Below are 459782 nucleotides of genomic sequence, written 5' to 3'. Positions count from 1 at the left end.
CCTGTTCACCGGACAGAACCCCGCCTCGGCAGCCGCCCTGGCCGAACGACTGCTCAAGGTCCTTCCCGCGCGTACCGGGTGATCGATCCGACCTGCCTCCAGCCCAGCGTGACGACTACCTCTACGTGGTCGGGCTCATGGCCATGTGCTCCGGCGAATACGGAGACCTCAGCCGACCTGCCCGACGACCTCGCCGATGCCTATCGGCGGGCACTCCCCCAGGCCCTGACCCTGCTGGCGGAGACCCTGGCCGCGGCGGAGCACGATCAGATCAGCACCCGCTACCTGCTCGCCGCCGCCGCGGCCCTCAAGGGCCACTCCGAGTACGCCGAGATCCTCAACCACCTCGATGTCCACGCCGGGTGCCAATCCTGTGGCGAACCCATGCTGGAGCTCGCCGAGTAAGCCGATCGTGCGCGGCATCTCCCCCAGGTCCCGGCGAGTTCCCGGCCCGGGTCAGCACCTGCTCAGTCCGAAGACGCGGCCAGTGCCTCCTCGGCCTCCTTCGGCACCGGTACGGCCGCCGGCGCCGGGCGGCGCTCGCCGCGCGGACGCAGCCCGAACCAGATGAAGACCACGCTGGCGAGCGTCACCGCCACGTTCACGCTCAGCGCGAGGTGGATGCCGGTCAGCTCCCCGCTCTGCGTCGCGGCGACCGAGCTCAGGATCGGGATACCGACGGTGATGGCCACCTGCTGGGTCATCGAGGTCAGGCCGGTGGCCAGGCCCTGCTCCTCCTCGGGCAGACCGGAGGTCCCGGTCACCGTGTACGCCACGATGGAGGTCACGTGCCCGAAGAACCCGATGAACAGCGCGGGGACCAGGACCGCGAGCGCCACGCGATCGGCGCCGAGGAACACCAGCGGGAGGGTCGCCAGTCCCTGCACGGACATGCCCACGGCCAGGACCGTGCGGCTGCCGAAGCGCCCGATGAAACGCCCGGCGATCACCCCGGCGGCCACGGCCGCCAGACCCGGGACGCCGAAGATCAAGCCGGTGATCAGCGGGGAGAAGTGCAGGATGCTCTGCAGGTAGAGCGTCATCAGGAAGATCATGGCGGTCTCCATGGTGAAGACCACGAGCCCCGCGTAGTTGCCCCACTTCACCGTGGGCCGCTTGAGGATGCGCACCGGGGCGAGCGGCGCGGGCGAGCGCAGCTCGATCACCCAGAACGCGGCCAGCAGCAGCACACCGGCGACGCCCGAGGGGATGTTCTTCTCGATGACCCCGTAGATCACGGCCAGCAGACCGCCGGTCACCGTCACCGCTCCAGGCAGGTCCAGCTTCACCCGGTCCGGCAGGCTGCTCTCGCGGATCAGGAAGGGAGTGAGCAGCAGGATGACCACGGCGACCGGGACGTTGATGAAGAACGCGGCCCGCCAGCTCATCAGGCTGACCAGAGTGCCGCCGACCAGCGCGCCGACGGTGAACCCGCCGGAGAGCAGCGCGCCGTTGAGGCCGAGGACGCGGTCGCGGGTTGCGCCTTCCGTGAAAGTGGTGGTGAGCAGTGACAACGCGGCGGGGATGGCCATCGCGGTGGCGAAGCCCTGCAGCGCGCGGGCGGCCAGGAGCGTCTCGGGGCCGGACGCGAAGCCGCCGAGCAACGAGGCCCCGGTCAGCAGGACCACCCCGGACAGGAACAGCCTGCGGCGGCCGAACAGGTCCCCCATCCGGCCGAACAGAAGGGCACAGCCGGCGGCGGGCAGCGCGTACGCGGAGGCGATCCAGGGGAGCCCGGTCACATCCAGCCCGACGCCCGCGCCGACCTCCGGCAGCGCGACGTTCAGGATCGAGAAGTCCACGGACAGCATGAACCCGGCACCGAGCAGGACGAACAGGATCAACCGCTGCCTGCCGCTGAAACGTGGAGGCAGGGTTGTTTCGGTAGTCACGAGCGATTCCTTTTCTTCGAGAACCCGGTGCTGTCAACGATCGGCACGCTGCCGGGCCGGCCGGCAGAGCCGGTCGGCGATGTGTTCTTGCAGGTCATCGGGGATCTCAACCGGATCCCCGGAGAGCGGTCGCTGCCGCCCTGGGGGCGGGGCAGGCGCGGGCCGCTCGGCGATCCGCCTTTCTGGGCGGACGGACCGAGCAGCCCGCGCGGAGAGCCGTAGCCGGAGTGCTAGTCCGGGTCGCGCTCTGCGGCCTCGGCGGCGCGTTTGATGTTGGCCAGGCGCCGATCCCAGTCGGTCGCTAGCGCGGTCATCCATTGCGCCGTCGCGTCCAGAGCCGCGGGCCGTACCGTGTAGCGCACCTCGCGTCCGACCCGGCTCCCGGAGACCAGCCCGGCGGCGTCCAGCACGGTGAGGTGCTTGACCACCGCCTGCCGCGAGACGGGAAGTCGTTCGGCGAGTGTCGTCGCAGTGGCCTCGCCCTGTGCGGCGAGCAGATCAAGCAGCTGCCGTCGCGTCGGGTCGGCCAGGGCGGCCAGGACGCTGTCGACGGCCTCGGCGGCGACGGGGCGTTCGTCCGTCACACGGACGGCTGTTCGGCGCGTGCCTTGAGCGCGTCGAGTTCCTGGGGCCAGCCGCCGCTGTTGTCCTTCATCGCCTGGTGGCGCAGCTCCTCGGTGCCGGCCAGCGCAGCGAACCCGCTCTCGACGACGCGGAGCCGGGTGCTGTCGCCCTCCGGGGTCAGCGTGAACTCCACCAGGGTGCTGTTGTCCTCTCGCAGCTCCTGTCCGGGGAACGCGCTGGCCCAGCGGTACGCCAGGTACGTCGGCGGCTCGACCTTCTCCACGCGTACCGGGAAGTCGCCGTACTCCGGGTTCTTCGCCACCATCGACTCACCTTCCCTTGCCACGGTGCCGGGCAGGCTCGCCTTGTCGGCCACCCAGAACCCGGGTTCGGCCACCAGCGACCAGACCCGCTCCAGGGACGCCGCGATCAGGGTCTCGCGTTCGATCCGATCCTCGCTCATGTGCAGACTCCTTCGCTATCACCATTGGGTGCAACCCCAGAGTTGCACATCAATAGCTCCAGACGCAACCCAAGGGTTGCACCAGATCTCACGCAACCCAGCACGTGACGACCGGCCGCGCGGTTCAGCCAGGGGTCAGATCCTGGAGGCCGACCACGCGCAGCAGCTCCAGCCGTTCGTAGGACCTGCTGCCCGGACGGGCGGTGTGGACGATCAGCCGCTGGTCGTGCTCCGGGTTCAGCAGTACCTCGCAGTCCAGCTCCAGCAGGCCGACGACCGGATGCAGGAAGCGTTTGATGTCAGCGCGGCGTACGGCGACATCGTGGGTGTCCCACAGAGCCGAGAACTCCTCGCTACGGGCGCGGAGCCGGCGTACGAGCCCTGCCAGCCGCGCGTCGTCCGGGCGGCGGGCGAATGTGGCGCGCAGATCCGCCACCGTTACGCGGGCGGCACGGTCACGGTCCTCGGCCGGGAAGAGTTCCCGTGCGGAGGGGTCCGTGAAGTAGCGCCAGACGACGTTGCGCTCCGCCTCGGGGCGGGCGGACGCGTCACCGTGGAGCGCCTTGGCCATCGCGTTCTGCGCGAGGATGTCGCCGCGGTCGCTCACCACCTGGGCGGGAGTGTCGGTCAGCCGGTCGAGGACGAGATGCAGGCCAGGGCGGACGTGCTCCGTGCTCGGCCGGTTGCGCGGGGGCTCCTCGCCGGCCAGATGGAAGAGGTGGTCCCGTTCGTCGCCGGTCAGCCGCAGCGCGCGGGCGACGGCGGCGAGCATCTGGCGGGACGGGCGTGAGCCCCTGGCCTGCTCCAGCCGCGTGTAGTGGTCGGTGGACATACCCGCCAGCTGCGCCACCTCCTCCCGGCGCAGTCCCGGGGTGCGGCGCCGGGCGCCCTGCGAGAGCCCCACGTCGGCAGGGACGAGCCGGGTACGGCAGTGGCGCAGGAAGTCGGCCAGTTCGGTTCTGTCCACACCCCCACCATGCCGCGGGAAGCCGGCCGCAGCCAGGGACCGCCCGTCCCCGGATAAGGACGTCTCTCCCGCCGGCGCCCGTACCACCGCACGCTGGAAGCCGGCTCGGCGAACCGGCGGCGCCCCCGCAGGTGCGACGAGACGAGCACCGCAGAGGTGCCGCGTGCCACATGCGGCGTCCGCACGACAGCAACATCCGCCTTCCGCGGATTGGTCGGCGTTGCAGAGCATTTAGATCTTTTGCGGAGAAAGGGAGATTTCGCATGCAGTACCGCACACTCGGCCGGACCGGTATCAAGGTCAGCCCCTATGCGCTCGGCGCCTTGATGTTCGCCACGTCCGTCGGCAACCCCGACCCCGACGACTCGGCCCGCATCATCCACCATGCGCTGGACGCGGGAATCAACCTCATCGACACCGCTGACGTCTACGGCGACTCCGAAGAGGTCGTCGGCAAGGCGCTCAAGGGGCGACGGGACAACGTCGTCCTCGCGACCAAGGTGGGCCGCCCGATGGGTGACGACCCCAATCACCAGGGCGCCTCGCGGCGCTGGATCGTGACCGCGGTCGAGAACTCGCTGCGCCGCCTGCAGACCGACCACATCGACCTCTACCAGGTCCAGCGGCCGGACTCCACCACGGACATCGAGGAGACGCTCTCCGCGCTCTCCGACCTGATCCACAGCGGGAAGGTCCGTGCGATCGGGACGTCCACGATGCCGGCGTCCGGCATCATCGAAGCCCAGTGGGTCGCCGAGCGGCGCGGTCTGGACCGGTTCCACACAGAGCAGCCGCCGTACTCGCTGCTCGACCGCGGCATCGAACGCGAGGTGCTGCCGGTCGCTCAGCGCTTTGGGGTGGGCACGCTGGTCTGGGGCCCGCTCGGGCAGGGACTGCTCACGGGGCGCGTCCGCAAGGGCCGGCAGAACGAACTCCGCCGCGCCGGCCTCTTCAAGCACCTCAACGACGAGCGCCGTCTCGACGCCGTCGAGCGGTTCATCTCGCTCGCCGAGGAGGCCGGCTTGCCGCTGACCCACCTCGCCATGGCGTTCGCGATCGCTCATCCCGGCGTGACCAGCGCGATCGTCGGGCCGCGCACGATGAGCCACCTCGACGACCTTCTCGCCGGCATCGACGTGACACTCACCGACGACATCCTCGACCGGATCGACGAGATCGTCCCGCCGGGCACCGACGTCGGCGCACTCGACCAGGCATACGTGCCACCGGCTCTCCAGCAGGCGAGCCTGCGCCGCCGGCCCGTCAGCGAACGCACCGCCGCCTGACGCATCGCCAGGAGGCGCGGGAGCAGTAGCGGCCCACGCTTGCGCTGCGGGTCACCGCCGCCGGCCGGCCCCCGATATGCGCTCAGGTCGCGAGTTCTGCGTAGTCGTCCCGCTGATGTCGGGGGTTCGGGTCCGAGGTGTGTGCGAACCGTACGGTGATGGCCAGGCCGCCTTCGGGGCGTGCGCTGGTGGTGAGGGTGGCGTGGTGGGCTTGGGCGACGGCGTTGACGATGGCGAGGCCGAGACCGTAGCCGTCGCTGCGGCTGTGACGGTCGAGCGCCAGTCTCTGGAAGGGGTGGTAGAGGCGCTGGATCTGGTTGTCGGGGATGACCGGGCCGCTGTTGGTGATCGTGAGGGTCGCCTGCGTGCCGGAGGTCCGAGTGGTGATCTCTACGTGCCCGTCTGGGCGATTGTGGCGGATGGCGTTGTCGATGAGGTTGGCGATGAGGCTTTCGATCAGTCTCGGGTCCCCGGCCGTCACTGCGGGCGCCAGGTGTTCGGCGAGATCGATGCCGGTCCGTGCTGCTTGGTCGCGACGGGAGGCGAGCACTCCTGCGGCGACTTGGGCGAGGTCGAGGGTGTCTGTGCGGGTGACGCCGCGCTCGCTGGTGGCCAGGGCGAGCAGTGCTTGGACGAGCCGTTCCTGGTGTCCGCCGAGGGCGAGGGCCTCCTGGCATGCCGAGCGCAGGGTGTCGGCGTCGGCGTCGGGGTCGGCCAGGGCGACTTCGAGGAGGGTGCGCAGGCCTGCGAGGGGGGTGCGTAGCTCGTGGGAGGCGTTGGCGACGAAGTGCCGGTGGGCGTCGAAGGAGGCCTGGAGGCGCGCGAACAGGTCGTCGAGGATGCAGCCCAGCTCGGTCAGCTCGTCGGCGGGCTCGCCGAGGTCGAGACGCCGGTGGAGGTTTCCGGCGGAGATGGCCTTGGCGGTGTCGGTGATGGCTCGCAGGGGTCTGAGGAATCGGCCGGCGACGAACCAGCCGGCAGCGAGGGCGATGGGGATGAGGATGACGAGCGCGACGGCGGAGCCGACGAGGAGCTGGTGCGGGCCGATCCCCCGGCCGGTGCCGGTGATCGTGCCTGGCGCTGAGCTGTGGGCGGGGACGGTGGACTGGATGCCGACCAGGGGGACGGTGACGATGGCGAGGACCACGATCCCGGCGACGAAGATGCCTGCGGCGTAGAAGAGCGCGAGCCGGGCCTGAAGGGACCGTCTGGGGAGTGGCCGGGGGCCGGTCATGGTGGCCCGATCCGGTAGCCGCCTTCGCGGATGGTCTCGATCACTGGCGGGTCGCCGAGTTTGGCTCGCAGCCGGTGCATGGTGTGCTTGACCGCAGACGTGAAGGGGTCGGCCGCCTCGTCCCAGACTCGTTCGAGTAGTTCCTCGGCCGGCAGGACCAGGCCAGGCGAGGCCAGCAGGCATTCAAGGAGCGCGAACTCCTTCGGGCTGAGCTCGAGACGCCGGCCGGCGCGGAAGGCCACCCGCCGAGCCGGGTCCAGGGTGATGTCCGCGCAGGAGAGGGTGGGAGGAAGCGGCGGGGTGGCCCGGCGGGCCAGGGCCCGGATGCGGGCGACCAGTTCGGCGAAGGCGAACGGCTTGGGCAGGTAGTCGTCCGCACCGAGGCTGAGCCCGTCGACGCGGTCTTCGATCGTGTCGGCCGCGGTCAGCATCAGCACGCGGCTGTCGGAGCGTTCGTTGGCGAGCCGCCGGCAGATCTCGTCCCCGTGGACGCCGGGCAGGTCGCGGTCGAGGATCACCACCTCGTAGCGGGTGACGGCCAGGCGGTCGAGGGCGGCGGTTCCATCCAGGACGACGTCGACGGCCATGCCCTCCCGGCGCAGCCCGGTGCCGATGGAGCGGGCGAGGACCTCGAAGTCCTCGACGACGAGAACCCTCACCGCCGCTCACCGCCGGTCGTCGTGGGGGCGGGGCGGCCGAACCGGCCGCCGGGTCGAGGTGCCATGCGTTCAACGATGCCAGATCCCAGGTTCCAGCCGGGTCGCAGCCGCTGCGACCGGCCTGGAACCGGGTGCCGCGTACAACCGTCGGCATGAGTCCATTTCGAACCATGAGCTCGCTGCGATGAGCGCCCCAGGGATCGTCGTCGCCGGACTGCGCAAGCGGTACGGAGCCACCCTGGCCCTCGACGGCATGTCCTTCACCGTCCGTCCGGGTGTGGTGACCGGCTTCGTGGGACCGAACGGGGCCGGGAAGTCCACCACGATGCGGGTGATCCTGGGCTTGGACGCGGTCGAGGAGGGCACCGCACTCGTCGACGGCAGGCCGTACCACAGCCTTCGGCACCCGCTGAGCCACGTCGGTTCACTGCTGGACGCGGCTGCGCTGCACCCCGGCCGGAGCGCTCGTCACCATCTGCTCTGGCTGGCGCATTCACAGGGCCTGGCCGCGCGGCGGGTGGACCAGGTGATCGAGCAGGTCGGCCTGACCTCCGCGGCCCGGCGCAAGGCCGGCGGCTACTCGCTCGGCATGCGCCAGCGGCTCGGGATCGCCGCGGCGCTGTTGGGCGACCCGCCGATCATCATGCTCGATGAGCCGTTCAACGGCCTGGATCCCGACGGCATCATCTGGATGCGCGGTTTCCTGCGGTCGCTGGCCGCTCAGGGCCGCGCCGTCCTGGTGTCCAGCCACCTGATGAGCGAGGTGCGGGACACCGCCGATCATCTCGTCGTGGCCGGGCGGGGCAAGGCCATCGCCGACGCCGGCGTGGCCGACCTGATCGCGGCCGCCTCCGGGGGCCGGGTGGCCCTCCGGACCACGGCCGGTACGCACGCGATGAGGGTGCTCGCGCATGCCGGCGCGACCGTGGTGGCCACCGGCCGCGACACCATCACCGTCTCCGGCCTGCCTGCGGATCGGATCGTGTCGCTGCTCAGCGAGAGCGCGGTGCCGTTCTCCGAGATATCAGCACACCGCGCCACCCTCGAGGACGTCTACCTGGAGCTCACCCGCGAGGCGGTCGAGTTCCGCGCCGCGACGCCCACGGAGGTACCACGATGACCTCTACCGCCACGCCGTACCGACCCGGCCAACGGGGTGAGCGGGACGGCTTCCTCCAGGTGCTGCACGCGGAGTGGACCAAGTTCTGGACGGTCCGGGGCTGGGTGACCGGTACGGTGGCGGCGGCGCTGATGATGGTGCTGTTCGCCCTGCTCGCCGGGGTCAGTGCCAATCAGAAGGGCGCACCGCCCGTTCCGACCGGACCCGGCGGTGAGCCGGTCACCGACAGCTTCTACTTCGTGCACCGGCCGCTGACCGGAAACGGCAGCCTCACCGTCTCCGTTTCCGCGCTCAGGAGCAGCATCCCCACGGGTCCCGCGGACCTGCGGCCTGGCATCGTGCCGTGGGCGAAGGCCGGGCTCATCATCAAGCAGAGCACCCGCCAGGGATCACCCTACGCGGCGATCATGGTCACCGGCAGCCACGGCGTGCGGATGCAGCACGACTACGTCAACGACACGGCCGGCCTCCCCGGCCCTGTCTCCGCCGCGTCCGTTCGCCGGCTGCGGCTGGACCGCTCGGGCGACGCGATCACCGGCTACGCCTCCGCCGACGGCACGGACTGGACCAAGGTGGGCACCGTGCACGTGAGGGGGCTCGGACCGACCGCGCAGGGCGGGCTGTTCGTCGCATCTCCGCCTTCCGTGCACGGCATGGGCACGCGCGGCAGTGCGTCCACGGCCGTCTTCGGGGATCTTCGTATCCAGGGGCGCTGGGCCGGTGGCAACTGGGCAGGCGACCAGGTGGGACGGGAATCCCCCAGCTTCGCCGGCTACCCGCAGCACACGTCGGGTTCGTTCACGGGATCTGACGGCGGCTTCACGGTGACCGGTGCCGGCGACATAGCGCCCGCCGTTCGCGAAACCCTGCCCACCGGCGGCACCCTCGGAGACATCCTCACCGGCACGTTCGCCGCCCTGATCGCGGTGATCGTCGTAGGGGCGCTGTACATCACTACGGAATACCGGCAGAACCTGATCCGCGTCACCCTGGCCGCCAGCCCGAGGCGGAGCCGGGTGCTGGCGGCCAAGGCGATCGTGCTGGGAGCCGGCACCTTCGTCGCCGGGCTGGTGGGAGTGGTCGTCGCGGCTCCGCTCGGCGAGCGGCTCGCCCGGGCCAACGGCGTGTACATCTTCCCGGTGGCGTCTTCGACCGAACTACGGGTGGCGATCGGGACCGCGGCGCTGCTCTCGACCGCCTCGATCCTGGCCCTCTCCGCCGGCACCATCTTCCGGCACAGCGCCGGCGCGGTCACCACCGTCATCGTGGCCATCGTGCTGCCGTACGTCTTGATCGCCAACCCGTTCATGCCCGCCGGCGTGGCGGACTGGCTGACCCGGGTGACGCCGGCCGCGGCCTTCGCCGTCCAGCAGACGCTTGTGCCGTATCACCAGGTCACGAGCATCTCTACGCCGTACAACGGGTACTACCCGCTGGCACCGTGGGCCGGGCTCGCCGTCCTGGCCGGCTACGCGGTGGTAAGCCTGGCCGTGGCAGCCGCCCTTCTTCGCAGGAGGGACGCATGAGTCCGGCGCTGCATGCGGAATGGACGAAGCTACGGACCGTCGCCGGCCCCCTGTGGCTGCTGCTCGGCATGATCGCGGCGACGGTGGCCCTGAGCGCCGGGGCGACCTCGGTGGTGACATGCACGTCCGCCGGCTGTGGCGGCGACCTGACCAAGCTCAGCCTCATCGGCGTCGAGGTCGGCCAGGCGCTGGCCGCCATCCTGGCCGTACTGGTCATCAGCGGCGAGTTCAGCTCGGGCATGATCCGCACCACCCTCACGGCGATGCCGCATCGGGCCACCGTCCTCGCGGCCAAGGCCATCACTCTCGCCGGCGTCGTCGCCGTCGCCGGAACCATCGCGGTCCTCGGGTCGCTGCTGGCTGGGCGGCTCATCCTGCCCCGCCACGGCTTCACAGCCACCCGCGGCTTCCCTGCCCTGTCCCTGGCCGACGGGCCGACGCTACGCGCGACCGCCGGGTCGATCCTCTACCTGACCCTGATCGCCCTGCTCAGCCTCGGCATCGCGGCCATCGTGCGGGACTCCGCGACCAGCACCGGGGTCGTCCTCGGCCTGCTCTACCTCCTCCCGATCCTCTCCCAGGTGATCGGCGATCCGCACTGGCAGCGCCTGCTCCAGCAGGTCGGGCCGATGAGCGCCGGGCTCGCCATCCAGGCCACCACTGATCTGCACAGCCTTCCCCTCAGCCCCTGGGCCGGTCTTGGCGTCACCGCCGGGTGGGCCGCCGCCGCGCTCGTGGCCGGGGGCCTGCTGCTACGCAAACGCGACGCCTAGAGCAGGACCGATCCGTGACCTTGAGGCATTGTGGCCCTCCTGACCTGGGTGCCCCATGATCAAAGAGATGGCCCCTTGAACCGGCCGTCTCGTTGATCATGAGGCATCTCGTTGGATTCGATGGTGTCAGTGGACGGCTCTGGAGATGTCGTATCAGCCGAGCTGCTCGGCCAACCCGACGAAGATCCCCTCGGGGCCGCGGACGTAGCAGAGCAGGTAGCTGTCCTCGTACCGGGTCACATCACCGACGAGTTCGGCGCCGTGAGGGCGCAGGCGGGCAAGGGTGTCCTCGATGTCGTCGACGGCGAACATGACGCGATGCATGCCCAGCGTGTTATGCGGCTGGTCATGCTGCCCGGCGTCGATCGCCGCGGGGGTCTGGTACTTCGCCAGCTCCAGCCGGCTGTGGCCGTCTGGGGTCCGCATCATCGCGATGTCGCAGCGGACGCCGTCGAGTCCGACGGTGCGGTCCACCCAGGGGCCCTCGACCTGCGCTTTGCCCTCCAGCTCCATGCCCAGTTCGGTGAAGAAGGCAACGGCGGCATCCATGTCGTCGACGACGATGCCGACGTTGTCCATCCGCTGAATCGTCATGGTGGTTCTCCTTCGTTCTTTGTCGCGCGGCCCGTCGTGGCCACTGGTGTACCTGGGACGGAGCCGGCGCCGCATTCTCGACAGCGAACCCACCGACACGGGGCTTGAGCAGCAACCGAACGGAAAACGGCGTTAGCAAGCCGGTTCAGGCGGAGTTACCGCCGTTGGCCGTTCGGATGCGGGTGGCGTAGACCCTGTGGGCTTTCCGTTCGGCGGGGCTGGCAGTGGGGGCCGCGTGGATCGTCGTGGCTTGGTCTGGGGTTGGTGGGCGGACGGCGACCGCGCGGACTGGAGCAGGTGCAGGGCGAGCATGGAGACCTCCTGTCGTCGAGGGCTCCGACGAGAGGCGCGGCTACGTGGAGCTCCTGACCGGGTGAACAGGCCTATGCTGACGCGGAGGGTGACAGGGAGCCGACCCCGACATCGGCGCACTGGTCATCCTGTTCGAGCGTCCCACCGGCGATCGCGATCGCACCGACGACGACATCGCCGCGCCGGATCAGCCGAGCGGCCCTGCCGGCCACGATGGGTGTTCCCGCCACGTCAACTATCTGCGCGAACACCGCCGGGTAGGCCTGCTGCAGGCCCATCAGGTCACTGTCGTCGCGACGAAACAGCGCAACGCTGGATGCTTTCGCCGGGGCGATACGGGCCGACATCGGAGACGCGCCGTCCATGCGATCGAGAACCTGCAGGTGCCCGCCGCCGTCGACGATTGCGACCGTAACCGTCGCGCCGATTCTGGCAGCGTGCTCGCGCACGCGGTCGCTGACGGCCCGAGCTTCGTCAAAGGTGAGCGACATCGTTCCTACCTTCAATCTCTTGGATCGACCAATCTTGGCCGGACCAAGAGTACACCAGGTCCGTTGGATGGACCAAGGGATTGGCTTAGGCTTCGTGCGTGGAGATGAACGAAGCGCCGGCCCGTCTGCGCTGCAAACCCAGCTGGCTGATCAACAGGGCTTCCGCTCGGGCACATCGACTCATCAAAGAAACGATGGCCGCTGCCGGTGGGCACGCCTATCACTTCGCGATCCTCGCCGCGCTGGACGAGTTCGGCCCGGACAGCCAGGTGCAGATCTGCCAACGATGCGGAATCGACCAGAGTGACATGAACACGATGCTCAATGAGCTGGTAGAACAAGGCCACGTCGCGCGCACCCCAGACCCCGCCGACCGGCGCCGCAACCTGGTCACCCTGACCGCCGCCGGGCGACGACGGCTCGAAGACCTGGATACGACACTCACGAGGGTTCAACACGACATCTTGGACGCCCTATCGGCCACCGAGCGCGACACGCTCACCGGCCTGCTCACCCGTATCCTCGGCTAGCCTTCGCCTCCACTCGGGAGATCGGCAGATCAACATCCGTAAGAGGGTCGCCCAGTACGGCTCGTTCGAGGAACTCCTGGACACCGAGGGCCCGGAGAAGGTCAACCCGGCCAGCCCAGCGACCTGACCTGCCCCGATGCGCTCCCGGCGCCTGCCAGGTGTCAAAGGTCGTCGTCCTCGGCGGCGTCGGGGTCGCGCAGGTCGCGGATGGCGCCGGGCGCCAGCTCGGGCAGGACGAAGCTGTAGGCGCCGTGGACCCCCAGGTGCCGGTTCACCAGCGGTGACAAGCGGGCCATGTCCTCGTCGCGGACGGGGCAGCCTTGGGCTTTGAGCTGTCGGACGGCGGCGTCCAGGTAGACGGTGGTCCACAGCACGACGCAGTTCAGGACCAGGCCGAGCACGCCGAGCTGGTTCTCCAGGCCCCGCTCATAGCGGTGGTGCAGCTCGCCCTTCTTGCCGTGGCTGCCAGCCAGCGGCCGTCAGCGTGGCGACGAAGCTGGGACGCGTCCGCGCTCGTCCCGTACTTGGCCAGCCCCGCCAGCCGGCGCGGCGGCACCAGCGCCTCCACACCGAGCTCAGCCGTACCGAGCCCGACCACCTCCGCGACCTGGTCCAACGCCTTGATCATCGTCGGTCCCGACCCGCGAGGCACCGGGCCCTTGCGCCACCGCTCCAGGTCCGACACCCGCAAGTTCGACGGCACCTCCAAGAGCTGATCCAGCACGTACCGCTGCCCCACCGTCAGCAGCCCCTCCAGCACACCCCACAACCGTCTGGTGGTGTCGTCGCGGACCTGGGCCACCAGCCGGGCCAGCGTGCTCACGCCCGGAAGCAGCACCTGCCGCTCCCGCAGCCACCCCGCCGCGTCGGTGAAGATCGCCTTCGGGCCATCACCCGTCGTCCACGAGCGGGCCGCCACCCACGCCCGCAACTCCGCCTCGGCCGCCGAGAACTCCCTCAGCCCATACACCTGACGGATCTCCCACTGATGATCCAGCTTCGTCTTGGCCCGCTCGGTATACCTCTTCACCTGCGAGGCATCGCCCACTCCGAGCTGCTCAGCGACGAAGTCCAGCACCGCCACCGGCACATCGAGGGGATCCTCCAGGAACGTCCCGAGCCAGCGGACAGTCACCAGCTGCAGGCTGAACCCGAGCTTCGTGTGGTCGCCGCGACGGCGATCCACCAACGCACGGTCCTCGTCATCGAGGAAGAACTCCCGCTCCAGATCACCCTGCGACACAGTCCCCACGTACCGGCCGAAGGCCGCCGCCTCATCATCCGTCAGGAACTCAACCGGCATACGCCGCAACGTAGGGCACACCAGCAGACGAGTGACACAGAGTCACTGAACCGTTACAAGATCTGCCCACTGACCTGCCCACCCGCATCCGACCGGCCAACGGCGGCAACTCCGTCTGAACCGGCTCGCTAACGCCGTTTTCCGTTCGGTTGTTGCTCAAGCCCGGACATCGTCCGAGATGAAGCACACGCAGCCGGTGACCGAGAACCAGGTTCCGGTATAACAGTCATTATCGCGGAACTCCCTCCGCCTTCCCCATTCGAGTAACGCGAACCTCGAAATTAATTATGCTGCCGCGAAACTCGATTGAGCGGGCGTGTCGTCGTCGCTGAGCCTGATCTGGTCGAGGTGAAAGGCGCCGAGCTCCTCGCCGGTGTTGTGGTGCCTCTACAAATCGGCGCATGGGGTGGTCTGTCCAGTCAGCGAACCCGTACGGCTTCGAACGCGAGTTCTCGGGCTCGGCGGGCGCGTCCGGGCGGTGGGGATGGTCGTCGTCGGTCGAGGGTGAGGGGTCGGCCCGGTTGGCTGGAGCCAGGCTGTGTCTGGTTTCATCCCGTGTCGCGCTGACACAGCACGCGGTAGGTCGTGAGGATGTGGGCATGAGTTCATCGCAGCCCGTCGGCCCCGGGCCCGAGCCGGACACGACCGCGGGCGGGCCGGTGAATACTGCTGGCGTGCGGTCCGGGCCCCCATCGCCGGACGCCCCCGAGTCTTCCCCGGATCACCGTTACCTGCTCGACAACGCCAGGGTGGAGGCGGGCGAGCGGTTCACCTGGCTGGCCGAGCTGTTCGACGGTGTCACGCGTGGGCACTTCGACCGGCTCGGAGTGAGCGCGGGCCGGCGCTGCTGGGAAGTCGGTGCCGGAGGCCCCAGCATTCCCGAGGCACTCGCCGCGGCCGTTGGACCAACCGGTTACGTGCTGGCCACGGACATCAATCCGGCCTGGTTGGACCCGCACGGCGGGTACGAGGTGCTCCGGCACGACATCGTCGGGGACCCACCACCGCAGCCGGGCACGTTTGACCTGGTACACGCGCGGCTCGTGCTCGTTCACGTGCCCGACCGTGCCCGGGCGCTGGCGAGCATGGTGGCGGCGCTGCGGCCCGGCGGTTGGCTATTGGTAGAGGATGCCGACACCGAGCTGCAGCCGCTGGCCTGCCTCGATGAGGTCGGCCCTGCGCAGCGGCGCGCCAACCGGCTGCGGCGCGCCGTCCGGGAGTTGATGACCCGCCGCGGCGCCGATCTGCGCTACGGCCGTACGCTGCCGCGGGCGTTGCGGGCGGCGGGCCTGGTCGATGTCACGGCGGCCGGCTGCTTCCCGGTCGGCGGGGTGGCCTGCGACCGGCTGGAGACCGCGACGGTGCGCATGGTCCGCGCCGAGTTGCTCGCCGCGGGGCTGGCCAACGACGTCGAGATCGACGCGCACCTGGCCGCCGTCGATGCCGGCGACCTCGACCTCACCCTCGCGCCGCTGATCTCGGCATGGGGACGCCGCCCGGGCTGAGCAGCCTGCCTGGGCACTCTGGTTCGTCATCGCCTACGCTGGGATGGGCGGGCCCTCGATACTTTTCAACATCGTTCTGCGGTACACCGGCATGGAGACCGTGATGACGACCTTCGCCATCGCACTCGCCGTCGGCGCCACGCTCGCGGTGATGGGAGCCACCCGAGCGGCGCACCGGACCTGACGAGTTCGCCGTGGCGGATCTCACGACCGCGGGCGTCGCCGCCTGCGGTCATGAGGCCTGTGATTCACGCTGCCGGCCCGCGCGGCAGCGAAGTGGGGTCTCACCTGTGGGCTTGAGGGGCTCATCAGACGCCCGTGAGAAGATCCCCTCGCAGTGTGTGCGCTGGTTTCGACCGTGGAGAGAAGATGTACGCGATATTCCTGGGCGACGACGGGGCGGAGCTGCGTCCGCTCGACCCGTGGCGGGCCGAGGAATTCCTGACCCACATGGACCGAGGGCGGGAGTTCGTCGGGCAGCACATCGCGCTGCCGGACGTCGTCACGGACCTGGAGTCGAGCCGGGCGTTCCTCCAGGCGTACGCGGAGAAGGCTGCGGCCGACGCCGGGCGGATCGACGGCATCTGGACGGACGGCAAGCTGGTCGGCGGAGTCCTCTTCCGGACGATGGACGTCGCGGAGGGCATCGCCGAGGCGGGCTGCTGGCTGGAGCCGTCGGCGGTGGGCAAGGGTCTGGTGACCAGAGCGGCGCGCGTGGCCATCGATTGGGCCATCGAGGAGCGGGGCATCCACCGCGTGGAGTGGCTGGTCTCGGCAGCGAATGAGGCCAGCATCGCCGTGGCCCGGCGGCTCGGGATGACGAAGGACGGCGTACTGCGGGAGAGCTACCCGTACCGGGGGAAACGGCACGACATGGAGGTCTGGTCGGTGCTTGCGCCGGAGTGGCGGGCGGCCAAGCAGGCGTCGTAACGCAACATCCCCGTGAGATCCTCGTCGACCGAGGGGTACTGCCCGGTGAGCCCGATCAGCCGGCGTAGCGCGGTGGTCTTTCCGAATCGTTTGTCCAGGCCCTCGACCTGGAATCCATAGCTCATGCCGGCGGGCTGCCGCGCATGCCTCACAAACCACGCACAGGTCGCACGCGAGCCGCTCGCACCCGGCAGCGCACAAGGAACTTCCGCCGCCGGATCGTTTTGTCCCGCTTCCTCGTCGATCTCGGCTCGGCCCTCTAGGCTCCCGGCATGGAGTCCACGCTGGACCGGCTCGCGGCCGGAAAATACCTGCTCGTCACCACGTACAAGAAGGATGGCAGCACGGTCGCCACCCCCGTCTGGGTCGTCAGGGACGGCGACGGGCTCGGCATCTGGACCGTCGCCGACTCCTGGAAGGTCAAGCGGATCCGCAACCGGGCGGACGTCCTGGTCGGGCCCTGCGACCTGCGCGGCAGGCCGACCGGCGAACCCGTCGCCGGCGTAGCGGAGATCCTCTCCGCGAGCGAGACCGCCGCCTACCGGACCCTGCTGAAGCGCAAGTACGGGCTGCTCGGCTTCCTCACCCTGTTCGGCAGCAGGCTCCGGCGCGGCGAGACCGGGACGGTAGGCATCAGGATCGTCCTCACCTGAACCTCTTGGAGACCAAATGAGACTCCTCGCGGCGTTCGTTGTCGCCCTGATCGCGACGGCCTTCCCCGTGTCGGCGGCCGGCGCTGATCCGGCGCTGACCCGGCACACGTTCACCAACGCCGCGGGCAGCCGCGACTACCTGCTCTATGTCCCGCCGGGGTCCGCGCGGGTGCCTCTGATCGTCTTCCTGCACGGGTGCGGTGCCGCTCCCGACGCCTACGGCCTCCAGCGGATCGGGGAAGCAAGGGGCTTCGCGGTCGCCCTGCCGATCGAGTCGGCCCCGGGAGGCTGCTGGAACTGGCAGGGCGACCGGCACCGGGACGCGGGAGAGCCCTCGCTCATCGCCGGGATCACCCGCGAAGCGCAGGCCGAGCATCCGATCGATCCGGACCGCACCTACATCGCCGGGCACTCGGCCGGATCGGGAATGACGGCCAACCTCGCCGCCGCCTACCCGGACCTGTACGCGGCGGCAGGGCTGGTCGCCGGCTGCGGACTGCTCAGTTGCGCCGACGTCACCGGGCAGTCCGCCTTCCGCGAGATGAGCTCCCGGGCCAGGGCGGTGCCCGCCTACCTTGTCTGGGGCACCGACGACCAGGAGAACTCCTACCTCGTCGGCCGGATCCAGCTCGCGCAGTGGCTGGCGATGAACGACCTCGCGGACGACGGCCAGGCGAACCTGTCGGTACCGCGCCTGCCCACGTCGGTGACGCTGCGAGCGGCGGCGTCCCCGGTTCCGGCCTTCACCATCGAGGGTTACAAGGACCGGAAGGACTGCGCCTCCGTCAAGTTCGCCACCGGCTTCAGGATGGGGCACATCCCCGACTTCGCCTGGCCGTCGGTCTTCCCGTCGATGGCGGACTTCCTGCTCGGCCATCCCATGAACCGGGCCTGCTGAGGTCGGCGCACGACTTGGGCAACGGCCATGGCGGGGCAGCGTCCGCGATGCCTCGATGGGGCCGGCGCCCATGGAGCGGCCTGACTGCGGCGACGACTTGGAGGCGATGGCCCCGCCCGTGTGGACGGGGCCAACGCCGGTTCCATCAGAGCGGTGTCCCGTTGGACACCGCGCTCGGCGCCGGGGCGTACCCGGTGGGCCGGGTGGTGAAGGTCCCCCGGCCCTGGGTCCGGCTGCGCAGCCTGGTCGCGTAACCGAACAACGCGGCCAGCGGCACGGTCGCGGTGATCACCACCGTGCCCGCCCGTGCGGTCGAGCCCGAGACTCGGCCACGCCGTGCCGCCAGGTCGCCGAGCACCCCGCCCATGGCGTCGTCGGGCACGGTGGCCGTGACCTCGACCACCGGTTCCAGCAACACCATCGCGCTGGCACGCAGTGCCTCCCGCAGCGCGAGCCGGCCGGCCGTACGGAACGCCATCTCCGAGGAGTCCTTGGGATGGGTGGCTCCGTCGGTCAGGGTGACCCGCAGCCCGGTCACCGGGTGACCGCCGAGGGGGCCCTCGGCCAGAGCATCCCGGCAACCGGCCTCCACCGCGCGGACGTACTCCTGCGGTACCCGGCCACCGATGACGGTCGACCGGAACCCGAAGTCCGCCGCGTTGTCGCCGCCGTTGTTTTCGGCGGCCTCCAGCGGCTCCACATCAAGGACGACGTGGGCGAACTGGCCGGGCCCTCCGTCCTGCTTGACGTGCCGGTACACCAGCCCGGACACTCCGCGGGCGACCGTCTCCCGGTAGGCCACCTGCGGACGGCCGACCCTGACCTCCAGCTCATGGGCACGACGGATCTTCTCCACCGCGACCTCCAGATGCAGCTCGCCCATCCCCGACAGCACCGTCTGACCGGTCTCGGGGTCGATCCGAACCACCAGCGATGGATCCTCCTCGACCAGCCGCGCGAACGCCGACGCCAACCGCTCGGCATCCGTGCTCCTGCAGGCCTCGACCGCTACGGAGACGACAGGATCAGCCACTTTCGGTGATTCGAGAAGCAGTGGCGCTGCGGGTACGCACAGGGTGGCCCCTGCCCGGACGGCCTTCAGCCCGACGACCGCGACGATGTCCCCGGCCACGGCCTCGTCCACCTCCGTGTGCCGGTCGGCCTGTACCCGGAGGATCCGGGTAATTCGCTCGGTACGCCGCGCGCCCACGTCCAACACCCTGTCTCCCTTCCGCATCGTTCCCGAATACACGCGCAGGTAGGTCAGTCGCCCCGTGGCGGTCGAGTTCACCTTGAACACCAGCGCGGCGAACGGCGCCGCCGGGTCGGCGACCCGCTCCTCCAACCTGCCGTCCAGGGTGCCGCGTACCGCCGGCACGTCCAACGGCGAGGGCAGGTAGGCCACGACGGCCTCCAGCAGCGGCTCGATTCCGCGGTTGCGGTAGGCCGATCCGCACAGCACCACCACGCCCTCACCGCTACGGGTCAGGTCACGGAGCGCGGCGGCCAGTGTGCCCGCAGAGACCGTCGACTCCGTACAGAACTCCTCCAACGTGCCCGGATGGAGTTCCGCCACCGCCTCCTCGAGCAGCCGGCGTCGCCGGTGCGCTTCCTCTCGCAGAGCGTCCGGCACCTGGCCCTCCTCGAACGTGTCGCGGCCGTCGGCCCAGACCAGCGACCGCATGCGCAACAGATCCACCACCCCGGTGAACCCGTCCTCCTTGCCGATCGGCAGCTGGACCACCAGCGGGACCGTATGCAACCGCTCCCTGATCGACTCGACCGCGGCGTCGAGGTCGGCACCGGCACGATCCAGCTTGTTGACGAAGGCGATCCGCGGCACCCCGTGCCGATCGGCCTGCCGCCACACCGACTCGCTCTGCGGTTCGACTCCCGCGACAGCGTCGAACACCGTGATCGCGCCATCGAGTACCCGGAGCGAGCGCTCCACCTCATCGGAGAAGTCGATGTGTCCCGGGGTGTCGATCAGATTCATCCGGTGGCCGTCCCAGGCGCAGCTCACCGCGGCGGCGAAGATGGTGATCCCACGATCGCGTTCCTGGGGATCGAAGTCGGTGACGGTCGTCCCGTTGTGCACCTCGCCCCGCTTGTAGGTGGCGCCGGTGACATACAGGATCCGTTCGGTGACAGTGGTCTTGCCGGCATCGACGTGGGCGAGGATGCCCAGGTTACGGACGCCGGTCAGCGGACTGGTGAGATGACGGTGCAGGTCGGTACGCACGGCCCATGGCCTTTCGGGGGGATCCAGAAGTGGGCGGCGCGATTTCCGGACGAAACAGCCTGTCGGCAGGCCGCACAGGGGCCCCCGATGCGGCACACCGCCTCGGGGACGTACCCGTCAGGCGGCCCGGCCGGGCAGACTGAGGTCAGGTGTTCGTCGCGGACGTCCAGTGCCGGCCGCGCAGCCGGCACCGGGCACCCGAAGACACCAGGATCACCTCGTACCGTGACTGGGGAACAACGACGAAGGTGCGGTAACGCACGGCCGGTCCCCCTCACTTGTCACGGCGCGCGCTGCGATGTCGTGGTAGCGCGCGACTGGTGGTGAGTGTAGTGAAGCAGGCGTCCGCGAGAAACCGGATTTTCTGCCTGCTCCAGCCCGGCATCGCCCAGCACCGCGTCGAAGGCAGCTGTGCACTTGGAGTCCCTGCCGCGAATCACGTGGTACACGACATCGGCCGACGGCCACCTCCGCCTCCCTGGTGCTGCGCCGCGGCGCCAACACCTGGCAGGGCGGATCATCGTCGGCACCACCCGTGACGCCTATCCCCAGGTCACCGTACGAGTAGCGTTGGGGCATGATGAAGACCGCATCCTCCTTCCGCGCACTGCACCAGGGCCGCGCCGCCGGCGACCCGCTCGTCCTGCCGGGGCCGTGGGACGCGGCCAGCGCCCGGGTCTTCGCCGACGCCGGCTTCCCCGCACTCGCCACCCCGAGCGCCGGGATCGCCGCATCGCTCGGTTACGAGGACGGCTCGACCCCGCCCGACGAGATGTTCGCCGCGGTGGCGAGGATCGTCCGGGCCGTCGCCGTGCCCGTATCCGCTGACGTCGAGGGCGGTTACGGCCTCACCCCCCGGGAACTGGTCGAGCGGCTCCTGGAGACGGGCGTCGTCGGCTGCAATCTGGAGGACTCCGAGGAGCACACCACGCTCAAGGACCCTCAGCGGCACGCGGATTGGCTGGCCGAGGTACGGGCGGAGGCGGGTGACGCTCTCTTCATCAACGCGCGCGTCGACACCTTCCTGTTCGGGACGGGTGACCCGGCCGACGCGCTGGCACGCGCCCGGCTGTACGTGGCCGCCGGCGCCGACTGCGTGTACCCGATCCTGGCGCCGCTCGAGGTGCTCCCGGTGCTGCGGGAGGGCATCGAGGGTCCTCTCAACATGGCTGCCGAGCCGGACGAGAAGGCCGTGGCCAAGCTGGCACGGCTGGGCGCGACGCGTATCACCTTCGGTCCGGGGATGCAGCGGTACGCGATGCGGGCGACCGGCGAGCTCGCGGCGCGGCTGCGCGCCTGAAGTCCGGCGAGCGGCATCGACACGCGGCGCTGCCACCTCCGGTGGCGTGCCGGTTCTCAGGCCAGCGCGACCTGATCTCGAGGTAGGGGCGGGTCTCGAAGATGAAGGTGTCGTGGACTTCGCCGTTGCCGAAGCGCACCGGCTCGGCGAACCGCAGGCACATGCCGGCACAAGGGGGCCGGGGGCGTTGCGCGGGGGGCACACCGTCGTGTTAGTTGATCTTCTGCATATCGATCGCTTCTTCGCCGAGCCGCGCGGAGGGCCCGGCGTGGGAAGAGATGTCACGGTGGCGGACCAGCGCACAGATGATGACCAGTCAGAGCAGAGGCCGGCGCTCCCGGCCTTCCCGGCGCACCGCAACCACGCCTACAACGAGATCCAGGGCAGAGGCGGCGTCAACGTGTGGGCGGTGGTCTCGCTCGTCTTCGGGCTGTGCGGGGTGGTGGTCGGTGGGTTCGCGGCGGGGATCCTCGCGCTCTACCAGGTCAGGGACCGCCCGCAGAAGGGCAGAGGGCTGGCGGTCGCGGGAGTGAGCCTGTCAGCGGTCTGGACTCTGCTCCTCGGCATCGGATTCGCGACCGGCACGATCGGCCTGCCGTGAGGACGCCGCCGCAGCGGTGAGCTCGGGCGCGGGTCGGCCGGAACTCGGCGTCGTCCAGCGCGGTCACGATCACATCGAGGGCGGCGGCGGCGCAGCCCACGCCCAGATCGCAGGCGGACACCTCCGGTCCCGGCACCTGCGGTCGGCCGTTGGACGCCGCGGCGTTCGGCGGCGACACTGGCCGGGCTGGCTGACGGCGGGCGTGCGCGGACCGCTGTGGCCGGGCGGTATGAACTGAAGGAGTGCCGACCATGATCCTCCCGAAGGTCCGGGACCCTCGCTTCGTGACGATCCGCCGCGGGGGGACTCTCACTGATTCAGATCACCATCTCCTCGCTCTCTGGGCGGCATCGTGCGCGGAGCACGTCCTTGACTTCTTCGAGTCGGCTCAGCCTGAGGACCCCCGGCCACGTCAGGCGATCGAGCATGCCCGCGCATGGGTGCGGGGCGAGGTCAAGATGATGCAGGCTCGCGCGGCGGGCGGCCATGCCATGGGCGCGGCCAGAGATCTGCGTGGAGCTGCACGGCATGCCGCGTACGCTGCCGGTCAGGCCGGTGCCGTCGCTCACGTCGCCGCGCACGAGCTCGGTGCGGCCGCCTACGCGATCAAGGCCGCACGTGCCGCTGCACCGGAAGGCGAGGGCGAGGCCGCAGGGCGACTCGAGTGCCAGTGGCAGCGTGACCAGCTCCCGGACGCGATTCGCGAACTCGTACTTGACGACCAGCGGTTGCGGAACGACATCTGCTGGTCGGTGTTCGACTGCTGAGCGCGCGTCGGGGCGCCTGAGGTTCTACGAGATCAAGGGCAGGTTTCCGGCCTATCCGGAGGAGGTCCCGCGGACCGCGGTCGCCTATGTCGCGTCGCTGGTGAAGGTCGATCCGGGGCTGTTCGGCTTCATGGGCAGGACGGGCGGTAGGGCTGTCCGGGTAGATAGACGCTCCATTCGGAGCGGTCGAGCGGCTCGCCTGCGATGGCACAGACCGCGTTAATCGGGTCGGCAGGGGTTCGGACGTCCCAGGAACGGATGGTGCCGCCGCGCCAACCCCAGCTGACCAAGGTGGCGTTGTCGACGAAGCGAACTGTGGTCGCGCTCCAGCGGTGCCCGGCGAGAGGAGAGCCCAGTTCCTGATGTGTGGTCACGTCCCAGAGGCGCAGGGTTCCGTCTTCGTGGGCGGAGGCGAGAAGCCGGCCGTCGGCGCTGAACGCGAGATCATTCACCGACAGCGCATTGCTGCGCAGGGTGGATCCGAGCTGGCGGCGGGTGGCGGGATCCCAGAGGCTGATGCTTCCGTCGGCGCCTCCGACGGCGAGGATCCGGCCGTCGGCGGTGAACGAGGCCGACGCATAGCCCTCACCGGGGACGCTGATCGCCGGGCCGGCCCGGGTCAGGGCGGGGAGAGACCAGAACCGGAACTCGTGCACGGACTCGTTCTCTGTGATCAGGAGGCGGCTGTCGGGAGTAACGGCGACAGGGGACTCATCCTTCGGAAGGTCGCGGATCAGCCGCCTGGGGGCGATCTCCCACAGGTGAGCTTGCGGTCGTTCGTTGCCCTGGACGATCAGGTATTTCCCGTCCGGGCTGAAGAGCAGGGGCCACATCTCGAAGGAGCCGTCCCCGCCGAATGCAGTACCCATCCGGGTGCCGTGGACGGCGTCCCAGAGCTGGATCTGCTCGTTGCCCCCGGTGGCCAGGACCCGGCCGTCGGCGCTCAGCACCAGCGTCCAGACGGCTTCCTCCGGGACGCGGAACGGTACGCCGGCGAGCTCGCGGGTGCCGGTGGCCCAAAGCCGAATGGTCCGGTCCTTGTCGCTGCTCGCGGCTATATAACGGCCGTCTTCGCTGAACGCGGTTCGCAGGGCCCGGTCGGTGAGAGGGCGGGTGGGACTCCGGTGGATCGTGGTGTCCCACAGCCGGACGGTCTGGCCAGGGGATTCGGTGAGAAGCAGCCTTCCGTCGGGGCTGAAGGCCACCGGTCGGGATGTGGCGTCCAAGGGTGAGCCGGGCTGGTCAGGGCTGGTCAAGTCCCATAGCCGGGTTGCACCGTCCTCCACCCAGGCGGCGAGCTGGGTTCCGTCCCGGCTGAGCGCCAGCTGATGACGATTGGTCGTACCGCCGACGATTGTGGGGCCGAGTTGCCGGTGGGTCGCGGTGTCCCAGGCACGTACCTCGGTGGCCTTCCGCACGTCGACGGTGACCACGACCCCGCCATCCTGGCTGAGGGCGGCGATGCCCGCGCCGGGTAACCCGATATCGAAGGAACTCAGCGGCTTGCCCGTCGCGGCGTCCCAGCGGCGCACGGTCCTGCCCGAGACAGAGACGAGCGTCGCGTCCATCGAGGAGAAGGTCACGGCCGATGTGTCCTTGGCAAGAGACCACCACACGGGCTGCTGCCCGCCGGTGAGGCCGAGGATCTGGATTCGGCTGTCCGTGGCGACCGCGAGCCGACGGCCATCGCGGGAGAAGGCCATCGTGTCCGGTGTCGAGTCCACGGCAATGGGAGACCTGATCTCCCGCTGGGTCCGCGGATCCCAGAGCCGCACTTGGGGATCCGTCCCAGAGACGGCCGTCGCCAGCGTCCGCCCGTCCGGGCTGAAGGCCAGAACGGCGGGTTGGGCCCCGTCCTCGTCTTGGTCTTGGTCTTCGGAGGCGAAGGGCGCGCCGATCTTTCGGCGACCCGCGACGTCCCAGAGCTGAAGACCGCCATTCCAGCGCGCCAGGACCGTGCCGTCCGGGCTGAACACCGCGCTTGATTCGATGTAGTCGGCGGTGTCGGTGAGGAGCACGCCCCTGCTCGGGCCGTGAAGGACGTTGACCAGGGCGCTGTGGGTCTCGGCGGTCGGCCGGAGCCGCCAGGCCGCCGCCGCCAGGCGCGCGGAGAGGTCCGGATCGGTGACCGACGCCTCGCGGCTCTGCGCGGCCAGCCGGCTGGAGAGCAGGAGTACGCGCGCCCGGTCGGCGGAGCGGGCCGAGACGATGTTGACGGTCGCAACTGTGGCGAGAAGGACGGCGGCGGCGGCGTAGAGCGCTTGGCGAAGCCGGCGGCGCCGGATCTCGGCACGACTGCTCCGAGTCAGGAAGGATGCCGCGACGGGCGTCAGGTCGTCGGCACGATCCCCCTCCGACAGGGACAGCACCGAGGCCAGGCGCTTGCCCCGGTAGAGGAAGGCCGGGTCCTGCTGATGGTCCTGCCAGCGTCCGGCATCGTCGTCGACCTGCTGGCGGAGCAGGAGGGCTGCGCGGTCGGCGTCGATCCAGGCACGCAGGCGAGGCCAGCTGCGGATCAGGCTCTCGTGAGTGAGCTGGATGGTGTCACTGCCGAGCGAGAGCAGTCGGGCCTCGATGAGGCGGTCGAGGACTGCGTGCTCGGCACCGGGCAGCTCGCTGAGAGAGACACGCCGGCGGGTGTCCTCGGTACCCTCGCCGAGGCGAACCAGGTGGAGGAGCATCCGGCGTACTGCGGCCTCTGCGGTCTCGTCCAGATCAGTGAGCGCGGTCTCGGCGGTCTGCTGGAGCGCGCCGGACACGCCCCCGGCGGCACGATAGGCGGCCATGGTGAGCCGCCGGTCCCGCCGGTTCCGCCAGGTCACGAACAGCGCGTGGGACAGCAGCGGTAGAACGTCCTCGGTATCGGTGCCGAGGTCTTCCAGGAGGAGTTCAGTGAGTCCGTCCTCCAGGGACAAGCCCGCCAGTACGGCGGGTCCCTCGATGACCTCGCGGAGCTGCTCGCGGGTCATGGGACCTACCACGACCGGGCGTTCGAGCGCCGAGGCCAGCTCGGTGTGGCCGATGCAGTGACCGAGGAAATCGGCGCGCACACCCAGGACGACGATCCGTCCACTGGCGGCGCGCGCGGCGAGCGCGGCGATGAAGGCCCCTCGTTCGGCCTCGTCCGCGCACAGGGTGAAGAGCTCCTCGAACTGATCGATGATCAAGGCCGCCTCGGCCGGACACCGGTCCAGCGCGGCCAGCGGTGCGGTGCCGGGGGTGAGTACGGAGACCTGACGGCCTTCGTCTCGAAGCACCGGGATCAGTCCTGCCCTGAGCAGTGAGGACTTGCCGGCACCCGACGGCCCGGTGACCAAGATCGGGCCGTGTGCCGCGTTCCGGAGACGCTCGACCAAGAGCGCGACGAGTGGTGCCCGTCCGAAGAAGATCCGGGCGTCGTCCACACCGAAGGACTGGAGCCCCCGGTACGGGCTGTCGGTCTCGTCCCGGGCGCTGAGCGCTCGTTCGGCGTCGCCGGCGAGCCGAACCGCACTTCGCAGGTCGCGCAACTGGAACAGGAGATCCTCGTAGCGGATGTTCCACGCGTCGACATCGCCGAGCCCTTCGGGCAGAGGCCGTCCAGCCGCACGTGCCAGCCGGATGCAGGTATCGACGAGGACTTCGAAGTGTTCCTGCTCAGGCCGTACAGGATGCCTGAGGCTGAGCATGCCACCGACCGTGCCGCGCTTAAGGCGCAGGGGTTGCTGACCTGGGTGACGCCGGGAGGTCTTGGCACTCTCCACGACGAGGTCCCGGATCGAGACCCCGGCCGCTTCGCGCAGCGCTCGGAGTTTCTCGGCGAACTTCCGGCGGGGATCTCCCTCACCGCTCACGACATCGAGCATAGGACCGCTCTTCTCCCGATATGAGGGATTGCTCAACCTGCAAGCAGCGCCGTCACCAGGTTCCCCAGGGCGTTGAACACCAACAGCACCAGCCCGGCCAGGCCCTCGACGAACGTCACCGCTGCCGGCGGCTTGAGGACGGCAAGAACCACGACCGCGCCCACCAGAGGCATCCAGGTCAGATTCCGTCCCACCGTGGACTTGTCTGCGACGAAGTGACCCAGCGGGCTGGCCAGGGCCATCACCAGCTCGGCCACGAGAACCACCCAGGAAGGCATTCCGCCGGCCGTCGCCAGGTAGACGATCAGCTCGAAAAGGCTCTTGAACGAGGCGGCCAGGGACACCTGGCCTAGGTGAACGAACATGGCATTCTCCACGGGTCGGTCCGCCCACATTCGCCGCGAGACCGGGTGTCCGGCGAACCCGCCGGACACATTGCCGCGCACGTCAGGGCATGCACCGGCCGTGACGTCCGGCGCCTGCGCCGGACGTGTCGGTGAGCACCAGGTGTTCATGGACCGTGTGTGGGACGAGGCGGTGCGGGCCAGTCCGGGCGCGTTGTTCGACGGTCCGGTGTGACATGCGCTTACTGCCCTGGCGGAACAACTCTCGAGGGGCCGCCTCATCCCAGGCGCCGGGCGTCAACCAGCGGCGCTGAGCCCACCTCCGGCCGGAGCGGCCGCCGCGACACCGTCCTGTGCACCGGGAACGACCTCTGGTTGACCGACCTTGGCCAGCAGCCCGTCGAGCGAAAGGCCCAGGACCCTGGCCACCGCGACAACAGTGAAGAAAGCCGGCGTGGGGATGCGACCACGTTCGATCTTCCTTAGCGTCTCAGGGGAGATCCCTGCCCTGATCGCCACATCGGTGATGCTGCGCGAGCCCCGGGCCGCGCGCAGCGACTCGCCGAGCCGCTCCCCGCGCTCCCGGTCTGTGATCGACAACGGTTCCCGTACCATGCTCCAATACTAATACCGGTATAGTTATTGGACCTCATGGGAGCAAGGAATGATCGAACTCAAGTCCGGCGGCGAGATCGCAGTGATGCGCGAGGCGGGCCGGGTTGTCGCGGCGGTCCACGCGCAGGTCCGGTCCCACGCTGCCGTCGGCGTGTCCCTGGCCGAGCTTGACGAGCTGGCCCGCCAGATCATGTACGAGGCCGGCGCCGGCTCGTCATTCCTCGGCTACCACCCCGCCTTCGGCGCCACCCCCTACCCCGGAGTGATCTGCACCTCGGTGAACGAGGTCATGCTGCACGGGCTGCCCACCGGCTACCGGCTCCGCGACGGCGACCTGCTGAGTGTCGACTGCGGCGCCCACATCGACGGCTGGCATGCCGACGCCGCCATCACCTTCACCGTTGGTCGGGCCCGCGGCGGAGATCCCGAACTGATCCGCTCGGCCGAGCGCATGCTGGACGCCGGCATCATCGAAGCCGTGCCTGGGGCTCGGCTGGGCGCGATCGGCCAGGCCATGTCCCGTATCGGCCGAGCGGCCGGGTACGGCATTCAGAACGACTTCGCCGGCCACGGCATCGGACGCGCCATGCACGAGGACCCGTTCGTCCCCAACGAGGGCCGCTCGAACCGCGGACTGCGGCTCCGCCCCGGCATGGTCATCGCCATCGAGCCGAGTCTCATGGCCGGCGGCAGCAACCACTACGCGATGGCCGACGACGGCTGGTCGGTGTGCAGCGGGGACGGCAGCCGTACCGTCCACGTTGAGCATTCGGTGGCTGTCACCGACGACGGCCCGGTCATCCTGACTCTTCCCTGACACTCGAGACCACGTCGAGCGGCCTGCCGCTGACCTGCACGCAGGCGGCGGCTCCGCGTCAGGCCCGGGCGAGGACGCAGAACTCGTTACCCGCCGGGTCGGCCAGGACCGTCCACGGGAGGTCGCCCTGGCCTAGGTCGGCGAGCGTCGCATCTCTCAGCCGGCGTGCAGGATCCGAAAGCGATCGGGTTCCGCCGGGTCTCGATCAACGACTTGGATCGGCGCCCAAGCCCATTGCCAAACGCCGATGCCTGGCGTTCGAGAGAACCGGATCTTCCCGCGGGTGCCTTCGACCGCAACACACGGCCAGGCTTCGGCAGTGCGCGCCCGGTCCGCGCCGTGCGAACGCAGCACATCGGCGAGGACGGCCACCGTGTCGTAGCCCTCGAAGGCGACGAAGGAGGGCGCTTCGGCCAGCCGCCCGCGGAGGCCCTTCTCGACTCGTGCGCCGAGTGGGCTGAGGCGCTCGGGCAGGTAGCGCAAGAACGGGATCGCGGCGCTGTCGTCGCCCAGCAACCTCGCCCATTCGGCGAACTCCGGTTGCCCCGCGGGAGCACCGATCATGACTTCGGCGAGGCGCTGGTCGCGGCGGACGGATTGGACGATCGACACTGCCGGCTCCGGGTGACCCACCAGAAGAAGGAGGGCTGTCGCGCGATTGTCGACGAGTTCGTCGCACACGGCCGTGGGGGCGAGCGCGCGCATGTCGAGTTCGATGACGGTGCCGCCGCGGGGAGCGAGGTGGTCCCGCAGAATGCGGGCCCCAGATGCCCAGTAGACACTCGGCTCGGCTGCTACGGCGATCCGGCTGTGGCCCGCGCCGAGGAGGAAGTCCGCGTAGATCTGCCAGCCGTGGGACTGCGCCGGGGCGAGGCGCGCGACCCATTCCGTCGGCTGTTCGGTGAGCGCGTCGAGAACCGCTGACGAGCAGAGGAACGGCAGGCCGAGGGCGTCGGCCCGGGCGGCAGCGGCACGAGCGACGACGCTGTGATACTCCCCCGCCAACGCGGCCACGCCCAGGCGGGCCAGTTCGTCTACGGCCGCCGCGGCCCGCTGTGGATCAGCCGCGGTGTCTCGGACCACCAGCTCGAGTGGTCTTCCGGCGATCCCGCCGGCCTCATTGACTTCGCGAACGGCCAGCTCGAGTCCGGCGAGCAAGTGTCGGCCCGCCTCGACCCAGCCAGGCCGAGTGAGCGGAACGAGAGCACCGATCTGGACGGATGATCCGTCAGTCCGCTCCGCTCCAGGTGGCGATGGTGGCGTATTCATGCGCTGACGTCTCCCGTGTGACGATGCGGTTGCGGTCTGCCCGGATCGCAGAGTGGCAAGGCCCGGTAGTACGCGTACATCTCATCTCGCCGTGGCGAGCGTACCTGGGTGACCATGCCGGACATTGATCCACCACCATCGCTAGGCAGGTGTGAGGGCCGCCATGGCTTGGTCGAGGAGGTCGGCGAAGGGCTGAGCCTGGTCGGTGACGATCCAGATGTTCTTGGCGGTGATGAGGCAGGACAGGGCGGCGCCGGCGAGGGCGGCGGGCCGGGGGTCGGTTGAGGGGTCCCGTCCGAGGCGCCGGCCGGCGAGGGCGGCGAGCTGGTCCTGGATCCGTGAGATGCGCTCCAGTTCTCCGGCGCCGAGGGCGGGGTTGGCGTGGATGACCTTCTCCATGGCCAGGGTGCGCGAGCGCTGGGTGGGGTCGTCGAAGTAGGCGACGACGAGGTCGAAGGTGCGCCGGAAGGACTCCCACACCGGCTCGGTGGCGGGGCGGGCGGAGAAGCCCTCGATGAGCTTTTCGGCCCATACGTCGTGCTTGCCCAGGACAAGGTCTTCCTTGGAGGTGAAGTAGCGGAAGAAGGTCCGCTTGGAGATCCCGGCAGCGGCGACCAGGTCCTCGATGGTGGTCTGCTCGTAACCCTTCTCGGCGAACAGGTCCTGGGCGAGCATCGCCAACTCGGCCCGCATGGCGAGGCGGGCACGTTCACGGACGGGGCTCGAGGTGCGCTGCTGCATGACCTCACACTATCACCGGGGGGCGAGTTTGACACTCGGTAGCACATTTGGCGTATGGTGGCATCAGGTGCAGGGCACATCCTGTGCCAGCACCTCTGACCGGCACCGCCGCCACCGCAAGGTGTGCCGCGTGTCCGCCAGACGTGATCTTCGCCGTGCCCGGGCGTCATCGCCGGGAGGGCGCGGCGGCCCTTGATGTCGATCGTGCAGGAGGCAGAGATATGAGCAGTTCGTGGAGCGAACGGGACGTCCCTCGCCAGGACGGCCGGGTGGCGGTGGTCACCGGTGCCAACAGCGGCCTGGGCCTGGAGACCGCGCGGATCCTGGCCGAGCACGGCGCGAGCGTGGTGCTGGCGGTGCGCGACCTGGACAGGGGCGAGCGGGCCGCCGCCGCCATCACCAGCCGGGCGCCGGGCGCCAAGCTCAGCCTTCAGCGGCTGGACCTGGGGTCGCTTGAGTCGGTGCGCGCCGCAGCCGCGGACCTGCGCGCCGAGTACCCGAACATCGACCTGCTGATCAACAACGCCGGAGTGATGTACACCCCGGCCGGCAAGACCAGCGACGGGTTCGAGACCCAGTTCGGGGTCAACCACCTGGGGCACTTCGCCTTCACCGGGCTGCTGCTGGACCTGCTGCTGCCCGTGGCGGGCTCGCGGGTGGTGACCGTCAGCAGCATCGGCCACAGGATCAAGGCCGACATCCACTTCGACGACCTCAACTGGCACCGCTCCTATAGCCGGGTCGGCGCCTATGGGCAGGCCAAGCTCGCCAACCTGATGTTCACCTACGAACTCCAGCGCCGCCTGGCCCGCCACGGCGCTGCGACCATCGCGGTCGCCGCGCACCCCGGCGCCGCCGCTACCGACCTGGGCCGCAACGCCCCCGCCCCGGTGCGCGCCGGGATGACCGCGCTCATGCCGCTGATCACCCAGAAGGCCGCCATGGGCGCGTTGCCCACCCTGCGCGCCGCCACCGACCCCGCAGTCCTCGGCGGCCAGTACTACGGCCCCGACGGCATGGGGGAAGTTCGCGGCCACCCCCACATGGTCACCTCCAGCGACGCCTCCTACGACCTGGCGGTCCAGCAGCGCCTGTGGAGTGTGTCCGAGCAGCTCACCGACGTCACCTTCCCCGTCTGAGCAGCCCGTGGGCCAGGGAGTCCTGGAAGCCTGCCTGCGCGACGACGCGGTCACCGGCGTCCTGGTCATCGGCCGCACCACTGCTGCGGCGGCTCGTACCCCGGCACGTCACCACCAGCCTCCAGCTCGGTCGGCATGATGCTCGCCTGCAGTGACCGCCAGGAAATGTCCGGTGGGATGTCGAGAACCCGCGCGCGGCTCCGTCCCCGGAGTGAACACGGCCACAATGGGCCGTACACACCAGGGAGAACATGATGGCAAAGTACCTGCTGCTCAAGCACTACCGGGGCGCGCCGGCACCGGTCAACGACGTGCCGATGGACCAGTGGACGCCGGAGGAGGTTTCGGCCCACATGCGGTACATGCAGGACTTCGCCGATCGGCTCGAGGGCACCGGCGAGTTCGTGGACGGTCAGGCGCTCTCCCCGGAGGGCACGTTCGTCCGCTACGACGGCGAGGGGCGGCCGCCGGTCACCGACGGCCCGTTCGCGGAGACCAAGGACCTGATCGCCGGCTGGATGGTGATCGACGTCGAGACCTACGAGCGGGCGCTCGAGCTGGCCGGCGAGTTGTCCGCGGCTCCGGGTGCGGGTGGGAAGCCGATCCACGAGTGGCTCGAGGTGCGCCCGTTCCTGACCGCGTCCCCGACCATCACGGAGTGACCACGGTGGACGAGGCCCTGCTGCGGGCCCTCACGCCCACCGTGATCAGTGTCCTCGTCCGTCGCGGAGCCGACTTCGCGGCGGCCGAGGATGCCGTGCAGGACGCCCTGGTCGAGGCCGTACGCGTGTGGTCTGACGACGCGCCGCGGGATCCCAAGGGCTGGCTGGTCACCGTGGCCTGGCGTAAGTTCCTCGACGCCGCCCGCGCCGACACCTCCCGACGGCACCGTGAGGTACGCGTCGAGGGCGAGCCCGTGCCCGGCCCGGGCGAGGTGGCGGACGACACGCTCCAGCTGTACTTCCTGTGCGCGCACCCGTCCCTGACGCCGGCTTCGGCCGTCGCGCTCACGCTGCGCGCGGTCGGCGGCCTGACCACGCGTCAGATCGCGCAGGCCTACCTCGTGCCGGAGGCGACCATGGCCCAGCGGATCAGCAGGGCCAAGCGGACCGTCTCGGGCGTCCGGTTCAACCAGCCCGGTGACGTCGGCACGGTGCTGCGCGTGCTCTACCTGGTCTTCAACGAGGGCTACTCCGGCGACGTCGACCTCGCCGGCGAGGCGATCCGGCTCACTCGCCAGCTGGCGGCCAAGACCAAGCACGAGGAGGTCGCGGGCCTGCTCGCGCTCATGCTGCTCCACCACGCCCGGCGCCCAGCACGGACCGGCCCCGACGGCAGGCTCGTGCCTCTCGCCGAGCAGGACCGCGGCCTGTGGAACACCCGCCTGATCGCCGAGGGCGTCGACGTGCTCCAGACGGCCCTCACCCGCGACCGCCTGGGCGAGTTCCAGGCCCAGGCCGCCATCGCCGCGCTCCACGCCGACGCCCGGACGGCCGAGGAGACCGACTGGGTGCAGATCGTCGAGTGGTACGACGAACTGGTGCGCCTCACCGACAGCCCGGTGGCCCGCCTCAACCGGGCCGTCGCGGTCGGCGAGGCCGACGGCCCGCGGGCCGGCCTGGCCGCCCTGACCGGGCTCGACCCCGCCCTGCCCCGCCACACCGCCGTCGCGGCGTACCTGCACGAGCGTGACCGGGACCCGGTGACCGCAGCACGGCTCTACGCCGAAGCCGCCCGATCGGCGCCCAGCCTCCCCGAACGCGACCACCTGACGCGACAGGCCGCACGGCTCAACGCGCAGCTGCGCAGTTGAGCGGCGGGCACAGCGGACGACCGAAAAGTGAAGGCAAGGAGGTTCCACTCCTTGCCACTTTCAGCGTATAGCCCACCAGGGGGCTTGCGGCAAGACCCGGGTCGTGCCGCAGAATCTCCGACCGAAGCCAGAACCTGCGGAAATCAGGGGTCCGCGACGTACCTGTGCTCGTCGACGTGTGGGTCTGGCGGGACGTCGAACCGCCGGTGGAACTTGCGGTGCGGTCGCGGCGCTCGGCGCGGAGGGGCGGGGGCGCCCGCCGCCGGACTGCGCGGAGCCGCTGCCGCAACGCGACCTTGTCGAATGGGGGGTTTTCGTGATCGACGTGATCGTTGCCGGGGGCGGACCGACCGGCTTGATGCTGGCCGGTGAGTTGCGGCTGCACGGCGTGCACGTGCTCGTGCTGGAGAAGGAGACGGAGCCGACCGCGTATGTCCGTTCGCTCGGTATGCACGTGCGCAGCATCGAGGTGATGGATCAGCGCGGCCTGCTGGATCGGTTCCTCGCTCACGGCCGGCCGCACCCGCTCGGCGGCTTCTTCGCCGGCATCGCCAAGCCCTCGCCGGACCGGCTGGACACCACGCATCCCTACGTCCTCGGCATCCCGCAGCCCACCACGGATCGCCTGCTGGCCGAGCGCGCCACCGAGCTCGGCGCCGAGATCCGGCGCGGCTGCGAGCTGGTCGGGCTGGGCCAGGACGAGGACGGGGTGACCGTCGAGCTGGCCGACGGCGCGCGACTGCGCTCGCGCTACCTCGTCGGTTGCGACGGTGGCCGCAGCACGGTGCGCAGGCTGCTCGGTGTCGGCTTCCCCGGTGAGCCCTCCAGGGCCGACACGCTGCTGGGCGAGATGGAGGTGGACGTGCCACCGGAGACGGTGACCGCCGTGGTGGCCGAAGTCCGCAAGACCCAGCTGAGGTTCGGCGTCGGGCCCTTCGGGGACGGCGTGTACCGCGTCGTCGTGCCCGCCGAGGGGGTGGCCGAGGACCGCTCGGTCCCGCCGACCCTCGAGGAGCTCAAGCAACAGCTGCGGGCGTTCGCCGGCACCGACTTCGGCGTGCACTCACCGCGCCGGCTGTCCCGCTTCGGCGACGCCACCCGGCTGGCCGAGCGCTACCGGACCGGCCGGGTGCTGCTGGCCGGCGACGCGGCGCACGTCCACCCACCGCTGGGCGGACAGGGCCTCAACCTCGGCATCCAGGACGCGTTCAACCTGGGCTGGAAACTGGCCGCCGAGGTGGGCGGCTGGGCACCGGAGGGGCTGCTGGACAGCTACCACACCGAACGCCACCCGGTGGCCGCCGACGTGCTGGACAACACCCGCGCACAGATGGAGCTGATCTCCACCGAGCCGGGCCCGCAGGCGGTGCGCCGGCTGCTGGCGGAACTGATGGACTTCGAGGACGTGAACCGCTACCTGATCGAGAAGATCATCGCGATCGGGATCCGCTACGACTTCGGCGAGGGCCACGAACTGCTCGGCCGCCGGATGCGGGACGTGCAGCTGAAACGGGGGCGCCTCTACGAGCTGATGCACGGCGGCCGCGGGCTACTGCTCGACCAGACCGGCCGGCTCTCGGTGGCGGGCTGGGCAGGGCGGGTCGACCACGTCGTCGACGTGAGCGAGGAACTGGACGTGCCCGCCGTGTTGTTGCGGCCGGACGGCCACGTGGCGTGGGTCGGTGAAGACCAGCAGGAGCTGCTCAGGCGGCTGCCGAAGTGGTTCGGCGCCGCTGTTGCCGGCTGAGCGCGCGGTTGTGGCCCGAACGGCTGGAGTCAGGGTGCGGCCAGGCCGGTGGCGCTGCGGAAGCGGGCGAGGGCCGCGCGGGCGCTCTGCGGGGAGACGCTCAGCTCCCGGCGCGCCGCCGACAGCTCCGCGTAGGACGCGTCGGAGCCGGGCGCGGCGGCCCGGACGGCGTCGATGTCGAAGTGGGGCTCGTCGAACGCCGCGGCCAACGTCCGCCCATGGTCGGCCAGCGCCGCCAGCGCGACCACCGCCGCCCGTGCCTCGGCCTGGGGACCCTCCTCGGGCACTCCCCGTGGATTGTCCGGCGGGCCGGTCGGAGGCGCGGGCAGCCGGTTGTCGAACGTGGCCAGGGCGGCGAGGACGGGCGGGAGGGCGGCGTCGCCGTCCAGGGCGGCCAGCCGGGTCCGCAGCTCGTCGAAGACCGGCGCCCATTCGGGGCCGGGCGCCAGCTGCGCCAGGTGGCTGCGGGTCCCGGCGAGCGCGTCGTACACCTCCTCCCGGACGAGCCGGCATGCCAGTGCGGCCAGTCGCGGCCGGGTGTCGGTCTCGTTGTTGACCTCGATGAGGCGGCGCGTCACCCGGATGAGTTCCCGCGGCAGCCCGCCGGACAGTGCGTGCACCAGGTACACGAAGGAGTCGGTCAGTCCCGGCACCCGCTTTTGCAGCAGTTCCTGCGCCTCGGGCAGCGACAGCGCCTCCACCATCACGATCTCGTCGAAGGCGTTCTCGAACACCGACCGCCCGGCCAGCGCCCGCCGCGCGAACACCGACCCGACCTCCTCGGCCACCGATACCAGGTAGAAGCAGTGCGGAATCCCGAACACCGCCTTGATCTCGCTGACGAACCGCTCGGCCTGCGCGATCGACCCGATCCGGTCCACCTCGTCGATCGCGATCAGTACCCGTTGTCCCCGCGCCGCCTCGGCCCGCGCGACGTCCTCCAGGAACCGCTGGAACTCCCCGACCAGCTCCGGCAGGTTCCACGGCAGCTCCTTGGCCGTCCCGCCGCGCGCGAACCCGCCGCGCCCGCCCGGAATGTTCGCGGTGAGCGTCCAGGTGCTGGTGTGCTCCTTGCGCAGCCTCGCCGTGTAGCCCCGCGCCCGCCGCACCAGCCGTGTCCGCTCCGGCCGCCGACGCCACGCGTACGCGACGACGGCCACGGAGATGAGGCCCAGGACCGCCAGGCCCAGGACCGCCGGGCCCGTCGAGCCCTGCCAGAACTCCTGCAGGCCGGGGAGGGAGCGGTCCCAGAGCTCTCCCGTCCAGCGGTAGGCGGCGCGAAAGGATCCCTCCCAGTCGGCGGGGTAAAGGAACAACACGAGCACCGCGAGCGCAGCGAGCAGGAAGAGCGCCTGCGCCGTCACGCGGAGGGCGGCCCGCACCAGCCGGAGGGCCTGTGCGCTCCGCGCCCTCGGGGGTTTCCCGTAGCGCTCGACGTACCGCTCGCACAGCCGCTGGAAGAGTTCCACCAGGAAGTCCTTGGGCACGTACTCCGCGGGCGCCGCCACCGAGAGCGCGAACTGGCCCGGCTCCTGCACGAGGGAGCGCAGGAGCGTCGACTTCCCCGCCCCCCTGGGCCCGGCGATCGCGATGCTCGCCGAGTCCGAGCGGTTCAGCGTGGCCTCCACCCTGGTCCTCGACCGGGTGGGCACGAACAGCCGGAGGTCGTGGACGCGCTTGAGCCCGCCCGCGTCGTACTCGTACAGGTAGCGGTGGAAGTCCGCGCCGAGCAGCCCATTGATGATCCGGGTCAGCTCGGGCACGATCACCGCGTTCCGGGCCTCCTCCAGCCATTCCTTCTCGGCCTCCGCTGCGACCTTGCGGTAGGCCTGGTCCCCGAGGACGAGGTAGGCCGGATAGCTGGACCCCCGGTGCTTCGGGTCCGGCTTCCTGGCGAGGTAGAGGACCACGAAGTGGCTGAACAGGCCGGGCAGGAACGCGACGGGATGCCCGAGGTGAAATGCGAGGCATAAGCCGGAAACAGCGGCCCCGGAAACGACCAGGGACGCTCCGTGACGTGCGCGCCCGAGCTGAAGGGCCGCGGTGCCCATCCCGACGAGCGCTCCGCCGACAAGGAACAGGAGCGAGCTGCGACCGTAGAAGTGGGAGATGACGGCGACGACGGGGCCGAACCGCCACATCACCAGAAACAGCAGGCTCACCCCTGCGGAGATCACGAGCTGCCATTGGCCGGCGGGGCGGAGGGCGGCCTGCCTGCGGAGCCGGGAGAGCTTCTCCCCGAGCCGGTCCAGGGCCTGCCCGGTCTCCGCGGCGCGTTCGTACGACGCGAGCTTGCGGGCTTCCTCGGTCACGTAGATGAGGTTGAGCCGGGCGAGGATGGTGTCGGCGTTGACATGGCCGTCGCGGATGTAGCCGCTGACGCGCTGGTCGTCCAGGCAGGCGCGGGCGTGCTGGAGGAGGATCTGCTCGTCGCGTCCGTACAGGGGGGTCTGGTCAGCGCCGGGGGCGTCCGCGAGGAGCTCGGCGACGGACAGGCGACCCTCAACGAGATCGCGTGGCTGGCGCAGGTACCTGCCGTCGGCGTCCCGCTCCTCCAGGGCGGCGACCGCCTGGAGGAAGCGCCAGGGCCGGGACAGCTCGCGGCCGAGCAAGGTGAAGGGACGTGCGGCGAGGTCGTCGAAGACCGGCTGCCAGCGTCCGGGCTCGGCGGCCTTCCGCGCCACGTCGTCGCGCTGCCGGTCGAGCCTCGCCGGGGCGATCTCGGCGATCGTGTAGGGCGCGGGCGGCTCGTCGGGCATCCGGGCACGCTGGCCGACGATCACCCGGGTCCGCGGGTGGTGGCGGAGGTACTCCACGACCAGCGGGACGTCCTCCTGAAGGTCGTCGAGCACCGGGAGGACCATCTGCTCCCGGGCCATGAACCGGGCATCGGTCGCGCTCAGGCCGTGTGCCATCAGTCCGGCGACGATCCAGCCGATGAGATCGGCGGCGCCGGCCGGACGGTCGCCGGGGTCGAGGCGCACCGGGACCGGCTCGCCGGGGCCGCGCTCGGCAAGCAGGCGCAGGATGAGGTCGACGATCCGGACGGTCTTGCCGCTGCCCGGCCCGCCGACGACGGCGAGCCAGACCGGCCGCCGCTCACGCCAGTCCGCGAGCACGTCCTCGAGCCGCGCGTACGGCAGGGGGTCGGCGGCCTCGGTATGCAGGACGAACTCGACTCCGGCCGGGACGCCCGGCCCGCCGATGAGGCGGGCCAGGGCCTCCTGCTCCGCCGCGCCGACGGCGTCGGCGAGCTGACGGGCGACGACCAGCAGTCGGTCACCGGCAGAGGGCGCCGTCCTTCGCGACATCCGGAGCACAGGGCAATCATGCGGGATCCGGCCGCCACGACCTGTGCATTTCGCCATTAACAGCAGCAGTTGTTCCGGACCTATGTCAGCCGAGCCCAGAGTGATGCGCAGGCGGCCGCGTGCGGCCGGTTTCGGGGGCTCCGTCGCGGGCGGAGCCCCCGTATCGGCGACCGGCTGGTGGCCGGCCGCCGATACCTGTCACCTCAGGCCGGTGACGTGCCGATCCAGCCGAGATGCCGGGCGAAGAACCGGGCCGCGCTGTCGACCTCGAACCTGGGCACCTCGCCATGCCCGCCCGCGTTGGCGTGCAACGTCTTCTCCTTCGAGGCGAAGGCGTCGAACAACGCCAGGCCGGATTGGCGTTCGATGTACTCGTCATCCCATTGGAGAAGGAATTCGACCGGGACGGTGATCTGCGCCGCCGCCTCGGTCAGGGATTCATGCCCGAGACAACCGAAGACCGCCGCGGTGATCCTGGGTTCGACCGCCGTCAACGGCACCCCGATCCCGGTGCCCTGCATGATGCCCCAGAAGCCGATCGGCCCTTCGGCGCCGATCTCCGGCAGTTCCTGGAGGGCGTCCAGGGTCGCCCGCCATTCCGGCACGGCACGCGCCGCCAGGGCGATGTGCAACCCCACGACGACCGGGCCGAGCGGCTCGCCCGCCGCCTGAGCCCGCCGCAGGACGGCGACGTGCTGCTCGTCCTCCGCCGTCGGAGGCCGGTCGCCGTGTCCGGGCGCGTCGATCGCGGCGACGTGGAACCCGCAGCCGGTCACGAAGCGGTGTGCACGGCCCAGGATTCCCGGTGCCCTCTTGTGCTGGCCGCCACCGTGCGCCATCAGCACCAGGGGTGCGTGCTCGGAACCGGATGCGGGCGACCAGAGCACGCCGGGGACCTCGCCCACAGTGAAGTCGCGTTCGACGACACCGTTCGACGATGTCTCCGCAGTGAAATGCACAGAATGCATAGGTGTTGTTGCCTTTCGGGATTGCCTGTCGTTGAGGCGCTCCCGGCGACACCTACGTCAAATGCCCAACCGTGAAGAAGAGAGGGAGCACCCACCTGGATACAGCTTCATGGGTCTCACCTCCTCGTGCGATGTCACGGCCTCCGGAGGGTATCAGCCGCACAGCCATCGCGGCCAACCCTTTCCTGCCGGCCCGCGCCGACCGGGCCTGCCTGGACCCGGCCCTCGCCGCGACCTGGGACGATCCGTTGGCCGGCTGTTCCCGCAGACCCTCGCGATGGTCGCCGACCTCGCAGCGTCATCGAGGGCGGCGGTACCGCCGTACGTGGCGCGCCGCCGCTTCGCTAAGGGGGGGTCCGTCCGGAGCGGACGATGGAGGGAAGGGGAGTGCCCGCCCCTCTCCACTCTCAACGTATAGCGGACCGGGGGGCTTGCGGCAAGACCCGGGTCGTGCCGCAGAATCGTGGGCCGAGGCCAGTACCAGCGGACATGGGGGATGCGAAATGCGTGTGTGCCTGAACAGCTGACCGCTTTCGGGGGGCACTGTCGCTTGCGGGCCGGTCGACGCGACGATGCCCGAAGCCGCGACGTCGACGTCGGCGAGGGCTCCCCCGGGCACGACAGTGGAGGCCGGACCCGCGCAGCACCCGGCGGGCTCGTCGAGCGGCGGTGCCGCGAGGCGCACCGGCCCGGGTGGTGAGCCGCGCAGCGCTCGGTGAGCAGGTCAGGCGGAGCGTTGCCCGCCATGGCCAGCAGGTTCGTCACGCGGGTCCAGACGCCTTGCCGCGCGCAGTGCTCGCAGGCGGCTCCCTCCTTCTCATCCACCGCAGAATCCAGCGGCGCTCGTGAGCGCCACACGTACGAAAGATCGGAGCTGATGAGGTGGACCCCCTGACCACCAGCGCGTTCGACCTTCCCGGCCACCTTGCGCCCAAGGCCGACCCGACGCTGATCGCCGGCGACGAACGGCACTTCGCGGCCATCGCGGAGAGCCTCGAGCAGTCGATCGCCGACCTGTCCGACCGTCTCGATGCCGAGCGCAAGGCACCCGGCGGTATAGGCCAGGAGGCGATGGACCGGGACATGGAGATCCACCGGCTGACCGCTCGCCTGCGTACCCTGCGTCGCTTCGGTCTGGACCTGTGCCTCGGGCACATCGTCAGCGCGGACGACCCCGAGCCCGTGTACGTCGGACGACTCGGCCTCACGGACAGCACGGGTCGCCGGCTGCTGCTCGACTGGCGCTCCCCCGCGGCCGAGCCGTTCTTCGGAGCGACCCACGCCAACCCGATGGGTCTGGCAAGCCGCCGCAGGTATCGCTGGACCCGCGGCCGGATCAGCGACTACTGGGACGAGGTGTTCACCTCGGACGGGTTCGAAGGGCACGCCGCGCTCGACGACCAGTCCGCCTTCATCGCCAGCCTGGGCGGCCACCGGTCGAGCCGGATGCAAGACGTGCTCGGCACCATCCAGGCCGACCAGGACGCCATCATCCGCGCGGGATCCCGCGGCGCTCTCGTCGTCGACGGCGGTCCGGGTACGGGGAAGACCGTCGTCGCTCTGCACCGCTCCGCCTACCTCCTCTACTCCGACCCTCGCCTCGGTCACCGCCGGGGTGGCGTGCTGTTCGTCGGTCCGCACCAGCCCTACCTGGCCTACGTCGCCGACGTCCTCCCCAACCTCGGGGAGGAGGGCGTGCAGACCTGCACCCTGCGGGACCTCGTCGCCGAGGGAGCAGCGGCAGCGATCGAGACCGACCCGGACGTGGCCCTCCTGAAGTCCTCCGCGAACCTGGTGAAGGCGATCGAGAAGGCCGTCAGGTTCTACGAGAAGCCGCCCGCCAAGGGGATGACGGTCACGACTCACTGGTCCGACATCTGGCTGGGCGCCGACGATTGGGCCGAGGCGTTCGAAGCGGCGGAACCCGGTACTCCGCACAACGAGGCGCGCGACCAGATCTTGGAGGAACTGCTCACGATCCTGATGGACAAGTACGACGGAGACGCCCCGGCCGACCTGCTCCGGAAGTCGCTGCTGCAGAACAGGGAACTGCTCATGGCCCTCAACAGGGCGTGGCCGCTGCTCGAAGCGGTCGACCTCGTCGGAGACCTGTGGTCGGTACCCGCCTACCTGCGGATGTGCGCTCCCTGGCTCAGCCCCGACGACGTTCGGAAGCTGCAGCGCGGGGACGCCCAGGCCTGGACGGTGTCCGACCTGCCGCTCCTGGACGCGGCACGGCAGCGCCTCGGCGACCCGGAGGCGTCACGACGTAGGCGCCGCCACGAGGCCGCGATCGCCGCGCAACGCGAGCACATGACCAAGGTCGTCGACAGCCTGATCGAGGCCGCAGCCGACTCCGGCGCCGACGGCGACGACGGTGAAGGCCTGGTGACGATGCTGCGCGGACAGGACGCGCAGGTCTCCCTGATCGACGAGACCGCCCTGCCCGGCGCCGACCCGGACCTGCTCGCCGGCCCGTTCGCGCACATCGTCGTGGACGAGGCTCAGGAACTGACCGACGCGGAGTGGCAGATGTTGCTGCTGCGCTGCCCGTCCCGGAGCTTCACCATCGTCGGGGACCGCGCCCAGGCCAGGCACGGGTTCACGGAGTCGTGGCAGGAACGGCTCGAGCGGATCGGGCTCGACCGGATCAACCTGGCCTCCCTGAGCATCAACTACCGGACGCCGGAAGAGGTCATGGCGGAGGCCGAGCCGGTCATCCGGGCCGTGCTCCCGGACGCCAACGTGCCGACCTCCATCCGCAGCAGTGACGTCCCCGTCGTACACGGAGCCGTCTCGGATCTGGGCTCGGTCCTCGACACCTGGCTCGCCGCGCATGCCGACGGGATCGCCTGCGTCATCGGCGATCCGACGTTCCGGGAGACCTCCCGCGTCCGGTCGCTCACCCCGGAGCTGTCGAAGGGGCTCGAGTTCGACCTGGTCGTCCTCATCGACCCGGAGGCGTTCGGCAAGGGCATCGAAGGGGCGGTCGACCGTTATGTCGCGATGACCCGAGCGACCCAGCGACTCGTCATCCTCACGAGCACCTGACCTCGGCCACGCGGCTCGCCGTCCAGGTCGTCACCGTCAGCCGAGCACCTCGCACACCTTCATCGGGGATCGGTGAGCGGGTGGTGACGGACCTGCCGGTTCGGCCTCCGGATCAGGCGGTCGTGGGGCAGGCTTGACCACATGGAGTGTTCATACGTGCACGGAGAGCGCACGACCGCGTGATCGCCATGTCGTCACCGGCCCGAGGGGGGATGCCCGTGAATGTGGTCGATCGCTGGAGCGAACACGTCTTGTCGCTGTTTCGGATGGTGGTCGGGCTGCTGTTCGCCTGCCACGGCCTGTCATCGATCTTCGGGGTGATGGGCGGCCGGATGGGTCAGGGCGGCACGGTGCCGGTGGGCGACTGGCCGGGCTGGTGGGCGGCGCTGATCCAGCTCGTCACCGGGTGTCTGGTGCTGGTGGGACTCGGCACCCGGATGGCCGCGCTGCTGGCGTCCGGGTCGATGGCCTACGCCTACTTCACCGTTCACCAGAAGCACGCCCTGCTTCCGCTGCAGAACGGCGGCGAGCCCGCGGTGATGTTCTGCTGGGCCTTCCTGCTCATCGTGTTCTTCGGTCCCGGCTCCTGGTCGCTGGACCGGCTCCTGGCCGGTCGCGGGCGCCGCCGGCCCGTCCCGGTGGCCGAGCCGGAGTCCTTCTGACGCCGACGGCACCGCTGCCGCCGTCAGCCACGTAGCCATCGATCGATCTCGGCCTCGAGCTGCGCCTTCAACCCCGCGGGAGCGAAGCTGCCCTCGACCGAGGCACGGGCCAGGTGCGCCAGCTCGGTGTCGCCGTACCCGAAGACCTCGCGGACCCGCTGGTACTCCGCCGCCAGCGACGTCTCCCCGTCGGTGTTCAAGGTGACCGTCAGACCGGCCTCGACCAGGCGCGGCAGCGGGTGCTCCGCCAGGGACGGCACCAACCCGAGCAGGACGTTCGAGGAGGGGCAGACCTCCAGCGGCACACGGCGTGCACGCAGCTCGGCCACCAGCTCCGGATCCTCCAGCACGCGGATGCCGTGGCCGATCCGCTCGGCGTGCCCGGCCGTCAATGCCTCCCGGACGCTGGCCGGGCCGGCCGTCTCCCCGGCGTGGTGCACCAGGTGCAGCCCCGCCTCGCGGGCGGCCTGGAACACCTCGGTGAAAGGTGCCGCCGGGTAGGCCTCGTCCCCCGCCAGGCCGATGGCGATCACCTGCGGGTACCGCGTGGCCAGCTTGAAGGTGCGCCACAGCCGCTCGACGGAGCGGCGGCGCGAGTGGTCCAGGATCACCCGGGTCTGGACGCCGTACCGCTCCGCCCCGGCGGCCAGACCCTCCAGCACCGCTTCCAGCGGCATCTCCGGATCATTGAGGCGCTCGCCGTGAGCCGCTGCGGTGAAGGTGACCTCCGCATAGCGGACGCCCTGAGCAGCCTCGTCCTGGCAGAACTCCTCGGCGATACGGCGGAAGTGCCGGCGGTCGCGTAGCAGCGCGCGCACGGCGGCCCGCTGGTCGGCGAACTCGCGGAAACCGGCGAACGGCCGATCCTGGACGGGCGGCTCGCCTCCCAGCTCGCGAATGGTGCCGGGCCGGACGGTGCTTTCCAGGTGGGTGTGCAGATGAGCCTTGGGCAACAGGTGAAGATCTTTCACCGCCGAGATCTTACCCGGGAGCCTCCGGCGCGGTGGTGGCGACGATTCCCGCGGCCGGCAGCCGGGGACGCCGGCGCCGGGAGAGCGTTCCGCGCCCGGTGACCGGCATACTGTGCGGATGCTGATCAGGGAAGCCGCCGTGGACGACTGGCCGGCCATCTGGCCGTTCTTCCGCGAGATCGTCGCCGCCGGCGAGACCTTCACCTATCCGCTCGATCTCGATCAGGAGGAGGGCCGCGGCTGGTGGCTGCTGTCCGCCCCGAACCGTACGGTCGTCGCGGTCGACGACGACGGCGTGATCCTCGGCACCGCGAAGATGAACAACAACCAGATGGGCAACGGCTCGCACGTCGCGAGCGCCAGCTACATGGTCGACCCAGCGCATTCCGGGCGCGGTGTGGGCCGCGCGCTGTGCGAGTACACGATCGAGTGGGCCCGCGCGGCGGGTTTCCGCTCGATGCAGTTCAACGCGGTCGTGGAGACGAACGAGACGGCGGTGGGTTTGTACCGGCGGCTCGGATTCGAGGTGCTCGGCACCGTCCCGGAGGGCTTCCGGCATCCGGTGAAGGGCTACGTCGGACTGCACATCATGTACCGCACTCTTTGACGGGTTTCCCGGTCGGCGTCTCGTCGGCACCTCCGTGGACCGGGCCGAACGAATGCGTCCAGATCGCGGAACACCTGGCGTTACCGGCCCGGCACCATGGGTACCTCTTCTCTGAGGCCGTGGTCGCTGCGAGGTTGCGGAGGTCTGCCGATGAGCGAAGAGGCCGGACAGGCAGCGGCCCGATCGGAACCACTGCATCAGGACGCTCTCGTGGACGAACTCCGGCCGTCACCGGCCGACCCTCCGCCCGACGTCGTGGAGTTGTGCGGCTTCGTCGGCCGGGACACCGAGGAGGGTTACTGGCGCCTCTATCTCAGCTCCGACCTCACCGTCTACCTCAGGATCGCCGCGGCCGACATCGTCAGCGGGCGGCAGAGTGACCCCGCGGAGAGCGATTTTCGTCCCAGCCACCTCATCGTCAGGACCTCCGCGAGCGTCGAGAAGGTCCAGACGCTGCCGCTGGACCTGCAGGCGGGCTTCCTGCAGGGCGCCTATGCCGCCGCCCTGGCCGCCACGGCCGACCCGTGCGCGGCGCCGTCCCCGGCGCGGCGTGCACGCCGGGTCTCGGCGGAGCAACTGGAGTATCCGGTCTCCGGCAGCTGGATCTGCCAGCCGCAGACCACCATCGAGTTCCAGACCTGCTTCTGCACCATCAACAGCGTCCAGTGCTGCATCGCGTGAGAGCTCCTGTCCGGTCCGCCGGCGTGCATGCCGCCGCCCTGCGCTCCCGCTCACCGAGACGTGTGCTGACCTGCCTGGCGGACTACGGCCTCATCTCGCTGCCCGACCTCAGCCTGCGAGATGTCGTGCTGACCACCTACAGCAGCCGGAACCCAAGCTGCCTCGTCCGGTTCGGCTCCGGCGAGGCCTACTTCCTGAAGCATCCCTCCAGTTCCGAACATGCCGTGACGATCCGGCGGGAGGCGTCGATCTACGCGGCGCTGTCGGAGTCGGCGGACTTCCGGCGGCTCGCACCCCGGCTGGTCCGCTACGACCCTGATCTCCCGCTGCTGGTGCTGCAGGCGTTCGCGGGGGCCCGCTCATCGGACCCGCTGCTCATCTCGTCGCGGTCGTCCCTGCTCCGGACGGCCCGCCGGCTCGGCCGGGCGCTCGCCCTGCTACACGCCCTTCCGCACGCAGGTGTCCCGCCGGCGCTCACGCCGTCCGCCTATTTCCTCGATCTTCCTCCGCTGGGCGTACGCGCGCATCTGAGCACTGCCACCACCGGCCTCGTACGCTCGGTGCAGCACGATGCCGCCCTGACCGAGGTCATCGTCCGCCGCCGTGAGGGGTGGCACCCCACGGCCGTCATCCACGGCGAGCTCAAGTGGCCGCACTGCCTGCTCATCCCCCCGTCGGACGACACACCCGGCTCGGTGCGCCTGGTCGACTACGAGTTCGCCGGAGCCGGCGATCCCACCTGGGACCTCGGCTGTGTCATCGCGGCCTATCTCGCCTCGTGGCTGTCCTCCATGCCCGCACCGGTGAACGCGCCCGCCGAGATGTTGCTCGCCCGCTCCGCCCTGTCGGCGAACGACCTGCAGCAGGCTCTCGGGGCGTTCTGGCGCGCGTATGTGACGCGGCGGAGACTGCCTGCGGGCGATCGCACTGCGGTGCTCGAAGCAGCGGTCCAGAACGCCGTCGTCCGGCTGTTGTGGATCATCTTCGAGACCTGTGTCGCCCGCGAGGCGCTGACGGACCGGTCCGTGCTGATGCTGCAACTCGCGCACAACCTCGCGGAGCGACCGCACGAGGGAGTGCGACATCTGCTCGGGCTGCCGCTGGGATGAAGGCCTTGTCCACCTACCGCGACCAGCTGGACGTCCTCGCCCGTTCCGTACGGATCATGGACGGGTCGGCGTTCTGCTGGTTCGGGCGGCGTATCCCGGTGGCATCACCCGCCGACGGCGACGGGATGGGCCCGCTGCGCACCCTCCTGGCCCGGCATCTGTACGAGTTGTTCTACGTGGTGGGGCATCCCGTCCCGGCCGGTGTCCGGCTCGTCCGGTCCGGAGGGCAGCTCGACGGGGCCTTCGTGGACACGATCCACGACGCGGCCTGCGGAAGCGGGCCCTCGGAGGACCACTGGAGGTTCGTCGCGTCCCGTCAGGACGGGGTCGTCGCCGAACGCGAGGGCATCACCTTCCTCGTCCCGCACGGCTCGGTCACCCGGGAGCCGCCGGCCGACGGCACGGGGAAGATCGCCGTCCGGCAGCCGCTGTTGCTGCGAGCCCCGCAGCCGGGCTTCTGCTTCGTGCTCGGGACGACCCCGTTCCCGGCGGCCGGCTCCGACCCGGTGCAGAGGCTCTACTGGAACGTCCACGCCGACGGGGCGACCGCGCTCGTCCGGATGCTGACGAAGGAGCTCAATGGCAGATCCGTACCGTTCGCCCTGAAGCTGATCAACATGGCGGACGCCTACACCCGCTGCGACGCCGCCGTCCTCTACGTGCCGGGCCGGCACCTGCCCGGCGCGCTCGACGTCGTCGCGCGGCGGCACCCGGGGGCCGCCTGGGCGCTCAAGGACGGCGTACCCGCACTCACGAAACGCCTCGCGCGGGGTGTCGGCGCCGCCGAGGATCCCGGCACCGGCGAGAGCTTCGGCCAGCACAGATGCAGGCTGGTGGCGGAGGCGCTGTCCGACGCGGAGGTGCTGGCCTCGCGGGGCGCGGCACGCCGGGCCCGCGCGTTCGCCGAACGGCTGGAGGCTCGCGGGGTCTCCGTCGCCGCGCCGTACCTCAACCCGGGCTCTTCCGACCGCCTGGTACTGCCGTCCGTCCGGCACGGGGGCCGCGGCCCCCGCCGCGCGACGGCCGGGGCCGGGCTCGGGCGGCGGAGGCTGATCTCCGCGGCGGCGGGCGTCGGTGAACTCCTGCTGGAGGAGGCCCTGTGGCGGGGCGCGGAATGCACCTGGATGGGACCGCGGCACGACGGCCCCTCCCCCGGCGCGAGGCCCGCCCCGCGCGGTTCATGGTCGGCACTGGGAGCAGACGTCTACCTGGGCACCGCCGGCCTGGCCTGCCTCCTCGCCCCGCTGGCCGGCCTTGTCGGCGATGACCGTTTCGGCCGGGCGGCCGCGGGGGCGCTGGCCTACGCGGCTCAGGAGACCGAGCGCAACCTCCGGCCGGCGGAGGCGAGCCTCCACCTCGGCTGGACGGGGGTGGCGATGTGCCTGCTCCGGCTCGGCGGCCCGCTGGGCCGCCCGGACCTCGTCGCCCGCGGCGAGCGGATGGTACGCGACCGGCTCGGCCAGGACCTGGTGTGCCAGGCCGACGACCGGCTGGCGGGGCTGGCGGGCAACATCACGGGCCTGCTCGCGCTCGCCGACGCGGGGGTGCGGGGGCCGGTCATCGACATCGCCGACCGGCTCGGGCGGGAATTGCTGGCCCGTGCGGTACGGACCGGCGATATCCGCACCTGGCCGAATCCCGCGCACGCCGCGGTGCCCTTGACGGGGCTCGCCCACGGGGCCGCCGGGATCGCGCTCTCCCTGACCGAACTCGCGGCGGCGACCGGCCACGAGGAGTACCGCACGGCCGCGTTCGAGGCGATCGAGTACGAGCGCCGGCGCTTCTCCCGGATCCAGCGCAACTGGCCCGACTACCGCCGCCAGCCCTCGGTGACCGGCCAGCCGCGCCGTGGCCGGAGATACTCGGTCGGCTGGTGCCACGGGGCACCCGGGATCGCGCTGGGCCGGATGCGGATGTGGGCGGCGCTGGGCGGCGACGACCTGCGCGCCGAGGCGGCGCTGGGGTTCGAGACCACCGTTCGCTCGCTCGCCTGGATGAGCGGCGACGCGATCGAGCGGATGGTGCTGTGCCATGGCCTGGGCGGCAACCTCGTGATCGCCAGAACGCTCGAACGTCAGGGGCTCACCGCGCCGCCGGAGCTCACGGGCGCCGCGGACACCGCCGCCGAGCACCTGTGCGAGCGCGCCGAACTCGCGGGCGCTGACGGAGGTGTGTCGGATTGGGCCCGGCGGACGCCGTCCCTGCTGACCGGTGCGGCGGGGATCGGGCACCTTCTGCTCAGCGAGGCCGGCGAAGGCACCTCCGGCCTGCCGTCTTCACTCGTCCTCGGGTAGGCGGAGCCCTGATCGCCGCGCCTGGCAATAGCATCGGTTCGTGGCAGATCTCGAGCAGGCCGGCCCGTCCCGCGACGAGGCGGCACAGACGGGCGACGCCCAGCAGCCCGTACGGGTCTGTGCGCACTGCGGCAAGGCGCTTCCGGCCCCGAAGGCGGGCCGCCCGCGCAAGTACTGCGACGACACCTGCAAGGAGGCGGCGCGACGCGAACGGGTGCCCCTGGACTCCCAGATCGCCGAACCGCTGAGCGAGCTCCGCGACCTGGCCGAGACCCTCTCCCCCCTCACCACGCCGGTGCTCACCGCGCTGACCCGTATCCACGATGCGCTCGCCGCCGCCGAGGAAGGCGCTCTCGGCCTGGTCGCCACCGCCCAGGCGGACGCGGCGCAGGCCCGGCGGGAGGCCGACGAGGACCGGGCCCGTGCCGGACTCGCCGAGGCCCGGGAGGCGGCCGCCCAGCGGCAGGCCGCCGCCGACGGGAAGGCGCGGGCCGATGCCGAGCGCGCCGCGGAGGCCGCCCGCCAGGATGCCGACCGGCGCGAACACGAGGCCGCGGACCAGGTCGCCGGGTCCGAACGGCTGCGCGGCCAGGCGGAGGGCGCACGTGCGGGCGCGGAGCGGGCACGCGACGAGCTGGCCGCGAGGGTACGTGCCGTCCAGGAGGAGCTGACCACGGTACGGACCGCGATGCAGGCGCGGCTCGACCGGGCGCGTACCGACAACGACGACCTGGCCGGTGCGCTCACCCGTACCGAGGCAGCGCGTGCCGCCGCCCGCGAGGAGGCCCTCACCGCGCAGGCCGAAGCCCGCGATGCCCGTGCACGGGCCGAGACCGCCGAGCGCGAGGCCGTACGGGCCCGGCAGGAGGCCGAGGACCAGGTCCAACAGGCCCGGCAGGCCGCCTCCCACGCGGAGCGGCAGCGGGCCGCGGCCGAGGAGAGGGCCGAGCAGAGCCGCCGGGAGAGGGACGAGGCGCGTGCCGAACTGCGGGCGGTTCAGGCGGGTGCCCGCGCCACCGAGGAGATGCTGGAACGGGAACGCGACGCCGCGCGGCGTGATGCCGGTGCCCAGCGCGAGCGGGCCGTGATCGCTGAGACCCGGCTCGCCGCGGCGGTCGCCGCGCGGAACGCACCGGAGCCGGGCGCCGAGACGGTCCCGCCCCAGTGATCGTCACGGCCTGGCGCACCGCGCGCGGCTTCCTCTGCCTCTGACTCCCCCGGTACGGGCCCCGTCACCTGGGCGGGCGCGGTGGGGCCGAGCGTGCCCAGGCCGGTGTCCAGGTCTCGGCGTCGCGGTGGCCGGGACGTGCCGAGCCGAGGTGGTCGCGGAGTGCGGTGAGCCCCGGGTGGGAGTTGTCGCCGCGCCAGATCAGTGAGTGCGGGTAGACCGGTGTCGGATCCTGCACGGCGATGCGGCGCAGGCCGTAGTCGGCGGGCCAGACGAGCCGGGTCTGCTCGCCGACGAAGGTCGCCAGTGCCGAGGAGCCGGCGATCACGTCCAGGAGGGGCTCGGTGCCGAAGTTGGGGCCGATGGGATCGATGGTGAGCCCGAACGCGGCGGCGAGTTCGTCGTAGTAGGCGGCCCACTCGGTTCCGCTGACGATGCCGGGCATCCAGATCCGGTGCCCGGCAAGCTCGGCGGGCGTGACCGCGCGGGCGGCGGCGAACTCGTGGGCCGGTCCGGTGAGGAGCTGGATGGGCTCGTCGAGGACCCGGGCTGTCTGGATGTCGTCGGGGAGCTGCCGCGCGGGCAGGGTGACGGCGCGGAAGGACGCGTCGATGGTGCCGGACCGGACTGCGGCGATCGCCGCATCGGCGTCGAAGAGGGTCATGACGGCGAGTTCGATCTCGGGATGCGCGCGGTGGAAGCCGCGGAGCAGACCTGCCGGCGCGAGCTGCCGGCCGATCACGTCGACGCGCAGCGCGCGGCGGCCGGGCCGCACGGAGGCGGCCGCGCGCTCTTCGGCCCGGAGCAGGTCACGGGCGTGGGGCAGGAACGCCTGCCCGTCGATGGTCAGCTGGGCTCCGCGCGGGGTGCGGGCGAACAGCCGCACACCGAGGTCCTTCTCCAGCGCGGCGATGCGCTTGGAGACGGCCTGCTGGCTGATCGACAGCTCACCGGCCGCCTCCTGGAACTGCCCCACGTCCGCGACGGCGACGAAGGTGCGCACGGCATGGAGATCCACGCCGACCGACCTTAGCCCACAACGCATGGTTGTGGCTCGCTGCCAGACCGGTCGTCTGATCCGCAGCTCGGCTGCTCGCCAAGGGTCTCGCTGGTCAACGCGAGGTTGTTCAGGCAGTACGGCCTCGTGTTCGCGGCACCCTGCGCCGGACTAACCGCACGGCCCGTCCGGGTGGGCGGGTCTGGTCCCGATGACGACGGTGGCGCGGAACTCGCCGGACGCCGCCACCCGCGGGATCAGCCCGTGGCGGGCGACGGCCTCGGCGGTCCGCGCCGCCTGGTTCTCGCTCGTCTCGACCAGCAGGCGTCCGCCGGGTGCCAGCCACAGCGGTGCGCCGGCGGTCACCCGCCGCACGACGTCGAGCCCGTCCGCGCCACCGTCGAGCGCCGCTCGCGGTTCGTGAAGGCGGGCCTCCGCGGGCAGCAGCCTGATCGCCTCGGTGGGGACGTACGGTGCGCTGGCGACCAGGACGTCGACACGTCCCCGCAGTGTGGCCGGCAGCGGCTCGTAGAGGTCCCCCTCGTGGACCTGGCCGCCGGCCACGGCGAGGTTGCGGCGGGCGCACCGCACGGCGGCGGGGTCGATGTCGACGGCGTGCAGGTCGATCCGGCCCAGGGCCGCGGCCAGCGCGGCGCCCATCGCGCCCGAGCCACAGCACAGGTCGACGACGACGGGGCGTGGCCCGTCGAGAGCCTGCCCCGTGGCGGCTCCGGTGGGGCCGGTGGCCTGCCGGGCGAGGGCGGTGGCCTGGCGGACGAGGAACTCGGTGCGGCGGCGGGGGACGAAGACCCCGGGGTCGACGGCCATCCGCAGGCCGCAGAAGTCCGCCCAGCCGAGGACGTGTTCGAGGGGCAGGCCGGCGGCGCGCCGGTCCACCATCGCGGCGAGGTCGGCGGGCGTCCGTGCCGTGGAGATGATCAATCGGGCCTCGTCCTCGGCGAAGACACAGCCGGCGGCGCGCAGCCTGGTAGCGACGACGGATTCAGGAGGCGGTGCTGCGGAAAGCGACATGAGAGCCTTTCGGGAAGCCGAAGGGCGCTCTCTCGGTCACCTACGCCGGGTGGACCGCACGGCCGTGAGGTGAGAGCACCCGGCCTGGTCTGGCGGTAATGGGTCCCACCTCCTTCTCGGCACGTCCACTGCTGGAGATGGCAACATTACCAGCCCCCTCGCCGCCGACGACGAGCGTGGCAAGATCGTAGGTAACGGCCATCCATACGACTGGATGAACAGGGGCGCACGATGACCGAATCCCCCAGGATCGACACCACGGTCCCGCACTCGGCCCGTATCTGGAACTACCTGCTGGGCGGCAAGGACAACTACCCCGTCGACTGGAAGGCCGCCGAGAAGGTCTTGGAGATCTTCCCCGGCATGGTGGACATCACCCGTCAGTCCCGCGCCTTCATCGGCCGCGCGGTGCGGCACCTGGCCGGGCAGGAGGGCATCCGCCAGTTCCTCGACATCGGCACCGGCCTGCCGACCGCGGAGAACACCCACGAGATCGCCCAGGGCGTGGCCCCGGAGAGCCGCATCGTCTACGTCGACAACGACCCCCTCGTCCTGGCCCACGCCGAGGTACTGCTCGTCAGCACCCCCGAGGGCGCCTGCGACTACCTCCACGCCGACGTACGCGACCCCGACACGATCCTGCGGGAGGCCGCCCGGACGCTGGACTTCGACCGGCCCGTCGCGCTCATGCTGATGGGCATCCTGGGTCTGATCAGCGACTACGACGAGGCACGCTCGATCGTGAACCGGCTGATGGCGGGCCTGCCGGCCGGCAGCTACCTGGGACTCAACGACGGCGCCGACACCGATCCGGCCTACGTCGAGGCCATCCGGCGCTACAACGAGGGAAGCGGCGCGGTGCCCTACACGCCCCGCAGCCCGGAGCGGATCGCCGGGTACTTCGACGGGCTGCGGCTGCTGGAGCCCGGCGTGGTGTCGTGCTCGCGGTGGCGGCTCGACACCACGCCCTTCGGTGTGCCCGAAGAGGTCGCGGTGTTCGGCGGCGTCGGCCGCCGGCCTCCGGGCCGGCTGTAGCGATCACGAGCCGGCGTTGTCCGGTCCCGGCCAATCACCAGCGGTCACTCTGGGCTTGTCGTAGAACACCAGTGTTCGCCATAGGCTCGCAGTGAAGGCGCCCTGCCCGCCGCTCGACGAATCGCCGGCCCTCCAGAGAGGCTCGACAGTGACCCGAAGCGCACCTCCCTTCCGTCTCCTGCTCCGCTTCTTTCTCTGCCTCGCCACGGCGCTGCTGCTCACCGTCGCGCTCACCGCGCCGGCCCGCGCCGACGTGGCGCCCCCGGCCAAGGTGCTCAGCCGCTTCGAGACCTCCGCCGCGGGCAACAACGTCAGCCGTGACTGCGGTTTCAGCAAGAAGCTCCCCGGCAGCTCGACCCAGAGCCTGTGGCTGTTCTGCGACTCCTCGTGGAGCGGCACGTCCTCCGGGTTCTGGCTCGGCGCGACCGCGGCGGTGGGCGCTTACACGCCTGGGCAGGTGCCCACGACGCTGACCGAGATCCCGACGCCCCCCGCGGCCATCGCCGCGCCGAGCAACCGCCCCCCGGCGGGTTTCCTGCCGGTGCCGTCCGGGCTGGTCCTGCCGGACGGCACGACCTGCCAGGTGCCCGGCTCCTCCTACGGGGCCTCGTGGATCTCCGGAGTGGCGCAGGAGCCCAGCACCGCCGACACCACCAAGCTCCTGATCACCTACGCCGACGTCTGTGTGCATGCGAACGGCCTGCCCGCCGAGCGGTTCGGGCTGGTGGAGTACAAGCCGTCCACCAACGCGCTGAGCGGCCAGACCCAGGTCTTCACCACCTTGTCCGGGCTGCCGTTCCAGAAGGTCCTCGGATCACCGATCTTCTCCGGGGGGTACCTCTACCTGTTCGGCTACGTGTGCGACTCGTCGGCGTTCGGCGTCTGCGCCGGCGGCAGGGTCACGCTGGCGCGGGTCACCGCGACGCAGACCGCCTGGCGGGTCGGGTCGAACTACCGCTACTGGAACGGCACCGGCTGGTCGGCGAACTACGCCGACGCGCAGTCCGTGCTGTCCGGGGCGAAGCCGATCGCGGTGCACGTCGAGGACTTCTCCGCTCTCGGCAAGGGCTTCGTCCTCATCGAGCAGCCCGACATCACCGGGGCCTTCCGGGTCTGGCGATCCACGTCGCTGACCAGCGGGTGGACCATCACCCGCACCGGCAACGCGCCGTGCGGCGGGCAGGCCGGCCTGAACCTCTGCCGCGCCTACTTCGGCCATCCGGAACTCAGCACCAGCAGCAACCTGCTGATGTCCTACTACGACCCCTCCAACGACCACGTGGGCGTGATGGCGGTGCCCTGGTGAGAAGGGCGGGGTGCTAGGCGCGGGCGGTGATCTGCTGCACGGCCCAGCCGTTGCCGTCCGGGTCGCTGAAGAAGACGAACCCGACGTTGTTGAGATCGTCTTCCGCGCGGCTCGGGCGGAACCCCGATCCGCCGGCCACCTGCACCTCGCTGACCTCCACGCCGCGCTCCACGAGCAGGGCGCGCGCGGCGTGGACGTCGGACACGACCAGCTGCAGGCCCTGGAGGGATCCCGGCGGCATGTTCACGATCCCCTCTCCCACGACGATGGAGCAGCCCGACCCGGGAGGAGTCAGCTGGACGAATCCGGGCCCGTCGCCGCTCCTGGTGTCGTGGTCGACGTTGAAGCCGAGCCGCTCGGCGTAGAAGGCCTTGGCGCGATCCAGGTCCGAGACCGGGACCGTCACCACTTCCAGCGTCCAGTTCACGATCGATCTCCTTGTGCGGCCGGGGTGCGGCCGGTCGGGGCGGGGCCGGTCGGGGCGGGGCCGGCCGGGTCGTGCCGCCGGTGCGCCAGGAGCACCTCGTCGAGCAGCGCGTAGCCCTCGGCGAGTCCGCGTTCCATGGGTGAGGCGAGCACGATGTCGCGGGCCTCCCGCGAGGGGAACAGCAGCGTGCTGGTCAGCGTGGTCCTGCCGGCGTCCTCGGCCAGGACATGGGTGACCAGCGACTCGCCCGGGTACCACTGGTCGTCGAAGGACTCGGTGTAGACCAGGCGGCCGGGCGGCGTGATCTCGCGGTAGACCCCGCCATGGCCCATGGTGGCGCCGTCGGGGCCGCGGGAGACGAAGCGCCAGGCGCCGCCCACGCGCAGGTCGACCTCGCAGACGACGAGGTTCCAGCCGCGCGCACCGTGCCAGCGCCTGAGCAGCTCGGGCCGGGTCCACGCGTCGAAGACCAGGCGGCGGGGGGCGTCGAACTCCCGCGTCAGGACGATCTCGGTGTCGGAGGGCGTCGCCACCCTCAGGGGCCCGGGGTTCCTCACGAGTGGTCTCCTTCGGTCTCGCTGCTCTGCTCGCCCTTGAGCTCCTCCAGCAGGGCGTCGAGGCGCTGGTAGCCCTCCTCCCAGAACCGGCGGTAGTTCTCCAGCCACACGGTGGCGTCCTGGAGCGGGCGGGGCTCGAGCCGGCAGGGCCGTCGCTGCGCGTCGCGTCCCCGGGAGATGAGACCGGCGCGTTCCAGCACCTTGAGGTGCTTGGAGACGGCGGGCTGGCTCATGGCGAACGGTGCCGCCAGCTCGGTCACCGTGGCCTCCCCCGCGACCAGCCGGGACAGGATCGCCCGGCGCGTCGGGTCGGCCAGTGCCGCGAACGTCGCATCGAGCCGGTCGGGGGTCATGAGTCCATAACCTTCCAGTTGAATAACCTCATGGTTTTCTACACGGCCCTCAGGCCGGCTGTCAACCACCCGCGTCCCTGGCCCGTAAAGGGCCCGTCTGGATCCCGGCCGCTCCGTGGGAAGGACGGCGGGAAGGACTGCGGCCCGCTCTCAGCCGGACGCCGCGGGCAGGCCGGCGTCGACCAGCGCCCTGGCCTGCGCGAGGACATCGCACTGCTCTCGCCAGCCGGCACCGGCGAAGCCCAGCACGACGTGCCGGGCGCCGGCCGCCCGGCAGGCCGCCAGCCGCTCCGCGACCTCCTGCGGGCCGCCGGTGATCGGCAGGGTGAGTGCCTGATCCAGCGGGATGCCGTAGCCGCCGGCGAGGCGGGAGGCGATCTCCGCCCGGGTCGGCAGCCCCGGTCGGGAGCCGAGCGCGCCGGTCGCGCCGAGGGCGATCGTCGGCACCGGCCGGCCGTGGGCGGCGGCCAGCTCGGCCAGCCGGGCCGCGCCCGCCGCCACCTGGGTGTTCGGCACCAGCGAGGGGAACCAGCCGTCGGCGAACCGTGCGGCGCGCCGGATCGCGACCGGCGAGGCGTTGCCCACCCAGATCGGGGGCGGCGGGACGGGCGGTGAGAGCTCAACCTCCGGCCCGCCGGGTTCGTCCGGGAGCGGGGTCGGCTCCCCGGCCAGCAGCCGGGGAAGCAGGCCCAGCGCGGTGTCGGTGCGCCGGCCGCGTTCGGCGTAGGCGATGCCGGCCGCCGCCCACTGCGCGGGGCCGCCCCCGGAGCCCACCCCGAGGATCAGCCGCCCGCCGGTGACGTGCTGGAGACCGGCCACCTGCTTCGCGGCCCAGGCCAGCGGGCGCAGGCCGGGGACGAACACGCTCGCGCCGATGCGGATGCGCGTGGTGACGGCCGCCGCGGTGGCGAGCGCGATCGGGCAGTCCAGCGACGGTGTCCCGGTCGCGAGGTGGTCGCCGTGCCACACGCCGTCCAGACCGGCGTCCTCGGCGTGCCGCGCCGCGGTGCGCAGATCCAGTCCGTCCCGGAGCTGGGCCTCCATCCCGGGCAGGATCACGCCGATCTCCAGGTCACGCCGCGGGCCGGGGCCGTTCGCATCGATCGCCATGCGCCGAGCCTGCACCCTCAACCGCACTTGAGCTCAAGGGCCCGGGCCCGCTCCGGTCACAGCGCCTCGGCCAGGAAGGACGCCATCGCGGCGGCCAGGTCCCCGGGCGCCTCCTCGGCGAGGTGGTGGCCGCAGTCCAGGGCGTGGCCCCGCACGTCGGCCGTCCAGTCCCGCCAGAGCGACAGCGGGTCGCCGTAGAGGTCCTCCAGGTCGTCCTTGGCCGCCCACAGCACCAGTGCGGGGCAGGTGATGCGGCGCCCGGCGGCGCGGTCGGCGTCGTCGTGGGCCCGGTCGACGCCGAGCCCCGCACGGTAGTCCTCGATCATGGCGTGCACGGTCCGCGGGTCGTGGATGGCGTCCTGGTAGTCGCGCCAGGCCTCCGGAGCCATGTGCTCGCCGGTGGCGCCGTACCAGGCGTCCGGGTCGGCGTTGATGATCCGCTCCGCGGGCTTGGCGGTCTGGGCGAAGAAGAACCAGTGCCACCAGGAGGCGGCGAACGTGGCGTCGCACCGGGCCAGGGCCTCGCCGATCGGCACCGCGTCCATGATGACGGCGGCGGTCACGGCTGAGGGGTGGTCGAGTGCGGTGCGGGTGGCCACGTAGGCGCCCCGGTCGTGGCCGGCCACCGCGAACCGCTGGTGCCCGAGCGCCCGCATCAGGGCGAGGCAGTCGCGGGCCATGGCGCGCTTGGAGTACGGCTCGTGGTCGGCGGTGGTGGGCGGTTTGGAGGATCGCCCGTACCCTCGCAGGTCCGGGCAAACCACCGTGTACCGGTCGGCGAGCAGCGGGGCCACCTTGTGCCAGGTCGCGTGGGTGCGGGGATGGCCGTGCAGCAGCAGGAGCGGAGGTCCCGAGCCTCCGTGCCGGACGCGCAGCTCGGCCTCGCCGACGTCGATCCGGTCCAGCGTGAAGCCCTCGAAGAACATCGCGGAGGGGTTCCCCGCCGGGGAAGAGGCAAACGCCCCTGCTGCCCGGCCGGGTTCACGGCGCGGGTTCGCTCAGCCGGCGGGTGACCAGACGTAGGGGGTCGTGGTGGTCACGGCCTGGAACCCGAGCCGCCGCAGGATGGGTTCGCTGTCGGCGGAGGCGTCCACCTGCAGGTAGGTGACCCCGAGGGCGGCGGCCCGCCGCGCGCGATGCGCGATGAGCGCCCGGTAGATCCCCTTGCCCCGCCAGGCGGGCAGCGTCGAGCCTCCCCACAGCCCGGCGAAGTCGGTGCCGGGTCGGAGGACGAGCCAGGCGGCGGAGACCAGTTCGCCGTCCGCCTCCGCGGCCAGCACCGTGATGTCGCCGGGGGCGGCGGCGACCCGCGCGATCAGGTCGTCCGCCAGCCAGCCCATGTCCTGGCCCCAGATGGCGGTCTGCAGGTCGGCGATCCGGCGGAGGTCGAGGTCGGTGGCGACCTGGCGGATCACGACGCCCGGCGGGTCGGCCTGGTCGGTGGCCAGCCGGGCGGCCAGGCCGATGACCACCGTCTCGCGTTCCTCGGGCACGAACCCCGCCCGTAGCAGCCGCTCGGGGAGGTCGGCCGGCCGGTCGTGGCCGCGGGTCTTCCATTCGACCGCCTCGCCGCGGGCCGCGAAGTAGTCGCGCTGGCGGGTGATCAGCCGATCGAGGTCCGTTCCCCGTACGCCCAGGTCACGTGGCCCGCTGACGAAGCCGCGGTGCTGGCCGACGATCCGCAGCAGCGGGCCGTCGTGCTCGTGCCGCGTCCCCGCGGCCGGGACGGGTGGCGCGCCGCGCATTTGCTCGTCGTAGGCGGTGAGCAGGGTGTCGAGTTCGGTCACGGAGAACGACTCTAGTGAGCAGGGCAAATGGTTTTTCGTCCCGGTGGGCGGGGGTGGCTCTCCGGGCACGCGGCCTGGCCGGGATGTGCCGGGATATTCGGTGGTGGCCTCGGCGGCGATCCCCTACAACGGGTCATATGTTCCGCAAATACCCGCGCACCCCTCACCTCGAAGGGTCCCGGCTGCAGCCCGGCGATCACGATCTCGCGGCCGTGCCGTACGCCGAGGTGGCCGGGAGGTTCCTCGTCGTGGAGGAGAAGCTCGACGGCGCCAACGCCGCGATCAGCTTCTCCGCCGGTGGTGAGCTGCGCCTGCAGAGCCGTGGCCACTATCTGACCGGTGGCCCGAGGGAGCGCCAGTTCGGGCCGCTCAAGGCGTGGGCGGCGGCGGTGCGGCACGCCCTGTGGCCGAGGCTGGGTGAGCGGTACGTGATGTACGGCGAGTGGCTGTACGCCAAGCACACGATGTTCTACGACGCCCTCCCCCACTACTTCTGCGAGTTCGACGTGCTGGACCGCGAGGAGGAGGCGTTCCTGTCGACCGAGCGGCGCCGGGAACTGCTCGACGGCGCCCCGGTGTGCTCGGTGCCGGTGCTGCACACCGGGACCCTGCCCGACCTGGGCGCGCTGTCGGCGCTGGCCGGGCCGTCGACGTGCCGGACCCCGCGGTGGCGGGAGGCGCTGCGGGCCGCGGCGATCGCGGGCGGCTGCGATCCGGAACAGGTGACGGCGGAGACCGACGCGGCGGAGGAGATGGAGGGCCTGTACGTCAAGGTCGAGCAGGACGGCCGGACGGTGGGCCGGTTGAAGTGGGTGCGGCCGAGCTTCCTGACGGCCATCCTCGACTCCGGCGGGCACTGGCTGGACCGGCCGATCGTGGCGAACGGCCTCGCCGATCCGGAGGCGCTCTATGCGGGTGTTTGAGGAGCTGTGCCCGGCCGCACCGGAGTGGCGGGTGCCGTGGCCGGAGATCCGCGAGGCGTTCGACTGGGTGCGCCGGCTCGCCGGGGTACCGCAGGACCCGGTCCACCACGCCGAGGGCGACGTGGAGGTGCACACCCGGATGGCGTGCGAGGCGCTGGCCGCGCTGCCCGGCTGGCGGGCCCGCCCGGCGCAGGAGCGGACGCGGCTGTTCGCGGCGGTGCTGCTGCACGACGTGGCCAAGCCGTACTGCACGCAGACCGGCGAGGACGGGCGGATCACGGCGCGCGGGCATTCCCGCCGCGGCGACCTGATGGTGCGGCGGCTGCTGTGGGAGCTGGGCGCGCCGGTGGAGTGGCGCGAGCACGTGGCCGCGCTGGTGCGCCACCATCAGGTGCCGTTCTGGGCGCTGGAGCGGCCCGACCTGCAGCAGATCGCGTTCCGGGTGAGCCTGCTGGCCCGCAACGACGATCTGGTGCTGCTGGCGACGGCGGACATCCTCGGCCGGGTCTGCGGCGACACCGGCGAGGTCCTGGAGAACATCGCGTTGTACGAGGAGTACTGCGCCGAGCAGCGCTGCCTGGACGGGCCCCGGTGGTTCCCCTCCGACCACGCCCGCTTCTGGTACTTCCGTACCCCGGGCAGGGATCCGGACTACGCGGCCTACGACGACACCCGGCTCACCGTCACCGTGCTGTCCGGGCTGCCCGGGGTGGGCAAGGACCACTGGATCGCCGGCCACCGGCCGGCTCTGCCGGTGGTGAGCCTGGACCGGTTGCGGGCCGAGCTGGGGGTGCGGCCGGGCGGGGACCAGCGGCCGGTGGTGGCGGCCGCCCACGGGCTGGCCCGCGGGCATCTGCGGGCGGGGCGCTCGTTCGTGTGGAACGCGACCAACGTCTCGCGCCAGTTGCGGGACCAGTGCGTCGGGCTGGCCGCGGGCTACCGGGGGCGGGTGGAGCTGATCGCGCTGGAGGCGCCGCCGCGGGTGCTGCGCGAGCGCAACCGGGCGCGGGAGGCCCCGGTGCCCGACGCGGTGATCGACCGGCTCGTCGGCCGGTGGGAGACCCCGGACCCGACCGAGGCGCACGTCGTCCGCTGGCTGTCCACGGTTTGACCGGGGTTCCTCCCGGCGACCGCGCGGTCGCCGGGAGGCACAGCGCGATCGGTCATGAGGCGGCCGGGGCCGCGGGAGCGGTGCGGCCTTTGCGGGGGGCGGCGGAGCGGGGTGGCTGGGCGCGCATGTGGTCGCGTACCCGCGTCATGATGTCGCCGAGGTGGCGCAGGTCGTCGTTGGCCAGGGGGTCGAACAGCAGGCGGCGGGTGACCTGGATGTGGCCGGGGAGGACGCGGTCGATGAGGGCCCGGCCGTCGTCGGTGACGGTGACCAGGGTGGCGCGCTCGTCGTCGGGGCTGGGGCCGCGGGTGATGAGGCCGGCCTTTTCCAGAAGGCCGGCCTGGTAGGTCAGACCGCTGCGGCTGTAGACGACGCCGTCGGCCAGCTCCGTCATGGTCAGCGGGCCGCCGGCGAGGCGGGCCAGCAACTGGAACTGAACGTAGCTGATGCCACCCTCGGCGCGTAGCTGCTGTTCGACCTGGTGCTGGAGCAGGCTGACGGCCTCCATGAGCACGAAGTAGGCGCCCAGCTGGGCGGGATCGAGCGGCTGGACGTCCCCGGTTCCGGCGTCGGTGCAGGGCTGGCTGTCGGTCATTCCCTCACGCTACATGTTGCGAATTCACAGCATTGTGACGAGCGTCACCTGCCCGGGGACTATTGCTTCGAAGTTGAAGCGGATTACCGTTCGTACCATGCTTCAACTTCGAAGCATCAGAGAGGGAGAGATCATGAAGGCAGTGCGTTACCACTCCTACGGCGACAGCGACGTCCTGGTCTACGAGGACGCCGATCGTCCCGTGGCGGGCGCGGGGCAGGTGGTGGTGCGGGTGGCCGGCACCTCGTTCAACCCTGTGGACGTCGCCATCCGCGCCGGCTTCCTGCAGCAGGTGTTCCCGGTCGCCTTGCCGCACATTCCGAACTACGACGTGGCCGGCGTCGTCACCGAGGTCGGCGAGGGCGTGAGCGGCTGGAGCGCCGGGGACGCGGTGGTGGCGTTCCTGCCGATCGCCGCGCCCGGCGCCGCCGCCGAGTACGTCGCCGCGCCCGCCGAGGTGCTGGCCGCCGCCCCCCGCACCGGCGAACTCGCCGACGCCGCGGCACTGCCCTCCGCCGGGCTGGCGGCCTGGCAGGCGCTCTTCGAGCACGCCGCCCTGAAGACGGAGCACAGCATCCTGATCAACGGCGCGGGTGGCGCTGTCGGCGGGTACGCCGTCCAGCTCGCCAGGCAGGCCGGTGCCATCGTGACCGCGACCGTCAGTGCGCGCAGCCACGACCGCGTCCGCTCCTACGGGGCGGACCACATCGTCGACCACACCGCCACCCCCGTTCCGCAGGCGGTGGCCGGGCGGCGGTTCGACGTGGTGCTCAACCTGGCGCCCACCAGCCCGGAGGAGACCGCGCAGCTGGTGGACCTGGTCGCCGACGGCGGAGCCTTCGTCACCACGGTCATCCCCGGCCCGGGGGATGCCGGGCGCGGGGTGCGCACGGTCGAGGTCTTCACGCGCAGCGACGCCGCCCAGCTCGCCGAGCTGGTCACCCGCGTCGACGCCGGAGATCTGCGGATCGAGGTGGCCGAGCGACGGCCGCTGACCGACCTGGCCGCCGTCCACGACCAGGCCGCCGCCGGGCGGCTGGCCGGCAAGACGGTCCTGATCCCCTGACCTCCGGGTGTGCCGGACGAGCCGCCGGCACCGGAGTCAGCCGGGTGTCCGGCGGTCCGGCTCCGGCTCCGGCTCCGCCGGGGCCGGGGCCGCTGCCGGGGTCGGGTCGGCGGCGGCCGCGGCGTAGCGGCCGGCGAGGTCGCGCAGCAGGGTGCGGAGCTCGGGCGGGTCGAGCACCTCGAACGCGACGTCGAGGCTCGTGAGGTAGCCGACGAGGTCGCGCAGGGATTCGGCGCCGGTGTCCAGGGTGCAGCTGTGCTCGTCGACCGGGCGGACCAGGCCGCCCGCGGGCGGGACGCGTTCGGCGATGACCTCGGCGGGCGCGTGGAGGCGGACGCGCGCCGGGTGCTTCCACGCCAGCGAGGCGGTGCCGCGTACGACGTGGCCGGCGGCGTCCTCGGGCGGCTCGCGCGGTGTGAACCGCGGCCCGGTGGGCGAGCGCGGCCGGATGCGATCGGCCCGGAACGTGCGCCAGTCCTCGCGGTCGCGGTCCCACGCCAGCAGGTACCAGCGGCGGCCGGTGTAGACGAGGCGGTGCGGCTCCACCCGGCGCGTACTGGCCGTGCCGTCGTGTCCCTGGTAGTCGAAGCGCAGCTGCTCGTGGTCGCGGCAGGCGGCGGCGATGGTCGTGAGGGTCTCGGCGTCGACGGTCGGGCCGCCGCCCGCCGCGGAGACCGTGGCCTGGCGGAGGGCGTCGAGCCGGTGCCGCAGCCGGGGCGGCAGGGTCTGTTCGAGCTTGGTCAGCGCCCGCAGCGAGGTCTCCTCGATCCCGGTGACCGAGCCGCCCGCCGCGACGCGCAGCCCCACTCCCACGGCGACGGCCTCGTCGTCGTCGAGCAGCAGCGGCGGCATCGCCGCACCGGCCCCGAGCCGGTAGCCGCCGGTGATCCCGGTGCTGGAGTGCACCTGGTAGCCGAGGATGCGCAGCCGTTCGATGTCGTTGCGCACGGTTCTGGTGGTGACGCCGAGGCGGCCGGCGAGGTCGGCGCCGGACCAGTCCCGCCGTACCTGCAGCAGCGACAGGAGCCGGAGCAGGCGGACCGAGGTCTCCAACATCGCCTCAGTCTGACACGCATTGAGGAACCGCAGATTCCACAACCGCCGTTACCGTGACCGCAGGAAGCAACGGCGAGAGAGGACCCCTGGTGAGCCTGCGAGGATTCAGCACCATCAGCTTCTGGGCGGACGACGTGGCGGCGGCCACGGCGTGGTACGCCGAGTTCCTGGGCGTGGAGGCCTACTTCCAGCGGCCGGGACCTGGCGGTCGACCGGCCTACGCGGAGTTCCGCATCGGCGACTACCAGGCCGAGCTGGGCATCATCGACCGCGCCTACCAGCCGCCCGGCGCGGCGACCGGGCCCGGCGGCGCCGTCATGCACTGGCACGTCGACGACCTGCGCGCCACCGTGGAGCGGCTGCTGTCGATGGGCGCCAGGGAGTACCAGCCGATCACGCCGCACGGGGACGCGGGGTTCGTGACCGCCGCGGTGGTCGACCCGTTCGGCAACGTGCTGGGCGTCATGTCCAACCCCCACTACCTCGAGGTCCTCGCCTCCGCCGAGGGGGCATAGCGTGGACGTGCTCGATTTTCCCGATGCCGCCCGGTGGGAGTCCTGGCTGGCCGCGCAGCACGGGGTACGGACCGAGGTGTGGCTGCGGATCGCCAAGCGGCACTCGGGGATCGCCTCGGTCACGGTGGCGGAGGCACTCGACGTGGCGCTGTGCTACGGCTGGATCGACGGTCAGCGCAAGGCCTGCGACGAGGTCTCGTTCCTCCAGCGGTACTCGCGCCGCCGGCCGAGGAGCTCGTGGTCGAAGGTCAACGTGGCGAAGGTGGAGGCGCTGGTCACGGCCGGGCGCATGCGGCCGTCCGGGCTCGCGGAGGTCGCGGCCGCCAAGGCGGACGGACGCTGGGAGGCGGCCTACGAGTCGCAGCGCACCGCCGAGGTGCCGCCCGATCTCGCGGCCGCGCTGGCCGGCGACGCCCGCGTCCACGCCGCCTTCGAACGCCTCGGCCGATCCGACCGGTACGCCGTGATCCTCCCGCTGCTCAAGGCCCGCACTCCGGAGGCGCGCGCGAGGACCCTGGCCCGGGCGGTCGCGCGGCTGGCGGCCCAGCCGTAGGCCCGGGCCGGCTATCCGGCGGCTCGGCCGGCTTTGATCCCGGCGACGAGGGGGCGCCGGCCGGTGGCGGTGCAGGCGAGCACGGGCCGGCCGTCTCCCCGCGCACCGTGTCCAGCATGAGGTCGACGAGCTCGGCCTTGCCCGGCACGTAGGTGCACAGCGACGTGGCGGCCATGAGCCGGGGGCGGGAAAACCTGTTGAGGCATGGGCCCGGCCGGGGCGAGGATGGCCCGATGACGGCACAGGCGCTGACGGGCGAACAGATCGAGCGGTTCGTCACGGAGGGGTTCGTCCACCTGCCGGGCGCCTTCCCCCGCGCGGTCGCGGACGAGTGCCGGGCCATTCTGTGGCGCAAGACCGGGGCGTCCCCCGACGACCCCGCCACCTGGACCCGGCCGGTCGTGCGCATCGACGGGTGCGGCGACGAGCCGTTCCGCAAGGCGGCGAACACCCCGCTGCTGCTGGGCGCCTTCGACCAGCTGGTGGGGCCGGGCCGGTGGGCGCCGCGGACCGGGCTGGGCACCTTCCCCATCCGGTTCCCGCACCCCGACGACCCCAGGGACGACGGCTGGCACACCGAGGGCAGTTACCTTCCGGAGGGGGCCGACTGGTACTGGCTGAACCTGCGCTCGCGCGGCCGGGCCCTGCTCATGCTGTTCCTGTTCTCCGAGGTCGGCCCGGACGACGCCCCCACCCGGATCAAGGTGGGCTCGCATCTGGACGTCCCGCCGTTCCTCGAGCCGGCCGGCGAGGCGGGGATGAGCGGCCTGGTCCTGGCCCGCGCGCTCGACGCCGCGGGCCTGCTCGACTCCCCGCGGCGGCCGCTGGCGCTGGCGACCGGGCTGCCCGGCGACGTCTACCTGTGCCACCCGTTCCTGATCCACGCCGCCCAGCCGCACCGCGGCACGGTCCCCCGGTTCATGGCCCAGCCGCCGCTCGACCCGGTCGGGCAGCTCCAGCTCGACCGGCCCGACGGCGCCTACAGCCCGGTGGAGCGCGCGGTGCTGCTCGGCCTGGGCCGCGCGGCCGAGCCGGCGACCGTGAGCCCGAAGGCCTGAGCCGCCGTACGGGTGCGCGCGGGTGTCGGCCGGGTGACCCGGTCATGGGCCGGGCGGCTTCCTCCAGCCTTCATCCGGCCGGCGGGCCCGCTCAGCCGTCCGTGTCGGGTGGCAGCTCGACGATCCGGCCCTCGGCCGCCGAGCGGACGGCCGCCTCGATGACCTCCAGGCCGAGGATCGCGTCGGCCAGCGGGACCGGTGGCGGCGCCTCGCCCCGCACGGCCGGGACCAGCCCGGCGTAGAAGTCCTGGTAGGCGCCGGGCTCGGTGGCCTGGGTCCGCATCGAGCCGGGGGTGCCCAGCAGCCCGTACGACTCCGGGGGCTCCAGGCCCCAGCCGCCGTCCAGCGGGGTACGGCCCGCCCGCAGGGCCTCCTCCTGCCCGTCCAGCCCGGACACCAGGTAGGCGGCCCGGCCGCCGAGCACCCGGAACCGCGGCCCGAGATGGGCGGCGGTCGCGCTCATCCACAGGTGGGAGCGGAGACCTCCCGCATGGGTGAGGGCCACGAACACGTCGTCGGGCACGGCCGCTCCGGCCCGGCGCGTGTCGATCTCGGCGTAGACCAGCCGGGGCCGGCCGAACAGCGTGACGGCCTGGTCGATGAGGTGCGAGCCGAGGTCGTACAGGATGCTGCCGGCGTCCGCGGGGTCGGCGCTCTCCTTCCAGCCCGGCTTGATCTGCGGCCGCCACCGTTCGAAGCGGGACTCGAACCGGTGGACGCCACCCAGGGCGTCCTCGGCCACGAGCCGGCGGACCGTGCGGAAGTCACCGTCCCAGCGGCGGTTGTGGAACGGGACGGCGAGCAGGCCGCGTTCGGCCGCCAGCGCCTCCAGTGCCCGCGCGTCGGCCACCGTGGTGGCGACGGGCTTGTCGATCACCACTGGCAGCCCCGCGCGCAGTGCGGCGCCGGCCAGCGGCGCGTGCTGGCGGTTCGGCACGGTGACCACGGCCAGGTCGAACGAGCCGGCCTCCTCCCACAGCAGTCGCGGGTGGTCGAGGATCCGGGCGCCGGGGTACCGCTCGTGGGCCGATTTCTGCCGTCCGGGGTCGCCGGTGACGACCGCGGCGAGTTCCAGTCCGGGCACGGAGGTGATCAGCGGGGCGTGGAAGACCGAGCCTCCGAGGCCGTAGCCGACAAGTGCGACGCGAAGGGTCATGCACCGATCATGGCATCGCGGTCCGGGCGGGTCGGCGGCGGCGCGGGGGTTGACCCCCGGCGGGACGCCCCCGCGCCGCCTTCACCGGCCGGTGGCGCGGCTCGCTCAGGCGAACTCCACCGGCTCGCCGACGGGCAGCCGGCCGTGCTCGGCGCCGGTGCCCGGCCCGCGCTCGCCCAGCAGCCCGTCCACCAGCGTCTTGCCGAGGTCGCTCAGGCCGGCGTCGTGCACCGAGAACGTGCGCCCCGGCTTCAGCTCACGGACGTAGTCGATGAGCTCGGCCGTCTTCGACCAGGGGGCGTGCGCGGGCAACATCAGCGATTCGATCCGCCGGTCCGGCACGGTCAGCGCGTCTCCGGGGTGGAAGACCCGGCCGTCCACGAGGAACCCGATGTTGGTGATGCGGGGGATGTCGGGGTGGATGACGGCGTGCCATTCGCCGTGCACCTCGACCTCCAGGTCCCCGACGGAGAAGGTGTCGCCGTTGCCGACCACGTGCACCCGGCCGCCGAGCCCGTCGAGTTTGTCGCCGACGGCGCGGTTGGTCCAGATCCGCAGTGCCGGGTCGGCTTCGGCGGCCGCGCGCAGCCGGTCCTCGGCGAAGTGGTCGGGGTGCTCGTGCGTGATCAGCACCGCGTCCGCTCCGTCGAAGGCCGCGGGGTCGGTGAACGCGCCGGGGTCGATGACCAGCGTGGTGCCGTTCTTCTCCAGCCGGACGCAGGCGTGCTCGAGCTTGGTGACCAGCATGATGTCTCTCGTCTCGTGAGTTTCCAGCATTCGCTCCTCGACCGTACAGCAATACTGTACAGCCTGGCTGTATAGTTTCGGGCATGGCTGAGGTGGACGTCGTGCGTACGGCGGGTGAGCTGCGCGCCGTGGTCGGCGGCCTGGTGCGCCGGGCGCGGGTGACCGACGATCTGCCGGCGGCGCAGGCCGCGGTGCTGGGATACCTCGACCGGGACGGGCCGATGACGACCAGCGAGCTGGCCGGTGTCCAGCGGGTCCGCCACCAGTCGATGTCGCGGACCGTCGCCCAGCTGGTCGCGCAGGGCCTGGCCGGCCAGCGGCCGCATCCCGGCGACCGCCGCAAGACCTTGATCGAGCTCAGCGCGGCTGGGCGGGAGGTGCTCGAGGCCCGCCGCGGGCGGCGGGTGGACTGGCTCGCCGAGGCGATCGCCACCGAGCTGTCCCCGGCCGAGCAGGTGAGCCTGGCGCGGGCCATCGAGCTGCTCGCCCGGCTGGCCGCGCACTGAGGCCCCGGGCGCACTGAGGCCCCGGGCGTGCGGTGCCCGGGCGTGCGGACGCCCCGGCACCGAGGATCGTGCCGGGGCGCCGCCCGCCCGTTCGGCCGGGCAGTCTCACCGCGCGGTCACCGAGGATCGCCGGCAGATCGCCGCCACCGCCGCCTGGCGGCTCCCCGGGTGCTCCCGTGCGACCGGTGGGCGCCCTCAGGAGCGGCCGCGCTCCACCAGTGACTTGAACTTCGCCAGGTTCTGCTGCATGGTCTGCTTCACCGCGCCGTTGTGGCCGGCGCCGTTCAGCCCGAACGTGTCGCTGAGCTCCTGCGGGTCGTACTCCAGCCGTACCTGCATCGTGGTCCGCTGGTCCCCCATGGGACGCAGCTCGATCGTGCCGCCCAGGCGCGGGGCACTCTTGATCTTGAAGGTCATCTGCTCGTGGCGACGCCCGTCGATGATCTCGGTGTCGCACTTCTGCGAGTGGCCGTTGGCCTTGATCTGGACGGCGGCCTGGTCGTTGCCGCGTTTCTTGACGCTCTGCACGCCCTCGATGAACTGCGGGTAGGACTCCATCTTGTGCAGCTGGGCCCAGACGGCTTCGGCCGGGACGTTGAGGTCGATCGATTCTTGGAGAGTGGTCACTGGTGCGTCCTCTCTGCTCGTGATCGTGTCCGCGCGGAGGTCCTCCGCTCAGTACTCAGATACCCGGCATGCACCACGGACTGTTACCGTATCGATAAACATTGTCACGCTAAGTTGTGGATAAGCCCAGGATCGCCGCGCCCCGCCCCGAGCGGTGTCCGCCGCGTCCGCCGCACTCCTTGCGTGATCATGCAATCAATCGACGAACGATTAAATGATCACAGAAGGGGAGGGCGGGGGTCAGGGGCGGGTGAAGGTGCAGGGCAGGCGTTTGTAGCCGTTGATGAAGGCCGACAGCAGGCGGTCGGGGTCGCCGTCGGAGCGGATGTCGGGCAGCCGGGTGAAGACTTCCCGCAGCATGACGGCGATCTCCCGGCGGGCGAGGTTGGCGCCCAGGCAGAAGTGCGAGCCCGGCCCGCCGAAGGCGACGTGCGGGTTCGGGTGCCGGGTGATGTCGAAGACGTCGGGGTCTTTGAAGACCGCCTCGTCCCGGTTGGCGGAGTTGTAGAACAGCAGCACCTTGTCCCCGGCCCGGTAGGTGTGGCCGTTCATCTCGTGGTCGCGGGTGAGGTTGCGCCGCATGAAGATGACCGGGGTGGAGTAGCGGACGATCTCCTCGACCGCGCCGCCGATGCCGCCGTCGAGGTCGGCCAGCAGCCGGTCCCGCTGGCCGGGGTTGTCGGTGAGCAGCTTCAGGCCGTGCGCGATGGCGGTGCGGGTGGTCTCGTTGCCGGCGACGACGAGCAGCAGGAAGAACGAGCCGAGCTCGCGGGCGGTCAGCCTTTCGCCGTCGACGTTGGCGCTGACCAGCGCCGAGGTGAGGTCGCCGGTCGGGTCCTTGACCCGCTCCCGGGCCAGCCCGGCCGCGAGCCGGTGCAGGTCCCGGGCGGCGCGGATGACCTGGCCGAGGCCCTTGGCGGTGCTGAGCAGGCCGAGACCGGGGCCGATGGAGGTGAACTCCGGGTCGGTGTTGCCCAGGATGACGTTGGTCCGGGCGATGACCGTGGGGTAGAGCCGGTCGGGGATGCCGAGCAGGTCGCAGATGACCTCGACCGGCAGCCGTACGGCGACCCGTTCGACGAAGTCGCCGGGGCCGCCCGCGATCAGCTCGTCGACGATGCGGGTGGCGCGCCGGGCGATGTCGTCCTCGGTCTTGGCCAGCATCCTGGGGGTGAAGGCCCGGGACACCACACGGCGGATCTTGGCGTGCCGGGGGTCGTCCATGTTGATCAGGGACCCGAAGTACTGCGACATGTAGCGGGGCAGGTCGGAGATGCTGGTGGCGCTGGGCTCGCTGCTGAAGATCTCCTGGTTCCGGCTGGCCTCGCACACGTCGGAGTGCTTGACCAGCGCCCAGTAGCCCTTGCCGCGGCGCATGAACGGGACCGGCGGCTCGGCGTAGAACAGCGGTCCGTCCTCGGCGCGCAGCAGCGCGAAGGCGTCCGCGCGCTCCTGCAGGGGGCGCTGCCAGAACGCCAGTGCCGACGGGTCGATCTCCGCGAGAGTCATGGTCATGACCGAACGCCTCCCAATCGCTCTCACCTGGCGCAATGGTTGGATAAGGCGGATTTGCTGTCAATGGTCGTGTGCATATCGTGACCAGGGCCGGTTCGGCGGTGGCGGCCGTCAGCGCCGTGGCCTGCGCAGCGTCCAGGTGGTGCGGCCCGTGGGGCCGCCTTTGCCGGCGGGGGTGGTGAGGGGGTGCTCCTCGACCTCGTAACGGCGGACGTAGGCGCCGGCGAAGGCCTGGATGCTGGCGCCGGCGGGCAGTGACAGCAGCGCCCCGACGGGCCCGAGGACGGCGGAGCCGGCGACCACCATGCCGAAGGCCACCGCCGGGTGGATGTCGAGGGTCTTGGCGGTGATGCGCGGGTGCAGCAGGTAGTTCTCGAGCTGCTGGTAGGCGATGATGAACACCAGCACCCACAGTGCCGTCAGCGGGCTCACCGCGAGCGCCACCAGCACCGGGATCGCGCCGGCGAGGTAGGTGCCGATCGTGGGGATGAACTGTGAGGCCACGCCGGTCCACAGCGCCAGGGTGAGCGCGAACGGCACGTCCAGCACCGAGAACGCGATGTAGTGGGCGAACGTGGAGACCAGGGCGAGGAGCGCGCGGGAGTAGAGGTAGGCGCCGGTCTTCTCGGCGGTGATCTCCCACGCCCGCAGGATCTCGTGCTGCTGCCGTGGTGGCAGCAGCGAGCAGACGGCGCGCCGGAACCGCGGCCCGTCGGCGGAGAAGTAGAAGCCGAACAGCAGGACGCTGAGCGTCTGGAAGGCGATCCCGAGCGCGGTGGTGCCGATGCCCCACACGTTGCCGGCCAGGTCGGCCAGGTGGGCGGCGAAGACGTTGCGCAGCGCGTCGAGCCGCTTGGCGATGTCGGCCTGCGACAGGCGGGCGTGGAAGGTGGAGTTGAGCCAGCCCACCAGCCGGGTCACGTAGCCGGGGAAGCCCTGGACGAGGTTGCTGATCTGGTCGGCGAGCAGCGATCCGAGCATCGTGGCGAACGCCGCCATCACCACGATGAGCACGATCATGACCAGCCCGGTGGCGGCTCCTCTGCGCCACCCGCGGGCGGCCAGGCGGTTGACGATCGGCTCGATGGCGAAGGCGAGGAACAGCGAGACCACGAGCAACAGCAGCAGGCCGCGCAGTTGCTGCAGCAGGCGCAGCGCGAACAGGAACAGCATCACGACGCCGCCGGCGAGCAGGAAGGCCCGGGGCAGCCACGGCGGCATGCGCCGATCTGGGTCCTGGGGCCCGGCCATGAGCGCACGCTAGTGCGGGCGGCCCGCCCCCTCCCGCCGTGCGCGCCGGACTTGCCGTTCCTTTGCCCGGCCGGGGTACGGCCCGCGCGCCCGAGGGCGGTCAGTCCGGGCGGATCGCGTAGTCGCCCAGACCCGACTCCAGCAGGTCGAAGGTGCGCTCCGCGGCGACCCGCACGCTCTGCCTCATCTCGCCGAGGGTCTCGCCCGCCGCCTTGCGCCGGGTGATCTCCTCGACCAGCCGGTGGGAGGCAGCCATGATCATCGCCGCCGCGATCCGGGGGGTCAGGTCGTCCGGGCCGGCGCCGGTGTCCTCGGCGAGCGCGCGGGCCAGGGCCTCCTCGGCCTGCTCGCCGATCTCACGCTGCCGGGCGACCAGGGCGGGGCTGGCCATCACGGTCCGCGCCCACGTGTCGGCGCCCTCGTTGAAGCCGGTGTGGTCGCTGTTGTGCTCCAGGCCCTCCAGGAAGCGGCGCCGGAACAGCGCCACGGCGGACTCCCCGGGCGCGCGGGCGCGGAAGTCCCGGGCCGCCTGCTCGGTGACCTCCGCCTGCCGGTCGAAGAACAGGTCTTCCTTGGTCTTGAAGTAGTTGAAGACGGTGTTGACCGAGACGTCCGCGGAGCGGGCCACATCGGCGACGGTGACGTTGTCGAACCCGCGCATCAGGAACAGCCCGGTCGCGACGTCGGAGATGCGGCGCCGCGTCTCCTGCTTCTTGCGCTCCCGCAGCCCGAGTTCCTCGATCACGGAGGCATTATACCACAATGTGGTGTCACTATAATTTTGGTGTCACAGCAATATTGTGGTTACTCTAGTGTTGTCGCTCTCGTCCCCCCGGAGGCACCGTGACCGCTGTCCTGACCGAGACCATGATCGAAGCCAGTGGACTGGCCCGTACGTTCCCGAGCAAGCACGGACCCGTCGAGGCCGTACGCGGCGTGGACCTGGCCGTGCGGCCCGGTGAGATCGTCGGGTTCCTGGGCCCCAACGGCGCCGGCAAGACCACCACGTTGAGAATGCTGACGACCCTGCTGCGCCCCACCGCGGGCACGGCGACCGTGGCCGGCCGCGACCTGCGCACCGACCCGGCCGGCGTACGGCGCCGCATCGGCTACGTCGCCCAGGGCGGTGGCACCGACCCCTCCTGCCCGGCGGGCGAGGAGCTCGACCTGCAGGCGCGGCTGTACGGCGTGCCCGACGCCGCCGCCCGGATCGCCGGGCTGTGCGCCCGGCTGGAGCTGGACGGCCTCCAGGACCGGGCCGCCGGGTCGCTGTCCGGCGGGCAGCGCCGGCGCCTGGACATCGCGCTCGGCCTGGTGCACCGCCCGCCGGTGCTGTTCCTGGACGAGCCGACCACCGGGCTGGACCCGCACAGCCGCAGCAACCTGTGGGAGCACATCGGCCGGCTGCGCGACCAGGACGGCACGACCGTCTTCCTCACCACGCACTACCTGGAGGAGGCCGACGCGCTGTGCGATCGGATCCTCATCATCGACGACGGCCGGATCGTCACCGAGGGCACCCCCGACGAGCTCAAACGCCGGGTCTCGGGCGACATCGTCACCATCGAGGTGACCGGCGAACCCGCCGCGGCCGTGCGGGCGCTGCAGAAGGTCCCCGCGGTCCGCGAGGCGACCGTCCTCGACAGCACGCTGCGGCTGACCGTCGAGCACGGGGACCAGGTCCTGCTGCAGCTCATGCGCACCCTCGACACGGCCGGTGTGCGGATCGCCGCCATCCAGCTGGCCCGCCCCACCCTCGACGACGTGTTCCTGACCGTGACCGGCCGTTCCCTGCGCGAAGGGACCTCCTCGTGATACTGCGCGACACGATGCTCGTCTACCGCCGTTACCTGCGCCAGACGCTCCGCAACAAGGTCGCCATCGTCTTCGGCGGCCTGCAGCCCCTGCTCTACCTGGTGCTGTTCGGGCCGCTGCTCACCCGGGTCTCCGGCGCCCGCGGGTTCGGCGGCGACGCCTGGCAGGTGTACGTCCCGGGGCTGCTGATCCAGCTGGGCCTGTTCGGCGCCGGCTTCGTTGGCTTCGGGCTCATCGCCGACCTGCGCTTCGGCGTGCTCGAACGGCTGCGGGTCACTCCGGTCAGCCGGGTCGCGCTGCTGCTCGGCAGGGTGCTGCGCGACACCACCGTCATGCTGGTGCAGGCCGTCATGCTGCTGGCGGTCGGTGTCGCGTTCGGCCTGCGCGCCCCGGTCACCGGGGTGCTGGCCGGCCTGGTCTTCGTCGTGCTGCTGGCGGTGAGCGTCGCCTCGCTGTCCTACGCGCTGGCGCTGTGGACCCGTAACGAGGACGCCTTCGCCCCGCTGCTCACGGCCGCGATCGTGCCGCTGATGCTGCTGTCGGGGATGATCCTGCCGATGTCGATGGCCCCGCGCTGGCTGGACGTGCTCTCGCACGCCAACCCGTTCCGCTACTTCGTCGACGCCGTGCGCGCGCTGTTCCTCGGGCACTACACGGCCGCCACGGTATGGGAGGGCGCGCTGGTCGCGGTGATCCTCGTCGCCGGCTGTGTAACGGTCGGGACCCGCCGCTTCCTGGAGGAGAACGCCTGACCGGCGCCGGTGCCACCGGGTGCCAGACCGTAACACCGGCTGACACGCCGGACGATTCGCCCGGGCCGACTACCATTCGCTGAGTGAACTGGCAGGCGGCCGGGGACGGCACAGACCCGTACAGCAAGGCCGAGGACGAGGTCCGGGCGATGGCGGCGGCGCCGTGGTGGCGCGCCGCCGCCCCCCGCCAGCGTGCCGAGGCGATCACCTCGCGCATGTTGTCGGGCGGCGCCGAATGGTGGCTGTTCGGCGCCTGGGGCCGCTGGTACCGCTGCGGGCTGGACGGCAACTGGCACGCCTGCCCGCCGCCGGCCGACCCGGCCGCCCGCCAGGCGGCGCTCGTCGCCCCGCCCGGCGCGGGCAACCCGCCGGTGCCGCCCGCGCTGATCCCGACCGGCCCGGACCTCGCGGCGGGCAAGGCGGCCACCGCCGGGTTCCTCGGCGACGCCCCCGCCACCACCCTCGTCGCCCGTCTCCAGCAGTCCCTGATCACCGCCCTGTCGGTCAACCCCGCGCAGTTCACCCTGCAGGACCCCGGGTTCAAGCAGGCCACCCCCAGCACGCTGGCCGCCGCCTGGGGCGCGCTGCTGTGGTGCGCCGGCTCCCCGGTGCTGCTCGACCAGCACCCGCTCGTCGAGCTGTTCGCGTCCTACCTGACCGTCCCCGCCGACCGGCTGCGCTGGATGGTGCCCCCCGACCTGTCCCGCCTGTCGTCCTACTACTCCGGCAGGCTGCTGGCCGGCGACGCGGTCGGCGCCTCCTACGTGGCGCGGGTCATGGGCGAGGTCGCCGGCGGGCTCCGCGAGGACCCCCGCTTCCGGCCCGGCGCCGACGCCCTGGCCGCCATCACCGCCACCACCGTGCGGATGGTCCAGACCGACATGGCCACCGCCCGGTACGGGCCCGCCGCCATCGCCCAGGAATGGCAGCGCCGCTGCCCCGCCGAGCACGCCCTCCCGGTGCTGCGCGAGATCGCGCCGGGTGAGTACCTGCGGCTCGCCTTCTACGACCTCTGCCAGATCGTCGCCGGGCTGAGCGGGCGGCCCGCCAGTCCCACCGACGTGCGGCGGGCGGGCGCCGCGGTGCTCGCCGCCGACCTGCAGCACACCCCGAACGTGCTGCCCGCCGTGCTGCCCTGGCTGGACCCCGACAGCGCCCGCACCGTGCAGGAGGTCCTCGGCCGGCCCGACCACCCGCTGCGGGAACTGTGGCCGCGCGAGGGCAGGCTGCCCGAGGCGCTGCGCACCGACGACGTCGAGCAGCTCAGGTCGCTGCTGGCCACCTCCCACGTGCTCGCCCTCAGCTGGAGCCGGCTGGCCAGGCTCAATCCCCCGGTACCCGGGTTCACCGTGCCGGCCGCGACGGCGGCCGAGCTGACCAGCCCCTCCCTGCAGGTCCCCAAGTCCACCGGCGAGCTGACCCCCTGGCAGATCATCGAGGCCGCGCGGGCGCACCTCGCGGCCGAGCGGGCCGCGCAGGCACCCCCCGCCGACCCGGCCGCCGACCCCTCCGTCGAGACCACCCCCGACCCGCTAGCCGCCGAACCCGGAGCCGCGCCCTTCCCCGCCGACCCCCTGGCCACCCAGGCGGGTCCCGGCCCGGACCCGCAGGACCCGGCGGCACCGGCCGCCTTCGGCCAGGAGGCCTTCCCACCCGACCCGCCCGGCCCGCCCGCGGGTCCCTTCGGCGGGCCCCGCCCGCCGGACCCCTACGGCGACGACGCCCGGCCCGCGGCGCACGACCACCGGCCGCCGCCGTTCGTCGACCTGCCTCCCGGCACGCCGATGTCCGCACCCGACCCCGGCCCGCCCCCGCAGTGGACGCAGCCGCCCCCGCCCACCGGCCCCGCCTATCCCGGCCCGCCGCCGTACGCCCCGCCGGTGTCGGATCTGCCCGCGCCCGCCTGGCCGCCCGCCGACCCCACCCCCACGGCGCCCTCCGGGCACCGGCACCACACTCCCGCGCCCGCGCCGCTCCCCGGCGCCGGCCAGGTCACCGAGGCCTACGGCATCAGGTTCCTGTGCGGCCCCGACGACGTCGGCCAGGTGCTGGTCGAGCTCCGCAGGCGAGGCCAGTGGGCCAGGCGGCTGCGCGGCCAGGAGATGTCCAGCGCCTCGGCACCGGCCCTGCTGCTCGTCGGCGCGCCCTCCACGGGCCAGCGCCGGCTCAGCCGGATGGTCGGCCGGGCCCTCGCGGAGGTCGAGGTCAGCAGCGGCGACGTGCACGGCTTCGACGCCCGCGAGCTGCTCGAGCGGGGTCCCGAGGGGGTCCGCGGCATGCTCGAGGAACACGCCGGGCACACCCTGCTGCTCGAAGGCATCGACACGCTGATCCTCGACTCCGCCCAGGGCCGTGCGTTCGCGGCCGCCCTCTACCGCGCCCGCGCCGAAGGCGTCAGCGACACCACTCTCGTGGCCACCTGCGGGCCCGACCGGCTGCCGCAGCTGACGGCCGCCCACCCAGAGCTGGTCACCGACTTCCGGACCGTACGGCTGCCGGACCTCACCGACCCGGGAGCCCGGGCCGCGCTGCTGGAGGTACTGGCCGGCGAACGGCAGCTGAGCCTGTCCCCGGCCGCCTGGGAGGCGGCCCGCCGGGACCTGAACCGCATCCGCGGCCGCGGCCGCCTCACCGGCGCCCGCGTCGTGGAGGCCTACCTGGACCGTGCGGCCACCCGGCACCTGGGCAACGCCGAGCAGACCCAGGCCCTCGGCGGCGGCCTCGTGCTCGACGCACCGGACTTCGCCGGGATCGCCGAGGACCTCGAACCCGCGCTGCGCGACCTCAAGGACGTCGCCGGATACCGCGACGAGCTCCGCGCCCTCGTCGGGCTGACGGAGGTCAAGGAGACCATCGAGCGCATGGTCGCCGAAGCGCAGGTCGCCGCCGCCCGCCGCCACGCGGGGCTGCCCGTCGGCGACGGCGCCCGCCACCTCGCGTTCGCCGGCGGCCCCGGCAGCGGGAAGACGACCGTCGCCCGGCTCCTCGGCCAGATGTACGCCGCGATCGGCCTGCTCGACTCCGGTCACGTCGTCGAGTGCATCCCCGCCGAGCTGGCCACCTCCGGCGACATCGCCACCGCCGTCCGCGCCAAGGCCACCGAGGCCCTCGGCGGGATCCTCGTCATCGACCGCGCCGCCGCGCTCGGCGAGCCCGGCACCGGCGCGGTCCTCAGCGAGCTGGTCAGGGTCATGGACGAACGCCGCGACCAGCTCGTCGTCATCTACTCCGACCGGCAGCCGGAGCTGCAGCACCTCACCAACGCCGTCCCCGCCCTGGCCCGCCGCATCGGCGAGGTCCTGGTCTTCCCCGACCCCACCGACCGGGAGCTGGTCGCGATGTTCCGCGCCGCCGCGGAACAGCAGCAGTACGTCCTGGACCAGGAGCTGCTGGTCATCCTGCCGGAACGGCTGCGCGCGCTGCGGCAGCGCGACGACTTCGCCGCGGGCCGATCGGTGCGCCGCCTGTTCGACGACACGGTCGCCCAGCAGTCACTGCGGATCGTCCGCGACGGCCGCACCATGTCCGCCGACCAGCTGACCCGCCTCACCGCGGAGGACCTCCCCCAGTGACGCCCGCACCCCACCCGCCACCGGACTGAGCAGGCGGCACGCGATCGGGCGGAAGGGGTGCGCGGCAGGGAACCGCGGGTCAGGATGGGAGGGTGACCCGCTCGGAACGGCTGCTCGCGCTCGTGGCCGAACTACGGGCCGCCGCACCCGCCTCGCTGCCGACCCGTACCCTCGCCGAACGGCTGCGCGTCAGCGAGCGCACCGTGCGGCGGGACCTGACGACCCTGGCCCGGGACGGCCTCCCCGTGCGGATCACCCGCGACGGCTACGCCGTCGGCGCGCAGCCTCCCCCACCGGCCCCGGCCGGCACCCTCTCCCTCGCCCAGCCCGTCCGCGACACCGTCGCGCACGCCGTACGCGCCCGGCGCGTCGTGCGCATCGCCTACATCGACCAGGCCGGCGAGCGGACCCGCCGCAACGTCGAGGCGCACGGCCTGGTCATCGCCCCCTACGGCGAGTACCTCGTCGGGTGGTGCCGGCTGCGCGAAGGACCACGGCTGTTCCGCCTCGACCGCATCGGTGCCGCCTACCTCACCGGCAGCGACGCCGGGCTCCGCGACCTCGACGAACTGCTCGCCACCCTGCGCGTGCCGGCGCCGCGCCGCGCCGTCGAGGACGGCCCGCTCTCCAGCACCCCCGCACGCGCCCGCGCCTGGACCCTCGACCGGGTCGAGCACGTACGGATCCGGCTCGCCGAGACCGCCGCCGAGGCCCGGCGGGCCGGCGAGGGCATCGCCGACCTGCGGGCCGTCCTCGGCCATCTCGCGGAGTGGAGCCGCTGGCAGTTCGGTGCGCTGCGGGCCGTCGCCTCCGGCGGAGAGCTGGTCTTCGACGGGCGCAGGCCGCCCTTCCCCCCGGAGTTCGACCGCGACCTGCCCTACACCCGGCGGGAACGGATGATCCAGGACGCGATGGCCGTCCGCTCCTTCGGGGAGGTGGCCCGCGATCTGGACGACGTACTCGACGGCGCTGCCCACTGGGCGGCGGACTGCCCCGACGCGCTGTGGCGCGGCACCCTGCCCGAGCCGGGCCGGCCCGGCGAGCACCGGCCGCTGGCCGACCTCATGGCCGGCTGGTGGAGTCCCCTGTCGCACATCGAATGGCACCTGGACCGGCTCGCCGACGACCCGGGGACAGCCCTGGCCCTCGCCCCCGCGCTCGGCGAGGACGACGACCTCGAGCCGGGCGGGCTGCTGGTGGAGCGCTGCCCGCTGCGCCTCTAGCAGGCCGCCCCGCCGAGCCCGCCGGCCCCGTGACCGAAGGCGAGCCGGCGGGTGAACCACAGCGTCTTGCCGGCGCTCTCCGGCCGTACCCCGAAGTCCGCGGCCAGCGCCGCGACCAGCCACAGCCCCCGCCCGCTCTCCGCGTCCGCGCCGGACTCGCGGACCCGCGGCGCACCCCTGCCGCCGTCCCCGACCTCACCGACCAGCTGGGACCCGTCCAGGCGCAACACCAGCCGCACCCGGCCGCCACCGTGCACCACGGCGTTGGTCACCAGCTCGTCGACGATGAGCACCACGTCGTCGGTGTCGGCGGGATCGGTCACCCCCCAGTCCAGCAGGGTCTCGCGCGTCAGCACCCGCGCCTGCGCGGCGGTGCGCACCTCAGCGGGCAGTTCCCAGGAGGCCACCCGTGTCCCGTGATGCGCCCGCCCGTTCGTCCCGAGCCGTCGTACAGTCAACTCCCCGACTCCCTCACGCTCACCGGCCGCCGTACCCGCGCCCGCGCCAGGCCATGTCCCTTGGCGTGAGCCGGGGGCGGCGCGGCACGGCGGACCCGGGCACCGGCGCGGCCCGCTCCGCAGGAGCCGGGATCCGGCGCCGGCGCGCCTGGCGCCGTACCGCTGGTCAGGGCACTACTGGATACACCTCAGGTTTTGGCGTACCGGATTTGTACACACACATGGGACGCACCGGACATCGCGTCGGAGCACGGAGGGATCTCGAATCTGACCTTCAGGACACCCTGGAGCACCACACCGGCCCTCCTGGAATACCCACCCCCCGAGTGCGGTTAGGGTAGGTGATGCCGGTGTGGTTTGTGTCCCCCGGGCCGTAACCCACGCCTTCGCGGAATACCGCTCGGCTTCGGTCGAGGCAGGAGCCGCGTTGTGCTTTTCGCCGAGGAGGCGACCACCACACCGGCTCAGGCGTGACGCCCCGGCGAGAGACATCTCGCCGGGGCTCGCGTCCTTCTCAGGGTTGCTTCTCCATCACTACGACATCGCCACGGCCACGGCCGTGATGAGCGCAGCGACCACCACGAGCACCGCGACCACGACGGTCACGATGATCCTGATACGCCGCTGACGCGTCCGGCCCAAGGTCGACAACCGATCCGCGAGTCTCGGATCGTCGACACTGAGCCGGGATGCGATCTCAGACAGGAGTCGCTGCTCTTCGATCGAGAGCGCCATGCCGCACCTCCGGGGGTCACACTGCGCTCTTTCTTCCCCGACAGAAAGATCGTTATCCCCGCTGGGCGACAACAGTCGCACCTCGTGCGGGCCGGCTCTGGTGATGCAGCCGGTCCATCGCCGTCACGTAGTACGTGTAGGTCGCACCGGGCTTGACGGTCGGGTCGGATATGCCCGTCCCCCGCACGGTGACCAGCAGGCTCCTGGGATCGACCGGAGCACAGGCCGCACCCTTGCCGTCCACCCGGTAGACCGCGTACGACGTCGCGTCTGAGCCCTTCCAGCGGACCTTCACCGACGTGCCGCCCCCCGCGGCCTCGACTCCGGCGGCCGGAGCGGGAGCCGCACCACCGAGCTTGGGGATCACCGGGATGATCGCCGGCCGCTGGTAGTGGTCCCTGCGCAGCCGGGTGGCGAACCCGAGCCTGTTGCGCACCAGGTCCACCGCACTGAAGTACACATCACCGCGCACCGCCGGATAGCGGGCGTTCACCGTCAGCTGCCGTGAGATCTCGGCGGGATTCCGCCACGCCGAGTCCTGACCCACCTGATAGGCCGCCTGCCCGATCGACAGCTGCACGCCAGTGCCGGTCACCTGCCGCGACCACCAGTCGGTCAGCGTCCGGTAGTCGGCCCGCGGATCCCCGATCGGCCAGTACAGCTGCGGCGTCACGTAGTCCAGCCAGCCCTTCCGCACCCACAGCCGGGTGTCGGCGTAGATGTCGTCGTAGCTCTGCAGCGCCTGGGTCCTGGAGCCGTTCGGATCGGTACTGGCGTTGCGCCACACCCCGAACGGGCTGATCCCGAACTTCATCCACGGCTTGGCCTGGTGGATCCGCCCGGACAGGCTCTGCACCAGCGTGTCGACGTTGTGCCGCCGCCACGCGGCCACGCTGGAGAAACCCTTCCCGTAGGCCTTGAACGTCGCCCTGTCGGGGAACTGGCCGCTGTCGGGATAGGGATAGAAGTAGTCGTCGAAGTGCACGCCGTCGATGTCGTAGCGCTTGACGACGTCCAGCACCACCTTGGCCGCCAGGTCCTGCACCTGCGGAAGACCCGGGTCGTACCAGAGGTTGCTCCCGTACCTCGGCGCCCAGCCCGGATGCAGCCGCGCCGGATGACCGGCCGCCAGCTTCGAGCGGTCCGGATCCAGGCTCGCCCGGTACGGGTTGAACCAGGCCTGGAACTCCATGTCCCGGGCGTGCGTCTCCTTGATCAGGAACTGCAGCACGTCATAGCCCGGGTCCTTGCCCTGGGTGCCGGTCAGCCACTGCGACCACGGCTCGTACGGCGACCGGTAGAACGCGTCACCGGCCGGCCGCACCTGGAAGAACACCGTGTTGAGATTCAGGGCCTTGGCGGTGTCGAGCAGCCGGCGGTACTCCGCCTTCTGCCGCTCCACCGGCTCCCCCGCCCTGGACGGCCAGTCGGTGTTCTGGACGGTCGCTATCCACATCCCGCGCACCTGGTGACTCCTGGAGTCACCGGGCGCCGGGACGCCCGGGCACTCGATCTTCGCCGCGCGCGCGGCCGCCGCCCGTGGGTCGGCGCCGCCGGGCGGCTCCACGGAGTCAGCACGCCCACCGCAGGCCGTGAGCGCGCTGAGCGCGATCACCGACGCGGCGGCCCCCCGAAGTCCTTTGCGCATCCCCGTCCCCTGGGTTCGTGAAAAGGGCATTCTGCCGGACCAACAAGTCTACGTGCGTGTTTGATGGTGTAATCGCTAAGCTGCCAACCCGTCAGAGGGTGAGCAACTACAGCTACACGGAGATACACGCATGAGTTACGGCAATGCACCAGGTTATGGCGGCGGTTACGGACAGCAGCCTCCTCCCGGTGGTGGCTACGGCGGCGGTTACGGACAGCCACAGGGTGGCGGATACCAGACCCCGCCGCCCAACCACCTCGTCTGGGCGATCATCACGCTCTTCTGCTGCCAGGTCCTGGGTATCGTTTCGGTCATCTTCGCCGCACAGGTCAACGGCAAGTTCCAGCAGGGCGACTACGCCGGGGCCGTGGACTCCTCCAACAAGGCCAAGACCTTCGCGATGATCGGCACCATCCTGGGCGTCGTCCAGGTGATCGGCATCATCATTTACATCATCGTCATCGGCGTGGCCGTGTCCAACACCCCCGACTACACCATCCCCAGCTACACCTACTCCCCCTGAGTGACGCATTCACTCATGCGAGTAGCCACTCCTGACGTCGTCCGGCGTGTCATGCAGCGGTATCCGCTGCTGGCGCCGGGCGGCGTCGCGCTCTCGGTCGCGGCCCTCTTCACCTATGTGGGAGCCATCGACCCCAACCAGCCCGGGCACTATCCGACCTGCCCGTACCTGCTGGTGACCGGGCTCTACTGCCCCGGCTGCGGCTCACTGCGCATGATCCACGCGCTGGCGCACGGGCACGTGGCCGAGGCGTTCGGCCGCAACATGCTGACCTTCTGCTTCCTGCCGCTGCTGGCCCTCATCTGGGCCCGGTGGACGGTACGGCTGGCTCGCGGCCGGCCCAAGACCACGGTCGCCGACCCGCGGCTGATCTACGCGCTGTTCGCGGTCATAGTGACCTTCACGGTCCTGCGGAACATCGCGTACTTCCACGTCCTGGCACCCTGACCCGCCCCGCCCGCATCCGGACCGGGACGGTGGTGCGGGCCCCGGAACACCCCCCGGAGCCCGCACCCCGGTCACATCAGTAGGACGTGCCCGACGACGACGCCGACAACCGGATGACGGTCACGATGATCCCGAGGACCAGGGCGACGATCCCGCCGATCCACGCGACCTTCGCCAGAGTGTCGGACTGCCCCTGGTTGCGGAACTGACCCTGCGCGATCAGGCCCAGTGCGATGGCCGCGGGCGAGCAGCAGAACCAGCAGACGATCCCGATGATCGACAGCACCATAGGGGTGCTGGACTGGGGCTGCGATGGCTGCTGCCCGTAACCACCGCCGTATCCGCCACCGGGAGGCGGGCCGTAACCACCCGGAGGTTGCTGGGGGTACCCCATGAGTGTTTCCTTTCTCGGACTTCACATGACGCCATAACGGATGAGCTGCCACGACTCGGACATAACGAGAGCCGTGAGAATAGCGGTCAACACCCCTGCTTGGCGCCCCCTGCGGGGCAACTCCTGCCAGCGTGTCATCAGCGACGAACCCCGGACGAACGGCAGGGCGACGAATCCCGCACATGCCGCGACCGCGAAGGGCGACGCGTGCAGGGCCCCGGCGAGGTCGCCGTGCCCCAGGCAGACACCCGCCGTGGTGAACCCGCAGAACGGGCAGGGGATCCCGGTGACCCCGCGCAGCAGGCACAGGGTCGGCGGTCGCGGCAGGCGCACCATCGCCAGCGCGAGCAGGGCCCCGGCCAGCAGCACGAGCCGTGCCGTCACCATGCGAGCAGACCCGAACGCCATCCCCCGAGTCTGCCGCATCCCTTCTCACCTGGCCACTCGATCGCCTCCTCGAACAGGTATTCTATCGTTCAGACGTTCGACACGGGGGAGCAGAGGGGGATGCGTGCGCTGGGACAATCTGCAGATCGCGCCGGACGGAGACCGCCCCGACCTGCCCCTGATCGAACGCCGGGCCGTGGTGCGCACCATCGACACCCCCGAGTTCCGGGGGATGACGTTCTACGAGATACACGCCAAGTCGATCATCAACAAGATGCCGGCGGCCTCGAGGGTTCCGTTCAGCTGGACGATCAACCCGTACCGGGGATGCAGCCATTCGTGTGTGTACTGTTTCGCCCGTAAAACGCATGAATATCTGGATTTGGACTCGGGATCCGATTTCGATTCCAAAATCGTGGTGAAGGTCAACGCCCCCGAGCTCGTGCGCAAAGAACTCGCCGCACCGAGATGGGGCGGCCACCACATCGCCATGGGCACCAACGTCGACTGCTACCAGCGCGCCGAAGGGCGCTACCGGCTGATGCCCGGCATCCTCACCGCCCTGCGCGACACCGGCAACCCCTTCTCGATCCTCACCAAGGGCTCACTCATCCTGCGCGACCTCCCCTTGCTCCAGGAGGCCGCCGAGCGCACCGAGGTCGGCACCGCCGTCTCGGTCGGCTTCGCCGACAAGGACCTGTGGCGGCTGGCCGAGCCGGGAACCCCCAGCCCGCACAAGCGCCTGGAGGTCTGCGCCACCCTCAACGACCACGACATCCCCTGCGGCGTGCTCATGGGCCCGGTCCTGCCCTACCTCGCCGACTCCCCCCGGCAGATCGACACCGCGGTGCGCCAGATCGCCGAGACCGGCGCGACCTCGGTGTCGGCGATCACCCTCCACCTGCGGCCCGGAGCCCGCGAGTGGTTCATGAGCTGGCTCCGCGCGCACCACCCGGAGCTGGTCGAGCCCTACGAGCGGCTGTACGGGCGCGGAGCCTACGCCCCCAAGGCCTACCAGGAGACGATCACCCGGCGGGTCCGGGACGCCGCCGACAAGTACGGCGTCGGACGCGGCCGGACCGCCCGCCGCCACCGGCCACCGGCACCACCCCCGCCACCGCCCGCCGGCGAGCAGCTCTCCCTGCTCTGACCGGGCGGACCCGGCGATCTACCGGCCGGGGCCGCGCCGTCACCGGTTCTCGGTCAGCTCGACCGGCTCGGCTATCACATCGACCATCGCACCGTTCCGCAGGACACTGATCTGCAGCGGCTTACCGATCGCCTCGTCGAACATCAGCCGCTGCAGGCTCTGCGCCACGCTCACCGCGACCCCGCCCGCCGTGAGCACCAGGTCCCCCGTCCGCAGGCCCGCCAGCGCCGCCGGACTGCCCGGCACCACCTCCGCCACCCGCAGCGCCGCCCGCTGCCCGAGCCGGTCACGCAGCCCCAGCGGCACCGGCACCGGGTTGGTGATCAACCCGAGAAAGGCCCGCCGGACCCGGCCGTCCCGCATCAGCGCGCCGATGATGCGGCGCGTCGTCGAATTGATCGGCACCGCCAGACCCAGCCCCACCCCGGCGACCGCGGTGTTGATGCCGACCACCCGGCCCCGCGCGTCGGCGAGCGCCCCACCCGAGTTACCCGGATTGAGCGCCGCGTCGGTCTGGATGACGTCTTCGATCACTCTCATCGCGCCGCCGTTACGGGCCGGCAGCGACCGGCCCAGCGCGCTGACCACACCGGCGGTCACCGAACCGGCCAGACCGAGCGGATTGCCGACCGCCACCACGAGCTGGCCCACCACCAGGGCATCGCTGTCGCCCAGCTCGGCAGGGTCCGGAGTGGACCCATCGGCTCGCACGACCGCCAGATCCGACAGCGGATCGGTCCCGACCGTGGTGAAGGACGTCGTCGTGCCGTCGGCGAACGCGGCGGTGCCCTCCCCCGCGTCCCCGACGACGTGGGCGTTGGTGAGCAGGAAACCGTCCGCGGTGAACGCCACGGCGGAGCCGGAACCCTCACCGCGACGCTGACGAACCCGCACACTGGCCACCCGGGGAGTGAGCTCGCGGGCCACCGCCGAAACGACCTGGGAGTAGGCGTCGAGGGGGTCGGAGTCTCGGAGTTCGGGGATCATCACACCTCCTGATGATTACATCGTTACACAGCAACGTGGTGGCGTGAAGATGTCTTCCCCTCCCCTGCCGGTGCGCTGGTCGTCCAGGTGAGGTGGCTGTTCGTTCTCAGGACGGGTGCGGCCAACCAGCCCGGTGCCTTTACGTTGTAAATTGAATGCTCAAGCGACGATCTGGGGTGATCAGCGGAGGGTGGACAGGCCCCCGTCGACGGCGACGACCTGTCCCGTGACGTAGCCCGCCCTCCCCGACAACAGGAACACCGCCACCTCGGCCACCTCCCACGCGGTCCCCTGCCTGCCCATGGGGATGAGCGCGGCCGTACGGTCCCGGTCGACGTTGCCGGCGGAGGCGTCCCGCCCCATGACCGTGTCGATGAGGCCCGGAGCGACGACGTTGGCGCGGACCCCGCGCGCCGCGCCCTCCGCCGCGACGTGCCGGGCCAGCCCCGCCAGCCCCGCCTTCGAGGCGTCATAGGAGGGCGACCGGCTCCCCGGCTTGCGGCCCGCGAGCGAGCCGATGTAGACCAGCGCACCGCCCTCCGGCAGCAGCGGCAGAGCCGCCTTGCTGACCAGGAAGGGCGCCCGCAGATTGACCTCGAACACCCGGTCCCAGTCCCCCACCTCGGTGCCGGCCAGCCCGTAGCCCGCCCCGATCCCGGCGTTGAACACCACCCCGTCCAGGCCGCCGAGCAGCCCGGCGGCCTCCGCCACCATCCGCGCGCAGCCGGCCGGATCCGCGACATCGGCCACGACGACCTCACCGCGGCCCCCGTCGGCGGCGATCAGCTTGGCCGTCTCCCGGGCCGCGTCCTCGTCCAGATCGGCGCAGACGACCGAGGCCCCTTCCCGGGCGGCCGTCACCGCGATGGCCCGGCCGTTGCCGACGGGGGCGTCGGGATCGGAGCTCGGCCGGGTGCCCGCCCCGACGATCAGGATGCGCCGATCAGGGAGAATGCCGGAGTGCTGGGAGTTCGTCATCCCAGCACGCTAACCCGGACGGACCGGGCCGCCCAGGCCCACGATCACCGACGGGCGCGGAAACCGAACCGCCGAAAGGACCAGTGCATGACCACGGCCGCCACCCCCCGGCACACCCGCTACGACGCCGTCATCGTGGGCGGCGGCCACAACGGCCTCGTCGCGGCCGCGTACCTGGCCAGGGCCGGGCGGAGCGTCCTGGTCCTGGAACGCCTGGACCACACCGGCGGCGCCGCGGTCTCCGCCCGGACCTTCCCCGGGCACGACGCACGGCTGTCCCGCTACTCGTACCTGGTCAGCCTGCTCCCCCGGCAGATCGTCGACGACCTGGGCCTGCGGTTCGCCACCCGGCGCAGGCGCATCTCCTCCTACACGCCGGTCGAGCGGGGCGGCCGGGCCACCGGGCTGCTGGTGGACGCCGGGGATCCGCGCCGTACCGGGGAGGCCTTCGCCCGGCTGACCGGCTCCGGCCACGAGTTCGCCGGCTGGCAGCGCTTCTACGAGATGACCGGCCGGGTCGCCGAGCGGATCTTCCCGACCCTGACCGCGCCGCTGCCCGGCCGGGCACGGCTGCGGCGGCTCGTCGGCGACGACCGCGCCTGGGAGGCGCTGTTCGAGAGACCGCTCGGCGAGGTCATCGAGGACACCTTCGCCGACGACCTGGTGCGCGGGGTCGTGCTCACCGACGCCCTCATCGGCACCTTCGCCGGAGCCCACGACCCGTCGCTGCGGCAGAACCGCTGTTTCCTCTACCACGTCATCGGTGGCGGCACCGGGGACTGGGACGTCCCGATCGGCGGCATGGGAGCGCTCACCGGCGCCCTGGAGGCCGCGGCCCGCGCCGCCGGGGCCGAGATCGTCACGGGGCACGAGGTGACCGGCATCGCCACCGACGGATCCGCGGCCGAGATCACCTACCGGACCGCCGAGGGGACGGGCCGCACGGCCGCCGGGCACGTCCTCGCGGGCATCGCACCGCACACCCTGGCGGCCCTGCTCGGGGACACCCCCGCGGAACCCGCTCCCGAGGGCTCCCAGCTGAAGATCAACATGTTGCTGCGGCGGCTGCCCCGGCTGCGCGACGGGCAGGTCGATCCCCGCGAGGCCTTCGCCGGAACGTTCCACATCGGCGAGTCCTACACCGAGCTGGAACGCGCCTACCAGGACGCCTCCGCCGGACGGCTGCCGGCCGCCCTGCCCGCGGAGATCTACTGCCACTCGCTGACCGATCCGTCCATCCTCGGCCCCGAACCGGCCGCCCGGGGGTTCCACACGCTCACCCTGTTCGGCCTGCACACCCCGGCTCGGCTGTTCGGCGAGCACGGCACCGGCGGACACGGCACCGGCGAGGCCGTGACCGCGGCACTGGCCGCGCTCGACGCCCACCTGGCCGAGCCGATCATGGACTGTCTCGCCGTCGACGCCGACGGCCGCCCGTGCCTGGAGGCCAAGAGCCCCCTCGACCTGGAACGCGATCTGGCCATGCCCGGCGGCCACATCTTCCACCGCGACCTGGCCTTCCCCTACGACCCGTACGAGGACGACGGGGACGGCGGGACACGCTGGGGGGTCGAGACCGACCACGCCAACGTGCTGCTGTGCGGCGCCGGGGCGATCCGCGGCGGCGGCGTCAGCGGCATCCCCGGCCACAACGCGGCCATGGCCGTCCTCGGTGCACCGGCGTGAGCCACGACCACCACCCCGAGCACGGCGTCCGCCGCTGCGGCTAGGGTGACGTGCGTGAACCCGCTGGACTCGCGCTCCGCACCGGTCGTCGTCGACCGGTCCGGCGGCCTGGGCGGCGAGCTGGTGCTGCGCCGTGACCGCGAGCACTACGAGATCATCAGTAACGGCGTGTTCCTCATGGACACCCGCAACGGCGAGTCCGAGCGCCTGCTGGTGAGCGCGGCGCTCGAACGGCTCCCCCATCCCGGGCACGTGCTCATCGGCGGCCTGGGCGTCGGCTTCTCGGTGGCCGAGGCGGCCGCTCTCCCCGGCGGCACGGTGACCGTCGTCGAGCTCGAACCCGCGATCATCGAATGGCACCGCACCCACCTGCGTTCCTGCTCCGGCGGCGCTCTGGACGATCCGCGGGTGCGCGTCGTGCAGGCCGACCTGCTCGGCTGGCTGCGCACCACCTCGGACACCTACGACGCGCTCTGCCTGGACATCGACAACGGCCCCGACTGGACCGTCACCGAGGGCAACGCCGAGCTGTACGCCGAGACCGGTCTGGATCTGCTGGCCCGCCGTCTCGCGCCCGGCGGGGTCCTGGCGGTCTGGAGCGCGAACGCCTCCCCCGCCTTCGAGGCCAGGCTGCGGGACCGGTTCTCCCTGGTGGAGGTGCTCACCGTGCCCGTCCCGCGGGGTGAACCGGACGTGGTCTACCTCGCCCGCACCGGGCCGTGACCGGCCCGCCCACGGCCCGCCCCGGTGCCGCCGGAACCGCTCGGCACCAGGCCCCGGGACAGGGACGGTACTGTCACGCACGTCACGTCAAAACGTCGGCACGCACATCTTGAACGGGTTCAACTTTCCCGTAGAGTGACCTTCGTGAACGTCGCGCTGGGTATCTCGGACCGCCTCACCGTGCGTACCGTGCCCGTCGCCGAGCCCGTCGACCTGCTGTCACGGCTCCCCCACCCCTCCGCGCTCGCCTGGGTGCGGCACGGCGACGGCATCGTCGGCTGGGGCGAGGCGGCACGGGTGATCGTTCCCGCCGGCGAGGACCGCTTCGCCTGGGCCGACGCCTGGGTACGCGAGCTGTTCGGCACCGCCCAGATCGACGACCCCCTGCGGCTTCCCGGTTCGGGGCCGGTGGCGTTCGGCAGCTTCGGCTTCGATCCCAAGTCCGGCGACTCGGTGCTCATCGTGCCCCGGTATGTCCTGGGCCGCCGGGACGGCCAGGCCTGGTACACCTCCATCGGCGGCGGCACCGACCCGCTCACCCTGCTCAAGGCCCCCACCCCGCCGACCCGGCTGAGCTGGAGCGACGGCACGCTGAGCGCGCCCGCCTGGGAGCGGGCCGTCGCGGCCGCCGTGGAGCGGATCCGCGAGGGCCGCCTGGGCAAGGTCGTCCTCGCCCGCGACCTGCGGGCCGTGGCGGCCGAGCCCATCGACGCCCGGGTACTGCTGCGCAGGCTCGCCGGGAGCTATCCCGACTGCTACACCTTCGCCTGCGCGGGCCTGGTCGGCGCCACTCCCGAGCTGCTCATCCGCCGCACCGGTGAGCGCATCGACTCGCTCGTCCTCGCCGGGACGACGGCACGCGCCGGCACCGCGGCCGGTGACCGGGCGCACGGCCGCCGGCTGCTCGGCTCGGCCAAGGACCGGGAGGAGCACGGCTACGCCGCCGAGATGGTCCGTGACGCCCTCGCCCCGCTGTGCGCCGAGCTCACCGTCCCCGCCGAACCACAGCTGCTGACCCTGCCCAACGTCATGCACCTGGCCTCCCCGGTGCACGGCCGGCTGGACCGGGAACGCTCCGTTCTCGACGTCGTCGCCGCCCTGCATCCGACTCCCGCCGTCTGCGGCACCCCCACCGACGTCGCCATGGACCTCATCCGCGAGCTCGAGGTGATGGACCGCGGCCGCTACGCGGGCCCGGTCGGCTGGATCGACGGCCGCGGCGATGGCGAGTGGGGCATCGCGCTGCGGTGCGCGCAGATCGACGGACCGCAGGCGCGGCTGTTCGCCGGCTGCGGCATCGTCGGCGGCTCCGACCCCCAGGCCGAGCTGGCCGAGGCGCAGAACAAGTTCCGCGTCATGCAGTACGCGCTCGAAGGCTGAGCCCGCCGCCGCCCGCACGCCAGGTCAGCCGGGTACCGCCCGGAACCCTGCGACACTGGGACCATGCGCGCGAGCCGGTTGCTGTCCCTCCTCCTGCTGCTGCAGACCCGCGGCCGGATGACCGCGCAGCGGCTCGCCGACGAGCTCCAGGTGTCGGTGCGCACCATCTACCGCGATGTCGAATCGCTCAGCGCCGCCGGTGTCCCGGTCTACGCCGACCGCGGCCCGGACGGCGGCTACCAGCTGCTCGACGGTTACCGCACCCGGCTGACCGGCCTCACCACCGACGAGGCCGGCTCGCTGTTCCTGGCCGGCATGCCCGGACCCGCCGCCGCCCTGGGTCTCGGCGCGGAACTGGCCGCCACCGAGCTCAAGCTGCTGGCCGCACTGCCACCGGAGCTGCGGTCCCGGGCCGGCCGGATCCGCGAACGCTTCCACCTGGACGCCCCCACCTGGTTCCGCGAACCCGAACAGGTCCCGCACCTCACCGCCGTGGCCGACGCGGTCTGGAACCAGCGCCGGATCCAGATCCGCTACGAACGCTGGTCCCAGCCCCGGTTGGTGACCCGGACCCTCGATCCGCTGGGCCTGGTCATCAAGGCCGGCCACTGGTACCTCATCGCCCGGTCGCAGGAGGTCGTCCGCACGTACCGGGCGGTGCGGATCCTGGAGGTGGAGCCCCTCGGCGAACGCTTCAGCCGGCCCGAGGACTTCGATCTCGTCGCCTTCTGGACCGACTGGGCGGAACGCTTCGAAGCAGGCGTGTACCGGGCCGAGGCCGTGGTCCGCCTCTCCCCCGAGGGGCTGTGCCGGACCGAGCACCTGCTGCCGATCGCCATGGCACGGGCGGCCCGGGCCACCGCCGGACCACCGGACGAGGACGGCTGGGTGCAGGCCACCATCCCCATCGAGTCGCTCCGGCACGCCCACGGGGACCTGCTCAAACTCGGCTCGGACGTCGAGGTCCTCGACCCGCTGGAGCTGCGCGAGGCCATCGCGCAGACCGTCCGCGAACTGACCAAGATCTACGATGGGTGAGCCCCGCGCGGTCCCCGGCCGCCGCCGGGACGCCTACCCCTTCGAACGCTTTTTGCCCTGACCACCTGGGCGCGGCCAGCCGATCTACGGTGAATTCCGGAGTGCTCGAGGAGAGCGGCGTGGGGCCGGCCGAGCGTGGGTCCGGCCGCGGCCCGGCGGCCGAACGCCTGGAGGACCCGCTCGCCGGACCCGTGTCGCACCCGGCACTCGACAGGGAACCTCTCAAACGGTCCATATAGTGTCTGGTCAATGGACACGCAGACTCGATGGATCGAACTGGACGGGGCGGTCAACGTCCGCGACCTCGGCGGGCTGGCCACACCGGACGGCGGGACCACCCGCTTCGGCCGGGTGCTCCGCGCCGACAACCTGCAGGACCTGAGCCCGCAGGACGTCCGGCGGCTGACCGGCGACCTCGCGCTGCGCGACGTCATCGACCTGCGCAGCGGGCCGGAGGTCGCCCTGGAGGGTCCCGGGCCGCTGACCCGCGCGGCCGGGGTGAGCATCCACCACCTGTCGCTCTTCGCCGAGGGCGGCGAGTACACCGACGTCGAGGCCGACGTGCCCCCGGAGAGCACGGAGGGGGACGGACCGGAGGCGAGGGGCCCGCGCGTCGACATCGACAAGGTACTGCCCTGGCAGGACCGGCGGGACGAGGCGGGCCAGGAGGCCGATCGCTCGGTCGGGCACTACCTCGGCTACCTGCGGGAGCGCCCCGACTCGGTGGTCAACGCCCTGCGTGTGATGGCGGCCAGCGAGGGCGCGGCCCTGGTGCACTGCGCGGCCGGCAAGGACCGCACCGGGGTGGTGTGCGCACTCGCCCTCGAAGCGGTCGGCGTGCTCCGCGAGGAGGTCGTCGCGGACTACGCCCGTACCGGCGAACGGCTCGAGAGCATCCTGCGGAGGCTGCGCGCGAGCACCACCTACGCCGCGGACCTGGACTCCCGGCCGGCCGACAGCCACCTGCCGCACGCCTACATCATGGACAAGTTCCTCGCCACCCTTGACGAGAACCACGGCGGGGCCCTGGGCTGGCTCACCTCCCACGGCTGGACCGGCGCCGACACCCGGGCCCTGCGGGCTCGCCTCATCGGCTCCTGAGGGCCACGGCCTCGCTGCCCGGCGGCGCCGGCGGCACCGACGACACCGGGCGTCAGGGGCGGGCGGACGGCGAGGGGGTCGCCAGACCGCGGAGGATCTCCGGGCTCATCAGCTCCCTGATCTCGGTGTAGGGGACCACGGCGTGCATCACCCCGCACGCGGAGGAGAAGCCGAGATCCGCCCCGACGATGAAGACCTCGAGCGCGCGCGGGCCGACGGCCATCTCGACGCTGGTGCCGTCCAGATGCTTCGGCGTGAGGTTCCGGGTCGCGGTCGTGAAGAGGCTGAGCGACTCGCCGGCGCAGATGGTGCCACCGGGCAGATGCGCGTCGATCCGCCGGGTGAGGGTCCGCATCCCGGCGGCCGTCACCGTGGCGGGCAGGAACAGTCCGCGCTCGGGCACGGCGTCACCGGTGGTCAGATCGACGGTGACGGTGCGGACCAGGCCCCAGAGCGGGCCGACGTTGCCCTTGACGTCGGTGTCGTAGCGGACCGACATCAGCCGGGGCCCGCGCAGCAGGATGGTGGCCTTGTCGGTGGCGGTGTAGGTCTCCCCGGCGCCGATCGCGACCAGCGTCGGCCGGTCCTCGGCGAGGCGCTTGTCCACCGGGACGCGCAGCGCCGCGTTCACCTTGTCGGTGAGCTGCCGTGACTTCAGGCCGCTGACCTTGGCGTACTCTCCCGTGATCCGGAAGGTGGCGCCCCGCCCGAGGGATTCGCTGCGGGCCGGGAAGGCCTCGACGGTGAAGGCGACCGGGACGGGCGGGGGCTTCTTCGGCTTGGTGCTGTTGGCGTAGACGACGGCGGACACGCCCACGGCGCCGACCGTGGCGGCTCCCGCGACCGCGATCGCCACCTTGGACGCGGCGACCTTGCCCAGCAGCGTGTTGCCGGTGGCGTGGGCACCGGCATGGCCGGCCGCCCCCGCACCGGAGCCCGCGGCCCCCGCGCCCGACCCCGCACCGGCCGCCGCCCCCGACCCCGCGACCGAGCCGGCGACCCCCGCGCCGGCGCCGGCCACCGCGGCGAGACCGGCCAGCGGCGACAGCGCGGCCAGGGCCGCGGCCAGCCCGCCCAGGATCATCCAGCCCCGGGTCTCCCAGTCCGGGCCGTACGCGGCGACGGCCGTGTTCTCCAGTTCGGTGACGAAGGCCGCCGCACCGGGCGGCCGGTCCGCCGGGCTCTTGGCCATCCCGCGTGCGACCAGCCCGCGCAGCGGCTCCGGCACCGCCTCCACCGGGACCGGCCCGGTGGTGTGCGCCACCATCAGGTCCGCTCCGTCGTACGGCCTGGCGCCGGCGACGCACTCGAAGAACACGCAGGTCGCGGCGTACACGTCGGTCGCCGGGGTCGCGGGCTCGGCCCGCCACTGCTCGGGCGCCATGTACGCCGGGGTGCCCGAGCGGGAGCCCTCTCCGGCCTGCACCGCGATGCCGAAGTCCACCAGCTTGCTGGCCTGCTCCCCTTCCACCATGACGTTGGCGGGCTTGTAGTCCCGGTGCACCACGCCCACGTGGTGGGCGGCCGCGAGCCCGAGCAAGGAGCCCTTCAGCACCGCCAGCGCCGCCTCCGGCGCCAGTGTTCCGCGCTCGGCCAGCATGTCCCTGAGCGAGACACCGTCCACGGCCTCCATCAGGATCGCCGCACCCGCGCCCGGCTGCTCCACGAAGTCGTACAGCTTGGCCACGTAGGGATTGGCGACCCGCCGCAGCATCCGCGCCTCCTCGCGGAACGCCGTCAGGGCGCCGCCGCGCAGAGCGAACAGATACTTGATCGCCACCAGCCGCCCGGTGTCGTCGTGCCTGGCCAGCACCACCCGGCCCTGCGCACCCGCGCCGAGTTCGCGCAGCTCGCTGAACCCGGCCACCCGCCAGCCGCTCATGGCCCTCCCCCGGACGTCGCTCGTCGGCCCGAGTGACAGCCTGGCGTCCGGTGGGACGGGATGTGGTCGTCTGCCGACTCGGTTCGATCACGACCGTTCGGGGATTCGCGCTGACGGCCACCGCCTTTACATTGTAATTTTACGCATCAATCATTTCAGGGTCACCCGCCCGCCTTGATGATGGCGGCGATCGAGCGTTCGGCCAGCGCGGCGATGGACAGCGACGGGTTGCCCCCGCCGACCGTGCCTGGCAGGAGCGACCCGTCCAGCACGTACAGACCGGGGTAGCCCTTGACCCGCCCGTACAGGTCGGTGGCCTTGCCGAGCACCATCCCGCCGAGCGGATGGGCGGTGAGGGTGAACGGCCAGGTCAGAGAGTACGGGACCAGCCCGGGGTTGGCGTCGATGACCCGCTGGTTGAGCTTCGCGCCGGCGTCGGCGGACGGCTTGGACTTGGCCCGCGTCCAGTCCGACAGGGTCACCTTCTTGGTGGCCTTGTCGTAGGTGAAGGTGCCCCGGTTGTCCAGGTCGACGGTCATGGTCAGCGTGTGGATGATCGGCAGCCCCTTGGCGCCGAACAGCTGCCAGCTCTCCGAGCGCATCGGAAGCCCGAACTCGCTGTGGTGGAACGACCCCGAGGCGCACGCCGACGCCTGGGACGGCCCGGCCGGCAGGCCGGTGTAGGCGTAGAGGTTGAACTGGTCGCCGTTGTCCCCGAACCCCGCGCCGACCTGGTCGTTGAGATTCTGCAGCCGGCCGGTGTCGCGGGCCGCCACCAGCAGCCGGTTGGTGTTGAGCGTGCCGGCGCAGACGAACAATCTGTCGCAGTACAGCGACTCGGTCTTGAGGGTCTTGCCGGTGGCGTCGGTCTGCTTCACGTCGACCACGTACTTGCCGAGGATGTTCCGCTCGATCGACAGCACCTCGGTGAGCGCCCGCAGCTGCACCTTGCCGGTGGCCAGCGCGGCCGGCAGGTAGTTGCGGGTCAGGCTCTTCTTCGCGCCGTTGCTGCAGCCGAAGTCGGTCTCCCCCGCGATCTCGGAGGCGCGCACCTTCCCGGCCAGCTCCCTGCGGACGACGTCCCAGTCGAAGATCGAGTCCAGCGGCGCCGTGGACAGCCCCGCGCCGCGCATGTGAGCGTCCCAGACCCGCGAGTGCGTGTGCGGCGCGGAGTCGTACACATCCGCCGGCATCGGGCCCGCACCGAGCATCTGGCGGACCTTCGGATACCACTGCGAGGTGAACTCGTCGTAGGACAGTGCCGGATACAGCCGTTCGAAGTAGGTGCGCGGCGGCTCGACGGTCACCCCGGTGTAGACGACGGAGCCGCCGCCCACCGCGGCGCCGCAGGCGATGTTGAGGTTGTCCTCGCTGGAGACCTCCATGACGCCGGGCGCCGGAACCATCAGGGTCGGCGCGACGGCGGGCCAGTCCGAGATCGTACGGTTCCAGAACATCTTGTTGGTGGGATGGTCCTGGTTGCCGGTGACCAGCTCGGTGTCGCTGGGGATCGGCCATTCCTGGCCGCGCTCGACCACCAGGGTGTCGACACCGGCCTGACCGAGGCGCAGCGCGGCGACGGACCCGCCGAAGCCCGAGCCGATCACGATCGCGGAGAAGTACGACCGGCCGGCCGCCGCGGCGTGGGCGCGGCTGCCGGGCAGGCCGATGGTGGACGCGGCCAGTGCTGCCAGGGTGCCGGAAGCCGACATTCCCAGGACCTCGCGGCGGCTGAAGTGACCCATGGCCCCTCCGAAGAAGTGAGTGATACCCGTCACGTGAGTGTGCGAGTTACCGGCCGCCGGCCTTAGAGCGTGCGATGACAATCACAGCGGTTCGAATCAGCAACCGGCTGCGCATCGGCCCGCGAACGGGCCGGAGAACCGGGCGGAGGCCCGCGCAGAACCGGTCAGTCGTCCAGGGAGCGGCGGACGGCCGCGTGGGCGGCCTGGCGCATCAGCCCGTGCAGCTCGGCGTTGGTCTCCCGGTCGGTGCGGGCCTCGACGATCCGCAGCCCCTCCCCCGCCACCGCCTTCGGCAGGTGGGACGGCGACTCCAGCCGGGTGTACGGCAGGCCGTGCGCCGCCGCCAGATAGGAGAGGTCGACCTGGTGGGGGGTACCGAAGACGCGCTCGAACGGGCCGGTCAGCGACGCCTGCGGGAGCAGCGAGAAGATCCCGCCGCCCGCGTTGTTGACCACCACGATCGCCAGGTCCGGCCGGCTGTCCTGCGGTCCGAGGATCAGCCCGTTCTGGTCGTGCAGGAACGCCAGGTCGCCGAGCAGCGCGTAGGACCGCCCGCTGTGCGCCAGCGCCGCGCCGATCGCCGACGAGACGAGACCGTCGATGCCGCTGGCACCCCGGTTGGCCATGATGCGGATGCCCCGCCGGGGCCGCATCACCTGGTCGAGATCGCGGATCGGCATGCTCGCGGCGGTGAACAGCAGCGAGCCGCCGGGCAGCCCCGCCACCAGGTCGCGGGCCAGCCTCGGCTCGGTCACCTCGTCGACGCCGTCGAGGACCTCGTCGACGGCGGCCCGGGCGGCCAGGTCCGCCGACCGCCAGGTCCGGAGCCACGCGCCGTCACCCGCCACCACCGGGATCTCGGCCTCCTGCGCCACCTGGGTGGCCGACCGGACCGGATCCGGCCAGCGGGTCAGCCTCGGCGCCACCACGATGTGCTCCTCCGCGTGCCGCAGCAGCGACAGCAGCGGCCGGGACAGCCCCGGCTTGCCGAGGGTGACCACCACCTCGGGGCGGGTGCGCTCCACGAACTCCGGCACGCCCAGCAGGAAGTGGTGCGAGGACAGCGCGTGATCGCCGTACCGGGCGTTGCCGTTGGGCTCCGACAGCACCGGCCAGCCCGCCATCGACGCCGCGGCGACGTAGCGCTTGACGTTCACGGCGCCGTCGCCGACCACCAGCACCCCGCGCCGGGTCGGTGGCACGTGCAGCACCGAGCCGGGCGTCGCGGCCCTGACCTTGGTCCAGGCGCCGGTCGCGTCCCCGTCGAGGGCCTCGCACCAGCTCTCGTCGCCGTCCGGGATGAGCGGCTCCCGGAAGGCCACGTTGAGGTGGACGGGGCCGGGGTCGGGCTCCCGGGCTGCCGCCCAGGCCCGGCTCGTCATCGAGCGCCAGTAGGCGACCATGCCCGGCCGGTCCTCGGGCACCCCGACCTCACAGGTCAGCCGCACCGCCGAGCCGTACAGCTTGACCTGGTCGATCGTCTGGTTGGCGCCGGTGTCGCGCAGCTCGGGCGGCCGGTCGGCGGTCAGCACGACCAGCGGCACGGCGGACTCGTGCGCCTCGATGACGGCGGGATGCATGTTGGCCGCCGCGGTGCCCGACGTGCAGACCAGCGCGACCGGCCGGTCCGACCGCTTGGCCAGGCCGAGCGCGAGGAACGAGGCCGAGCGTTCGTCGATGCGCACGTGCAGCCGGACCCGGCCGGCCTGGGCCGCGCCGTGCAGCGCGAGCGCCAGCGGCGCCGACCGGGAGCCCGGGGCGAGCACCGCCTCGGTCATGCCGCAGCGCAGCAGTTCGTCGATCAGGACGGTGGCGAGAGCGGTCGCCGGGTTCACCGGCGTGTTCCTCGTCGGGCCGGCGAGGTCTCCGGGGGGTTCAACGGATGACTCCGATCACGGGTGGGGCGTCCATGAGGGACTGCGCGTCGGCGACCTTCCGCCGCCAGCCGGGTCCGTCGATCTCGTACCGGGCGAGCGCCGCCTGGTCCACGTCCGGGCGCCGTACGGCGAGCTCGCCCGCCTCGGCCAGCAGGGGGTCGGCCACGACGTCGCCCTCCAGCAGGGGCAGCGTCGCCAGCCCGCAGGCGTAGGGCAGCGCGGGGAGCGCGGCGGCCAGCGCCAGCCCGGCGGCCAGCCCGATCGAGGTCTCGATCGCGCTGGAGACCACGACGGGCAGCCCGCAGGCCTCCGCGACCCGCAGCGCGTGACGCACCCCGCCGAGGGGCTGCACCTTGAGCACGGCGATGTCGGCGGCCTCGGCGGCCCGCACCCGCAGCGGATCCTCGGCCCGCCGGATCGACTCGTCCGCCGCGATCGGCACGTCCACCCGGCGGCGGACCGCGGCGAGTTCCTCGAGCGTCGCGCAGGGCTGCTCGGCGTACTCCAGGTCGAACCGGTCCAGCATCTTGATCATGCGCTGGGCGTGGTCGACGTCCCAGGCGCCGTTGGCGTCGACCCGGACCTTGCCGGCCGGGCCGACGGCGTCCCGCACCGCCTCGACCCGGGCGAGGTCGTCGGCGTCGCTCTGGCCGCGCTCGGCGACCTTCACCTTGGCGGTGCGGCAGCCGGACACCTTCGTGATCGCGTAGGCCCGCTCAGGATCGACCGCGGGCACGGTCGCGTTGACCGGCACGCGGTCCCGCAGGGGGGCCGGCCAGCCGTCGTAGGCGGCCTCGCGGGCCGTCGCCAGCCACCGCGCGGACTCCTTCGCGCCGTACTCGGCGAACGGGGAGAACTCGCCCCACCCCGCGGGACCGTGGATGAGCACGCCCTCCCGCCGGGTGAGCCCGCGGAAGGGGGTACGCATCGGGATGGAGTAGACCCGCATCAACAACCCCCGCCCTTGCCGTCTCGCACTTACTACCAGGACCCGCCCTCAGTACCAGGGATAGGGCGACCAGTCCGGGTCCCGCTTCTCCAGGAAGGAGTCCCGGCCCTCGGCGGCCTCGTCGGTGCCGTAGGCGAGCCGGGTGGCCTCGCCCGCGAACACCTGCTGGCCGACCAGCCCGTCATCGATGAGGTTGAAGGAGAACTTCAGCATCCGCTGAGCCGTGGGGCTCTTTGCGTTGATCTTACGCGCCCATTCCAGGGCCGTGGCCTCGAGCTCGGCGTGCGGCACGACCGCGTTGACCATGCCCATCCGGTGCGCGTCCTCGGCGGTGTAGGTGTCGCCGAGGAAGAAGATCTCCCGGGCGAACTTCTGCCCGACCTGCCGGGCCAGGTACGCCGAGCCGAAGCCGCCGTCGAAGCTGGCGACGTCGGCGTCGGTCTGCTTGAACCGGGCGTGCTCGCGGGAGGCCAGGGTCAGGTCCGACACCACGTGCAGGCTGTGCCCGCCGCCCGCCGCCCAGCCGGGCACCACGCAGATGACGATCTTCCCCATGAACCGGATCAGCCGCTGCACCTCCAGGATGTGCAGCCGCCCGGCCCGGGCCGGGTCGATGGACGCGCTGGTCTCCCCGCTCGCGTACTTGTACCCGTCCTTGCCGCGGATCCGCTGGTCCCCGCCGGAACAGAACGCCCACCCCCCGTCCTTGGGCGAGGGCCCGTTGCCGGTCAGCAGCACGCAGCCGACGTCCCCGGTGAGCCGGGCGTGGTCGAAGGCGCGGTAGAGCTCGTCGACCGTGCCCGGCCGGAACGCGTTGCGCACCTCCGGCCGGTCGAAGGCGATCCGCACCGTCCCCTGGTCGACCGCCCGGTGATAGGTGATGTCCTTGAAATCGAAGCCCTCGACCGTCTTCCAGGCGCCCGGATCGAACAACTCGGAAACCATGTGCGTCAACTCCTCCTCAGCCCGCACCATTCAATCGCCGGTGCGTGCGGAGCGGGTAATCGGGGTCGACTAGCCTGGTGATCACTATGACTCGTCGTCTCCGGGCCGTCGTGCTGCCCCCGGGCCCCCGGCTGCTGGGGGCGCTGTCCGACGCGCTGGACGGCCGCGGGCCCGCGATCTGCCCGCTCTCGCCGGATCTGCCGGCACCGGCCCTGGCCGCCCTCATCGGCGCGCTGGCCCCCGACGAGATCGAGACCGCCGAGGGCGTGCGCCGGCACGAGCCCGGCGACGCGTACGTGCCGGTCGCCGCCGGCACGGCGGTGCTCATCGCCACCTCCGGGTCCACCGGAACACCGAAGATCGTGGAGCTGTCCGCGGCGGCGCTGCTGCACTCGGCCACCGCGACCCTGGACCGGCTGGCGGCGCGGCCCGGTGAGCGCTGGCTGTGCTGCCTGCCGGCCAGCCATATCGCCGGCGTCCAGGTGCTCGTCCGGTCCCTGCTGGCCGGCACTCCCCCGGTCATCCATCCGCGGTTCTCCGTGTCCGGCACGATCGCCAGCGGCGCCGCGCACCTCTCCCTCGTGCCGACCCAGCTACGGCGGCTGCTGGACGCCGGGGCCGACCTGTCGGCGTTCCGGACGATCCTGCTGGGGGGCGCGGCGGCGCCGCCCGAGCTGCCCGCCGCCGCGCGCGCCCAGGGCGTACGGGTGTTCACGACCTACGGCATGAGCGAGACCTGCGGCGGCTGTGTCTACGACGGGGTGCCGCTGGACGGGGTCTCGGTGCGCGTCGGCGACGACGGGCGCGTCCGGCTGGCCGGGCCGTCGCTGTTCACCGGTTACCGGCTGCGTCCCGACCTGACCTCGGCGGTACGGGACGGCCCGTGGTTCGTCACCCAGGACCTCGGGGTGCTGGAGGACGGCCTGCTGCGGATCCGGGGCCGGGCCGACGACGTCATCAACAGCGGCGGCGAGAAGGTCGTCGCGGGTGAGGTCGCCTCGCTGCTGTCCCGGCATCCCGCGGTACGCGATGTCGTGGTGGTGGGCCGTCCCGACGCCGAGTGGGGCGAGAAGGTGACCGCCGTGGTCGTGCCGGAACCGCAGGTGCCGTCGCTGGAGGACCTGCGCTCGTGGGTGCGTTCGGCGATGCCCGGGCACGCGGCGCCGCGCGAGCTGGAACTGGTCGAGGCGATCCCGCTGCTACCCTCCGGCAAGCCCGACCTCGAGCGCCTGCGGAAGGGAACCGGTGACGGACCAGCCCGCTGAGAGCAGATTCACCGTCCTGCTCGCGCTCGCCGCCAACCTCGGCATCGCGATCGCCAAGATCGTCGCCGCCGTCCTCACCGGCTCGGTGTCGATGGCCGCCGAGGCCGCGCACTCCATCGCCGACACCTTCAACGAGTTCCTGCTGCTGGCCGCGCTGCGCCGCAGCGGCCGGCCGGCCGACCGGCGGCACCCGCTGGGGTACGGCAAGGAACGCTACTTCTGGTCGCTGCTGGTCGCCGTGGCCATCTTCGGGATGGGCGCGCTGTTCGCCTTCGTGCAGGGGTTCGAGGCCCTCACCGGCGGCATGCGGGAGGAGTCCGACCCGCTCGTCGGCTACCTCGTGCTCGCCGTGGCCTTCCTGCTGGAGTCGCTGTCGTGGCGGCAGGCCATCAAGCAGGTCCGCGACGACGCGCGCGATCACGAGCTGGGACTGCTCGCGTACGTGCGGCGGACCGACGAGCCCACCTCGGTCAGCGTGCTGCTGGAGGACTCCGCCGCCCTCATCGGCCTGCTGCTGGCCTTCGCCGGCCTCGGCCTGCACCAGCTCACCGGCGTCGCGGCCTACGACGGCATCGCCTCCATCCTGATCGGCGTCGTGCTCAGCGCGGTCGCGCTGCTGCTCGGCCGGATCAACCGGAACCTGCTGATCGGCAACCAGGCCGACCCCCGCCTGGTCGCCGGGGTCAAGGAACTGCTCGCCGCCGCCCCCGAGATCGAGTGGGTCGTGGACATCGTCACCCTCACCATGGGCACCGACCAGGTCCTGGTCTGCGCCCGGCTGGACTTCCGCGACGACCTGACCGCCGCCCAGGTCGAGCGGACCTGCGTCCGGCTGTCCCACGCGCTGCGGGAGGGCTGGCAGGAGATCGACGAGGTGTTCATCGAGCCGGTCCCCCGCGATGATCCGGGACTGCGGGAACGGGTCATCGCCCGGTACGGCCGGCTCACCCCGCAGCCGGGCGCGGGGCCGGAGGCGCCTCCGGAGGGGCACGAGCCCGGCGCCTTTACACAGTAAGGCACCGCCTGGAGGTCCCCTCCGCCGGCACGGCGCCGGGCCCCGCATGACCGGCCGCCCTTCTCGCTCCGTACCTGGTATACGGCCGATTAAGAGGTGATAAAGCCCTAACATGCATAGTTTGCCCTGGTCGGGAACAACAGCCATGTCCTGAGGCGTTCCGATAAGTGCCGCACGAAAACTTGTTCATATCCTGTGGCCCACTCACCACCGAAGGGAGGGAGGTGTCCTCATGCCCCGAACGGCCCGAGTGACTTCCTCCGCGAAGCCGACCGATATGCCCCTCGACGCGCTGCTCGAGCGCGGCAGGATCCAGGGGCACCTCGCGCTCAACGAGGTACGCCGGGCGTTCGAGAGCGCCGGCATCACCCCCGCCGAGGGCCGGTCGCTGCTGCGTGAACTCTCCGAGTCGGGAGTGCAGCTGGCCACCGAGGACGAGACTCCCGCCACGAGCAGGGCGACGGCCCGCCGGCGGGCCGCCAAGGCCGCCTCCCCCGTCCCGACGCCGGCGCCGGAGTCCGGTGCCGACGAGGACGACGAGGTGGAGCTCGAGCCCGCCCTCGACCTCAGCTCCACCAAGGACCTGGACGACCAGTCCTCGGTGATGGGCGACTCGGTCCACACCTACCTGAAGGCGATCGGCCGGCGCCCGCTGCTGACCGCCGAGCAGGAGGTGGACCTCGCCAAGCGCATCGAGGCGGGCCTGTACGCCGAGCACAAGCTGACGAGCGGCCGGCGGATGGGCCCCCAGCTCCGCCATGACCTCGAATGGATCGCCGAGGACGGCCGGCGCGCCAAGGCCCACATGCTCGAGGCCAACCTGCGCCTGGTCGTGTCGGTGGCCAAGAAGTACTCCGACCGGGGGCTGTCCCTGCTCGACGTGGTCCAGGAGGGCAACCTCGGCCTGATCCGGGCCGTCGAGAAGTTCGACTACAGCAAGGGTTACAAGTTCTCCACCTACGCCATGTGGTGGATCCGGCAGGCCATCCAGCGCGGCTTCGCCGACTCGGCCCGCACCATCCGGCTGCCCGTGCACGTGCTGGAGCTGCTCAGCAAGCTGAGCCGGATCGAGCGCGACATGCACCAGCGGCTCGGCCGGGAGCCCACCCCCGAGGAACTGGCCGTGGAGCTCGGCAAGAGCCCGGAGACGGTACGGGAACTGCTGCGCACCAGCCGGCAGCCCATCAGCCTGGACTCCACCATCGGCGACGAGGGCGAGACCCGCATCGGCGACCTCATCGAGGACACCGACAGCCCCGAGGCCTCCGACCTGGTCGACCGGCAGATCATGGCGGCGCAGCTGCGCCGCGCGCTCGGCGTGCTCTCCCCGCGTGAAGAGAAGATCATGGCGATGCGCTTCGGGCTCTACGACGGGACCCCGCGCACGCTCGACGAGATCGGCAAGCACCTGGGGCTGACCCGGGAGCGGATCCGCCAGCTGGAGAAGGAGTCGCTGTCCAAGCTGCGGCACCCCAGCAACGCGCAGCCGCTGCTCGACTTCGCCGTCTGAGCCGACGCACGGAAAGAGCACGGCGGGCGACCGCCGTGCTCTTTTCCGTACCCGCCGTGCGGGCGGAGCCCGTCAGTCGCCGCGGCGGAATTCGATGATCGCGACGCCCAGCAGCCCGATGCCCATGATCACTACCAGGCCGAGCTCCAGCCCCACGGGCACCCGCCAGCCGTTCCAGGTGATCCCGGGGTTGAACCGCGCGGCCACCGCGGGCCCCACGTTCAGGTGCGCGAACACCGCGTGCCGCAGCGGGTCCACGGCGTACGTCAGCGGGTTGAAACGGGTGAGGACGCTCAGCCAGGTCGGCAGGCCGTTGAGCGGGTACAGCGCGCCGGACAGGAACATCATCGGCATCATGGCCATCTGCATGAACCCGAAGAACGACTGCATCGACTTCATCCGGGCGGCCACCATGATCCCGAAGCCGGTGAGCGCGAACGCGCCGAGGAACATCTCGGCGAGGAGGGTCACGATGAGCACCGGGTCGTACGGCACGTGCGCCAGCCCGGCGAGGGCCACGATGACCGCGCCCTGGGCGGTGGCGACGATCGCCCCGCCGAAGCACTTGCCCACCACGATGGCGCTGCGGCTCACCGGCGCGACGAGCATCTCGCGCAGGAAGCCGAACTCCCGGTCCCAGACGATCGACCCGGCGGAGAACATGGCGGTGAACATCACCGACATGGCGCAGACCCCGGGGTAGATGAACGTCTTCAGGTCGACGCCGGCGTCGGCCGGGCCGCCGCTCTGCACCAGGTTGGACAGGCCGGTGCCCATGACCAGCAGCCACAGCACCGGCTGCATGAGCCCGCCGACCATCCGCATCCGGTCCCGCCAGAAGCGGATCAGCTCCCGGTGCAGGACGATCTTCACGGCGCGCAGGTCGTGCAGGATGCTGCGTTCCGGCACGTGCACCCGTACGACGTCCGCGGTGACCGCAGGAGCAGCCATGGTCATCTCCTTCCCATGCCGGACCGGGCGACCATGCGCATCCAGTCTCCGGCCGATCCTTCGGCGTCCCGGATGGTGGAGCCGGTATAGCTCATGAACACGTCGTCCAGCGAGGGCCTGGACACGCTGACCGACTTGATCGCCACGCCGAGCCCGGCGAACAGCCGGGGCACGAACTGCTCACCGGAGGGGACCGCGAAGGTGACCGCCCCCTCCCGTACGGCGGCCTCGACGTCGAACCGCTCCTTGAGGGCCGCGATCGCCGCGTCGTCGTCGTCGGTGTGGATCTGCACGCGGTCCTTGCCGACGCTCGCCTTGAGGGCCTCGGGGGTGTCCAGCGCGACGATCTCCCCCGAGTCGATGATGGCGATGCGGTCGCAGTACTCCGCCTCGTCCATGTAGTGCGTGGTCATGAAGATCGTGATCTCTTCGGCCTGCTTGAGGTGCCGGATGTACTCCCAGATCGACGAGCGGGTCTGCGGATCCAGGCCGACGGTCGGCTCGTCGAGGAACAGCACCCGGGGCGAGTGCAGCAGGCCCCGGGCGATCTCCAGCCGGCGTTTCATCCCGCCGGAGTAGGTCTCCACCCGGTCGCCGCGGCGGTCCCAGAGGTTGACCATCTCCAGGACCTGCCGCATCCGGTCGGCCACCACCGAGCGCGGCACCCCGTAGAGCTCGGCGTGGAAGCGCAGGTTCTGCTCGCCGCTGAGGTAGCCGTCCAGGGTCGGGTCCTGGAAGACCAGCCCGATGTTGCGCCGTACGTCGTCGCGTTCGCGCACCACGTCGTGACCGGCCACCCGCGCGCTGCCCGAGGTGGGCTTGAGCAGCGTGCAGAGCATGCTGATCGTGGTCGACTTACCGGCGCCGTTGGGGCCGAGGAAACCGAAGATCTCCCCGGGTGCGACCGTGAACTCGATGCCCCGCACGGCTTCGACCTCGCCGAACCGCTTGGCCAGGCCGTCGACCACGATCGCCGGTTCCTGGGCGGACTCCCCCGCTGACATGGTGCCTCCTGAGGGGCGGGATATACTTGGAAGAACCAACGGTAGGGATATCCTACATATCGGGTCAAGTGATGGTCAGGAGGGCACGCTGAACGCGACACCGCCGGATCCGCTGCTGCGGCTGCCGAGCTATCTGGTGTTCGAGCTGGCCAGGCTGGCCCGCCGGGTCTCCGCCCAGCTCCATCCCGACGATCCGCTCCGCTACCCCAGAGTGGGGGTGCTGGCCTGCCTGGCGGCCCGCGGGCCGATGTCGCAGCGGGAGGTGAGTGAGAGCCTCTGCATGGATCCGGGCGATCTGGTGGGGGTCATCGACGCGCTGGAGGAGCTGGGTTTCGTCGTCCGGGGGCGGGACCGGCGGGACCGGCGCCGGTACGCGCTGGAACTCACCCAGGCGGGCCGGGAGAGCCTGCGCGAGCGGCACTCCCGTGCGGTGCGCATGAACGACACGTTGTTCGCCCCGCTGGACGACGCGGAGCGCGAGGAACTGGAGAGCCTGCTGCTGCGGGTGCTCGCCCACCACGACGAGCGTTTCGCGGATCCGGCGCGGACCGGCCGGGACACCGCGCCGGTCGCGGGAGACGCGGTGGAGGGGCCCCGGGCGGGGCGGTCAGGCTGAGGCCCGGTCCGCGGCGAACCGGATGACGGAGAACACGGCGCCGCTCGGGTCACCGAGCACGGCGAACCGGCCGATCGGGATGTCGTGGGGCTGGACCGAGACGGTGCCGCCCAGCTCCGCCGCCCGCTCCGCCGTCGCGTCGCAGTCCTCGACGGTGAAGTAGGGCATCCAGTGCGGCGGGACCTCCGCGGGCCACGCCTCGTTCATCTGGATCATCCCCCCGAGGGAGGGGCCGCCGCCGATCGTCCACTCGGTGTAGCTGGAGGAGCCGAAGGGATGGGTCTCTCCCCGCCAGCCGAAGACCTCCCGGTAGAAGGCCTTGGCCTTGTCGATGTCGCGGCAGGCCAGCTCGCTCCAGCAGTAGGTGTTCGGGTCGTTGACGAACCCGGCGCCGCGGAACGCCATCGGCTGCCAGACGCCGAAGACCGCGCCCTGGTCGTCCGCGAAGATCGCCATCCGGCCCTGGCCCATGACGTCCATCGGCTCCATGAGCACGGTGCCGCCCGCGCCGGTGACCTTCTTGGCGGTGGCGTCGGCGTCGGCGACGCTGATGTAGGTGGTCCAGGCCGGGGGCTGCCCCTCGTCCATGATCGGCATCACCGCGGCCAGCTCATGCCCCTCGGTGCCGCCCAGGGTCTCGGCCATGGTGAAGAAGGTGTAGCCGCCGGCGGCGGGATCCGGGCTCGGGTGCGCGTCCCAGCCGAACAGGCCGCCGTAGAAGGCCTGGGCCGCGGCCGGGTCGGGGCTGGAGAGGTCCACCCAGCACGGGGTACCGGGCTCGTACGACGTCATCTGCGGCATGGCCGTCTCCTCGTCTCGGTTGCGAAGTGAGCCGCCGCCGGAGAGCCCGGTGCGAGCTTCCGATGGTGGATCCGAGAGCAAGCATTCCCGGTCAGCCTAGAACCGGCTACGCAAAAGCACGAGCCGTTCACGGAAAGGGGTGGCCAAGGTTCGGTGAACCTCGGGACGGCTCAGCCGGCGACGGCCGCCCGGCGGCCGAGCCGGGTGTGCGCCAGGGCCTCGTCGTAGCGGCGCAGGATCAGCCGCGCCACCGCGTCGTGCGCGCCGATCGGCCCGCTGACGTGGTCGGCGCCGGCGGCGCGCATCCGGTCGTGGAAGAGGCCCGGCGCCAGGAGGTACGAGGCCACCGCGACGTGGCGGGCCCCGCGGCCCCGGAGCTCCTCGACGACCGCCGCGAGCGACGGCCCCCCGGCGGCGACGAGACCGTACGACACCGGGCGCCCCAGCCGGCGGGCCAGCAGCCGGGCCGCGACCCGCACATCGGCCACCCCGGCGGGGTCGGCGGAGCCGGCCGCCCCCAGGACGACGGCGTCGGCGTCGCGGCCGTCCGCCAGCCGGTCCACCAGGGCCGCGCCGAGCAGTGAGTGCGGGCCCAGCGGCCGCGCCGTCAGCGCGTGCTCGCCGCCCGGTGTGCGTTCCAGCCGCCCGGGAATGTCGACCAGCGCGTGGTACCCGCGCGCCAGCATGAGCGGTACGGCGACGACCGGGCCGTTCACGGCGGCCATCGCGTCCTCCAGCAGGGGGCCGGCGATCTCGGCGTAGGCCTCGGTGACCTCCAGCCCGGGTCTCAGCACCCGTACCCGGTCCAGCAGCGCCCGTACGGTCCGGGGACCCGCGGCATCGCGGGTGCCGTGCGCGACCGCGAGCAGCGCGGGAGCGGTCATCCGACTCCTTCGACCCTGGCGGGCGGCTCACAGGCCAGCCGGTAGCCGCGCTTGACCACGGTCTCCACGATGCCGGAGCGGCCCAGCCCGCGGCGCAGCCTGGCCACCGCCATCTCCACCGCGTGCTCGTCGGCCTGCGGCCGGCCGTCCCGGGCGAACAGGGAGCCGTTGGCCACGACCCGGCTCGGCAGCACCCCGCACAGCTCCGCGCGGGACACCACATGGCCGGGCCGCCTGGCCAGGGCGCGGAGTATCGCCATCGGGGCGGGCGCGATCGGCCGGAGCTGGCCGTCCAGGACGACGGCGTGGCCCCGCAGCTCCAGCGCGTGCCCGCGGACGCGCAGCCGGCGGGCCCGGCGCACCGGCAGATCCTGGACGAGCGCCCGGACCAGGGCCCCGATCCGTGCCCGCTCGGGCTGCACGGTCGGCACGCCGCGGTCGTCGAGGGGCTGGGCGGTGACCGGCCCGACGCAGGCGGCCACGACGTGCGTGCGCAGCGCCTCCAGCAGGGCCTCCTCCAGCCCGTCCTCGGCGGCCACCGCCAGGGTGGCGACCACCGCCGGGGCGCTGGTGAACGTGATGGCGTCGACCGTGCCCGCGATCGCCTGCCCGACCAGGCGGCGCAGCGGCGTCGAGTCGTCGGTGCGCGACCACCGGTAGACCGGGATCTCCACGACCTCGGCGCCCGCGCGGCGCAAGGCGTCGGTGAACTCGGGCAGCGGCTCGCCGTAGAGCTGGACGGCGACCCGGGCCCCGTCCACGCCGGTGGCGAGCAGGTGGTGGAGCACCTCGGTGCAGCTCTCCGACTCCGGCGACCAGTCCTCCTGGAGGCCCGCCGACCGGATCGCCCCGCGGGCCTTGGGGCCCCGGGCGAGGATCCGCACCTTGGTGAAGCGATCGATCAGGTCGTCGCGCAGGCCCCATCCGTCCGCGGTCTCGAGCCAGGCGCGGAAGCCGATGCCCGTGGTGACGACCACGTAGTCGAGGGCCTGGGCGATGCAGTCCTCGGTCGCGTGCAGCAGTTCCGCGTCGTCGGACAGCGGGACGAGGCGGATCGCGGGCGCGTGCACGACGCGGGCGCCGCGCCGCTCCAGCAGCGACGCCAGCTCCTCGTGACGGCGGGCCGCGGTCACCCCGACCGCGAAACCGGCCAGCGGCTCGCCCTCGGCGCTCATCGTGGGCATCCCCGGGTGCGTCCGGTCACCCGCGCACGCGGCCGGGCGGGCGGTGACTGCGCGGGAAGGCGCGGTCTCGGCGTCAAGGCAGTGCCACCTCCACCCGGTCGCCGTCCCCGGCCGCGGACCTGCGGATGGCGAAGACGGGAACCGCCTGGCCGGGGTCGTCCAGGCATCGCCCGGTGCGCAGGTCGAAGGCCTGCTTGTACATCGGTGAGGCCACCGTGGGGACTCCCTCTCGCGTGCCCAGGATGCCGCGGGCCAGCACGTAGGCGCCACTGAACGGGTCGTGGTTCGACAGGGCGTACAGCTGCCCGTCGAAGGTACGGAAGACCGCGATCTGCAGGCCCTCGACGAGCGCGCAGGCGCCCCGCTCGGGCATCAGATCGTCGTAGGCGCAGACGTCGACCCACCGGGTCGCCGTGTCAGCGAGCGCCGTCACCGGTGCGTCACCTCCAGCTGGGGACCGGTCACCAGGACCGGCTTGATCTGGTCGCGTTCCGGTTCGAACGCGATGCTCGGGTCCGGCGTGTCGGGGGCGTTGACGAAGGAGACGAAGCGGCGCAGCTTGACCGGGTCCTCGAGGATGTCGCGCCACTCGTCGGAGTAGGCGTCGACGTGGCGCTCCATGGCGGCGTCCAGCTCGGCGCAGATGCCGAGCCGGTCGTCGACGATGACCTCGCGGAGGTAGCCGAGGCCGCCCTCGAGGTTCTCCAGCCAGCTCGCCGTCCGCTGCAGCCGGTCGGCCGTGCGGATGTAGAACATCAGGAACCGGTCGATGTAGCGGATCAGCTCGTCATCGGTCAGGTCGGTGGCGAACAGGTCCGCGTGCCGGGGGCGCATGCCCCCGTTGCCGGCGAGGTAGAGGTTCCATCCGTTCTCGGTGGCGATGATCCCGAAGTCCTTGCTCCGGGCCTCGGCGCACTCGCGGGCACACCCGGACACGGCGGACTTGAGCTTGTGCGGGGCGCGCAGGCCCCGGTAGCGCAGCTCCAGCCTGATCGCCATGGCCACCGAGTCCTGGACGCCGTAGCGGCACCAGGTGGAGCCGACGCACGACTTCACCGTGCGCAGCGCCTTGCCGTAGGCGTGCCCGGACTCGAATCCCGCGGCGACCAGCCGCTGCCAGATCCGCGGGAGCTGCTCCACCCGGGCACCGAAGAGGTCGATCCGCTGACCACCGGTGATCTTTGTGTAGAGCCCGAAGTCGCGGGCCACCTCGCCGATGACGATCAGTTTCTCGGGGGTGATCTCACCGCCCGGGATCCGGGGCACCACCGAGTAGGTGCCGTTCTTCTGCAGGTTGGCCAGGAAATGGTCGTTGGTGTCCTGCAGGACCGCCTGCTCGCCGTCCAGGATGTGCCCGATGCCCAGGGCCGGGCCCAGGCTGGCCAGGATCGAGGCCACGGCGGGCTTGCAGATGTCGCAGCCGCGCCCCCGGCCGTGCTCGGTGATCAGCTGGGTGAAGGTGGCGATACCGCGGACCCGCACGATGTCGAACAGCTCGGCCCGGCTGTGGTCGAAGTGCTCGCAGAGCGCGGTGCTCACCTCGACGCCGGCGGCGGTGAGCTCGGTGTCGAGGATCCGCTTCACCAGCGGCACACAGCTGCCGCAGCCGGTGCCGGCCTTGGTGCAGCTCTTCACCGACGGCAGGTCCCTCAGCACGTCGTCGCGGATCGTGTGCCGGATCGTGTCGGCGGTGACGTTGTTGCAGCTGCAGATGACGGTGGCGCCCGGCAGGTCCCCGCCCGCCGCCTCGGTGCCGCCGAACAGCGCCTGCTCGGGTGAGCCGGGCAGCCGCGCGCCCACGAAGGCCCGCAGGGACGGGTACGCCTCCGCGTCGCCGACCAGCACCCCGCCGAGCAGCGTCTGGGCGTCGTCGCTGACGACGAGCTTCTTGTAGATCCCGGCCACCGGATCGGTGTAGGTCACGCCCAGGCCGCCCGCGGCCTCGGCGAACGGGTCGCCGAAGCTGGCGACGTCCACGCCCATCAGCTTCAGCTTGGTCGACAGGTCGGCGCCGGGGAAGATCGCCGTGGCCGCCTCCCCGTCCAGCAGCCGGCTCGCGACCACCTCGGCCATCGAGAAACAGGGCCCGACCAGCCCGTAGACCGTCCCGCCGACGAGCGCGCACTCCCCGATGGCGTAGACGGCGGGGTCGGCGGTACGGCAGGAGCCGTCGACGACGATGCCGCCGCGCTCCCCCACCGGCAGCCCGCAGGCGCGGGCCAGGTCGTCGCGCGGCCGGATGCCCGCGGAGAAGACGACCACCTCGGTGCCGATCTCCGCGCCGTCGCTGAGCGTCACCCGCGCCACCCGGCCGTGCTCGCCCGCCGCCAGGCCCGCCATCGGGACGCCCGCGTGCACGGTCAGCCCCAGCGCCTCGATGTGCCGGCGCAGCATGGCGCCGCCGCCCTCGTCGAGCTGACGGGGCATCAGCCACGGCGCCACCTCGACGACGTGGGTGTCCAGGCCGAGGCCCTGCAGTGCCCGCGCGGCCTCCAGGCCGAGCAGGCCGCCGCCGACGACCACGCCGCCCGCCGGCCGCCCGCCCGCCGGATCCGCGCCGGCCGGATTCGCGCCGAGGCGTCCGGCCGTGTAGGCGCGCAGCGCGTCCAGGTCCTCGATGGTCCGGTAGACGAACACGCCGGGCAGATCCCGGCCCGGCACGGGGGGCACGAACGGCGCGGAGCCGGTGGCCAGCACCAGCGCGTCGTATCCGGCGCGCACGCCCGACCGCGTCGTGACGGTGCGGCTCGCCCGGTCGACGGCGACGACGGGATCTCCGGTCAGCAGGGTCACCTCGGGGCCGTGCGCGGGGTAACCCAGCTCAGCCCCCTCGGTGAGGTAAGAGGTCAGCGCCACCCTGTCGTAGGCCGGGCGCACCTCCTCCCCGATCACCGTGATCCGCCAGCGCCGGGCGGTGTCCCGCTCGCGCAACGCTTCCACCAGGCGATGTCCGGCCGGGCCGTGACCGACCACGACCAGCCGCAAGGCATCGTCCTCAGGGACTTCCATGGGGTGATCCTCAGCAGGAGCCGTTTCGCTGCTGGGTCCCCTTTGTCACCGCCGTGTTAAAAGAAGCTAACTTTGAGATGTGTTCGTGGTCATCATGTGACCAACGCCACGCGATCAGTCATACGCGTACAGTGACCGGCGAACGGGTGCACATCCCCGGGGCCACGGCCCACCGGGCCGCTCACACGTCCGCGGACTCCTGCTCGTCCAGCCAGCCCACGATGCCCTCGACCGCGTCCCGGCAGCCGCCGCAGCCGGTGCCGGCCCGGGTCCGCGCCGAGACGGCCTCGATGGTCCGCGCCCCCTGCTGCCAGCACGCCCGGATCTTGCCCTTGGTGACGTTGTTGCAGTGGCACACGGTGGCCGCGTCCGGCATGCGGACCGGCGAATCGGCGGCGGCCGGCCCGCCGAGACCCTGGAAGAGCAGGCTGAGCCGGTCGCTGGGCAGCGGTGCGGCCCGGTCGTAGAGCTGCGTGAGGGTGCCGGACATGCTGGTCTCGCCGAGCAGGATCGCGCCGATCAGCCGCCCGCCCCGGATGACGACCTTCTTGTACGTGCCGCGGGCGATGTCGGCGAACTGCAGGATCTCGACGTCCTCGTCGAACGGGTCGTGGTGGGTCTCCCCCATCGCGGCCAGCTCGACGCTGGCGGCCTTGAGCCGGGTCACCTGCCGCGAACCGGTGTAGCGGGCGGCGGCGTCGGTCCCGGTGAGCAGGTCGGCGAGCACCGCCGCCTGCTCCCACGCCGGAGCGACCAGGCCGTAGACGGTGTCCCCGTACTGCGAGCACTCCCCGATGGCCCGGACGGACGGATCGGTGACCGACGTCAGGGTCTGGTCGACCACGATGCCCCGGTCGACGGCCAGGCCGGACGCGCGGGCCAGCTCCACCTCGGGCCGGACCCCGCACGCCAGCACGACCAGATCGGCCGGCAGCACCTCGCCGCCGGCCAGCTCCACCCCGGTCACCCGGCTCGCCGGCCCGGCGGAGGACCCGCCACCGGTGTCCCCGCCGGGCCGCGGGGCCGTTCGCAGGGCCGCGGTCTGGGTGTCCAGGCGGGCGCGGATGCCCAGCCGGCCCAGGGTGCGCGCCAGCACCTTCCCGGCCTCGGGGTCGAGCTGGCGCTCCATGAGGTGCCCCGCCAGATGCAGCACCGTCACCTCCAGCCCGCGGCCCACCAGGCCGCGGGCGGCCTCGATGCCGAGCAGCCCGCCGCCGATCACGACCGCGTGCCGGGCGCCGCCGGCCGCCTCCAGGATGTCGCGGCAGTCGTCGAGGGTACGGAAGGCGACCACGCCGTACGGCGGCTCCTCCGCCACGCCGCCGCGCGGGCCGCCGTCCGCGCCGACGACCGGGATGGGCGGCACGAGCGCCCTGCTGCCGGTGGCCATGACGAGCGTGCCGTACGAGGTGGCCGTGCCGTCGGAGGCGTGCACCCTCCTGGCCAGGCGGTCGATCCGGGTGACCTCCACCCCGCGCCGCACGTCGACGTCGTGGGCGCCGTACCAGGCCTCGTCGACGAGCCCGATGTGACCGGCCTCGGTGGCGCCGGACAGGACGTTGGACAGCAGCACCCGGTTGTAGGGCTGCCTCGACTCGGCGCCGAACACCGTCAGCGGCACCTCGGGGTCGCGGGCCCTGATCTCGGAGACCAGCCGGGAGCCCGCCATACCGTTGCCGACCACGACGATTCCGTCACCGGGGTCCGCGGTCTTCGCGTTGTGAGGGCCGTTCATCCGGTGCTCTCCTCCTCGACCGCGGAGACCGCGATCTCGACCCGTACGGCACAGACCTTGAACTCCGGCATCCTCGACATCGGGTCGAGCGCGGGGTTGGTGAGCAGGTTGGCCCGTCCCGCACCGGCCCAGTGGAAGGGGATGAAGACGGTGTCCGGCCGGATGGTGTCGGTCAGCCGCGCCGCCACGACCGACATGCCGCGGCGGCTGGTGACCCGCACCAGCACGCCCTCGGTGATGCCCAGCCGTTCGGCCAGGTCCGGGTGCAGCTCCGCGTACGGCTCGGGGGCGGCCTCCACCAGGGCCTTGACCCGGCGGGTCTGGGCACCGCTCTGGTAGTGGGCCAGCACCCGGCCGGTGGTCAGGAACAGCGGGTAGTCCGCGTCGACGCCCTCGGCGGGCCCCCGGTGCTCGACCGGGGTGAACCGCGCCCTCCCGTCGGGGGTGGCGAACCGGTCCAGGAAGGGGCGCGGGGTCCCGGGGTGCCCCTCGCCGGGGCAGGGCCAGAAGACCCCGCCCTCCTTCTCGATCCGCTCGTAGGTGATGCCGGAGTAGTCGGCGATCCCGCCGGCACTGGCCCTGCGCAGCTCGTCGAACACGTCGGCCGGCGCGGTGTCCCACGTCCCGGGGGCGTCGAGCCGGCCGGCGAGCTCCGCCAGGACCTCAAGGTCGGAGCGGACTCCGGCCGGCACCGGTACGGCCTGCCGTCTGCGCAGCACCCGGCCCTCCAGGTTGGTCATCGTGCCGGACTCCTCCGCCCACTGCGTGACGGGCAACACGACGTCGGCCCGGGCGGCGGTCTCCGACAGCACGAAGTCGGCCGCGACCAGCAGTTCCAGCGCGTTGAGACGCTCCTCGATCATGGCCGCCCGGGGCGCCGACACGACCGGGTTGGAGCCGAAGACCAGCAGCGCCCGGGGCCCCTTCGGCTCGCCGAGCGCGGACAGCAGCTCGTACGCCGAGCGCCCCGGGCCAGGAATGATCTCCGGGTCGACTCCCCAGACCGCGGCCACGTGCGCCCGCGCCTCCGGGTCGTCGATCTTCCGGTAACCGGGCAGCTGGTCCGCCTTCTGGCCGTGCTCCCGCCCGCCCTGGCCGTTGCCCTGGCCGGTGATGCAGCCGTACCCGGAGCCCGGCCGGCCCGGCAGGCCGAGCGCCAGCGCCAGGTTGATGAAGGCGGTGACGGTGTCGGTGCCGGAGGCGTGCTGCTCCGAACCCCGGGCGGTGAGAACGAGGGCGGTGCGGCGGCGGCCCGGTGTGCCTCCTTCGGCGGGCACCCCTGTGACCTGGGCTCCGGCGAGAAGCCGCACCGCCTCGCGCATGTGGGTGACCGGCACGCCCGTGATCCGCTCGACGTGGTCGGGCCAGTAGCCGTTCACGGCGGTCCGTACCCGGTCGAACCCGGTCGTCCGCTCGGCGAGGTAGGCGTGGTCCACCAGCCCCTCGGCGATGGCGAGGTGGAGAAGCCCGTTGGCCAGCGCCAGGTCCGTGCCCGGGGTGGGCTGCAGATGCAGGTCGGCCTGGCGCGCGGTGGCCGTCTTACGGGGGTCGATCACGATGAGGGTGCCGCCGTTGCGCCGCTGGTCTCCCAGGTGCCGCATGAACGGCGGCATCGTCTCGGCGACGTTGGCGCCCGCGAGCAGCACCGTGTCGGCCGCGGCGATGTCGGTGATCGGCACCGGCAGGCCGCGGTCCAGCCCGAAGGCCCGGTTGAGGGCGGCGGCGGCCGACGACATGCAGAACCGGCCGTTGTAGTCGATCTGGGAGGTGCGCAGCGCGATCCGGGCGAACTTGCCCAGCTGGTAGGCCTTCTCGTTGGTGAGGCCGCCTCCGCCGAACACCGCGACGGCGTCCCGGCCGTGCTCCCGCTGCAGCCGCCCGACCTCCGCGGCGATGTGGTCGAGCGCCTCGTCCCAGGTGCAGGGCTCCAGCGGCGCGCCGAGATGCGCGCGCCGCAGCGGCGTGGTGAGCCGGTCCGGGGCGTCCAGGAGATCGGCCGCCGTCCAGCCCTTCTGGCACAGCCCGCCCTGGTTGGCCGGTACGTCGTCGCGCGCGGCGACCGTGACCGGCGTGCCCCCCACGGTCATCCCGCACTGCAGGGCGCAGTAGGGGCAGTGCGTCGGTGTCTCGGTCACGGCTCGATCTTGTTCAGAGGGCGTTTCGCGGTGGCGTCCCTTGTGTGACCTCAGCGTTAAAACGGACTCACCGGGCGTATTGTCCGAGGTCAAGTGATCGTCGGCGGGTACCGCCGGAGCCGGGTGGGTAGATCGCGTCATGAGGTACGACCGGGGGGAGAGGACCATGGCTCGGTGCGAGGTATGCGGCAACGAGTACGACATGACGTTCGAGGTGCACGCCCAGGGGGCCGTGCACGTGTTCGACAGCTTCGAATGCGCGATCACCGCGATGGCGCCCATCTGCGAGCACTGCAAGTGCCGGGTGATCGGCCATGGGGTCGAGGTGGAGCGGAAGTGGTACTGCTCCGCCCACTGCGCCCGGATGGCCGATCCCCGGGTGGCCGATCTGGTCAGCGACCACGCCTGACGTTCCCGCTCCGGCTCCGGTGCGCCGGAGGCGGGCTCAGACTCCGGCGCCGGCGAGGCTCGGCACCGCCCTGACCGCGACCCGGCGCCGCAGGTAGCAGAACCACGTCAGCGCGACGCAGACACCGTAGAAGACGGCGAGCCCGGTGAGCGCCGGGCTGATGCTCTTGGTCTCCTCCAGCGAGATGCGGAAGGCCTGCTGGATCAGCACCCCGCCGAAGGCGCCGACGGCCGAGCAGATGCCGATCGCCGCGGCCGCGTCCCGGCGCCCCCTGGCGGTCGCCGCGGCGCCGGCAACGGGGTCGCTCTGGTCCACCCCGGCCAGCGCCTGGGTGCGGAAGATCGCGGGGATCATGCGGTAGGTCGACCCGTTGCCGATGCCGGTGGTGGCGAAGACGAACAGGAACGCGGCCAGGAAGGCGTTCCAGTCCTTGGCGTTCACCGCCATCGCGACCGCGCCGATCCCCAGGCCCATGAGGAAGAAATCGATCATGGTGACCCGGGCGCCGCCGAAGCGGTCGGCCAGCCAGCCGCCGAGCGGCCGGGCCAGCGAGCCCACCAGAGCGCCCAGCCAGATGTAGTCCGCGCCCTTGACCGACGGGAACTCGCTCTTGATCAGGACGCCGAAGGAGAAGGCGTATCCGATGAACGAGCCGAAGGTGCCGATGTAGAGCACCGACATGACGGCGGTCTGCGAGCGCCTGGCGATGGTCAGCATCTCGCGGGCCGTGTAGGCCGAGGTGGCCGTGGTGAGGTTGTCCATGAAGAAGTACGCCCCCGCCGCGGCCAGCAGGATGAGCGGCATCCACACCCACCCCACGGCCACCAGGCCGAAGGCCACGATGAGCGGCGGCATGGCCAGCTGGGTGACGCTGGTGCCCAGGTTCCCGCCCGCCGCGTTCAGGCCCAGCGGGAGCCCCTGCCTGCTCACCGGGTAGAAGTGCGTGATGTTCGCCATCGACGAGGCGAAGTTGCCGCCGCCCAGCCCCGTCATCGCCGCGATCAGCAGCAGCGCCCAGAAGGGCAGGTCGGGGTTGTTGATCGCGTAGACGAACGACCCGCACGGGATCAGAAGCAGCAGCGCGGAGGTGATCGTCCAGTTGCGCCCGCCGAACCTGGCGGGCGCGAACGTGTAGGGGACGCGGACCGCGGCCCCGACCAGGTTGGGCGTGGTGGTCAGCCAGAGCAGCTCGCTCACCGACAGCCTGATCCCGGCCTTGGGCAGGTTCAGCACCGCGATGCTCCACAGCAGCCACACGCAGAAGCCGAGATGCTCGGTGAGGATCGAGAAGACCAGGTTCCGGACCGCGACCCTGCGGCCGGTCCGGGCCCAGAAGGCCTCGTCGTCCGGCTCCCAGACGTCGATCCAGTGACCGGCCCGGCGGGAGGGGGCCCGCACCTTGGTCTCGTCGTCGGCCAGTGCCGTCATGCTGGTCCTCCAGGAGTCGTGGCGGTCGCGGGCTGTCGGCCGGCCGAGTGGCGCCGGCACCTGGAACCTAGGAACGCCGCGTTTCATCCGGGGTCACCATGTGTGCCCGGCACGCAACGTCCTCCGCACATCCGAAACGTCCCAAGGTGAGCAGACCGCGGGCTAGACCCACCGGATGGCAACTTTCTGCCCGATTGCGGGCAGAATCCTTGGAGTCGTCACCGTCGACAGGCCAGAATGAGGTCTCATGCCCACCGCTGGACAGCCGTACGGGGATCTCGTCGATCACCTGACCCGCACCACCACGCTCACCACGGGCGAGGCCGCGCGGGTGGTCGCCGACGTGATCGCCTATTTCACCGAGCCGGCGGAGGCGTACGTGCGCCGGCGGCACGGCGAGCTGCGGGCGGCGGGCCTGACCAACGACAGGATCTTCAACCGGATCGCCGCCGAGCTGCCGCTCCGGCGGGTCGCCCCGCCCGAACTATCGCTGCGCCAGCTGCGTCGGATCGTGTACGGCTGACCATCGGCACCAGTTCGTCCGAGGTCCCGGGCCCCCGCCCGGGACCACGGACGTACCCAGACAGAGGAGACACTCACCGTGTGTGGAATCGTGGCGTACATCGGGCCGAGGGACGCCGTCCCGGTCCTGCTGGAGGGCCTCGCGCGCCTGGAGTACCGGGGGTACGACTCCGCGGGCATCGCGGTGGTCGGCCGCTCCGGTGATCTGCGGGTCCGCAAGGTCAAGGGCCGGGTGGCCGACCTCGCCGCCGACCTGCCCGCCCGGTTCAAGGGCGCTCCGGCGATCGGGCACACCCGGTGGGCCACCCATGGCGAGCCGAGCGACGCCAACGCCCATCCGCACGTCTCCGGCTCGATCGCCGTCGTGCACAACGGCATCATCGAGAACGCCGACGAGCTGCGCGCCAAGCTGGTGGCAGACGGCGTGGAGTTCGTCTCCGAGACCGACTCGGAGGTCCTGGCGCACCTGATCTCGCAGTCCGCCGCCGAGAGCCTGGAGGACGCCGTCCGGCAGGCCCTCAGCGCGGTGGTGGGCACGTACGGCATCGCGGTCGTGGACGCCGCCGAGCCGGACCTCATCGTGGTGGCCCGCAACGGCAGCCCGGTCGTGCTCGGCATCGGCGAGAAGGAGATGTTCGTCGCCTCCGACCTGTCCGCGCTGGTCCGCTACACCCGGCAGATCGTGCACCTGGACGACGGCGAGCTGGCCACCGTGCGCGCCGACGGGTTCCGCACCTGGACCCAGGACGCCCGCACCACGTCCAAGAGCCCCTCGGTGGTCGACTGGGAGCCCGGCCAGTGGGACACCGGCTCCTTCGACACCTTCATGCAGAAGGAGATCCACGAGCAGCCCGCGGCGGTCCGGCGGGCCCTGTCGGGGCGGCTGGACGGCCGTTTCCACACCGCCCACCTCGGCGGGCTCAACCTCGACCCGCGGGAGGCCCGCGAGTTCCGCCGGGTCAAGATCATCGGCTGTGGCTCGGCCTACTACGCCGGGCAGATCGGCGCCCAGCTGATCGAGGAGCTGGCCCGGATCCCCGCCGACGCCGAGCCCGCGTCGGAGTTCCGCTACCGCAGCCCCGTCGTCGAGGGCGACACGCTGTACATCGCCGTCAGCCAGTCGGGCGAGACCTACGACACCCTCGCCGCCGTCCAGGAGCTGCGGCGCAAGGGCGGCCGGGTCCTCGGGGTGGTCAACGCGGTGGGCAGCGCGATCGCCCGCGAGTGCGACGGCGGCGTCTACCTGCACGCGGGCCCCGAGGTGTCGGTGGCCTCCACCAAGGCGTTCACCTCGACCGCGGTGGTGCTGGCCCTGATCGCCCTGCACCTGGGCCGGATCCACGACCTGTCCCCCGCCAACGGCCGCCGGATCGCCGACGGCCTGCGCGCCCTGCCCGGCCAGATCGAGGAGATCCTCGCCCAGGAGGACGCGATCGCCGCGCTGGCCAAGGAGTACGCCGGCTACCCGGGCATGTTCTTCATCGGCCGGGTGCGCGGCTTCCCCGCGGCCCGCGAAGGCGCCCAGAAGCTCAAGGAGATCTCCTACCTGCACGCCGAGGCCTACCCGGCCAGCGAGCTCAAGCACGGCCCGCTGGCCCTGGTCTGCCCCGAGCTGCCGACGATCGCGGTGATACCCGACGACGACCTGCACGAGAAGAACCTGTCCACGCTGGGCGAGATCCGGGCACGCAAGGGCCGGGTGCTGGCGATCGCGCATCGCGCACTGGACGGCAAGCTCGCCGACGACGTCATCATCGTGCCCAAGAACGAGACCGAGCTGGACCCGATCCTGCTGACCATCCCGCTGCAGATCCTCGCCTACCACGCGGCGGTGGAGCTCGGTCACGACGTCGACAAGCCCCGGAACCTGGCCAAGAGCGTCACGGTGGAGTGACCTCAACCCACCCACACTGACGACCTGCCCCGGTCCCGTTCCCCACCCCACGTGGCCGGCGCCCGACCCGCTCCACCTCCGTGATCATGCAATCGTTCGACGAACGATTGCATGATCACGGAAGGGGTGGCAGAGCAGGGTCAGCGCTGGGTGAGCCCGGAGCCGGTCCAGCCGAACCGCGGCGGGCGGCGTTCCACGAACGCGCGCACCCCCTCCTCGAGGTCGCCGGCCGCGGCGGCCTCCCGGCGCCAGTGGGCCGCCTGCTCGTCGCCGAGCCGCCCGGCCGCGCTGAGGTCGACGAGATCCTTGGCGGCCCGCACGCTGAGCTGCGAGCGCGTGGCGACGGTACGGCAGAACTCGCGCACCCGGTCGTGCAGGGCCGGCGCGGGCAGCATCTCGTCGAGGAACCCGATCCGCAGGGCCTGGGCGGCTCCGATCAGGTCGGCCGAGAACAGCAGGTACTTGGCGGCGGACGGGCCGATCAGGCCCACCAGCCGGCGGGTCGTCGCGGCCGGGTAGACGATGCCGAGCTTGGCGGGCGTGATGCCGAACCTGGCGTCGTCGGCCGCGAAGCGCAGATCGCAGGCGGCCGCGAGCTGGCATCCTCCGCCCACGCAGTAGCCCTCGATCATCGCGATGCTCGGCTTCGGGAAGGCGGCGAGGGCCTCCTCCGCGACCACCGTCAGCTCGTCCCCCAGCCTGCCCAGGTCGGTGATGTCGGCCCCGGCGCAGAAGGTCCCGCCCGCGCCGGTGAGCACCATGACCCGTACGTCCGGATCGGCGGCGAGCCCGTCGAGCAGCCCGGGCAGCGCCCGCCACATCTCGGGCGTCATCGCGTTGCGCTTCTCCGGCCGGTTGATCCGTACGGTCGCCACCTGCTCGTGGATGGTCAGGTCCAGCATCGGGTCGGTCTCCTCATGCCGCCGGGCGGTACGGGCTCGGTGCCCGCTCGATGCCCGCGCGTGCTCAATGATGGCGGCCGCGGCGCCGCCGGCCACCGGCGGGCCAGTCGGGCGAGCGCCCCGAGGAGGACAGCACCGCCTGCCAGGGGTCGCCGGAGCCCAGCGGCAGGTGCGGCACGCCCCACGTCCAGGCCGCCACCAGCAGTTCGGCGTCGCGCGGCCGGTAGTCCCTGCCGAGCGCGCGGGCGAGGTCCCAGGCGTGCAGATGCCACTCGACGCAGGCGGCACCGGCGTGGTCGCCCACGGTGTACTTGGTGCCCCGGTGGATGAGGTGCGTGCGGTCCCAGGCGTCCGGGACGAGGTCGGCGTAGGCGCCCGCGGAGACCGTGAACGACATGATCCGCTCCGGGCCGGTCTCGGCCGGCAGCACCGCGAGCTCGGCCGCGTTCTGCCTGGCCTGCTGCCGGATCAGCACCGCCGACGCGGCGTTCTGGGCGAACAGCTTGGACAGCCGGCTGTCGGGGGCGTCCTGGAGGTACTCGAGGTAGTTCTCCGCGACGCAGCGCAGGTGACCGGCGAGGTCCAGGGCCTGCCAGTCGGGGCACGGGGTCGGCACGCTCCAGTCGGAGCACTCCGCGGCGAGCCCGCGGATGACCGCGACCCCGTCCCGGTAGGACTCCAGGACCCGATGACGGTCCGGTGGCGTGCGCTCCAAGTGTCTCCCCCCACGATCGGGTCACGGCCACCCTGCCATGCCCCTGCCGGGTCTTCCCGGCCTTTTACCCGGCTCGGCTCCCGCGCCGGGGCCCACCCCGGCCCCGGGGCGACGGCGACGACGGTCACCGCGCCCGAGCCGCGGGCACCGGGCGATGCCGCCACGGCGCGTACGTGAGTGGGTAGATTCTCAAAGTTCCGCGGCGGGTGCCACCCGGTGATGCTGTGTCCCGCGGCCTCGCCTGGGTCATCCCCCTGACCCACCGGGGAAACCGCCCGGGATCGGCCGCGACCGCCGGGCGCGTCGCCGGCCCGGGCCGGCCATGCCGCTCAGGGGCGCGGGGCGCCCCCGGCTGCCGTCACGCCCGCTCAACGGCGCGGGCCCGCCGGCGGTGCGGCCCCCGGTCAGGTACGGGCGACCGGGCGGTAGCTGAGCTTGTGCGCCTCCCGGGCGGTCCGCAGCCGGTCCACCTCGTCGGTCCAGGGCCGGACGTCCCACCGCGCCGCGGCCTTCCGCCGGGCGATCTCGGCCGGCCGCGCCGACTTGGGATCGTCCGAGGCGTAGGTCTTGGTGCCCATGGCGACCCGCTCGGACGCCTGCGCCGCGAGGATGGCGTCGGCGAAGGCCCGGTCCAGGGCGTTGGACAGCTCGCGCAGCTCCGCCGCCGGGCGGCCGGCGGCCTGCGCCCGCCGAAGCTCCTGCTCCGCGCCGGTGGCAGCCGTCAGCTTGTCGCCGTAGGTGCCGGCCAGCTCCTGGTCGGCGCTGTAGCGCTCTTGGACGTCCTTGTTGACCCGGCGGCCCAGCATTGGCGAGGTCCTTCCTCTCAGCGCACGAAAGGGGCTGGTCGCGGCCCCTGAAGGGCAAGAGTACGCCGGGTCGCCGTGTGTCACGACGCGGGTCACGACCTTTACGTAGTAAGGTCTCCCCATGTCACATCCCCGGGAGCCGCTCACCCGCGATCGGATCATCGACGCCGCGCTGCGCATCGTCGACGGCCAGGGCCTCAGCCGGCTGACCATGCGCCGGCTCGGCGACTCCCTCGAGGTGGAGGCGATGGCGATCTACCATCACCTTCCCCGGGGCAAGGAGGAACTGCTCGACGGGCTCGTCGAGCACGTCGCCGTGCATCCCGCGCCGCCGGGCGGCGCGGGCGCGGACTGGCGGCGGCGGCTGACCGGCTGGGCCGAGGGCTACCGGGATCGGCTGCTCGGCCACGCGGGCGTGCTCCCGCTGCTGGTGACCCGGCGCAACCCCGTGGCGCTGTCCACCACGGCCGCGTCCTTGCAGGAGGTGCTCCGGCAGGCCGGTCATCGTGAGGCCGCCGCGTCCACCGGGGCGCACGCCCTGCTGAGCTTCGTCATCGGCCACACGGCACTGGAGGTGCGGGGCCTGGCCGCCCGGCAGGCGGCCGACCCCGAGGGCACCGCCGACTGGGCCGACCGGTTCACCGCCGGGCTCGGCCTGGTCCTCGCCGGGCTCGCCGCCGCCCGCTGAGCGGCCCGCGTTCCCCCATGCCGGTGGGCCCAGACCGGCTGGTCAGCGGCTTGAACCCGGCGAAGGCGGGCAAAGGTCGCAGATTCGTTCCCGAATGGACGGCGTGTCGTTTCGGGAAGGTTATTGATCAGGGGGAGGCTGGGCACAACCAGCAGTGAGCGGGGTCACAGGACGGGGGTGCGATGGTGTCAGGACCAACATCGCCCCAACGGACTATTCCGCGCCGAGGCGAACCCCAGGACACTGGTGAACGTCCTAAGAGACAGACCGACAGCACATCCACGAGTAGTTGAGACCGGAGGCACACAGATGTGCCCGCACCAGCCGACCTGTCCCTCGTCCGACACGCACGATCGCGAGGCCGCACGCACGATCGCCTGCCACCCTGAGCAGGGGTGGAGCCTTCTGTGCAACGGCGTCGTCCTGTTCGACGACACAGGCGAGCTGCTGCCCAACGGGGGGATCATCGCACCGCACCGTCCCACGGACCTTCCGGCTCCGTCGGCGGCCTGACCGTCCGCCACGGGAGCGTGGCGGCCGATCACATCAGATGATCGTCTTCGGGGGCGTAGCCGCCTGCCTTGACACACCCGTCGCGGGCCCGCCGCACGGTCCCGGACCCGGCCGGTCAGCCCGCCGGCCGACCACCGGGCGGGCTCGCCCAGCGCCGTAGCCACGGCTCGACGACCACGCCGACCGCGGCCGGGTTCTTCGCCAGGTCGTGGCGCTCCCCCGGCAGCACCTCCACCCGGGTGGCGTCCGCGGCGTCGGGGATGCCGAACGGATCACGTTCGCCGCTGACCACCAGCACCTCCGCGCCCGGCCCGGCGCCGTCCCCCCTCGCCTCGCGCAGTTCGCCCGCCCGCGACCGCTCCGGCTTCCCCGGCGGGTGCAGCGGGAACGCCAGCGCCAGCACTCCCCTGGCTCCCGCCCGGCGGGCGGTACGGCAGGCCACCCGGGCGCCGTTGCTCCGCCCGCCCTGGATCAACGCGAGGTCACCGCACTTCTCCCGGAGCACGCCGATCACCTCGAGCCAGGCCTCGTCCTGCCGTGCCGCGTCGCCCGGGAACCGTCTGCCCGCCACCCGGAAGGGCTGCATCACCCGGGCCACCGCACCTCCCAGGGCCAGCGCCACGTCCCGTACCGCCAGCAGGTCCGCGGCCTCCACACCGCCGTTGGAGCCGTGCGTCAGCACCAGCAGGAAGCGCGGGTCCGCCGTCACGTCCAGCGTCACCTCGGCCGGCCCGAGCGCCGTCTGGATGTCCATCTCACCCACCGTAGCGATGCCGGTTACGTGATCGGCCAGCGGGCAGACTTGCCGGATGAGAACGATGACGGACGCGGAGTGGCGGGAGTTCGTGCTGGCCGGCACCCGGACCGGCAAGCTCGGCCTGACCCGCGCGGACGGCGCCCCGCACGTGACCCCCATCTGGTTCCTGCTGGACGGGGACGACCTGATCTTCACCACCGGCAAGACGAGCCTGAAGGGCAGGATCCTCGAACAGGACCGCCGCGTGTGCCTCTGCGTCGACGAGGAGAGACCGCCGTACTCCTTCGTGGTGATCCACGGCATGGCGTCGCTGTCGGAGGACCTGGGCGAGCTCAGGAAGTGGGCCACCGCCCTCGGGGGCCGCTACATGGGCCAGGACAAGGCCGAGGAGTTCGGCGCCCGCAACGCCGTCCCCGGCGAGTACCTCGCCCGGGTCCGGATCACCAAGGTCGTCGCGCAGCGCGACATCGCGGCCTGACCCGCCCCACCCCGACCCACCACCCGAGCCACCCACCCCGAGCCACTGAGCCGCCGGGCCGACTGCTCCGCCCTCCTCCCCACCTCCGTGATCATGTAATCGCTTGTCGAACGATTGCATGATCATGGAGGGGGCCTGGGGAGGCGCTCAGGGTGGCGGTAGTTAATGAATCGTGATTCAATAACTCCATGGCACGCCCCCGGAAGGTCAGTGACGAGCGGCTGCTCGCCGCCGCCGGCGAGGTCATAGGGCGGTTGGGGCCCTCCTTCACCCTCGCCGACATCGCCGCCGAGGCGGGCGTGGTGGCGGGCACGCTGGTGCAGCGGTTCGGCTCCAAGCACGGGCTGCTGGCCGCGTTGTCGCGGATCACCATCGAGGCGCTCCCGCGGACCGTCCGCGCCGCCGTCGAGGGGGTCGAGGACCCGGTGGAGGCACTGCGCCGCGGAGTGATCGAGCCGTACGCCGCGCTCGACGACCCCGCGAACGCCGCCAACAACCTGGCCCAGCTGGCCGTGGATTTCGCCGACGACGAGCTGCGCGGCCTGCTGGCGGAGGTCTACGCGGCGATCGAGGCCGAGGTGGCGGTCCTGGTGCGGCGCGCGGTCGCGACCGGCGCCCTGCCGGGGGCGCCACCGGTCCCCCAGGCCGCGCGCGTCCTCGCCGCGCTCGCCGACGGCAGCGCGATCCGCTGGTCGGTGCTGCCCGAGGGCGGCCTGCGCGAGCGGGTCCGGGCCGACGTCGACGGGGTGCTCGCGGCCTGGCGGCACCCCCGGCCTTCCTGACATCTCATCCCGGCACATTGGAGCAGCACATGAACCTCCCACTGCATGACACCATCGCGCTGGTCACCGGCGGCACCCGCGGCGCCGGACGGGCCATCGCCGTCGAGCTCGGCGCGGCCGGCGCGACCGTCTACGTCACCGGCCGCTCGACGCGGGCCGCGCGCAGCCCCGTGGACCGGCCGGAGACCATCGAGGACACCGCCGAGCTGGTGACCAAGGCCGGCGGGCACGGCATCGCCGTGCGCTGTGACCACATGGTCCCCGCCGACGTGGCGGAGCTGGTGGCCCGCATCGAGCGGGAGCAGGACGGCCGGCTGGACGTGCTCGTCGACGACACCTGGGGCGGCGAGCGGTGGATCGAGTGGAAGCCGATCTGGGAGCACGACCTGGGCAAGGGCCTGAACATGGTGCGCAACGGCCTGGAGACCCACCTGATCACCCTGCACACCGTGCTCCCTTTGCTGGTCCGGCGCGGCCGGGGCCTGGTCATCGAGCTCACCGACGGCGACGACATGTTCAACGACCGCTACCGCGGGTCGATGTTCTACGACCTGGTCAAGGTGGCCATCACCCGGATGGGCAAGATGCTCGCCGACGAGGTCGGCCCGCACGGGGTGACCTCGGTCGCGCTCACGCCCGGCTTCCTGCGCTCGGAGGAGATGCTGGAGCACTTCGGCGTCACCGAGGACCGGTGGCGGGACGGGATCGCCAAGGACAAGTGGTTCGCGATCTCCGAGACCCCGCACTACGTGGGCCGCGCGGTGGCCGCGCTCGCGGGGGACCCGGACGTGCGGCGCTGGTCCGGTAAGTCCCTGTCGGCCGGGGTGCTGGCCAAGGAGTACGGCTTCACCGACCTCGACGGCTCGCAGCCCGAGGCGACGCGGTTCTTCGCCGACGCCTTCTACGGTGACCACAAGGACGCCAAGGTGGAGGACTACCGCTGACCCGCGGCCCCCGGGCAGCGGCAGAGGGCGAGCAAGAACCACACCTCGCGCCCGTCCGGAGTGGCTCGCACGCCCCAGTCGTCCCCGCACAGCGCCGCGATCAGCGCCAGCCCGCGGCCGGTCTCCCGCAGGTCGTCCGGGTCGACGGGCTCGCCGTCGCCGAGCCGGGCCAGTGCCCGCATCTCGGCGACGGCACGCGGGTCGGGCACCGGGTGCCCCGTCACCGCGCCGAGTTCCCGGACCGCGCCGCGCAACCCGCCCCCGCCGTGTTCCACGATGACCCGGACCTTCTCCGCGGTGCCGTGCGTCGCGGCGTTGGTGGCCAGCTCGCAGAAGATCAGCACCGCCTCGTCCCGGACGGCGCACCGGACGGGCACCAGACCGCCCGCCCAGCGCCGCAGGCCCGGCACGGCGCCCGGCTCCGCCTCGAAGATCTGTTCTGACCGCATCGCCGGCCTCCTGTCCCGCGCCCCCGGCCGGGGGCGTCCGCCGCACCAGTGAACGCGGTGGACCGTGGATTGCGAACCCTCCGTGACGGGGACGGTACGTTCGGCGACTCCCCGGCAGGCGGGGAAATTCGCCGTTCCCGGCGGCGATGACCGCACCGGTCACCGCATCACGCCGGGATCTGGCCTTGGATGGAAGCCGGCGGGACACGGCGGCGAGCCGGAGGAGCGGGCGTGGCGTCACAGGCAAGCCTCAAACGGGAGATCGCGCGGCTGCGCGACGACCTGCGAGCCCAGGGCGGCACCTGGCGGGAGATCGCCTCGGTGATCGGCGCCCGGCACCGGGTGAACGCCCGGGTCGCCTTCCGGCTGGCGCACGGCTGGACGCAGCGCGAGGTCGCGGCCCGGTACAACGAGCGCTGGCCGGACGAACGCCCCAAGACCTTCAAGCACGTGTCGTACTGGGAGAACTGGAGTCTCGACGCCGCCCCGTGCGCCTCCGCCCGCACCCCGTCCTACCAGGACCTCGACCGGCTGGCGCGGCTGTACGAGTGCTCGGTCGCCGACCTGCTCGACGGCGCGGACCACAGCGCCCTGGACGCCAACTTCCGCGCGCGGGCTCTGGTCCCCCCGCTGCCGGTGACGCACGATGGGAGGGACGTCCCGTACGGCCGGGCCCGGGAAGGAGGCGATCCCACGAACCGCCGTGACGCCCTGAGGCTGAGTCTCGCGGCGGCGGTCACCCCGTACGCGCTGGAGCGCGTGCTGGGGGACGCGGCCGCCGAGGCCATGGAGTTCACCCGGCAGACCGGGGTCACCGGGGTCGGCTCCGGTGCGCTGGAGCATCTGGAGGCCGTCGTCACCGACCTCGACCGTTGCTACTACCGCGCTCCCCTGGCGGAGCAGTTCGCCGTGGCCCGCGCCTACCGGCAGCGGGTCCAGGAGCTGATCCAGGGCCGCCACACCCTCAAGGAGGGACGGCGGCTGTACGTCTACGCCGCCTGGCTGGACGAGGCGATGACCTGGCTGGCCCTCAACCTGGGCGACCGCCGGGCCGCGAAGGCCTACGCCCTCGACTGCTTCGAGCATGCCGACCAGGCCGGCCACGCCGAACTGCGCGCACTGGCAGTCGAGGCCCAGGCGGTCAGCGCCCAGTACGACAACGATCCCCGCACAGCTTTACTGGCGATCCAGCGGGGCATCGCGCTCACCCCGGCGTCACACCCGATGGCCGTGCGGCTCCGCGCCACGGCGGCCTGCGTCCACGCCCAACTGGGACAGCCGGAACCCACCGAGGAGATGATCCGCCAGGGCGAGCGGCTCTGTGACCGGCTTCCCACGCGAGTGTCGTTGCGCTTCACCGAGGACGACAGCACCGACCTGAGAGCCAGGCTGCATGATTACGCCGCCAGGTCGCACCTCCGTCTAGAGAACTTCGTGAAGGCGGAGGATTACGCCCGGTGTGCCCTTTCCGTACATGAGTCGGGACCGGCGGCCGAGGTCGCCCCGGGAAAGGGGGCCGGTAACCGGATGAATCTGGGGATCGCCTTGACCCGGCTCGGTGCACCCGAGGAGGCCGCCGCGCTCGGCAGGCAGGCGCTCGGGTCGGCGAGCAGGTTCCAGACCGTACGACTCCGCGCCCGTGAGCTGGACGACGCCCTCACCGGCAGGTACGCGCGGTTGCCGGAGGTACGGGAGTTCCACGAGCACTACCGCGAGCTGACCCGCGCGCCGTCCTAACCGAGGGCGGCGTCGGCCCTGGCGCGGGCGGCCCGGGCGATCAGCGGCAGCAGCCGTACCGGGTCCATGCGCGGTGCGGGCGCCTGGTTCGGGATGCGCACCTCCAGGAGGTAGCGCGCGGCCCGTACGACCACCACCCACTGCCAGACCGGGATCTCACCGGACCCGGTGACGAGGTACGCCCACGCGCCGGGAACCGGCGGCGGGAGCGCCCGGATCCCGCCGGTGTCGCCGCCTACGCCGGGGAGCTTCCCGCAGGACGCCGGTACGCGCGGGTCGCCGAGCGAGGCAAGCATCGGAGCGGGACCGGTGACGATCGCCTCGCTGAAGGTCAGGTGCGCCGTCTTCTCGTCCGAGAACGTCCGCCAGACCTGAGGCGTACGGCCGGTCGAGGGAGCCCGCCGGGGCCCGGGCGTCCGTCCGATCGAAGGCGTGCCCCCCGGTGCGGGCGTCCGCCCGGCCGCCGGGGGCCGCAGGCGCGGAGGGGCGTTCCGCAGCCGGGTCACCGCGAGCTGCACGCCCCGGGTGTTGAAGTCGCTCAGGACGGCGAAGGCCACGCCGGAGGTCCACCTGACGCACTCCGGCGGGCCGCCCAGCGGGCTGCTCACCTGCCGCATCGGGATGAACATCGAGCCCTGGGCGGCGGCGGGCATGGCGACCGTGGCGCCGGGCAGGTCCGGGGACTCCCTGGAGTCCTCGAACCGGGTCAGCAGTGCCGAGGTCAGCCGCGGGTCGCCGGCGCCGCCGGGGTTGGGCATCTCGCGGCCCTGGCCGGGACCCATGACGGTCGCCCGGAGCGTCGGGCCCGGATGGCCCGCCGTGCCGGACGCCCGCGGCGCGGCGGTCCCCGCCCGCACGCCCCCGCATCCCACGGCCAGGACCAGCACCACCGCGGTCACCGCCGCGTACATCGAGCGCCTCGTCACACCGCCATGATCCACCAGATGCACGGAGCGTTTTGCGTCTTTCCCACTGACTGCCTACGGTCAGGGACCGTGACCGCCAAGCATCCGCAGCCCGTGACCCTGACCGGCCGTACCGTCCGCCTGGAACCCCTCACCCTGGATCATCTGAGAGATCTGTTCGTGGCGGGTGGCCGGGACGAGGAGGTCTGGCGCTGGCAGGGCGGCCCCGCCCCGCGCGACGAGGGCGAGCTGGCGGAGCGGCTCCACTCCATCCTGGCCGGCGAATACGTCCCGTTCGCCGTCATCCACCGGGAGTCCGGGCGGGCCGTCGGCTGGACCACGTTCCTGGACATCGACACCGCCAACGAGCGGCTCGAGATCGGCTGGACCTGGTACGGGCGGGCCTACTGGCGCAGCGCCGTCAACACCGAGTGCAAGCTCCTGCTGCTGGCCCACGCCTTCGAGGATCTGGGCATGGGACGGGTCCAGCTCAAGACCGACCACCTGAACCTCCGCTCCCAGGCGGCGATCGCCCGGCTGGGCGCCCAGCGGGAAGGCGTCCTGCGGCGGCACCGCCGCCGCCCCGACGGCACCTGGCGCGACACCGTGTACTTCTCGATCCTCGTCACCGAGTGGCCCGAGGTCAGAGCCCGGTTGTCGGCCCGCGCGTAGCTCGCATGCCGTTGCTTGCCGCAGCCGTGCGGGTGCGCACTGTCCGATACAGGAGCGACACAAACCAGAGCACGGAAAGGAAATCTCCGATGTCTGAGATGCCGGAGCAGAAGCCGAACGTCGGCGACGAGACCGACGCGGGCGAGGCCTACGTAGCCCCCCTCTACCTGCGGGGGCTGCGAGCAGGTTTCCCTCCCGAGGAGATCGCTGACATCCTCGATGGGGGCCAGCAGGAAGAGCTGCTCTTCCTGGAAGATTAGGAACTGAGTCCGGCCCCCACGGGGGCCGGTCTTGTCTTTTTCGATGGGATGACCCGATCAAGGTGCCGAGGCGGGCTTGCGGTGCATGCGGTAGTGGAGCATGAGGAACGGCAGCCCGAAGACCGAGAAGGCATGCTCGGCCCGTAGTTCGCCGTCCTCCACGTAGACCTCCAGCTGCTCGGCGAAGCCGTGCACCGCCAGGGCGGTCAGGTCCCGGGACTGCGGATCTATGTAGGTCAGGTAGTGGCCAGGCTGGTCGAGGTCGCTGCGGCTGGTCAGGATCAGGCCCCCGCCGGCGCGGGCGCGCGGCAGGAGGGTCGCGGTGAAACTGGCCTGCGGGACGGGGAAGCCGACGCTGACGTATCCCCGGCCCTCGTGGCGGTAGGTGGTGTAGATGCCGACGTAGATCGGCTCGTCGGTGTCGGCGAAGGAGCGAATCCAGCCGCGGATCGGCGGGACGCCGTCCTGGCTGGAGGTGATGGTGTCGATCCGGCCGCGGACGCCGCGCTGTGCCTCGCGCTGGTTCATCGGGACGCTGGCCTGGCCGAGGGGGCGGGCCAGCAGCGTCCGGTAGAGCAGGTAGCCCGGCCGCACCCACAGCCGCCACCGCGGGACGATGTCGAGCGTGAACCGCGTCGTGTGCTCGTAGAACTCCCGGACCCGCGGATCGACCCGCGCCGGATCGAAGTCCGGGCCGCGCAGCTCGTCGAGCGAGGCGACGATGCCGACGTCGGCCGCGTCCTCGACGTACGTGCCGCCGAGCACCCCCGCCAGGTCCCGGACATAGCCAGTGCCGACGTACCGGCCGCGGGCCCCCAGCGGCACGACGAACGGCAGCTCCTCCGGCCGGACCCGCTCGGCCAGCAGGCTCACCTGCGGGTCCCGGAACAGCAGCGCCGCCAGCACCCGGTAGGACACCACCGTGGTGCTCGCCACCACCGACGCCGGCACCGGCCGCCGCCGGGCCAGGAATGCGGCGCCGACCGCCGCGCCGGCCAGCGGCCCCAGCGCCACCTTCTGCGGCCGTAGCGCCAGCGCGCCGGCGGCGGCACCGGTCACCGCACCGACCGCGAGGGGCCCGGCGCCGGTCAGGCGGCCGGCCGCCCAGCCGAGCGGAACGGCCAGCGCACCGCTGCTCGCGATCCGCGCCCAGAGCGCCGGGATCTGGCCGGGACGCTGCCGTGCCCGGGCCACCGCCTCCACGGCCCCCAGGGCGACGGCGCCGGCCGCCGCGCCCGCGAAGCCGGCCCGCACACCCCGGTGACCGGTCAGCGCGGCACCGGCCAGGCCGCCGAGGGCGGCGGCGAAGCCGATCTGCTGTGCCCGGCCGGGCCCCGACGAACGATCTTTTGCCACGTCCGAAACCTACCGTCCCGGCGTCGCGGCCCGCTTCGCCTCCCATCCGGAGGGTGGCTCGGCGAGGGCAGGACGGCTCATCCGCGCCCCGGGAGGCCCGTCACGGCGGAGGCGTGAGGCTCCACACGCGGAGTGTGCGGTCCCATCCCGCGGAGACGAGGACCGGCTGCCGGCCGAGTGCGGCGCAGGTCACGGCCTCCACACTGTCGGTGTGGCCGGTGAAGGGTGCGCCGAGGGGCTTGTGCGCGCCGAGGTCCCAGGCACGGATGCCGTTGTCGTCGCTTCCCGTGACGGCGACGGTGCGGCCGCCGACACGAGTGAGGGCGATCGTGAGGACGGAGTCGGTATGGCCGGTGAGCGGCCCGCCGATCGGCCGGCTCGTCGTCAGGTCCCAGACCCTGACGGTCCTGTCCTCCCCGGCGGAGACGGCGATGGGACGCCCGCCGAGCTGTCCGAGGGCGACGGCGGTGATGGTGCGGGTATGGCCGGTGAGCGGAGGGCCGAGGGGACGCCCGGAGGACAGGTCCCAGATGCGGATGGTTCTGTCCTCACCCGCGGAGGCGATGATCGGACGGCCGCCGAGCCGACCCAGGGCGAGGGAGTAGACGGAGTCCGTGTGACCGGTGAGCGGAGGCCCCAGGGGCCGGCCGGTGTCCAGATTCCATCGGCGGATGGTGTTGGTGAAGCCGCCGACGACGGCTATGTCCTGGCCGTCGAGCCGGCCGATCGCGCCGGTACGCGCCCAGTCGGTGTCACCGCCGATCGGAGGCCCGACGGATTGCCGGGAGGTGAGATCCCACAGGCGAACGGTGTTGTCCGCGCTTCCCGAGAGGGCGACAGGGCGGTCGTGCAGGTACCCCGTGGCGACGAAATAGACCTCTCGCGTGTGACCGGTGAGGGGCGGGCCGTCGGCACGGTGAGTGGTCAGATCCCACATCCGGATCGTCTTGTCGTGGCCACCGGAGAGGATGACGGATCTGCCGCCGACCTGGCCGGCGGCGACCGCGCCGACATGGTCGGTGTGCCCGGTGAGAGGGGCGCCGATCTCGGTTCCCCAGGGCAGGGGAGCCGATTCGGCCGGGCCCCGGGGGGCCGGTGGCCGCCGCCGCGCCGGTTCACCGGGCAGGACGGCCCACGTGAGCACCCCGGCCATGATCGCCACAGCCGTGACCACGGCGATGAAGATGAAACGCCGGGATCGTACCGATACAGCCGACTCTGCCGGTGCGGAGGGGAATGTGACTTTTTCCAAGCCGCCCTGCGCGGTCGGCCTTCCGGGCTCCTCGTGTACGCCCGCCGGTTCGAGGGGTTCACCCGCGGCGATCCGCATGGCCTCGTGGAGATCGGCTGGGCCCGGAGCGGCCTGGCCCATGACCGGTGGCGTGACGGCGCCGGCCCCTTCGAGACCCTGACGTACGGCCGTACGGCCGAGCAGGGTCAGCATGATGTCGGCGGCGGCCGGTCGCCGGCCGGGGTCCTTGGCCAGGCCGGCGCCGACCGCGTCGCGCAGCGGTGGCGGTAGGACCGTCAGGTCCGGCTCGTAGTGGAGTATCCGGTACATCACCGCGGGGACACTGTCGTTTCCGAAAGGGGGGACACCGGTCGCAGCGAACAAGATGGTCGCGGCCCACGAGAACAGATCGGTCGCCGGGGTGAGGGGCTGCCCGGAGATCTGCTCCGGCGACATGTACCCGGGCGTTCCCACCAGCCCGCTCGACTCCGAGGCGGCCGAGCCCAGCGCTCGAGCGATCCCGAAGTCGACCACTCGTGGCCCGTCCGGCCCGAGCAGGACGTTGCCGGGCTTGAAATCGCGGTGCACGATGCCGGCCTGGTGGATCGCCACGAGTGCGGTGGCCGTCCCGATCGCCAGACGTTCCAGTCCGCCTCGTTCGCGCGGTCCGTCGGTGACGACGGCCTCCTGGAGCGACACTCCCTCGACGAACTCGCTGACGATGTAGGGCCGGTCGGCGTTGAAATCACTGTCGATCACGCGGGCCACACAGAACTCCGCCACCCGCTTGACCGCCTCCACCTCGCGCAGAAAACGGCTGCGGGCCTTGTCGTCACCGGCCAGACGCGCCTGGAGCACCTTGACGGCGACTTTCCCGCCGGACGGGCCATTTCCCAGATAAACGATGCCCTGACCGCCCTCACCCAGGAATGCGGTCAGCCGGTACATCCCCAGCTGTGTCGGCTCATCCGCGCGCAACGGGCGGGAACCCGTCATGCGGCGACCTCCGGTGTCATCTCGTCTCGAATCGCCAGGACACGTAATGAACCGTAAGCCACTGACCGGCAGTTCGAGTAGCAGGCGGCCGATCGGGAGCTGCGGGGAGAAAATAAAGGGTTTCCGAATCCGGCGAGCCCTGCATTCCCAATAACCGACGAAGCGGACCAACAACGCTTATCGCTTCCGATTTCGGCGATATGCGAGGCTCTCGGCCGGAAGACACTTTCTTCCGGCCGCCGGAAGAGGCCAACCGGAACGCGCCTCGGGGGCCGGCCGCCGCCCTCCATCGCTCGGCGGGGGGCCCCGGCGCACCGGCGGATTCCGCTCCGGCGGTTGACTTAGAGCGCGCTCTAAGTGGTTGGCTGAGCCAATGGATTACGCACAGCTGGGACGGACGGGCCTCAAGGTGAGCCGGGTGGTCCTCGGGACGATGAACTTCGGCCCGCAGACCGACGAGGCCGACAGTCACGCCATCATGGATCAGGCGATCGACGCGGGTGTCAACTTCTTCGACACCGCCAACGTCTACGGCTGGGCCGCGAACAAGGGGCGCACCGAGGAGATCATCGGCAGCTGGTTCGCACAGGGCGGCGGACGCCGCGAGAAGACCGTGCTGGCCACCAAGGTCTACGCCAACATGGGCGCCGAGGGCGCGCCGTGGCCCAACGACGACAAGCTGTCCGCGCTGAACATCCGCCGCGCCGCCGAGGCCTCGCTCAAGCGCCTGGGCACCGACCACATCGACCTCTACCAGTTCCATCACATCGACAGGTCCACGCCCTGGGAGGAGATCTGGCAGGCGATCGACGTCCTCATCCAGCAGGGCAAGATCCTCTACGCGGGATCCTCCAACTTCCCGGGCTGGGCGATCGCCCGGGCCAACGAGACCGCCGCCCGCCGCGGCGCGGTCGGCCTGGTCAGCGAGCAGTGCCTGTACAACCTCGCCGAGCGCCGCGCCGAGATGGAGGTCATCCCGGCCGCGCAGGCGTACGGCCTGGGCGTCGTGCCGTGGTCACCGCTGCAGGGCGGCCTGCTGGGCGGCGTGCTGCGCAAGGAACGCGACGGCGGCGGCTCCCGCTCACTGGGCGGGCGCAGCAAGGAGGTCCTGGCCGACGAGGCCGGGCGGGCCCGGATCCAGGCCTACGAGGACCTGTGCGAGAAGCACGACCTGGAGCCGGGTGACGTCGGGCTGGCCTGGCTGCTCACCCGTCCCGGCGTGACCGGCCCGATCGTGGGCCCGCGGACCGCCGGCCAGCTGGAGTCGGCGTTGCGGGCCGTCGAGGTGAACCTCTCGGAGGAGTTCCTGGCGGCCCTCGACGAGATCTTCCCCGGGCCGGGGCCGGCACCCGAGGCCTTCGCCTGGTGAGTCCGGCCACCCGGGCCGGGTCTGATCCCGCCGGACCGGAGCGATGTTCGTATCCGAGAGCACTGCTCTTGCATTGCGGGATCGCAAGCGAGAGCATTGCTCTTGGATGAGACCATCGCTCCGGAGGTCGTCGATGAAGTTGTTCTACACCGGCCCGCCGATCGGGACCCTGCACGAGAACTACGCCAAGAAGGGCCTGCTCGACGAGGACGCGCCGGTAAGGTCGTCCTCCTCGGCCGTCGTGGACGCTCCCGTCGGCAGGGTCTGGACACTGCTCAGCGACCTGCGGAACTGGCCGTCCTGGCGCTCGGACGCCCGCATCCTGGAGCTCGGCGAGACGAAGCCGGACGCGCCGTTCCGCTGGAAGATCCGAGGCTCGGTGATCAGGTCCACGTTCGCCGTGGTGGAGCCGGAGCGGGAGCTGTCCTGGACCGGGACCGCGATGGGCGGGGTGAAGGCGATCGACCGGTTGCTGCTCTCGGGGACCGCGGAGGGGCGTACCCGGGTGACGATCGAGGAGTCGATGTCCGGTCCGCTGCTCACGCTGTTCTACAGCACCGGCAGACTCCGCCGCGGCCACGTGGACGTGCTCCGCATGCTGAAGACGGCGGCCGAGAACGGCGGCCGGAGCCCGTTTACCTGACCGGGGCGCCGGTCGGCGCGGGAGCCGGGTCGGGAGTGGTGAAGGTCCCGCTGCGGTGCATGGCGTGCCAGCGGAGCCGGGCGCCGAGCAGGGCGGTGACGAGTGACTGGATCACGACGAGGTACATCAGCTGCCGGTAGACGATCTGCTGGACCGGCAGCGTCCACAGCGGCCGGACCGGCTCGTGGTCGAGTCGCAGGGCGTAGGCGCCGCAGAGGACCTGGAGGCCCACGAACAGCGCCCATGTCCCCAGCATCGACCACGGGTCCAGGAAGATCAGCCCGTACACCGCGAACAGGTCGATGGCGGGGGCGATGAGCGGCAGGGCGACCTGGAAGAGCCACAGGTAGGTCAGGCAGCGGCGGCCGAACCTGCCGGACTGCCCGGACTGCACCAACGACCGGCGGTGCTTCCACATGGCCTGCAGAGTGCCGTAGCACCAGCGGTAGCGTTGCCGCCACAGCTGGCGCAGCGTGGCGGGCGCCTCGGTCCAGGCCAGCGCGGTCTCCTCGTAGACCACCCGCCAGCCGGACCGGCAGATCGCCATGGTGAGGTCGGTGTCCTCGGCAAGGGTGTCGTCGCTGACGCCGCCGACCGCCGTCAGCGCCTGGCGGCGGAAGGCGCCGATGGCTCCGGGGATGGTGGGCATGCACTGGAGGACGTCGAACATCCGGCGGTCCAGGTTGAAGCCGATCACGTACTCGATGTGCTGCCAGCGCCCGATGAGGCCGCCCCGGTTGGCCACCTTGGTGTTGCCGCTGACGGCTCCCACGGCGGGGTCCGCCAGCGGGCGGATCAGGTTGCCGATCGTGTCCCGCTGGAAGACCGTGTCGCCGTCGACCAGGACCAGCACGTCCGCCCGCGCGTAGGCCACCCCGAGGTTGAGCGCGGACGGCTTGCCGCCGTTGGGCTTGCGGATCAGCCGGACGGCGGGGGTGCCGTCGCCCAGCCGTCCGCCCTGGCCCCCCTGGATCAGCCGTTCCACGATCTCGGCCGTACGGTCGGTGGACCCGTCGTCGACCACCAGGACCTCCACCGGGCCCGGGTAGTCGCTGTCGAGCAGGGAGGCCACGGTCGCGGCGATCCCCGCCTCCTCGTTGTAGGCGGGCACGATCACCGACACCGGCGGCGGGGGACCTGCCGGCGGCCACCGCCCGGTGCCACGCCCGCGGCCGCGCCGCACGCGCCGTACGTGGATCTGCGCGGAGCCGACCAGCAGGGCCAGCCGGAGCACGCACAGCACCCCCGCGACCAGGAACAGCAGCTGAAGCGACCCGGTGAGCCATCGGGCCAGCCGCTGGGCGGTCACCAGCGTGGCACCGACCAGCTTCTCGGTGCCGCCGGCCGGGACGTCGGCGGCGGGCAGGCCGGCGGCATCGCTGAGGGTCGTGACCCGGTAGCCCTCCCGGTGCAGCCGATCGAGGATCTGGTCCAGCGCCAGCACGGTCTGCGTCCGGTCGCCGCCCGAGTCGTGCAGCATGACCACGCCGCCCTGGCCCTTGCGGGCGGCCGTGACGGCGGTGTTCACGATCTTGGCTACGCCCGGCCGCGCCCAGTCGTCGGTGTCCCGGTCGGCCAGCACCACGACGTACCCGTCGGCGCCCGCCTGACGGGCGGCCGCCCACTCCTTGGCCGTCAGCCCGCTGGGCACCGAGGAGTACGGCATGCGCATCAGCCGGGTCTTCACCCCCGCCGCGCCCGCCAGGGCCCGCTGGGTCAGGTCCAGTTCCAGCCGGTTGCGCCACGCGGAGCTGTCGGCCATGTCCAGATGGGTGTAGGTGTGCGAGCCGAGCTCGTTGCCCTCGCGCAGGATCCGCCGGGTGAGCGCCGGGTTCTCGGCGACGTGGGCGCCGATGGCGAAGAAGGTGGCGTGCGCCCCGTGGCGGCGCAGCACCTCAAGGATCTGCGGGGTCCACTTCGGGTCCGGGCCGTCGTCGAAGGTCAGCGCGACGGTCTTGGCGGGTATCCGGAGGCTGCGCGCGTTGGGACCGGACACGTTGAGCACCGGCCCGCCGCCGGTCACCTCGGCGGGTGCGGGTCCGCCTTCCGGCGCGTGGTGCGGGGCCTCGCCGACCGCACCGTGCGCGAAGCCCTCCAGCAGCAGCGCGCAGGTGAACGCCAGACCCGCGAGCACGAGCAGGAACCAATGACTGCGGGGGTCACGCTTCCGGGCACGCCGGCCGCTCACGGCGAGAGTGTCTTCTTGGCCTTGCCCCTGGCGGGCGGGCTGGCGTGCGACCTGCCGGGATGCGTCGCGGTTGCCGCGGGGGCGGCCGGACCCTGCGAGGTGGAGGCCTGCGGAGCCGCGCTCCTGACGACGGCCGGAACCGCCGGGGCCGTACCGCTGGGTCTGGCCGACGGGCCCGCCGAGCCGCCCTTGGGCAGCGGAGTGACGGCTCCCGGGCCTCCAGGCGTGGAGCCCGCGGCGGGCTCGTGGCTCGCACCCGGAGCGCTCCAGGGGGTCAACGGGACGTCCGAGCCGGTCGCCACGCCCACGCCGATGAGGACGAGGAAACCGGCCAGCACCACACCGGCAGCAAGACCGGCACGGCGCAGCAGCCGACGACGCCGCCCGGAGGCGTCGACGAAGATGGGGAGGGGCTCAGGCACGACCGGAGTCTAGCGACCCCACGTCATCGCATGTCACTCATGTCCCATTTTTACTACCTACGCCCGGTGTGACCCTGGACCACCGGCCTCACCGGGCACGCTGCCCGGCTATCGCCCCTGGTGCGCGAGCCGGGCCGCGATGCCGTCGAGGAGATAGCCGAGGCCCCGGTCGAAGGTGGCGGCCCAGTCGGCGCCGCTGAGGTGCCCGTGCCGGGCGAGGGTGGGGTAGCGGTCATCGTGGGCCCGCACGTGCCGGTCGGCGGCCTCTCGCGCCGCCGGCTCGTCACGGTCCTGCCAGGCGGCCTGTGTCATGGCCGAGCCGATCACGTAGTGCGACAGGCCGTAGGCGGCCGCGGCCAGGTGCGGGCCCTCCAGGCCGGCGCCGATCAGGGTGGCGTGCAGGAACTCGGTGCGTTCCAGCACGTGGGGGCCCAGCAGGGGACGGCCCAGCAGTCCCGCGCTCCAGGGATGGCGCAGCATCGCGGCCTGCCACTCGCCGATCAGCGCGGTGATGTCGGCCCTCCAGTCACCGGACGGCGCGGGGAGCCGGGCCTCGCCGAAGACCGCGTCCAGTGCCAGGTCGAGCACGTCCTCCTTGGTGTCCACGTGCCAGTACAGCGTCGTGGACCCGGTCCCCAGGCGCTCGGCCAGCCGTCGCATCGTCAGCCGGGTGATGCCCTCCTGGTCCAGCAGCGCGATCGCCTCGGCGACGATCCGCTCGCGCGTGAGCGGAGGCCCCCCGCGCTGTGGCCGCGGAGACCGGAACCATACGCCGCCTGCCCGGGTGTCGTTCATGGGCACGATCCTAGTACGTTGAACGAGTACCGGACCAATGTTCCTGTACTAGATCAATGATCGAGTGGAGGGATCGGCAGGTGGGCCACATCGACGTGCGGGAGGTGACGTACGTCCTGCCCGATGGGCGGCCGCTCCTGGCCGAGGTGTCCTTCCGGGTGGGCGACGGAGCCAAGGCCGCGCTGGTCGGGCCGAACGGGGCGGGCAAGAGCACACTGCTCCGGCTGATCGCCGGTGCGGCACGGCCGGCCGCGGGCACGGTGACCCATTCGGGCGGGCTGGGGGCCATGTGGCAGTTCGTGGCGGGCGACCGGACCGTAGGGGAACTGCTGCTGTCGGTGGCGCCGGACCGGGTCCGCGCGACGGCGGCGGCGCTGGCGCGGGCCGAGGCGGCGCTGGGAGCCGACGAGGCGGGCCAGCTCGCCTACGCCCAGGCGATCAACGACTTCACCGACGCGGGCGGCTACGACCTGGAGGTCGTGTGGGACACCTGTACGACCGCGGCCCTCGGCCTGCCCCTCGAGGTCGTACGGGACCGGAGGGCGGCCACGTTGTCCGGCGGCGAGCAGAAGCGGCTCATGCTGGAGGCGCTGCTGCGCGGTCCCGATGAGGTGCTGCTGCTGGACGAGCCGGACAACTACCTCGACGTGCCGGCCAAGGAGTGGCTGGAGCAGCGACTGCGCACCACCCCCAAGACGGTGCTGCTCGTCTCGCACGACCGGCAACTGCTGGCCCGTGCCGCCGACCGGATCATCACCGTGGAGGCACGGACCGCGTGGGTGCACGGCGGCGGGTTCGCGACCTACGCGCAGGCCCGGCGTGACCGCACGGCCCGCCTGGACGAGCTACGGCGCCGCTGGGACGACGAACACGCCCGGCTCACGAGGCTCGTGCACGACCTGCGGCGGCGCGCGGCCGGCAACGACGCGGTGGCCTCGTCCTACCAGGCCGCCCGGACCCGGCTCGCGCGGTTCGAGGAGGCGGGGCCGCCGCAGGCCGCGCCCAGGGAGCAGAACATCCGGATCCGGCTGCGCGGCGGCCGCACCGGAAAGCAGGCGATCATCTGCGAGAACCTGGAGCTGACCGGGCTGACGAAGCCCTTCGACCTGCACGTCTGGTACGGCGAACGCCTCGCGGTGCTCGGCTCGAACGGGTCCGGCAAGTCCCGGTTCCTCGGGCTGCTGGCCGGGCTCCCGGCGCCGGCCGTACCGCACCGGGGCCGCGCACGGCTGGGCGCACGCGTCGTCCCCGGCCACTTCGTCCAGACCCACGACCGCCCCGACCTGCACGGGCGCACGCCCGACGAGATCGTGATGACCGAGTACGCCCTCTCCCTCAACGACGCCATGCGGGCCCTGGCGCGCTACGAGCTCGCGCCCACCCGGCGCCAGCCGTTCCAGACCCTGTCGGGCGGGCAGCAGGCACGGCTGCAGATCCTGCTGCTGGAGCTGTCGGGCTGCACGCTCCTGCTGCTGGACGAGCCCACCGACAACCTCGACCTGGCCAGCGCCCAGGCCTTGCAGGACGGCCTGGACGGCTTCGCCGGCACCGTCCTGGCCGTCACCCACGACCGCTGGTTCGCGGCCGACTTCGACCGTTACCTCGTCTTCGGCGCGGACGGGCACGTCCGCGAGGCGCCCGAGCCGGACTGGCACGAGAACGGCGCTCCCCGGGCACTTCCCTCCGAGGCCCCAGGTGGTTGATCATGCAGGCGGGCGTCTCGCCCTGAGCCGCCCCTGGAACGGTCGAACCCCGGCGTCCGGAGCGGCGTCATCTCGGTGGGGGCCGAAGCGCGGCGCCCGTGACGTCAGGGAACCGGAGAGGACGATGCCGTGAGCCACTTGCAGACACCCGACGAGGACGCCGGTGACCAGGCGGGCCGGCTGTACGACGCCGACCGCGAAGCGCAGGGGTACGTCGCCAACTACACAAGGGTGTTCGCGCTGAGCCCCGCCGTCTACGCGGCCTGGCAGCAGCTCAACAGCACGATCAAGCAGGAGATGGATCTGCGCCGCTACGAGCTCGCCACGCTGGCCGCCGCGCGGAGCCTGCGGTCCAGCTACTGCTCCCTCGCGCACGGCAAGGTGCTGCGGGACCGCTTCTACGATTCCGGCACGGTGCAGGCCATCGCCACCGACCCGTACAGCGCCGGCCTGGACCCGGCCGACGTCGCGGTGATGGACTTCGCCGGGCGCGTGGCCACCGACGCGACCGCGATCACCGCCGACGACGTCGACGGGCTGCGCCGCCATGGACTGTCCGAGGCCGAGATCTTCCAGGTCGTGCTGGCCGCTGCCGCCCGGTGCTTCTTCAGCACCGCGCTGGACGCCGCCGGCGCGGAACCCGACTCGCAGTACCGGGCCACGATCGAGCCCGGGCTGCGGGCCGCCCTCACCGTCGGCCGGCCCATCGCGGCGGCCGACGGCCCGGAGTGATCACGCGCACGGACGGGCGGCCCGGCCAGGGTCAGGAGGGCCGGTGCGGGGAAAGTCCCCGTGATCGGCCAGGTAGGCGCATACTGGGGTGACAATGAACACTTCCCGCGCCGCGACCCGGCGACACCTGCCCACCAGCCCCTTCAACGCTCCGCCCGCGGCCCCGCCGATGGAGCAATTCGCCCTGCAGGACCGCGTGACCCATGACAAGTACGGTCTCGGTTCGGTCATCGGCGTCGAGGACGACATCGCCGTGCTCATCGACTTCGGCACCCACCAGCAGCGAATCGCGGCGCCGTACGCCAAGCTCACCAAGCTCTGAGCCCCTGACCGGCATCTGACCCCCGCCCGCCGAGCCGCCCTCGGCCCTCCACCTGTCGCGTCCGCGACCCATACGCACGAAACGCGCTCTCCGCCGCCGTAAACCCCACCACAGCGGCGGTGCCGCCCGGAGATCGATACCCGTGGCGGCGGATGACGCGCCCATCGAGATCGGGCCGGGACCGCGCGCGCGTCCGCCGAGGCGGGCGTGCCGGTCCCGGCTCCCCCGCTCGGAGCCCGGGACCACACGGCCGGCAGAGGCCTAGGGTGATGACCGTGATCGACGAGATCCGCGCACTGCTCGCCCGCCACCTGCCGGGCCACGAGATCCGCTCCGTCGCCAAGCTGGGCGAGGGCTGGGACAACCTCGTCTACGAGGTCAACGGCGACCTGGTCGTCCGGCGCAGCAAGGAGGCCGACCCCGCCGACCGGGCCGAGGCGACCCGGCGCGAGGCGGACCTGCTCGGCGTCCTGCCCGAGATCTGCACGCTGCCGGTGCCCGAACCGGTCTTCGTGGACGTCGAGGCCGGCGTCCTGGCCTACCCGAAGCTTCCCGGCCTCCCCCTCAACGAGCATCCCGTCGCGGAGCCCGCGCGGCTGGCCGCCGGCCTGGGTGAGTTCCTCGGCCGGCTCCACCGGGCCCCGGCGGAGCGGATGGGCGCGCTAGTGCCGCGGGACACCGATCCGCTCACGACCTGGCGGCAGGACGCCGAGCAGACCTACCGGCGGATAGCGGGAGAGATACCCGCGCCCGGCCGCGGAGCGGTCGAGGACTTCCTCGGCCGTACGCCACCGGCCGAACCCTCCGCCCTGGTGTTCTGCCACAACGACCTGGGCGCCGAGCACCTGCTGGCGGACGCCGGGGCGAACACCGTCACGGGCGTCATCGACTGGACCGACGCCGCCATCGCCGATCCCGTGCACGACCTCGCGCTCATCTACCGCGACCTCGGCCCGGACGTCTTCGACCTGACGCTGGCGCACTACGAGGGCGGATGCGACGACGCCGGCCGCGAGCGCGCCGCGTTCTACGCCCGCTGCGCCCTCCTCGAGGACATCGCCTACGGTCTCGAGACCGGCGCACGCCGCTACGCCGAGGCGGGCCTGGCGCACCTCGCCCGGACCTTCGCCTAGCCCCTCCCCGGCGATCCCCGCCAGGTCCCCCTGCCGCTACAGGTGCTCGGCCAGGAAGGCGCCGGTGGCCTCGACGGCCCGGCCGACGTGGGTGTCGTCGTCGTAGAGGTCGGTGTGGAGCCTGGCGTCCAGCCACACGATGTCCTTCACCCCCGGCATCCGGTCGTAGGCCTCACGGGCACCCTCCGGAGGGCAGTAGGCGTCCTCGACACCGTGCACGATCAGACCCGGTTCGGCCAGGAAGTCGGCTCCGGCCATGTTGTCGACCGTGATCAGCTCCCGGATGCTCGCCCGGGTCACCGAGTTCTCCCAGGACGCCGAGGCACCGCGCGAGGTGCCGTAGTAGTCGTACGGCTCCTGCCCCGGCATCGCCGCCTCCCCCTCCGTCGCGACCGCCGGCAGGTACTCGACCTCACCGCCCAGGTCCTGACGCTCCAGGACCTCGGTGAACGCCGCGAGTGCCCCCTGGTAGCCACCGGGTCCCATCGCCGACCGCATCGCGTACGGCGTGTTGTAGGCGCCCGCGATCCCGACGAACGCCCTCACGCGGGGGTCGAACGCGGCGAACTTCAGCGCGTACCCGGCACCCAGGCAGATCCCCACCGCTGCGATTCGCCCGCCGTCCACCTCCGGCCGCGACCGCAGGAACGAGACCGCCGCCCGCAGATCGGCCAGCTTGCCCTGCGGATCCTCGTGCCGCCGCGGCGTCCCGCCCGACTCGCCGAAGCCCCGGTGATCGAACGCCAGCGTGACGTACCCCGCCTTCGCCAGCCGTGCCGCGTACGTCCCCACGACCTGATCGCGGGTCCCGGTGAACGGCCCGGTGAACACCAGCGCCGGGAACCTCTCCCCCGGTGGCACCCGCAGATCACCGATCAGCTCCTCTCCCGTGGTGCCGAAGCCGACCCGCTCGGTCCGGACGGCGGTGTCATGCGCGCTGGCAGGCATGGTCTCTCCCTGTACGACCGGGGTGATTCGCGACCCCCGGAGATATCGTTGCCCGCGAGGCTAGGCCGGTCCGCGGCCACCGGCCAGAAGGCACTTCCAGGTGCCCATCCGCGCACACCCGACACCGCAGGGAGACCCCGATGGCCCTCGTGATCCCGGACGTGCTCGAGGAGAGCTGCGCGACCCGGCAGGCGCTGGAGCGGCTCGCCGCCAAGTGGCGGGTGCTGGTGATCTACGCGCTGCTGGCCGGTCCGCAGCGGCACGCCCGGCTGCGCCGCCGGCTGCCCGGGATCACGCAGAAGGTCCTGACCGAGACGCTGCGCGCGATGGAAGTCGACGGCCTGGTCGAGCGGCGGGTCCTGAAGGACACCGCTCCCCAGCACGTGGAGTACGCCCTGACCGATCTGGGCAAGACGCTCCAGGAGCCGCTGGCGGCGATCTGCGACTGGGCGAGCACGCACGCCGGCCGGACCTGACGTTCGGGGAGCAGAAGTGCGATTCGCGGCGTTCTGCGGGAGTTCGCGGCACGTTTCGCCTACCGTGGTCCCTCTCGGATGGGGAGGCGCCATGGAGACGAGCTGGGACTGGGGCCGGAGTTCGGCCGAGCGGGAGCCGCCACCCGGCATCGACGTGTCCAAGCCGAGCTCCGCGCGGATCTACGACGTGTGGGTCGGCGGCAAGGACAACTTCGCCGCGGACCGCGAGGCCGCCGCCTTCATCACCGACCTCGCGCCGGACGCGCCGAAGGCCGCACGCGAGAACCGCGCGCTGCTGGGCCGGGCGGTGCGCTACTGCATCGGCCAGGGCATCCGGCAGTTCCTCGACATCGGCACCGGGCTGCCCACCCAGGGCAACGTCCACGAGGTCGCGCTGCCGCTCGCGCCCGACGCGCACGTGGTGTACGTCGACAACGACCCCATCGTGCTCACCCACGCCCGTGCGCTGCTCGCGCCCACCGGCGGCACCACCGTGATCCAGGCCGACCTGCGCGACCCCGAGAGCATCGTCGCCCATCCCGAGACGCGCCGGCTCATCGACTTCGACCGGCCGGTCGCGGTCCTGCTCGCCGCGGTCCTGCACTTCGTGAGCGACGAGCGCGCCCAGCACGCGGTGGACCTGTTCCGCGAGCTGATGGCACCGGGCGGCCATCTGCTGGTGACGCACACCTCGGCGGACAACGATCCGGAGACCGGCGACCGGGCCCGGCACGGCTGGGACAAGACGCAGAGCGGCATCACCCTCCGCGGCAAGGCGCAGGTCGAGCACTACCTCGACGGCTTCGAACTGGTGGAGCCGGGGGTCACCTGGGTCCCGCTGTGGCGGCCGGACAACCTGGCGGCCACCCGCAACAGCACCCGGTGGATGTACGCCGGCCTCGGACGCAAGCCATGACGTGGGAAGAGGTGCTCGCCTACTGCCTGGCCAAGCCCGGCGCCCGGCAGGACGAGCCCTGGGAGGGGGACGTCGTGGCGAAGGTCGGCGGCAAGATCTTCGCGTTCCTTGGCTCGGAGCCGGGGCCCGGCGTCGGGCTCAAGTGCGGGCCCAACCGGGAGGTGGCCGACGAGTGGCTGCTGCGGTACCCCGACGACGCCTCGGTCCTGCCCTACATCGGGCGTTCGGGCTGGAACAGCCTGCGGATCGGCGGCGCGATCCCGGCGGAGGAGCTGCTGGAGGCCATCGACGCCTCCTACGACGCCGTGGTCGCCAAGCTGCCGAAGAAGGACCGCCCGCCCCGCGCGTGACGTGGCGCCCTTGCCCGCGGCCCGGAGGCGGCTATCGTGCGGAGAAAGGGCAGGGGAAAGGACAAAGCCGTGCTGCGAGTGCTCTGCGCCGACTCACTGGCCGTGACCATCGAGGATCTGTACTTCGTCGACCCCGACCCCGCGCCGGGGCAGGACGGCCCCGAGCGGGGCGTCCGCGTCGAACTGCGGCTGCTGGAGCCGCAGCCGTGGCGCGGTTCGATCTACGCCTCACAGCGGATCGTCGCCGACCAGGCGGTGTGGCGGGCCGACTTCCTCGAATCGGTCGAGCGGGGGCCCGGCAGCAAGGACCGGATGCATCACCACCCGACCATGATCGGCAACGAGCCCGGCGGGCGCGTGTTCACCCGGGACCTCACCGACGACCCCATGGGCTGGCTCGAGGCCCGGCTCGGCGACACGGCCGCGCTGCTGAAGGCCGCGGACATCCCGGACCTCGACGCGTACCTCCCGTCGGCGGACGCGCTCCGCGCCGCGCTTCCCGAGATCATGGCGACGGCCAGGACCACCCTCGAGGAGGTACGGGCCGGCCGCCTGGCCTCCCGCCCCGCGTCGTAGGGGCGAGAGCGCGGCGTCCCGGTCGCGGGCCGGACGGGGCGCGGGTCGGTGCCCGCCGCAGGCCGGGCAGGCCCCGCCCTCAGCCGGAGGGGCGAGCGATGGCCTCCTCCTGCCGGGCCTTGGCCTGGACCATCCGGCTCCGTGCGGTGGCGTGCACGTCGGTGACGTCGATGCCGAGCTTCTCTGCGAGCGCCTCCAGCCAGACCTCCGACAGCACGTTGGTCTCGAAGTCGATCTCGGCACGGATGTCCGAGCGCGCCGCCTCCCGGTTCTGGCTGAGCATGACGAACGTCGACAAGAAGATCGCCTCCAGCGAGACGACCAGGGTCAGCAGGCCGAACGGGAACGGATCGAACGTCCATCCCGCGACGTTGGCGAGGATCCAGGCGGCGAACCAGAGCACGTGCAGGTAGATGAACGGCATCGAGCCGGCGAATGAGGTGATCGTGTCCGCGACCCGGTCCTGGAGCCGCTGCCTGCTCTTGGTGAAGGCCAGCAGCTCGTGTCGCAGGCCGATCCTGGGATCCTTCGCACCGGTCATCCGTACCTCCACACCACACCACCAATGAGGTCGAACTATCCCACTTCGTCGTGGCTCATCCGCAACCTGGCGGCAACCCGGAACGAGGGCTCAGTCCGCGCTCCGGCGGTAGGCGGTCATCGTGCTGTGGCCGTGCCGCCAGGTGACATGGCGGGTGCTGGCGGCCACCTGGACCCACTCCCGGCCGAGGAGCTGGAAGAAGCCGTCGTCGGCGCAGTGGCCGCCCCGGTCCTCGCCGATGTAGACGACCAGGTCGCCGGTGTAGGCGTGCAGGGCGCTCGTCGCCCAGGGCTCGCCGTGGGACGGCCAGCACAGCAGCAGCGCCCGGTCGGGGTGGTCCCGGGCGGCGGCGTGCCCCCCGCGCACGATGGCCAGGTACTCGGTGCCGTCGGTGAAGGTGTTGACGGACGGGTGGACGGGCTCGTAGGCGATGACGTCGATCCCGGCCTGCCGCGCCTGCCAGGCCCAGTAGCCGGAGCCGGCCCCGATCTCGACCAGGCCGCGGCGGCCGAGGACGCGGGCGAGCCAGGCGAGGTCGCCGGGTGAGGGGATCGCCCAGGCGTAGCGTTTGGTCAGCAGATGATGCCCGACGGGAAGCCCGCGGGCGAAGCCGTCGGGACAGCGGCCCGGCCGGGGCCCAGGCACCGACGGCAGCCGCCGGACGAACTCCCAGTACGGGTTGTCGATGCCGGCGGGAGTGACCTGGTCGTCCGCGCTTCCCGCGATCGGGAACACGCGCTCGCCGTCCGCGCCGTCCGCGCCCTCGGATCGTCGCGCCCACCACTGGCGGATCTCGGCGAGCTCGGCCGACACGGTCATCATGATCTCCTCGGCCGACTGGTCCGAGGGTACGCCCACGCATCCCCTCGCGGGATCCCGGCGGGTCACCGCCGGGGCCCGCACTGAACGGATGGCTCATCCGATCGGATGAGCCATCCGGCTCGATATCATCGCCCTGTGACGCACCCGGCCGACGAGAAGACCCCCCTGCGCGCGGACGCGGCACGCAACCGCGACCTCGTGCTCCGGACGGCGCGGGAGTCGGTGGCCGGCGGCGATCTGGCACTGCAGCTGAACGAGATCGCCCGGCGCGCGGGCGTCGGCGTGGGGACCGTCTACCGGCACTTCCCGACCCGCCAGGCCCTGCTGGAGGCGCTGGTGGAGGACCGGTTCCTCGAGCTGCTGGACGCGGCCCGGCTCGCCGAGACGGCGGGCGACCCGCGGGAGGCCGTGCAGCGCCTCATCCGGGCGATGGCCACCATCGGGGCCGACCGGGGCTTCACCGAGGTCCTGGCCGCCAGGCGGGACGCCCGGGCCCGGACGTCCCGGATGAAGGCCGAGCTGGACTCGATCACCGGGCGGATACTCCACCGGGCTCACCTGGCCGGGGTGGCCCGCCCCGGCTTCGACGCCGAGGACGTCCGGCGCCTGGTCTGCGGGATCGTCCACGCGGCGTGCATCGGGCCGGAGGACGCCGGGACGCAGGCCGAGCGCTATCTCGGTGTGCTGCTCGGCGGGCTGCTCTGCCCTCCCGACGGCACGGGCTGACCGGGCGCGGCACCACCGGGCACGGCACCACCGGGCCGGGTCACTCCGGGGCCGGGGCGGCGTCCTGCGTGCCCATGGCCTCGCGGAGCCGGTCGGTGAAGCTCATGCGCAGCGTGCCGCCCCACGCGTACTCCCCCGGCACCTCGGTCACCTCGCCGAGCAGGTCGTAGGTCTCGGCGGGGAGCCCGGCGGGGCCCTCGGCATGGCGCAGCGCGATCAGGGAGTACATGTGGTCGAGGGCGCCGAACACCTCACCGGTGAGCGCCGGAAGCTCTCCCCCGCGCAGCGCCGACTCCACGTACGGCTCCCACCAGAGCCGGTCGGCGCCGGTCTCGCCGAACTCCCTGCGCAGCCGGGCGTGCACCGGGCCCGCGGTGCCCGGGTCGGCCAGCCCGTGGTCCCAGACGTCGCGGGCCTCCTCGTCGCGGCCGCGCAGCGGAAGCGTACGGGCGAGCAGTTCCACCGCGAGGGCCCGCACCTCGCCGTCGGTCGTCTGCCCGCCCAGCGCGGCCCGGAACGCGCCGATGGCCTGGTCGAGGTGGGCCATGCCCATGGTGACGGCCAGCCGGGCGTGCGCGTACGGCGCCTGCGCGGGGTCGATCCGGCGCAGCACCTCGGCGAGCAGCCGCTGTGCCTTGGCGGTCTCCCCCCGCTCCAGCAGCCGCTGCGCCAGATCGTGCGCGGCCACCGGGGCGTACTCCTCGTCGTCGCAGGCCAGCGCCTGCTCCCACCAGCCGCGCGCCGCCTCGAAGTCGCCGTCCTCGTCGGCGAGCCGGGCGAGCGCGAGCCAGGCCGGCGGCAGGTAGGCGGGGTTGCCGAAGTCGACCACCATCCGCCACGTCGTGGCCGCCTGCTCGCGCTCGCCGGTCCGCTCGTAGGACAGCGCCAGATGGTAGGCCGCGCGCGGGGCGTACTCGGGGTCCCGGGTCCGGATCGCGATCCAGTCCGCGTCCCGGGCTCCGTTCACCTCCCCCGCGTCCTCCCGGACGACCGCCAGACCGAGCGCGGCCTGCGCCCGCTGCGGCACGTCACCGAGGGCCAGCACCTCCTCGAAGAGCCGGGCGGCCCGCTCGACGTCGCCGTGCTCGGCGCATTGACGGGCTTCTTCGCAGCGGAGCGCCGGGTCAGCGGTCGCCCCGTCCGGGGTCATGCTCATGGGTGCGGGCCTCGGGAGGTCGACGAGATTGCCCCGAGCCTAGTGGCCGTGTCGGCCCCGCGCCCTCCCGACACCGCTGGTTTTCCGGCCCGCCCCACCTCCGTGATCATGCAATCGTTCGTCGCACGATTGCATGATCACGGGGGGTCGGGTGGCGGAGGGCAGGTGCGGGTCAGTCCTCGAACGCCTCGGGAGGCGGGCAGGAGCAGACCAGGTTGCGGTCGCCGTAGGCCTGGTCGATCCGGCGGACCGGCGGCCAGTACTTGCCCTCCCGCAGCGAGGCGACCGGGTAGGCCGCCTCCTCCCGGGTGTAGGTGTGCTTCCACTCCCCCGTCAGCAGCGTCTCGGCGGTGTGCGGAGCGTTGCGCAGCGGGTTGTCGTCGGCGTCGTACTCGCCCCGGGCCACCCGCTCGATCTCACCGTGAATCGCGATCATGGCGTCGCAGAACCGGTCCAGCTCGGCCAGGTCCTCGCTCTCGGTGGGCTCGATCATCAGGGTGCCGGCCACCGGGAAGGACAGGGTCGGCGCGTGGAAGCCGTAGTCGATGAGCCGCTTGGCCACGTCCTCCGCGGTGATCCCCGTCTCCTTGGTGATCTTGCGGAGGTCGGCGATGCACTCGTGCGCGACCAGCCCGCCGCGGCCGGTGTAGAGGATCGGGTAGTGCGGGGCGAGCCGCCGGGCCACGTAGTTCGCGGCCAGGATCGCGCTCTCGGTGGCCTGCCGGAGCCCGTCCGGGCCCATCATGGCGATGTAGGCCCACGGGATCGGCAGGATGCCGGCCGAGCCCCACGGCGCCGCCGAGATCGGCCCCACCCCGGTGGCGGGCCCCGCCTCGGGACGCAGCGGGTGGTTGGGCAGGAACGGCGCCAGGTGCTCGCGGACCGCGACCGGTCCCACGCCCGGCCCGCCGCCGCCGTGCGGGATGCAGAACGTCTTGTGCAGGTTGAGGTGCGAGACGTCCGCCCCGAACTCGCCGGGCTTGGCCAGCCCGACCAGCGCGTTGAGGTTGGCGCCGTCGACGTAGACCTGCCCGCCCGCCTCGTGCACCGCGGCGCAGACGTCGGTGATGGTCTCCTCGAACACACCGTGCGTGGAGGGGTAGGTCACCATGATCACGGCCAGGTTGCCGCGATGCTTGGCGATCTTGGCGTGCAGGTCCGCCATGTCGATGTTGCCGGTGTCGTCGCACTTGACGACCGCGACGCGCAGCCCGGCCATGACCGCGCTGGCGGCGTTGGTGCCGTGCGCCGAGGACGGGATCAGGCAGACGTCGCGGTGCGACTCGCCGCGGCTCGCGTGGTAGGCGTGCACGGCCAGCAACCCGGCCAGCTCGCCCTGCGATCCGGCGTTGGGCTGCACGGACACCTTGGCATAGCCGGTGATCTCCACCAGCTGGTCCTCCAGCTCGCCGATCAGCTCCGCGTAGCCCTCGGCCTGCTCACGCGGGGCGAACGGGTGGATCTGCGCGAACTCCGGCCAGGTGATCGGCTCCATCTCCGTGGTGGCGTTCAGCTTCATCGTGCAGGAGCCCAGCGGGATCATCGACCGGTCGAGCGCGATGTCCTTGTCCTGGAGCCTGCGCAGGTAGCGCAGCATCGCGGTCTCCGAGCGGTGCGCGTGGAACACCGGGTGGGTCAGGAACGGGCTCTCCCGCCGCAGTCCGGGCGCGATGCCGTCGCCGGCCGGGGCGGAGGGCGCGTCGCCGCCGGACCCGAAGGCCCGCAGGACCAGCGAGACGTGCTCGTCGGTGGTCGTCTCGTCGCAGGAGATCCCGACGTGGTCGGCGCCGGCCGCGCGCAGGTTGATCCCGAGGTCCCGCGCCCGCCGTACGACCTCGTCCGCGCGGCCCGGCACCCGGGCGAGCACCGTGTCGAAGAAGGCGTCGTGGACGACCTCGGCGCCGAGCGCGCGCAGGCCCGCCGCGACGCGCACCGCGTGGCCGTGCACCCGCCGGGCGATCGCGGTGAGCCCCTCCGGGCCGTGGTAGACGGCGTACATGCCGGCCATCACCGCCAGCAGGACCTGGGCGGTGCAGATGTTGCTGGTGGCCTTCTCCCGGCGGATGTGCTGCTCGCGGGTCTGCAGGGCCAGCCGGTAGGCCGGGGCGCCGTCCACGTCGACCGACACTCCCACCAGCCGGCCGGGCAGCTGCCGCTGGATGCCCTCCCCGACGGCCATGTAGCCCGCGTGCGGGCCGCCGAAGCCGTACGGGACGCCGAAGCGCTGCGAGGAGCCCACCGCGATGTCGGCACCCCACTCCCCGGGCGGCGTGAGCAGCGTGAGCGCGAGCAGGTCGGCGGCGGCGACCACCTGCATGCCGCGCCCGTGCGCGGCCTCCGCCAGCGGGGCGAGGTCGCGCACGGCGCCGCTCGCCCCGGGATACTGCACCAGCACCCCGAAGAAGTCGCCCTCGGGCAGCCCCTCCGACAGGTCGGCGACGACGATCTCGATGCCCAGCGGGAAGGCGCGCGCCCGCACCACCTCGATGGTCTGCGGGAGCGCGTCGGCGTCGACCAGGAAGGCGCCGGGGCCCTTGACCCGGGAGACCCGGTGCGCCAGCGCCACGGCCTCGGCGGCGGCCGTGCCCTCGTCGAGCATGGAGGCGTTGGCCACCGCCAGGCCCGTCAGGTCGCTCACCACGGTCTGGAAGTTCAGCAGCGCCTCCAGCCGGCCCTGCGAGATCTCCGGCTGGTACGGGGTGTAGGCGGTGTACCACCCCGGGTTCTCCAGCACGTTGCGCAGGATCACCCCCGGGGTGACGGTGCCGTGGTAACCAAGGCCGATCATCGAGGTGAGCACCTGGTTGCGGGAGGCCAGCTCCCGGAGCCGGGCCAGCGCCTCGGGCTCGCTGAGCGCGGGCGGCAGATCCAGCGGCCGCGTGGTGCGGATCGCGGCCGGGACCGCCGCGTCGATCAGCGCGTCCATGTCGGAGAATCCGACGGCCTCCAGCATGCGGGCGTGCTCGTCGGGCGACGGCCCGATGTGGCGATCGGCAAAGGTCATCTCAGCGGTCATATGGGGAGCCTTCCTGGGCTGGGCCGTGCTCAGGGAGCCGACGGCCCATGGGCGGGCCGGCGGCCGGTCTCCCCCTCTGTCGTCTGCACCTGAGAGCTTCACCCCTCCGCTGCCGCGGAGGGGCTTTCACCGTCGGTGAGGGCGCGGTCGCCCTGCTTTCCAGAGGAGCCTCGCCCGTGCGGTCCTTTTGCCTGAGAGGTTCCGGGGAAAGTTGCCCCTTCGGCGCTCCACACAGGCGGCATGGAGTCTCTCCCGCACAGGGTTGACGGCTTGTCACCCGAATTCTACCCAATAAGACCGGGAGTGATCGCGACGGCAGGGACCCGCAGCCGGGGTGTGATCGTGCACGGCATCCCGTCAGTACGATGTACGGGACCCGCGGGGGCGGGTCGGTGATCGTCCCATGGACGGGTAAACGTGATCGTGAGCGGAAGTTCCCAGCCCATGGGGCCGACGAGTGCGCCGGGGCGGACGACCGGTCTGGCCGCGTGCCCTCGACGGGCAGGGCATGCGTCTGGGAATCTGATCGTGACGGTATGCCCGGACGGCGGAACCTCGTGACGCAGACCCAGGACAAGGCGGTGAACGCCGCCGTGGACGGCCCTCTCGACCCACCCGTGGACGAGCCTGCGCGCCCCGCACGGATCCGCAGGCCCACCGACGCCATGCGGTTCCTGCTGACGGTGGCCCTGCTCGGCTTGGTGCTGCTCCTTCCCGCCATCGCCCGCCAGACCACCAGCGGCATCCAGTCCGACATCACCCACACGACTGCGCAGGCACCGCACTTCCTGCTCACCCTGGCCAACCTGGTCTCGACCTTCGGCGTGCTGTCGGTGCCGGTGGCGTTCGCCGTCGACCGGCTGATCCGCCGGGACGGGCTGCGGATCGCGGTGGGCCTGCTCGCCGCGATCGTCGCGCTGTGCGTGACGCTGGGGCTGGACGCCTGGGTCGCCTCCAGCGCCCCGCAGGGCCTGGCCGAGTACCTGGCGTGGACCGACCGGTCGGGCCCGGTGCACGACCCGCTGCACACCGACCTGACGCCCGTGATCGCCTACGTCACCGCCGTCCGCCTGGCCGGGCGCCCCCGCTGGCAGGCGGTGACCTGGCTGGTCATCGGGCTGGCCGCGCTGGCGGCCCTGGCCGCCGGCTACGCCTCCCCGCTCGCCCTGGCGGTCACCTACCTCATCGGCCGGGCCATCGGCTCCGGCACGCTGTACGCCGTCGGCACGCCCAATCCGCGGCCGCCGGGCACCGCCGTGCTCGCCGCGCTGCGCAAGATGGGCGCGGTGCCGGAGCGCGCCAGCAGGGTCACCGACGGCCCCGAGGAGACCCGGCGCTACCACGTAAGCCTGGAGGACGGCTCGGGGCTCGACGTGACCGTGCTCGACCGCGACCAGCAGACCGCCGGCGTGCTCTACCGGGCGTGGCGGCGGTTCCGGCTGCGCAGCGGCAGCCCGCGCCGGACGCTGCGGTCACTGCGCCGCTCGCTGGAGCAGGAGTCGCTCATGGCCTACGCCGCGATGGTCGCCGACCTTCGCACGCCGCGGCTGGTGGCCACCTCGGAGGTCGGCACGGAGGCCGCGCTGCTCGCCTACGAGCACGTCCCCGGCCGGATCCTGGGCGACCTGCCGGACGACGAGATCACCGACGAGCTGCTCACCGGCATCTGGCGGCAGCAGCGGATGCTGCAGGCCAACCGGCTGGCGCACCGGCGGCTGGAGGACAGCAGCATCCTCGTGGCCGAGGACGGCCTGCCCTATGTGGTCGACCTGCGCGCCGGTGAGATCGCGGCGAGTGATCTGCTGCTGCGGCTCGACCTGGCCCAGCTGCTCACCACCCTGGCCCTGCGGGTCGGCCCCGAACGCGCCGTGCGCACGGCCGACGAGGTGCTGGGCGCCGACGCGCTGGCGGCCAGCGTGCCGCTGCTGCAGAAGGTGGCGCTGTCGCGGGACACCCGGGCCGCCCTGCGCCGGCGCAAGGAGCTGCTGACCCGCATCCGCGAGCAGATCCTCCGGCTCCGGCCGGAGATCGAGGTGGCGCCGGTCCGGCTGGAGCGCTTCCGGCCGCGCACGGTGGTGAGCATCATCGCCGGCACGGCCGCGGTCTACTTCCTGCTCTCCCAGCTGAGCCACGTCGACCTGAGCATGCTGCTGGCCCAGGCGGACTGGCGGTGGGCCGCGGTGGGCCTGGTCGCCGCCGCCGTGACCTATCTGGCGGCGGCGATGATGCTGATCGGTTTCGTGCCGGAGCGGCTTTCGCTGTTCCGGACGGTGCTGGTCCAGCTCGCCGGGTCGTTCGTCAAGCTGGTCGCGCCCGCGGCGGTGACCGGAGTGGCGGTCAACACCCGCTTCCTGCAGAAGGCGGGCGTCCGCCCCGGCCAGGCGGTGGCCAGCGTGGGCGCCTCGCAGCTGACCGGGCTGATGATCCACATCCTGCTGCTCATCTGCTTCGGTTTCATCACCGGGTCCAGCAGCACCGAGTCCATCGCGCCGTCCAGGACGGTGGTCATCGGGCTGCTGCTGGTGGCGGTCGTGGGCGTCGGACTCTTCGCCATCCCGCCGCTGCGCCGGGTGGTGACCACCCGCCTCAAGGGGTTGTTCTCCGGGGTCGTGCCGCGCCTGCTGGACGTTTTGCAGTCACCCCGGAAGATCCTCACCGGGCTGGGCGGCACCCTGCTGCTGACCACGGCCTTCGTGATCTGCCTGGAGGCCTCGATCCGCGCCTTCGGCGGTTCGCTGAGCTGGACCGCCGTGGCGGTCGTCTTCCTGACCGGCAACGCGCTCGGCTCCGCGGCGCCGACGCCGGGCGGGCTCGGGGCGGTGGAGGGTGCGCTCTCGCTGGGCTTGACGTTGTCCGGGCTGCCGGCCGAGACCGCGACGTCGGCCGTCCTGCTGTTCCGGGTGCTGACCTTCTGGCTGCCCGTGCTGCCCGGCTGGGCCGCCTTCACCTACCTGCAACGCAAAGAGGCCATCTAGGGCGACGGCGGGTCAGCCGGTCTTGCGGACCTTGCGGCGGTGGGCGAGCTCGTCCTGGAGCCGGTCGCCGCGGTTCTCGCCCGGGCGGTGGCTCTCGGCGCGTTCGGCGGGCAGCTCGGCGAGGCTGCCCTCGACCTCCTGCCAGACCCTGCCGAGCGCGATGCCGAACACGCCCTGACCGCCCTGGACCAGATCGACGACCTCGTCCGGGGAGGTGCACTCGTACACGCTGACCCCGTCGCTCATGAGCGTGATCTGCGCCAGGTCCTGGACACCGCGGTCGCGCAGATGGGACACGGCGGTGCGGATCTGCTGGAGCGAGACGCCGGTGTCGAGCAGCCGCTTGACCACCTTGAGCACGAGGATGTCGCAGAAGCTGTAGAGCCGCTGGGTGCCCGAGCCGTGCGCCGAGCGCACGGTCGGCTCCACCAGGCCGGTGCGCGCCCAGTAGTCCAGCTGACGGTAGGTGATGCCGGCCGCCGAACACGCGGTCGGTCCCCGGTAACCGACGTTCTCCGGCGGCGATGACACGACCGTGTCGAACAGCAGGCCCTGCTCTCCGGCATGCTGGGACGCGACGTGCCTGTCCCCGGTCGCTTTGCCCTCGCCGCTGCTCACCGCCACGCGGACCTCCGGCTTCTATCAGCCCGTGGCGCTCCGTCAAGGGGGTTCAACGGATTACACCATGGGTGTTCCACCAGCACGTTAGGTGCCGGTCAGGGTGTGGTCAACGTTCATCGTCGGCGCGTCGCATGCCTGGATGAACCGGCTTCACGTGGGCAAACTGCACACGGTCGCTCACATTGACCCCTTACCCCGATCTACGTGCGGCGGAACAGGATCTCCGCACCGGTGATCCGGAACAGGACGCGGACCCGCCGTCCGCCGCCGTCCGATGCGGAATCCGTGGTGCCGGCCGCGGTCAGGTGCGGCCGAAATCCTCCGGCGAGATCTGGTCGAGGAACTCGCGGAACTTCTCGACCTCGTCCTCCTGCTCGTCGGGGATCGAGACCCCCGCCTCCTCCAGCACGTCCTCGCTGGCGAAGATCGTCGCCCCGGTGCGCAGCGCCAGGGCGATGGAGTCCGACGGGCGGGCGCTGACCTCCACTCCGTTGGAGAAGACCAGATCCGCGAAGAAGATCCCTTCCCGTAGCGCCGTGATGTTGACCACTCGCAGCTGCACGCTCAGGGCGTCGAGCACGTCACGAAAGAGATCATGTGTCAGTGGACGGGCGGGCAGGACGCCCTGCTGCGCGAAGGCGATCGCGGTCGCCTCCACAGCCCCGATCCAGATGGGCAGGTAGCGGTCCCCGGCCGACTCCTTCAGCAGGACGATCGGCTGATTGGAGGGCATCTCGACCCGGACGCCGACGACCTCCATCTGCTTCACTGCGGCTCCCTGGGTACTCGGATGGCTACTCCTACGGCCCGCCCGTAAGGCGTGCTGACCATGCCCGGAAGCCCGGCCGACCTGATCCGCCCCGGTCGAGCCCCTATAGCCAACGTACACCTCGCTTTCGCGCTGGGGGCGAGGTGCGGCCAGCCGGGATCTACCTGTTGAGGCTCTCCTGTACACCGGTGGAGACCAGAACGGCGTGCAGCTGGACCGACAGCGCGGCGATCTCCCGGGCCGTCTCCTCGGCCCGCCCGTGCGCCCCTGGGCTGCGCTGCCGCAGCAGCGGGGCGACCACCTGTTCGATCAGGCCGACCTCGCGGTCCGCGGAGGCCTTGACCGCCCGCAGGTGCCGTGCCTCGAAGCCGAAGGAGCCCAGGGCGGCGGCCGCGCGGGCGATGGCCAGGGCGTCGCCGCCGTAGTGCGCGCCGGCCCGCCGGACCAGGCCGTACTCCTCCAGCTCGGCCAGCAGGACCTCGTCGATGCCCGCCCCGTCGATCAGCTGGCGGCGGGTCAGCCGCACGTCCGGCTCGGCGGCGGTCGTCTCGGCCGCCACCAGCGTGCGTGGCTGCCGCGCGGGCGGCGGCTCGGCGCCCTGGTCCCGGGCCTGCAGCTGCTCCTTGATCACCCGGAGCGGGAGGTACCGATCGCGCTGGGCGGACAGGATGAAGCGCAGCCGCTCCACGTCCGCATGCGTGAACTGGCGGTACCCGGACGGGCTCCGCTCGGGTTCGATCAGCCCCTCCGCCTCCAGAAAACGGATCTTGGAGATGGTCACGTCCGGGAAATCCCCCCGAAGCCGACCGAGCACATCGCCGATCGTCATGTACGCCCGGGCAGCGTGCGCGTTCATGGCCCTCCCCTCGGTCGGCCGCTGTCCCCTTCACCCGAGGGGACGGCCCCTCCGAAGTCCCGTCAGCCGTGCTGCGGGTTCGTCAGGAACATGATCCGGAACTTCCCGACCTGGACCTCGTCGCCGCTCGACAGCCCTGCCTCGTCGATGCGCTCCCGGTTGACGTAGGTGCCGTTGAGGCTGCCGACGTCGCGCACCGAGAAGCTCGTGCCGTACCGGGAGAACTCGGCGTGCCGCCGGGAGACCGTCACGTCGTCGAGGAAGATGTCGCTTTCGGGATGGCGGCCGGCGGACGTGCGGTCCTTGTCGAGCAGGAACCGGCTTCCCGCGTTCGGGCCACGCTTGACCAGCAGCAATGCCGTTCCGGGGGGCAGCGCCTCGACGGCCACCTGATCCGGGGACAGCTCCTCGGCCTGGTCGCCCTCCAGCGCCGCCTCGAGCCCGCTGAGCGAGATCGTCGAGGTGGACTCGCCGGGGGACTCCGGCGCCGGCGGTCGTACGTTGCGCACCAGCGGAGTGCCGCAGTTGGAGCAGAAGCGGGCATCGTCCGGATTGGCGTGACCGCACTGGGTGCAGTAGACGCTCGGCATCGGTCGGCTCGGCCTCCTACCTTCGGTGCGCCCCGGGCGCACCTTTCTTCTGCTCTTCATCTTCGTTACCGTCATGATGACGGTTGCCGCAACCTACGCGGCCGAGACCCGAGGGGTCAACCGGACGAGAAGCGATCCCCCCCAAGCTACCTGTGACGATGATCGCAGGTCTACGCCGCCGCGCGGGTCCCGCTCCAGTTTCGTGGCCGCTCAAGGCGACCGTACCGCGCTCACCGTGATCTTTGCGGGCTGAGTGATCGAACCGCTACCTCCCGCGTTGGAGATGTTCTTCATCACCCCGCCCGGGATGTTGAGCGCGGTGGACATCACGTGCGGGTCGCCGATCACCAGGAAGCGGTACGGCGGCTCCAGCCGGTGCCCGTCGACCGCGACGCCGCCGCCGGGCAGGTCGGTGAAGTAGGTGTTCACCCCGGCCCGGACGTCGTTGATCTGGATCACCTCGGCGCCGGCGTCCCGCAGCTCCTGCAGGGTGTCGAGCAGGACGCCGGACGGCACCCGGCGGGCGGGGTCGCTGATGTCCAGCACGATGCCCTGCCCGGTGGCCGGCAGGGTGCCGGCGAGCACCCCGTAGACGGCCGCCCGCCTGCGGGCCTCCTCCATCGCGGTCCCACCCTGCCCGTCCCGCTCCAGGCTCGCCCTGGTGTCCTCCAGGTCGCGGATGTCGGCGCGCAGCCGGTCGGAGCGCTGGGACAGATCCGACAGAATCCCGACCAGCTCGTCCTGGCGGGCGGTGGCGAACGTGGTGTCGGCCTTGGTGGACTGCACCTGCGCCGCCACCGCGAACCCCAGCACGAGGCAGAGCAGGCCGGCGATGAACTGGCCCCGGTTGATCCGTGGCCACAACAGGTCGAGCACGCCCGCCCCGCCACGCGGGAGGGCGGCCGCCTCATCGGTCCCGGTGGCCTCTTCCGGACGGCCGGTGTCCTCGGGCGTGTCGGTCATGCGCCGAACAGCCTGCGGCGGATGGCGGCCACGTTGGAGAAGATCCGGATGCCGAGGACGACCACGACGCCCGTCGACAGCTGGGATCCGACCCCGAGCTGGTCCCCCAGGAAGACGATCAGCGCGGCGATGACGGTGTTGCCGAGGAAGGAGACGACGAAGACCTTGTCGTCGAAGATCCCGTCGAGCCGGGCCCGCACCCCGCCGAACATCGCGTCCAGCGCCGCCACGATGGCGATCGGGAGGTAAGGCTGGAGCCAGAGCGGCACCGTGGGCTCCAGCAGGAGGCCCAGGGCGACCCCGGCCACGAGACCGATCAGTGCGATCACCGGGTGGCCACCTCCCGTGCGTACAGAAGCCGCAGGCCCACCGCGGCCGGCACGGTGGCCTCTCTCTCCCGCCGGAGCTCGAGACGAATGCCGAACCGGCTCTCGAGCGACCGTAGACGGTCCCCCGCGGCGGACGCCATCAGCCTGCTCTGCAAACCGCCGGGATCACCGAGCGCGGTCACCTCGTACGGCGGCGACAGCGGCCGGTAGTCGACCAGGATCGCCTCCCCGGCGGTCCTGATCGCCGTGGTGGGCGTGAGCCGCTGGCCGTTGATGGCCATCGCGCCGGCGCCCGCGGCCCACAAGCCGTTGGAGAGCATCTGCAGGTCCTGGTCGAAGACCCGCCCGGTGTCGGGGACCGTCCCGTCCACCGGCCTGGCGTCGTCGAGGGTGACCCGCAGGGCCGAGCCGGACGCGGCGCGCGCGGCGGCCGCGTCCGCCGCCCTGGCCAGCCGGTCGCGGGCGCGCCGGCCCTCGACGCTGCGGGCCAGGGCCGCCGCCCGCAGCCGCTCGGTCTCGGTCCGCAGGCCGCCGAGCCGGCGCTGCAGGGCGTCGGTCTCGCGGGTACGGTCCCGGATCTCGCCGACCAGGCGTTCCCGCTGTTTCTGCGCCACCGGCTCGCTGCGGCGCACCTGCTCGGCGGCCATCGCCAGCAGCAATCCGGCGACCACCACCACGATCAGCACTCCGGCGTGCCGGAAGGGGCCGGACCGGGCCCGGCCGGCGCCCGCCGCCCGGCGGGCGGCCGCCCGCGCGTAGCCGGGGTCGAGCGCCTCGCCGACGAACAGGTCGGCGAGCAGGGACATGGAGGCGTCGGGCCGGGTCCAGCCCCGTTCTCCCTGCTCACCCCGCCGCTCGCTCACGTGGACATTCTGGCAAGTGTTGCGACCACTTCGTCCCCGGCCGGGCGGGCGCCGTCAGGAGCCGGCGCGCTCGACGACCGCGGCCCACTCCTCCAGCAGCGCCTGGGCGGCGTCGCCGTCCGGTCCCTCGGCCCACAGGTGGGTGACGGCCTCGGACGGGTCGGGCAGCACGAGCGCCCACCGCCCGTCCTCCTCCACCACCCGCACGCCGTCGGTGGTGTCGATGACGCGCTCGCCGGCGGCCTCCACCACGTGCCGCATCACGCTCCCCTTGGCCGCCCAGGGGGTCGGCACCGACCGTCTCAGCAGGTACGCCTCGGGGATGCGCTGGTCGATCTGGGAGAGCGTCAGCCGGGTGCGGGCCACCAGGCCGACCAGCCGGATGAAGGCGGCGATGCCGTCCACCGTCGAGCTGAACTCCGGCAGGACGAACCCGCCCCGGCCGTCGGCGGCGAAGATGATGTCCGGTGCGCCGGCGGCCTTGGTGAGCACGTCCTGCGAGGTGGAGGTCCACTCGACCTCCACGCCGTGGAACCGGCTCACCTGCTCGGCCACCCGGGTGGTGGTGACCGGCAGCGCCACCCGGCCGGCCCGCCGTTCCGCGGCGACGAGGTCCAGGACGACCAGCAGCGCCCGGTCGTCGCTGATCAGCTCGCCGTTCTCGTTGACCAGGGAGATCCGCTCCCCCACCGGGTCGAACCGCACCCCGAACGCGGCGCGCGCCGAGGAGACCAGCTCGCCGAGCCGCTGCAGGTCGCGCATGCGCTCGGCCAGCGTCTCGGTGGGGCTGGCCTCGTCCAGCCGGTTGTTCATGGTCAGCACGTCCACCCCGACCTTGCCGAGCAGGGTGGGCAGCACCAGGGCCGCGGTGCCGCCCGCGCAGTCCAGGACGATCTTGAGCTCGGCCTCCCGGACCCCGGACATGTCCACCCGGCGCAGCAGGTCCCGGGTGTAGGTCTCGATGGTGCGGGCCGGGTAGCTGAGCTCGGCGATCTCGCCGGGGAAGGCCCGCCGGTACTCCTGCCGGCCGAAGACCCGCTCCAGCTTGCGCTGCGCCGCCAGCGACAGGTCGCCGCCGTTGGCGTCCAGGAACATGATGTCGACCCCCTGCGGGTCGCCCGGGGTGGTGCGGATGACGATGCCCCCGGCGCAGTCCTCCCGGGCCGTCTCGAACCGGGCGACCGGCAGCGGGCACGCCTCCAGGTCGGCCGCGTTGATGGCGCTGGCGGTGAGCGCGCTGACCACCGCGCGCTTGAGCGTGCGCGCCGCGCGTGAGGCGTCCCGGGCCGTCACCACCGTCTGGCCCTTGCGCAGCGTCGTCGCGTACGCGCTGGTCAGCCGGACCGCCAGCTCGGGGGTGATCTCGACGTTGATCAGGCCGGAGACCCCGCGCGGCCCGAACAGGCTGCGCTGGCCGCGCGACTCCCAGATGACGCTGGTGTTGACGACGGCGCCGGCCTCGATGGTCTTGAAGGGATAGACCTTCACCCCGTTCGAGACGTACGCCTCCGGCTCGATGACGCACTCGTCGCCGACGATGGCGCCCTCCTCGACCCGCGCGCCGGCCATGACGTCGGTGTTCTTGCCGATGACGCAGCCGCGCAGGTTGGTGGAGGGGCCGACGAAGACGTTGTCGTGCACGACCGCGCGGTGCAGGAAGGCGCCCTCCTTGACCACGACGTTGCTGCCGAGCACGGTGAACTCGCGCAGCTCGGCGCCGGCCTCCACCTTGGCGTAGTCGCCGATGTAGAGCGGGCCCTTGAGCACCGCCTCGGGGTCGACGTCGGCGCCCTCGGCGACCCACACCCCCGGTGAGACCTCGAAGCCGTCGATCTCGATGTCGACCTTGCCGGAGAGCATGTCGGCCTGGGCCTTGAGGTAGCTCTCGTGGGTGCCGACGTCCTCCCAGTAGCAGTCCGCGACGTAGCCGTACAGCGGGGCGCCCTCGGCGAGGAGCTTGGGGAACACGTCGCTGGACCAGTCGACGGACTCGCCCTCCGCGACCCGCTCGAGCACCTCCGGCTCCATGACGTAGATCCCGGTGTTCACCGTGTCGGAGAAGACCTGGCCCCAGGTGGGCTTCTCCAGGAACCGCTGGATCCGGCCCTCGTCGTCGACGATGATGATGCCGAACTCGAGGGGGTTGGGCACCCGCTTGAGGCCGATGGTCACCAGGGCGCCGTTCTTCTTGTGGTAGCGCACCATGTCGGTGAGGTCGATGTCGGTGAGCGCGTCGCCCGAGATCACCAGGAAGCGGTCGTCGCGCAGCGCCTCCTGCGCGTTCTTGACACTGCCGGCGGTGCCCAGCGGCATCTCCTCGGTGGCGTAGCTCAGCGTCATGCCGAGCTCCTCGCCGTCGCCGAAGTAGTTGCGGATCAGTGCGGCCAGGAACTGTACGGTGACGACCGTCTCGTCGAAGCCGTGCCGCTTCAGCAAGCGCAGCACATGCTCCATGATCGGCCGGTTGATGACCGGAAGTAGCGGCTTGGGCTGGTTGGCGGTCATCGGCCGCAGCCGGGTGCCCTCACCGCCCGCCATGACAACGGCCTTCATGGTGTTGGCGTCGCTCCTTTCGTTGCCTGCCCGCGGGCCGGCGCGGAGGGATTCCCCCGGCCGCCACGGGCCGATCATGGGTCGGTCATGGATCGCCGATCGAGAGCCGGGGGCCGGCGCCGGCGCGGTCGGCCAGCACCAGCTGCCGCACCTGGACGACGTAGAGGACCAGTGCCCACCAGTACAGGGCCGTACCCCAGATGACGAAGGCCCAGCCGATGATCTTGGCCACCTCCGCGTACGTCCCCGTGTGGTCGCCGAGGAGGAGCAGCGGGAAGGCGTAGAGCAGGTTGGCGGTCGCCGCCTTGCCCACGAAGCTCACCTGCAGGAAGCCGTAGCCGTGCCGGCTGAGCACCGGGATGGTCAGCGCGAGCAGCAGCTCACGGAGCACCAGCAGGGCCGCCAGCCAGACCGGGACGACGCCCCGGATCGTCAGGCCCACCAGGGTCGCGAAGATGTAGAGCCGGTCGGCCATGGGGTCCAGGACGGTGCCCAGCCTGCTGGTCTGGTCGAGCATCCGGGCGAGCTTGCCGTCCAGCCAGTCGGTCGCTCCGGCGAGCACCAGGACGCCCAGGGCCCACCAGTCCGCGCCGACCAGGATCAGCCACAGGAACAGCGGGACACCGAGCAGGCGGGCCAGGCTGAGCGCGTTGGGCACCGTCCAGATCCGGTCACCGGACGTGCTCTCGGTGCTCACGGTGGTGCTCACCTCCGGGCGTGTGACCCTGCCGACGACGTTCTGACCCTACCTGTCAGGAGATGCCGTCTCTCGATAGCGTCCCCGGTAGAGATATACGGAGAGGGACGCGACATGCGATGGACGCTCCATGGAGAAACGGCTGTGTACAACAGCCCCTGGCTGGACGTGCACCTGGCCGACGTCGAGTTGCCGGACGGGCGGAGGTTCGACCATCACCTCGTCCGGATCCGGCCCGCGGCCGGTGCACTGGCGGTCGACGACCGGGGGCGGGTCCTGCTCATCTGGCGACACCGGTTCATCCCCGACGCCTGGGGCTGGGAGCTCCCCGGTGGTCGCGTCGAAGCAGGTGAGGAGCCTGTGGAGGCCGCCGCACGCGAGGTACTGGAGGAGACCGGCTGGCGCCCGGGGCCCCTGACCCACCTGCTCGACGTGCGCCCGTCACCGGGCCTCACCGATGGCGTTCATCACATTTTCCGGGCCGAGGGCGCGGTGCGCGTCGGGCCTCCCACCGACGTCGAGGCCGAGCGCGTCGAATGGGTCCCGCTGGCCTCCGTGCCCGAGCTGATCGCCCGCGGCGAGATCGTCTCCTCCTCCACCATGTCCGGGCTGCTCTATCTGATGACGGCCGACTGCCGTAACGGAGCGCGGCAGGCGTAGCGGCGGCGGGCACCCGCCTGCGTATTACCCTTCGTGTGACAAGAGCCACATCACGGGACGGGCCGCTGCCCCGAGCGGCCGCCGCGGGCTCGAGGAGGAGCCATGGCCGACACCGGCAGCGCCGCCGCGTTCCGCGCCGCCCGCGACTTCCTGCTGGCGCGGCGTACGGACTACGCGGCGGCGTACGAGGGGTTCCGCTGGCCGGCCCTCGGGGAGTTCAACTGGGCACTGGACTGGTTCGACGAGATCGCCCGTGACAACGACGCGCCGGCGCTGTGGATCGTCGAGGAGGACGGGGCGGAGACCCGGCTGTCCTTCGCCGAGCTGTCCCGGCGGTCCGGCCAGGTGGCGAACTGGCTCCGCTCCCAGGGGGTACGCCGCGGCGACCGGATGATCGTGATGCTGGGCAACCAGGTGGAGCTGTGGGAGACGATCCTGGCGGCCATGAAGCTCGGCGCCGTGATCATCCCCGCCACGCCGCTGCTCGGCGCCGCGGACCTGCGCGACCGGCTGGACCGCGGCGCCGCGCGGCATGTGGTGGCCCGGTCGGCGGACACCGCGAAGTTCGCCGGGGTGGCCGGCGACTACACCCGGATCGCGGTCGGCGCACCGGCGGAGGGCTGGCTGGACCACGCCGCCGCCTACCGGGCCGCGGCGGAGTTCGCCCCGGACGGGCCGACCAGGGCCGGCGACACCCTCCTGCTCTACTTCACCTCCGGGACCACCGCGCAGCCCAAGCTGGTCGAGCACACCCACGCGTCCTACCCCGCGGGCCACCTGTCGACGATGTACTGGATCGGCCTGCGGCCGGGCGACGTGCATCTCAACATCTCCTCCCCCGGCTGGGCCAAGCACGCCTGGAGCAACGTCTTCGCGCCGTGGAACGCGCAGGCGTGCGTGTTCATCGTCAACTACACGCGGTTCGACGCCGAGCGGCTGATGAGCGAGATGGAGCGCTGCGGCGTCACCAGCTTCTGCGCGCCCCCGACGGTGTGGCGGATGCTGATCCAGGCCGACCTGACCCGGTTGCGCACACCGCCCCGGGAGGTCGTCGGCGCCGGCGAGCCCCTCAACCCCGAGGTGATCGAGCAGGTCCGCAAGGCCTGGGGGGTCACCATCCGGGACGGCTTCGGGCAGACCGAGACCACCGTCCAGATCGCCAACACGCCCGGCCAGCCGGTCCGGCCCGGCTCGATGGGCCGCCCCGTGCCCGGGTACGCCATCACCCTGGTCGACCCGGCGACCGGGCGGCCGGCCGACGAGGGCGAGATCTGCCTGGACCTCACCGACCGGCCGCTCGGGCTCATGACCGGCTACCACGGCGACCCGGAACGCGACTCCGCCGCGATGGCGTCCGGCTACTACCACACGGGCGACATCGGCTCGCGGGACGCCGACGGCTACATCACCTACGTGGGCCGGACCGACGACGTGTTCAAGTCCTCCGACTACCGCATCTCCCCCTTCGAGCTGGAGAGCGTGCTCATCGAGCACGAGGCGGTCGCGGAGGCCGCGGTCGTGCCCTCCCCCGACCCGGTACGGCTCACCGTGCCCAAGGCCTACGTCGTCCTCGCCCCCGGCTGGACGGCCGGCCCGGAGACCGCGGAGGCGATCTTCGCCCACACCAGCGCCGGGCTCGCCCCCTACAAGCGGATCCGCCGGCTGGAGTTCACCGAGCTGCCCAAGACCATCTCCGGCAAGATCCGCCGGGTGGAACTGCGGGCGAGCGAGCACGGCAAGCATCCGGACGCGGACGCCCGTCCGCAGGGCGAGTACCGCGAGGAGGACTTCCGGGCGTGACCGGGCGGGCCCGGGGCGAGGCCCCGGCGCCCACCCGATCACCTGAGGCCGGGCGGCCGGAGGATCACATGATCAGCGCGCCTCCGTCGACCGGCAGGGCCACACCGGTGATGTAGCGCGCCTCGTCCGAGGCGAGGAACAGCACGGCGTTGCTGACGTCGATCGACTCGACCCAGTCGATCGGCAACTGGATCGTGGCCGCCGAGGCCGCGCCGAAGTCCTCGCGGGTGGGGTTCTCGATGTCCGGGCAGAACAGGTGGTACATGCTCTCGTTCTGGATCATGGCGGTGTCGACCTGGGTCGGGTTCACCGTGTTGACCCGGATGCTGTGCGCCGCGAGCTCCTGCGCCAGCGTCTTCATCAGCCCGACGACGCCGTGCTTCGCCGACACGTAGTGCGACACGCCGTTGTAGGAGCGTAGGCCGGCCACCGAGCTGGTCAGCACGATCGAGCCGCCGCGGCCGCCCTCGATCAGGTGCGGGATCGCCACCTTGCAGGTACGCCACACACCGCTGAGGTTGATGTCGATCATCTGGCCCCAGGTGTCCTCGGTCAGCTCGTGCGACTGACCGTTGGACAGGATCCCCGCGTTCGCGCACACGATGTCGAGCCGGCCGAGCTGCGCGACACCGTCGTCCACGGCGGACTTCAGCGACGCCGCGTCGCGGACGTCGGCCTCGGCGGTCACGATCCGCCGGCCGAGCGCCTTGACCTGGCGCGCCGTCTCGGCCAGGTCGTCCGCGGTCGCCATCGGGTAGTCGACCGTGTCGACGTCGGCGCACATGTCGACGGCGATGATGTCGGCGCCCTCCTGCGCGAGCCGGACGGCGTGACTGCGTCCCTGTCCACGTGCCGCACCGGTGATGAAGGCGACCTTGCCCTCAACGCGACCTGCCATGTTCACTCCTTGGGTGGTAATCACTTGATCAGTACGCCGGCGTCCACCGGCAGGGCCACTCCGGTGATGTAGCGCGCCTCGTCCGAGGCGAGGAACAGCACCGCGTCACTCACGTCCCGCGCGTCGACCCATGGAACGGGCAACGCGTTCATCGCCTGGGAGACCGGCGCGAAGTCCGCACGGGTGGGGTTCTCGACGTCCGGGCAGAACAGCTCGAACATCGGTTCGTTCATTATCATCGGTGTGTCGACCTGGGTCGGGTTCACGGTGTTGACCCGGACACGGTGCGGCGCGAGTTCCTGGGCGAGGGTCTTCATCAGGCCGACCACGCCGTGCTTGGCCGCCGTGTAGTGCGCGATGTTGGCGTACGCCTTCAGCCCGGCCGCCGAGCTGGTCAGCACGATCGAGCCGCCGCGCGCGCCGCCGATCAGGTGCGGGATCGTCGCCTTGCAGGTACGCCACACACCGCCGAGGTCGATGTCGATGACGTCCAGCCACACCCGCTCCTCCAGGTCCTGGGCGGGCGCGGGCTTGTTGACGCCGGCGTTGGCGACGACGATGTCGAGGCGACCGAACTCGGCCGCTCCCTCGTCCGCGATCGCGCGCAACGCCGCGTGGTCGCGGACGTCGGCCCGCCTGGCGATGACGCGCCGCCCCAGTGCCTCGACCTGCCTGGCCGTCTCGGCCAGATCCTCGGCGGTGCCCAGGGGGTACGGCACGTTCTCCAGGTCGGCGCACAGATCGACGGCGATGATGTCCGCGCCCTCCTCCGCCAGGCGTACCGCATGGCTCCGTCCCTGGCCCCGCGCCGCACCGGTGATGAACGCGACCTTGCCCTCGACCCGTCCCGCGCTCATTTGATCAGCCCGTAGCGCTTGCGGTCGATCGTGATCGCGACGGCCAGGATGACGACCGCGCCCTTCACGATCAGCTGGGTGTACGGGCCGACGGACGTGATGTCCATACCGGATCCGAGGATGACGATGACCAGGGTGCCGAGCAGGGTCCGGTGCGGGCCGCCGACTCCGCCCGACAGCGCGGTCCCGCCGACGACGATCGCCGCGATCGAGTTGAGCAGGCTCGGGTCGGCGCCCAGCGGGACCCCGGTGCTCGCCTGCCCGGTGAGAATGATCCCCGCCACCGCCGCGATCACGCCCGCGAGCATGAAGACCGACAGCTTGACGGTGCGCACCCGTACCCCGCTGAGCCGGGCGGCCCGTTCGTTGCCGCCCACCGCGTAGAGATGGCGCCCGTAGGACGTCGCGAACACCAGCACGGTGAACGCGACGGTCAGGACGAGCGCGATCAGCGCGCCGTTCGGCAGTCCCGGGATACCGGAGGTGTTGACCAGCGTGTTGAGCAGGCCGGAGTTGTACGAGACCGGACCGCCCTTCGAGATCGTGTTCGAGACGCCGTCGAGCACCGACATCATGCCGAGCGTCACCAGGAACGAGGGCACCTTCAGCAACGTCGCGATGACGCCGTTGAGCAGCCCCACCAACCCGCCGATGAGCAGCACGACGATCACGGCCAGCGGACCGCCCAGCGGGTCCAGCAACTTGGCGATCAGGATGCCGGCCAGCGTGGCGTTCGCCGCGACGGACAGGTCGATGCCGCCGATCAGGATGACGAACGTGCCCGCGAGGGCGAGGACGGAGAGGAACGCCATCTGCCGCAGGATGTTCTGCCCGGAGCCGGTCGAGATGAACGCGGAGTTCTGGGCGCCGAAGTACGCCACCAGCACGATGAGCGCGAAGATCGGCACGAGGACGTTCCGGTGCCGGGAGAACAGCGCCGTCGTCAGCGCGGGCGCCCGCGGAGACGACGGATCCCGGCCGGTCTGGGGCTTCAGCAGGTTGGTCGAGTTCGGGGTCACTTCGAACCTCACATCATGTGGCGTACGACGTCGACTTCGGACGGCTTGGCGGCGGCGGGCGCGGGAATCTCGGCGGTGACGTGGCCGTCCTTCAGCACGAGAATCCGGTCGGCGAGCCCGATGATCTCCTCGAGCGACTCCGCGCACAGCAGCACGCCGACGCCCCCCGCCGCCAGGCCTCGGATGAGCGTGTAGATCTCCTCGCGGGTGCCCACGTCGATGCCCCGCGTCGGGTCGTCGAGGATGAGCACGCGGCAGTCACGGCCCAGCCACCGCGCGAACACGGCCTTCTGCTGGTTGCCGCCGGACAGCTCGCCGATGGGCGTCGAGAGGGATTCCGTCTTGATCTGCAGCCGGTCGGCCAGCGCGTCGGCCTTCGATCGCTCGGCGGGCAGCCTGAGCAGCCGTGACCACCGCGAGGTGATCAGGTCGAGGAACCCGAGAGAGATGTTGGACCGCACGGACATCGTTGTGAACAGCGAGTCGTTCGCCCGCTCGGGCGGCACGTAGAAGACGCCGTTCCTGACCGCCCGCGGAACCGTCCACCGGCCTTGCGGGACGCCGCCGACGATGATCGAGCCGGAGTCGAGGCCCTCCGCCCCGGCCAGGACGGCCGCGAGTTCGGACTTGCCCGAGCCGACCACGCCGGCGACTCCGACGATCTCCCCCGGGCACACGGCGAGGTCGACGCCGGTGAAGGCGCCCGGCTTCGAACCGCCCGTGATCTGGATGACGGGCTCTGGGGACGAGGCACCACTCTGCTGGTCCTCACGGTAGTAGTCGGCGCTCCGCTCACGGCCGACCATCAGCTCGTGCAACCGGACATCGGTGACGCCCTCGTTGGGGAGCGTGTCGATCACCTGGCCGTCTCGGAGGACCAGCAGCCGGGTGCTCAGCCGGAGCACGTCCTGGAGGATGTGCGAGACGTAGATGAACGCCACCCGGGTACGCCATCGCTCGATGAGCGAGAAGAGCAGCTCGACCTCGTGCTCGCTGAGCGCGCTCGTCGGCTCGTCCAGCAGGATCACCGGCGGACGGTCGGTGAGCTGCGCCGACGCGAACGCCTTGGCGATCTCGACGAGCTGCCGCAGCGGATAGCTCAGGTCCGCGACGAGCGCGTCGGCCCGGATCTCGTCCAGATGCAGGTCGTGCAGGAGGGCGCTCGCCGCGGCCCGCAGCCGGCGTGCCCGCGAGAGCCCCCGGCCGGGTACCAGCGCCTCCCGGCCGAGGTAGATGTTCTCGTAGACCCGCAGCGATTCGACGAGCGCCTGCTCCTGCACGACGACCGAGATGCCCAGCGCGGACAGCTTCCGAGGATCGCCCAACGGCGCCCGGGCGCCATCGACGGTCATCGTTCCCTCGTCCGGCCGGATCGTTCCACTCAGCACCCCGATGAGTGTCGACTTGCCCGCACCGTTCTCACCGATCAGGCCGAGCACCTCTCCGGTGCGCACCTCGAGCGAGACGTCGCGCAGTGCGTGCACCGCGCCGTAGTTCTTGGAGACACCGGTGATCGTCACGGTCGCTGTCGAAGGCAAGTCGGCTCCAGCTCTCGCGGGGGGGTGGGGGTGGGACGCCGCCGCGCTCAGGCGACGAGCGCGCTCTTGTACTCGGCCAGCGGCCCCGACTTGAACGCGGCCGCGTACTCGGTCCGTACCTTCGCGATGTCCGCGGTGTCCCAGGCCGAGTTCAGCTTGTACTGGTCCTGCGGGACGCCGGCGTAGAACTCCTTGGGGTCGATCGGGTTGAGCAGCGTCTGCGGGTCCCAGTCGCTCGGGTGGAGCGCCTTGCTCATCTTCGCCCAGTCGAACGGCAGCTTGTCCGCGTAGATGGTGCTCAGCACCTTGTCCGCGGAGTCGGGCGTGACGAGCAGCGCGCCCTGCGAGAGGAACGTCTCGGGCAGTTCGAACTTCACGCCGTTGAGCGCGTCGAACACCGTGACGCCCAGCAGGCCGGCGGTGAGACCTCCGATCGTCGCGCTGGTCAGGTACTGCTTGCCCGAGGCGATGTACTGGATGTTCTGCTTGTTGCCGTCGAAGCCGACAACGATCTTGCCCTTGATGCCCTGCGCGTCGAGCGCCGCGATGACGCCCGCCGCCTCGCTGTCGTTCTGGGCGAACACCCCGACGAAGTCCTTCACCGACGGCAGGATGTTCGTCAGCGACTTGCGGGCGTCCTCGGACGTCCAGTTGCCCGGCGCGGCCGTCACGATCTTGATGTTCGGGTAGTCCTTGAGCGTCATCTTCAGGCCGGCCGTCCGCTGGTCGTCGGCGGAGGAGCCCTTCTGACCGGGGACGTGGATGATGGTGCCGGATCCGCCGACCTTGTCGAACAGCGCCTTCGCCGTGGCAGCCGCGATCTTCACCGAGGGCGGCGTGATGAAGCGCGCCCACTTGTCGGCGTCCGCCGGGGTGTACCACGCCGGGGCCGTGTACGAGCTCGCGTAGAAGATCCCGGCGGCCTGGCAGGCCTTCGTCACGGCGGCGGCCTGTGCCTCGGTCGCCGGCGTACCGAAGATCGATTTGCCGCTCGAGGTCCGTACGTTGCCGACCTGGCCGATCGCCGTGTTGACGTTGCCCTGGTCCTCGAACGACGCCATCGGCACACCGATCGCGGCCATCGCCTGCTTCGCGCCGTCGTTGAAGGCCACGAAGAAGTCGTTGGACAGTGTCGTCACCTGGCACCAGGTCTTGTCGTGCTTCAGCTTGCCGCCGCCGCCCGCCGAGGCCGCGCCGGTGCCCGCACCGGACCCGTCGGAGGACGAGCCACCGCATGCGGCGGCACCGACCACGATCCCCGCGGCACCCATCGCGGAAAAGAACGCGCGCCTGGACATCGGGTGCGCGAACTGGCCGTGGAGCGCCACATCTACGATTTTGGACTCGGTCGAAGCCATTTCCCTCATCTCCTTTGAGATGGAATGACCCGCCACAACCCGAATGGGTCGCGGTCAGATGTAGTGGTTCATTGACGCCGCTGCGCCGGTGGGCCTTTCTCCGCCAGGTGAGATCACGGCTGCGCTGCCGCTGCCCTCACAAGAGGTGATCGGCGAACCAACGTGACGCCTCCTCGGCCGCGACGGCCAGCTTGGCCCGATCGCTGTAGAGCGTCATGTGCGAAGTGTGCGGGAGGACGACCAGTTTCTTCTTCTCGGTGGGGATCCGGTTGTAGCTCTCGATCTCGAGATCCCAGAGCGTCAGATCGTCGCCTTCCGCGACGATCATGAGCGTCGGCAGGTCATAGATACGGGTGACGAACGGGTTGACGTCATAATTGAGGAGCAGATCGACCGACTCCATCGTGCTGGAGTTCTGATAGAGCGGCGCCTCCGTCTCCTGCAGTTTCGCAAAGGTCGTTCGCGTCTCCGGAAACGGCCACGACGACAGTTCCTCCTCCGGGCTCTCACTCGCGTGCGGAAGGTACAGCCGGCTGTCCGGGTCCTCGTACCGAAGTCGCCGGTCCTGGAGGATCGCCTCCCACAACCTGCGGTAACCGATGGTCCCGTGCACGCGGCGCATGTTGCGGTAGCCGTCCACCACCGGGATCTGACTGACGATCGCCTTCACCCGGGGATCGGTCGCGCCCAGGATCAGGACGTGCCCGCCGGAGTACGAGATTCCCCAGGCCCCCAGGCGATCCGCGTCGATTCCGTCGCCGCGTTCGAGGAAACTCAGGGCGTTCTGGTAGTCACGGATCTGCGCCCATGGATCAAGGTGCTGCCTGGGCTCGCCCTCGGACGCGCCGAGGCAGCGGTAGTCGAATATCAGGGCGGCCATGCCCATGGACGCGAATGCCTCGGCGTAATAGGGCATGACCAGTTCGCGGACATAGCACCAACCGCCGGCGAGCACCACCGCGGGAACGTCCCCCACCGCGTCGTCGGGCCGATACAACCAGCCTCTGATCAGAGTGCCTTCGCTGTCGAACTCGACATCTTCTCGGCGCATAGCGGCCTCTCCGAAGCGTGGGCGAATTGATGAGGTACAGGCATGGGCCGACCGGCGCCCGGCTCGCGGTGGAGCGGGGCGACTGGTCGAAATAGTCGAATGGTCGTGGGCCCGACAGTCGATCGGATCGCCGTGATCTGGCGGGGTGCGGACCATCGTGGATCGCCGTAACATGATTGTCAAGTGCCACTTGACGCCCATTTGCGGGAAATTTTCCGGCCCCGGACGGCGGCCCCGGCCCGAGTCAACGTCAAGTGGCACTGGACACTGTCGGGGCGGGCTGGCTACATTGCGGACGGAGAGCGCGGACGGAGTCACGGTGCGCGCCGGAGGGAGCCCCCCATGGATCGTGCGCAGCTACTCGACGCCTACCGCCGGATGGTCGTCATCCGCCGGATGGAGGAGTGCATCTCGATCCTCTACCGCGACGGGCTCGTGCCCGGTTTCGTCCACACCTCGGTCGGCCAGGAGGCCTGCGCGGTCGGTGCGCTGTTCCACGCACGGCCCGAGGACGTGATCACCTCGACCCACCGCGGGCACGGGCACGTCCTCGCCAAGGGCCTCGAACCACGACGCATGCTCGCCGAGCTGCTGGGCAAGGAGACCGGCTCGTGCCGGGGCCGGGGCGGTTCGATGCATGTCGCCGATCCGAGCATCGGGATCTTCGGCGCGAACGGCATCGTCGGCGCGGGACTCCCCATCGCGGTCGGCGCCGCGCACGCTCTCGCCGGCCGCGGCGGCGGCGACCTGGTGGTGGCGTTCTTCGGTGACGGCGCCGTGGCCACGGGCGCCTTCCACGAGTCGCTCAACCTCGCCGCCCTGCGCGGGCTGCCGGTGGTGTTCTTCTGCGAGAACAACGGATACTCCGAGTTCTCGCGTGCCGCCGATCAGCATCCCGTGCCGATCGCGCAGCGCGCCCTCGCCTACGGCGTCCCCTTCGTCGAGCTGGCCGGAAACGACGTGGCGGCCGTGGCGGACGGCATGGTCGAGGTGTTCGACAAGGTCCGTTCCGGCGGCGGCCCGTTCCTCGTCGAGGGCCGGACGATGCGGGTCGGCGGTCACTACGAGGGCGACGGGCAGCGCTACCGGGATCAGGCCGAGCTGGCCGGGCTGTCCGCGCACGATCCGCTGGTGCGTGCCCGCGCGCGGCTCACCGGACTCGGTCTCACCACCGCCGAGATCGACGAGGTGGATCGGGCGGCCGAGGCGGTCGTCGCCGAGGCCGAGACCTTCGCCCGCAGGTCCGCCGAGCCGGACCCGGCGGGCGCCACCGACCACGTGTACGCGCGGCGCCGCAGCCCGGCACCGCCCGTCGCCCTCCCGGCGACCGGCGACCAGCCCTCCTCCGGATCCCGCATCCTCCGGCAGGCCCTGCACGACGCGCTCACCGACGACCCCTCCGTGTTCCTCGCGGGCATCGACGTCGCCGGCGGCAACGTCTTCGGCATCACCCGCGGCCTGCACGAGCGGTTTCCGGACCGGGTGCTCGACACCCCGATCGCCGAGACAGCGATCATGGGACTGGGCGTGGGAGCGGCGATGGCCGGTCTCAGACCGGTGGTCGAGCTCATGTACCTCGACTTCCTCGGGGTGTGCTTCGACCAGATCCTCAACCAGGCCGCCAAACTGCGGTTCATGACCGGCGGGGCGGTCACCGTCCCGCTGGTGATCCGCACCCAGTTCGGTTCGGGCCGCTCGTCCGGCAGCCAGCACTCGCAGAGCCTCGAGACGCTGATGGCGCACGTCCCCGGGTTGACGGTCGTGATGCCCAGCTCGGGAGCGGACACCTACGGCCTGCTGCGCTCGGCCATCGAGGACGACAACCCCGTCGTGTTCATCGAGAACCGGCTGCTGTACGAGAAGAAGTCCCCCATGCCGCCCAGCGATCACCGTGTTCCGCTCGGCCAGGCCAGAATCGTCCGGTCGGGGCGCGACGTCACGCTCGTGTCCTGGTCACGCATGGTCCTCGACGCGCTCGAGGCCGCCGAGACGCTCAGCGCGGAGGGCATCGAGGCCGAGGTGATCGACCTGCGGACGATCGTTCCCCTGGACCGGGAGACCGTGCTCGGCTCGCTGCGGCGCACCAACCGGCTGGTCGTCGCACACGAGGCCGTGGTGGACTTCGGGGTCGGCGCCGAACTCGCGGCGCTCGCCGTGCGCGAGGGTTTCTGGTCGCTCGACGCACCGGTCGGCCGGGTCGGCGCGGCCTACTCTCCGGCGCCGTACGCACCCGCGCTCGAAAGGCGATGGAGCGCGGGACCGGCCGACATCGTCGCCATGGTGCGCGAGGTGGTCGCGTGCTGAGCGCGACCAGACCGCACACGGCCGGCCATGACCTGCCGCACGAGACGTTCGTCGACCGCCTGCGGTCTTCGGCCGGGAGCCATGCGGACACGGTCGCGGTGGTCGAGGGCGGTACGACGCTCACGTATGCCGAGCTCGTGTCGGCCGCCGAGAGCGTCGCCGCCGGACTGCGCGCGCGGGGAGTCGAGCCGGGCGATCGCGTCGTCACCCAGCTGCCCAACTGGTGGGAGTCGGTGGCCGTGGCGTGGGGCGTCTTCCTCGCCGGCGGCGTCCTGGTGCCGGTCGTGCCGATCTACCGGGCTCATGAGCTCCGCTTCATCATCGGCCAGGTTCGTCCCAGGGCGGTCGTCGCGCCGTCCCTGTTCCGTTCCCATGCGCATGCCGCCGAGCTCCGCTCGGTCCTCACCGGCCTGTCCTCGGATGCCGTGCTGGTGAGCGTCCGCGGCCGGGCTCCCGGCGCCGACCCGCTCGACGACCTGCTGCGAACCGCGGTGCCGGAGCCGCCCGGACCACGAGCGCGACCCGACCACGTCGCGGTCGTGCTGTACACCTCGGGCACCACCGCACAGCCCAAAGGCGTGCTGCACAGCCACCAGACCCTGCTCGCCGAAGCACGCGACATGGCCCGCTCCTGCCGGCTGGACGACCACGACCGGGTGTTCATGGCGTCTCCGCTGAGCCACATCACCGGGCTGAGCTACGGCATCGTGCTGCCGGCCGATCTGGGGTGCGGCGTGGTGCTGCAGGACAGGTGGGACGCGGCGGCGGCGGTCGAGCTGATCGAGTCCAACGGCTGCACCTTCACCGTGAGCGCGACGCCGTTCCTGCGTGGGCTGGCCGACCGCTACTCCGGGCGCGCCGGGTCCAGCCTGCGCATCTTCGTCTGCGGCGGGGCCGACATCCCTACCGAGCTGGTGCGCCGCGCGCACCGGGTGATGGGGAGCAGCGTCGTCCGCACCTACGGGTCGACCGAACTGCCGACCTCGTCGATGGCCGACCCGCTGGGCGATCTCGACGAGGCCGCCGCCGGGGAGGGCAGGCCGATGGGACGCAACGAGATGGTCGTGCGGAACGACGACGACGGCATGCCGGAACTGCTCGTACGCGGACCGGAGCTCTTTCTCGGTTACCTCGACGCCGGGCTCAATGACGCCGCATTCACCGCCGACGGCTACTTCCGCACCGGCGACCAGGCGCGCCTGGACGCGGACGGCACGGTGCACATCACCGGCCGGATCAAGGACATCATCAACCGCGGCGGGGAGAAGTTCAGCGTCGCCGAAGTGGAGTCGTCGCTCCTGGAACATCCGTGGGTGAGCGACGTCGCCGTGGTGAGCTACCCGGACCCCGTCCTCGTCGAACGCGCCTGTGCCTATGTCGTTCCGGTCGCCGGCCGAACGCCGACTCTCGACGATCTGCGCGAACATCTAGTGCAATCCGGACTAGCGACGCAAAAGGCCCCGGAAATGCTGAAGATAGTGGATCACCTGCCAAGGACCGCGAGCGGAAAGGTGCAGCGTTTCGCTTTGCGCGAGCAGTTGCGCGCCGAGCCGCCGGCAGCAGCCGTTCGCCCCGGCCCGCGGGACGGTGAGGCACATTGTCCGCCTCCATCGACGGGCCCTGTACGCTGAGATATATACCGCAACCAACCATCGCAGGGAGCACCGCGTGGTCGTGTCGCGCAATGTCGGCCCGGGCGGAATGAGCGGCTCCGTCGGACAGAACGTCCGTCGTGAGCGCATGCAGGCCGGGCTGTCGGTGCGTGAAATGGCACGCCGGCTGGGGGTCTCGGCGAGTTTCCTCTCCCAGTTCGAGCTGGGCCAGAGCCAGGCCACGGTGAGCACCCTGTTCGCCATCGCAACCGAGCTCAACCTGTCCCTGGACGAACTGCTCGGACATTCGGTGTCGCCGGCCAGGCAAACGGCCACGGATAAGAACGGCGAACCAGACGCCGAGGGCGCAAAGGACACTCCGCCGGTCGCCGAGTATCTCGCCTTCCAGACCGGCGTGCGATGGCACCGGCTGACCGACGAGATCGGTGGCGATCGCATCGACTTCCTGCTCACCGAATACGAGCCCGGTGCCGACTCCGCCCCGGCCGACCAGCCTCAGCAGCACAAGGGAAACGACTACGGCTACGTTCTCGAGGGCACACTGACCATCGTGATCAATGGCGAGCGGAAGCAGTTCACGCAGGGCAACGCCATCGCGATGCGCGGCGACGTGCCGCACCGGCTGCTCAACGAGACCGACGAACTGGTGCGCGCCATCTGGTTCGTCACCGGTTGATCCCACGTTCCGCCCGGCGGCGCCCGCCCGCCGGTCCGGCCCGCGCCAGGCGGCGGGCCGGCCGGCCGCCGGTGCTCAGGTGCTCCTCCCCCGGCTCGGCGGGTGGTCGCGGTCCTCGGTCACACCCGCCGCAGCGGCGGCTCCGGAGTCGACGACGACGGCGCGTTCGTCCTCGACCCGGATGGCCCCGGTCATGATGGCGACGACGTCGGACATGGAGTAGTCGGCCGGATCGACGACGGCGGCGCGCCGGCCGAGCCGCTGGACGTGGATGCGGTCCGCGATCTCGAACACCTGCGGCATGTTGTGGCTGATCAGGACGACCGGCAGGCCGCGGTCGCGGACCCTGCGGATGAGGTCGAGGACCTGACCCGACTCCTTGACCCCGAGCGCGGCGGTGGGCTCGTCCATGATGACGACGTGCTGGGCCCAGGCCGCGGCGCGGGCCACCGCGACGCCCTGCCGCTGGCCGCCGGACAGGGTCTCCACGCGCTGGGTGAGCGAGCGCAGCCCGATCTTCAGCTCGTCCATGTGCTGGGCGGCCTCGGCGCGCATCCGCGGCTTGTCCAGGAGCCGGAACACCCGCCCGAGGACGCCCGGCCGGCGCAGCTCCCGGCCGAGGAACAGGTTGCCGGCGATGTCGAGGGCGGGCGCCACGGCGAGGTCCTGGTAGACGGTCTCGATGCCGTTGCGGCGGGCGTCGATCGGGCTGCGGAAGTGCACCACCTCGCCGTCCAGCCGGATCTCGCCCTGGTCGGGCTGCACCGCACCGGTCAGTGCCTTGATCAGGCTCGACTTCCCGGCGCCGTTGTCTCCGATGACCGCGAGCACCTCGCCGGGCAGCAGATCGAAGTCGGCGCCGTCCAGCGCGGTGACCTGGCCGTAGCGCTTGACGAGCCCGCGGGCGGACAGAACGGCGGTCATGAGGTCCTCCGGCGCGAGATCTGGTCGATGGTGACGGCCAGGATGACCAGGATCCCGGTGATGAGGATCTGGTAGATGGAGCTCACCCCCATGAGCTGGAGGCCGTTGCGGATCACACCGACGATCAGCGCGCCGATCAGGGTGCCGAGCACGGCGCCGCGGCCGCCGAACAGGCTCGTGCCGCCCAGCACCACGGCGGTGATGCTCTCCAGGTTGTCGGTCTGCCCCGCCTTGGGATCACCGACGCCGGTACGGGCGACCAGCAGCAGGGCGGCGACGCCGTAGACCAGCCCGGCGATGGCGTAGACGGCCAGCAGCAGCCGCTTGGTCGGGATGCCGGTGAGCCGCGCGGCCTCGGGGTTGTTGCCGACGGCGTAGACGTGCTTGCCCCACGCCGTCTGGCTGAGCAGGTAGGCGAACACCAGGAACAGCGCGATCACCAGCACCGACCCGTACGTCACGTCGGTGCTGCCGAGACGGAAGGTGTTTCCGAGCGCCGTCAGCGCCGAGGGGAGCTGGGTGACCGTCTCCTCGTTGGAGTAGATGTGGGTCAGCGCGAAGGCGATGTTGAGCATGCCCAGCGTGACGATGAACGGCGGCAGCGAGATCCGGGTGACCAGCAGGCCGTTGGCCAGCCCGAAGGCGCCGCAGACCAGGATGCCGAGGGCGATCGCCACCAGCGGCGGCACGGTCCCGTCGACCGCCAGCTTGGTCATGACGATGGTGCCGAACGCCATGACGGCGCCGTTGGACAGGTCGATCCCGGCGGTGAGGATGATCAGCGTCTGCCCGATGGCCAGGGCGCCGACCACCATGACCTGCTGGATGATCAGCGAGAGGTTGCCGCCGGTCAGGAACGTGTCGGTGCGCAGGGTGAAGAAGACGCAGGCCAGCAGCAGGGCGGCGAGCGGGCCGAGGGTGGAGCCGCTGACCGCGGTGCGCCACGCGGGCGCCGGGCGGGCGGCCGGTGGCGCCGGGGCGGGCGCGGTCGTCGGGGTGGTCATCGTGCGAAACACCTCCAAGGGTGGCTGGTACGAGGAGGGCCGGGGCCCGGCCCGGTGCGGACCGGGCCCCGCGGGGGCTCAGCCCCAGCAGTTGGCGAGACCGAAGGCGGTGTCCTTCGAGTCGACGCCGGGCACCGCCTTGTCGCTGATGAGGGTGACGCCGGTGTCGGTGTAGCCCGAGGCCTTCGTCCCACCCTGCGCGTAGGCGACCACCGCGTCCACACCCTGCGAGGCCATCTTCAGCGGGTACTGCTGGGAGGTCGCCGCGATCTGGCCGCTCTTGACCGCGCGGGTCCCGGTGCAGCCGCCGTCCACGGAGACGATCATGACGCTCTTGTCCAGCCCCTTCGCCTTGAGGGCCGTGTACGCGCCCAGCGCGGCCGGTTCGTTGATCGTGTACACGAGGTTGATGCCGGGTGTCCTGGTCAGGCAGTTCTCCATCGCGGTCTGCCCCTTGGCCTGGTCGCCCTGGGTGTCCTGGGAGCAGACGACCTGCGGGGCCGAGGCCAGCGCGGTCGCCTTGTCGTCGACGCTCGCGGCGCCGAAGCCCTTGAGGAAGCCGTTGTGCCGCAGGATGCCGACGGTGACGCCGGGGGCCAGGTCGAGGGTGGCGATCTTGGCGGGCTTGCCGGCCATCCGGGCCTTGGCGTACTGGCCGATCAGCACGCCCGCCTGGAAGTTGTTGGTGGCGAACAGCGCGTCGACCGCGTTCTGCGGCTCCGTCGGGGTGTCGAGGGTGATGACCAGGATGCCCTTGGCCCGGGCCTTCTGGATGGCGGGGACGATCGCCTTGGTGTCGCTCGGCGTGATGAGGATGCCCTTCACGCCCGCCGCGACCATGTTCTCGATGGCCGTCACCTGGCTCTCGTTGTCGCCGTCGAACTTGCCGGCGGCCGTCATCAGGGTGACGCCCTTGGCCTTGGCCTCCTTGGCTGCACCGTCCTTCATCTTCACGAAGAACGGGTTGGTCTCGGTCTTGGTGATCAGGCCGACCTTCACCTTGCCGGACGAGCCGGACGTGCTCGACGAGCTGCAGCCGGCGAGCAGGGCGGCGCCCGCCGCCACGACCGCGACCACGGCGATCAGGGCACGACGGCGCGGACGGGTGTTCGTGGGGGTGGGAGTGACTGCCGGGGCCATGATGACCTCCTCGGATTCTCCGGCGATTCCGCCGGAAGGGGTTTCGCCCGGGTTTCGTAGGCGTTATCTTGCGGTCACGAAAGCGTTTGCGCAAGCGTTTGCGCAATCGCTTTCGTCACGAACGGGTCTCGACGAAGCAGGGGGGCAGATGGTCACGATGGCCGACGTGGCGCGGCAGGCCGGCATCTCGGTCTCCACGGTGTCGCACGTCATCAACGGCACGCGCTTCGTGAAGGAGGAGACCCGCAAGCGTGTCCTGGCGGCCGTCAAGGACTCCGGCTACATCCACAACACCATCGCCAAGTCCCTGGTCAGCGGCAGCACCCAGACCATCGGGCTGGCGATCTCGGCGATCACGAACTTCTACTTCGCCGACATCGTGTCCGCGATCGAGGCGGAGGTCGGCCGGGCCGGTTACACCCTGCTGCTGTCGGACACCCATGACGACCCGGCCAAGGAGCTCCACGTCGTGGAGGCTCTCCACCAGCGGCGGGTGGACGGCGTCCTGCTGGCTACGGCGGCCGGGCCGGGCGGTGCGGCCCTGCGCTACCTCGGCGACCTCGGCGTGCCCGCGGTGCTGGTGGACCGCTGCGCGTCCGGGGACTTCGACCAGGTCGGCAGCGAGAACGTCGAGGCGACGGCCCGGCTCACCGGGCATCTCGCCGAGCAGGGCCACCGCCGCATCGCCATGGTCTCCGGCCGCCCGGGGCTGTCCACCAGCGACGAACGCGTCCGCGGCTACCGCGAGGGACTGCGCAGGAGCGGGCTGGACGGCGACGACCGGCTCATCACCACCGGAGGCTCGAACGCCGACGAGGCCGAACGCGCCGTCTGCGGGCTGCTGGAACTCGCCGACCCGCCGACCGCGCTGGTGGTCGCCAACAACCACATGACGATCGGGGCGGTACGGACCCTGGACCAGCTGGGGGTGCGCGTGCCCGAGGACATCGCGCTGGTGTCGTTCGACGACTTCGAGTGGGCCGCGCACTTCCGGCCGCGGCTCACCACGATGGCCCAGCCGATCCGGGAGATCGGGGCCCGCGCCGTGCAGCTGCTGCTGGCCCGGATCGGCGATCCCCGCCGGCCGCCGGAGACCGTACGGCTCGAACCGCGGTTCATGCACCGCGAGTCGTGCGGCTGCGCCCCGGACCCGGCTCCGGCCCGCCCCCGGGGACCCGGCCGCCCGGCGGGCCAGGAGATGATCGGACCATCATGAGTCACATAGCGGTGATCGGCGAGGCCGTGGCCGACGCCTTCCCCGGGGCCGGCTCCGGCCCCGCCTCCGGCCGGCGGGCGCGGGGCGTGCTGGAGCTGGAGGTCAGGCCGGGCGGCAGCCCGGTGAACACCGCGATCGCGCTCGGCCGCCTGGGCACCCCCACCAGCTTCATCGGCAGGCTCGCGTCCGGGCCGTTCGGGGACCTCGTCCGCGGTCACCTGGTCGCCTCCCGGGTCGACCTGACCCACTGCGTGCGGGCCGCCGAACCCGCCACGCTCGCCATCACCGCGATCGACGCCTCCGGGCAGGCGACCTACGACTTCTACGCCGAGGGCACCGCCGACTGGCAGTGGACCCGCGAGGAGCTCGCCCCGCGCCGGCCCGCCGAGGTGTCCTGCGTGCACACCGGATCCCTCGCCCTGATCCGCGAGCCGGGCGGGCCCCTGATCGAGGAACTGCTCGAGGACGTGCGCCCGCACGCCACCGTCTCCATCGATCCCAACGTCCGGCCCCGCCTGGTCCCCCCGGACGCCTACCGCGCCCGCCTGGGCCGCTGGACCCGGCTGGCCGACATCTTCCGGCTCAGCGACGAGGACTTCGGGCTCCTCTACCCCGGCGCCGACCTGGAGCGGGTGTGCGACGGCTGGCACGACGACGGGGTACGCCTCGTGGTGGTCACCCGGGGGGCCGAGGGCGCCTTCGCCTCCCTCGACGGCACCCGCCTGACCGTTCCCGCACCGGACATCACCCCCGTGGACACCGTCGGCGCGGGTGACGCCTTCACCGCCGGCCTGCTGCACTGGCTGGACGGCCGGGGACGGCTGGGCGGCCGGCTCGGCGAGGTGACCCTCGACGACCTCCGGCGCGCGATGACCTTCGCCGCCCACGTCGCCGCCGAGACCTGCAAGGTGCCCGGCGCCGATCCGCCGTGGGGCGGCTCCCTGCCCGCCGACACCACCGGCGCCCTGGGCTGACACCGGCCCCGGTGGCCGTGACAGGGCGATCTCAGCCGTCCCGGGTCCCCCGCCTTTCGCGCGACTCCGGGCCCCGCTCGAAACGAATGGCGCCGTACCGGGTCGCGACATCCATCAAGGAAAAACGCCGCCGCGTAATACATCGATCTCGCGAATGCACGACAAGGGGCGTATGCCCTATTTGTGACTACCGAGCGCTCCAACTCCGTTGCCCTGAGTTATTGCGATCAAGGATATTCGGACGTTAGCGTGAGTGGCGCAGAAGGGCGCATATTACTGGCTGCGGGCGTTTCGCCGGCCACTTCCAGTGCGCGCCATTCTCGGAGACAGGCACTCGACAGTTCCCTGTTGGTTCACAAACGGAATGGTGGTGCGGTTCGTGACGGAGTCGGGTTCTGGTGTGGAGAGTGGTCAGGCGCAGTTGAGCCTGGGCACCGAGGCGGCGCGCAATCTCGCGACGACCACGAAGTCCGTGCCCCAGATGCAGGGCATCACCTCCCGGTGGCTGCTGCGGCTGCTGCCCTGGGTGCAGGTCGCCGGCGGGGCGTACCGGGTGAACCGGCGGCTCACCTACACCGTGGGCGACGGACGGGTCACGTTCACCACGACCGGCTCGCACGTGCAGGTGATTCCGCAGGAGCTGCGCGAGCTCCCGCTGCTGCGGGACTTCGGCGACAACACCGTGCTGGAGACGCTCTCCGGCCGGTTCACCCAGCAGGAGTTCGAGCCGGGCGACGTCATCGTCGAGGCCGGCCGCCCGGCCGACCAGGCCGTCCTCATCGCGCACGGCAAGGTGCACAAGATCGGCGCCGGCAAGTACGGCGACCAGGCCGTGCTCGGGGTGCTCGCGGACGGCGACCACTTCGGCGACCAGACGCTCATCGGTGCGCGCGGCGACTGGGAGTTCACCGTCAAGGCCGTCACCGGCTGCACGGTCCTGACGCTTTCCCGGCAGGAGTTCCAGGAACTGCTCGGCCGGTCCGACACGCTGCGCGCGCACGTCGAGCAATTGCAGTCCGGCCCGGATCAGTCGCAGAACAAATACGGCGAGGCGGCCATCGAATTGGCGTCCGGGCACACCGGCGAGCCACAATTGCCCGGCACCTTCGTCGACTACGAACTGGCCCCCCGGGAATACGAGCTGAGCGTCGCCCAGACCGTTCTGCAAGTGCACACCCGGGTGGCGGATCTCTACAACGAGCCGATGAACCAGATCGAGCAGCAACTGCGGCTGACCATCGAGGCATTGCGCGAGCGCCAGGAGCACGAGCTCATCAACAACCCCGAATTCGGGCTGCTGCACAACGCGGACCTCAACCAGCGCATCCACACCCGGAGCGGCCCGCCCACCCCCGATGACCTGGACGAACTGCTCTCCCGGCGGCGCAACTCACGCTTCTTCCTCGCGCACCCCCGCACCATCGCGGCGTTCGGGCGGGAGTGCAACCGGCGGGGCCTGTACCCGCAGAGCGTGGAGTTCGGCGACAGCATGGTGCCCTCGTGGCGCGGGGTGCCCATCTTCCCCTGCAACAAGATCCCCATCACCAAGTCCGCGACCAGTTCCATCCTCGTCATGCGCACCGGGGAGGAGGACCAGGGCGTCATCGGCCTGCACCAGACCGGCATCCCCGACGAATACCAGCCCAGTCTCTCGGTGCGGTTCATGGGCATCAACGAGAAGGCCATCATGTCCTACCTCGTCAGTGCCTATTACTCCGCGGCCGTCCTGGTTCCCGACGCACTCGGCATCCTCGAGAACGTCGAGATCGCGCGTTCGGACGACTGAAGTCCCGGCGGCGGGGGCGCCCGCCACGGAGGGGGCCCGCGCCCCCCCCCCGTCCGGTCCGCACCCGGTGGCCCGGTGGCTCATCGCCCGGCGCCCGGTCCCGGACCGTCCCGCGGCCGGGGATCCGGGGCCGGGCAGGCAGGCGACGAAAGGTGTCAGGCAGATGGGCCCCACAGAGGAGATGACCGAGGACCGGTCGGCGCACGAGGTGCTGGCCTGGGGCCGCGTCGTCGTCGATCCGGCGCTGCGGGAGGCGGTCGACACGCTGCCCGGCGCGATGCGGCTGATCAGTGGCTACCACTTCGGCTGGTGGGACGAGCGGGGCAGGCCGACCGGCACGGACGGCGGGAAGGCCCTGCGTCCCACGCTGGTGCTGCTGGCGGCAGGCGCCGCCGGCGGTGCGCACACCGCGGCGCTGCCCGCCGCGGTCGCGGTCGAGCTCGTGCACAACTTCTCGCTGCTGCACGACGACGTGATGGACGGGGACCTGACCCGCCGCCACCGCCCCACGGCATGGAGCGTGTTCGGGACCAACGCGGCCATCCTGGTGGGGGACGCGCTGCTGACCCTGGCCTTCGACGTCGTCGCCGCCGGGCGGCATCCCTCCGCGCAGGCGGGCACCAGGATGCTCTCCGCCGCGGTGCAGGACCTGGTGGAGGGCCAGAGCTCGGACATGGCGTTCGAGGACCGCGCGAACGTCGGCCTGGCCGAGTGCCTGGGCATGGTGGGCGGCAAGACCGGTGCCCTGCTGGGGTGCGCGTGCGCACTCGGTGCCACGTTCGGCGACGGTGATGCCGAGCAGGTCGGGCACCTGCGCGCCTTCGGCGAGAACCTCGGCGTGGCCTTCCAGCTGGTCGACGATCTCCTGGGCATCTGGGGAGATCCCGCGGTGACCGGCAAACCGGTCTACTCGGACCTGCACAACCGGAAGAAGTCCCTGCCCGTGGTGGCCGCCCTGAGCTCCGGCACGGCCGCCGGCACCGAGCTGGCCGAGCTCTACCGCCGCGAGCAGCCGCTGACGGACGCCGAGGTCGTCCACGCCGCGGACCTCATCGGCCGCGCGGGCGGGCGTGCCTGGAGCAAGGCGCACGCCGACCAGCTGCTGGCCGAGGCACTGCGCCGGCTGCGGGCGGCCCGTCCCGCCGAGCGGGCGGCCACCGAGCTCGAGGGACTGGCCCGGCTGGTCACCCGGCGCGACCGCTGAGGCCGAAGGCCCTCGCATCTGCAAAGACTTCACCACGGCGCGTTTTCCGCCTCTATCAACGGCAATTTCACTCCATGTCACGTTGATCTGAGCGGCCACCCGTGGCGGCGCCTCGTTCACCAGGCGGCGCGTGTGCGCCGATGGCACGGGGCCGGGGTCGGGCATCACCCGGCTCCTCAGGAGGTCTCTGTGCGGGAACATCCGGCCTTATCCCGGCGTGCGCGGCGCCGGCACCGGCATCGGGCCGCCGTCCCGGCCGCCGGTCTCCTGCTCGCCACCACGGCCTGTCTCCACTCCGATCTCCACCCGGACGCGGACGCGGCGGCGCTCCCGGCCCTCGACCATGTCGTCGTGGTGGTCCTGGAGAACCACGCCTACTCCCAGATCATCGGCAGCCCGGCCGCCCCGTACCTCAACTCACTCGCCGCCCGCGGCGCCGACCTCACCGGCTTCACCGCCGAGACCCACCCCAGCCAGCCCAACTACTTCGCGATGTTCTCCGGCGGCACCCAGGGCGTCACCAGCAACGCCTGCCCGCCGCCGGGCTCGCAGTTCGCCATCCCCAACCTGGGCAGGGAGCTCATCGACGCCGGGCGTTCCTGGGGCAGCTACAACGAGGGCCTGCCCGCGGAGGGCTCGATGGTCTGCGTCAACAGCCCGACGAGGTACGCGCGCAAGCACAACCCGTGGTTCTCCTTCAGCAACGTGCCGGCCTCGACCGGGCACACCTTCGCCCGGTGGCCGTCCGACTTCACCACCCTGCCGACGGTCTCGTTCGTGGTGCCGAACCTGTGCCACGACATGCACGACTGCTCGGTGCGCACCGGCGACACCTGGCTGCGCGACCGGCTGGGCTCCTACGCCACCTGGGCCCGGACGCACAACAGCCTGCTCGTCGTCACCGCCGACGAGGACGACCACAGCGAGGGCAACCGGATCCCCACGGTGTTCTACGGCGCCCACGTCAAGACCGGGCGCTACCCGGCCCCGTACGGCCACTACAACCTGCTGCGGACGATCGAGGACATCTACCACACGGCCCACGCCGGCAGGGCGTCCTCGGCGGCCCCCATCACCGAGGTCTGGAACTAGCGGGCCCCGGCCTGCGCCGCACCCGGCGGCCGGGCCCGCGGGCACGCCGGGTGATCCCGAGCCCCGCGCCGGAAGGCCTCAGGGCCCGCGTCATTTGAGGGTTACGTCATCCGCGATGCCGGGTTAAGGTGCCGTACATCATACGGAGCGACCGCCCACAGCCGCCCCTTTCCGGGAGCCGAGGAGAGAAGTGAAGGGCCTGCAACTGCATGCTCTTGTCTGGGAGGCAGCGGGCACCCGCTTGCGCATGGACATCGCCGTCCCCGAGTCCGCGATCGTCGTCGCGTCACGTCCCGCCGCGTCCGCGCTGGCCGACGTGCTGACCGGGCTCTCCGCTCCGGTCGACGGGGCCGTGAGCGTGGACGACCGCGAGGTGACCGGCCTTCCCCCCGGCCGGCGCGGCATCGCCCTGGTCCCGCCGGGCGGGGGCCTGCTGCCGCACCTCACCGTCGAGCGCAACGTGGCGTACGCCTGCGGGCGCGGCCACCGGTCCCGGGTCCGCCGGCGGCTCCAGGACCTCCAGCTCGAGAGCGTCCGCGGCCTGCGCCCGCACGAGCTGTCCCCGGTGCAGCGGCTGCAGGTCGCGGTGGCGCGGGCGCTGTGCCTCGAGGTCCGGCCCGGCGCGATCGTGATCGAGGACCGGCGGGGCGAGACGCTGTGCCGGGCCGCCGTCGCGGCCGCCCGCAGCCAGGACGTCGCCGTCCTGGTGATCACCGACTCCGCGGAGCGCGGCGGGGCACTGGGCACGACGGTGAGGCCGGAGGCGATCGTCGATGCGCCGTAGGGACGCGATGCGCGCCCTGGTCCTGATCAGCGTGGCGGGCGCCGCCGTGGGCTGCGCGGACCGGCCGGCCGTGAAGGTGGCCGCCGTGTGGAGCGGCTGGGAGCTCACCAGGTTCCGCAAGGTCATCGCCGGCTTCCCCCGGCGGGACGCCTGGCGGGTCGAGGTGCTGTCTGCGGGCAACGACCTTCCCGCGCTGATCGGCAACCAGGTGGCGGGCACCGCCGCGCCCGACATCGCGATGGTCTCCCAGCCCGGCCTGATCGGCGCCGAGCACCGCGACCTCGTTCCGATGGCATCCGCGCCGGGCGCCCCGCAGGCGTGGGAGCGCCTGCTGACCTCTGATGGGCAGGTCTACGGCGCCTGGTTCAAGGCCGCCCACAAGTCCCTGGTCTGGTACCGCCCCGACCTGCTCCGCGCCGTGCCGGGGACGTGGGACGAATGGGTGGCCACCTGCCGGACCCTGGCAGCGGCCGGCCGCACCCCCCTGGCGATCGGCGCCGCGGACGGCTGGGTGTTGGCCGACTGGTTCGCCAACGCCCTGCTCGCCATCGACCCGGCCACCTACCAGGGGCTCATCGACGGCACCGCCTCGTGGCGGCATCCGAACGTCACCACCGCGCTGGAACGCCTCGCCGAGATCTGGAGCATCCCGGGGGCCTTCCCCGGCGGGCGGGCCCGCGCCCTGGTCACCCAGTACGACGAGTCGGTCCTCGACGTCTTCCGGCACGGTGACGCCGCCATGGTGGCCGGGGCCGACTTCTACTTCCCGATCATCCGGCTGCACGGCTCGCGCGACGTGGCGGCGCGGTGGTTCCGGTTCCCCTGCGGTCCCGGTGAGCAACGGCCGCTCGTCGTCGGCGGCGACGCGGCCGTGCTGCTCGAGCCGGGCGGTGCGGGCGGGCGGGCACTGATCGAATGGCTGACCGCCCCGGCGGCGGCCTCGATCTGGGCGGCCCAGGGCGGCTTCCTGTCCCTCGACCCCGCGGTGCGCGACTATCCGGCGGGAATGTCGGAGCTCGCCGCGGACATCCGCGGCGGCAGCGTGACCTTCGGCCTCTCCGACCAGCTGGGGGGCCGTCTCGCGGGCGCCGACGGGCGCGGCACCTGGAAGATCTTCAAGGATTTCTTCGCCGCCGTGGCGGAACGGCCGGCGGCCGTCGGCGCGGCGGTCCCCGAGGCGGTCGGCGCGCTCGACCGGGCGAGCCGGGGACGACCGTGAGCGGGGAACTGCTGGAGGTGGTGGGGCGGGAGGACACGCGTTCTCCCGTCCGGGGCCGCCCGCCGCGGCCCTGGCGCCCGGTGCTGTACCTGCTGCCCGCGATGCTGCTGGTCGGGGTGGTCCTGCTGCTGCCGCTGGCGGCGACCGTGGCCGTGAGCCTGCGCGGCGGGCTCGGAAACTACGCCGCGATCCTCGGCGACGGCCAGGTCCGGCACGCGATCGCCGACAGCCTGGGCTGGCTCGTCTTCGCGCTGGTGGTCTGCCTGGCCGGCATGGCGCTGGTGCGGCCGCTGCGCGGGGCCCGCCGGGTCGGCGCGCTGGCCGCTCCGATCGCGGTGTCGGGGCTGGTGACCGGGGTGGCGTTCCGATTGCTGTTCGAGCCGGAGGGCACGGTCAGCGCCCTCACCGGCCACCGGATCATCTTCCTGGGGCCCGGCTGGATCTGGCTCGTGCTGGCGGGGGCGTTCTCCTGGCAGTGGGTGGGGCTGGCCATGGTGGTGTTCCGGGCCGGCGTCACCGGGCTCCCCCGTGGCCTGATCCGGATGGCGCGCGCCTTCGGGGCGGGTGGCCCGCGGCGGTTCGTGACCGTCATCGTGCCGGCGCTCTTCCCGGTCGCCGCGCTGGTGCTGATGATCGTGCTGGTCGCCGCGGTACGGGTCTTCGATCTGATCCTCATCACCGCTCCGGGGTCGGTGCAGGACGACGTGGACGTCGTCGGCCTGCACTGGTGGCGGTGGCGCAACGATCTGGGCACCGGGGGCTCGGCCGCGCTGGCCGTGCTGCCGTTCCTGTTCGTCGCGGCCGTGGCGCTCGCGGTGCTGTGGGGGCTGAGCCGGGAATGGCCCAGCCGCACCGACGCCCCCGTCGTGCGCGAGCCGACCAGGGCCGGGCGGGTGGCCGGCATCGTGGCGATCGTCGCGTGGGTGCTCCCGCCCGCGGTGCTGGTGATCGAGTCGTTCCGGACGCCGCGGGCCGCGACGGGCGGCGGCTGGTGGACCGGCGGGTTCGGCCTCGGCTCCTACCGGGAGGCGTTCCAGAGCGGTGAGCTGGCCCACGCGCTGCTCAGCACGGGGACCCGGTCCCTGGTCGCGGCGTTGCTGCTCGTGGTCATCGCCGCGCCCGCCGCCTACGCCCTCGCCTGGGGAGACCTGCCCAGGAGGATGACCCGCATCCTCATCGCGGTCAGTGCCGTCCTGGCCGTGGTGCCGCCGCAGACGGTGATCGTGGCGCTGGGGCAGGTCTTCGACCAGCTGCACCTCTTCGGCGCGCCGACGGCGCTGACCGTCGTGCACGTCGCGCTCGGCGTGCCGCTGGCGGTCCTGCTGCTGCGCGCGGCGTTCGCCTCGGTGCCGCCCAAGGTCGTGCGGGCCCGGCAGATCGATCCGGAGCCGGGATCGGCGCTGTTCACCGTCGTCGCCCGGAGCCTGCCCGCGGTGGTCACGGTGGCCGTGCTGGAGTTCGTGCTGGTGTGGAACGACCTGGTGGTCGGGCTGCTGCTCGGCGGACCGGAGTCCGGGCAGGTCACGCTGGTGCTGATGGAGCAGTCCCGTCAGTTCGCCACCTCGACCGGCGTGCTGGCGGCCGGCGCCGTGGTGGCCACCGCCCTCCCGCTCGGGCTGGTGCTCGCGACCGGGAAATGGCTGGTCCGCGGCCTCACCGAAGGCGTACGGCGATGAGCCCCCGGCGGCGCCGGCGCCAGATCGAGGTGCTGGCCCAGGTCAGCGGGAGCACCGCCATCGCCGGTGGCGTGCTCGGCTTCGTCCGCGAGGTGACCGCCAACGAGCTGAGCGCCCTCGGCAAGTGGGTCCCGGTGATCGTCATGGTGGCCGGCCTGCTCATCTATCTGGGGCTGTGGTCCCTGCGGCACTGGTCGCCGGTGGGCTCCGACGACGAGGAGCACGGCCAGGTCGCCCTGCCGCTCCCGCACGTGGGCGAGCTGATCGGCCGGGACGGCGACGTGGACAAGACCGTCGCGGGCGCCCGCGCGCACGGGGTGGCCGTGGTCCACGGGCCCGACGGCATCGGGGCGGGCTCCGTCGCGATCAAGGCGGCGCGGGCCCTGGTGCCCGACGAGGACGGGCACCGCTACGTCGACCTGCAGGGGCTGGCGCCGGACGACGGACGGCGGGCGCGGATCCAGGTGCTGCGCACCCTCGGGGTCGCGCCGCGCCTGTTCGAGAGCCGCGCCGACCGGGCGGCCGAGCTGGCCGAGCGGGCCCTGCTGGGCACGGTGCTGGTCCTGGACAACGTCACCGGCGCCGCCCAGGTGCGGTGGATCACGCACCGGGTCCGCGGCGCGTACGTGATCGTCGCCGGGGACCTCCCGGTGGACGACCTGCCGCCGGAGGCCGCCCGGATCGAGCCGCAGCGCCTGCGGGCCGCCGACGCGCTCGCCCTGCTCAGCGCCCAGGACGCGGCCCGGCCGCCGGAGGCCGGCCGCTTCCGCTGGTGGCACCGGCGCCGGGTGACGCCGGACAACTCGATAGCCCGGCGGATCAGCGCCGACCCGGCCCACGCGCGGCGGCTCGCCGACGACTACCTCCAGCTCCCCCGGGTGGTGATCGAGCTGGGCCGGTGGCTGGCCCGCAACCGTACGGTCTCGTTCGACTCCCTGCTGGCCGACCTGCGCCAGCACGAGGAGAACTTCGAGCTGAACGCCATCCTCCGGCGGCAGCTCGACGGCGCCTCCGCGGGCGCGCTCCGGCTGCTCGCGCTCATGGCGCAGGCTCCCGGCGCGGCGTACTCAGACGAGGCGCTGGGCGAGCTGGCCCGGCTCCCCCGGCACCGGGTGAGCGTCCTGCTGGCCGAGCTCGCCGCCCGGTTCATGGTGGAGCGGACCTCCTCGCGGTACCGGCTGGCGGCGCAGGCCGCGGCACTGGCCGATCCCGTGCGGCCCCGGGCCGGGGCCCGGGCGCTGGTACGGCTCGTCGCGCACTATGCCGGGCTCGCCGCCGGGCACGCCGACGCGCTGGAGGGGGCGGGATCGGAGCACGAGCGGCGCGAGGCGCAGGAGTGGCTGGAGACCGCCGACGTCACGTTGCTGCGGCTGCTGAGCATGCCTGCGCCGCCCCGGGCGGCGGCGGCGCACCTGTGGCGCATCGCCGACGTGCTCGACCTCTGGTTCGCCCGCGAGCACCGGCCGAGCGACCGCGCCGCGGTGGCCGAGGCGATGGCCGAGCGGGCGCAGCAGCTCGGTGATCCCGCGGCCCGTGCCGTCGCCGAGGTGCGGCTGGCGGCCATGGCGCGCGCCCGCGGGGACCTGGAGGAGGCCAGGCACCGGCTGGACCGCGTCACCAGCACCCTGCGGGACAAGGCGCCGTGCCGCCCGCAGCTGCACACCGAGTGGGCGCTGCTCCAGCTGGAGCTGGAGGACTACGAGGCCGCACGCGAGAACGTGCGGCTCTCCCGCGCCGCGCGGCCGCCGCGCGACAGCCAGGGCAAGCTGACCGACCTGCTCAACCTCGCCGCGATCGACATCCGGGACGGGGAGTACGACTCCGCGCACGGCCAGCTGGGCCACGCGCTGGACCTGGCCGAGGCCCTCCACGACGCGGGCGGTGAGGCCCACGCCCTGGAGCTGCGCGGCATCGCACACTGGTACCAGCGGCATCCCGGCGGGGCGATGGCCGACTGGGAGCGGGCCCGGACGCTGTACACCGAGGCCGGCGACGGCGTCGGCAGCGCCCGCTGCGCACGCCACCGCCGGCAGCACACCGGTTCCTGACGGGCCCGGGCCCCGCGGGTGGTGAGCGCCGCGGCGCCCCGGAGCGGGTCGTCTCAGCGCGTCGTCTCAGCGGGCGGTCAGCGGGCCGCCCGCCACGCGGCGGCCTGCTCCCGCAGCCTGGCGTGCGTGCCGGCCATCGGGGCGACACCGGGCAGCACCGTCTTGGGCAGCTTGGCCGTCATGGTGTAGGCGGTGTCGACCACGTTGGCGACCGGGCTGAGCACCGCCTGCGAGACGAGCTGGTAGGCGTCGAGCACGCTGAGGCCGGTCTCGGCGGCCGTCCACCGGACCAGCTCGGACTGCGCGATCCGGAAGGCGTCCTCCAGTGGCCGCGCCGACCCGGTGGTGATCACGAAGTGGTCGTCCTCCAGCCGGGGCCACGGGCAGGGCACGCCCTTGAGCAGGTCGACGATGACCACGGTGTCCATGGCGGTCTCCACCGCGACGCCGCAGGTCTCGCCCTCCCCCTGGCGGGCGTGCCCGTCCCCGAAGCTGAACAGCGCCCCCTCGACGTTGACGCCGAGGTAGCACGTGACCCCGGCCCGCATCTCGGGGGTGTCCATGTTGCCGCCCCAGTCACCGGGCGCCAGCGAACTGCGCACCTCGCCGAGGGCGGGGGCGACGCCGACCGTCCCGTGCATGGGGTCCAGCGGCAGATCGACCTCGTAGACCGAGTCGAGAGCGCGGTAGCGCACCAGGCGCTCGGCCCGGTCGATCTCGTACACCCAGGTGCGCTCCTCCAGCGCGCCCTGCAGCGTGGGAGTGAGGCCCGTCCCGGTCAGCGCGCCGAAGAACGGCACGGTGGTGCTCACGCCGAAGGACTCACGCGGCTCGATGCTGACGAAGTGGACGGCCAGGGTGTCCCCGGGAGCGGCCCCCTCGACGTGGAAGGGCCCGGTCTGCGGGTTGATGAAGCGCGGGTCGCACAGCCGCGACACCAGGTCCCGGGTGGACCTGATCCGCCCGGCGAAGCAGTCCCGCGTCCAGGTGGACAGCACCGTGCCCGGCCGGATGGAGGCCACCGGCGCGGCCCCGCCGAAGGTGAACGTCAGCCCGGCCGGATCGGCGTCGGGGTCCTGGTCGTAGACGAGATCGGTCACCGTTCGCATGACTCCTCCGGGACGGGACGCCCAGGTGGATCTCCCGGACCGCCCGGGACGGGCGGGTCATTCCACCAGGACGCACCGGGTGCCCCGGTAGATCGTGGGCATGCACTTGTTGCAGTGTACGCAGCGCGATCTGGTGTCCGCGTCGCCCGCGATCCGGTTGACCAGGTCGGGCTCCATGAGCAGCGCGCGGCCCATGGCGACGAACTGGAAGCCCTCCGCCATCGCCAGGTCCATGCCGGCCCGGTCGGTGATCCCGCCGAGCAGGATGAGCGGCATGGTCACCGCCTCCCGGAACCGGCGGGCCTCCGGCAGCAGGTAGGCGGGCCGGTAGGGATAGCTGCGCAGGAACCTGCCTCCGGCCAGGCGGATGCCGGCCCGCAGCGGCTGGGGGAAGACCGCGGCGAACTCGCGGACCGGCGCGTCCCCGCGGAAGAGGTACATCGGGTTGGCCAGTGAGCTGCCGGCCGTGAGCTCCAGGGCGTCGAGGTGCCCGTCCCGCTCCAGCATCCGCGCCACCTCGAGGCTCTCCTCGATCCCGAGCCCGCCCCGTACCCCGTCCTCCATGTTGAGCTTGGCGGTGACCGCGATCCGGTCGCCGACCCGCTCGCGGGTCGCGCGGGCGACCTGCCGGGCGAAGCGGGCGCGGTTCTCCAGGTCGCCGCCCCACCGGTCGCGGCGGCGGTTGAGCCGGGGGCTGAGGAAGGAGCTGATCAGGTAGTTGTGCCCGAAGTGCAGCTCGACCGCGTCGAAGCCGCTGTCCGCGGCGATCGCCGCGGCCTGGGCGTGCGCCTCGGTGATCCGCTCGATGTCGTCCTCACCGGCGGCCCGCATGAACCGGCCGGTGAGCGGGCTCCAGCGCCGGCTCGGCGCCAGCGTCGGCAGCCGGTTCGACCGGGCGTCGGCCACCGGCCCGGCATGCCCGAGCTGAGCCGACGCCGCGGCCCCCTCGGCGTGCACGGCGTCGGTGAGGCGGCGCAGCCCCGGTATCGCCTCCGGCCGCATGTGGATCTGGCGGCGCTCCGTCCGGCCCTCGGGGGCCACCGCGCAGTACGCCACCGTGGTCATGGCCGTCCCGCCCGCGGCGATGCCCCGGTGGAAGGCGATCAGGTCGTCGGTGACCAGGCCCTTGGGGGTACGCCCCTCGAAGGTGGCGGACTTGATGACCCGGTTGCGCAGCTCGACGGGGCCCAGCCGGGCCGGTTCGAAGATCTCGGTCACGGCACTCCCTCTCGGTCACACACCTGTCGGTCACACACCTGTCCGTACACACCTGCCGGGGACACGGCCCTCGGTCACACGGGGCGCGGTTCGAACGGGCGGTCCTCGGCCCAGTCGACCCGCTCGCGCCGGACCGCGAACAGCCACCGCTCGCCCTCCCGCACGAAGGTGTCCTGGTAGCGGATCGACATCATGTACATCCGCTGGCCGCCGTCGCCGTCGTAGACGTGCGAGGCGAGGCAGTAGGTCTCCCCGGTGACCTCGTCGTAGCCGGGGTCGAGCAACTGGCCGGCGACCAGGTGGCTGGTGACCCGGAAGCGGTTCAGCCCGCCCAGGGCCTGCTCGATGGCCCGCCGGCCGGTGTAGGCGCGCCGGGGCTCGTCGTCCCCGGGCCCGTGGATGAGCAGTGCCCCCTGCTCGGTGAACAGCGCCGCCACGTGCCCGGGCCGGCGCCGGTCCACCTCGGCGGCGTAGCGGTCGACGAGCTCGCGCAGCGAGATCCGGGTGCTCAGCTCCTGCATGGCCGCCTCCTCAGGGCACCGGGGACGAGACCGCGGCGAGACCGCGGACGAGCTCGTGGAAGAAGGCGCCGGCCTCGGTCACATCGGGGCAGAACGCCGTGAGGTACACGTTGACCACCGTCCCCCCGGCCGCGACCAGCTCGGGGACGCTCTCCAGGCTGCGGGCCAGATCCGGGCGGCCCGCCGTGTCCCGCCGGATCGGCAGCGAGGCCTGCACGCCCAGGCCCGCGGGGTCACGGCCCGCCGCGGACCATGCCGCCCGCGCCGTGCGTACGCCGCTCGCCAGGCCCTCGGGGGTCTCGCCCATGATCGGGATCCAGCCGTCTCCCCACCGGGCGAGCCGCTCGAGGTTGCGCGGATGCAGGGTGCCGCCGATCCACAGCGGCACTCCCCCGGGCTGCACCGGTTTCGGCTCGCACCAGATGTCGGTGAACTCGACCGTCTCGGAGGTGAACGTCGCCGGAGCGTCCCGCCAGAGCGCCTTGCACGCGCCGATCGTGTCGGTGAGGATCTGGCCGCGCCGCTCCCACTCCACGCCCGCCGCGTCGTACTCCTCGCGCTGCCAGCCAGTGCCCACGCCGAGCTCCAGCCTGCCCCCGGACAGCTGGTCGAGCGTCGCGGCCGTCTTGGCCAGGAGGGCGGCGCCGCGCAGCGGGGCGATGAGGACACCGGTGGCCAGCCTGATCCGTTCGGTGACGGCGGCCACCGCGCTGAGCACCGTCAGGGGCTCCAGCCAGGGCTCGTCGGAGGTCCCGGGGAAGGGGCCCCACGCGTAGGCGTCGGTGTTGCGGCCCATGACCACGTGGTCGACGACCACGATCCGGTCCACGCCCGCCTGCTCGGCCGTGCGGGCGAGATCCAGGTAGCGGCGCCACTCGCCGGGCGGGAAGAGGTCACCGAAGTTCGGCAGGGTGACGGACAGGACCGGGGCCATGGGGTCACCTTAGGCCAAGCGCTTGCTCGGGCATAGCGTTCCCGGGGACATCGCCCGCGCCGCGGGGATCCCGCCGGCGTAGCGCGGTCAGGGCCGCACGCGGTAGTGGTAGCGACCGGCGATCCGGAAGCCCTCCCGCTCGTACAGGGCGCGGGCCGCGGTGTTGGACTCCACGACGGCGAGGTAGGCCCGGGTGCGGCCCTGGTCGCGGCCGCGGGCCAGGAGCGCGCGCAGCACCTCGCGGCCGAGCCCGCGGCGCCGGGCCGCGGGCGCCACCGTCATGGCGTAGATCCCCAGCCACTCCCCCTGCGGCACCGCCCGCCCGGTGGCGAGCAGGGCCCCGTCCTCCTCGATCGAGGCGTACCAGGCCGGGACGCCGGTCAGGATCCGCTCCGCGGCCGGCAGTCCCGTGCCGTACCGCCCGTCCACCGACCACCACAGGCCGAGCCAGCGCGGCGTCGGGGCGTCACCGATCACCACCCGGGAGTCCGGGCGCGTGTGCTGGAGCTCGCGGACCATGACCAGGGTGGGATCGACGAGGGTGTAGCCCCGGCCGGCCAGGAGCCCGTCCAGCCGCGGCGGCCGGGCGGCGCCGCTCACCTGGAACACGGCGGGCAGCCCGCGCCCGGCGTAGAAGCGCTCGGCGGCCTCGATCGCCGTGGTGACCTCGCCCGGATCGCCGGTGCACAGCACGGAGTTGGCCCGCTTGGTGACCCCCTCGGCGTAGCGCGCCCGCCAGCCGCCGATCGGCTCGGCGTACGCCGCCGGCCACGCGCCGTCGACCAGTTCGTCGAAGCCGTCCGGGACGTCCATGGCGCCAGCCTGCCCTATCCTCCCGGGGGCTCCGCTCCCGGGAGGGTCGCCGCCGGGTCGCGGCCGATCGCCACCGGGTCACGGCAGGGTGGCCGCCCGTCGAGCGGCTCAGCGGGCGACGAGGCCGTGGATGCCCGCCCGGACGGTCCGCTCGTCCACGTCGTCGAGCAGGAGGTACTGCAGGATGAAGCCCGGCATCAGGCACAGCAGCATCGCGCCGACCGCCTCGGGGTCGGCGTCCGGGGCGAGCCTGCCGTCGTCGCGCAGCCGTACGGCGAGCTTGATCCACAGCTGCCGGGTGTCGGAGAACAGCTCGCGGACGATCGGCGCGAACTCCTTGTCGTGGACGGCCTGCGCCCAGCCCTGCGGGGCGATGCGCAACGCACCGTCCGGGCCGCCCAGCATCGCGATGAGCCGTCCGGCGAACCGGCTCATGACCTCCTCGAGCGGCGGCAGCGTCTCCTCGCCGAGGATCTCGCCGAGCAGGCCGCCGATCAGCCCCTGGTTGTAGGCCACGATGGCCCGGATGATCTCGTCCTTGCTCTTGAAGTAGCGGTAGACGGCCCCGGCGGACAGCCCCGACTCGCGGAAGATGTCCTGCATGGACGTCTCGTGGAAACCTCTGCGGACGAAACAGATCCTGGCGCCGTCCAGGATCTGCTGCCTGCGGCGTTCCAGGTGTTCGGCACTGACCCGGGGCATGGATCCAATTTAAAACGGACATTCGTTCTTGACAAGCGCACACCCCGCTGGAACGCTGGAAAAGAAAAGAGAACGGACATTCGTTTTGGAGTCGGCCATGCAATCTCCGCTCGCCACCCGTGCTCTGGCGCTGACCCTCGGCGCCGTCCTGTTCCAGGCGCTCCTGCTCGTCGCGTTCGCCTGGCCCGCCGCCCGGACCGCCCCCCGTGACGTGCCCCTGGTCGTGGCGGGTCCCGCGGCCCAGACCGGTGCGGTCGCCGACCGGCTCGCCCGCGCGCACTCCGGCGCCTTCACGATCGAGAAGCGGCCCGACGAGGCGGCGGCGCGTCAGGCGATCGCCGACCGGGATGCCTACGGCGCCATCGTGGTCACGCCGTCCGGCCCCCGGGTCCTGGTCGCGTCGGCCGCGAGCCCCGTGGTGGCCCAACTGCTCACCCAGGCCGCGCAGCAGCTCTCGGGAACCCCGGCCGCCGTCCCCGAGGACGTCGTCGCCACGGCCTCCGCCGACCCGCGCGGAGCCGGCTTCGCGGCCATCGTGCTGCCGCTGGTGATGTCGGGCATCGCCGGTGCCCTGCTGCTGAGCCTGCTGCTGCCCTCGGTGGGATGGCGGTTCGCCGGCGTGGCCGGCTTCGCGGTCGCCGGCGGGCTGGTCACCACCGCGCTCGCGGGCAGCTGGATGTCGCTGCTGCCGGGCCCGTTCCTGCCCATCGCGTCGGTGGTCGCCCTGGCCATCTTCGCCGGCACCGGCACGATCACCGGCCTGGCGTCGATCGTCGGGCGGCCGGGGCTCGGCGGCGGTGCGCTGCTCATGCTGCTCGGCAACCCGGTGTCGGCCGCCGCCTCCGCTCCGGAGCTGCTGCCGCAGCCCTGGGGCACGATCGGCCAGCTGCTGCCCGCCGGGGCGCTCGCCACCCTGCTGCGGTCGGTGACCTTCTTCGACGGGGCCGGGGCCGGCCGGCCGCTGACGGTGCTGCTGGTCTGGGCGGCCGCGGGCCTGGCGCTGCTGACCGCCGCCACGCTGCGCGGGCGTACGCGGACCGCGCCCGCACGCGAACCCGCCCTCGCCTGACCACCACCTGCTCCCCCGTTCCGGCACGCCGGGGCCCGGCGCGACGGGACCCGTACGCCGGCACCCCGGCGCGGCGGGCCCCCGTGCGGTGGGCCCGCAGGCGCGCCCAGTCACCGGTACACCCGCCTCCCCACCCCTCACTGCCGTGATCACGCAATCCATCGACGATTGATTGCATGATCACGGCGGTGCGGGTGAGGGAGTGAGGGCGAGGGTGGGTGAGGGGGTCAGGAGTCGGTGAGGCCTAGTTCTTCGGCCTCCGCGGTGAGCTCGCGGGCGGCGGCGGCGCCGGCGGAGACCGACTCCAGCTCGTGGGCGAGCTGTTCGAGCTCGGCGCCGCCGGCCATCAGCGCGGTCAGCTCCTCCCGGCTGATGTCGCTCTTGGCGTGCTCGCCCAGGCTCTGGCCCCGCTTGAGCAGCAGGAACCGGTCCCCCACGGGATAGGCGTGGTGGGGGTTGTGGGTGATGAAGACCACCCCGAGCCCCTTCGCCCGCGCCTGCAGGATGTAGCGGAGCACCACCCCGGCCTGCTTGACGCCGAGCGCGGCGGTCGGCTCGTCCAGGATGAGCACCTTCGCACCGAAGTAGACCGCCCGCGCGATGGCCACGCACTGGCGCTCGCCGCCCGACAGCGTGCCGATGGGCTGGTCGACGTCGCGCAGGTCGATGCCCATCTCCAGCAGCTCGGAGCGGGTCGTGCGCCGCATGAAGTCGATGTCCATGCGGCCGAGGCCGCGGCGCCGCTCCGAGCCGAGGAAGAAGTTGCGCCACACCGGCATGAGCGGCACCACCGCGAGGTCCTGGTAGACGGTGGCGATGCCGCGGTCGAGGGCCTCGCGCGGAGAGCCGAAGGAGACCTGCTCCCCGCTGACCTCGTAGGTGCCCTCGTCGTGCCGGTGCAGGCCTCCCACGATCTTGATGAGGGTGGACTTGCCGGCGCCGTTGTCGCCGAGCACGCAGGTCACCTCCCCCGCGGAGACCTCCAGCGAGACGTCGCGCAGGGCGATGATGTTGCCGTAGTGCTTGCCGACACCGGTCAGCTTGACCAGCGGTGTCCGGGTCGTGGTCTCAGGCATGCCGGCCCTCCCTACTTCGACAGCTCGGCGCGCCGGCGAACCCACAGGTTCACGACGGTGGCGATGAGCAGCATCGCCCCGAGGAAGAACTTGAACCAGTCCGGGTTCCACTCGGCGTAGACGATGCCCTTGTTCGCCATGCCGAAGATGAACGCGCCGATCGCGGCGCCGATCGCCGAACCGTACCCGCCGGTCAGCAGGCAGCCGCCGATGACCGCGCAGATGATGTAGAAGAACTCGTTGCCGACGCCCTCACCGGACTGCACGGAGTCGAACGCGAACAGCAGGTGCATGCCGGAGAACCAGGCGGTGAAGGCCACTCCCATGAACAGCCCGATCTTCGTCCGGGCCACCGGGACCCCGACGGCCCGGGCGCTCAGCGCGGCGCCGCCCACCGCGAAGATCCAGTTGCCGGTACGGGTGCGCAGCAGCAGCCAGGTCGCCGCCAACACCATCACCAGCCACCACAGCACAGTGATCTTGATGTTGACGCCGAAGAGGTCCAGGTCGGAGGCGAAGACGTCCTTCGCCGAGCCGAAGCCGTCCATGTCCGCGATCGACGGGGTCGCCACGTTGCCGGTGATGAGCTTGGTGACGCCGAGGTTCGCGCCGGCGAGCATGAAGAACGTGCCGAGGGTGACGATGAAGCTGGGCAGCCCGGTCTTGACGTACAGCAGCCCGTTGAGGAACCCGAACGCCAGCGTGACGGCCAGCGACACGGCCACCCCGATCCAGACGTTCATGCTGAACTGGTAGCTGAACATCGAGGCGATGAGCGCGGCGGAGGTCACCATGACGCCCGCCGAGAGGTCGAACTCACCGCCGATCATGAGCAGCGAGACCGAGACGGCCATGATCCCGAACGTGGAGCTCGCGTACAGCACGGTCGAGAAGGAACTCGCCTGCAGGAACGAGTCCGCGACCAGGGAGAAGAAGACGAAGAGCGCGATCGCCCCGATCAGCGCGCCGATCTCGGGACGTCCCAGCAGGCGGCGCACGGGGGACTTGGTACCGACCCGCTCGTCGCTCGGGGCGGGCGCCACCATGGTCTGGCTCATACGGTCTCCTCGCCCGGCGGCTGGCAGCCGCGGCCACGCCGCCCCGGGGCAGGGGCAGGGGCGTTCAGTCCGCTCACGTCGGTCCTCCTCTGCGGTGTGCGGATGCGGGGCGCCCCCGGGTGGGGCGCCCCGCGGGGTTCAGCGGGTTCCCTGGTCGGCGAACCGCTCGATGGTGCCCGCCGTGTCCTTGGTGACGATGGCGGGACCGGTCAGCACGGCCTGGCCGCCACCGAGCACGTTGCCGTTGGTCTTGAGCAGCCACAGCTCGTCGACGGCCTCGTAGCCCTGCAGGTAGGGCTGCTGGTCGACGGCGAACTGGATCGACCCGTCCTTGAGCGCGGTGATCAGTTCCTTGTTCATGTCGAAGGTGGCGATCTTCGCGGTGCTGCCGGCGTCCTTGGCGGAGTCGACGGCCGTCTTGGCGAACGGGGCGCCGAGCGTCAGCACGCCATCGATGTCCTTGCCGGCCTGCAGCTTGGCGGTGATCGACGACTTCACCTGCGGCATGTTGGTGCCCTGCACGTAGAGGTTCTCCAGCGAGCCGCCGAAGGTCGACTTAGCGCCGGCGCACCGGTCCTCGAGGCCGACGTTGCCCTGCTCGTGGATCACGCAGATGGCCTTCTTGAGGCCCATCGTCTTCAGCTCCCGGCCGGCCGCCTCGCCGGCGACCTTCTCGTCCTGACCGAAGTGGACCAGGGCGCCGAGCTTGCCCGACACGTCCGCACCGGAGTTGATGGACACCACCGGGATCTTGGCCTGGGCCGCGTTCGCCAGAGCGCCCTTCATGGCGTCGGGCTTGGCGAGGGTGACGATGATGCCGTCGACCTTCTGGTCGATCGCCGCCTGCACGAGCTGGGACTGCTTGCCGCCGTCGGGGTCGGCGGAGTACAGGAACTGCACGTTGTCCTTGGCCGCCGCGGCCTTCGCGCCCTTCTGGACGATGTCCCAGAAGGTGTCGCCCGGGCCCGAGTGCGTCACCATCGCGATCTTGAGCTTGGGCCCGCCGGCGGCCGCGGGCGCGGACTCGGACTTCTTACCGCCGGAACTGCTGCAGGCGCTGACGGTGAGCAGCGCCGCCAGGGCGGCGGCGGCCAGGCCTGCGGTCCGAGTATGTCTCATCGAGCGTTCTCCTTCTCTGGGGGGTGGGGGTGAAAATTCGGGGGGGTTCAGTCGGCGGTGACGCGGACCGGCCGCCGTTCCCGGACGGCGCGTTCGCAGGCCAGCGCGATCTCCAGAGCGTGCAGGCCCTCCTCGGGAGGGGTGAGGTTGTCCGCGGTCCCTGCGATGACGCGCAGGAAGTGCGCGATCTCGGCCCGGTAGGCGGCGGCGAACCGGCCCATGAAGCCGTCGTGCGCCCCGGCGGGCGCGGGCACGCCCGGCTCCAGGGACACGACCGGCGTGTGGTCGTCCACCCCTGTCGCCAGGGTCGCCTCGGCACCGAAGACCTCCAGCCGGCAGTCGTAGCCCTGGCCGTTGCGCCGCGCCCCGGTCACCACGCCGAGGGCGCCGCCCTCGAACCGCAGGGTGGCCGTGGCGGTGTCGGCGTCGCCGTGGTCGGCGTAGACGGGGTCGACCAGGACGGCTCCGGCGGCCTGCACCTCCGTGACCCGCTCCCCCACGACCCAGGCGAGCGCGTCGAGGTCGTGGATGAGCAGGTCGCGCCAGATCCCGCCGGAGCCCGGCAGGAAGGACGGATCCGGCGGGGTGCGGTCGTTGCTGGTGGACCGGGCCAGCTGGACGCGGCCGGTCCGGCCCGCCGCCACCCGCCGGCGCAGCTCCTGGTAGGCAGGGTCGTACCGGCGCTGGTAGCCCATCATCACCGGGACGTCGTAGCGTTTGAGGTCCTGCACCAGCTCCCTGAGCACCCCGAGGTCCAGCGCGGCCGGCTTCTCGCACAGCACCGGCACCCCGGCCCGGACCGCCTCGCGGATCAGCGCGGGGTGGGTGGGCGTGGGAGTGGCGATGACCACTCCGTCCACCTCGCCGAGCAGCGCCCGCATGTCCGGCCGGACCGCCACCCCGAGGCCGGCGACCGCGGCCGCCCGCGCGGGGTCCCCGTCGGCCGGCACGAGCTCCGCCAGCTCGGCGACGTGGCGGGCGTGCATGACGCCGATCCGGCCGAGCCCGACGACTCCGATGCGCATCGCCCTCACCCCGCGGCCGGGCACGACGGGACCCGTGGCGGGCGGCCGGCGGCCGTCCCGGGCGGGTGCTCGATGATCGACATGTTGTCCTTACAGGTAGGGGCGCTGAGCCCGCCGGTCGCTCTCGTACCGGGCGCGCGACTCCCGGGTGGACGCCAGCTCCGACACCTCGGCGACGGGAACGTCCCACCACGCGTCGCTGCCGGGAGCCGGGGCGAGCGGGTCGGTCTCCACATGGACGACCGTGGTCCGGTCGGAGGCGACCGCCTCGCGCAGCGCGACGCGGAACTCCTTCACGGTGCCGGCCCGCAGGACGTCGGCGCCGAGGCTGGCCGCGTTGGCCGCGAGGTCGACGGGCAGGACGCCGCCGTCCAGCCCGCCGGTCGCGGCGTCCCGGTAGCGGTAGCGGGTGCCGAAGCGCTGCGCGCCGACCGACTCCGACAGGTTGCCGATGGAGGCGAACCCGTGGTTCTGCACCAGGACCACGACGAGCTTGACCCCCTCCTGCACGGCGGTGACGAGTTCCTGGGCCATCATCAGGTACGACCCGTCCCCGACCATCACGAAGACCTCGCGGCTCGGATCGGCCATCTTGACGCCGAGACCGCCCGCGATCTCGTAGCCCATGCAGGAGTAGCCGTACTCCACGTGGTAGCCCTTGGGGTCGGCGGGCCGCCACAGCCGGTGCAGGTCGCCCGGCAGGGACCCGGCGGCGCAGACCACGACGTCCCGCGGCCCTGCCTGCTCGTTGACGGCGCCCAGGATCTCGGTCTGGCCGGGGAGCGGGCCGTGCTCCTGGTCGAAGGCCCGCTGCACGGTCGCGTTCCACCCGGCGGTGAGCCTGCGGGCCTCGGCGCGGTGGGCGTCGGGCACCGACCAGCCGGCCAGCGCCTCGCCCAGCGCGGCCAGGCCGGCCCGCGCGTCGGCCACCAGGCTCTCGCCCGCGTGCTTGACCGCGTCGAAGGCCGTCACGTTGAGGTTGACGAACCGTACGCCCGGGTGGGCGAACAGGCTCCGGGAGGCGGTGGTGAAGTCGCTGTAGCGGGTGCCGATCCCCAGGACCACGTCGGCGTCGCGGGCCAGCGCGTTCGCGGCGGTGCTGCCGGTGGCGCCGATCGCCCCGACGGCGGTGGGGTGGTCCCACGGCAGGGCGCCCTTGCCCGCCTGGGTCTCGGCCACCGGGACCCCGGTGGCCTCGGCGAACGCGCGCAGCTCGGCCGAGGCGCCGGAGTAGACGACCCCGCCGCCGGCGACGATCAGCGGCCGCTCGGCGGTCCACAGCACCGCGGCCGCCCGGGAGAGCGCGGCCGGCTCCGGCACCGGCCGGGCGACGTGCCAGACCCGCCGGTCGAACAGCTCGGCGGGCCAGTCCCAGGCCTCCGCCTGGACGTCCTGTGGCAGGGCGAGCGTCACCGCGCCGGTCTCGGCCGGATCGGTCAGCACCCGCATGGCGGCCAGCAGCGCCGACGGGAGCTGCTCGGGCCGGTTGACGCGGTCCCAGAACCGCGAGACGGGCTTGAAGCAGTCGTTGACCGAGACGTCGTAGGAGCGCGGGTCCTCCAGCTCCTGCAGGACCGGGTTGGCCGTGCGGGCGGCGAAGACGTCCCCGGGCAGCAGCAGCACCGGGATGCGGTTGATCGTCGCCAGCGCCGCGCCGGTCACCATGTTGGTCGCCCCCGGCCCGATCGACGTCGTGCAGGCGAACGTCGACAGCCGGTCGCGCATCCGGGCGTAGCCGACGGCGGCGTGCACCATCGCCTGCTCGTTGCGCGCCTGGTGGTAGCGCAGCTCGTCGCCGGTCTCCTGGGCTTCGAGCAGGGCCTGGCCGATGCCCGCCACGTTGCCGTGACCGAAGATCCCGAAGCACCCGGCGAACAGCCGCTGCTCGGCGCCGTCGCGTTCGGTCCACTGGCGGGCCAGGAATCTGACGATCGCCTGCCCCACCGTGAGTCTCACCGTCGTCATCGTTCCTCCGTCCCGCGTGCGGTGGTCGAGGTCATCGGCAGCCGCGGATCGAGGTCCTGGGCCGCCCAGGTGCCGCGCACCCAGCTGTGCGCTGGATCATCGCAGATCAGCCAGGCCCGTTCGGGCGACGGCCCCGCCATCACGTTGAGGTAGTACAGGTCGTAGCCGGGCGCCGCCATCGACGGACCGTGCCAGCCGTGCGGGATCAGTACGACGTCGCCCGTCCTGACCTCGGCGAGCACGTCGATCGGCCGGTCCGCGGTGCCGTACACCCGCTGGTAGCCCATGCCCCCGCCGGCGACCTCGAAGTAGTAGATCTCCTCCAGCACGCACTCACCGGGGCGTTCGGTGTCGTGCTTGTGCGGCGGGTAGGACGACCAGTTGCCGCCCGGCGTCAGCAGCTCGCACGCGATGAGCTTGTCAGCCGGGAAGGTCTCGGGGGTACAGAAGTTGTTGACCTGGCGGCTGGCCGGGCCGGCCCCGCGCAGCTCCACCCCGACCTTGTCGGCGGGGCCGTACCGGGGCGTCAGGCGGTTGCGGCAGCGGGCGGCGGGCAGCGCGAACCGCCCTCCCCCGGCGCTGGTGACGGTGACGGCGGACTCGCGCGGCACGTAGGCGAAGTCGGTGACGCGGGAGAAGACGTCGGCGCGGCCCTGGAGCTCGAAGGTCAGGCCGTCGCAGGAGACCTCGCATCCGCCGGCCAGCGGCAGCACGAGCAGCTCCGACTCACCGGTCTCGAAGCGGTGCTCACCGCCGGCGGGCAGCTCCAGCACCCGCAGCCCGGAATACCCCCATCCCGCGCTCTCCGGTGTGACCTCGAGGGCGTACGGCCCGGTGGCGGTGCTCGCGGCGGGCAGGTGGTACGTCACCCGAGCACCTCCAGCGCGGCGTCGACGGCACGGATCACATCGTCATCCGGTGGATACAGCAGGGAACGCCCGACGACAAGGCCCATGACCGTCGGCAGGCGCAGCGCCCGCTGCCAGCCGGCCAGCGCGGCGTCCGGGTCGTCGGGCACCTCACCGCCCAGCAGCAGCGCGGGCAGCGTGGACGCCGACATCACTCGTTCCATGTCGGCCACGACCGGGACCTTCAGCCACGTGTGGGCGGAGGTGACCCCGAGCCCAGAGGCGACCGCGATGGCCCGGATCATCGCCTCGGGGGTGAGCACGTTGCGCACCCTGCCGTCGGTCCGGCGCGCGACGAACGGCTCGATCATCGCCATCCGGCCGTGCGCGGCGAGCCCGGAGATCGCCCCAGCGCAGGTCTCCAGGGTGCGCGCGGTGGCCGGGTCCTCGTCGTCGATCCGGAGCAGCATCTTGCCGCCGTCGAGTCCCTGACCGGCGATCTGCGCCGCGTCGTAGGCGGTGAACCGGTCGTCGATCTCGAAGGACGTGCCGGCCAGGCCGCCGCGGTTCATGGAACCGACGACGACCTTCCCGTCCAGCACGCCGAGCAGCAGCAGGTCCTCGATGATGTCCGGGGTGCCGAGCACGCCGTCCACGCCGGGCCGCTCCAGCGCGGCGCACAGCCGCTCCAGCAGGTCGTGCCGGTCGGCCATGGCCTGCGGGCGCGCCCCGGCGCCGAGCGCTCCCCGGGCGGGATGGTCGGCGGCGATGAGCATGAGCCTGCCGCCCGGCCCGAGCAGCGTGCCCCGCCGGGCCCGCCGGGCGGCCGCCTCGGCGATCGCCTGCGGCCGGGACACCCGGGTCTCGACCAGCCCGGCGATCCGGTCGGCGAACGTCCCTGTCATCATGCCTCTGCTCCCCCGTCACCCTGAAACGCCCGTACCTCGTCCGCCGTCGGCATGGCCGCCGAGCAGGCCAGCCGGGACGCCACGATGGCGCCCGCAGCGTTGGCGAATCCTATGGTCCGCCGGATGTCCCAGCCGGCCAGCAGGCCGTGGCAGACCGCTCCCCCGAAGGCGTCCCCGGCGCCCAGGCCGTTGACGACCTGCACCTGCTCGGGCGGCACCTCCACGACCCCGTCACGGCCGGCGGCCAGGACGCCCTTGGGGCCCTGCTTGACGATCGCCAGCTCCATCCCGAGGTCCAGCAGCGCCGCGGCGGCCCGGTGCGGATCCCGCTCGCCCACCGCGATCTCGCACTCGTCGAGGTTGCCGACGGCGACCGTCGCGTGCTCGAGGGCCTGCCGCACGCACCGGCGCGCCGTCTCCGGCGACGACCAGAACATCGGCCGGTAGTCCAGGTCGAGCACCGTGGTGCCCGGGTGCGCCCGCAGCCCGGCCAGCGTGGCCGCCCGGCTGGGCTCCTCGCAGAGCCCGGTCACCGTGGCCCAGAAGATCCTGGCGTCGCGGATCGCGTCCAGGTCGAGCTCCGCCTCCCGGATCTCCAGGTCGGGCGCCTTGGGGAACCGGTAGAAGTAGAGCGGGAAGTCGTCCGGCGGGAAGATCTCGCAGAAGGTCACCGGGGTCGGCAGTCCCTCGACGGCGCTCACGTACCGGTCGTCGACGCCGTACTCGCGCAGCGCCCGGTGCACGAAGACGCCGAACGGGTCCGCGCCGGTCCGGGTGATGACGGCGGTCCGGCGACCGTATCGGGCCGCCGCGACCGCGACGTTCGTCGGGCTGCCGCCGAGGTACTTCCCGAACGTCTCGACGTCCTCCAGCCCCACGCCGATCTGCTGGGGGTAGATGTCGACGCCCACCCGCCCCATGGTGATCACATCGAAGGTCATGCGCTCACCCCGGCGAGACCGGCGAGGAAGGCGACGCTCGCCCGGACGTCGGCGGCGGGACCGGCGCCGGGGCCGGGCTCGGCGCTCAGCACGGTGTCCTGCTCCATGACGTACCAGCCCTGGTAGCCCCCGTCCTCCAGGGCCCCGACGATGCCCGCGATGTCGACGTCGCCCGCGCCGAGGGGCCGGTACATCCCGGCGGCCACGGCCTGGGTGTAGGTGAGCTCCCCGGCCCGGACGCGGCCGGCCAGCCCGGCGTCGACGTCCTTGAGGTGGGCGTGCGCGATCCTGCCGGCCGCCGTGCGGGCCAGCTCCAGCGGATCGGTGCCGCCGATGAGCAGATGGCCGGTGTCCAGGCAGAGCGGGATCCGCGACCCGTCGAGCACGCGGTGCACCTCGTCGTACCGCTCGATGACCGTGCCGACGTGCGGGTGCAGCGTGGCCTGGACACCGCGCCCGGCCGCGTGCGCCGCGATGGCGTCGAGATGCGCCAGCAGCGTCCGCCAGGCCTGCGCGTCCAGCACGGGCCGGTCGTCGTACCCGTCCCGGCCGGTCGCCGCCGCCAGCACGAGGGAGCCTGCGGTCCCGAAGGAGTCCAGCGCGCGGTCGACCTCGGGCAGCGGGTCGTGCCCGGGATCGTGCAGGACGACCGGGACGAAACCGCCGACCGGCTCCAGGCCGTAGGCCGCCAGCAGCGCACCGCGCGCGACCGGGTCGGCGGGCAGGAAGCCGTCCGGCCCGAACTCGGTCGCGGCCAGTCCCAGCTCGCGCATCTCGGCCAGCACCCGGCCGGCCTCGAGCTGGTGGCCCCAGCCGGGCACCTCGCACACGCCCCACGAGATGGGCGCTCCCGCGATCCTGTTCACCGGCGCACCTCGGCGAGCTCGACGGCGCGGCCCTCGTGCCGGGAGATGTCGCAGGCCTCCGCCACGTAGAAGGCCTCCAGCGCCTCCTCGGGCCGGCAGGGGCTCTCCGTGCCGCCCGCGACCATCTCGGTGAAGGCGTGCAGCTCCGCGTCGTAGGCGGCGGCGAAGCGCTCCAGGAACCCGCCGTACGGTGTCCCGCTCGCGCCGCCCTCCAGCGAGGTCAGCGGCGTGTGGGCGTCCAGGCCGGTGACGACGCTCTCCTTCGAGCCCAGCGCCTCGAACCGGACGTCGTAGCCCGCCGCGTTGTAGCGGCTGGCCGAAACGACGGCGATGGTGCCGTCGTCGAGCGTGAGCACGGCGGTGGCCGTGTCGACGTCGTCGCACTCGCGGAAGATCTCGTCACCCCGGTTGGCCCCGGCGGCGACGGCCTGCACGACCTCCCGGCCGGTGACGAAGCGGACCGCGTCGAAGTCGTGGACCGCGCAGTCCCGGAACAGGCCGCCGGAGATCGGGATGTAGTCGCGCGGCGGTGGTGCGGGGTCGAGCGTGCACGAGCGCACCGTGTGCAGCCAGCCGAGCCGGCCGGACTCGACCGCCTCACGTGCCGCGACGTGACCGGCGTCGAACCGCCGCTGGAAGCCGACCTGCACCGGCACCCCGGTCGCGTTCACCGTCCGGACGACCTGGAACGTTCCAGAAATGTCCGGAGCGATCGGCTTCTCACAGAAGACCGGAAGACCCGCCATGACCCCCCGGACGACGAGCTCGGCGTGCGCGTCGGTGGCCGCCGCGACGACCAGACCGTCGAGCCCCGCCGCGAACAGCTCGTCCACGGTGTCGACGGCCTCCGCCCCGACCTGCGCCGCGAGCTCCCGCGCGCGCCCGGCCCGGGTGTCGGCCACCACGAGGGACTCGACCCGGGGAAGTCCGCTCAGCGCCGTCGCGTGCCGGGCACCTATGCGCCCGGCGCCGACCAGCCCGATCCTCATGAATTCCCCTCCGTCTGCCGTCTGCCCGTCCGCTGTGTGTCCCCTGAGTTACGGGGATGTTGCCGGTGCGCTACCGGCGAGGCCCCGAGTCTCGTGGACCGTTCCATCACTGTCAATAGTTTGTCCTGACATCATGAGATACTGTCCCGACCGAAAACAAAGGAGCGATGTGCAGCAGCCCGTGGTGACCGTCGACCGCAACAGCCCGGTGCCGCTGTACTTCCAGGTGTCCCAGCAGCTGGAGGCCGCGATCCGCGACGGAGACCTGCCCGCTGGATCACGGCTGGAAAACGAGGTGGCGCTCGCCGATCGCTACGGGCTGTCGCGGCCCACCGTGCGGCAGGCGATCCAGCACCTGGTCGACAAGGGGCTGCTGGTGCGCAAGCGCGGTGTCGGGACCCAGGTCGTCCAGCCCCAGGTGCGCCGTTCCATCGAGCTGACCAGCCTCTACGACGACCTGGAGGCCGCCGGACGGGAGCCCCGCACCCAGGTCCTGGAGTTCGGCCTGGTGCCCGCCGGCGACGACGCGGGCAAGGCGCTCGGCCTGACGCCGGCCACCCAGGTCGTACGGCTGCGGCGGCTGCGGCTGACCGGGTCGGAGCCGCTGGCCCTGATGACCAACTACCTGCCCGCCGGGCTCCTCGACGTCACCGCGGACGTGCTGGGCCGGCGCGGGCTGTACGAGACCCTCCGCGGGGCCGGGGTCAACCTGCGGATCGCCCACCAGACCATCGGGGCACGGGCCGCCGGCGCAAGCGAGGCGCGGCTGCTGGACGAACGCCGCGGGACACCGCTGCTGACCATGACCCGCACCGCCTACGACGACGGGGGGCGCGCGGTCGAGTACGGCACCCATCTCTACCGCGCCACCCGCTACTCCTTCGCGCTGACCCTCGTGGAGCGCTGACCCTCGCGAAGCGCTGACGGCGCCGGGGTCCAGGAGGGCGCGGTGCGGACTCACTCCCCTTCCGCGGCGGCGAACCCCGCGTTCATGGCGAGGCTCAGCTCGCGTTCGGCGAGCCGGTCGCTGTCGAGCTCGTCGACGACGCGGCCGTGCTGGAAGACCAGCACCCGGTGGCAGAGCTCGGCCAGCTCCATCAGGTCGGTGGAGGCCACCAGCACGATCCGGCCGTCGCCGGCGAGGTCACGGATGATCTCGTGCATCTCGGCGCGGGCCCCGATGTCGACGCCGCGGGTGGGGTCGTCCAGGACGACGACCTGCGGCGAGGCGTCCAGCCACTTGGCGAAGACGGCCTTCTGCTGGTTGCCGCCCGACAGGTCCCCGGTGAGGTCGCCGGGCCGCCCCCGGATGCGCAGCCTGGCCATCTGCAGCCGGGTGCGCTCGAGCAGCCGGCCCTGCCGGGGCATCATCCCGTCGCGGCCGAGCCCGAGCCGGCGCACCGCGGTGACGTTCTCCCACAGCGCCTTGTCCAGCATCAGCCCGCGGCCCCGGCGGTCGCCGGAGATGTAGGCGACCCCGGCACCCACGGTGTGGCGCAGGGAGCGCGGCGCGCCGCCGCCGGGCAGCCGGACCGTTCCGGCGGCGGGCGGGATCTGCCCGCAGACCACCTCCAGCACGGCGAGGTGGCCGGCGCCCTGGAGCCCGGCCAGCCCGACGATCTCCCCGGCGGGCGCGTCGAGGGACACCTCCGTGAGCCTGCCCGGCACGGTGACGCCGCGCAGCTCCAGGGACGGGCCGCCGTGCACCGCGCGGGCGCGCCGCGCCGCCACGGGGGCGGCGGGCCCGGCCGCGCCGAGCATCGCGGTGACCAGCGTGTCCAGGCCGACCTCGGCGATCGCCGCGCCGCCCAGCACGATCCTGCCGTCGCGCAGGACGCTCACCCGCTGGGCGACGCGCATGACCTCTTCGAGGTAATGGGAGATGTAGAGCACGGCCAGCCCGCGCTCCACCAGGCGCCGGGTCGTCTCGGCCAGCCGGAACGCGGCGTCCCCCGGCAGCGCCGAGGTGGGCTCGTCGAGGATCAGCACCCGGGCTCGGTCAGCAGCGCCCGGCAGATCTCCAGCAGCTGCCTGCGCCAGGTCCTCGCGGGCGGCCTGGTCCGGCACACCCCGCGCACCATCGTCATGCCGGGGCTGCTGCGCCGGGATCTGGCCCGCACCGTCGAGCGCGGTTACGGGATCAACCGGGAGGAGACGGAGGTCGGCGTCTCCGCGGTGGCCGCCCCCATCCTGGACCACCGCCGCAAGGTGATCGCGGCCATCTCGATCACCGGCAACACCCGGCGCCTCGACCTGGAACGGCTCGCCCCGGCGGTCCGGACCGCCGGGCTGTCCCTCTCGCGGGAACTGTCCCAGGCCACCGCCCGGGGAGCCCTCGTCATGTGAACGCCTCCGCCGAGGAGGTCCTCGACCGACTCGCCGGGCAACGCGCATATCGGTTGTCAGGGATTCCCTGACGAGCTAGCCTGTCAGGGACATCCTGACACCTGAGGAGTGTGCTGTGACACCGCCTGACCCCCTGGCCGAGCTCGCCCGGTGTTCCTTCTGCGGCAAGCCGGACACCAAGGTCGACAAACTGGTCGCCGGCCCTGGTGTGCACATCTGCAACGAGTGCGTGGCTCTCTCCGCGTCGATCATCGACGGGAGCCTCGGTAGCCCCCCGAGACCGCGCATGCCCGTCTGGGAGTCGTTGACGGACGGGGAGATGCTGAGCCACATTCCGCGCGTCGCCGCGCACATCGACCAGGCCGAGGCCGACCTGCGCTCGTGGGTGCAGGAACTGCGCCGGCGCGGCGTCACCTGGGTCAGGATCGGCGAGGCTCTCGGCATCACCCGGCAGTCCGCATGGGAGCGGTTCTCCGGCGAGGAGTGACACGACCCAGGCGACCCGCCGCATCCCGTGGTCTTCTATGCGGGAAGGATGGCGGCGGGGCGCGTCACCTCATCTCGCGTCCCGCCGCCTCCCACGTGAGGACCGCACGGGTGGCCTATTGCCCGGCCTGGAGACGAAGTGCCGCCCTGGCAGCCTGCTGTAGCTCCTCGTAGCGCCTCGTCACCGGGGCCACGAGGTCGCCGTGGGTGATGAGGTACCGCTCGCCGCTGAGCAGCGCGTCGATGACCCTGCTCGCGGCCTCGTCGGGCGGCACCGGGTTCTGGACCATACCGGGGTTGCTCGCGACCATCGCTTCGTAGTCCTCCCGGTCCCCGACCGGCCGGCGGAGGTGGTCCGGCTGGGCGGTGGCGCTGGTCTCCAGGTGCCGCGACATCATGCCGGAGGGAAAGAGGATGGAGACCGAGATGCCATCCGGGGCGAGTTCGAGGCGCAGGGTCTCGGCCAGGCCCATGACGGCGAACTTGCCGGCCTGGTAGGCGGCCATCCGGCTGGCGGGATCGAGCACCGACGAGGAGGTGGTGAAGGCGAGGCGGCCGTGCGGGGCCGTCCTCAGGAGCGGGACGAACGCGCGGGCCGTGCGGGCGGAGCCGATGACGTTCACATCGAGGACCCACCGCCATTCGTCGTCGGTGAGGCGCTCGACCGCACCGAAGAGCTGGACACCGACGTTCGACACGACGAGGTCGGCCCGCGTGAACCGATCGGCGACGGCCTTGGCCGCGGCTTGCACCGTACTGTCGTCCGCGACGTCGACGGCCAGCCCGAAGGCGCCGGTCCCGTGTCTTCGCGCGAGCGCCGCCGCCTCGGCTTCGGCCCGCTCACCGTCGAGGTCGAGCAACGCCACGCTCATGCCGCGCTCGGCGCACCGCGTCCCCAGCGCCAGCCCGAACCCCGATGCGCCGCCCGTGATCACCGCGACCTCCGCAGCCTGGTCGCCAGAGCTCATCCGCCAGCCTCCCTTGCGTCGACGTACGGTTTCCTCGCCCGGAGCGGGGGCTACTCGGCGGCCGGGATCAGGTCGAGACGGAGGCGCGTGAGCTTAGACGAGGTGATCTGCCAGGCGCCGCCGGTCTTCTCGTACGTCTCGTGATAGTGGCCGTAGCCGCGGAGCTCGGTGCCGTCCGCCCACTGGATCAGATCCTGCATCGCCCAGACACCCGTCGCGGTCGTCGCCGAGGTCAGCTCGATCTCGGGCATGTGGCCGTGGTGCACGGTGGGCTGGTCGGCGAGCACCTTCTGGAGGAACGTGATGAACGCGTCGGCGCCCTCGATGACGCCGCCACCTGAGTCGACCGTGTCGATGACCACGTCGTCGGCGAGGACGCGGCGCATCCCCGCCCAGTCCTTCGTGTCCATGGTCCGGAAGTAGCGGGCCTTGAGCTGTTTGATCGCTTCGATGTCGTCCACGGCACGGCCTCCGTATCAGTCCCCGGGTGGTGACGGCAGGATCATGGTCGGCACCGCCCGGCTAGACCCCTGATCTGAGGACCGAACCGGCGGTGATGAGGGGCAGCTCGTCCACCGTCACCAGGCCCGGCGCGGCGGCGACGACCGCGGGGATCGCGTTGACCGCGGGGTTGGCCGTGTGGGCGTGGTAGTCGATGGCGTCGTCGGTGTCGAGGTACTCCACGCGCATCCGGATGCCGGGCACGCCGACGATCTCCACGCGGTGTCCCTCGTCGATGGGCCAGTTGGGTTCCATGGCGTCACCGAGCCGCCACAGCAGGCCGATCTCGATGAGCGGCCTGCCGCCGACGATTCCGGACCAGGTGCCGTTGATGCCGCAGACCGTGCCCTTGGGGATCTGCATCCATCCGAGGTCGATGTCCTGCGTGGCCACCCCGAGCTCACGGGTGTAGTCCACCTCGTCCAGCTCCACGCCGACGGCCTTGGCCATCACCTCGACGGCGTCCATGAAGACCAGCTGGCGCAGGCGGGCGAACTCGCCGATGCCCGGGGTGTCGGGGGTCTTCCCGAAACCGAGCGCCGACCAGGTCTCCGCCGACTCGTAGGAGGAGCAGTCCGCGGCCTCGAAGATGGAGATGCGTTCCAGCTCCCGGCAGGCGGAGGCGGCGGTGAGCGCGATGGCGCCGATCAGCCCGGGGCTGATGCCCGTGCCGTAGACCGAGACGCCGCCGCGCCGGGCGGCGTCGTGCAGGCGCTCCATCTCCTGCTCGCCGTAGGAGTGGCCGGTGATGAAGTTCGCCGTGGAGATGACGTTGATGCCCGACTCCAGCAGGCGCACCATGGCGTCGACGTCCCAGATCAGGGGCATGTACAGCACCACGTCGGGTTTCAGGGCGACGATGTCGTCGATGTCGGCCGTCGCGGTGATGCCCAGCGGGTCCGTGCCGAGGAGTTCGCCGACGTCCTTGCCGGCCTTCTCCGGACTCCACGCGTAGCAGCCGACCAGTTCGAGCCCGGGGTGCTTGAGCACGCCCCGCACGGCGGCCTTGGCCACGCCGCCCGTCGTCCACTGAACCACTCGGATCGCCATGCGGATGCTCCTTCGCGTATCGAGCCAGCGGTGCGCCCGGCCGACGTCCATCCGAACTTAGGCCTCGAATCTGACCCCGGTCAACATTTGGCCACTCGTGGGGCTCGGTAGACTGTGTGGTGTGCAAGAGAATGCGCCGACGTCCCGACCCGATACGGGTGCTGACCACGGTCAGCGCCGGGCCAACCTGACGCAGTCACGTTCCCGTGAGACGAAGCGCTCGCTGGTGCAGGCCGCGATCGCGCTGTGGCGGACCAAGGGGTTCGCGGACACCACGGTGGCCGACATCTGCCAGGCCGCCGGGGTCTCCAAGGCGCTGTTCTACTTCTACTTCCCGCGCAAGGAGGACGCCCTCTTCGAGGCCGGTGTGCTGTCCACCCGGGAGGCGCGGCGCAAAGGGCGTGAGCTGGTCGCCAAGCCCTACGACCTGCCGGAGGTGATCGTCGCGGTCCTGGCCACGCTGGAGCAGACGATGCGCCGCAATCCTCCGGAACTACTCATCGAGACCACCCTGGAAGGCCACCGAGCAGAGCACCGGGCCCTGGCGGAGGGCCACTCGGACGAGCACCACGCGACCAGGTTCCTCTTCCTCGAGCTGCTGGAGCGGGCCCAGGCGGACGGCAAGCTCCCGCCCGGCCTGGACGTGCTGCACCTGGCGCGTGTCGCCCAGTCGCTCATGGAGGCCGGCACCCGGCACTGGGCCGCCGGCGAGTACGGGGATCGCGGCTTCGCCGAGGTGGTCGGCCGCGACATCGCGGCATTCGTGGCCGGCTACAGCCAGATCGGACCCGGGGAACCGCCTAGCGGCGCTTGAGCCCCGACGCGAAGTCACGCCAGGCGCCGGCGGAGAAGACCAATACGGGACCCCCGGGATTCTTGCTGTCCCTGACGGCAACGGCACCGGGGAAACGGGCGGCCTCGACACATGCCCCGCCGTTGTCGGCGCTACGACTCGACTTTCGCCACCTGGCCTCGTTCAGGTCCACTGTTCCTCCCGAATTCTCCGAATGACCTCTAGGGATTGGTCCACGGGGAGTGCTCGGGACCGGATCTTTTCAAACGATTCACTCAGAGTTCGAATGTCCTCGCGGGCACCAGTCGTGATGCCGCGAGCAGCCGTCTCCAAATACCCTATATCGCTGCCATCGTCCAGAGTAGCGAGGATGAACATCCCTCTGATCCCGGGGTGGACCACCCCGTTCGGCACCACCTGAACACTGATGCGGTCCGATATGGAGTCCATCAGGTGGTCCAGCTGACCCCGCATCACCTCGCGGCTGCCTATCTGCTGATACGAGGCATTCCTGGAGATCACACATACCAGCAGGGGCGGAGGGGGGTCTTGCCTGGTAAGGATGTCCTGACGACTCATACGTGCAGCCACTGCCGCCTCGTCTCCGTACAACAGGGCACGGGCGTATTCGTCCGTCTGGAGCAGGCCGTGGATCACCGTGGGCTCGAAGCTTCGCAGCACCTCGGCCCGCGCTTCGTACGCGGGCCAGTCGAACCATTTCGGGTAGACGATCGCCTTGACCAGGAGATCCCAGAGGTGGGTCAGCGCCTCTCCGGTGCCGAGTGCGGCGTCGGCGCGTTCGGCGAGGAGGCGGTCGCAGCGGGACTTGCCGTGCTCGGTCTCGCTGATGGTGGAGGCCGAGTAGTTGATCTTCGTGCCGAACTGCGTGATGTTCAGTCCGGCGGCCTGCCGGTACATGCGCAGCATGGAACCGAAGACGGCCAGGCCGGAGCCACCGCCGGTCAGCGGTTTGGGACGTCCCGCCATTGGTCCGGCTCCTGTCTGCGCGCGCCATTCTTCGGCATGTTTCGTTGATCATCTCTGCGTCCGGTGTTCGTACGCTCCGCCACCGATCGGCTACTGCGAGTATGCCGAATTGGCCACCATGACGTCAGGCCAATCGAAAATGCCAGTGAGGAGCGATCTCCGGTGTCAGAGCCCGTGTGCCGTGACGGCATTCAACTCGCCAAAGTGCGGCTTCCCGTTTCGGCGACCAGCCCGCGGGCGGCCCGTGACCTCGTCGGCATCATGGCCGCACAATGGGGACTTCCGGACGAGCTCGCATTCGCCGCCCGGCTGGCGGTGTGCGAACTCGTCACCAACACCCTCCTCCACTGTGCGGGAATGCCGGGCAGCACGGTATTCGTGATCGTCAGCCGTCACGGCGCCATGTTCCGAGTGGAGGTCCACGACGGTTCCGGCGGGTCACCCCGGATCCGTCATCCCCGTGATACGGAAGAGACCGGCCGGGGGCTGATGCTCGTCTCCGAGATGACCGATGAATGCGGGCATCACCCGACCGCGTTCGGCAAGGCCGTCTGGTTCGCCATCAAGACGCACTGGCCGCTGGATCATTCTGCCCGGCAGTCCGGCGCTCATTCGTGATCGCCGATATGAGTACGGGCTACTCATGTTCGCGCTGCCGGCGACTGTCAGCATCGCCGCAGAGGGCGACGGCGGCGTGGGCTGCGACGGTCCCGGGCCGGCCCTCGACAGCGCTCAGGAAGGATCCATCGATGCCCGGATTCACTCGCACCGTACTGGCCCTGCCCTTCGCCGTCGGCAGCGCCGTACTGCTGGTCATCGGCTCCGCCGTTCCCGCGTCCTCGGCGGCATCGGGGCGGGCGCCCACGATCGGGTATCACGTGCTGATCGGTAACCGGTACAGCCAGAAGTGCCTGGAGATCCTCGGCTACAGCAGGGATAACTTCGCGCCGGCCGGTCAGTGGACCTGCCACGGCGGCAACAACCAGCTCTGGAACTACAGCACCTCGACCGGCCTCATTCAGAACGTCCACAGCGGCAAGTGCCTGGAAGTCCTCGGCTATGACCGCGCAGACGGTGCGCGGGTGGGGCAGTACGACTGCTACGGCGGCTCGAACCAGGTGTGGATCATGAACTGGACCAACGGGCTGATCGGCAACACCTTCAGCGGCAAGTGCCTGGAGATCCTGGGCTACAGCCGGGACGACTTCGCGCCCGCCGGTCAGTGGACCTGCCACGGCGGCGCCAACCAGCAGTGGAGCTGGCCGGGCTGATGCCCCGCCGCGACCGGTTGTCCACGGGTCACTCGCTCCCTCCGCTGAGGGCCGCGTCGACCCACCGGGCGGCCTGGAGACCGTTCTCCTCTTCCTTCGGGCCGTCGTAGTCGAGCGTCACGACGTTCTTGTCACGCCGGAACAGCACCTCGATCCGGCCGCTCGGCGTGCCGTTGACCTGGCCGGTTCGCTGATCGTCGGAGTACGCCTCGCTGCCGATGCCGGAGGCGGGGCGGCTCCGCGCGGACGCGTGGTTCTGGAGGTCGTGGAGGGCCGCGGCGGCCTGCTCGTCCTTGGTGAAGCTCTGCAGGCGGATGGTCAGAGCCGCACCGCCGGACGGCGCCTTCCACTCGCACTCGGCTTTGTCCACGGTCGGCGTCTTCTGTGTCCCGGGGACGAGCGTGCGGAGCTGGTCGGTGGTGAGCAGGGTACAGGGATCCGCGGTCAAGCCGGTCGCGCCGGTCGCGCCTCCGGAGCCTCCGGAGGGGATCGAGCTCACGACCCAGATCAGTACTCCGGCGAGCACGACGGCCGCCGTCACCACCGCCGCGATCCGGATCGGCCGGGCGCCCCATGCCCGCCGCGAGGCCGCCGGCCCGGCCGGACGTTGGGCGAGTTGCGCGCCGGAGGCGAAGCCGGGCCTGGGTCCGCTGAGCCAGCCGGGGACCGGCCCGATCTCCTTCTGGTCCGGCTCCCCGAGCGGCCGGGTGGCGGGTACGGGCGTGGTCTCCGCAGCGGGCGGCTCCCACCGGGTCCGCTGGCCGGAAGGCCGGGACCGCGACCCGGCAGCCGGGCCCGGATCTCTCCCGATGGCCGCGAGACGCCCGGCCGCGGTCGGGGCGTCCATGCGAACGCCGGGATCCCGGGCGAGCAGACCGATGATCACCGGGCCGAGCTCTCCGGACCGCCGGGGCGGTGCCGGATCCCCGGTCAGCACGGCCGACGAGATCATCATCGGCGTGTTCCCCTCGTACGGGGGGCGTCCCTCGACCGCGGTGTAGAGCACCGCGCCCAGCGACCACAGGTCGGAGGGCGGCCCCGCCGCCTGGCCGGCCAGGCGCTCCGGAGCCATGTAGCCCGGCGTGCCGATCAGCAGGCCCGTGCCGGTGAATCGGAGGTCGCCTTCGATGGTGGCTATCCCGAAATCGGTCAGCACGACCTGCCCGTCGTCGCCCAGCAGGACGTTGGCGGGCTTGAGGTCGCGATGGACGATCCCGTGGCCGTGGACGGCCTGCAGCGCACCGAGCAGCGCCTCACCGATGCGCGCCGTCTCGGCGACCGAGAGCGCGCCGGCGTCCTGAAGGTGATCGTCCAGCGAGCGCGCCCGGACGTAGTCCATCACGATCCAGGGATGACCGTCCTCGATGACCACGTCGTGGATCGTGACGACCGCGGGATGGCGGACCTGCGCCGCGGCACGGGCCTCGCGGAGCGCCCGCCCACGGGTGGCGGCGAGCTGCTCCTCGTCCAGGCCCTGCGGCAGCAGGATCTCCTTGACCGCGACCTCACGTGCGAGGAGCTGATCGCGTGCCCGCCAGACGGCGCCCATCCCGCCGCGACCCAACCGGTCCAGGATCTGGTAGCGCCCGGCAAGGACCCGTGCACCCGGCTGTGACATGGCCGGGACGATACCGTTTCCCGCCCGGTGAAGACCACGCGAGCACGGTCCCGTCCCACGTGCGCGGAGCCTACCCAGGCGATCGGTCCCACACGACCCTCCGGGGGGCGGCAGGCCCGATGCCGAGGAACCACCCGGCCGATGCGCCGGACAGCAGGACGGCCGGGTGGTGCGCCGGCTAGAACGGGTGGGCGTATGGGTTGTCCCTCACCCGATCGTAGATCGCGCGCAGTCTCGGCTGGCGGACCTCGAGTAGCCGCGCGAGCGTGTAGAGGAACACACCCCAGTCGGGCCGGAACGGCTCGTACGGCAGTGGTGGCGGCGGATCGTCGCGACGGATGCCACCGGGCAGTGCGCCCGGAACGGGCCTTCGATCGTGGTGGAAAGCCAGGTACATCCACACGTCGGCGACCAGCGGCACCACGTGTGCTGCGCCGGCATGTGGCCATGTCTCGCCGGTCTGCGGATGTTGCGGGACCAGGGCGATATCGGTGGGAGCCGTGGATAGACCTGGCCCGGCCAGGGCCAGGTTCATCGCCGATGGTCCGGGCGGGAGCAGAGTGCCAAGCGTCCGGCGAAACGTCTCGGCGACAGGGCCGTCAGGCACTGCCACCGGTGTACCGGCCGATACCGCCAGCAGGCGGGCCACCGCCGCGGCGACCGCCGCCTCCCACAGCGGGCTCCACGCCCCGGACTGCTCGACCGGTGGTAGGCCCGGCCGTTCCTGCCGCAGTGTCTCCCAGGCGAGCACCCGACGAGCGGAACCATCGCCGCTGAGGCGACGCACGGCCCGTGGGTCCAGCCACACCGCCTGCCAGAACGAGCAGTCGTCGATGCGGGTCGCCACCGCCAGGCCACACCGCGCACACGCCAGGTTCGGACCGTCCCGGCCGTCCAGCCCCAGGCAGTAGCCGTCGCATCGCCCAGGGATCAGGACGGTCCCGCGGACGTCACCCGGCGCGACCACCACCGCTCCCCGCGGCCCGAACGACAGGGAATGTACCGGCGCGTACACGCCGCAGGTTTCCGCTTCGTCCGCGCCGACCTCGGCCCACGGACGCCACGGCGGACCGGAGGATTCCGGATTCACCGCGTATGTCCCGGGCTCCATGAGCGCGGCGAGCAGCTCATGACCGTAGGTCTGCTGGGCATGGACGGGAAGCGCGACCTGCGACACGGGCGCGGTCAGCACGCCACCGCACCCCGCACACGCGAACACGGTCATACGCTCTCCCACGCCTCGGCACCCTGCTTCATCCGCGCTCGGATCAGCCGACCCGCTCGACCTGAACATGGCGGTGTGGGTGCCGCTGGCACTGGGCCGGGCGGTACGACCGGGAACCACCAGGAGGCCACGTTCGGCGAATCCCGCGATCGTTCCGGAGAAGCACAGGGGCAACGGTAGGTCAGCGACGGCCTGGCGGCGACCCTTTTCTTCCGCCGGTCAGCACGCGATCGGTTTCGCTCGGCGGCGTGGTCCAGATACCTGCGGCGCCTGGGTTCGTGGCCGGTGCGGGCGCTCGGCCGCTCACTACGGATGCGGGCAAGGGCCTGGGAGATCCTGAGGCGAAGTGAGACGTTTGTCCTGTGGGGAAGGGAGACTGGGACCTAGCCAGAAGGACCAGCGAGGGGAATCATGCGGACAGCGGAGGATTCGACAGTGCCGGACGAACCGACCGGCGACCGGCGGCTCCCGCCCGCCCCCTCCGCACCGGCGGCCGATTCCCCGGTGGCGGAGTCGTCCGCCCCGGACTCGAGCCCGCCGGAACCGCCCGCCCAGCCGGCCGGGACGGACCCCTCACCCGAGCCCGCCGACACGGAGCCCGCCGGTACTGAGCCGGCCGGTACTGAGCCGGCCGAGACGGTGCAACTGCCCGAACCGGTTCCGGGCCGGTCGTCGCCGGACCCCACCGGCACGAAACCATTGACAGATCCGCTGCCGGCGCTCACGACCGCGGAACTGCTGACCCAGCCGACGGTGACGGACACGACCATTCCCGAGCCGGCGATCCAGGCGGCCGTGGCGGAAGAGCCCTCGGTCGATGCTCCGACCACGGAATCCACCGTGCCGGCGCCGCTCGGGACGGAGCCGTCAGTGCCGGGCACCACCCTGCCGGAGCCATTGGCTACGGTCGAGCCGCCCGCCGCCGACCCTGACGTGGCCCTGCCCGCAGCGACCGATTCCGCCGCCACCCGAGCCGCGGAGCCGGCGGACGAGCCTGCCGAAATCACCCCGACCTCGGCTGACGACCTGGCGACCGGGCCGCCCGTCACCGACCCGGCGGACGAGCCTGCCGAAACCGGCGCCACCTCGGCCGAAGACCCGACGGACGACCCGATCGCCGGGCCGATTGCGGGCGAGGCGTCGGTGACCGGGGCGACCGGCGCCGAACCCGTCGTCACAGAGCCGACCGACGCAGAGCCGACCGACGCAGAGCCGACCGACGCAGAGCCGACCGGTGCAGAGCCGACCGACGCTGAGCCGACCGACGCTGAGCCGACCGACGCAGAGCCGGTTGTGGCGGACTCCCCGGCCGATGGCGTCGCGCCGGTGGAAGGCGACCGGCTGCGTACCCGGATCGCGGAGAGGTACGCGCCGGGGGTGGCGCTCTACCAGCTCCTGGAGAGCCGGCTGCGGGAGACGTCCCCGGCGGGGCCGGGGAGCCCGGTCGGCTGGACTCCGTACCTCCAGGCGTTGCGCGCCCTGCGGGACGGCAACGTGGCCGGGCACTGGGAGGATCTGGCCCGGCTGATGGTGGACCCCGCGGCGCTGGCCCCCGGAGCCGAACCGCGGGAGGCTGACCGGCGCGCCGTGGTCGAGGCGGCCGTGCGCACGCCCCACGCCCTGCTCGTCCAGGCCCCACGCGGCCCTGAGCGGACCGCGGTCATCGCCGGGATCATCGAGCGGCTGGCGGCCGACGAGGCGCGGATTCTGCTGATGGCGCCCGCCGACGCCGTCGACGCCGTCATGGAGTCCCTCGGCGGCGAATCGGAGATCCTCGCCGTACGGGCCGATCCCGAGCCGGCCGCCCGGACCGGGTCCGGAGCCGAGCCCGGGTCCGGACCTGAGCCCGGGTCGAAGGCCGGGCCCGGCAAGGAGAACCTGCCCTACGCCGGTACGATCCGTACCGCCGGGACCGCGCACCTGCGGGCGTGGAAGGGCGAGCTGCGGCGGCTGCAACGAGAACTGATGTGGCTCGAGCAGTGGCCACGGGACCGGGCGGCGCTCGCGGCCGCACAGGCCGAGCAGGACCGGCTCAGCGCGGCGAGCGAGGCCCGTGTCGCCGAGGGCGAGGCCGAGGTCGGCGAACGGCAGGCCAAGGTCACCGCGGCCGGGCAGGCGATCGCCGCCGCGCAGGCCGAGCACGACCGGCTCGCCGAGGTGCACCGGCGGGCTGCGGCCGAGGCGATGGTGCTGCGCGCCGAGCATGCCGGGCTGCAGGAGGCCGCCGACGCGGCGGCCCAGGTCGCGGACGAGCGCGGGCGAGCAGCCGCGGAGGAACGCGCGCGCTGCACCGCGCTGGAGGAGCGGATCGGCGCCTGCCGCCAGGAGCTCCAGGCCGCGCGGGACCGCGAGGCGTCCCTGATGGACGAGCTGACGCGGGCGAAGGAGTCCCTGCCGCAGTCGGCCGCCGAGGCCGAGCGGCTGTACGCGGCCGAGGCGGACGCCGCGGCCGACGCGCACATGAGCTACTACCGGCTGGCCGCCGCGGAGTCGGCGCGGGCCGCCAAGAAGCGCGGGGCGAGCCTCAGCCAGCGGATGCGCCCCACCGCGGAACAGCAGCAGCTCCGGCGCCAGGTCAGCGACCTCAAGCGGGAGGCCGACGAGGCGGCGACCCGGGCCCGGCAGGCCAAGCAGGCCCTGGAGCAGGCAGAGGAGCAGCACGCCCGGCTGGCCGCGTTCGTCTCCAACGGCGGCACCGAGCTGATGACGCTGCGCGAGACGCAGGAGCGCCTCGCCGAGCAGGTCGTCCAGCTGACGGAGGAGTTGGAGACCGTCCAGGCCGGACTCGACGAGCACCTGCGGACCGCGGCGGAGGCGGCCGAGCAGGCCGAGCAGGCGGCGGCCGCGGCGCACAACGCCCGTGAGCTCGGCCTGCGCGGCGAGGAACGGCTCACCGACGCCCGCCTCGCCGAGGAGCGGGCGGCCAAGGCCGTGGAGCAGGCCCGGCAGGAGGAGCGGGCGGCGGCCAGAAGGCTGACCGAGTCACAGGAGCGGCTGGAGCTGCTGCGCGAGCGAGAGGCCGCGGCGCTCGCGGAGCAGGTGGAGCTCCAGGAGGTGGCCGACTCGGAGCTCGGCTCGCGCGGGCATGTGCGCGACATCTGCGGCGAGGATCCGGCCACCGCGCCGGAGGAGGTCCTCACCGCCCACCGTGACCGGGCGATGTCCCGGATCGAGCAGCTGTCGGGCTACCTGCGGCTCGCCCAGGAGCGCCCGCCCGGCGACGAGGCCGACCCGGCCGACGCCGAGTTCACCGAGCTGCTGCTCGGTACGGCCACGCTGGCCTGCGGGTCCCCGCTCGACATCGCCGCCGGGCCGCTCGCCCGGATCGACGCCTTCGACGTACTCATCGTGGACGACGCGGACCAGGTCACCGACGGCGAGTTCCTCCCCGGCGCGGTCCGGGCCCGCCGCTGGATCCTGGCCGGTGACCCGCGCGGGCTGCCGGAGCCGGCCGCCTCCCACCGGGACCGGGACCACCTGCGGGCCCTTGCCGTCCTGCACCGGCTCGACCACGACGCCGGACGGCCGGACGGCGCCGTGGGCGACGATGACCTCGACGGGGCCGTCGAGACCGTGTCGGCGCGGTGGGAGGAGGACGAACCGGCCCGGCTGGCCGCGGTGCGGGCGGAGGCGGAGCGGCTCCGCCGGCTGGCCGCGGTGCGGGCGGAGGCGGAGCGGCTCCGCGACGGCGGGCTGTGGGAGGCCCGTTACCGGGACGCGTACGGGCGGGCGCTGCGGCGATCCCGGCCGCCCGGCGGCACCGACGAGGAGGCGGAGCGCGACCTCTCGGCCGTCCTGCACCCCGGGCTGTTCGTGCGGGCCGCGGCGGCGGGCCCGTGCCTGCGGCTCCTGCCCGCGCAGCACCCGTGACGTCCTAGGGAGCCGTGACCACGGAGGACCGGACTGCCCCGGTCCGTGGGGACTCCCCCACGGACCGGGTCGCACCTCAGCGGGAGCCGCCCAGGCCCTTGTCCAGACCGGCCCGCCGCAGCGCGTCGGCGAGCGCCCCGCCGCCCGCCGGAGCTCCGCCGGAGCCACCGGAACCGCCCCGGCCACCCCGGCCGCCCTGACGCTGCCGGTCACCGCCGGAGCCCCCACGGGAACCGCCACGGGGACCGCCGCGCTTCGGGTCCGAGCCGTCCCGGCCGGCGGGCTCGCGCCGCGCACCGGCGGCCGCCTCGTCGTCGAGCCGCAGGGTCAGCGAGATCCGCTTGCGCGGGATGTCCACGGAGACCACCTTGACCTTGACGATGTCGCCGGGCTTCACCACGTCGCGGGGGTCCTGGACGAAGTTCCTCGACATCGCCGACACGTGCACCAGGCCGTCCTGGTGCACGCCGACGTCGACGAAGGCGCCGAACGCGGCGACGTTGGTGACGACCCCCTCGAGCAGCATGCCGGGCACCAGGTCCGCGAGCTTGTCCACGCCCTCCTTGAAGGTCGCGGTCTTGAACGCCGGGCGCGGGTCCCGTCCCGGCTTGTCCAGCTCGGCCAGGATGTCGGTGACCGTCGGCAGCCCGAAGGTGTCGTCGACGAACTCCTGCGGCTTGAGCGAGCGCAGCACCGCACCGTTGCCGATCAGGCCCCGCAGGTCACCGCCGGTGGAGGTGAGGATGCGCCGCACCACCGGATAGGCCTCGGGATGCACGCTGGAGGCGTCCAGCGGATCGTCGCCGTCGGGGATGCGCAGGAAGCCGGCGCACTGCTCGAACGCCTTCGGGCCCAGCCGGGGCACCTCCTTGAGCGCCCGCCGCGAGCGGAACGGCCCGTGGGCGTCCCGGTGCGCCACGATGTTGTCGGCGAGCCCCTCCCCGATGCCCGACACCCGGGTCAGCAGGGGGGCGGAGGCGGTGTTGAGGTCGACACCGACGCCGTTGACGCAGTCCTCGACCACCGCGTCCAGCGAACGCGACAGCTTCATCTCCGAGAGGTCGTGCTGGTACTGGCCGACGCCGATCGACTTGGGGTCGATCTTGACCAGCTCGGCGAGGGGGTCCTGCAGCCGGCGCGCGATGGAGACGGCGCCACGCAGCGACACGTCAAGTCCGGGCAGCTCCTGCGATGCGTACGCCGAGGCGGAGTACACCGAGGCCCCGGCCTCCGAAACGACGATCTTGGTGAGGCCCAGGTCCGGATGCAGTTTGATCAGGTCGGCGGCGAGCTTGTCGGTCTCCCGCGAGGCGGTGCCGTTGCCGATGGCGATCAGCTCGACGCCGTGCGCCCGGGCGAGCCGTTCCAGCACGGCGATCGACTCGTCCCAGCGCCGCCGCGGCTCGTGCGGGTAGATGGTCTCGGTCGCCACCACCTTCCCGGTGGCGTCCACGACCGCGACCTTCACCCCGGTCCGCAGGCCGGGATCCAGGCCCATGGTCGGACGGGTCCCGGCGGGCGCCGCGAGCAGCAGGTCGCGCAGGTTGGCGGCGAAGACGCGCACGCCCTCGTCCTCGGCCGCCTGCCACAGCCGCATGCGCAGGTCGACGCCCAGATGCAGCAGGATCCGGGTGCGCCACGCCCAGCGCACGGTGTCCATCAGCCACCGGTCGCCCGGCCGGCCCCGGTCGGAGACGGCGAAGCGCCGGGCGATGTCCAGCTCGTAGTCGCTGGGAGCGGTGCCCTCCACGGGCTCGGGCTCCGGCTCCATGCTGAGATCGAGGATCTCCTCCTTCTCGCCCCGGAACATCGCCAGGATCCGGTGGGAGGGCAGTTTGGTGAAGGGCTCGGCGAACTCGAAGTAGTCCGAGAACTTCGCCCCGGCCTCCTCCTTGCCCTCGCGTACGCGGGAGGTCAGCCGGCCGCGCGACCACATCTTCTCCCGCAGCGTGCCGATCAGGTCGCCGTCCTCGCCGAAGCGCTCCACCAGGATCGCGCGCGCCCCGGCCAGTGCCGCCGCCGCGTCGGCGACGCCCTTGCCCTCGTCGACGAAGGCGGCGGCTTCCGCCTGCGGGTCGCGGCCGGGGTCGCCCAGCAGCAGGTCGGCGAGCGGCTCCAGCCCCGCCTCCCTGGCGATCTGCGCCTTGGTCCGGCGCTTGGGCTTGTACGGCAGGTAGAGGTCCTCGAGCCTCGCCTTGGAGTCCGCGGCCAGGATCTGTGCCTTCAGGGCGTCGTCGAGCTTGCCCTGGGAGCCGATCGAGTCCAGGATCGCCGCCCGCCGCTCCTCCAGCTCCCGCAGGTAACGCAGGCGCTCCTCGAGCGTGCGCAGCTGCGCGTCGTCGAGGGTGCCGGTCGCCTCCTTGCGGTACCGCGCGATGAACGGCACGGTGGCGCCGCCGTCCAGCAGGTCGACCGCGGCCGTCACCTGCCGCTCGCCCACCCCCAGCTCCTCGGCGATCCGCTGCTGCACTGTCTTGCCGGGAGCGACCCCGGACCCCGCATGTGAGGTCATAACGATGTGACCCGCCTCTTCTCCTCATGGCCCGAAGAGCATTGTCCCGGTGTTCGGCACCCGTTGTCGCGCCACCTACCCCACGGAGCCTCCCGGCGGGTCGTCGTTAGACTTTCCCGGGCACGCAACACCGCCGGAACCCAGCCGAAGAGGAGACAGATCGGTGATCGATGCTGTGGCGGTCACGCTGATCTCCATCGCCCTGGTGCTGGCGGCCTGGAGCGCGCTCATGACCCTGCTGAAGCGGCCGGTGGGGCTCTCCCAGCTGGTCGGTCTCGCGGTGGCGGAGATCGCCCTGCTGGTGCAGGCCGTGCTGGCGGTGCTGAAGATGGCCGACGGGGAGCGCCCCGACGGCGGGATCCCGCTGTTCGTGCTCTACCTGGCGGGCTCGCTGCTGCTGCCGCCGCTGGCCGGGCTGTGGGGCCGGGCCGACCGCAGCCGGTGGGGGTCGGGCCTCCTGGTGGTGGCGTACCTGGTGATGGCGGTACTGATCGTGCGCATGCAGCAGGTCTGGCAGACCCCCGATGTCTGAGCGACCGGCGGCCGGGCCCGCCGCCCCCGCCCGCCGCAGCGGTCCCGGCCGCATTCTGATCACGGTGTACGCGGTCTTCGCCGTGGCGGCGACCTCCCGGGCCGGCCTGCAGATCGCCACCCGCTTCTCGGAGGCGCCGGTGGCCTATCTGCTGTCGGCCTTCGCGGCCGTCGTCTACGTCCTGGCCACCGTGATGCTGAGCCGCTCCGGCCGGCTCTCCCACCGCATCGCGGTCATCTCGTGCAGCGTGGAGCTCGCCGGGGTCCTCGTCGTCGGCACGCTGAGCCTGCTCGACCGGTCGGCCTTCCCGGACGCCACGGTCTGGTCGGGCTACGGCCTGGGGTACGGCTTCGTACCGCTGGTCCTGCCCGTGCTCGGCCTGCTGTGGCTACGGCGCACCGCCCGCGACCTCCGCTGAGCCCCGAGCACGCGGGTCACCGCTCGCTCAGCGTCGCGACCCGGCGGCCCAGCTCCGGATCGAGCCGCCAGGCACGGCCGGCGAGCTCGGCGGCCAGCGACAGGGCTCCCCGCTCGAGGCAGGCCGTCACCAGCGGGGAGGCGTCGGCCTGGGCCGCGTAGAACAGCGTGGTCTCCCGCCACCAGTCGCGGCCCAGGTGACGGATCAGCGGCTCCGGCCGCCGCGACCTGGCGAGGTACGACGCCGCGAGGTACTCCTGGAGCGACCGGTGGGCGAAGCAGTACATCCGGTTCTCCCGTTCCAGCAGCAGCCCGGTGGCCCGCTCGACCGAGGTGAGGAAGTCCTGCGGATCCATCTGGGGCCGTACGGCCGCCAGCACCGGCGCGATCACGTCCGCGGCGTCGGTGGGGGCGATGTCGCGGACCTCGTGCTCCATCAGGTGACACGCGAGCGCTCCCAGCACCTCCTTCTTCTGCGCGAGGGTGAGCTCCCGCCCGCCTCCCGGGATGCCGGTGCGCCCGCCGAGCAGCGCCTGGCAGAACTCCCCGTAGAGGCCGGTCGCGCTGTCGGGAAGGGTCCGGCGGTGGGCGTGCACCTGGGCGCTCATGGTGAGCAGCAGCGGGCTGGCGGCCAGCTCGGAGGGCTGCGGGCCGGCTCCCAGGCCGCCCAGCAGTTCCCGCGCCCGGGCGTCCGCCGGCCGGAACCCGTCGGTGACGGCCTCGCGCCCCGGCACCGCGTACCAGCGCTGCAGGAGCCGGGCGGCCTGGGCGGGACCGAAGGGAAGGATCCGCACAGCGCCGGCCGGGGCGGGCGGCCATCCGTAGTCCCCGTACGGCCGGGAGGTCAGCGCGAACCGGCAGCCCGGGTAGGCGGCGATCTGACGTTGCACCCAGTCGACGGTGGTCCGCCGGTCCTCCTCGCGGGCGACCTCGTCCAGCCCGTCCAGGAGCACGACGCAGCGGCCGGTCTCCAGTTGCTGGTCGAACCAGCGCGGCGGCTCGGCGGCCCGGGCGAACCTCGCCGACCTCCGTACCAGCTCGGGCAGCGAGATGGCGGGATCCGCGGCGATCGCGGCGCCGTGCTCCCGCAGGAACAGCAGGATCGGCGTCTTGTGCCGCGGCGCCCCCACCGGCCAGCCGGCCCGCCGGTTGCGGGCCAGCACCAGCGTCAGGTGCTTGAGCAGCGTCGTCTTGCCGCCCCCGGCCGCACCGATGATCGTCAGCGCCCTCAGCTCGGAGCGCCCCAGCAGCGGCCACACCGAGCGGGGCGGCCCGGCGGGATCCGACGGCGGGACCAGGTCCACGTCCACGTACAGGTGGTCCATCGTCATGACCCCGCGCGCCGCCGGTCCCCTGAGGTCGATGTCGCGATGGGCCTCGGCCAGGAAACGCCGGTAGCGGCGGCCGTACCGGGAGAACCGGCGGCGCAGCGCGGCCCCGACCGCCTCGGTGAGATGCGCCGCCCAGTGCCTTCTCAGCTCACCGTGCGCCTGGACCACGATGCCCGCTAGCACGACCAGCACCTCATAGCCCAGCAGGACGGCGATCGCCTGGACGGGGCGGCCGTTGACCGTATCCCGCAGGCCGAGGACCCCGAGCGCGGGAGGGACCGTGGCCGTCAGCGCGAGCAGGACGGGACCGAGACGAGGACGCCGACCCGGATCGATGGCCATGACTCCACCATGTCAGCAGCGTTAGCGGACCGTGCAGGACTTCGGGCTCATCGCGATCACACCGTGACATCCCCTCCGCATGGGCTCAAGAAGGGCGAGTGGCCCGTACCGAGTACATCAACGGCACCCTGGGGCGGCCCTGGGGCAGCCGGAACACGCCGCCGGGGTGCCGCTCCATGGTGGTGAACCGCGGGAAGAGCGTGTGGTCGTGCTCGTGCAGGAAGTCGATGCGCAGCCCGGCGTCCACCAGCGCGGTGATCACATCGCCGAGGCCGTGGAAGTACTCGATGGACCTGGTGTGGGTGAGGTCGGCGCCCTGGTCGGCGTAGGTGCCGGGCTCGTCCCAGACCTGCGGGTTCCGGTCGAAGTAGTCGTAGGCCACGGTGCGCCCCTCCGCGTCGTCGAGCACGGAGCCGAAGGGATGGAACTCGGGCAGGTAGAGGAAGCCACCGGGGTTGAGCAACGCCGCCACCACCGCCGCCCACCGGTCGAGGTCGGGCAGCCAGTTGAGCGCGCCCAGCCCGGTGTAGACGACGTCGTAGGTCTCCCCCAGCACCGCGACGGCGTCGTAGACGTCCGAGGCGACGAACCGCGCGTCCAGGCCGGCCTCGGCCGCGAGCGACCGCGCCGTCTCCACCGCGGGCTCGGAGAAGTCCAGGCCGCTCACCCGCGCTCCGCGCCGCGCCCACGAGAGCGTGTCCAGGCCGAAATGGCACTGCAGGTGGATCAGGCTGCGCCCGGTCACGTCGCCGACCTCGGCGGGCTCGAAGTCGCGGAGGGTCTGCCCGCCCGCCCGGAAACCGGCCACGTCGTAGAAGTCACTGGCGACGTGGACCGCCACTCGTTCGTCCCACATCGCCTTGTTGAGCTGCAGATAGTCCATCTCGTCCGCCATAGGGCGATCATAGGTCGCGCGCCGAACTTGACACCTGACTTCACTCCGTCAATCTTGTGGCCATGCAGCGTGACACGGAGAGACGGGCCGGCCGGTCCCTGCGCGGGGACCTGCTCGACGCCGCGGCCGAGCTCATCACCCGGAGCGGGTACCGGGGTGTCCGGATGCAGGACATCGCGGACGCCGCCGGGGTCAGCCGGCAGACCGTCTACAACGAGTTCGGCGACAAGATGGGGCTCACCCGGGCCCTGATGCTGCGCGACCACGAGCACTACCTCGACGGCGTCGACGAGGCGCTCTCCCGCCATGACGACCTGCACTCGGCCGTGGCCGCGGCGGTCGCCTACAGCCTGCAGACCGCGGCCGACGACCCGTTCAAGAAGGCCGTGCTCACCGGCGCCGGCAGCGAGGACCTCCTGCCGCTGTTCACCACCCAGGCCGAGCCCATGCTGTTCTCCGCCCGCACCCGCATCATCGAGCACGTGATCCGGCACTGGCCCGAGCTGGACCGCGACGCGGTGACCGAGCTGGTCGACGCGGCGGTCCGGCTGACCCTCAGCCATGTCCTGCTGCCCGCCCAGCCGGCCGAGCAGGTCGCGGAGCTGATCGCCCGGATCGTCACCCGGTACCTCGGCTGACGGGCGCCCGCCTTTACGTTGTAGATCACGAGCCCTCCGGGCCCAGGGGCAGTCAGTGACCACTTACTGCCATCGGCTACGGTGGACCCGGACTTCACCGACCAGCAGCCGATCAGCGGGAGGCGCAGTGGACTTCAACCTGCCGGAGAGCGCGGTCGCGGTGCGCGAGGGCGTCGCCGCGATCGGCGCCAAGTACGACCTCGCGTACTGGGACCGCTGCGACGCGGACAAGCGGTGGCCGGAGGAGGCCTGGCACGACCTGGCCGCGGGCGGCTGGCTCGGCCTGGCGGTGCCGGAGGAGTACGGCGGCGCCGGCCAGGGCCTGCTGGAGCTGGCGGTGGCACTGGAGACGCTGGCCCGGTCCGGCGCGGGCGGCGCCGCGTCCTTCCTCTACCTGCTGACCCCCGCCTTCGGGGCGCTGACGATCGCCCGCCACGGCACCGACGCGCAGAAGACCGAGTTCCTGCCGAAGCTGGCCACCGGCGAGATCGAGACCTGCTTCGCGCTCACCGAGCCGGACGCGGGCAGCAACGCCATCAACATCACCACCCAGGCCGTCCGGGACGGCGACGGCTTCGTCGTCCGCGGCCAGAAGATCTGGATCTCGGGCGTCGAGCGGGCCGACCACATGATGCTGGTGACCCGGACGATCCCGGCCGCCGAGGCCCGGCCCCGGGTCAACGGCTTCACGGTGTTCTTCCTCGACGTCAAGCAGGCCCTCGCCGAGGGCACCCTGACCTTCCAGCCGATTCCCAAGCTCGGCACCAACACCGTGGCCTCCAGCATGGTCTTCCTGGACGACGTGCGGATCCCGGCCGACCGGGTCATCGGCCAGGTCGACGCCGGGTTCGCGGTGCTGTGGGACATCCTGAACCCGGAGCGGATCCTGGCCGCGGCGGGCGGGGTCGGCGGTGCGGAGCTGGCGCTGAAGGTGGCCACCGACTACGCCCGGGAGCGCGCACCCTTCGGCCGGCCGATCGGCGTCAACCAGGCCGTCGCGTTCCCGCTCGCCAAGATCAAGGCACAGGCGGAGCTGGCCCGGCTGATGACCCACAAGGCCGCCTGGCTGTGGGACGGCGGGCGGCCGTGCGGGTCGGAGGCCAACATCGCCAAGCTCACCGCCGCGGACGCGGCCTGGCAGGCGGCCGACCGCGCCTTCCAGGCGCACGGCGGCATGGCCTACTCGCTGGAGTACCCGGTGGCGCGGCTCTTCCGCGACGCGCGCATCGGCAAGAACATCCCGGTGGCCGAGGAGATGGTGCTGGCGCACATCGCCCAGCACGACCTCGGGCTGCCCAAGTCCTACTGACCACCCCACCCCCACCCTTCCGTGATCATGCAATCAATCGTCGAACGATCGCGTGATCACGGAGGGTCATGGTCTCGGGGTGGTGGGCTGGCCGACAGGGGACGTGGCCTGTCTGCCAGGGGTGGTGGGCTGGCCGACAGAGCGGGGGGCTAGCGGCCGGCGGCCTCGGCGACCAGGGCCTCGAACAGCCTCAGGTCGTCGCCCTCCTCCGGGTGCCACTGCACCCCGAGGCCGAACCGGTGGCCCTGCAGCTCGACCGCCTCGATGACCTGGTCGTCGCTCCAGGCGACGGCGACCAGGCCGGTGCCGAGCCGCTTGACCGCCTGGTGGTGGTACGTGGGCACGGTGGCGCTGTCACCCAGGATCTTGCCCACCGCGCTGGTGACGCTGATCTGCACCGGGTGGGTGCCCACCTTGCCCGGCCCCAGCGCGTGGCCCTCGTGGCCGACGACCTCCGGCAGGTGCTGGATCAGCACCCCGCCGCGGACGACGTTGAGCACCTGCATCCCCCGGCAGATGGCCAGGAACGGCAGGTCCGCCTCGATGGCGGCGCGGAGCAGCGCGAGCTCGAACCGGTCACGCTGCGGCTGCGGCTCGCCCGTCTCCGCGTGCCGCTCCTCGCCGTACAGCGAGGGGTCGACGTCACCGCCGCCGGCGAACACGATGCCGTCGAGGCCGCGGATGAGGGAGTCCAGCCCCCGCGTGCCGGCCGGCGGCAGCAGCACCGGGACGCCGCCCGCCCGCTCGACGGACCGTAGATACGGCATGGGCAGCAGCGCCGCCTCGCGCACCCAGACACCCCACCGGGCCGCCTCGAAATAGGTCGTGATGCCGATGAGCGGCCGGGAACCAGTGCTCTGTGTCGGCTCTCCCATGCCGGGAATCCCCTCCTGCGGTGTCGGTTCCGCCGCGTGCTCGGGTCCTGTGGACCCCGTACACCCGCTCCGCCCGCCCATCATGACGCAGGACCGGTTCTGCGGGACGCCCCACCCCCGGGTCGCACACGACAGCTTGCCTTATGCCCTCGATTCTCGCAGACCAAAGCAGCGAGAGGGCCTCCCGGTCGGGACCGTGAACGATCTTGGCGCGGGCAGGCCGGTCCGTTCCCGCCCGTACCGGTGAGGAAAGATCCCCCCCCGCAGTGCGACTTCTTCTCCCCGGGGTTGAAGTTCATCCACCGCGGGGCGGCCGCCATGATCGGACAGCCGATCCACCGGTCGCGGGATCACGATCCGTACGCGAATTGGGGGCTTCGCGCGGCCGATCTGACCCATGGTGACCCCGCCCCATAGGGGACCGTTTCATACCGATCAGTATCGCAAAAAACTCCGCTAATGGTTCAATTACGGAAAATCATAAACCGATTACAGCTCGTGTCTATGTGGACGTCCTGGGCGGAAACGGTTGAGCCGGACCGGGTCTCCGTGCAGACTCACTAGCAAGCAGGAGGACTTCAGCAGACCGCCGAGGCGGCTCGAGTGATCGGTGCGTCGATTGCCCGGAAGGCACTTACCAGGGGGCGAGCTTGACAGATGTCATTGAATCCCCGGCTAGTCAAAGAGAGTTTCGCCCATGTCGAGCCATTTGCCGAAAAGGCCGCCGCCTATTTCTATGGCAGGCTCTTCGCGGAGAATCCGCGCCTGCGCGCGCTGTTCCCGCCGGCGATGGACGCCCAGCGCGATCGGCTCTTTCACGCCCTCACCAAGATCGTCTGGAGCCTGGACAGCCCCGACGCACTGGCCGCCTACCTCGGCCGGCTCGGGCAGGACCATCGCAAGTTCGGTGTGGTCCGCGAGCACTACGCCGCGGTCGGGCAGGCCCTGATCGCCACCATCCGGGCGTTCTCCGGCGACGCCTGGACCGGGGAGGTCGAGGCCGCCTGGACCGCCGCGTACGAGGCGGCGGCCGGGCTGATGATCCGGTCCGCCGACGAGAGCGCCAAGACGACCCCGCCCTGGTGGATCGCCGAGGTGCTCGAGCACGAGCGCCGCACCGCGGACATCGCGGCGCTGGCCGTGCGCCCCGGCCGGCGGTTCACCTACACCCCCGGCCAGTACGTCACCGTGCAGACCGCTCGCTGGCCGCGCGTCTGGCGGCCGTACTCCATCGCCAACGCCCCCCGGGAGGACGGTGTGCTGCGGCTCCACGTCCGCGCGCTGCCGGCCGGGTGGGTCAGCGGATCGCTGGTCCGCGACACCCGGGTCGGTGACACCCTGCTGCTCGGCCCGCCCATGGGCGGCATGGTCCTGGACCCAGAGTCGGACCGCGACCTGCTGCTGGTCGCCGGGGGCACCGGGCTGGCCCCGGTCAAGGCCATCGCCGAGCAGGTCATCATGAGCGGGCGGCACCGCAACGTCCACCTGATCGTGGGAGCCCGCACCGAGCGCGAGCTCTACGACCTGCCCGACCTCCGCCTGCTGGAATCGACCTATCCCTGGCTGTACGTGGTACCGGTGGTGTCGGAGGAGTCCTCCTTCGACGGCATGCGGGGGACGGTGCCCGAGGCCGTCGGCCGGTTCCGCGACTGGGACGACCATGACGTGTACGTCGCCGGGCCCGCCGCCATGATCGACCAGACCGTGCAGCGGCTGCAGCGGCTCGGCGTGCCGCCGGCCCGGATCCACCATGACGCCCTCGACCCGGGGGGAACCGGGATGGGGGGATAGATCGGCAGGCCGCGCGGGTCACCACACCCACCCGCACGCCCGCTCGCGCGGCCTGCCCCTCCCCCCGCGGCGCTCCCGCCCCGGCGAGCGCCCTCAGCCCGTGGGCTCCTCCGGCCCGGCGCCCTCCGCCGGCCCGGGCTGCTCCGGCGGCCCGGTCTCCTCCGCCGGGGCGGCGACGTGCTCACCGAAGAAGGCGAACACCCGCTGCCACGCGTCGTCGGACGCGGAGGCCACCGGCCCGGCCCGCAGCACGATCTTGCTGAGGATGTTCATCGGCGGCCCGGGCACGAAGTCGGTCATGAAGCTGTGGCCAGCCTCGGGGTACTCCTTGACGTCGTGCACCACGCCGAGATCGGTGAGCGTGCGCTCCAGCTTGGCCGCCGCGTTGCGCAGGGTCAGGTCGCGCCGTCCGTAGCTGGCGACGACCGGGCAGGCGCCCGCCAGCACCTCCGACGCGCGCCGGGGCAGGATCCCGTAGTTCGGCGCCACCGCCGCGAAGCCGGACCGGGCGGCGGCCACCAGCGCGAACCCGCCACCGAGGCAGAATCCGATCAGTCCCACCCGGCCGGTGCAGTCCTCGCGTGCCGCCAGCCGGGCGCGGGCCGCCTCCAGATGCTCGTACGACCGGCCGCGCCGGGCGACCAGATCCTGGAAGGTCCTGCGGACGCACCGCAACCGGGGGCCGGCGCTGTAGAGGTCGGGCGCCAGCGCCACGTATCCCCCGGCGGCGAACCGGTCGGCCTGGGCACGGATGTCGTCGTTGAGTCCCCACGCCTCGTGCAGCACGACCACGCCCGGCCAGGGACCCTGCCCCGCGGGCACGGCCAGGTAGGCGCGCAGTTCGTCGGGGCCACTGGGATAGGTGAGGTCCGGCATGTCCCCCACCCTGGCTGAACGTACGCCGTACGGCCAGGCCCAACCATGACCGGAGATCCGCCGCTTCGTGGCAGTATCGCCCTCCATGGACCTCGGCCTGCGCGGGAAGAAGGCGTTCGTCACCGGTGGCACGGCGGGCATCGGGCTCGGCATCGCCCGTGCACTGGCCGGTGAGGGCGCGGCCGTCGCGGTGTGCGGCCGCGACGCCGTACGGCTCGAAGCGGCCGTCGGCGGGCTCCGGGCCGCGGGGGCCACGGCGCACGGCTTCGCGGCCGACGTCACCGATCCCGCCCTCCTCGGCGCCGCGGTGGAGCAGGGCGCCCGCGCCCTCGGCGGCCTGGACCTGCTCGTGGCCAACGCGGGCGGCTCGTCCGGCGGGGACCTGCTCGACTCCACCCCCGAGGACTGGGCCCGGACCTACGCGGTCAACGTGCTGCACGCGGCGCACGCGGTGCGGACGGCCGTGCCGCACCTGGAGCGGTCCGGCGGCGGAGCCGTGCTGATCATCGCGTCGATCACCGGCTGGAAGCCCGGCCCGAAGTCCTCCTATGCCTCGGCCAAGGCCGCCGAGATCCACCTCGCGGCGACCCTGGCCCAGGAGCTCGCCTCCCGCGGCATCCGGGTCAACGCGCTCAGCCCCGGCTCGGTGCTGTTCGACGGCGGCGGGTGGGCGGAGTTCGGCAGGGCCCACCCGGAGCGGCTGGCGGCCTTCGCCCGGGAGGAGTTCCCCGGCGGGCGGCTGGTCGGCCTGGAGCAGGTCACCGACGTCGCCTGCTTCCTGCTGTCCGGCCGGGCGAGCGGGATCAACGGCGCCAACGTCTGCGTCGACGGCGCCCAGGATCACCCCGCCGCCCGCCGGTTCTTCCCCTGAGCGGGGCGCTCCCCCGGGCCGGGCTCCCCGGCCCGGGGCCCCGGCGCGGGCCTACGGGCTGACCCGGCCGGCCCGCTCGAAGGCCGCGTGGGTGAGCGGCATGATCTCCGCCCACAGCTCCTCCATCCGCTCCGCGACCATCTCGATCTCCCGCTGCGGGAACGAGGGGAAGGTGGAGTCCTCCCGCTTGGTGCGCAGGGACAGGAAGTTCATCAGCGCCCGGGCGTTGCAGGTGGCGTACATCGAGGAGTAGAGCCCGACCGGCAGGACCGTGCGCGCGACCTCCCTGGCCACGCCCGCCTCCAGCATCTCGAGGTAGGCGCGGTAGGACTGCCGGTAGCTCTCCCGCGTCGCCTCGCCGACCAGCTTGGCCTGCTCGGGGGTGCCGTCGACGAACTCGTACTTGCCCGGCTTGCCGATCTGCACCAGCTTGCGCTCGGGGGCGGGCACGTAGAAGACCGGCTCCAGCCGCCGGTAACGCCCGCTCTCCTCGTTGTAGGAGAACGTGCGGTGCCGCATGAACTCCCGGAAGACGAAGATCGGCGCCTGCACGTAGAACGTCATCGAGGAGTGCTCGAACGGTGTGCCGTGACGGTCCCGCATCAAGTAGTTGATCAAGCCGGTGGAGCGCGCCGGGTCGGCCTCGATGTCCTCCAGGGAGTTCTCCCCCTTGGTCGAGACACGGGCCGCCCACAGCACGTCGGCGTCCGACGCCGCGTGTTTGATCAGCTCGACCGTCACGTCGCTCCGGAACGTGATCTCGGCCGCTTCCCCGCCCGTCACCTGGTGCCCCTCTCGGTGTTCGTCCTGGTCGCTGGTCACTCTAGTCACCGGCACCGACAGCCCCGCAGGTGCGCCGCCTCGCGGTGCCGGCACCGGGCGCCGTGCCGCACAATGACTCTCATGACCGAATTGAAGGTGCTGGGCGCGTGCCCGCTGGACTGCCCGGACACCTGCTCCTGGGTCGTGACGGTCCGGGACGGCCAGGCCGTGAGCCTGCGCGGCAACCGGGACCACCCGTTCACCCGGGGCGCCCTGTGCACCAAGGTCAACCGCTATCTGGAGCACGCCGCCGCACCGGACCGGATCCTGCGCCCGCTGCGCAGGATCGGCCGCAAGGGCGAGGGCCGGTTCGAGGAGATCTCCTGGGACGAGGCCCTGGACGAGATCAGCGAGCGCCTCGGGGGCATCCTCGCCGAGCACGGCGGCCAGGCGATCTGGCCGTACTGGGGCACCGGCACGCTCGGCTTCCTGCAGGGCCTGGAGGGCTTCGCGGGGCGCCGGTTCTTCAACGTCCTCGGGGCCTCCCGGCACGACCCGACGATCTGCTCCATCGCCGGCAGCGCCGGGCTGAAGTACGCCATCGGGTCCTCGGCCGGCATGGACCCCGAGGACTTCGCCCTCTCGAAGCTGATCATCCTGTGGGGCACCAACACCCTGACCAGCGGCCACCACCTGTGGAAGTTCATCCAGGACGCCCGGTCGGCCGGTGCGCACGTGGTGGCGATCGACCCGGTCCGGACCCGTACGGCCCGGCAGGCCGACGAGCACCTCGCCCCCATCCCGGGCACCGACGCGGCGCTCGCGCTGGGCCTGCTGCACGTGATCGTGGGGCTGGGCGCCCAGGACACCGCCTACCTGGACGAGCACACGGTGGGCTGGCCGGACTTCGAGCGGCGCATCGCGGAGTTCCCGCCGGCGCGGGTCGCGGGGATCACCGGCCTGGCCGAGGCCGAGATCGTGGCGCTGGGCGAGCGGATCGCCCGCACCCGGCCCACCGCGATCCGCGCCACCATGGGGCTGCAGCGTCACGCCGGCGGCGGCATGGCCCTGCGCACCCTGGCCTGCCTCCCCGGCGTCACCGGCGACTGGGGCCGGCCGGGAGGCGGCCTGTCGTACTCCACCAGCGGGCACTTCCGCATCCGCAACGCCGCGCTTTTCCGCGACGACCTGCTGCCGGGGCCCACCCGCACGCTGTCGATGACCCGGCTCGGCGAGGGCCTGCTGGAGACCACCGACCCGCCGGTGCGGGCGCTGTTCGTCATCGCCGCCAACCCGGCCGCCAGCACCCCGCACCAGTCCAAGGTGCGCCGCGGGCTGGCCCGGGAGGACCTGTTCACGGTGGTGCTGGAGCAGTTCCCCACCGACACCGCCGACTACGCCGACATCGTGCTGCCGGCGACCATGCAGCACGAGCACATGGACCTGCACCAGGGGTACGGCCACCTCTACCTCGCCTGGAACGAGCCGGCGGTCGCGCCGCCCGGCGAGTGCCTGCCCACCACCGAGACCTTCCGGCGGCTGGCCCGGCGGATGGGCCTGACCGAACCCGCGCTGTACGACTCCGACGAGCGGCTGGCCGAGCAGGCGCTCGCGGGCGGGCACTCCTCGCTGGAGGGCATCACCCTGGAGCGGCTCCGCAAGGAGGGCTTCGCCCGGCTGTCCGTGCCCCGGCCCTTCCTGCCGTACGCCACCCGCTTCCGCACCCCGTCGGGCCGGCTGGAGTTCTGGTCGGAGCGGGCCGGGCGGGCCGGGCACGACCCGCTGCCCGGCTACGTCCCGCCGGCCGAGGTGGCCGATCCGGAGCGGGCGGCCCGCTATCCGCTGGCGCTGATCTCGGCGGCCTCGCACCACTTCCTGAACACCGTGTTCGGCAACAACGCCGAACTGCGCCGCCGGGCCGGCGAGCCGCGCGTGACCCTGCACCCGCGGGACGCGGCCGCCCGCGGGCTGGCCGGCGGGCAGCGGGTGCGGGTCTTCAACGAACGCGGGTCCTTCCAGGCCGTCCTGGAGGTCGGAGACGCCGTCCGGCCGGGGGTGGCCGCCACCCCGAAGGGCCACTGGGCCAAGCTCAGCGGCGGCTCGTCGGTCAACGCCACCGTCGACGAACGCGACGCCGACCTGGGCGGAGGCGCCGTCTACCACGACACCCGCGTGGAGGTCGCCGCTCTCCGGCCGGCCGCCGGGCCGGAGTAGCCGGACCGGCGGGCCGAGGCACCGGGGCGGCCGCCCTGACATGCGCGAGCCCGGGCCCGGGACCTGGTGGTCCCGCACCCGGGCGCGGTCCTGCTATGGGGGAGTCCCGCCAGGCGGGAGCTCAGCCCTGTTCGTTGGCGGTCAGTGGAAGATGCTCACGCCGCCGGGACCGACGAGCAGCCCGACCACGATGAGCACGATGCCGAAGAGTAGCTCCCGGCGCGCGACGAGGACGTAGATACCGGAGATCACGAGGACCACCGCGATGAGCCAGAGCAAAGTAACCATGCCAACCCGATGCCCGAGGCAATTCGCCCATAACACTTTTTTTCTTAAAGACTTCCGAAATCATTATTTCGGACGGGCCAAAACGGGCAGGGGTGAACGGCACAGGCGGAGCACGTTGGCGACGATCTGGTGCCCGGCGCCGCCCCCGGCGGTGAGGATCGACTCCGGATGGAACTGCACGGCCCAGCGCCGGCGCTCCGGATCCTCGATCGCCATGACGACGTCGCCGAGCAGCGCGGTCACCTGGAAGCCGCCTCGGACGTGGTCAGGGGTGGCGTGCAGCGAGTGGTAGCGGGCCGCGGTGAACTCGTCGGGCAGCCCGGCCAGCAGCTCACCGCCGGCCACCTTGACCTGGCCGGGCTTGCCGTGCGCGGGCTCCGCCAGCAGCGCGAGCTCACCGCCGGAGTGCTCGACCATGGCCTGCAGCCCCAGGCAGACCCCGAACACGGGCAGGTTCCTGGCCCCGATCGCGTCGAGCAGGGCCGCGGTGGCGAAGTCCTCCGGGCGCCCCGGGCCCGGGGACAGCACCACCAGGTCGGGGGCGAGGTCGTCGAGCAGCCGGTCCGGGAACCCGTGCCGCAGCGTGGTGACCTCCGCGCCCTGCTGGCGGAAGTAGTCGGCGAGGGTGTTGACGAAGGAGTCCTCGTGGTCGACCAGCAGCACCTTCACCCCGCCGCCCGCCCGCTCCGGCTCCGGCTCGGCGGCGGGCCGCTCCCCCGCGAGGTCCGACAACGCACCCAGCAGCGCGCCCGCCTTGAGGTAGGTCTCCCGCTCCTCCTCGTCGGGATCGGAGTCGTACAGCAGGGTGGCCCCGGCCCGGACCGCCGCGATCCCGTCCCGGATCTGCGCGGTCCGCAGGGTCAGCCCGGTGTTCATCGTGCCGTCGAAGCCGACGAAGCCCACCGCGCCGCCGTACCAGCGCCGCGGGGTGTCCTCGTGGTCCTCGATGAACTGCATCGCCCAGGTCTTGGGAGCGCCCGTCACGGTCACCGCCCACATGTGGGTGAGGAAGGCGTCGAAGGCGTCGAACCCCGGGCGGAGCCGCCCCTCGATGTGGTCGACGGTGTGGATCAGCCGGGAGTACATCTCGATCTGCCGCCGGCCCAGCACCTTGACGGTGCCCGGCACACAGACCCGTGACTTGTCGTTGCGGTCGACGTCGGTGCACATGGTGAGCTCCGACTCGTCCTTGGCCGAGGAGATGAGGGTACGGATCTGCTCGGCGTCCTGCAGGGGGTCACGGCCACGCTTGATGGTCCCGGCGATGGGGCAGGTCTCGACCCGCAGCCCCGCCTGCTCGTCCATGCTGACCCGGACGAACATCTCGGGCGAGGCCCCGACGAGGTACTCCCCCTCCCCCAGGTTGAACAGGAACTCGAACGGCGCCGGGTTGGTGTCGCGCAGCCGCTCGAAGAACGCCGCCGGGGAGTCGCACCGGCCGTACATCACGTGCCCCGGGGTCACCTCGAACAGGTCGCCCCGCACGAACTTCTCCTTGGCGTCCCGGACCACCTGGGCGTACACGCCGGGGACCGGCTGCGGCGGCAGCTCCCGGGTCCTGGAGGCCACGGGGGTGGGCTCGGTGGCCCGCGCGAGCCCCGCGGTGCTCTGCCCGCCGACGACGAAGTCGTAGGACATCCGCGCCGCGATCTCCCGTTTGCGGTCCACGACCACGAGCTCGTCGGCCAGGTGCAGGACCAGATCACGCTGGTCCTCCGCGCGCTCCCGGCTGAGCCGCAGCGGCTCGAACTGCAGGGACAGGTCGTAGCCGAAGGCGCCGTAGAGGCCCAGGTGGGGGTCTTCGCCCTGGAAGAGGGCCGCGACGGCCCGCAGGGCGGTGAAGACGGTGGGCTGGCGGCTGCGCTCCTCCTCGGTGAAGAACTCCTCGGTGGGCGGGACGAAGACCTCGATGTGCCCGGCGTCCTCGGCGGTCACCTCGCCGGTGCCGCGGACGGCCCCCGAGACCGCCGGCAGCAGCACCCGGCCGCGCCGGTTGAGGGCGCGCACCGAGATCCGGCGGCCGCGCGCGACGACCTCCAGGCAGGGGTCGACGTAACCGATGTGCCAGCGGCTGTAGCGGCCGGGGTACTCCATGCCCGAGCTGAGGACGCCCCCGCGCCGCAGGCCGACCGCCGCGACGAGGTCGTCCAGCGCCGCCGACCGCACCGCCGGATCCACCGGCGTGGCGGTGCGGATCACCTTCAGGCCGCCCGCGGTCGTGTATTCGGTCGTCTCGACCCTGTCTGATTCCACCGTGATGTGGCCCCTCGTACAGGCCCTCTACCCCCGCGGACAACGAGAACGACCGCCGGGTGAGGGCGGTCGCCTGGTCGTCACGCGTGCTCGAACCAGCGCCGCCTCAGCGGCGCCACCACCACTGGCGCGTCCCGGTTCGCATGATGACCCAAGGTTACCGCCTGGGATGGTCCGCCGTCGAGCATTCCCCCCGCGGCGAGGGAGCGGCGATCCGGGACCGAATGGGGTTCTGCTCACCGGCGAATCCTGCGAGGATGGGGATAAGGGTTTGCTTACAACGCGTGCCGGGCACGGTCAGGAGACCGCGCCCAACCGGGAGGTGCCGGCCGTGAGCCAGGAGACGGGTCGTGCGGAGGGGACGAACCCCTCGACAAGGGAGAACCCGGAGTTCGAGCTCCGCGGGGTCAACCATCTGGCCCTGGTCTGCTCCGACATGAAGCAGACGGTGGACTTCTACCAGGGCGTGCTCGGCATGCCGCTGATCAAGACCATCGAGCTGCCGATGGGCTGGGGCCAGCACTTCTTCTTCGACTGCGGCGGCGGCAACGCGCTGGCCTTCTTCTGGTTCCCCGACGCGCCCGAGGCGGTGCCCGGCGTGTCGGCGCCGAAGAACCTGCCGGACCGGGGCGAGCTCGTGTCGGCGGTGGGCTCGATGAACCACATCGCCTTCGACGTGCCCCCGGAGAAGATCGAGCAGTACCGGGATCGGCTCATCGCCAAGGGCATCGACGTGGGCGTGCTGCTCAACCACGACGACAGCGAGTTCGGGGTGGCCCGGGACATGCACGACGGCGTCTTCGTCCGGTCGATCTACTTCAAGGACCCCGACGGCGTGCTGGTGGAGTTCGCGGCCTGGACCCGGGAGCTGAACCTGCCCGGCGACGTCCGGCACGAGCCGAAGACCTCCGCCGACCGCACCCTCTGACCCCGCACCATCACCACCCCCTTCCGTGATCATGCGATCGTTCGTCGATCGCATGATCACGCGATGAACCCCGCGAGAGGACATCCGCCGTGCCCCGACTCCGCCAGGTATCGCGCGCCGAGACCGACGACAAGCTGGTGCTGTTCTTCTACGACAGCCTGTTCGGCGCCGGCCGGGACCCGGTGGCCGAGCCCGGCACCGCCACCGGCACCCCGGGCGACTGGTGGACGACGTTCGCGCTGGATCCCGCGATCTTCAAGCACTGCGTGCAGGGCTTCAACGTCTACCGCAACGTCAAACTCGACCCGGTGCTGCGCGAGCTCGGCCAGACCCGGGCCGGCTGGACGCGCGGCAGCCAGTTCGTCTTCTCCCAGCACTGCAAGCAGATGCGCGCGCTGGGCGTACCGGACGAGAAGGTACAGGCAGTGGCGTACTGGGAGGTCTCCGACCGGTTCGACGAGCTCGAGCGGGCGGTCCTGGCCTACACCGACGCGCTCGTCCTCGGCGGCGGGCGGGTGCACGACGAGGTGTTCGCCACCCTCAAGAAGCACCTGCCCGACGAGCAGATCCTCGAGCTCACCTACACCACGTGCCTGTACGACATGCACGCGACGATGTCGAAGGCACTGCGCACCGAGTTCGACGACCGTGACGACCCCATCGTCGAGGTGGCCGCCCCGGAGGGGTACGGCACCCGTGACATCGCGGCCGACATCACCGGCGGCACCGCCCGTGCCTGAGCCGTACCCGCCGTGCGATCACTCGAGGTAGGCGGGGTTGGCCACCGCCAGCTTGGCCCGCACCGCGTCCAGCAGGGCCGTCTCGACCTCCGGACGACGGTCGTCGAGCAGGCCGGTCCTGATCGCGGCGGCGAGCTCCGCGTCGCCGTCGAAGCCGAGCGCGGCGAGCCGCTCGCGGTGCGCCGCGGCCTGGGCCGGGCCGAGCTCCATCTCGCGCTCGACCATCGCCAGGGCGCTGATGGCGACCAGGCAGTGGAACCGCACCCGGTCCTGGGCCGTGGGCAGCACCTCGTCCCGCAGGAACTCGCGGACGGCCGCGACGAGTTCCGCGGCATCGGGCGCGTCGTGGGGCGGGGCCATGGCACGTCTCCCTCATCCGGAGCAGAGTTCGATTCCAGAATGCGATTCTAGGCAGAGTTCCAGGCAGAGAAGGGTGGACCCATGAGCTTCGAGGTGCCCGAGCACGTCCGGCCCGTACGCGATGCCGTGTACGCCTTCGTCACCGAGCGGGTCGAGCCGGCCGAGCCCGCCCTGCACCGGATGGACGAGGAGGCCGGGGAGCTGATCAAGGACCTCCAGCGGCAGGCCAAGGCGGAGGGGCTGTGGGCCCTGGGCCATCCGGAGGAGCTGGGCGGCGGCGGGCTGCCGTTCCTGGACTACGTGTACGTCAACGAGGTGCAGGGCCGCAGCGAGTACGGTCAGCTCGCCCTGGGCACCTTCACCCTGCAGGACTCGCTGATGCTGCACCGGTACGCCGCGGACTCGCAGCGCGAGCGGTTCCTCAAGCCGCTGGTGCAGGCGGAGATCTACCCGAGCTTCGCGATGACCGAGCCGGGCATCTCCAGCTCCGACCCGACCCAGCTGACCACCACGGCGACCCTCGAGGGCGACGAGTGGGTGATCCGGGGCCGCAAGTGGTTCACCACCTTCGCGAACCGGGCCGCCTACACGACGGTCATGTGCCGGACCGAGCCGCCGGAGACCAGCCCGTACCTCTCCTTCAGCATGATCCTCGTGCCGACCGACACGCCCGGCTACACCATCGTCCGCGACACCCCGGTCCTCGGCCTGGACGGCGGGCACTGCGAGGTGCTCTACGACGAGGTACGGGTGCCGGCGGAGAACCTGCTGGGCCCGCGCGGCCACGGTTTCGTCATCGCCCAGGAGCGGCTCGGGCCGGGCCGGATCTTCCACTGCATGCGCTGGCTCGGCCAGGCCCAGCGGGCCTTCGACCTGATGTGCGCACGCCTGCACGAGCGCAGCGCCTTCGGTGAGCCCCTCGCGCGCAAGCAGCTCATGCAGCAGCACGTCTTCGACTCCTATGCCGAGATCCAGTCCGCCCGGCTGCTCACCCTGCACGCGGCGCACGCGATCGACGCCGGCGGCCAGGCCCGGGTGGAGATCGGCGCGATCAAGGTCGCGGGCGCCCGGATGCTGCACAACGTCATCGACCGGGCGATCCAGGTGCACGGCGCCCAGGGGCTGACCGAGGACACCCCGCTCGACCACATGTACCGGCACGCCCGGGCCGGCCGGATCTACGACGGGCCCGACGAGGTGCACATCAGCACCACCGCGCGGCGGATCCTCAAGGAGTACGAGAAGGGCGGCAACTGGGAGTTCGGCCTGCACTGACCCTTCTCCCCCACGCCCCGCCTCCGCCCTGGAGGGGCAGAGGTCAGGGGAGCATCTGGAGCAGGTCCCACTCGTTCTCGGCGACCCGGCGGCCGAGGGCGGCCAGCTCGATCGACTGCTCCCCGCCGGACAGGTGCCGCTCGGCCTGCATGACGCACACGATCGCCCATTTCAGGATGCCGAACATCTCCCACCAGCGCAGCGCGTCCCGGTCCACCCGGACGCCGGCGGCCCGCTCGTAGGCTTCGACGAGCTGGTCGTAGCCGCCGAAGCCGCCGACCGGCAGCGGTGAGCCGAACCGCCAGGCCTTCACGCACAGCCAGCCGAGATCCTCCAGCGGATCGCCGAGGTGGGCGAGCTCCCAGTCCAGGACGGAGCGCACCCCGTCCGGCCCGATGATCAGGTTGCCGTTGCGGAAGTCGCCGTGCACGACCGCCTCCCGCAGCGGGGACGGCCGGTCGCGATCCAGCCGGCGCGCGGCCAGCTCCAGGGCCGGGTGGGGGCGGCCGGTCGCCTCCAGCAGCGCCCGCCAGGCACCGAGCTGATCACCGTCGTCCAGGCCGGGGACCGCGGCGGCCGGGATCCGGTGGATCGCGGCGAGGATCTCCCCGCACTGCGCGGCCAGCAGCGGGCGCACGCCGGCGAGCTCCGGCGACCTCAGCACGCGGCGCGGAATGGTCTCGCCCTCGATCCGCACCATGACCACGAACTCGGCGCCCAGCGGCCCGTCCGCACCGCCCGCGGCGATCACCTCGGGGGTCGGGACCCCGGCGGCCGCGGCCGCCCGCATCAGCGCGGCCTCGCGCAGCAGGGGGCCGCCCGCCGAGACCCCGGGGGTACCCAGCCGCAGGATGAGGGCGTGGCGCACCCCCTCCGGCGTCACGGCGTCGAAGGAACACGTGATGCGGGAGGCCCCGCCGGACTCGCGCCGCAAGCCGGTGATCTCCGTACCGGTTCCGTACGGCTCGGCGAGCACGCGCTGGAGCGGCTCGGTCAGCTGGGCCGGCTGCACGGTTCCTCCCGGGGGTAAGTGTCCACTTTCCCCCATGGTGGCAGGACCCGGCGTGCGACAGAAGTCTCAGGTGCGCCCGTAGTTGTCCTCGAGGCGTTCGATGTCGTCCTCGTCGAAATGCCCGAAGGCGATCTCCATGATCCGGATGGCGGGCCCGCCGGAGCTCAGCCGGTGGGTGTCCCCGGCCCGGATCAGCACCCGCTCCCCCACCTCGGGCTCGATCCGGCGGCCCGCGACCTCGAAGACGGCGCCGGCGTCGAGGGCCACCCACAGCTCGTCGCGGTGCTCGTGCCGTTGCAGGCTGAGCCGCTCACCCGGCCGTACGTAGATCAGTTTCACCGTGGAGGGCTCGTTCATGGTGAAGCGCTCGAAGCTCCCCCAGGGCCGCTGGTCGGTGACGACGACGGGGTCCTGGCGCGGGCGGGTCTGCATCACACCTCGAAGTTGACGACATCGGACGGCGGCCGGAAGGGGCCGCCGAGGGGAACGTGCACATGACGATACTGGGCGAGAAGGGTACTCTCCAGGCGCCGGACCTTGTCAAAGCTCCGCCGTGTGCCCCCCGGCCACCGCGGGCAGGCCGCCCAGGATGAGATCGGCGAGGCCGTCCACCACGGTCTCGCGGGGCACCTCCGGATGGTCCAGCCACCAGTCTCCCGCCGTCTGGACCATGCCGACGATGGCGTGACCCCACACGTAGGCCAGGGCCGGGTCGGCCATCCGGCCTTCAGCGATCATGACCTCGGCGAGCTCGGTGCTGATACCCCTGATCATCGTGCTCATCGCACTGTGCGTGGCTGCGTCCTCGGCGCTGGCCCGGTGCATGAGGAAGCGGTAGAGCTGCAGGTTGGCCGAGATGGTCGCCAGGTAGGTGTCGATGGTCATCAGGGTCCGCGCCCGGATGCCGACGGAACGGGAGAACTCCTCCTTGATGCCCTCGATCAGCTTGCGCGTGTGGCGCTCGGCCAGCGCCTGGTAGAGACCGCTCTTGTCGCCGAAGTGACGGTAGAGGATCGGTTTGCTGATGCCCGCCTCGGCGGCGATCGCGGCCATCGACGCCTCCGGGCCCTCCCGCTGGATGACCCGGTCGGCGGCCTCGAGCAGGGCACGACGACGGTCCGGATCGCGCCGGGGTCCCGGCCGCGCGGCTGTCCCGCTCATGGCCACTGCCTCACTCCGTTCGGTGGCGAGCAGGCGGCTTGGCACGGCGGCTCGCGAGTCCTTTAGATCACCGTACGGGAGCGCCCGTAACGTGACGCCCGTCACGGCGCACCCGGGACAGGCCACGGAGCCCCGGCGCCCGGCGGCTCCGCAGGCGGGGGCCGCCCCCGCCCGGCGGGACCGGCGCGGACGGCGGCAGGGTGATCATAAGCGAACAGTAGCGTACGCCCGACGGCGGGCTACCCAGGCGAACAGGTAGTGAAGTAGGGGTTTATCCCGTCTTCCCCCTCTGGATGCCCGGACATGATTGGAGAAAGCGCATTCAAGCCTGGAAAAGGAGCGAAGGTACGAATCATGTGTCAACACCAGCCGTCCTGTCCATCCGCGGACGCCGGAGACCGTGAGGCGGCCTGCCTGGTGGCCTACCACCCCGAACAGGGCTGGGGGCTCCTGTGCAACGGCGTGGTGATCTTCGAAGACACCGGCGGGCTCATGCCCGACGGGCGGACCGTTCCCGCTCACCAGACCGTCCCCGCGCGAGCGGCGTGAGCCATTCGCCTACTCCACCCCGGCGGCGCCTGCCGTAGCCCGGGGCGTCATGACATGGGGGCCTTGATGGCTTTTGGTAAAGAGAGCTTTCCGCTCTGGGAGCGCACCGCCACGCTCGTGGTGACCGAGCCGGGCAGGCTGGAGACGGCCCGCAGGGCGGTGGAACGGGTGATCACCGATATCGACAGGGCCTGCAGCCCCCGTCGCGTCGACTCCGACCTGGCGCTGGTCGCGGCGGCGGCCGGACGGCCCGCCCGGGCCGGCGCCACCTTCCACGCGGTGCTGTGGACGGCCCTGCACGCGGCGGAGATCACCGAGGGGCGGGTCGATCCGATCAGCGGTGGCGACGGAGCGGACTGGCGGTCGGTCCGGGTCGACGAACCCGCGGGCACCGTGACGCTGCCGCCCGGAGCCGCCCTCGACTTCGGGGCCATCGCCCAGGCGTTCGCCGCCGACCGGGCCGCGGAGCTCGCGGCCGGCGAGTCGCGGTGCGGGGTGCTGTTCGCCCTCGGCGGCGACGTGGCCGTGGCCGGGCCGGTGCCGCCGGCCGGCTGGCCGGTACGGGTGGGCGACAATCATCACTGCGAGCGGCACGGACGCCTGTCCGGCCAGGACGTCACGTTGCGGATGGCCGGCGGGCTGGCCACCTCCAGGCTGGAGGTACGCACCCGTACGCTGCCCGGCGGGCAGATCGTCACCCACATCCTGGACCCCCGCTCCAGCCGGGCGGTGCACGGGCCGTGGCGCACGATCTCCGTCGCCGCCGGGAGCTGCGTGGAGGCCGGCACGGTGAGCAGCGCGGCCATGAAGCGCGGCACCGACGCTCCCGACTGGCTGGCCTCGCTGGGGCTGCCGGCCCGGATGGTGCACTTCGACGGCTGGGCCACCACCGTCGGAGGCTGGCCCGCCGACGCCGATCGGCCCATCGTCGACGTGGCCGGCTGAAACCCCTCGCACAGGCGCCGGGACCGGCATGATCACATCCGCCGGTCCCGGCGTCCCTCGCCGTCCTCCGGACCGTCCTCCAGCGCGAAGGCGACCGCCCGGTCCAGGCTGAACGTGGTCCCGCCGCGGAAGGCCGCCGCGAAGCCGCCGGCTCCCAGCACCCGGCGCGCCCGGACCGCGCACTCCTGGTGGGAGCCCGCGTGGTACCAGACATCCGGGCTGCAGTCGGTGGCCCGGACCAGCCGGTGGGCCGCCCCGAGCAGCCGGGCGGCTCGCGCCTGCCGCCCGCGCGCGCCGGCGGCCCAGGCCAGCGTCTGCAGACAGGGGGCCAGGCCCCACCGATCGTTGATCACGGCCATGATGGCGGCCGCCTCCCGCGTCAGCGCCTCGGTCTCCCGGCAGTCGCGGCGCCGCCACGCGGCCAGCCCGAGGGCGAGGAGCGCGTAGGACTGGAAGAGCGACGCGCCGCGTGCCCGCGACTGCTCGAGCAGCTCCGCGCCGAGGGCGGCTGCGCGGCCGGGGTCCAGGCCGGCGCCGAAGGCGGCGGCCTGGAACAGGTTGACACCGACGGCGTGCGTGTCACCGATCGCCAGATGGCGGGCCCGGGCGTCCTCCATCAGGGTGAACCCGCCCGCGCTGTCACCGCCCGCCAGCGCCGCCAGGCCGCAGTTCTGGACGGCGTAGGCGATGGCCGAGGCGTCGCCCGACCTGCCCGCGAGGACCTCGCACTCCTCCAGCCGCGGCCGCGCCGCCGCGAGGTCGCCCTGGTAGATGGCGAGCAGCGCGTCGGCCCACAGCCCCCTGATCCGCGTCGCTCCGGCCTCCGGTACGAGCTCCAGACCGCGTTCCAGCCAGTGGCGGCCCTCGGAGAGAGCTCCCGCGGTGATCCAGTAGGCCCACAGCGCGGACGCCATCTCCAGCCCGCCGAGCGGATCCCCCCGCGGGCCCAGGAACAGGTCGAGCGCGAGCCGCAGATTGGGGAAGTTCTGGTGCAGTGTGTGGAACCGGTCGAGCTGATCGGGCTCGAGGCGGTCGATCCGGTTGCGTTCGGCCAGCCGCCCGTGGTGCTCCCGGTACCTCCGGGGCAACGCCCGGTCGCCGGACGAGGCGAGCCGCTCGCGGCCGTAGGCGCGGATGCTGTCGAGCATGCGGTAGCGGACCACGGCGCCCCGGCGTTCACCGGTCAGGACGGACTCGTCCACCAGCCGGGCCACCAGGTCGAGCACGTCCTCCCGCGCGATCCCCTCCCCCGAGCAGACCGCCTCCGCGGTGTCCAGGTCCACCCCGCCGGGGAACATCGACAGCCGTGCCCACAGCAGCCGCTCGTCGGGTGAGCACAGGCCGAAGCTCCACTCCACGGTCGCCCGCAGGGTCTGGTGACGCGGCAGCGCGGTGGAACTGCCGCCGGTCAGCACCTTGAAACGATCACCGAGCTCCCGGGCCAGTTCGTCCAGCGGCGTCGTGCGCAGCCGTACCGCCGCCAGCTCGATGGCGAGCGGATTGCCGTCCAGCAGCCGGACCACGCGGCCCACGACCGGGGCGTTGGCGGCGCCGACCGCGAAGCCCGGCCGTACCTCGGCCGCCCGCGCCGCGAACAGGCGCACGGCCTCGCGGCGCGCGACGGTCCGGGCTCCGTCCTCGGCGTCCGGGACCGCCAGCGCCGGCACCGCCAGCACCTGCTCCCCGTCGACCCCCAGCGTGCGCCGGCTGGTGGCGAGGATCCGCAACCGGGGTGCGGCGCGCAGCAGGCCGCCCACCAGGGCCCCGCACTCCCCCAGCAGATGCTCGCAGTTGTCCAGCACCAGCAGCATCCGCTTGTCGCTCAGGTGGTCCGCCAGCACCGGCATGGCGAACCGCCCCCGGTCACGCAGGCCCAGCGCCGCGGCCACCGCCGGTTCGAGCAGGTCACCGTCCTCCAGCGTGGCCAGCTCCACGAGCTCCACCCCGGCCGGGAAGCGCCCTCGCAGGGACTCCGCGGCCTGCCGCGCCAGCCGGCTCTTGCCGACCCCGCCCGCGCCGGTCAGCGTCAGCAGCCGCGTCCGGCGCAGCAGCCGCCGCACCTCGGACAGCTCGTGCCGGCGTCCCACGAAACCGGACGGCTCGGCCGGCCCGGGGTCCGCGTCGAGATCGCCGTCGGTGGCCGTGCCGTGCCCGGTCATCCGGGCAGGTGCTCTTCGTCGGCCGCGCGGGTCAGGTCGCCGAACCAGGTGGCGATCTGGGCGCGGGAGTTGAAGCCGAGCTTGTTCAGGATGTGCTCGACGTGCCCCTCGGCCGTGCGCTGGGCGATCACCAGCGCGCCCGCGATCTCCTTGTTGCTCATCCCCTGAGCGATGAGCCGGGCGATCTCGATCTCCCGGCGGGTGAGCGGCGACGGCTGCGGGCCGGTACCCGCGGGCGGGCCCGCCGCCTGGTGCTCGTGCAGGGCATAGGCGATCGCGTCGCCGTAGGCGAGGTCCGCGCCGCGCCGGAAGGCGGCGTGGAAGGCGGCGGAGCCGAGCGCCCGGCGGGTACGGAACTCGCACTCGTCGTGGTAGTGCGCCAGATGTCCGAACCCGGAGAGCGGGGCACCGATCGTCTGCCAGGTGGTCTGGAGGATTCCCAGCAGCTGCGCGACCCGGGGGAACTGCTCCTCGGTGGCGGCGATCCAGGCCAGCACCTCCAGGTTCATCCCGACCCCCAGGGAGTCGTCGAGTGAGCGGTTGAAGCGCAGGCTCTCCTGCTCCAGGGCGGTCGCGCGCCGGGTGTCGCCCTGCCGCCAGACCTCGATGCCGAGCGCCATCATGGAGTACGCCTTGTGCCAGCCCTCCCCGTAGGCGTCGCACACGGCGTCGGCCTCCTCGCCCAGGGCGACGGCGCGCGCCGAGTTGCCCAGGAAGGAATGGGCGAGCGAGAGCCGGATGAGCGCGAGCGCCAGGCCCACCGGGTCACCGGCCGCGCGGTGCCGGGCCACCGCCTCCTCGTAGAGCGGGATCGCGGTGCCGGTGTCGTCACGGCACATGGCCACCATGCCCGAGTAGAGCGCGACGTAGGCCCCCACGGACTCCAGGTTCAACTGCTCCCCGAGGACCTTGCTCTCCTTGAGCATGGCGTCCGCCACGCCGCAGTCACCCTGGATGATGGCCAGCCAGCTGTCGGCCCACAGGGCGCGGGCCCGGTCCTCGCTGGGCGCGAGGTCCCCCGCCAGGCCACGGTCGAGCCAGCCGCGCCCCTCACCGAGGTAGTAGCTGGTGATCCAGTGGTAGAGCAGGTCGGTCGCCATGCCGAGGCCGATCCGGTGCTCCGGCCCGATGAAGCAGAATTCCAGGGCGGCCCGCAGGTTGGCGTGCTCGAGGCGCAGCCTGGTGAACCAGCGCACCTGGTCCGGCCCGAACAGCCTTCCGCGGGCCTCCGCGGCCAGCGCCCGGTAGTAGTCCCGGTGGCGGCGCCGCAGCTCGAGTATCCCGCCGGACTCGTCCAGGCGTTCGCGGCCGTACTGCCGGATCGTCTCCAGCAGCCGGTACCGGACCCAGCCGGAATGCTCCTCGCGGATCAGGATCGACTTGTCCACCAGGCCGATCACCAGGTCGAGGACGTCCTCCCGGGCGATGCCGCCCCCCGAGCAGACCGCCTCGGCCGCCTCCAGGTCCAGCCCGCCGCTGAACACCGAGGCCCGCGCCCACAGCAGGCGCTCCTGGCGCGTGCACAGGGCGTAGCTCCAGTCGATCAACGCGCGGAGCGTCTGGTGCCGGGGCAGCACCGCCCGCGATCCGGCGGTCAGGAGGCGGAAACGATCATCGAGCCGGTCCAGCAGCTGGTGTACCGACAGCGCGCGCAGCCGCACCACCGCCAGCTCGATGCCCAGCGGGAGGCCGTCCAGCCGCTGGCAGATGCGCTCCACCGTCTCCCGGTTGGTCTCGGTGAGCACGAAGTCCGGCAGTACGGCCTCGGCGCGCTCGACGAACAGCTGGACCGCCTCCGACTTCGGCATGCCCCGCGCCGCCGGGTGCGGGCCCTCCTCGGGCAGCGGCAGCGTCGGCACCGCGAGGGTCTGCTCGCTGGCGACCCCCAGCACCTGCCGGCTGGTGGCCAGGATCCGCAGCTCCGGCGCGGCGCGCAGCAGCCGCTCGGCCATCACGGCGCACTCCTGGAGCAGGTGCTCGCAGTTGTCCAGCACGATCAGCGCCTGCTTGTCCTGGAGGTTCTCGATGAGCACGGTCATCGGCCGCCGGGTCGAGTGATCGCGGATCTCCAGGGCCTCGATCACGGTCGGGATCAGCAGCTCCGGCCTGTCCAGGTCGGCCAGCTCGACCAGCCACACGCCGTCCGGGAAGGCCCGCCGCAGGCCCACCGCCACCCGGGAGGCCAGCCGGGACTTGCCGACCCCGCCCACGCCCGTCAGGGTCACCAGCCTGGACGCGGACAGCAGGCGTTTGACCTCGGCCACCTCACGCCGACGTCCCACGAAACTGCTGACCTCGGCCGGCAACCTGGCCACATGCCGCCGGTTCGGGGCACCCGATGTCGCCATGCCCGTCACGGCCTCGCGCCGGCTCCGGTCATCAGCCCGTCCTGCGCTGGACCCGCGCTCACACCGCCAGGTTATGCGCCGCCGCCGGTGCTCGCCCAGCCGGGTACGCGGCACGGGCCGTCGGGGCGCAGAACCCCCCGGCGGCCATGCGGGAGGCCTTCCGCCGGTGCACTTAATCGTCTATCGTCGATTAACGATGAATATGGACCAGGGGCCGCTGGACCGGCCCACCGCCACCGAGTACGCCTCCTGGTTCCGGGCCCTGGCCGACGCCACCCGGATCCAGATCGTGTCGCTGCTGGCCCGGCACGGCGAGCCGATGAACGTCGGCGACATCGTCGCGGCGGTCGACGTCGGCCAGTCCACCGTCTCGGCGCACCTGAAGGTGCTGGCCGAGGTCCGGTTCGTGCTGGTGGAACGGCGCGGCACCGCCGCCTACTACCGGATCAACGACACCTGCGTCGCCTGCTTCCCCTCGGCCGCCGACGTGGTGATGGGACGCCCCGTGCCCGCTCCCCCGGCATGCCCGCCCGTACCCTCAGGAGACCCTGGATGACCGACCTCCCTCCCTCCGGCCTCCCTCCCTCCGGCCTCTCTCCCTCCGGCGGCGGTACGCGGGCACGCGAGTCCGTGGTGGCGCACTACTCCGGCCTGGCCCGGCTCGCCATGGCCGGCGGCACGCCGCTCGGCGGTGACTGTGACCCCGCCGGCGGCGACTGCTTCGGCGCCGCCGCCTACGACCCCGCCGACGCTCCCGAGGCCGCCCTGCGGGCCAGCCTGGGCTGCGGGAACCCCCTCGCCGTCGCCGCCCTGCGGGAGGGCGAGACCGTACTGGATCTCGGCTCCGGCGGAGGCCTGGACGTCCTGCTGTCGGCCCGCCGCGTCGGCCCTACCGGCATGGCCTACGGCCTGGACGCCAGCCAGGACATGATCGCCCTCGCCCGCGCCAACGCCGCGCGGGCCGGAGCGGCGAACGCCCGGTTCCTCCACGGCCACATCGAGGAGGTCCCGCTGCCCGGGGACGCCGTCGACGTCGTCATCTCCAACTGCGTCCTCAACCTGTCCGCCGACAAGCCCCGTGTGCTGGCCGAGGCCTTCCGGGTCCTGCGGCCCGGCGGGCGCCTCGGGATCAGCGACGTCATCGCCGACGACGGCCTCGATCCCGCCCGGCGGGCCGAGGCCGAGCGGCGAGTCGGCTGCGTCACCGGCACCCTGACCGCCGCCGGGTACCGGCAGGCCCTCACGGCGGCCGGCTTCACCGCGGTCACCGTCACCCCGGCGGCCGACGCGGGCGGCGGACTGCACTCGGCGATCGTCCAGGCGGTCAAGCCCGCCACCCGGGCGGCGCGACCCGGCCCCGCGGGGACCGGCTGAGCGAGCCGCCCGCGGACGCGGCGACGCCCTTCGGCGTCCGGGGGACGGCCTCAGGCGGCTCCGGGCACCGCGGCCGCCTCGTCGAGCCATTGCCGCTGGACCCCGCGCTCGGCCTCGACGTGCCGCAGGTACCGCTCGGTCTCGCGTGCGACGTCCTCGGCGTCCCAGCCGAGGACAGGGGCGATCAACCGGGCGACCTCCGGGGCGGCGGCCACTCCGCCGTCCCACTCCTCGATCAGGATGCGCGTGCGCCGGGACAGTACGTCCTCGAGGTGGAGGGCGCCTTCGTGCGACGCCGCGTAGACGGCCTCCGCCTTGAGGTAGTCCTCGGCTCCGGGAATGGGCTCCCCGAGGCCGGGCTCCGCCTCGATCAGCTGGAGCAGCTCGTCCGTGCACGACCCGTACCGCCTCAGCAGATGCTCGACGCGCGCGATGTGCAGGCCGGACTGCTCCGCGATCCGCCGGCGTTCGTTCCACAGCACCTCGAACCCCACCGCGCCCGCGATGGGCACCCGGTCGGTCACCGACTCGGCGACGGCCGTCTCCATGCCGGCGGCCGCGACGTCGACGGCGTCCTTGGCCATCACGCGGTAGGTCGTGTACTTGCCGCCGGTGACGACCACGAGGCCCGGTACGGGCTCGAAGACGGTGTGCTCGCGGGAGAGCTTGGTGGTGTCGTCCGCCCTCCCGTCGACCAGCGGGCGCAGCCCGGCGTAGACGCCCTGGATGTCGTCGTAGGTCAGCGGCGTGCGCAGCACCGCGTTCACGTGCTCCAGCAGGTAGTCGATGTCGGCACGGTCGGCGACGGGGGCGTCGATGCGGCGGTCCGACTCGGTGTCGGTGGTGCCGACGATCCAGTGCCGCCCCCAGGGGATGACGAACAGCACGCTCTTCTCGGTCCGCAGGATCAGCCCGGTGGCGAGGTGGATGCGGTCGCGCGGCACCACGAAGTGCACGCCCTTCGAAGCCCGGACGCTGTAGGCGGTCCGGGCGTCGGCCATGTTCCGTGCGTCGTCGGTCCACACACCGGTCGCGTTGATCACGCGCTGCGCCCGGACGGCGATCTCCTGGCCACTCTCCAGGTCGAGCACCAGCGCACCGGTCACCCGGGCGCCCTCGCGCAGGAACCCGGTCACCTCCGCCCGGGTCGCGACGGTGGCGCCGTACTGGGCGGCCGTCCGGGCGACCATCATGGTGAGCCGGGCATCGTCCACCTGCGCGTCGTAGTACTGGATGGCGCCGACGAGCGCGTCGGGCCGCAGCCCGGGGGCCTCCCGCAGGGCGGCGCGCCGGCTGAGCTGCCGGTGCCGGGGCAGCGCGTGCGCTCCGCCCAGCGTGTCGTACAGCGTGATGCCGGTTCCGATGTAGAAACGCTCCCAGACGCGGTTGCGGAGAGGCAGCAGGAACGGCACCGGCCGGACGAGGTGCGGGGCGAGCCGGTGCAGGAGCAGGCCGCGTTCGCGCAGGGCCTCGCGCACCAGGCGGAAGTCCTTCTGCTCGAGGTAGCGCAGGCCGCCGTGGATGAGCTTGCTGGACCGGCTGGACGTGCCGGCCGCCCAGTCCCGGGCCTCGACCATCGCGACCGACAGGCCCCGTGACACGGCGTCGAGCGCGACCCCGGCCCCGACGATGCCGCCGCCGACGACCAGTACGTCGAACTCGGTCTCGGCCATGGTGCGCAGCGCGGTGGTCCGGTACCGCGGCCCGAGTGGTGCAGGTGTCACGTTCAGGCTCCTCAGGAGAAGTGCGAAGGAAGGGGCTGGGGCGGCCGGCCTCGTGCCGGCCGCCCCGAGCCTGGTCAGTCGACGTCGACCCAGTCGAGCGTGCGCTCGACGGCCTTCTTCCAGCCGGCGTAGCCGCGTTCGCGCTGCTCCGCGGTCCACTGCGGCTGCCAGCGCCGGTCCTCGTTCCAGTTGCCCTTGAGCTCGTCGGTGGACTTCCAGAAGCCGACGGCCAGCCCGGCGGCGTAGGCGGCGCCCAGCGCCGTGGTCTCGGCCACGACCGGCTTCGACACCGGGACACCCAGGATGTCGGCCTGCATCTGCATGCACAGCTCGTTCGCCGTCACACCACCGTCCACCCGCAGCACATCGAGAGTGACCCCCGAGTCCTGCCGCATCGCCTCCACCACGTCACGGGTCTGATAACAGATCGACTCCAGAGTCGCCCGAGCCAGGTGAGCATTGGTGTTGAACCGCGACAACCCGACGATCGCCCCCCGCGCATCCGACCGCCAATACGGCGCGAACAGACCGGAGAACGCCGGCACGAAATAGACCCCGCCGTTGTCCTCGACCTGACGCGCCAGCGACTCACTCTGCGCCGCCCCCGAAATGATCCCGAGCTGGTCACGCAACCACTGCACGGCCGACCCCGTGACCGCGATCGAACCCTCCAGCGCGTACACCGGCTTGGAGTCGCCGAACTGGTAGCAGACCGTGCTGAGCAGCCCGTTCCCGGACCGGACCAGGTCGGTGCCGGTGTTGAGCAGCAGGAAGTTGCCGGTGCCGTAGGTGTTCTTGGCCTGACCGACCTCGAAGCACACCTGCCCGACCGTCGCGGCCTGCTGGTCGCCCAGGTCGGAGGTGAGGGCGACCTCACCGCCGAGGGGGCCGTCGGCCCGGGTGAGGCCGTAGAACCGGGGGTCGGAGGACGGCCGGATCTCCGGCAGCATCTGCCGCGGGATACCGAAGAACGACAGCAGCTCCTCGTCCCAGCTCAACGTCTCCAGATCCATCAGCATCGTACGGCTCGCGTTGGTCGGATCCGTCACATGAACACCACCATCGGTGCCCCCGGTCAGATTCCACAGCAACCACGTGTCGGTATTACCGAACACCGCCTCCCCCGCCTCGGCCGCCTCCCGCACCCCCTCGACGTTCTCCAGAATCCACTGCACCTTCCCACCGGAGAAGTACGTCGCCGGAGGCAACCCCGCCTTGTGCCGGATGACCTCGCCCTTGCCCTCGCGTTCCAGCGCGGAGGCGATGCGGTCGGTACGGGTGTCCTGCCAGACGATCGCGTTGTAGTACGGCCGGCCGGTGCGCCGGTTCCAGACCACGGTCGTCTCGCGCTGGTTGGTGATGCCGAGCGCGGCGAGATCGGCGGCGTGCAGGTCGGCCTTTCTCAGGCCCGTCTCGATGACGGCACGGGTGCGCTCCCAGATCTCGGTCGGGTTGTGCTCGACCCAGCCGGCCTGCGGGAGGATCTGCTGGTGCTCGAGCTGGTGGCGTGCCACCTCGTTGCCACCATGGTCGAAGATCATGAAGCGGGTGCTGGTGGTGCCCTGGTCTACTGCACCGACGAAGTCGGCCATGAAGTGTCTCCCTTGGAGATGAGGAGCGGAGATGAGGAGCGGATCAGACCGCTTCGTACTGGGTCCGGCTCGGGACGGCGGCGGGCTCGGGCGCTGCCTCCTCGTCGGGCAGGAAGCGTGCGACCAGGCCCTGGTACAGGCCCGCGCCGATCACCCCTCCGATGAGCGGCCCGACGATCGGGACCCAGAAGTAGAGGTTGCCGTACTGATCCCGGAAGGCGCTCCCGTAGCCGGTGAGGAAGGAGGCCAGGCGGGGTCCGAGGTCACGCGCCGGGTTGATGGCGTAGCCCGCGTCGGTTCCCCACGCCATGCCGATGGCCACCACGACCAGGCCGACGACGACCGGTGCCAGGTTGGCGGCGGGCGAGGAGTTGCGCAGGTCGGTGATGGCCAGGATCAGGAACAGCAGGATCGCCGTGCCGATCACCTGGTCGCGGAGGGCTCCCCACTCGTGCACGGGCAGCGTCCCGTTGCCGGGCAGCGTCGAGAACACTCCCTGGGTCTTGATCGTGTGGCCGGGATCGGCCTTCGCCAGGACCTCGCTGTAGTTCCAGCGCACGAGGAGCGCGGCCAGGAACGCGCCGGCCGTCTGCGCCACGATGTACGGCGCGACCTTGCGCCACGAGAAGCCCTTGAAGACGGCCAGGGCGACCGTGACGGCGGGGTTGAGGTGGGCGCCGCTGATACGGGCGGAGACGTAGACGGCCAGGGTGACCCCGAGGCCCCACGCCCAGGCGATGCTGTCGTGGTCGCCGATGCCGCCGGCCACGACCTGGGCCACGACGCCTACTCCGAACAGGATGATGATCATTGTTCCGGCGAACTCTGCGGCCAGCTCGCCGACCAGTACCGGAATCCTTCTCCGCTCCGCCACGTGTCCTCCTGGGGTGGTGTGCCACGCGACCGGGAACTCGTGGTCCGGTCGCGGACGGACGGCCGTTTCCGCAGGTCGCACGCAGAGCCTGTGACCCGCCTCACGGTTGCCGAGGACGCTATGCGGGCGTTCTGAAGGGGTCAACGGACAAGTGCCGACATTGTCGAACACTTTGCGGCAGAGATATCAGGCATTACGCTGCCCGATGTGATCCTCACCACGAAGATCCGGACATGGGACATGGAATCTGGCAACGAAGACGCCAGTTGCCGACATTGTCGGCACTATGCCCGGCCAGCTAGGATTCCTTGCCATGCCGGGACCAGTGCAGTCGATCGAGCGGGCGGCCGCGATCCTTCGTCTTCTCGCTCGCAGCTCCGGCCGGCTCGGCGTCGGCGAGATAGCCAAGTCCCTGGGCCTGGCCAGGGGCACGGCGCACGGCATCATCCGCACCCTCGAGCGGGTCGGCTTCGTCGAGCAGGACGAGGCGAGCGGAAAGTACCTGCTCGGACCGCAGCTCCTGCATCTCGGCACCAGCTACCTCGACGTGAACGAGCTCCGGTCACGGGCGATCAACTGGGCCGACGCGCTGGCCTCGCGCAGCGGGGAGGCCGTCCGCATCGGGACCCTGCTCGACGGCAAGGTCCTGGTCGTCCACCATGTGTTCCGGCCGGATGACACCCTGCAGTCGCTGGACGTCGGCGCCCTGCTGCCGCTGCACGCCACCGCCCTGGGCAAGGCACTGCTCGCCCATGACGCCAACGCCGCGACCTCCATCGAGGGCGTCGAGCTGGAGGCCTTCAGCCGTCGCACCATCACCAGCTCCAGGGAGCTGGTGCGCGCCCTCGCCCGGGTGCGCGATCTCGGCTGGGCCTCCGAGGTCGAGGAGATGTCGATCGGTGAGGCCGGCATCGCCGCGCCGATCCGCGGCTACGGCGGGCTGGTCGTGGGCGCGATCGGGGTGTCCGGAGCGGTCGAACGGCTGTGTGACACCAAGGGCGTGCCCGACCCCGCACTCGTGGGCTATCTGCGGGACGCGGCGCGCGCCGTCTCGCGGGACCTGGGCGCCTCGCGCTGGTGAGCGCCCCCCACCCTCGACAGCATTGCGCAGGTAGGAACCTCATGGCTGAGCGCTATGTCATGTCCATCGACCAAGGTACGACTTCGACGCGATGCATCCTGTTCGACCACCGCGGACGCCTGGTGTCGGTGGCGCAGCGAGAGCACAAGCAGCACTTCCCCAAGCCGGGCTGGGTCGAGCACGACGCCCTGGAGATCTGGCGCAACCTCGAACGCATCGCGCCCGAGGCCCTCGCCCAGGCGGGCGTCGGGCCGGATCGGGTGGCGGCCGTCGGCATCGCCAACCAGCGGGAGACCACGGTCCTGTGGGACCGCGTCACCGGCGTGCCCATCGGCCGGGCCATCGTGTGGCAGGACACCCGTACGGCCGGTCTGATCGACGAGCTGGCGGGCACCGAGATGGCGGAGATCGTCCCCGAGCGCTGCGGCCTGCCGCTGGCCACGTACTTCTCGGCTCCGCGCATCCGCTGGATGCTCGATCACGAACCCGGGCTGCGGGAGCGGGCCGAACGCGGCGAGGTGCTCTTCGGCACCATGGAGAGCTGGCTCATCTGGAACCTCACCGGCGGCCCGGACGGCGGCGTCCACGTCACCGACGTGACCAACGCCAGCCGGACGCTGCTGATGGACCTCACCTCCCTGGCCTGGGACGAGGAGCTGCTGGCCTTCTTCGGGGTGCCGCGGGCGATCCTGCCGGAGATCCGGTCCTCGACCGAGACCTACGGCGTGGCCCGCCGGGTCTTCCCCGGCGTGCACATCGGCGCGGCCCTCGGCGACCAGCAGGCGGCCCTGTTCGGGCAGACCTGCTTCGCGCCGGGAGAGGCCAAGTGCACCTACGGCACGGGCGGCTTCCTGCTGATGAACACCGGCGCCAAGCCGGTCCGCTCCACGCACGGCCTGCTGACCACCGTCGGATACAAGATCGGTGACGAGCCCGCGGTGTACGCCCTCGAAGGGTCGATCGCCATCACCGGGGCGCTGGTGCAGTGGTTCCGTGACGGGCTGGGACTGATCGACACCGCTCCGGAGATCGAGACGCTGGCGCGGACCGTCGAGGACAACGGCGGCTGCTACATCGTCCCGGCGTTCTCCGGCCTCTTCGCGCCGCACTGGCGCAGCGAGGCCCGCGGCGTGATCGTCGGCCTCACCTCCTACGTCACCAAGGGCCACCTCGCGCGTGCCGTCCTCGAAGCGACGGCATGGCAGACCCTCGAGGTCGTCGACGCGATGAACGCCGACTCCGGCCTGAGCCTGACGGAGCTCAAGGTCGACGGCGGCATGACGGCCGACAACCTGCTCATGCGCTTCATCGCCGACGTGCTGGACGTCCCCGTCGTACGGCCCATGGTGGCCGAGACGGTGTCGCTCGGCGCCGCCTACGCCGCCGGGCTGGCCGTGGGCTACTGGGCGGGTCAGGAGGAACTCCGCCGGAACTGGCACCGGGCGGCGCAGTGGCTGCCGGACATGGATCCGGAGCTGCGTGCCACGGAGTTCGGCAACTGGCGCCGCGCGGTCGAGCGCTCCTTCGACTGGATCCAGCCCGCCGGCCGATGACCGTGCCCGCTCCGCGGCGGCGGAGCGGTGTCAGCCGTTCTGCAGCTGGGCCTCCGCCGAAGCGAGAACCTGCTGAATGTGCAGGCCGTGCTGGGCGTCGAGCGGGTGCCCGCCGCCGTTGCGGACCGTCGAGGCGAACTCCGCGACCATGGTCGCGAACACCTCCGGGCCCACCGCCGACCAGTCGAGCAGCGCGTGCCCCTGCCGCCCGTACACCTCGATGCGCGCGGGCGGCAGCTCACCCGTACCCGCCATCGAGACCGACGCCTCGCTCACCGCGCCGCCCTCGTGCTCCAGCATGAGCCCCACCCAGCGCATCGGGTCGCCGTGCGCGCGCACCCCGACGACCCGTCCGAGCGAGGCGTCCAGGAGATCGACGATGTGCGGTCCGAGATCGAGCAGGGCGCCCCGCTCCAGCCGCCAGGGCGTCGCGAACGGCCCGCCGCTCAGCACCGACGACACGAAGGAGCCGTGACCGCCGAACACCTCCAGGCCCCGGACCCGCTCGAGGAAGGCCCGGGCCGCGTCCGAGTAGCGCAGCGTGAAGACCATCTGCGAGGCGACGGCCGCCTCTCCGATGGCGTCGGCCAGCCGCCGCGCCCCGTCGAGGTCCATGCCCAGCGGCTTCTCCAGCAGCACCGCCTTGCCCGCCCGCGCGGCGCGTACCCCCAGGTCGGCCTGGACGTCCGGCGGCACCGAGAACGCGACGGCCTGGCAGGAGTCGAAGAGCTCCTCCAGGCGCGTGAAGGAGGGCACCCCGTGCGCGGCCGCCAGCTCGGCGGAGGCCTCCGGTCGCCGCGCCCACACCCCCGCCAGCCGCGTCTCCGGCCCCGCTGCCAACGCCGGCGCGTGCACCATGCCGGCCCACGGCCCTGCCCCTACCAATCCCACCGCTACCGGTTCACCCATGCGCCGAGCCTAGTACCGCCGTCATGACGTGCTCTCCTCGCGGTCGGTCCGGGACGACGATGCCGGCGGCCGGCAGCCCGGCAGGGGGGAACGGCCCGCCGCCGCGGGCCGGGTCAGCGTGCGTCCCCGGCCGCCCGGGAAGGCAGCCGGTACCAGTGCCGGGCCGTGTCCCCGAACACGGCCCGCCGCTCGGTGCCCGACAGCCCGGCCGTCAGCTCCTCGGCGGCGGCGACCACGTCGGCGTACGAGGCGGCGAGGGTGCACACCGGCCAGTCCGAACCGAACATCAGCCGGCCGGGACCGAAGGCGGCCAGTGCCGCCTCGGCGTAGGGGCGCAGGTCCGCCACGCTCCACGCGCCCCAGTCGGCCTCGGTGACGAGCCCGGACAGTTTCGCGGCGACGTTGCCGCAGCCGGCCAGCGCCACCAAGTGCTCATGCCACGGCCGGAGCTCCCCGCGCGCGATGGGCGGCTTGGACAGGTGGTCCAGCACGAACCGCAGCTCCGGTACGGCGCGTACCGCCCGGACCGCGGCCGGGAGCTGGTGGGGCAGCGTGAGCAGGTCGAACGCCAGCCCGGCGGCGGCGACCGCGCGCAGCCCCCGCAGGACCTCGGGCCGGGTCAGCCAGTCCGGATCCGGCTCGGCCTGCACCGGATGGCGGATCCCGGCCAGCGACCCGCCGCCGGGCAGCGCGCGGAGCTCGGCCAGCCGGTCCGCGACCGCCGGGTCGGTGAGGTCCGCCCAGCCGACCACCCCGCCGGCGAGCCCGTCGGCCGCGGCCAGGGCGAGCAGCTCCGGGGTCTCCTCCGCGACCGCCACGGTCTGCACGATGACGGTCGTGGTCACCCCGGCCCGTACGGCGGCGGGCCGCAGATCCGCCAGCGTGAAGTCACGGTGGATCGCCGCCATCGCGACCGGATCGATCCAGTCCTGGTCCCGGACGGCCAGATCCCAGACGTGGTGATGCGCGTCGACCCGGGTCACGGCGCCTCCGTGCCGTACGGCCCGCCGGCACCCGCCGCACCGGCGTTCACGTGCTCCGGCGGCCTGGCCGTACCGGAGTTCATGCGGGCCGGGGGCGGAGCCGCAGGGCTGCCATGCCGCCGTCCACGGCGAGCTCGGTACCGACCGTGGATCCCGACCCGGGCCCGGCGAGGTAGGCGACCGCGGCCGCCACCTCCGCGGCGCTCACCAGCCTGCCGTGCGGCTGCCGCGCGGACAGGGCGGCGCGCTCGGCCTCCGGATCGTCCGCCGACGCCAGCAGCCGGCCGATCCACGGGGTGTCGACGGTACCCGGGTTCACGCAGTTGACCCGGATGCCCTCGGGCAGGTGGTCGGCCGCCATCGCCCGGGTCAGCGCGAGCACCGCACCCTTGGACGCCGAGTACAGCGCCCGCTGCGGGAGCCCGGCCGTGGCGGCGATGGAGCAGATGTTGACGATCGCCGCCGCCGGTGAGCGGCGCAGATGCGGCAGCGCCGCACGGGTCACCCGGGCCAGGCCGACCACGTTGAGGTCGAACACCCGCAGCCACTCCTGCGCGGGATTGTCCGCCACGGTGCCCTGGGCACCGATGCCCGCGTTGTTCACCAGGACGTCCAGCCGCCCGAACCGCTCGGCCACCGCCCCGATCGCGGCCTCCACGGCGACGTCGTCGGTGACGTCGCACGCGTAGCCGTGCAGCGGCGGCTCCACCGAGGTCACCACGTCCAGCACCGCGACCCTCGCGCCGCGGGCGGCCAGCAGCGACGCGGTCGCCAGCCCGATCCCGGAGGCGCCGCCGGTCACCACCGCGACCAGGCCGCCGAACTCCCCGCCGTCGGCGGCCGGGGCCTCGCCCACGCTCACGCCTGGCCCATCCGCCGCCGCTGCCGGCCTAGGCCGTCGATCTCCAGCTCGACCAGGTCGCCCTCCCGCAGGTAGGCGTCGTCACCGCGGCCCAGGGCGACACCCGCCGGCGTCCCGGTGTTCACCACGTCCCCTGGTTCGAGCACCATGAACTGGCTGAGGTACCAGATCACGTGATGGACGCCGAAGATCATGTTCTTGGTGTGGCCGGCCTGGCGCAGCTCCCCGTTGACCCAGAGCCGCAGGCCGAGCGCCTGCGGGTCGGGCACCTCGTCCGCCGTCACCAGCCACGGACCGAGCGGGTTGAAGGTCTCGCAGGACTTGCCCTTGTCCCACTGACCGCCCCGCTCGATCTGGAACTCGCGCTCGGAGACGTCATCGGCCACCGCGTACCCGGCGATGACCCCCGCGGCGTCGGCCGGGCCGTCCAGGTAGCGCGCCGTCCGGCCGATCACCACGGCCAGCTCGACCTCGTAGTCGGTCTTGCGGCTCAGCCGGGGCACCAGCACCGTGTCGTTGGGGCCGACCAGGGTGTTGGCGGCCTTGAAGAAGACCACCGGCTCCGACGGCGGCTGCGCACCGGTCTCCGCCGCATGGTCGGAATAGTTCAGGCCGATACAGACGATCTTTCCCGGGCGTGCGATCGGCGCGCCGACGCGGTCGTGCGGACCGGCCTCCGGAAGCGCCCCCGCCGCGAGGGCCCCGGCGACCCGGGCGACCCCGTCACCCGCCAGGAACGCCCCGTCGATGTCGGCCGTCAGCGCGGAGATGTCCAGTGGACGCCCATCGCCTCCCAGCACAGCGGGCCGCTCCGCACCCGCGGGCCCCACCCGAACGAACTTCACGCCCGCACCTCCGTCTGATCGACCGATCCGTCCATGGCGGCACCCTTGCATACAACTCATCTGCCGGTAAAGAGAGATAGGTAGGATGAATACAGGACACGATGCCACTTCCTCTGACTTCAGACCCGCACAGGAGCCGGCCGCGGCGGATATTCATCGGGTTAATGGCGTTGCCGGATCGACCCGGCGGTCCACCCGGTCATTTCTCGCCCGGCGGCGGGCTCCTCCTGGCGGCCGCCGCCGGAGTGACCGGCGCGCCGGTCCGACGCTCAGGGGCGGTTCATGACACGCCGGATCATGTCCAGGGCCACCGGGTCCAGGCGCCGTGTCAGCCCGGCCATCGTCACGGGGTCCATGTTGTGCAACATCGAAGCCAGGCTGCGATGGCCCATCCGGCTCATCAGCGGCGCGGCCCGATCTCCGCTGGTCAGGATGATCTCAGCGGCCGTCTCCGGAGGTACGTGACCGAGAATCGCACCAGACGACCTGGCGGGAAGCGCATCCACGATCAACGCGACGGCCGACAGGCGTGGCGCCTCGCCGACGAGAGCCTTCGCCGACGACGGCATCATGGCGACGATGATGGCGGCGGCCTGCCTGGACGGCATGCGCCGCAGGATCGAGGCGGCCACGTCGGGCGGCAACCGTTTCATCAGTTTCCGGGAGGTCTTGACCGGCATCGCACGTAGTACCCGTGCGGTCTTCCTGGGCCGCCGGGACATGACCTCCAGCACCCGAACCGCCTGCTTGCGGCCCATGCCCTTGAGCGTCAGGGCGGCCAGAGCAGGATCGACCTTGAGCAGGATCGCGGCTGCCGTCCGGGGCTCCAGCCGGTCTGCCAACTGCGACATCACCTGGACGCTGATGTCCCCGCGGGCGGCGGCATACGTCCGTGCCATCATCGGCGCGAACTCGATCTGCCTGTGCAGCGCCTCTGTCTGAGCACGCGCGAAAAGGTCCTGCTCATCCGCCCTCGGCCCGGACTCCCGCTGCGGTCGAAGGCCGGCCGGCGGCCAGGAGCTCGGCTCTCCCGGCTGCACGACTACGGCGGCAGGCGAAGCGTCGTCGCCCGGCCGGGCCGCCCCGGCCGACGGCCGCCGATCCGGCAGGTGCACTCCGAGAATCCCCGCGAGAATCCGGCGCGGCAGTGAGTACCCGGCCGTTGCGGGCGGCGCCTCGGGCGCCAGGGGGATGACGTCTGCTCCGAACAGGCCGGCGACGACTCGCTGCGGCAGGGAACGGTCGCTCATCTAGGCGGTCCCCTCCTCGCTCGAATGCGCGGAGATCCGGGGGTTCGCCGTGAGCGGTTCCCCCGTGGAGACGGAGGGAGGTCCCTCAGCCGGGGTCGGCGGAGCAGCGGCACCTTCTTTCGCGGATCCCGCCACGGCAGCGGCTATCTGAGGCACGGTCCCGAGCTGGGCCAGGAGCGATGGCGCGGAGAATCCGAGTGCGACGGCGGCGTAGATCCCGCTGATCTGCCCGCTCGTCCCGAACAGGACAGCAGCCCCCGCGCCCATTGACATGCGGAATATCGCCATCCACGAATGGGCCGCCACGTCCACGTAGTGGCGCAGCGCCGGTGGCCGCCCCTTGACACGACCCAGCTGTGTCCGCCGGGACGCCTGCCAGACGGCGAACCACCGGAAGACACTGAGGAATTCGACCAAGCCGCCACCGGCGGCACCGAGGAGCGCGAACTGCCACCACTGCATACGCACCCTCCGCTCCGGCACCCGCTCTACGGCGAACCTCAGTCTCTCTCAAGTGCGAACCCCCGTCATGGCCGTCGGCCGAGGTTCACACGGGGGCGTACGGCCATGCGGCCGAGAGCGCGGCACGCGTCACGGCTCGGATCCCGGCTCACCGGAAGGCCGGTGGGCGAGGAAGATCGCCCACCGGTCCAGGCCTTCCGATATCTGTACTTCGTTGATCGCGCGTCTTTATCGTGCGCCCATGGACGTTGAGGCCGTGTGGGCCGAGGCTGAACGCCTGTGGTGGGCGCAGGATCACGATGGCGCCGAACCATTGCTCCGGCGGGTAGCCGGAACAGGCCACGCCAACGCCGCAAGCCTGCTGGGTTCCCTGTACGCCGGAAGAGGCCTCAAGGAAGAGGCGATCCGCTGGAACCAGGTGGCAGCCGGCCAAGGCTGGTATACCGCGATGAACAACCTCGCACTGCTTCTCGAGGACGAGGACCGGGAAGAAGCGGTGCGCTGGCTGCGCAAAGCGGTCACCGTTCCGGGCGATCGTACGGCGGAGTACAACCTGGGACTCTTCTTGGCGGAGGACGGCCTGGACGAGGAGGCCGAACATTGGTTTCGGGTTGCCGCCGCTGTACCCTTCCCGGGGCCCCGGAACACCCTGGCCAACCTTCTCAAAGAGGACGGCCGGGTAGCGGAGGCCGAGGCTTGGTATCGCCGGGCGATCGATGACGGCGGTGATTTCCTCGACGACGAGGAGGACGAGGATTACGAGATCTACACCTTGATCATGTTGAACCTCGCCGACCTCCTCGAAGAGAGCGGACACGCGGAAGAGGCGCTGACCTTCCGTCACCGCGCGGCGAGCCGAGGCGACACCGGATCGGCGTGACCGGCAGCCTGCCGTGCGTCGGCGGACCCGGGTCAGACCTTCGCGACGACCATCCACTTGACCACGGCCTGCACGGTCGCGAGGGCTTCGCCCACTCCGGTGATGCCTCCCCAGCCGCTCACCGCATCGCACTCCAGCCACGCTCCGACGTGCGCGACGTACCGCTGGACTCCGGGCTGGATCGGGAAGCGCAGCCACAGATCGGAGACGGTGCCGTCGTCGGTGACCTCGTGCGGGTCGGCGCTGGTGTTCGCGTTCCAGTTCGTCGAGCGGCGCAGGTCGGTGACCGGGTGGCTGCCACCGCCGCCCAGGCCGCCCCCGCCCCCGCCCCAGGTCACCACCTCGAACGCCTGAGCCTGGATGCCGCCGGTGACGCGTCCGCTGGAGTCGAGCCCATGGCTGCCGACCAGGTACCGGACCGACCAGTTGACCCAGGGGCGCACCTCGATGAGGGCGGGCTGCTCGGCCTGGATGACCAGGTTGACCCCGGCGGCGGTGCTCATCAGGCCGTCCGCGCCACCGATGACATGGCCCGATCCGCCGTGGATGTTGATCGCGCCGGAACCGGTGTCGACCGTGCGCTGGGCCGGATACCCCTCGTACCAGGGCTCGTCGTAGGGCGGCACGACGAACGTGGTGTTCTCGTGCACCACGAGCGAGAAGGCGCCGAGCGAGGCTCGCTCCACCTCCGGCCGGGCCGCTTCCAGCGCGGCCCGGGCGGCGGGATCGGACTCGATCACGCGCAGGGCCGGCGCGGCGAACTCGGCCCGCCGCCGCGCCGCCGCCTCGGCCTCCTCATCGGCCGGTCTGCGCAGCCGTGCCGCCACGGTGTCCGCGACCTGGGCGGCCTGCCGGGCCTCCGCTCCCCGCACGACCCGTACGACCTGAGTCGGCACCGGGGCATCGCCCGGCCCGCCGGTCACCTCGGCCGCCACCTCGGTGCCGGATTCCGGCGGCTGCGGGCCGGGGTCCGGTGCGGCGGAGGCGGCCTGCCCTGACCGGGTGGCCGGGGGCACGACAGGATCCTGGTACGTCATGGGGATGTCCTCTCATCGGTCAACCTTCGTGACCCGAGACTGACCCGCCCGGTGACGCAGGGCATGAGTAGGCCCCTACTCGATTCCGCGGGAGACCGCCGGCACCGGCGGGCTCCCGCTCGATCAGCCGACGTCCACGAGGACCTTGCCGACGGCTCCGGCCTCGGCGGCCTCCTGGGCCGCCACGATCTCCTCCAGCGGGTAGCGCTGGACGGGCAGCTCGCTCAGTGCCCCCGCGGCGAGGGCGGCGGTGATGTCGCGCGCCGCCAGCTCCAGGGAGGGGACCGGCACCCCGTACAGCAGCACGAACCGCAGCGCGACGTTGGCCGTCATGCAGGCGCGGACCGGGAGCGCCGGGTCCTGGGCCTCGGCGGCGTACGTCGCGATCACGGTCTCGGGCCCGGACACGGCGAGGTCCAGCTCCAGATTCGCCCCGAGCGCCACCTCCACCACCCTGTCGACCCGCGTGGCGAAGGACCGCACCTGGTCGATGGCGTCGTCGTCCCGGTAGTTCACCACGTGGTCCGCGCCGGCCTCCGCGGCCAGCTCTGCCTTCTGCGGGCCGCTGACCGTGGTCACCACCCGGGCTCCCGCGCGCTTGGCGAGTTGGATGGCGAAATGCCCGACCGCACCGGCCCCACCGGCGACCAGCACGGTACGGCCGTCGAGCTGCCCGTCGGCGAACAGGCAGCGGTGCGCCGTCATGGCCGGAACACCCAGGCTCGCGGCGAGGTCCAGGGACACCCCTCCGGGCAGCGGAACCGCCTGCCGCGCCGGGACCACCGTCCACTCCGCGGCGGTGCCCCAGCGGCGCCCGGCGGCGGCGAACCACACCCACACCTGCTCCCCCGCACGCGCCGGGTCGACCCCGTCGCCCACCGCGTCGATCACGCCCGCCCCGTCCTGGTGCGGGATCTGGAAGTCGTCGATGGGCCTCGGGGTCATGCCCGCGCGGGTCTTGTAGTCGGTGGGATTGACCGCCGAGACGGCCACCCGCACGCGCACCTCGCCGGGACCTGGTTCGGGGCGCTCGACCTCCTCGACCCGCAGCACCTCGTCCGCCTTGCCCGTGCCACGGTACAAAGCCGCCTTCATCGTGATCCCCTCTCCTCTGAGCCGACCTACCCGGTCCGGCCGACCCTAACGGGGGGACCTCGATCCGTCCTCCCGCCGGGGCCGGGGGCGGATGCCGCACGGGCCGATCCGGAAGGGTCAGCCGGCGAGGTGGGCCTCGATGAGGGACTTGCCCGTGACGCTCAGCCAGGTGCCGAAGTCGAGCAGCCCCGGATGACGCGTGCGCAGCTCCGCGATGTCGGCCTGCCAGACCGGCGCGGACCCGTTGAAGATCTTCTTGGTCCCGGTCACGCGAGCGTCGCCGGGGCCGAGGAGGGCCTCGGCGGGCAACTGCCGGTAGGTGACCACGCGGCCGATCGCGGCACCGATCGCCGCGGCGATCTCCGGGAAGGTCAGCACGTCCCCGGCGAGTTCGATCGAGGTGCCGAGGTAGCCGCCGGGGTCGGCGAAGGCCAGCGCGGCGAAGACGCCGATGTCGTCGACCGCGATGAGCTGTACCGGCCGGTCGGGCGCGAAGATGTGCGCCAGCGTGCCGTCGGGTCGCACCCCGCCGCGCCGGCTCGCGGGGTTCTCCATGAACATCACCGGGCGCAGCACCGTGGCGGGCAGGCCGATCGCCCGGATGTGCCGCTCGATCTCCCACTTGCTCTCCCACGAGGGGATGCCGGTGCCCCGGTCGGCGCCGCCGACCGAGGTGTAGACCAGGTGCCGCACTCCCGCCGCCTGGGCGGCGTCGGCCACCGCGCGGCCCTGCCGCACCTCGTCCCCGGCGCCGAATCCCGGGGTGAATCCGCCGGCCGCCTGGACGCTGAAGACGCCGTACGCACCCCGTACGGCGGCGTCCAGGGAGGCGCGGTCGTCCAGGTCGCCACCGACCACCTCGGCGCCGGCCCGCGCGAGCGCCAGGGCCGCCGGGCCGGACGGGCTGCGGGTGAGCGCCCGCACCCGCCAGCCGTCCGCCAGCAGCCTGGCTGCCGTGGCACCGCCCTGCAGGCCGGTCGCGCCGATCACGAGGATCACACGATCTTCCGTCGTCATGTCGCCTCCTGTGAGCAATGATCGTGAGGTAGGCTCAGGTCGATTACCGGAGCACTGCTCCGAAAGCATACGGAGCACCGCTCCGTTTTGCAATGCCGAGGGGGCATACGGATGGGCACAGCGGAACCGGGCCTGCGCGCGGACGCCCGGCGCAACTACGACCGGCTGCTGACCGCGGCCCGCGGCGCCTTCGCCGAGCAGGGCACCGAGGCCTCGTTGCGGGACGTCGCGCGGCGGGCCGGGGTCGGGATCGGGACGCTGTACCGGCACTTCCCCACCCGTGAGGCGCTGCTCGAGGCGCTGATACGGGACGGCTTCGACAGGCTGCGCGCGCGAGCCGAAGAACTGCTCGCCGAACCCCGTGCCGGGGACGCACTGGCCGCCTGGCTCCGCGAGTTCTCCACCGGCTCCACCGCCTACCGGGGGCTGCCCGAGTCCGTGCTCTCCGCGTTGCGCGATGAGAACTCTGAGCTGTACTCGGCGTGCAAGGCCATGCGGGATGCGGGTGGCCGGCTGCTGCACCGGGCCCAGGAGGCCGGCGAGCTGCGCTCCGACCTCACCGTCACGGAGATGTTCACCCTCGCCGCCGGGGTCGCCTGGGCCGCCGAACAGACCTCCCGCCCGGCCGACCGGCTGCTCACCCTGGTCGCCGAGGGCCTGACGGCGAAGAGTTCCGGGCCGAGATCGGCTCCGTGACGACCCACCCGCCTCCCGCCTCGACCACGCACTTCGCCGCGCTCCAAGCGGCTTCTTCCACCTTGTCCGTTAAAGGCGTTTAATACGCATACCGGCGCGGTTGATCCCATTTCCGGAGGTGGCCGGCGTGGCTTTCGTTGGCCTGCGAAGCTTTCTCGACCGGTCCCGGACCGTGGCGCCGCCCTCGTGGAGCCGCTGGCTGATCCCGCCGGCGGCGCTCTCCATCCACCTCGCGATCGGCCAGGCGTACGCGTGGAGCGTGTTCAAGCCGCCGATCGAGACCTCGATGGACCTGTCGGGGAAGGCCAGCGCGCTGCCGTTCCAGATCGCCATCGTGATGCTCGGGCTGTCGGCCGCCTTCGGCGGCACCATGGTCGAGCGCAAGGGCCCGCGCTGGGCGATGTTCGTCTCGATGACCTGCTTCTCCTCGGGATTCCTGATCTCCGCGCTCGGCATGGCGCTCCAGCATTACTGGCTCGTCGTCCTCGGCTACGGCTTCGTCGGCGGCATCGGACTCGGCATCGGCTACATCTCGCCGGTGTCCACGCTCATCAAATGGTTCCCCGACCGCCCCGGCATGGCGACCGGCATCGCCATCATGGGCTTCGGCGGCGGAGCGCTCATCGCCTCCCCCTGGTCGACCGAGATGCTGTCGGCGTTCGGCACCGACACGGGCGGCATCGCCCGGACCTTCCTGACCCACGGAGTGGTGTACGCGGTCTTCATGTCGTTCGGCGTCCTGCTGGTGCGGGTGCCCGCCCCCGGCTGGCGCCCGGCCGGGTGGTCCCCGGAGGCGGTCTCCGACCAGCGGCTGGTCACCACCGCGAACGTCTCGGCGCGCAGCGCGATACGCACCCCGCAGTTCTGGTGCCTGTGGGTGGTGCTGTGCATGAACGTGACCGCGGGCATCGGCATCCTCGAAAAGGCCGCGCCGATGATCAAGAGCTTCTTCGCCAACACCTCCGCGCCCGTGGCCACCGGCTCCGCCGCGGGGTTCGTCGCCCTGCTGTCCCTGTGCAACATGCTGGGCCGGATCACGTGGTCGTCCACCTCGGACGTCATCGGCCGTAAGAACATGTACCGCGTCTACCTCGGTGCGGGCGCGCTGCTCTACCTGACCATCGCGCTGAACAAGGACACCTCCAAGCCGCTGTTCATCGCGTGCGCGATGGTCATCCTGTCGTTCTACGGCGGTGGCTTCGCCACGATCCCCGCCTACCTGAAGGACCTCTTCGGCACCTACCAGGTCGGCGCGATCCACGGGCGGCTGCTGACCGCCTGGTCCCTGGCGGGCGTGCTGGGGCCACTGATCATCAATGGGATCGCCGACGCGCAGGAGAAGGCCGGGAAGACCGGTCCCGCGCTCTACACCACCTCGATGTACATCATGATCAGCCTGCTGGCGGTGGGCTTCCTCGCCAACGAACTCGTACGGCCTGTGCACTCCAGACACCACGAGCCTCCGGCGGCACGGGAGGACCTGGAGCCCGCGCTGCGGACCCCGCCGGCGGCGGGGAAGGGAGAGGGACAGTGACCACCGGACAGCACCGGTCACCGCACACCCTGCTGATGGTGGTGGCCTGGGCGTGGGTGGGGCTGCCCTTCGCCTACGGCGTCTACGAGCTCGTCCGCAAGGTCACCCAGCTGTTCACCGGCTGAGCCGAGCCCGTCGGCGGCCGCCGCCCGCGCCGGGCGGGCCGCCGCCGGCGGTACGGGCGGCTCGTGCTCACCGCGCCCGGCTGGGGCGGACCGCGGCGTCGTGGTCCGCGAGGGCGGCCGCGAGGCCGGCGAGGTGCCGGGAAACCGGCCCCAGGGTGAGCAGGCCGCTGCCCGCTCCGGCCAGCTCCGCCGCAGCGGGGGTCAGCTCCGTGTGGGCGCGCCGCATCGTCTCCCGGTCGCCGACGGCGATGGCCGCCCGCGCGGCGAGGCACCACAGCGCCTCGAACAGCAGGTCGCGGGGCGGGTCCGGGACCCTTCGCAGCGCCGCCGCGGCCTCGCCACGGCGTTCCCCGGCCAGCAGCACCAGGGGGCGGGTCCACGGCTCGTAGGGCCCCCAGTCGGTGCGCTCGCCGGCGGTGGCGGGCAGCCCGTGCCGCAGGCGCAGGCACAGCAGCGCGAGCGGCAGCAGCCCGTGCTGCAGTCCGGGCATGCCGGCATCGTCCAGCCGCGCGGCGGCGTCCCGGTAGGCCGCCTCCACCTCGGCCACCGGCGCCCGCTCCGTCACGGCGAGCCGCAGCGCGCGGTACCACTGGGTGAACACGCCCGCCAGCGGCAGTTCGTGGCGCTCGGCCAGGCGGTCCACGGCGATCGCATGCCCGTCGGCTCCGGTGAGGTCCGCGAGCGCGCTGCGGGCCTGCAGGCGGATGAGGTGCCCGAGCACCTCGAAGGTGACCAGGCCGTGCCGGGCGGACAGGGCGACCAGCTCGGCGCCGATCTCGTCCCGGCGCGGGGCCAGACCCGCACGCTGGAAGGTCTGCATGAACACGCCGTTGAGGGCGAACGCCAGCAGCGCGGGATCGTCCAGGCGGCGGGCGATCCGCTCTGCCCGCCGGGCGGCCTGCGGCCCGCGGCCCGCACGGGTGCCGCGCGACTCCAGGGCGATCGTGGCCAGCAGGCGGGCCCGCGCCGCCTCGTGCACGCCGGGCGGGAGGGCGGCCAGGGTGCGTTCGGCCGCGGCCACGATCTGTGCCGCCTGCCGCGGGTCGTCCGAGCGGGTCCAGATCGCCGGGACGTCGTACGCGCCGATCACGCGGGCGGTCAGCTCCGCGTCGCCCAGTTCCTCGGCCGCCGCGATGGCCGCCACGCGGTGCCGGCGGGCCGCCTCCAGGCCGCCGCCCCCGGTCACCGCGAGGTTGCGCAGCAGGCCCACCGTCGACTCCAGGCGGGCCCGGGCGCCGGCTGTCACGGTGCGGTCGTAGGCGGCGGCCGTCTGCGCCCATACCCGGGCCGCCGCCCCGCCCGGCCCAGCCGGTCCACCTTCCCCGGGCGGCCCGGGCGGCCCGGGCGCGGGTTCGAGGTGAGGGGCCTGGTGAAGGATGTCGGTCTCCAGGCGACGCAGTCCCGGGCCCGGATCCACGCCCAGCTGGTCGACCAGGAGCGTTCGCGCCCGCCGCAGGACCGCGAGCGCATCACCCTGACGGCCGGCGCGGTACAGCGCGAGCGCGAGCAGGCGCCAGGCGTCCTCGCGCCAGGGGTGCTCGGTCACATGCGCGTCCAGATCCGGCACCGCCTCGGCGGCCAGGCCGAGGGCCAGCCGGGCCTCGGCCCGGCGCTCCACCGCCTGCAGCCGCAGCTCCGCCAGGCGGGAGCGCTCCGCACGGGCCCAGGGCTCCTCCGCGAATCCGGCGTAGGCGGGCCCGCGCCACCACCCCAGCGCCTCCTCCAGCCGCGCGAGCACGTCCTCGGGGGGCAGCGTCGCGGCGGCGGCCACCGCCTGCTCGAAACGCCAGGCGTCGACCGCGCCCGGCTCGGCGCGCAGCGCGTACCCCGGCCCTTCGGTGACCAGCAGCCGGGCCGGGGTGCGCGGCGGACGCTCCGGCTCCAGGGCGCGGCGCAGCGCCGCCACGAAGGTGCGCACCGCGCCCACCGCACCCGGCGGTGGATCGTCCCACAGGTCCTCGACCAGGCGGGTGACCGGGACGACCCGGCGGCGGGCGATGATCAGCCGGGCCAGCACCGCGCGGTGCCGCGGCCCTCTCAGCGCGATCGTGCCCCCGGCGCCGTCCCAGGCCTCCACCGGCCCCAGCACCCCGAACCAGACCTGCACCGCCGACCACCCCTTCCCCGGGGCCCTCCCCTCGGCCACGGTAGCGCGCTGACCGGATGCTCATTCGCGCCCGGCAGGCTGAAGGCACCTGGTCACCTACCGAATCACCTACCGAAAGGGCGGAACGATGACGCCTGCCATCGCCGGCTTCGACCACCTGCGCGTCCCCGTCGCCGGGGGCGTGTCCCTGCACGCGGCCGTCGCGGGGTCGGGCACTCCGATCGTGCTGCTGCACGGCTTCCCGCAGACCCACCTGATGTGGCGGCACGTCGCCGCCGACCTCGCGGCCGACCACACCGTGATCTGCCCCGACCTGCGCGGCTACGGCGCCAGCGACAAGCCCGCCGAGACCGACGGCACCACCTACGCCAAGCGCACCATGGCCGCCGACGTCATCGCCCTGGCCGGCGCGCTGGGCCATGAGCGCTTCGCGCTCGCCGGGCACGACCGCGGCGCCCTGGTCGCCTTCCGCGCCGCACTCGATCATCCGGAGGCGATCACCCACCTGGCCTGCCTGGACGTGCTGCCGACCCTGGACATGTGGGAGGTGATGCACGGCACCGGCGCCGCCGTCGGCTTCCACCTCTACCTGATGGCCCAGGCCCCCGGCCTGCCCGAGCAGATGATCGCCGCCAGTGCGGACGCCTTCTTCGGGCACTTCCTCGACATCTGGGCCAACGACCCGCGGGCGATCCCCGCCGACGTGCGTGCCGCCTACCTCGACGCGTGCCGCGACGCGGTGCCCTCGATCGTGGCCGACTACCGCGCCTCCGCCGGCATCGACGTCGACCACGACCGGGCCGACCGGGACGCCGGCACCCGGCTGCGGATGCCGGTCACCGTGCTCCAGCAGGACTGGGGCGCCGCCCTCGGCTTCGACGCGGCGGCGCTCTGGCGCACCTGGGCGGCCGACCTGCGGCACGACACCGTCACCTGTGGCCACTTCATGGCCGAAGAGGCCCCCGCCGACATCGCCGAGGCCCTGCGGGACCTGCTCACCCGCCGGACCGGCAAGGCCGCGGAGAACGCCACGGCGCTCCCGTCACCGCGCTAGTCGCCGAAGGGGCGCCAGGCGTCCGGCTGTTTCCGGAGCTGGTCGACGAGCTCGTCGGCGAAGGCGGCGATGTGGGGCGGCCGCGGGCCGGGACGGGTGGCGCAGTACCAGGTCCTGGTCAGCGGCTTGGCGCCGATGCGGACCAGCGCCAGGTCGTGGGAGGCGGCGTACGGCGCGGCCACCCAGTTGGGCAGGACGGTCGCGCCCTGGCCGCCGGCCACCATCTCGATCACCAGATCGGTGATGACGGGCATGAGGGTGATCCGGGCGGGGCGGGCCTCGTGCGGGATCGGCAGCGGTACGGAGGGGATCCGGTTCTGGTCGTAGATGTCGTAGAGGATGAGGTGGGCGTCGGTGAAGTCCCTGGCGGTGAGGTGGGCGCGGGAGGCCCAGGCGTGCCGGGCCGGCACCACGGCCACCATCTCGTCCTCGAACAGGCGGGTCAGGCTGACCAGGTCCATCTGCCGGTCGGGCTTGGTGACCAGGGCGACGTCCACCTGGTCGGCCAGCAGGGCCGGGATGGGCGCGTCGTCGGGGACGGACTCGATCCGTACCTCGGCGTCCGGCTGATGCTCGCGGAACGCGCGGATGACCGGGGGCAGCCAGGGGAAGGTGGTGCTGCACTGCGCGCTGAAGCGCACCCGGCTGTCGCGCCCGTCCCGCATGTCCTTGAGATCGCGGGCCGCCGACTGCAGCTCGGCCAGGATCTGACGGGCGGCCACCAGCATCCGCCGGCCGGCCGCGTTCGGCACCAGCCGGCGGCCCTGCCGGTCGAAGAGCCTCATGCCCAGCCGGTCCTCCAGCCTGGTGAGGCGCTGGCTCAGCGCCGGCTGGCTGACGTAGAGGCGCTCGGCGGCCGCGGTGAGGGAGCCGGCTTCGGCCGTGGCGTCCAGCAGCTCCAGGTCACGCAAGTCCAGATCCATAAGTTCAGCTTATCCAATGCTCCAAACTTCGTCGTGGTGTTATGGGCCGATCGTTCCTACGCTGCTGGTGTCGGACCTCGACGAACCACCCACGACCAGCAACGGAGACATCCGCATGTCCGATACCACCACCGCGATCATCACCGGCTCCTCCAGCGGCATCGGCCTGGACATCGCCCGGGCCTTCCTGGCTCAGGGCGGCAACGTCGTCCTCAACGGCCGGGACGCCGACCGGCTCGCCAAGGCCGCCGCCGGGCTCGGCCACCCCGAGCGGATCGCCCAGGTGCCGGGGAGCATCGGCGCCGCGGAGACCGGAGAGGCACTGGTCCGTACGGCGGTCGAGCGCTTCGGGGCCGTCGACGTCCTGGTCAACAACGCCGGCACCTTCGCCGCCAAGCCGTTCACCGAGGTCACCGAGGAGGAGCTGGACGGATTCCTGGCCGGCAACCTCAAGGGCACCTACCTCACCACCCAGGCCGTCGTACGCCGGCTGCGCGCGCAGGGCCGCGGCGGCAGCATCGTCAACATCGGCACGGTCCTCGTGGACCACGCGCTGGCGGGCTTCCCCGCCTCCGCGGCGGTGGCCAGCAAGGGCGGCGTGCACGCGCTGACCACGAGCCTGGCCGCCGAGCTCGCGGCCGAGGGCATCCGGGTCAACCTGGTCGCGCCCGGCGTGGTCAGGACCCCGCTGCACGCGGGGACCGAGGTCGACTCCCTCGGCGGCATCGCGCTGCTGAACCGGGTCGGCGAGGTCTCCGAGATCGCCGACGCGGTGCTGTACCTCGCGGGAGCGGCGTTCGTCACCGGCCACTCCCTGCGCGTGGACGGCGGTCACGTGACCGGCAGGTCCTGACGCACCATCCCGACGCCCCCCGCCTATGGCCCGGGCGGGGGGCGTTGACGCCCCTGCCGGCCGCCGCGCGGGTGTCGTAGAGTCGAGCGCCATGACCGAGGTGATGGTGCGCGTCAACGGGGTGGACCTGTGCGCCGAGACCTTCGGCGAGCCCGGAGCGCCGGCGATCCTGCTCATCTCCGGGGCCGCCGCGTCGATGGACTGGTGGGACGCCGAGTTCTGCCGGCGCCTGGCCGCGGGCGGCCGGTTCGTCATCCGGTACGACCACCGCGACACCGGCCGCTCGGTGAGCCATCCGCCGGGCGCGCCCGGCTACGGCGGCCCCGATCTGGCCGATGACGCGGCGGGCCTGATCGACGTGCTCGCGGGCGGCCGCGCCCACGTGGTGGGACTGTCGATGGGCGGCGGCATCGCGCAGTACCTCGCGGTCGAGCACGCCGGCCGGGTCTCGACGCTGACGCTGATGTCGACCAGCCCCGGCCCGGCGAGCGATCTGCCCCCGATGGCGGACCGGCTCAGGGCGGCGCTCGCCGACCCGGCGCCCGAGCCGGACTGGGCCGACGAGCAGGCGGTCGTCGAGTACCTCGTGGAGGAGCAGCGTCCGTTCTCCGGCCCGGACTCCTTCGACGAGGCCCACGTGCGCGAGGTGGCCCGCCGGGTCGTCGCCCGCACGGTCAACCCGGAGTCGAGCGTGAAGAACCACTGGCTCCTCGAGGGAGGCCAGGACACGCGGCCCCGGCTGGGCGAGGTGACCGCGCCGACACTCGTCATCCACGGCGCCGAGGACCCGTTCTTCCCGCCCGGGCACGCGGTCGCGCTGGCGCGCGAGATCACCGGCGCCCGGCTGCTCCTGCTCGACGGGGTGGGCCACGAGGTCCCGCCGCGCACGACGTGGGACGTCGTCGTGCCCGCACTGCTGCGGCACACCGCGCCGTGATCCGCCACGCCGGCGGCACGCCCTCGGCACGTGAGCGCGCCGCGGCGGCCCGTGCCCGGGCGGCCGCAGGCCGGCCGAGGCCGATCGGACCTCAGGTCATGGTGCGGGCGAGCCGGAGACCGAGGTCGTCGATGGCGAACGTGGGGTGACTGCGGCGGCGCACGGATGCTCCGCAGCCCCGCACCGGCTCGGCCCAGCTTCCGCCGCGGAAGATGCGATAGGAGCCGTAGACCTCCTCGTCGTAGAGGTCCCAGCACCACTCCCACACGTTGCCCAGCATGTCGTGCAGCCCCCAGGGGTTGGGCGCCTTGCCGCCGACGTCGCGGACCCCGCCCCCGGAGTTGCCCGCGTGCCAGGCGATGTCGTCGATCTCCCCGTACCGGTAGCCGGTGGTACCCGCCTTGCAGGCGTACTGCCACTCCGCCTCGGTCGGCAGCCGATAGCCGCCGGACGACCAGTCGCAGATCACTTCCCCGGTCCGTGCGTCGCGGGAGTAGGCCTGGCCCAGTCCGGACCGGGCCGAGACCCGGTTGCACACGTCGATCGCGTCGAGCCAGCTGACGTTCGTCACCGGCGCGGCGCCGCGCACGGCGGGATCGGGATCGGCTCCCGTGGCGGCACGGTGGAGGTCCGCCGTGACGGGATACCGGCCGAGCAGGAAGGGAGCGATCTCGGCCCGCCAGCGGGTGCCGAGCCGGTCGTCTCGAAGGTCCACGGCCCCACCGGGGACAGGAACCATCGAAAAGGCCATCGGGTCGTCGGTCAAGGGGTGCACACGGTTCAGGCTACGGGCCGGCCGGGGTACGCGGCGCCGGTCGTCAGGTGGCGCCGAGCCGGGCCCGGAGATCCTCGAGCGCCTCGGAGAGCAGGTCGAGCGCCTTCGCGATCCACGGCAGCGCGAGGGGATCCGGCGATGTCAGCGCGGTCCAGCGCATCGCCTCGCTGTCGCCGTACAGCAGGCTGGTCGCGACGCGGACCCGCATCGCCCCGGCCGGCTCCCCGAAGGCGCTGCCCGGCAGTACCACCACCCCGTGCCGGTCGAGCAGCAGGGCGGCGGCCTCGGCGTCCGTACGCCCCGCCCCCAGCGGCGACAGGTCCGGGTACAGGTAGAAGGCGGCTCGTGGCGGGGCGAGCGAAGCCCCCGCCCCGGTGAAGCGGGCCGCGGCGGCGCCCGCCACGGCCGCGTGCAGGTCGCGGCTCCGGGCGATGTGCACGGTCAGCTCATCGGGTTCGGTGAACGCGAAGGCGGCGGCGTGCTGGACGGGCACCGGAGGACTCGACCAGATCTCGCTGGCGATCCCGGTGACCTGGGCTCGCAGCGCCGCGCCGGGGATCCGCGCCACGCCGAGGCGCCATCCTCCGAGCGCCAGGTTCTTGGACAGCCCGGTGGTCACGATGGTGCGCTCGGGCGCGTACTCGGCGGGCGAGGGGACGGCGACGCCGGGATCGTGCACGAGGTCCCGGTAGATCTCGTCGGAGATGACGAGCAGGTCGTGTTCCCGTGCGACGGCGCACAGCCGCCGCACGGTCTCCCGGTGCGGCAGCGTGCCGGTCGGGTTGTCGGGGATGGTCACCACGACGGCCCGGACGCCGGACGAGCGCGCGGCCCCGGCGAGCAGCGACGGGTCCGGCACGCCGCCCTGGCCCGGCAACGTGGGCAGCAGCACCGGCGGGCCGCCGGTGAGCCGCGCCTGCGCGGCGTAGCTCACCCACGAGGGACGCGGGAGCGCCACCCGGCCGCCGATCGCCAGGAGCAGCGCGTACAACAGGGGCTTGCTGCCCGGTCCGCAGACGACCAGCTCCGGATCGGTGTCCAGACCTCGGCGCCGCCAGTAACCGGCCGCCGCCGCGCGCAGTGCGGGCAGCCCCGCGACGGGTCCGTACCCTCCCCGGCCCGCGGCGGCGGACAGCGCCGCGGTCAACGCCGGATGGACGGGAAGCCCGGCCTCGCCGAAACCCAGCGGCAGGACGGGCAGTCCGGCCTGGCGGCGGCGGAGTACGGCCTCGTTGGCGGCAAGGGTGGGAGAGACCGAGACGTCGGGCATACCGTCATGGTTTCCCGGCTCCGGTGCCGTCACAAGTGAATCCCGGCGTGGGCCGCCCTCGGCTCACGCCCCGGACAGGCCGTCGGGAGAAGAGTCCGGGCCCCGGGCACAAGCGTGCCGGGGCCCGGATCGTTGGAGCCGCGTCAGGAGCTAGTTGCTCCAGTTCCGCGGCCGGGAGATGTCCAGAGCCTCCGTGGCGGGCAGGCCCGCATCGAGGCCGGCCTCCAGCAGGGCCCTGGTGGTCTCCTGCATCTTCCGAATGTCCGACCCGGGCTGTTCGGGCTCGGGCGTGGTGGATTCGTTGCTGTCAGGCATATGAAACTCCCCCTAAAGGGATCTTGGTTGTCGGTTTGCACTCACTATCGTCCGGGCGACGAGCATGGTGACCAGGAGCAATCTCGCGAGGACCGCAGCAGGTCAGGACGCCCGGCTCCCGGCCCCGGCGCATCGTTCCGCTTCGGTGGTGAGGGAGGATCACGAGGGAGAGGTGAAGCGCCGGTGCCGTCGTTCGCGCAGGTCCGCGGCCCGGGGCGCAGAGTCGGGATCGAGGGAAATCCATGAAAGCCGTCATCTACCACAAGTTCCGCCGGCCGCCGGTCCTGCGCGAGGTGGCCGACCCGGCCTGCCCGCCGCACGGGGCGGTCATCCGGGTGGAGGCCACCGGCCTGTGCCGTAGTGACTGGCACGGCTGGATGGGGCACGATCCCGCGATCAGCAGGCTTCCGCACGTGCCCGGCCACGAGTTCGCGGGCACGGTGGAGCAGGTCGGCACGGACGTGCGCGGCTGGCGGGCCGGGGACCGGGTCACCGTGCCGTTCGTGTGCGCCTGCGGGTGTTGCCCGCAGTGCCTGGCCGGCGACCACCAGATCTGCGACGACGAGTTCCAGCCCGGGTTCACCCATTGGGGATCGTTCGCCGAGCGGGTCGCGGTGGCGAATGCCGATGTCAACCTGGTCCGGGTGCCGCCGGAGGTGAGCATGGTGGCCGCGGCGAGTCTCGGCTGCCGCTTCGCCACGGCCTTCCGCGCCGTGACGGCCCAGGGCCGGCTCGCGCCGGGCGAATGGGTCGCCGTCCACGGCTGCGGTGGTGTCGGCCTGTCCGCGATCATGATCGCCGCCGCGTACGGGGCCCGGGTCGTGGCCGTGGACGTCTCCCCCGCCGCGCTGGAGGCGGCGAGACGGTTCGGGGCCGAGGCGACGGTCGACGCGAGGTCGGCGGACGTCCCACTCGCCGTGCGCGAGGCCGCCGCCGGCGGGGCCCACCTGTCTCTCGACGCTCTCGGCAGCGCTGCCACCTGCCTGAACTCCATCGCGAGCCTGCGCAAGCACGGGCGGCACGTACAGGTCGGCCTGATGACCGGCGAGGACGCGCGCCCTCCGATCCCGATGGACCGGGTGATCGCCCATGAACTGCTCCTCGTGGGCAGCCGCGGAATGGCCGCCCACGACTATCCCGCGATGGTGGCCCAGGTTGCCGACAGAACCCTGCGGCCCGACCTCCTGGTCGGCCGGACGATCCCGCTCGACGCGGCCGCTCCGGCACTGGCCGCGATGGACCAGCCCGGCACCGCGGGAATGACAGTGATCATCCCGTAACGGCGGCGCCGGGTCCCCCGCCGCCGGGTGACCTCACGCCTTGGCGAGGTCGCGTCGTTCGGCGTGCTGCAGGACGTCGAAGGCCTCGGTGACCGAGGTGGTCCAGCCGATGGCGTCGCGCATCGCCGCGCTCGCGAAGCCCTTGTCGACCAGGTGGTCGACGAAGGCGCGGAGCCGGTCGTAGAAGCCGTAGGGGTCGAGGACGACCAGTGGCTTGTCGACCAGCCCCAATGAGCGGGCGGTCCAGATCTCGGTGAGCTCCTCGAGGGTGCCGAGCCCACCGGGGAGCACCAGGAAGGCGTCGGCCCTTCGTTCCATCTCCGCCTTGCGCGAGCGCATGTCGGAGGTGACGACCAGTTCGTCGTTGTCGAGATCGGCGATCTCGACGTGGACCATCACCTCGGGGATGACGCCGACGGTGCGCGCACCCGCCGTCCTGGCCGCCTGGGCCACGGCCCCCATGCAGGAGAGCACGGCGCCGCCGCTCACCAGGGAACAGCCGCGGCGGGCGAGTTCGGTACCGACCTCCTCGGCCAGTCTCAGATACGCGGGGTCGATCTGGCTGCTGGAGGTGCAGAACACGCACACGGAAAGGCTCATCGGCGATCCAGTCGTCTCAGCCCCCGCGAACCGGCCAGGGGAAAACCGTTCTTACAGGTCATTTCACGAGAACGTATCCGAGAAGAGGCGTGCATTTCTGTACCACCGCCATAGCAGATTCTCATGGTTCGGCATCGCAATTATTTGTGCTTGCAGGCCGCGCACGGCGGCCTAGGATTCAATTGATGATGAATCCTGCATGTCGATCGGGGCCCGGCCACGACAAGGGAGAACCACTTGAGCTGGATCGTCTTTCGGCAATGGCAGGTGACGTGGTGAGAGTGCACGCGGTGCTCGGCGTCACAGGTGCCGGCAAGACGTCGCTCGCGACCGCGGCGGCACACGCTCTGGGCGTCCCGGTGGTCGTGGCGGACCGGATCCAGTGCTTCCGCGACATACCCGTGGTGAGCAGCAGGCCCTCTCCCGATCACCGTCGCGTCTACCTGGACGACCGGACGATTCCCGAGGGAGACCTGACCGCCCACCAGGCGTACTCGAGACTGCGGCGCATCCTGGGCGGCCTCGCTGATCGCCATCGAACGGTGATACTCGAGGGCGGGTCCGTCTCGCTGCTGACGATGCTGTTCCGCGATCTGCCACGCCTCGGCTTCGAGTTGCACGCCGACGTGCTGCCGGCCCGCGCCGATTCCGGCGACCACGCCCGCCGCCGGATTCTGCACGCTCTCGACAGAGGACTATTGGCGGAGTTCCAGCGGGCCTGGGCACACGCCGGGCAGCGTGACTTCGTCAGGTCGATCGCCGGTTTCGACGTCCTGGCCGAATGGTGCGAGCGGCAGGGCAGCGGACCGGACGAGCTCGCGCGCGTGACCGGAGCGGCTCTGGCCGGCATCGTGGACGAGCTGGTGGAACGCTCACTGTCCTACACCGATCGCCAGGCCGGCGCCTTCAGGGCCGCCGGTGTCCGGCCGCTGGGGCAGGGCCGCGATCGGTGCTGCCGAATGGTGAACACCATACGCGCGCGGTCCGAAGGGACAAGCGGAGAGCCCGGCCGGAACACGTACTCCCGGCACGGCGGTGTTTCCTATGAAATTCCCCATGAGGTTCCCCACGAGACTCCCCATGAGGTGAGGTCATGACCGTGACGAAGCCGGAGCCGGCCGCCGGCCTCTGTGGTGAGTCGCACCCGATACTCGAGCGGGTGCGCGGCAGGGTCTTCCCCGCGCTGCGCGAGGCGGTCGACAAGATCGGCGAGCACGACGACCTTCTCGGCCGGATCGTCGGCTATCACCTGGGCTGGAACGACGCCGCGGGAGCGCCGGGTGAAGGTGATCGCGGCGGCCGTACGGTCGCCCTGGTGCTGACCGCCCTGGCCGCCGAGGCGGTCGGCGCGTCCACCCCGCAGACCCTGTCCTGCGCCGTCGCCATGGAACTCGCCAAGGACTTCACGCAGCTGCAGGACGACATCATCGACAATGACGAGCAACGGCGGGAACGCGCCTCGGCCTGGCGCTGCTTCGGAGTCGGGCCGGTGCTTCTGGGCGCCGACGCCATGCGCAATCTCGCGCTGGAGACCCTGGCGCGGAACCGGCCGCACGGACACAACGCCATGTGGCACCTGCAGGACACCCTGAGCCGGGTCGCCATAGGCCAGGCCCGCGACCTCTCCTTCGAACAGCGCCCCTGGAGCGGGCCGCGCAGCGTGACGCTGCCCGAATACCGGGCGATGGCGGAGCAGAAGGCCGCCGCGTTGTTCGAATGCGCCCTGTCGCTGGGAGCCGTGCTCCACGGCGCGGACCCGGGTGTCGTCTCTGGACTGGTCCAGGCCGGCCACGACCTCGGTCTGGCCTCCCAGGCCCTCGACGACCTCCTCGACATCTGGGGCCCGCCCGGTCCTCCGGGGAGCGGTTTCAACGACCTGCGGCAGGGCAAGAAGAGCCTTCCCATCATCGCCGCGCTCGCCACCGGCACCGAGGCGGCCCGCGACCTCGCGCACGTGTTGTCCGGGCCGCTCCACGACGAGGACCGGCTCCGTCTGGCCGCGGACCTCATCGACGCCGCCGGCGGACGACACGCCGCCGAGCGCGAAGCCCGGAGCCGCTACCGCGCGGCGATGGCCCGCCTCGGCGACCTTCAGCTGCCCTGCGAAAAGCAAGCGGAGCTGATCGAGGTCAGCGCGCTCCTCGGCCTCCGCGGAGCCAATCAGTCGGTCATGCTCGGCACCCTCTGACCACCGCTGCGTGGCCCGATGCGGACCACACGATCAAGACAGGGCGGAACTTGCCTGCTGCGGCACTAGTTCAGCCAGGAGTCGCGGCGCCGCGTACCGTCCCCGGCGTCTTCGGCGTCCCGCTCCCGCCTGGCCCTCATGTCGTCGAGCAGCGGCTTCAGCTCGTCCGCCAGGCGTTCGGGCAGGTCCCTCTCCATGACCTGGTGCAGCCGGTCGAGATCCGCCTGCGCCTCGAGCCACCGCCGGTTGACCGCGGCCTTCATGACCTCCACGCTCTGCACGCTCGCCTGCAGTTCCTCCTTCAGCCTCCTCGCCGCGGTCACGTCCTCGCGGGCGGCCGCGACGACGTCCGCGACGGCGGCTCTGGCCAGCCGGGAGAGGTACAGGTTGACGACGATCATGAGGAACCCCGCACCGAGGACGAACGCGGTCGCGCCCACCTGCGGATGACCGGTCATGATGACGCAGGAAGCGGCCATCGCGAGGAGTCCCACTCCGCCGGCGAACAGGGCGGGCTTCGCCTGGGGCGGCGCTGGGGGGACATCGGAAGATCCCACGTTGACCTCCGGGAACGGGGGGTGAGGAACCGTCCTTTCACAGATCGTGCGGCCAGGTCAAGAGCGGCCCCTTGCGTCGCTTATGACCTGCTCAGCGCTCTGACGTCGCAGAGCCCGGGCCGAGCCGCGTCCGCTCAGGCGGTCTCGGCCGGAGTGGCGGAGCCGATCCGGGCGGCGAGCTCCGGCCGCAGCGGATACGGAGCCTCGGCGGGCAGCAGTCCCCGCGCCTCGTCCAGTCGCCCGGCGCCGACGAGGTCGTGAACCGTCCGGACGTGGGCGGTGAGGTCGTCGATGCCGACGATCCAGTCGGTGAGGTAGCGGCGGACGGCCTCGCCGGACAGCCCGATCTGCAGCGACCGGTACGGGAGCGGCTGCAGACGCAGGTCGCGCTCGGGATCCCACTGGAGCCGTACGGGCAGGTGCCGGGTCTCCAGCCAGGCGTCCCGGTCAGCGTGGACGTTCCGGTCGTAGTGGCTCAGGCAGCTGTGGCGCAGGGCCCATTCGAAACCGGCACGGTCCAGGCGGATGGCCAGGACGTGCTCCTGGCCGGGCTTGGCGGCCCAGCCGCACCGGTACATCATCCACAGGAACGACGGCTTGATCCACGTCATCCGGTCACGCTTGAAGGCCTCCGGAAATCGTCCGGACTCGGCGGCGGGGCGTCCGATCTCCGGTCCGTACGCCTGGTACACCGTGATCGTCGAGTCATCGTGCGCGGCACGAATCTGCCGGTACGGAACGTTCATCCCGCCATCATCGCGAGCCGCCCCGATGCCGGCGAGGCATTTTCCGGACCGCATCCCCGTGATCGGCCGAGCGGGGGTCCGGTGGCGCAGGCGAAACCCGATGACACGCCGTGCGCAACCGAACCGTCCCAAGGTGTTGTCCAACCGAATACCGTTCGGTAGCGTCGTCGCGTGACGGATATCTTCGACGACCTCATGGCCGAGTACGAGCAGCTGGACGCCGTCCTCGCCGCCCTCACCCCCGCCCAGTGGTCCCACCCCTCGGCGGCCGGAGGCTGGACCGTCTCCGATGTGGTCCTCCACCTGGCCCAGACCGAGGAGCTCGCCGCCGCCTCGGTCGCGGGCGACGACGCCCTGTTCGCCCGCAGGCCCCCCGGCGACGTCGACGCCGTGGCGGACGAGCTCGTGGCCGCCCAGCGCGACATCACTCCCGCCGACCTCCTGGCCCGCTGGCGCACGGCCGCCTTCGCCACCCCCGCCGCCCTGCGCGCCGTCCCCCACGGCACCCGTCTGTCGTGGGTGGCCGCCCCCCTGTCCCCGGCGACCCTCGCCACCACCCGCCTGGCCGAGCACTGGGCCCACGCCTCCGACATCACCGTCCCTCTCGGCATCCCGTACCCCGACACCGCCCGCCTGCGCCACATCGCCTGGCTCGGCCACCGCACCCTGCCGTACGCCTTCGCCGTCGAGGGCCTCGAGGGCGGCCCCGTCCGCTGTGAGCTCACCTCACCCGGCGGCGACCTCTGGCACTTCGGCGACCCCGCCGCGCCGTCCACCGTCACGGGCCCCGCCGCCGACTTCTGCCGCGTCGGCGCCCGCCGGCTCACCCCCGCCGGCTCGGCGCTGAAGGCGACCGGACCGCACGGGCTCCAGGCGCTCGCCGTGCTCCGCAACTACGCCTCCTGAGCGCCGCATTCCGGTCAGCCCGCGAAGTGCCGTCCGAGCACGGACGCGAACACCTCCGGATCGGCAACGTGCGACTGGCCTTCGATGATCCGCCGTTCGGCCTTCGGGACCGACGCCGCGATCGCGTCCGCGGCGCTGTCGAAGAAGCCGGTCCGCAGACCTCCCATGTGCGGATCAGGCAGCCCGCCGGTCGCGACCAGCGTCGGCTGCGTGATGGTCGCGAGCCGGGCGGCCGGTGGCCGCCCGTCTCCCAGACAGGCCGCGTCGTAGGCGAGCGTGGGTGCGAGCGCCTCGAGAGCTGGCCAGAACGACGAGTCCCGCGCTCCGGCGATGGCCTCGTCGGGTGAGCCCGCCAGCCGCATGAAGAGTTCGATCGCGTCCGCCCGGCGGCCGTCGGCGAGCACCGCCGTCAGCCGGGCGACGTACTGCGACCAGAGCCGTACCGCCGCGTCGTCGCCCATGTACGGGACCTCGTACACCGCGAGCCTGCCGATGGCGAGTCCGGCGGCGGCCGCCTCCAGTGCGAGGGCGCCACCCGACGAGGCGCCGAACAGGTGTGCCGCCCCACCGGCCTCGCCGATCAGCGCGTCGATGTCTTCGAGCTCGCGTTCCACCGCGTACGGGAGGGTGTCGCCGCTGCCGCCCCGGCCGCGGCGGGCGTAGTTGTACACGCGGAAATTCCGCGCCAGCTCAGGCACGAGCGCCGCGTTCTCCGAGCCGTCGTCGAGGCCCCCGCCCACCAGGATGACCGCCGGACCGGTGCCGGCGCGCTCGTACGCGATCGACGTGCCGTCTTTCGACACCACACGGTTCATCCGAGCTCCTCGAACAGGTCCGGTATGAAGCGGACGAGCGACCGCAGTTCGTACGCCAGGCATGTAGCGAGGTCGGCGTGGATGCGGGCCGGCATCTCCCGCGTTAAGTCAAGCGCATGCGCGACGCGGCCGCCAAGGACGCGAGCACCGTGCGGGCCTTCGAGGCGCAGTACTATCTGCCGGAGGCACGCCTCACCGTCACGACCATCCCGGACACCGGCCACGATCTCGCCCTGTCCACCACGGCCCCGACGACCGATGCCCTCATGCTCCGCTGGGCACTGGCGACCATCGCTCCCTGAGCCCGGGAGCGTGGTCCTCCCGAAGAGGATGTGACAGCGCGATGACACAGCGCTCCCCCGACACCGAAACGTGGATCCGGCACTACCACCAGGCGGCGGACGGCGCCGTACGCCTCCTGTGCTTTCCGCACGCCGGCGGCTCGGCGAGTTTCTACTTTCCGGTCTCCGCCCAGTTGTCGCCGGCCGTCGGGGTCGGCGCGGTCCAGTACCCGGGCCGGCAGGACCGCCGCGCCGAGGGCAACATCGACAACATCCCCGATCTGGCGGACGCGATCTTCCACGCGGTCCGCCGTCTGGACGAGCGCCCGCTGGCGTTCTTCGGGCACAGCATGGGGGCCGTGCTCGCCTACGAGGTGGCACTGCGGCTGGAACAGGACGGCGCGGCCCCACTGGTCCGGCTGGTGGTGTCCGGACGGCGGGCACCCTCACGTCACCGCACGACGCTCGTGCACCAGCAGGACGACCAGGGCATCATCGCCGAGCTGCGCCGGCTCAGCGGCACCCAGTCGGACCTGCTCGGCGACCCGGAGACCGTCGAGATGATCCTGCCGGCCATCCGGAACGACTACCGCGCCATCGAGACCTACCGCCCGGTGCCCGGCCGGTCGCTGAGCTGCCCGGTCGTCGCCTACGTCGGCGACCAGGACCCCCAGGTGACGATCGACGAGGCCAAGTCCTGGGCCGACCACACCACCGGCCCGTTCGACCTGCGCGTCTTCCCCGGCGGCCATTTCTACCTCATCGACCGCAGCAAGGAGATCATCCAGACGCTCCGCGACGACCTGGCCGCCGTGCGCTAGCCGGTGCGCGGCGTCACGCGGGGATGTCGCGGCGGCGGAGCCCGGCCAGCCCCACGCCGGCGAGGGCGATCGCGATGACCACCAGCGTGACCAGCGGGGTGACCGAGATCGCGCCGCCGGGCAGTTTCGGAATATGGGTGAAGGGCGAGACGTCCAGCAACCACTGGCTGAGCTCCAGGAGCGCGCCGACCTGCCCCAGCACCACGAAGAGGCCGAGCGCCCCCCAGCCCGCCGACGCGTAGCGCGGGAAGTGCCCGAACAACGCGACCCCTATCGCGACCAGCACCCAGACCGCGGGCAGCTGAACCGCCGCGGCACCCAGCAGGCGGGGAACCTGCTCGCCGACGTCGCCGCCGGCCAGCCCCGCCGTCAGGGCGCCCGTGAGCAGCATGACGACCGGTCCCAGGACCGCGAAGATCAGATGGCTGGCCGCCCACTGCAGCCGGCCGGCCCCGGTGGCCAGGACGGACTCGGCCCGCAGGCCGCTCTCCTCGGAACGCAGCCGGAGGACGCCCTGGATCGCGTACGCCGCGGCGACGATCCCCATGAGGCTCATCATGCTGCCGAGCCAGGCGTCGACCAGCCCGCCGGTGCCTCCCAGCTGGGCGAGGGCCTTCTCCAGGCCAGGGCTCGGGTTGTCCGCCAGCCCCTCCTCGACGGTCTTGGCGAGGCCGCCGTACAGGAAACCGGCTAGGGCGAACCCGACGAGCCAGCTGATCTGCGCGTTCCGCTGGAGGCGCCAGGCAAGGCCCAGCGGCGACCGCAGGGCCGGTGCCGCGGCGGCCGGGCCGGGACGGTCCGGCAGCAGGCCCGCGCCGAGGTCCCGGCGGCCGGACAACGCGACGGCCGCCGCGACGAGCACGGCGGTGAAGGCGACGGCCGGCACGAGCACCCACCAGCGGTCGCCGGCAAAGGGCCGGATCTGGTTCGCCCAGCCGAACGGCGACAGCCACGACACCCACGACAGCCCGCCGCCCTGCTGGCCGCTGACGTCACCGACGCCCCGCAGCGCGAAGGCCGCGCCGACGACCGCGAGGGCGATCCCGCGTGCACTCATGGCGCTGGTGGTGAGCTGTGCCGCCACTCCCCCGACCGCGCCGAAGACGATTCCCACGACGACCCACTGCGCGCCCTGCGCCCACGCCCCGCCCGCGGACAGGCCCTGACCCGACACGGTCACCGCGACGATCACCATGGCGACGAGGCCGACCAGGAACGTCACGACCAGCACCGCCATCAGGGCCGCGTGCCGGCCGATCACGGCCGCGCTCACCAGTTCGCGGCGTCCGCTCTCCTCTTCGACCCGGGTGTGCCGGATGACGAAGAGGACGGTGGCCAGCGCGAAGAACACCGGGATGGCGCCTGACCGCCAGGTGGCCAGTTCACCAAGGCTCGAGCCGTACAGGCGGCCGTAGAGCACCATGAGCGCCGAGTTGCTCTCCATGTCGGCGGCGAAGCCCCGCAGCTCGGCGGCCGTCGGGTAGAGCCCGTCGAGGGAGCTGACGGCGGTGACCGGGAAGAGGGCGAGCAGCAGCCACAGCGGCAGCAGCCACCGGTCCCGCCGCAGGATGAGACGGATGAGCCTGCCGGTGCCCGTCAGGGTGTTCATCGCGCCGCCTCCGCCGGGCTCTGGTCGGCCGCGGGGGCCGACTCGTAGTGCCGCAGGAACAGCTCCTCCAGCGTGGGCGGCCGGCTGACCAGGCTGCGCACGCCCGCGGAGGTGAGCCGGCGCAGCACGGCGTCGAGCTGGTCGGTGTCGACGGCGAACCGGACGTGGCCGTCGTCGGTCCGCAGGTTGTGCACCCCGGGCATGGCGGCGAGCCCGTCCGGCGCGGACGCCAGCTCGGCGTCGATGGAGGTACGGGTCAGATGGCGCAGGTCGGAGAGGCTGCCGGTCTCCACCGTGCGGCCCTCGCGGATGATGGTGAGCCGCTCGCACAGCGCCTCGACCTCGGCGAGGATGTGGCTGGACAGCAGCACGGTCCGCCCGTTCTGGAGCTGCTCCCGGATGACCTCGCGGAAGACCTCCTCCATCAGGGGGTCCAGGCCCGAGGTGGGTTCGTCCAGGATCAGCAGCTCGACGTCGGAGGCCAGCGCGCCGATGAGCGCCACCTTCTGCCGGTTGCCCTTGGAGTAGGTCCGGCACTTCTTGCGCGGGTCCAGGGCGAAACGCTCCAGCAGGTCCGCGCGGCGCTGCCGGTCCAGGCCGCCGCGCAGCCGGCCGAGCAGGTCGATCACCTCGCCGCCGCTGAGGTTGGGCCACAGCATCACATCGCCGGGCACGTACGCCAGGCGGCGGTGCAGCTCGGTCGCCTCGGTCCAGGGGTCACCGCCCAGGAGGGAGACGGTGCCGCCGTCGGCCCGCATCAGCCCGAGCAGGACACGGATGGTGGTGGTCTTGCCGGCACCGTTGGGGCCGAGGAAGCCGTGCGCCTCCCCGGTGCGCACCGTGAGATCCAGCCCGTCGAGCGCGCGCACGTGCCCGAACGTCTTCACCAAAGCGTCGACGCGAATCGCCTCGGTCATCGCTGTGCTCCTTCTTCCGCATCCTCCGCGGAGCGCGGTTGTGCGGCGGTAGGACTTCGCTGCGCCTGCAGCCGGTCGTACGCCGCCCGTGCCTGAGCGGCCACTTCGGGAGTGATCAGAGCGTTGGAGTGCAGATCCAGCATTCCCCTGCTTATCCGCAGGTTTCCTTCGCGGCTGGTGACGTCGGTCCCCAGCGCGCGGTGCACGTGGTCGTACATGACCAGCAGGCCGACCTGCATCCCGACGAACGCCGCCGCGTAGGCCCGGAAGTCCGTCGAGGTGCCCGGCTGGTTCTGGGCCAGCCATTCCTCGCTGAGATCGACGAGGCGATCGAAGCGCGCCGCGGCCGCCCGCGATCCGTCGATCATCGAGCGTCCGAGGTAGCGATGGAGCAGCAGGGTCGTCGGATGGACGGCGGGCAGGAACCCCGGATCGGCCATCTGGCCCTCCGCGACCACCTGCTCGCCGATGCGCATGAGCCGCTCCACGGCATAGCCGTCACAGGCGTCCCGCAGCGCTTCCTTCGACCCGAAATGGTGCCGGATCAGCCCCGACGACACACCGGCCGCCTTGGCGATGTCCCGCACCGACACACCGTCGATGCCCTTGTCCGCGAACAGGCGCAACGCCGCGTCCCTGATCCGCGCGCGAGCGGTCAGATCCTCGAACGCCGGGTCGTCGGCCTGGCGGGACACTCGACCTCCCGAGCTACACAGCCGTGTAGGAAACTGCCTGCTACGGCAAGAAGCTATACCTACGGGTGGTGGCGTACAAGGCCCTCCCCGGCCGGCAGGTGACAGTGAACTCACGGCGCGCACGGCCGAGCCCACAAGCCTCACACCGGGCTCGATCTCGCTCGCCGCCCTCATCTACAACGACGTGCTGGACAAGGCGGCGGCCTCCTGCGATTCGCTCATGCCGGACGCGTGGCATCTCGACCGCGGGCAGGTCGATGCCCCAGCCGCTCACCGATCTGAGCGACACCTACCGGAGACTCGGCGGGGACGAACGGGCGGGCCGGCTGCTGCACGACGCGCACGTCCTCGCCCGGCAGTGCAGGGCGAACGTGCTGGACGCGTTCCAGACCTGTGGCGCCGGGGAGGGAGAGTTCGATGACCCGGGTCACAACCCGGCCCACAGCAGCCTGAGCGACGCCGAACAGCGGGTGGCGGCGCTGGCCGCCGAGGGCAACACGAACCGGGAGATCTCGAGAAAGCTGTACATCACCGTCAGCACGGTGGAACAGCACCTGACGAAGATCTACCGCAAGCTGAACGTGAAGCGCTTCGACCTGAAACTGGCGCTCCAGGACCTGGACAGGGAGGCCGCGGTCCACAACGGCGCCCTGGCGCTGGGGCAGGTCACGCTGCCCGGCTCCGACCCGATCCGCGGCCACGAATCCCGCGGCTGCGACGGGGAGTCGCTCACCGGCCGCCGGGAGCACGGCTACCGGTCGAGACCCCCGACGGACCTCAGCGCGTAATAGGGGTGGGAGTACGGGTATCAAGGTGGCGAATGTCACCCATCATTGAGCCAGTGGTGTTTCCCACCGACCTTGACAAATCCAGCCGTGCTCAAAAGGGACACGCGGAGGTGCTCAAATGGACGAACACACCAGGCTCTTATCGGGCAACGGATCGATCGACGTCGTACTCGAAGGAGGGCCGGACAACCTGCCCCGGGCGATGCGGACCGGGCGATCCGCCCTCACCGAAAGAAGGCTGAAGATCCGCCACCGCAACGGGTACGAGCATTTCGAGCTGGTCGGCGAGTCGACCGCCGCGACACCGGCGACCTTCCGCTGGATCATGCGCACGAAAATCGCCGAATAGCCTGGTGCGGGCCGCACGGAAAGCCGAAAGTCCAGGTCCCCCTCGTACCCCGGGTGGGACTCGAACCCACACTCCGCGGATTTTAAGTCCGCTGCCTCACTGCCTGATTGGGCTACCGGGGCCCGAAACGATATCGAGCGTCACGCCGTACCGGCGCGACCAATGAATAATCTAGGCAGGACGCGATGCGGGGTCAGCCCCTACCTCCGGGATCGGCACCCCTACCTTCGAAAGCGCCACCGCTGAGCCCCCCATATCCGGTCCGGCCAGATCGGCACCGGCCCGCACAGAGCGACGAAGGAGAAGGCGTGACGGACGGCACGGGATCGTTGCTGGCGATCAGCGATCTGCACGTCGGATTCGGCGAGAACCGGAGGCTGGTGGAGGGCCTGCGGCCCGGGTCGGACTCGGACTGGCTGCTGTTCACCGGGGACGTGGCCGAACGGGTCGCCGACGTCGAATGGGCGCTGCGCACCCTCAGCCACCGCTTCGAGACGGTGGTGTGGGTGCCGGGCAACCACGAGCTGTGGACCCCCAAGGACGATCCGGTGCAGTTGCGTGGCGAGCAGCGCTACCGGCATCTGGTCCAGATGTGCCGCGGCCTCGGCGTGGTGACGCCCGAACGCCGGCTGGCGGCACGGGACACGAGCATGCCGACCGTACTGGTCAACCACTTTCCCCTGGTGCGCGAACCGACCCTGGTGCTGCGCCTCCCACGGTTCGCGCTCTGGTGCGGCACCGAGCGCACGGCCGAGTGGCATCTGAAGTACCAGGCGGCGGCGGTCGTCTACGGCCACCTCCACATCCGCCGGACCATGTGGCACGACGGGGTCCGCTTCGAGGAGGTCTCCCTCGGTTATCCGCGCGAATGGGGCCGGCGCGGCGGCCCGGGAGGGCTGCGGCGCGTCCTCCCCGCCGGGCCGCCATGATCGAAAACATCCTGCCGCCCCAGGTGGCCACGGCCGAGGCGTACCTCGACCCTCCCGGCGCCTACCTGTTCCCCGCCGAGAGGGAGCTGATCCGCAGGTCGGTGGACAAGCGGCGCCGGGAGTTCACCACCGTCCGCTGGTGCGCCCGCCGCGCGATCGAGGACCTCGGCGGGGCTCCCGCCCCCATCCTGCACGGCGAGCGCGGCGCTCCGCTGTGGCCGGACGGCATCGTGGGAAGCATGACCCACTGCGACGGCTACCGGGCCGCCGCGGTCGCCCACCGGGCGGACGTGCTCACGATCGGGATCGACGCCGAACCCCACGCGCCGCTGCCGGAGGGGGTGCACGAGAGCATCGCCCTCCCGGCGGAGACGCATCGCGAGGACGTCCTGCGCCGCGCCGCCCCGGACATTCACTGGGACCGGCTGCTGTTCAGCGCGAAGGAGAGCGTCTACAAGGCATGGTTCCCGCTCACCCATCGCTGGCTGGGCTTCGAGCAGGCCGACGTCGTCCTCCGCCCGGACGGCGGCTTCAGCGCCAGGCTGCTCACCACCACCGGGGACCTTGCTCCCCCGTGCTTCGACGGAACATGGCTGGTCATGGACGGCCTGCTGGTGACCGCGATCGCCCTGCCGCCGGATCCTGCCCCGCGGACGGCGCCCTCCGCCGTCGGCCCGCCGCCGGGCGGGGCGTAGGGGTGCGCCCTGCCGGGTGCTGATCGCCATGCCGGGGCGGGCGCGGCGGTCTCGCGGGGATGTCGAGAACGCGCGAACGGCTCCGACTCTCCGGTGAAGACGCCCGATCGGGGCGCCGCAGCCACAGGGAGCTCGTCATGCGAAAGATCATCTACTGGGTCCACGCGTCGATCGACGGTCACATCGCGGGGCCGCACGGAGAGTTCGACTGGCCGGCCCTGGGACCGGAGCTGTCGGGGTACTCCGAGGCGATGAACGAGCAGGTCGGCACGCTCATGTACGGGCGCGTGGTGTGGGACATGATGGCCTCCTACTGGCCGACGGCCGATGCCGACCCCGAGACGACCGACGATCACGCCCGCGCGTTCGCGCCCTTCTGGCGGCGGACCCCGAAGGTCGTGGTCTCCCGCACACAGGAGACGGCCGGCTGGGACGCCCTGGTGATCGGAAAGAACCTCGCCGAGGAGGTCATGGAGCTGAAGCGGCAGCCGGGCAAGGACATCCTGCTGACCGGCGGTGCCCAGGTCGCGGCCTCGCTCACCGCGCTCGGCCTGCTCGACGACTACCGCGTCGTCGTCCACCCGGTCGTCCTCGGCGGCGGCCCGCGGCTCTTCCTGGAGCCCGAGCACCGCCTCGACATGCGGTTCGTCGACTCGCGGACCTTCGACGCCAGGACCGTCCTCCTGCGCTACGAGCGACAAGGGTGACGACGCTCCCCGGCCGGCCCGGTTTGAACATCCATACCGAAACCTTTGCGCCGCGTGGGGCCATTATTACTGGACTTCACGGTTTATTGCCTTATGGAGGTATGGGCACCTCTTCGGGGGCTTCGGATGTGGAACTGGAACCGATCATCGGTTCGGGCTCGCAGGACGGCGGTGACCGGCGCCGTCTCGGCGCTGGTGTGCATCGGGTTCAGCGTGCTCTGCCTCGTGCTGGTGGGCAGACACGAGAACGATGGTGCCCAGGCCCGGATCACGGCAGGCTGGGACCGGGTGCTGCCCCTGCTGAAACTGGGGCGCCTGCCGGCCGTGCTGCCGGACCGCAAGGACGGCAGGGTCCAGGCGATCCAGGTCCTGGACGCGCACAACCGGGTCGTCGCGGCGACCCGGCAACTGGCCGGCAAGCCGCCGATCGCCATCATCCGCTCCAGCGACAGTGGCGTGCGCACCCAGCGGACGCTGTGCCCTCCGGCCGGGTTGAAGGGCTGCATGACCGTCGTCTCGTTCAAGGTCTTCTCTCAGCCGGACGGGATCTGGTTGCTCTACGTGGCGGTTCCGGTGGTGCCCTGGTACGGAAACGCCACCACGCTGGTCTTCGTGATCGGTGCGTCCATGCTGGTGACCACGATGGTGACCGTCGGGACCTTCCGCAATATCACCAAGGCTCTGGCTCCGGTGAAGGCCATCCGGATGGAACTTGCGGAGATCACCGCCACGGACCTGGACCGCCGGGTCCCGGTGCCCAGGAAGGACGAGGAGATCAAACTCCTGGCCGAGACCGCGAACGACACCCTGGACCGGCTCGAGGACGCCTACCGGCAGCTGCGGCGTTTCACCTCCGACGCCTCCCACGACCTGCGCAGCCCGATCACCGCCATGCGGGCTCAGCTGGAGGAGGCCCTCATGTGCCCGGAGGTCGCCGACTGGCCGAGGATGACCGAGGCGGTGCTGGCCGGGGTGGACCGGCTTCAGGCGATCGTGACCGACCTGCTGACCCTGGCCCGCCTCGACGCCCGCGCCCCGATCACCCACGACCGGACCGATCTGGCCCGGCTGGTGGGTGACGAACTGGACCGCCGCACCTACCGGATGGAGATCGTCAGGGACCTGCGGCAGGACGTCCTCATCGACTGTGACCCGCTGCGGATCTCCCGGGTACTGGTCAACCTGCTCGACAACGCCGACCGCCACGCCACCTCGAAGATCACCGTCATCGTCCGGCCCGACGGCCCCACGGCCGTGCTGGAGATCATCGACGACGGCGCCGGCATCGCCCCCGAACAACGCGAGATGGTCTTCGAGCGCTTCACCCGGCTCGACGCCTCCCGCCACCGCGACGCCGGCGGCACCGGACTGGGCCTGGCGATCGCACGCGAGATCACCGAAGCCCACGAGGGCACCCTGACCATCCAGGACAGCGAACGCGGAGCACGCTTCGTCCTGCGCCTCCCCCGCCGCGATCCCCCTCCCGGCACCTGACCCTCGGCGGCCTCCCGGGACACGATCCCGGACGCGGGCGCCGGGCGCCGGGCGCCGTACGACGGTGTTCCGCCATTCCGGCGCCCGTACGCCGCTGGGCGATGCGGTCCCGAGCAGAGGCTCGCCCCAGACGAACCCGGAGCCGTTCAGCCGCCTTTCTGTCGGTTTGAGAGCCGTATTGGCCCCTGTCGACAGACCGGGGTGTTCCCGGGCACGAGTTGAACGGAGTGTTGTTCGCGGCTGACCGCCGGCTGGGTAGCTTCGAAGAGACGCCGCGGGGCGCCGGCCCGACCGGCTGCCGCCTGAGCGCCGCCATACCAGGGCCCGATCGCCCCAGGCTCTCGGCGGGCCAAGGCCTACCCCGCACCAGCGAAGGGCCATCGTCATGTCCACCGCTTGGGAGATCAAGCACCGGCTGTGCAAGGCGATCAACGCTCACGACCTGAACCAGGTGCTCGAGTGCTACAGCCCGGAGGCCGTCCTCGTCACGCCGGCGGGCGTGGCGGAGGGACATGAGCAGATCTCCTGGTTCTACGAACACCTCTTCACGGGCTTCCCGGACTTTCACCAGGTGGCGTGGTTCGAAGCCGAGGGCGACGAGCCCGCGATCACCGAATGGACGATCACCGGCACCCACGCAGGGACCTTCCTCCTGCCCGACGGGCGCGAGCTGAACGGAACCGGCCGTCGCATCGCCGTCCGCGCCGCGTGCGCAGCCCACGTCGCGAACGACAAGATCCTCACTCATCGGGAGTACTACGATCAGCTGGAGCTGTACAGCCAGCTCGGCTTCACCTTGACCGAGCAGGTTCCCCCCGCCGAACACGACCTTCCCCGGTCCGAGACCGGCGAGGTCGCGACTCCCGGCACCCGCACCGGGTGGCGCGGATTACTCCGCCGGTGGACCAGCGCCTGCGGCGACGACGGGGACAGGCCCGTAGCGCGCCCGGACGAGCGTCGATGAACTCCCCCGCCACGTGACGGATGCCGTACGCCGGACCACCCGGCCCGCCCCGGTCGGGGCCGCGTGCCAGAGCTCTCCATGAGAATCCGCATGCGCTGATTCGTTAACCGTATTCTCTTCCTGGGAGACCGCCTATAACGTTGCCCTATGGCGACGGCAAGGGTGAACGGCCTGACGGTCGGCTACGAGGTGATCGGGGACGGACGGCCCTGGGCGATCACGCCGGGCGGGCGGGACGGCAAGGACTCGCCGGGGGTCCGGGAGCTCGCGGCCGCGCTGGCGGAGCTGGGCAACCGGGTGCTCATCTGGGATCGCCCCAACACCGGTGAGTCGCAGGTGTGCTTCACCGGGGCCTCCGAGTCGGCGATGCAGGCCGATGTCCTGGCCGGGCTGCTGTCGCAGCTCGACATGACGCCCGCGGTGATCGCGGGTGGGTCGGGGGGTTCGCGGGTCTCGCTGCTGACCGCCGCGCGTCACCGTGAGGTCGCCGCCGCTCTCGCGGTGTGGTGGATCAGCGGGGGTGTCTTCGGTCTCCTGTCCATCGGAAACCACTACTGCGGCGGGTCGATCAGGGCGGCGTGGGACGGCGGCATGGAGGCCGTCGTGGCCCTGCCCGAATGGGCCGAGGTCCTCGACCGGAACCCGGCCAACCGACAACGGTTCCTCGACCTGGACCCGCGCGGGTTCATCGCTACGTTCGAGCGGTGGATGGCCGCCTACTGCCCCCGCGGCGACGAGCTGGTTCCCGGCCTGCCGGACGCGGACGCACGAGCCCTCGACCTGCCCGCGCTGGTGTTCCGCAGCGGTGCGAGCGACATCCACCACCGCCGCGAGACCTCGGAACAGGTGGCGAAACTCCTCCCAGGCGCCCGGCTCGTCGAGCCACCGTGGGGGGATGCGGAGTGGAGCGAGCGGCAGGCGGCGCGCACGGCCGGGGACGCCCCGGGCCTGTTCGTGCGCTGGCCGTTGCTCGCCCCGATCCTGCACGGATGGGCGAACGACGTTCTGCCCCTGAGCCCGAGGTCGTGACGGGCGTCACCGGCTCGGGAGGGACGGCAGGTGGGAACCGACGTCAGTAACGCGCAGCGCGTCCGGGAGCTCGCGAGGCTGTATTCCGGCACGGTGGTGCTGCGCCACCTCGGGCCGGACGGCGCCGAGCCGGCGTTCACCTGGCGTGAGCTGGACCAGCGCTCCGACCGGCTCGCCGGTGCGCTCGCCGCGCGGGGCCTGGGCCTCGGCGACCGGCTCGCCCTCGCCCTCCGCAACTCGCCGCAGTTCACGCTCAGCGTGCTCGCCGCGTGGAAGCTCGGCGCCGTACCCGTCCCCGTGCGGTGGGACGTGCCCGACTGGGAACTCGCCCGCCTGCGCGAGGTCATCGGCCCGCGCGTCCAGCTGAGCGCGGACGACCTCCCCTGGATCGACGCGACAGCGGACCTCGACGTACCCGAGCTGCCCGACGTGATCTCGCCGCACCTGAACGGCATCTGCAGCAGCGGCTCCACGGGCACTCCGAAGGTCATCCTCAACGACCGGCCCGCCTCCTACGACCCGATGTACGGCGCGCCGCTCATGCAGATGTGGGCCCCGGTACCCCGTCCGCAGACGATCCTGGTGCTCGCGCCGATGTACCACACCAACGGGTTCGCGACACTGTTCAGCATGCTCGCCGGCGACCGCCTCGCCGTGCTGGACGGGTTCGACGCCGCCCGGGCCGTCGACGCCATCGAGCGCCACCGGATCACGACGTTCACCGCCACTCCGACGATGCTCCAGCGCATCGCCGACCTGCCCGGTATCGAGGACCGTGACCTGTCGAGCCTGCACTGGATTCTCCAGGGGGCGGCACCGATGCCGCCGTCCCTCGTACACCGCTGGGCCGGCCTGATCGGCGCCGAACGCCTCGTGATGGCGTACGGCATGACCGAGGGCCTTGGCATCACCGCCCTGCGCGGCGACGAATGGACGACGCACCAGGGCAGCGTCGGCCGCGGGTACCGGGGCACGGAGCTGCGCATCCTCGACTCTGCGGGCGATCCCGTACCGACCGGCGAGATCGGCGAGATCTACCTGCGGTCGCCCGCCTACCGCGGCTACCGGTACCTCGGCGACGCTCCCCGCCTGCGCGGCACCGACGACGGATTCCACACTGCCGGCGACGTCGGCCACCTCGACGAGGACGGCTACCTCTACCTCCTCGACCGCCGCGTCGACATGATCATCACCGGTGGCGCGAACGTCTTCCCCGCGGAGGTCGAGGCCGCTCTCATCGACCACCCCCTGATCGCCGACGTCGTCGTCATCGGCCTGCGCGACCCGGCGTGGGGCCGCCGGGTCCACGCCGTGATCGAGCCCGCCGACCACGCGGCACCGCCCGCACCCGAAGAGGTCATCGCCTACGCGAAGTCCCGGCTGGCGCCCTACAAGGTCCCCAAGACGATCGAGATCGTCGCCGCGATCCCCCGGAGCGCGGCGACGAAGGTCAACCGCGGTGCGCTCGTCGAAGCCCGCGGCGGCTGACGCCAGGGTCACTGAAGGCAGCCCGACGATCCCACGGCCTCCCCGCACGCGTGTCATCGGAAATCGGGTGAATGGTGTCCTTCTCGGGGGGAATGCAGGACCTGTTCCCGGCCGGCTCGAAAGGACGCTCATGTTGAGGACATGCATGCTGCTGGTTCGGCGAGGACACCGTACCGTCATCGATCACGGTGTCGTCTTCGGCCTCGGAGGAAGCGCCGTGGTGCTGGCCACCGGCATCGTCGTGGCGGCGTCCATGGCGGAGCCGGGCGACGACCGGCCAAGCCCTCCGGCCGCCGGACTCAGGCCCGGCGTCACGTCCCATCCCGTCGTACGGAAGCCGCAGGCCGCACCGTCCGCGGCGCCGCACGTCAGGAAACCGGGGCGTTCACCGGTCCACGTGGCGGCGGCTCCTCCCGCGCCGGCCGGCGGCAAGCCGAAGACCCCGCCCTCCGCACCGACGGTGCGCCGCCCCTCTCCTCGTCCTCCGGCACCGCAGCACTCCCCGAGCACGGCGCCGACGCACGGCACACCGGCCACTCGGCCCGCGGTGACCAGCGGCTGCACCCTCACCGTGAAACTGCTGAACGGTGTCCTGGTGAAGGTCTGCCTCTGACGGAACCCATGTCGCACGGGTGCACGAGCACCCGCCGACCGCTGATCTGTTCCGCTTCTCCGCCCTACACACCCCGCGAAGTGCGCCCGAGGCGACGCTTCTGCCGCTCTCGGATGAGCGCCCATACTCCCCGCTGGACGACCAGCGTCAGCGCGCCCGCGATGATCATGCCGGCCAGGTTCACCGCGAGCTGCAGAAGCGAACCCTCGATCTGCGACGTGTGGGCCAACGCGAGCGCCACCGCGAGGTTGCCCGCGGCGGGCACGGTGGTGACGGAGATGAAGACGCCGACCAGCGCCGACGATTTGCCCGCCGTCAGCGAGAGGACTCCGGCGGCCCCCGCGAGCAGTGCCACGATGAACGACCAGCGGTCGGGGCTGTAGATGAACGCGGTCAGCGGGCGCTCGTCCGGCAGCTTGTCCAGCTCGATCACACCGATCCACCTGCTGACCAGCGCACAGACGTACGTCACGGCGATCGCGACCAGGAAGGCGATCGTCAGCGTGCGCACGGCGGCAACGATGCGCCGCGGATCGCTGAAGACGAGCCCGTAGCAGATCGCGGCGATCGGCCCGAACTCCGGTCCCACCACCATCGCGCCGACGACCAGGATGGGCGAGTCGATGAGCGCGGCGATGCCGGCCAGCTGGGTGGCGAGTGCCAGAAACGCCAGGAAGGACCACGTCAATCGTGTGTCGTCCTCGGTGCGCTTGTCGAGTTCCTCCCAGACCACCGCGTCGTCGCCATGGCCGGGTGCCTTCTCCGCCGCGGTGACCGCGACATCGGAGATCGAGACGTCGACGTTCTCGATCGCGATGGAGCCGACATGGTCGATCGCCAGGTCGCGCAGTGCGTCGATGACCTCGTTGGCGGCCTCCCGAGCCATGTCGCCGAAGATGAGGTCGCCCTCCGGCCGGCGCCCGGCGCCCGGTATCACGACGATGTTGGTCACGCCGGGGTTGCCCGCCAGCACGGCGCAGACCGCATCCGTCCGGCCGGCCGGCACTATCGCTCGCAAGTGCAGCACGGACACCATCGTGCCCTGTCCGGCCCTCCTGGTGCCCGTGCCCGACGGGGTGATCTCGAAGGTGACCAGCAGCGAGTCGGCGGAGTCGTCGGCCTTGCCCTCGAGATGGCACCGGCGGAAAGAGAACAATCGAGGCGGCTCAGCGCTCACCACGGTGATCTGCTCGGTCCACGACCTGGTCGCTTTATTGATCACCGCTTAACCTGCAACAACGGAATATGCGGAAGCCGGCTCATACCCCAGGCGTCCGGCCGGCCCGGGTTTCGCGGTCCGCGCGCACGACCCGGCATAAATATGGCCTGGCCAGGGCCGACACGAACCAACAAGCAGTAGTGCACGTGCACAAGCGACGTTCTCCACGTTATGGCGGCTATTCCGCGACGCGAATGCCTGCGGGCCGCGAAACCCGGGACCGTCAAGGCGAACGAAGACGGGATATCGCGGCCGAAGAGCCACGGCCCTCGATCCCGCTCACCTCGGGCAGTGGCCACCAGGCGAAGGAAAGCCCAGGTCACAGCCGATACCCAGATTCTTTCGCGCCTATCCGCACGGACGCGCACATGCGTCCGCGAGATCCGGGGCAAGGTCCGTGTTGGCGGAAGTTAACAGAGAAGCAACCTCATACTCGTGCCCTACGTCTTGCACTTAATTGTTCCGTTGCTGATGCTGTGACGAGTAGGCTATTGGCCGCAGGCACGGGCACAGTTCGCCATTCGGATACGGGGAGATACTTGATGGCTTCACTATTTTGTGCTGCCTGCAGCCGACCGAATTACAGGCGTGACCATGGAAATGTGGTCGCATCTGACAATTGACCTGCGGACACTCACGAGCACGGCCGGGACGTTCATCGCGGGGAGCACCCGGCCGGCGAGGAGGGCGGCCTGGTCGAGGCCGGGGCTGCGCGGCTCGAGCAGCGCGGCGTCGCGGGCCGCCCGGCGGCTGCGGTGGCCTTGATCGGCTTTTCGGCCGACCCGCACAACACCATAACCATCTGGACCCATCTGGCAGCGGACGCGCGGAGCTCCCGGGCGTGGCCGGCTGCCGGCCGATTCGGAATGCGGCGACTGCTCGCATCACCGGCTGTCATCAAGGGCGGCGGCCGAAGCGATCATAAGGAAGGGATGTACCGGTATGTCTGCTACGGGGTACGGAGCCGGGGCCGAGGAGCCCGTCGCCGTCGTCGGCATGTCCTGCTGGCTGCCCGGAGCGGGCGATCCGGACGAGTTCTGGCGGCTGCTGCGGGCGGGAGCCGACGCGGTGGCGGAGGTGCCGGCGGACCGGTGGCCGGACGCCGGCCCCACCGAGTACCACCGCGGCGGTTTCCTCCCCCACGTCGACCGCTTCGATGCCGCGTTCTTCGGCATCTCCCCGAACGAGGCGGCGGCGATGGATCCGCAGCAGCGGCTGGCGCTGGAGCTGGCCTGGCAGGCGCTGGAGCGGGCACGGATCGCGCCGACCTCGCTGCGGGACAGCGAGACGGCGGTCGTCGTCGGCGCGATCAACGACGACTACGCTGCGCTGCACGACCGGCTCGGCGCCGGCCCGCACACGCTCACCGGCGTCCACCGCAGCCTGCTCGCGAACCGGGTCTCCTACCTGCTGGGCCTGCGCGGTCCCAGCCTCACCGTGGACGCCGGCCAGTGCTCGTCGCTGCTGGCCGTGCACCTGGCCTGCGAGCAGCTGCGCCGCGGCGAGATCGAGCTCGCGCTCGCCGGCGGAGTCAACCTCATGCTGGTGCCGGAAACCACGGAGGCGGTCGGCAGCTTCGGCGCGCTGTCGCCGGACGGCCGCTGCTGGACCTTCGACAGCCGCGCCAACGGGTACGTGCGCGGAGAGGGCGGCGCCGTCGTCGTGCTCAAGCGGCTCTCGGCCGCGCTCGCCGACGGCGACCCGGTGCACTGCGTCGTCCTCGGCGGGGCGGTCAACAACGACGGCGGCGGCGACGGGCTGACGGTGCCGAGCGGGCCGGCCCAGCAGGAGGTGCTGCGGCGGGCCTGCCACCGGGCGGGCGTCGAGCCGGGCGAGATCCAGTACGTCGAGCTGCACGGCACCGGCACCCGCGTCGGCGACCCGATCGAGGCCGCCGCGCTCGGCGCCGCGCTGGGGGCGGGCCGCCCGGCCGGCGCCCCGCTGCTCGTCGGCTCGGTGAAGACCAACATCGGGCACCTGGAGGGTGCGGCCGGCATCGCCGGCTTCGTCAAGACGGCGCTGTCCATCGCGCACCGGACGCTGCCGCCCAGCCTGAATTTCGAGACCCCCAACCCCGCGATCCCGCTCGACGAACTGCGCCTGGACGTGGTGCGAGAGGCCCGGGACTGGCCGGCCGGCGGCGACCGGCTGGTCGCCGGCGTCAGCTCGTTCGGAATGGGCGGCACCAACTGCCACCTGGTGCTCGCCTCGCCACCACCGCGCCCGCCCGCCGAGCGCACCGGCCCGCCGCCGGCCGGCACGCCATGGGCGCTGTCCGCCCGCGACGTCCCGGCGCTCCGGGCGCAGGCCGCGGCGCTCACCGAGCACCTCGGCGCCCGCCCCGGCGTCGAACCGGCGGACGTCGCGCTGTCCCTCCTCCGCACCCGGGCCCGCTTCGAGCACCGGGCGGTGCTGCTCGGGCCCGACCGGCCCGCTCTGCTCGCCGGCCTCGACGCGCTCGCCGCCGGCCGGCCGGACGCGGGCGTGGTGACGGGCCGGGCGGTGCCCGGCCGGTGCGCGCTGGTGTTCCCCGGGCAGGGCTCGCAGTGGCCGGGCATGGCACGCGACCTGCTCGACGCCGAGCCGGCGTTCGCGGCACGGGCCGCCGAGTGCGCCGCGGCGCTCGCCCCGTACGTGGACTTCGACCTGCTCGACGTGCTGAGGGAGGCACCCGGCGCCCCCGGCCTCGACCGGGTGGACGTCGTGCAGCCGGCGCTGTGGGCGGTCATGGTCTCGCTGGCGGCCCTCTGGCGCAGCCGGGGTCTCGAGCCGGACGTCGTGGTCGGCCACTCGCAGGGCGAGATCGCCGCCGCGACCGTCGTCGGCGCGTTGACCCCGGACGACGCCGCCCGCGTCGTGGCACTGCGCAGCCGCGCGATCCGCGGCCTGTCCGGCGGCGGCATGCTGTCGGTCGGCGCGCCCGCCGACGTGGTCACCGCCCGGATGGGACCCGAGGTCACGCTGGCCGCCGAGAACGGCCCCGGCTCGGTCGTCGTCTCCGGGAGCACGGCCGCGCTGGCCGAGCTGCAGGCCGCGCTGGACGCCGACGGCCACCGGACCAAGATGCTGCCGGTCGACTACGCGTCCCACTCCGCCGCCGTGGACGGCCTGCGGGACCGGCTCCGCGCCGAGCTCGCCCCGGTCCGGCCGCGCTCCACGGCCGCGGTGTTCGTGTCCACGCTGACCGGCGAGCCGATGGACACCGCCGGGCTGGACGCGGACTACTGGTTCCACAGCCTGCGCCGGCCGGTCCGCTTCGCGGCGGCGACCAGGCAGGCGCTCGCGCTGGGCTGCGGCCTGCTCGTCGAGTGCAGCCCGCACCCGGTGCTGGCCGAGAGCATCGAGCAGACCGCGGAGGACTCCGGCTTCGACGCCGCCGTGGCCGGCACGCTGCGTCGCGGCGAGAGCGGGCCCGACCGGTTCCGGCGGAGCCTGGCCGAGGCCTGGGCCGGCGGTGCCGAGGTCTCCCTCGGGACGCTCCAGGGCGCGCTGCCGACGGACCTGCCGACGTACGCCTTCCAGCGCGAGCGGCACTGGCTGGCCGGCACGCCGGTGGCCCGGCCGGCGGTGGCCGCGGCGGCGACCGCGGCCGAGGCGGCCCCGGTGTCCACCGCGGACCGCGGCGCGCTACGGGAGCTGGTGGTGGGCGCGGCCGCCGCCGTACTGGGCCACCAGGACGGCGCCACGATCGACCCGGCGCGCAGCTTCAAGGACCTGGGGCTCACCTCGGCGGGCACAGTGGAGCTGCGCAACCGGCTGAAGCAGGCGACCGGGCTGCGGCTGCAGACCACGGCCACCTTCGACTTCCCCACCCCGGCCCGGCTCGCCGAGCACCTGCACGAGCTCGCCGGCGCCGGCACCTCGCCCGCCGAAGGACCGCACCCGGTGCCGGCACCCGCCACCGGCACCGGCACCGGCACCGAGCCGGTCGCGATCGTCGCGATGGGTTGCCGCTACCCGGGCGGCGCCGCCTCGCCGGAGGAGCTGTGGGAGCTGCTGGCCGGCGGCACCGACGCGATCTCCGCCTTCCCCGCCAACCGCGGCTGGGACCTGGACGCGCTGCTCGGCGGACCGGCCGGGCCGGGCACCTGTGCCGCGCCGTACGGCGGGTTCCTGCACCACGCGGACGAGTTCGACGCGGCGTTCTTCGGCCTCAGCCCGCGCGAGGCGCTGGCGATGGACCCGCAGCAGCGGCTGCTGCTGGAGACGACCTGGGAGGCGCTGGAGCGGGCCGGCATCGACCCGGCGTCGCTGGCCGGTTCGCCGACCGGCGTCTTCGTCGGCGCCATGACCACCGACTACGGCCCGCGGCTGCACCAGCCGACGGGAACGGTGGACGGACACCTGCTCACCGGTACCGCGCTGAGCGTGGCGTCCGGGCGGATCGCCTACACCTTCGGCCTGCAGGGCCCCGCGCTGACCGTGGACACGGCCTGCTCGTCGTCCCTGGTCGCGCTACAGCTGGCCACCGAGGCGCTGCGCCGCGGCGAGTGCACGCTCGCCGTCGCGGGCGGCGTGACGCTCATGGCGAACCCCGGCATCCTGGTGGAGTTCACCCGGCAGGACGGGCTGTCCCCGGACGGCCGGGCCAAGGCGTTCTCCGCCGCGGCGGACGGCACCTCGTTCTCCGAGGGCGCGGGCATGCTCGTGCTGGAGCGGCTGTCGGACGCGCGCCGCAACGGGCATCCGGTGCTGGCGGTGATCCGCGGCGCGGCTGTCAACTCCGACGGCGCGAGCAACGGCCTCACCGCCCCGAACGGCCAGGCGCAGCAGCAGGTGATCCGGCGCGCGCTCGCCGACGCCGGGCTGGAGCCGTCGGACGTGGACGCCGTCGAGGCGCACGGCACCGGGACGGCGCTCGGCGACCCGATCGAGGCGCATTCGCTGCTCGCCACGTACGGCCAGGACCGGCCGGCCGACAAGCCGCTGTGGCTGGGCTCGATCAAGTCGAACATCGGCCACACCCAGGCCGCGGCCGGCGTGGCCGGGGTGATGAAGATGGTGCTGGCCATGCGGCACGGCGTGCTCCCCCGCACCCTGCACGCGGACGAGCGGACACCGGTGGTGGACTGGGACTCCGGCCGGATGGAACTGCTCACCGAGGCGCGGGAGTGGCCGGCGAACGGCGAGCCGCGCCGGGCCGCGGTGTCCGGCTTCGGGATCAGCGGCACCAACGCGCACATGATCATCGAGTCCGTCCCGCCGGACCCGGACCCGGCGCCGGCGGACCCGGCCGGGCCGCTGGTGTGGGTCCTGTCGGCCCGGTCCGCCACCGCGCTGCGGGCGAACGCCGAGCGGCTGCGGGCGTACGCGGGCCGCGCGTCCGATGCGGACCTGGCCGCCGCCGGGCCGGCGCTGGCTCGGCGCCCGTCGTTCGCGCACCGGGCGGTCGTGGTGGCCGCCGACCGGGAGGAGCTGACCGCGGGGCTGACCGCGCTGGCCGCCGGCGACACCCACCCCACGCTGTCCGCCGGGGTCGCGACGACGGAGGCGCGGCCGGTGTTCGTCTTCCCCGGCCAGGGCTCGCAGTGGATCGGCATGGCCGCCGAGCTGCTGGACGGCGACCCGGTCTTCGCCACCGAACTCGGCCGGTGCAGCGAGGCGCTGCGGCCGCACACCGGCTGGTCGGTGCTCGACGTGATCCGGCGCGCCGAGGGCGCGCCCGAGCTGGCCGGCACCGAGGTCATCCAGCCCGTGCTGTTCGCGATGATGGTGGCGCTCGCCGCCACCTGGCGGTCGGCCGGGGTCGAGCCGGCCGCGGTGGTCGGCCACTCCCAGGGCGAGATCGCCGCGGCCTGCATCGCCGGCGCGCTGTCGCTGGAGGACGCGGCGCGGGTGGCCGCGCATCGCAGCCAGGCGGTGTCCGCCCTGGACGGCACCGGCGCCGTGCTGGCGGTGGCGCTGCCCGCGGACGAGGTGCTGCGGCGGATCGCCGCCTGGCCCGACCGGCTGTGGCTGGCCGTCGACAACGGCCCGTCCGGCACGGTCGTGGCCGGCGACCTCGACGCCGCGGACGAGTTCATCGCCGCGCACGGCGAGGAGGTGCGGATCCGGCGCACTCCGGTGGACTACGCAGCGCACACCCCGCACGTGATCGCGGTACGGGAGGAGCTGCTGGCCCGGCTCGGCGAGCTGGCCCCGGCCGGCACCGAGGTCGCGATCTGCTCGTCCGCCGTCGGTGACTTCGTCCTCGGCGAGGTGCTCGACGCGGAGTACTGGTACCGCAACCTCCTCGACCCGGTCCGTTTCGACACCGCCATCCGCGCCTTCGACGGATACGCGCGGCCGCTGTTCGTCGAGTGCAGCCCACACCCGATCCTGGCCGGAGCGGTACGCGACATCCTCGACGACGCCGGTATCGAGGGCGCCGCGGTCGGCACCCTGCGGCGGGACTCCGGCGGCCCGCGGCAGTTCCTCACCGCCGCCGCCGAGGCGTACGTCCGGGGCGCGACGGTGTCCTGGCCCGCGCTGCTCGGGCCGGTCACCCGGCTGCCGGAGCTGCCGACGTACGCGTTCGACCGCCGGCGGTTCTGGCTCGACGGCAGGGTGGACGGGCCGGCGCACCCGCTGCTGGACGGCACGGTCGAACTCGCCGGCTCCGGCGGGCTGCTGCTGACCGGGCGGCTGTCCCGGACCCGTACACCGTGGCTGGCCGAGCACACCGTGGCCGGGACGGTGCTGCTGCCCGGCACCGCCATCGTGGAGCTGGCGTTGCAGGCCGCCGCGGCGGCCGGCGCGGGCGGCGTCGACGACCTCACCCTGCAGGCTCCCCTCGCGCTGCCCGACTCCGGCGCGGTGCAGCTGCAGCTCTCGGTCGGTGCCGAAGACGAGCACGGCCGGCGGACACTGGCGATGCACGCCCGGCCGGCCGGCGAAGAGGGCGCGGAGTGGACCCAGCACGCCACCGGGCTGCTCGGCCCGGTCGCACCGGCTCCGGCCGCGCTGCCGAGCTGGCCCCCGGCCGGCGCCCGGCCGGTCGACCTGTCCGGGGCGTACGAGCGGCTGGCCGAGACCGGCTACGGGTACGGCCCGGCCTTCCGGGGCCTGGTCGCGGCCTGGTCCGCCGGCTCGGACCGGTACGTCGAGGTGCGGCTGCCGTCGTCGCTGCCGGCCGACGGGTACGCCGTGCACCCGGCGCTGCTGGACGCCGCCCTGCACGTGCTGGTGCTGGACGCCGCGGACGCCGGTGACGGCCTGCTGCTGCCGTTCTCCTGGTCCGGCGTGCGGCTGGCCGGGACTCCCACGGACACGCTGCGGGTCCGGCTGAGCCGGTCGGTGGACGGCGACGTCGCGCTGACGGTCTGGGACGGCGACGGGCGCCCGCTCGGCAACGTGGCGGCGCTGAACCTGCGGCCGGCGCAGGCGGCCGGCAGGACCGCCGCCGACGGCGGCCTGCAGCGGCTGGACTGGGTCCGGACCCCGCTCCTGCCCGCCGACGCCACCGGCCGGCAGTGGGCGGTCGTCGGCACGGACCCGCGCGCCGCGGAGATCGGCGACGCCGTCCGCGCGGACGGGATCCGGGCGCCGCTGTGCTACGAACTGGCCTCCGTCGCGGAGCTGGGCACCACGCCCGAGGTCGTGCTGCTGCCGTACCTGCCGGACCCCCGGGACGTGGCCGAGGATCCGCCGTACGCGGTGCACGAGGGCCTGTCCGAGCTGCTGGACGCGGTGCAGCAGTGGGTCGCCGACGAGCACGGTGATTCCCGGCTGGTCGTGCTCGCCGACCCGGACGCGGTCGTGTCCGCGCCGGTGTGGGGCCTGCTGCGGTCGGCCGCGGCCGAGCACCCCGGCCGGTTCGCGCTGGCCGACGTCGGGGACGGCGGACCCGGGGCGTGGCGGCTGCTGGCCGCGGCGCTGGACGCCCGCGAGCCGCAGTGCGCGGTCCGCGACGGCGCGGTGCTGGTGCCGCGGGTCGCCGCCTGGCAAGGCGCCGAGGACCACGACGCCGAGAACGCGGTGCCCGACCTGACCACCGGCACGGTGCTGGTGACCGGCGGCACCGGCGGGCTGGGCGCGCTGGTGGCCGCCCACCTGGTCGAGCACCACGGCGTGCGGGACCTGCTGCTCACCTCCCGCCGCGGGCCGGATGCCGACGGAGCGGCCGAGCTGATCACCGAGCTGGAGCGCCTGGGGGCGACGGTCCAGGTCGCCGCCTGCGACGTCGCCGACCGCCGGGCGATGACCGCCCTGCTGGCCTCCGTCCCGGCCGACCGGCCGCTGGTCGGGGTGCTGCACGCGGCCGGTGTGCTCGACGACGGCACCGTCGAGGGCATGTCCCCGGAGCGCCTCGACGTGGTGCTGCGGCCCAAGGTGGACGCCGGCTGGCTGCTGCACGAGCTGACCGCCGACCTGCCGCTGTCCGCGTTCGTGCTGTTCTCCTCGGCCGCCGGCGTGCTGGGCACTCTCGGCCAGGCCGGCTACGCCGCGGCGAACGCGTTCCTGGACGCCCTGGCGCTGCACCGCGCCGGCCTCGGGCTGCCCGCGGTGTCGATCGGCTGGGGCCTGTGGTCGCTGCCCACCGGCATGACCGGCGGGCTGTCCGCGGGAGACCGGGCCCGGCTGGCCGGGACGGGCCTCGCGGAGCTGCCGACGGAGCAGGGCCTGGCACTGCTCGACGCGGCGCTGGCCGCGACCGGGCCGGTGCTGGCCGCCCGCTGGGACCTCGCCGGGGTGCGCGCCCAGGCCGAGGCCGGCGGTGAAGTCCCGGCGGTGCTGCGAGGCCTGGTGCGCCCGCCCCGGCGGGCGACTTCCGCGGCCGGGGCCGAGCCCGTCGAGGCCGGGGCGTCCCCGCAGGCTCCGGTGGCCGCCGGCATCGCCGCCCGGCTGGCCGGGCTGAACCGAGCCGACGCCACGGCGGCCGTGCGGGACCTGGTCCGGGCGCAGGTCGCGTCCGCGCTCGGGCACGGCTCGGCGGCGGCCGTCGACATGGACGCGCCGTTCAGCGAACTCGGCCTGGACTCCCTCACCGGGGTGGAGCTGCGCAACCGGCTCAGCGCCGAGACAGGCCTGCGGCTGCCGGCCACGCTGGTGTTCAACCTGCCCACGGTGATCGGGCTGTCGGACTACCTGCTGCGCGAGCTGGTCCCGGCCCCGCCGGCCCCGGACCAGGTGCTCCAGCAGGCGCTCGACCAGGTCGCCGCGCACCTCGACGGCGCCGATGCCCAGCCGGAGGAGCGGGACCGGGTGGTGACCGTGCTGCAGGCGGCGGTGGCCCGGCTCGGCGGCGCACGGAACGGCGGCGACCCGCTGGCCTCCCTCGACCTCACCTCCGACGAGGAGATGTTCCAGTTCATCGACAACCAGCTCTGACCGGCGCGGGAGCTGGGCGTGCGAACAGATCAGTGACTCCTCGGCCGGCAGGGGCAGGACGGCGAGGAGTCACTGATCTGGGCGCGCCCGGAGCTAGGCGCGTTTGGAGACCGGCACCACGTGCCGGGCGAAGAGCAGGTCGCGCAGCACGTCGTCGCCGCCCTCGACGATGGACACGTACCGCACGTCGCGCAGCAGTTTCTGCACCAGCGTCTCGCGGGTGTAGCCGAGGCCGCCGAACATCTCCGAGGCGGTGGAGACGACCTGCCAGCCGGCCTGGCCGCAGAACATCTTCGTCGTCATCGCCGCCTTCATCGTGCCCTGCCGGAGGAACTCCTCGGCCGCGTCCGGCCGGGCGCCGATCTCGTCGTACTCCCGCGCCGCCGCCAGGCACTGGTTGGTCATCACGTCGATCTGCATCTCGATCTGCCCGAGCCGGCCGGCGAAGACCGCGTTCGTGACCAGCGGCGCGCCCTTGACCTGCTTGGTCCGCGCGTACTCCATGCACAGGTCGCGGGCCCGGCGGGCGATGCCGAGCGCGGTGGTGGCGATCAGGATCCGGCTGGCGTTCAGGCCGACCTCCAGCAGCCGCAGGCCGTTGCCGCGCAGCGCGTTCGCCGCCGGCACCCGGACGCCGGCCAGCGCCACCTCGTACGTCGCGGACGACCGCAGGCCGACGACGTCCCAGCGCTTGCGCACCTCGATGCCCGGGGTGTCCCGCGGCACCACGACCGCCAGGTAGTCGTCCGGGGTCTCCGCCGACCGCGCCACCACGACGAGGAACTCCGCGAAGTCGGTGTTCGTGGAGAACGCCTTGGTCCCGTCCAGCACCAGCCAGTCGCCGTCCCTGCGCGCCGTGGTGGCGATGCGGGCCAGCTCGCTCCCGGCCGCGTGCTCGCTGCCCAGCGTGGCGGCGAAGCCGTTGGCGGCCATCAGCGGGTCGAGGTGCCGCGAGCGGATCTCGTCGCTGCCGAAGAGGGTCACCATGCTCGTGGTCAGCACCGGGAGGAAGAGCGTGAAGGCCACCCCGGCGTCCCCGTACGCGAGCGCGTTGACGATGCGCACGCTCTCCTCGAGGCTCAGGCCGAGGCCGCCGTGCTCCTTGGGCAGCCACCAGTTCATCAGGCCGGTGTCGGCGAAGCGGGCGTAGAGCGGCAGCGGCATCTCGGCCAGCGTGTCCAGCTCGTGTTCATGGCCGATCAGCTCGTCGCGGACGAAGCGCTGTACGGCGCGGATGTGCTCGGGCTCTCTCATGGGGGTCGTCCTCCGGTCGGGTGCCGATCTCGGCACAGAGCAGACGCACGGTCGGGGTTCCATCAGGACGGTCACACCGCCGGCGGGCGGCCGGCGGCCCCGGTGCGGGTGGTGAGCCGGACCGCGGCCAGGGACCGGTCTCGCTCCGGCTCGAAGAAGTCGTCGTCCGCGCCGAGCGCGACGCCCGGCGCGCGAGCCCCGCGACGGGACGCCACGTACCCGCCTGCCTGGGCGGCGCCCGGCGACCCGGGCCGGGGCGCCGGCGGCCGTACGGCCCGGTCGCGCACCGCGGGCCGCCGCGCCGGCCGCCGTCTCAGCGGGGTCGTGCCCGCCGGGGCGCGGGCCGGGGCGGACGCCGGCGGCCGTACGGCCGGGCTCCTGGCGTCCGCCTCCCGGTCCGGCTCGCCGGCGTGCCGCGCGGCCTCAGCTGCCGGTCAGGCTCGGCGCCTTCGACCGGGGCCGTAGCTCCACGCGGGCGCCCTTCCTCGGGATGACGATGACGACGCGGCTGCGGGGCTTCTCCAGCTGCGGACCGACCGGACGGAGCTCGCACTGGGTCAGCACCTCGCGGAGCACGGCCTTCATCTCGAGGATCGCGATCTCCGCGCCGAGGCAGCGGATCCGGCCGCCTCCGAACGGGATCCACGAGTAGGCGCCGGGCTTGGTGCCGAGCCAGCGCTCGGGGCGGAACTCGTCAGGGTCCGGGTAGACGGCCGGATCGTGGTGCATCAGATAGGCGCTCGCCCACAGGAACGACCCGGGCTCGTAGCGCACTCCGCCGATCTCGATTGGCTTCATGACCTCCCGGGCGATGATCTGGGGGATCGACGGCCAGACACGCAGCACCTCCTGCACCGTCGCCGTGAGGTAGGCGTCACCCTCGCCCGCCTCGATCTCGGCGAGCAGCCGCTCGCACACCGCGGGCTCGTGGCTCAGGTGCAGGAACGCCCACGAGAGGGCCCCCGCGACCGTCTCGGTGCCGGCCAGGAAGATGGTCATCATCTCGTCGCGCAGCTCCACGTCGCTCAGCGGCGAGCCGTCCTCATGGGTGATGCGGAGCAGCACGGAGAGCATGTCGTCGCCGGCCTCACCCGAGTTCCGGCGCTCCTCGATGTACTCGGCCATCAGCGCGTCCGCGTGCGCCCGGTGCTTGAGGAACGCGTGGTAGCCCAGGGGCCGGATCGCCTTCATCAGCCGTATCTTCGCCGGCGACATCCGCTGGTACATCAGCAGCGCCGCTGGGCGGTTGGCGAACCGCATCATCGTCAGCCACGTGTCGAGGAACTCCTCCCAGCGCTTCGGCGGTGCCGATCCGAAGATCACCTCGCGGATCACGTTGAGCGTGAAGCGGTAGCTGAACGGATGCAGCGACGTGACCTCCCCGCGCGGCCACCTGGCGACGTCCCGCGCGGCCATCTCGGCGATCAATGGTGCGAGGCGCTGGAGCGCCGTGCCGTGCATGCTCGGCATGAGCAGCTTGCGCCTGACCTTGTGCTCGTCCTCGTCGAGCCAGGCGAGCCCGGTGTGGCCGATGAACTTCTCGATCATGGCGGAGCTGCGGCCGGTGTGGAGGACGTCGTTGGGAGCGAGGAATATCTGCTTCACATCCTCGGGATCGGTGAGCACGTACATCGGCCTGGGTGGAAACCCGCGGCTCAGCGCGAACCGGCTGCCATAGCGCTGGCGGCACCGCTCCATGAACACCACCGGGCGCTTCCAGTGTGTGAAGACCTGCAGCAGCTGGGGCGTCTGCGGCCCGGGCAGCGTGGTGGCGGGGATGACGGTCTGCGGGCGCGCGGCGGCCTCCGGCGGGGTCGATCCGGCGGCGTGATCGACCGGACACCGATCAGCTGACGCCGTGGCGCCCTTCTCCGCTGCGGTCTCGCGGCCCTTGGACTCGGCGGGGGTCGGCTGGGAAACATCCATTTCTGTCCCTTTCTCGAACACGGAGTGGTCACGTCACGATCTGGCTCGTCGCTCGAGCGAGCGCGGTTCTGCGTAGGTCGCGACCGGACGCCTCTCGGCGCCGATCGCGAACAAGGTGAGGCCGCCGGCGAGACCACATGCCGCCATGAACAGCCACGTGGTGTGGAAGGCGGAGACGTCCGGGCGAGCACCGAGCACTGCCGCGACGACGGCGACGCCGAGCGCGAGCCCGACCTGGCGGCACATCGACAGCATCGCGGTACCGGTGGCGAAGCGCTCGGGCGGAAGCGACAGCGTGGCCGCCCCGGCAAGGCTCGGCAGCACGAGACCCGAACCCATCCCGGCGATGATCGCCGACGGGAGGACGCTGGAGACGTAGTCCGGGCTGATGCCCGTCGCGACCGCGGCCCAGACACCCCCGATCGCGAACAGGACGCTGCCGGCCAGCCCGACCAGACGCGCCCCGTGCCGGGCCGCGAGCAGGCCGCCGGGCACGGCGAACAGCGCGGACATCACCGGCCCCGGCCCGATCTCCAGTCCGGCGCGCAGGACCGAGTGATGCCAGACCTGCGTCAGGAAGAGCGTCGAGGCGAGGATCATCACCCCGAATCCGCTGAAGAACACCATCGTCGCGAGGTTCGCGAGCCCCACGGCCCGGATCCGCAGGATGGCGGGCTCGATGACGGGGGCGGGGTGCCGGAACGCGCGCCACACGCTCAGGGCGACCCCGAGCGCACCCAGGACGATCAAGCCGAGGACCCGGGCGCCGCCCCATCCCCAGGCCTGACCCTGCACGATCGCCGCGACGATCGCCGCGACGGTCGCCGCGAGCACCAGGGCGCCGAGCACGTCGGGAGCCGAGCGTGTCTCCTCGCGGACCTCCTGCAGCGTGCGCCAGCCGATGAGCACCGTGAGGGCGCCGATGGGGAGGTTGACGAGGAACACCCAACGCCAGTCGGCCTGCACGAGAAGCCCGCCGATCGGCGATCCGGCCGCGGCGGCCGCGCCGCCCATCGCCGACCACAACCCGATCGCGGCGCCGCGTCGCTCCGATGGGAAAAGGGGGAGCAGCAGGCCGAGCGAGCTCGGCAGCATCAGGGCCCCGCCGAGGGCCTGCAGGACACGAGCGGCCACGAGCAGGCCGAGCGAGGGGGCCGCGGCGCAGCCGGCCGACGCCACCGTGAACAGCGCGAGGCCGCTCAGGAACGCCAGCTTGCGTCCGGACCGGTCCGCCCACCGGCCGGCGGGCATCATGAACGCCGCGAACGCGATCGCGTAGGCGCTGAGCACCCATGAGAGGTCGCTCAGGCTCGACGACGGGAACGAGCGCAAGAGGTCCGAGAACGCGATGTTGACGATGAACAGGTCCAGCGAGGAGATGAAGACGCCGGAGAGGACGACGGCGATGGACAGGCCTCGCCGGAGCGCGTTCTGGTTCATGCGTGGAGCCACCTCTCGGTCTCTTCCGCGGTCGCCGCGGCCGCGGCCTCGATCAGGGCGAAGTGATCGGCGGCGATCTCGACCTGGTCGTCGCTGACCTCCCACGCGGGCCAGCCGTGGCCGTCATCACCCGCGCCGGGCGGTTCGCCCGCTCGGATCAGCAAGGTCGGGACGGCGATCCGCGTATGGCGGCGCTCGGTCAGCAGACGCAGGTAGGTGCCCATGGCGAGCCAGTCGGCGTCGTCGAAGGAGACGGTCTCGTGCTCGCGCCCGAGGATCTCCGTCATCACGAGGGAGAAGACGCGATCGGTCTCCTCGCCCTCGGGGGTGGGGGTGTCGATGAGGACGACGCCGGCCGGAGCGACGCCGGCGTCCTCGAACCGGGCGGCGAGGGAGTGCGCGAGGACGCCTCCGATCGAGTAGCCGACCAGGACGAAGGGAGCGTCGCCCACCGCCCGGCGGATCGAGGCCTCGAGGACGTCGATCGCGGCGGTCCAGGACCCCGGGGCCGGCTCGGTGCCGCGGAATCCCGGCAGCGAGCAGACGAAGACGTCTCGCGCGCCCTCGAAGCGATCGGCGAACCGCATGAACTGATGCGGACCGGAGCCGACCACGAACGACGGCACGCAGACCAGCTTCGGCAGCCCGGTTCCCGAGGCGAGCCGCACGACGTATCCGTCGTCGTCTCCCAGCTCGGCGGCCGACGCGAAGGCCGGACGGAACCTCGACGCCTCGGTCAGCATCGGCAGCGTCTCGGCGATCGATCCCGCGGTGTGCGCGTGGCGCAGCAGCGTGCCGAGCGTTCCGTGGCCGTTCTGGTGCACGGGACGGGCACCGTTGACGTTCGAGGGCGCGGACCACGCTTCGCCGACCTCTGCCAGGAGGAGGTGCGCGACCGCGGCCGACGTCGGGTGGTCGAAGATGAGCGTGGTGGGCAGTCGCAGTCCGGTCGCCTGGGTGAGCCGGTTACGTATCTCGACCGCGGCGAGCGAGTCGACGCCGAGTTCCTTGAACGCGCTCGCGGGATCGACGGTGCCGGGCGAGGAGTGTCCCAGCACCGCGGCCACCTGCGCCTGGACCAGCCCGAGCACGACCTTTTCCCGCTCGGCCTCCTGCACCCCGGCGAGCCGCTGCGCGAGCGATCCGCCCGCGGACTCTGCGCGCCGTGCCGGCGCGCGGACCAGCCCGCGCAGCAGCGCCGGCAGCACACCCGCCCGCGCCTGGGTCCGCAGCGCACCCAGATCGAGGCGTACGGGCACCAGCAGCGCCGCGTCGAGCCGCCGTGCCTGGTCGAACAGCTCCAGCCCCAGGCTCGTCGGCAGAGGCTCCACTCCCATCAGCCCGAGCCGCGCGAGATCGGCCTCACCGAGCTCACCCGCCATGCCGCCCGCGTCGGCCCACAACCCCCAGGCCAGCGACACCGCCGGCAGGCCCTGCGCACGGCGCCTGGCCGCCAGGGCGTCGAGGGAGGCGTTGGCCGCGGCGTAGTTGCCCTGCCCGGGTCCGCCGATCAGCGCCGCCACCGAGGAGAACAGCACGAACGCCGACAACGGCATGTCCGCCGTCAGCTCGTGCAGATGCAACGCCGCATCGACCTTGGGACGCATCACCCGCCCGACCTGCTCCGGCGTCAGCGACTCGATCAACCCGTCGTCCAGCACACCAGCGGCGTGGACCACCGCGGTCAGCGGATGCTCCAACGACCCGAGCAAACCGGCGAGCTGATCGCGGTCGGCGACGTCGCACGCGACGACCCGCGCCTGGCAGCCCAGCGCTTCCAATTCCCCGACGAGCTCCTTCGCGCCGGCCGCGCCGGGGCCGCGCCGGCTCACCAGCAGCAGCCGCTTGACCCCGCGGGCCTCGGCCAGGTGCCGGGCCAGCACCGCCCCGAGACCGCCGGTGCCGCCGGTGATCAGGACCGTCCCGTCCGGATCCAGCGGCGGTGGCTCCGCGCCCGCCGGCGCCGCCGGCGTCCGCGCGAGCCTCGGGGCGAGCGGTCGGCCCTGGCGCACCGCGAGCTGCGGCTCGTCCAGGGCGGCCAGCGCCCCCCAGTCCGGGTCGCCGCCCTCGCCGTCGAGGTCGACGAGCACGAACCGCCCGGGATGCTCGGACTGCGCGCTGCGCACCATTCCCCACACCGGCGCCTGCGCCAGATCGGGGGCCTCCTCACCGACTCCGACTCCCCGGCGCGTCACGACGATCAGCCGCGAGCCCGCCAGGTCCGTACTGGCCAGCCACCGCTGCAACAGCTCCAGCGTTCGCCCGGCGACCCCGCGCGCGGCCTCCGCCGCACCAGCGTGATCCGCCGCAGAACCGCCGATCGCGGCGACCACGACATCCGGCACCGCCACACCTCCGGCGACCGCCCGTGTCAGCGCGTCCAGGTCCGCGTAACGTTCCCCTGCCCCGGCGACGCCCGCACCGACCAGCGCGACCCGCGCCGGCCCGGTGTCGCCGCCGGCCGCGACCGCGGCCCACTCGATCTGGAACAGCGACCTGCTGCCCGACCGCTGGGCGCTCTCGAGCCGCGCCTGCTCGACCGGACGGGCGACGACGGCATCGACCGCCACGACCGTTGTCCCGGTCTCGTCCACCGTGTCGAGCCGCACCGCGGAGTCACCGGTGGCGACGGCACGGACGCGCAGCCGGGAAGTGCCGTGACGTTCGAGCCGCGCACCGGTCCAGCTGAACGGCATCTTGTGCCGGCTGCCATCGCCGTCGCTGAGCAGGACCGCGCCGGTCTGGACCACCGCGTCGAACAGCGCCGGATGGATGCCGAACCCCTTGGCGGCGTCGATGTGATCGTCGGAGAGCGCGACCTCGGCGTAGACCTCGTCGCCGTCGCGCCAGGCCGCCCGTACGCCCTGGAAGACCGGGCCGTAGTCGTAGCCGATGTCGGTCAGGCGCTCGTAGAGCGCGTCGACCGAGAGCGGTTCGGCACCCTCCGGGGGCCACGCCACGGGGAACGCCGCCGGAGGTTCCGCCGTCACGCCCAGTACCCCGCGTGCGTGGCAGGTCGGCTCACGTTCGCCGTCCTCGCCGGCGGTTTCGGGGGACGAGTAGATCGCCACCTCCCGGCGGCCGTCCCGGTCGGCCTGCGCCACCGTGACCTGTACCTGCACGGCGGCGCCGTCGTCCAGGATCAGCGGGGCCTCGAGGACCAGTTCCTCGACCACCGGGCTCGCGACATGCCGGCCCGCGGCGAGGGCGAGCTCGACCAGCGCGGTGCCGGGCACCACGACGGTGCCCAGCAGCACATGCTCAGCCACCCAGGGCTGCGCATCGGCCGACAGACGCCCGGTGAACACCCACTCGTCGCGGTCCCCGACCCGGACCGCGCCCGCGAGCAGCGGGTGATCGACGTGCCCGAGCCCGGCCGCGGCCGGGTCTCCGGCGTCTTTGCCCGCCATGAGCCAGTAGTGCTCGCGTTGGAAGGCGTAGGTGGGGAGTTCCACCCGCTGTGCCCCGCTGTGGGCGTAGAAGGCCGGCCAATCGACCGTCGCTCCGGCGATGTGGGCTTGGCCCAGGAACGCGGCGAAGGTCTCGGCCTCCGGCTGACGGGCACGCAGCGCCGACACGAACACCGATGACGACGTGGTGCCGGTCTCGGCACTCACCTCTGGGTCCTCGTCGATCGCCTGGCGCGCGAGGGCGGTGAGCACCCCGTCCGGGCCCAGCTCCAGGAACCGGGAGACGCCCTGCTCCCGGAGAGTGCGGACACCGTCCAGGAACCGCACCGCCCGACGAACATGATCCACCCAGTAGCCCGGATCCGTCAGCTCTCCCGACACCACCTGGCCGGTCACGTTGGACACGACCGGGATGCGCGGCTCGCTGAAACTGAGACCCTCGGCCACCTGCCGGAAATCGGCCAGCATCGGCTCCATCCGCGGTGAGTGGAACGCATGACTGACCCGCAACCGCGAAGTCTTACGGCCCTGCCACTGCGGCAACCACTCCTCCACCGCCTCCAGGTCACCCGACACCACGACCGCTCGTGGGCCGTTCACCGCCGCGATCGACAACCGCCCCTCGAACCCGGTCAACGACCCGGCGACCTCCTCCTCGGAAGCCTGCACCGCCACCATCCCGCCACCAGCAGGCAGGGAACCCATGAGCCGGCCCCGGGCCGCCACCAGCGCACACGCATCCGGAAGCGACAACACCCCGGACACATGCGCCGCCACCAGCTCCCCCACCGAATGGCCGATCAGCACATCCGGGCGAACACCCAGGGACTCCAGCAGCCGGAACAACGCCACCTCGACCGCGAACAGCCCGGCCTGCGTGAACTCCGTGGCGTCCAGCAGACCAGCCTCGACCGACCTCTCAGGAGCCCACAGCAGCTCCTTCAATGGCCGGCCGAGCCGCCCGTCCAGCTCACCGCACACCTCATCCAGCGCCCGCGCGAACACCGGATACACCGCGGCCAGACCCGCACCCATCCCCGGACGCTGCGCACCCTGACCCGAGAACAAGAACGCGGTCCTGCCCCCCACCACCCAGCCCTCGAACACCCCGGACGCCGGCTCTCCATCAGCGAGGGCACCCAACCCGGCCAGCAACCCCGCACGATCAGCCGCCACCACCACCCCACGCCGCTCCAACTGAGCCCGCGTGGTCGCGAGGGAGAAACCCACATCGACCGGCTCGAGCTCCGCACGAGCCACCAGATGAGAGCGCAACCGCTCGGCCTGTGCCCGCAACGCCACCTCGCTCCGGGCGGAGACGAGCACCGGCACCGCAGGAGGCACGGCATCCGGATCCTCGGCCGGCTCGGTGTGCTGTGTCTCGGCCGGCGGCTCCTCGATGATCACGTGGGCGTTCGTGCCGCTGACGCCGAAGGAGGAGACGGCCGCGCGGCGCGGCCGTTGGGAGGCCGGCCATGCCTCGGCCTCGGTCAGCAACCGAATCTGCCCGGCCTCCCAGTCGACATGCGGCGAGGGAGCATCGACGTGCAGGGTCGCGGGCAACCGGCCGTGCCGCATCGCCAGGACCATCTTGATCACCCCGGCCACTCCGGCGGCGGCCGAGGTGTGCCCGATGTTGGACTTGATCGAGCCGAGCCGGAGGGGACCGTCCTCTCGCTCGCGCCCGTACGTGGCCAGCAACGCCTGCGCCTCGACCGGGTCCCCGAGCCGGGTCCCGGTCCCATGCCCCTCCACGGCGTCGACGTCACCTGGCTTGAGACCGGCGTTGGCCAGCGCCTGGCGGATCACCCGCTCCTGCGACGGACCGTTGGGGGCCGTGAGCCCGTTGCTGGCCCCGTCCTGGTTGACCGCACTGCCCCGCACCACTCCGAGCACCCGGTGGCCGTTGCGACGCGCGTCCGACAGCCGCTCCAGCACCAGCAGGCCGAGTCCGTCGGAGAACCCGGTCCCGTCCGCCGCGGCGGCGTACGACTTGCAGCGCCCGTCCGGTGCCAGGCCCCGCTGCCGGCTGAACTCCACCAGCAGGAACGGCCCGGTCATCACCGTCACTCCACCGGCCAGCGCCAGCGAGCACTCTCCCGAACGCAGCGCCTGCGCGGCCAGATGCAGCGCCACCAGCGACGAGGAGCACGCCGTATCGACCGATACCGCCGGCCCCTCCAGGCCCAGGCTGTAGGCGACGCGGCCGGAGAGGACGCTGGTGGTCGTGCCGGTCAGCCGGAACCCCTCGAGTTCCGGCGTCATCGCTCCGCCGTAGTCTGTGGACACGGCGCCGCAGAACACTCCCGTGTCCGTGCCGCGCAGGGAGGTCGGGTCGATGCCGGCGTCCTCGAACGCCTCCCACGCGGCCTCCAGGATCAGGCGCTGCTGCGGATCCATCGCCAGTGCCTCGCGCGGGCTGATCCCGAAGAACCCCGCGTCGAACTCCCCCGCCCGGTCGACGAACCCCCCGCCGCGCGCGTACACGGTGCCGGGCCGGTCGGGATCCGGGTCGTAGAGGCGCGCGAGGTCCCAGCCGCGGTCCTCCGGCAGCCCCGAGACGGCATCGCGTCCCGCTGCCACGAGTTCCCACAGGTCGTCCGGGGACATGGCGCCCCCGGGGTAGCGGCAGCTCATTCCCACGATCGCCAGCGGCTCATCCGCCGTCGCACGCGACCGCGACCGGCGGGCGACCGGCCGCGCGGCCTCGACTCCGCCGACCTCTCGCAGCAGCAACCCCACGACCGCCGCAGACGTCGGATAGTCGAACACCAACGTGGTGGGCAACCGCAGACCCGTGACCTGCGACAGCCGATTACGGATCTCCACCGCCGCCAGCGAGTCGACACCCAACTCCTTGAACGCCCGCACCGGGTCGATGCCGGCGGGCGAGGCATGCCCCAACACCGCAGCCACCTGCGCCTGCACCAACCCGAGCACGACCTGTTCCCGATCACCCTCGGCAACACCCGCCAGCCGCTGCGCGAGCGACCCACCCGCGGACTCCACCCGCCGCACCGGCACCGACACCAACCCGCGCAGCAGCGCCGGCAGCACGCCCGCCCGCGCCTGCGCCCGCAGCGCGCCGAGCTCGAGCCGGATCGGTACGAGCAGCGCCGCGTCGAGCCGCTGCGCCTGGTCGAACAGCCCCAGACCCACCTCGACCGGCAGCGCACCCAGACCCATCCGCTCCAACCGGGCGAGCTCGGCCTCCTCCAGCCCCCCGCTCATCCCGGTACCAGCGGCCCACAGCCCCCACGCCAGCGAACTCCCAGGAAGCCCCGCAGCGCGACGCCAAGCCGCCAAAGCATCCAAAGAAGCGTTCGCAGCCGCATAATTGCCCTGACCAGGACCACCGATCAACGCCGCCACCGAAGAGAACACCACGAACGCCGCAAGGTCCATCCCCGCCGTCAGCTCATGCAGATGCACCGCCCCATCCACCTTCGGACCCATCACCCGCTCAAGCCGCTCCGGCGTCAACGACTCGATCACACCGTCATCCAGCACCCCCGCCGCATGCACCACCGCCGTCAACGGACACTCCAGCGACCCCAGCAACCCAGCAACCTGATCACGATCCGACACATCACACGCCGCGACCCGCACCTGGCAGCCCAGCCCCTCCAGCTCCCCGACCAGCTCCGCCGCACCCTCCGCAGCCAGGCCACGACGGCTGACCAGCAACAACCGCTTGACGCCACGCGTCCGGGCAAGGTGCTCGGCGAACACCGCCCCCAGGCCACCGGTACCCCCGGTGATCAGGACCGTCCCGTCCGGATCCAGCGTCGGTGGCTCCGCGCCCGCCGGCGCCGCCGACGTCCGCGCGAGCCTCGGCACCAGCAACCGACCCGCACGCACCGCGAACTGCGGCTCCTCCGAACCGATGAGCGACCCCCAGTCGGGGTCGTCGCCCTCACCGTCGAGGTCGACCAGCACGAACCGGCCGGGATTCTCGGACTGCGCGCTGCGCACCAACCCCCACACCGGCGCCTGCGCCAGATCCGGGGCCTCGTCGCCCACCGCGACCCCACGGCGCGTCACCACGACCAACCGCGCATCCGCCAGGTCCGCACTGGCCAGCCACCGCTGCAACAACCCCAGCGCCTGACCGGCGACCGCACGCGCCCCCTCGGCCGCACCAAGACCGTCCGCCACCGACCCACCGACCGCCGCGACGACCACGTCCGGGGCCGCCGCCCCCTCGGCCACCGCCCGCTCCAACGCGTCGAGGTCCTCGTAGCGCTCGGCCCCGGCGACCTCACCGAGACTCGCGACGCGCAGCGGGCCCGCCCCGTTCTGTCCCGCGGGCGCGACCTGGTTCCACTCGACCTGGAACAGCGACCTGCTCCCCGATCGCTGGGCGCCCTCGAGCCGCGCCTGCTCGACCGGACGGGCGATCATGGCATTGACCGCGACGATCGTTGCCCCGGTCTCGTCCACCGCGTCGAGCCGCACCGCGGAGTCGCCGATGCCGACGACGCGGACGCGCAGCCGGGAGGTGCCCAGGTGTTCGAGCCGCACACCTGTCCAGCTGAACGGCATCTTGTGCCGGCTGCCGTCCCCGTCGATCAGCAGGACCGCGCCGCTCTGCACCGCCGCGTCGAACAGCGCCGGATGGATGCCGAACCCCTTGGCGGCGTCCACGTGATCGTCGGAGAGCGCGACCTCGGCGTAGACCTCGTCGCCGTCGCGCCAGGCCGCCCGTACGCCCTGGAAGACCGGGCCGTAGTCGTAGCCGATGTCGGTCAGCCGCCCGTACAGGTCGTCGACGGAGAGCGGCTCGGCGCCCTCCGGCGGCCACTGCTCGGGCCAGGCCGCGACGCGTTCGGCCTCCGGTGCGAGCATGCCTCGCGCATGGCGGGTCGCCTCGCGCTCACCGTCGCCTTCGGCCGCGGCTTCGGAGCGGGAGTAGACGGCGACGTCGCGGCGGCCGTCCTCGTCGGGCTCGCCGACCGTGACCTGCAGCTGGACCGCGGCACCGTCCTCGATGATCAGTGGGGCTTCGATGACCAGTTCGTCGACCACCGGGCTCGCGACATGCCGGCCCGCGGCGAGGGCCAGCTCGACCAGCGCGGTGCCGGGCACCACGACGGTGCCCAGCAGCACATGCTCAGCCACCCAGGGCTGCGCATCGGCCGACAGACGCCCGGTGAACACCCACTCGTCGCGGTTCCCAACGCGGACCGCGCCCGCGAGCAGCGGGTGGTCGAGGCGTTCGAGCCCGGCGGCGGCCGGGTGGCCCACTCCGGTGTCCGGGGAGAGCCAGTAGCGTTCGCGCTGGAAGGCGTAGGTGGGCAGTTCCACCCGCTGCGCCCCGCTACTCGCGTAGAAGGCCGGCCAATCGACCGTCGCCCCGGCGATGTGGGCCTGGCCCAGGAACGCGGCGAACGCCTCGGCCTCCGGCTGACGGGCACGCAACGCGGGTACGAACACCGCGTCGTCCTCGTCGATCGACTGACGCGCCAGAGCACTCAGCACCCCGTCCGGGCCCAGCTCCAGGAACCGCGACACACCCTGCTCCCGGAGAGTGCGGACCCCGTCCAGGAACCGCACCGCCCGGCGGACGTGATCCACCCAGTAGCCAGGGTCGGTCAGCTCTCCCGACACCACCTGGCCGGTCACGTTGGACACGACCGGGATGCGCGGCTCGCTGAAACTGAGACCCTCGGCCACCTGCCGGAACTCGGCCAGCATCGGCTCCATCCGCGGTGAGTGGAACGCGTGACTGACCCGCAACCGCGAGGTCTTACGGCCCTGCCACTGCGGCAACCACTCCTCCACCGCCTCCAGGTCACCCGACACCACCACCGCCCGTGGGCCGTTCACCGCCGCGACCGACAACCGCCCCTCGAACCCGGTCAACGACCCGGCGATCTCTTCCTCGGAGGCCTGCACCGCGACCATCCCGCCACCCGCCGGCAGGGAACCCATGAGCCGGCCCCGGGCCGCCACCAGCGCACACGCATCCGGAAGGGACAACACCCCGGACACATGCGCCGCCACCAGCTCCCCCACCGAATGGCCGATCAGCACATCCGGGCGAACACCCAGGGACTCCAGCAGCCGGAACAACGCCACCTCGACCGCGAACAACCCCGCCTGCGTGAACTCCGTGACGTCCAGCAGACCAGCCTCAGCCGAGCCCTCCGCGGCGAACAGCAGCTCCTTCAACGACCGGCCCAGCCGCCCGTCCAACTCACCGCACACCTCATCCAACGCCCGCGCGAACACCGGATACACTGCCGCCAGACCCGCACCCATACCGGCGCGCTGCGCACCCTGACCCGAGAACAAGAACGCGGTCCTACCCCCCACCACCCGGCCCTCGAACACCCCTGCGGCAGGTTCACCAGCCGCCAGCGCACCCAACCCCGCCAGCAACCCCGCACGATCCGACGCGACCACCACCGCACGGTGCTCCAACTGCGCCCGCGTGGTCGCCAGCGAGAAACCCACATCCACCAGTTCGAGCTCCGCACGAGACAGCAGATGAGAGCGCAACCGCTCCGCCTGTGCCCGCAACGCCGCCTCGCCCCGGCCCGACACCAGCACCGGCACCACCGGGGGCCGGGAGGGCTCGTGCGCGTCGTCGGCGGCCTCGTCATCGACCGCCGGCGGCTCCTCGATGATCACGTGCGCGTTCGTGCCGCTGATGCCGAACGAGGACACGCCCGCCCGGCGGGGTCGTTCTGAGGACGGCCATACCTCGGCCTCGGTCAGCAACCGGATCTGCCCGGCCTCCCAGTCGACGTGCGGCGAGGGGGCATCGACGTGCAGGGTCGGCGGCAGCACCCCGTGCCGCATCGCCATCACCATCTTGATCACACCGGCCACCCCGGCGGCGGCCGAGGTGTGGCCGAGGTTGGACTTGATCGAGCCGAGCCGCACCGGGCCGTCCTCGCGCTCACTCCCGTACGTCGCCAGCAACGCCTGCGCCTCGACCGGGTCCCCCAGCCGGGTCCCGGTCCCGTGCCCCTCCACGGCATCGACCTCGCCCGCGCTCAGCCCGGCGTTGGCCAGCGCCTGGCGGATCACCCGCTCCTGCGACGGACCGTTCGGCGCGGTGAGCCCGTTGCTGGCCCCGTCCTGGTTGACCGCACTGCCCCGCACCACTCCCAGGATCCGGCGGCCGTTACGACGCGCGTCCGACAGCCGCTCAAGCACCAGCAGCCCCAGCCCGTCGGAGAACCCGGTCCCGTCCGCCGCGGCGGCGTACGACTTGCAGCGCCCGTCCGGTGCGAGGCCCCGCTGCCGGCTGAACTCCACCAGCAGGAACGGCCCCGCGAGCACGGTCACCCCGCCGACGAGGGCCAGCGTGCAGTCACCGGAGCGCAGTGCCTGGGCGGCCATGTGCAGCGCCACCAGCGAGGAGGAGCACGCCGTGTCCACTGTCACCGCGGGGCCTTCGAGACCGAAGCTGTACGCGACCCGGCCGGAGACGACGCTGGTCGTCGTGCCGGCGAGCCGGAACCCTTCGAGTTCCGGCGTCATCGCTCCGCCGTAGCCCGAGGACACGGCGCCGCAGAACACCCCCGTGCTCGAGCCGCCCAGCGAGGTGGGGTCGATGCCCGCGTCCTCGAACGCCTCCCACGCCGCCTCCAGCATCAGGCGCTGGGGAGGGTCGGTCGCCAGCGCCTCCCGGGGGCTGATGCCGAAGAACCCCGCGTCGAAGTCGCCCACGCCGTCGACGAACCCGCCGGCGCGCGCGTACACGGTGCCGGGCCGGTCGGGATCCGGGTCGTACAGGCGCTCGAGGTCCCAGCCGCGATCCTTCGGCAGCCCCGACATCGCGTCACGGCCCTCGGCCACCAGCTCCCACAGGTCGGCCGGCGAATCGACTCCGCCGGGGTAGCGGCAGCTCATCCCCACGATCGCCACCGGCTCGGTGGACTGGGCCAGGAGCCGCCGGTTCTGCTGCTTGAGGCGCTCGGTCTCCTTGAGCGACCTCCGGAGTGCCTCGACGAGGTCGTTCTGATCGGCGGCCATGCCTACGCCTCCATGTCCGGGCGCGCAGCGGCGACCGCGTTGCCGGCTGTTCTCATGCCACGTCCTCTTGGGTCATCCGGATCAGGGACTCGACGTCCATGTCGTCGATCGACGCGGCGGCTCCCGGCGCCGGCGGGCCCTCGTCGTCCGGGCCTCCGTTCGCCAGTTCGAGGAGGGTGTCGAGCAGCCCCGCGTTGCGCAGGCGTCCGATCGGGATGGACGTCAGCACGTCGCGGATCTCGTCCTCCTCCGACTGCCGGTGGCCGTTCGTCGCGGCGCCCGGCATGGCGACCGGGATCAGGTACTGCGCGACCGCCGTGGGCGTCGGGTGGTCGAAGACGAGCGTGGTGGGCAGCCGCAGGCCGGTGGCGCGGGTGAGCCGGTTGCGGAGTTCGACGGCCGCGAGGGAGTCGAAGCCGAGTTCCTTGAACGCGCGGTCGGGGCCGACCGCCTCGGGTGAGGCGTGTCCGAGGACGGAGGCGACCTGTGCGCGAACCAGGTCGAGCGTGATGCGCTCCCAGTCGGGCTGCGGGGCGCCGGCCAGCCGCTCGGCGAGCGAGCCGCCCGCGGACTCCGCGCGCCGCGCCGGTGTGCGGACCAGCCCGCGCAGCAGTGCCGGAAGCATGCCCGTCCGCGCCTGGGCCCGCAGCGCGCCGAGCTCGAGCCGGACCGGTACGAGCAGCGCCTCGTCGAGTCGCCGCGCCTGGTCGAACAGCTCCAGGCCGAGCTCCGCCGACAGCGCGCCGAAGCCCGTCCGCTCCAGCCGGGCGAGTTCGGCCTCGTCCAGGCCGGCGGTCATCCCGGTCGCGTCCGCCCACAGCCCCCACGCCAGCGAACTCCCGGGAAGCCCCTGGGCACGACGCCGGGCGGCCAGAGCGTCGAGGAAGGCGTTCGCGGCGGCGTAGTTGCCCTGACCGGGGCCGCCGATCAGCGCCGCGACCGAGGAGAACAGCACGAACGCCGACAGCTCCATGTCCGCGGTCAGCTCGTGCAGATGCAGGGCGGCGTCGACCTTGGGGCGCATGACCCGCTCGATCTGCTCCGCGGTCAGTGACTCGATCACACCGTCATCCAGCACCCCGGCCGCGTGCACGACCGCGGTGAGCGGGTGCTCCAGCGACGCCAGCAGCGCGGCGAGCTGTTCACGATCGGCAACGTCGCACGCAGCGACCCGCGCCTCGCACCCCAGCACGCCGAGGTCCGCGACGAGCCGTTCCACCCCCTCGGCCGCCGGACCACGGCGGCTGACCAGCAGCAGCCGCCTGGCACCATGCGTCCGGGCGAGATGCTCGGCGAGCACCGCCCCGAGACCACCGGTGCCACCGGTGATCAGCACCGTCCCGTCCGGGTCGAGCGGCGCCGGGACCGTGAGGACGACCTTGCCGATGTTCCGGCCTTCGCGCAGGAACCGGAACGCCTCGCGGCCGCGGCGCACGTCCCAGGTCCGGATCGGCGCGTGCTGGAGCACCCCTTGCTCGAACAGGGCGACGACCTCGCGCAGCATCTCCTGGATACGGTCCGGTCCTGCCTCGAACAGGTCGTAGGACCGGTAGCGCACCCCGGTGTGCCGGCGCGCGACGGCCTCCGGATCCCGGAGGTCGGCCTTGCCCATCTCGATGAAGCGGCCACCTCGCGGTAGCAGCTCCAGCGATGCGTCGACGAACTCCCCGGCGAGGGCGTCCAGCACGACGTCCACGCCGTCCCCCCCGGTGACCTTCAGGAACTTGTCGCGGAACCCGAGGTCGCGCGAGGAGGCGATCCGCTCATCGGTGATGCCGAGGGCGCTGACCGCCTGCCACTTCGGCGGGCTCGCCGTCGCGAACACCTCCGCCCCCAGGTGGCGGGCGAGCTGGACGGCCGCCATCCCGACGCCGCCGGCCGCGGCGTGCACCAGCAGCCGCTCGCCCTGCGCCAGGCCGGCGAGGTCGACCAGCCCGTAGTACGCGGTCAGGTACACCACCGGCACCGATGCCGCCTGCGCGAACGAGAAGCCTGCCGGCATCGGCACGATCATCCGCCGGTCCACCACCGCGACCGGCCCGAAGGCGTCGGTGACCAGGCCCATCACCCGATCGCCCGGCGCGAGGTCCGTCACCGCGGAGCCGACATCGAGGACCACCCCCGCCGCCTCGCTGCCCAGCGGGGCGTCACCCGGGTACAGGCCGAGCGCGATCAGTACGTCCCGGAAGTTGAGACCCGCGGCCCGTACCCGGACCCGCACCTCGTCCACGCCGAGCGGCCGGTCCCCTTCCGACGGGGTGATGGCCAGGCCTTCGAGCGATCCCTTCCGTTCGATCGACAGCCGCCAGGCGCCGTCCGGCGCACTCGCCGGCACGCGCGCGAGCCGCGGGGTCAGCAGCCGGCCCTCGCGCACCGCGAGTTGCGGCTCGTCCAAGCCGATCAGCGAGCCCCAGTCCGGCTCGCCGGCCGCACCGTCGAGGTCGACGAGCACGAAGCGTCCGGGATGCTCGGACTGCGCGCTGCGCACCATTCCCCACACCGGCGCCTGCGCCAGATCCGCGGCCTCGTCTCCGACCGCGATGCCGTGGCGGGTCACCACCACCAGGCGCGCGTCGGTGAGCCGCTCGCTCGCCAGCCACCGCTGCAGCAGCCCGAGAGTGCTCTCAGCGACCGCCCGCGCCGCGCCGGCCTGGTCCCCGGCCGGGGTGTCGATCGCGGCGACGACCGCGTCGGGCGCGACGGCACCGTCGGCGAGCGCCCGCTCCAGGGCGTCCAGGTCCGCGAACCGCTCCCCGGCTCCGTCGAGTTCGCCGCCGAGCGCCGCGAGCCGAGCCGGCTTCTGCGGGATGTCGGTGACCGGGACCCAGTCGAGGTGGAACAGCGAGCGCTGCCGGCCGCTCTGCGCGCCCTCGAGCTGCGCCTGCTCGACCGGGCGGAAAGCGAGGTTCTCGACGCTCGCCATCGCCTCGCCGTGCTCGCCGGCGATGTCGATGCGGACCGCGGAGCCGCCCGCCGGGGCGATGCGGACCCGTACCCGCGAGCTCTTCCCCTGCCCGAGCCGTACCCCGGACCACGAGAACGGCAGATCCGCCGGGGACCCCGCCTCCTTCTCCAGCAGCCCGCCGTGCAACGCGGCGTCCAGCAACGCCGGATGGATCCCGAACCCGTCCCCACCGGCGTCGTCGGGAAGCACCACCTCGGTGTAGACCTCCTCGCCGGCGCGCCAGGCCGCCCGCAGCCCCTGGAAGACGGGCCCGTAGTCGTAGCCGGCCTCGGCCAGCCGCCCGTACAGCGCATCGACCGCGACCGGCTCCGCCCCGGCCGGCGGCCACGTCCCGGGGAACGCCACCGGCGGCTCCGCCGCCACGCCCAGCACCCCGCGCCCGTGACAGGTCGCTTCACTCTCGCCGTCCGCACCGGCGGTCTCGGGGCGGGAGAAGATCGCCACCTCCCGGCGGCCGTCCTCATCGGCCCGGCCCACCGTGACCTGTACCTGCACGGCGGCGTCGTCCGCCAGGAGCAGCGGGGACTCGAGGACCAGTTCCTCGATCACCGGGCAGCCCACGTGACGGCCCGCCGCCAGCGCCAGCTCGACCAGTGCGGCGCCCGGCACGATCACCATTCCGAACACGGCATGGTCCTGCGTCCACGGCTGGGCGTCCTGCGACAGGCGACCGGTGAACACCCACTCCTCCCGGTCCCCCACCTGAACCGCCGCGGCCAGCACCGGGTGATCCAGCTGCCCGAGCCCCGCCGCGGCCAGATCTCCCGCCCCGGTGCCGGGCGCGACCCAGTACCGCTCGCGCTGGAACGCGTACGTCGGCAGCTCCACGCGCCGCGCCCCGCTGCCCGCGAAGAAGCCCTGCCAGTCCACCGCCACCCCGGCCACGTGCGCCTCGGCCAGCGACGTCGCGAACCGGTCGAGGCCGCCCTCACCGCGGCGCAGCGAGCCGACCACCTCGACCCGGTTGGCGGCGTCGAGCGCCTGGATCGTCTCGTCGACCGGCATCGTCAGCACGGGGTGCGGGGAGACCTCGATGAAGCAGTTCGCGCCGTTCTCGATGAGCGCCCGGACCGCAGGCTCGAACCCGACGCGCCCGCGCAGGTTGCGGTACCAGTAGGCGGCGTCGAGCTTCGCCGTGTCGAGGAACTGGCCGTCCGCCGTCGAGTAGAACGGGATCTGACCCGACCGCGGCGCGATCGGTGCGAGCGTCTGGAGCAGCTCGTCCTCGATGGCCTCGACGTGGGCCGAGTGGGAGGCGTAGTCGACGGGCACCCGCCGGGACCGGACCCCGTCGTGCTCGCACGCGGCCAGCAGTTCGTCCAGATCGCCGGGCTCGCCGGAGACGACCACCGCCGCGGGACCGTTGACGGCCGCGACCGACACGCGCCCGCCGTACCGCTCGATCCGTTCCTCGACCCGGTCGGCCGGCAGCGCGATGGACACCATCCCGCCGTGGCCGGCCAGCCGCTCGCGCACCGCGCGGCTGCGCAGCGCGACGATCCGGGCGGCGTCGTCGAGCGACAACCCGCCCGCCGTGTACGCTGCCGCGATCTCGCCCTGGGAGTGCCCCACGACCGCCGTCGGTTCGATGCCGTAGGACCGCCACAGCCGGGCCAGGGACACCATCACCGCGAACAGCGCGGGCTGCACCACGTCGACCCGCTCCAGCGACGGCGCGCCGGGCACCCCGCGCAGTACGTCGTCGAGCCGCCAGTCGACGTGCCGCGACAGCGCCTCGCCGCAGGCGGCGATCTCCTCGGCGAAGACGGGCGAGGAGTCCAGCAGCTCCATCCCCATCCGCTCCCATTGGGCGCCCTGCCCGGGGAACACGAACACCGCCTTGCCGCCGGCCACGTGCCCGTCGAGCACCTCCGCCGCGGGTTCGGCTGCGGAGAGCGCCTTGAGCCCGGTCAGCAACGCGCCGCGATCGGCGGCGAGGATCGCCGCGCGACGTTCGAGGTGCGCCCGGGTGGTCGACTGCGCGAACCCGACGTCGAGGAGCGTGAGCTCGGGCCGGGCGATCAGGTGCGCGCGCAGCCGGTCGGCCTGCGCCCGCAGGGCCGCCTCGCTCCGGGCGGAGACGAGCACCGGTACGACCGGCGGCGCGCCGCCCGCCTTCCGCCCTTCCGGCTCGGCGTCCGGTGCCTCGGCCGGCGGTTCCTCGATGATCACGTGCGCGTTCGTACCGCTGACGCCGAACGAGGACACGCCCGCGCGCCGGGGCCGTTCGGAGGCCGGCCACTGCTCGGCCTCGGTCAGCAGCCTCACCTCACCCGCGCTCCAGTCGACGTGCGGCGAGGGGGCGTCGACGTGCAGGGTCGGCGGCAGCACCCCGTGCCGCATCGCCATCACCATCTTGATCACGCCGGCCACTCCGGCGGCGGCCTGGGTGTGGCCGAGGTTGGACTTGACCGAGCCGAGGCGCAGTGGCCCGTTCTCGCGCTCTCGTCCGTAGGTGGCCAGCAACGCCTGGGCCTCGATCGGGTCGCCGAGCGGCGTCCCGGTGCCGTGGCCTTCGACGGCGTCCACGTCCGCGGCGCTCAGACCGGCGTTGGCGAGCGCCTGGCGGATCACCCGCTCCTGCGACGGACCGTTCGGCGCGGTGAGCCCGTTGCTCGCCCCGTCCTGGTTGACCGCGCTGCCCCGGACCACCCCCAGGATCCGGCGGCCATGACGACGTGCGTCCGAGAGCCGCTCCAGCACCAGCAGGCCGACGCCCTCGGCCCACCCCACCCCGTCGGCCGCCGCCGCGTACGGCTTGCACCGCCCATCCGGAGACACCCCTCGCTGGCGGCTGAACTCCACGAACACGTTCGGCCGAGCCAGCACCGTCACCCCGCCCACCAGCGCGAGAGAACACTCCTGCGCCCGCAGCGACTTGCACGCCAGGTCCACCGCGACCAGCGAGGACGAGCAGGCGGTGTCGACCGACACCGCAGGTCCTTCCAGCCCGAACGTGTAACTGAGACGGCCCGACGCGACACTGCCCGCCGAGGCGATCCCCAGGTAGCCCTCGATCTCCGGTCGCCGGTCGCTCAGCCCCGCGACGAACCCGTAGTCCTGGTACATCACGCCGCAGAAGACACCGGTGTCACTGCCGCGCAGGGACGTCGAGTCGATGCCGGCGTCCTCGAACGCCTCCCATGCGGCTTCCAGGATCAGGCGTTGCTGGGGGTCCATCGCGAGTGCCTCGCGCGGGCTGATCCCGAAGAAGTCCGCGTCGAACTCTCCTGCCCGATCCACGAACCCGCCCCCGCGGGTGTAGGCGGTGCCCGGGTGATCCGGGTCGGGGTCGTAGAGGTGCTCGACGTCCCAGCCACGATCGTCGGGGAATCCGGAGATCGCCGAACGTCCTCCGGCCACGAACTCCCACAGGTCCGCCGGGGACGTCACGCCGCCGGGATAGCGGCAGCTCATTCCCACGATCGCCAGCGGTTCGCTCGCGCGATCCTCGAACTCCCGCAGCCGTGCCCGGGTCTCGTTGAGGTCGACGGCGACCCGTTTCAAGTACCGGACGAGCTTCTCCTGCTGCGCGTCGTTGACTTCCACGCTCATGGTCATGTCCCCTTGGGTTCCGGGCTCGCGCTTGCCGTCATGCCTCGCCGAACTCGGCGTCGATCAGCTGGAAGACCTCGTCCACGGTCGTGGCCGACTCGATCCGCTCACTCGTCCGCTGCGCACCGTCGGTGATCGCGGCCAGGAGTGAGCGCAGGCGCCCGGCCACATGCTGCTTCTCGCCGGTCGGCATCGTGGCGAGCAGGCCTTCGAGCTTCGCGAGCTCCTGCTCGATGGGCGGCACCGCGGCGGCGCCGCCGGCCTCGGCGAGGAGCAGTTGCGCGACCGCCGCGCACGTCGGGTGGTCGAAGATGAGCGTGGTGGGCAGTCGCAGTCCGGTGGCCTGGGTGAGCCGGTTGCGGAGCTCGACCGCGGCGAGCGAGTCGAACCCGAGCTCGGTGAACGCGCGGGCGGGGTCGATGGTGGCGGGCGAGGCGTGCCCGAGCACCGCGGCCACCTGGGCCTGGACCAGCTGGAGGACGACCTGTTCCCGCTCGGCCTCCTGCACGCCCGCGAGCCGCTGCGCGAGCGATCCGCCCGCGGACTCCGCGCGCCGTGCCGGCGCGCGGACCAGCCCCCGCAGCAACGCCGGCAGCACACCCGCCCGCGCCTGGGTCCGCAGCGCACCCAGATCGAGGCGTACGGGCACCAGCAGCGCCGCGTCGAGCCGCTCCGCCTGGTCGAACAGCTCCAGCCCCAGGCTCGTCGGCAGAGGCACCACTCCCATCCGCCCGAGCCGCGCGAGATCGGCCTCACCGAGCTCACCCGCCATGCCGCCCGCGTCGGCCCACAACCCCCAGGCCAGCGAACTCCCCGCCAACCCCGCGGCCCGCCGCTGCTGCGCGAGGCCGTCGAGGACCGCGTTGGCCGCGGCGTAGTTGCCCTGCCCCGGGCCGCCCATCAGCGCCGCCACCGAGGAGAACAACACGAACGCCGACAACGGCATGTCCGCCGTCAGCTCGTGCAGATGCAACGCCGCATCCACCTTGGGACGCATCACCCGCCCGACCTGCTCCAGGGTCAGCGACTCGATCACCCCGTCGTCCAGCACACCCGCGGCGTGGACCACCGCCGTGAGCGGATGCTCCAACGACCCGAGCAAACCGGCGAGCTGATCCCGGTCGGACACATCGCACGCGACGACCCGCGCCTGACAGCCCAGCGCCTCCAGCTCCGCGACGAGCTCCTCCACCCCGGCCGCGCCGGGGCCGCGCCGGCTGACCAGCAGCAGCCGTCTCACCCCGCGGGCCCCAGCGAGGTGACGGGCGAACACCGCCCCGAGACCTCCCGTACCGCCGGTGATCAGGACCGTCCCGTCCGGATCCAGCGATGGTGGCTCTGCGCCCGCCGGCGCCGCGGGCGTCCGCGCGAGCCTCGGGGTCAACAACCTGCCCACGCGCACCGCGAACTGCGGTTCGTCCAGACGGAGCAACGACCCCCAATCCGGCACGTCACCCTCGCCGTCGAGGTCGACCAGCACGAACCGGCCCGGATGCTCGGACTGCGCGCTGCGCACCAACCCCCACACCGGCGCCTGCACCAGATCGGGAGCCTCGTCGCCCACCGCGATCCCACGGCGCGTCACCACGACCAACCGGGCACGCGCCAGGTCCGCACTGGCCAGCCACCGCTGCAGCAACTCCAGGGTCTGCTCCGCGGCCCTGTGCACCCCGGCCACCACACCAGCGTCATCCGCCGCAGAACCGCCGATCGCGGCGACCACGACATCCGGGACCGCCACACCCCCGGCGACCGCCCGCGTCAGCGCGTCGAGGTCCTCGTAGCGCTCGGCCCCGGCGAGATCACCCAGACTCGCGACACGCAACGGGCCCGCCCCGTTCTGCGCCACAGGCGCGACCTGCCCCCACTCGACCCCGAACAGCGAACCGTTCACCGCCCGCCCGGCCACCTGAAGCTGCGCCGGATCCACCGGCCGAACAGCCAGCGCCTCGACCGACACCACCGCTACCCCGGCCTCATCCATGACGTCGACGCGGAGTGCGGACTCACCCGCAGGGGCGATCCGGACCCGCACCCGCGAACCCTCCCCCTGCCCGAGCCGCACCCCCGACCACGAGAACGGCAGCTCCGCCGGAGACCCCGCCTCCTTCTCCAGCAACCCACCATGCAACGCGGCATCCAGCAGCGCCGGATGGATCCCGAAACCCTCACCACCCGCGTCATCGGGTAGCTCCACCTCGGTGTAGACATGTGCGCCGTCGCGCCACGCCGCCCGCACACCCTGGAACAACGGCCCGTAGTCGTACCCGGCCTCCGCCAGCCGCCCGTACAGCGCATCGACCGCGACCGGTTCGGCACCCTCAGGGGGCCACACCGCAGAGAACGGCACCGGAGGTTCCGCCGTCATGCCCAGTACCCCGCGTGCGTGGCAGGTCGGCTCACGTTCGCCGTCCTCGCCGGCGGTTTCGGGGGACGAGTAGATCGCCACCTCCCGGCGGCCGTCCTCGTCGGCCCGGCCCACCGTGACCTGTACCCGCACCGCGGCGTCATCCGGCAGGAGTAGCGGCGCCTCGAGGACCAGTTCCTCGACCACCGGGCTCGCGGTGTGCTCGCCCGCGGCGAGGGCGAGCTCGACGAGCGCGGTGCCGGGCACCACGACGGTGCCCAGGAGCGCATGCTCAGCCACCCAGGGGTGTGTATCGGTGGACAGGCGCCCGGTGAACAGCCATTCGTCGCGGTCCCCGACCCGGACCGCTGCGGCCAGCACCGGATGCTCCAACCGCCCGAGCCCCGCCGCGGCCAGATCGCCCGCGTCTTTGCCCACCATGAGCCAGTAGTGCTCGCGTTGGAAGGCGTAGGTGGGGAGTTCCACCCGCTGTGCCCCGCTGTGGGCGTAGAAGGCCGGCCAATCGACCGTCGCTCCGGCGATGTGGGCCTGGCCCAGGAACGCGGCGAAGGTCTCGGCCTCCGGCTGGCGGGCACGCAACGCGGGTACGAACACCGCGTCGTCCTCGTCGATCGACTGGCGCGCGAGGGCGGTGAGCACCGCGTCCGGGCCGAGCTCCAGGAACCGGGAGACGCCCTGCTCCCGGAGGGTGCGGACACCGTCCAGGAACCGCACCGCCCGACGGACATGATCCACCCAGTAACCCGGATCCGTCAGCTCCGAGGTCACTAGTTCACCGGTCACGTTGGACACGACCGGGATGCGCGGCTCGCTGAAACTGAGACCCTCGGCCACCTGCCGGAACTCGGCCAGCATCGGCTCCATCCGCGGTGAGTGGAACGCGTGACTGACCCGCAACCGCGAGGTCTTACGGCCCTGCCACTGCGGCAACCACTCCTCCACCGCCTCCAGGTCTCCTGACACCACGACCGCTCGTGGGCCGTTCACCGCCGCGATCGACAACCGCCCCTCGAACCCGGTCAACGACCGGGAGATCTCTTCCTCGGAGGCCTGCACCGCCACCATCCCGCCCCCCGCCGGCAGGGAACCCATGAGCCGGCCCCGGGCTGCCACCAGCGCACACGCGTCCGGAAGGGACAACACCCCGGACACATGCGCCGCGACCAGTTCCCCTACCGAATGGCCGATCAGCACATCCGGGCGAACACCCAACGACTCCAGCAGCCGGAACAACGCCACCTCGACCGCGAACAACCCCGCCTGCGTGAACTCCGTGACATCCAGCAGACCAGCCTCCGCCGACCCCTCCGCGGCGAACAGCAGCTCCTTCAATGACCGGCCGAGCCGCCCGTCCAGTTCACCGCACACCTCATCCAGCACTTGCGCGAACCGCGGATACACCGCGGCCAGGCCCGCACCCATCCCCGGACGCTGTGCACCCTGGCCCGAGAACAAGAACGCCGTCCTGCCCGCCACCACCCGGCCCTCGAACACCCCTGCGGCAGGTTCACCAGCCGCCAGCGCACCCAACCCGGCCAGCAACCCCGCTCGATCCGACGCGACCACCACGCCACGGCGCTCCAACTGCGCCCGCGTGGTCACCGCAGAGAAACCCACATCGACAGGCTCGGACTCCGGACGAGACAGCAGATGAGAGCGCAACCGCTCCGCCTGCGCCCGCAACGCCACCTCGCTCCGGGCGGAGACCAGCACCGGCACCACCGGCGGCACAGCATTCGGACTCTCGACCGGCTCCTCATCGTGCACCGGCGACCGGGAGGGCTCGTGCGCGTCGTCGGCCGGCTCCTCATCCAGCGCCGGCGGCTCCTCCAAGATCACGTGCGCGTTCGTGCCGCTGATGCCGAACGAGGAGACCCCCGCGCGGCGGGGTCGTTCGGAGGCCGGCCAGGGCTCGGCCTCGGTCAGCAGTTCGACCTGCCCGGCCTGCCAGTCGACGTGCGGCGAGGGGGCATCGACGTGCAGGGTCGGCGGCAGCATCCCGTGCCGCATGGCCATGACCATCTTGATCACACCGGCCACTCCGGCGGCGGCCTGCGTGTGGCCGAGGTTGGACTTGATCGAGCCGAGCCGGAGAGGACCGTCCTCGCGTTCGCGCCCGTACGTGGCCAGCAGCGCCTGCGCCTCGACGGGGTCCCCGAGTCGGGTCCCGGTCCCATGTCCCTCTACGGCGTCGACGTCACCTGGCTTGAGACCGGCGTTGGCCAGCGCCTGGCGGATCACCCGCTCCTGCGACGGACCGTTCGGCGCCGTCAGACCATTGCTCGCCCCGTCCTGGTTGACCGCGCTCCCCCGCACCACCCCGAGCACCCGGTGGCCGTTGCGACGCGCGTCCGAGAGCCGCTCCAGCACCAGCAGACCCGCACCCTCGGCCCACCCCACACCATCAGCCGCCGCCGCGTACGGCTTACACCGCCCATCAGGCGACACCCCTCGTTGACGGCTGAACTCCACGAACACGTTCGGCCGCGCCAGCACCGTCACCCCACCCGCCAACGCAAGCGAACACTCCCGCGACCGCAGCGACCTACACGCCAGATCCACCGCCACCAACGACGAGGAACACGCGGTATCCACCGACACCGCCGGCCCCTCCAAACCGAACGTGTAACTCACCCGGCCCGACGCCACACTGCCCGCGGAAGCAATCCCCAAATACCCCTCGATCTCCGAACGGCGATCACTCAGCCCCGCAACGAACCCGTAGTCCTGGTACATCACCCCGCAGAAGACACCGGTGTCGCTCCCCCGCAAAGAAGACGAATCAATTCCCGCGTCCTCGAACGCCTCCCATGCCCCCTCCAGCAACAACCGCTGCTGCGGATCCATCGCCAACGCCTCGCGCGGGCTGATCCCGAAGAACCCCGCGTCGAACTCCCCCGCCCGCTCCACAAACCCACCCCCACGGGTGTAAGCGGTGCCAGGGTGATCCGGATCAGGGTCATAGAGGTGCTCGACGTCCCACCCACGATCAGCCGGGAACCCCGAGACGGCATCGCGGCCCTGTGCCACGAGTTCCCACAGGTCGTCCGGGGACATCACCCCGCCGGGGTAGCGGCAGCTCATTCCCACGATCGCCAGCGGCTCGTCCTCTGTCGCGCGTGATCGCGACGCGCGGGCGACCGGCCGCGCGGCCTCGACAGCCCCGCCGGCCTCCCGCAGCAGCAACCCCACGACCGCCGCAGACGTCGGATAGTCGAACACCAGCGTGGTGGGCAACCGCAGACCGGTGACCTGCGACAGCCGATTACGGATCTCCACCGCCGCCAGCGAGTCGACACCCAGCTCCTTGAACGCCCGCACCGGGTCGATGCCGGCGGGCGAGGCATGCCCCAACACCGCAGCCACCTGCGCCTGCACCAACCCGAGCACGACCTGTTCCCGATCACCCTCGGCAACGCCCGCCAGCCGCTGCGCGAGCGACCCACCCCCCGACTCCACCCGCCGCACCGGCACCGACACCAACCCGCGCAGCAGCGCCGGCAGCACACCCGCCCGCGCCTGCGCCCGCAGCGCGCCGAGCTCGAGCCGGATCGGTACGAGCAGCGCCGCGTCGAGCCGCTGCGCCTGGTCGAACAGCTCCAGACCCACCTCGACCGGCAGCGCACCCAGACCCATCCGCTCCAACCGGGCGAGCTCGGCTTCTTCCAGCCCCCCGCTCATCCCGGTGCCAGCGGCCCACAGCCCCCACGCCAGCGAACTCGCCGGAAGCCCGGCAGCGCGGCGCCTGGCCGCCAAAGCATCCAGAGAGGCGTTCGCAGCGGCGTAGTTGCCCTGACCAGGGCCACCGATCAACGCCGCCACCGAAGAGAACAGCACGAACGCCGACAGGTCCATCCCCGCGGTCAGCTCATGCAGATGCCACGCCCCATCCACCTTCGGGCCCATCACCCGCTCAACCCGCTCCGGCGTCAACGACTCGATCACACCGTCATCCAGCACCCCCGCCGCATGCACCACCGCCGTCAACGGACACTCCAGCGACCCCAGCAACCCGGCAACCTGATCACGATCCGCGACGTCACACGCCGCGACCCGCACCTGGCAGCCCAGCCCCTCCAGCGCCCCGACCAGCTCCGCCGCACCCTCCGCAGCCAGGCCACGACGGCTGACCAGCAACAACCGCCTGGCACCATGCCGCTGGGCGAGATGTGCGGCGAACACCGCCCCCAGGCCGCCGGTACCACCAGTGATCAGCACCGTCCCGTCCGGATCCAGCGGCAACGGCTCACCGGACGCCGCCCCGGCACGAGTGAGCCTCGGCACCAGCAACCGGCCCGCGCGCACCGCGAACTGCGGCTCGTCCAGACGGAGCAGCGACCCCCAATCCGGCACGTCGCCCTCGCCGTCGAGGTCGACGAGCACGAACCGGCCCGGATTCTCGGACTGCGCGCTGCGCACCATTCCCCACACCGGCGCCTGCACCAGATCGGGGGCCTCGTCGCCCACCGCGACCCCACGGCGCGTCACCACGACCAACCGCGCATCCGCCAGATCCGCACTGGCCAGCCACCGCTGCAGCAACTCCAGGGTCTGACCGGCGACCGCACGCGCCCTCTCGGCCGCACCGTGCTTGTGCGGTGGGCACGAGATCGCGGTGACGACCACGGCCGGGGCGGGGGCACCGTCGGCGACCGCGCGCGTCAGCGCGTCGAGGTCCTCGTAGCGCTCGGCCCCGGCGAGATCACCCAGACTCGCGACACGCAACGGGCCCGCCCCGTTCTGCGCCACAGGCGCGACCTGCCCCCACTCGACCCCGAACAGCGAACCGTTCACCGCCCGCCCGGCCACCTGAAGCTGCGCCGGATCCACCGGCCGAACAGCCAGCGCCTCGACCGACACCACCGCTACCCCGGCCTCATCCATGACGTCGACGCGGAGTGCGGACTCACCCGCAGGGGCGATCCGGACCCGCACCCGCGAACCCTCCCCCTGCCCGAGCCGCACCCCCGACCACGAGAACGGCAGCTCCGCCGGAGACCCCGCCTCCTTCTCCAGCAACCCACCATGCAACGCGGCATCCAGCAGCGCCGGATGGATCCCGAAACCCCTGGCGGCGTCGATGAGATCGTCAGCGAGCGCGACCTCGGTGTAGACCTCCTCGCCGTCGCGCCACGCCGCCCGCACACCCTGGAACAACGGCCCGTAGTCGTAGCCGGCCTCGGCCAGCCGCCCGTACAGCGTTTCGACCGCGATCGGCTCCGCCCCGGCCGGCGGCCACGTCCCGGGGAACGCCACCGGCGGCTCCGCCGCCACGGCCAGCAGCCCGCGCGCATGGCAGGTCGCCGCACGCTCGCCGTCCTCGGCGGCGGCCTCCGGGCTGGAGTAGATCGCCACCTCCCGGCGGCCGTCCTCGTCGGCCCGGCCCACCGTGACCTGTACCCGCACCGCGGCGTCATCCGGCAGGAGCAGCGGCGCCTCGAGGACCAGCTCCTCCACCACCGGGCTCGCGACATGCCGGCCCGCGGCGAGGGCCAGCTCGACCAGCGCCGCGCCTGGCACGATCACCGTCCCGAACACGGCATGGTCCTGGGTCCATGGCGCGATGTCGTGCGACAGGCGCCCGGTGAACACCCACTCCTCGCGGTCCCCGACCTGAACCGCGGCCGCGAGCAGCGGGTGATCGAGGCGTTCCAGGCCGGCGGTGGCCGGATCGTTCGCCCCTGTGCCCGGCGCGACCCAGTAGCGCTCGCGCTGGAAGGCATACGTCGGCAGTTCCACCCGCTGTGCCCCGCTACTCGCGTAGAAGGCCGGCCAATCGACCGTCGCACCGGCGATGTGGGCCTGGCCCAGGAACGCGGCGAAGGTCTCGGCCTCCGGCTGACGGGCACGCAACGCGGGTACGAACACCGCGTCGTCCTCGTCGATCGACTGACGCGCCAGAGCACTCAGCACCCCATCCGGGCCCAGCTCCAGGAACCGGGAGACGCCCTGCTCCCGGAGAGTGCGGACACCGTCCAGGAACCGCACCGCCCGGCGGACATGATCCACCCAGTAGGCCGGGTCGGTCAGCTCTCCCGACACCACCTGGCCGGTCACGTTCGAGACGACCGGGATGCGCGGCTCGGCGAAACTGAGACCCTCGGCCACCTGCCGGAACTCGGCCAGCATCGGCTCCATCCGCGGCGAATGGAACGCGTGACTGACCCGCAACCGCGAGGTCTTACGGCCCTGCCACTGCGGCAACCACTCCTCCACCGCCTCCAGATCTCCCGACACCACCACCGCTCGGGGGCCGTTCACCGCCGCGACCGACAACCGCCCCTCGAACCCGGTCAACGACCCGGCGACCTCCTCCTCGGAAGCCTGCACCGCCACCATCCCGCCCCCCGCCGGCAGGGAACCCATGAGCCGGCCCCGGGCCGCCACCAGCGCACACGCATCCGGAAGCGACAACACCCCCGCCACATGCGCCGCCACCAGCTCGCCCACCGAGTGACCGACCAGGTAATCCGGGCGTATTCCCAGGGACTCCAGCAGCCGGAACAACGCCACCTCGACCGCGAACAACCCCGCCTGCGTGAACTCCGTGACATCCAGCAGACCAGCCTCCGCCGACCCCTCAGGAGCCCACAGCAGCTCCTTCAATGGCCGGCCGAGCCGCCCGTCCAGCTCACCGCACACCTCATCCAGCGCCTGCGCGAACACCGGGTACACCGCGGCCAGACCCGCACCCATCCCCGGACGCTGCGCACCCTGACCCGAGAACAAGAACGCCGTCCTGCCCCCCACCACCCGGCCCTCGAACACCCCGGACGCCGGCTCTCCATCAGCGAGGGCACCCAACCCGGCCAGCAACCCCGCACGATCAGCCGCCACCACCACCCCACGCCGCTCCAACTGAGCCCGCGTGGTCGCGAGGGAGAAACCCACATCGACCGGCTCGAGCTCCGCACGAGACACCAGATGAGAGCGCAACCGCTCCGCCTGCGCCCGCAACGCCACCTCGCTCCGGGCGGAGACGAGCACCGGCACCGCAGGAGGCACCGGTGACCGCGAGGGCTCGCGCGCGTCGTCGGCCGGCTCCTCCACCGGAGCCGGCGGCTCCTCGAGGATCACGTGCGCGTTCGTCCCGCTGACGCCGAAGGAGGAGACCCCCGCACGGCGCGGGCGCCCCGGGGCCGGCCACGGCTCGGCCTCGGTCAGCAGTTCGACCTGCCCGGCCTCCCAGTCGACATGCGGCGAGGGCGCGTCGACGTGCAGCGTGCGCGGCAGTACCCCGTGCCGCATCGCCATCACCATCTTGATCACACCCGCCACCCCGGCCGCCGCCGACGTGTGCCCGATGTTCGACTTGACCGATCCCAGGCGCAGCGGCCCGTTCACCCGCTCGCGCCCGTAGGTCGCGAGCAGTGCCTGCGCCTCGATCGGATCGCCCAGCGTCGTCCCGGTCCCGTGCCCCTCCACGACGTCGACGTCACTCGCACTCAGACCGGCGTTGGCCAGCGCCTGGCGGATCACCCGCTCCTGCGACAGCCCGTTCGGCGCCGTCAGACCATTGCTCGCCCCGTCCTGGTTGACCGCGCTCCCCCGCACCACTCCCAGGATCCGGCGGCCGTTACGACGCGCGTCCGACAGCCGCTCCAGCACCAGCAGGCCGAGTCCGTCGGAGAACCCGGTCCCGTCCGCGGCGGCGGCGTACGACTTGCAGCGCCCGTCCGGTGCCAGCCCGCGCTTCCGGCTGAACTCCACCAGCACGAACGGCCCGGACATGACCGTGACGCCGCTGGCGAGGGCGAGCGAGCACTCCCCCGAGCGCAGTGCCCGCGCGGCCAGGTGCAACGCCACCAGCGAGGAGGAGCACGCCGTGTCCAGTGTCACCGCGGGGCCTTCGAGGCCGAAGTTGTACGCGACCCGGCCCGAGACGACGCTCGTGGCCGTGCCGGTGAGGCGGAAACCCTCGAGCTCGGGCAGCGTCGACGTGCCGTACTCGTCGGTGGACATGACGCCGCAGAACACCCCGGTGTCCGAGCCGCGCAGCGATGTGGGGTCGATGCCCGCGTCCTCGAACGCCTCCCACGAGGCTTCCAGCATCAAGCGCTGCTGCGCGTCGATCGCGAGCGCCTCTCGCGGGCTGATCCCGAAGAATCCGGCGTCGAAGTCGGCCACGCCGTCCATGAACCCGCCGCAACGCGTGGAGACCGTCCCGGGCTGGTCGGGATCCGGGTCGTAGAGGCGCTCGAGGTCCCAGCCGCGGTCCTCCGGCATCCCCGCCACCGCATCACGCCCGGCCGCCACCAGCTCCCACAGCTCAGCCGGCGAGCCGACTCCGCCGGGGTACCGGCAGCTCATCCCCACGATCGCCACCGGCTCGAGGTCTCGCTCCTCCAGCTCGCGCACGCGGCGGTTGGCTGTGACCAGGTCCCCGGTCACCTTCCGCAGATAGGTGCGGAGCTTCTGCTCGTCGGTCACCGAGCCGCCCCGCGGATCGTCAGTGCTCTGGGTCATATGGATCCGAGCTCCTTGTCGATCAGCTTGCACATCGCTTCGTGGCACACCCATGACTGGGAGCCCAGAGCCGGTCCCTGGCACGTTCCCGGCTCACTTCGACGCCCCGGCGCGGCGACCACCGGGCCATTCCGGGCCCCGATTCGCCCCGTCGGGGACGCGATCCCGGTCTGCCGCCGATCCGTGCGATTCATGGCATTCCCCAGTGTCAAGCGTGATTTTCTGCAGGTTAATAGTCCGGAGCACCCACCCCCTTTAATGGGCACACCGTGATCGATTGACCGCAAGCGTCGTGGTCGGAACAGCGATGCCATACAGCATCCGCTCGTGCCCGACCAGAGAAGTCTGCGCCCCGTCGCCTACGCCTCGTATCATCAGATATCGGAGTGACTAATTACAACACGGACGAGATAAGTATCAGGTTGCGTCCGCGTTAAACCAGGTTGCCCTTCAGTGAAGCTTTCGTCAGCACTCCATCAGCGGGAGATCTGATGGACGCTTGGTACATCCGCGCAGGTCCGCCACCATGCATGCACGCGTTCATCGCCATGAGGTATGTCCGGGGAAGCCGCCGAAGTGGCTGGTCAGCCATTGATCGGAAAGACGGGTTCCCGGGCCGGGGTGTCCAGGTCAGGCCATTTCAAGTGATAGAAATTTCACCGACTGCGACCGCGAAATGACATGGAGGAGTCATGGCGGAGTCAGAGGACCTCCGCCGCCGGTGACGAGACCCACGTCCGTCGACGGGCGCACGCCGAACCGGTCCACGCTGGCAGGAACCAGCTCATTTGGCCTGCTCAGAGGGTTTCCGTCTCCCCTGATCCCAGCCCTCGGCAGGTCCGGCCGCTCAGCGCCCAGACGGCGGGCGGCGCCGTTCCCGCTCCGATGCGCCGGGACTTCACCGCCGGATGACCGCATGGCGAGCCGGTCGGAGACCAGGACGCGAGAGGGGAAGACTTACCTTGCCACGCCGATCGATGCCTTGAACAAAGAGGTCATGGGCGCACGCTACTGATCGTTTCCATATCGGGAGGTCATGGCGTTGGTCGAGTTGGCGGCCGTGAATCCTCGGCTCATCCCAAAGTGCATCTTGCATTCCGAATGTGGCAGAAGTCTGCGCGGGAGCGGGTCGGCAAGGCTTGACCTGGCCCCATCACTCGGCCCGGGCCGGCCCCTCTCAATCTGCCGGGAGTCGCCGAACAGCCCCTACAAGGCGAAGCACATCGATTTCAATGAACAAGGCCGTGGAGTGATGGAGATCACCATCACTCCACGGAATGAGCAGCACATCGCGACACCGAGCGAATTCACTCACTCACACAGCGGTAAGTTGCACTGAAAGAGCTCAAGAAATGGGCCTTGACGTCACTCCCGGCACATGAATAGCGTGAGTTACCGTCGCGAACGCCGCCGGTCGCGTCCTATTCACGCTGGCCAGGGGTGAGGTGATGGCATGTCGGAAGTACTCACCGCGCCACGGGTGATCACCGGCGACGAGACGGTGACCGATGGCGCGGTCGTGATCGATGACGCCGTCGTGCGCTGGACCGGTTCCGCCCGGGCACTGCCCGCCGAGTACCTCGGCCTGCCGCGGACCGACCACCCGGGTTCGACGATCATGCCGGGTCTGATCGACGCCCACGTCCACCTCGGGCTCGACGGCGGCCCGAAACCGGTCGCGCGCATGCGGTCCGAGACCGACGAGCAGCAACTGGTACTGATGTTGCACCGGGCGCGGGAACTGCTCGGGGTGGGCGTCACCACCGCCCGGGACCTCGGCGGGCGGGGCTACCTGGCCGTGACCGTGCGCGATGCCATCACCGCCGGCCTGGCCCGCGGCCCTCGGCTGGTCGTGGCCGCGTCCCCGATCACCGTCACCGGGGGGCACTGCTGGTTCATGGGCGGCGAAGCCGACAGTGCCGACGACCTCCGCCGGATGGTCCGTGACCACCACAAGCACGGCGCCGACCTGATCAAGGTCATGGCGACCGGCGGGTTCATGACGCCCGGATCCGCGCCCTGGCACGTGCATTTCACCACCGCGCAGCTGGCCGTGATCGTCGAGGAGGCGGGAAAGGTCGGCAAGCCCGTCGCCGCGCACGCCCACAGCGTCGAGGGCATCCACCGGGCCGTCGAGGCCGGCGTCACCACGATCGAGCACTGTTCGTTCGGCACCGAGACCAATGAGCAGCGCTTCAGCGAATCTCTGACCGCCAGGATGGCGGAGCAGGGCACGTTCGTCTGCCCGACCATCAACGTGAACGCGGCGCACTTCGCCGAGCTGACCGGGATCGTCAGCGGTGCGCACCTCAAGACCATGCACGAGATGGGCGTGCGGATCATCGCGGGCACGGACGCGGGGATCCTCAACACCCCGCACCACCAGTACGTCGGCGGCCTGGAGTACCTCGTCACCCTGGGTTTCCGGCCCGCCGAGGTGCTCGCGATGGCCACCACCGAGGCCGCGGCCGCGCTCGGTCTCGGTGCCGTCACCGGCCGGCTCGCGCCCGGCTACGACGCGGACCTCATCGTCGTGGAAGGCGATCCGGAGACGGACATCTCGGTGCTCGGCCGGCTGTGCCGGGTCATCTCCCGGGGCCGGGACTACGTACCGGACAGCGGCCGTTTCGACGTCAGCGCGCCCGGCACTCCGCTCGCGTCCCCGGCCGGCACACCCCGTTGATCTCCGGGGCACGGGCCGCTGCTCGCGTGCCCGGCGGCGAAGGCGGCGATCAGGTCCTTGACCGCCGGGGCCATCAGGATCCCGAGATGCCCGTGGCCTGGCGCGTCCTCCAGGCGCGCGTCCCGCAGTCCGGCGACGACGGCCTCCGCCTCGCTGTAGGGCACCACGTCGTCGCGCGGGTCGTGGATGACCAGGACCGGGCGGTCGAGGTTCCCGCCGAGCCCGCCGACGTCCCAGTGGGAGACCGGCACACCGTTGCGCCTGCGCAGCTCCCGGTAGATCCGCTCCACGATCTGCCGCCGCAGCCGCAGTTCGGAGCGCGACCATCGCTCCAGCACACCGGTCAGTGTGCAGGTGGGGGCGATCAGAACCAGGCAGGCGACGGGCGCCTCCGGGCGCCGCGCGACCGCGCCGATCGCGGCGATCGAGCCGAGCGAATGCGCCACGATCATCCGCACGTCGCCGAGGGCGTCGAGGACCGCCTCGGTCGCGTGCGTGAACTGGGTCATCGTGGCCTGTGTCCCTTCGGACACCCCGTGCCCGGGCGCGTCGAACGCGGCGACCCGGTAGCCCAGCGCCCGCAGCGGCGCGACCAGGCTGTGCATGCGGCTGCTGTCGGTCCCCCAGCCGTGGACGAGCAGGGCCGTCGGCCCGTCCTCCCCCCACAGGTAGCCGCCGCGGATGTGCGGGTCGCCGGGGACCGCGAACCGGCGGGCACCCAGCGGCAGTACGTCATCGGGATGTGTGCCGAGGGCACGGGTGGAACTGAACGTGCTGGTGGCGATCCGCCCGGCGAGCCCGGGAGCCATCCGTCCGAGAGCCGCATGGTAGAGCCGCCAGACCGGCAACGGCAGCCGGGGCACGGTCATGGGGCTGCCCGGAGCCTCTCGAGCCGGCGTTCGCCCTTGCCCGTCGCGGCGCCCTCCGTCCCCGGGGCGACCGGCTGCCGGGCGAAGTCGGCGTAGTAGCCCGACTCGGTGTCGTAGAAGTGCAGCCGCCGGATGATGCACCACAGGTACCTCAGGTTGATCTCGCGCTCGCGGATCATGCCCGGGTAGGCCTTCTTGAGCGCCTCCTGGGCCTTGAGCAGGTTGTAGAACGCCACCGGCGGGGCAACGTGGTGCGCGGTGTGCACCGAGATGTTGTGCGTCAGGAACAGCAGCCAGCGGGGGTAGCGGTAGTCGGTGGTCAGCAGCAGGCGGCCCGCGTTCTTGGTCCAGTGCTCCGACGTCAGGTACGGCACGTCGGAGGCGCTGTGGTGCATCAGCGTGGTCACGCTGAACCAGGCGTGCGTGACGAGCCAGGGCCCCACGAAGTACAGCAGCAGGCCCCGGATCCCGGTGAAGTAGACGAGCGGCGGGAAGTACAGCGCGCAGAAGGCCACCACGACCCAGATCGAGCGTCGTACGTCGCGCCGCATCTCCTTCTTCGGGAAGAAGGAGGGCCGGAATCCCGACACCCGCCAGTAGTTGATCGTGCCGCCCCAGAAGGCCCAGGTCCTGATCCCGCGGTAGAGCAGCCTCTTCCACAGGGGCATCCGGTCGTAGAAGGCCGCCGGCATCGGCTTCCAGTCGGTGTCCAGGTCCAGGTTGTTGGTGTACGTGTGGTGCAGGTTGTGCACATGCCGCCAGGCATGGAACGGGTAGATGAGCGGGAGCAGCGACACCTGCCCGATGAGGTTGTTCAACGTGCGCGACCGGGAGAACGAACCGTGCCCGCAGTCGTGCCCGATGCAGTGCAGGCCCCAGCCCCCCAGGCCCGCGAGGAAAAGCAGCGGCACGTCCAGCAGCCAGTACGGGGAGAACGCCATGGCGATGATCGCGCCGAGATAGAGTGCGGCGCTCATCGCGAAGCCCAGCAGCCCGCGCCAGACCCGGGGGACGAAGTACTCACGCGGGATCGCCGCGGCCAGCCGTTCGTCCTTGATCTGATCGGACCGGCGCAGGAACTCTTCGAACTGCTCGCCGGGCGCCGTGGGAAAACCGAAGGCCGCCATCCCGTGTCCTTCCGCGCTAGGCCCGATCGGGAAGACTCAGTTCCCGGACGAGGTGGGAGCTCAGGTCGTCGATGGTCTCGTGCTCGTACAGCAGCCCGGGCGACAGCCGCCGCTCAACGATCTTCTCCAGGGCGCCGGAGACCTGCACCGCGACCCGTGAGTCCAGGCCGTAGGCCTCGAAGGACTTGCCGGTGTCGATGTCGCCCGGGTCGGCGCCGATCCGGGCGGCCAGATGCTCGATCAGCCACTGGCGGAGCGACTCGGCGGTCAGCGGGCCATCGAGTTGCTGAACCTTCTTGTTGCGCCGGAACATATGCGGTCACTCTCCAGTCTGGTCGGCTTTCGCGCCTGGTCAGGCCTCTGTCGCTGATGCCGCTGATGCCGCTCGCGGCTGCCCGCCGCGCCGGGCGGCGATGGCGTGCGCGCTCGGCTGCCGCAGGCTCCAGACCACTCGCGCCCGCCCGAGGACGGTCAGGATCCAGCCGCTGAGATCGGGCTCCCAGGCCCGGACGGCGTGCCGGTAGGAGCCGGGGAAGGCGTGATGGTTGTTCTGCAGGCCCTCACCGAAGGTGAGGATGGCCACCGGCCAGTTGTTGGCGCTGCGGTCGCCGTTCTGGAACGGCCGGCCGCCGATCATGTGGCTGACCGAGCCCACGCACCAGGCCGCCTGGTTGGCCAGGAACATCCGGGCCAGGCCGCCGAACAGGAAACCGGTCAGCGCCGCCGTGGGGGTCTGCTGCACCGCGAGGCCGATGACCGCGGGCAGCGCGAGGCCGGTCAGCACCCACCACTGGTAGGTCCGGTGATAGAAGAACTGCCGGCGGCTGCGCAGCACGTCCGGCGCCCAGAAACGCCAGCTCGAACTCTCGTCACTGAGCATCCACGGCATATGCGCGTACCACAGGCCGCGCAGCCTGGCGCTCAGGCTGCTCCCCTTCAGGTTGGGCGAGTGCGGATCGCCCTCCCGGTCGCTGAACCGGTGGTGACGCCGGTGCGTGGTGACCCAGTACATGATCGGTCCCTGGCCGCCCATCGAACCGGCGATCAGGAGGACCCCTTCGAAGAACGCGGAGGTCTTGAAGGACTTGTGGGTGAGATAGCGGTGGAAGCCGATGGTGATGCCGCCCATGTGGACGAAGTACATGCCGGCGAAGAGCCACAGGTCCACGGCGCTGTAGTGGCCGCTCCACAGGAGCCACGCCGCGGCGGCCGTGCCGGCACCCGGCAGCGCCATCATGGTGAACGCGGTGACCCATTTGATGCGGGCGCTGGCCGGGTCCAGTTTGACCATTGCCGCCGCGGCGGGCGCCCGTACCGTTGCGGTTGACACGGGGAATGCCTCCCTCGGTTACTTCGAGTCGTGAGGTTTGCGATAGCGAACGTCGAAGACGAGTCCGAGCAGGTCGAGGACCCGGATGAACGCGCCGGTGATGTCGAGCTGCCAGAAACCGTGGCGGTTGGTGGCGAGCGACGGCCTGGCGTGGTGGTTGTTGTGCCACGATCCGCCGACCGAGAAGGGGGCCAGTGCCGCCACGTTGCGGCTGTTGTCCCGGGTGCGGTAAGGCCTGCCGCCCAGGGTGTGACCGATCGAGTTGACGCCCCAGGTCACCTGGTCGAGCAGGAAGATCCGCGCCAGCCCGCCCCACAGCAGCCCGCCGACGGCACCGCTGATGCTCCACGTGAGCAGGCCGCCGAGCGCGGTCGGCAGGGCGAGGCCGAGCAGCACCCAGGCGAAGTAGAACTGGTTCACCTTCATGACGGTGCGGTGGGCCAGCAGGTCGGGGACGTGCTTGCTCCAGTTCTCGCGGCGTACGGTGAACAGCCAGCCGGCGTGACCGTGCCACAGACCGCGCAGCCGGGCCAGGCGGCCGTCGCCGATCGGGCGCGGCGAGTGCGGATCGCGGTCGGTGTCGGTGAACGCGTGGTGGATGCGGTGGGTCGCCACCCAGAAGACGATCGGGCCCTGTGCGGCCATGCTGCCCGCCACGCCCCACAGGGCGGTCACCGTGGTTCCCGCCGCTAGAGCGCGGTGCGAGAAGAAGCGGTGCAGGCCGCCCTCGACACCGAGCGCGGTCACCAGGTACATCGCACCGAGCAGCACGCCGTCGGTCACCGTGAAGCCGTACCGGCATGAGTACGCCACGGCGGCGGCGAAGCCGGCCGCGGGAACGCAGACGGTGACGTACGCCAGACGACGGGCCAGCCCGTCCGTGTCGGCGGTGACGGCCGGGGAGCCGGGGAGCCCGGTCATCGTCGGGGTGGTCATCAGGTTCTCCCGCCCGATGTGGCCAGCGGGTCCGCTGCGGCAGCCACGGTCAGCTTCTTGAGACTGCCCTGGCCGTAGGCCTGCCTGGCCGCCCCGCGGCGCACCTTCCCGCTGGTGGTGGTCGGAATGGTGCCGGGCGGCCCGAGATGGACGGCGGCAGGACCGACGCCGTGCTCGGCCGTCACCGCCGCGACCACGGCCTCGCGCGCCTCGGCCAGGTCGGCCTCGGTGCGCGAGCCCGCACGGCGGAACTCGGCGACGATCACGAGCTGCTCCTCTCCGCCGTCCGGCCGGACGGAGAACGCGGCCGCCCTGCGCAGGTCCGCGTGCGCGGTCAGCGCGGAGACCTCGATGTCCTGGGGGAACAGGTTGCGCCCGGCGATGATGACGACGTCCTTGAGGCGGCCGGTGACGAACAACTCCGCATCGAGCAGGAAGCCCAGGTCGCCGGTCCGCAGATAGGTGCGGCCGTGATCGGCACCGTGCGGCCGGGCCGAGAAGGTCCCGGCCGACCGGGGCCTGCCGAAGCACCCCTCCGCGACGCTGGGGCCGCTCACCCAGATCTCCCCCACGGCCCCCGGCCCCACCGGCCGGAGGGTCCGCGGATCGACGATGATCACCTCGTGGTCGTGCGCGACGGCTCCGCAGCTCACCAGCTCGGTGGCCTGGGCGGTGCCGGGTGCCGCCGCCCGCGCGGACCCCTGCTCCAGGGCGGGCTTGTCCAGCCACACGCTCCGCCGCAGGGTCCCATCGGGCTTCCCGGACACGAACAGGGTCGCCTCCGCCATCCCGTAGCAGGGGATGAGCGAGGACTCCCGGTACCCGCGGGAGGCGAAGCGGTCCCGGAACCGGTCCAGCGTGGTCTTGAGCACCGGCTCGGCGCCGCAGTAGAGCTGGCGCAGCGTGCTCAGGTCCAGGGCCTGCATTTCCTCGTCGGTGATTGTGTCGACGCACATGTCCAGCGCGAAGTTCGGTGCGACGGAAATCGTGACACCGTAATCCGTGATCGCCTTGAGCCAGCGATAAGGCTGCTGGACGAAATGGATCGGCGACAGCATGACCAATGGCCATCCCCCGTGCAGCGCCAGCATGATGGTCCCCATAAGGCCCATGTCGTGGTACGGCGGGAGCCAGGAACATCCCACCCGGCCGGAAACGACTCCCATGTGCCGCTGCAATGCCAGGCAATTACTCATAATATTGTCATGGGTCAGGATTATCCCCTTGGGATCTCCGGTGGACCCGGAGGTGTATTGAAGCAGTGCCGGGTTCAGCGCCTGTACGGGCAGGTCGGGGGGGCCGCCCGGCCGTTGAAAGAAACCGTCGTCGATGAACAGCCACCGTGCCCGGCGGACGTCTGGAGGCAACTGGCCGGCCAGGTTCTCCATTTCCGCCGCGAGCCAGCCAGAACCTATGATCACGGCGGGTGAGCAGTCGGCGAGGATTGCGAGAAACCGGGCGGTGGCCCGCCGCCCGGCGGGGGGAAACGACGGCACCACGGTGGCGCCCGCGACCAGGGCGCCGAACAGTGCCGCCACATAGTGCAACCCGGGATCCACTGCCAGCACGACCCGCCGACCAGCGGTTCCCTCCAGGCTCGCGGCCACGGTGGCCGCGTGGCCGGCCAGGCTGCGGTACGTCCAGTCGATCGCCTGGTCGCCGGTCCCGTCGGCCAGAAAACGGAAGGCGAGCGCCTCGCCCTGACCCTCGGATCTACGCTGCAGAATCTCGGGTAGTGAATTGTCGTACCGCATTAACCGTCCCCCGCGAGACACCGGAAAATACACGGACGAATCCAACTGCCTTCGACTTAGCGTGGCACATGCCCGGATTTCCTGTCAAACGGTGTGCAGGCCCAATTATGCCCTTCGTATGTTTCGTATGTGTTCCGGCCGCCACAGGTAGCAACACTGAGCCATGGCGGCGCGCGGGTGATGGCAGGTACCTGCCCCAAGGACCGGTCACCTGGGGCGGAGTCGATGAAGGAGTGGCTGAACTGGCGGAACACCTCCGGGATGGGAAACCGCCGGCCGGCGCCCTTCCTCTCACCTGCACCGATGATGATTCCTCCCGCGATCTTGAATGGTCGCCGGCGACGAGTGACTTCGAATCCGGCGGGCGTGCGGCGCAATGCCGGTGACCAGCACGCCGGCCGTCTGGAAACAGCCGACCGTGGCGGTCGGCCCGGGCATTCGGCGACAGATTCGTCGGGTGTTCGTCGGGTGAAGGAATGCTCACAGGCCTGGCGGCACCCGGCTTGTCAGTGCGAGGATCTTTCTGACGAGATCGCTCACGAATTCGTTGTCGGTGGTCACGCGGTGCACCCGGCCGAGGGCGCGGCCCGCTCCGGAAGCCCGGTAGGGGCCGGCCGCCGAACGCCGGGAGGGATCGTGACCGCCCTGTTCGCCCTCGCCCCACGTGTGCCCACAGCCGGCGTGCCTCAGCAGCGGACCGCCCACGAACCGGACCAAGGAGGGTCGATGACACGCAAGGTCCCGCCCGGCACGCTGCTCCTGCGGACCACCGGCGCGTGCGACTTCGCTCCCGGACGCCTGCTCGAGGTGTTCGGCGAGCAGCGGCGGCGGTTCGTCGCGGTCCTGCGGCAGTTCGGTCCCGACGACTGGGCCGCCCCGACCCGGTGCGCCGAATGGTCCGCGCACGACGTCGTCCGCCACCTGTGCGACGTCACCCCGGCGATCGCCGCCGGCATCGGTGACCGCATGTTCGACATGACCGCCGGCTTCGACCCGAGAGTCACCACCCGCGGGTGGCTGACCGCCTCGGCCGGTGAGTCGCCCCCCGACACCCTCCGCCGCCTCGTGGCGGGCACGGAGGAACTGCTCGCCCTGGCCCGCGACCGGCTCGCCCGCGGCCACAGGTTCGACGTCGGACTGCCGTACGGGCCGATGGACTGGACGGTCCTGACGCTCCACATCTTCTGGGACTCCTGGATCCACGAGCGCGACGTGCTGCTCGCCCGGGGCGCCGAGCACCCCACCGGCGGCGACGCGACCGGCTACGCGACCGCGTACGGGCTGTTCCTCGCGGCCGCGGTGGCGTCGATGCTCGGCGACCCGGTGAGCCAGCGGCTGACGCTCGGCGGCGACGGCGGCGGCAGCTTCGACCTGGACGGCCGCGGAGGCGCCGTCACCCTCACCGTCACCCGGGTGACCACCACAGGACCGCCCGCGGCCCAGGTCGCGGACGCCCTCGCCGGCCGCGCGCCGGCCGCCGCCGTGCTCGGCGGGCTGCCGACCGGTACGCGGGCCGCCATGACACGCCTGGGTGACTTCTTCAACACCCCCGTCAGGCCGGGCCAGGCCTGAGCCCGCGAGCGGATCGGCCATCAGCACGCCCCCGCCCCTTCCTGTTCCGCGCACACAGCCCGCAGGAGCCGAAACCGATGCCCGAAGCGAACCCCTTCGAACAACTGTCCCTGCGGGCGCTGCGAAGCCGCTCCAGCCTGAAGTGGCGGGCCTACCCCGAGGACGTGCTTCCGCTGTGGGTCGCCGAGATGGACGTGCCGCTGGCCGAGCCGGTCGCCCGGGCGATCACCGACGCCGTCGCGCGCGGTGACACCGGCTACCCGGTCGGCAGGGACTATGCCCGGGCGCTCAGCGACTTCGCGGCCGAACGCTGGGCATGGACCGGGCTCGATCCCGCGCGCACCGCACTGGTCCCGGACGTGATGCTGGGCATCGTGGAGGTGCTGCGGCTGGTCACCGGGCCCGGCGGCGCCGTGGTGGTCAACTGCCCCGTGTACCCGCCGTTCTACTCCTTCGTCGAGCACATGGACCGCCGCGTCGTCGAAGCCCCGCTCTCGGCCGGCTCACGCATCGACTTCGCCGCGTTGGAGCACGCGTTCCAGGACGCCGCACGCGGCGGCCCGGCCGCGTTCCTGCTGTGCAGTCCGCACAACCCCACCGGAACCGTGCACACCCGCGACGAACTCGAGCGCGTGGCCGACCTGGCGGGCCGCTTCGGCGTGCGGGTGGTGGCCGACGAGATCCACGCCCCGCTGGTCCTGCCCGGAGCGCGTTTCACCCCGTATCTGAGCCTGGCGGGAGCATCCTCCGGTTTCTCTCTGATGTCGGCGTCCAAGGCCTGGAACCTTCCCGGGCTGAAGGCCGCCGTCGCCATCGCCGGCGCCGGTGCCGCCCAGGAGCTCGCGCGGATGCCCGAGGAGGTGGGCCACGGCCCCAGCCACCTCGGGGTGCTCGCGCACACGGCCGCGCTCCGGCACGGCGGTTCCTGGCTCGACGCCGCTCTCGCCGGGCTGGATGCCAACCGCCGCCTGCTCGGGCGGCTCCTCGACGAACATCTACCGGCCGTCTCCTGGGCTCCGCCCGAGGCCACCTACCTGGCCTGGCTGGACTGCACCGCCCTGGAACTGGACGATCCGGCGGCCGGCCGTGCGGCACCGGGGAACGTCACCGCCAGGGGGCCGGCAGGGGCCTTCCTCGCCCGCGCCGGCGTCGCGCTCGGCTCGGGCTCCGCGTTCGGCACCGGCGGCGCCGGGTACGTGCGCCTGAACTTCGCCACGTCCACCGCCATCCTGACCGAAGCGGTGCGGCGCATGGGGGCCCTCGCCGCCGATCACCACCGCACCTGATAACGTGCGCCGGTCAGGAACTCGGTGCTCATGAATCGCTTGGGCGTGGTGCGTCTATGACAGATCAGGCATCCGGCGTGGGATCGGCTTCGGTCCTTGAGCTGTTCTCGCAAGTCACCTCCGTCCGCGCCCGCTCAGCCGGGACCTTCGAGGCCGAGGCCAGCGATCAGTGGACGATCGTGGGGCGGCCCAACGGCGGATACCTTCTGGCGCTCCTGGGACGTGCCGCCTCGGCGATGACCGACTCCGGCCACGTGATCGCGGCCAGCGCGCACTACCTGCGCTCACCCGACCCCGGACCGGTCGAGATCGAAGGCGAACTGCTGCGACGCGGCCGCTCGATCAGCCAGGTCCGCGTGCGGATGAGCCAGGGCGGCCGCCCATGTGTCGAGGCACTGATGAGCACCAGCGACCTGGACCCGTCCGCGCCGCCGCCCCGGTGGGACGTCGGCGCACCGGAGGTTCCGCCCGTTCCCTTCGACGAGTGCCTCCGCCTGGAAGCGGTCACACCGGACGGATTCCAGGCTCCGATCATGGATCAGGTCGATCTGCGTCTCGAGCCGGAGTTGAAGAACGGCCTGTCGAGCCGCAACCCGAGTGGCCTGGGACGGCTGCGCGGCTGGCTCGAGCTTCCCGGCGGGGAGAGCTTCGACCCGATATCGCTGCTGTACGCGGTCGATGCGTTCCCGCCCGCCACCTTCGACACCGAACTCAGCTGCCTGGCGTCCACGATCGAGCTGACCGCGTACGTCCGCGCCATCCCCGCCCCCGGCCCGGTACGGGTCGCCAACCGTGCCCGGCTCGTCGACACGCAGTGCGTCGACCAGACGTGCGACGTCTGGGACGGAGACGGACGGCTGGTCGCCCACGCCACGCAGCTGGCCAAGGTGCTGTTCCTCTGACGCTCCCCCGCATTCGGGCCGTTCACCCGATGGTGCGGCACGACGGTCACGGCTGACCGACTCCGGGCGCCAGGATCGTCATATCTACCGCTCCTTTGCCTCGGCCGGCGATCCGGACGGCGACCGCCGGGTATTCCAGCAGGTCAAAGGTGAGCCTGCCCCCGGGCGATGAACGGTCTTCCCGATGACGGAGGAGAGATCATGGCCGAGACCTACGACCCCCGCCGCACGGCGGTGCTGCTGGTCGATCCCTACAACGACTTCCTCTCCAGTGGCGGCAAGGTCTGGCCGCTCGTGGAGCACGTCGCCGAGCAGGTCGGCCTGCTGGACAACCTGCGCGCCGTCGTCGGCTCCGCCCGGCGGTCCGGGGTGCGGGTGGTGTTCGTCCCGCACCGCCGCTGGGAGCCGGGCGACTACGAGACGTGGGCCCACCCCAACCCCACGCAGCGCAACCTCATGGTGCGGCACAGCTTCGCCCGGGGCACCTGGGGCGGGGAGTTCCACCCCGACTTCCAGCCGCAGCCGGGGGAGGTGGTCGTCCACGAGCACTGGGCGCAGAGCGGGTTCGCCAACACCGACCTCGACGTCCAGCTCAAGCAGCACGGCATCACCCACGTGATCGCCATCGGGCTGCTGGCGAACACCTGTATCGAGTCCACCGGCCGTTTCGCCATGGAGCTCGGTTACCACGTCACGCTGGTGCGCGATGCCACCGCCGCCTTCCGGCCCGAGATGATGCACGCCGCCCACGAGCTGAACGGTCCCACCTACGCCCATGCCATCTTCACCACGAGGGAGCTCGTCACCGCGCTCCAGGCGGCCCGGCCGTGATCCGCGAGCCGGTGACGCACCCGATCCCGGCGGGACAGCGGGAACTCATGGGCGCGGGATGTTGCGCAGGTTGGCGCGGGCGAGCTGGATCATGCGGCCGACGCCGCCACTGAGAACGATCTTGCTGGTGGACACGGCGAAGCCGGCCAGCTGCTGGCGGGTGATGTGGGGCGGGATGGACAGCGCGTTGGGGTCGGTGACGATGTCCGCGAGTGCCGGCCCATCGTGGTCCAGCGTCTCGCGCAGCGCGTCTCGTACGTCCCGGGGGTCCTCGACCCGGACGCCGTGGGCTCCGGCCGCGCGGGCGATCGCCGCGTAGTCGGTGCGCGGATAGGACGTGGCGTACGGCGGCACGCCCGCCACCAGCATCTCCAGCTCCACCAGTCCGAGCGCGGAGTTGTTGAAGACCAGCACCTTCACCGGCAGGTCGTACTGCATCAGGGTGAGGAAGTCGCCCATCAGCATGGAGAAGCCGCCGTCACCGGACATCGAGACCACCTGCCGGGTGCGGTCGAGCAGCTGCGCCCCGATGGCCTGCGGCATGGCGTTGGCCATCGAGCCGTGGGTGAACGACCCGATCACCCGGCGCCGGCCGTTCGGGGTCAGGTAGCGGGCCGCCCAGATGTTGCACGTGCCGGTGTCCACGGTGAAGATCGCGTCCGCGGCGGCCTCCTCGTCGAGGATCGAGGCGACGTACTCCGGGTGGATCGGCCGGTGACGTTCGACGTCGCGCGTGTACGCCGCGACGACCCCCTCCAGTGCCTCGGCGTGCGTCTTCAGCATCCGGTCCAGGAACCGGCGGTCGGTCTTCTGCCGTACCCGCGGCATGAGTGCGCGCAGCGTCTCACGGACATCGCCCCAGACGGCCAGGTCGAGCTTCGTCCGGCGGCCCAGGTGCTCGGCCCGCACGTCGATCTGGACGGTGCGTACGTCGCCGGGCAGGAACGCGGAGTAGGGGAAGTCGGTGCCCAGCAGGATGAGCAGGTCGGCCTCATGCATCGCGTCGTACGCGGCGCCGTATCCGAGCAGCCCCGACATGCCGACGTCGAACGGGTTGTCGTACTGGATCCATTCCTTGCCGCGCAGCGCATGCCCGACCGGCGCTTTGACATGTTCGGCGAAGGCCATGACCTCTTCGTGGGCACCGGCGGTACCGCTTCCGCAGAACAGCGTGACCCTGCCGGCCTCGTCGACCATGCGGGCCAGCGCGTCGATCTCGGCCTCCCCGGGCCGTACGGCGGGCCGCCGGGTGACCATCGCCGGCTCGGCGGCACGCCGCGGCGCGTCCGCTCCGGCGGTGTCACCCGACATGCTCACCACGGCCACACCGGAGCGCCCGATCGCGTGCTGGATCGCGGTCTGCAACACCCGCGGCATCTGCGCCGGATCCGAGATCAGTTCCGAGTAGTGGCTGCACTCGGCGAACAGCCGATCCGGATGGGTCTCCTGGAAGTAGGCGGTGCCGATCTCGGCGCTGGGGATGTGCGCGGCCAGGGCCAGCACCGGCGCCATGCTCCGATGAGCGTCGAACAGCCCGTTGATCAAATGCAGATGGCCTGGGCCGCAACTGCCCGCGCACGCCGCGAGACGCCCCGACAGCTGCGCCTCCGCCCCCGCCGCGAAGGCCGCGACCTCCTCATGGCGCACCTGAACCCACTCGATCGCGGGGTTGCGGCGAACGGCGTCGCTGACGGGATTCAGGCTGTCCCCCACGACCCCGTACAGCCGCTCGACCCCGGCCCGCGCGAGAATATCGACGAACTGCTCTGCCACGGTCTGTCTGGCCATCGCTCGAGGCCCTTCTGTCCATGGTGTGCCGCTCGGATGTTCAGCGTGGTGCTGTGGCCCTCCCCCGCCGGCGGCGCCTTCGGACATATACCCGCATCAGGGTGGCATCAGGCGTGACGGCCTGGACGCGGTGAGTGACCCCGGCTGTCAGCCGACGTCGATCGTCCTGAGGGCGTCTAGGGCTTGCGTCCCACCGCGCCGATCACCGCCAACTCGATCGGGTTGCCCAGGTCGGTGGTGTCCGGCCGCCAGAGCGGGCACGACACCACGCCGGGTTCCACCAGCTCCAGGCCGTCGAGGTACCCGGCGATCTGCTCGGGGCTGCGCAGGTGGTAGGGAACCGCGCCGCTCTCGTTGTAGCGGCGTATGGCCTCCGCATAGGCCGGGTCGGTGTCGGCGCCGTCTCTGACCACCAGGTAGCTGCCCGGCGGCACGGCATCCAGCAAATGCCGCACGATCGACCGCGCCTGGTCGTAGTCACCGATGTGGGCCAAGATCCCCATCAGGACGATCGCGACGGGCTGCGTGAGGTCCAAGGTTCGCGCGGCACCCTCCAAGATCTTTTCGGGCTCGTGCAGGTCGGCCTCGATATAGTCGGTGGCCCCCTCGGGGGTGCCGACGAGCAGGGCCTGCGCGTGAACCAGCACCAGAGGATCATTGTCGACGTACACGATCCGCGACTCCGGCGCGGTCAGCTGGGCGACCTCGTGGGTGTTGTTGAAGGTCGGCAGGCCCGTGCCGATGTCCAGGAACTGGCGGATCCCCGCCTCACCGGCCAGGTAGCGGACCGTGCGCACCAGGAACTGCCGGCCGCTGCGCGCCAGGTCGACTATCTCCGGGAAGACCTCACGGAACTTGTCCCCGGCCGCCTGGTCGGCAGCGTAGTTGTCCTTGCCGCCCAGCCAGTAATTGAAGATCCGGGCCGAGTGCGGCACCGTCCCGTCGATCCGGGGGCGGGGGGCGGAGAAATCGTCTGTCACGGGAGGGCCTACTCGTCTATGGACGTCCGGGGGGTTTCGACCGCAACGCGTGATCACCAGCTCGTGATCCCGCGCCACTCGCACCAGCCTAGTAAGACCGGTCACGGTGATCCGGCGATCGCGAATGAATCCGCGGGCGCGGTGGCGGCCGCCAAGCCCGCTCGGGCAGAGCCGATGGCGCCGATCGGGCCCGGGCCCGGCTCGGCGAATTGACACTTGCCAATTTTTTGACACCTGTCCATTATTTTGGCTGTGCAGTTCGAGTCGGTGACAGCCGCTCCCGCCCAGGATCGCCGGGTGCGCCGTTCGCGGTCCGCTCTCATGGGGGCCGCGGTCGCTCTGGTGACCGAGCGCGGCACGGCGGCTGTCGCGATCTCCGACATCGCCGAGGCCGCGGACGTGAGCCGGCAGGTGGTGTATCAGCAGTTCGGTGATCGCGACACGCTGCTGCTGGAGGCCGCGCTCAACCTGGCCCGACGCGAACTGCTGCCCCGCGTGGGGCACGCCCCGGACGCGTCGACCGGACGCGCCCGGGCGCTGGCCATGGCTCGGCATTTCGCGGATCACCGGGCGTTCTACCGGGCGATACTGACCAGCTCATGCGCATTCGCCCTGAACAAGGCGCTGACCGGGCTGCTCATCCCGTTGAACCGGCAGGTCGTCCATCAGCTGTCCGGCGAGCCGCTCGACCCGCACACGGTCGAGGACCTCGCCACGTTCCTGACCGGCGGCTGGGCCGCATTCGTCAACACCTGGGTCGTGGAGGGGGAGGACCCGCTCGACCCCGAGGAGTTCACCGACCGGCTCATGCGCATGGTGTCCGTCCTCACCGCCGAGCGGCGCCGGCCCACCCCGATCGCGCACGACAAGGAGCAAGGCCGGTGAGCCTGAGCAGCCATCTCCTCCAACGCCGGCTGAAGCTCTCCCCGCCGTCGACCCGGGACCTCGTCGCCCAGCGGGATCTCCGGGTGCCGATGCCCGACGGGGTCGAACTGCTCGCGGACAGGTGGGCACCGCGGACCGGAGGCGAGGCGTTGCCGACCGCGCTGATCCGCTGCCCGTACGGCAGGCGGGGGCCGCTGGCCTGGGGCATGGTCAGGCCGCTGGCCGAACGCGGATTCCAGGTGCTGATCCAGAGCACCCGCGGCGGGTTCGGCTCAGGCGGGGCCTTCGACCCGATGCGACAGGAGCGTGCGGACGGCCTGGCGACGCTGGAGTGGGTGGTGGAGCAGCCGTGGTTCGGCGGCTCGATCGTGCTGGTCGGCTTGAGCTACCTGGGATACGTGCAGTGGGCGGTGGCCGACCGCCTGCCGCCGGAGGTCAAGGCGATGATCCCGCAGTCGGCCGAATCAGCGCTGACCCTGGAGTTCCTCCGCCGCGACGGCGTCTCGCTGGAGACGCCGTTCGGATGGGGCGTGATGATCGCCGGCCAGGAACGCCGCTGGGCGATGCTCCGGCAGCTTCTCCAAGCGAGGAGGACACGCCGCGCGCTGTTCACCCTTCCGCTCGACCGGGCCGATGTCGCCGCCATCGGCCACCGCTCGGACTACATCCAGGACATCCTCGCGTGCGACGCCGAGGACCCGCGCTGGGCCGGCATCGACCACCGGCACCGAGTGGCGGAGGTGACCGTGCCGGTCAGCTCCATAGGCGGCTGGTACGACATCTTCCTGCCCGGCCAGATACGCGACTTCCAGATCCTGCAGGAGGCGGGGCGCCCGGCCCGGCTGACGATCGGGCCCTGGACGCACCTGTCCGTGGACGGCACGGCGGTACGCGAGGCCGTCGAGTTCGGACTCCCCCACGCCCGCGGCGAGCAGCCGCCCCGCCGCTCACCCGTGCGGCTGTTCGTGATGGGCGAGGAAACCTGGCGTGACTTCGATGCCTGGCCGCCGAGCGGCTACCCCGCACAGCGGTTCCACCTGCTGCCCGACGGCGCGCTGGCCGGCGAGCCGCCCCCCGAATCGGCCCCGGACCGGTACCGCTATGACCCGGCGGACCCGACGCCCGCGGTCGGGGGTGTGCGCATGGTGGTCAGCGTCGGCGGCCGCGCCGACAGCGGCCGGGTCGACAACACGGCCCTGGAAGCCCGCGCGGACGTGCTCACCTACACCACGGCAGCGCTCGACCAGGACGTCGAGGTCATCGGCGAGGTCAGCGCGGAGATCTGGTTCCGTTCCGGCCTGCCCCACGCAGACGTCTTCGTCCGGCTCTGCGACGTCGACCCGCGCGGCCGCTCGTACAACGTCTGCGACGGACTGACCAGCCTGTCCGACGCCGCCGAGATCTCTCGTGCCGCGGTCCGGCTCTGGCCGACCGCGCACCGTTTCAAGCGCGGCCACCGCATCAGGGTCCAGGTCTCCAGCGGAGCCTTCCCGCGCTACGCCCGCAACCCCGGCACCGGCGAACCGCTCGCCACCGCCACCACCCTCCGGGCCGCCGATCAGGCGGTCTACCACGACCCGGCGCACCCCTCTGCGGTGATCCTGCCGGCCAGAATCGGTGCTCAGGCCGCGGGAGCCGCTTCCGCTCTCGCCCCGCGGCCGAGCCGGCCATGACGCGTGCGCCCCTCGTACGGCTCGGAGGCGCGGCGGGGCCGTCATCCGACGAGTGCCTGGGTGCCGAGGACGGCGAGGAGCGCAAGGCGTTCGGCGTCCTGGGTGCCGGGCTCGGCCGTGTAGACCATGATGCGCAGGTCGTTGCCCGCGACGCTGAGCACGTCGCAATCCAGTGTCAGGGTGCCCACCTGCGGGTGATCGATGGTCTTGCGCGACGCCTCGTGCCGGCCCACGGCTCCGGAATCCCACAGCTCGGCGAACCGGTCACTGTTCGCGCGCAGCTCCGCGACCAGGCGCCGCAGCCGCTGGTCCGCCGGATACCGGCTCGCCGTCGCACGCAACGCGGAGACCTGCGCGGCCTCGATCGCCCGCCGGGACTGCGGGGTGTGGCGGACGCGGCTGCCCGAGCCGAGGAAGTTGCGCCACACCGCGTTGCGTTCCTTGCCGTGGTACCGGCCCATCAACGCGGCGTACAGCGGGTTGGCCAGCAGCAGCGTCCAGGTCGCGTCGGAGACCGCGACGGGCGTTCCGGTCAGCCTGTCCAGCATCCGCTGAACGCCCGGCGTGATGTAGGCGGGCACCGTGCCCTGCCCCGGCGGCACGAGCCCGGCGACGTTGAACAGATGCTCGCGCTCGGCTCCGGACAAGCGCAGAGCCCGGCCCAGGGCCTCGACGACCTGCTCCGAAGGGTTGGTCGCCCGGCCCTGTTCCAGGCGGGTGACGTAGTCGACCGAGATGCCGGCCAGCAGGGCGAGCTCCTCGCGGCGCAGCCCGGCCGCGCGCCGATGGCCGCCGACCGGCAGCCCGGCCGCCTCCGGGGAGACCCGGTCGCGCCAGCGCCGCACCGTGTGCCCGAACTCCGTGGTCGCCATGACACCACTGTGCACTGCCCCGCCCGGATCGTCCTGGTACTGACACTCCCAGGAAGGCGGGACGACTGGCTGAGCGCGCAGCCCCGCCGCATGGTGGGGGCATGACGGCAACACTGATCACTGGAGCGAACAAGGGTCTCGGCCACGAGACCGCCCGCCGGCTCGTGGCCGCGGGCCACACCGTCTACCTCGGATGCCGGGACGCCGAACGCGGGCGCCGGGCCGCCGAGTCGCTGGGCGCGCGGGCGATCCGGCTCGACGTCACCGACGACGCGTCCGTACGGGCCGCCGCGAAGGCCGTCGAGGCCGGTGGAGGGCTGGACGTACTGGTCAACAACGCCGGCATCCAGCGGGAGATGGGTGACGACGCCGTCGTGGTCGGCGCCGCGGACGTGACCGCCGACCTGATGCGGACGACGTTCGAGACGAACGTCTTCGGCACGGTGCGCGTCCTGCACGCGTTTCTCCCGCTGCTGCGGCGTTCCGCCGCCCCGGTCGTGGTCAACGTCAGCAGCGGCCTGGCCTCGCTGACCCGGGTCACCACCCCGAACACCCCGTCGTACGCCTACCCGGGCGTCGCCTACCCGGCGTCGAAGACCGCGGTCAACATGATCACCGTGCAGTTCGCGAAGGCGTTCCCGAACATGCGGATCAACGCGGTGGAGCCCGGCTTCACCAGGACCGACCTGAACGGGAACACCGGTGTCCAGACCGTCGAGCAGGGCGCCGAGATCATCGTGCGCATGGCGCAGGTGGGCCCTGACGGCCCCACCGGGGGCTACTTCGACGCCGAAGGCACCCTTCCCTGGTAGCCCTGGTAGCCCTAATAATCCCCGCCTTATACGGATTTTCCGGCAATCTGTCTACGCTGGGCCGGTGTTCTCCAGCTCTGGGTTGCGCCTGCGGATGGCTGCCTCCTATGTACTCGTGTCGGCCGCCGCCGTGGTCGTCGTCGAGCTCGTGCTCTGGGCGATCGTGGTGCCACAGCTCGACTCGGCGAGGCTCGAGGCGGCGCGGGCCGATCACAGCCGCGGCCAGGTGAAGGCGGCCAGGCTCGCCACCGAGGTGGCCGGACGGCTCAGCGAGGCCGTCTCCCAGCTCGGGCCGGGCCTGCCGGATCGCGAGCTGCTGCAGCGCGCCGCGAGGAAGGAACGCCCCCCGCAGACCTCCCACCCGGCGGACGCAAAGCCCCAGGACATCGAGGCGCAGAGCCTCAAACAGAAGGCCGAAGCGCAGGACCCCAAGGCGCACGACTCCAAAGTGCAGGACCTCAAGGCGCAGGGCGGTAAGCCCGTCCCCACGGCCGGCGGGGAGTACGGTCCGAAGCCGGCGCCCGCGGAGCCGGGCGGCAAGGTGGTGGAGGACAAGTCCCAGCTCGCTCGGCAGCAGCCGCCGGACCTGGTGGAACAGGTGGCGGACCCGGCCGGGCAGGTGCTCTGGGACATCGGGATCGCCTCGGCCTCTGCCGGGCGGCTCCCGGCGGGCGTCGCCGGGAGCCGGCCGCGGGAGGACACCACCCTGGTGAACGGCTGGTGGGTCTCCTGGGCGACCAACCCGGTGGTCCTCACCTCCGGAGGGCACTCTCGGGTGATCGGCGTCGTGTACGTCCAGCTGGTCGGAGCCGACGACAAGGGCGACGCCACCGCGGAGCACAGCGACTTCAGTTCCTGGCTGGCCCCGGGAATCGTCGTGCTCCTGCTGCTGGTACCGGTCGGCGTCCTGTTCGGCCTGTTCAGCACCCGGGGGTTGATCCGCAGGATCCGCCGCCTGGCCGCCGGTACCGCCGCGATGGCCGAAGGCGACCTGCGAGCCCGGATCCCGGTGTCGGGCGGTGACGAGGTCGGCCGGCTGGAGTCGGGTTTCAACTCCATGGCGGAACGTCTGGAGGCAGCCGCGGCCGCCGAACGCGCCACGGTCGACTCGGCCGCGCGCCGGGCCGAACGCGAGCAGATCGCCCGTAACCTGCACGACGCGGTCTCCCAGGAACTGTTCTCAGCCAGCCTCCTGGCGGGCTGGCTCCACCGCGACCTCCCGCCCGGCACGGAGTGGCAGCAGGAGGCGGGCACCCTGGAGACCGCGCTCGAGCGCACGATGCGCGAAATGCGCGCCATGCTGCTGGAACTGCGCCCGGTGGCCCTGGAGGACAGCGGTTTGAACGCCGCCCTGTACGAGCTCTGCCGGGCCTATGAGGTTCGCCTGGGCATCAAGGTCACCGCCGACCTGGCGGAGACCGATCTGGAGCCCTCCGTCGAGCACACCGTCCTGCGCATCGTCCAGGAGGCGCTGGGCAACGCCGTACGCCACGGCGAGCCCGACGAGATCTCCCTGCGGCTGGCCCAGCCGGACGGCCACGTCGACGTACAGGTCAGCGACAACGGCCGGGGGTTCGACCCGGCGACGGTGGCCGACCGCCACGGCATGGGCCTCGACCTGATGCGCGACCGCGTGAACGCGCTGAGCGGCACCTTCGACGTGGTCAGCGCACCCGACGAGGGCACCACGATCACCGTACGGCTCCCGTCATGATCCGGGTGCTGATCGTGGACGACCACGAGGTGGTCCGGCGCGGATTGCGCCTGGTGCTGGAGCAGGCGGGCGACATCGAGGTCTGCGGGGAGTGCGGGGAGGGGCGGTCGGCGCTGGCCGCGATCCGGGCCGAGCGGCCGGATGTGGTGCTGCTCGACCTGGTGATGCCGGGGGTCGACGGGCTCGCGGTGCTCGACGCGCTGGACGGTGAGAACCGGCCCGCGGTCATCGTGCTGACCTCGGTGCTGGCCGAGGACAAGGCGCTGGAGGCCGTACGGGCGGGGGCGTCGTCGTACCTGCAGAAGACCACCGCGGTGGATCGGGTCGTGGACGCGGTACGGGCCACCGTGCGGGGCGGGAGCGTGCTGGAACCAGGAGTGGCGGCGCTGCTGGTCCAGCGGGTCCAGGCCGAGGAGGCCGACGGGCCGTTGCAGCGGCTGTCCGTGCGAGAGCGGGAGGTGCTGGCGCTGCTGTCGCGGGGACGGTCGAACCGGGAGATCGCCCGGACCCTGGTCGTGGGCGAGCAGACGGTGAAGTCCCACGTGTCCAGCATCCTGGCCAAGCTGGCCCTCCAGGACCGTACCCAGGCGGCGATCTTCGGCCTGCAGCGTGGTCTCGTGCCTCTGGACGAGGCCCTGGAGGACCCTCTCGCCTAGACGCCGCGCAGGGCGTCGGTGGGGTTGAGGCGGGCGGCCCGGAGGGCCGGGTAGAGGCCGGCGATCGCACCGGCCGCCACGGCCACCGCGAGACCGCCCCACAGTGCCTCGGGAGGGATCAGGATCGTCCAGTGCCTGGAGTAGGCCATGCCACCGGTGACCAGGGTGCCGATCAGGAGGCCCGCCAGCCCGCCCAGGGTGGACAGGACCAGGGACTCGGTGAGGAACTGGGCCGCGACATGGGGGCGGGCCGCGCCGAGGGCCCGGCGCAGGCCGATCTCGTTGCGGCGTTCCAGCACCGAGATGACCATGACGTTGGCGATGCCGATCGCCCCCACGAGCAGGGCGATCGCGCCCAGGCCGAGGAACAGCGCGTTGCCGGACTGCTTGACCGCCAGCTGGGCGGTGAGCGCGTCGGAGGGACGGCTCACCGTCACCTGGTCGGGTTGCTGTGGATTGGCGGTGGCCGACAGGAGGTCGGCGACCTCCGGGACATGGTCGGGATCCGCGCGCAGGTAGATCCGGCCGGGATGGCCGTCGTAGTCCAGGAGTGACGTGGCGGCGGCGAAGGAGACCAGCGCGGAATGGTCGATCTCCGGGGCGAGCTGGACCGGTTCGAGGATCCCCACCACGGTGAACCAGTGGTCGCCCAGCCAGACGCGGCCGCCCGCCTGGGTGACGCCCAGCGATTTCGCCGCGTCGTAGCCCAGGACGGTGAGCGGCAGCGCGGCGCCGGTCAGGAACTCGCCGGTCAGCAACGACGCGTCCAGCGCGGTCAGCAGCGTCGCGTCACAGGCCCGCACGACGCGCCCGCCGCTCTGGCCAAGGGGAATCTTGTCGCTGCGGAAGACCTGGGCCGTCCTGACCTGGGCGGTCGGTGCCACCGACCGGGCGTACGGGATCAGCCGCATCATCGACGGGGCGGAGCTCGGCAGCGGCCGCTCGTTGTCCTCGCCCGGGTTCCCGTCCGCCACGGTCAGCAGGTTGGTGCCGAGCCGGTCGATCTTGGCGAGCAGGTCGGACTGGCTGGACCGGGTGACTCCGAGCACCGCCACGATCGAGGCGATCCCGATCGCGATGCCGAGCCCGGACAGCAGGGCGCGCAGCGGCCGGGAACGCAGGCCCAGCGTGCCGATGGGCAGCAGGTCCCGCGCCCGGAGCGTACTGCGCAGCGCCGTCATGAGACCACCAGCCCGTCCCGCATGACGACCTCGCTCCGGCAGGCGGCGGCGACCTGCTCCTCGTGGGTGACGATCACCAGGGTGGTGCCCGCCTCGTTGAGGTCACGGATCAGCGCCAGGATCCCGGCGCCGGTGGCCGAGTCCAGATTGCCGGTCGGCTCGTCGGCGAACACGATGGCCGGACGGCCCACGACGGCCCGCGCGATCGCCACGCGCTGGCGTTCACCACCGGACAGCTTGGTCACCTTGTGGTCGATCCGGTGCCCCAGGCCGACCTGTTCCAGCGCCCGCGTCGCGGCGAGCCGCCGCTCCCGCGCCGGCACTCCCCGGTACAGCAGCCCCGACGCCACGTTGTCCAGGGCGCTCAGCGCCTCCAGCAGAAAGAACTGCTGGAACACCACCCCGACCCGGTGCGCCCGGAGCCCGGCCAGCTCCCGGTCGGACAGCTTCTCCATCCGCTGCCCGTCCAGCCGTACGGACCCGCTCGTGGGCCGGTCCAGCCCCGACATGAGGTTGAGCAGCGTCGACTTTCCCGACCCGGACGCCCCTCGCACCGCGAGCATGTCACCGGGCTGTACGCGCAGGCTCACCCCGCGCACCGACTCCACCGGAGGGACGCCCGGATAGGTCTTGCACACCTCGCTCAGCTCAAGAACCGTCACTGGGCACCTCCACGTGCAGGCCCTCGACCAGACCGGGCCCGGAGACCTCGACCAGGGAGGAGTTCTCGTCGTACAGGCCGACCTCCACCGGGATGTGCTTGCCGCCGGCCTTGACCACCACGTCGTATCTGTGGCCCGGCCTGGCCCGCAGGGCGGTGATCGGCACCGCCAGCACGCCCTTGTGCTCCTCCTCGGTCAGCGCCACCTGGACCGTGGCCTGGTCGAGCAGCCGCTTGACCTTCCCGGTCATCGTGACGGTCACCGGGGCCGTCTGGGCGGGGACGTCGGGGGGCGCGTCCGGGCCGGCCTCGGGGTTGGCCGCGATGGCTCCGATCTCGCTGATCCTGCCGGGCCGTTGACCGCCGTCGGGCAGGGTGACCGTGACCTTGTCGCCGACCTGCAGCGTCGGCAGGTCGTCGGGCGACACCTGAAGCGTCACGGCCTGGGCCGCGCTGGTGCCGTGGGCGACCTGGGCGCCGCTCTGCACCCGCGTGCCGATCTTGAGATCGGTGGTGCCGACGCGGACGGCGCCCGGGGCGAACACGATCTGGCCGAGCGGCACGCCACCGGTCACCGTCAGATGGGCGTCGGCCTGCCAGTGCCGGACGGCCCAGTAGGTGGCCGAGGAGAAGTGCCGGTCGACGGTGAGGGAGTAGCCGAGCGCACTCAGGTTGGTCTCGAGCTGGAGGACGTCCAGCCCGTCGGGCATCCCCAGCTCGAAGGGCCGCCAGACCGGGCGGGGCCCGTACATCAGGACGACCTTCTTACCGTCGACCTCATAGGCCGCTCCCCCGCGCGAGATCACCTTGCCGACACCGGGCAGCCGGGTCAGCGTGCCCTGGCCGGAGGCGATCACGTTGATCGTCCCGGAGTGGCCGAGGGTCCCGTCGATCAGCCTGCGCTGGGCGACGTCGGTCCGCTGGACCGGGGCGGAGCCGGTGGTGATCGCGGCTACCGCGGGAGGGTCGGAGCGGCCGTTGATCGTGACCCAGCCTGCCGCGCCCGCCACCCCGGCGAGGGCGACACCGGAGAAGACGGCCGTACGCATCCGCCGCATGTCAACGCCCCTTGCCCGGGCGGCCGCCGCCACCTGCGACTTCGACCTGGATGCCGCTCGCGGGTGCCTTCTTACCGCAGACCCCGTCCTGCCGCCGGAAGCGCTTGGGATCACCCAGCCGGCTGGGGAGCTTGAAGACCCCGTCCGGACCCGGATCCGGCCAGTCGGAGACGCCCTGCTGGCGCATGCAGGCCGCGTACTCTTTGAGTTTCACCAGGTCCTGGGGAGAGACGGTCGGCCGGGCCTTCTGCGGGTTCGCCCGTTTCATGCGGATGATGAGGGAGTCGCAGGCGGTCACCTTCGGCTGCCGTTCCAGCTGCGCCTGCGGGAAGTCCCAATGTCCCCTGGCGTCCATGACGGGGTCCGGGAAGCTGGGCGCGCCGTGCGCCCGGGCGCACTGGGCGATGTCCAGCATCATCTTGTGGATGTCGGCACTGGGAGTGGGAGAGGCCTTGGCCGCCGGCCCGCCACCGCTGCAGCCGGCCACCAAGGCCAACGCCACCATCGCGGTGAAAAAGTGAGTTCTCATGCCCCCCAAACTCGGGCACGGCCCGTGTCCGGACATCCCCCAAAGGACTCCGGGGAGGCTTGTCCTTTGGGGGAACCTTTGGGGGAACGGCTACGACCGGCGTTCTCTGCCGGGTCGCGGCGCAGACCGGAGAGCACACCCGTGACCCGCAGCCCACATGGCCCGAATCCGCACCGCGGCCCGGACACCGGAGTGCCGTCCGGGATCCCCGGCCAGGGTGTCCGCCGGACGAAAGACGTGGCCGGATTCTGGGCGTCCTATCCGGTAGCGGAGACACCGTGACGGGCCGGGGGCTGATGCGGCCATCGCCGACCGTCCATGGCCGTCACCTCGTCCACGGCGAGCTCCGCACCGTCGAAACCGTCCGCATGGCCTCGGAGGATCTCGCCGAGGAGCTTCGCCGACTCCAGTGAGGTCAAACCCTCGAGCGACGTCACCGTCCACGTGCAGCCACCATGTGTCACGGTGAAGGGCGTGTCATGCCAGGTCACGGCCTTTTCCCCGGCCAGCACGTCGTCGATCCATCCGACCAGCGGCACGATCACGCTCAGGCTCAACGCATGGGCCACGGCTGCGACGCCGATGCGCAGCGCACAGCCCACGGTGGCATCGAGGAACTCGTCGACGGATCGCGCGTTCACAACGTCGACCGCGTAGTCGGCGGAGGTGAGCATCTCCTGGACTTCCGGCGGCAGAAAGGTGATCTTGAGCTCGTTGACGAGCGCCTTCTCCGCGGGTTCGCCCACATCAACGGGACGTTGAAACTCCACGAGCGCATAGCGGCTCTGCACGCCCTCCGCAGCGAAGACACCCCTCGCGAATCCGAGGACCATGATGCTTTCGCCGTCGTCTTTTACGAGCAGTTTCAGGTGCTTCTTGTGATGCGGTCGTCATGCACTTCATCATCGGCTGCGCTCGAGGGACTGCGGGGTGAGACTTTCCTGCCCGCCTTCGAACTCGTGGCTCTCCACCGGCCTCGCGGAATCGATGCCCCGGCCTCGCTGAGCCCGGGGCCGGCTGCCGAGGAAGAGCCCGCGCTCGGCGAAGGGCCGCCGGGTGGCTGGCCCACCCGGCGGCCCGTCTGAACCGCCCGTCAGCCAGTGGGGGCGGGCCGGGTGGAAACGGGCGGCTTGCCGTTCGGGGGCGGGGGGACTCCGGGGCCACCGGGGTGGCCCGCGGAGCAACGCACTCCCTTGGGCGCCTTGATCTTCAAGGTGCCCTTGCCGTCCTTGAGAATCTTGACGGGGCCGCCGGGCAGCAGCTTGGTCCCGGGCGGCGGAGCCGGGAGCGCCTTGCCGCCGTCGCCGGTCTTGAAGAGCGTCTTGCCCCGCGGCGGCAGCTTCACTCCCGTCCCCTTGGCGCCTGTCTTGACCTTGAGGGCCGGCTCGCCGCCCTTGCCCGGCACCGCCTTACCGGGCACCGCCTTGGCCGGCATCCCCTTACCGGGCACGCCCGTGCCGATGCAGCTGACGGCGACGGGCTTGCCGTCGGGTCCGTGCGCCTTCCCCGGTCCGGGCACGGTTCCACCTTCGGCGTAGGCGGAGCCGGCCAGTCCGGCGAGCGCGGCACCGCCCGCCAGGACGCCGACAACGATGATCTTCTTTCTCATGGTTCCTCCGAAACGCGGTCGTCTGGACATCTCGGAGTGTTGCGGTGGGGACCTTAAGTCATGCTGAGTGCTCTTCGGCCGCCTTCATCGTGGCTTTAGGTGCCACCCGTCACGCTGGCCGGGTGCGCATACTGGTGGTGGAGGACGAGCAACGCCTGGCCGAGTTGTTGAAGGACGGTCTGGCCAGGGAAGGGTTCGCGGTCGACCTTGCCCCCGATGGGCGGGAGGGGCTGTGGATGGCCACCGAGAACCCCTACGACGTCATCGTGCTGGACGTGATGCTGCCGTACCTCGACGGTTACACGGTCTGCGCCCGGTTGCGTGCGGCGAAGGTGTGGACACCGATCCTGATCCTGACGGCCAAGGACGCGGTGCTCGACGAGGCGCAGGCGCTCGACACCGGAGCGGACGACTTCCTGTCCAAGCCCTTCTCGTACGTGATCCTGCTGGCCCGGTTGCGCGCCCTGCTGCGGCGGGGGATCCGGGAGCGCCCGGCCGTCATCACCGTCGGCGACCTCGAGGTCGATCCGGCCGGGCTGCGCTGCAGCCGCGGGGACACCCCGATCACGCTGACCCCCAAGGAGTTCGCGATCCTGCACGGCCTGGCGCGCCGGGCCGGTCAGGTGATCACAAAGAGCGAACTGCTGGCCCAGGCCTGGGACTTCGCCTACGACGGGGACTCCAACATCGTCGAGGTCTACATCAGCGCCCTGCGCCGCAAGATCGACAAACCCTTCGGGCGCAGCACGCTCGTCACCGTCCGAGGTGCCGGATACCGGCTGGAGGCCTGATGACGCCACGCGCACTGTCCCCCGCCGCCCTCCGCGCCACGGCGATGAGGTCCCTGCTGAGGATCCGACGCGCCGGCTCCGGCGGGGTACGGCTGCGCGCCACTGCGGCGGCGACGCTGACCGTGGCCGTTGCACTGGGCATGGCCTCGGCCGCGCTGCTCATGGTCCTGCAGGGCAGCCTGCAGAGCAGCGCCCGCGCCGAAGCGGCCGCGAAGGCCAAGAGCCTGGCCGCCACGGTGAGAAGCGGGACGCCGGCGCCGGCCGCGCTTCCCCCGCCGGGCCGGTCAGGAGGTTCCGGGCCGGCCACAGCACCGGGAGCGCCGCTGCTGCTGCCACCGGGCACGGGCATGGGACAGCCCTCCGCCACCGATGCCCAGGTGGTCTCCGGATCCGCGGGCACCCCGATCTGGAAGACCGGGCCCGACTACATCGTGGCCAAGGAGCAGGTGGACACGCAGGGAAGAACGGTGCTCATCCAGGGCAGGTCCTCACTCGCTCCGGCCCAGCAAGCGATCGCCTCCCTGCGGAACCTGCTCGTACCGGGTGTCCCGGCGCTGCTCCTGCTGGTCGCCCTGCTCACCTGGATCGCCGTGGGCCGCGCTCTCAAACCGGTGTCGGCGATCCGGAGCAAGATGGCCGACATCACCGCCCATGACCTGCATCAACGCGTGCCCGAACCCGACTCCCACGACGAGATCGCGGAACTCGCCCGTACGGTGAACGCCACCCTGGACCGCCTGCAGACGACGGTGGAGCAGCACAAGCGCTTCGTCGCCGACGCCGCACACGAGCTGCGGAGCCCCCTCGCCATCCTGCGTACCCGCCTGGAACTGGCCGGCCCCGACACCCCGGCCCCACAACTGGCCGCCCAGGCGCTGACCGACGTGGCACGAATCCAGGCGCTCACCGCCGACCTGCTCCTGCTCGCCCGGCTCGACGCAGGCGAACCGCTGCGCAGCGAGGAGATCGACCTCGGACAGGTCGTGGCCGAGGAGGCCGCCCAGATTCGTCCGCGACCCGACATCGAGGTCCGTCTGGACATCGCCTCGGACGTGCTCATCCGCGGCTCCGGTGAGCAGCTCAAACGGCTGACGGCTAACCTGGTCGACAACGCCGTTCGCCACGCGGCCACGACCGTCACCGTCAGCCTGACGGCGCAGGGCTCGCATGCCGTACTCGAGGTCACCGATGACGGCCCCGGCATTCCCGCGGTTCACCGTGACACCGTCTTCGACCGGTTCACCCGGCTGGACCAGGCACGCGACAGGGACCACGGCGGATCCGGACTCGGACTGCCCATCGCCCGCGACATCGCCCACGCCCATCACGGCTCGCTCACCGTCGTGCCCGGCCGGCCGGCGGCGGGCGCATGCCTGCGAACGGTCCTCCCGATCGGCGGCGCCCCCTGACCGCGATTCGCCGGAAGAGGTACGCAGCCGGGCTGTGAGGCCGGCACCGACACAGCCCGTCGGGCACGAGCGGAGTGCGTGCAAGCGAGAACCCAAAACCTGGCGATTTGCCCCCATTCGGAGGTGAGGCAAGCGTACGATCTGCGATCAAGCGCTGCCGACCGAGCAATCGGCAGCGAATCGGCAGGCCGCAGGTGAAGATCGAGGTCGCAGCCACTCGTCCGGCTGGCGGCGAAGGAGGCACCACCGATGACACGCCAGGTCACCGAGGCGATGGGCCCCCTGATCGCACCCCATCTCGAGGAGGGCGAGCGGCTGCTGGACATCGGCGACGCGATTCCCGCGCGCGACCTGCACGACCGTGCCTCGAGCGGTCACCTCACCGGAAGGCTCGGCGCCGCGGCGTGGATCGGATCGAAGCTCGGCATCAAGATGCTCACGCATGACGCGGTCGAAGGCGATCCGGAGAGCATCGCGGCAGGCTTCCCGCATGGCTACCCGCAGAACGTCGTCAGGACGCTCGTCGTGACCGACAGGTGGGTGCGCTTCGCGGTCACGGACCCCGGGAGGACCCGATTCGAGGTGCACTGGCGCGCTCCTCGCAGTTCCGTCGTCCGGGTCGAGCACCAGCGCAGCCGCATCAAGGTCGTCGACTACCGAATTCATTTCGCCGACGGTTCGTCGGTGAAGGTGATGGCCCACGACAGGAACACCATCGACAGCCTCGCCGCGGCGATCGCCACCCAGCCGATCCCGCCCCAGGGGTGACCGGGGCCGCACACGTGCGCGGCCCCGGACGGGTCCCCCGGGGGCGGCCCGCGAAGTCCTCCGGCCGGGATGTCGAGACCGGGTCTCCCGCTCCGACCTCTGCTGTGAGGGAACCAGCAGCGGTACCCGGCAAGGCGCCGGGCCACCGGCGAGGAGAGGACTGATCATGGGACGACCAGTGGTGCATTTTGAGATCATCGGGAACGACCCCGCGAAGCTCCGCGGCTACTACGGCGAGCTGTTCGACTGGGAGTTCCGCACGGGCGACGCGGTCAGCGAGAAGGTCTCGCAGCCGGGCATGTACGGCTTCGTGGACGGCAGCACGACCGACGACGGGAACGGCATCAACGGCGGTGTCGGCGGTGGCCAGGGCCACGATCGCCGGGTCCTGTTCTATGTGGGCGTACCCGACGTCGAGTCGGCGCTCCAGAAGGCCGAGAGCCTCGGCGGGAGGCGCCTGATGGGCCCCGAGCCGGAGTCCGGGGATTTCACGGTCGGGCGCTTCATCGACCCCGAGGGCAACGTGATCGGTGTCGCCGGCCCATCCGCAGCGTGAACCGGCAGGCTGGTCGCGTTCGAAGATGCCCGTGAGACCGCGACCACGGCGTTGGTCGAAATCTCCGGGAAGTCATCGGCCGGCACTCGTTCCGTCCGGCACTCTGCGCCGCCGGTTCGGCTGACAGGTGTTCTGCCGCACCCGTAGCGTTTCGGTGGCGGCCGATGAGGGCTGCTTGGCAGCATTTGCCCCGGCGGGCAGACCCGGCCCGGCACGGTGAGGAAGGATCTATGGATCAGGACCCATGGACGCCGCCTGACTCGACAGGGTCCGATCCGGGGCGAGGACGACCGCGCCCCCTCGATCCGCTCGGCGCACCGGAGTCCGGGTCGGACCCGCGGACGCAGGCCGCCGTACCCCGGTGGAAGGGATGGCTGACGGCACCCACCGTGTGGCTGGCGGGAATCGGCGCCACCCTCGTGGGCGCCCTGGTGCTGGTCCTGGTCCCCCAGATCGTCGACGCCCCGGCCGCCAAGGACAAGGTTCGCGGCGCGGTGCAGCCCGGCGGCGGGCAGGATGTGCGCTTCAGCGTGCAGTTCAACGACCCCGCCATCCAACTGGTGACACCGGCGGGCGTCACGTTGACGCCTCGGCAGCGGCGATACCTCAGCACGTGGAAGTTCGGCCCGGACCAGGCTTCCCAGAATCCCGACGGCTACGGCATGGACAAGCTGATCGCCGAGTTGCGGGCCGCAGGCGCCGCGAATCCAGACGAGCTGTACTTGCTGATCAGGCTGGAGGGCCGCCGCAACCAGCCGCTCTTCGTGGACGACGTACGTCCCGTCGACATCAAGCGGGCGCGGCCCTACGCGGGCACCCTGGTGAACATCCCGCCGCAGGAAGGCGGCGACACGTCCAAAATGATCTTCAACTTCGACGAGGTGGACCCCCGCGCCCACCAGGCGATCGGCCCGGAGGGCGGCCCCTACAAACCAGGGGGCCTGTTCTTCAACGACAAGACCCTGACGATCAAGGACGGCGAGCAGGACTCCATCCTCGTCAAGTCGATCACCACTCGGTCGGCGGTGACCTTCGAGATCCAGATCGACTACCGCATCGGCGGCCGGCCCAAGCACCTGAAAATCGACAATCGAGGCCGGCCGTTCGCACTCACCCCCTTCAACTGCACCAAGCGCACCGAGCTCACCAAGAACGGCTTCAATCCCGGCGAGGTTTCCTACCAGGACATCTGGACGCTGGGCGCGACAAGCGGCATCGACCATGTCAGCGACCCCGCTCACCATCCGTTCGGCTCCCCGTGGTGCCTGACCCTGCCGAGGTAGCGGCACCCGCCGACCGGACGGGCCGCGCACCGGCGGCCGGCCGAATCGGCCTTACTGCGTCGCCGTGACGATGCAGCGCCGCAGTTCCCCGACCGCCTCCGGGGCGCCCTCGACCGTCACACCGCTCGGCTCGCCGGCGCCCTCCCGGTTCCACACCCAGCGCAGCACGGCCGTCGGCGGGCCGCTCACGGTCACGTCGGCCGCATCGTCGCCGGCGCCGTCGCCCGCACCGTCCTCGACGGCGAACAGCCCGGGGCCGGTCCGCACCCGCCACGCCGCCCCGTCGGTCCGCACCGTGTACCTCCGGCCGGGCGAGCCGGCCAGGATGTCGGTGAAGTAGGCGCCCCACTCGGCCACGCCGTAGGCCACGAAGACCTTGAGCAGCTCGTCGATGCCGTCGACGGCGAGGTCGGCCGGGACCGGCCCGACCGGCCGGCCGGTGCCGAGCTCGGCGTCGATGCGATGGATGACCGTCTCCTGCGCCATCCGCCGGATACAGAAGCCGACGGTCTGGTCCGGGGTGTACCAGGAGCCGGCCGGATCCTCCGGCCTGCGGGCGGTGAACTCGCCGAGCAGCCCGGCGTACGCACGGTCGAGCAGCGCGAGCGGCTCCTCGTCGGCGAACTCCTTCGGCGGCCACGGGTCTGGCTCGACGCCCTCGCGCATGGCCAGGGTCTTGTGCAGGTACACCTCACCGACGTGCCGGGTCAGGTCGGCGACGGTCCAGCCAGGACAGCTCGGCACCGCCGCGGCGGGGTCGGCCGGCACGACGGCCCGCAGCCGGGCGAAGTCGGCCGCGAGGCAGTCGAGGAATCGGGAGTACTCCATGCCGGACAGTCCAGCACATACGCACGGCTCGATGTGCGCTCGCGCGATTCCCGCCGCGGCAGCCTCCGCTGGAGGCCGTCCACTCCGGGCCGGGCGACCGGGTCCACCGTCATCGGCGCCGGGGCAGGCGGCGGGCCGGCGGCCGCAGCCCCCAGGAGGCGACCGTGAGGGCGAGCAGAAGGGCCAGGATCACCACCTCGCGCTCTCCGTACCCCGTCCACAGGTGGGAGACGATCGCTCCCGTATCGACGAAGACAACGCCGGCGTAGGCCCACTCCTTGAGCCGCGGCAGCCGCGGGGACAGCAGCGTCACAGCGCCGAGCAGCTTCCAGACCCCCAGGATGACGAGGAAGTACGAGGGGTAGCCCAGGCGTTCCACCACCTCGCGGACCTGTGACACCCGCAGTACGTCCCACATCCCGCCCACCGCCAGCTCGGCGGTGACCACGGCGGTGGAGACCCAGTAGACGATGGACCCGGTGCTCGTTCTGCCACTGGCGAGATCTGTCATGACGATGTCCTCTGGTGCTGTCCGTCAGGTGCTGTCCGTCGGGTGCTGTCGGTCTGGTGTCGTCCGTCGCAGAGATGACGGTTCGCCGCCGGATGATGTGTCGGGTGGTCGAGGTCGTCCCGCCATGTGGACACGCGTTGCCGGCGTACGCTTCCCGGCCTTCTTGACACATCGCCTGCGTCCGGTTCGTCATTGCCATGACGAACGCGACATGACGGACGCGACTGGAGGATGGGCCTGTGGGCGAGGGCGACGGTCTGGCCGAACGGTTCGAGGAACACCGGGGCCGTCTGCGGGCGGTCGCCTACCGGATGCTCGGCTCGCCGGCCGAGGCCGACGACGCCGTGCAGGAGACCTGGCTACGGCTGAGCCGCTCCGGCGCCGACGGCATCGCCAACCTGGGCGGGTGGCTGACCACCGTCACCGCCCGAGTGTGCCTGGACCTGCTGCGCTCACGCGCCTCGCGACGCGAGCAGCCGTACGGCCTGCACGTGCCCGACCAGGCCGTCGGTCACGACGACACCCCCGAGCAGGAGGCGCTGCTTGCGGCCTCGGTCGGTCTGGCGCTGCTGGTGGTGCTCGACCGGCTGGCTCCCGCCGAGCGGGTCGCGTTCGTGCTGCACGACATGTTCGACCTGCCCTTCGACCAGATCGCGGCCATCTTGGAGCGCTCCCCCAACGCGGCCAGGCTGCTCGCCAGCCGGGCCCGCCGGAGGGTGCGTGGTGTCTCCACGGTTCCCAGCGCCGACCTGACCCGCCAGCGCCGGGTCGTCGACGCCTTCATCGCCGCGTCGCGTGCCGGTGACTTCGACGCGCTGCTCGCGCTGCTCGACCCCGACGTCGTGGTCCGGGCCGACCGCGCAGCCGTACCCGCGGGCCGGCCCATGACGACCCGCGGCTCCGCGGCCGTGGCCGAGCAGGCGCTCGCCTACTCGCAGGTCGGTGAGTTCGCACGACCAGCGCTCGTGAACGGAGTCGCGGGAATCATCGTGGCACCGCCCCGGCGGCCGCCTTACATCATGGCCATCACGATCAAGAGCGGGAGGATCACCGAAATGGACGTCATCACCGACCCCGACCGGTTCCGCCGGCTCGACCTCGCAGTGCTCGGCGACTGACCCCCGGGTCTGGGGCGTCATCGGCCACGCGGGCGCGGTCGGCCTCGGCCGCGCGGCCGAGGCGGGGGCACCGCCGGGCCTCGGGACGGAGCCGTCGTCCATCCCCGCGACCGATGGGCCCGGCGATGCGACCTCGGTACGGTCGTCGCATGATGGGCGACTCGGAACCCCTCGATCTCCCGACGGCCCGGGCACCGATGAGCCGGCGCATCAGGTCGCTCGTCGCGGGACTGAGCCCGGCGGTATGGCGAGGTATCGACGCGCTGGTCGCGGTGGGCCTCTTCCTCGGCCTGACGACGCCGGTGCTCCTCGGCCATCCGGCGCACGATGATCCGCAGGCGACGATCGTGCTGATCGGGGCGGGCACGGCGCTCCCGCTGGCGGTCCGGCGACGCAGGCCCGTCACGGTCCTCGCCGTCATCGTGGCGTTCACGGCGGTCGCCAACGTGCTCGGGGTTCCGTTCACCCCGTTCGGGAGCAACGCGAGTCCCAGCGTCGGCCTGGCCATGTACACGGTGGCCGAGCGGCACGATCGCCGGTTCTCGCTGAAGGCCCTCGCCGCAGTCACGGGGGTGCTGTTCGGCGCGGTGTGGATCGAGACCTACGCCCACTCCCCGCAGGTGAACGCCGTGCACGTCGTCGCGGCGATGGCCGGCTGGTTCGTCGGGGATGCGCTCCGGGTCCGCCGTACCTACCTGGCCGAGCTTGCGGCCCACCGGCGCCGGGAGGCCGACGAACGCACCTGGCGGGCCCTCGCCGAGGAGCGCCTGCAGATCTCACGCGACGTCCACGACGTGATCTCCCACAACCTGAGCGTCATCGCCGTACGCTCCGGTGTGGGACGCATGCTTTTCGACGAACAGCCAGAGGAGGCGCGTGCCGCCTTGTCCGAGGTCGAGACCGTCAGCCGGGGCGCGCTCACGGAGCTGCGCCGGCTTCTCGGTGCCGTCCGTGAGCGGCAGACGCCGGCTCCCGCCCCCCGGCTCGACGACCTGCCCCACCTGGTGGAACAGGTGAGGGCCTCGGGCACCGACGTGATCTTGGTACGGCGCGGCACGGTGGTGGCCCTCCCCCCCACCCTGGAGGTGTCGGCCTACCGGATCGTCCAGGAGGCCCTGACGAACGTCGTCAAGCACGCCGGCCGGACACGCGCCCGGGTGGTGGTGGAGTACGGCGACGAGGCGCTGCTCATCGAGGTGACCGACGCCGGCAACAAGGATCGGCTCCCCCTACCGGCCGTCGAGGGCGAGGGCTGGGGCGTGGTGGGCATGCGTGAGCGGGCCGCGCTCTTCGGCGGCACGGTCGTGGCCGGGCCCCGGGACGACGGCGGGTTCCGGGTGTCCGCGCGGCTTCCCCTGGGCCAGGCGACAGGCGAGGACGGGCAACGATGAGCGTCACGGTACTGGTGGTCGACGACGAGGCGCTGATCCGTGCCGGCTTCCGGGTGCTGGTGGACTCCGCTCCCGACCTCACCGTCGTCGGCGAAGCGGCCAACGGCGCCCAGGCCGTGCAGGCGGTCCGGACCCTGCGGCCCGACGTGGTCGTCATCGACGTGCGCATGCCCGTCATGGACGGCCTCGAGGCCACCCGGCGCATCCTCCAGCTCGTCCCCGGCGGGCCGACCCGGGTACTCGTGGTGACGACCTTCGACCACGACGAATACGTCTTCGAAGCCCTGCGGGCAGGCGCCAGCGGCTTCATCCTCAAGGACACGCCGCCGGAGCACCTTCTCGAGGCGATCCGGGTGGTGGCCGCGGGAGAGGCGCTGCTGGCGCCCGCGATCACCCGCCGGCTGATCACCGAGTTCGTCGGCCGCGACGCTCCAGCCCGTCGCCCGGTACCGGCGGCCCTGGCCACACTGACCGGCCGGGAACGCGAGGTGCTGGTACAGGTGGCCGCCGGCCGGTCGAACACCGAACTGGCCGACCGCCTCCACATCAGCCGGGCCACGGCCAAGACCCACGTCAGCAGCCTGCTGGCCAAGCTCGGCGTCCGCGACCGCGTCCAGCTGGTCGTGCTCGCCTACGAGTCGGGCATCGTCAGCCCGGCGGGCGGGCCCGACGCGGGCGGCGACCACGCCCGGACCGGGTGAGCGGCCGCCGCTCCGCGGCCGTCGGCCCTGCAGCGCGCCGTGCTCGTACCGCGTGAGCTTGGGCCTTTCCGCGTCGTCGACATACTCACTCCACGGAGCTGCCGATCGCGTGGCTGAAGAGCTTGCCCAGCTCGAACCGCAGGACGGTCCGCAGCACGGCGGTGCGGTTGCGGATGTCGACGCCGCCCACGGCGTCGAAGTCGAAGTGGGCGTGGAGGGTGGCCTTGATCTGGTCTGGTGTGGCTGTGCCGAACTCGATACGGGTGACCTCGACCGGGCAGTGGGCGGCGATGAGGTAGATCGAGCCGTCGATGTGGCCCTCCTCGGGCTTCACCGGGAAGGTGAACGTGCGCCGGCTCAGTGCGGCCGTCCCGCCGGCAGGCAGCGCGATGAAGTCGAGCATGATCTCCGTCGAGACGAGTTCGGGCCCGTCGGTACCGGGCCGGAAGGTCGCCGGCTCGTACTCGTCGTCTGCGGAGAAAGGGGCAAGGGGGATCCTGATATCCCAGGTTCCGGCGACCGGGTGGTCAAGGTCGGCCGGCCAGTAGCAGATGGTCCCGGCTGTGGGCTTGAGGAGCTCGTCGGTCAGATCGATCACGAGGACGAGTGTGCCAAAGCCCGCCACGGCGGTGTCCGGTCGTAGCCGTTCCCCCAAAGGACAAGCCTCCCCGGAGTCCTTTGGGGGATGTCCCGACACGGGCCGTACCCGAGTTTGGGGGGCATGAGAACTCGTTATTTCTTCACCGCGATGGTGGCGTTGGCCCTGGTGGCCGGCTGCAGCGGTGGCAAGCCGGCGGCCAGGACCTCTCCCACTCCCAGCGCCGACATCCACAAGATGATGCTGGACGTAGCCCAGTGCGCCCGGGCGCACGGCGCGCCCAACTTCCCGGACCCCGTCATGGACGCCAGGGGACATTGGGACTTCCCGGAGTCGGCGCAACGGCAGCCGAAGGTGGCCGTCTGCGATGCCCTCGTCATCCGCATGAAACGGGCGCACCCGCAGAAGGCCCGGCCGACCGTCTCCCCCCAGGACCTGGTGAAACTCAAAGAGTACGCGGCCTGCATGCGCCAGCAGGGCGTCTCCGACTGGCCGGACCCGACTCCGAACGGGACCTTCAAGCTTCCTCCCCGGCTGAGGAACGCCCAGCGCTTCCGGGAACAGGACAAGGCCTGCTACTCGAAGATCCCCAAGGTCGGCATCCAGATCGAGCACGGCCCGGCGGGCTCGGCCAAGGGAAGCTGACGGGCGGCGGGTTCGTGCCGTCGTCCTCTCGGGTGCCGCCGCCAGCACTGCGGCCGTCGGGCTGAAGCTGGACCGTGACGGCCTGCTCTACGTCGCGGGAGGCGGCGGCGGAACCGCACGCATCGTCGACAGCCGCACCGGCCGGCTCCTGGCCACGCATCAGCTGACCGCCCCGACCGGCCACTTCATCCGGAGTCGCGGTCGCCCTCTGACCCGGCGACCGGCCGCCCACCTCGGCTCGCGGCCCCCAGGTCACGCAGTGAGACCGCCTCGGCGGTACGGGTCGGTGGCAGGTAGCCAGGCGGTGTCGGCGTCCAGGCCAAGGGAGCCGACGTCGCCGGTGAGCGCTCGGATGACGGCGCAGACGCTCGCCCGGGTCTCGTCGCGGCGCGCGACCAGCGACCAGGTCCAGTACGGCGTGGGACGGACCACCGGGCGCTGCGTCAGGTCCGGGGGCAGCGGGGTGGTCTGGCCCTTGGGCGAGTTGACCACGGGTTCGCCCAGGCGGCGGACGTGTTCGAAGAACGCCGGACCGGTGATGCCGCCGTCGTCGATGCGCACGGCGCGGGCGCCGGTGTCCCGGGCGAACTGCCCGGCGTAGAGGTTCCACGAGGCCCAGCCGGCCGTGTCCGCGTCGAGGAGCACCAGGGTGTCCTTCGCCTCGACCGCCGCGGAGCCGGAGCCGGTGGAGACCGCGTACAGCCGGTCCGCTCCGATGAGGTGGGCGTCGAGGTCGAGCTCGGACAGGTCAACGGTCTGCATCCAGCAGATCGCCAGGTCGATGCTGCGGTCGGCGACCCGGGCCGCCTGGGCGTGCGACGGCAGCACCCAGGCGTCGAGGCGCAACTGCGCGACTCCGGCGGTACGTTCGGTCAGGTCGGCCGGGCGCCAGTTGACGTACCCGAGCCGGACCGGTTCGGTGTCGGACAGGCCGGCCGCGTGGCGGCGCAGCTCGTCGGCCTGGCCGAGCAGCGCCCGGGCCCCGGGCAGCAGCGCCTCGCCGGTCGCGGTCAGGGCGACCGAGCGGCGGTCGCGGTCGAACAGCCGTACCCCGAGGTCACGTTCCAGGGCCTTGATCTGCTGGGAGAGCGACGGACCGGCGATGTGCAGCCGGTCGGCGGCGCGGCCGAAGTTCAGCTCCTCGGCAACGGCGACGAAGTAGCGCAGCTGACGCAGCTCCACATGCCCATCGTAGTGCGGTGGGAGTCTCCGGCTACCAGCAGGAAGCAAGCCCGTCGTGGCGGGACTGCACGCGCCGGGCGCACGATGGATACATGAGCGGAACACCAGGTCACATCCGGTGGCCGGCGATTCGGCACCGTCCCCGCTGAGGTGGGCGGAGACCGGGGAGGCCGTCCCGATCGTGGGTCGGGAGCGCGCAAAGAACCGCAAAAGCAAACCCTGGCCCAAGAGCGGACCACTGCGCGGTAGGGGTGCCGCGCGCAGCGATCGAACACGCCAGGCCCGACCAAGGAAAGCGAGTATCCGATGACGAACACCACGCAGAAAGTCGCCCTGATCACCGGCGCCTCCCAAGGCATCGGCGCCGCCCTGGTCACCGCCTACCGCGACCTCGGCTACGCGGTCGCCGCGACCTCCCGCTCCATCGCCGACTCCAACGACCCCCACATACTCACCCTGCCCGGCGACATCGCCGAACCCGGCACCGGCAGCCGAATCGCCGACGCCGCCTTAACGCACTTCGGCCGGATCGACACACTGATCAACAACGCCGGCATCTTCGTCGCCAAACCCTTCACCGACTACACCGACCACGACTACGACGCCGTGACCGGAGTCAACCTGCGCGGCTTCTTCGAAGTCTCCCGCAGCGCCATCGCCGCCATGCTCACCCAGGACGACGGCGGCCACCTGGTCAACATCTCCACCAGCCTCGTCGACCACGCCAACTCCCAGGTGCCCTCCGCCCTCGCCTCACTGACCAAAGGCGGGCTGAACGCCGTCACCAAAGCACTCGCGATCGAGTACGCCACCCGCGGCATCCGCGCCAACGCCGTCGCACTCGGCATCATCCGCACCCCGATGCACCCGGCGGCCACGCATGAGGCCCTCGCCGCCCTCCATCCGATCGGCCGCATGGGCGAGATCGACGACGTCGTCCAAGCGGTCGTCTACCTCGAGAGCGCCCCCTTCGTCACCGGAGAGATCCTGCACGTCGACGGCGGCCAGAGCGCCGGCCACTGAACACCCGACCGTTCCGCAGGCCCTGCGCGAAAGAGGAAGATCCCGTGACCGCCATCCTGAGCAGCACCCGCGCCGCCGGCCGGCCGGCCGCGCCGGCGCGCCCTTGGCGGATCGCCGCCCAGTGCGCGGCGGCACTGGCCGCCGGAATGGGCATCGGCCGGTTCGCCTACACCCCGATCCTGCCACTCATGCACGCCCAGGCCGGACTCTCGCCGCAACTCGGCTCGGCTCTCGCCACCGCCAACTACGCCGGCTACCTCATCGGAGCCCTGGCCGGCATAGCGGTCCCCGCCATGGCGTGCTCCAGGGCCGCCCTGCGCGCATCACTGCTCGTGCTCACCGGCACCCTGGCGCTGATGCCGGCCACCCATGACGGCACGGCCTGGTTCGCGTTGCGCCTGGTGGCCGGGGCCGCCAGCGCACTGGTGTTCATCATCGCCGCCAGCACACTGCTCACGGCTCTGCGCGCCCACGGCCACCAGCTGACCGGCTGGGCCTTCGGCGGCGTCGGGGCCGGCATCGCGCTGTCCGGCACGCTCATCCTCGCCCTGCGCGGTCCCGGCACCTGGCAGCAGGCGTGGTGGCTCACCGCCGCCCTCAGCCTCGTCCTCACGATCCCGGCCTGGTCCCTGCGGACCGACCCCGTATCGCCACGGCCGCCGGCGGAGACCGCCGAGCCGGACCGCGACGACCGGGTCGGGCCACGCTGGTTCACCGCGCTGCTGGCCGCCTACACCCTGGAAGGCGTCGGCTACATCATCGCGGGAACCTTCCTCGTCGCCGCGATCGACCAGAGCGCGCCGGGGTGGGTCGGCACCGGCGCCTGGGTACTGGTCGGCCTCGCCGCACTGCCGTCCTCGGCACTGTGGGCGTGGCTGAGCCACACCTGGTCGAGGCCCACGCTGCTGATCGCCGCACTGTCCGTGCAGGGCGTCGGCATAGCGCTGCCGGCCCTGCTCGGGGGCATCGCCGCGGCACTGGTCTCGGCGGCCTTGTTCGGCGTGACCTTCCTCGGCATCGGCACGATCGTCCTGGCCGCCGGCGCGCACTTGCGCACGCCCCGCGCGGTCGCGATCCTGACCACCGGCTACAGCGCCGGGCAGATCGCAGGACCCCTCCTCGTCACCCCGCTGCTGCACCACGGCTACCACCAGGCGCTGCTGATCGCCGCCGCGGTCGTCGTACTGGCCGCGGGCACGGCCGGGCTGCTGCGCCGCCGATTCCCGCACCACCTCGGCCCGCTACCCGCCCGGATCCAGGCCGCCGCCCGCCGCACCGCGGCCGCCGAAGGCTGAGGACCATGTCCTCCTCCGCTCGCCCAATTGATCCGAAAGGGGAACCACATGAACAGCACGACAGACAGCGAAACGATCCTGCGCGAGGTCCTCGACCAGTGGAAAGCAGCCGTTGACGCGCACGAACCCGAGCGGGTCGCGTCCCGCTTCACCGAGGACGCGATCTTCCAGGGGCTGCGCCCCTACAGCGTCGGACGGCAGGGCATCGCCGACTACTACGATTCCCAACCCCTCGGGATGACGGCCGCCTACCGGATTCTCGAAACCAGGAAGCTCGCCGACGACCTCGTGCTCGGCTACATGAGCGTCGACTTCTCGTTCACCGACCGGCCCACCCTCAACGTCCATCTCGGCACGCTGGTGAAGCGCGCAGCGGACGGCTGGTACATCGCTCACTACCAGGTCTCCAAACTCGGCTGATCCCCGTCCTCTCGAGACGGCCTGGACGCGTCACGAGCCGTTTCACCATTCCGTGGGCAAGTCCGCAGAGAAGAGAGAAGTCCGTAGGGAGGAAGGACCCGATGTACAACGCAGTGGCCGACCTCGGCGTCTCCATTCCCGTCCTGGCCGCGCCGATGGCGGGCGGCCCCACCACACCCCGGCTGGTCATCGCCGCCGCAGCAGCCGGGGGCCTCGGCCTGCTGGCCGGCGGCTACAAGACCGCCGAGGCACTCGAAAAGCAGATCTCCGAGGTGCGCGCCGCGTCCGTTCCCTTCGGCGTCAACCTGTTCGCCCCCAACCCGGTCCCGGTCGACCACGCCGCGTTCCGCGGGTACGCCCGCGCCCTCCAACCGGAAGCCGACCGCTACGGGCTCGACCTCGCCGAGGTCACCGTCACCGAGGACGACGACCACTGGCGGGACAAGATCGACCTGCTCTTGGCCACCCCCGTCCCGCTGGCGAGCTTCACCTTCGGCATCCCGGACCAGGGTGTGATCAGCGCCTTGCGGGCAGCCGGCACGCTCGTCGTGCAAACCGTCACCTCCGCCGACGAAGCAGTACGTGCCACGGATGCCGGCGTCGACGCCCTCGCCGTCCAGGCCTCGGCGGCCGGCGGCCACTCCGGAACACTCACCCCCGACCGCGTCCCTCCGGCGACGCCGATCAACCAGTTGCTCGTGGAAGTCGCCCAGGTGACCGATCTCCCCCTCATCGCCGCCGGCGGACTCGCCACCGGCGACGCCGTCGCCGACGCCCTCCACGCCGGAGCGGTCGCCGCCATGGTCGGCACCGTCCTGCTCCGCTCCGACGAGAGCGGCACCTCGAAGCCGCACCAGGATGCCCTCATCGACCCCGCTCGCGACCGCACACTCGTCACCCGCGCGTTCACCGGCCGCCCCGCCCGCGCGCTGTGCAACGAGTTCACCGACCGCTACCACCACCTCGCCCCGGCCGGATACCCCGCACTGCACCATCTGACCGGTCCGCTGCGCAGGGCCGCAGCCGCCGCGGGCGATCCCGAGCGCATCAACCTCTGGGCCGGCGCCGGCTACCGGTACGCGTCCGCCGAACCCGCCGGGAGGATCCTGACCCGCCTCACCAAGAACCTGTGACGCAACGCATTCTCTCCCGGCCGCTATCGGGAGTCTTCACGTTGAGGTGCGGTCGGCAGTCCATCTCGGAAGATCCGGTTGTCGGGGGATGCGAGGTCAGCCGAGCAGGCCGGCCTGGTGGGCGAGGATGGCGGCCTGGACGCGGTTGGTGAGGGAGAGTTTGGCCAGGATCCGGCTGACGTGCGTCTTCACCGTCGCCTCGCTCATGTGGAGGGCGACCGCGATCTCGGCGTTGGACAGCCCACCGCCCAGCGCGACGACGACCTCGCGTTCCTTGCCGGTCAGCACCCTGAGTCGCTGTTCGGCTTCGGACCGTCCCGAGTCCGTGTCCACGAAGCGGCGCAGCAGCCGCCGCGTCACCTGCGGGGAGAGCATCGCGTCACCGCGCGCCGCGCTCCGCACCGCGGTGAGCATCTCCTGCGCCGAGGCGTCCTTCAGCAGGAAGCCGACAGCCCCGTGGCGCAATGCGGTGTGCACGTACTCGTCCAGGTCGAAGGTGGTGAGAACGACGATGTACGGCGGCCGGTCAAGGCGGGTGAGGCGTTCGGTGGCGGTCAGGCCGTCGGCACGGGGCATCCGGATGTCCATCAGGACGACGTCGGGGCGCCGCTCCAGCACCGTGCGTACCGCCTCCTCACCGTCGGACGCCTCGCCGGTCACGGTGATGTCAGGTGCGGTCTCCATGATGGTGCGCAGCATCGCCCGCACCATCCATTCGTCGTCCACGATCAGCACCTGGATCGCCTCGCTCATCGGGCGCGCTCCGGCTTGAGAGGCACCTCGGCAAGGATCTCGAATCCGCCGCCGGTCGTCGGCCGTGCGGTCAGCTCACCGCCGACGAGCCGGATCCGCTCGGCGATACCGAGCAGCCCGTGCCCCCCGTCCGGCAGGCGGGGATGGCCGCCGCGGTGGCCGCCGCCGTTGGCCACCGACAGCCGGAGGGCCTGGGGGGTCCGCCTGATCCGGACCCGGGTCTGGGCACCGCCGGCGTGCTTGTGCACGTTGGTCAACGCCTCCTGTACGACCCGGTAGACGGCGTGCTCGACCAGGGCGGGGGTCCAGGCGCCGGATTCGTCCGCCATCTCCAGGGTGACCGGCATGCCGAGGCGGCGGGAGTCGGCGACGAGGTCCTCCAGGTCGGCGAGACCTGGTTGCGGGGCGAGTGGCGCACCACCGTCACCCTCGGCCCGAAGCACCTCCAGCAGAGCGCGCAGTTCGCCCAGTGCCTCGCGCCCGATGGCGCCGATCCGGCTGCCGATGGCGGCGGCGTCGTGACCCTGGGCCGCCTCCAGGGCGGTCGCGTGCAGCACCATCAGCGACACCCGGTGTGTGACGACATCATGCATGTCCCGGGCGATCTGTGCGCGTTCGTCGCTGCGTGCCCCCAGGATGCGCTGGTGCTGCTCGCGCTCCGCACGCTCGGCCCGCTCGCGGATCCCCGCGACCAGGTCCCGCCGCGTACCGACGTACAGGCCCAGCAGCGCCGGCGCGACACAGATTCCCAGGATGGGAGGGACGGGCGCGTCCGTCCCGCCCAGCCGCCAGATCGGGATGCCGACCACCACGGCACCGAGCGGAAGCGTGGCGATCACCTTCCGCCACGACGTGGTGCGCTCGGCGATGGTGTACTGCGCGAGCACCACGGGGACGTACGCCGACAGCGCCGCGCAGACGACCATGGCACCGAGGACGAACAGCCCCGGCCGGCGCCGCCGCCACCAGGCCAGGGCGCCGACCAGCAGCCCGAGCAGGACGGCGGACCATGGTGGCGGGTCCCCACCGAGGTAGACGGCTCCGAGGCTGCCGAACTTTTCGCCCACCCCGGCATCGCTGGACACCGTGGCCGCGGCGGCGGCGAGCGCCACCACCGCGTCGACCACCGGACGGCGATATGCCCGGATCACCGACGCATGCCGGTAGCGCGACCCCATGAAGCGCCACGCTAGCAATCCGCGCGCATCCGTCGAAGGTTGTACGCGGATGCGGAAAAGCACCGGCTTTCTACTGACTCCTCTAGCGTGGATCGGCCGATGTGCCAGGCGATCCGGCACGGCGATGCTGACCGCATGCACACCGGAACCCAGATCAGCCGGCAGGAGCGCCCCGGCCGGCGCGCGCAGCGGGCCTGGCAGCTCACCTTCACGGCCTTCTGCCTCGTTGCCGTAGTGCTGGCGTGGGGCAGAGGGGATTCCCCTCACCCCGCCATCCGGACCGCCGCCGGGATCGCCTACGTGCCCGCCGCCCTGCTCGTGCTGCTCTGCGTCACGGCGCTCGGCCGATCGCGCTGCGCCACGCGCGCCCGGACGACGCTGATCGTCTTTCACTTCGTCTTCGTACCGCTCCAGTTCTTCTTCTTTTTCGGCGGCGGGCCCGAACAACTCGCCGGGATGGCGCTCTCCGCGGTGATCGTCGCTCTCATGAGGCCGCGTTTCCCGCAGCTGAGGCGCCGGACCCGCAAGGTGTGGCTGACCCTGCACGTCGGCGTCAGTGTCGGCTGGCTGGGACTGTCCCTGGCGATGGCGGCCCTCGCCATCGCCGGGGCCGTCATCGGCGACCACCCGGTACGGCACGGCGCCTACGAGCTCATGCACGTGTTCGATCTGACCATCGTCATCCCGAGTGTGGTCCTGACCCTCGTCAGCGGCCTCGTGCTCTCCCTCGGCACGCCCTGGGGGCTGATCAGGCACCGGTGGGTACTGCTCAAGCTCGTCATCTCACTGATCATCCCGATCACCGCCACGGTACAAAAAACGTGGATCGAGCAGCTCCAGGAGCGGACCAGAGACCCCGCCGGGGAGACCGGCGGAGTCGGCCTCGCCCTGACCGTCACCACGATCTGCTACATGCTCCTGTTGTGGACCGCAGTCGTCCTGTCCATCTACAAACCCGGCGGCAGGACACGATGGGGACGCCCAAGCGGCCGGACGAAACGCGCCGCCACGGGCGGCGACCACGGCGATCCAGACGCACAACCGCACCCCCCGGCCGCAGTGCACCGGTGAGCTCAGGACCGGCCTTGAGAACACACGGGTTGTGAGCTCTGCGGTAGAGAAAGGCCTCACTTGGAGCTCACCCGGATGGTCGCCCAAATGGAGCTCGCGATAGCGGGAAGTTCGGATCCGCCTTAGCAGAGATCGTCTACGGCTGCAGATTTCCTCAACGATGGTTTGCGGATAACCCAAACTCAGATAACACATCGTTCACGCCAGAGCTCGTCACTGAATCGTAACAAAGCGGCACGCCGAAAGACATGCGAGAAACCAACACGCGCACTTATCGTCAAATCTGGCTATTTGAGGTAGGTGCGTGTGTCCGAAGTCGGTCCGCTTCAAGCCGGTGATCCGCAATGGTTGAACACCTACCGATTGCTTGGCCGTCTCGGTTCCGGCGGCCAGGGCACTGTCTACCTTGGTGCAGACCCTGCCGGGCAGCGCGTCGCGATAAAGGTGCTTCATTCACGTCTGGCCGGGAAGACCCGCGCGCGTGAACGTTTTCTGCGCGAGGTAACGGCCGCCCGGGCTGTCGCACCGTTCTGCACGGCGCAGGTGTTAGATGTCGATGTCGTCGGCGACGAACCGTACATCGTCAGCGAGTACATCGACGGAGTGCCACTGAGCCGGCTCGTCGCCGAACACGGCCCTCGGGACGCAGGATCTGTGGAACGGCTGGCCATCGGTACAGCGGCGGCATTGGCCGCCATTCATCGCGCCGGGATCGTGCATCGGGATTTCAAGCCGAGCAACGTCCTGTGTGGTTCAGACGGCCCGCGTGTGATCGACTTTGGGATCGCCCGCGCGCTCGATCTCTCCGTCAGCCAGTCCACCGAAACGGTCGGAACTCCCGCCTATATGTCGCCCGAACAGATCTCGGGCCAGCCGGTCGGTCCCTCCAGCGACGTCTTCAGCTGGGCAGTGACCATGGTCTACGCCGCAACCGGGGCGCCGGCTTTCGGGACCGACACGATCGCTGCGGTGTTCGGGCGCATTCTCTATTCGGAGCCGGACCTGTCCGAGATCACGGGCCCGCTGCGGCCGTTACTGGTGAGCTGCCTGAATAAGGATGCCGCTGAGCGCCCGACCACAACCGAGTTGATGCTCCTTCTGGTCGGCCACGACAGGCCGCAGCAGATCGCGCGGTCCCCGTCGGACGACGTCGCCCCCTCCCATCAGACGACGGTGACCGACACGGTGATCACGGCACCACCAGGCTCGAAGGCGCTCCCGGGCACCGGCCCCCGGCGGCGCCTGATGGGCCTGGGACTGATCGCCTTCGGACTTGTGGCGATACTGCTCCTGGTCTCGGGCTGGCTCTGGCACGGGCAGCAGCCGACCACGGCCGCCACACGACCAGCCGGGGACGCGTTCGGGGCACCGATCGGCAGACCGCTGACCGGACACACCGCCGAGGTGATCTCCGTGGCGGGCGGCACCGTCGGCCACCGGCCCGTTGCCGTCTCCGGCAGCTTCGACACGACCATACGAGTGTGGGACGTCACCACCGCACGGCCCATCGGCAGACCGCTGACCGGACACACCAACGCCGTCGCGGCAGTGGCACTGACCTCGCTCGGCGGCAGGCCCGTCGCGATCTCGGGCAGCGACGACCGGACCATCCGCCTGTGGGACCTGACCGGTGAACGACCGACCAGGGCACCCATATACGGGCCGCGCGCCGCAGTCTGGGTGGTCGTACCCGCCACGGTCGGCGGCCGCCCCGTCATCGTCTCGGCGGGAGTGAACGGGACGATAGAAACGTGGGATCCGGCCAGCGGAACACGGATCGGCAACTCCATCACGGCGAACAGCGATGATATCGGGGCTCTAGCCGTCACCTCCCTGGACGGTCGCCCCGCGGTGGCCGCTCCCAGCGGGAACGCCATTCGCCTATGGGACCTGACCACCGGCGCGCGAGTCGGCAGACCAATGACCGGACACACCGGCATGGTGATGGCCCTCGCGGCCGGTACGCTCAACGGCCACCCGATCCTGGTGTCCGGCGGCCAGGACCACACCGTACGCGTCTGGGATGTGACGAGCGGAACTGAGATCGGGGCACCGTTCACCGGGCACACCCTTCCCGTAGGCGCTCTGGCGATCACCGAACTGGACGACCATCCCATCGCGATCTCAGGAAGCGACGACCGGACCGTCCGCGTCTGGGACCTCACCCGCGGAAACGAGCTCGGCAGACCCTTCACCGGCCACACCGGACCGGTCCGGTCCGTCTCCACCGCCATCCACCGCGGCCACCCCGTCGCGCTCTCCGCCGGCAACGACAAGACCGTCCGAATATGGGGTCTCGGGCCGCCCTACCCCTCCGGATAGGCACCACGGCCACGGAAACGCTACCGAACAGCCAGCCCTGAGAGCAGGGCGGGAGCTGCGGCTCGGAACCGGCCCCGCCGCGCTCAGGTCAAGAACCTGGGAGTGCCCGGTGGACGAAGAGCGGAGAGCTCGTGGACCGCCGCGCCCATGGGCGTCTCGCCGCCCAATTCGGCAAGGAACCGGTCGGCGCGTTGCACGAAGAGATGTGCCCCCTGCCGAAGCGCCACGGTGCGGGCCTGGTCGGCAAGGCGTACGGCGGCTCGGTCGTCGCCGGCGGCGTGCTCCAGCCGCGCGCGGACGAGGATGAGCAGCGCCTCCGCGGAACGCTGGCCGTAGCGCTCGAGGTACTCCCCGGCGCTGTTCAGCGCTGCCGCGGCCTTGTCCAGCGAGCCCTCGGCGATGCGCATCTCACCCAGCAGCGCGTACCAGGTCGAGACGCAGGTACGGGCGGGGCTGGCGAGGTTGGTGCGAATGAGCCGCTCGGCTTCGTCCGCAGCGGCCGCGGGGTCCTGTCCGGTCATCGCCAGCGCCCAGCACCGGGCCAGGCGCAGGTAGGTGCCGAGGGAGGCGAAGGAGAAGTGCGGGTCGGCGGCTATCCCGCGCTCTGCTGCACGCAGAGCCCAGTCGGGGTCGCCGACCACCGAGGCGGTCCGGGCCTCGAAGGAGGTCGCGGCGGTGAGCGCGTACGGGTCATCACCTGCCGCCTTCGCCAGGGTGTCGAGCACTGCGCGCGCCTGGGCCGTCTGCCCGTGGTAGCCCGCGATCTCAGCGAACATCCCGGCGGCCATCAACTGCACGCCGTCCCGCACGGAGTCGCGGTGTTCTTCATCGTGGTCGGAGAGGACGTCGGGGCTCAGCGCGCTCAGCCGCTGGAAGGACTCGCCGATGTTCCCCAGGCACCACTCGTGGATGCCCGCCGCGGCCCTGCCGTAGCACCGGACGACCGGGTCCTCGGAGGTCCTGCCCAGTTCCTCGAGCCGACGGGCGAGAGGACTGCTGCGGTCCAGGTCGAGGGCCTGGCCGTGCGCGGTCCAGCGGGAGAACAGAAACCCGGCCGCCTCGCGATCACGCCCGAGGCGCTGCGCGACCTGCTCTGCTCGCTCCAGCAGGCTGACGGAGACCGTGCCGTACATCGAGCGCATCCCGACGACCGCGATCAGCTGCGAGAGCGCCCCGAGCTCCAGCTCGAGAAGCGACGCCCTGCGCGCCAGCTCCACCGCCGACCCGAGGTGGCGCTCGGCTGCCGCCAACGCAGTCTTCGCCTTGGCTCGAGCGCCGGCGCGGACCAGGGCTGCAACGGTACGAGCCGGATCTGCCATGGGCCCCGCGGTCCACAGGTGGTGTGCCACCCGCTCGGCGACGGACTCGTCGCTCAGTCCGACCTCCTCGATGGCGTCCGCAATGGAGCCGTGCAGCGCGGCGGCGCGACCTGGCGGGATCGCCTCTGACACAGCTTGGCGTACCAGGTCGTGGGTGAAGCGATAGGCGAACGGGTCGCCGGGCGTCGGGCCGACCAGACCGAGGCTGCGGACGGGTTCCAAGCGCTCGAGGCAGGAACCCACGTCGAGGGAGGCCGTCCGGGCGAGCAGGGCGAGCTCGACGCTCTGGCCCACAAGTGCTGCGATCTCCAGCAGTTCCTGTGCCTCGCTGTCGAGCACGGCGAGGCGGTCGCGTACGACGTCGCGCACTGTCACCGGGACGGTGTTGCGCAGCACCGTCTCCGTGGTGAGCTCGCCGCCGGCACCCCACAGCCGGCCCAGTTCCTGGACGAAGAACGGGTTGCCGGCCGTGCGGGCGTGCACTGATGCGGCCACGTCAGGGGCGAGCCGGACGCCGGTCTCGAGGTGAAGAAGCTCGGCCACCTCAGCGGGGCTCAAGGGGCCGACCAGGAGCCGCCGATGACCGGTCGCGCGGCTGGCGGCGGCGAGCGTCCGGACCAGCTCCAAGCCGGGCGAAGGGCCCCGGTTGCGAAGCGCGCCGACGACGGCTGTGCCGGCAGGAAGGCGGGAGATGACATGATCCAGGAGCTGTAGCGAGCTCGTGTCGGCCCACTGCAGATCGTCGAGCATCATCACGACCGGTCGCTCGCCGGCCGCCTCGGCGATCAGGTCGGCGACCTGTTCCAGCAGGCGGAACCGGGCGTTGCCGTCCGGGATCGCCGGCGCCTCTGACATCTCCACGCGGGAGCCGACGAGGTGACCGAGATCGCGAGCCAGCCACTGCTCGCACCGTGCCTGTGGCATGACGTCGAGCAGGCTGGACACTGTTTCTACCCACGGCCACATCGTCGGCGTGCCCTCGCCCTCGAGACAGTGACCCCACACCACGAGGGCGCCACGATCTTCGGCGTGGCCGGCGATCTCCGCCATGAGCCGGCTCTTCCCTGCTCCGGGCTCGCCCTCGAGCAGCACGACCGCCGTACCGTTGTCCAGGGCCGGCTCGACAGCACGTCGCAGCACCGCGATCTCGTCCGACCGGCCGACCAGCCGGTCGACGTCGCCCGACGGGGACGGCGGCAGAGACGGTGCCGGCGCGCCCGAGGCCCCGGCGCCCGGCGCCTCGGCGGCTGGCGCCTGGGTCGCGGGGGTCTGGGTCGCGGGGGTCTGGGTCGCGGGGGTCTGGGTCGCGGGGGCCTGGGTGAGCACCCGCTGGTGGGCGGCCCTGAGGGCCTCCCCGGGGTCGATTCCAAGCTCCTCGGCGAGGCGTCTGCGCACCGCGTCGAACACAGCCAAGGCTTCCGCCTGCTGACCCGCGCCGCCCAGCAGAGTGATGAGGCCGGCCTGCACAGGTTCGTGCAGGGGGGCCATCGCGGCGGCCAGGCGCAGGGCCGGCAGCACTCGCGTGGGGTGCCCGAGCATCAGCGCGACGGCGGCCGCCTCGATGCAGGCCTGGAAGTACTCGTCGTTGAGGCCGGCGAAGATCGATGCGGCTGCAGGTCCGTGCACCCACCCGTCGCCAGCCGGTCCACTCCACAGACGGAGTGCGTCGAGGTAGTGATCCAGTGCCGCTGCATCGTGCCCCTCCGCCCGCGCTGTCCGGGCGGCGCCGGACTGCTGCCGGAACCTCCTGAGGTCGAGAAGGTCTGCGCCGGCTGCGCACAGGTAGCCGTTGCCCCGCCTCAGCAGGTAGGCGCCCGTTCCTCGAGGGGGCAGGTCGGGCTCCAGCAGGCGTCGTAGCGAGCCGACGTACTTGTGGATCACGTTCAGGGCGCTGGCGGGCGCATCCTCACCCCAGATCAGGTCGATCAGCTCGCCGGTGCCGGTCGGTCGGCCTCCGCGAGCGAGGAGCAGCGCCAGCAGGTACGCCTGCTGGCGTGGCCCGGCCGCGAGCTCGCTCTCGCCCCGCCACACCCGCAACGGGCCGAGCACCTGCAGGCGCAGGGGACCCTGAAGCGGAAGGCCCCTCGTCGCGTCGGTGCTTTCGGGAGTGACGAGCGTTGCTGTCATGTCTGACCCCTTCGGTGGCCCGGCCCCGGTCCTGCCGCTCGCTTTGCGCCGGGTCGGAGTTGCACTAGCGTGAGTGCATGCACACTCTACCTGCTGGAGTCCCCCTCTATTCAGACTCGAATTTCCGACCAGGGGAGGCACGGTGACGGACGGACAGCACCTCCGCGCGACGTTTCGGCAAGGCGACACCGACGCCGTGAGCCGGATGGCGGATGCGGAGGTCGCGCGCTCGCGTGCGGCGGGCGACCCGGCCGGCGAGGTGGAGGGGTTGTACGGTCTGGCCCGGGTCGCGCTGCGCAACGAGGACCTGGAACAGGCCACCAACCTGGCGCAGCGTGCCCTCGTCGTCGCGCAGCGTGCGGGTGAGCGTCGGCTGGAGGAGCGGCCGCGCCACGTGCTCGCCGCCGTGGCCCGGCTGGCGGGCGACCACGGGCGGGCGCGGGACCTCTACGAGGCCAGCATCGAGCTCAACCGGGCCCTAGGGCAGGACGAGCACGTGCACTCCGAGTACCACAACCTGGCCCTCGTCGAGTTGCACCTCGGCAACGTGGAGCGCGCGCGTGAGCTGATCGCGGAGAGCCGCGAGCGCGTCTTCCGAGCCGGCTACCGAGACTTCCTGCCCTACCTGGGACTCGCCGGTGCCGCTCTCGCGTGGGCAGACGGGGACGTGCGACTGGCCGCACGGCTGATCGGGTTCACCGACCACGCCTTTGCGGTCCTCGGCCAGGTGCCCGATCCCGATGACGCACGCGAGCTGGACGCGATCCGGATCCGCCTCTCGGCCGTCCTGAGTAGCGACGCGTTCGAGTCCGAGTGCGCGACCGGTGCCGCCTGGACTTCCATGAGAGCATTCGGCCGCACCTGGTCCGGCGACACAGTTCGGGATGGGGAGTGAGACGTTGTCAGACCAAGCACCAAGCCGTCGTGAGGAGTACGCCGAGCTGACTCGGCAAGAGGTCATCAAGGCCGCGCGGAAGCTGTACGCCGCGCCCGGCTACGCACAGACCACGGTCGACAAGATCGCACGCGAGGCGCGTGTCTCCCCTGCCACCGTCTACGCCCAGTGTGGAGGCAAGGAGGGTCTGCTCCGGACCTTGATGGACATATGGACGACGAGCCCGACGGTGGGACGGATCATCGCCGACTCGGCGGCCGCGCCCACAGGTCGGACCAAGCTGGAGGTCCTGGCTGCGGGTTACGCCGCGCACGCCGCGGAGGCCGGCGACATCATGGGCATCGTCGAGCGCGCCGCACCCAGCTCCCCAGCCGCCCAGGCATTCCTCGACGTCGCCGACCAACGCCACATCGAGGCGCTGGAGATGATCGTCGAGGGTATCGCCGGCATCGGCGACCTGGCCGAAGGACTCTCGGTCGAGGACGCAGCGAAGATCATCTACTTCCACTTCCGCAACCCTCAATTCGTCCTCGCCGTGGAGACGTTCGGGTGGGGCGTCGACCGGGCGACACAGTGGCTCGTGGATCGGGTCGCGGCCGCAATCCTCAAGAGCTGACGGGGGCGGACGCGCCACCGTCGCGACTTCACAATTCGTCCACAGCGCGTCCATACGTTTCGGTGAGCACCCCCAAGACAACGGGTACATCGGGCGAAGGCGGCACAGAATATGGTCACGATCCATCACCGGTACGCCGTGGTCGATGGCTACCAGATCTTCTACCGAGAAGCCGGACCGAGGGACCGGCCCACGCTGGTGCTTCTTCACGGCTTCCCCGCCAGCTCTCTGATGTTCCGGCACCTCCTCCCACGGCTGGCGGACCGTTGGCACCTCGTGGCACCTGACCATGTCGGTTTCGGACTCTCCGACGCGCCGACGGCTGACGAGTTCACGTACACCTTCGACTCGCTCACCGACATCACGGGAGCTTTTCTTGCGCGCCTCGGCATCGAGCGGTACTGCCTGTTCGTCCACGACCACGGCGCGCCGATCGGGTGGCGGCTTGCCCTGAGGGCACCGGACGCGGTCACGGCGATCGTCACCCAGAACGGCAACGCGTACGCCGAGGGATTGCAACCGGAGTTCTTCGTCACGGTGAGCGACTACTGGCGAGAGCAGACCCCCCAGACCGAGGCCGGGGTTCGTCAGGCGCTCACCCTTGAGCTGACCCGCTGGCGGTACCTCGCGGGCGTGACAGACGAGACCTTGGTGGACCCCACCACCTGGACTCACGATCACTGCCTACTGTCGCGGCCTGGCAACGACCAGGTGCAGCTCGCGCTGTTCCTGGACTACGCCGCCAACCTGGCGTTGTACCCCGAGGTGCACCGATACTTCCGTGAGCGCCAGGTTCCGCTGCTCGCCGTCTGGGGGAAGAGCGACCCGATCTTCGGACCCGCCGGGGCGCTCGCCTTCGCCACTGATCTGCCGGACTCCGAGGTTCACTTGATGGCCGGCGGCCACTTCCTGCTCGAGAGCGCTCTCGACGAGGTCGTGCCTCTCATCCGGGCATTTCTCGGCAAGCACCTCTGACGCGCCACTCCGGCCGGCGCGGTCCACAGATCGGTCACTAGTCGTCCACCGCGCCTCCGTAACGTCGGAAGCGATGGCAGGAGCTCCCGAGGAGCAACCGACATCTCACGGACGCGCCGGGACGGCGCGTTCCCACTACCGCCACCGGCGGTTCACCGAAGGAGAAGCCATGCCCAACACAGCCACCGTGGTCCTGGTCCACGGAGCTTTCGCCGATGCGTCCAGCTTCGCCCGCGTCGTCACCGAGCTGCTCGCCGACGGCACCCAGGTGCTGGTTCCCGCCGTACCCAACCGCAGCCTCGCCGGCGACGCGGCGTACGTCGCCTCCGTCGTCCGGCAGATCGAGGGACCCGTCCTCCTGGTCGGTCACTCCTACGGCGGCGCAGTGATCACCGTCGCCGGTCGTGAGGACAACGTGGTGGGGTTGGTGTACCTGGCCGCCTACGTCCTCGACGAGGGCGAGAGCCTCGGGGAACTGCAGAGCCGCTTCCCCGACTCGCCGCTGGCCGGGGCCCTCGTCTACACGCCCTTCCCGGTCGAGGGCTCCGACGAGCCGGGCACCGATGTGTCGGTGGACATCTCCAGGTTCCCGGAGATCTTCGCCGCCGATGTGGACACCGCCCTCACGCGCACCCTGGCCGTTTCACAGCGACCGCTCGCCGGGGCCGCCTTCGGCGAGCCGGCCAGCACGGCCGCCTGGAAGAACCGGCCCGTGTGGGGAATCGTCGCGTCCGCCGACCAGGCCATCAACCCCGACGTCCAGCGATTCGGCTACGAGCGCGCCCAGGCCAAGGTCACCGAGGTCCACTCCTCCCACCTGGTGATGCACGCCCACCCGACGGAGGTCGTCCAGGTGATCCGCGAGGCACTCGCTTCCGTGACCGTGTGACAACGCCGGCACCCGATCGAGCGTCACCACCGGGACGAGCCCATGACAGCGTCGCAGGCCCGACCCGTCATGCTGATCCACGACATGTGGCTCCACGCCGAGGCCGTGCTCCGGGGGGATGCCGCTGTCGTGGCCGCAGCTCATCGCCGGCTCCCTGGTGCTCGGCTCGGGTGTCGGCCGGTCGCGCCGGGACGGCCATCGCCGGGTCGCCGGACGCGGCCACTCCCTCGTCGTCGACGACGGTTGGCTGGATGTCGCACCAACACTTCCTTGGAGATCGAGACGAGATGCAGGTAGGTCATGCAGTTCGGGATCTTCTCCGTCGGTGACGTGACGACGGATCCGACCACCGGGCGCACTCCGTCCGAGCACGAGCGCATCAAGGCGCAGGTGGAGATCGCGAAGAAGCCTGCGCGAGTCGACGCTGCGATCTTTGCGCGCGCTATTCGGCTCAATAAAGCTTTCCGATCACATCTGCTCCGTGATGCGGTCAAGGATGTGGCCCTGGCCAGGGTGCTCGGCAACGGCGCCACGGCCGGAACGTGGGGCGCCGCCCCGGCCGGCGTCATCGTCATCCTGGCCGTGCTGCTCGACAGCGCTTGCGCCGGCCGGTGCCGCTGCCGTGGGGATGGCGTTGTCGACGAGGACGGCTGCGATGGCGGCGGCGGTGGTGAACGCTTCGGCGTTGAGGACTCGGCTGCGGGCCGAGGCGCCGTCCAGGAGCAGCGCCAGTTGCTCGCCGAGCTGTTCGGGGTTGATGGCACCGGCCTCGCGGGCGGTATCGGTGAGCCGGGCGGCAAAGCCTGTTTTGTAGATGCGGGCGTGTACGCGTGCTGGGTGGCCCGGGTCCGGGATTTCGACGGCCGCCGCGATGAACGGGCACAGGGGCGCGTGCACGTCGAACGCGGCGAGGAGTCGTTCGCAAAGCCAGACCCAGCCTCGGGATGTCACCCCCTGGAGAGTCACCTTCGCTCGGCTTGTTGCCGTCCGGCTCGTCGCATGGTGTGCCGGTACCTGCCGGGTGCTATCCCGAACTCACGTTTGAAGGCCCTGGCGAAGGCGAACTCTGAGGTGTATCCGACCTGGTCGGCGACCGCGCTCAGAGGAGCGTCGGTATCGTGTAGTTGCCGCGCGGCCATGGTCATCCGGCACCAGGTTAGGTAGGCGAGCGGTGGACAGCCGACCAGATCTGTGAACCGGCGTGCGAACGCCGCGCGCGACAGCCCGGCGCGTTCGCCCAGTTCCGCGACGGTCCATGGCTGGGCCGGATCGCTGTGGATGGCGTCCAGCGCGGCCAGGATCGATGGGGCGCTCAGCGCGCCAGCCCAGCCGGTGGTGATTCCGTCGTCGGCCCGGTCGTCGAACCAGGCCCGCAAGATGTAGAGCAGCAGCAGGTCCACCAGCGCGGGCACGGCCGCGCCGGCGCCGGACTTCGCCGCGTCCAGCTCGCGGCCGAGCAGGTCGACAGCGGCACGCAGCGACGCGTGGCGTCCGGGCCTGGCGGGCAGGTGGACGACATCGGGTAGGTCCCGAAGGAGCGGGTGCGGCCGGGCGAGGTCAAGTTGGTACGCGCCGCATAGCAGCATGGTGCGGGCGCCGGGACCATCGTGCTGGAGCTCACCCCCGTGCGCTGGCGGGAACGCCCTGAGTGGGGTCGCCGGGTCGTCGGCGAGACCGTGCCCCCGCCCGCTGCGCAGGAACACGACGTCCCCGGGTCCCAGCGCGAGCGGTTCGCCGTCCGGCGGCAGCAGCCAGCACGACCCTTGCAGCACCACATGGAAGCCGGCTCCCGCGACCTTGTCGAAACGCAGACCCCACGGAGCGCGCAGGTCCGTGCGTGTGGAACCCGGTCGTCCGGTGCGTATGGCGGCGATAGCGTCACCGAGCACGTCCATGAACAAATTATACAGATCCGCAGTCTTGATGAGACGATCGGATATAAAGCAGAGACGACATGTTATTGGGCATCTCACCGGGCTGGCATACGGTCAAGCTGTCTAAAGCGTACGCCTTCCGTTTAGGAGTTCCCCTTGCCAGCACGCATGCACGCGATCAGGCAGCGCGCCTTCGGTGGCCCGGAGGTCCTCGAGTTCGTCGAGGTTGACCGGCCGGTCCCCGGCCCCGACGATGTCGTCGTCCGGGTGCTCGCCACGAGCGTCAACCCTGCAGACTGGAAGATCCGCTCAGGCACGGCCGCCCTGCCTGTTGAACCGCCGTTCGTCCCTGGGTTCGATGTTGCCGGTGTCGTCGAGCAGGTCGGCGATCAGGTCACCAGCTTCCGCCCCGGCGACGAGGTCCACGGCATGCCGACGCCGTTCGCCGGCACATATGCCCAGTACGTGCGCGCGCCTGCCGCCGACCTGACGACCAAGCCCGCCGACCTGGACCACATCCGAGCCGGCGCACTGCCCGCCGTCGGGCTCACCGCCTGGCAGGCGCTCGTCGGCATCGCCCGGATCCAGGCCGGTCAGCGCGTCCTCATTCACGCCGCCGCAGGAGGCATCGGCCACCTCGCCGTCCAGATCGCCAAGGCGTATGGCGCTCATGTGATCGGCACCGCCCGCGCCGCCAACCACGCCTTCCTGCGCGACCTGGGCGCCGACGAACTCATCGACTACACGGTCGAGGACTTCGCCACCGCCGCCCGCGACGTCGACGTCGTCTTCGACACCATCGGGGACACATACGGCGCCAGATCCCTCGACACCCTCGTGCCAGGCGGCCACTTGGTGAGCGCGATCTGGGACCACCCCGGCGTGACCTCCGAACAGGCCGCACGGCGCGGCCTGCGCTTCGACCCGGTCATGGTCGCCCCGTCAGCGGCTGACCTGGAGGAACTCGGCAAGCTCGTCGACCGGGGACTACTGTGCGTACACGTCGAGGCGACCCTGCCGCTGCGCGACGCCGCCAAGGCGCACGAATTGAGTCAGGCCGGCCAGGTCCGCGGCAAGCTCGTCCTCGTTCCCTGACGACCGGCTCGGCGGTCGCCCGCGCCGACGGTGCTGACCGAGATCCACATCGGCTATGCCAGACAGGTACGGGGTAGACGGCAAAGCTTGTGCTGCGGTCGCAGTGATCGTTCCGGTCGGACGCGAGACACGTGGCTCCGTGTCCGTCGTCGAAACGGGCCTTCCCCCTTGATTGTGGACACCTTCAGACCTGGATCATGAGTGGTTCAGGGAGAGGAGTCCTTGTTGGGCACGTTCAGGTACCCGGCTGAGTTCCGGGCCGATGCCGTGGCGTTGGTCCGTTCATCGAGTAAGCCGATCGCCAAGGTCGCCAAGGACCTGGGGATCAATCATGAGACGTTGCGGACCTGGGTGCGGGCCGCGGAGGCGGCTGGGCGGCCCGGTGCGGCGCAGGAGTCGGCGAAGGACGCCGAGCTGGCCCGGTTGCGTAAGGAGGTGGCCGAGCTCAGGTTGGAGCGGGAGGTTTTGCGGAAGGCGGCGGCGTATTTCGCTCGGGAGACGCTGGGGTGAGCCGCTTTCACTTCGTCGAATCCCACCACCGCGCCTTTGGCGTGAAGCGGCTGTGCCAGATCATGAACATCTCACGTTCGGGGTTCTACCGGTGGCGCAGGGCCGTACCTGCCCGTGCTGCCAGGCAGGCCGAGGACGCGCGTCTGGCGGGCCGGATCCGTGCCGTCCACGCCGAGTCCGGGCGGGCTTACGGGTCGCCGCGGGTGCACGCCGAGCTCCGGGCTGCCGGCGTGCCGGTCAACCGTAAGCGGGTGGAGCGTCTCATGCGCGAGCACCAAATCGTCGGCGCTCATCTGCGGCGGCGGATCCGCACCACGATCCCTGACCGGATGGCCTGCCCGGTGCCGGACCTGCTCAAGCGGAACTTCACCGCGTCCGCACCCGATAGCCGCTGGGTGGGTGACATCACCTACTTGCCGGTCGGTGGGCGGTGGATGTATCTGGCCACGGTCATCGACCTGTATTCACGCCGCCTGGTCGGCTATTCGATGGCCGACCACATGCGCGCCGGTCTCGTCATCGACGCACTGCACGCGGCCGTACGGTCCCGCGGCGGCAACGAGTGATCTTCCCACCGATCGCGGCTCGCAGTACAGCTCGACAGCGTTCGCGCGGGCCTGTGCGGAGGCCGGGGTACGCCAGTCGATGGGAGCGGTCGGATCGAGCGCGGATAACGCGCTGGCTGAGTCGTTCTTCGCCAGCCTCAAGCGCGAGATCCTCCCCGCGCGAGGCTGGCCCACCATCGGCCAGGCGCGCTTGGCCGTGTTCGGCTGGCTGACCTTCCACAACACCCGACGACGCCACTCGGCCCTCGGTTACCTCAGCCCTGCCGACTACGAAACGAGATCGACCACTACGCTGCCAACCGCCGCATAACAACCGGTGTCCACAATCAAGGGGGAAGCCCCCCATCTGGCACGAAGACCACCACCAGGCATGGACCGGCAACGGGTCACGGGCCGCCGCAACCCTCCGCGACCTCGCACTCGGCGTGTTCGCCATCCACGGCCTCACCAAAACCAAACAGACCGTGCAGGCCATCGGCCGCAACCCACTCCGCGCAACTCCCCCCTGATCACCTAACGTGACAAACGCCGGTCACCCAACGACTTTGAAATCGCCCTGCAGGTAGACAGCAATATGTCTTTTTACTTTGCCGGTTCGATTGAAGTGCGACATAAAGGCGAGAATGCGATTCGTAATCCATTTTTCCGACCCTATAGAAACCAGAGTTTGCGAGGCTCTGAATCGTGGCCTTCGTAGAGCCGGATGAGGTGGGGTGGGAGCGGGCCGTCAGGGACGCGCATGCCTTGGGATCGAGTCCATACGCGAATCCTGTGGTCGCGGGCGGCGAGTTCTTCGGGATCGGGATCGGGATCGGTCCAGCGCCAGCCATGCTCGCGTGCCCGGTCGGTCAACGGGACGATGCCGGTGGAGAACACGGCCTGGTCGAGCAGGTAGGGAGTAAGACGTATACCGGTGAGTTCCTCAGCGAGCGCAAAATATCCTTCGGCCTTGCGGCTGTCATGGCTGCCCACGCCGACGCGGGAAATGACCTCGTCCAGCGCTTCAGGAGCTTCACCTGAGCCTTGGTAGGGCGTTTCGAACCAAGTGAGCAGGTGTCCATCTCGCCAGGAACAGAACCTCCCGACCGCGACGGGGTTGATGGAGTGCGACACCGCCGTGGTACCCGTTGTGACGTGTCTCATGAGAGAATGATCGATCGCAGCCAGGCCGTTGAACTCCACCGTCAACGTCCATTTTCCATGGGTCCCTGTGACCTGGGTCGCGCCGACGAACTGAAAGTCTCCCCAGTTATAGTCCAAGCGCTCTTGTACCTCGTCGTTTCGGCTGTACAGCGCAGCCAACCCGTCATAGTCACCTTGGCGGTCAGCTTTAAAGCGGTCGAGTACTTGCTGCGGGAAGATCTGTTGTACCAACCCGATGCAGTAGCCTAGGTGGCTTCTTAGAAGGGAGTCCTTCACCCAGGCGTAGTCAGCGACAGAAGCAGTCATAGCGGGCATTCTGGCAGATATATGACCAAAACGGAGCCCCTGCTGGCGGATTCGGATGACATCCAAGCCTGCAGCCTCAAGACGTTGCATCTTGGCCTGGTCCCGGATCGCTGAGTTCAGATTGCTGTGGTAACGATGTGGATCGAGCTTGATGAATAGGTTCAGCTCCGGAATGCTCAGGTCGAGACGCATCTTCCGACCCGCGGCGTATACATGATGGTCGACTTCGACAGTAAGTCCGGTAGCAGCGGCGACCATCGCGGCAACTTCGCGCTCGAAGCGCGACACACCATGTCGACCACATGAAGTGCATCCGGACCGGTGCCTTGTCCGGGAGGCAACCCGCGACGGCCAGTGATGCCCACGCTCACACTTCCAGACGCACTCAACCTCCGAGCCGACAAGAAGCCGATCCGGCCCCCATCCAGGATGCGTCAGGTTCTCCACGAACTGCGCTGCAAGCTCCGGATACCGGTCCTGGAGGGACTCACCTAGCCGAGCAAGCCGCCTCCTGTCGCGCGCACAGGTAGGGCAGCCCGACGGCCTCCGCGTGTGAGTTCGCGATCGCAGCGAAGCCTTCCACATCGAGTGTTCGGCGACCGCCTGGCATTGGCCCTGCTCCCCGCCGGGCGGCGCCGACGTGGCGGCAGTTCCTGACCGCCCAGGCTCACGCGATCATCGCCTGTGACTTCCTGGTGGTGGAGACGGTGCTGCTCAATCGGCTGTACGTGCTGGTGTTCATCGAACATGGCACCCGACGCTTGCACTTGGGCGGCGTGACCGCGCATCCGACGGGGGCGTGGGCGGTGCAGCAGGCGCGCAACCTGGCCATGGACCTGGGCGAGCGCATCGACACGCTGCGGTTCGTGATCCATGACCGCGATCCGCAATTCACTACCGCGTTCGCCGAGGTGTTCAAGGCCGAAGGGCTGCGGGTCATCACCACTCTGCCGCGGACGCCGCGGATGAACGCCATCTGCGAGCGTGTCATCGGGACGCTGCGTCGTGAACTCCTGGACCGGCTGATCCTGGGCGACGCCACCTGGCCTCGGTGCTCGGTGAGTACCTGATCCACAACAACCGTCCACAGGCCGGCTCGTTCAAGCCGGTGTCGAGGCACGCGCATCCGCGGCCTCGCGCAAGGCCGAGTCCCGCAAGTCGGACCCGGCCCGCAAACCCGCCGACATCGAGCTGCGTCCGCCGGCCAGCAGCACACCTACCGCTACCAGCTGCACCGCCGGACCTGAGCGCAGCGCTGCTGCGTCACCCCTCGGCGGTGACGGTCGGGGCCGAGCACCGCTCGATGGCCTCGTCGAGCACACCAGGTCGTGGGTCGCCGTCCTGCCACCCGGAGGACTTCAGGTGCAGCAGCGCCGGTAGGAGGCGCGAATCGCCGAGCTCCGCCGCGGCCTCGACCCACAGGTTGCCGACGTCCGGGTCGGAGAAGCGCTCGAGCAGCGGATCGAAGACGCGAGGGTCACCGCGTCGGGCCAGAGCGACCGCGGCCTCTCCGGGCGTGTCCGCCTCGTCGTCAGAGAGCCTCGACAGCAAGGCGTTACGCACCTGCGAGGTGTCCACGTCGCGTTGCACACCCAAGGCGAACGCCGCCCAGTCACGAACCTCCGCGCACGGGTCATCGAGAGCTCCGAGCAGAGCATCCACGACCGGCCCTTGCGCAGGCTCGTCGTCCGCCTGGACGGACAGGCCAGCGGTTGCGCGGAAGCGCACGTCCTCGTCTTCATCGTCCATCAGGGCAAGCAGTAGCGGTGTGGTCCGTTCGTCGGTCGAGTTGGCTCCGAGCGCGAGTGCGAGTGACCAGCGCACGTCGCAGTCGCTGCTGTACAGCAGGACCCTGCCGGCTTCGAGTAGCTGGTCCCGAGCGGCCGGGACATTCACACCGAGGTCCCCGAGCAGGTCAAGGCCCACGGCCTGGACATCAGGCTCAGGCCGGTTGCACCACACGGTCGCAGCGGCCAGCACGTCTGCCGGCTCGTGGTTGCGCACCACCTCGCGCACGAGGTCCCAGTGCTCCTGCACCGTCTCCTCGTCCCCGTCCAGCAACCGAGGCAGGAACTCCCCGACAGCCGGGTGCACGTCTGTCTCCACTCCTTGATGGTGCCCCACCATCGTCCCATCAGGTTGGCGGCGCCAACTCCGGTGGCACCGTCCTCGCCGGCTCGAGCGGTGGGTTGTACAGGTTGGGGTCGGAGGTATCCACGCTCGCCTGCAGGTCGCCGGGCAGCCACGTCCTTGCGATGTCGTCTGACGAAGGAGCGTCCCGGCGCGAGAGACGCGCGAGAAGTCCTCGGCGTGCCCCGGACTCCCCGGTCGGGCTGGCGAGTGCCGCGACCAGCTGGTCACGGTCGAGCGGCTCACGGCCCCGGCTGTGGAACAGACCACCCTTGAGGTGTTCCACCTGGTCTGGTGGCAGATGCTCGGCGACGAGGGGCGCGTACGCGGGCCCGAACCAGGTCCACCAGACCGGGTAGGGCGGCAGGCCGCCCCAACGACCGCGCGCCGCCAGGTAGGTGGTTCGCTCGGCCTTGCCGCCGTACCAGACACTCCGCCCCGACCACTCGAGGCCACGCTGCACCTCGGCGCTCGCGAAGAAGACACCGGTGGTGGCAGCGAAGTCGATGAACAGTCGCTGCAGGGCGTCACGCCATCCGGGGTCGCTCAACGGCCCTCGGTGGACCGACAAGCTGTGCGAGCGGACGCTCAAGGCGCCCGCGGAGCCGGCCAGGTTGCCGTCGATGCACGGCGCACTCCCCTTGAAATGCAACGACCAGTCCTCGGCGGTGACCGCCTTCACGAACGCCTCGGGACCGTCGATGTCGAGCTTCATCGCAAGGGGCTCGACCGACCCGAACCGGCGCGGCAGCGCCTCGGGCAAGTGCCGTCGCGCCAGGTCCAGCCAGGCGCGGGCCGCCGCGCCCTCGGTGTCACCAAGCCTGGTGTACCAGCGCAACTGGACGACGTCGATGGAGCCACGCTCCACCGGCGAGGAGGTGCGGAGCTTGCCGCGGTGCCACGTCCGGCCCGTCTGTTGGTCGAGCACGACGCCGCCGCTTGCCTCGGCGAGACGCCTCGCGAAGCGCACTGCGTGCGGCGTCTCCGCCGCCGAAGAGCCCTCGACGAGGAGCTCGTACAGGCACGTCGGGGCAAGCAGGACCGCGGTCACCTCCTCGGGCACGTCCTCGGTCTCCACTGCGGCCGGCATCCCGAGTGTGAAGGAGTACCGCCCTTTCGCCCCTCGCAGCACAGTCAAGGCGCCTGACGTGGACTCAGAGTCCTCCACTGCCAGGCCCGCTGCGGCGACGAGCTGCCGCAGCTCATCGAGGCTCAGCGACCGCCTCGAGAACACCTGCAGGTCGTAGGACAACGGACGTTCGACTCCTTCTGCTGGGTGCTCCGACCGTACCGGTTGACCGTGCGCCCCAGCCCGAGCTTGCGCATGTCGGTGCGCCTTTCCCACCGAGCCAGGTGCTTGCGTGGAAATGAGCAACGGCGAGCCGAACGCCGGCCGGTCCATAAATACCCCGGCGGTGTCGGTGAGCGTCTCGACCTTGAGGCCTTCACACACCACCGCCGCCTCACGGGTGCTGAGGATCACCGCCGAGTCAAGGCGGGTGTACACACCGGCGAGCTGCGTCCGTACCAGGTCGGAAATGCCCTCACCGTCGGTTACCTCAGCCTGTCGACTACGAAACGAGACCGACCACCAGGCTGCCAACCGCCGCATAACAACCGGTGTCCACGATCAAGGGGGAAGCCCCGCTCGTAGCTACTGCGCACCCGCCCCGACACCACCCCGCACCCTGGACACACCATCTGCGAGGTGCGTGTTCTGGCCCGGACCCGTACCGATCTCCCCGACCGGTAGACCTCCTCGACCTGCAAGCAGGACAGGTGAGGGAACAGCAACGCGAGCAACTCCGAGACCGTCACACACCATGATCAGCAAGCTGTCGCGGCGACCGCCCGGACAGTTGAAGGGCCTGGCGGCGGATGAGCCACCAGCCGGCTACCCCCGCCGCGGTGCAGAACGAGACCTGGGGTCTGGTTCACCCGCACACCCCGCAGACCCGGTTTGGCGGCGCGCGGGGGCGCGGGCGTGTGCTCGATCCAGTCGTTGCGGCACGCCCACCCGTCCCGGGCCCCGTACACGCCGCCTATATCGGCGACATCGCCGGGCCGGGAACCCCGGATCGGTGCCCCGCACCGATGGCAGCGGCCGGGATGGTCCGCGTCGTGGTCGGTGACCGGCGGGAGGGTCTCGCCGCAGCCGGGCTCCTGGCCCTCGCGCTGACGCAGTTCCTAGCCACCCGTGGCCGGCGCCGCAGGGTCTGCGGCCCCGCCGTCCGCGTCCCCTGACGCCGTGCCTCCCAGCCGCGCGACGCCGAGTCTCCGGACGGCCCGCAGGCAGGACCCGCTCGAGTGGTCAGCCTCGATACAGCCTCGCTTGTGCGGTGTCGTGGAGTTGACGGGCCAGCCGGTCGTAGTCGCCGACCAGCTCGGAACGGATCTGCTCCTCTTCGCCCGTCGCCATCACGAGCCTAGGCTCGGCCGACACCCTCTTCCGTAGAACCGAGATGCGCAGATGGGTGGGCGGATGGCTCTCATCCACCCGCAGCTGTCGGCGGGCGGCGGCTCGGCGGCGGCGCTCTCGTTCGGACTCCGGCAGGATCGCCAACGCCTCGCTCAGCCGGTCCCAGTACACCGGCTCTCGCGTGTCAGCCACGTACTGGTGGGCGGTGAAGAGATAGGTCGCCTGGCCCACCATGAGGGCATCGAGCATCTGGGCGGCGGCCTCGGGAGAGGCAAGCCGGGCGGCCAGGTCATCGGCGAGATATTCGGCTCGCTGGCCGGCCCGCAGCACCAGTGCTTTTTGGAACACGAACACCCAGCCGACCGTGGAGGTGAGGGCCGCCTGAAGCAACCGGGTCATCAGGTCGACGAGATAATTCACCCGGTAGTCCCGCCGCCCAGGGCGTAGCAGGCTCTGCAGCCGCTCCAGGGTGGACAGCGAGGTGCTCACGATCAGGCCGTGACGGGAATCGCCGTTGACGCCGTGCGCGAACTCGTGGCCGAGCAACGCGATCTTCTCCTGGCCCGACAACGTCTCCCACAACGGCAGCCCGAGCACCAGGACGCGCCGGCGACGCAGCCCGATGGTGGCGTATCCGGCGTTGTAGGCAGCAGAGGCGACGACCGCGTGCACCGGTGCGGCTCCAAGCTCGGCCGCCACCCGATCCAGCAGGCCGAACAGCGCCGGCGCATCGGCCCGGTAGCGCACCTCCCGATCCTTGCGCAGACTGCCCAGACGCGGGCGGACGGCGAAGGCCAGCAGAACCGCGACGATCGCCACCACCACCGTGACCGGGTTACGAACCCCCACCATCAACCAGACCGCCAAGCCCAGCAGAGCAACAGTGCACGCATGGACGCACAGCGCAAGGGCGTAGGAAGCCACCCGCGCCCCATCCCACCCAGGCCGACGGGCCGGGGACCGCGACACTTCCTCATACAGCGTCTCGACCATCCGCGCCGACCACCGCTCGAAACGCGAGCGAACCAATCCCACGCGCTCGGGTTCGGGCGGCTCCGCCACTCCCCAATCGCAGCCACCACACCACGACGGATACCCCGAGACCGCGAACAGCGGCCCCGCACAGTCCGGACAACTCTCCGGAATGATCTTATCTTTCATCGCGGAGCAGCATAAACGCCGCGAACCATCGACAACCACACACCCTGGACGCCCCGCGACCTCAGGGTCGCGTGACGGGCGCCCGTGACGTGCCGAACCCACCGGGTCCCAGCCCGGTCGGCCGTTCACCGCCCGGGGGCGGCTGAGCGGCTCGGACACGGCGACACCCCGCAACCTGATCTGCCGATCTGGATTGCGGGGTGCCGCGATACCGATCTGGGCGAGGAGAGCGAGAAAACTAGAATCTTCCAAAGAGGGTGAGAAGGAAGCTTTCTCATGGCCTCGCGCCGTCACGGTAACACCTAGGCCGGGATCAGGTCACTCAGGTTTTTCAGCGTGTACACCACGGACTGCTCGTCGAGGCCGTCGGGGCGTTCCAACCCAATGTAGGTCACCGGCCCGGCTGGCAGCGGCCCGTCTCCCAGCATCCTCACGCTCTCTGCGTCGGCGGTCAGCAGGTCCGTGATGTACTCGATTCGCAGGTACTCCCGCTCGACCATGTTCCGTACCAGCAGGCCGGTGGTCACCTTGGTGCCCTCGATCTGGTTGAAGTTCGCGTGGCCCTTCATGGACAGGTGCAGCCATTTGGCCCGCCACCGGCCGTCCTCGCCGCGGCAGAACACCAGCGGGAGCGCGACCCGGCCGGGCCCGCGAAGGTCGGACCTCATGCGGACCGTGGCGGGTTCGAACGGGCGGCCCTGCTGCTCGGCCTCGCGCAGCATGAACCCGAAGAACGACTCTCCGACCTCGTCGAAGCCCTCCCCTGCGTAGACGAGCACCTGGGGGATGATGAAGTGGCCGCTGACGCGGCTCAGGTCCAGGTTGATGAACTCCGAAGCACCGTCGGGGGCTGAGGTGATGTCACCGGAGTGCTCACCGGCCACATCGGTGAGGTTCGTCCACGACAGCCAGTGCGGGTTCGCGTAGTCCGCGTCGAGCATCAGCGCCGACAGGTCGAAGTCGGTCGTGCGCTCACGCTCGCGCCAGTAGATGAAAAAGCGCAGCAGCTCCCCGTCGACCACCGACACCGACCCGCGCGGGAGCACACCCAGCCCCGATGCCGTCGCCTTGCCCGACAGCGGCAGCGCCACCCCCAACGCGGCCGGGTCGATGACCAGATGCCCGACCTTCGGCAGCCGCCGCCGCACGTCGGCGTCCAGGATCGCCATGACCCGGTCCAGCACGGCCGGTGCGAGCGGGGCCCGGGTGTCGCCGGCGACCCAGGCGCGGCCTCCGCTGTTGGCGAAGACCCGGCGGCCGCCGCGTGCGGCCGCCCGGTTCTGCAGATGCTCGCGCACCGACAGCACCACCCGGCCGGACACCTGATCGACGCTCCCCTGCACCGCCGCCACGATCGCGTCGCGTTCGGCACCCGACTCGGCGGTGCGCATGAGCCGGTCCAGCGAGCGGAACAGCAGGCCGGGCGCCGAGCCCAGCAGCGACACCGCACCCGTCAGACGGCCCGCGTTCAACGCGGCCTCGACCCGGCCGTTGAACGACGTAGCGGTCTGCTCGCCGCGGGCCACGGCGAACACCTGCGCTGCGTGCGGCCACTGCGGGAACTCGTGCGGATGAAGCCTCTCGCCGAGCCTCTTCCACTGCTCCCTGAACAGGCCGACGTCGCCGAGCTTGGCCGGGGCGGCCTCGACGACCTCCTCGAGCGCGGCCAGCAACGCCCGGCGGATCCGCCGGCCAAAGGACCGGAACCGGGTCGGCTCCTGCAAGGTGACGTCCCCGTCGCTGAGGGCGCAGGCCAGGCGCAGCACGTCCGTGACCGTGTCCACCAGCAGCGGCACACCCCACCCCAGCAGCAGGACCCGGTTGATGACGGCCCGGCTCTCACGCATCGGGACCGTCTGCGGCTGCGGCCCGGCAAGGCAGTACTCGGCCAGGACCTGCAGCGCGGAAAGGTCGTCCGCGCTGAGCGGCACCTGGCTGCCGGCCATGGCCAGGTACAGGGCGTGGGCCTCTTCGTCCAGAGTGCCGCCCAGATGCAGCACCGTGACCCGGTCACCTGCGGCCGGGATCAGGTCCTCATGGGCGGCCAGCATCTCCTCGTAGGTGTGCAGGTAACGGCCGTACTTCGGCAACGCCAGCAGATTCAGCGCACCAGGAATGGAGGACTCCGCGACCTCGGCGGCCGCCACCGGGTCCAGGAGCGCGTCGACCAGGCAGCCCACCCAGAACTCCAGCGTGCCGGGCACGTTGGCGGGGAAGTCCTTGAAATAGGTGTTGTGCTGCACATGGTCACCGGCCATTCTCCGAATCACCGGCAGCACACTCACCGCGAGGTCGATGACCACGCCTTCAGCCAGACCCGACAAGTGCGCCAGCAACTCGCGCGACAGCTTGAAACCGGCCGACATCAGGACCGCGTCGAACTGGCGTGCCGCGACACTTCCCGCACCACCAGGCGCACTCTCCAGCGGCAGGCGGTGGGTCTTCTCGATGACCAGGTCATGGATAATCGCGCTCACTGCGGCATCCTCTCAGTCACGCGTTCGCATCGTTAAATGGTTTTCTGCAGGTCTTCGATCGCTCGACGTTGTGGCATTCACCGAAAGAGCGCATCGCACGCACGCGGCTACTCGCGGGCAGCGCGGTCGGCAGGGGAACCTCACGCTGGGTGCCGGGTGCCGGGTCGGCCCGGCGCTCGTTAACGACAGCTCAGCCCCTGCCGAGGAGACGGCCGCGTGGGGAGATAAGCACGGGCCGGGAGTACGGCCGCAGGTAGGGCCGCGGTTCCCCACCGCTCCCGGCGGGGAACCGCACCCCGGGGGTCACCCGGCCGACGCGGCCAGGATGTAGGCGTTCAGCGCGTCGTCGAGGAGGTCCTGGGCATAGTCGAGGTCCATGGAGTCGCCAGCGGTCTCACGGCCGTTGTTCCACTCGGTGTAGGCCAGGCGCAGCGCCGCCTTCTGAATGGCCCGGTAGGCCTCATCGCAGGGTCCGTTGCCGTAGTCGTAGCGGGTGACGCTCACCTGCGGGGCGGCTTCGCGCATGTAGTCGGTCAGGGCGTCTTCGAACATCTTCGCCAGCGGTGCGGTGTCCTCGCACTCCCACTCGAGCGCGGCCAGCCGCAACGCCGAGGCCACCAGCCGCACCCGGGCGGCCTCGCTGGCCGCCGTTCGCGGGACGCGCATGATGTAGGGGCGGACCGGATGGCCCTGCGGCTGGGACTTGGCCGCGGCCCGACGGGTGGGCCGGGCGGCGGCGAAGAGGTCGCGGATCAGCGTGCGGGTGGTGCTGCGTGGCGTGGTCACTGTGGTGCCTCCGGGCGGGGGTCGTCGTCAACGAGCCCTCGCACAGCACGAGCGGTGGCGTACCGGCTTGGGTGGCCCGAAGGGCCATCGCGTGCGACGCCGAAGGCGCCCTCGCCGGTGCGCCGCCGCTCGTGCTTTCCTGCGGGCGGTGATGACGACCCCCGCCCGGCTGCCCGGCAGCGCCCGGGACGCCGGTGGATCGCCGTGTTGCGGTGTGCCGAAGCTCCTCAGAGCAGTGCAGGTGAGCGTGGGGGAACACAGGCGTTGGGGCTACGCGCCTGCGTCACACGGATGTCGGGGGCCTCTGACCGTGGCGGCCCGCGACGCGGTTGCGGTACCGCGCGGGGCTGCGGGCCCCCGGGGCCCCGGGGTCTCAGGGCAGGAGGTCAGCCGTCAGGGTCTTGAGCGCTTGCGGCAACGTGGTCAGCGTGGTGTCCAGGACCATCAGGTCCTCGCCGTAGCCTTCGAACCCCAGGACCGCCCAGGCCCGCCGGATCCCGGGCATCAACCGGTCGAAGTCCGCGGGGACCGCAACGCCGTCGGCGTCGCGTGCGACGTCCACGGGAAACGGTTTAAGCGCGACCAGGGCGTTGGGAGCGATGACGTTGATCAGACGCCCCGTCAGCAGCCGCCCGACACCACCCAGCCTCCGCCAGGCGGGCGCGAGTCTGGCCTCGTGGGTGATCAGGAGCTCGGCGGGCGGCATCCCCAGGTCTTCTTCGATGTCGGCTCGCAGCCCCTGATCGCCGAGCAGTTCGAGGAACGCTGCGCTCTTGGCGCTGTGGGCGTCGAGTACGCCGGCGGGGTCTTGCCCGTACAGGTCGAGTTTGACCCCGTGAGCTTGGAAGATCTCTCGTTCCAGCCCTTCGGGGCCTTCTCGATCGCCAGGCTGTAGCCCTCGATACCACTGCGATCACGGTCATCGTCCGTGGGTTCAGCCCACATACTGACGGCGACGCCGGCCCGCCACTCGACCAGCGCCTCCGAACGTTGCAGACCATCGTCAGCCAGACACGCCCGCAAGCCGACGTCGAACTGGACATAGCGGAGATCCCCGAGAAGATGCCGGTGCACCCGCGCAAACCTACCGCCCTCCACCCCGGGCACATCCCCTATCGGCCGAGTGGCCTGGACAGCAGGGCGTAGCGGCACCGGTAACCTGGATCGCGCGGGCCGCGAGGAGCGATCCGGATCTGGGTGAGCAGGCGATGGCCCCGCTGCGGGCAGGTACCGGTGGAGCAGGTGCGGGCCGGACGGCGGGCCCGAGAGCGAGGCCTATGCGTCTCTCCACCTGCACAGACGTGCGTTACGCCTGCCGTCGGCTGGCCTCCGGATCCCTACCTTTTCTGTCACCGCGATGGTCCTACCCAGGCTTGCTTGATTAGGTCAGCTCCGTGTCGGCTCGGAGCACGTCCCCTCCTGCCCCAGTACGGGCGGGTGCCGGAAAGCCGCGAGGACCGCCGTGTAAAAGCCGGGGGGCCGTCGTGGCTCCTATCCAGTGAGAAGGTCGCCGGTGGTCGGCGGCCGTTGGGTGAGGAGCTGCGGTGGATCCTGTACAGGTCACGATGGTCGCCGTGTACGCGCATGGCGTCACCAGGCTGGTCGATGCCCTCGCCGAGCGGATCGCACGGCGGGCCCGCAGTAGGCGGCGGCACAACGCGGTGACGGTCTGCCGTGATGCGCTGTTCCTGGACCAGGACCGCGACAGCGCCGCCGCCCGGCCGGTCCGGGCGAGACCACATCGAGGGCAGGACGCATGAGTGAAGCCTTCATACCTCCGGCGGAAGGCCAGCCGCTCGTGGGCTGGTGCTCGCGGTGTCGGCGCGCTCAGCCGGTCGACGCACTCCCGGATGAGTGCGCTGTGTGCTTGCGCTTGCTCTGGCCAGTCGTCGATCCGATGGCGGCGCTCTACCTTGTGTACGCCCGGTGGTTGCTCGCCAAGGTGCGCCGCTGGAGGAACGATCGTGGGCTCTCCGAGGCACTGGTCGATGCCGAAGGCGTGGTCCAAGAGGCGTTCGTGCGGATGCTCGAGTCCGAGAAGACCATCGACAACCCCCGGGCCTGGCTGTTCGTCGTGGCCCGCCACCTGGTCGACCGGGCCGCCCGCCAGCACGGCCGTACTACTGGCGACGACCCCGCAGACCATCTGGACGCTGGCACGGCCAGATGGACCACGCTGCCCCCTGCCGAACGACCCGACCACGCCTTTGCCGCGTACGAGGTCGAGCGTGCGGTGTGACCGACACGCTGGCCACCCTGTCTGACCGGCAGCAGAAGGCGACCTACCTGCGCCACGGGCTGGGATGGTCCCTCAAGGAGATCAGCGAATATCTTGACATCTCCGCCTCCACCGCCGGCGTACACATCTACCGCGGCACCATCCAACTACGGGCCGCCTTGACGGAGTACCAGCAAGGACTCGCCATTCGGACACTCCGCGCCGTGCAAACGGCGGCCGTCTTGGCCGTCTTTGCCGGGATCGCATGGGTGAACTCCTGGTGGTTGCGCCTCCAGTCCAAGCACATACCAAGACCCCTTCGGCCGCTGGCCACCGCGATGCAGTGGGCCGCGCATCACCTGCTGACCATCCCCCACACATGGGGCGGGTGGATCGGATGGATCGCCGTGGCGCTCGCCTACGGGTTCTATCGCCTCTGTCGCCTGCTGTATCGGCTCTACCACCAAGGCGGTTGATCACAGTGCCGCCCTAGTCGTTCCCGGGGTGCGTCTCGCTGGTACTCGTTGACCGGCCGCACCCTGGGACGCCGGACCCCTGATGCTACTCAGTGGATAATTATCCGCTCAGTAGCATAGGATGTTAGTGGATAATCAGGTCGCCGGGGTCGCAGAACCCCGGACGGAACTCAGCGGATAAGAAGGAGGCCGGTGTCGTGGGTCGGCCCGTCCCGCTCCACCCGGCCGCCGAGGTCACCGCCGCCGCGCAGCAAGCCCTCGCCGCGGTCCACCACCACCTGGGCCGGTGCAAGCTGTCGGCCAACACCGTCAAGGCCTACCGGCGGCAGACCACCGCCTACGTGGCCTGGCTGACCGGGCACGCCGACCGGCACCTCGACGCGTTCGCCGACCTGGTCGGCGCCGAAGCCGCCGTCACCGCCTGGCGCAAGCACCTGATGATCGGCGCGGGCGGGACGAAGGCCGCCCCCGCCTCCATCAACCAGGCCCTGGCCGCCGTCACCCTCCTGTACGCACAGGTCGGCCTGCGCATCGACGTCAAGCGTGCCCGCGTCCCCAAGCCCGGCGAACCCGACGCCCTCACCCCCACCGAGCAGGGCGCCGTCGAACGCGCGGCCGTACGCCGCGGCGTACGCGACGCCGCCATCCTCGCCGTACTGCTGTACTCCGGAGCGCGCGAAGAAGAATGCGCGCGCCTCGACGTCGAGGACATCGCCATCACCGCCCGCACCGGCACCATCCGCCTCCACGGCAAGGGCGACCAGGTTCGCACCACCCCCATCCCGAAGATCGCGCGAGACCGGATCACCGCGTGCCTGGACGAACGCGGCCGGCACCCCGGCCCAGTGTGGCTCGGCCAACGCGGACCCCTCACCATCTCCGGCATCGTCCAGGTCGTGCTGGCCGTCGGAGACAACGCCGGACTCCCGGGCCTGCGGCCCCACCGCTGCCGCCACACCTACGCCACCCGGCTGCGCCAAGGCGGAGCCGACCCCGCCCAAGTCCAAGTCCTCCTCGGCGTTGCCTCTCTGGAAACCGCCGCCCGCTACTTCCGCGCAGGCCAGACCGAACAAGCCGACGTCGTCGAGCGCGTCTTCGAGTAGCCGATCAGCCGAAACCCACAACATCCCAGGTCAGGATCTGGATCGTTGGATTTTCCGCGTTCGCTACAGGCACCCCAAGACCGAGCGAAGCGGTCCACGCTGGGGGTGCAAGGCCGGAGGGGGCTCGGCGGCCTACGTGACCCGGTGGTCTGCCTCCTGCTGTGCGGGCAGGTCGTCCCCCTCTGGATCGGCGAGTCCGCCGGGTGCCCAGGACGCTGCCGTTCTGGCTTCTAGCGTCTAGAGCTCAGCTCAACGGGGTGATCAGGGTCTAGAGCTCCTCTAGGTCTAGAGGCGGTCCCTCTATACCTAGGTCCCGCTCGCACACGCCCGGCTACTTCGCCCGCCGCGCGGACGGGTCTGCGGTAGTGGTGGACTCAGCGGGTGAGCGGTTTAGCGAAGATGATGCCGTGTCGTTTATAGCCCATCCGATCCTCATAGAACGGGACCGATACAGGGCTGGCGGCGAAGGCTTCGAGGGTGAGCAGCTGAGCACCGCGTTCGCGGCCCCACTGTTCCACCGCCTTCATCAGCGCAGTGCCCGCGCCGCCACGCCAGTGGCGGCGCTGCATCGCAAGCGCGTTTACGAACACCCGAGGTAAGCCAATGTCCCGGGTCACCTGGCGGTCAGCTTCCTCATTCGGTGACAAGAAACTGGCGTGAACAAAGCCGACCGCCTTGCCGCCGTGGTCGCATACGCGGACGAGCGTGTCTTCTCCGCCGTTCAGCAGCTTGGTCTCCATCCACCTCGGCAGGCCCTCGCCACGCGGGGACCGGAACGAGTCCGGAGCGATTTGCTGGTAGTAGTCCGCAGAATCCTGCCATGCCTTCGCGGCCCCGACACCATCTCCAGGGCACGCAGGACGAATCCCATAGGTGCTCACACCCACAGTCTCCACTACAGCCGCACTGCCCAGCGGTTAACGTCGCGGCGGCCGCCGGGGCCAGCGACGCGACGAAAGGCCCTCCCCTGGGTTCGTCACCGGGAGGGCCTTCGTCGTTTCGTCGCGCTGTTGCAGCTGGCCCGGGCCACGACGATTCTCACGCACCTGGTACCGCGCTCGACTCCGGCCAAGCCCGGCCACCCGGGAATCGTCGCCGCCACCGCGGCGGAGGCCTCGGCGGCCCTACCTGCGCTCCCACATCACCCGGTTCGGCGCCTATGCCACCGACGAACTCGCGCTCATCCCCGCAGCCTTCAACCCGGTGCTCAAGGAGGTCGACTTCACCGCCCTCGACCTGGCCGCCTGACCCAGCTCGCGTTCTTCTTCTACTGCCGGCAGAACTGTTCAGCGTGGTCGAGTGCCCACTGGTGGAAGGTGCGCGCCGGAGTGCCCGTCACCGTCTCCACGGTCCGGGTGAGGGCCGGTGTGGGAGCGTCGAGCATCTTGGCGTAGCCGTCGAGCAGGACGTCCACGAAGGAGTCGGGGAATGACTCGCTGTCCAGTAGCCGCTGCCTGGCCTGTTCGCGGGACAGTTCCTGCCACCGCAGCGGCCGGCCGAGGGCTTGGCCGATGATGTGGACTTGCTCGGCCTGGGTCAGCAGCTCGGGCCCGGTCAGCTGGTAGCGCTTCTGGTCGTGCCCGTCCTCGGTGAGCGCGGCCACCGCGACGGCGGCGATGTCAGCCTCGTGCAGCATCGCCATCTGTACTGCACCGTACGGCCCGGCGACCGTGTCACCGCTACGGATCTGGTCGGCCCACCACAGCGCGTTGGCAGCGAAGGTGCTTGGCCGCAGGACGGTCCATGCCAGGCCTGAGTGCCGAAGGCGGTGCTCGACCTCGGCGTGCGAACGGCCCACAGGTTCGGTGTGCTGGTCAGGGGCGAGCCCGTCCTGCACGGCGCCCGATGACAGCAGCACCACACGCCGGGCGTGCCGCTTGATCGCCTCCAGGATCGCCGTCATGGGCCGGGCGTCGTGGAATGGCCACATGAGGAAGACCGCGTCCACACCGTCCAGGCATGTCTCCAGGCCATCCGGATCGGCTAGGTCGCCGCGCACCACCTCGGCGGCCTCGGGAAGGCGGGCCGACTCGGGATCGCGCGTCATCGCCCGCACCGAGATCCCGCGCTCCAGAAGCTGGGCGAGGACCTGACCCCCGACGTTTCCGGTGGCCCCAGTAACAAGGATCATCGTTCCTGGCTCCTTCAATCGCTGTCGTGGCGGGCCCAAGGCTCACTTCGATGGGCGTTGCCGCGCCAGCCAGCAGCTGGAATCTGACGAACTCCTCCATCGCAGTAGCTTTTACCGGTGGATTCCATTGATCGAGGATTGATGCATACCCTTCAACTGGACGGCAGAGCTCCGTTCAGCCGGATCGCCGAGGTACTGGGGGCGTCCGAGCAGACGGTCGCCCGCCGCTACCGGAAGCTGCGGTCGAGTGGGGCGATCCGTGTGGTGGGCGGCGTCGACGGGGCGCGGCTCGGCTACACCTCGTGGACCATCCGGCTGTGGACGACCCCGGACGCCTCGGGTGCGCTGGGTGCCGCCCTGGCCCGCCGATCCGACACCTTCTACGTCCACCTGCTCTTCGGAGGCACCGAGATCTCCTGTTTCACCCAGGCCTGCCTGGAGGACGGCGAGGCGTCGCTCCTGGACAAGCTGCCACGGACGAGCAAGGTGCTGGCGATGAGCGCGCACTCGCTCCTACGGGGTTTCGCCATCCCCAGCGGCTGGGCAGGGCTGGCCGCTCTAGAGGAAAAACGCGCCGCACAGCTCCGGTACACCGCCGCCCCTGAAAGCCAGGTCGCTGTCGACGCCACCGATCACGCCCTGCTGGAGGCGTTGGCAGCCGACGGCCGAACCAGCCACGCCGACCTGGCCACCGCGACCGGCTGGTCGGAGTCGACGGTCCGGCGACGATTGGATCGCCTGCGCCGGTCGGGCGCGCTGCTAATCCAGTTCGAGTTCGACCCGCGCGCCTTGGGATACCGGGCACAGGCCAGGCTCTGGATGTCGGTACGTCCCTCGGGACTGGTGGCGGTCGCCGAAACACTGGCCACGCACCCCGAGGTCTCCTTCGTCGGCGTCACCACCGGCACGACCAACCTCATGGCTGAGGTGATCTGCCGGGACAACACCCACCTCTACTGGTACCTGACCGAACAGGTGAGCGCTCTGGACGCCATCCAAACGCTGGAGAGCGGCCCGGTGATGCGCACCCTCAAGCGGACCGGCACGAACCTGCAGCTGGCATCGGCCAACTGAACGGCCGGGCCGAGAGATCTTCGTTAAGAGCAGCTATATATGACAACTGATCCGCCGGCCAGCAGTCGTACAAACGTTCATCTAACGAACGTTAGATGAACACCCGAGCAGGTCGCGCCCGGTGTCGATTCCCGTAGTCGTACTCACCGTTTGTGAGAGGACGGAGTGCCGGGCCATCCGTCGTTCGCCGGGCGAAGGTGTCGCCCCCGCCCGGCTGCCTGGACGTCGCCGCTTTTACCGCCTTACAAGACGCCTCGGACTGGCGTGAACGATCACGAGTGGGGTCGCCGACAGAACAGACCTCGCCACGGCCTCACTTGGCGAGTCCTTTCGGTGATCCGGCAACCGTCAACTCAGACGGGAAGTTCGGTGATGCTGAGGGCGAAGTCCAAGTTGCCCACCCCGTGGTTGGCGAGGCCCACCGTGACCACGCCCGCTCCTTCCAGCCAGTGCGCCATTTTCAGGCCGCCGACGTCCAGCGGGCGCAGCCCGAGGGTCTCGATGAACGCCTCCACACTTGCCTTGGCCTGCGCATTATCGCCGGCGATGAAGACGTCGGGCCGACCCTTCTCCAGGACATGGCGGAAGACGGTGTTGAACGCCTTCACCACGCTGGCGCTTGTCGGGGCGGCCTTGGCGACTTCCTGCGCGATCGAGGTCTCCCCGCGGTGGGCCAGCCCGTCGAACGTGGAGTTGAAGGGGTTGCTGATGTCGACGATGACCTTGCCCGCGAGAGCGTCTCCGTACTGGGCGACGACCGGCACGACGCCGTCGTACAGCAGGGCCACGATGACGATGTCCCCGGCCGGTGCGGTGCCCCATTCTCCCGTCGTGGCGCCGCCGCCGAGAGCCTTGGCCAGGTCGGCGGCCTTGGACTGATCGCGGCCCATGACCTCGACGGTGTTGCCGCCCGCTATCGCCCGCGCGCCGATGGTGCGGGCCATGTTCCCGGTCCCGATGATGCTGATGTTGCTCATGAGATGTCCTGCCCTGGTTGTGGTTGTTCGGTTCAGATGGCGGTGGTGCCGCCGTCGGCGACGAGTTCCATGCCGTTGACGTAGCTGGAGTCGTCGGAGGCGAGGAAGAGGGCGGCGGTGGCGATTTCGTCGGGGCGGCCCATCTGGCCGCGGGGGATGAGGGACTCGAACTGGCGCTGGGTGGCCTCGTCGAAGAGTTCTTCCTGCTTGGCGGTGGCGACCTGGCCGGGGGTCAGGACGTTGACGCGGATGCGGCGGTCCTTGAGCTCGTTGAGCCAGACGCGGGCCCAGGCCTGCTGGACGGCCTTGCTGCCGGCGTAGACGCTCCAGCCGGGGAAGGCGCCGAGAGAGGCGTTGGAGCCGGTCATGAGGATGGAGCCGCCGTCATTGAAGAGCGGGAGGGCCTTCTGGACGGTGAACAGGGTGCCGCGGGCGTTGAGCCCGAACCAGGTGTCGAACTGGGCCTCGGTGATCTCGCCGAGCGGGGCGGGCTCGCCCCCGCCGGCGCTGGCCCACAGCACGTCGAGGCTGCCCTTCTCCCGCTTGACGGTGTCGTACAGGCGGTCCAGGTCGTCCAGGTCGGCGGCGTCGCCCTGGACGCCGGTGACGTTGCGGCCGATCTGCTTCACGGCCTCGTCCAGGGCGTCCTGGCGGCGGCCGGTGATGAAGACGTGTGCTCCCTCGTCGACGAACAGCTTCGCGCCGGCCAGCGCCATGCCGGTGGTGCCGCCGGTGATGACCGCGACCTTGCCGTCAAGCTTTCCCATAGTCGTTCCCTTGAGTCGGTGGTGCCGTGTGTACCTGGGGCGACGGTGTTAAGTACACCGCCCTGTGCGCTTAACGTACGGCGCAGGCGGCCGGGATGCAAACTATGTACACCGGTCGTTACCCGGCTGCGGTACGCTGGGCCCATGACAGAGTTGGAGAAGGGCCCCACGGGCCGCCGCCGCGGCCGGGGCGCCCGTGAGCGCATCATCAGCGCGTCCCAGCAGCTGTTCCGCGAGCAGGGCATCAACCGCACCGGCATGGACCAGCTCTGCGCGGCGGCTCAGGTGTCCAAGCGCACGGCCTACCAGCACTTCACCGGCAAGGACGAACTCGTCGCCGAGTACCTGCGCCGGTTCGACCCCTCCGTTCTGTCCGGCGTGTTCGACCGCACCGACCTCACGCCCCGCGAACGGCTCCTCGCCGCCTTCGACATCCCCCCCACCACCCCCCTGTGCCCCTACATCGCCGCCGCCGTCGAACTTCACGACCCCCAGCACCCCGCGTCCCAATACGCGCGCGACTACAAGGAAGCCGTCGCCGCGCGGCTCGCCGACACCGCCCGCGAAGCCGGCGCCTCCGACCCTGAACAGCTCGGCGAGCAGCTCGCGCTGCTCATCGACGGCGCCGCGGCCCGCACCCGGGTCCTCAACGCCGACGCCTTCCCCACCGCCGCCGCCATCGCTGCCGTCCTCATCGACAACGCCATCCCCGCCACAGCCAGCGATGACCGACGACGGGAGGAAGTGTCGAGTTAACGTGGCACATCGCGGCCGGGCTGGACGCGCTACCGGTCACGCGGCTGCACCGGCTGGCACGCGATACCAGCCGCCCGGCACCTGGCATTGCAGGCTTTTACGGAACTGGCCGCCCCGCCCGCCTGTTGAAGGCCGCAGCAGAAGCCGCCGGGGAGAATGGCGACCCTCGAAGGTTGCAGGAGTTCGAGGCCGTCGTCTCGGCCCAGGGCGCTGACGCGCCGCCGGTTCGAACAGGCGGCTGATCACATACGTCCGTACGCGGTGGCGCATGAAGAACTCGTAGGCAGCTGGCAGAGCCGGAGACTGTCACTCTTCAGCGCATGATGAACGGGGTCAGTCCTGCTCAAGCGTGCCTTGTGACGGCATCGCCTCCAAGCTGCCACATCTCATAGTTCCCACATTCTGCCGTGATCTCGGCCGTCGACTGAGCCGCAGTGACGAAGTCATCCACTACCAGCGAGGTGTGCGATGCCGCCACCGCGAGGCACACCTGGTCGGGCGCCAGTTCCGGGATGGGCACATAGACGATGTCTGGATGCGAGTAGAACACGGACGCCGAACGGGCCAGGAAGGAGATGCCCCGTCCGGCCGCGACATGCTCGAGCGTCTCGTCCACCCCGCGCACCGGGTACCCGGCATTAGGGTGCGGGCGCTTGGTGGGCTGCGTGCTCGGGTCACCGTGCCAGACCAGCGGTTCGCCGGCCAGGTCGGCCTCGGTGACCTCCTCCTTGCCGGCCAACCGGTGGCCGGCGGGCAGTACCGCTACCCGCGGCTCGGTGTACAGCGGGGTGACGCGCAGGCCGGTCTCGTCGATGGGCAGCCGCACATAGCCGACGTCGATGCGGCCGTCGAGCAGCATCGGGGCCTGGTCGTCCCCTTCGATCCGCTGCACGTCCACGACCACGTCCGGGTGCCGGGCCTCGAACGCCCGCGCCGCCGGGATGACCGGGATGCCGGCCCGGAAACCGACCATCAGCCGCCGCTTGCCGCTGGCGGCCGCGGACACCCGGCGGCGGACCGCGTGGGTTGTGGCGAGCAGCGGACCGGCGTCGGCCAGCAGTTGCCGGCCCGCGTCTGTCAGCTCTACGCCGTGGCGATCCCTGGTGAACAGCGAGGCGCCGAGATCCTGCTCAAGCGCGCGGATCTGTCGGCTGAGCACCGGCTGCGCGATATGGAGCTCATCGGCGGCTCGGCCGAAATGCAGCCGGTCGGCCACGGTGACGAAGTAACGCAGTTTGCGCAGATCCAGATCCATGGCACCCCCGGCCCGGTGATGCCTTCAGGGTATCACCACAGCTTCAAGAGGTATTGGACACCCACTCAGACCCGATGGCAGCCTGAAAACAGGCGCTTAAGGGCGCCGAAGTGAATTCGACCCAAGAATTCGACACTGGAAGTTGACAGCAGGGCCAAAGCCCGGAAAGCAGGAACACCGATGAGCAGCATCAGCATTATCGGACTGGGAAACATGGCCCGTGCTTTGGCCGGCCGGGCGCTCGCCGGCGGTAACGCCGTCGAGATCATCGGCCGCGACCCGGCCAAGGCCAAGGAATTGGCCGCCACGCTCGGCGGCGCCACGGTCGGGACGGCCGGGGCCGCCCCGGCCGGGGACATCGTTATCCTCGCCGCGCCGTACGCTGGCGCGGCGGCGGTGGTGAGGGAGTACGGGGACGCACTGCACGGCAAGGTCATCGTCGACATCACCAACCCCGTAGCCCCCGACCTGCAGGGCTTCGTCGTCCCCGACGGCAGTTCCGGCGCACAGGAGATCGCCAAGGCGGCTCCCGACGACGCGCATGTCGTCAAGGCGTTCAACACTGTGTTCTCCCACGTTCTGGCGGCCGGCCCGGCCGAGGGCCGCCCTCTGGACGTGTTCATCGCGGCGACGACGCGCAGGCGAAGGCACGCGTGTCGGCGTTCGTCGAGAGCTTGGGGCTGCGCCCCTGGGACACCGGGGAGCTGTCCATGGCGCGGGCACTGGAGAACGTCGGCCTGCTGGAGTTGGGCCTCATGAACCACTCCGTCAAGCACACCAATTTCTCCCTCGGCATCACCCTTCTCGGCTGAGCGCGCCCCTACCACTACCTCTCGTGCCGCATTACTCCAGTTCACTTACGGCACGAAAAGACCCTGCACCTACCCTCACAAGGACAGTTAGATGCGCGTTTTCGTCGCTGGGGGGACCGGCCATTCCGGTTCGTACATCATCCCCGAGCTCATCGCCGCCGGGCACGAGGTCACCGGCCTGGCCCGGTCGGACGCGGCCGCGGCGGCCGTGTCCGCGCTCGGCGCGAAGGTGCGTCGCGGCGACCTCCAGGATCTCGACGGGCTCAAGAAGGCAGCCGCGGACTCCGACGGCGTCATCCACGTCGCGCACAGGCAGGATCTGCTTCCCTCCGGCGGGCTCGACGCCGTGGCCGCCGCGGAGCTCCCGATCATGCTCGCGTACGGCGAGGCACTCGCGGGAACCGGAAAGCCGCTGGTCACGGCGGGAAGCATCGCCTCGCCCGGGAACCTGGAGCGGCCGGCCACCGAGGAGGACCCGGCCCTCCCCGCCGACGATGAGCACAAGGGCACCCTGCGGGTCCGCAACGTCGTGGAAAGGGCCGTTGTCGACCTCGCCGAGCAGGGGGTGCGGTCTTCGGTCGTGCGGATCGCCAACATCGCGCACAGCACGACCGATCGTGCCGGCTTCCTCCCCACGCTGATCGCGCTCGCGAAGGAAAAGGGGTTCGTCGGCTACCACGGCGACGGCGCGAACCTGTGGAACGCCGTGCACATCCGCGATGCCGCCACCTTGTTCCGCCTGGCGCTGGAGAAGGGGCCGGCCGGCAAATACTGGCACGCGGTCGAGGACGGGGGCATCACGTTCCGCGACATCGCCGAGGCCATCGCCAGCCGCCTGGGCCTGCCCGCCGTGAGCGTTCCCAACGATGCCCTGATGACGCCGGGGTACTTCGGGTTCCTCACGAATATCGTCACGCAGAGCTACCCGGCGTCCAACCTCATCACCCGCCGGACCCTCGGCTGGGAACCCGCCCGGCCCGGCCTGCTCGCCGATATGGACAACGGCCATTACTTCCCCGCCAGCTGACGGCAGGAACCCGGATCGTAACGAGCCCGGCAACCGGCAAGTTCGGCTCTTCTGAAGGACGTTGAGATTATGACGACTGTGGGATTCATCGGAAGCGGAAGCATCGGCAGGACCATCGCGCAACTCGCTGTCGGGGCCGGGCACCAGGTGGTGCTCAGCAGGGGCTTCGCAGCGTTCTGAGATCTTCGCTCAATCCAGCGAGCCGTCCAGACGATCACACACCGTGGCTGATCGTTACCGGAGAAGGCTCATTGTCGGGTTGTCGGCGCGTCCTCGATGATCCACTGGATCCCATGCGGGATGAGAAAGTCGAGGAAGGCGGTCGGGTGGTAGGCCTGGGCGGGTGCGAGTACCCCCGGCTTGGCAGGGTCGGCGATGAGACGGCGGGTGCCTTCGACCGCGATCACCGCGGTCGTGCCGTAGGTGTCGGGGCCCTGGACGATGCCGCGGGCGCGGCGGCCGTCGGTGCTGGTGGCGTCGAGCACGTAGGTGAAGTGCTGGGTGCGGCGGCTGTCCTCATCGGGTCCTTCAGGCAGGCTTTCGATGATCTCCGGTGTGAGCGGGGTGTTCAGCCGGTCGCCCAACGCCGCCTCGGTCAGGCCCTCGACATGCCGGACGCGGATGTGACGGGGAATGGTCACCACCTCCGACACTGGGAAGGCCATCACCGGGGTCGTCTCCGACTGTCCGGGCAGCCTGATCGCGGTGTGGCGGGCAGGCATGCCGGGGTGCCAGTCGCCGTCGTCGTAGGCCATGCCTCCCGCCTTGATGGCGTCGATCGTTTCGACCAACGAGCGCAGCGAGCCGCGTGACATGCCGCCGCCTCCGACGACCACGTGGGTGGTGATGATCTCTTCGACCGGTTCAAGGCGGTCGGCCAGGATGTGGGCCATGAGGTCTACCGGGACGCAGCCGTCGTTGGCGGCGGGTACGACGGTGACCCCGGCGTTCTCCGCCTCCGTGGTGAAGGTGTCGAAGATCTTCTTGACGTAGAGCTGCTCGCCTGAGGTGTCGACGTAGTGACAGCCGGCGGCGATCGCGGCGCGGACCACAGCCTCACCTGACGAGGTGAATGGTCCGGCGCAGTTGATGACGCCGTCGCAGCCGCGGAACGCGCTCACAAGCGCCTCATGGTCGCTGGTGTCGGCCACGCGTCGTTCCGCGTCGGGGAGGCCGACCGCCGAGGCGGCCTCCTCCAGGCGCGCGAGATTGCGTCCGGCCAGGACCGTCTCGATGTCGCGTCGTGCCAGTTCGGAGAGCACGAGCTTTCCCTGGTATCCACTCGCGCCATAAACGGCGATCTTCATGTCATCTCCTCACGATGGGAGCTGCGCGGTTGCTCAGCCCACCAGCACAGTAAGGCGCCGACACAAGACGATTGAATGCGTGATGCGCTCTACAGTTTGCGTCATCGTCTTCGCCGAGGTCGTCGTTGGCTACACTGGCTGCGTGGATGTTCTGTCTGATGTGGTGAGTGCGGCGCGTACCGGTCGACCCCACTCGGGCCGGGTGACCAGGTCCGCTCCCTTCGCCCAGCGGTTTCCGGCGGTGCCGTCCGCCGGGTTCCACATCGTTCTCCAGGGAACGTGCTGGCTTCTCTCGTCGCAGGGTGAGCCGATCGCGCTCGGGCCGGGCGACGTGGCGTTCCTGCCGCGCGGATCCGCACACGGTCTGGCCGACGACCCGTCCACCCCGGTAAGCGAGCCGGCCACAACACTCGCCGGAGTCCATGATGGCCGCACCGACGAAACGTCAGCCGACCGGCCGCCGACGGTGGTCATGCTCTGCGGCGCCTACCTCCTGGACGGATCCGGGCCGCATCCGCTCCTGAACGACCTGCCTGAGGTCATCCACCTACCGACGCGGGTAGGGCGCCACAGGGAACTCCGCGCCGCGGTCGAACTCCTCGGCGTGGAACTGGACAGCGACGCCCGCCCAGGCTCCGACACCATCCTGCTCACCCTGCTGGATCTTCTCCTGCTCTACATCCTGCGCGCGTGGTTCGAAGAACAGCGCGTCTCCGGCCACTCCGCCAGCGGCTGGGCCGCGGCCCTGCACGACCCCGCCGTCGCCGCCGCCCTCCGCGCCATCCACGGAGACCCCAGCCGGCAATGGACCGTCGAGGAGTTGGGCGCGCAGGCACGCCTGTCCCGCGCCGCCTTCGCCCGGCGGTTCACACATCTGGTCGGCCAGCCACCACTCACCTACCTGACATGGTGGCGGATGACCACCGCCGCCAGGCTCCTGCGCGCCTCCGACGCCCCCGTCAACACGATCGCCCAGCAGGTCGGCTACAGCTCGCAGTACACCTTCACCCATGCCTTCAAACGCCAGTACGGGTCACCGCCCGGCAGTTACCGGCACCACGCCGTCTGAAGCACAGCACCCGCGTAGGGATCTTCGAGGTTTGGCGGCCTTGCAGCCTGCGGCCCTCATCCATCGACAACGGGCATACGAACACCTCGGGCTTCCGGGCCACGACCACCTCCAGCAACAGTCCTGGAGCAAGGCTGACGGGCCCAGCCCGATAGATCAATTACCCGGCCAAGGTTCGGTGACGAGCCACTAGCCGTACTCTTCTGCTTCGGCCATGCGGTCGGCGAGGTTGTCGCGGATTTCTCTTGAATTGGGCTCGGGCGAAAGGTATTCCTCAGTGGCGAACGAGGAGCAGGAGGTCAGCCTGACTATCGGGAGGACCATCTTCCGGCGGACGTGGAGCAGGACCCCTTCGTTCCTGACCTTCTTGTTCTCTGTCGTGGACCTTTTCGTTGACGGCCCGGTGCCCGGTCACGCGCCGGAGTCTCGGCCGCAGGACCCGACCCCGGATCGGACGGCCACCACAGTTGGGTACCGGACCACGGTGGTGGCCGCCCCCCGGGTCCTGGACCGGCATGGCTACACCACCGAATTCCTCTCCGAGATCTACGCGTGCTTCCGGCCCGAGCTCGACCAGCACGTCCGGTGGAGCATCGAGGAAGACCTGCGCGATCTGGTCACTTTCGCGCGGGAGCAGGGCCGCGAGAGCGAGCTGAGCTGGATGGGCGAGCTACAGAGCGAAGTCGAAGCCCATTGCGCCAACTCGGCTGGCTCGTCCCTGGAGGACCTGCGCGCCTTCACCGCGATGCTGCGCGAGCTGATGGAGCCCACACCGCTTCCTCCCAACGTCGGGCTGGGCAATCCGCTGTCGGACTTCGATGAACTCGGGGACCTCATCGCTACGGCGGGACGCACCTGGCCGGCGTCGATCATGCGGGTGGCCACGTTGTTCACCCCGGCCTACCTGACCGACTATCCCGAGCCCGTCATGGTCGTCTACCTGCGCTTGCTCCTGGACGCCGCGCCCAAGCACATGGTCGTCGAACTCGACCTCTCTCACGTCGTCGCCAACAAGACGGACGCCCGCGCCCTCCACACCGGCCTGGCAATCCGGCTGATGAACAAACTTGACCTCTACCAGCGTATGTTCCGCCCGCTATCCGACCGTGAACCCGAGGTTCGGGATCTGTACGCCCGCACCCAGATCCGGCAGCTGCTCGACCAGCTCGACCAACCCGCCCACGCTGCCAAGGCGAAGGGCGACCTCCTAGAAAAACTCATGAACCAGATCTTCTCGTCCGAGCCCGGCCTCCAAGTCGTTCAAGCCAACTACTTGACCGGCGACGAGGAGATCGACCTCATCATCAAGAACAACGTCGACCGCCCCTTCTGGCACAATCTCGGCTCAGCGCTGATCTTCGTCGAGTGCAAAAATTGGTCCGGCCCTGTCGGACCGAACGAAGTCCGCAACTTCGAAGGAAAGCTCCTCAACCACGCCGGCCTGGTCAAGGTCGGCATCCTGGTGGCACCCAACGGCTTCACCAAGAACGTCGAAACCGCCATCCGCCGCTCCAGCCGTGACCTTCACACCCTGTTGCTCATCGACCGGACCGACCTCGACCATCTCGCCTCCGGTACCGACCACGTTCTCGACTGGATCGAGAACCTCCTCTGCCGGCCGATCTGATCATTCTCCTTACCGGCGCCTGCCATGCCCCTTCCCGGCACCTTGACCGTGGTGCATCCGGGCCGACGCTGATCACCATCCCTTGGCCCGAACCGCGCCTCGCGCTCGGCCCGCTCGCCGCGGGCGGCCGGTGGTGTGACCCGGGACCAGAGCCTGGGGATTGTGATCGGCCTTCTACGTCCTCACGGTGAACCGGCGCCCGGCATCCCGACCCTCCCGGCGGGTGGACGGGCCACGACCACCGCGGCGGGCAGCTCGCCCGGTCCGGGGCGGCCCGGTGCGCGTCCACTCGCTGGGGCGCCGACACGCGGCGGCCTCGGACCGCCTGCGTCTACCGGCCGAGGCCCGGCGCGCGGCCGGGCGGACGGTGACAGGGTCAGCAGACCGAAGGAGGGATCGAGCTCGATGGTCTCATCGGCGGTGGCGCGGCAGCTCAGCGTTGGTGGTGTGCTTACAGAACAGCACGCGCAGGGCCAGTCTGCGGCGCTGCAGCGAGCGCATCGCGGGCAGATAGTGCCCGTCGACGGCGAGCGGGCAGGGTTGCCAGAAGACCATCACGTTCCGCAGCCCGCTTATCGACCGGTGCAATGATGATTATGAGTGAGTTCCCGGCCGATAGCACAGACGGTCCCGGTGCGGGACCGGGGCAGTCCCCTCATCCGATCCAGGGCGACGCACGACGCGCCTTCCCTGCGGCCGATCTTTGGCAGGGGCCGGCCCCGGCGGGCGCGGCCCTGACTCTGGTCACCCTGGCCGCGGCGCTACAACCTGTGATCGGCCTGACCTGGTCGACGTTGACCTTCGGCATCGGAGTGGGGTTGATCCTGGCGTGGGCGGGCTCGGGGATGCTGCGGTCCCTGGTGCAAGGGGCGTGGCGTCCGCTGCGCGGAGGCGATGACCGCCGCAGAAGAACAACGAGTACCCAGGTCACTCCTGACCAGCAGTGAGATCCGCATCTCCGGCCTCCGACAGCGCGCTCACCGAGGTGCTACCACAGCTGAGCGCTGTCTAGGCCGCTGCGACGTTGCTAGGCAGTGTTGGTGACGGCACTGCTGGCCGAGGGGGCGCGCTGAATCATCGGAGTGCTCCAGCAGAAGAGGGAAGAGACGGAAAGGGAAGGTGTGGGGGCCTCGTCCTGGCCCAGCTCGACCCGGCCGGCCCGGTGGAGCTGAGGCGGGTGCAGAAGGCCAAGTCGAACGGCGTACGCGGCAAGGAGCGTACGAGCCGTACGGTCTTCCTCGGCCGCGACGCCCTCCACGCCATCGCCGACTACCTCGACCACGAACGACCCGGTGACGTCGAGGACCTCCAGCTAGAGAGTGAGAACGATTTTGCCTTTCACGCGGTTGGTCTCACTCAGTTCGTGGGCCTTGGCCGCTTGGTCGAGTGGCAGGACCTGGTCGACGGAGGCCTGGAGGCTTCCGCTGTCCACCAACTCGGTGATGGACTTGAGGTCGGTGCCGGACGGTGAGAAACCGAACTCCACAAGCTGCAGGCCGCGCAGTGCGGCCTGTTCGCGGACGGCCGTCCGGTCGGGGCCGGCGCCGCGTACGTCGATGAGCATCCCGGCGGGGGCGAGCGTGTCCAGTGATCGTGGCCCGTAGCCGCCGCTGATCGGGTCCAGTACCACGTCGATGTCACGGGCCGCCGTCGTGAAGTCGGTCGTGGTGTAGTCGATGAGCTCATCGGCGCCCAGGCCACGGAGGAATTCGTGCTTGTCCGGGCGGGCCGTACCGATGACGTAGGCGCCGCGTGCCTTGGCGATCTGGACGGCGAGGTGGCCGATTCCGCCGGCCGCCGCGTGAATGAGCACGCGTTGCCCCGCGCCCAGGCCGGCGACGTGCACCAGCGGCTGCCAGGCGGTGAGCGCCGCCACCGGCAGGGCCGCGGCGGCGACGAAGTCGAGGCTTGGCGGAGCAGGCGCCAGCGCGGTCTCCGGTACGGCCACGTACTCGGCATAGGCTCCGTTGGGCGGGAACGCGCAGCCGAAGACCTCATCTCCCGGCCGGAAACGGGTCGTCTGCTCACCGATCTCCGCCACCACCCCGGCCAGATCGAGCCCCAGCACGAACGGCGGCTCACCGAATCTGCGTACGGCTCCGGAGCGGATCTTCCAGTCCGCCGGGTTCACCCCGGCGGCGCGGACACGTACCAGCGCCTCCCCTGGCCCCGGGGTCGGCCGGTCGATCTCGACGACTTCCAATACCTCCGGGCCGCCATAGCGGCGCTGACTGATCGCGCGCATGTGAACAGACATCTCGACACTCCCTCGGACGAATACGATCGCTCGGAACAGCGATCACATCCTGGTAGAGCCCGGTATCTCTTGTGAAGAAGGCACCTGTTTGATATCTAGGTACCTCATGGATACCAAGCAGGAGCTCTCGGTGGAATGGGCGATGTTCCGCCGCGACTGTCCGTCTCGGACCGTGGTCGAGGTCCTCGCCAACAAGTGGGCGCTGTACGTCCTGGGGGGGCTGCGGCGGCACGAACAGCCGATGCGGTTCACCGAACTCCGACGGCTGCTGGACGGGATCACGCAGAAGATGCTGACCCAGACCCTGCGGGTGCTGGAGCGAGACGGCCTGGTCAGCCGTACCGTCTATCCGACCGTCCCACCCCGGGTGGAATACGGGCTGACTGAACTCGGGGTGGACGTCGGTCGGCTGACCGCGGCCATCGCGGAATGGTCCGTGGAACACGTACAGGAGATCCTCACTGCCCGGCAGGCCTACGACGCCCAAATAGGGACAGAACCACAACCCGTACCGGCGGTACGAGTGACACACCGGTGATCAAGATCGCGCTGGCGTGCGCGATACAGCCAGGAGACCCACCGGCGTGAGATGGACTCGTCGCACAGATCGCTGCCACTTCGGCGAGGCTGAGAAGCAGGCCCAGGGCGGCGTGACCACGACCACCCGGCCGGGGGTCGCGTGGTCGTCCTGGACTTGGGCGGCCCAGGACTGCCCGAAGGTGGACAGGCTGGTGTGGTCGGCTGACAGCGCCGGGTGAGGGCGTGTTGGATCAGGTTGTCGGGTCGGGGGGCCAAGGACGAACGGGTCTTCCGGGGGCATGGGCATGCGGGTCGTGCGGCAGGGGTTGCGGGTCCTGGCGGTGGCGATCGGGACGGTGGCGGTCGGTGTCGCGATCAACCAGGTCCTCAACCGCAAACTGAACTGGTGGTGGCTGGGCGTCTCCCTGCTGTTCGCGGCAGCCTTGGAGACGCTGGAGCAGTGGCTGGGGCGCAGGGACGAGGCCGTGCCGCAAGGGCCGGTCACGACGGGGCGGGTGGCCGAGGTTGCTGATGTGCTGGCCGGCCTGGTCGGTGAGCAGTGGAAGACCGAAGCGGCCATCCGGTCGTTGGACGACCCCGACCCGATGCCGGTGCGCTGGCGGCTCACCCCGCGCCAGGAGCTGATGGACCATCCCGCGCATCTGGCGGACGAGGCGTTGTCGTTCGAGGAGTCCAGCGACCAGATCGCCCGGCTGGCCCGCACCTTCCGGGCGCTGACGCGCCGGCGGCTGGTCATCTTGGGCGGGCCGGGCACGGGCAAGACCACCCTGGCGGTGCAGCTGGTACGCGAACTGCTGGCCACCCGGCAAGGTGCCGACCCGGTGCCGGTGCTGCTGTCGGTGGCCGGCTGGGACACCCAGAGGTTCCCCGACCTGCACGACTGGCTCACCGCACGGCTGGAACAGGACTACCCGGCACTGAAAGCTCTCGGTCCGGGCATCCCCCGCATCCTGGCCGCTCGCGGGCGTGTCCTTGCGGTCCTGGACGGCTTGGACGAGTTGCCAGGCCCCGGACAGGCTGCGGTGATCGTGGCGCTGAACACCTGGCTCGGCCAGGACCCGGTGATCCTCACCAGCCGCACCACTGAGTTCACCACCGCAGCCCGAGCAGCAGGCGACGTACTCACTTCGGCAGCGGTCATCGAACCTGAGCCCCTCGCCCCGGCCACCGCCGCCGACTATCTCCAGCGGTGCCTGCCTCCCCGCCCTGCAACCGTGTGGGAGCAGATCCTGGACGAGTTGCGCACCACCCCACCGGGCCGGCACAGGCTGGCGGAAATGGTCTCCACCCCGCTGGGACTGTGGTTGTTGCGCGCCACCTACATCACCCCCCGCGCCGATCCGGCACCGCTGCTGTCCGACCGCCTCTGCGATACAGCGGTGTTGCGCGCCCCACCTGTTCGACCAGCTCGTCCCCGCACTCATCACCACCCGCCCACCCAGCAACGACCCCGCCGACCTCTTCCGGCCCCGCCGCCGCCACAACCCGGCCCAGATGCGGCGTCGGCTCGGCTACCTCGCCCACTACCTCACCCACCCACCCACTCCCCACGGCGAACCCCGGACCCGCGACTTCGCCTGGTGGCACCTGGCCCGCGACACCTACACCCTCACCCGCACCACCCAACTCATACTCGGCCTCGCGAGCGGGCTCGCGGCCGGGCTCACGGCCGCGCTCGCGGTCGGGCTCGCGGTCGGGCTCACGGTCGGGCTCGCGGTCGGGCTCGTGCTCTGGCTCACGGTCGGCCTCGTGGCCGGGCTCACGGTCGGCCTCGCGGCCGGGCTCGCGGTCGGCCTCGCCGCCGGGCTCACGCTCGGGCTCGCGAGATGGGCAGAGGCTCCGACCGCCACCAGGCAGACGGCTACACCGCTGAGCAGTTGGCGAGCTGACCGGTCACTGAACCTCCTCCGCATCGCTACCGTCGGGCTCGCGGCCGGGCTCACGGTCGGGCTCGGGGTCGGGCTCGCGACCGGGCTCGCGGCCGGGCTCACGCTCTGGCTCACGGGTGGGCTCACGGGTGGGCTCACGGTCGGTGACCACCATGGTTGGTTGGCGTACCTGGTCGCCACCTACCAGCTGCACCGGGCCGGCCGGCTACCGCGTCACCTGATGCTGTTCCTGGACGATGCCCACCGCTTGGGCTTGCTGCGCGCCGTGGGTCCGATCTACCAGTTCCGCCACGCCGATCTCCAAGACCACCTCGCCGGTACCCATGAAATCCCGGGAACGTTCGTGGCCGACCGGCGACCGGGCCTGTTCTGACAGCCCGGGTCGCTGCGCGGCAGGACATCGCAAGTCGTCCAGGATGTGCGGCGGGCCCACTGGCGAGCGGGGTCAACCGAGGGCGGTCGTCGGCGTCGTCTTGTGCCCGTCCACCTCGGCCCCGCCATCGCTGACCCCGGGGCCCAGGGGCGCGCCGGGAACTAGGCAGTGTCTGAAAATTCGTGGTGGTGGTCTGTGCGGTCGGCTTAGATGATCGTTCGTGGTGAGGCGTGGTGAGCTGACCGATGTCGCATGGGCGCGGATCGAGCCGTTGTTGCCGATCACCGATGGTCGGGGTCGTCCGTGGCGGGATCACCGCCAGGTGGTGAACGGGATCTTGTGGCGGTTGCGGACGGGTGCGGCCTGGCGGGATGTTCCGGAGCGGTACGGGCCCTGGCAGACCGTCTACGAGCAGTGGAAACGCTGGGATGAGGACGGCACCTGGGTTCGGCTGCTCAAGCATATGCAGGTGCGCGACGATTCGCTGGGGCGGCTGGATCTGAGTGCGGTCAGTATCGATTCCTCTATCGCCCGCGCTCACCAGCACGCTGCTGGAGCGCGGAAAAAGGGGGAACGGTCAGGGGACGATCGAGCAGGATGATCTGAAGAGCAGACAGAAGGCGCAAGCGCTGGGCCGGTCCCGTGGCGGCTTCACCACCAAGATCCGTCTGGTCACCGACGGCCGTGGGCTGCCGCTGGTGATGCAGGTGACGGCCGGGAACGTCAACGACTCCACCGTGTTCGAGCAAGTCCTACAACAGCTGCGCCTCCACCGGCCCGGCGGCGGACGCCCGCGCACCCGGCCGGGTTGTGTTCTGGCCGACAAGGGCTACTCCGCCCAGCGCATCCGGACCTACCTCAAGCGACGCGGCATCGGCTGTGTGATCCCCGAACGCCGGGACCAGATCGCCAACCGCAAACGCAAAGGCCGCGCCGGCGGACGCCCGCCCGCATTCAACGCCGACCTCTACAAACAACGCAACCTCGTAGAGCGGTGCTTCTCCAAACTCAAACAGTTCCGCGCCATCGCCACCCGCTACGACAAGCTGGCCAGCCGGTACCGCAGCGGGCTCCTGCTGGCCAGCCTCATGCTGTGGCTACGCCACGACTTGTCAGACACGCCCTAGACGTGTTCTTCGCCGGCGACAGCACCGAGGCGAAGGCACGTGTCGCGGCGTTTCTGGAGAGCTTGGACATGCGAGCCCTCGACGCAGGAGGGCTCGAGATGGCCTACGTCCTTGAATGGGCCGGCATCCTCCTGGTGGGCCTGGCACGCAACGGCGCCGGCTTCGACATCGCCTTGGGCGCCGAGGTCCTCTGAAGACTCTCCAGGAGGGAACATGGCCACGGTGGTATTTATTAACAACCGCTCCAGCCGGCGGATGATAAGCGCGACGCTCTGATCGGCCTCCTACGCGAGTTCGCCGACTCGATCAACGCCGACCCGGAATGCCTTCATTATTCGGTCCACGAGCCGATCGATGCGACCGCGGCCCGCAGGTTGTCATAGCGCACCTTGCCGCAGGGGACGCCGCCCAGCACGCTGAGAGGGTGGAGGTGGCCTTCGACCGCAGGAGGCGAAGATGCGGTGCACCGCCTTGCCGGAATACGACAGGCGCATCGCGAACAGGTAGACCTTGACCTGCTCACCGGCCAGACGGATCGTCACGTCCCCGAAGTCGACCTCGGCTTCCGCCCCGGCAGATGGGTCTGCGGGATGAACGCGTTCAGCGGCCCGCGGCCCGCCTCGATCCGTATCTACGGGCGGCGATCAGCGACATGAGCCCGCACCATCGGATAGGTCACCTCCACCGCACCGTGCTCGTCCAGCAGCCGGTCGAAGATCCGCTTGACGGCGCTGTCGGCCCGGCGCAACGGTGCACAGGGTCTTCACTCTTCCTCCACTGCACCCACGTAGCTTCGGCGACCTGGCCGCCCAGTCGCGGCTTTTCCTGCATCGCAACGGACCAAGCAGACTGCGAGCATGAGGCTCGCTCCGACGAGGGGGGACAGATGAGCCGCAACTACCATTCGATCGCATTCACCGAGCCGGTCCTGGACGCGCAGGAACGGTACGGCAGCCGGACCGCTATCGACCACACGGACCGGCATCTCTCCGGCCCGAGGCCTTCGAGCATCGGGGCGGCAGACGGGACGGGCTCAGCTTCGAACACCGAGGCTGCGAGGACCGATGGACTCGATCAGCTCAAGGATCCCTTGGGCCGCACTGAACGAGACTTCATCGCCGGACGGGACGGCTTCTATCTGGCGACGGTCGCCACCAGCGGTTGGCCGTACGTCCAGTTCCGCGGCGGCCCACCAGGATTCGTGACAGCCCCCGACGAGCACACCCTGGCCTGGGCCGACTTCCGAGGCAATCGTCAGTACATCAGCACCGGCAACGTGGCGCACGACCCGCGCATATCCATCATCTTCATGGACTACGCCCGCCGGCTGCGCCTCAAGATCTTCGGAGTCGCGACCATCAACGACGTACGCCACCAAGGACCGTCATCAAGTGCGTCCGCGGTCCCGGGGTACCGGGCGATTGTCGAACGTGAGGTGCGCGTCGAGGTCAAAGCGTTCGACTGGAACTGCCCTCAGCACATCACTCCGCGCTATACAGCCGAAGAATTGTCACCCGTGCTGCAACCGCTTCGGCGCCGCATTGACGCCCTCGAGGCCGAGAACGACCTTCTTCGCGTCCGGGTCGCATCACTCCTGTCGGACCCCGAGACACGTCTATCCCAGCCACAACAACCGCAGGAGGACCGGTGAATGACGCCAACACCCTGGACCGGATCACCGCACTGGTCGATCGTGAGCACAAGTTACGCAGTCATCGGGCAGACGGGCTTCCTGGACGAACGGACCGAACACCATTGTTGTCTCCGGTGGCGGCGTAGAGGGCGGATCCAGGGTGTGGTGATTGCTGGAGCAGGCTGGATGCTACGAACCGGTCGTCTGGCACGGTCAGGTCGAGCCAGAAGGGCAGCCGGTCGTCTCTTGGCTCGATGTGCTCGAAGACGGCGTAGACCGCTGAACGAGCAGTTCGGAGACAAGCGAGAGGCTCACCGGATCGGCGTCACCCCGCAGGCCGGTTGCGCCCTGGCACTGGACCCGCAGGTCGCCGAGGTGGTCCTCAAGAACGGCTGCGTCACGGTCCTGCGGGCCACCTACGCCGACCAATCGGGCGCGCTGCTGATGACGGTGGGCATCGCCGTGATGCCGGACCCCGGCAAGGCGGACGCCGCCGTGACCGCGCTGCGCGACATCCGCGACGTTCGGGGTGTTCGCCCGGTGAACTTCCCGGGCACCGGCGACTTTCACCATGGCGCAAACGAAGCTGCCTCCTGATCTCCGGGATTCGTCACCACCACCGCGGCCGCGGCCTCCGCGACGTAACACATCAGAGCCCGGGGCCAGGGCGAGTTTCGTCGGTTGGACGGGCTACGGTCCCCTGATGACCTGGTTGACCGATACCCGGAACTCCTACGACACCATCGCGGCCCGCTACGCCGACGAGACCCGCGACCTGCTCGACAGGCGGCTCCACGTTCGCGCGGGGGTCGTGCTGTTCGCCGACCTGGTCCGCGCGATCGACGGCGGGCCCGTCGCCGACGTGGGCTGCGGGCCGGGACACACCACCGCCCTGCTGCGGGAGCTGGGCGCGGACGCGTTCGGCATCGACCTGTCACCCGCGATGATCGAGATCGCCCGCCGCGAGCACCCCGGCGCGCGGTTCGAAGTCGGTTCGATGACCGACCTGCAGCTCGCCGACGAGTCCCTCGCCGGCGTGCTCGCATGGTGGTCGCTGATCCACATCCCCGACGAGGCGATGCCGGGCGTGCTCGGACACTTCCACCGGGTCCTGCGGCCGGGTGGGGTACTGGCCGTAGGATTCCACGTCGGTGACGAGCCAAAGAACAAGACCAGGGGTGACTGCGACCAGCCCACGCGGGCGCATGGGCACCGCCGCCAACCGTCCCGCGTGGCCGGCTGGCTCCGCGAGGCGGGCTTCACCGTAGAGGCGCAGCACCTGCTGAATCCGGACGAGCCGACGCCGGGCGCGATCCTGTTCGCCCGCCGGCCCACAGCACCGCCTCGGTAACCTCCGTCAGCCAGAGCACGTCGCGTTCGAGATTGGTGAGGGCGCCTTCGTGCGGGCGTCAAGGCTCGCGCCTGAGGCCGCCAGGGCTGATGAAGTGCCGCGACGCGCGGATACTGCGGGAAGGAACGAGCCGGCCGGATGAGCGCTTACGGTGCGTCGGTGATGGCCGCAGACACGATCAAGGTGGTCGTCACGGGCGAAGGTGTCGCCTTCGCCCGGATATACCTTGGCCCGGGCACCACAAGATGAGCTCCTTCCGCCTGGCGGGCACCGGCTGCCAGCTCGCTGGCCGCTGTCTCACCCTCGATCTTCCTGACGCGACCGGAAGGGAGAGGCGCCGATCTCGGCGCGGTCAAGTACTGGGATCTGCCCGGCCTGCCGCGTCGGCCTGCGCTACAAGATTGTCACTTCCGGTCGCGGACGTCGCCACCGTCATCGGGAGACCTCCACTTCGAGATCCGGCGTCGTCACTCGGTCACACTCGGTGACCGATCACGTCGCTGGCACTCGGCGGCCCGCCTCACACGCCCTGCCACCGATCACTTAAATTCACGCCCCTTATGAGGATTTCAGTCGATCTCGGACGTGCCCTGACGAGCCGTGACCATAATGGGATTTTCTCCGGCGCACCGCACTGAACACCCTGGCAGCGGCATGCTGAACGCAAGTCATCATCCGGATAACGGACCAGACCTTATCAAGACTCTGGGGCCGGTGAGAGGGTTGAAAGGAGCGCGTCGGGGCGCCGCGAAATGGCCCGGTCTTCACAGAACGAATTCTCGCCGGTACCGTGATGATCACGTGCCGAAGGGACAGTGAGCAGGGAAATCTCTGTATGAGCGGTGTGTTGGTCGTGCCCGTGCATCTGGACGCACTGTGTTTGACGAACGATCTGGAAGTTGTCGAGCCCACAGCCGATTTCAGCCGCCTCCCCTATCGCGACCCCGTCACCGGAAGGGACCGTAATCCGGATCTTCCTTATGTCAGCGAGATCGTGCTGCCGGCGCCCTTCCAGGATCGCGATTTCCGGCTCAAGCCCGGAATTCATCTGCACTGGGCCCTGCCGGACGCGCTGACCCGGCTCGTCCAAGCCGACGACGGCTCGACCCTGGTACCCACCGTGCCGAACCGATGGCTGGTGACCCGCAGCAACGCCGACCAGGTTGAGGCCGAATGGATCGTCGAGAGTGACTTCCTGTCCGACGACAACGTCGCGGCGATCGTGTACCCCGTCGAGGGGCCGCGGGGGCCGTACCGCCGTCTCGGCCGCCGCGTCCCCTTGTCGGTGTGGAAGCCGGCCACCGACCGATCCGGCTATCTCCCGGCTCTCACCGCGGTCGGGTACGGCGAGCCGACGTTCGCCGCCTTCTATCCCAACTGCCACAGCGTCTTCGGCCTGCACGACCCCGGCTACCCGGGCAACCCGCCAAGGGGTCTGCGCTACGAGGTGGTGGGCTGGTACGACGACCCGCGGCAGGACGCCGTGGCCGGGCTCGGCGACGATCCGGCCTGGCGCGAGGCCTACCGGACCCGCCTCGGCTGGACCGTCTCCCCGGACGACACCATGGACGGCGGCTTGGGTGGCGCCGCGCCGTACCGGATGGCGTGCTATGCGCAACTGACCTTCACCGTGGACACCAAGTCCATCGCAGGCACAGGGGGCAGGGCCGTACGGAACCCGTTGCTGGTCGGCCCGGACGCCGAGACCGGGGTGTGCGTCGGCAACACCGCGACCGAGGCACTGGCGGCCCATCTCGGCACCGTCCTGCCCGAGATGCCTGAAACACCTGGAATGCCCGCCGTGCAGGCCGACGCGGTGGAGGATCTGCTGGAGGCGCTGGCCTTCGCCGACGAGCTGGAGACCAAACCGCTGGACCTGGGTGCCGCGCTGCTGGAGGCGCGGCACACCAACACCTTCCACGAAGTGCCGTCCGGGACACTGTGGACGCTGCGGCGGCAGGACGAGTCCGGCGACGTCACCGCCGAGCAGCGGCAGTCGCGCGAGCGGCTTACGGTGCCGCACGAGCTGAGCGACCGGCTCAACCTGCTGAACAGGGCGCAGACCGACCTGGACCGTGCCCGCCAGGGCGTGACCGCGCTGCGCGAGCAGCTCTTCGCCGACTGGTACAAGTACCAGCTCTGTGCCTACCCGTCCGACTCGCGCCTGGACTCGTACCCGGACCAGGACGAGGTGCGGTTCTTCCTGGAACGCAAGATCGACTACCTGGGCGAGGAGATCGCGCGGTCGGGCGAGCAGGAGCTGGCGGGCGCCCGCGCCGGCGTGGACACCTCGCTGGCCGCCCTCAACGTCACCGCCGCCACGGCCCGTGCCAGGTACGTGCTGCAGGAGGTCCCGGCGCCGCCGTACCAGCTCCCCAACGAACCGGTGGTGCTGCTCACCGGCACCGCCGCCACCCCCAGCGACCGGTACGGCCAGGACGGCGCGCTGCACCCGTCCGGGCTGCTGGAGTGCGCGGTCACCGCGGCCGACCACCCGGATCTGAGCACCGCCGAGCAGGTGCGGGCGCTGCGCGCCGAGGCGGCGGCCGCGATCGGCGCGCTGCGGGCGCCGGGCTTCGCGATCGGCACCTGGCAGCACCCGCCCTGGCATCCGGTGCTGCTGCAGTGGGAGGTCGAGTTCTTCCCCACCACCTCCGGCAACAACCTCGACCCGGGCGACCGGCACTACCACGACGACTTCATCACCCGTAACTACGTGCTGCCCGACCGGGCCGTGGAGCTGCAGCCGGTCCGCAACGTCCCGTACAAGGCGGCCAACGTCTACACGGGCACCTCCATCCTGTCGCCCGGCGCCCGTCCGGTGCTGTCCGCCCGGGTGCTGCGCTACCTGCAGGGCACCGTGCTGCCGCTCTACAACCTCGCCGTCCAGCCGACGGTGAGCGGGGACGACTTTCTGGCCGACCCCACCGCGGTCCTGGACTGGTTCACCGCGCACGGCCAGGACCAGCGGCTCACCCTGCTGATCCAGATCTACCGGCATCTGGTCGTGCACGAGGACAGCAACCTGTCCTGCGTCCTCGGCGGGTTCAACGAGGCGCTGCTGATGCGCAAGCTCACCCGGCAGCTCCCGGTCGCCGACCCGCTCGGCTTCCCCTCCTACCAGGAGTTCGCCGCGCGGGTCGCGGCGGCGGTGGACGGGCAGAGCCGGCACGCACCGCAGCCGCTGAGCGACTTCAACCCCATCCGGGCGGGCGCGCTGCGGCTACTACGGCTGCGCATCGTGGACAGCTTCGGCAGCACGCTGGACGTGAACGTGGACCGGATCCACACCACCACCCAGCTGCGCGTGCCCGGCCACCCCGACTGGGTGGCCATGCCGCCCCGGCTCGCCCAGCCCGCCCGGCTCTCGTTCACCTGGCTGGACGCCGAGCACGACGTCCAGCAGATGAACGGGCTGCCGGATACCTCTCCGATCTGCGGCTGGCTGGTGCCCAACAATCTGGACGACAGCCTGGCGGTGTACGCGGCCGACGGTTCGGCGGTGGGCGCCCTGTACGCCCTCGCCGACCTGGACGGGCCCGGTACGGCGCAGTGGCGCGAGCCGCCGGGCGCTCCGGCCACTCCGGTCGAGGCCATCGCCAACCGGCATCTGCGTGCTGTGGTGCAGCGGCTGCGCGACGACGGCCCCACGGCGCTCGGTACCCTGCTCGGCGACCTGGACGACGCGCTGCAGGCGATCGAGCCGGAGGACTACGCCCAGCACCGCGGCCGGGCGGTCCTGATGGGACGGCCGATCGCGGTGGTGCGTGCCGAGCTGACACTGGAGCTCATGGGCTGGCCGGCCGTGCACCAGGACTGGAACGTGTTCCGCCAGGACATGCGCCGGGCCAGCCGGGAGACCAACCGCTTCCCGCTGGTGCGCTTCCCGATCAGGATCGGGGAGCACGAGCAGCTCAACGACGCAGTGCTCGGCTTCTGGGTGGAAGATTCCGCGCAACGACTCGGACCGACCTTCCACAGCGTGCAGGGCGCGCGCGACCCCATCATGCAGGCCATCGACCTGCCGCCGCAGTTCCTGACCATGCTGGTCGATCCGCGCGGCGAGGTCCACGCGACCAGCGGCGTCCTGCCCTGCCGGTCGCTGCGCATCCCCGCCGAACTGTTCCGGGACGCGCTGCGCGGCATGGCGGTCGGATTCTTCACCGCACCCGTGCTGACCGACGCCGACCACGTCGCACTGCCGCTGCCGAACGAGCCCGGCTTCACCTGGTCCTGGCAGGAGGCGACCCGGACCGGCTGGCTGGAGCAGGCGGAGCCGCCACAACCCGACGCCCGTATCCCCGTCCGGCCGACCCTTCGGGAAGGCTGGTCCACCCTCCGCCCGGCCCCTGAGCAAGGAAACGGATGATCACTCTGGAACTGACCATTCCCGAGACCAACCTCGTCCTGGAGGCCCTCGGTGCGCTGCCCTACGCCCGCGTCTACGAGCTGATCAACAAGATCCACCAACAAGCGGAGGCCCAGGCCGCCGGCCGGAACGGTGGCCAGGCCGGTGACCCGAACGGCGGCCAGGCCGGGGTTCAGGCCGTGCCGGCGGAGGGGAGCGCGCGGTGAGCGCGAACCTGGTCCTGCACTGGCATCTGGACGCGCTCACCCCGGAGAGCCGGGCCGTGGACACCTCCGGCAACCATCTCAACGGGCTGGTCATCGGCGATCCGAAGAACCAGCCCGACGAGCGGTTCGGCAGCGTGCTGCGGTTCGGCGGGTCCGCCGACGGGGTCACCGTCGCCGACACCCCGCCGCTGCGGCTCACCACCTACACCGTGGAGGCATGGGTCAAACCGGATCCGGGCACCCGTGCGGACGTCATCGGCAAGCCCCCCGGCGACTTCCGGGTCATCCTCGGCGCGGACGGATCCGTACAGCACCGCTTCGCCACCACCGACCGCGCCGACGACGGCCATGCCACCGCCGCCGGGGCGGTCGGCGCGGACGCCTGGCGGTACGTCGCGGTCACCAACGACGGGCGGACCGCACGGATCCTCGTCGACGGCATACCGGCGGCCGAGTACACCTTCACCGGTGACCGGGTCGCCGCGCAGGCCGCGCTGCTGGTCGGCACCGACGGGCGCACCGCCTTCTACGCGGGGCTGCTGGCACATGTACGGGTCTACGACGGGGCGCTCAGCGACCTGGAGATCAAGCGCGACATGGCCGACGACGAGGCGGCGCTGGCCGCCTTCGTCCGGTCCCATCCGATCGATTTCACCCTGACCAACCAGGACCAGCAGTCGGTCCTGTACATCGACGACTCGCCCGCCGGGCAGCCGATGACGCTGCGGATCCTCAACACCTCCCGGCAGGACATCACCCCGCAGCCGCTGCCCGGCGAGCCCTCGGCCGGCAACCACCACTACGCGCTGCACCTGCGGGCCGGGACGCTCGCCGCCGTCCCCGAACCCCGCATCACCGATCCGGGCTGGTCGCTGCTGCGCGGCACCGATCCGGCGAGCGGCGAGACCGTGCTCTACCTCAAGGGGGACGCCCCTCCGGTGCTCCGCCGCGGTGAGTCCCAGGACCTGCATCTGCAGGGCCTGAACGCCGACGGGGCGGACGGCAGCCGCGGCACCCGGGTCGAGCTGACCTACCAGCGGACCGCCTACTCCGGGGAGCGGGACGAGCTGACCGGCACCCGGATCCAGTTCCTCGACATCGTCAACCACCGCGGGCTGCGCGCCATCCCGCTCGCGGTGGGCTTCGTCGGCGGCAACCGGGTGATCAGTGACGGGGTCACCGCCAGCACGCTGCGGATCCGCCTGGCCAACGTCTCTCGCGACACCGCGCTGCCCTTCCGGGGGGCCTCCTTCACCGTCTCCATCGACGTACAGCAGGCGGGCGAGACACACGAATGGGCGCTGGTGGACGCCGGGCACGCGGCACGGGCGGTGCTCGGCGGGCTGCAGGCCGACAAGGTCGGTGCGGACTGGTCGATCACCTCCGAGCGGCTCGGCCAGCGGGTGGTGTGGACGCTCACCCCGCGGCAGGAGACCTCGTTCGCCCCCGGCGGGTCGATCGTGGTGACCCTGTCGGAGGTCGTCGCGCTGGCCTCGCTGGGCCAGTCGGCGATCGTGATCGGCTACCGCAACATCCCCGGCTACCAGGACGGATCGGTCACCCTGCTCGCGGAGAAGGCGCCGCTGCTGTTCTCCGGACAGAACGTGGGCATCGGCACCGCCACCACCGGCGCCCGGTTGACGGTCGGCGCGGACTCGGCCCACCTGCAACTGCGTCGCGAGCCGTCCGGCACCGGCGGCCGGCTGCTGTTCCTGGAGCTTTACCAGAACAGCCCGCCCGGCACCACGCCGGGCAACGCCACCCCCTGCTATCCGAGCCTGCGATTCCACCACTCCTCCGTCTTCTGGCACCGGATCGAGGGGCGCCCGGAGGGCCTGATGTTCAAGACCGGTGATCTGGCGAGCGACACCGCCATCGACATCTTCGCGGGCACGGCCCATCTCGACGGCCTGTCCGTCGGCGGGGTGACCATCGGCGCCCAGGAACTGACCATCCTCAAGCGGCTGGCGGCCGGGCAACTGCAGTTCGACCTGTGGAACGTCGCCCAGAACGAGTACGCCTACGCCGCCGACTACTCCCCCTTCGACAACGACCGGCGGTACGTGTTCACCTGGCGCACCAAGGGCGCCCGGGTGAACCAGGGACGCTGGCAGATCTCCTACCCGGGGTGAGGTGACCCATGCCGGACACACCAGGCAAGAGAGAGCGCGAGGAGCCGGCTGCCCCCGCCCCGAAGAGGCCGAAGACCCGGGCCCAGAGCGCGCCCGGCCGACAGCGCGAGGCGGAGGCGGCGGCCGCGGCGATACTCGCGGAGCAGGAGGCGCTGGCCGCCAAACGGGCCAAGGACCTGAGCGACCGGCCCAAGCCCGTGGCGGGCAACCGGGGCGACGGCCAGTTGCACGTCGCCTTCATCCGGGTCGGGCAGGGCGACTGCACCGTGATGTCCACCCCGCGGGGGCGGGTGCTGCTCTTCGACTGCGGCGCGAAGCCGAAGGAGGGGGCCAGGCCCGAGCCAAAGGAGACCGACACCCAGTTCACCAGCAGGTTGAAGGCGATCCTCAACGGCCCGAAGTTCATGAAGGACCACGACGTCATCGACGTGCTCATCACCACGCACGGAGACGTCGATCACTACAACAAGCTCACCGCGGTGCTGCCCGACACCGTCAAGATCGACAATTGGTACTACAGCGGCAGTGTCAACGACTACTCCGAAGGGGCCACCAGCTCCTTCATCAAGAGCCATCTCTCCAAGGGGGGCAGCGCCAAGGAGGTCGTGCTCAACAACGACGCCGCCCACGCGGCACCCGGCGTGTCACAGATCAACAAAACGGACGTCCCGCTCGCCGGCGCCGGCCAGACCATCGACCGGCTGGACGCGATGGGCGGTATCAGGATCATCGACGAGGTCGACGGCGGGAAGAGCGTCTGCACGGTGACGATCCTGGCCGCCGGCGTCGTCCACTCCTACACGGCGGACGCCAGCAATCCCAAGAACCGGGGCAGCATCGTCACCCTGGTCGAGGCCAACGGCGCCAAGATCCTGATGGTCGGCGACGCGACCGTCAACACCGAGCAGTTCCTGCTCAACACCGGCGCCGCCAACCGGATCGGGAACATGACCGTCGCGCAGGCAGGGCACCACGGCAGCATCAACACCTCGTCCTCGGTTGTCTTCATGAAGAAGGTCAATCCCGAGATGGTGGTGATGAGCGCCGGCTGGAAGATCCCTAAGGACCACCTGCCCAGCGAGGCGGTCGTCTCCCGCTACGTCGACCTGCTCGAAACGGCCGGGCGTCCCACGATCGACTCGCACGAGACGTTCTACTGGTCACCCGCGGCGATGGGCAGCTACGTCGCGGGGAGCGTGTTCAGCGAATACCCGGTCTTCAGCACCGGCTCGCGGGACACGATCTACTACACGAGGCCGGCCGGATGACCCCCGACGAGCTCAGCAACGCCGTGGCCCTGACCGGCACCCGGGTGGACGTGCCCGTGGACGCCCTGCCGGGTGCCGGGTCGCTGTTCACCGGCTTCTTCCCCGGCGGCCATGTCGTCATCGACCCGGTGACCTCCCGGACCGAGACGACCGACGGGGTGACCGTGACCGGTACCGGAGCGTCAGGTCCGTTCACCGGCATGACGGTGACCATGCGGTTCGCGATCGTCTCGGCCGCCGTCACCGTCTTCGCGCGGGCGGCGGGCGACACGAACTGGACGTTCACCAAGGCATTCCCGGACCTGCGCACCTCGGTGTTCGACACCCTGCGATTCCAGTCTCCGGAGCTGGTGCTCGACTCGACCGCCGCCACGATGACGTTCACCGGGACCCTGATCATCACCACCCCGCTGGCCCCGCTGGACCTGCTGATGCCCGGCGTCACGCACGCCGTCACCGGCGAGATCACCACCACGTCGGGGCCTCCCGGACTGAGCTTCCCGACCTCCACCGTGCCCGACATCCTGCTTTACGGGCCGGAGGGGGCGAGCCTGAACCTGGGCCTGTTCACCCTGTCCGACCTGCGGTACGAGATCCTCGCCGACCCGTTCTTCGACTACGACGCCATCGACTTCACCGTGCAGTGCTCGATGATGATCACCGGTACCGTCCCGATCACCGTGGCCGGTGTCCGGCACGAGGTGCTGCTGTACACCGAGATACGCGGCTGGGGCGAGAGCCTGATGTTCGTGGCGGACTTCTCCGAGCTGGGTGACCTGAGCCTGTCGGACGTCGCCTCGTTCGCCGGGCAGTCCGCGCTGCCGGTGCCGTTCGACTTCGACATCACCAGCCCGGTCCGGCTCACCGAGGTCCGCATGCTGGTCACCCCGTCTGCCCTGTCGGTCGCCTTCATCAGCCTGAAGCTGCAGACCCGGGAGTCCTGGACCGTCGTGCCGCGGCTGGTCGAGCTGCAGGCGATCGACGTCACCTTCCGGATCGACGCTCCGGGGCCCTCCGCGCGGTTGTCCGGGACGGTCGACGGCCTGGTCGGCATCGGCGAGGTCGGCACCCTGCAGCTCACCGCCGACTTCGGTACGGGCACGTTCGGCGGGGACCTGCGCGGGACCGACGGCCCGCTCGGCTTCCGGGAGGTCTACACCCACTTCACCGGCGCCGACCCGAGCCCCGTACCCGACCTGGCGGTGAGCAAGCTCGACTTCGGGCTCACCATCCCCGGCGGCGGCCGCGCCCTGGCGTACGACGGGTTCATCGAGCTGATCGGCGACTGGAAGCTGACCGACCAGGTGTCGCTGACCAACGTGATGTTCTCCATGGAGCACACCGACAAGACCCGGTTCGAGGCGCTGGCGATCTTCGTCATCCAGCGTGTCAACGTCAAGGTCACCGCCGGCTACGATCCGGCGCCCGACCGGCAGTGGGAGTTCAGTGGCGCGACCGGCCCCGGCCAGCAGATCGCCATCGGGTCCCTCCTCCAGACCCTGGCCGCCCGCTTCGGCTCCATCACGCTGCCCGCGCCGATCGCCCGGCTCGTGATCGAGAACCTGGGCATCGAGATCTCCACCGGGGCCAAGCGGCTGTTCGTGACCGGCGAGGCGCTGTTCCCCATCGACACCGTGCAGGCCGACCTGACCGTCGCCATCGACACCGCGCGGCGCGCCCTGGCCGCGAGCCTGACGGTGACCGTGCCGACGCCGCGCGGCCCGTTCACGCCCCGGTTCGACGTGCGGTTCGCCCGGCAGCAGGACGCCACCCTGTTCGCCGCGACCTACTCCCGCCCCGCCACCGATCCGGTGCCCCGGCTCAAGGACCTGGTCGGCGCGCTGTTGCCGTCGGCCGCCGGCTACGTCCCGGACGGCCTGGCGGTGGACCTGCGCGCCGCGTTCCTCGCCGTCGACGGCTCCACCTATGTGTTCGGCGCCGACCTCGCGCTCACCGTCGACCTGTCCCGGCTGCCGGTCGCGGGGGCCCATCTCAAGCTCGGCGAGATGGGCTTCGACCCGCTGCGGATGGTCGCGGTCTCCGCGCTGCTGCCCACCGCGAAGGTCAAGGCCGTCAACGACGTGCTGCCCACCACGATCGCCAAGCTCCCGGAACGGGACCTGACGGCCGGCTTCGTGGTGGACGGCCGACTCAAACTCGGGTCCCTGGAGCAGCCGCTGGTGCTGCCGGTCTCCGAGGGGACGCCCCCGGCGCCGACCGCGTCCCCCGGCACGCAGACCGCCGACAACACCCTGTGGTACAAGGTGCAGCGCACCTTCGGTCCCCTGCACATCGAGCGGGCCGGGCTGGCCTACCTGCACCCGCCCGGCCAGGAGGCCGTGCTCGCCGTGCTGCTGGACGCCTCCCTCACCGTGGCCGGGCTGACCCTGTCCCTGGACGGGCTGCAGGTCCGGGTGGTGGTCTCCGACCCGGGCACCGTGCCGTCCTTCGGGCTCAACGGCCTGGGCGTCTCCTACACCTCCGGGCCCGTGGAGATCAGCGGCTCGTTCCTCAAGAGCTCGGTGAGCTTCAATGGGGTCTCCTACCCCGCGTACAGCGGTCAGGCGGTGCTGCGCGCCAAGCAGCTCACCATCGGCGCGATCGGCTCCTACATCCAGCTCCCGCAGGGGCCGTCGCTGTTCGTGTACGCGTTCCTGAACTACCCGATCGGCGGGCCCGCGTTCTTCTTCGTGCGCGGGCTGGCGGCCGGCTTCGGCTACAACCGGCGGCTGATCCCGCCGAGTCTCGACAAGCTCGCCGACTTCCCGCTGGTCGCCGACGCGCTCGGCCGGCCCTCTCCCGACTCATTGGCCGGCAAGCTGCAACGGCTGCAGGAGGCACTGCCGCCCTCACCGGGCGACTTCTTCCTGATGGCCGGGATCCGCTTCACCTCCTTCCAAATGATCGAGTCGTTCCTGCTGCTGGCGGTGAGCTTCGGGCACCGGTTCGAGATGAACCTGCTGGGCCTGTCCACGCTGGTGCTGCCCGCCGCAGGCGCCGGGGCGGCCGGGGTCACGCCCATCGCCGAGGTCCAGCTCGCGCTGCGCGCCACGCTGGTCCCCGACGACGGAGTCTTCTCCATCACCGCCCAGCTCACCCCCAACTCCTACCTGCTCTCCCGGAACTGCCACCTGACCGGCGGGTTCGCGTTCGCCGGCTGGTTCTCCGGGGAGCACGCCGGGGACTTCGTCCTCACGGTCGGCGGCTACCACCCGCGCTTCACCCGCCCCGGCCACTATCCGGTCGTGCCCCGGCTGGGCCTCAACTGGCAGGTCACGCCGAAACTGCAGGTCTCCGGGGGCGCCTACTACGCCCTCACCCCGTCCGCGCTGATGGCCGGGGGCAACCTCAGCGCCACCTACCGCGACGACTCGCTGCGCGCCTGGTTCAACGCCTCGATGGACTTCCTCATCGCCTGGCAGCCGTACCAATACGAGGCCGCCGTGCACATCCTCGTCGGCGCCTCGTACACCTTCTCGTTCTTCGGTACGCACACCATCACCGCACACGTCGGGGCCGACGTGACCTTCTCGGGGCCGAACTTCGGCGGGCGCGCCTACATCGACCTCAGCATCATCTCCTTCACCATCAGCTTCGGCACCGGCGGCTCCGGCAAGCCTCAGCCGATCCCGTGGAGCCGGTTCCGCGACACCCTCCTGCCCGCTCGCGAACAGATCACCACGGTCGCGCTGCGCGGCGGATCCCTGGTCCCCGGAACCGGCGAGGACTTGGGAGTCGTCGAACCGCACGGCCTGGCGCTGGTCACCGACTCGGTCGTCCCGAGCACCTCCGCCGAGCGCGGCCCGGCGACCGGCGGTACGGCGCTGCCGCGCGGCCGCACCGCCGGCTCGTTCGGGATCAGCCCGCTCGGCCTGGCATCGGCGTCTGCCACGCACCGGATCGAGATCACCAACGGCGGCCGGCGGATGGACCACCTGTTCGGCTACGAACCGGTCGGCAAGAAGCTGCCCTACGCCCTGTGGGGTGGCGAGCTGGAGACCTCGGTGCGCCATCCCCAGCTGGTGGGCGACCTGCTCACCGGCTACACGGTGCGCCCGCTGCCGCCCACCGAACCGGCCGCCGCAGCCACCCTGCCGGGGGCGGCGCTGAGTTCGCTGACCCCGCTGTTCACCGAACGGAACGCCTTCGCGTGGGCGGCAGCGCAGCCGTACGTCCCCAGCGGCACCGACGAAGCGACCCGGGCCGGCGCCATCACCGGCGGGCTGGCCGACGGCGGCCTCGCCGCCACCCGCGCGGCACTTCGGGACGCCGTGCTGCCCGATGCCGAGATCGACCTCACCGGCGTCACGGCCGGACTGTTCCACGAGATCCCCCAGGTGGCGGAGCATGGATGACATCACGTTTCTCGACCACCGCCTGCCCACACTTCCGGCCGGCGACTACGTCATCACCGCCACCCAGACGATCTCCCTGGACACCACGCCGTTCACGGCGCGGCGGCGGTTCACCGTCGGCGGCGAGCGGTTCGCCCTGCCGCCGGACCGGTTGACGGCCCGTTTCCCGCCGGACGGCAGCCTCGGCGACCATCACAGCGTCCTGCCGCACGTCGTCCTGGATCGGCCGACCCTGCCATGGGAGCGCTCGCCGGGCGCCGTCACCGGGCCCTGGCTGGTGCTGTTGCTGTTCGCCGAGGACGAGCGCCCGGACCCTAAGGTGATCGAGCTCAGCAAGCTGGGCGCCGGCCCCGCCTACCACCCTGCCACCACGCTCGAGACCCACCAGGCGCTCGCCGACCCGGTCACGGTGATCGACGTCCGCCGGAGGGTGCTGGAGGCGGTGCTCCCCGCCGCGGCGGATCTGCCCTACCTCGCGCACCTGCGGCGCACCCCGGGCACCCCGGACGCCGCAGTGATCATCGGGAACCGGCTGCCTCCCGCCGGCGCCTTCAGCACGGTCCATCTCGTCTCCGTCGAGGGCCGTTACCGCGCCGGCGGTTTCGACCTCGGCACCGGCGGACCCGACTCGCTCGTCCGCCTGATCACACTCGCCAACTGGCGGTTCGGCTGCCTGGACGACGACCAGACCTTCGCCACGCTTGTGCGCGACCTGGCCGGTGACGGCAGCCCGTACCGGCTGCCCGACAGCGGCAATCCCGACGCCGACCGGTACCTGCGCGAGGGCCACGTCGCGGTCCGGCACACGCTGCGCCAGGGCGGCCGCACCGTGTCCTGGTACCGCGGGCCGTTCACGACCGGCCCGGTCGCGGAGGCACCATTGACGGCCACCCGCGCCTCGGACCACCTGCTCTGTTTCCACCCCGACGTCGCGATGTTCGACACCGGCTACGCCGCCGCGTGGGAGCTGGGCCGGCTGCTGGCGCTGCGCAGCACCCCCTTCGCCACCGAACTGTACGAGTGGAAACGCAGGCGCGCCCAGAAGCGGCTGCGCGCAGAACGGGAGCCGGACACCGGCTACCCGCTGCGAGTGATGCCCATCGACGACACTCTGCCTGACACGCTCACCACCTGGCTGACCGGCCTGGCCAGACTGGACGGCGTGCCACCGGCCTACCTGATCCCCGACGAGCGGCTGCTCCCTCTGGAAAGCATCCGGTTCCTCCAGCTGGACCGGCAGTGGATCCGCCATCTGCTCGACGGGGCCTTCAGCATCGGCCGGCTGTCAGCCGCCGACGCCGAACTCGACCGTACCTTCCCGCTACCCTCCCCGGCTCCCGTGACCACGGGTGCGCTGATCCGCTCCGACCTGGTGCCCGGCTACCCGGGACTGCTGGTGGACGGCTTCGCCGGCACGGACCAGAGCGCTCCCCTGCCGTCGCGGCTGGTACGGCTCACCCCGAACATCCTGCTCTGCCTCTTCGAAGGAGTGCTGGCCCGGCTCGACATCCATCAGCAGCCCGAGTCGCTGCACTTCGCGGTGGAACTGCCGGCCGAGGGCATGTACGCCAAGTCGCTGCGCAACGCGACCGGCGACCCCGGACCAGCCGTCGGCCCGTTTCCCCTCGACCCCGGCGGCCGGCTGCCCGTCGCCGATCTGGCGGCCACCATTGCCGCCACGCTGAACACCCCGGCTCTCGGCTCCGCCGGCTTCGCTCGCCAAATGATCGAAAGCGGCGACCGGGTCAGCTTCCTGCGCACCCCCTGAGGCGAATCAATGACTCCCGGCTCACCGGCTATACCGGATCGCCGTTCTGCCCCGGTTTGCTGTGCTCGATGGAGGCGCCTGCTCCTCCGCGTGCTGGGGCGGGCGGCGAGCGCCGACGAGGACAACGAGACTGGCCTCCGCCCTCACATGGAGGGCGAAAGCCAGTCCCAGCGTTCATCTTGGGCTCAGATCAAGAGCCCTTGAACAGGTGATGTCCGCTCGAGGGTGTCAGTCGAACGACACCCAGATGACCCTGCCGTTGCCCGGATTGTAGGAACCGCAGGGGTAGTGGTGTCTCATGGCGAGTGCCCGGCTGCGCCAGGCGTCCCAGAGGGATAGTTCCGGGGAGAACACCTCCAGGCGCCTCGAGGCGCCGTCCCGGACCAGGAGGGTAGTGAAAGGCCGCTGCCTCGACCCGCGGACGGTAAGCACGAACTTCTTCGCCACCGTCAGTTGGGTCCCGGACAGGAGCTTCTCCAAATCCCTCAGGATCCGATCCAGGGGCACAGTATCTTCTTGGACCACCAGCCAATGCCACTGCAGGTGGACCAAGATCCACACCCCGAAGGGCGCTTGAGTCTGGTAGGGCAACGCTGGCATGCGTGACCCCTTTCCTTTGTTTGTGTTCCACGGTCGTTACCGCAGCCTGGACCGTCCGCCGGCTGGGTGGGGCGGCAAGGCCGCACCGGTACGTCCGAGCAGGTCGGCACCCGTCCACGTAAGGACGCCCCGGGCTGACTTTCTGCGGCGGACCGGCTGCCGAGCTCGACGAGCAACCCGGACGCAGCCGAACCGAGATCCCCCACAAAAGGCCGTGCCCCCACCCAGAGAACCGGGCAGGGGCCGTCGCCGAACACCTGCCCACCATCGAGTGGAGCTCCAGCTTGACCTGGGAGATCACCGAACCACTGCGTCGCGTTCGCCTCCTGTCGGCACGACCCGAATCCTCGTCTGCTCCACCGAACCTCCGCTACGTCGTCGTAGGTGCCAGGACCGGGCCAGGGGCCTGTCCGGTGGGCGAGGCGGTGGGCCCGTCCATCGCCTCGGTCGCGAATTCCGCCATGCCGTCTTCGAACGTGACGGCGGCGGTGAATCCCAGCTCCTGGTCGGCTTTGCGGGGTGAGGCGACGACATGGCGTACGTCCCCGAGCCGGTAGGCGCCGGTCACCACCGGCTGCGGTCCCCGGTACGCGGTCGCCAGCGCACACGCCATGTCGGCGACCGTGTGCGGTTCACCGCTCGCGATGTTGTACGCCTGCGACGTTCCCGTCCGGTTCACCGCCAGCACGTTCGCCCGGGCCACGTCGCGTACGTGGACGAAGTCCCGCCGCTGGCGGCCGTCCTCGAACACCTTCGGCGCCTGCCCGTGCCGTAGCGCCGACCGGAAGATCGCCGCGACTCCCGCGTACGGGGTGTCGCGTGGCATCCGGGGGCCGTAGACGTTGTGGTAGCGCAAGGTGGTCACGGTCGCGCCCGTGGTGCGTGCCCAGGAGGCCGACAGTCGTTCCTGAGCCAGCTTGGTGTCGGCGTAGACGTTGCGCGAATCCAGCGGCGCCGATTCGGTGACGACTCCGGATTCCAACGGTTCCCCGCAGATCGGGCAGGGTGGCTCGAACCTGCCGGCCCGCAGGTCGCTCTCGGCTCGTGGACCCGGCCGTACGTCGCCGTGGCGTGCGCAGGTGTAGGCGCCTTCTCCGTACACCACCATCGAGGAGGCCAGCACCAGCCGGTGTACCTTCGCCCGCGCCATCTCGGCCAGGAGCACCGCAGTGCCCAGGACATTGACCGACGCGTAGTCCGGCAGGTCGAGGGCGTCCACGCCCAGACCCACTTTCGCGGCCTGGTGGCACACGACCTCCACCCCGTCCAGGCATCGCGCCACGGTCACCGGATCTCGCACATCGCCCACCGTCCCCTGAGCAGCGGGCACGAGATCTAGACCGCGGACGTCGTGACCTGCGGCGATGAGCTCCTCGACGACCGGCAAGCCGATGAAGCCCGCCGATCCCGTCACCAGTACGCGCATGATCAGACGCTAACCGAACCGGGCAGCCGGATCACTCGGCCACCCGCCGACGTACGGAAATCGTAAGGAGCACCTGGATCGTGACGGCCGTCGCCCGAGGGCCCATCCGCCGCCCGGCCCGTTCCGCCCGGGGTTCTGGCGCAGTCCGCTGCGCGGTCCGTGGCTGTACCGGCTCACGCAGGGGGTGCACGTGATCCTCGGGCTGACCCTCGTACCGGTGCTGCTGGCCAAGCTGTGGTCGGTCATCCCCAAGCTGTTCGCCTGGCCACCGTCCCGCTCTCCCTACCCCGCACACCTGTACGGCGCGTGGATCTTCCTTGCGGCGTTCGTCGTCCATGTCGCCGTCAAGCTGCCACGGATGGTCCGCGCACTGCGGTCCCGCAGCCTCGGCCGCGAACGGCTTCCCGGCACGGATCATCGTCCCGAACGCCCCCGGCGTGCACAACACCAAATGGGTCGGACGGCTCGGTTCTGGCCGTCGAGCTCATGAGGACGCCTCCGGTGCGTGCAGTGTGCCGATGGGCGGGCTCCCGCTACGGTGCGAACCCGTTGCATCTGCTCGCGCTGCTGGCCTGCTTCGCGTTGGCCGGTTACGCGGCGGGCCGCGTCGCCGCCGTGGATCAACTACCTACGGGTACCGGCCGGGCTGTCCGGGCTGTTGCTGCTCGTCTGGTTCCCTCTCATCCTGCGACGATCCAGGCAGGTCTACCAAGCCTCGACCGGCCTGAGTCCAGACCCGTACCTGGGCGGGTGGCTCCTGGTGACCGGCGTGCTCCTACCGGATCGGCACTCGCGTACGCGCTCCGGCTGCGACGTGAGAGGTCACTGCGCGGACGGCAGAGCCGGACGCGGCAGCGGACCGGCAGGTGACACGG

394 protein-coding genes, 1 tRNA gene, 5 pseudogenes and 2 riboswitches (1 of these 402 only partly in view) are annotated in these 459782 nt (G+C 71.5%); of the genes and pseudogenes, 197 read left to right on the top strand and 203 right to left on the bottom strand.

Annotation, left to right across the window (positions count from 1 at the left end):
* Both ACRYCC_RS17140 and ACRYCC_RS17135 read left to right on the top strand, forming a co-directional pair.
* Positions 1–82, top strand: partial view of a type 1 glutamine amidotransferase domain-containing protein gene (locus ACRYCC_RS17140; RefSeq protein WP_433813182.1) — the 3' portion only. Its footprint begins 623 nt before the window's first position; only the last 82 of its 705 coding nucleotides appear in the window; the start codon falls outside the window, past its left edge; the stop codon is at positions 80–82.
* Between the two features lie 26 nt (positions 83–108).
* The gene (locus tag ACRYCC_RS17135; protein ID WP_433813180.1) at positions 109–405 is read left to right on the top strand and encodes a hypothetical protein; all 297 of its coding nucleotides are present in this window, start codon (positions 109–111) and stop codon (positions 403–405) included.
* Between the two features lie 62 nt (positions 406–467).
* On the opposite strand, the gene ACRYCC_RS17130 is transcribed toward ACRYCC_RS17135, so the two are convergent.
* The 4 genes from ACRYCC_RS17130 to ACRYCC_RS17115 form a co-directional block, all read right to left on the bottom strand.
* On the bottom strand, positions 468–1892 hold the full coding sequence (locus tag ACRYCC_RS17130; RefSeq protein ID WP_433813178.1) for an MFS transporter: 1425 nt from the start codon (positions 1890–1892) through the stop codon (positions 468–470).
* A 230-nt stretch (positions 1893–2122) separates the two neighbouring features.
* The gene (locus ACRYCC_RS17125) at positions 2123–2476 is read right to left on the bottom strand and encodes an ArsR/SmtB family transcription factor (protein WP_433813176.1); all 354 of its coding nucleotides are present in this window, start codon (positions 2474–2476) and stop codon (positions 2123–2125) included.
* Positions 2473–2919: an SRPBCC domain-containing protein gene (locus ACRYCC_RS17120; protein ID WP_433813175.1), complete on the bottom strand. Its 447-nt coding sequence runs from the start codon at positions 2917–2919 to the stop codon at positions 2473–2475. The genes ACRYCC_RS17125 and ACRYCC_RS17120 overlap by 4 nt, the downstream gene beginning before the upstream one ends.
* A gap of 124 nt (positions 2920–3043) precedes the next feature.
* A complete protein-coding gene (locus ACRYCC_RS17115; RefSeq protein ID WP_433813173.1) occupies positions 3044–3886 on the bottom strand; it encodes a helix-turn-helix transcriptional regulator in 843 nt (280 codons plus the stop codon).
* 263 nt (positions 3887–4149) lie between these two features.
* On the opposite strand from ACRYCC_RS17115, the gene ACRYCC_RS17110 reads away from it, so the two are divergent.
* On the top strand, positions 4150–5172 hold the full coding sequence (locus tag ACRYCC_RS17110) for an aldo/keto reductase (protein WP_433813172.1): 1023 nt from the start codon (positions 4150–4152) through the stop codon (positions 5170–5172).
* 82 nt (positions 5173–5254) lie between these two features.
* Here ACRYCC_RS17110 and ACRYCC_RS17105 read toward each other — a convergent pair whose 3' ends face one another.
* Together ACRYCC_RS17105 and ACRYCC_RS17100 are read right to left on the bottom strand one after the other, a co-directional pair.
* Positions 5255–6406: a sensor histidine kinase gene (locus ACRYCC_RS17105; RefSeq protein WP_433813170.1), complete on the bottom strand. Its 1152-nt coding sequence runs from the start codon at positions 6404–6406 to the stop codon at positions 5255–5257.
* Positions 6403–7065: a response regulator transcription factor gene (locus ACRYCC_RS17100; protein ID WP_433813168.1), complete on the bottom strand. Its 663-nt coding sequence runs from the start codon at positions 7063–7065 to the stop codon at positions 6403–6405. Before ACRYCC_RS17100 ends, ACRYCC_RS17105 begins: the two co-directional genes overlap by 4 nt.
* Positions 7066–7249: 184 nt before the next feature.
* On the opposite strand from ACRYCC_RS17100, the gene ACRYCC_RS17095 reads away from it, so the two are divergent.
* From ACRYCC_RS17095 to ACRYCC_RS17085, 3 genes are read left to right on the top strand one after another with little or no spacing between them, the layout of a single operon-like run.
* Positions 7250–8185 carry an ATP-binding cassette domain-containing protein gene (locus tag ACRYCC_RS17095; RefSeq protein ID WP_433813166.1) on the top strand — a complete coding sequence of 312 codons (936 nt, stop codon included), beginning with the start codon at positions 7250–7252 and terminating at the stop codon, positions 8183–8185.
* Positions 8182–9711 (top strand): ABC transporter permease subunit, encoded by a 1530-nt coding sequence (locus tag ACRYCC_RS17090; RefSeq protein WP_433813164.1) that lies wholly within the window; start codon positions 8182–8184, stop codon positions 9709–9711. Before ACRYCC_RS17095 ends, ACRYCC_RS17090 begins: the two co-directional genes overlap by 4 nt.
* Positions 9708–10484, top strand: coding sequence for an ABC transporter permease (locus ACRYCC_RS17085; protein ID WP_433813162.1), 777 nt, complete (start codon positions 9708–9710; stop codon positions 10482–10484). The genes ACRYCC_RS17090 and ACRYCC_RS17085 overlap by 4 nt, the downstream gene beginning before the upstream one ends.
* A gap of 153 nt (positions 10485–10637) precedes the next feature.
* Here ACRYCC_RS17085 and ACRYCC_RS17080 read toward each other — a convergent pair whose 3' ends face one another.
* Both ACRYCC_RS17080 and ACRYCC_RS17075 read right to left on the bottom strand, forming a co-directional pair.
* On the bottom strand, positions 10638–11063 hold the full coding sequence (locus ACRYCC_RS17080) for a VOC family protein (RefSeq protein ID WP_433813905.1): 426 nt from the start codon (positions 11061–11063) through the stop codon (positions 10638–10640).
* 398 nt (positions 11064–11461) lie between these two features.
* Positions 11462–11881, bottom strand: coding sequence for a GlcG/HbpS family heme-binding protein (locus tag ACRYCC_RS17075; RefSeq protein ID WP_433813161.1), 420 nt, complete (start codon positions 11879–11881; stop codon positions 11462–11464).
* A 104-nt stretch (positions 11882–11985) separates the two neighbouring features.
* Here ACRYCC_RS17075 and ACRYCC_RS17070 point away from each other — a divergent pair, with 104 nt between their 5' ends.
* Positions 11986–12411 (top strand): MarR family winged helix-turn-helix transcriptional regulator, encoded by a 426-nt coding sequence (locus ACRYCC_RS17070; RefSeq protein ID WP_433813903.1) that lies wholly within the window; start codon positions 11986–11988, stop codon positions 12409–12411.
* Between the two features lie 161 nt (positions 12412–12572).
* Here the strand turns inward: ACRYCC_RS17070 and ACRYCC_RS17065 are convergent, their stop codons facing one another.
* Both ACRYCC_RS17065 and ACRYCC_RS17060 read right to left on the bottom strand, forming a co-directional pair.
* The gene (locus tag ACRYCC_RS17065) at positions 12573–12812 is read right to left on the bottom strand and encodes a Tn3 family transposase (RefSeq protein ID WP_433813160.1); all 240 of its coding nucleotides are present in this window, start codon (positions 12810–12812) and stop codon (positions 12573–12575) included.
* A complete protein-coding gene (locus ACRYCC_RS17060) occupies positions 12794–13714 on the bottom strand; it encodes a DUF4158 domain-containing protein (protein WP_433813158.1) in 921 nt (306 codons plus the stop codon). Before ACRYCC_RS17060 ends, ACRYCC_RS17065 begins: the two co-directional genes overlap by 19 nt.
* 599 nt (positions 13715–14313) lie before the next feature.
* On the opposite strand from ACRYCC_RS17060, the gene ACRYCC_RS17055 reads away from it, so the two are divergent.
* The 5 genes from ACRYCC_RS17055 to ACRYCC_RS17035 all read left to right on the top strand — a co-directional run bounded on the left by ACRYCC_RS17055 (position 14314) and on the right by ACRYCC_RS17035 (position 17700).
* Positions 14314–15219 (top strand): methyltransferase domain-containing protein, encoded by a 906-nt coding sequence (locus ACRYCC_RS17055; protein WP_433813157.1) that lies wholly within the window; start codon positions 14314–14316, stop codon positions 15217–15219.
* A 43-nt stretch (positions 15220–15262) separates the two neighbouring features.
* Positions 15263–15403, top strand: a complete 141-nt coding sequence (locus ACRYCC_RS17050; protein WP_433813156.1) for a hypothetical protein — start codon at positions 15263–15265, stop codon at positions 15401–15403.
* Positions 15404–15588: 185 nt separating this feature from the next.
* The gene (locus tag ACRYCC_RS17045) at positions 15589–16149 is read left to right on the top strand and encodes a GNAT family N-acetyltransferase (protein ID WP_433813154.1); all 561 of its coding nucleotides are present in this window, start codon (positions 15589–15591) and stop codon (positions 16147–16149) included.
* Positions 16150–16421: 272 nt separating this feature from the next.
* Entirely contained in the window at positions 16422–16802 is a 381-nt protein-coding gene (locus tag ACRYCC_RS17040) for a PPOX class F420-dependent oxidoreductase (RefSeq protein WP_433813152.1), read from the top strand.
* Between the two features lie 16 nt (positions 16803–16818).
* A complete protein-coding gene (locus tag ACRYCC_RS17035; protein ID WP_433813150.1) occupies positions 16819–17700 on the top strand; it encodes an extracellular catalytic domain type 1 short-chain-length polyhydroxyalkanoate depolymerase in 882 nt (293 codons plus the stop codon).
* Between the two features lie 145 nt (positions 17701–17845).
* Here ACRYCC_RS17035 and fusA read toward each other — a convergent pair whose 3' ends face one another.
* Positions 17846–19942 (bottom strand): elongation factor G, encoded by a 2097-nt coding sequence (gene fusA, locus ACRYCC_RS17030; RefSeq protein WP_433813149.1) that lies wholly within the window; start codon positions 19940–19942, stop codon positions 17846–17848.
* A gap of 577 nt (positions 19943–20519) precedes the next feature.
* Here fusA and ACRYCC_RS17025 point away from each other — a divergent pair.
* The 3 genes from ACRYCC_RS17025 (at position 20520) to ACRYCC_RS17015 (ending at position 22610) form a co-directional block, all read left to right on the top strand.
* Complete coding sequence (locus ACRYCC_RS17025) at positions 20520–21242, top strand: isocitrate lyase/PEP mutase family protein (RefSeq protein WP_433813147.1); 723 nt, start codon at positions 20520–20522, stop codon at positions 21240–21242.
* 268 nt (positions 21243–21510) lie between these two features.
* Entirely contained in the window at positions 21511–21843 is a 333-nt protein-coding gene (locus tag ACRYCC_RS17020; RefSeq protein WP_433813145.1) for a DUF4190 domain-containing protein, read from the top strand.
* Positions 21844–22127: 284 nt separating this feature from the next.
* Entirely contained in the window at positions 22128–22610 is a 483-nt protein-coding gene (locus ACRYCC_RS17015) for a putative immunity protein (RefSeq protein ID WP_433813144.1), read from the top strand.
* Positions 22611–22738: 128 nt separating this feature from the next.
* Here ACRYCC_RS17015 and ACRYCC_RS17010 read toward each other — a convergent pair whose 3' ends face one another.
* The 3 genes from ACRYCC_RS17010 to ACRYCC_RS17000 form a co-directional block, all read right to left on the bottom strand.
* Complete coding sequence (locus ACRYCC_RS17010) at positions 22739–26443, bottom strand: NACHT and WD repeat domain-containing protein (protein WP_433813142.1); 3705 nt, start codon at positions 26441–26443, stop codon at positions 22739–22741.
* A 44-nt stretch (positions 26444–26487) separates the two neighbouring features.
* Positions 26488–26970, bottom strand: a complete 483-nt coding sequence (locus ACRYCC_RS17005) for a hypothetical protein (RefSeq protein ID WP_433813140.1) — start codon at positions 26968–26970, stop codon at positions 26488–26490.
* 126 nt (positions 26971–27096) lie between these two features.
* A complete protein-coding gene (locus tag ACRYCC_RS17000; protein WP_433813139.1) occupies positions 27097–27414 on the bottom strand; it encodes a helix-turn-helix domain-containing protein in 318 nt (105 codons plus the stop codon).
* A gap of 49 nt (positions 27415–27463) precedes the next feature.
* On the opposite strand from ACRYCC_RS17000, the gene map reads away from it, so the two are divergent.
* Positions 27464–28231 (top strand): type I methionyl aminopeptidase, encoded by a 768-nt coding sequence (map, locus tag ACRYCC_RS16995; RefSeq protein WP_433813137.1) that lies wholly within the window; start codon positions 27464–27466, stop codon positions 28229–28231.
* 156 nt (positions 28232–28387) lie between these two features.
* On the opposite strand, the gene ACRYCC_RS16990 is transcribed toward map, so the two are convergent.
* Positions 28388–29500: an ABC transporter substrate-binding protein gene (locus ACRYCC_RS16990; protein WP_433813135.1), complete on the bottom strand. Its 1113-nt coding sequence runs from the start codon at positions 29498–29500 to the stop codon at positions 28388–28390.
* 141 nt (positions 29501–29641) lie between these two features.
* On the bottom strand, positions 29642–30241 hold the full coding sequence (locus tag ACRYCC_RS16985) for a TetR family transcriptional regulator (protein ID WP_433813133.1): 600 nt from the start codon (positions 30239–30241) through the stop codon (positions 29642–29644).
* A 221-nt stretch (positions 30242–30462) separates the two neighbouring features.
* Here ACRYCC_RS16985 and ACRYCC_RS16980 point away from each other — a divergent pair, with 221 nt between their 5' ends.
* From ACRYCC_RS16980 to rox, 4 genes are all read left to right on the top strand, one after another.
* Positions 30463–31380: an SDR family NAD(P)-dependent oxidoreductase gene (locus ACRYCC_RS16980; protein WP_433813131.1), complete on the top strand. Its 918-nt coding sequence runs from the start codon at positions 30463–30465 to the stop codon at positions 31378–31380.
* Between the two features lie 254 nt (positions 31381–31634).
* Positions 31635–32042, top strand: coding sequence for a YciI family protein (locus ACRYCC_RS16975; RefSeq protein WP_433813901.1), 408 nt, complete (start codon positions 31635–31637; stop codon positions 32040–32042).
* A gap of 5 nt (positions 32043–32047) precedes the next feature.
* Complete coding sequence (locus tag ACRYCC_RS16970; RefSeq protein ID WP_433813900.1) at positions 32048–33193, top strand: RNA polymerase sigma factor; 1146 nt, start codon at positions 32048–32050, stop codon at positions 33191–33193.
* 316 nt (positions 33194–33509) lie between these two features.
* On the top strand, positions 33510–34940 hold the full coding sequence (rox, locus tag ACRYCC_RS16965) for a rifampin monooxygenase (protein WP_433813129.1): 1431 nt from the start codon (positions 33510–33512) through the stop codon (positions 34938–34940).
* 29 nt (positions 34941–34969) lie between these two features.
* On the opposite strand, the gene ACRYCC_RS16960 is transcribed toward rox, so the two are convergent.
* Both ACRYCC_RS16960 and ACRYCC_RS16955 read right to left on the bottom strand, forming a co-directional pair.
* Entirely contained in the window at positions 34970–38251 is a 3282-nt protein-coding gene (locus ACRYCC_RS16960; RefSeq protein ID WP_433813127.1) for a hypothetical protein, read from the bottom strand.
* A gap of 203 nt (positions 38252–38454) precedes the next feature.
* Positions 38455–39210, bottom strand: coding sequence for a dienelactone hydrolase family protein (locus ACRYCC_RS16955; protein ID WP_433813125.1), 756 nt, complete (start codon positions 39208–39210; stop codon positions 38455–38457).
* Between the two features lie 891 nt (positions 39211–40101).
* On the opposite strand from ACRYCC_RS16955, the gene helR reads away from it, so the two are divergent.
* The gene (helR, locus tag ACRYCC_RS16950) at positions 40102–42270 is read left to right on the top strand and encodes an RNA polymerase recycling motor ATPase HelR (protein WP_433813123.1); all 2169 of its coding nucleotides are present in this window, start codon (positions 40102–40104) and stop codon (positions 42268–42270) included.
* A 218-nt stretch (positions 42271–42488) separates the two neighbouring features.
* Positions 42489–42932: a DoxX family protein gene (locus ACRYCC_RS16945; protein WP_433813122.1), complete on the top strand. Its 444-nt coding sequence runs from the start codon at positions 42489–42491 to the stop codon at positions 42930–42932.
* A 23-nt stretch (positions 42933–42955) separates the two neighbouring features.
* Here ACRYCC_RS16945 and add read toward each other — a convergent pair whose 3' ends face one another.
* The gene (add, locus tag ACRYCC_RS16940; RefSeq protein WP_433813120.1) at positions 42956–43903 is read right to left on the bottom strand and encodes an adenosine deaminase; all 948 of its coding nucleotides are present in this window, start codon (positions 43901–43903) and stop codon (positions 42956–42958) included.
* A 118-nt stretch (positions 43904–44021) separates the two neighbouring features.
* Here add and ACRYCC_RS16935 point away from each other — a divergent pair, with 118 nt between their 5' ends.
* The 5 genes from ACRYCC_RS16935 (at position 44022) to ACRYCC_RS16915 (ending at position 49762) form a co-directional block, all read left to right on the top strand.
* Positions 44022–44510, top strand: coding sequence for a GNAT family N-acetyltransferase (locus ACRYCC_RS16935; RefSeq protein WP_433813118.1), 489 nt, complete (start codon positions 44022–44024; stop codon positions 44508–44510).
* Between the two features lie 210 nt (positions 44511–44720).
* Positions 44721–45191 (top strand): hypothetical protein, encoded by a 471-nt coding sequence (locus tag ACRYCC_RS16930; protein WP_433813117.1) that lies wholly within the window; start codon positions 44721–44723, stop codon positions 45189–45191.
* On the top strand, positions 45188–46300 hold the full coding sequence (locus tag ACRYCC_RS16925) for a phosphotransferase family protein (protein ID WP_433813115.1): 1113 nt from the start codon (positions 45188–45190) through the stop codon (positions 46298–46300). The genes ACRYCC_RS16930 and ACRYCC_RS16925 overlap by 4 nt, the downstream gene beginning before the upstream one ends.
* A gap of 5 nt (positions 46301–46305) precedes the next feature.
* A complete protein-coding gene (locus tag ACRYCC_RS16920) occupies positions 46306–48594 on the top strand; it encodes a lanthionine synthetase LanC family protein (RefSeq protein ID WP_433813113.1) in 2289 nt (762 codons plus the stop codon).
* A 40-nt stretch (positions 48595–48634) separates the two neighbouring features.
* Positions 48635–49762 (top strand): coiled-coil domain-containing protein, encoded by a 1128-nt coding sequence (locus ACRYCC_RS16915; RefSeq protein WP_433813111.1) that lies wholly within the window; start codon positions 48635–48637, stop codon positions 49760–49762.
* A 64-nt stretch (positions 49763–49826) separates the two neighbouring features.
* Here ACRYCC_RS16915 and ACRYCC_RS16910 read toward each other — a convergent pair whose 3' ends face one another.
* Both ACRYCC_RS16910 and ACRYCC_RS16905 read right to left on the bottom strand, forming a co-directional pair.
* Positions 49827–50780, bottom strand: coding sequence for a LysR family transcriptional regulator (locus ACRYCC_RS16910; protein WP_433813109.1), 954 nt, complete (start codon positions 50778–50780; stop codon positions 49827–49829).
* Positions 50781–50930: 150 nt separating this feature from the next.
* The gene (locus tag ACRYCC_RS16905; RefSeq protein ID WP_433813108.1) at positions 50931–51791 is read right to left on the bottom strand and encodes a putative protein N(5)-glutamine methyltransferase; all 861 of its coding nucleotides are present in this window, start codon (positions 51789–51791) and stop codon (positions 50931–50933) included.
* 231 nt (positions 51792–52022) lie between these two features.
* On the opposite strand from ACRYCC_RS16905, the gene ACRYCC_RS16900 reads away from it, so the two are divergent.
* Positions 52023–52826, top strand: coding sequence for an SAM-dependent methyltransferase (locus tag ACRYCC_RS16900; RefSeq protein ID WP_433813107.1), 804 nt, complete (start codon positions 52023–52025; stop codon positions 52824–52826).
* A gap of 148 nt (positions 52827–52974) precedes the next feature.
* On the top strand, positions 52975–54132 hold the full coding sequence (locus ACRYCC_RS16895) for a glycoside hydrolase family 183 protein (protein ID WP_433813106.1): 1158 nt from the start codon (positions 52975–52977) through the stop codon (positions 54130–54132).
* A gap of 13 nt (positions 54133–54145) precedes the next feature.
* Here ACRYCC_RS16895 and ACRYCC_RS16890 read toward each other — a convergent pair whose 3' ends face one another.
* The 6 genes from ACRYCC_RS16890 to ACRYCC_RS16865 form a co-directional block, all read right to left on the bottom strand.
* Complete coding sequence (locus ACRYCC_RS16890) at positions 54146–54559, bottom strand: VOC family protein (RefSeq protein WP_433813104.1); 414 nt, start codon at positions 54557–54559, stop codon at positions 54146–54148.
* The gene (locus ACRYCC_RS16885) at positions 54556–55116 is read right to left on the bottom strand and encodes an SRPBCC family protein (protein WP_433813102.1); all 561 of its coding nucleotides are present in this window, start codon (positions 55114–55116) and stop codon (positions 54556–54558) included. The genes ACRYCC_RS16890 and ACRYCC_RS16885 overlap by 4 nt, the downstream gene beginning before the upstream one ends.
* Positions 55113–55469: an ArsR/SmtB family transcription factor gene (locus ACRYCC_RS16880; protein WP_433813100.1), complete on the bottom strand. Its 357-nt coding sequence runs from the start codon at positions 55467–55469 to the stop codon at positions 55113–55115. The genes ACRYCC_RS16885 and ACRYCC_RS16880 overlap by 4 nt, the downstream gene beginning before the upstream one ends.
* A 150-nt stretch (positions 55470–55619) precedes the next feature.
* The gene (locus ACRYCC_RS16875) at positions 55620–56579 is read right to left on the bottom strand and encodes an LLM class flavin-dependent oxidoreductase (protein ID WP_433813098.1); all 960 of its coding nucleotides are present in this window, start codon (positions 56577–56579) and stop codon (positions 55620–55622) included.
* Between the two features lie 56 nt (positions 56580–56635).
* On the bottom strand, positions 56636–57505 hold the full coding sequence (locus tag ACRYCC_RS16870) for an alpha/beta fold hydrolase (RefSeq protein WP_433813096.1): 870 nt from the start codon (positions 57503–57505) through the stop codon (positions 56636–56638).
* A 72-nt stretch (positions 57506–57577) separates the two neighbouring features.
* The gene (locus ACRYCC_RS16865; RefSeq protein ID WP_433813094.1) at positions 57578–58366 is read right to left on the bottom strand and encodes a GNAT family N-acetyltransferase; all 789 of its coding nucleotides are present in this window, start codon (positions 58364–58366) and stop codon (positions 57578–57580) included.
* A 137-nt stretch (positions 58367–58503) separates the two neighbouring features.
* On the opposite strand from ACRYCC_RS16865, the gene ACRYCC_RS16860 reads away from it, so the two are divergent.
* Positions 58504–59289, top strand: coding sequence for an RNA ligase family protein (locus ACRYCC_RS16860; RefSeq protein ID WP_433813092.1), 786 nt, complete (start codon positions 58504–58506; stop codon positions 59287–59289).
* The gene (locus tag ACRYCC_RS16855; RefSeq protein ID WP_433813090.1) at positions 59276–60400 is read left to right on the top strand and encodes an AAA family ATPase; all 1125 of its coding nucleotides are present in this window, start codon (positions 59276–59278) and stop codon (positions 60398–60400) included. Before ACRYCC_RS16860 ends, ACRYCC_RS16855 begins: the two co-directional genes overlap by 14 nt.
* Positions 60401–60452: 52 nt before the next feature.
* Here the strand turns inward: ACRYCC_RS16855 and ACRYCC_RS16850 are convergent, their stop codons facing one another.
* Entirely contained in the window at positions 60453–60995 is a 543-nt protein-coding gene (locus tag ACRYCC_RS16850) for a MarR family winged helix-turn-helix transcriptional regulator (RefSeq protein WP_433813088.1), read from the bottom strand.
* Positions 60996–61128: 133 nt separating this feature from the next.
* On the opposite strand from ACRYCC_RS16850, the gene ACRYCC_RS16845 reads away from it, so the two are divergent.
* Positions 61129–62061: an NADP-dependent oxidoreductase gene (locus ACRYCC_RS16845; protein ID WP_433813086.1), complete on the top strand. Its 933-nt coding sequence runs from the start codon at positions 61129–61131 to the stop codon at positions 62059–62061.
* 36 nt (positions 62062–62097) lie between these two features.
* On the opposite strand, the gene ACRYCC_RS16840 is transcribed toward ACRYCC_RS16845, so the two are convergent.
* The gene (locus ACRYCC_RS16840) at positions 62098–63117 is read right to left on the bottom strand and encodes a helix-turn-helix transcriptional regulator (RefSeq protein WP_433813084.1); all 1020 of its coding nucleotides are present in this window, start codon (positions 63115–63117) and stop codon (positions 62098–62100) included.
* Positions 63118–63206: 89 nt separating this feature from the next.
* Between ACRYCC_RS16840 and ACRYCC_RS16835 the strand changes: the two genes are divergently transcribed.
* From ACRYCC_RS16835 to ACRYCC_RS16825, 3 genes are all read left to right on the top strand, one after another.
* Positions 63207–63632 (top strand): VOC family protein, encoded by a 426-nt coding sequence (locus ACRYCC_RS16835; protein ID WP_433813082.1) that lies wholly within the window; start codon positions 63207–63209, stop codon positions 63630–63632.
* Position 63633: 1 nt separating this feature from the next.
* Positions 63634–64185: a YdeI/OmpD-associated family protein gene (locus tag ACRYCC_RS16830; protein WP_433813080.1), complete on the top strand. Its 552-nt coding sequence runs from the start codon at positions 63634–63636 to the stop codon at positions 64183–64185.
* A gap of 233 nt (positions 64186–64418) precedes the next feature.
* Positions 64419–65243, top strand: a complete 825-nt coding sequence (locus ACRYCC_RS16825) for a phytanoyl-CoA dioxygenase family protein (protein WP_433813078.1) — start codon at positions 64419–64421, stop codon at positions 65241–65243.
* 91 nt (positions 65244–65334) lie between these two features.
* On the opposite strand, the gene ACRYCC_RS16820 is transcribed toward ACRYCC_RS16825, so the two are convergent.
* Positions 65335–66399 carry a Gfo/Idh/MocA family oxidoreductase gene (locus tag ACRYCC_RS16820; protein ID WP_433813076.1) on the bottom strand — a complete coding sequence of 355 codons (1065 nt, stop codon included), beginning with the start codon at positions 66397–66399 and terminating at the stop codon, positions 65335–65337.
* A gap of 105 nt (positions 66400–66504) precedes the next feature.
* A complete protein-coding gene (locus ACRYCC_RS16815; RefSeq protein ID WP_433813074.1) occupies positions 66505–67176 on the bottom strand; it encodes an MBL fold metallo-hydrolase in 672 nt (223 codons plus the stop codon).
* Positions 67177–67229: 53 nt separating this feature from the next.
* Between ACRYCC_RS16815 and ACRYCC_RS16810 the strand changes: the two genes are divergently transcribed.
* Positions 67230–67652: a MarR family winged helix-turn-helix transcriptional regulator gene (locus ACRYCC_RS16810; RefSeq protein WP_433813073.1), complete on the top strand. Its 423-nt coding sequence runs from the start codon at positions 67230–67232 to the stop codon at positions 67650–67652.
* Between the two features lie 195 nt (positions 67653–67847).
* Here the strand turns inward: ACRYCC_RS16810 and ACRYCC_RS16805 are convergent, their stop codons facing one another.
* From ACRYCC_RS16805 to ACRYCC_RS16790, 4 genes are all read right to left on the bottom strand, one after another.
* Complete coding sequence (locus ACRYCC_RS16805; protein WP_433813071.1) at positions 67848–68279, bottom strand: SRPBCC family protein; 432 nt, start codon at positions 68277–68279, stop codon at positions 67848–67850.
* Positions 68280–68519: 240 nt separating this feature from the next.
* Positions 68520–69794, bottom strand: coding sequence for a cytochrome P450 (locus tag ACRYCC_RS16800; RefSeq protein WP_433813069.1), 1275 nt, complete (start codon positions 69792–69794; stop codon positions 68520–68522).
* Between the two features lie 111 nt (positions 69795–69905).
* Positions 69906–71045 carry an AI-2E family transporter gene (locus ACRYCC_RS16795; RefSeq protein ID WP_433813067.1) on the bottom strand — a complete coding sequence of 380 codons (1140 nt, stop codon included), beginning with the start codon at positions 71043–71045 and terminating at the stop codon, positions 69906–69908.
* 100 nt (positions 71046–71145) lie between these two features.
* A complete protein-coding gene (locus ACRYCC_RS16790; protein ID WP_433813066.1) occupies positions 71146–71790 on the bottom strand; it encodes a TetR/AcrR family transcriptional regulator in 645 nt (214 codons plus the stop codon).
* 122 nt (positions 71791–71912) lie between these two features.
* On the opposite strand from ACRYCC_RS16790, the gene ACRYCC_RS16785 reads away from it, so the two are divergent.
* The 4 genes from ACRYCC_RS16785 (at position 71913) to ACRYCC_RS16770 (ending at position 78407) form a co-directional block, all read left to right on the top strand.
* Complete coding sequence (locus ACRYCC_RS16785) at positions 71913–72860, top strand: ABC transporter ATP-binding protein (protein ID WP_433813898.1); 948 nt, start codon at positions 71913–71915, stop codon at positions 72858–72860.
* Positions 72857–73612 carry an ABC transporter permease gene (locus ACRYCC_RS16780; RefSeq protein WP_433813065.1) on the top strand — a complete coding sequence of 252 codons (756 nt, stop codon included), beginning with the start codon at positions 72857–72859 and terminating at the stop codon, positions 73610–73612. The genes ACRYCC_RS16785 and ACRYCC_RS16780 overlap by 4 nt, the downstream gene beginning before the upstream one ends.
* Positions 73613–73695: 83 nt before the next feature.
* A complete protein-coding gene (locus ACRYCC_RS16775) occupies positions 73696–77184 on the top strand; it encodes an AAA family ATPase (protein WP_433813063.1) in 3489 nt (1162 codons plus the stop codon).
* A 92-nt stretch (positions 77185–77276) separates the two neighbouring features.
* Positions 77277–78407: a helix-turn-helix transcriptional regulator gene (locus ACRYCC_RS16770; protein ID WP_433813061.1), complete on the top strand. Its 1131-nt coding sequence runs from the start codon at positions 77277–77279 to the stop codon at positions 78405–78407.
* On the opposite strand, the gene ACRYCC_RS16765 is transcribed toward ACRYCC_RS16770, so the two are convergent.
* The 3 genes from ACRYCC_RS16765 to ACRYCC_RS16755 form a co-directional block, all read right to left on the bottom strand.
* Complete coding sequence (locus ACRYCC_RS16765; RefSeq protein ID WP_433813059.1) at positions 78404–78865, bottom strand: ATP-binding protein; 462 nt, start codon at positions 78863–78865, stop codon at positions 78404–78406. The genes ACRYCC_RS16770 and ACRYCC_RS16765 overlap by 4 nt on opposite strands.
* Before the next feature lie 534 nt (positions 78866–79399).
* Positions 79400–79600, bottom strand: coding sequence for a DUF3040 domain-containing protein (locus tag ACRYCC_RS16760; protein WP_433813057.1), 201 nt, complete (start codon positions 79598–79600; stop codon positions 79400–79402).
* Between the two features lie 52 nt (positions 79601–79652).
* On the bottom strand, positions 79653–81248 hold the full coding sequence (locus tag ACRYCC_RS16755) for a glycoside hydrolase family 10-like protein (RefSeq protein ID WP_433813055.1): 1596 nt from the start codon (positions 81246–81248) through the stop codon (positions 79653–79655).
* A 130-nt stretch (positions 81249–81378) separates the two neighbouring features.
* Between ACRYCC_RS16755 and ACRYCC_RS16750 the strand changes: the two genes are divergently transcribed.
* Both ACRYCC_RS16750 and ACRYCC_RS16745 read left to right on the top strand, forming a co-directional pair.
* Complete coding sequence (locus tag ACRYCC_RS16750) at positions 81379–81771, top strand: CD225/dispanin family protein (protein ID WP_433813053.1); 393 nt, start codon at positions 81379–81381, stop codon at positions 81769–81771.
* Positions 81772–81786: 15 nt separating this feature from the next.
* On the top strand, positions 81787–82218 hold the full coding sequence (locus ACRYCC_RS16745; RefSeq protein WP_433813051.1) for a DUF2752 domain-containing protein: 432 nt from the start codon (positions 81787–81789) through the stop codon (positions 82216–82218).
* Positions 82219–82294: 76 nt separating this feature from the next.
* On the opposite strand, the gene ACRYCC_RS16740 is transcribed toward ACRYCC_RS16745, so the two are convergent.
* Together ACRYCC_RS16740 and ACRYCC_RS16735 are read right to left on the bottom strand one after the other, a co-directional pair.
* Positions 82295–82612 carry a hypothetical protein gene (locus ACRYCC_RS16740; RefSeq protein ID WP_433813049.1) on the bottom strand — a complete coding sequence of 106 codons (318 nt, stop codon included), beginning with the start codon at positions 82610–82612 and terminating at the stop codon, positions 82295–82297.
* 21 nt (positions 82613–82633) lie between these two features.
* Positions 82634–83020, bottom strand: coding sequence for a DUF2752 domain-containing protein (locus tag ACRYCC_RS16735; RefSeq protein ID WP_433813047.1), 387 nt, complete (start codon positions 83018–83020; stop codon positions 82634–82636).
* A 103-nt stretch (positions 83021–83123) separates the two neighbouring features.
* On the opposite strand from ACRYCC_RS16735, the gene ACRYCC_RS16730 reads away from it, so the two are divergent.
* Positions 83124–84149, top strand: coding sequence for an Rv2578c family radical SAM protein (locus ACRYCC_RS16730; RefSeq protein WP_433813045.1), 1026 nt, complete (start codon positions 83124–83126; stop codon positions 84147–84149).
* A 39-nt stretch (positions 84150–84188) separates the two neighbouring features.
* On the opposite strand, the gene ACRYCC_RS16725 is transcribed toward ACRYCC_RS16730, so the two are convergent.
* Both ACRYCC_RS16725 and ACRYCC_RS16720 read right to left on the bottom strand, forming a co-directional pair.
* The gene (locus ACRYCC_RS16725; protein WP_433813043.1) at positions 84189–85136 is read right to left on the bottom strand and encodes a S1C family serine protease; all 948 of its coding nucleotides are present in this window, start codon (positions 85134–85136) and stop codon (positions 84189–84191) included.
* A 180-nt stretch (positions 85137–85316) separates the two neighbouring features.
* Positions 85317–86114: an SDR family NAD(P)-dependent oxidoreductase gene (locus tag ACRYCC_RS16720; RefSeq protein WP_433813041.1), complete on the bottom strand. Its 798-nt coding sequence runs from the start codon at positions 86112–86114 to the stop codon at positions 85317–85319.
* Positions 86115–86201: 87 nt separating this feature from the next.
* On the opposite strand from ACRYCC_RS16720, the gene ACRYCC_RS16715 reads away from it, so the two are divergent.
* The 5 genes from ACRYCC_RS16715 (at position 86202) to ACRYCC_RS16695 (ending at position 92042) form a co-directional block, all read left to right on the top strand.
* Entirely contained in the window at positions 86202–87800 is a 1599-nt protein-coding gene (locus ACRYCC_RS16715) for a phytoene desaturase family protein (RefSeq protein ID WP_433813039.1), read from the top strand.
* A gap of 54 nt (positions 87801–87854) precedes the next feature.
* Entirely contained in the window at positions 87855–88523 is a 669-nt protein-coding gene (locus ACRYCC_RS16710) for a spermine/spermidine synthase domain-containing protein (protein WP_433813037.1), read from the top strand.
* 144 nt (positions 88524–88667) lie between these two features.
* A complete protein-coding gene (locus ACRYCC_RS16705; RefSeq protein ID WP_433813035.1) occupies positions 88668–89903 on the top strand; it encodes an isochorismate synthase in 1236 nt (411 codons plus the stop codon).
* 63 nt (positions 89904–89966) lie between these two features.
* Positions 89967–90941, top strand: a complete 975-nt coding sequence (locus tag ACRYCC_RS16700; RefSeq protein WP_433813033.1) for a helix-turn-helix transcriptional regulator — start codon at positions 89967–89969, stop codon at positions 90939–90941.
* A 249-nt stretch (positions 90942–91190) separates the two neighbouring features.
* Positions 91191–92042, top strand: a complete 852-nt coding sequence (locus ACRYCC_RS16695; protein WP_433813031.1) for a tyrosine-protein phosphatase — start codon at positions 91191–91193, stop codon at positions 92040–92042.
* 52 nt (positions 92043–92094) lie between these two features.
* Here ACRYCC_RS16695 and ACRYCC_RS16690 read toward each other — a convergent pair whose 3' ends face one another.
* From ACRYCC_RS16690 to ACRYCC_RS16670, 5 genes are all read right to left on the bottom strand, one after another.
* Positions 92095–93924, bottom strand: coding sequence for a serine/threonine-protein kinase (locus ACRYCC_RS16690; RefSeq protein ID WP_433813029.1), 1830 nt, complete (start codon positions 93922–93924; stop codon positions 92095–92097).
* Between the two features lie 161 nt (positions 93925–94085).
* Positions 94086–95669 (bottom strand): GMC oxidoreductase, encoded by a 1584-nt coding sequence (locus ACRYCC_RS16685; protein WP_433813027.1) that lies wholly within the window; start codon positions 95667–95669, stop codon positions 94086–94088.
* Positions 95670–95833: 164 nt separating this feature from the next.
* A complete protein-coding gene (menD, locus tag ACRYCC_RS16680; RefSeq protein WP_433813025.1) occupies positions 95834–97504 on the bottom strand; it encodes a 2-succinyl-5-enolpyruvyl-6-hydroxy-3-cyclohexene-1-carboxylic-acid synthase in 1671 nt (556 codons plus the stop codon).
* A gap of 40 nt (positions 97505–97544) precedes the next feature.
* On the bottom strand, positions 97545–98495 hold the full coding sequence (locus ACRYCC_RS16675; protein ID WP_433813024.1) for an o-succinylbenzoate synthase: 951 nt from the start codon (positions 98493–98495) through the stop codon (positions 97545–97547).
* Positions 98496–98543: 48 nt separating this feature from the next.
* Entirely contained in the window at positions 98544–99440 is an 897-nt protein-coding gene (locus ACRYCC_RS16670) for a 1,4-dihydroxy-2-naphthoyl-CoA synthase (protein ID WP_433813022.1), read from the bottom strand.
* Between the two features lie 86 nt (positions 99441–99526).
* On the opposite strand from ACRYCC_RS16670, the gene ACRYCC_RS16665 reads away from it, so the two are divergent.
* From ACRYCC_RS16665 to ACRYCC_RS16655, 3 genes are all read left to right on the top strand, one after another.
* Positions 99527–100705, top strand: coding sequence for an AMP-binding protein (locus ACRYCC_RS16665; RefSeq protein ID WP_433813020.1), 1179 nt, complete (start codon positions 99527–99529; stop codon positions 100703–100705).
* The gene (locus tag ACRYCC_RS16660) at positions 100686–101720 is read left to right on the top strand and encodes a cation diffusion facilitator family transporter (protein WP_433813018.1); all 1035 of its coding nucleotides are present in this window, start codon (positions 100686–100688) and stop codon (positions 101718–101720) included. Before ACRYCC_RS16665 ends, ACRYCC_RS16660 begins: the two co-directional genes overlap by 20 nt.
* 232 nt (positions 101721–101952) lie before the next feature.
* A complete protein-coding gene (locus ACRYCC_RS16655; RefSeq protein WP_433813016.1) occupies positions 101953–103230 on the top strand; it encodes an RNA polymerase sigma factor in 1278 nt (425 codons plus the stop codon).
* Between the two features lie 72 nt (positions 103231–103302).
* On the opposite strand, the gene ACRYCC_RS16650 is transcribed toward ACRYCC_RS16655, so the two are convergent.
* Positions 103303–104181: an ABC transporter permease gene (locus tag ACRYCC_RS16650; RefSeq protein ID WP_433813014.1), complete on the bottom strand. Its 879-nt coding sequence runs from the start codon at positions 104179–104181 to the stop codon at positions 103303–103305.
* Positions 104182–104183: 2 nt separating this feature from the next.
* A complete protein-coding gene (locus tag ACRYCC_RS16645; protein WP_433813012.1) occupies positions 104184–105185 on the bottom strand; it encodes an ATP-binding cassette domain-containing protein in 1002 nt (333 codons plus the stop codon).
* A gap of 136 nt (positions 105186–105321) precedes the next feature.
* On the opposite strand from ACRYCC_RS16645, the gene ACRYCC_RS16640 reads away from it, so the two are divergent.
* Entirely contained in the window at positions 105322–105801 is a 480-nt protein-coding gene (locus tag ACRYCC_RS16640; protein ID WP_433813011.1) for a MarR family winged helix-turn-helix transcriptional regulator, read from the top strand.
* Here the strand turns inward: ACRYCC_RS16640 and ACRYCC_RS16635 are convergent.
* The 7 genes from ACRYCC_RS16635 to ACRYCC_RS16605 all read right to left on the bottom strand — a co-directional run bounded on the left by ACRYCC_RS16635 (position 105793) and on the right by ACRYCC_RS16605 (position 115549).
* Positions 105793–106602, bottom strand: coding sequence for a VOC family protein (locus tag ACRYCC_RS16635; RefSeq protein WP_433813009.1), 810 nt, complete (start codon positions 106600–106602; stop codon positions 105793–105795). The genes ACRYCC_RS16640 and ACRYCC_RS16635 overlap by 9 nt on opposite strands.
* A gap of 170 nt (positions 106603–106772) precedes the next feature.
* Entirely contained in the window at positions 106773–107486 is a 714-nt protein-coding gene (locus ACRYCC_RS16630; RefSeq protein WP_433813008.1) for a sirohydrochlorin chelatase, read from the bottom strand.
* On the bottom strand, positions 107483–108661 hold the full coding sequence (locus ACRYCC_RS16625; protein WP_433813006.1) for a uroporphyrinogen-III synthase: 1179 nt from the start codon (positions 108659–108661) through the stop codon (positions 107483–107485). Before ACRYCC_RS16625 ends, ACRYCC_RS16630 begins: the two co-directional genes overlap by 4 nt.
* An 82-nt stretch (positions 108662–108743) precedes the next feature.
* Positions 108744–109103, bottom strand: coding sequence for a nitrite reductase small subunit NirD (gene nirD, locus ACRYCC_RS16620; protein ID WP_433813004.1), 360 nt, complete (start codon positions 109101–109103; stop codon positions 108744–108746).
* Positions 109100–111679, bottom strand: coding sequence for a nitrite reductase large subunit NirB (nirB, locus tag ACRYCC_RS16615; protein ID WP_433813002.1), 2580 nt, complete (start codon positions 111677–111679; stop codon positions 109100–109102). The genes nirD and nirB overlap by 4 nt, the downstream gene beginning before the upstream one ends.
* Before the next feature lie 181 nt (positions 111680–111860).
* The gene (locus ACRYCC_RS16610) at positions 111861–113414 is read right to left on the bottom strand and encodes an FAD-dependent oxidoreductase (protein ID WP_433813000.1); all 1554 of its coding nucleotides are present in this window, start codon (positions 113412–113414) and stop codon (positions 111861–111863) included.
* The gene (locus ACRYCC_RS16605) at positions 113411–115549 is read right to left on the bottom strand and encodes a molybdopterin oxidoreductase family protein (protein WP_433812998.1); all 2139 of its coding nucleotides are present in this window, start codon (positions 115547–115549) and stop codon (positions 113411–113413) included. The genes ACRYCC_RS16610 and ACRYCC_RS16605 overlap by 4 nt, the downstream gene beginning before the upstream one ends.
* 166 nt (positions 115550–115715) lie before the next feature.
* Between ACRYCC_RS16605 and ACRYCC_RS16600 the strand changes: the two genes are divergently transcribed.
* Positions 115716–115958, top strand: a complete 243-nt coding sequence (locus ACRYCC_RS16600) for a hypothetical protein (protein WP_433812996.1) — start codon at positions 115716–115718, stop codon at positions 115956–115958.
* A 36-nt stretch (positions 115959–115994) separates the two neighbouring features.
* On the opposite strand, the gene ACRYCC_RS16595 is transcribed toward ACRYCC_RS16600, so the two are convergent.
* Positions 115995–117386: an MFS transporter gene (locus ACRYCC_RS16595; protein WP_433812994.1), complete on the bottom strand. Its 1392-nt coding sequence runs from the start codon at positions 117384–117386 to the stop codon at positions 115995–115997.
* A gap of 247 nt (positions 117387–117633) precedes the next feature.
* Between ACRYCC_RS16595 and ACRYCC_RS16590 the strand changes: the two genes are divergently transcribed.
* Positions 117634–117909: a hypothetical protein gene (locus ACRYCC_RS16590; protein ID WP_433812992.1), complete on the top strand. Its 276-nt coding sequence runs from the start codon at positions 117634–117636 to the stop codon at positions 117907–117909.
* Positions 117910–117987: 78 nt separating this feature from the next.
* Complete coding sequence (gene glmS, locus ACRYCC_RS16585) at positions 117988–119802, top strand: glutamine--fructose-6-phosphate transaminase (isomerizing) (RefSeq protein ID WP_433812990.1); 1815 nt, start codon at positions 117988–117990, stop codon at positions 119800–119802.
* A 140-nt stretch (positions 119803–119942) separates the two neighbouring features.
* Here glmS and ACRYCC_RS16580 read toward each other — a convergent pair whose 3' ends face one another.
* From ACRYCC_RS16580 to ACRYCC_RS16570, 3 genes are all read right to left on the bottom strand, one after another.
* Entirely contained in the window at positions 119943–120704 is a 762-nt protein-coding gene (locus ACRYCC_RS16580) for an enoyl-CoA hydratase/isomerase family protein (protein ID WP_433812988.1), read from the bottom strand.
* 64 nt (positions 120705–120768) lie between these two features.
* Positions 120769–121419 carry a maleylpyruvate isomerase N-terminal domain-containing protein gene (locus ACRYCC_RS16575; RefSeq protein ID WP_433812987.1) on the bottom strand — a complete coding sequence of 217 codons (651 nt, stop codon included), beginning with the start codon at positions 121417–121419 and terminating at the stop codon, positions 120769–120771.
* 404 nt (positions 121420–121823) lie between these two features.
* Positions 121824–122225: a plectin gene (locus tag ACRYCC_RS16570; protein WP_433812985.1), complete on the bottom strand. Its 402-nt coding sequence runs from the start codon at positions 122223–122225 to the stop codon at positions 121824–121826.
* Positions 122226–122346: 121 nt separating this feature from the next.
* Between ACRYCC_RS16570 and ACRYCC_RS16565 the strand changes: the two genes are divergently transcribed.
* Positions 122347–122913 carry a TetR/AcrR family transcriptional regulator gene (locus tag ACRYCC_RS16565; protein WP_433812984.1) on the top strand — a complete coding sequence of 189 codons (567 nt, stop codon included), beginning with the start codon at positions 122347–122349 and terminating at the stop codon, positions 122911–122913.
* A 309-nt stretch (positions 122914–123222) separates the two neighbouring features.
* Positions 123223–123426, top strand: coding sequence for a DUF5999 family protein (locus ACRYCC_RS16560; RefSeq protein ID WP_433812982.1), 204 nt, complete (start codon positions 123223–123225; stop codon positions 123424–123426).
* Positions 123427–123541: 115 nt separating this feature from the next.
* Here ACRYCC_RS16560 and ACRYCC_RS16555 read toward each other — a convergent pair whose 3' ends face one another.
* Entirely contained in the window at positions 123542–124180 is a 639-nt protein-coding gene (locus ACRYCC_RS16555) for an alpha/beta hydrolase family protein (RefSeq protein ID WP_433812980.1), read from the bottom strand.
* Between the two features lie 55 nt (positions 124181–124235).
* Here ACRYCC_RS16555 and ACRYCC_RS16550 point away from each other — a divergent pair, with 55 nt between their 5' ends.
* The 3 genes from ACRYCC_RS16550 to ACRYCC_RS16540 all read left to right on the top strand — a co-directional run bounded on the left by ACRYCC_RS16550 (position 124236) and on the right by ACRYCC_RS16540 (position 126387).
* Complete coding sequence (locus tag ACRYCC_RS16550) at positions 124236–124661, top strand: PPOX class F420-dependent oxidoreductase (RefSeq protein WP_433812979.1); 426 nt, start codon at positions 124236–124238, stop codon at positions 124659–124661.
* A gap of 188 nt (positions 124662–124849) precedes the next feature.
* On the top strand, positions 124850–125443 hold the full coding sequence (locus tag ACRYCC_RS16545; RefSeq protein WP_433812975.1) for a TetR/AcrR family transcriptional regulator: 594 nt from the start codon (positions 124850–124852) through the stop codon (positions 125441–125443).
* Positions 125444–125472: 29 nt separating this feature from the next.
* Complete coding sequence (locus ACRYCC_RS16540; protein ID WP_433812973.1) at positions 125473–126387, top strand: SDR family oxidoreductase; 915 nt, start codon at positions 125473–125475, stop codon at positions 126385–126387.
* On the opposite strand, the gene ACRYCC_RS16535 is transcribed toward ACRYCC_RS16540, so the two are convergent.
* Positions 126378–126836: an ATP-binding protein gene (locus ACRYCC_RS16535; RefSeq protein WP_433812972.1), complete on the bottom strand. Its 459-nt coding sequence runs from the start codon at positions 126834–126836 to the stop codon at positions 126378–126380. The genes ACRYCC_RS16540 and ACRYCC_RS16535 overlap by 10 nt on opposite strands.
* Positions 126837–127067: 231 nt before the next feature.
* Here ACRYCC_RS16535 and ACRYCC_RS16530 point away from each other — a divergent pair, with 231 nt between their 5' ends.
* The gene (locus ACRYCC_RS16530) at positions 127068–128573 is read left to right on the top strand and encodes a helix-turn-helix domain-containing protein (RefSeq protein ID WP_433812970.1); all 1506 of its coding nucleotides are present in this window, start codon (positions 127068–127070) and stop codon (positions 128571–128573) included.
* Here the strand turns inward: ACRYCC_RS16530 and ACRYCC_RS16525 are convergent.
* The gene (locus ACRYCC_RS16525) at positions 128570–129499 is read right to left on the bottom strand and encodes a hypothetical protein (RefSeq protein ID WP_433812969.1); all 930 of its coding nucleotides are present in this window, start codon (positions 129497–129499) and stop codon (positions 128570–128572) included. The two genes, ACRYCC_RS16530 and ACRYCC_RS16525, sit on opposite strands and share 4 nt — an antisense overlap.
* A 69-nt stretch (positions 129500–129568) precedes the next feature.
* On the opposite strand from ACRYCC_RS16525, the gene ACRYCC_RS16520 reads away from it, so the two are divergent.
* Positions 129569–130150 (top strand): GNAT family N-acetyltransferase, encoded by a 582-nt coding sequence (locus tag ACRYCC_RS16520; RefSeq protein ID WP_433812968.1) that lies wholly within the window; start codon positions 129569–129571, stop codon positions 130148–130150.
* 89 nt (positions 130151–130239) lie between these two features.
* Positions 130240–130410, top strand: a complete 171-nt coding sequence (locus ACRYCC_RS16515) for a hypothetical protein (protein ID WP_433812966.1) — start codon at positions 130240–130242, stop codon at positions 130408–130410.
* A gap of 57 nt (positions 130411–130467) precedes the next feature.
* Here the strand turns inward: ACRYCC_RS16515 and ACRYCC_RS16510 are convergent, their stop codons facing one another.
* Together ACRYCC_RS16510 and ACRYCC_RS16505 are read right to left on the bottom strand one after the other, a co-directional pair.
* Positions 130468–131766 carry a hypothetical protein gene (locus ACRYCC_RS16510; protein WP_433812964.1) on the bottom strand — a complete coding sequence of 433 codons (1299 nt, stop codon included), beginning with the start codon at positions 131764–131766 and terminating at the stop codon, positions 130468–130470.
* Between the two features lie 100 nt (positions 131767–131866).
* Complete coding sequence (locus tag ACRYCC_RS16505; protein WP_433812963.1) at positions 131867–133993, bottom strand: WD40 repeat domain-containing serine/threonine protein kinase; 2127 nt, start codon at positions 133991–133993, stop codon at positions 131867–131869.
* Positions 133994–134366: 373 nt separating this feature from the next.
* Here ACRYCC_RS16505 and ACRYCC_RS16500 point away from each other — a divergent pair, with 373 nt between their 5' ends.
* Both ACRYCC_RS16500 and ACRYCC_RS16495 read left to right on the top strand, forming a co-directional pair.
* The gene (locus ACRYCC_RS16500; protein WP_433812961.1) at positions 134367–135362 is read left to right on the top strand and encodes an aldo/keto reductase; all 996 of its coding nucleotides are present in this window, start codon (positions 134367–134369) and stop codon (positions 135360–135362) included.
* A 133-nt stretch (positions 135363–135495) separates the two neighbouring features.
* Entirely contained in the window at positions 135496–136005 is a 510-nt protein-coding gene (locus ACRYCC_RS16495; protein WP_433812959.1) for an SRPBCC family protein, read from the top strand.
* Here ACRYCC_RS16495 and ACRYCC_RS16490 read toward each other — a convergent pair.
* The 3 genes from ACRYCC_RS16490 to ACRYCC_RS16480 all read right to left on the bottom strand — a co-directional run bounded on the left by ACRYCC_RS16490 (position 135998) and on the right by ACRYCC_RS16480 (position 139410).
* Positions 135998–138193 (bottom strand): bifunctional polysaccharide deacetylase/glycosyltransferase family 2 protein, encoded by a 2196-nt coding sequence (locus ACRYCC_RS16490; RefSeq protein ID WP_433812958.1) that lies wholly within the window; start codon positions 138191–138193, stop codon positions 135998–136000. The genes ACRYCC_RS16495 and ACRYCC_RS16490 overlap by 8 nt on opposite strands.
* Positions 138190–138615 carry a hypothetical protein gene (locus ACRYCC_RS16485; protein WP_433812956.1) on the bottom strand — a complete coding sequence of 142 codons (426 nt, stop codon included), beginning with the start codon at positions 138613–138615 and terminating at the stop codon, positions 138190–138192. Before ACRYCC_RS16485 ends, ACRYCC_RS16490 begins: the two co-directional genes overlap by 4 nt.
* A 108-nt stretch (positions 138616–138723) precedes the next feature.
* A complete protein-coding gene (locus ACRYCC_RS16480) occupies positions 138724–139410 on the bottom strand; it encodes a TetR/AcrR family transcriptional regulator (protein ID WP_433812954.1) in 687 nt (228 codons plus the stop codon).
* An 80-nt stretch (positions 139411–139490) separates the two neighbouring features.
* Here ACRYCC_RS16480 and ACRYCC_RS16475 point away from each other — a divergent pair, with 80 nt between their 5' ends.
* The 4 genes from ACRYCC_RS16475 to ACRYCC_RS16460 all read left to right on the top strand — a co-directional run bounded on the left by ACRYCC_RS16475 (position 139491) and on the right by ACRYCC_RS16460 (position 143300).
* Positions 139491–141113 carry an ABC-F family ATP-binding cassette domain-containing protein gene (locus ACRYCC_RS16475; protein WP_433812952.1) on the top strand — a complete coding sequence of 541 codons (1623 nt, stop codon included), beginning with the start codon at positions 139491–139493 and terminating at the stop codon, positions 141111–141113.
* Between the two features lie 129 nt (positions 141114–141242).
* Entirely contained in the window at positions 141243–141845 is a 603-nt protein-coding gene (locus ACRYCC_RS16470) for a carboxymuconolactone decarboxylase family protein (protein WP_433812950.1), read from the top strand.
* 94 nt (positions 141846–141939) lie between these two features.
* Positions 141940–142167 (top strand): hypothetical protein, encoded by a 228-nt coding sequence (locus ACRYCC_RS16465; RefSeq protein ID WP_433812948.1) that lies wholly within the window; start codon positions 141940–141942, stop codon positions 142165–142167.
* Positions 142168–142442: 275 nt separating this feature from the next.
* Positions 142443–143300, top strand: a complete 858-nt coding sequence (locus ACRYCC_RS16460; protein WP_433812946.1) for a phosphotransferase family protein — start codon at positions 142443–142445, stop codon at positions 143298–143300.
* A 36-nt stretch (positions 143301–143336) separates the two neighbouring features.
* Here ACRYCC_RS16460 and ACRYCC_RS16455 read toward each other — a convergent pair whose 3' ends face one another.
* Positions 143337–144248: an alpha/beta hydrolase gene (locus tag ACRYCC_RS16455; protein WP_433812944.1), complete on the bottom strand. Its 912-nt coding sequence runs from the start codon at positions 144246–144248 to the stop codon at positions 143337–143339.
* A gap of 140 nt (positions 144249–144388) precedes the next feature.
* On the opposite strand from ACRYCC_RS16455, the gene ACRYCC_RS16450 reads away from it, so the two are divergent.
* The 4 genes from ACRYCC_RS16450 (at position 144389) to ACRYCC_RS16435 (ending at position 146566) form a co-directional block, all read left to right on the top strand.
* Positions 144389–144724 (top strand): winged helix-turn-helix transcriptional regulator, encoded by a 336-nt coding sequence (locus tag ACRYCC_RS16450; RefSeq protein ID WP_433812942.1) that lies wholly within the window; start codon positions 144389–144391, stop codon positions 144722–144724.
* A gap of 91 nt (positions 144725–144815) precedes the next feature.
* Entirely contained in the window at positions 144816–145640 is an 825-nt protein-coding gene (locus tag ACRYCC_RS16445; RefSeq protein WP_433812940.1) for an SAM-dependent methyltransferase, read from the top strand.
* Positions 145637–145990, top strand: coding sequence for an MmcQ/YjbR family DNA-binding protein (locus ACRYCC_RS16440; RefSeq protein ID WP_433812938.1), 354 nt, complete (start codon positions 145637–145639; stop codon positions 145988–145990). The genes ACRYCC_RS16445 and ACRYCC_RS16440 overlap by 4 nt, the downstream gene beginning before the upstream one ends.
* 69 nt (positions 145991–146059) lie before the next feature.
* Positions 146060–146566 carry a hypothetical protein gene (locus tag ACRYCC_RS16435; RefSeq protein ID WP_433812936.1) on the top strand — a complete coding sequence of 169 codons (507 nt, stop codon included), beginning with the start codon at positions 146060–146062 and terminating at the stop codon, positions 146564–146566.
* A 79-nt stretch (positions 146567–146645) separates the two neighbouring features.
* Here ACRYCC_RS16435 and ACRYCC_RS16430 read toward each other — a convergent pair whose 3' ends face one another.
* Positions 146646–147107, bottom strand: coding sequence for a DUF1003 domain-containing protein (locus ACRYCC_RS16430; RefSeq protein ID WP_433812934.1), 462 nt, complete (start codon positions 147105–147107; stop codon positions 146646–146648).
* Between the two features lie 90 nt (positions 147108–147197).
* The gene (locus ACRYCC_RS16425; protein WP_433812932.1) at positions 147198–147965 is read right to left on the bottom strand and encodes a class I SAM-dependent methyltransferase; all 768 of its coding nucleotides are present in this window, start codon (positions 147963–147965) and stop codon (positions 147198–147200) included.
* Positions 147966–148064: 99 nt separating this feature from the next.
* Between ACRYCC_RS16425 and ACRYCC_RS16420 the strand changes: the two genes are divergently transcribed.
* Entirely contained in the window at positions 148065–148655 is a 591-nt protein-coding gene (locus ACRYCC_RS16420) for a TetR/AcrR family transcriptional regulator (RefSeq protein WP_433812930.1), read from the top strand.
* A 40-nt stretch (positions 148656–148695) separates the two neighbouring features.
* Here ACRYCC_RS16420 and ACRYCC_RS16415 read toward each other — a convergent pair whose 3' ends face one another.
* Together ACRYCC_RS16415 and gcvP are read right to left on the bottom strand one after the other, a co-directional pair.
* Positions 148696–149811: a tetratricopeptide repeat protein gene (locus ACRYCC_RS16415; protein ID WP_433812928.1), complete on the bottom strand. Its 1116-nt coding sequence runs from the start codon at positions 149809–149811 to the stop codon at positions 148696–148698.
* A gap of 172 nt (positions 149812–149983) precedes the next feature.
* The gene (gene gcvP / locus ACRYCC_RS16410) at positions 149984–152815 is read right to left on the bottom strand and encodes an aminomethyl-transferring glycine dehydrogenase (protein WP_433812926.1); all 2832 of its coding nucleotides are present in this window, start codon (positions 152813–152815) and stop codon (positions 149984–149986) included.
* Positions 152816–152893: 78 nt separating this feature from the next.
* Positions 152894–152996, bottom strand: a riboswitch (glycine riboswitch).
* A riboswitch (glycine riboswitch) is annotated at positions 152997–153092 on the bottom strand.
* A 271-nt stretch (positions 153093–153363) separates the two neighbouring features.
* Here gcvP and ACRYCC_RS16405 point away from each other — a divergent pair.
* Entirely contained in the window at positions 153364–155802 is a 2439-nt protein-coding gene (locus tag ACRYCC_RS16405; RefSeq protein ID WP_433812925.1) for a lysylphosphatidylglycerol synthase transmembrane domain-containing protein, read from the top strand.
* 12 nt (positions 155803–155814) lie between these two features.
* Here the strand turns inward: ACRYCC_RS16405 and ACRYCC_RS16400 are convergent, their stop codons facing one another.
* The 9 genes from ACRYCC_RS16400 to clsA all read right to left on the bottom strand — a co-directional run bounded on the left by ACRYCC_RS16400 (position 155815) and on the right by clsA (position 164043).
* Positions 155815–156426 (bottom strand): MerR family transcriptional regulator, encoded by a 612-nt coding sequence (locus tag ACRYCC_RS16400; protein ID WP_433812923.1) that lies wholly within the window; start codon positions 156424–156426, stop codon positions 155815–155817.
* A gap of 298 nt (positions 156427–156724) precedes the next feature.
* Positions 156725–157192: a bifunctional nuclease family protein gene (locus ACRYCC_RS16395; RefSeq protein WP_433812922.1), complete on the bottom strand. Its 468-nt coding sequence runs from the start codon at positions 157190–157192 to the stop codon at positions 156725–156727.
* Between the two features lie 160 nt (positions 157193–157352).
* The gene (gene ftsR / locus ACRYCC_RS16390; protein WP_433812920.1) at positions 157353–158048 is read right to left on the bottom strand and encodes a transcriptional regulator FtsR; all 696 of its coding nucleotides are present in this window, start codon (positions 158046–158048) and stop codon (positions 157353–157355) included.
* Between the two features lie 62 nt (positions 158049–158110).
* A complete protein-coding gene (locus tag ACRYCC_RS16385; RefSeq protein ID WP_433812918.1) occupies positions 158111–158638 on the bottom strand; it encodes an FHA domain-containing protein in 528 nt (175 codons plus the stop codon).
* Between the two features lie 210 nt (positions 158639–158848).
* Positions 158849–159601, bottom strand: coding sequence for a DUF881 domain-containing protein (locus tag ACRYCC_RS16380; RefSeq protein ID WP_433812916.1), 753 nt, complete (start codon positions 159599–159601; stop codon positions 158849–158851).
* Entirely contained in the window at positions 159598–159930 is a 333-nt protein-coding gene (locus tag ACRYCC_RS16375; RefSeq protein ID WP_433812914.1) for a small basic family protein, read from the bottom strand. The genes ACRYCC_RS16380 and ACRYCC_RS16375 overlap by 4 nt, the downstream gene beginning before the upstream one ends.
* Positions 159927–160793, bottom strand: a complete 867-nt coding sequence (locus ACRYCC_RS16370) for a DUF881 domain-containing protein (RefSeq protein ID WP_433812912.1) — start codon at positions 160791–160793, stop codon at positions 159927–159929. Before ACRYCC_RS16370 ends, ACRYCC_RS16375 begins: the two co-directional genes overlap by 4 nt.
* Before the next feature lie 54 nt (positions 160794–160847).
* Complete coding sequence (locus tag ACRYCC_RS16365; RefSeq protein WP_433812910.1) at positions 160848–163346, bottom strand: sugar phosphate nucleotidyltransferase; 2499 nt, start codon at positions 163344–163346, stop codon at positions 160848–160850.
* 85 nt (positions 163347–163431) lie between these two features.
* Positions 163432–164043 (bottom strand): cardiolipin synthase ClsA, encoded by a 612-nt coding sequence (clsA, locus tag ACRYCC_RS16360; RefSeq protein WP_433812909.1) that lies wholly within the window; start codon positions 164041–164043, stop codon positions 163432–163434.
* Positions 164044–164157: 114 nt separating this feature from the next.
* Between clsA and ACRYCC_RS16355 the strand changes: the two genes are divergently transcribed.
* A complete protein-coding gene (locus ACRYCC_RS16355) occupies positions 164158–164703 on the top strand; it encodes an NUDIX hydrolase (protein ID WP_433812907.1) in 546 nt (181 codons plus the stop codon).
* A 102-nt stretch (positions 164704–164805) separates the two neighbouring features.
* Positions 164806–166503: an AMP-binding protein gene (locus ACRYCC_RS16350; RefSeq protein ID WP_433812905.1), complete on the top strand. Its 1698-nt coding sequence runs from the start codon at positions 164806–164808 to the stop codon at positions 166501–166503.
* Positions 166504–166567: 64 nt separating this feature from the next.
* Here ACRYCC_RS16350 and ACRYCC_RS16345 read toward each other — a convergent pair whose 3' ends face one another.
* From ACRYCC_RS16345 to ACRYCC_RS16320, 6 genes are all read right to left on the bottom strand, one after another.
* Positions 166568–167401: a mycofactocin-coupled SDR family oxidoreductase gene (locus tag ACRYCC_RS16345; RefSeq protein ID WP_433812904.1), complete on the bottom strand. Its 834-nt coding sequence runs from the start codon at positions 167399–167401 to the stop codon at positions 166568–166570.
* Positions 167402–167421: 20 nt separating this feature from the next.
* Positions 167422–168258 carry a mycofactocin-coupled SDR family oxidoreductase gene (locus tag ACRYCC_RS16340; RefSeq protein WP_433812902.1) on the bottom strand — a complete coding sequence of 279 codons (837 nt, stop codon included), beginning with the start codon at positions 168256–168258 and terminating at the stop codon, positions 167422–167424.
* Positions 168255–169289: an ABC transporter permease gene (locus tag ACRYCC_RS16335; RefSeq protein WP_433812901.1), complete on the bottom strand. Its 1035-nt coding sequence runs from the start codon at positions 169287–169289 to the stop codon at positions 168255–168257. The genes ACRYCC_RS16340 and ACRYCC_RS16335 overlap by 4 nt, the downstream gene beginning before the upstream one ends.
* Positions 169286–170815: a sugar ABC transporter ATP-binding protein gene (locus tag ACRYCC_RS16330; RefSeq protein WP_433812899.1), complete on the bottom strand. Its 1530-nt coding sequence runs from the start codon at positions 170813–170815 to the stop codon at positions 169286–169288. Before ACRYCC_RS16330 ends, ACRYCC_RS16335 begins: the two co-directional genes overlap by 4 nt.
* 47 nt (positions 170816–170862) lie before the next feature.
* A complete protein-coding gene (locus ACRYCC_RS16325) occupies positions 170863–172173 on the bottom strand; it encodes a sugar ABC transporter substrate-binding protein (protein WP_433812897.1) in 1311 nt (436 codons plus the stop codon).
* A gap of 136 nt (positions 172174–172309) precedes the next feature.
* Positions 172310–173224, bottom strand: coding sequence for an alpha/beta hydrolase (locus ACRYCC_RS16320; RefSeq protein ID WP_433813896.1), 915 nt, complete (start codon positions 173222–173224; stop codon positions 172310–172312).
* Between the two features lie 342 nt (positions 173225–173566).
* Between ACRYCC_RS16320 and ACRYCC_RS16315 the strand changes: the two genes are divergently transcribed.
* The 3 genes from ACRYCC_RS16315 to ACRYCC_RS16305 are packed head-to-tail and all read left to right on the top strand — an operon-like array spanning position 173567 to position 177817.
* Positions 173567–175528, top strand: coding sequence for an alpha-ketoacid dehydrogenase subunit alpha/beta (locus ACRYCC_RS16315; RefSeq protein WP_433812895.1), 1962 nt, complete (start codon positions 173567–173569; stop codon positions 175526–175528).
* Entirely contained in the window at positions 175522–177159 is a 1638-nt protein-coding gene (locus tag ACRYCC_RS16310) for an AMP-binding protein (RefSeq protein WP_433812893.1), read from the top strand. The genes ACRYCC_RS16315 and ACRYCC_RS16310 overlap by 7 nt, the downstream gene beginning before the upstream one ends.
* A gap of 37 nt (positions 177160–177196) precedes the next feature.
* Positions 177197–177817: a helix-turn-helix domain-containing protein gene (locus tag ACRYCC_RS16305; RefSeq protein WP_433812891.1), complete on the top strand. Its 621-nt coding sequence runs from the start codon at positions 177197–177199 to the stop codon at positions 177815–177817.
* A 75-nt stretch (positions 177818–177892) separates the two neighbouring features.
* On the opposite strand, the gene ACRYCC_RS16300 is transcribed toward ACRYCC_RS16305, so the two are convergent.
* The 3 genes from ACRYCC_RS16300 to ACRYCC_RS16290 all read right to left on the bottom strand — a co-directional run bounded on the left by ACRYCC_RS16300 (position 177893) and on the right by ACRYCC_RS16290 (position 180885).
* Complete coding sequence (locus ACRYCC_RS16300; protein ID WP_433812889.1) at positions 177893–178741, bottom strand: ATP-binding cassette domain-containing protein; 849 nt, start codon at positions 178739–178741, stop codon at positions 177893–177895.
* A complete protein-coding gene (locus ACRYCC_RS16295; RefSeq protein ID WP_433812887.1) occupies positions 178738–179745 on the bottom strand; it encodes an ABC transporter permease in 1008 nt (335 codons plus the stop codon). The genes ACRYCC_RS16300 and ACRYCC_RS16295 overlap by 4 nt, the downstream gene beginning before the upstream one ends.
* A gap of 78 nt (positions 179746–179823) precedes the next feature.
* Positions 179824–180885, bottom strand: coding sequence for a sugar ABC transporter substrate-binding protein (locus ACRYCC_RS16290; protein ID WP_433812885.1), 1062 nt, complete (start codon positions 180883–180885; stop codon positions 179824–179826).
* Between the two features lie 148 nt (positions 180886–181033).
* Between ACRYCC_RS16290 and ACRYCC_RS16285 the strand changes: the two genes are divergently transcribed.
* The 9 genes from ACRYCC_RS16285 (at position 181034) to ACRYCC_RS16245 (ending at position 192884) form a co-directional block, all read left to right on the top strand.
* Positions 181034–182101 carry a LacI family DNA-binding transcriptional regulator gene (locus ACRYCC_RS16285; RefSeq protein WP_433812883.1) on the top strand — a complete coding sequence of 356 codons (1068 nt, stop codon included), beginning with the start codon at positions 181034–181036 and terminating at the stop codon, positions 182099–182101.
* Entirely contained in the window at positions 182098–183075 is a 978-nt protein-coding gene (locus ACRYCC_RS16280) for a carbohydrate kinase family protein (RefSeq protein ID WP_433812881.1), read from the top strand. The genes ACRYCC_RS16285 and ACRYCC_RS16280 overlap by 4 nt, the downstream gene beginning before the upstream one ends.
* Before the next feature lie 364 nt (positions 183076–183439).
* The gene (locus ACRYCC_RS16275) at positions 183440–184861 is read left to right on the top strand and encodes a family 2B encapsulin nanocompartment shell protein (RefSeq protein WP_433812880.1); all 1422 of its coding nucleotides are present in this window, start codon (positions 183440–183442) and stop codon (positions 184859–184861) included.
* 163 nt (positions 184862–185024) lie between these two features.
* Positions 185025–186065, top strand: coding sequence for a family 2 encapsulin nanocompartment cargo protein polyprenyl transferase (locus ACRYCC_RS16270; protein ID WP_433812878.1), 1041 nt, complete (start codon positions 185025–185027; stop codon positions 186063–186065).
* Between the two features lie 189 nt (positions 186066–186254).
* A complete protein-coding gene (locus ACRYCC_RS16265; RefSeq protein WP_433812876.1) occupies positions 186255–187157 on the top strand; it encodes an alkaline phosphatase family protein in 903 nt (300 codons plus the stop codon).
* A gap of 190 nt (positions 187158–187347) precedes the next feature.
* A complete protein-coding gene (locus tag ACRYCC_RS16260) occupies positions 187348–187941 on the top strand; it encodes an ATP-binding cassette domain-containing protein (RefSeq protein ID WP_433812874.1) in 594 nt (197 codons plus the stop codon).
* Positions 187931–189160, top strand: a complete 1230-nt coding sequence (locus ACRYCC_RS16255) for an ABC transporter substrate-binding protein (RefSeq protein WP_433812872.1) — start codon at positions 187931–187933, stop codon at positions 189158–189160. The genes ACRYCC_RS16260 and ACRYCC_RS16255 overlap by 11 nt, the downstream gene beginning before the upstream one ends.
* Positions 189157–190836: an ABC transporter permease subunit gene (locus ACRYCC_RS16250; protein WP_433812870.1), complete on the top strand. Its 1680-nt coding sequence runs from the start codon at positions 189157–189159 to the stop codon at positions 190834–190836. The genes ACRYCC_RS16255 and ACRYCC_RS16250 overlap by 4 nt, the downstream gene beginning before the upstream one ends.
* On the top strand, positions 190833–192884 hold the full coding sequence (locus ACRYCC_RS16245) for a hypothetical protein (RefSeq protein WP_433812868.1): 2052 nt from the start codon (positions 190833–190835) through the stop codon (positions 192882–192884). Before ACRYCC_RS16250 ends, ACRYCC_RS16245 begins: the two co-directional genes overlap by 4 nt.
* Positions 192885–192961: 77 nt before the next feature.
* Here the strand turns inward: ACRYCC_RS16245 and ACRYCC_RS16240 are convergent, their stop codons facing one another.
* The 6 genes from ACRYCC_RS16240 to ACRYCC_RS16215 all read right to left on the bottom strand — a co-directional run bounded on the left by ACRYCC_RS16240 (position 192962) and on the right by ACRYCC_RS16215 (position 198181).
* Positions 192962–193993, bottom strand: coding sequence for an acetamidase/formamidase family protein (locus ACRYCC_RS16240; protein ID WP_433812866.1), 1032 nt, complete (start codon positions 193991–193993; stop codon positions 192962–192964).
* A gap of 57 nt (positions 193994–194050) precedes the next feature.
* Positions 194051–195211, bottom strand: a complete 1161-nt coding sequence (locus tag ACRYCC_RS16235) for an NADH:flavin oxidoreductase (protein ID WP_433812864.1) — start codon at positions 195209–195211, stop codon at positions 194051–194053.
* 74 nt (positions 195212–195285) lie between these two features.
* Positions 195286–195732 (bottom strand): nuclear transport factor 2 family protein, encoded by a 447-nt coding sequence (locus tag ACRYCC_RS16230; RefSeq protein ID WP_433812862.1) that lies wholly within the window; start codon positions 195730–195732, stop codon positions 195286–195288.
* 10 nt (positions 195733–195742) lie between these two features.
* Entirely contained in the window at positions 195743–196666 is a 924-nt protein-coding gene (locus ACRYCC_RS16225; protein ID WP_433812860.1) for a TIGR03619 family F420-dependent LLM class oxidoreductase, read from the bottom strand.
* Positions 196667–196753: 87 nt separating this feature from the next.
* On the bottom strand, positions 196754–197479 hold the full coding sequence (locus ACRYCC_RS16220; protein WP_433812858.1) for a GNAT family N-acetyltransferase: 726 nt from the start codon (positions 197477–197479) through the stop codon (positions 196754–196756).
* Between the two features lie 108 nt (positions 197480–197587).
* The gene (locus ACRYCC_RS16215) at positions 197588–198181 is read right to left on the bottom strand and encodes a TetR/AcrR family transcriptional regulator (protein ID WP_433812856.1); all 594 of its coding nucleotides are present in this window, start codon (positions 198179–198181) and stop codon (positions 197588–197590) included.
* 97 nt (positions 198182–198278) lie between these two features.
* Between ACRYCC_RS16215 and ACRYCC_RS16210 the strand changes: the two genes are divergently transcribed.
* A complete protein-coding gene (locus ACRYCC_RS16210) occupies positions 198279–199250 on the top strand; it encodes a hypothetical protein (protein WP_433812854.1) in 972 nt (323 codons plus the stop codon).
* A 227-nt stretch (positions 199251–199477) separates the two neighbouring features.
* Here ACRYCC_RS16210 and ACRYCC_RS16205 read toward each other — a convergent pair whose 3' ends face one another.
* The 10 genes from ACRYCC_RS16205 to ACRYCC_RS16160 form a co-directional block, all read right to left on the bottom strand.
* Positions 199478–200326 carry an ATP-binding cassette domain-containing protein gene (locus ACRYCC_RS16205; RefSeq protein WP_433812852.1) on the bottom strand — a complete coding sequence of 283 codons (849 nt, stop codon included), beginning with the start codon at positions 200324–200326 and terminating at the stop codon, positions 199478–199480.
* An 11-nt stretch (positions 200327–200337) separates the two neighbouring features.
* Positions 200338–201384, bottom strand: coding sequence for an ABC transporter permease (locus tag ACRYCC_RS16200; protein ID WP_433812850.1), 1047 nt, complete (start codon positions 201382–201384; stop codon positions 200338–200340).
* Between the two features lie 138 nt (positions 201385–201522).
* Complete coding sequence (locus ACRYCC_RS16195) at positions 201523–202503, bottom strand: sugar ABC transporter substrate-binding protein (protein ID WP_433812848.1); 981 nt, start codon at positions 202501–202503, stop codon at positions 201523–201525.
* A 47-nt stretch (positions 202504–202550) separates the two neighbouring features.
* Positions 202551–203528: a Gfo/Idh/MocA family protein gene (locus ACRYCC_RS16190; protein ID WP_433812847.1), complete on the bottom strand. Its 978-nt coding sequence runs from the start codon at positions 203526–203528 to the stop codon at positions 202551–202553.
* Positions 203529–203618: 90 nt separating this feature from the next.
* Complete coding sequence (gene iolD / locus ACRYCC_RS16185; RefSeq protein ID WP_433812845.1) at positions 203619–205493, bottom strand: 3D-(3,5/4)-trihydroxycyclohexane-1,2-dione acylhydrolase (decyclizing); 1875 nt, start codon at positions 205491–205493, stop codon at positions 203619–203621.
* The gene (gene iolB / locus ACRYCC_RS16180; RefSeq protein ID WP_433812844.1) at positions 205490–206362 is read right to left on the bottom strand and encodes a 5-deoxy-glucuronate isomerase; all 873 of its coding nucleotides are present in this window, start codon (positions 206360–206362) and stop codon (positions 205490–205492) included. Before iolB ends, iolD begins: the two co-directional genes overlap by 4 nt.
* Positions 206359–207249 carry a Cgl0159 family (beta/alpha)8-fold protein gene (locus ACRYCC_RS16175; protein WP_433812842.1) on the bottom strand — a complete coding sequence of 297 codons (891 nt, stop codon included), beginning with the start codon at positions 207247–207249 and terminating at the stop codon, positions 206359–206361. The genes iolB and ACRYCC_RS16175 overlap by 4 nt, the downstream gene beginning before the upstream one ends.
* A complete protein-coding gene (iolC, locus tag ACRYCC_RS16170; protein WP_433812840.1) occupies positions 207246–208190 on the bottom strand; it encodes a 5-dehydro-2-deoxygluconokinase in 945 nt (314 codons plus the stop codon). Before iolC ends, ACRYCC_RS16175 begins: the two co-directional genes overlap by 4 nt.
* Entirely contained in the window at positions 208187–209056 is an 870-nt protein-coding gene (locus ACRYCC_RS16165; RefSeq protein WP_433812839.1) for a sugar phosphate isomerase/epimerase family protein, read from the bottom strand. The genes iolC and ACRYCC_RS16165 overlap by 4 nt, the downstream gene beginning before the upstream one ends.
* A complete protein-coding gene (locus tag ACRYCC_RS16160) occupies positions 209053–210045 on the bottom strand; it encodes a Gfo/Idh/MocA family protein (protein ID WP_433812837.1) in 993 nt (330 codons plus the stop codon). The genes ACRYCC_RS16165 and ACRYCC_RS16160 overlap by 4 nt, the downstream gene beginning before the upstream one ends.
* A gap of 169 nt (positions 210046–210214) precedes the next feature.
* Between ACRYCC_RS16160 and ACRYCC_RS16155 the strand changes: the two genes are divergently transcribed.
* Positions 210215–210952, top strand: a complete 738-nt coding sequence (locus ACRYCC_RS16155; RefSeq protein ID WP_433812835.1) for a GntR family transcriptional regulator — start codon at positions 210215–210217, stop codon at positions 210950–210952.
* Positions 210953–211002: 50 nt separating this feature from the next.
* Here the strand turns inward: ACRYCC_RS16155 and ACRYCC_RS16150 are convergent, their stop codons facing one another.
* Complete coding sequence (locus ACRYCC_RS16150; RefSeq protein WP_433812833.1) at positions 211003–212112, bottom strand: ATP-binding cassette domain-containing protein; 1110 nt, start codon at positions 212110–212112, stop codon at positions 211003–211005.
* Positions 212113–212130: 18 nt separating this feature from the next.
* On the opposite strand from ACRYCC_RS16150, the gene ACRYCC_RS16145 reads away from it, so the two are divergent.
* Positions 212131–212391: an IclR family transcriptional regulator domain-containing protein gene (locus ACRYCC_RS16145; RefSeq protein ID WP_433812832.1), complete on the top strand. Its 261-nt coding sequence runs from the start codon at positions 212131–212133 to the stop codon at positions 212389–212391.
* A 115-nt stretch (positions 212392–212506) separates the two neighbouring features.
* Entirely contained in the window at positions 212507–212878 is a 372-nt protein-coding gene (locus ACRYCC_RS16140; protein ID WP_433812830.1) for a ClpX C4-type zinc finger protein, read from the top strand.
* A gap of 115 nt (positions 212879–212993) precedes the next feature.
* Here the strand turns inward: ACRYCC_RS16140 and ACRYCC_RS16135 are convergent, their stop codons facing one another.
* From ACRYCC_RS16135 to ACRYCC_RS16125, 3 genes are all read right to left on the bottom strand, one after another.
* The gene (locus tag ACRYCC_RS16135; RefSeq protein WP_433812828.1) at positions 212994–213845 is read right to left on the bottom strand and encodes an SDR family NAD(P)-dependent oxidoreductase; all 852 of its coding nucleotides are present in this window, start codon (positions 213843–213845) and stop codon (positions 212994–212996) included.
* A 50-nt stretch (positions 213846–213895) separates the two neighbouring features.
* Positions 213896–214306, bottom strand: a complete 411-nt coding sequence (locus tag ACRYCC_RS16130; RefSeq protein ID WP_433812826.1) for a nuclear transport factor 2 family protein — start codon at positions 214304–214306, stop codon at positions 213896–213898.
* Between the two features lie 61 nt (positions 214307–214367).
* A complete protein-coding gene (locus ACRYCC_RS16125; RefSeq protein WP_433812824.1) occupies positions 214368–215396 on the bottom strand; it encodes an NAD(P)H-dependent amine dehydrogenase family protein in 1029 nt (342 codons plus the stop codon).
* 121 nt (positions 215397–215517) lie between these two features.
* Here ACRYCC_RS16125 and ACRYCC_RS16120 point away from each other — a divergent pair, with 121 nt between their 5' ends.
* On the top strand, positions 215518–216210 hold the full coding sequence (locus ACRYCC_RS16120; protein ID WP_433812822.1) for a TetR/AcrR family transcriptional regulator: 693 nt from the start codon (positions 215518–215520) through the stop codon (positions 216208–216210).
* Here the strand turns inward: ACRYCC_RS16120 and ACRYCC_RS16115 are convergent.
* Positions 216197–216382: a DUF397 domain-containing protein gene (locus tag ACRYCC_RS16115; RefSeq protein ID WP_433812820.1), complete on the bottom strand. Its 186-nt coding sequence runs from the start codon at positions 216380–216382 to the stop codon at positions 216197–216199. The two genes, ACRYCC_RS16120 and ACRYCC_RS16115, sit on opposite strands and share 14 nt — an antisense overlap.
* Entirely contained in the window at positions 216373–217176 is an 804-nt protein-coding gene (locus ACRYCC_RS16110; RefSeq protein WP_433812818.1) for a helix-turn-helix domain-containing protein, read from the bottom strand. Before ACRYCC_RS16110 ends, ACRYCC_RS16115 begins: the two co-directional genes overlap by 10 nt.
* 174 nt (positions 217177–217350) lie before the next feature.
* Between ACRYCC_RS16110 and ACRYCC_RS16105 the strand changes: the two genes are divergently transcribed.
* Both ACRYCC_RS16105 and ACRYCC_RS16100 read left to right on the top strand, forming a co-directional pair.
* Entirely contained in the window at positions 217351–217794 is a 444-nt protein-coding gene (locus ACRYCC_RS16105) for an ATP-binding protein (protein ID WP_433812816.1), read from the top strand.
* A 131-nt stretch (positions 217795–217925) separates the two neighbouring features.
* On the top strand, positions 217926–218447 hold the full coding sequence (locus tag ACRYCC_RS16100) for an RICIN domain-containing protein (RefSeq protein WP_433812814.1): 522 nt from the start codon (positions 217926–217928) through the stop codon (positions 218445–218447).
* A gap of 28 nt (positions 218448–218475) precedes the next feature.
* Here the strand turns inward: ACRYCC_RS16100 and ACRYCC_RS16095 are convergent, their stop codons facing one another.
* Both ACRYCC_RS16095 and ACRYCC_RS16090 read right to left on the bottom strand, forming a co-directional pair.
* Positions 218476–220065, bottom strand: coding sequence for a serine/threonine-protein kinase (locus ACRYCC_RS16095; protein ID WP_433812812.1), 1590 nt, complete (start codon positions 220063–220065; stop codon positions 218476–218478).
* A gap of 178 nt (positions 220066–220243) precedes the next feature.
* Positions 220244–221290, bottom strand: coding sequence for a hypothetical protein (locus tag ACRYCC_RS16090; protein ID WP_433812810.1), 1047 nt, complete (start codon positions 221288–221290; stop codon positions 220244–220246).
* A gap of 435 nt (positions 221291–221725) precedes the next feature.
* On the opposite strand from ACRYCC_RS16090, the gene ACRYCC_RS16085 reads away from it, so the two are divergent.
* A complete protein-coding gene (locus tag ACRYCC_RS16085) occupies positions 221726–225160 on the top strand; it encodes a coiled-coil domain-containing protein (RefSeq protein WP_433812808.1) in 3435 nt (1144 codons plus the stop codon).
* Between the two features lie 76 nt (positions 225161–225236).
* Here ACRYCC_RS16085 and ACRYCC_RS16080 read toward each other — a convergent pair whose 3' ends face one another.
* On the bottom strand, positions 225237–227672 hold the full coding sequence (locus ACRYCC_RS16080) for a Tex family protein (RefSeq protein ID WP_433812806.1): 2436 nt from the start codon (positions 227670–227672) through the stop codon (positions 225237–225239).
* A 163-nt stretch (positions 227673–227835) separates the two neighbouring features.
* Between ACRYCC_RS16080 and ACRYCC_RS16075 the strand changes: the two genes are divergently transcribed.
* Both ACRYCC_RS16075 and ACRYCC_RS16070 read left to right on the top strand, forming a co-directional pair.
* On the top strand, positions 227836–228204 hold the full coding sequence (locus ACRYCC_RS16075) for a hypothetical protein (protein WP_433812804.1): 369 nt from the start codon (positions 227836–227838) through the stop codon (positions 228202–228204).
* Positions 228197–228622, top strand: coding sequence for a hypothetical protein (locus ACRYCC_RS16070; RefSeq protein ID WP_433812802.1), 426 nt, complete (start codon positions 228197–228199; stop codon positions 228620–228622). The genes ACRYCC_RS16075 and ACRYCC_RS16070 overlap by 8 nt, the downstream gene beginning before the upstream one ends.
* 16 nt (positions 228623–228638) lie before the next feature.
* Here ACRYCC_RS16070 and ACRYCC_RS16065 read toward each other — a convergent pair whose 3' ends face one another.
* Together ACRYCC_RS16065 and ACRYCC_RS16060 are read right to left on the bottom strand one after the other, a co-directional pair.
* Entirely contained in the window at positions 228639–230294 is a 1656-nt protein-coding gene (locus ACRYCC_RS16065; protein WP_433812801.1) for an NACHT domain-containing protein, read from the bottom strand.
* An 85-nt stretch (positions 230295–230379) separates the two neighbouring features.
* Positions 230380–231189, bottom strand: a complete 810-nt coding sequence (locus ACRYCC_RS16060) for a class I SAM-dependent methyltransferase (RefSeq protein WP_433812799.1) — start codon at positions 231187–231189, stop codon at positions 230380–230382.
* A 62-nt stretch (positions 231190–231251) separates the two neighbouring features.
* Here ACRYCC_RS16060 and ACRYCC_RS16055 point away from each other — a divergent pair, with 62 nt between their 5' ends.
* Both ACRYCC_RS16055 and ACRYCC_RS16050 read left to right on the top strand, forming a co-directional pair.
* Positions 231252–231827 (top strand): TetR/AcrR family transcriptional regulator, encoded by a 576-nt coding sequence (locus tag ACRYCC_RS16055; RefSeq protein WP_433812797.1) that lies wholly within the window; start codon positions 231252–231254, stop codon positions 231825–231827.
* Positions 231828–231954: 127 nt separating this feature from the next.
* Positions 231955–233136 carry an acyl-CoA dehydrogenase family protein gene (locus ACRYCC_RS16050; RefSeq protein ID WP_433812795.1) on the top strand — a complete coding sequence of 394 codons (1182 nt, stop codon included), beginning with the start codon at positions 231955–231957 and terminating at the stop codon, positions 233134–233136.
* A gap of 149 nt (positions 233137–233285) precedes the next feature.
* Here ACRYCC_RS16050 and ACRYCC_RS16045 read toward each other — a convergent pair whose 3' ends face one another.
* Positions 233286–234011 carry a gamma-glutamyl-gamma-aminobutyrate hydrolase family protein gene (locus ACRYCC_RS16045; protein ID WP_433812793.1) on the bottom strand — a complete coding sequence of 242 codons (726 nt, stop codon included), beginning with the start codon at positions 234009–234011 and terminating at the stop codon, positions 233286–233288.
* A 657-nt stretch (positions 234012–234668) separates the two neighbouring features.
* On the opposite strand from ACRYCC_RS16045, the gene ACRYCC_RS16040 reads away from it, so the two are divergent.
* Entirely contained in the window at positions 234669–235802 is a 1134-nt protein-coding gene (locus ACRYCC_RS16040) for a globin domain-containing protein (protein ID WP_433812791.1), read from the top strand.
* 93 nt (positions 235803–235895) lie between these two features.
* Here ACRYCC_RS16040 and ACRYCC_RS16035 read toward each other — a convergent pair whose 3' ends face one another.
* Positions 235896–236678: a dienelactone hydrolase family protein gene (locus ACRYCC_RS16035; RefSeq protein ID WP_433812789.1), complete on the bottom strand. Its 783-nt coding sequence runs from the start codon at positions 236676–236678 to the stop codon at positions 235896–235898.
* A gap of 85 nt (positions 236679–236763) precedes the next feature.
* On the opposite strand from ACRYCC_RS16035, the gene ACRYCC_RS16030 reads away from it, so the two are divergent.
* A complete protein-coding gene (locus ACRYCC_RS16030) occupies positions 236764–237549 on the top strand; it encodes an SDR family NAD(P)-dependent oxidoreductase (RefSeq protein WP_433812787.1) in 786 nt (261 codons plus the stop codon).
* 51 nt (positions 237550–237600) lie between these two features.
* Here ACRYCC_RS16030 and thyX read toward each other — a convergent pair whose 3' ends face one another.
* Positions 237601–238332, bottom strand: a complete 732-nt coding sequence (thyX, locus tag ACRYCC_RS16025) for an FAD-dependent thymidylate synthase (protein ID WP_433812785.1) — start codon at positions 238330–238332, stop codon at positions 237601–237603.
* A gap of 120 nt (positions 238333–238452) precedes the next feature.
* On the opposite strand from thyX, the gene ACRYCC_RS16020 reads away from it, so the two are divergent.
* Positions 238453–240525: a molybdopterin-containing oxidoreductase family protein gene (locus tag ACRYCC_RS16020; RefSeq protein WP_433812783.1), complete on the top strand. Its 2073-nt coding sequence runs from the start codon at positions 238453–238455 to the stop codon at positions 240523–240525.
* Positions 240526–240666: 141 nt separating this feature from the next.
* Here ACRYCC_RS16020 and ACRYCC_RS16015 read toward each other — a convergent pair whose 3' ends face one another.
* The gene (locus ACRYCC_RS16015) at positions 240667–240813 is read right to left on the bottom strand and encodes a GPGG-motif small membrane protein (RefSeq protein ID WP_433812781.1); all 147 of its coding nucleotides are present in this window, start codon (positions 240811–240813) and stop codon (positions 240667–240669) included.
* A gap of 63 nt (positions 240814–240876) precedes the next feature.
* Positions 240877–243066, bottom strand: coding sequence for an anthranilate synthase component I (locus ACRYCC_RS16010; RefSeq protein WP_433812779.1), 2190 nt, complete (start codon positions 243064–243066; stop codon positions 240877–240879).
* Positions 243067–243397: 331 nt separating this feature from the next.
* Here ACRYCC_RS16010 and ACRYCC_RS16005 point away from each other — a divergent pair, with 331 nt between their 5' ends.
* Positions 243398–243994 (top strand): VOC family protein, encoded by a 597-nt coding sequence (locus ACRYCC_RS16005; RefSeq protein ID WP_433812777.1) that lies wholly within the window; start codon positions 243398–243400, stop codon positions 243992–243994.
* Between the two features lie 89 nt (positions 243995–244083).
* Positions 244084–244734, top strand: coding sequence for a carboxymuconolactone decarboxylase family protein (locus tag ACRYCC_RS16000; protein ID WP_433812775.1), 651 nt, complete (start codon positions 244084–244086; stop codon positions 244732–244734).
* 18 nt (positions 244735–244752) lie between these two features.
* Here the strand turns inward: ACRYCC_RS16000 and ACRYCC_RS15995 are convergent, their stop codons facing one another.
* Entirely contained in the window at positions 244753–245094 is a 342-nt protein-coding gene (locus ACRYCC_RS15995; RefSeq protein WP_433812773.1) for a DUF6285 domain-containing protein, read from the bottom strand.
* Between the two features lie 81 nt (positions 245095–245175).
* Between ACRYCC_RS15995 and ACRYCC_RS15990 the strand changes: the two genes are divergently transcribed.
* A complete protein-coding gene (locus ACRYCC_RS15990; RefSeq protein WP_433812771.1) occupies positions 245176–246369 on the top strand; it encodes an acyl-CoA dehydrogenase family protein in 1194 nt (397 codons plus the stop codon).
* 43 nt (positions 246370–246412) lie between these two features.
* On the opposite strand, the gene ACRYCC_RS15985 is transcribed toward ACRYCC_RS15990, so the two are convergent.
* From ACRYCC_RS15985 to ACRYCC_RS15975, 3 genes are all read right to left on the bottom strand, one after another.
* The gene (locus tag ACRYCC_RS15985; protein ID WP_433812769.1) at positions 246413–247381 is read right to left on the bottom strand and encodes a phosphotransferase family protein; all 969 of its coding nucleotides are present in this window, start codon (positions 247379–247381) and stop codon (positions 246413–246415) included.
* A 66-nt stretch (positions 247382–247447) separates the two neighbouring features.
* Positions 247448–247813 carry a phosphomannose isomerase type II C-terminal cupin domain gene (locus ACRYCC_RS15980; protein ID WP_433812767.1) on the bottom strand — a complete coding sequence of 122 codons (366 nt, stop codon included), beginning with the start codon at positions 247811–247813 and terminating at the stop codon, positions 247448–247450.
* A gap of 108 nt (positions 247814–247921) precedes the next feature.
* Positions 247922–248542 (bottom strand): TetR family transcriptional regulator, encoded by a 621-nt coding sequence (locus tag ACRYCC_RS15975; RefSeq protein ID WP_433812766.1) that lies wholly within the window; start codon positions 248540–248542, stop codon positions 247922–247924.
* A gap of 354 nt (positions 248543–248896) precedes the next feature.
* Here ACRYCC_RS15975 and ACRYCC_RS15970 point away from each other — a divergent pair, with 354 nt between their 5' ends.
* Both ACRYCC_RS15970 and ACRYCC_RS15965 read left to right on the top strand, forming a co-directional pair.
* Positions 248897–249091, top strand: a complete 195-nt coding sequence (locus ACRYCC_RS15970) for a DUF5999 family protein (protein WP_433812764.1) — start codon at positions 248897–248899, stop codon at positions 249089–249091.
* A 66-nt stretch (positions 249092–249157) separates the two neighbouring features.
* On the top strand, positions 249158–250036 hold the full coding sequence (locus ACRYCC_RS15965; RefSeq protein ID WP_433812762.1) for an FAD:protein FMN transferase: 879 nt from the start codon (positions 249158–249160) through the stop codon (positions 250034–250036).
* A gap of 32 nt (positions 250037–250068) precedes the next feature.
* On the opposite strand, the gene ACRYCC_RS15960 is transcribed toward ACRYCC_RS15965, so the two are convergent.
* Both ACRYCC_RS15960 and ACRYCC_RS15955 read right to left on the bottom strand, forming a co-directional pair.
* The gene (locus tag ACRYCC_RS15960; protein WP_433812760.1) at positions 250069–252195 is read right to left on the bottom strand and encodes an ATP-binding protein; all 2127 of its coding nucleotides are present in this window, start codon (positions 252193–252195) and stop codon (positions 250069–250071) included.
* Entirely contained in the window at positions 252192–254477 is a 2286-nt protein-coding gene (locus tag ACRYCC_RS15955; RefSeq protein ID WP_433812758.1) for an ATP-binding protein, read from the bottom strand. Before ACRYCC_RS15955 ends, ACRYCC_RS15960 begins: the two co-directional genes overlap by 4 nt.
* Positions 254478–254739: 262 nt before the next feature.
* On the opposite strand from ACRYCC_RS15955, the gene ACRYCC_RS15950 reads away from it, so the two are divergent.
* Both ACRYCC_RS15950 and ACRYCC_RS15945 read left to right on the top strand, forming a co-directional pair.
* Positions 254740–255099, top strand: a complete 360-nt coding sequence (locus ACRYCC_RS15950) for an ArsR/SmtB family transcription factor (protein WP_433812756.1) — start codon at positions 254740–254742, stop codon at positions 255097–255099.
* Positions 255096–255917: a methyltransferase domain-containing protein gene (locus ACRYCC_RS15945; protein WP_433812755.1), complete on the top strand. Its 822-nt coding sequence runs from the start codon at positions 255096–255098 to the stop codon at positions 255915–255917. The genes ACRYCC_RS15950 and ACRYCC_RS15945 overlap by 4 nt, the downstream gene beginning before the upstream one ends.
* A 50-nt stretch (positions 255918–255967) precedes the next feature.
* On the opposite strand, the gene ACRYCC_RS15940 is transcribed toward ACRYCC_RS15945, so the two are convergent.
* From ACRYCC_RS15940 to ACRYCC_RS15930, 3 genes are all read right to left on the bottom strand, one after another.
* Positions 255968–257641 carry a glycerol-3-phosphate dehydrogenase/oxidase gene (locus ACRYCC_RS15940; RefSeq protein WP_433812753.1) on the bottom strand — a complete coding sequence of 558 codons (1674 nt, stop codon included), beginning with the start codon at positions 257639–257641 and terminating at the stop codon, positions 255968–255970.
* A 74-nt stretch (positions 257642–257715) separates the two neighbouring features.
* On the bottom strand, positions 257716–259233 hold the full coding sequence (gene glpK / locus ACRYCC_RS15935) for a glycerol kinase GlpK (RefSeq protein ID WP_433812751.1): 1518 nt from the start codon (positions 259231–259233) through the stop codon (positions 257716–257718).
* Positions 259234–259276: 43 nt separating this feature from the next.
* Positions 259277–260107 carry an MIP/aquaporin family protein gene (locus ACRYCC_RS15930; protein WP_433812749.1) on the bottom strand — a complete coding sequence of 277 codons (831 nt, stop codon included), beginning with the start codon at positions 260105–260107 and terminating at the stop codon, positions 259277–259279.
* Positions 260108–260420: 313 nt separating this feature from the next.
* On the opposite strand from ACRYCC_RS15930, the gene ACRYCC_RS15925 reads away from it, so the two are divergent.
* A complete protein-coding gene (locus ACRYCC_RS15925) occupies positions 260421–261188 on the top strand; it encodes an IclR family transcriptional regulator (RefSeq protein ID WP_433812748.1) in 768 nt (255 codons plus the stop codon).
* Positions 261189–261229: 41 nt separating this feature from the next.
* Positions 261230–262741 carry a glycerol kinase GlpK gene (glpK, locus tag ACRYCC_RS15920; RefSeq protein WP_433812746.1) on the top strand — a complete coding sequence of 504 codons (1512 nt, stop codon included), beginning with the start codon at positions 261230–261232 and terminating at the stop codon, positions 262739–262741.
* A gap of 30 nt (positions 262742–262771) precedes the next feature.
* Here the strand turns inward: glpK (ACRYCC_RS15920) and ACRYCC_RS15915 are convergent, their stop codons facing one another.
* The 5 genes from ACRYCC_RS15915 to ACRYCC_RS15895 form a co-directional block, all read right to left on the bottom strand.
* On the bottom strand, positions 262772–263650 hold the full coding sequence (locus tag ACRYCC_RS15915) for a Gfo/Idh/MocA family protein (RefSeq protein ID WP_433812744.1): 879 nt from the start codon (positions 263648–263650) through the stop codon (positions 262772–262774).
* Positions 263651–263763: 113 nt separating this feature from the next.
* Positions 263764–264633, bottom strand: coding sequence for an amidohydrolase family protein (locus ACRYCC_RS15910; RefSeq protein WP_433812742.1), 870 nt, complete (start codon positions 264631–264633; stop codon positions 263764–263766).
* 79 nt (positions 264634–264712) lie between these two features.
* Positions 264713–265495, bottom strand: a complete 783-nt coding sequence (locus tag ACRYCC_RS15905) for an SDR family NAD(P)-dependent oxidoreductase (RefSeq protein ID WP_433812740.1) — start codon at positions 265493–265495, stop codon at positions 264713–264715.
* On the bottom strand, positions 265492–266340 hold the full coding sequence (locus ACRYCC_RS15900; protein WP_433812738.1) for a fumarylacetoacetate hydrolase family protein: 849 nt from the start codon (positions 266338–266340) through the stop codon (positions 265492–265494). The genes ACRYCC_RS15905 and ACRYCC_RS15900 overlap by 4 nt, the downstream gene beginning before the upstream one ends.
* A 269-nt stretch (positions 266341–266609) precedes the next feature.
* On the bottom strand, positions 266610–267590 hold the full coding sequence (locus ACRYCC_RS15895) for a magnesium transporter MgtE N-terminal domain-containing protein (protein WP_433812736.1): 981 nt from the start codon (positions 267588–267590) through the stop codon (positions 266610–266612).
* Positions 267591–268293: 703 nt separating this feature from the next.
* Between ACRYCC_RS15895 and ACRYCC_RS15890 the strand changes: the two genes are divergently transcribed.
* A complete protein-coding gene (locus ACRYCC_RS15890; RefSeq protein ID WP_433812734.1) occupies positions 268294–268932 on the top strand; it encodes a tetratricopeptide repeat protein in 639 nt (212 codons plus the stop codon).
* A 32-nt stretch (positions 268933–268964) separates the two neighbouring features.
* On the opposite strand, the gene ACRYCC_RS15885 is transcribed toward ACRYCC_RS15890, so the two are convergent.
* The 3 genes from ACRYCC_RS15885 to ACRYCC_RS15875 all read right to left on the bottom strand — a co-directional run bounded on the left by ACRYCC_RS15885 (position 268965) and on the right by ACRYCC_RS15875 (position 272081).
* Positions 268965–269969 (bottom strand): hypothetical protein, encoded by a 1005-nt coding sequence (locus ACRYCC_RS15885; RefSeq protein ID WP_433812732.1) that lies wholly within the window; start codon positions 269967–269969, stop codon positions 268965–268967.
* A 123-nt stretch (positions 269970–270092) separates the two neighbouring features.
* Positions 270093–271064 carry an NADPH:quinone reductase gene (locus tag ACRYCC_RS15880; RefSeq protein ID WP_433812730.1) on the bottom strand — a complete coding sequence of 324 codons (972 nt, stop codon included), beginning with the start codon at positions 271062–271064 and terminating at the stop codon, positions 270093–270095.
* 117 nt (positions 271065–271181) lie between these two features.
* The gene (locus tag ACRYCC_RS15875; protein WP_433812728.1) at positions 271182–272081 is read right to left on the bottom strand and encodes an NmrA/HSCARG family protein; all 900 of its coding nucleotides are present in this window, start codon (positions 272079–272081) and stop codon (positions 271182–271184) included.
* Positions 272082–272192: 111 nt separating this feature from the next.
* Here ACRYCC_RS15875 and ACRYCC_RS15870 point away from each other — a divergent pair, with 111 nt between their 5' ends.
* From ACRYCC_RS15870 to ACRYCC_RS15860, 3 genes are all read left to right on the top strand, one after another.
* Entirely contained in the window at positions 272193–272777 is a 585-nt protein-coding gene (locus ACRYCC_RS15870) for a TetR/AcrR family transcriptional regulator (protein WP_433812726.1), read from the top strand.
* 127 nt (positions 272778–272904) lie between these two features.
* On the top strand, positions 272905–274311 hold the full coding sequence (locus tag ACRYCC_RS15865; protein ID WP_433812724.1) for an L-lactate MFS transporter: 1407 nt from the start codon (positions 272905–272907) through the stop codon (positions 274309–274311).
* Positions 274308–274436 carry an MFS transporter small subunit gene (locus ACRYCC_RS15860; RefSeq protein WP_433812722.1) on the top strand — a complete coding sequence of 43 codons (129 nt, stop codon included), beginning with the start codon at positions 274308–274310 and terminating at the stop codon, positions 274434–274436. The genes ACRYCC_RS15865 and ACRYCC_RS15860 overlap by 4 nt, the downstream gene beginning before the upstream one ends.
* Before the next feature lie 67 nt (positions 274437–274503).
* Here ACRYCC_RS15860 and ACRYCC_RS15855 read toward each other — a convergent pair whose 3' ends face one another.
* On the bottom strand, positions 274504–276543 hold the full coding sequence (locus ACRYCC_RS15855; RefSeq protein WP_433812720.1) for an AfsR/SARP family transcriptional regulator: 2040 nt from the start codon (positions 276541–276543) through the stop codon (positions 274504–274506).
* Between the two features lie 127 nt (positions 276544–276670).
* On the opposite strand from ACRYCC_RS15855, the gene ACRYCC_RS15850 reads away from it, so the two are divergent.
* The gene (locus ACRYCC_RS15850) at positions 276671–277597 is read left to right on the top strand and encodes an alpha/beta fold hydrolase (RefSeq protein ID WP_433812718.1); all 927 of its coding nucleotides are present in this window, start codon (positions 276671–276673) and stop codon (positions 277595–277597) included.
* Here ACRYCC_RS15850 and ACRYCC_RS15845 read toward each other — a convergent pair.
* Positions 277594–278520 (bottom strand): LysR family transcriptional regulator, encoded by a 927-nt coding sequence (locus ACRYCC_RS15845; RefSeq protein ID WP_433812717.1) that lies wholly within the window; start codon positions 278518–278520, stop codon positions 277594–277596. The genes ACRYCC_RS15850 and ACRYCC_RS15845 overlap by 4 nt on opposite strands.
* 115 nt (positions 278521–278635) lie before the next feature.
* Here ACRYCC_RS15845 and ACRYCC_RS15840 point away from each other — a divergent pair, with 115 nt between their 5' ends.
* Together ACRYCC_RS15840 and ACRYCC_RS15835 are read left to right on the top strand one after the other, a co-directional pair.
* A complete protein-coding gene (locus tag ACRYCC_RS15840; protein WP_433812715.1) occupies positions 278636–279373 on the top strand; it encodes an SDR family NAD(P)-dependent oxidoreductase in 738 nt (245 codons plus the stop codon).
* A gap of 91 nt (positions 279374–279464) precedes the next feature.
* Positions 279465–280310 carry an alpha/beta fold hydrolase gene (locus ACRYCC_RS15835; protein WP_433812713.1) on the top strand — a complete coding sequence of 282 codons (846 nt, stop codon included), beginning with the start codon at positions 279465–279467 and terminating at the stop codon, positions 280308–280310.
* A 91-nt stretch (positions 280311–280401) separates the two neighbouring features.
* Here ACRYCC_RS15835 and ACRYCC_RS15830 read toward each other — a convergent pair whose 3' ends face one another.
* The 3 genes from ACRYCC_RS15830 to ACRYCC_RS15820 all read right to left on the bottom strand — a co-directional run bounded on the left by ACRYCC_RS15830 (position 280402) and on the right by ACRYCC_RS15820 (position 282670).
* Entirely contained in the window at positions 280402–281049 is a 648-nt protein-coding gene (locus ACRYCC_RS15830; protein ID WP_490885252.1) for a formylglycine-generating enzyme family protein, read from the bottom strand.
* Between the two features lie 79 nt (positions 281050–281128).
* Entirely contained in the window at positions 281129–282355 is a 1227-nt protein-coding gene (locus ACRYCC_RS15825; protein WP_433812710.1) for a pyridoxal phosphate-dependent aminotransferase, read from the bottom strand.
* Positions 282356–282505: 150 nt separating this feature from the next.
* Entirely contained in the window at positions 282506–282670 is a 165-nt protein-coding gene (locus ACRYCC_RS15820) for a hypothetical protein (RefSeq protein ID WP_433812708.1), read from the bottom strand.
* A gap of 242 nt (positions 282671–282912) precedes the next feature.
* Here ACRYCC_RS15820 and ACRYCC_RS15815 point away from each other — a divergent pair, with 242 nt between their 5' ends.
* On the top strand, positions 282913–283950 hold the full coding sequence (locus ACRYCC_RS15815; protein WP_433812706.1) for a zinc-dependent alcohol dehydrogenase family protein: 1038 nt from the start codon (positions 282913–282915) through the stop codon (positions 283948–283950).
* 33 nt (positions 283951–283983) lie between these two features.
* Here ACRYCC_RS15815 and ACRYCC_RS15810 read toward each other — a convergent pair whose 3' ends face one another.
* Positions 283984–284550 carry an LOG family protein gene (locus ACRYCC_RS15810; protein WP_433812705.1) on the bottom strand — a complete coding sequence of 189 codons (567 nt, stop codon included), beginning with the start codon at positions 284548–284550 and terminating at the stop codon, positions 283984–283986.
* A 275-nt stretch (positions 284551–284825) separates the two neighbouring features.
* Here ACRYCC_RS15810 and ACRYCC_RS15805 point away from each other — a divergent pair, with 275 nt between their 5' ends.
* Entirely contained in the window at positions 284826–285647 is an 822-nt protein-coding gene (locus ACRYCC_RS15805) for an isopentenyl transferase family protein (protein WP_433812703.1), read from the top strand.
* Positions 285644–286738, top strand: a complete 1095-nt coding sequence (locus tag ACRYCC_RS15800) for a polyprenyl synthetase family protein (protein ID WP_433812701.1) — start codon at positions 285644–285646, stop codon at positions 286736–286738. Before ACRYCC_RS15805 ends, ACRYCC_RS15800 begins: the two co-directional genes overlap by 4 nt.
* Before the next feature lie 65 nt (positions 286739–286803).
* On the opposite strand, the gene ACRYCC_RS15795 is transcribed toward ACRYCC_RS15800, so the two are convergent.
* Both ACRYCC_RS15795 and ACRYCC_RS15790 read right to left on the bottom strand, forming a co-directional pair.
* On the bottom strand, positions 286804–287295 hold the full coding sequence (locus ACRYCC_RS15795) for a hypothetical protein (protein ID WP_433812700.1): 492 nt from the start codon (positions 287293–287295) through the stop codon (positions 286804–286806).
* A 134-nt stretch (positions 287296–287429) separates the two neighbouring features.
* Positions 287430–288041 (bottom strand): DUF4291 domain-containing protein, encoded by a 612-nt coding sequence (locus ACRYCC_RS15790; protein WP_433812698.1) that lies wholly within the window; start codon positions 288039–288041, stop codon positions 287430–287432.
* 171 nt (positions 288042–288212) lie between these two features.
* Between ACRYCC_RS15790 and ACRYCC_RS15785 the strand changes: the two genes are divergently transcribed.
* Complete coding sequence (locus ACRYCC_RS15785; RefSeq protein ID WP_433812697.1) at positions 288213–288947, top strand: maleylpyruvate isomerase family mycothiol-dependent enzyme; 735 nt, start codon at positions 288213–288215, stop codon at positions 288945–288947.
* A 14-nt stretch (positions 288948–288961) separates the two neighbouring features.
* Here ACRYCC_RS15785 and ACRYCC_RS15780 read toward each other — a convergent pair whose 3' ends face one another.
* Positions 288962–289762, bottom strand: a complete 801-nt coding sequence (locus ACRYCC_RS15780) for an alpha/beta fold hydrolase (protein ID WP_433812695.1) — start codon at positions 289760–289762, stop codon at positions 288962–288964.
* A 116-nt stretch (positions 289763–289878) separates the two neighbouring features.
* Here ACRYCC_RS15780 and ACRYCC_RS15775 point away from each other — a divergent pair, with 116 nt between their 5' ends.
* On the top strand, positions 289879–290064 hold the full coding sequence (locus tag ACRYCC_RS15775; protein WP_433812694.1) for a hypothetical protein: 186 nt from the start codon (positions 289879–289881) through the stop codon (positions 290062–290064).
* 41 nt (positions 290065–290105) lie between these two features.
* Positions 290106–290864 carry a thioesterase II family protein gene (locus ACRYCC_RS15770; RefSeq protein WP_433812692.1) on the top strand — a complete coding sequence of 253 codons (759 nt, stop codon included), beginning with the start codon at positions 290106–290108 and terminating at the stop codon, positions 290862–290864.
* A 13-nt stretch (positions 290865–290877) separates the two neighbouring features.
* Here the strand turns inward: ACRYCC_RS15770 and ACRYCC_RS15765 are convergent, their stop codons facing one another.
* Genes ACRYCC_RS15765 through ACRYCC_RS15755 form a run of 3 tightly spaced genes read right to left on the bottom strand, consistent with a single transcriptional unit; the run spans position 290878 to position 294085 of the window.
* Positions 290878–292473 carry an ABC transporter permease gene (locus ACRYCC_RS15765; protein WP_433812690.1) on the bottom strand — a complete coding sequence of 532 codons (1596 nt, stop codon included), beginning with the start codon at positions 292471–292473 and terminating at the stop codon, positions 290878–290880.
* Positions 292470–293390, bottom strand: a complete 921-nt coding sequence (locus ACRYCC_RS15760) for an ABC transporter ATP-binding protein (protein WP_433812689.1) — start codon at positions 293388–293390, stop codon at positions 292470–292472. The genes ACRYCC_RS15765 and ACRYCC_RS15760 overlap by 4 nt, the downstream gene beginning before the upstream one ends.
* Complete coding sequence (locus tag ACRYCC_RS15755; protein WP_433812687.1) at positions 293387–294085, bottom strand: TetR/AcrR family transcriptional regulator; 699 nt, start codon at positions 294083–294085, stop codon at positions 293387–293389. Before ACRYCC_RS15755 ends, ACRYCC_RS15760 begins: the two co-directional genes overlap by 4 nt.
* Positions 294086–294342: 257 nt before the next feature.
* On the opposite strand from ACRYCC_RS15755, the gene ACRYCC_RS15750 reads away from it, so the two are divergent.
* Both ACRYCC_RS15750 and ACRYCC_RS15745 read left to right on the top strand, forming a co-directional pair.
* Positions 294343–294873, top strand: a complete 531-nt coding sequence (locus ACRYCC_RS15750) for a helix-turn-helix domain-containing protein (protein ID WP_433812686.1) — start codon at positions 294343–294345, stop codon at positions 294871–294873.
* Positions 294874–294991: 118 nt separating this feature from the next.
* On the top strand, positions 294992–295222 hold the full coding sequence (locus ACRYCC_RS15745) for a DUF5988 family protein (protein ID WP_433812684.1): 231 nt from the start codon (positions 294992–294994) through the stop codon (positions 295220–295222).
* Between the two features lie 45 nt (positions 295223–295267).
* Here the strand turns inward: ACRYCC_RS15745 and ACRYCC_RS15740 are convergent.
* Positions 295268–295344: transfer RNA gene (locus ACRYCC_RS15740), tRNA-Leu, on the bottom strand.
* A 186-nt stretch (positions 295345–295530) separates the two neighbouring features.
* Between ACRYCC_RS15740 and ACRYCC_RS15735 the strand changes: the two genes are divergently transcribed.
* The 8 genes from ACRYCC_RS15735 (at position 295531) to ACRYCC_RS15700 (ending at position 303141) form a co-directional block, all read left to right on the top strand.
* On the top strand, positions 295531–296151 hold the full coding sequence (locus tag ACRYCC_RS15735) for a metallophosphoesterase family protein (protein WP_433812682.1): 621 nt from the start codon (positions 295531–295533) through the stop codon (positions 296149–296151).
* A complete protein-coding gene (locus tag ACRYCC_RS15730; protein WP_433812680.1) occupies positions 296148–296846 on the top strand; it encodes a 4'-phosphopantetheinyl transferase family protein in 699 nt (232 codons plus the stop codon). The genes ACRYCC_RS15735 and ACRYCC_RS15730 overlap by 4 nt, the downstream gene beginning before the upstream one ends.
* A 137-nt stretch (positions 296847–296983) precedes the next feature.
* Positions 296984–297553 carry a dihydrofolate reductase family protein gene (locus ACRYCC_RS15725; protein ID WP_433812678.1) on the top strand — a complete coding sequence of 190 codons (570 nt, stop codon included), beginning with the start codon at positions 296984–296986 and terminating at the stop codon, positions 297551–297553.
* 171 nt (positions 297554–297724) lie between these two features.
* Positions 297725–299047 (top strand): sensor histidine kinase, encoded by a 1323-nt coding sequence (locus tag ACRYCC_RS15720; RefSeq protein ID WP_433812677.1) that lies wholly within the window; start codon positions 297725–297727, stop codon positions 299045–299047.
* Positions 299048–299432: 385 nt separating this feature from the next.
* A complete protein-coding gene (locus tag ACRYCC_RS15715) occupies positions 299433–300011 on the top strand; it encodes an ester cyclase (RefSeq protein ID WP_433812675.1) in 579 nt (192 codons plus the stop codon).
* Positions 300012–300158: 147 nt separating this feature from the next.
* Positions 300159–301040: an alpha/beta fold hydrolase gene (locus ACRYCC_RS15710; protein ID WP_433812673.1), complete on the top strand. Its 882-nt coding sequence runs from the start codon at positions 300159–300161 to the stop codon at positions 301038–301040.
* Between the two features lie 30 nt (positions 301041–301070).
* Positions 301071–302528 carry a class I adenylate-forming enzyme family protein gene (locus tag ACRYCC_RS15705; protein ID WP_433812671.1) on the top strand — a complete coding sequence of 486 codons (1458 nt, stop codon included), beginning with the start codon at positions 301071–301073 and terminating at the stop codon, positions 302526–302528.
* A gap of 145 nt (positions 302529–302673) precedes the next feature.
* On the top strand, positions 302674–303141 hold the full coding sequence (locus tag ACRYCC_RS15700; RefSeq protein WP_433812669.1) for a hypothetical protein: 468 nt from the start codon (positions 302674–302676) through the stop codon (positions 303139–303141).
* A gap of 64 nt (positions 303142–303205) precedes the next feature.
* On the opposite strand, the gene ACRYCC_RS15695 is transcribed toward ACRYCC_RS15700, so the two are convergent.
* Complete coding sequence (locus ACRYCC_RS15695) at positions 303206–304363, bottom strand: DUF389 domain-containing protein (protein WP_433812668.1); 1158 nt, start codon at positions 304361–304363, stop codon at positions 303206–303208.
* Between the two features lie 939 nt (positions 304364–305302).
* Here ACRYCC_RS15695 and ACRYCC_RS15690 point away from each other — a divergent pair.
* On the top strand, positions 305303–313669 hold the full coding sequence (locus tag ACRYCC_RS15690) for a type I polyketide synthase (RefSeq protein ID WP_433812666.1): 8367 nt from the start codon (positions 305303–305305) through the stop codon (positions 313667–313669).
* 93 nt (positions 313670–313762) lie between these two features.
* Here the strand turns inward: ACRYCC_RS15690 and ACRYCC_RS15685 are convergent, their stop codons facing one another.
* The 7 genes from ACRYCC_RS15685 to ACRYCC_RS15655 all read right to left on the bottom strand — a co-directional run bounded on the left by ACRYCC_RS15685 (position 313763) and on the right by ACRYCC_RS15655 (position 347042).
* Positions 313763–314923, bottom strand: coding sequence for an acyl-CoA dehydrogenase family protein (locus ACRYCC_RS15685; RefSeq protein WP_433812664.1), 1161 nt, complete (start codon positions 314921–314923; stop codon positions 313763–313765).
* Between the two features lie 71 nt (positions 314924–314994).
* Positions 314995–315138, bottom strand: coding sequence for a hypothetical protein (locus tag ACRYCC_RS15680; RefSeq protein WP_433812662.1), 144 nt, complete (start codon positions 315136–315138; stop codon positions 314995–314997).
* A 208-nt stretch (positions 315139–315346) separates the two neighbouring features.
* Positions 315347–316849, bottom strand: coding sequence for a cytochrome P450 (locus ACRYCC_RS15675; RefSeq protein WP_433812660.1), 1503 nt, complete (start codon positions 316847–316849; stop codon positions 315347–315349).
* 33 nt (positions 316850–316882) lie between these two features.
* The gene (locus tag ACRYCC_RS15670; RefSeq protein ID WP_433812659.1) at positions 316883–318289 is read right to left on the bottom strand and encodes an MFS transporter; all 1407 of its coding nucleotides are present in this window, start codon (positions 318287–318289) and stop codon (positions 316883–316885) included.
* Positions 318286–329688, bottom strand: coding sequence for a type I polyketide synthase (locus tag ACRYCC_RS15665; RefSeq protein WP_433812657.1), 11403 nt, complete (start codon positions 329686–329688; stop codon positions 318286–318288). Before ACRYCC_RS15665 ends, ACRYCC_RS15670 begins: the two co-directional genes overlap by 4 nt.
* 52 nt (positions 329689–329740) lie before the next feature.
* On the bottom strand, positions 329741–336208 hold the full coding sequence (locus tag ACRYCC_RS15660) for an SDR family NAD(P)-dependent oxidoreductase (RefSeq protein WP_433812655.1): 6468 nt from the start codon (positions 336206–336208) through the stop codon (positions 329741–329743).
* Between the two features lie 37 nt (positions 336209–336245).
* Positions 336246–347042 (bottom strand): SDR family NAD(P)-dependent oxidoreductase, encoded by a 10797-nt coding sequence (locus ACRYCC_RS15655; protein ID WP_433812653.1) that lies wholly within the window; start codon positions 347040–347042, stop codon positions 336246–336248.
* A gap of 1453 nt (positions 347043–348495) precedes the next feature.
* Here ACRYCC_RS15655 and ACRYCC_RS15650 point away from each other — a divergent pair.
* Entirely contained in the window at positions 348496–349725 is a 1230-nt protein-coding gene (locus tag ACRYCC_RS15650) for a metal-dependent hydrolase family protein (protein ID WP_433812652.1), read from the top strand.
* Here ACRYCC_RS15650 and ACRYCC_RS15645 read toward each other — a convergent pair.
* Genes ACRYCC_RS15645 through ACRYCC_RS15620 form a run of 6 tightly spaced genes read right to left on the bottom strand, consistent with a single transcriptional unit; the run spans position 349647 to position 355741 of the window.
* Positions 349647–350594, bottom strand: a complete 948-nt coding sequence (locus tag ACRYCC_RS15645) for an alpha/beta fold hydrolase (RefSeq protein ID WP_433812650.1) — start codon at positions 350592–350594, stop codon at positions 349647–349649. The genes ACRYCC_RS15650 and ACRYCC_RS15645 overlap by 79 nt on opposite strands.
* Positions 350591–351721, bottom strand: coding sequence for a fatty acid desaturase (locus tag ACRYCC_RS15640; RefSeq protein WP_433812649.1), 1131 nt, complete (start codon positions 351719–351721; stop codon positions 350591–350593). Before ACRYCC_RS15640 ends, ACRYCC_RS15645 begins: the two co-directional genes overlap by 4 nt.
* A gap of 16 nt (positions 351722–351737) precedes the next feature.
* Entirely contained in the window at positions 351738–352034 is a 297-nt protein-coding gene (locus ACRYCC_RS15635; protein ID WP_433812647.1) for an acyl carrier protein, read from the bottom strand.
* A 39-nt stretch (positions 352035–352073) separates the two neighbouring features.
* Positions 352074–353051, bottom strand: a complete 978-nt coding sequence (locus ACRYCC_RS15630; RefSeq protein ID WP_433812645.1) for an acyl-CoA desaturase — start codon at positions 353049–353051, stop codon at positions 352074–352076.
* A gap of 18 nt (positions 353052–353069) precedes the next feature.
* Positions 353070–353987 carry an acyl-CoA desaturase gene (locus ACRYCC_RS15625; protein ID WP_433812643.1) on the bottom strand — a complete coding sequence of 306 codons (918 nt, stop codon included), beginning with the start codon at positions 353985–353987 and terminating at the stop codon, positions 353070–353072.
* Entirely contained in the window at positions 353987–355741 is a 1755-nt protein-coding gene (locus ACRYCC_RS15620) for a fatty acyl-AMP ligase (protein ID WP_433812641.1), read from the bottom strand. The genes ACRYCC_RS15625 and ACRYCC_RS15620 overlap by 1 nt, the downstream gene beginning before the upstream one ends.
* Before the next feature lie 726 nt (positions 355742–356467).
* Here ACRYCC_RS15620 and ACRYCC_RS15615 point away from each other — a divergent pair.
* The 4 genes from ACRYCC_RS15615 to ACRYCC_RS15600 all read left to right on the top strand — a co-directional run bounded on the left by ACRYCC_RS15615 (position 356468) and on the right by ACRYCC_RS15600 (position 360332).
* Positions 356468–357313 (top strand): maleylpyruvate isomerase family mycothiol-dependent enzyme, encoded by an 846-nt coding sequence (locus ACRYCC_RS15615; RefSeq protein ID WP_433812640.1) that lies wholly within the window; start codon positions 356468–356470, stop codon positions 357311–357313.
* 77 nt (positions 357314–357390) lie between these two features.
* The gene (locus ACRYCC_RS15610; RefSeq protein ID WP_433812638.1) at positions 357391–358599 is read left to right on the top strand and encodes a MalY/PatB family protein; all 1209 of its coding nucleotides are present in this window, start codon (positions 357391–357393) and stop codon (positions 358597–358599) included.
* 56 nt (positions 358600–358655) lie between these two features.
* A complete protein-coding gene (locus tag ACRYCC_RS15605; protein WP_433812636.1) occupies positions 358656–359501 on the top strand; it encodes a thioesterase family protein in 846 nt (281 codons plus the stop codon).
* A 201-nt stretch (positions 359502–359702) separates the two neighbouring features.
* Positions 359703–360332: a cysteine hydrolase family protein gene (locus tag ACRYCC_RS15600; RefSeq protein ID WP_433812635.1), complete on the top strand. Its 630-nt coding sequence runs from the start codon at positions 359703–359705 to the stop codon at positions 360330–360332.
* Positions 360333–360377: 45 nt separating this feature from the next.
* Here ACRYCC_RS15600 and ACRYCC_RS15595 read toward each other — a convergent pair whose 3' ends face one another.
* Positions 360378–362120: a pyruvate dehydrogenase gene (locus ACRYCC_RS15595; RefSeq protein WP_433812633.1), complete on the bottom strand. Its 1743-nt coding sequence runs from the start codon at positions 362118–362120 to the stop codon at positions 360378–360380.
* A 176-nt stretch (positions 362121–362296) separates the two neighbouring features.
* On the bottom strand, positions 362297–363100 hold the full coding sequence (locus ACRYCC_RS15590; protein WP_433812631.1) for an SAM-dependent methyltransferase: 804 nt from the start codon (positions 363098–363100) through the stop codon (positions 362297–362299).
* A gap of 252 nt (positions 363101–363352) precedes the next feature.
* Between ACRYCC_RS15590 and ACRYCC_RS15585 the strand changes: the two genes are divergently transcribed.
* Together ACRYCC_RS15585 and ACRYCC_RS15580 are read left to right on the top strand one after the other, a co-directional pair.
* Entirely contained in the window at positions 363353–363985 is a 633-nt protein-coding gene (locus ACRYCC_RS15585; protein WP_433812629.1) for a TetR/AcrR family transcriptional regulator, read from the top strand.
* Positions 363982–365658, top strand: a complete 1677-nt coding sequence (locus ACRYCC_RS15580) for a CocE/NonD family hydrolase (protein WP_433812627.1) — start codon at positions 363982–363984, stop codon at positions 365656–365658. The genes ACRYCC_RS15585 and ACRYCC_RS15580 overlap by 4 nt, the downstream gene beginning before the upstream one ends.
* A 41-nt stretch (positions 365659–365699) precedes the next feature.
* On the opposite strand, the gene ACRYCC_RS15575 is transcribed toward ACRYCC_RS15580, so the two are convergent.
* Positions 365700–366530 carry a helix-turn-helix transcriptional regulator gene (locus tag ACRYCC_RS15575; protein ID WP_433812625.1) on the bottom strand — a complete coding sequence of 277 codons (831 nt, stop codon included), beginning with the start codon at positions 366528–366530 and terminating at the stop codon, positions 365700–365702.
* A gap of 101 nt (positions 366531–366631) precedes the next feature.
* Here ACRYCC_RS15575 and ACRYCC_RS15570 point away from each other — a divergent pair, with 101 nt between their 5' ends.
* From ACRYCC_RS15570 to ACRYCC_RS15560, 3 genes are all read left to right on the top strand, one after another.
* Positions 366632–367342, top strand: a complete 711-nt coding sequence (locus ACRYCC_RS15570; protein WP_433812623.1) for an SDR family NAD(P)-dependent oxidoreductase — start codon at positions 366632–366634, stop codon at positions 367340–367342.
* Between the two features lie 64 nt (positions 367343–367406).
* On the top strand, positions 367407–369056 hold the full coding sequence (locus tag ACRYCC_RS15565) for a HAMP domain-containing sensor histidine kinase (RefSeq protein WP_433812622.1): 1650 nt from the start codon (positions 367407–367409) through the stop codon (positions 369054–369056).
* Positions 369053–369712 carry a response regulator gene (locus ACRYCC_RS15560; protein ID WP_433812620.1) on the top strand — a complete coding sequence of 220 codons (660 nt, stop codon included), beginning with the start codon at positions 369053–369055 and terminating at the stop codon, positions 369710–369712. The genes ACRYCC_RS15565 and ACRYCC_RS15560 overlap by 4 nt, the downstream gene beginning before the upstream one ends.
* Here the strand turns inward: ACRYCC_RS15560 and ACRYCC_RS15555 are convergent.
* The 6 genes from ACRYCC_RS15555 to ACRYCC_RS15530 all read right to left on the bottom strand — a co-directional run bounded on the left by ACRYCC_RS15555 (position 369709) and on the right by ACRYCC_RS15530 (position 374750).
* Positions 369709–370893 carry an ABC transporter permease gene (locus ACRYCC_RS15555; RefSeq protein WP_433812618.1) on the bottom strand — a complete coding sequence of 395 codons (1185 nt, stop codon included), beginning with the start codon at positions 370891–370893 and terminating at the stop codon, positions 369709–369711. The two genes, ACRYCC_RS15560 and ACRYCC_RS15555, sit on opposite strands and share 4 nt — an antisense overlap.
* The gene (locus ACRYCC_RS15550; RefSeq protein WP_433812616.1) at positions 370890–371555 is read right to left on the bottom strand and encodes an ABC transporter ATP-binding protein; all 666 of its coding nucleotides are present in this window, start codon (positions 371553–371555) and stop codon (positions 370890–370892) included. The genes ACRYCC_RS15555 and ACRYCC_RS15550 overlap by 4 nt, the downstream gene beginning before the upstream one ends.
* A complete protein-coding gene (locus tag ACRYCC_RS15545) occupies positions 371542–372612 on the bottom strand; it encodes a peptidoglycan-binding protein (RefSeq protein ID WP_433812615.1) in 1071 nt (356 codons plus the stop codon). The genes ACRYCC_RS15550 and ACRYCC_RS15545 overlap by 14 nt, the downstream gene beginning before the upstream one ends.
* A 1-nt stretch (position 372613) precedes the next feature.
* Complete coding sequence (locus ACRYCC_RS15540; RefSeq protein WP_433812613.1) at positions 372614–373141, bottom strand: hypothetical protein; 528 nt, start codon at positions 373139–373141, stop codon at positions 372614–372616.
* 257 nt (positions 373142–373398) lie between these two features.
* Positions 373399–373932, bottom strand: a complete 534-nt coding sequence (locus ACRYCC_RS15535) for a hypothetical protein (RefSeq protein WP_433812611.1) — start codon at positions 373930–373932, stop codon at positions 373399–373401.
* A gap of 302 nt (positions 373933–374234) precedes the next feature.
* On the bottom strand, positions 374235–374750 hold the full coding sequence (locus tag ACRYCC_RS15530; protein WP_433812609.1) for a hypothetical protein: 516 nt from the start codon (positions 374748–374750) through the stop codon (positions 374235–374237).
* A gap of 122 nt (positions 374751–374872) precedes the next feature.
* Between ACRYCC_RS15530 and ACRYCC_RS15525 the strand changes: the two genes are divergently transcribed.
* From ACRYCC_RS15525 to ACRYCC_RS15505, 5 genes are all read left to right on the top strand, one after another.
* Positions 374873–375541 (top strand): response regulator transcription factor, encoded by a 669-nt coding sequence (locus ACRYCC_RS15525; RefSeq protein WP_433812607.1) that lies wholly within the window; start codon positions 374873–374875, stop codon positions 375539–375541.
* The gene (locus ACRYCC_RS15520; RefSeq protein WP_433812605.1) at positions 375541–376950 is read left to right on the top strand and encodes a HAMP domain-containing sensor histidine kinase; all 1410 of its coding nucleotides are present in this window, start codon (positions 375541–375543) and stop codon (positions 376948–376950) included. The genes ACRYCC_RS15525 and ACRYCC_RS15520 overlap by 1 nt, the downstream gene beginning before the upstream one ends.
* A 249-nt stretch (positions 376951–377199) precedes the next feature.
* Positions 377200–377718: a hypothetical protein gene (locus ACRYCC_RS15515; RefSeq protein ID WP_433812604.1), complete on the top strand. Its 519-nt coding sequence runs from the start codon at positions 377200–377202 to the stop codon at positions 377716–377718.
* Between the two features lie 166 nt (positions 377719–377884).
* On the top strand, positions 377885–378274 hold the full coding sequence (locus ACRYCC_RS15510) for a VOC family protein (RefSeq protein ID WP_433812602.1): 390 nt from the start codon (positions 377885–377887) through the stop codon (positions 378272–378274).
* A 389-nt stretch (positions 378275–378663) separates the two neighbouring features.
* A complete protein-coding gene (locus ACRYCC_RS15505) occupies positions 378664–379557 on the top strand; it encodes a hypothetical protein (protein WP_433812600.1) in 894 nt (297 codons plus the stop codon).
* 51 nt (positions 379558–379608) lie between these two features.
* On the opposite strand, the gene ACRYCC_RS15500 is transcribed toward ACRYCC_RS15505, so the two are convergent.
* Positions 379609–380385, bottom strand: a complete 777-nt coding sequence (locus tag ACRYCC_RS15500; protein ID WP_433812598.1) for a maleylpyruvate isomerase family mycothiol-dependent enzyme — start codon at positions 380383–380385, stop codon at positions 379609–379611.
* Positions 380386–380494: 109 nt separating this feature from the next.
* Positions 380495–380896 carry a DoxX family protein gene (locus ACRYCC_RS15495; RefSeq protein WP_433812596.1) on the bottom strand — a complete coding sequence of 134 codons (402 nt, stop codon included), beginning with the start codon at positions 380894–380896 and terminating at the stop codon, positions 380495–380497.
* A gap of 239 nt (positions 380897–381135) precedes the next feature.
* On the opposite strand from ACRYCC_RS15495, the gene ACRYCC_RS15490 reads away from it, so the two are divergent.
* The 3 genes from ACRYCC_RS15490 (at position 381136) to ACRYCC_RS15480 (ending at position 384106) form a co-directional block, all read left to right on the top strand.
* Entirely contained in the window at positions 381136–382014 is an 879-nt protein-coding gene (locus tag ACRYCC_RS15490) for a sigma-70 family RNA polymerase sigma factor (RefSeq protein WP_433812594.1), read from the top strand.
* 149 nt (positions 382015–382163) lie between these two features.
* Positions 382164–383405: a sensor histidine kinase gene (locus ACRYCC_RS15485; protein ID WP_433812592.1), complete on the top strand. Its 1242-nt coding sequence runs from the start codon at positions 382164–382166 to the stop codon at positions 383403–383405.
* The gene (locus tag ACRYCC_RS15480; protein ID WP_433812590.1) at positions 383402–384106 is read left to right on the top strand and encodes a response regulator; all 705 of its coding nucleotides are present in this window, start codon (positions 383402–383404) and stop codon (positions 384104–384106) included. Before ACRYCC_RS15485 ends, ACRYCC_RS15480 begins: the two co-directional genes overlap by 4 nt.
* Before the next feature lie 85 nt (positions 384107–384191).
* On the opposite strand, the gene ACRYCC_RS15475 is transcribed toward ACRYCC_RS15480, so the two are convergent.
* Positions 384192–384704, bottom strand: coding sequence for a hypothetical protein (locus ACRYCC_RS15475; protein WP_433812588.1), 513 nt, complete (start codon positions 384702–384704; stop codon positions 384192–384194).
* 123 nt (positions 384705–384827) lie between these two features.
* On the opposite strand from ACRYCC_RS15475, the gene ACRYCC_RS15470 reads away from it, so the two are divergent.
* Positions 384828–385349 (top strand): hypothetical protein, encoded by a 522-nt coding sequence (locus ACRYCC_RS15470; RefSeq protein WP_433812587.1) that lies wholly within the window; start codon positions 384828–384830, stop codon positions 385347–385349.
* A 252-nt stretch (positions 385350–385601) separates the two neighbouring features.
* Here ACRYCC_RS15470 and ACRYCC_RS15465 read toward each other — a convergent pair whose 3' ends face one another.
* Positions 385602–386531: a LysR family transcriptional regulator gene (locus ACRYCC_RS15465; RefSeq protein WP_433812585.1), complete on the bottom strand. Its 930-nt coding sequence runs from the start codon at positions 386529–386531 to the stop codon at positions 385602–385604.
* Between the two features lie 306 nt (positions 386532–386837).
* On the opposite strand from ACRYCC_RS15465, the gene ACRYCC_RS15460 reads away from it, so the two are divergent.
* The 4 genes from ACRYCC_RS15460 (at position 386838) to ACRYCC_RS15445 (ending at position 390402) form a co-directional block, all read left to right on the top strand.
* Positions 386838–387554 carry an SDR family NAD(P)-dependent oxidoreductase gene (locus tag ACRYCC_RS15460; RefSeq protein WP_433812583.1) on the top strand — a complete coding sequence of 239 codons (717 nt, stop codon included), beginning with the start codon at positions 386838–386840 and terminating at the stop codon, positions 387552–387554.
* Between the two features lie 146 nt (positions 387555–387700).
* On the top strand, positions 387701–388849 hold the full coding sequence (locus ACRYCC_RS15455) for a YbfB/YjiJ family MFS transporter (protein WP_433813894.1): 1149 nt from the start codon (positions 387701–387703) through the stop codon (positions 388847–388849).
* Positions 388850–388897: 48 nt separating this feature from the next.
* Positions 388898–389269: a YybH family protein gene (locus tag ACRYCC_RS15450; RefSeq protein WP_433812581.1), complete on the top strand. Its 372-nt coding sequence runs from the start codon at positions 388898–388900 to the stop codon at positions 389267–389269.
* A 101-nt stretch (positions 389270–389370) separates the two neighbouring features.
* The gene (locus ACRYCC_RS15445) at positions 389371–390402 is read left to right on the top strand and encodes a nitronate monooxygenase (protein WP_433812579.1); all 1032 of its coding nucleotides are present in this window, start codon (positions 389371–389373) and stop codon (positions 390400–390402) included.
* 96 nt (positions 390403–390498) lie between these two features.
* Here the strand turns inward: ACRYCC_RS15445 and ACRYCC_RS15440 are convergent, their stop codons facing one another.
* Both ACRYCC_RS15440 and ACRYCC_RS15435 read right to left on the bottom strand, forming a co-directional pair.
* Complete coding sequence (locus ACRYCC_RS15440) at positions 390499–391155, bottom strand: response regulator (RefSeq protein ID WP_433812577.1); 657 nt, start codon at positions 391153–391155, stop codon at positions 390499–390501.
* Positions 391152–392333, bottom strand: coding sequence for a sensor histidine kinase (locus tag ACRYCC_RS15435; RefSeq protein WP_433812575.1), 1182 nt, complete (start codon positions 392331–392333; stop codon positions 391152–391154). Before ACRYCC_RS15435 ends, ACRYCC_RS15440 begins: the two co-directional genes overlap by 4 nt.
* Before the next feature lie 135 nt (positions 392334–392468).
* Between ACRYCC_RS15435 and ACRYCC_RS15430 the strand changes: the two genes are divergently transcribed.
* Positions 392469–393404, top strand: coding sequence for a hypothetical protein (locus ACRYCC_RS15430; RefSeq protein ID WP_433812574.1), 936 nt, complete (start codon positions 392469–392471; stop codon positions 393402–393404).
* A gap of 306 nt (positions 393405–393710) precedes the next feature.
* Positions 393711–395726, top strand: a complete 2016-nt coding sequence (locus ACRYCC_RS15425; RefSeq protein WP_433812572.1) for a WD40 repeat domain-containing serine/threonine protein kinase — start codon at positions 393711–393713, stop codon at positions 395724–395726.
* A gap of 83 nt (positions 395727–395809) precedes the next feature.
* Here the strand turns inward: ACRYCC_RS15425 and ACRYCC_RS15420 are convergent, their stop codons facing one another.
* Positions 395810–399172, bottom strand: coding sequence for an ATP-binding protein (locus ACRYCC_RS15420; protein ID WP_433812570.1), 3363 nt, complete (start codon positions 399170–399172; stop codon positions 395810–395812).
* A 142-nt stretch (positions 399173–399314) separates the two neighbouring features.
* Here ACRYCC_RS15420 and ACRYCC_RS15415 point away from each other — a divergent pair, with 142 nt between their 5' ends.
* The 5 genes and pseudogenes from ACRYCC_RS15415 to ACRYCC_RS15395 form a co-directional block, all read left to right on the top strand.
* Positions 399315–400067, top strand: a complete 753-nt coding sequence (locus ACRYCC_RS15415; RefSeq protein ID WP_433812569.1) for a tetratricopeptide repeat protein — start codon at positions 399315–399317, stop codon at positions 400065–400067.
* Positions 400057–400683, top strand: a complete 627-nt coding sequence (locus ACRYCC_RS15410; protein ID WP_433812567.1) for a TetR/AcrR family transcriptional regulator — start codon at positions 400057–400059, stop codon at positions 400681–400683. Before ACRYCC_RS15415 ends, ACRYCC_RS15410 begins: the two co-directional genes overlap by 11 nt.
* A 111-nt stretch (positions 400684–400794) precedes the next feature.
* Entirely contained in the window at positions 400795–401658 is an 864-nt protein-coding gene (locus ACRYCC_RS15405; RefSeq protein ID WP_433812565.1) for an alpha/beta fold hydrolase, read from the top strand.
* Between the two features lie 169 nt (positions 401659–401827).
* On the top strand, positions 401828–402547 hold the full coding sequence (locus ACRYCC_RS15400; protein ID WP_433812563.1) for an alpha/beta fold hydrolase: 720 nt from the start codon (positions 401828–401830) through the stop codon (positions 402545–402547).
* Positions 402548–402847: 300 nt separating this feature from the next.
* Positions 402848–403012, top strand: a pseudogene (locus ACRYCC_RS15395) (5,10-methylene tetrahydromethanopterin reductase); the annotation flags it as partial.
* Positions 403013–403015: 3 nt separating this feature from the next.
* On the opposite strand, the gene ACRYCC_RS15390 reads toward ACRYCC_RS15395, so the two are convergent.
* Both ACRYCC_RS15390 and ACRYCC_RS15385 read right to left on the bottom strand, forming a co-directional pair.
* A complete protein-coding gene (locus ACRYCC_RS15390) occupies positions 403016–403498 on the bottom strand; it encodes a hypothetical protein (protein WP_433813933.1) in 483 nt (160 codons plus the stop codon).
* Between the two features lie 11 nt (positions 403499–403509).
* The gene (locus tag ACRYCC_RS15385) at positions 403510–404442 is read right to left on the bottom strand and encodes an AraC family transcriptional regulator (RefSeq protein ID WP_433812561.1); all 933 of its coding nucleotides are present in this window, start codon (positions 404440–404442) and stop codon (positions 403510–403512) included.
* 135 nt (positions 404443–404577) lie between these two features.
* On the opposite strand from ACRYCC_RS15385, the gene ACRYCC_RS15380 reads away from it, so the two are divergent.
* Both ACRYCC_RS15380 and ACRYCC_RS15375 read left to right on the top strand, forming a co-directional pair.
* Complete coding sequence (locus ACRYCC_RS15380; protein WP_433812559.1) at positions 404578–405516, top strand: NADP-dependent oxidoreductase; 939 nt, start codon at positions 404578–404580, stop codon at positions 405514–405516.
* A 225-nt stretch (positions 405517–405741) separates the two neighbouring features.
* Positions 405742–406902: pseudogene (locus tag ACRYCC_RS15375) on the top strand (IS3 family transposase).
* 341 nt (positions 406903–407243) lie between these two features.
* Here the strand turns inward: ACRYCC_RS15375 and ACRYCC_RS15370 are convergent.
* Together ACRYCC_RS15370 and ACRYCC_RS15365 are read right to left on the bottom strand one after the other, a co-directional pair.
* Positions 407244–408329, bottom strand: coding sequence for a DUF6461 domain-containing protein (locus tag ACRYCC_RS15370; RefSeq protein ID WP_433813892.1), 1086 nt, complete (start codon positions 408327–408329; stop codon positions 407244–407246).
* A gap of 18 nt (positions 408330–408347) precedes the next feature.
* A pseudogene (locus ACRYCC_RS15365) lies at positions 408348–408626 on the bottom strand (zinc-ribbon domain-containing protein); the annotation flags it as partial.
* 110 nt (positions 408627–408736) lie between these two features.
* Between ACRYCC_RS15365 and ACRYCC_RS15360 the strand changes: the two are divergent.
* The gene (locus tag ACRYCC_RS15360) at positions 408737–409111 is read left to right on the top strand and encodes a hypothetical protein (RefSeq protein WP_433812557.1); all 375 of its coding nucleotides are present in this window, start codon (positions 408737–408739) and stop codon (positions 409109–409111) included.
* Positions 409112–409304: 193 nt separating this feature from the next.
* Here the strand turns inward: ACRYCC_RS15360 and ACRYCC_RS15355 are convergent, their stop codons facing one another.
* The 6 genes from ACRYCC_RS15355 to ACRYCC_RS15330 form a co-directional block, all read right to left on the bottom strand.
* Positions 409305–410147, bottom strand: coding sequence for a HEAT repeat domain-containing protein (locus tag ACRYCC_RS15355; RefSeq protein WP_433812555.1), 843 nt, complete (start codon positions 410145–410147; stop codon positions 409305–409307).
* Positions 410148–410175: 28 nt separating this feature from the next.
* The gene (locus ACRYCC_RS15350) at positions 410176–411783 is read right to left on the bottom strand and encodes a hypothetical protein (protein ID WP_433812553.1); all 1608 of its coding nucleotides are present in this window, start codon (positions 411781–411783) and stop codon (positions 410176–410178) included.
* A gap of 699 nt (positions 411784–412482) precedes the next feature.
* Positions 412483–413751, bottom strand: a complete 1269-nt coding sequence (locus ACRYCC_RS15345) for a M48 family metallopeptidase (RefSeq protein ID WP_433812552.1) — start codon at positions 413749–413751, stop codon at positions 412483–412485.
* A gap of 302 nt (positions 413752–414053) precedes the next feature.
* Entirely contained in the window at positions 414054–416228 is a 2175-nt protein-coding gene (locus ACRYCC_RS15340) for a TerD family protein (protein ID WP_433812550.1), read from the bottom strand.
* A gap of 303 nt (positions 416229–416531) precedes the next feature.
* Positions 416532–417014 carry a hypothetical protein gene (locus ACRYCC_RS15335; RefSeq protein ID WP_433812549.1) on the bottom strand — a complete coding sequence of 161 codons (483 nt, stop codon included), beginning with the start codon at positions 417012–417014 and terminating at the stop codon, positions 416532–416534.
* A gap of 373 nt (positions 417015–417387) precedes the next feature.
* A complete protein-coding gene (locus ACRYCC_RS15330; protein ID WP_433812547.1) occupies positions 417388–417720 on the bottom strand; it encodes a hypothetical protein in 333 nt (110 codons plus the stop codon).
* Between ACRYCC_RS15330 and ACRYCC_RS15325 the strand changes: the two genes are divergently transcribed.
* From ACRYCC_RS15325 to ACRYCC_RS15305, 5 genes are all read left to right on the top strand, one after another.
* Complete coding sequence (locus tag ACRYCC_RS15325; protein ID WP_433812545.1) at positions 417691–417909, top strand: hypothetical protein; 219 nt, start codon at positions 417691–417693, stop codon at positions 417907–417909. The genes ACRYCC_RS15330 and ACRYCC_RS15325 overlap by 30 nt on opposite strands.
* A gap of 649 nt (positions 417910–418558) precedes the next feature.
* On the top strand, positions 418559–418774 hold the full coding sequence (locus tag ACRYCC_RS15320; RefSeq protein ID WP_433812543.1) for a hypothetical protein: 216 nt from the start codon (positions 418559–418561) through the stop codon (positions 418772–418774).
* Positions 418775–418887: 113 nt separating this feature from the next.
* Positions 418888–419253, top strand: a complete 366-nt coding sequence (locus tag ACRYCC_RS15315; RefSeq protein WP_433812541.1) for a sigma factor — start codon at positions 418888–418890, stop codon at positions 419251–419253.
* Entirely contained in the window at positions 419250–419708 is a 459-nt protein-coding gene (locus tag ACRYCC_RS15310; protein ID WP_433812539.1) for a sigma factor-like helix-turn-helix DNA-binding protein, read from the top strand. The genes ACRYCC_RS15315 and ACRYCC_RS15310 overlap by 4 nt, the downstream gene beginning before the upstream one ends.
* 197 nt (positions 419709–419905) lie before the next feature.
* Complete coding sequence (locus ACRYCC_RS15305; RefSeq protein WP_433812538.1) at positions 419906–420811, top strand: tyrosine-type recombinase/integrase; 906 nt, start codon at positions 419906–419908, stop codon at positions 420809–420811.
* Between the two features lie 374 nt (positions 420812–421185).
* On the opposite strand, the gene ACRYCC_RS15300 is transcribed toward ACRYCC_RS15305, so the two are convergent.
* Together ACRYCC_RS15300 and ACRYCC_RS15295 are read right to left on the bottom strand one after the other, a co-directional pair.
* Positions 421186–421551 carry a GNAT family N-acetyltransferase gene (locus tag ACRYCC_RS15300; RefSeq protein ID WP_433812536.1) on the bottom strand — a complete coding sequence of 122 codons (366 nt, stop codon included), beginning with the start codon at positions 421549–421551 and terminating at the stop codon, positions 421186–421188.
* A 527-nt stretch (positions 421552–422078) separates the two neighbouring features.
* Positions 422079–422942, bottom strand: a complete 864-nt coding sequence (locus ACRYCC_RS15295) for an NAD(P)H-binding protein (protein WP_433812535.1) — start codon at positions 422940–422942, stop codon at positions 422079–422081.
* A gap of 117 nt (positions 422943–423059) precedes the next feature.
* Here ACRYCC_RS15295 and ACRYCC_RS15290 point away from each other — a divergent pair, with 117 nt between their 5' ends.
* Positions 423060–424016, top strand: a complete 957-nt coding sequence (locus ACRYCC_RS15290) for an Lrp/AsnC family transcriptional regulator (protein ID WP_433812533.1) — start codon at positions 423060–423062, stop codon at positions 424014–424016.
* A 353-nt stretch (positions 424017–424369) separates the two neighbouring features.
* On the opposite strand, the gene ACRYCC_RS15285 is transcribed toward ACRYCC_RS15290, so the two are convergent.
* Both ACRYCC_RS15285 and ACRYCC_RS15280 read right to left on the bottom strand, forming a co-directional pair.
* Positions 424370–424993 carry an NADPH-dependent F420 reductase gene (locus ACRYCC_RS15285; protein WP_433812531.1) on the bottom strand — a complete coding sequence of 208 codons (624 nt, stop codon included), beginning with the start codon at positions 424991–424993 and terminating at the stop codon, positions 424370–424372.
* A 32-nt stretch (positions 424994–425025) separates the two neighbouring features.
* Positions 425026–425760: an SDR family NAD(P)-dependent oxidoreductase gene (locus ACRYCC_RS15280; protein WP_433812529.1), complete on the bottom strand. Its 735-nt coding sequence runs from the start codon at positions 425758–425760 to the stop codon at positions 425026–425028.
* Positions 425761–425904: 144 nt separating this feature from the next.
* Between ACRYCC_RS15280 and ACRYCC_RS15275 the strand changes: the two genes are divergently transcribed.
* Positions 425905–426516, top strand: coding sequence for a TetR/AcrR family transcriptional regulator (locus tag ACRYCC_RS15275; RefSeq protein ID WP_433812528.1), 612 nt, complete (start codon positions 425905–425907; stop codon positions 426514–426516).
* Positions 426517–426859: 343 nt separating this feature from the next.
* Here ACRYCC_RS15275 and ACRYCC_RS15270 read toward each other — a convergent pair whose 3' ends face one another.
* On the bottom strand, positions 426860–427771 hold the full coding sequence (locus ACRYCC_RS15270; protein ID WP_433812526.1) for a LysR family transcriptional regulator: 912 nt from the start codon (positions 427769–427771) through the stop codon (positions 426860–426862).
* Between the two features lie 180 nt (positions 427772–427951).
* On the opposite strand from ACRYCC_RS15270, the gene ACRYCC_RS15265 reads away from it, so the two are divergent.
* The 3 genes from ACRYCC_RS15265 (at position 427952) to ACRYCC_RS15255 (ending at position 429790) form a co-directional block, all read left to right on the top strand.
* A complete protein-coding gene (locus tag ACRYCC_RS15265) occupies positions 427952–428530 on the top strand; it encodes an NADPH-dependent F420 reductase (protein WP_433812524.1) in 579 nt (192 codons plus the stop codon).
* 144 nt (positions 428531–428674) lie between these two features.
* Positions 428675–429610 (top strand): SDR family oxidoreductase, encoded by a 936-nt coding sequence (locus tag ACRYCC_RS15260; protein WP_433812522.1) that lies wholly within the window; start codon positions 428675–428677, stop codon positions 429608–429610.
* A gap of 69 nt (positions 429611–429679) precedes the next feature.
* Positions 429680–429790: an NAD(P)-binding domain-containing protein gene (locus ACRYCC_RS15255; RefSeq protein ID WP_433812520.1), complete on the top strand. Its 111-nt coding sequence runs from the start codon at positions 429680–429682 to the stop codon at positions 429788–429790.
* Positions 429791–429858: 68 nt separating this feature from the next.
* On the opposite strand, the gene ACRYCC_RS15250 is transcribed toward ACRYCC_RS15255, so the two are convergent.
* The gene (locus ACRYCC_RS15250) at positions 429859–430917 is read right to left on the bottom strand and encodes a saccharopine dehydrogenase family protein (RefSeq protein WP_433812519.1); all 1059 of its coding nucleotides are present in this window, start codon (positions 430915–430917) and stop codon (positions 429859–429861) included.
* Positions 430918–431059: 142 nt separating this feature from the next.
* On the opposite strand from ACRYCC_RS15250, the gene ACRYCC_RS15245 reads away from it, so the two are divergent.
* Positions 431060–431986, top strand: coding sequence for an AraC family transcriptional regulator (locus tag ACRYCC_RS15245; protein WP_433812517.1), 927 nt, complete (start codon positions 431060–431062; stop codon positions 431984–431986).
* 277 nt (positions 431987–432263) lie between these two features.
* A complete protein-coding gene (locus ACRYCC_RS15240; protein ID WP_433812515.1) occupies positions 432264–433613 on the top strand; it encodes a restriction endonuclease in 1350 nt (449 codons plus the stop codon).
* Positions 433614–434024: 411 nt separating this feature from the next.
* Here ACRYCC_RS15240 and ACRYCC_RS15235 read toward each other — a convergent pair whose 3' ends face one another.
* Positions 434025–434168: a hypothetical protein gene (locus tag ACRYCC_RS15235; RefSeq protein WP_433812513.1), complete on the bottom strand. Its 144-nt coding sequence runs from the start codon at positions 434166–434168 to the stop codon at positions 434025–434027.
* A gap of 757 nt (positions 434169–434925) precedes the next feature.
* The gene (locus ACRYCC_RS15230) at positions 434926–435870 is read right to left on the bottom strand and encodes an NADP-dependent oxidoreductase (protein ID WP_433812511.1); all 945 of its coding nucleotides are present in this window, start codon (positions 435868–435870) and stop codon (positions 434926–434928) included.
* Positions 435871–435976: 106 nt separating this feature from the next.
* On the opposite strand from ACRYCC_RS15230, the gene ACRYCC_RS15225 reads away from it, so the two are divergent.
* The 14 genes and pseudogenes from ACRYCC_RS15225 to ACRYCC_RS15160 all read left to right on the top strand — a co-directional run bounded on the left by ACRYCC_RS15225 (position 435977) and on the right by ACRYCC_RS15160 (position 456881).
* Positions 435977–436408 (top strand): winged helix-turn-helix transcriptional regulator, encoded by a 432-nt coding sequence (locus tag ACRYCC_RS15225; protein ID WP_433812510.1) that lies wholly within the window; start codon positions 435977–435979, stop codon positions 436406–436408.
* 280 nt (positions 436409–436688) lie between these two features.
* A pseudogene (locus ACRYCC_RS15220) lies at positions 436689–437591 on the top strand (NACHT domain-containing protein); the annotation flags it as partial.
* 313 nt (positions 437592–437904) lie between these two features.
* Positions 437905–438672, top strand: coding sequence for a hypothetical protein (locus ACRYCC_RS15215; RefSeq protein WP_433813931.1), 768 nt, complete (start codon positions 437905–437907; stop codon positions 438670–438672).
* A gap of 220 nt (positions 438673–438892) precedes the next feature.
* Positions 438893–439799, top strand: a pseudogene (locus ACRYCC_RS15210) (IS5 family transposase).
* A 2-nt stretch (positions 439800–439801) separates the two neighbouring features.
* Positions 439802–439993 carry an NAD(P)-binding domain-containing protein gene (locus ACRYCC_RS15205; RefSeq protein ID WP_433812508.1) on the top strand — a complete coding sequence of 64 codons (192 nt, stop codon included), beginning with the start codon at positions 439802–439804 and terminating at the stop codon, positions 439991–439993.
* A gap of 692 nt (positions 439994–440685) precedes the next feature.
* Complete coding sequence (locus ACRYCC_RS15200; protein WP_433812506.1) at positions 440686–441450, top strand: pyridoxamine 5'-phosphate oxidase family protein; 765 nt, start codon at positions 440686–440688, stop codon at positions 441448–441450.
* Between the two features lie 357 nt (positions 441451–441807).
* The gene (locus ACRYCC_RS15195; protein WP_433812504.1) at positions 441808–442029 is read left to right on the top strand and encodes a hypothetical protein; all 222 of its coding nucleotides are present in this window, start codon (positions 441808–441810) and stop codon (positions 442027–442029) included.
* A gap of 106 nt (positions 442030–442135) precedes the next feature.
* The gene (locus ACRYCC_RS15190) at positions 442136–442783 is read left to right on the top strand and encodes a class I SAM-dependent DNA methyltransferase (protein WP_433812502.1); all 648 of its coding nucleotides are present in this window, start codon (positions 442136–442138) and stop codon (positions 442781–442783) included.
* Positions 442784–443618: 835 nt separating this feature from the next.
* Positions 443619–447152 (top strand): hypothetical protein, encoded by a 3534-nt coding sequence (locus ACRYCC_RS15185; RefSeq protein WP_433812500.1) that lies wholly within the window; start codon positions 443619–443621, stop codon positions 447150–447152.
* On the top strand, positions 447149–447358 hold the full coding sequence (locus ACRYCC_RS15180) for a hypothetical protein (RefSeq protein WP_433812499.1): 210 nt from the start codon (positions 447149–447151) through the stop codon (positions 447356–447358). The genes ACRYCC_RS15185 and ACRYCC_RS15180 overlap by 4 nt, the downstream gene beginning before the upstream one ends.
* Positions 447355–449490 (top strand): LamG domain-containing protein, encoded by a 2136-nt coding sequence (locus tag ACRYCC_RS15175; protein WP_433812497.1) that lies wholly within the window; start codon positions 447355–447357, stop codon positions 449488–449490. Before ACRYCC_RS15180 ends, ACRYCC_RS15175 begins: the two co-directional genes overlap by 4 nt.
* 8 nt (positions 449491–449498) lie before the next feature.
* Positions 449499–450758: a ComEC/Rec2 family competence protein gene (locus ACRYCC_RS15170; RefSeq protein WP_433812495.1), complete on the top strand. Its 1260-nt coding sequence runs from the start codon at positions 449499–449501 to the stop codon at positions 450756–450758.
* A complete protein-coding gene (locus tag ACRYCC_RS15165) occupies positions 450755–455113 on the top strand; it encodes a DUF6603 domain-containing protein (RefSeq protein ID WP_433812494.1) in 4359 nt (1452 codons plus the stop codon). Before ACRYCC_RS15170 ends, ACRYCC_RS15165 begins: the two co-directional genes overlap by 4 nt.
* Positions 455106–456881, top strand: a complete 1776-nt coding sequence (locus tag ACRYCC_RS15160; RefSeq protein WP_433812492.1) for a hypothetical protein — start codon at positions 455106–455108, stop codon at positions 456879–456881. Before ACRYCC_RS15165 ends, ACRYCC_RS15160 begins: the two co-directional genes overlap by 8 nt.
* 228 nt (positions 456882–457109) lie before the next feature.
* Here the strand turns inward: ACRYCC_RS15160 and ACRYCC_RS15155 are convergent, their stop codons facing one another.
* Both ACRYCC_RS15155 and ACRYCC_RS15150 read right to left on the bottom strand, forming a co-directional pair.
* Positions 457110–457361: a hypothetical protein gene (locus ACRYCC_RS15155; RefSeq protein WP_433812490.1), complete on the bottom strand. Its 252-nt coding sequence runs from the start codon at positions 457359–457361 to the stop codon at positions 457110–457112.
* A 490-nt stretch (positions 457362–457851) separates the two neighbouring features.
* The gene (locus ACRYCC_RS15150) at positions 457852–458907 is read right to left on the bottom strand and encodes an NAD-dependent epimerase/dehydratase family protein (RefSeq protein WP_433812488.1); all 1056 of its coding nucleotides are present in this window, start codon (positions 458905–458907) and stop codon (positions 457852–457854) included.
* A gap of 190 nt (positions 458908–459097) precedes the next feature.
* On the opposite strand from ACRYCC_RS15150, the gene ACRYCC_RS15145 reads away from it, so the two are divergent.
* Positions 459098–459397, top strand: coding sequence for a hypothetical protein (locus ACRYCC_RS15145; protein ID WP_433812486.1), 300 nt, complete (start codon positions 459098–459100; stop codon positions 459395–459397).
* Positions 459398–459782: the final 385 nt, after the last annotated feature.

The sequence above is a fragment of the Actinomadura scrupuli genome, assembly GCF_050971785.1.
Classification (GTDB): Bacteria; Actinomycetota; Actinomycetes; order Streptosporangiales; family Streptosporangiaceae; genus Actinomadura_E; species Actinomadura_E scrupuli.
The sequence above is the reverse complement of the archived record's forward strand: the minus strand, read 5'-3'. Positions and strand labels throughout refer to the sequence as shown.

Excerpts from the sequence above, each read along its gene's own strand:
- ACRYCC_RS17120 (WP_433813175.1), bottom strand. The coding sequence starts at position 2,919 with ATGAGCGAGGATCGGATCGAACGCGAGACCCTGATCGCGGCGTCCCTG.
- ACRYCC_RS17110 (WP_433813172.1), top strand. The coding sequence starts at position 4,150 with ATGCAGTACCGCACACTCGGCCGGACCGGTATCAAGGTCAGCCCCTAT.
- ACRYCC_RS17105 (WP_433813170.1), bottom strand. The coding sequence starts at position 6,406 with ATGACCGGCCCCCGGCCACTCCCCAGACGGTCCCTTCAGGCCCGGCTC.
- ACRYCC_RS17095 (WP_433813166.1), top strand. The coding sequence starts at position 7,250 with ATGAGCGCCCCAGGGATCGTCGTCGCCGGACTGCGCAAGCGGTACGGA.
- ACRYCC_RS17090 (WP_433813164.1), top strand. The coding sequence starts at position 8,182 with ATGACCTCTACCGCCACGCCGTACCGACCCGGCCAACGGGGTGAGCGG.
- ACRYCC_RS17085 (WP_433813162.1), top strand. The coding sequence starts at position 9,708 with ATGAGTCCGGCGCTGCATGCGGAATGGACGAAGCTACGGACCGTCGCC.
- ACRYCC_RS17080 (WP_433813905.1), bottom strand. The coding sequence starts at position 11,063 with ATGGACAACGTCGGCATCGTCGTCGACGACATGGATGCCGCCGTTGCC.
- ACRYCC_RS17075 (WP_433813161.1), bottom strand. The coding sequence starts at position 11,881 with ATGTCGCTCACCTTTGACGAAGCTCGGGCCGTCAGCGACCGCGTGCGC.
- ACRYCC_RS17070 (WP_433813903.1), top strand. The coding sequence starts at position 11,986 with ATGAACGAAGCGCCGGCCCGTCTGCGCTGCAAACCCAGCTGGCTGATC.
- ACRYCC_RS17060 (WP_433813158.1), bottom strand. The coding sequence starts at position 13,714 with ATGCCGGTTGAGTTCCTGACGGATGATGAGGCGGCGGCCTTCGGCCGG.
- ACRYCC_RS17055 (WP_433813157.1), top strand. The coding sequence starts at position 14,314 with ATGAGTTCATCGCAGCCCGTCGGCCCCGGGCCCGAGCCGGACACGACC.
- ACRYCC_RS17050 (WP_433813156.1), top strand. The coding sequence starts at position 15,263 with ATGGGCGGGCCCTCGATACTTTTCAACATCGTTCTGCGGTACACCGGC.
- ACRYCC_RS17045 (WP_433813154.1), top strand. The coding sequence starts at position 15,589 with ATGTACGCGATATTCCTGGGCGACGACGGGGCGGAGCTGCGTCCGCTC.
- ACRYCC_RS17040 (WP_433813152.1), top strand. The coding sequence starts at position 16,422 with ATGGAGTCCACGCTGGACCGGCTCGCGGCCGGAAAATACCTGCTCGTC.
- ACRYCC_RS17035 (WP_433813150.1), top strand. The coding sequence starts at position 16,819 with ATGAGACTCCTCGCGGCGTTCGTTGTCGCCCTGATCGCGACGGCCTTC.
- ACRYCC_RS17025 (WP_433813147.1), top strand. The coding sequence starts at position 20,520 with ATGATGAAGACCGCATCCTCCTTCCGCGCACTGCACCAGGGCCGCGCC.
- ACRYCC_RS17005 (WP_433813140.1), bottom strand. The coding sequence starts at position 26,970 with ATGAACACCTGGTGCTCACCGACACGTCCGGCGCAGGCGCCGGACGTC.
- ACRYCC_RS17000 (WP_433813139.1), bottom strand. The coding sequence starts at position 27,414 with ATGGTACGGGAACCGTTGTCGATCACAGACCGGGAGCGCGGGGAGCGG.
- map (WP_433813137.1), top strand. The coding sequence starts at position 27,464 with ATGATCGAACTCAAGTCCGGCGGCGAGATCGCAGTGATGCGCGAGGCG.
- ACRYCC_RS16990 (WP_433813135.1), bottom strand. The coding sequence starts at position 29,500 with ATGAATACGCCACCATCGCCACCTGGAGCGGAGCGGACTGACGGATCA.
- ACRYCC_RS16985 (WP_433813133.1), bottom strand. The coding sequence starts at position 30,241 with ATGCAGCAGCGCACCTCGAGCCCCGTCCGTGAACGTGCCCGCCTCGCC.
- ACRYCC_RS16980 (WP_433813131.1), top strand. The coding sequence starts at position 30,463 with ATGAGCAGTTCGTGGAGCGAACGGGACGTCCCTCGCCAGGACGGCCGG.
- ACRYCC_RS16975 (WP_433813901.1), top strand. The coding sequence starts at position 31,635 with ATGGCAAAGTACCTGCTGCTCAAGCACTACCGGGGCGCGCCGGCACCG.
- ACRYCC_RS16960 (WP_433813127.1), bottom strand. The coding sequence starts at position 38,251 with ATGTCGCGAAGGACGGCGCCCTCTGCCGGTGACCGACTGCTGGTCGTC.
- ACRYCC_RS16935 (WP_433813118.1), top strand. The coding sequence starts at position 44,022 with ATGCTGATCAGGGAAGCCGCCGTGGACGACTGGCCGGCCATCTGGCCG.
- ACRYCC_RS16905 (WP_433813108.1), bottom strand. The coding sequence starts at position 51,791 with ATGTCGCTTTCCGCAGCACCGCCTCCTGAATCCGTCGTCGCTACCAGG.
- ACRYCC_RS16900 (WP_433813107.1), top strand. The coding sequence starts at position 52,023 with ATGACCGAATCCCCCAGGATCGACACCACGGTCCCGCACTCGGCCCGT.
- ACRYCC_RS16880 (WP_433813100.1), bottom strand. The coding sequence starts at position 55,469 with ATGACCCCCGACCGGCTCGATGCGACGTTCGCGGCACTGGCCGACCCG.
- ACRYCC_RS16875 (WP_433813098.1), bottom strand. The coding sequence starts at position 56,579 with ATGGCGATCGATGCGAACGGCCCCGGCCCGCGGCGTGACCTGGAGATC.
- ACRYCC_RS16870 (WP_433813096.1), bottom strand. The coding sequence starts at position 57,505 with ATGTTCTTCGAGGGCTTCACGCTGGACCGGATCGACGTCGGCGAGGCC.
- ACRYCC_RS16860 (WP_433813092.1), top strand. The coding sequence starts at position 58,504 with ATGTTCCGCAAATACCCGCGCACCCCTCACCTCGAAGGGTCCCGGCTG.
- ACRYCC_RS16855 (WP_433813090.1), top strand. The coding sequence starts at position 59,276 with ATGCGGGTGTTTGAGGAGCTGTGCCCGGCCGCACCGGAGTGGCGGGTG.
- ACRYCC_RS16850 (WP_433813088.1), bottom strand. The coding sequence starts at position 60,995 with ATGACCGACAGCCAGCCCTGCACCGACGCCGGAACCGGGGACGTCCAG.
- ACRYCC_RS16845 (WP_433813086.1), top strand. The coding sequence starts at position 61,129 with ATGAAGGCAGTGCGTTACCACTCCTACGGCGACAGCGACGTCCTGGTC.
- ACRYCC_RS16840 (WP_433813084.1), bottom strand. The coding sequence starts at position 63,117 with ATGTTGGAGACCTCGGTCCGCCTGCTCCGGCTCCTGTCGCTGCTGCAG.
- ACRYCC_RS16825 (WP_433813078.1), top strand. The coding sequence starts at position 64,419 with ATGACGGCACAGGCGCTGACGGGCGAACAGATCGAGCGGTTCGTCACG.
- ACRYCC_RS16820 (WP_433813076.1), bottom strand. The coding sequence starts at position 66,399 with ATGACCCTTCGCGTCGCACTTGTCGGCTACGGCCTCGGAGGCTCGGTC.
- ACRYCC_RS16815 (WP_433813074.1), bottom strand. The coding sequence starts at position 67,176 with ATGCTGGAAACTCACGAGACGAGAGACATCATGCTGGTCACCAAGCTC.
- ACRYCC_RS16810 (WP_433813073.1), top strand. The coding sequence starts at position 67,230 with ATGGCTGAGGTGGACGTCGTGCGTACGGCGGGTGAGCTGCGCGCCGTG.
- ACRYCC_RS16800 (WP_433813069.1), bottom strand. The coding sequence starts at position 69,794 with ATGACCATGACTCTCGCGGAGATCGACCCGTCGGCACTGGCGTTCTGG.
- ACRYCC_RS16795 (WP_433813067.1), bottom strand. The coding sequence starts at position 71,045 with ATGGCCGGGCCCCAGGACCCAGATCGGCGCATGCCGCCGTGGCTGCCC.
- ACRYCC_RS16785 (WP_433813898.1), top strand. The coding sequence starts at position 71,913 with ATGATCGAAGCCAGTGGACTGGCCCGTACGTTCCCGAGCAAGCACGGA.
- ACRYCC_RS16760 (WP_433813057.1), bottom strand. The coding sequence starts at position 79,600 with ATGGCGCTCTCGATCGAAGAGCAGCGACTCCTGTCTGAGATCGCATCC.
- ACRYCC_RS16755 (WP_433813055.1), bottom strand. The coding sequence starts at position 81,248 with ATGCGCAAAGGACTTCGGGGGGCCGCCGCGTCGGTGATCGCGCTCAGC.
- ACRYCC_RS16750 (WP_433813053.1), top strand. The coding sequence starts at position 81,379 with ATGAGTTACGGCAATGCACCAGGTTATGGCGGCGGTTACGGACAGCAG.
- ACRYCC_RS16745 (WP_433813051.1), top strand. The coding sequence starts at position 81,787 with ATGCGAGTAGCCACTCCTGACGTCGTCCGGCGTGTCATGCAGCGGTAT.
- ACRYCC_RS16740 (WP_433813049.1), bottom strand. The coding sequence starts at position 82,612 with ATGGGGTACCCCCAGCAACCTCCGGGTGGTTACGGCCCGCCTCCCGGT.
- ACRYCC_RS16735 (WP_433813047.1), bottom strand. The coding sequence starts at position 83,020 with ATGGCGTTCGGGTCTGCTCGCATGGTGACGGCACGGCTCGTGCTGCTG.
- ACRYCC_RS16725 (WP_433813043.1), bottom strand. The coding sequence starts at position 85,136 with ATGATCCCCGAACTCCGAGACTCCGACCCCCTCGACGCCTACTCCCAG.
- ACRYCC_RS16720 (WP_433813041.1), bottom strand. The coding sequence starts at position 86,114 with ATGACGAACTCCCAGCACTCCGGCATTCTCCCTGATCGGCGCATCCTG.
- ACRYCC_RS16715 (WP_433813039.1), top strand. The coding sequence starts at position 86,202 with ATGACCACGGCCGCCACCCCCCGGCACACCCGCTACGACGCCGTCATC.
- ACRYCC_RS16700 (WP_433813033.1), top strand. The coding sequence starts at position 89,967 with ATGCGCGCGAGCCGGTTGCTGTCCCTCCTCCTGCTGCTGCAGACCCGC.
- ACRYCC_RS16695 (WP_433813031.1), top strand. The coding sequence starts at position 91,191 with ATGGACACGCAGACTCGATGGATCGAACTGGACGGGGCGGTCAACGTC.
- ACRYCC_RS16690 (WP_433813029.1), bottom strand. The coding sequence starts at position 93,924 with ATGAGCGGCTGGCGGGTGGCCGGGTTCAGCGAGCTGCGCGAACTCGGC.
- ACRYCC_RS16685 (WP_433813027.1), bottom strand. The coding sequence starts at position 95,669 with ATGGGTCACTTCAGCCGCCGCGAGGTCCTGGGAATGTCGGCTTCCGGC.
- ACRYCC_RS16675 (WP_433813024.1), bottom strand. The coding sequence starts at position 98,495 with ATGCGGGTCTACTCCATCCCGATGCGTACCCCCTTCCGCGGGCTCACC.
- ACRYCC_RS16670 (WP_433813022.1), bottom strand. The coding sequence starts at position 99,440 with ATGGTTTCCGAGTTGTTCGATCCGGGCGCCTGGAAGACGGTCGAGGGC.
- ACRYCC_RS16665 (WP_433813020.1), top strand. The coding sequence starts at position 99,527 with ATGACTCGTCGTCTCCGGGCCGTCGTGCTGCCCCCGGGCCCCCGGCTG.
- ACRYCC_RS16655 (WP_433813016.1), top strand. The coding sequence starts at position 101,953 with ATGCCCCGAACGGCCCGAGTGACTTCCTCCGCGAAGCCGACCGATATG.
- ACRYCC_RS16650 (WP_433813014.1), bottom strand. The coding sequence starts at position 104,181 with ATGGCTGCTCCTGCGGTCACCGCGGACGTCGTACGGGTGCACGTGCCG.
- ACRYCC_RS16645 (WP_433813012.1), bottom strand. The coding sequence starts at position 105,185 with ATGTCAGCGGGGGAGTCCGCCCAGGAACCGGCGATCGTGGTCGACGGC.
- ACRYCC_RS16635 (WP_433813009.1), bottom strand. The coding sequence starts at position 106,602 with ATGCCGCAGATGACGTCGTACGAGCCCGGTACCCCGTGCTGGGTGGAC.
- ACRYCC_RS16630 (WP_433813008.1), bottom strand. The coding sequence starts at position 107,486 with ATGACCGCTCCCGCGCTGCTCGCGGTCGCGCACGGCACCCGCGATGCC.
- ACRYCC_RS16625 (WP_433813006.1), bottom strand. The coding sequence starts at position 108,661 with ATGAGCGCCGAGGGCGAGCCGCTGGCCGGTTTCGCGGTCGGGGTGACC.
- nirB (WP_433813002.1), bottom strand. The coding sequence starts at position 111,679 with ATGGAAGTCCCTGAGGACGATGCCTTGCGGCTGGTCGTGGTCGGTCAC.
- ACRYCC_RS16610 (WP_433813000.1), bottom strand. The coding sequence starts at position 113,414 with ATGAACGGCCCTCACAACGCGAAGACCGCGGACCCCGGTGACGGAATC.
- ACRYCC_RS16600 (WP_433812996.1), top strand. The coding sequence starts at position 115,716 with ATGGCTCGGTGCGAGGTATGCGGCAACGAGTACGACATGACGTTCGAG.
- ACRYCC_RS16595 (WP_433812994.1), bottom strand. The coding sequence starts at position 117,386 with ATGACGGCACTGGCCGACGACGAGACCAAGGTGCGGGCCCCCTCCCGC.
- ACRYCC_RS16590 (WP_433812992.1), top strand. The coding sequence starts at position 117,634 with ATGCCCACCGCTGGACAGCCGTACGGGGATCTCGTCGATCACCTGACC.
- ACRYCC_RS16580 (WP_433812988.1), bottom strand. The coding sequence starts at position 120,704 with ATGCTGGACCTGACCATCCACGAGCAGGTGGCGACCGTACGGATCAAC.
- ACRYCC_RS16570 (WP_433812985.1), bottom strand. The coding sequence starts at position 122,225 with ATGCTGGGCCGCCGGGTCAACAAGGACGTCCAAGAGCGCTACAGCGCC.
- ACRYCC_RS16565 (WP_433812984.1), top strand. The coding sequence starts at position 122,347 with ATGTCACATCCCCGGGAGCCGCTCACCCGCGATCGGATCATCGACGCC.
- ACRYCC_RS16560 (WP_433812982.1), top strand. The coding sequence starts at position 123,223 with ATGTGCCCGCACCAGCCGACCTGTCCCTCGTCCGACACGCACGATCGC.
- ACRYCC_RS16555 (WP_433812980.1), bottom strand. The coding sequence starts at position 124,180 with ATGGACATCCAGACGGCGCTCGGGCCGGCCGAGGTGACGCTGGACGTG.
- ACRYCC_RS16550 (WP_433812979.1), top strand. The coding sequence starts at position 124,236 with ATGAGAACGATGACGGACGCGGAGTGGCGGGAGTTCGTGCTGGCCGGC.
- ACRYCC_RS16545 (WP_433812975.1), top strand. The coding sequence starts at position 124,850 with ATGGCACGCCCCCGGAAGGTCAGTGACGAGCGGCTGCTCGCCGCCGCC.
- ACRYCC_RS16540 (WP_433812973.1), top strand. The coding sequence starts at position 125,473 with ATGAACCTCCCACTGCATGACACCATCGCGCTGGTCACCGGCGGCACC.
- ACRYCC_RS16535 (WP_433812972.1), bottom strand. The coding sequence starts at position 126,836 with ATGCGGTCAGAACAGATCTTCGAGGCGGAGCCGGGCGCCGTGCCGGGC.
- ACRYCC_RS16515 (WP_433812966.1), top strand. The coding sequence starts at position 130,240 with ATGTCTGAGATGCCGGAGCAGAAGCCGAACGTCGGCGACGAGACCGAC.
- ACRYCC_RS16505 (WP_433812963.1), bottom strand. The coding sequence starts at position 133,993 with ATGACGGGTTCCCGCCCGTTGCGCGCGGATGAGCCGACACAGCTGGGG.
- ACRYCC_RS16500 (WP_433812961.1), top strand. The coding sequence starts at position 134,367 with ATGGATTACGCACAGCTGGGACGGACGGGCCTCAAGGTGAGCCGGGTG.
- ACRYCC_RS16495 (WP_433812959.1), top strand. The coding sequence starts at position 135,496 with ATGAAGTTGTTCTACACCGGCCCGCCGATCGGGACCCTGCACGAGAAC.
- ACRYCC_RS16480 (WP_433812954.1), bottom strand. The coding sequence starts at position 139,410 with ATGAACGACACCCGGGCAGGCGGCGTATGGTTCCGGTCTCCGCGGCCA.
- ACRYCC_RS16465 (WP_433812948.1), top strand. The coding sequence starts at position 141,940 with ATGAACACTTCCCGCGCCGCGACCCGGCGACACCTGCCCACCAGCCCC.
- ACRYCC_RS16455 (WP_433812944.1), bottom strand. The coding sequence starts at position 144,248 with ATGCCTGCCAGCGCGCATGACACCGCCGTCCGGACCGAGCGGGTCGGC.
- ACRYCC_RS16450 (WP_433812942.1), top strand. The coding sequence starts at position 144,389 with ATGGCCCTCGTGATCCCGGACGTGCTCGAGGAGAGCTGCGCGACCCGG.
- ACRYCC_RS16445 (WP_433812940.1), top strand. The coding sequence starts at position 144,816 with ATGGAGACGAGCTGGGACTGGGGCCGGAGTTCGGCCGAGCGGGAGCCG.
- ACRYCC_RS16440 (WP_433812938.1), top strand. The coding sequence starts at position 145,637 with ATGACGTGGGAAGAGGTGCTCGCCTACTGCCTGGCCAAGCCCGGCGCC.
- ACRYCC_RS16430 (WP_433812934.1), bottom strand. The coding sequence starts at position 147,107 with ATGACCGGTGCGAAGGATCCCAGGATCGGCCTGCGACACGAGCTGCTG.
- ACRYCC_RS16415 (WP_433812928.1), bottom strand. The coding sequence starts at position 149,811 with ATGAGCATGACCCCGGACGGGGCGACCGCTGACCCGGCGCTCCGCTGC.
- gcvP (WP_433812926.1), bottom strand. The coding sequence starts at position 152,815 with ATGACCTTTGCCGATCGCCACATCGGGCCGTCGCCCGACGAGCACGCC.
- ACRYCC_RS16405 (WP_433812925.1), top strand. The coding sequence starts at position 153,364 with ATGCCCGGACGGCGGAACCTCGTGACGCAGACCCAGGACAAGGCGGTG.
- ftsR (WP_433812920.1), bottom strand. The coding sequence starts at position 158,048 with ATGAACGCGCACGCTGCCCGGGCGTACATGACGATCGGCGATGTGCTC.
- ACRYCC_RS16385 (WP_433812918.1), bottom strand. The coding sequence starts at position 158,638 with ATGCCGAGCGTCTACTGCACCCAGTGCGGTCACGCCAATCCGGACGAT.
- ACRYCC_RS16380 (WP_433812916.1), bottom strand. The coding sequence starts at position 159,601 with ATGACCGACACGCCCGAGGACACCGGCCGTCCGGAAGAGGCCACCGGG.
- ACRYCC_RS16365 (WP_433812910.1), bottom strand. The coding sequence starts at position 163,346 with ATGAAGGCCGTTGTCATGGCGGGCGGTGAGGGCACCCGGCTGCGGCCG.
- ACRYCC_RS16355 (WP_433812907.1), top strand. The coding sequence starts at position 164,158 with ATGCGATGGACGCTCCATGGAGAAACGGCTGTGTACAACAGCCCCTGG.
- ACRYCC_RS16350 (WP_433812905.1), top strand. The coding sequence starts at position 164,806 with ATGGCCGACACCGGCAGCGCCGCCGCGTTCCGCGCCGCCCGCGACTTC.
- ACRYCC_RS16345 (WP_433812904.1), bottom strand. The coding sequence starts at position 167,401 with ATGGCAGGTCGCGTTGAGGGCAAGGTCGCCTTCATCACCGGTGCGGCA.
- ACRYCC_RS16340 (WP_433812902.1), bottom strand. The coding sequence starts at position 168,258 with ATGAGCGCGGGACGGGTCGAGGGCAAGGTCGCGTTCATCACCGGTGCG.
- ACRYCC_RS16325 (WP_433812897.1), bottom strand. The coding sequence starts at position 172,173 with ATGGCTTCGACCGAGTCCAAAATCGTAGATGTGGCGCTCCACGGCCAG.
- ACRYCC_RS16320 (WP_433813896.1), bottom strand. The coding sequence starts at position 173,224 with ATGCGCCGAGAAGATGTCGAGTTCGACAGCGAAGGCACTCTGATCAGA.
- ACRYCC_RS16315 (WP_433812895.1), top strand. The coding sequence starts at position 173,567 with ATGGATCGTGCGCAGCTACTCGACGCCTACCGCCGGATGGTCGTCATC.
- ACRYCC_RS16300 (WP_433812889.1), bottom strand. The coding sequence starts at position 178,741 with ATGACCGCCGTTCTGTCCGCCCGCGGGCTCGTCAAGCGCTACGGCCAG.
- ACRYCC_RS16295 (WP_433812887.1), bottom strand. The coding sequence starts at position 179,745 with ATGACCACCCCGACGACCGCGCCCGCCCCGGCGCCACCGGCCGCCCGC.
- ACRYCC_RS16290 (WP_433812885.1), bottom strand. The coding sequence starts at position 180,885 with ATGGCCCCGGCAGTCACTCCCACCCCCACGAACACCCGTCCGCGCCGT.
- ACRYCC_RS16285 (WP_433812883.1), top strand. The coding sequence starts at position 181,034 with ATGGTCACGATGGCCGACGTGGCGCGGCAGGCCGGCATCTCGGTCTCC.
- ACRYCC_RS16280 (WP_433812881.1), top strand. The coding sequence starts at position 182,098 with ATGAGTCACATAGCGGTGATCGGCGAGGCCGTGGCCGACGCCTTCCCC.
- ACRYCC_RS16275 (WP_433812880.1), top strand. The coding sequence starts at position 183,440 with ATGGTGGTGCGGTTCGTGACGGAGTCGGGTTCTGGTGTGGAGAGTGGT.
- ACRYCC_RS16270 (WP_433812878.1), top strand. The coding sequence starts at position 185,025 with ATGGGCCCCACAGAGGAGATGACCGAGGACCGGTCGGCGCACGAGGTG.
- ACRYCC_RS16255 (WP_433812872.1), top strand. The coding sequence starts at position 187,931 with ATGCGCCGTAGGGACGCGATGCGCGCCCTGGTCCTGATCAGCGTGGCG.
- ACRYCC_RS16245 (WP_433812868.1), top strand. The coding sequence starts at position 190,833 with ATGAGCCCCCGGCGGCGCCGGCGCCAGATCGAGGTGCTGGCCCAGGTC.
- ACRYCC_RS16240 (WP_433812866.1), bottom strand. The coding sequence starts at position 193,993 with ATGCGAACGGTGACCGATCTCGTCTACGACCAGGACCCCGACGCCGAT.
- ACRYCC_RS16230 (WP_433812862.1), bottom strand. The coding sequence starts at position 195,732 with ATGCAGGAGCTGAGCACCCGGATCTCGCTGCGCGAGCTCGTCGACCGC.
- ACRYCC_RS16225 (WP_433812860.1), bottom strand. The coding sequence starts at position 196,666 with ATGGCCCCGGTCCTGTCCGTCACCCTGCCGAACTTCGGTGACCTCTTC.
- ACRYCC_RS16220 (WP_433812858.1), bottom strand. The coding sequence starts at position 197,479 with ATGGACGTCCCGGACGGCTTCGACGAACTGGTCGACGGCGCGTGGCCG.
- ACRYCC_RS16215 (WP_433812856.1), bottom strand. The coding sequence starts at position 198,181 with ATGCCCCGGGTCAGTGCCGAACACCTGGAACGCCGCAGGCAGCAGATC.
- ACRYCC_RS16210 (WP_433812854.1), top strand. The coding sequence starts at position 198,279 with ATGCAATCTCCGCTCGCCACCCGTGCTCTGGCGCTGACCCTCGGCGCC.
- ACRYCC_RS16205 (WP_433812852.1), bottom strand. The coding sequence starts at position 200,326 with ATGCCTGAGACCACGACCCGGACACCGCTGGTCAAGCTGACCGGTGTC.
- ACRYCC_RS16200 (WP_433812850.1), bottom strand. The coding sequence starts at position 201,384 with ATGAGCCAGACCATGGTGGCGCCCGCCCCGAGCGACGAGCGGGTCGGT.
- ACRYCC_RS16195 (WP_433812848.1), bottom strand. The coding sequence starts at position 202,503 with ATGAGACATACTCGGACCGCAGGCCTGGCCGCCGCCGCCCTGGCGGCG.
- ACRYCC_RS16190 (WP_433812847.1), bottom strand. The coding sequence starts at position 203,528 with ATGCGCATCGGAGTCGTCGGGCTCGGCCGGATCGGCGTCATGCACGCC.
- iolD (WP_433812845.1), bottom strand. The coding sequence starts at position 205,493 with ATGACGACGGTGAGACTCACGGTGGGGCAGGCGATCGTCAGATTCCTG.
- ACRYCC_RS16175 (WP_433812842.1), bottom strand. The coding sequence starts at position 207,249 with ATGATGACAGGGACGTTCGCCGACCGGATCGCCGGGCTGGTCGAGACC.
- iolC (WP_433812840.1), bottom strand. The coding sequence starts at position 208,190 with ATGACCTTCGATGTGATCACCATGGGGCGGGTGGGCGTCGACATCTAC.
- ACRYCC_RS16160 (WP_433812837.1), bottom strand. The coding sequence starts at position 210,045 with ATGAGGATCGGGCTGGTCGGCGCCGGGCGCATAGGTGCCCGGCACGCG.
- ACRYCC_RS16145 (WP_433812832.1), top strand. The coding sequence starts at position 212,131 with ATGCCGGGGCTGCTGCGCCGGGATCTGGCCCGCACCGTCGAGCGCGGT.
- ACRYCC_RS16135 (WP_433812828.1), bottom strand. The coding sequence starts at position 213,845 with ATGAGCTCTGGCGACCAGGCTGCGGAGGTCGCGGTGATCACGGGCGGC.
- ACRYCC_RS16125 (WP_433812824.1), bottom strand. The coding sequence starts at position 215,396 with ATGGCGATCCGAGTGGTTCAGTGGACGACGGGCGGCGTGGCCAAGGCC.
- ACRYCC_RS16110 (WP_433812818.1), bottom strand. The coding sequence starts at position 217,176 with ATGGCGGGACGTCCCAAACCGCTGACCGGCGGTGGCTCCGGCCTGGCC.
- ACRYCC_RS16100 (WP_433812814.1), top strand. The coding sequence starts at position 217,926 with ATGCCCGGATTCACTCGCACCGTACTGGCCCTGCCCTTCGCCGTCGGC.
- ACRYCC_RS16095 (WP_433812812.1), bottom strand. The coding sequence starts at position 220,065 with ATGTCACAGCCGGGTGCACGGGTCCTTGCCGGGCGCTACCAGATCCTG.
- ACRYCC_RS16090 (WP_433812810.1), bottom strand. The coding sequence starts at position 221,290 with ATGACCGTGTTCGCGTGTGCGGGGTGCGGTGGCGTGCTGACCGCGCCC.
- ACRYCC_RS16080 (WP_433812806.1), bottom strand. The coding sequence starts at position 227,672 with ATGACCTCACATGCGGGGTCCGGGGTCGCTCCCGGCAAGACAGTGCAG.
- ACRYCC_RS16070 (WP_433812802.1), top strand. The coding sequence starts at position 228,197 with ATGTCTGAGCGACCGGCGGCCGGGCCCGCCGCCCCCGCCCGCCGCAGC.
- ACRYCC_RS16065 (WP_433812801.1), bottom strand. The coding sequence starts at position 230,294 with ATGGCCATCGATCCGGGTCGGCGTCCTCGTCTCGGTCCCGTCCTGCTC.
- ACRYCC_RS16060 (WP_433812799.1), bottom strand. The coding sequence starts at position 231,189 with ATGGCGGACGAGATGGACTATCTGCAGCTCAACAAGGCGATGTGGGAC.
- ACRYCC_RS16055 (WP_433812797.1), top strand. The coding sequence starts at position 231,252 with ATGCAGCGTGACACGGAGAGACGGGCCGGCCGGTCCCTGCGCGGGGAC.
- ACRYCC_RS16045 (WP_433812793.1), bottom strand. The coding sequence starts at position 234,011 with ATGGGAGAGCCGACACAGAGCACTGGTTCCCGGCCGCTCATCGGCATC.
- ACRYCC_RS16040 (WP_433812791.1), top strand. The coding sequence starts at position 234,669 with ATGTCATTGAATCCCCGGCTAGTCAAAGAGAGTTTCGCCCATGTCGAG.
- ACRYCC_RS16035 (WP_433812789.1), bottom strand. The coding sequence starts at position 236,678 with ATGCCGGACCTCACCTATCCCAGTGGCCCCGACGAACTGCGCGCCTAC.
- ACRYCC_RS16030 (WP_433812787.1), top strand. The coding sequence starts at position 236,764 with ATGGACCTCGGCCTGCGCGGGAAGAAGGCGTTCGTCACCGGTGGCACG.
- ACRYCC_RS16020 (WP_433812783.1), top strand. The coding sequence starts at position 238,453 with ATGACCGAATTGAAGGTGCTGGGCGCGTGCCCGCTGGACTGCCCGGAC.
- ACRYCC_RS16015 (WP_433812781.1), bottom strand. The coding sequence starts at position 240,813 with ATGGTTACTTTGCTCTGGCTCATCGCGGTGGTCCTCGTGATCTCCGGT.
- ACRYCC_RS15995 (WP_433812773.1), bottom strand. The coding sequence starts at position 245,094 with ATGGCCCCGCCCCACGACGCGCCCGATGCCGCGGAACTCGTCGCGGCC.
- ACRYCC_RS15990 (WP_433812771.1), top strand. The coding sequence starts at position 245,176 with ATGAGCTTCGAGGTGCCCGAGCACGTCCGGCCCGTACGCGATGCCGTG.
- ACRYCC_RS15980 (WP_433812767.1), bottom strand. The coding sequence starts at position 247,813 with ATGCAGACCCGCCCGCGCCAGGACCCCGTCGTCGTCACCGACCAGCGG.
- ACRYCC_RS15975 (WP_433812766.1), bottom strand. The coding sequence starts at position 248,542 with ATGAGCGGGACAGCCGCGCGGCCGGGACCCCGGCGCGATCCGGACCGT.
- ACRYCC_RS15970 (WP_433812764.1), top strand. The coding sequence starts at position 248,897 with ATGTGTCAACACCAGCCGTCCTGTCCATCCGCGGACGCCGGAGACCGT.
- ACRYCC_RS15965 (WP_433812762.1), top strand. The coding sequence starts at position 249,158 with ATGGCTTTTGGTAAAGAGAGCTTTCCGCTCTGGGAGCGCACCGCCACG.
- ACRYCC_RS15960 (WP_433812760.1), bottom strand. The coding sequence starts at position 252,195 with ATGACCGGGCACGGCACGGCCACCGACGGCGATCTCGACGCGGACCCC.
- ACRYCC_RS15950 (WP_433812756.1), top strand. The coding sequence starts at position 254,740 with ATGAATATGGACCAGGGGCCGCTGGACCGGCCCACCGCCACCGAGTAC.
- ACRYCC_RS15945 (WP_433812755.1), top strand. The coding sequence starts at position 255,096 with ATGACCGACCTCCCTCCCTCCGGCCTCCCTCCCTCCGGCCTCTCTCCC.
- glpK (WP_433812751.1), bottom strand. The coding sequence starts at position 259,233 with ATGGCCGACTTCGTCGGTGCAGTAGACCAGGGCACCACCAGCACCCGC.
- ACRYCC_RS15925 (WP_433812748.1), top strand. The coding sequence starts at position 260,421 with ATGCCGGGACCAGTGCAGTCGATCGAGCGGGCGGCCGCGATCCTTCGT.
- glpK (WP_433812746.1), top strand. The coding sequence starts at position 261,230 with ATGGCTGAGCGCTATGTCATGTCCATCGACCAAGGTACGACTTCGACG.
- ACRYCC_RS15915 (WP_433812744.1), bottom strand. The coding sequence starts at position 263,650 with ATGGGTGAACCGGTAGCGGTGGGATTGGTAGGGGCAGGGCCGTGGGCC.
- ACRYCC_RS15895 (WP_433812736.1), bottom strand. The coding sequence starts at position 267,590 with ATGAGCGACCGTTCCCTGCCGCAGCGAGTCGTCGCCGGCCTGTTCGGA.
- ACRYCC_RS15890 (WP_433812734.1), top strand. The coding sequence starts at position 268,294 with ATGGACGTTGAGGCCGTGTGGGCCGAGGCTGAACGCCTGTGGTGGGCG.
- ACRYCC_RS15885 (WP_433812732.1), bottom strand. The coding sequence starts at position 269,969 with ATGACGTACCAGGATCCTGTCGTGCCCCCGGCCACCCGGTCAGGGCAG.
- ACRYCC_RS15880 (WP_433812730.1), bottom strand. The coding sequence starts at position 271,064 with ATGAAGGCGGCTTTGTACCGTGGCACGGGCAAGGCGGACGAGGTGCTG.
- ACRYCC_RS15875 (WP_433812728.1), bottom strand. The coding sequence starts at position 272,081 with ATGACGACGGAAGATCGTGTGATCCTCGTGATCGGCGCGACCGGCCTG.
- ACRYCC_RS15870 (WP_433812726.1), top strand. The coding sequence starts at position 272,193 with ATGGGCACAGCGGAACCGGGCCTGCGCGCGGACGCCCGGCGCAACTAC.
- ACRYCC_RS15850 (WP_433812718.1), top strand. The coding sequence starts at position 276,671 with ATGACGCCTGCCATCGCCGGCTTCGACCACCTGCGCGTCCCCGTCGCC.
- ACRYCC_RS15845 (WP_433812717.1), bottom strand. The coding sequence starts at position 278,520 with ATGGATCTGGACTTGCGTGACCTGGAGCTGCTGGACGCCACGGCCGAA.
- ACRYCC_RS15840 (WP_433812715.1), top strand. The coding sequence starts at position 278,636 with ATGTCCGATACCACCACCGCGATCATCACCGGCTCCTCCAGCGGCATC.
- ACRYCC_RS15835 (WP_433812713.1), top strand. The coding sequence starts at position 279,465 with ATGACCGAGGTGATGGTGCGCGTCAACGGGGTGGACCTGTGCGCCGAG.
- ACRYCC_RS15830 (WP_490885252.1), bottom strand. The coding sequence starts at position 281,049 with ATGGTTCCTGTCCCCGGTGGGGCCGTGGACCTTCGAGACGACCGGCTC.
- ACRYCC_RS15825 (WP_433812710.1), bottom strand. The coding sequence starts at position 282,355 with ATGCCCGACGTCTCGGTCTCTCCCACCCTTGCCGCCAACGAGGCCGTA.
- ACRYCC_RS15820 (WP_433812708.1), bottom strand. The coding sequence starts at position 282,670 with ATGCCTGACAGCAACGAATCCACCACGCCCGAGCCCGAACAGCCCGGG.
- ACRYCC_RS15815 (WP_433812706.1), top strand. The coding sequence starts at position 282,913 with ATGAAAGCCGTCATCTACCACAAGTTCCGCCGGCCGCCGGTCCTGCGC.
- ACRYCC_RS15810 (WP_433812705.1), bottom strand. The coding sequence starts at position 284,550 with ATGAGCCTTTCCGTGTGCGTGTTCTGCACCTCCAGCAGCCAGATCGAC.
- ACRYCC_RS15800 (WP_433812701.1), top strand. The coding sequence starts at position 285,644 with ATGACCGTGACGAAGCCGGAGCCGGCCGCCGGCCTCTGTGGTGAGTCG.
- ACRYCC_RS15790 (WP_433812698.1), bottom strand. The coding sequence starts at position 288,041 with ATGAACGTTCCGTACCGGCAGATTCGTGCCGCGCACGATGACTCGACG.
- ACRYCC_RS15780 (WP_433812695.1), bottom strand. The coding sequence starts at position 289,762 with ATGAACCGTGTGGTGTCGAAAGACGGCACGTCGATCGCGTACGAGCGC.
- ACRYCC_RS15775 (WP_433812694.1), top strand. The coding sequence starts at position 289,879 with ATGCGCGACGCGGCCGCCAAGGACGCGAGCACCGTGCGGGCCTTCGAG.
- ACRYCC_RS15770 (WP_433812692.1), top strand. The coding sequence starts at position 290,106 with ATGACACAGCGCTCCCCCGACACCGAAACGTGGATCCGGCACTACCAC.
- ACRYCC_RS15765 (WP_433812690.1), bottom strand. The coding sequence starts at position 292,473 with ATGAACACCCTGACGGGCACCGGCAGGCTCATCCGTCTCATCCTGCGG.
- ACRYCC_RS15760 (WP_433812689.1), bottom strand. The coding sequence starts at position 293,390 with ATGACCGAGGCGATTCGCGTCGACGCTTTGGTGAAGACGTTCGGGCAC.
- ACRYCC_RS15750 (WP_433812686.1), top strand. The coding sequence starts at position 294,343 with ATGCCCCAGCCGCTCACCGATCTGAGCGACACCTACCGGAGACTCGGC.
- ACRYCC_RS15745 (WP_433812684.1), top strand. The coding sequence starts at position 294,992 with ATGGACGAACACACCAGGCTCTTATCGGGCAACGGATCGATCGACGTC.
- ACRYCC_RS15730 (WP_433812680.1), top strand. The coding sequence starts at position 296,148 with ATGATCGAAAACATCCTGCCGCCCCAGGTGGCCACGGCCGAGGCGTAC.
- ACRYCC_RS15725 (WP_433812678.1), top strand. The coding sequence starts at position 296,984 with ATGCGAAAGATCATCTACTGGGTCCACGCGTCGATCGACGGTCACATC.
- ACRYCC_RS15715 (WP_433812675.1), top strand. The coding sequence starts at position 299,433 with ATGTCCACCGCTTGGGAGATCAAGCACCGGCTGTGCAAGGCGATCAAC.
- ACRYCC_RS15710 (WP_433812673.1), top strand. The coding sequence starts at position 300,159 with ATGGCGACGGCAAGGGTGAACGGCCTGACGGTCGGCTACGAGGTGATC.
- ACRYCC_RS15700 (WP_433812669.1), top strand. The coding sequence starts at position 302,674 with ATGCTGCTGGTTCGGCGAGGACACCGTACCGTCATCGATCACGGTGTC.
- ACRYCC_RS15690 (WP_433812666.1), top strand. The coding sequence starts at position 305,303 with ATGTCTGCTACGGGGTACGGAGCCGGGGCCGAGGAGCCCGTCGCCGTC.
- ACRYCC_RS15685 (WP_433812664.1), bottom strand. The coding sequence starts at position 314,923 with ATGAGAGAGCCCGAGCACATCCGCGCCGTACAGCGCTTCGTCCGCGAC.
- ACRYCC_RS15675 (WP_433812660.1), bottom strand. The coding sequence starts at position 316,849 with ATGGATGTTTCCCAGCCGACCCCCGCCGAGTCCAAGGGCCGCGAGACC.
- ACRYCC_RS15670 (WP_433812659.1), bottom strand. The coding sequence starts at position 318,289 with ATGAACCAGAACGCGCTCCGGCGAGGCCTGTCCATCGCCGTCGTCCTC.
- ACRYCC_RS15665 (WP_433812657.1), bottom strand. The coding sequence starts at position 329,688 with ATGGCCGCCGATCAGAACGACCTCGTCGAGGCACTCCGGAGGTCGCTC.
- ACRYCC_RS15660 (WP_433812655.1), bottom strand. The coding sequence starts at position 336,208 with ATGAGCGTGGAAGTCAACGACGCGCAGCAGGAGAAGCTCGTCCGGTAC.
- ACRYCC_RS15655 (WP_433812653.1), bottom strand. The coding sequence starts at position 347,042 with ATGACCCAGAGCACTGACGATCCGCGGGGCGGCTCGGTGACCGACGAG.
- ACRYCC_RS15650 (WP_433812652.1), top strand. The coding sequence starts at position 348,496 with ATGTCGGAAGTACTCACCGCGCCACGGGTGATCACCGGCGACGAGACG.
- ACRYCC_RS15645 (WP_433812650.1), bottom strand. The coding sequence starts at position 350,594 with ATGACCGTGCCCCGGCTGCCGTTGCCGGTCTGGCGGCTCTACCATGCG.
- ACRYCC_RS15640 (WP_433812649.1), bottom strand. The coding sequence starts at position 351,721 with ATGGCGGCCTTCGGTTTTCCCACGGCGCCCGGCGAGCAGTTCGAAGAG.
- ACRYCC_RS15635 (WP_433812647.1), bottom strand. The coding sequence starts at position 352,034 with ATGTTCCGGCGCAACAAGAAGGTTCAGCAACTCGATGGCCCGCTGACC.
- ACRYCC_RS15625 (WP_433812643.1), bottom strand. The coding sequence starts at position 353,987 with ATGACCACCCCGACGATGACCGGGCTCCCCGGCTCCCCGGCCGTCACC.
- ACRYCC_RS15620 (WP_433812641.1), bottom strand. The coding sequence starts at position 355,741 with ATGCGGTACGACAATTCACTACCCGAGATTCTGCAGCGTAGATCCGAG.
- ACRYCC_RS15615 (WP_433812640.1), top strand. The coding sequence starts at position 356,468 with ATGACACGCAAGGTCCCGCCCGGCACGCTGCTCCTGCGGACCACCGGC.
- ACRYCC_RS15610 (WP_433812638.1), top strand. The coding sequence starts at position 357,391 with ATGCCCGAAGCGAACCCCTTCGAACAACTGTCCCTGCGGGCGCTGCGA.
- ACRYCC_RS15605 (WP_433812636.1), top strand. The coding sequence starts at position 358,656 with ATGACAGATCAGGCATCCGGCGTGGGATCGGCTTCGGTCCTTGAGCTG.
- ACRYCC_RS15600 (WP_433812635.1), top strand. The coding sequence starts at position 359,703 with ATGGCCGAGACCTACGACCCCCGCCGCACGGCGGTGCTGCTGGTCGAT.
- ACRYCC_RS15595 (WP_433812633.1), bottom strand. The coding sequence starts at position 362,120 with ATGGCCAGACAGACCGTGGCAGAGCAGTTCGTCGATATTCTCGCGCGG.
- ACRYCC_RS15575 (WP_433812625.1), bottom strand. The coding sequence starts at position 366,530 with ATGGCGACCACGGAGTTCGGGCACACGGTGCGGCGCTGGCGCGACCGG.
- ACRYCC_RS15570 (WP_433812623.1), top strand. The coding sequence starts at position 366,632 with ATGACGGCAACACTGATCACTGGAGCGAACAAGGGTCTCGGCCACGAG.
- ACRYCC_RS15560 (WP_433812620.1), top strand. The coding sequence starts at position 369,053 with ATGATCCGGGTGCTGATCGTGGACGACCACGAGGTGGTCCGGCGCGGA.
- ACRYCC_RS15555 (WP_433812618.1), bottom strand. The coding sequence starts at position 370,893 with ATGACGGCGCTGCGCAGTACGCTCCGGGCGCGGGACCTGCTGCCCATC.
- ACRYCC_RS15545 (WP_433812615.1), bottom strand. The coding sequence starts at position 372,612 with ATGCGGCGGATGCGTACGGCCGTCTTCTCCGGTGTCGCCCTCGCCGGG.
- ACRYCC_RS15540 (WP_433812613.1), bottom strand. The coding sequence starts at position 373,141 with ATGAGAACTCACTTTTTCACCGCGATGGTGGCGTTGGCCTTGGTGGCC.
- ACRYCC_RS15530 (WP_433812609.1), bottom strand. The coding sequence starts at position 374,750 with ATGAGAAAGAAGATCATCGTTGTCGGCGTCCTGGCGGGCGGTGCCGCG.
- ACRYCC_RS15520 (WP_433812605.1), top strand. The coding sequence starts at position 375,541 with ATGACGCCACGCGCACTGTCCCCCGCCGCCCTCCGCGCCACGGCGATG.
- ACRYCC_RS15515 (WP_433812604.1), top strand. The coding sequence starts at position 377,200 with ATGACACGCCAGGTCACCGAGGCGATGGGCCCCCTGATCGCACCCCAT.
- ACRYCC_RS15510 (WP_433812602.1), top strand. The coding sequence starts at position 377,885 with ATGGGACGACCAGTGGTGCATTTTGAGATCATCGGGAACGACCCCGCG.
- ACRYCC_RS15500 (WP_433812598.1), bottom strand. The coding sequence starts at position 380,385 with ATGGAGTACTCCCGATTCCTCGACTGCCTCGCGGCCGACTTCGCCCGG.
- ACRYCC_RS15495 (WP_433812596.1), bottom strand. The coding sequence starts at position 380,896 with ATGACAGATCTCGCCAGTGGCAGAACGAGCACCGGGTCCATCGTCTAC.
- ACRYCC_RS15485 (WP_433812592.1), top strand. The coding sequence starts at position 382,164 with ATGATGGGCGACTCGGAACCCCTCGATCTCCCGACGGCCCGGGCACCG.
- ACRYCC_RS15480 (WP_433812590.1), top strand. The coding sequence starts at position 383,402 with ATGAGCGTCACGGTACTGGTGGTCGACGACGAGGCGCTGATCCGTGCC.
- ACRYCC_RS15470 (WP_433812587.1), top strand. The coding sequence starts at position 384,828 with ATGAGAACTCGTTATTTCTTCACCGCGATGGTGGCGTTGGCCCTGGTG.
- ACRYCC_RS15460 (WP_433812583.1), top strand. The coding sequence starts at position 386,838 with ATGACGAACACCACGCAGAAAGTCGCCCTGATCACCGGCGCCTCCCAA.
- ACRYCC_RS15455 (WP_433813894.1), top strand. The coding sequence starts at position 387,701 with ATGGGCATCGGCCGGTTCGCCTACACCCCGATCCTGCCACTCATGCAC.
- ACRYCC_RS15450 (WP_433812581.1), top strand. The coding sequence starts at position 388,898 with ATGAACAGCACGACAGACAGCGAAACGATCCTGCGCGAGGTCCTCGAC.
- ACRYCC_RS15445 (WP_433812579.1), top strand. The coding sequence starts at position 389,371 with ATGTACAACGCAGTGGCCGACCTCGGCGTCTCCATTCCCGTCCTGGCC.
- ACRYCC_RS15440 (WP_433812577.1), bottom strand. The coding sequence starts at position 391,155 with ATGAGCGAGGCGATCCAGGTGCTGATCGTGGACGACGAATGGATGGTG.
- ACRYCC_RS15435 (WP_433812575.1), bottom strand. The coding sequence starts at position 392,333 with ATGGGGTCGCGCTACCGGCATGCGTCGGTGATCCGGGCATATCGCCGT.
- ACRYCC_RS15430 (WP_433812574.1), top strand. The coding sequence starts at position 392,469 with ATGCACACCGGAACCCAGATCAGCCGGCAGGAGCGCCCCGGCCGGCGC.
- ACRYCC_RS15420 (WP_433812570.1), bottom strand. The coding sequence starts at position 399,172 with ATGACAGCAACGCTCGTCACTCCCGAAAGCACCGACGCGACGAGGGGC.
- ACRYCC_RS15410 (WP_433812567.1), top strand. The coding sequence starts at position 400,057 with ATGGGGAGTGAGACGTTGTCAGACCAAGCACCAAGCCGTCGTGAGGAG.
- ACRYCC_RS15405 (WP_433812565.1), top strand. The coding sequence starts at position 400,795 with ATGGTCACGATCCATCACCGGTACGCCGTGGTCGATGGCTACCAGATC.
- ACRYCC_RS15400 (WP_433812563.1), top strand. The coding sequence starts at position 401,828 with ATGCCCAACACAGCCACCGTGGTCCTGGTCCACGGAGCTTTCGCCGAT.
- ACRYCC_RS15385 (WP_433812561.1), bottom strand. The coding sequence starts at position 404,442 with ATGGACGTGCTCGGTGACGCTATCGCCGCCATACGCACCGGACGACCG.
- ACRYCC_RS15350 (WP_433812553.1), bottom strand. The coding sequence starts at position 411,783 with ATGCGGCGGTTGGCAGCCTGGTGGTCGGTCTCGTTTCGTAGTCGACAG.
- ACRYCC_RS15345 (WP_433812552.1), bottom strand. The coding sequence starts at position 413,751 with ATGAAAGATAAGATCATTCCGGAGAGTTGTCCGGACTGTGCGGGGCCG.
- ACRYCC_RS15330 (WP_433812547.1), bottom strand. The coding sequence starts at position 417,720 with ATGCCGCCCGCCGAGCTCCTGATCACCCACGAGGCCAGACTCGCGCCC.
- ACRYCC_RS15300 (WP_433812536.1), bottom strand. The coding sequence starts at position 421,551 with ATGGAGACCAAGCTGCTGAACGGCGGAGAAGACACGCTCGTCCGCGTA.
- ACRYCC_RS15295 (WP_433812535.1), bottom strand. The coding sequence starts at position 422,942 with ATGATCCTTGTTACTGGGGCCACCGGAAACGTCGGGGGTCAGGTCCTC.
- ACRYCC_RS15285 (WP_433812531.1), bottom strand. The coding sequence starts at position 424,993 with ATGAGCAACATCAGCATCATCGGGACCGGGAACATGGCCCGCACCATC.
- ACRYCC_RS15280 (WP_433812529.1), bottom strand. The coding sequence starts at position 425,760 with ATGGGAAAGCTTGACGGCAAGGTCGCGGTCATCACCGGCGGCACCACC.
- ACRYCC_RS15275 (WP_433812528.1), top strand. The coding sequence starts at position 425,905 with ATGACAGAGTTGGAGAAGGGCCCCACGGGCCGCCGCCGCGGCCGGGGC.
- ACRYCC_RS15270 (WP_433812526.1), bottom strand. The coding sequence starts at position 427,771 with ATGGATCTGGATCTGCGCAAACTGCGTTACTTCGTCACCGTGGCCGAC.
- ACRYCC_RS15265 (WP_433812524.1), top strand. The coding sequence starts at position 427,952 with ATGAGCAGCATCAGCATTATCGGACTGGGAAACATGGCCCGTGCTTTG.
- ACRYCC_RS15260 (WP_433812522.1), top strand. The coding sequence starts at position 428,675 with ATGCGCGTTTTCGTCGCTGGGGGGACCGGCCATTCCGGTTCGTACATC.
- ACRYCC_RS15255 (WP_433812520.1), top strand. The coding sequence starts at position 429,680 with ATGACGACTGTGGGATTCATCGGAAGCGGAAGCATCGGCAGGACCATC.
- ACRYCC_RS15250 (WP_433812519.1), bottom strand. The coding sequence starts at position 430,917 with ATGAAGATCGCCGTTTATGGCGCGAGTGGATACCAGGGAAAGCTCGTG.
- ACRYCC_RS15235 (WP_433812513.1), bottom strand. The coding sequence starts at position 434,168 with ATGGTCTTCTGGCAACCCTGCCCGCTCGCCGTCGACGGGCACTATCTG.
- ACRYCC_RS15230 (WP_433812511.1), bottom strand. The coding sequence starts at position 435,870 with ATGTCTGTTCACATGCGCGCGATCAGTCAGCGCCGCTATGGCGGCCCG.
- ACRYCC_RS15225 (WP_433812510.1), top strand. The coding sequence starts at position 435,977 with ATGGATACCAAGCAGGAGCTCTCGGTGGAATGGGCGATGTTCCGCCGC.
- ACRYCC_RS15215 (WP_433813931.1), top strand. The coding sequence starts at position 437,905 with ATGCGGCGTCGGCTCGGCTACCTCGCCCACTACCTCACCCACCCACCC.
- ACRYCC_RS15200 (WP_433812506.1), top strand. The coding sequence starts at position 440,686 with ATGAGCCGCAACTACCATTCGATCGCATTCACCGAGCCGGTCCTGGAC.
- ACRYCC_RS15190 (WP_433812502.1), top strand. The coding sequence starts at position 442,136 with ATGACCTGGTTGACCGATACCCGGAACTCCTACGACACCATCGCGGCC.
- ACRYCC_RS15185 (WP_433812500.1), top strand. The coding sequence starts at position 443,619 with ATGAGCGGTGTGTTGGTCGTGCCCGTGCATCTGGACGCACTGTGTTTG.
- ACRYCC_RS15180 (WP_433812499.1), top strand. The coding sequence starts at position 447,149 with ATGATCACTCTGGAACTGACCATTCCCGAGACCAACCTCGTCCTGGAG.
- ACRYCC_RS15170 (WP_433812495.1), top strand. The coding sequence starts at position 449,499 with ATGCCGGACACACCAGGCAAGAGAGAGCGCGAGGAGCCGGCTGCCCCC.
- ACRYCC_RS15165 (WP_433812494.1), top strand. The coding sequence starts at position 450,755 with ATGACCCCCGACGAGCTCAGCAACGCCGTGGCCCTGACCGGCACCCGG.
- ACRYCC_RS15160 (WP_433812492.1), top strand. The coding sequence starts at position 455,106 with ATGGATGACATCACGTTTCTCGACCACCGCCTGCCCACACTTCCGGCC.
- ACRYCC_RS15150 (WP_433812488.1), bottom strand. The coding sequence starts at position 458,907 with ATGCGCGTACTGGTGACGGGATCGGCGGGCTTCATCGGCTTGCCGGTC.